256 protein-coding genes, 2 tRNA genes and 2 pseudogenes (2 of these 260 cut by a window edge) are annotated in these 461,373 nt (G+C 49.4%); 102 read left to right on the top strand and 158 right to left on the bottom strand.

All coding sequences use genetic code 11. The annotated features are described in order from the left end of the window. Both codA and ACO6VG_RS16920 read left to right on the top strand, forming a co-directional pair. Positions 1 to 732, top strand: partial view of a cytosine deaminase gene (codA, locus tag ACO6VG_RS16925; RefSeq protein WP_422137747.1) — the 3' portion only. Its footprint begins 552 nt before the window's first position; the window shows 732 of its 1,284 coding nt (coding positions 553-1,284); the start codon falls outside the window, past its left edge; the stop codon is at positions 730 to 732. 183 nt (positions 733 to 915) lie between these two features. Beyond that, positions 916 to 1,722, top strand: coding sequence for an ion transporter (locus ACO6VG_RS16920; RefSeq protein WP_422133384.1), 807 nt, complete (start codon positions 916 to 918; stop codon positions 1,720 to 1,722). A gap of 209 nt (positions 1,723 to 1,931) precedes the next feature. On the opposite strand, the gene sthA is transcribed toward ACO6VG_RS16920, so the two are convergent. The 8 genes from sthA to ACO6VG_RS16880 form a co-directional block, all read right to left on the bottom strand. Continuing rightward, a complete protein-coding gene (sthA, locus tag ACO6VG_RS16915; RefSeq protein ID WP_422133383.1) occupies positions 1,932 to 3,326 on the bottom strand; it encodes a Si-specific NAD(P)(+) transhydrogenase in 1,395 nt (464 codons plus the stop codon). A gap of 248 nt (positions 3,327 to 3,574) precedes the next feature. After that, a complete protein-coding gene (nqrM, locus tag ACO6VG_RS16910; RefSeq protein WP_422133382.1) occupies positions 3,575 to 3,820 on the bottom strand; it encodes a (Na+)-NQR maturation NqrM in 246 nt (81 codons plus the stop codon). Positions 3,821 to 3,975: 155 nt separating this feature from the next. Beyond that, positions 3,976 to 5,097: an FAD:protein FMN transferase gene (locus tag ACO6VG_RS16905; RefSeq protein ID WP_422133381.1), complete on the bottom strand. Its 1,122-nt coding sequence runs from the start codon at positions 5,095 to 5,097 to the stop codon at positions 3,976 to 3,978. A 277-nt stretch (positions 5,098 to 5,374) separates the two neighbouring features. Continuing rightward, the gene (locus ACO6VG_RS16900; RefSeq protein WP_422474813.1) at positions 5,375 to 6,847 is read right to left on the bottom strand and encodes a carotenoid oxygenase family protein; all 1,473 of its coding nucleotides are present in this window, start codon (positions 6,845 to 6,847) and stop codon (positions 5,375 to 5,377) included. A 106-nt stretch (positions 6,848 to 6,953) separates the two neighbouring features. After that, the gene (locus ACO6VG_RS16895; RefSeq protein WP_422474811.1) at positions 6,954 to 7,757 is read right to left on the bottom strand and encodes a hypothetical protein; all 804 of its coding nucleotides are present in this window, start codon (positions 7,755 to 7,757) and stop codon (positions 6,954 to 6,956) included. A gap of 45 nt (positions 7,758 to 7,802) precedes the next feature. Next, entirely contained in the window at positions 7,803 to 9,242 is a 1,440-nt protein-coding gene (locus ACO6VG_RS16890; protein WP_422474809.1) for a hypothetical protein, read from the bottom strand. Positions 9,243 to 9,527: 285 nt separating this feature from the next. Further along, complete coding sequence (locus ACO6VG_RS16885) at positions 9,528 to 10,928, bottom strand: hypothetical protein (protein WP_422474807.1); 1,401 nt, start codon at positions 10,926 to 10,928, stop codon at positions 9,528 to 9,530. 223 nt (positions 10,929 to 11,151) lie between these two features. Further along, on the bottom strand, positions 11,152 to 11,799 hold the full coding sequence (locus tag ACO6VG_RS16880) for a helix-turn-helix domain-containing protein (RefSeq protein ID WP_422133376.1): 648 nt from the start codon (positions 11,797 to 11,799) through the stop codon (positions 11,152 to 11,154). A 287-nt stretch (positions 11,800 to 12,086) separates the two neighbouring features. On the opposite strand from ACO6VG_RS16880, the gene ACO6VG_RS16875 reads away from it, so the two are divergent. From ACO6VG_RS16875 to preA, 3 genes are all read left to right on the top strand, one after another. Next, complete coding sequence (locus tag ACO6VG_RS16875) at positions 12,087 to 13,457, top strand: alanine/glycine:cation symporter family protein (protein ID WP_422474805.1); 1,371 nt, start codon at positions 12,087 to 12,089, stop codon at positions 13,455 to 13,457. A 210-nt stretch (positions 13,458 to 13,667) separates the two neighbouring features. After that, positions 13,668 to 15,017 (top strand): NAD(P)-dependent oxidoreductase, encoded by a 1,350-nt coding sequence (locus tag ACO6VG_RS16870; protein ID WP_422474803.1) that lies wholly within the window; start codon positions 13,668 to 13,670, stop codon positions 15,015 to 15,017. A gap of 13 nt (positions 15,018 to 15,030) precedes the next feature. Then, positions 15,031 to 16,275 carry an NAD-dependent dihydropyrimidine dehydrogenase subunit PreA gene (gene preA, locus ACO6VG_RS16865; protein WP_422474801.1) on the top strand — a complete coding sequence of 415 codons (1,245 nt, stop codon included), beginning with the start codon at positions 15,031 to 15,033 and terminating at the stop codon, positions 16,273 to 16,275. An 11-nt stretch (positions 16,276 to 16,286) separates the two neighbouring features. Here preA and ACO6VG_RS16860 read toward each other — a convergent pair whose 3' ends face one another. Both ACO6VG_RS16860 and ACO6VG_RS16855 read right to left on the bottom strand, forming a co-directional pair. Further along, positions 16,287 to 17,090: a hypothetical protein gene (locus ACO6VG_RS16860; RefSeq protein ID WP_422474799.1), complete on the bottom strand. Its 804-nt coding sequence runs from the start codon at positions 17,088 to 17,090 to the stop codon at positions 16,287 to 16,289. 89 nt (positions 17,091 to 17,179) lie between these two features. After that, positions 17,180 to 17,461: a hypothetical protein gene (locus ACO6VG_RS16855; protein WP_422133372.1), complete on the bottom strand. Its 282-nt coding sequence runs from the start codon at positions 17,459 to 17,461 to the stop codon at positions 17,180 to 17,182. Between the two features lie 270 nt (positions 17,462 to 17,731). Here ACO6VG_RS16855 and ACO6VG_RS16850 point away from each other — a divergent pair, with 270 nt between their 5' ends. The 4 genes from ACO6VG_RS16850 (at position 17,732) to gcvT (ending at position 24,507) form a co-directional block, all read left to right on the top strand. Next, positions 17,732 to 18,460, top strand: a complete 729-nt coding sequence (locus ACO6VG_RS16850; protein ID WP_422474797.1) for a bZIP transcription factor — start codon at positions 17,732 to 17,734, stop codon at positions 18,458 to 18,460. 395 nt (positions 18,461 to 18,855) lie between these two features. After that, complete coding sequence (locus ACO6VG_RS16845) at positions 18,856 to 20,235, top strand: L-serine ammonia-lyase (protein WP_422410448.1); 1,380 nt, start codon at positions 18,856 to 18,858, stop codon at positions 20,233 to 20,235. 172 nt (positions 20,236 to 20,407) lie between these two features. Further along, entirely contained in the window at positions 20,408 to 23,314 is a 2,907-nt protein-coding gene (gene gcvP / locus ACO6VG_RS16840) for an aminomethyl-transferring glycine dehydrogenase (RefSeq protein WP_422474795.1), read from the top strand. A gap of 74 nt (positions 23,315 to 23,388) precedes the next feature. Then, entirely contained in the window at positions 23,389 to 24,507 is a 1,119-nt protein-coding gene (gene gcvT, locus ACO6VG_RS16835) for a glycine cleavage system aminomethyltransferase GcvT (RefSeq protein ID WP_422410452.1), read from the top strand. Positions 24,508 to 24,576: 69 nt separating this feature from the next. Here the strand turns inward: gcvT and ACO6VG_RS16830 are convergent, their stop codons facing one another. Continuing rightward, positions 24,577 to 25,878 carry an anaerobic C4-dicarboxylate transporter gene (locus ACO6VG_RS16830; protein ID WP_422410454.1) on the bottom strand — a complete coding sequence of 434 codons (1,302 nt, stop codon included), beginning with the start codon at positions 25,876 to 25,878 and terminating at the stop codon, positions 24,577 to 24,579. Positions 25,879 to 26,376: 498 nt separating this feature from the next. On the opposite strand from ACO6VG_RS16830, the gene ACO6VG_RS16825 reads away from it, so the two are divergent. Beyond that, positions 26,377 to 27,348 carry a trypsin-like serine protease gene (locus ACO6VG_RS16825; RefSeq protein ID WP_422133366.1) on the top strand — a complete coding sequence of 324 codons (972 nt, stop codon included), beginning with the start codon at positions 26,377 to 26,379 and terminating at the stop codon, positions 27,346 to 27,348. Positions 27,349 to 27,536: 188 nt separating this feature from the next. Here ACO6VG_RS16825 and nqrF read toward each other — a convergent pair whose 3' ends face one another. The 8 genes from nqrF to ACO6VG_RS16785 all read right to left on the bottom strand — a co-directional run bounded on the left by nqrF (position 27,537) and on the right by ACO6VG_RS16785 (position 35,179). Then, entirely contained in the window at positions 27,537 to 28,763 is a 1,227-nt protein-coding gene (gene nqrF / locus ACO6VG_RS16820; RefSeq protein WP_422133365.1) for an NADH:ubiquinone reductase (Na(+)-transporting) subunit F, read from the bottom strand. Positions 28,764 to 28,778: 15 nt separating this feature from the next. Then, positions 28,779 to 29,375, bottom strand: a complete 597-nt coding sequence (gene nqrE / locus ACO6VG_RS16815) for an NADH:ubiquinone reductase (Na(+)-transporting) subunit E (protein ID WP_317141965.1) — start codon at positions 29,373 to 29,375, stop codon at positions 28,779 to 28,781. Positions 29,376 to 29,378: 3 nt separating this feature from the next. Continuing rightward, positions 29,379 to 30,044, bottom strand: a complete 666-nt coding sequence (locus ACO6VG_RS16810; RefSeq protein ID WP_422133364.1) for an NADH:ubiquinone reductase (Na(+)-transporting) subunit D — start codon at positions 30,042 to 30,044, stop codon at positions 29,379 to 29,381. Then, the gene (locus ACO6VG_RS16805) at positions 30,044 to 30,832 is read right to left on the bottom strand and encodes a Na(+)-translocating NADH-quinone reductase subunit C (RefSeq protein ID WP_422133363.1); all 789 of its coding nucleotides are present in this window, start codon (positions 30,830 to 30,832) and stop codon (positions 30,044 to 30,046) included. The genes ACO6VG_RS16810 and ACO6VG_RS16805 overlap by 1 nt, the downstream gene beginning before the upstream one ends. Continuing rightward, the gene (locus ACO6VG_RS16800) at positions 30,832 to 32,031 is read right to left on the bottom strand and encodes an NADH:ubiquinone reductase (Na(+)-transporting) subunit B (protein ID WP_422133362.1); all 1,200 of its coding nucleotides are present in this window, start codon (positions 32,029 to 32,031) and stop codon (positions 30,832 to 30,834) included. Before ACO6VG_RS16800 ends, ACO6VG_RS16805 begins: the two co-directional genes overlap by 1 nt. 3 nt (positions 32,032 to 32,034) lie before the next feature. Then, positions 32,035 to 33,369: a Na(+)-translocating NADH-quinone reductase subunit A gene (locus ACO6VG_RS16795; protein ID WP_422137732.1), complete on the bottom strand. Its 1,335-nt coding sequence runs from the start codon at positions 33,367 to 33,369 to the stop codon at positions 32,035 to 32,037. 599 nt (positions 33,370 to 33,968) lie between these two features. Continuing rightward, a complete protein-coding gene (locus ACO6VG_RS16790; RefSeq protein WP_422474792.1) occupies positions 33,969 to 34,751 on the bottom strand; it encodes a TatD family hydrolase in 783 nt (260 codons plus the stop codon). 83 nt (positions 34,752 to 34,834) lie between these two features. Then, a complete protein-coding gene (locus ACO6VG_RS16785) occupies positions 34,835 to 35,179 on the bottom strand; it encodes a PilZ domain-containing protein (protein WP_422137097.1) in 345 nt (114 codons plus the stop codon). Between the two features lie 448 nt (positions 35,180 to 35,627). Between ACO6VG_RS16785 and ACO6VG_RS16780 the strand changes: the two genes are divergently transcribed. Continuing rightward, positions 35,628 to 37,382, top strand: a complete 1,755-nt coding sequence (locus ACO6VG_RS16780) for a hypothetical protein (RefSeq protein WP_422474790.1) — start codon at positions 35,628 to 35,630, stop codon at positions 37,380 to 37,382. A 141-nt stretch (positions 37,383 to 37,523) separates the two neighbouring features. On the opposite strand, the gene ACO6VG_RS16775 is transcribed toward ACO6VG_RS16780, so the two are convergent. The 8 genes from ACO6VG_RS16775 to fabD form a co-directional block, all read right to left on the bottom strand. After that, positions 37,524 to 38,513, bottom strand: a complete 990-nt coding sequence (locus ACO6VG_RS16775; protein WP_422133358.1) for a DNA polymerase III subunit delta' — start codon at positions 38,511 to 38,513, stop codon at positions 37,524 to 37,526. Continuing rightward, complete coding sequence (tmk, locus tag ACO6VG_RS16770; protein ID WP_422137728.1) at positions 38,513 to 39,154, bottom strand: dTMP kinase; 642 nt, start codon at positions 39,152 to 39,154, stop codon at positions 38,513 to 38,515. The genes ACO6VG_RS16775 and tmk overlap by 1 nt, the downstream gene beginning before the upstream one ends. Further along, on the bottom strand, positions 39,154 to 40,200 hold the full coding sequence (mltG, locus tag ACO6VG_RS16765) for an endolytic transglycosylase MltG (protein ID WP_422133356.1): 1,047 nt from the start codon (positions 40,198 to 40,200) through the stop codon (positions 39,154 to 39,156). The genes tmk and mltG overlap by 1 nt, the downstream gene beginning before the upstream one ends. Next, a complete protein-coding gene (gene pabC / locus ACO6VG_RS16760) occupies positions 40,193 to 41,026 on the bottom strand; it encodes an aminodeoxychorismate lyase (RefSeq protein WP_422133355.1) in 834 nt (277 codons plus the stop codon). The genes mltG and pabC overlap by 8 nt, the downstream gene beginning before the upstream one ends. Before the next feature lie 5 nt (positions 41,027 to 41,031). Further along, the gene (gene fabF, locus ACO6VG_RS16755; protein ID WP_422474788.1) at positions 41,032 to 42,285 is read right to left on the bottom strand and encodes a beta-ketoacyl-ACP synthase II; all 1,254 of its coding nucleotides are present in this window, start codon (positions 42,283 to 42,285) and stop codon (positions 41,032 to 41,034) included. Positions 42,286 to 42,706: 421 nt separating this feature from the next. Beyond that, positions 42,707 to 42,940, bottom strand: coding sequence for an acyl carrier protein (gene acpP / locus ACO6VG_RS16750; RefSeq protein WP_034842413.1), 234 nt, complete (start codon positions 42,938 to 42,940; stop codon positions 42,707 to 42,709). Positions 42,941 to 43,122: 182 nt separating this feature from the next. After that, the gene (fabG, locus tag ACO6VG_RS16745) at positions 43,123 to 43,869 is read right to left on the bottom strand and encodes a 3-oxoacyl-ACP reductase FabG (protein ID WP_422133353.1); all 747 of its coding nucleotides are present in this window, start codon (positions 43,867 to 43,869) and stop codon (positions 43,123 to 43,125) included. Between the two features lie 171 nt (positions 43,870 to 44,040). Next, entirely contained in the window at positions 44,041 to 44,973 is a 933-nt protein-coding gene (gene fabD, locus ACO6VG_RS16740) for an ACP S-malonyltransferase (protein ID WP_422133352.1), read from the bottom strand. A gap of 422 nt (positions 44,974 to 45,395) precedes the next feature. Between fabD and ACO6VG_RS16735 the strand changes: the two genes are divergently transcribed. After that, on the top strand, positions 45,396 to 46,241 hold the full coding sequence (locus ACO6VG_RS16735) for an MIP/aquaporin family protein (RefSeq protein ID WP_422133351.1): 846 nt from the start codon (positions 45,396 to 45,398) through the stop codon (positions 46,239 to 46,241). 76 nt (positions 46,242 to 46,317) lie between these two features. Here the strand turns inward: ACO6VG_RS16735 and plsX are convergent, their stop codons facing one another. From plsX to ACO6VG_RS16720, 3 genes are all read right to left on the bottom strand, one after another. Further along, entirely contained in the window at positions 46,318 to 47,364 is a 1,047-nt protein-coding gene (gene plsX / locus ACO6VG_RS16730; RefSeq protein ID WP_422137726.1) for a phosphate acyltransferase PlsX, read from the bottom strand. Between the two features lie 69 nt (positions 47,365 to 47,433). Further along, positions 47,434 to 47,613: a 50S ribosomal protein L32 gene (gene rpmF, locus ACO6VG_RS16725; protein WP_422133349.1), complete on the bottom strand. Its 180-nt coding sequence runs from the start codon at positions 47,611 to 47,613 to the stop codon at positions 47,434 to 47,436. A 3-nt stretch (positions 47,614 to 47,616) separates the two neighbouring features. Further along, positions 47,617 to 48,180 (bottom strand): YceD family protein, encoded by a 564-nt coding sequence (locus ACO6VG_RS16720; protein ID WP_422133348.1) that lies wholly within the window; start codon positions 48,178 to 48,180, stop codon positions 47,617 to 47,619. A gap of 253 nt (positions 48,181 to 48,433) precedes the next feature. On the opposite strand from ACO6VG_RS16720, the gene ACO6VG_RS16715 reads away from it, so the two are divergent. Together ACO6VG_RS16715 and ccoM are read left to right on the top strand one after the other, a co-directional pair. Further along, positions 48,434 to 49,018, top strand: coding sequence for a Maf family protein (locus ACO6VG_RS16715; RefSeq protein ID WP_422133347.1), 585 nt, complete (start codon positions 48,434 to 48,436; stop codon positions 49,016 to 49,018). A 99-nt stretch (positions 49,019 to 49,117) separates the two neighbouring features. Further along, positions 49,118 to 49,234, top strand: a complete 117-nt coding sequence (gene ccoM, locus ACO6VG_RS16710; protein ID WP_422133346.1) for a cytochrome c oxidase subunit CcoM — start codon at positions 49,118 to 49,120, stop codon at positions 49,232 to 49,234. 16 nt (positions 49,235 to 49,250) lie between these two features. Here the strand turns inward: ccoM and ACO6VG_RS16705 are convergent, their stop codons facing one another. After that, on the bottom strand, positions 49,251 to 50,177 hold the full coding sequence (locus ACO6VG_RS16705; RefSeq protein ID WP_422410472.1) for a LysR family transcriptional regulator: 927 nt from the start codon (positions 50,175 to 50,177) through the stop codon (positions 49,251 to 49,253). Positions 50,178 to 50,683: 506 nt separating this feature from the next. On the opposite strand from ACO6VG_RS16705, the gene ACO6VG_RS16700 reads away from it, so the two are divergent. Then, positions 50,684 to 51,718, top strand: a complete 1,035-nt coding sequence (locus tag ACO6VG_RS16700; protein ID WP_422474786.1) for a porin — start codon at positions 50,684 to 50,686, stop codon at positions 51,716 to 51,718. A 178-nt stretch (positions 51,719 to 51,896) separates the two neighbouring features. Here the strand turns inward: ACO6VG_RS16700 and ACO6VG_RS16695 are convergent, their stop codons facing one another. After that, positions 51,897 to 52,118 carry a hypothetical protein gene (locus ACO6VG_RS16695; protein WP_422474784.1) on the bottom strand — a complete coding sequence of 74 codons (222 nt, stop codon included), beginning with the start codon at positions 52,116 to 52,118 and terminating at the stop codon, positions 51,897 to 51,899. Between the two features lie 474 nt (positions 52,119 to 52,592). On the opposite strand from ACO6VG_RS16695, the gene ACO6VG_RS16690 reads away from it, so the two are divergent. Beyond that, positions 52,593 to 54,785, top strand: coding sequence for a WD40 repeat domain-containing protein (locus ACO6VG_RS16690; RefSeq protein WP_422413830.1), 2,193 nt, complete (start codon positions 52,593 to 52,595; stop codon positions 54,783 to 54,785). Positions 54,786 to 55,098: 313 nt separating this feature from the next. Here ACO6VG_RS16690 and ACO6VG_RS16685 read toward each other — a convergent pair whose 3' ends face one another. From ACO6VG_RS16685 to rluC, 3 genes are all read right to left on the bottom strand, one after another. Continuing rightward, the gene (locus tag ACO6VG_RS16685; protein ID WP_422133341.1) at positions 55,099 to 56,085 is read right to left on the bottom strand and encodes a S49 family peptidase; all 987 of its coding nucleotides are present in this window, start codon (positions 56,083 to 56,085) and stop codon (positions 55,099 to 55,101) included. 82 nt (positions 56,086 to 56,167) lie between these two features. Further along, complete coding sequence (locus tag ACO6VG_RS16680; protein ID WP_422133340.1) at positions 56,168 to 56,830, bottom strand: HAD family hydrolase; 663 nt, start codon at positions 56,828 to 56,830, stop codon at positions 56,168 to 56,170. A 76-nt stretch (positions 56,831 to 56,906) separates the two neighbouring features. Beyond that, a complete protein-coding gene (rluC, locus tag ACO6VG_RS16675) occupies positions 56,907 to 57,890 on the bottom strand; it encodes a 23S rRNA pseudouridine(955/2504/2580) synthase RluC (RefSeq protein WP_422133339.1) in 984 nt (327 codons plus the stop codon). 571 nt (positions 57,891 to 58,461) lie between these two features. Here rluC and rne point away from each other — a divergent pair. Both rne and ACO6VG_RS16665 read left to right on the top strand, forming a co-directional pair. Then, positions 58,462 to 61,413 (top strand): ribonuclease E, encoded by a 2,952-nt coding sequence (gene rne, locus ACO6VG_RS16670; protein ID WP_422474782.1) that lies wholly within the window; start codon positions 58,462 to 58,464, stop codon positions 61,411 to 61,413. Positions 61,414 to 61,709: 296 nt separating this feature from the next. After that, the gene (locus ACO6VG_RS16665) at positions 61,710 to 62,075 is read left to right on the top strand and encodes an RING finger domain-containing protein (protein ID WP_422474780.1); all 366 of its coding nucleotides are present in this window, start codon (positions 61,710 to 61,712) and stop codon (positions 62,073 to 62,075) included. A gap of 196 nt (positions 62,076 to 62,271) precedes the next feature. Here the strand turns inward: ACO6VG_RS16665 and ACO6VG_RS16660 are convergent, their stop codons facing one another. From ACO6VG_RS16660 to ACO6VG_RS16615, 10 genes are all read right to left on the bottom strand, one after another. Then, positions 62,272 to 63,036, bottom strand: coding sequence for a DeoR/GlpR family transcriptional regulator (locus tag ACO6VG_RS16660; RefSeq protein ID WP_422137096.1), 765 nt, complete (start codon positions 63,034 to 63,036; stop codon positions 62,272 to 62,274). A 164-nt stretch (positions 63,037 to 63,200) separates the two neighbouring features. Further along, complete coding sequence (locus tag ACO6VG_RS16655; RefSeq protein WP_422133336.1) at positions 63,201 to 64,658, bottom strand: L,D-transpeptidase family protein; 1,458 nt, start codon at positions 64,656 to 64,658, stop codon at positions 63,201 to 63,203. 171 nt (positions 64,659 to 64,829) lie between these two features. After that, positions 64,830 to 65,843 (bottom strand): UDP-N-acetylmuramate dehydrogenase, encoded by a 1,014-nt coding sequence (murB, locus tag ACO6VG_RS16650; RefSeq protein WP_422137718.1) that lies wholly within the window; start codon positions 65,841 to 65,843, stop codon positions 64,830 to 64,832. A 3-nt stretch (positions 65,844 to 65,846) separates the two neighbouring features. Then, positions 65,847 to 66,329: a low molecular weight protein-tyrosine-phosphatase gene (locus ACO6VG_RS16645; protein WP_422133334.1), complete on the bottom strand. Its 483-nt coding sequence runs from the start codon at positions 66,327 to 66,329 to the stop codon at positions 65,847 to 65,849. 25 nt (positions 66,330 to 66,354) lie between these two features. After that, the gene (kdsB, locus tag ACO6VG_RS16640) at positions 66,355 to 67,146 is read right to left on the bottom strand and encodes a 3-deoxy-manno-octulosonate cytidylyltransferase (RefSeq protein WP_422133333.1); all 792 of its coding nucleotides are present in this window, start codon (positions 67,144 to 67,146) and stop codon (positions 66,355 to 66,357) included. Further along, positions 67,146 to 67,367 carry a Trm112 family protein gene (locus ACO6VG_RS16635; protein ID WP_422133332.1) on the bottom strand — a complete coding sequence of 74 codons (222 nt, stop codon included), beginning with the start codon at positions 67,365 to 67,367 and terminating at the stop codon, positions 67,146 to 67,148. Before ACO6VG_RS16635 ends, kdsB begins: the two co-directional genes overlap by 1 nt. Next, positions 67,348 to 68,409, bottom strand: coding sequence for a tetraacyldisaccharide 4'-kinase (gene lpxK / locus ACO6VG_RS16630; protein WP_422133331.1), 1,062 nt, complete (start codon positions 68,407 to 68,409; stop codon positions 67,348 to 67,350). The genes ACO6VG_RS16635 and lpxK overlap by 20 nt, the downstream gene beginning before the upstream one ends. Positions 68,410 to 68,505: 96 nt before the next feature. Then, positions 68,506 to 68,934, bottom strand: coding sequence for an ExbD/TolR family protein (locus tag ACO6VG_RS16625; RefSeq protein ID WP_422133330.1), 429 nt, complete (start codon positions 68,932 to 68,934; stop codon positions 68,506 to 68,508). After that, positions 68,934 to 69,563 (bottom strand): MotA/TolQ/ExbB proton channel family protein, encoded by a 630-nt coding sequence (locus ACO6VG_RS16620; RefSeq protein WP_422133329.1) that lies wholly within the window; start codon positions 69,561 to 69,563, stop codon positions 68,934 to 68,936. Before ACO6VG_RS16620 ends, ACO6VG_RS16625 begins: the two co-directional genes overlap by 1 nt. 131 nt (positions 69,564 to 69,694) lie before the next feature. After that, a complete protein-coding gene (locus tag ACO6VG_RS16615; RefSeq protein WP_422476303.1) occupies positions 69,695 to 71,995 on the bottom strand; it encodes a DNA internalization-related competence protein ComEC/Rec2 in 2,301 nt (766 codons plus the stop codon). Between the two features lie 486 nt (positions 71,996 to 72,481). On the opposite strand from ACO6VG_RS16615, the gene ACO6VG_RS16610 reads away from it, so the two are divergent. Together ACO6VG_RS16610 and ACO6VG_RS16605 are read left to right on the top strand one after the other, a co-directional pair. Then, positions 72,482 to 73,009: a DUF2062 domain-containing protein gene (locus tag ACO6VG_RS16610; RefSeq protein WP_422133328.1), complete on the top strand. Its 528-nt coding sequence runs from the start codon at positions 72,482 to 72,484 to the stop codon at positions 73,007 to 73,009. Positions 73,010 to 73,205: 196 nt separating this feature from the next. Then, complete coding sequence (locus ACO6VG_RS16605) at positions 73,206 to 73,496, top strand: hypothetical protein (protein ID WP_422133327.1); 291 nt, start codon at positions 73,206 to 73,208, stop codon at positions 73,494 to 73,496. A gap of 177 nt (positions 73,497 to 73,673) precedes the next feature. Here ACO6VG_RS16605 and ACO6VG_RS16600 read toward each other — a convergent pair whose 3' ends face one another. Beyond that, positions 73,674 to 74,219, bottom strand: coding sequence for a hypothetical protein (locus ACO6VG_RS16600; protein ID WP_422474778.1), 546 nt, complete (start codon positions 74,217 to 74,219; stop codon positions 73,674 to 73,676). Positions 74,220 to 74,243: 24 nt separating this feature from the next. Continuing rightward, a complete protein-coding gene (locus ACO6VG_RS16595) occupies positions 74,244 to 74,582 on the bottom strand; it encodes a hypothetical protein (RefSeq protein ID WP_422476332.1) in 339 nt (112 codons plus the stop codon). Between ACO6VG_RS16595 and ACO6VG_RS16590 the strand changes: the two genes are divergently transcribed. Continuing rightward, on the top strand, positions 74,557 to 75,045 hold the full coding sequence (locus ACO6VG_RS16590; protein WP_422476301.1) for a lipocalin family protein: 489 nt from the start codon (positions 74,557 to 74,559) through the stop codon (positions 75,043 to 75,045). The genes ACO6VG_RS16595 and ACO6VG_RS16590 overlap by 26 nt on opposite strands. Positions 75,046 to 75,652: 607 nt before the next feature. Here the strand turns inward: ACO6VG_RS16590 and ACO6VG_RS16585 are convergent. The 6 genes from ACO6VG_RS16585 to ACO6VG_RS16560 form a co-directional block, all read right to left on the bottom strand. Beyond that, the gene (locus ACO6VG_RS16585; RefSeq protein WP_422474776.1) at positions 75,653 to 76,201 is read right to left on the bottom strand and encodes a hypothetical protein; all 549 of its coding nucleotides are present in this window, start codon (positions 76,199 to 76,201) and stop codon (positions 75,653 to 75,655) included. 33 nt (positions 76,202 to 76,234) lie between these two features. Continuing rightward, entirely contained in the window at positions 76,235 to 76,870 is a 636-nt protein-coding gene (locus ACO6VG_RS16580; RefSeq protein ID WP_422474774.1) for a hypothetical protein, read from the bottom strand. Between the two features lie 670 nt (positions 76,871 to 77,540). Next, entirely contained in the window at positions 77,541 to 77,930 is a 390-nt protein-coding gene (locus tag ACO6VG_RS16575; RefSeq protein WP_422474772.1) for a GNAT family N-acetyltransferase, read from the bottom strand. A 277-nt stretch (positions 77,931 to 78,207) separates the two neighbouring features. Continuing rightward, the gene (locus tag ACO6VG_RS16570) at positions 78,208 to 80,148 is read right to left on the bottom strand and encodes a DUF2357 domain-containing protein (RefSeq protein ID WP_422476299.1); all 1,941 of its coding nucleotides are present in this window, start codon (positions 80,146 to 80,148) and stop codon (positions 78,208 to 78,210) included. After that, positions 80,121 to 80,537, bottom strand: coding sequence for a hypothetical protein (locus tag ACO6VG_RS16565; RefSeq protein WP_422474770.1), 417 nt, complete (start codon positions 80,535 to 80,537; stop codon positions 80,121 to 80,123). The genes ACO6VG_RS16570 and ACO6VG_RS16565 overlap by 28 nt, the downstream gene beginning before the upstream one ends. Positions 80,538 to 80,550: 13 nt before the next feature. Next, complete coding sequence (locus tag ACO6VG_RS16560; protein WP_422474768.1) at positions 80,551 to 82,044, bottom strand: McrB family protein; 1,494 nt, start codon at positions 82,042 to 82,044, stop codon at positions 80,551 to 80,553. A 558-nt stretch (positions 82,045 to 82,602) separates the two neighbouring features. On the opposite strand from ACO6VG_RS16560, the gene ACO6VG_RS16555 reads away from it, so the two are divergent. Then, positions 82,603 to 82,965, top strand: coding sequence for a hypothetical protein (locus ACO6VG_RS16555; protein WP_422133319.1), 363 nt, complete (start codon positions 82,603 to 82,605; stop codon positions 82,963 to 82,965). Between the two features lie 90 nt (positions 82,966 to 83,055). Here ACO6VG_RS16555 and ACO6VG_RS16550 read toward each other — a convergent pair whose 3' ends face one another. Next, positions 83,056 to 83,274 (bottom strand): hypothetical protein, encoded by a 219-nt coding sequence (locus ACO6VG_RS16550; RefSeq protein ID WP_422133318.1) that lies wholly within the window; start codon positions 83,272 to 83,274, stop codon positions 83,056 to 83,058. Between the two features lie 80 nt (positions 83,275 to 83,354). Beyond that, complete coding sequence (locus ACO6VG_RS16545; protein ID WP_257275284.1) at positions 83,355 to 83,561, bottom strand: cold-shock protein; 207 nt, start codon at positions 83,559 to 83,561, stop codon at positions 83,355 to 83,357. Between the two features lie 465 nt (positions 83,562 to 84,026). Between ACO6VG_RS16545 and ACO6VG_RS16540 the strand changes: the two are divergent. Together ACO6VG_RS16540 and ACO6VG_RS16535 are read left to right on the top strand one after the other, a co-directional pair. Further along, positions 84,027 to 84,770: pseudogene (locus tag ACO6VG_RS16540) on the top strand (IS5 family transposase); the annotation flags it as partial. Between the two features lie 74 nt (positions 84,771 to 84,844). Continuing rightward, positions 84,845 to 85,042 (top strand): hypothetical protein, encoded by a 198-nt coding sequence (locus ACO6VG_RS16535; protein WP_422474766.1) that lies wholly within the window; start codon positions 84,845 to 84,847, stop codon positions 85,040 to 85,042. A gap of 281 nt (positions 85,043 to 85,323) precedes the next feature. On the opposite strand, the gene ACO6VG_RS16530 is transcribed toward ACO6VG_RS16535, so the two are convergent. From ACO6VG_RS16530 to gspE, 11 genes are all read right to left on the bottom strand, one after another. Next, positions 85,324 to 85,400: transfer RNA gene (locus ACO6VG_RS16530), tRNA-Asp, on the bottom strand. A 64-nt stretch (positions 85,401 to 85,464) separates the two neighbouring features. Next, positions 85,465 to 85,540, bottom strand: a tRNA-Val gene (locus ACO6VG_RS16525). Between the two features lie 296 nt (positions 85,541 to 85,836). Next, on the bottom strand, positions 85,837 to 86,346 hold the full coding sequence (gene gspM, locus ACO6VG_RS16520; protein WP_422133317.1) for a type II secretion system protein GspM: 510 nt from the start codon (positions 86,344 to 86,346) through the stop codon (positions 85,837 to 85,839). A gap of 5 nt (positions 86,347 to 86,351) precedes the next feature. Continuing rightward, a complete protein-coding gene (gspL, locus tag ACO6VG_RS16515; protein ID WP_422137660.1) occupies positions 86,352 to 87,764 on the bottom strand; it encodes a type II secretion system protein GspL in 1,413 nt (470 codons plus the stop codon). Between the two features lie 9 nt (positions 87,765 to 87,773). Next, positions 87,774 to 88,751 (bottom strand): type II secretion system minor pseudopilin GspK, encoded by a 978-nt coding sequence (gspK, locus tag ACO6VG_RS16510; protein WP_422133315.1) that lies wholly within the window; start codon positions 88,749 to 88,751, stop codon positions 87,774 to 87,776. After that, positions 88,748 to 89,515 (bottom strand): type II secretion system minor pseudopilin GspJ, encoded by a 768-nt coding sequence (gene gspJ / locus ACO6VG_RS16505; RefSeq protein ID WP_422474764.1) that lies wholly within the window; start codon positions 89,513 to 89,515, stop codon positions 88,748 to 88,750. The genes gspK and gspJ overlap by 4 nt, the downstream gene beginning before the upstream one ends. Continuing rightward, positions 89,512 to 89,907 carry a type II secretion system minor pseudopilin GspI gene (gene gspI, locus ACO6VG_RS16500; protein WP_422133313.1) on the bottom strand — a complete coding sequence of 132 codons (396 nt, stop codon included), beginning with the start codon at positions 89,905 to 89,907 and terminating at the stop codon, positions 89,512 to 89,514. The genes gspJ and gspI overlap by 4 nt, the downstream gene beginning before the upstream one ends. Then, positions 89,888 to 90,388: a prepilin-type N-terminal cleavage/methylation domain-containing protein gene (locus tag ACO6VG_RS16495; protein ID WP_422133312.1), complete on the bottom strand. Its 501-nt coding sequence runs from the start codon at positions 90,386 to 90,388 to the stop codon at positions 89,888 to 89,890. Before ACO6VG_RS16495 ends, gspI begins: the two co-directional genes overlap by 20 nt. An 80-nt stretch (positions 90,389 to 90,468) precedes the next feature. Continuing rightward, complete coding sequence (gene gspG, locus ACO6VG_RS16490; RefSeq protein WP_422133311.1) at positions 90,469 to 90,903, bottom strand: type II secretion system major pseudopilin GspG; 435 nt, start codon at positions 90,901 to 90,903, stop codon at positions 90,469 to 90,471. 148 nt (positions 90,904 to 91,051) lie between these two features. Further along, positions 91,052 to 92,272: a type II secretion system inner membrane protein GspF gene (gene gspF / locus ACO6VG_RS16485; RefSeq protein ID WP_422133310.1), complete on the bottom strand. Its 1,221-nt coding sequence runs from the start codon at positions 92,270 to 92,272 to the stop codon at positions 91,052 to 91,054. Between the two features lie 29 nt (positions 92,273 to 92,301). Further along, positions 92,302 to 93,822 (bottom strand): type II secretion system ATPase GspE, encoded by a 1,521-nt coding sequence (gene gspE, locus ACO6VG_RS16480; RefSeq protein ID WP_422133309.1) that lies wholly within the window; start codon positions 93,820 to 93,822, stop codon positions 92,302 to 92,304. A gap of 365 nt (positions 93,823 to 94,187) precedes the next feature. Between gspE and ACO6VG_RS16475 the strand changes: the two genes are divergently transcribed. Together ACO6VG_RS16475 and gspD are read left to right on the top strand one after the other, a co-directional pair. Continuing rightward, positions 94,188 to 94,835, top strand: a complete 648-nt coding sequence (locus ACO6VG_RS16475; protein WP_422133308.1) for a type II secretion system protein N — start codon at positions 94,188 to 94,190, stop codon at positions 94,833 to 94,835. Between the two features lie 34 nt (positions 94,836 to 94,869). Continuing rightward, on the top strand, positions 94,870 to 96,990 hold the full coding sequence (gene gspD / locus ACO6VG_RS16470; protein WP_422133307.1) for a type II secretion system secretin GspD: 2,121 nt from the start codon (positions 94,870 to 94,872) through the stop codon (positions 96,988 to 96,990). A gap of 233 nt (positions 96,991 to 97,223) precedes the next feature. Here the strand turns inward: gspD and ACO6VG_RS16465 are convergent, their stop codons facing one another. From ACO6VG_RS16465 to sdhC, 10 genes are all read right to left on the bottom strand, one after another. Beyond that, positions 97,224 to 98,114 carry a prenyltransferase gene (locus ACO6VG_RS16465; protein ID WP_422133306.1) on the bottom strand — a complete coding sequence of 297 codons (891 nt, stop codon included), beginning with the start codon at positions 98,112 to 98,114 and terminating at the stop codon, positions 97,224 to 97,226. Between the two features lie 197 nt (positions 98,115 to 98,311). Continuing rightward, positions 98,312 to 99,184, bottom strand: coding sequence for a succinate--CoA ligase subunit alpha (gene sucD / locus ACO6VG_RS16460; protein WP_422133305.1), 873 nt, complete (start codon positions 99,182 to 99,184; stop codon positions 98,312 to 98,314). 2 nt (positions 99,185 to 99,186) lie between these two features. Then, complete coding sequence (sucC, locus tag ACO6VG_RS16455) at positions 99,187 to 100,353, bottom strand: ADP-forming succinate--CoA ligase subunit beta (RefSeq protein WP_422133304.1); 1,167 nt, start codon at positions 100,351 to 100,353, stop codon at positions 99,187 to 99,189. Between the two features lie 267 nt (positions 100,354 to 100,620). Continuing rightward, on the bottom strand, positions 100,621 to 102,060 hold the full coding sequence (gene lpdA / locus ACO6VG_RS16450) for a dihydrolipoyl dehydrogenase (protein ID WP_422133303.1): 1,440 nt from the start codon (positions 102,058 to 102,060) through the stop codon (positions 100,621 to 100,623). Positions 102,061 to 102,122: 62 nt separating this feature from the next. Then, positions 102,123 to 103,346 carry a 2-oxoglutarate dehydrogenase complex dihydrolipoyllysine-residue succinyltransferase gene (gene odhB / locus ACO6VG_RS16445; RefSeq protein ID WP_422137654.1) on the bottom strand — a complete coding sequence of 408 codons (1,224 nt, stop codon included), beginning with the start codon at positions 103,344 to 103,346 and terminating at the stop codon, positions 102,123 to 102,125. A 56-nt stretch (positions 103,347 to 103,402) separates the two neighbouring features. Further along, positions 103,403 to 106,234 (bottom strand): 2-oxoglutarate dehydrogenase E1 component, encoded by a 2,832-nt coding sequence (locus ACO6VG_RS16440; RefSeq protein WP_422137093.1) that lies wholly within the window; start codon positions 106,232 to 106,234, stop codon positions 103,403 to 103,405. Positions 106,235 to 106,780: 546 nt separating this feature from the next. Beyond that, complete coding sequence (locus tag ACO6VG_RS16435) at positions 106,781 to 107,503, bottom strand: succinate dehydrogenase iron-sulfur subunit (RefSeq protein ID WP_422133301.1); 723 nt, start codon at positions 107,501 to 107,503, stop codon at positions 106,781 to 106,783. 15 nt (positions 107,504 to 107,518) lie between these two features. After that, positions 107,519 to 109,291, bottom strand: coding sequence for a succinate dehydrogenase flavoprotein subunit (sdhA, locus tag ACO6VG_RS16430; protein WP_422133300.1), 1,773 nt, complete (start codon positions 109,289 to 109,291; stop codon positions 107,519 to 107,521). A gap of 3 nt (positions 109,292 to 109,294) precedes the next feature. Further along, a complete protein-coding gene (gene sdhD / locus ACO6VG_RS16425) occupies positions 109,295 to 109,663 on the bottom strand; it encodes a succinate dehydrogenase, hydrophobic membrane anchor protein (protein WP_422133299.1) in 369 nt (122 codons plus the stop codon). After that, entirely contained in the window at positions 109,657 to 110,031 is a 375-nt protein-coding gene (sdhC, locus tag ACO6VG_RS16420; protein ID WP_422133298.1) for a succinate dehydrogenase, cytochrome b556 subunit, read from the bottom strand. The genes sdhD and sdhC overlap by 7 nt, the downstream gene beginning before the upstream one ends. A gap of 440 nt (positions 110,032 to 110,471) precedes the next feature. Here sdhC and gltA point away from each other — a divergent pair, with 440 nt between their 5' ends. The 5 genes from gltA (at position 110,472) to ddpX (ending at position 115,294) form a co-directional block, all read left to right on the top strand. Beyond that, positions 110,472 to 111,755, top strand: coding sequence for a citrate synthase (gltA, locus tag ACO6VG_RS16415; RefSeq protein WP_422137092.1), 1,284 nt, complete (start codon positions 110,472 to 110,474; stop codon positions 111,753 to 111,755). A gap of 313 nt (positions 111,756 to 112,068) precedes the next feature. Next, positions 112,069 to 112,791: a TerC family protein gene (locus ACO6VG_RS16410; RefSeq protein WP_422133297.1), complete on the top strand. Its 723-nt coding sequence runs from the start codon at positions 112,069 to 112,071 to the stop codon at positions 112,789 to 112,791. Between the two features lie 53 nt (positions 112,792 to 112,844). After that, positions 112,845 to 113,468: an HAD family hydrolase gene (locus ACO6VG_RS16405; protein ID WP_422133296.1), complete on the top strand. Its 624-nt coding sequence runs from the start codon at positions 112,845 to 112,847 to the stop codon at positions 113,466 to 113,468. Positions 113,469 to 113,651: 183 nt separating this feature from the next. After that, entirely contained in the window at positions 113,652 to 114,665 is a 1,014-nt protein-coding gene (locus ACO6VG_RS16400; protein WP_422133295.1) for a PTS fructose transporter subunit EIIC, read from the top strand. A 62-nt stretch (positions 114,666 to 114,727) separates the two neighbouring features. After that, complete coding sequence (ddpX, locus tag ACO6VG_RS16395; protein ID WP_422133294.1) at positions 114,728 to 115,294, top strand: D-alanyl-D-alanine dipeptidase; 567 nt, start codon at positions 114,728 to 114,730, stop codon at positions 115,292 to 115,294. A 94-nt stretch (positions 115,295 to 115,388) separates the two neighbouring features. On the opposite strand, the gene ACO6VG_RS16390 is transcribed toward ddpX, so the two are convergent. The 4 genes from ACO6VG_RS16390 to nirB are packed head-to-tail and all read right to left on the bottom strand — an operon-like array spanning position 115,389 to position 122,320. Further along, the gene (locus ACO6VG_RS16390) at positions 115,389 to 118,076 is read right to left on the bottom strand and encodes a molybdopterin-dependent oxidoreductase (RefSeq protein ID WP_422474761.1); all 2,688 of its coding nucleotides are present in this window, start codon (positions 118,074 to 118,076) and stop codon (positions 115,389 to 115,391) included. Between the two features lie 27 nt (positions 118,077 to 118,103). Then, positions 118,104 to 119,369 (bottom strand): NAD(P)/FAD-dependent oxidoreductase, encoded by a 1,266-nt coding sequence (locus ACO6VG_RS16385; protein ID WP_422133292.1) that lies wholly within the window; start codon positions 119,367 to 119,369, stop codon positions 118,104 to 118,106. Between the two features lies 1 nt (position 119,370). Continuing rightward, on the bottom strand, positions 119,371 to 119,745 hold the full coding sequence (gene nirD / locus ACO6VG_RS16380; protein WP_422133291.1) for a nitrite reductase small subunit NirD: 375 nt from the start codon (positions 119,743 to 119,745) through the stop codon (positions 119,371 to 119,373). A gap of 40 nt (positions 119,746 to 119,785) precedes the next feature. Continuing rightward, positions 119,786 to 122,320, bottom strand: a complete 2,535-nt coding sequence (nirB, locus tag ACO6VG_RS16375) for a nitrite reductase large subunit NirB (protein ID WP_422133290.1) — start codon at positions 122,318 to 122,320, stop codon at positions 119,786 to 119,788. A gap of 376 nt (positions 122,321 to 122,696) precedes the next feature. Between nirB and ACO6VG_RS16370 the strand changes: the two genes are divergently transcribed. Continuing rightward, positions 122,697 to 124,166, top strand: coding sequence for a NarK family nitrate/nitrite MFS transporter (locus ACO6VG_RS16370; protein WP_422474759.1), 1,470 nt, complete (start codon positions 122,697 to 122,699; stop codon positions 124,164 to 124,166). A 74-nt stretch (positions 124,167 to 124,240) separates the two neighbouring features. On the opposite strand, the gene ACO6VG_RS16365 is transcribed toward ACO6VG_RS16370, so the two are convergent. Further along, positions 124,241 to 124,873 (bottom strand): LysE family translocator, encoded by a 633-nt coding sequence (locus tag ACO6VG_RS16365; RefSeq protein ID WP_422133288.1) that lies wholly within the window; start codon positions 124,871 to 124,873, stop codon positions 124,241 to 124,243. Positions 124,874 to 127,159: 2,286 nt separating this feature from the next. Here ACO6VG_RS16365 and ACO6VG_RS16360 point away from each other — a divergent pair. The 5 genes from ACO6VG_RS16360 to ACO6VG_RS16340 all read left to right on the top strand — a co-directional run bounded on the left by ACO6VG_RS16360 (position 127,160) and on the right by ACO6VG_RS16340 (position 203,354). Beyond that, the gene (locus ACO6VG_RS16360; protein ID WP_422474757.1) at positions 127,160 to 135,103 is read left to right on the top strand and encodes a hypothetical protein; all 7,944 of its coding nucleotides are present in this window, start codon (positions 127,160 to 127,162) and stop codon (positions 135,101 to 135,103) included. Positions 135,104 to 135,298: 195 nt separating this feature from the next. After that, positions 135,299 to 145,069, top strand: a complete 9,771-nt coding sequence (locus ACO6VG_RS16355; protein WP_422474755.1) for a hypothetical protein — start codon at positions 135,299 to 135,301, stop codon at positions 145,067 to 145,069. A gap of 30 nt (positions 145,070 to 145,099) precedes the next feature. After that, positions 145,100 to 173,776: a TcdA/TcdB catalytic glycosyltransferase domain-containing protein gene (locus ACO6VG_RS16350; RefSeq protein ID WP_422474753.1), complete on the top strand. Its 28,677-nt coding sequence runs from the start codon at positions 145,100 to 145,102 to the stop codon at positions 173,774 to 173,776. A 30-nt stretch (positions 173,777 to 173,806) separates the two neighbouring features. Continuing rightward, positions 173,807 to 202,345 (top strand): TcdA/TcdB catalytic glycosyltransferase domain-containing protein, encoded by a 28,539-nt coding sequence (locus ACO6VG_RS16345; RefSeq protein WP_422474751.1) that lies wholly within the window; start codon positions 173,807 to 173,809, stop codon positions 202,343 to 202,345. Between the two features lie 508 nt (positions 202,346 to 202,853). Then, entirely contained in the window at positions 202,854 to 203,354 is a 501-nt protein-coding gene (locus ACO6VG_RS16340) for a DUF29 domain-containing protein (RefSeq protein ID WP_422474749.1), read from the top strand. A gap of 321 nt (positions 203,355 to 203,675) precedes the next feature. Here the strand turns inward: ACO6VG_RS16340 and ACO6VG_RS16335 are convergent, their stop codons facing one another. The 5 genes and pseudogenes from ACO6VG_RS16335 to ACO6VG_RS16315 form a co-directional block, all read right to left on the bottom strand. Then, positions 203,676 to 204,113: a type II toxin-antitoxin system VapC family toxin gene (locus ACO6VG_RS16335; RefSeq protein ID WP_422474747.1), complete on the bottom strand. Its 438-nt coding sequence runs from the start codon at positions 204,111 to 204,113 to the stop codon at positions 203,676 to 203,678. Then, a complete protein-coding gene (locus ACO6VG_RS16330; protein ID WP_422133282.1) occupies positions 204,097 to 204,345 on the bottom strand; it encodes a hypothetical protein in 249 nt (82 codons plus the stop codon). Before ACO6VG_RS16330 ends, ACO6VG_RS16335 begins: the two co-directional genes overlap by 17 nt. Before the next feature lie 268 nt (positions 204,346 to 204,613). Beyond that, positions 204,614 to 207,028: an ankyrin repeat domain-containing protein gene (locus ACO6VG_RS16325; protein ID WP_422474745.1), complete on the bottom strand. Its 2,415-nt coding sequence runs from the start codon at positions 207,026 to 207,028 to the stop codon at positions 204,614 to 204,616. Positions 207,029 to 207,034: 6 nt separating this feature from the next. After that, the gene (locus ACO6VG_RS16320) at positions 207,035 to 207,532 is read right to left on the bottom strand and encodes a hypothetical protein (RefSeq protein ID WP_422474743.1); all 498 of its coding nucleotides are present in this window, start codon (positions 207,530 to 207,532) and stop codon (positions 207,035 to 207,037) included. 234 nt (positions 207,533 to 207,766) lie between these two features. Continuing rightward, a pseudogene (locus ACO6VG_RS16315) lies at positions 207,767 to 207,955 on the bottom strand (ISNCY family transposase); the annotation flags it as partial. A 288-nt stretch (positions 207,956 to 208,243) separates the two neighbouring features. On the opposite strand from ACO6VG_RS16315, the gene ACO6VG_RS16310 reads away from it, so the two are divergent. Continuing rightward, entirely contained in the window at positions 208,244 to 211,072 is a 2,829-nt protein-coding gene (locus ACO6VG_RS16310; RefSeq protein WP_422474741.1) for a hypothetical protein, read from the top strand. A 220-nt stretch (positions 211,073 to 211,292) separates the two neighbouring features. After that, positions 211,293 to 214,181: a hypothetical protein gene (locus ACO6VG_RS16305; protein WP_422474739.1), complete on the top strand. Its 2,889-nt coding sequence runs from the start codon at positions 211,293 to 211,295 to the stop codon at positions 214,179 to 214,181. On the opposite strand, the gene ACO6VG_RS16300 is transcribed toward ACO6VG_RS16305, so the two are convergent. Further along, on the bottom strand, positions 214,176 to 214,310 hold the full coding sequence (locus tag ACO6VG_RS16300; RefSeq protein ID WP_422137643.1) for a hypothetical protein: 135 nt from the start codon (positions 214,308 to 214,310) through the stop codon (positions 214,176 to 214,178). The genes ACO6VG_RS16305 and ACO6VG_RS16300 overlap by 6 nt on opposite strands. A gap of 103 nt (positions 214,311 to 214,413) precedes the next feature. Here ACO6VG_RS16300 and ACO6VG_RS16295 point away from each other — a divergent pair, with 103 nt between their 5' ends. Then, a complete protein-coding gene (locus ACO6VG_RS16295) occupies positions 214,414 to 217,413 on the top strand; it encodes an RING finger domain-containing protein (protein WP_422474737.1) in 3,000 nt (999 codons plus the stop codon). A gap of 724 nt (positions 217,414 to 218,137) precedes the next feature. On the opposite strand, the gene ACO6VG_RS16290 is transcribed toward ACO6VG_RS16295, so the two are convergent. Beyond that, positions 218,138 to 218,638, bottom strand: a complete 501-nt coding sequence (locus tag ACO6VG_RS16290; RefSeq protein WP_422137641.1) for a hypothetical protein — start codon at positions 218,636 to 218,638, stop codon at positions 218,138 to 218,140. Positions 218,639 to 218,745: 107 nt separating this feature from the next. On the opposite strand from ACO6VG_RS16290, the gene ACO6VG_RS16285 reads away from it, so the two are divergent. The 13 genes from ACO6VG_RS16285 (at position 218,746) to ACO6VG_RS16225 (ending at position 323,388) form a co-directional block, all read left to right on the top strand. Then, positions 218,746 to 219,387, top strand: coding sequence for a hypothetical protein (locus ACO6VG_RS16285; RefSeq protein WP_422133273.1), 642 nt, complete (start codon positions 218,746 to 218,748; stop codon positions 219,385 to 219,387). 123 nt (positions 219,388 to 219,510) lie between these two features. Next, positions 219,511 to 223,122: a hypothetical protein gene (locus ACO6VG_RS16280; protein WP_422474735.1), complete on the top strand. Its 3,612-nt coding sequence runs from the start codon at positions 219,511 to 219,513 to the stop codon at positions 223,120 to 223,122. Beyond that, complete coding sequence (locus ACO6VG_RS16275) at positions 223,055 to 246,934, top strand: TcdA/TcdB catalytic glycosyltransferase domain-containing protein (RefSeq protein ID WP_422474733.1); 23,880 nt, start codon at positions 223,055 to 223,057, stop codon at positions 246,932 to 246,934. Before ACO6VG_RS16280 ends, ACO6VG_RS16275 begins: the two co-directional genes overlap by 68 nt. Positions 246,935 to 246,964: 30 nt before the next feature. Further along, positions 246,965 to 275,365, top strand: a complete 28,401-nt coding sequence (locus ACO6VG_RS16270; protein WP_422474732.1) for a TcdA/TcdB catalytic glycosyltransferase domain-containing protein — start codon at positions 246,965 to 246,967, stop codon at positions 275,363 to 275,365. Between the two features lie 96 nt (positions 275,366 to 275,461). After that, positions 275,462 to 285,265, top strand: coding sequence for a hypothetical protein (locus ACO6VG_RS16265; protein ID WP_422474731.1), 9,804 nt, complete (start codon positions 275,462 to 275,464; stop codon positions 285,263 to 285,265). A 1,317-nt stretch (positions 285,266 to 286,582) separates the two neighbouring features. Next, a complete protein-coding gene (locus ACO6VG_RS16260; RefSeq protein ID WP_422474729.1) occupies positions 286,583 to 295,252 on the top strand; it encodes a hypothetical protein in 8,670 nt (2,889 codons plus the stop codon). A 190-nt stretch (positions 295,253 to 295,442) separates the two neighbouring features. After that, positions 295,443 to 305,213 (top strand): hypothetical protein, encoded by a 9,771-nt coding sequence (locus ACO6VG_RS16255; protein ID WP_422474727.1) that lies wholly within the window; start codon positions 295,443 to 295,445, stop codon positions 305,211 to 305,213. A 785-nt stretch (positions 305,214 to 305,998) separates the two neighbouring features. Then, on the top strand, positions 305,999 to 314,887 hold the full coding sequence (locus tag ACO6VG_RS16250; RefSeq protein WP_422474725.1) for a hypothetical protein: 8,889 nt from the start codon (positions 305,999 to 306,001) through the stop codon (positions 314,885 to 314,887). Between the two features lie 367 nt (positions 314,888 to 315,254). Beyond that, the gene (locus ACO6VG_RS16245; RefSeq protein ID WP_422133264.1) at positions 315,255 to 317,384 is read left to right on the top strand and encodes a type I secretion system permease/ATPase; all 2,130 of its coding nucleotides are present in this window, start codon (positions 315,255 to 315,257) and stop codon (positions 317,382 to 317,384) included. Then, a complete protein-coding gene (locus tag ACO6VG_RS16240; RefSeq protein WP_422133263.1) occupies positions 317,377 to 318,786 on the top strand; it encodes an HlyD family type I secretion periplasmic adaptor subunit in 1,410 nt (469 codons plus the stop codon). Before ACO6VG_RS16245 ends, ACO6VG_RS16240 begins: the two co-directional genes overlap by 8 nt. Positions 318,787 to 318,796: 10 nt before the next feature. Then, positions 318,797 to 320,608: a protein kinase domain-containing protein gene (locus ACO6VG_RS16235; RefSeq protein WP_422137632.1), complete on the top strand. Its 1,812-nt coding sequence runs from the start codon at positions 318,797 to 318,799 to the stop codon at positions 320,606 to 320,608. 290 nt (positions 320,609 to 320,898) lie between these two features. Beyond that, complete coding sequence (locus tag ACO6VG_RS16230) at positions 320,899 to 321,969, top strand: hypothetical protein (protein ID WP_422474723.1); 1,071 nt, start codon at positions 320,899 to 320,901, stop codon at positions 321,967 to 321,969. Between the two features lie 489 nt (positions 321,970 to 322,458). Then, positions 322,459 to 323,388 (top strand): hypothetical protein, encoded by a 930-nt coding sequence (locus tag ACO6VG_RS16225; protein ID WP_422133260.1) that lies wholly within the window; start codon positions 322,459 to 322,461, stop codon positions 323,386 to 323,388. 98 nt (positions 323,389 to 323,486) lie between these two features. Here the strand turns inward: ACO6VG_RS16225 and ACO6VG_RS16220 are convergent, their stop codons facing one another. From ACO6VG_RS16220 to pdxB, 5 genes are all read right to left on the bottom strand, one after another. Further along, positions 323,487 to 323,681 carry a DUF3955 domain-containing protein gene (locus ACO6VG_RS16220; protein WP_422133259.1) on the bottom strand — a complete coding sequence of 65 codons (195 nt, stop codon included), beginning with the start codon at positions 323,679 to 323,681 and terminating at the stop codon, positions 323,487 to 323,489. Positions 323,682 to 323,869: 188 nt separating this feature from the next. Beyond that, on the bottom strand, positions 323,870 to 324,511 hold the full coding sequence (locus tag ACO6VG_RS16215) for a hypothetical protein (protein WP_422474721.1): 642 nt from the start codon (positions 324,509 to 324,511) through the stop codon (positions 323,870 to 323,872). Positions 324,512 to 324,672: 161 nt separating this feature from the next. Beyond that, entirely contained in the window at positions 324,673 to 325,530 is an 858-nt protein-coding gene (locus ACO6VG_RS16210; protein ID WP_422133257.1) for a hypothetical protein, read from the bottom strand. 211 nt (positions 325,531 to 325,741) lie between these two features. Then, positions 325,742 to 326,119 (bottom strand): disulfide bond formation protein B, encoded by a 378-nt coding sequence (locus ACO6VG_RS16205; RefSeq protein ID WP_422133256.1) that lies wholly within the window; start codon positions 326,117 to 326,119, stop codon positions 325,742 to 325,744. A 109-nt stretch (positions 326,120 to 326,228) separates the two neighbouring features. Continuing rightward, positions 326,229 to 327,380: a 4-phosphoerythronate dehydrogenase PdxB gene (pdxB, locus tag ACO6VG_RS16200; RefSeq protein ID WP_422133255.1), complete on the bottom strand. Its 1,152-nt coding sequence runs from the start codon at positions 327,378 to 327,380 to the stop codon at positions 326,229 to 326,231. Positions 327,381 to 327,522: 142 nt separating this feature from the next. Here pdxB and ACO6VG_RS16195 point away from each other — a divergent pair, with 142 nt between their 5' ends. Together ACO6VG_RS16195 and ACO6VG_RS16190 are read left to right on the top strand one after the other, a co-directional pair. Continuing rightward, on the top strand, positions 327,523 to 328,587 hold the full coding sequence (locus tag ACO6VG_RS16195; protein WP_422474719.1) for a DUF3080 family protein: 1,065 nt from the start codon (positions 327,523 to 327,525) through the stop codon (positions 328,585 to 328,587). An 81-nt stretch (positions 328,588 to 328,668) separates the two neighbouring features. Next, a complete protein-coding gene (locus ACO6VG_RS16190) occupies positions 328,669 to 329,358 on the top strand; it encodes a hypothetical protein (protein ID WP_422474717.1) in 690 nt (229 codons plus the stop codon). Between the two features lie 105 nt (positions 329,359 to 329,463). Here ACO6VG_RS16190 and ACO6VG_RS16185 read toward each other — a convergent pair whose 3' ends face one another. The 4 genes from ACO6VG_RS16185 to ACO6VG_RS16170 form a co-directional block, all read right to left on the bottom strand. Beyond that, positions 329,464 to 329,877 (bottom strand): hypothetical protein, encoded by a 414-nt coding sequence (locus ACO6VG_RS16185; protein ID WP_422133252.1) that lies wholly within the window; start codon positions 329,875 to 329,877, stop codon positions 329,464 to 329,466. A 216-nt stretch (positions 329,878 to 330,093) separates the two neighbouring features. Then, positions 330,094 to 330,441: a hypothetical protein gene (locus tag ACO6VG_RS16180; protein WP_422474716.1), complete on the bottom strand. Its 348-nt coding sequence runs from the start codon at positions 330,439 to 330,441 to the stop codon at positions 330,094 to 330,096. 190 nt (positions 330,442 to 330,631) lie between these two features. Then, positions 330,632 to 330,979: a hypothetical protein gene (locus tag ACO6VG_RS16175; protein WP_422474714.1), complete on the bottom strand. Its 348-nt coding sequence runs from the start codon at positions 330,977 to 330,979 to the stop codon at positions 330,632 to 330,634. Between the two features lie 239 nt (positions 330,980 to 331,218). After that, positions 331,219 to 331,623 carry a hypothetical protein gene (locus ACO6VG_RS16170; protein ID WP_422474712.1) on the bottom strand — a complete coding sequence of 135 codons (405 nt, stop codon included), beginning with the start codon at positions 331,621 to 331,623 and terminating at the stop codon, positions 331,219 to 331,221. Positions 331,624 to 332,225: 602 nt separating this feature from the next. Between ACO6VG_RS16170 and ACO6VG_RS16165 the strand changes: the two genes are divergently transcribed. From ACO6VG_RS16165 to ACO6VG_RS16155, 3 genes are all read left to right on the top strand, one after another. Then, positions 332,226 to 333,113, top strand: a complete 888-nt coding sequence (locus ACO6VG_RS16165; protein WP_422133248.1) for a protein kinase domain-containing protein — start codon at positions 332,226 to 332,228, stop codon at positions 333,111 to 333,113. Then, a complete protein-coding gene (locus ACO6VG_RS16160; protein ID WP_422133247.1) occupies positions 333,113 to 334,516 on the top strand; it encodes a hypothetical protein in 1,404 nt (467 codons plus the stop codon). Before ACO6VG_RS16165 ends, ACO6VG_RS16160 begins: the two co-directional genes overlap by 1 nt. A 179-nt stretch (positions 334,517 to 334,695) precedes the next feature. Then, positions 334,696 to 335,178 carry a hypothetical protein gene (locus ACO6VG_RS16155; RefSeq protein WP_422133246.1) on the top strand — a complete coding sequence of 161 codons (483 nt, stop codon included), beginning with the start codon at positions 334,696 to 334,698 and terminating at the stop codon, positions 335,176 to 335,178. A gap of 274 nt (positions 335,179 to 335,452) precedes the next feature. On the opposite strand, the gene ACO6VG_RS16150 is transcribed toward ACO6VG_RS16155, so the two are convergent. From ACO6VG_RS16150 to ACO6VG_RS16125, 6 genes are all read right to left on the bottom strand, one after another. Continuing rightward, on the bottom strand, positions 335,453 to 336,238 hold the full coding sequence (locus ACO6VG_RS16150) for a hypothetical protein (protein WP_422133245.1): 786 nt from the start codon (positions 336,236 to 336,238) through the stop codon (positions 335,453 to 335,455). Positions 336,239 to 336,500: 262 nt separating this feature from the next. Continuing rightward, on the bottom strand, positions 336,501 to 339,563 hold the full coding sequence (locus tag ACO6VG_RS16145) for a death domain-containing protein (protein WP_422474709.1): 3,063 nt from the start codon (positions 339,561 to 339,563) through the stop codon (positions 336,501 to 336,503). A gap of 603 nt (positions 339,564 to 340,166) precedes the next feature. Then, a complete protein-coding gene (locus tag ACO6VG_RS16140) occupies positions 340,167 to 340,934 on the bottom strand; it encodes a hypothetical protein (RefSeq protein ID WP_422133243.1) in 768 nt (255 codons plus the stop codon). Between the two features lie 289 nt (positions 340,935 to 341,223). Continuing rightward, positions 341,224 to 341,469, bottom strand: a complete 246-nt coding sequence (tusA, locus tag ACO6VG_RS16135; RefSeq protein ID WP_422133242.1) for a sulfurtransferase TusA — start codon at positions 341,467 to 341,469, stop codon at positions 341,224 to 341,226. 11 nt (positions 341,470 to 341,480) lie between these two features. Next, positions 341,481 to 342,806, bottom strand: a complete 1,326-nt coding sequence (locus tag ACO6VG_RS16130) for an MATE family efflux transporter (protein WP_422133241.1) — start codon at positions 342,804 to 342,806, stop codon at positions 341,481 to 341,483. Positions 342,807 to 342,852: 46 nt separating this feature from the next. After that, positions 342,853 to 343,503 (bottom strand): alpha/beta family hydrolase, encoded by a 651-nt coding sequence (locus ACO6VG_RS16125; protein WP_422137619.1) that lies wholly within the window; start codon positions 343,501 to 343,503, stop codon positions 342,853 to 342,855. Between the two features lie 198 nt (positions 343,504 to 343,701). Here ACO6VG_RS16125 and ACO6VG_RS16120 point away from each other — a divergent pair, with 198 nt between their 5' ends. From ACO6VG_RS16120 to ACO6VG_RS16105, 4 genes are all read left to right on the top strand, one after another. After that, entirely contained in the window at positions 343,702 to 345,183 is a 1,482-nt protein-coding gene (locus tag ACO6VG_RS16120; RefSeq protein WP_422133239.1) for an MATE family efflux transporter, read from the top strand. 101 nt (positions 345,184 to 345,284) lie between these two features. Continuing rightward, entirely contained in the window at positions 345,285 to 346,208 is a 924-nt protein-coding gene (locus tag ACO6VG_RS16115; RefSeq protein WP_422133238.1) for a Dyp-type peroxidase, read from the top strand. 236 nt (positions 346,209 to 346,444) lie between these two features. Continuing rightward, positions 346,445 to 347,134, top strand: a complete 690-nt coding sequence (locus tag ACO6VG_RS16110) for a biotin/lipoyl-binding protein (RefSeq protein WP_422476297.1) — start codon at positions 346,445 to 346,447, stop codon at positions 347,132 to 347,134. Beyond that, complete coding sequence (locus ACO6VG_RS16105; RefSeq protein WP_422474707.1) at positions 347,097 to 347,630, top strand: ABC transporter permease; 534 nt, start codon at positions 347,097 to 347,099, stop codon at positions 347,628 to 347,630. Before ACO6VG_RS16110 ends, ACO6VG_RS16105 begins: the two co-directional genes overlap by 38 nt. A 158-nt stretch (positions 347,631 to 347,788) precedes the next feature. Here the strand turns inward: ACO6VG_RS16105 and ACO6VG_RS16100 are convergent, their stop codons facing one another. Together ACO6VG_RS16100 and ACO6VG_RS16095 are read right to left on the bottom strand one after the other, a co-directional pair. Then, a complete protein-coding gene (locus ACO6VG_RS16100) occupies positions 347,789 to 348,388 on the bottom strand; it encodes a hypothetical protein (protein WP_422474705.1) in 600 nt (199 codons plus the stop codon). A gap of 304 nt (positions 348,389 to 348,692) precedes the next feature. Then, positions 348,693 to 350,390, bottom strand: a complete 1,698-nt coding sequence (locus ACO6VG_RS16095) for a hypothetical protein (protein ID WP_422474703.1) — start codon at positions 350,388 to 350,390, stop codon at positions 348,693 to 348,695. Positions 350,391 to 350,958: 568 nt separating this feature from the next. Here ACO6VG_RS16095 and ACO6VG_RS16090 point away from each other — a divergent pair. Beyond that, the gene (locus ACO6VG_RS16090; RefSeq protein WP_422474701.1) at positions 350,959 to 351,354 is read left to right on the top strand and encodes a hypothetical protein; all 396 of its coding nucleotides are present in this window, start codon (positions 350,959 to 350,961) and stop codon (positions 351,352 to 351,354) included. Positions 351,355 to 351,547: 193 nt separating this feature from the next. Here ACO6VG_RS16090 and ACO6VG_RS16085 read toward each other — a convergent pair whose 3' ends face one another. The 3 genes from ACO6VG_RS16085 to ACO6VG_RS16075 all read right to left on the bottom strand — a co-directional run bounded on the left by ACO6VG_RS16085 (position 351,548) and on the right by ACO6VG_RS16075 (position 353,150). Continuing rightward, positions 351,548 to 352,531: a transposase gene (locus tag ACO6VG_RS16085; RefSeq protein WP_422474700.1), complete on the bottom strand. Its 984-nt coding sequence runs from the start codon at positions 352,529 to 352,531 to the stop codon at positions 351,548 to 351,550. A gap of 96 nt (positions 352,532 to 352,627) precedes the next feature. Then, positions 352,628 to 352,915, bottom strand: coding sequence for a helix-turn-helix domain-containing protein (locus ACO6VG_RS16080; RefSeq protein WP_422133231.1), 288 nt, complete (start codon positions 352,913 to 352,915; stop codon positions 352,628 to 352,630). Positions 352,916 to 352,994: 79 nt separating this feature from the next. Further along, on the bottom strand, positions 352,995 to 353,150 hold the full coding sequence (locus ACO6VG_RS16075) for a hypothetical protein (protein WP_422474698.1): 156 nt from the start codon (positions 353,148 to 353,150) through the stop codon (positions 352,995 to 352,997). A 679-nt stretch (positions 353,151 to 353,829) separates the two neighbouring features. Here ACO6VG_RS16075 and ACO6VG_RS16070 point away from each other — a divergent pair. The 10 genes from ACO6VG_RS16070 to ACO6VG_RS16025 all read left to right on the top strand — a co-directional run bounded on the left by ACO6VG_RS16070 (position 353,830) and on the right by ACO6VG_RS16025 (position 363,919). After that, the gene (locus ACO6VG_RS16070; protein WP_422474696.1) at positions 353,830 to 354,150 is read left to right on the top strand and encodes a hypothetical protein; all 321 of its coding nucleotides are present in this window, start codon (positions 353,830 to 353,832) and stop codon (positions 354,148 to 354,150) included. Between the two features lie 722 nt (positions 354,151 to 354,872). Beyond that, positions 354,873 to 356,315: a cytochrome-c oxidase, cbb3-type subunit I gene (gene ccoN, locus ACO6VG_RS16065; RefSeq protein WP_422133228.1), complete on the top strand. Its 1,443-nt coding sequence runs from the start codon at positions 354,873 to 354,875 to the stop codon at positions 356,313 to 356,315. 15 nt (positions 356,316 to 356,330) lie between these two features. Continuing rightward, entirely contained in the window at positions 356,331 to 356,942 is a 612-nt protein-coding gene (gene ccoO / locus ACO6VG_RS16060) for a cytochrome-c oxidase, cbb3-type subunit II (protein WP_422133227.1), read from the top strand. 5 nt (positions 356,943 to 356,947) lie between these two features. After that, positions 356,948 to 357,160, top strand: coding sequence for a cbb3-type cytochrome oxidase subunit 3 (locus ACO6VG_RS16055; RefSeq protein WP_422133226.1), 213 nt, complete (start codon positions 356,948 to 356,950; stop codon positions 357,158 to 357,160). Continuing rightward, positions 357,160 to 358,080 (top strand): cytochrome-c oxidase, cbb3-type subunit III, encoded by a 921-nt coding sequence (gene ccoP / locus ACO6VG_RS16050; protein ID WP_422133225.1) that lies wholly within the window; start codon positions 357,160 to 357,162, stop codon positions 358,078 to 358,080. The genes ACO6VG_RS16055 and ccoP overlap by 1 nt, the downstream gene beginning before the upstream one ends. 363 nt (positions 358,081 to 358,443) lie before the next feature. After that, complete coding sequence (gene ccoG, locus ACO6VG_RS16045) at positions 358,444 to 359,844, top strand: cytochrome c oxidase accessory protein CcoG (RefSeq protein ID WP_422133224.1); 1,401 nt, start codon at positions 358,444 to 358,446, stop codon at positions 359,842 to 359,844. Positions 359,845 to 359,862: 18 nt separating this feature from the next. After that, a complete protein-coding gene (locus ACO6VG_RS16040; protein ID WP_422133223.1) occupies positions 359,863 to 360,441 on the top strand; it encodes a FixH family protein in 579 nt (192 codons plus the stop codon). A gap of 19 nt (positions 360,442 to 360,460) precedes the next feature. Then, complete coding sequence (locus tag ACO6VG_RS16035; RefSeq protein WP_422137613.1) at positions 360,461 to 362,959, top strand: heavy metal translocating P-type ATPase; 2,499 nt, start codon at positions 360,461 to 360,463, stop codon at positions 362,957 to 362,959. 6 nt (positions 362,960 to 362,965) lie between these two features. Next, positions 362,966 to 363,139, top strand: coding sequence for a cbb3-type cytochrome oxidase assembly protein CcoS (ccoS, locus tag ACO6VG_RS16030; protein ID WP_422133221.1), 174 nt, complete (start codon positions 362,966 to 362,968; stop codon positions 363,137 to 363,139). A gap of 66 nt (positions 363,140 to 363,205) precedes the next feature. Continuing rightward, positions 363,206 to 363,919, top strand: coding sequence for a sulfite exporter TauE/SafE family protein (locus tag ACO6VG_RS16025; RefSeq protein ID WP_422133220.1), 714 nt, complete (start codon positions 363,206 to 363,208; stop codon positions 363,917 to 363,919). 19 nt (positions 363,920 to 363,938) lie between these two features. Here the strand turns inward: ACO6VG_RS16025 and ACO6VG_RS16020 are convergent, their stop codons facing one another. The 4 genes from ACO6VG_RS16020 to ACO6VG_RS16005 form a co-directional block, all read right to left on the bottom strand. Continuing rightward, positions 363,939 to 364,499: a DUF3605 domain-containing protein gene (locus ACO6VG_RS16020; protein WP_422137612.1), complete on the bottom strand. Its 561-nt coding sequence runs from the start codon at positions 364,497 to 364,499 to the stop codon at positions 363,939 to 363,941. Between the two features lie 120 nt (positions 364,500 to 364,619). Continuing rightward, positions 364,620 to 364,832, bottom strand: a complete 213-nt coding sequence (locus ACO6VG_RS16015; RefSeq protein ID WP_422133218.1) for a hypothetical protein — start codon at positions 364,830 to 364,832, stop codon at positions 364,620 to 364,622. 108 nt (positions 364,833 to 364,940) lie between these two features. Then, positions 364,941 to 365,534: a hypothetical protein gene (locus tag ACO6VG_RS16010; RefSeq protein WP_422137611.1), complete on the bottom strand. Its 594-nt coding sequence runs from the start codon at positions 365,532 to 365,534 to the stop codon at positions 364,941 to 364,943. Positions 365,535 to 365,742: 208 nt separating this feature from the next. Then, entirely contained in the window at positions 365,743 to 366,765 is a 1,023-nt protein-coding gene (locus tag ACO6VG_RS16005) for a hypothetical protein (RefSeq protein ID WP_422474694.1), read from the bottom strand. A gap of 405 nt (positions 366,766 to 367,170) precedes the next feature. On the opposite strand from ACO6VG_RS16005, the gene hemN reads away from it, so the two are divergent. Beyond that, positions 367,171 to 368,562, top strand: a complete 1,392-nt coding sequence (gene hemN / locus ACO6VG_RS16000; RefSeq protein ID WP_422409099.1) for an oxygen-independent coproporphyrinogen III oxidase — start codon at positions 367,171 to 367,173, stop codon at positions 368,560 to 368,562. Positions 368,563 to 368,661: 99 nt separating this feature from the next. Here the strand turns inward: hemN and ACO6VG_RS15995 are convergent, their stop codons facing one another. Both ACO6VG_RS15995 and ACO6VG_RS15990 read right to left on the bottom strand, forming a co-directional pair. After that, on the bottom strand, positions 368,662 to 370,236 hold the full coding sequence (locus tag ACO6VG_RS15995) for an autotransporter outer membrane beta-barrel domain-containing protein (RefSeq protein ID WP_422474692.1): 1,575 nt from the start codon (positions 370,234 to 370,236) through the stop codon (positions 368,662 to 368,664). A gap of 110 nt (positions 370,237 to 370,346) precedes the next feature. Next, entirely contained in the window at positions 370,347 to 374,582 is a 4,236-nt protein-coding gene (locus ACO6VG_RS15990) for a hypothetical protein (RefSeq protein WP_422474690.1), read from the bottom strand. A gap of 318 nt (positions 374,583 to 374,900) precedes the next feature. Between ACO6VG_RS15990 and fnr the strand changes: the two genes are divergently transcribed. From fnr to ACO6VG_RS15975, 3 genes are all read left to right on the top strand, one after another. Beyond that, complete coding sequence (gene fnr, locus ACO6VG_RS15985; RefSeq protein WP_422133212.1) at positions 374,901 to 375,659, top strand: fumarate/nitrate reduction transcriptional regulator Fnr; 759 nt, start codon at positions 374,901 to 374,903, stop codon at positions 375,657 to 375,659. Positions 375,660 to 375,693: 34 nt separating this feature from the next. Further along, complete coding sequence (locus tag ACO6VG_RS15980; RefSeq protein WP_422137089.1) at positions 375,694 to 376,233, top strand: adenine phosphoribosyltransferase; 540 nt, start codon at positions 375,694 to 375,696, stop codon at positions 376,231 to 376,233. Between the two features lie 209 nt (positions 376,234 to 376,442). Beyond that, positions 376,443 to 376,964 carry a hypothetical protein gene (locus ACO6VG_RS15975; protein ID WP_422133211.1) on the top strand — a complete coding sequence of 174 codons (522 nt, stop codon included), beginning with the start codon at positions 376,443 to 376,445 and terminating at the stop codon, positions 376,962 to 376,964. A gap of 5 nt (positions 376,965 to 376,969) precedes the next feature. Here ACO6VG_RS15975 and ACO6VG_RS15970 read toward each other — a convergent pair whose 3' ends face one another. After that, positions 376,970 to 377,305: a TraR/DksA family transcriptional regulator gene (locus tag ACO6VG_RS15970; RefSeq protein WP_317145896.1), complete on the bottom strand. Its 336-nt coding sequence runs from the start codon at positions 377,303 to 377,305 to the stop codon at positions 376,970 to 376,972. 356 nt (positions 377,306 to 377,661) lie between these two features. On the opposite strand from ACO6VG_RS15970, the gene ttcA reads away from it, so the two are divergent. Beyond that, positions 377,662 to 378,582, top strand: coding sequence for a tRNA 2-thiocytidine(32) synthetase TtcA (gene ttcA, locus ACO6VG_RS15965; protein ID WP_422474688.1), 921 nt, complete (start codon positions 377,662 to 377,664; stop codon positions 378,580 to 378,582). Positions 378,583 to 378,693: 111 nt separating this feature from the next. On the opposite strand, the gene ACO6VG_RS15960 is transcribed toward ttcA, so the two are convergent. Then, positions 378,694 to 379,527: a glucosaminidase domain-containing protein gene (locus ACO6VG_RS15960; protein ID WP_422474686.1), complete on the bottom strand. Its 834-nt coding sequence runs from the start codon at positions 379,525 to 379,527 to the stop codon at positions 378,694 to 378,696. 433 nt (positions 379,528 to 379,960) lie between these two features. Between ACO6VG_RS15960 and ACO6VG_RS15955 the strand changes: the two genes are divergently transcribed. The 3 genes from ACO6VG_RS15955 to ACO6VG_RS15945 all read left to right on the top strand — a co-directional run bounded on the left by ACO6VG_RS15955 (position 379,961) and on the right by ACO6VG_RS15945 (position 383,232). Next, entirely contained in the window at positions 379,961 to 380,572 is a 612-nt protein-coding gene (locus tag ACO6VG_RS15955; protein WP_422474684.1) for a Yip1 family protein, read from the top strand. Between the two features lie 143 nt (positions 380,573 to 380,715). Beyond that, entirely contained in the window at positions 380,716 to 381,228 is a 513-nt protein-coding gene (locus ACO6VG_RS15950; protein WP_422409107.1) for a SprT family zinc-dependent metalloprotease, read from the top strand. A 351-nt stretch (positions 381,229 to 381,579) separates the two neighbouring features. After that, the gene (locus ACO6VG_RS15945; protein ID WP_422133206.1) at positions 381,580 to 383,232 is read left to right on the top strand and encodes an AMP-binding protein; all 1,653 of its coding nucleotides are present in this window, start codon (positions 381,580 to 381,582) and stop codon (positions 383,230 to 383,232) included. A gap of 139 nt (positions 383,233 to 383,371) precedes the next feature. On the opposite strand, the gene ACO6VG_RS15940 is transcribed toward ACO6VG_RS15945, so the two are convergent. Together ACO6VG_RS15940 and recQ are read right to left on the bottom strand one after the other, a co-directional pair. Continuing rightward, positions 383,372 to 385,069, bottom strand: coding sequence for a glycoside hydrolase family 36 protein (locus tag ACO6VG_RS15940; RefSeq protein WP_422474682.1), 1,698 nt, complete (start codon positions 385,067 to 385,069; stop codon positions 383,372 to 383,374). A 128-nt stretch (positions 385,070 to 385,197) separates the two neighbouring features. Continuing rightward, positions 385,198 to 387,027 (bottom strand): DNA helicase RecQ, encoded by a 1,830-nt coding sequence (recQ, locus tag ACO6VG_RS15935; RefSeq protein WP_422133204.1) that lies wholly within the window; start codon positions 387,025 to 387,027, stop codon positions 385,198 to 385,200. A 156-nt stretch (positions 387,028 to 387,183) separates the two neighbouring features. On the opposite strand from recQ, the gene ACO6VG_RS15930 reads away from it, so the two are divergent. Beyond that, complete coding sequence (locus ACO6VG_RS15930) at positions 387,184 to 387,789, top strand: YecA family protein (RefSeq protein WP_422133203.1); 606 nt, start codon at positions 387,184 to 387,186, stop codon at positions 387,787 to 387,789. A gap of 78 nt (positions 387,790 to 387,867) precedes the next feature. Here ACO6VG_RS15930 and ACO6VG_RS15925 read toward each other — a convergent pair whose 3' ends face one another. Continuing rightward, positions 387,868 to 389,229: a substrate-binding domain-containing protein gene (locus ACO6VG_RS15925; RefSeq protein ID WP_422133202.1), complete on the bottom strand. Its 1,362-nt coding sequence runs from the start codon at positions 389,227 to 389,229 to the stop codon at positions 387,868 to 387,870. Positions 389,230 to 389,406: 177 nt separating this feature from the next. On the opposite strand from ACO6VG_RS15925, the gene ACO6VG_RS15920 reads away from it, so the two are divergent. Continuing rightward, positions 389,407 to 391,638, top strand: coding sequence for a tyrosine-protein phosphatase (locus ACO6VG_RS15920; RefSeq protein ID WP_422133201.1), 2,232 nt, complete (start codon positions 389,407 to 389,409; stop codon positions 391,636 to 391,638). A 41-nt stretch (positions 391,639 to 391,679) separates the two neighbouring features. Here ACO6VG_RS15920 and ACO6VG_RS15915 read toward each other — a convergent pair whose 3' ends face one another. The 6 genes from ACO6VG_RS15915 to ACO6VG_RS15890 form a co-directional block, all read right to left on the bottom strand. Further along, positions 391,680 to 392,048 carry a MerR family transcriptional regulator gene (locus ACO6VG_RS15915; RefSeq protein WP_317145885.1) on the bottom strand — a complete coding sequence of 123 codons (369 nt, stop codon included), beginning with the start codon at positions 392,046 to 392,048 and terminating at the stop codon, positions 391,680 to 391,682. Further along, complete coding sequence (gene ihfA / locus ACO6VG_RS15910) at positions 392,020 to 392,331, bottom strand: integration host factor subunit alpha (protein ID WP_317145884.1); 312 nt, start codon at positions 392,329 to 392,331, stop codon at positions 392,020 to 392,022. The genes ACO6VG_RS15915 and ihfA overlap by 29 nt, the downstream gene beginning before the upstream one ends. An 89-nt stretch (positions 392,332 to 392,420) precedes the next feature. Further along, positions 392,421 to 394,799, bottom strand: coding sequence for a phenylalanine--tRNA ligase subunit beta (pheT, locus tag ACO6VG_RS15905; RefSeq protein WP_422137603.1), 2,379 nt, complete (start codon positions 394,797 to 394,799; stop codon positions 392,421 to 392,423). A 44-nt stretch (positions 394,800 to 394,843) separates the two neighbouring features. Beyond that, the gene (gene pheS / locus ACO6VG_RS15900) at positions 394,844 to 395,872 is read right to left on the bottom strand and encodes a phenylalanine--tRNA ligase subunit alpha (RefSeq protein WP_422137602.1); all 1,029 of its coding nucleotides are present in this window, start codon (positions 395,870 to 395,872) and stop codon (positions 394,844 to 394,846) included. A gap of 227 nt (positions 395,873 to 396,099) precedes the next feature. Next, positions 396,100 to 398,604 (bottom strand): ATP-binding protein, encoded by a 2,505-nt coding sequence (locus ACO6VG_RS15895; RefSeq protein ID WP_422474679.1) that lies wholly within the window; start codon positions 398,602 to 398,604, stop codon positions 396,100 to 396,102. Between the two features lie 375 nt (positions 398,605 to 398,979). After that, the gene (locus ACO6VG_RS15890) at positions 398,980 to 399,558 is read right to left on the bottom strand and encodes a hypothetical protein (protein ID WP_422474678.1); all 579 of its coding nucleotides are present in this window, start codon (positions 399,556 to 399,558) and stop codon (positions 398,980 to 398,982) included. A 239-nt stretch (positions 399,559 to 399,797) separates the two neighbouring features. Between ACO6VG_RS15890 and thiS the strand changes: the two genes are divergently transcribed. The 6 genes from thiS to smrA all read left to right on the top strand — a co-directional run bounded on the left by thiS (position 399,798) and on the right by smrA (position 404,232). Beyond that, positions 399,798 to 399,998: a sulfur carrier protein ThiS gene (gene thiS / locus ACO6VG_RS15885; protein ID WP_422137599.1), complete on the top strand. Its 201-nt coding sequence runs from the start codon at positions 399,798 to 399,800 to the stop codon at positions 399,996 to 399,998. Positions 399,999 to 400,055: 57 nt separating this feature from the next. Continuing rightward, positions 400,056 to 400,823, top strand: a complete 768-nt coding sequence (locus tag ACO6VG_RS15880) for a thiazole synthase (protein WP_422137088.1) — start codon at positions 400,056 to 400,058, stop codon at positions 400,821 to 400,823. After that, complete coding sequence (thiH, locus tag ACO6VG_RS15875) at positions 400,823 to 401,938, top strand: 2-iminoacetate synthase ThiH (protein WP_422133195.1); 1,116 nt, start codon at positions 400,823 to 400,825, stop codon at positions 401,936 to 401,938. The genes ACO6VG_RS15880 and thiH overlap by 1 nt, the downstream gene beginning before the upstream one ends. A gap of 148 nt (positions 401,939 to 402,086) precedes the next feature. Continuing rightward, a complete protein-coding gene (locus ACO6VG_RS15870) occupies positions 402,087 to 402,545 on the top strand; it encodes a type III secretion system chaperone (RefSeq protein ID WP_422133194.1) in 459 nt (152 codons plus the stop codon). Continuing rightward, entirely contained in the window at positions 402,542 to 403,504 is a 963-nt protein-coding gene (locus tag ACO6VG_RS15865) for a hypothetical protein (RefSeq protein ID WP_422474676.1), read from the top strand. The genes ACO6VG_RS15870 and ACO6VG_RS15865 overlap by 4 nt, the downstream gene beginning before the upstream one ends. Before the next feature lie 149 nt (positions 403,505 to 403,653). Next, positions 403,654 to 404,232 carry a DNA endonuclease SmrA gene (gene smrA / locus ACO6VG_RS15860; RefSeq protein ID WP_422474674.1) on the top strand — a complete coding sequence of 193 codons (579 nt, stop codon included), beginning with the start codon at positions 403,654 to 403,656 and terminating at the stop codon, positions 404,230 to 404,232. 69 nt (positions 404,233 to 404,301) lie between these two features. Here smrA and rplT read toward each other — a convergent pair whose 3' ends face one another. From rplT to thrS, 4 genes are all read right to left on the bottom strand, one after another. Next, a complete protein-coding gene (rplT, locus tag ACO6VG_RS15855) occupies positions 404,302 to 404,658 on the bottom strand; it encodes a 50S ribosomal protein L20 (RefSeq protein ID WP_257254376.1) in 357 nt (118 codons plus the stop codon). A gap of 36 nt (positions 404,659 to 404,694) precedes the next feature. Beyond that, positions 404,695 to 404,886 (bottom strand): 50S ribosomal protein L35, encoded by a 192-nt coding sequence (rpmI, locus tag ACO6VG_RS15850; RefSeq protein ID WP_034837404.1) that lies wholly within the window; start codon positions 404,884 to 404,886, stop codon positions 404,695 to 404,697. A 200-nt stretch (positions 404,887 to 405,086) separates the two neighbouring features. After that, a complete protein-coding gene (infC, locus tag ACO6VG_RS15845; RefSeq protein ID WP_252180580.1) occupies positions 405,087 to 405,629 on the bottom strand; it encodes a translation initiation factor IF-3 in 543 nt (180 codons plus the stop codon). An 83-nt stretch (positions 405,630 to 405,712) separates the two neighbouring features. Next, positions 405,713 to 407,635, bottom strand: a complete 1,923-nt coding sequence (gene thrS, locus ACO6VG_RS15840; RefSeq protein ID WP_422133191.1) for a threonine--tRNA ligase — start codon at positions 407,633 to 407,635, stop codon at positions 405,713 to 405,715. Positions 407,636 to 408,205: 570 nt separating this feature from the next. Here thrS and ACO6VG_RS15835 point away from each other — a divergent pair. The 3 genes from ACO6VG_RS15835 (at position 408,206) to mnmH (ending at position 412,232) form a co-directional block, all read left to right on the top strand. After that, on the top strand, positions 408,206 to 409,441 hold the full coding sequence (locus ACO6VG_RS15835; RefSeq protein WP_422474672.1) for a hypothetical protein: 1,236 nt from the start codon (positions 408,206 to 408,208) through the stop codon (positions 409,439 to 409,441). 469 nt (positions 409,442 to 409,910) lie between these two features. Then, the gene (locus ACO6VG_RS15830) at positions 409,911 to 410,831 is read left to right on the top strand and encodes a hypothetical protein (RefSeq protein ID WP_422133189.1); all 921 of its coding nucleotides are present in this window, start codon (positions 409,911 to 409,913) and stop codon (positions 410,829 to 410,831) included. 291 nt (positions 410,832 to 411,122) lie between these two features. Continuing rightward, a complete protein-coding gene (mnmH, locus tag ACO6VG_RS15825; RefSeq protein ID WP_422474670.1) occupies positions 411,123 to 412,232 on the top strand; it encodes a tRNA 2-selenouridine(34) synthase MnmH in 1,110 nt (369 codons plus the stop codon). Here mnmH and ACO6VG_RS15820 read toward each other — a convergent pair. Next, entirely contained in the window at positions 412,208 to 413,191 is a 984-nt protein-coding gene (locus tag ACO6VG_RS15820; protein ID WP_422409123.1) for a hypothetical protein, read from the bottom strand. The genes mnmH and ACO6VG_RS15820 overlap by 25 nt on opposite strands. A gap of 177 nt (positions 413,192 to 413,368) precedes the next feature. Between ACO6VG_RS15820 and ACO6VG_RS15815 the strand changes: the two genes are divergently transcribed. From ACO6VG_RS15815 to ACO6VG_RS15800, 4 genes are all read left to right on the top strand, one after another. Next, a complete protein-coding gene (locus tag ACO6VG_RS15815; protein ID WP_422474668.1) occupies positions 413,369 to 414,523 on the top strand; it encodes a MalY/PatB family protein in 1,155 nt (384 codons plus the stop codon). A gap of 258 nt (positions 414,524 to 414,781) precedes the next feature. Then, a complete protein-coding gene (gene ovoA / locus ACO6VG_RS15810; RefSeq protein ID WP_422133185.1) occupies positions 414,782 to 416,923 on the top strand; it encodes a 5-histidylcysteine sulfoxide synthase in 2,142 nt (713 codons plus the stop codon). Between the two features lie 170 nt (positions 416,924 to 417,093). After that, positions 417,094 to 417,801, top strand: coding sequence for a tRNA (N6-threonylcarbamoyladenosine(37)-N6)-methyltransferase TrmO (tsaA, locus tag ACO6VG_RS15805; RefSeq protein WP_422133184.1), 708 nt, complete (start codon positions 417,094 to 417,096; stop codon positions 417,799 to 417,801). Between the two features lie 28 nt (positions 417,802 to 417,829). Beyond that, on the top strand, positions 417,830 to 418,069 hold the full coding sequence (locus ACO6VG_RS15800) for a YheU family protein (RefSeq protein ID WP_422133183.1): 240 nt from the start codon (positions 417,830 to 417,832) through the stop codon (positions 418,067 to 418,069). Between the two features lie 64 nt (positions 418,070 to 418,133). Here the strand turns inward: ACO6VG_RS15800 and ACO6VG_RS15795 are convergent, their stop codons facing one another. From ACO6VG_RS15795 to ACO6VG_RS15765, 7 genes are all read right to left on the bottom strand, one after another. Then, the gene (locus tag ACO6VG_RS15795) at positions 418,134 to 419,444 is read right to left on the bottom strand and encodes a hypothetical protein (protein WP_422474665.1); all 1,311 of its coding nucleotides are present in this window, start codon (positions 419,442 to 419,444) and stop codon (positions 418,134 to 418,136) included. Between the two features lie 476 nt (positions 419,445 to 419,920). After that, positions 419,921 to 421,276, bottom strand: coding sequence for a hypothetical protein (locus tag ACO6VG_RS15790; protein WP_422474662.1), 1,356 nt, complete (start codon positions 421,274 to 421,276; stop codon positions 419,921 to 419,923). A gap of 815 nt (positions 421,277 to 422,091) precedes the next feature. Beyond that, complete coding sequence (locus ACO6VG_RS15785) at positions 422,092 to 423,609, bottom strand: IS1182 family transposase (RefSeq protein WP_422137198.1); 1,518 nt, start codon at positions 423,607 to 423,609, stop codon at positions 422,092 to 422,094. Positions 423,610 to 423,835: 226 nt separating this feature from the next. After that, on the bottom strand, positions 423,836 to 425,380 hold the full coding sequence (locus ACO6VG_RS15780; protein WP_422137590.1) for a hypothetical protein: 1,545 nt from the start codon (positions 425,378 to 425,380) through the stop codon (positions 423,836 to 423,838). 393 nt (positions 425,381 to 425,773) lie between these two features. Next, positions 425,774 to 427,558, bottom strand: coding sequence for a hypothetical protein (locus ACO6VG_RS15775; RefSeq protein WP_422413971.1), 1,785 nt, complete (start codon positions 427,556 to 427,558; stop codon positions 425,774 to 425,776). A gap of 610 nt (positions 427,559 to 428,168) precedes the next feature. Next, positions 428,169 to 429,929: a PT domain-containing protein gene (locus ACO6VG_RS15770; protein WP_422474661.1), complete on the bottom strand. Its 1,761-nt coding sequence runs from the start codon at positions 429,927 to 429,929 to the stop codon at positions 428,169 to 428,171. Between the two features lie 511 nt (positions 429,930 to 430,440). Next, a complete protein-coding gene (locus ACO6VG_RS15765; protein ID WP_422137587.1) occupies positions 430,441 to 430,662 on the bottom strand; it encodes a hypothetical protein in 222 nt (73 codons plus the stop codon). A 269-nt stretch (positions 430,663 to 430,931) separates the two neighbouring features. Here ACO6VG_RS15765 and ACO6VG_RS15760 point away from each other — a divergent pair, with 269 nt between their 5' ends. Continuing rightward, positions 430,932 to 432,398 carry a hypothetical protein gene (locus tag ACO6VG_RS15760; protein WP_422474660.1) on the top strand — a complete coding sequence of 489 codons (1,467 nt, stop codon included), beginning with the start codon at positions 430,932 to 430,934 and terminating at the stop codon, positions 432,396 to 432,398. A gap of 438 nt (positions 432,399 to 432,836) precedes the next feature. Then, positions 432,837 to 433,445, top strand: coding sequence for a flavin reductase family protein (locus ACO6VG_RS15755; RefSeq protein ID WP_422137585.1), 609 nt, complete (start codon positions 432,837 to 432,839; stop codon positions 433,443 to 433,445). 120 nt (positions 433,446 to 433,565) lie between these two features. Here ACO6VG_RS15755 and ACO6VG_RS15750 read toward each other — a convergent pair whose 3' ends face one another. The 5 genes from ACO6VG_RS15750 to smc form a co-directional block, all read right to left on the bottom strand. Next, positions 433,566 to 434,150: a hypothetical protein gene (locus tag ACO6VG_RS15750; protein ID WP_422137584.1), complete on the bottom strand. Its 585-nt coding sequence runs from the start codon at positions 434,148 to 434,150 to the stop codon at positions 433,566 to 433,568. Positions 434,151 to 434,153: 3 nt separating this feature from the next. Further along, entirely contained in the window at positions 434,154 to 436,196 is a 2,043-nt protein-coding gene (gene ligA / locus ACO6VG_RS15745; RefSeq protein WP_422137583.1) for an NAD-dependent DNA ligase LigA, read from the bottom strand. 195 nt (positions 436,197 to 436,391) lie between these two features. Next, positions 436,392 to 437,474 carry a cell division protein ZipA gene (gene zipA, locus ACO6VG_RS15740; protein WP_422137582.1) on the bottom strand — a complete coding sequence of 361 codons (1,083 nt, stop codon included), beginning with the start codon at positions 437,472 to 437,474 and terminating at the stop codon, positions 436,392 to 436,394. Between the two features lie 217 nt (positions 437,475 to 437,691). Next, positions 437,692 to 437,874 carry a hypothetical protein gene (locus ACO6VG_RS15735; RefSeq protein WP_422133170.1) on the bottom strand — a complete coding sequence of 61 codons (183 nt, stop codon included), beginning with the start codon at positions 437,872 to 437,874 and terminating at the stop codon, positions 437,692 to 437,694. Positions 437,875 to 437,966: 92 nt separating this feature from the next. Next, positions 437,967 to 441,476 (bottom strand): chromosome segregation protein SMC, encoded by a 3,510-nt coding sequence (smc, locus tag ACO6VG_RS15730; RefSeq protein ID WP_422474658.1) that lies wholly within the window; start codon positions 441,474 to 441,476, stop codon positions 437,967 to 437,969. A 210-nt stretch (positions 441,477 to 441,686) separates the two neighbouring features. On the opposite strand from smc, the gene ACO6VG_RS15725 reads away from it, so the two are divergent. Both ACO6VG_RS15725 and ACO6VG_RS15720 read left to right on the top strand, forming a co-directional pair. After that, on the top strand, positions 441,687 to 441,845 hold the full coding sequence (locus ACO6VG_RS15725) for a hypothetical protein (protein WP_422474656.1): 159 nt from the start codon (positions 441,687 to 441,689) through the stop codon (positions 441,843 to 441,845). Positions 441,846 to 441,869: 24 nt separating this feature from the next. Continuing rightward, entirely contained in the window at positions 441,870 to 442,853 is a 984-nt protein-coding gene (locus tag ACO6VG_RS15720; RefSeq protein WP_422474654.1) for a transposase, read from the top strand. Between the two features lie 324 nt (positions 442,854 to 443,177). Here the strand turns inward: ACO6VG_RS15720 and ACO6VG_RS15715 are convergent, their stop codons facing one another. The 3 genes from ACO6VG_RS15715 to ACO6VG_RS15705 all read right to left on the bottom strand — a co-directional run bounded on the left by ACO6VG_RS15715 (position 443,178) and on the right by ACO6VG_RS15705 (position 449,131). Continuing rightward, a complete protein-coding gene (locus ACO6VG_RS15715; protein WP_422474652.1) occupies positions 443,178 to 444,494 on the bottom strand; it encodes a hypothetical protein in 1,317 nt (438 codons plus the stop codon). A gap of 534 nt (positions 444,495 to 445,028) precedes the next feature. Then, complete coding sequence (locus ACO6VG_RS15710; RefSeq protein WP_422137578.1) at positions 445,029 to 446,621, bottom strand: hypothetical protein; 1,593 nt, start codon at positions 446,619 to 446,621, stop codon at positions 445,029 to 445,031. A 320-nt stretch (positions 446,622 to 446,941) separates the two neighbouring features. Further along, complete coding sequence (locus ACO6VG_RS15705) at positions 446,942 to 449,131, bottom strand: hypothetical protein (protein ID WP_422474650.1); 2,190 nt, start codon at positions 449,129 to 449,131, stop codon at positions 446,942 to 446,944. A gap of 274 nt (positions 449,132 to 449,405) precedes the next feature. On the opposite strand from ACO6VG_RS15705, the gene ACO6VG_RS15700 reads away from it, so the two are divergent. Both ACO6VG_RS15700 and ACO6VG_RS15695 read left to right on the top strand, forming a co-directional pair. After that, complete coding sequence (locus ACO6VG_RS15700; protein ID WP_422137576.1) at positions 449,406 to 450,389, top strand: transposase; 984 nt, start codon at positions 449,406 to 449,408, stop codon at positions 450,387 to 450,389. 380 nt (positions 450,390 to 450,769) lie between these two features. Further along, complete coding sequence (locus tag ACO6VG_RS15695) at positions 450,770 to 451,057, top strand: hypothetical protein (protein ID WP_422474648.1); 288 nt, start codon at positions 450,770 to 450,772, stop codon at positions 451,055 to 451,057. A gap of 118 nt (positions 451,058 to 451,175) precedes the next feature. On the opposite strand, the gene ccmI is transcribed toward ACO6VG_RS15695, so the two are convergent. From ccmI to ACO6VG_RS15630, 13 genes are all read right to left on the bottom strand, one after another. Beyond that, on the bottom strand, positions 451,176 to 452,345 hold the full coding sequence (gene ccmI / locus ACO6VG_RS15690; protein ID WP_422137575.1) for a c-type cytochrome biogenesis protein CcmI: 1,170 nt from the start codon (positions 452,343 to 452,345) through the stop codon (positions 451,176 to 451,178). Then, positions 452,342 to 452,872, bottom strand: a complete 531-nt coding sequence (locus ACO6VG_RS15685; protein WP_422474646.1) for a cytochrome c-type biogenesis protein — start codon at positions 452,870 to 452,872, stop codon at positions 452,342 to 452,344. The genes ccmI and ACO6VG_RS15685 overlap by 4 nt, the downstream gene beginning before the upstream one ends. Further along, on the bottom strand, positions 452,869 to 453,411 hold the full coding sequence (locus ACO6VG_RS15680; RefSeq protein WP_422474644.1) for a DsbE family thiol:disulfide interchange protein: 543 nt from the start codon (positions 453,409 to 453,411) through the stop codon (positions 452,869 to 452,871). Before ACO6VG_RS15680 ends, ACO6VG_RS15685 begins: the two co-directional genes overlap by 4 nt. Then, positions 453,408 to 455,426 carry a heme lyase CcmF/NrfE family subunit gene (locus ACO6VG_RS15675; RefSeq protein ID WP_422474642.1) on the bottom strand — a complete coding sequence of 673 codons (2,019 nt, stop codon included), beginning with the start codon at positions 455,424 to 455,426 and terminating at the stop codon, positions 453,408 to 453,410. Before ACO6VG_RS15675 ends, ACO6VG_RS15680 begins: the two co-directional genes overlap by 4 nt. Next, the gene (gene ccmE, locus ACO6VG_RS15670; protein WP_422133157.1) at positions 455,426 to 455,959 is read right to left on the bottom strand and encodes a cytochrome c maturation protein CcmE; all 534 of its coding nucleotides are present in this window, start codon (positions 455,957 to 455,959) and stop codon (positions 455,426 to 455,428) included. Before ccmE ends, ACO6VG_RS15675 begins: the two co-directional genes overlap by 1 nt. Next, positions 455,956 to 456,261 carry a heme exporter protein CcmD gene (gene ccmD / locus ACO6VG_RS15665; RefSeq protein WP_422133156.1) on the bottom strand — a complete coding sequence of 102 codons (306 nt, stop codon included), beginning with the start codon at positions 456,259 to 456,261 and terminating at the stop codon, positions 455,956 to 455,958. Before ccmD ends, ccmE begins: the two co-directional genes overlap by 4 nt. Before the next feature lie 5 nt (positions 456,262 to 456,266). Then, positions 456,267 to 457,016 carry a heme ABC transporter permease gene (locus tag ACO6VG_RS15660; protein ID WP_422133155.1) on the bottom strand — a complete coding sequence of 250 codons (750 nt, stop codon included), beginning with the start codon at positions 457,014 to 457,016 and terminating at the stop codon, positions 456,267 to 456,269. 30 nt (positions 457,017 to 457,046) lie between these two features. Beyond that, positions 457,047 to 457,754: a heme exporter protein CcmB gene (gene ccmB / locus ACO6VG_RS15655; protein WP_422133154.1), complete on the bottom strand. Its 708-nt coding sequence runs from the start codon at positions 457,752 to 457,754 to the stop codon at positions 457,047 to 457,049. Beyond that, entirely contained in the window at positions 457,751 to 458,419 is a 669-nt protein-coding gene (gene ccmA, locus ACO6VG_RS15650) for a cytochrome c biogenesis heme-transporting ATPase CcmA (RefSeq protein ID WP_422474640.1), read from the bottom strand. Before ccmA ends, ccmB begins: the two co-directional genes overlap by 4 nt. 254 nt (positions 458,420 to 458,673) lie before the next feature. After that, entirely contained in the window at positions 458,674 to 458,949 is a 276-nt protein-coding gene (locus tag ACO6VG_RS15645) for a LuxR C-terminal-related transcriptional regulator (RefSeq protein ID WP_422442278.1), read from the bottom strand. After that, entirely contained in the window at positions 458,856 to 460,283 is a 1,428-nt protein-coding gene (locus tag ACO6VG_RS15640; RefSeq protein WP_422410594.1) for a histidine kinase, read from the bottom strand. The genes ACO6VG_RS15645 and ACO6VG_RS15640 overlap by 94 nt, the downstream gene beginning before the upstream one ends. A gap of 201 nt (positions 460,284 to 460,484) precedes the next feature. Beyond that, positions 460,485 to 460,895, bottom strand: coding sequence for a hypothetical protein (locus ACO6VG_RS15635; RefSeq protein WP_422133150.1), 411 nt, complete (start codon positions 460,893 to 460,895; stop codon positions 460,485 to 460,487). Between the two features lie 149 nt (positions 460,896 to 461,044). After that, positions 461,045 to 461,373 carry the 3' portion of a hypothetical protein gene (locus tag ACO6VG_RS15630; RefSeq protein ID WP_422410597.1) on the bottom strand. It continues 67 nt past the right edge of the window, so the window shows 329 of its 396 coding nt (coding positions 68-396); its start codon lies off the right edge, out of view; it ends in the stop codon at positions 461,045 to 461,047.

Below are 461,373 nucleotides of genomic sequence, written 5' to 3'. Positions count from 1 at the left end.
CGTGAATATGCTCTGGACTCTCTCAATACCGCCTTTGACCTTGCCGAAAAATACGACAGCCTGATCGACATTCACTGCGATGAGATAGACGATGAACAATCCCGATTTGTCGAGACTGTTGCCTGTCTGGCTCTGGAACGCAACATGGGTCAGCGTGTGACTGCCAGTCATACTACTGCCATGCATTCCTATAACAACGCCTATGTCGTGAAGCTGATGCGGCTGCTGAAACGGTCAGGCATACACTTTATCGCCAACCCGGTAACCAACCTGAACCTTCAGGGGCGAATGGATTCTTACCCGAAACGCCGTGGTATTACTCGTATACCAGAACTGCTTGAGGCCGGTGTAAATGCTTGCTTTGGTCAGGACGACATTGTTGACCAATGGTTCCCGATGCAGGGCTGTAATATGCTACAAGTGTTGTTTACAGGTCTGGTGGGCTGTCAAATGACAGGGCTGGATCAGATAAATCAGGGCATCGACCTGATTACCACTAACAGTGCGAAATGCCTGAATATTCACGACCAATACGGGATTGAAGAAGGGAAACCCGGCAACCTGATTGTTTTGGACTCCGAGACCGTCTTTGATGCCATCAGACGTCAGTCAGTGGTAACCCACTCTTTCCGCAACGGCCAGCTGATTGCAGAAACCAGACCCGCAGAGTCGTGCATTAGGGCTAATCACTCGCTGTCTGGCCCTATCGATTATTCTTTCTGCCCTCAATAAGCTTTTTATCTGATAGACACCAGGAGAAGCAGATACTTAGAATCTGCCTGCTGAAAAAATACTTGCCTCCCTCTTGGGGAGGCAATGTTATTCACGGTAGAATAACTGCCTTAAAATTAAAACATAGCCCGGTGCAGTCGCATCCGGGGCAGTCAACCCGCCCTTTTTAATCGTAACCAAACCATGAAAAACAGCGATTTACAGGCTCGCTTCAACGCCATACGCTCCAACAAGATATTTGAGCTCTTTGTCGTTAGTATCATCATCTTCTCTGCCCTGGTCATTGGCGCGAAGACTTATAAGCTGCCACCGTACCTTGAAGGCACTATCAGCGTGCTGGACGTCGGTATTACACTCTTTTTTCTGGTGGAAATACTGATCCGCTTTTTTGGCGAAGAGAACAAAAAGAATTTCTTCAAGTCCGGCTGGAATCTCTTTGACACCCTGATTGTGATCGTCAGCCTGATCCCGGTCAGCGATACCGAGATGGCTCTTGTGGGTCGATTAATCAGAATTTTCCGGGTACTGCGGATGATATCTGTCATCCCCGAGCTTCGACTGCTACTGAACTCACTGCTGAAAGCTCTGCCACAACTGGGTTATGTCATGTTGCTGATGTTCATCATTTTTTATATCTACGCCGCTGTTGGCAGCACCTTCTTCCTGAATATCAATCCTGAACTCTGGGGTAATATCTCCATCAGTATGCTGACCCTGTTCAGGGTCATGACTTTCGAAGACTGGACCGATGTCATGTATGAAACCATGGCTGTCTACCCACTGAGCTGGGCCTACTATCTCAGTTTTATTTTCTTCACGACCTTCGCCTTTCTGAACATGATCATTGGTATTGTCGTCAACGTTCTGGAGGAAGAGCGTCAAAAGGTGCGCAGTGAAGAAGAAGCTATTAAGAATGAGGGTCAACCCAACCTTGAAGATTTGCAGCAACAGCTGACCGAAATCAAATGCCTCCTGCAAAAGAAAAGCTAATCATCGGGTCTCTGCCAGACTGTTTAGCCTGGCAGCCTGTCGGACTTAAGCGTCCGTAGCGAGGATTGCAAGAAATTGAGGATAAAAATCTCTGTTTCTGAGGAGAATAGCGAGCTATTTGACGAAGAAACAGAGATTTTTAGACCAATTTATTGCAACCGCAGTAGGACAGTCTTAAGTCCGACAGGCTGCTAGCAGGTTGGAGATACTCAGAACAAACGGTTCAAACCATCCAGAGTAGCCACACGGTAGGCTTCGGCCATAGTGGGATAGTTGAATGTGGTGTTCAGGAAGTAGCGGATATTGTTAGCTTCCCCTTTTTGGGACATCACAGCCTGACCGATGTGTACGATCTCCGATGCCTGGTCACCAAAACAATGGATACCCAGCACTTCACCGGTCTCGCGGTGGAACAGGATTTTTAGCATACCCACTGTTTCGCCGGTAATCTGGGCCCGGGCCAGCCTCGAGAAGAAAGCTTTGCCCACTTCATAGGGCACAGCAGCAGCTGTCAACTCTTCTTCGGTTTTACCCAGCGAGCTGATTTCCGGAATGGTATAGATACCGGTCGGTACTTCGTTGACAAAACGCCACTGCCCGATATTTTCCATATTACCTGCGGCGGACCTGCCCTGATCATAAGCGGCACTGGCCAGGCTGGGCCAGCCAATCACATCGCCCGCTGCATAGATATGATCAATCTCTGTCTGATAATTCTCATTAACAGACAGCTGTCCGCGGCTGTTCGGCTTCAGACCTATCAGTTCAAGGCCCATATCCTGAGTATTGCCCGTTCTGCCATTGGCCCACAATAGAATATCCGCTTTCAGCTTCTTGCCTGATTTCAGGTGCATCACTACGCCGTCATCCAGCATTTCCACTTTCTGGTATTCTTCATTGTGACGAATAATGACGTTCATTTTCCGCAACTGGTAGCCAAGAGCATCGGAAATCTCCTTATCCAGAAAAGAGAGCAGACGATCACGGGTATCCACCAGATCCACCAGCACACCCAGACCAGAGAAAATGGAGGCATACTCGGAACCGATAACACCCGCTCCATAAATGATCATCCGGCGTGGAGTAGTGGTTAGCTGAAGAATAGAATCACTGTCGTGAATCCGTGGATGACGGAAGTTAACATCTGCAGGCTGGTAAGGACGGGAGCCGGTGGCAATCAGAATATTGGACCCGTGAAGTTTTTCGACATGGCCATTATCCTGCTGAACCTCAATAGTATGCTCGTCAACAAAGGAGGCATGGCCAAAATAAAGATCAATCCGGTTTCGGGCATAATATAAGGTGCGGGACTGCACCTGCTTCTGAATGACGCGTTCAGCCGTTTTCAAAACCTTGGGAAAACTGAACCAGCGGGGCTCACCAATTTCACGGAACATGGGATTGGTATTGAAGTCCATGATCTGTTTGACTGAGTGCCGCAGAGACTTGGAAGGTATGGTACCCAGATGGGTACAGTTACCACCTACAAAGGCATTCTGCTCAACGACTGCAACCTTCTTGCCCAGCTTGACAGCATTCATTGCCGCCCCTTCGCCCGACGGCCCGGAACCCAGCACAACCAGATCGTAGTGACTTACACCCATCCTTTAACCCCTCAAAGCGATCCGGGCAGCATTGCATCAGGTCATGAACTCTGTGCCCAGAGGTTCATGACACTGCAAGGCTCCCATATTTTTATTAATTTTCTCAGAGGCTGCCCACAAACTTTAAGGGAACAGCCTCTTAACCTTCAATACAGAAACAATCGGTCATCCGTATTGGGAAACTCCGGTTTTTTCCGGATATTGCTCGCACTCTTCCTGCAGAGCAGAAAGCCCGTTCAGAGAGCAAATCAACTCTTCTTAACAGTCTTTTCGGCAGTCGCATCGTAAAACAGATGCTCCATATCCCTATGCTGACCTTCAGAGAAAGGATCGTTCTTGTCCCCACCGCCACAGATCATGCAGCCATCCTTCAGGCCAAGGGTGCTCAAACCACCACAGGACCCCTTGATCGGCTTGTTGGCAACAATTACACCAATGGCCATCAGGGCCATCAGTAGCAAAAAGATTCCAAATGTAATCAGCATCAGTGTCATGATATTGCCCTCCTGAGAAGAGGCCCGTAGCTAAAGAAAACACTCTTATTTATCTAGCACCGCTCGGGCACTGTTAATTTTATATGACAGTTTTTCATTGCAATAAGTGCTCTGTCGTTTGCAATGGCAGCCAGGGTTATCGGCCTGGTCATCACTCAATTCTGTTCTGGCAGAAAGGGTTTGAATGCATCACTGCTGACCGCTTCAAAACCCTTTTCAGTATGATAGGTGAAGTAGGCTGAGATTCCCTCCCTGTTGGCCAGCTTCAGACCTTCTTTATCACCTAAAACCATAAACAGGGTGGCCAGTGCATCAGCCTCAGCTGCATTATCCTCAATCACAGCCACTTCGGCCAGACGCCCCATTTCAGGATGGCCGGTTCGGGGATTGATCGTATGGGAATACTTCTGGCCATCCACTTCAAAATAATTCAGGTAGTCGCCCGATGTCGCCATGGCCCTGTTTTCCAGCTCAACAATCAGGGCCGGATTACTGCCGATCATAGCTGGACCACGGATACCCAACTTCCAGAGAGAGCCATCCGGTTTAGGGTCACCGACTATGACCTCACCACCAATCTCAACCAGATAACTGTTAATGCCTTCTGACTTGAGCAGATAAGCCACTTTGTCGACACCATAACCTTTGGCAATGGAGCTGAGATCCACAAAGACGTCTTTGGTTCGGGTCAGCTCATCGTTTCGGGTATCTGCGATAACCGCCTGATAACCCACTTTAGCCTGAGCTGCAGCAATCTCTTCATCAGAAGGCAGTTCAGCCGGATAATTATTGATCATCCATTCTATGTATTCCGGAGCTTTTTTATCACCGGAACCGGACGATTCTTCTTTACTTTGTGAGGCTTGCCTGCTGGCATCGGAAGGGCCAAAACCCCACAGATTTACCAGAGGACCCACAGTCACATCGTAGGCACCATCCGACATGCGGGAAACCACCAGACTTCTCTCGACAAGATCCACCAGCTCATCGGAAGCCTTGAATGGCTTCCCGATTTCGGCGCGGTTGAATTGCATCAACTCGGAGTCTTCACGGTAGGTAGACATGCTGTCGTTGATCTCTTCCAGCAGCCTATCCACCTGCTTTTTAACACTCCCTGTCGAATGGGAAAAAGGCGTTGAAACGTAAGTAATACTGTAGGTAGTGCCCATGGTCTCACCCTTTATATGCTTCAGGGTAGGACGCAAAGACAGAGCATAAAAGCCAGCAGCCAGAAGAATTAAGCCGATCAACAGTGACCACTTATAGGATTTGGACAACAACCTGTTCTCTCCCGTAGACACTGGAAATGCCGTTCTGACACCTCCAGAATTCGTTCAAGGGGACGCAGTGTACCACCGGGAGTGTTGCATCGTCATCCGTACAGAGCACCAGAGCGCTTTCTTATCTGACCAGACCATCAATATTGACTGGTCTGCCAGCCGGAGCACATCTGAATACCCTTCTCCAGATTGCTCTCAGGTGTCTTTCCGGTCAGGTTCATGATCTTTTGTCAGGTCGGTCAGATAAAAACACTCTCTGGCTCAAAAGCCCCTGCTATTTTTGATACGATCTAATCGTTGGTCCGTCAGCCCAGGTAGCGTGGGTACCACTACTGATACGGTGCGGAAGCACAATGCGGCAAAGGCCTCCTGCTTCTAAATCTCTGGCATCGATCAACACACACTCCGAACGGTTTTCATTCATATCCGTAATGAAGGTCACCAGGTAACCGTCGTCTTCATCTTTCGCGTTGATACGCGGTACAAAGGGCGCTTCACTGCCAAAGCGCTGTTCACCAAAGGGCAGGCTCCAGGACTCACCGGTCTGAGTATCATGCTTGACAATGCCTGAGAAAATAAACATATCGGGCTCACCCCAAACGGAATACACGAATCGAGATTTCTGGCCAGCGTACTGTTGATTAAACGTGCCGAATTCCAGATCCCGATCATCCAACCTGCCCTCAACAACCTCACCTGTTACCAGGTTAAATCGCCAGCGATACAGCTTCGGCTGAAGATGATTCAGGGCCAGCTGAGCCATCAGTTTACCAGCGCCTTTGGGCAAGCCAGGAATGGGACCCGGATTGGGGTTTTCCTGAAAATACCCTTCCAGAATAACTTCATCACCCTCTTCGTAGGCATTAAGCCAGTGCAAAACATAAGTCGGCTTTGCTTCAAACTGAACAATGTCTTTCTCGTTACCGAACCTGGGAATGATAGAAAATCGCGAAGGCAACTCAGGGTAATAGCAAGGGAAGTGAATATTGTCTTCCAGCAGCACGGGGTCCCAAAACAGTGGCAGGTCGGCAAAAATCGAGTAGTTTTCAGAGAATGCCATGTCATGGGGCAAGCGGGGACCGGGTAGCGGCACCGGTGTGAAGTGCACCAACTTGCCGTCACGATTAACGACACCGTAGTGTTGATAAGGTGGATACCTGGAATAATTGAAGAACAGCATCTCACCCGTCTTTTCATCGACTTTCGGATGGGCAGATATCCCATCAATGGGTGCCCAGCTAACTGTGCCCAACTGTTCAAGGGTATAGGGGTCCAGCTGATAACCGTCACCGCATTGCCAAAATGTGGAAATGATCTTGCCTGCGTGAACCACCACGTCCGTTGATGAACCATCTTTCGAACTGCCCTGAGCACCAACCCCCGGGCGCTTCGACATCTTGTGGTCATTGATAAAACCAGCCCAAAGCGCTTCTCCGGCCTCCTGCTCGGCGACAAACCCCTTGGTGCGAACAAAGCGGTTACTGTATTCAGCCTTTCCATCGCGAAATGACATCGCATGAATCATGCCGTCAGCATCAAAAGGGTGGTAATGACCGATGGGTTCCTGCACAGGATTTTCAGTATTTCTTACATATACGCCGTCTATATCGGTCGGTATTTCCCCAATAACCTCCATATCACAGGCCGTGTATTCCGTGAAATTGGGAGTCCAGGCACCGCTTAGATAGGGGTGTGAACTGGGCTTCAGACTGTGTTTGACCTCGTTCTTATGGGTAATCTTCATCATTTACCCCCTTTCCGGGCTAGTGAAATACTGGGCTCTGAAGGAGCGTGGGACCTATCTCGCGCTGCAGAGTCCGCTTTTCAGGGAGAAGCGAGGCGTCGCCTCGCTTTCAGGTGAATGTTGCAAAATTACTGCCCGCGCACAATAAACCAGTCCGTAACGTAATTGACCTGGGGCTTTCACAGTCCTTGTTGCTCCAGTGTAATAAAGAGTTTTCAACAGTCTGGATAGCAATAGGACCACCTGTGCCAAACATACCGATGCAGAAACCGGAGCCTATGTAGGTCGTGGAATGAATCCACTCTTGTGTAAAGGTATCTGCCAAGTTTAGATAGCTGAATGGCTTAACTGTTTTTATATCAGTGACTATTGCTTCGTTGTAACAGGTTATAACGTTTTTAATAGAGAATTTTTTTACTCCGCAGTGCAAGAAATGCTCGAACTGATGACATGATGGAAGCTGATCCTTATCGTCTTCGCAAGTCGTACAGTAATTGGCCCCTAGTGAAATCCACTGAACAAATCGTTTTCCCCAGAGAGCCGGAGGGTGATATTCACGCTCAATATCATCCTGCTCTTTGACAACAAAAGAAATATCATCATCTTTGTCTTGAAAAAGTGATCTTATGTATTCGTGAGCGCCCTCATCACAAAATGAGCCATAAGCTCTGCCTCCGATTTCAAAGCTATGGAGGGTTGTTTTGTTGGTAATAGAGGGATTTATTAATGACTGATGTGTCTGTATAAACGAATCCTTTATATAAACCCTGACAGTTTTTGCATGGCCTGTTTTTTTACCGGCAAATGAGGTGTTGCTGTTTTCCTCTGGACTATTGTTCACGGTTTTTCCGGGGCGAAACACAGTGTTTGTGGTAGATGATATGTTCATCATATTTCCTGTTTTTTTGCGCAAGTACGATTGCATTGCCTATTGGCCATAAGAGCGCCCCCAGCCTTATTAGAGTTCATCCCTTGAATCAGGGAGGTTAGGATCAACAAGGCCTTTCTCATCCACCAACCGGGTAGTAAAAGAATGAAAGTAGTTTAATCCGTTTAATGGATAGCTCAGCCCCTCCAGCTTGTCGGGCCGCGTGTAGTGCGCAGAAGCTTTTTCCCACTGGCATTGCCTGGGCTCTATCCAGGCACCTTTTGTCCAGGCTTCTCCAGAGGTCAAACCGGTATCGCATTGATAGACGAACTGCCCAAAACCTTCAAAGTCTGCTTCTGCAGAATAGATAGTGCCCTTTTTCATGCTGATCATATGATGATGCGCATAACGCTTCTTCTCTTTAGTGGCTGGCAGTAAATCAGATTTATCCTGAAAGTCGTGGGTCACTCTGAATGTTTTGGGATAACCATCTTCAAGCAGCGGTGGTTCTTTGCCATCCAGTATTTCCAAGCTCACCGCTTTTCCCCAGGCACCAATATAGGCCATGCTCACGGGCTCTACAGGGTATCGAACAACGACCAACTTGTGATGCTTGCCTCTGAGCACCATTGAACGGGTGTAAGGGTCAACATTAAGGCCACTGAAGTCTCCTCTCAAAGTGGAAGGCACAAGAGCGTGTATTTCTAACATATCGCTCGTTATATAGTTGGTTTCGCCGAACTGTAAGAGACCATCCCCTTTCGCATTGATCGGTTCATCTTTTATATCATCCCAACGGCTGGCAGGCTTGCCATTATTGAGGTTGACACTTTGCAGGAGCGCTCTGGAGTAATAACTCTCAGATTTCTTCAGATTTCTTTGCATGATACCCAGTACATGGAAAGTTCCTTCATTATCCTGGTAAATATCCAGCCCGGTCATGGGTTTGGAGTGATCAACCCCCTTGCGGAAATCTTCCATTGGAAGGTAGGTTCGGTGTTCCCAGCCCGGTACTGTCACCAGCTCTTTCTTGTCAATATCGATGATAAACAGATGTCCATGCTGAGCGGCAAACAACCAGTTTTTCTTATAGCGCTGGTTAAATTCAGCACTATGCGCCAGATAAACAGGCGAGTTGGCATAGGATAAATTGAAGAAACCAAGATTTGGTGATGGAGAATCGATTGAGAAAGACTCCTCTCCTTCGCCCCCAACAAATACCAAACCGTTGGAACAACCAAAAGCAAACCGGTTATTTCCCAGAGGCTTATGGAATGAACTCAGACTGTGATGATGAGCCATGGTTTTTCCGGTTAGAGGGATATTGGTAAATTCATTCATAAGACAACCGGGAAGGTTACCATTAAAAACCGTTTTCCAGGCCTTGCTGCCTGGCCTGCTTTCGATAACAACTGCATTACCGTCACTATTGACAGCTCCAAGCTGAAATACCAGGGTTTCCTCAGCATGTGAATTCAGTGAGGATACCAGCGTGACAGACAACAACAGGGCTTTAAGTGTCCGGATCATACAAACCTCCTTATCAGGGTAATAATGTAAGTACCTAACCACAAATAAATGGCCTCTATGAGTTTTGACTCAGTAAATTGCCAAGGGTTCAATGAAACCGACAATTTTAGACGAGCGGGCTAAATAGGCCACACACTGCAAAAGTTAAGAAAGGCAGGTCAGGCTGATCGGGCACAGACCGTCGTTTTGCAGGACACCACCTTCTTGCCCAACAACCCGGTAGCCAGCAGTTCATGTTCATAGCTCATGGGGTGTGGGCGCCCCTGCCCTTTTCGGGGAGTCCTGTTAGAGTTCATCTCTTGGCTTAGGATCATTGGGATAAATAACGCCCGTTTCGTCCTCCACCCGATCGCTGAAGAAATGGATTTCGTCCATCACTCGGGCCGTGAAGGAATGGTAGTAGTTCAATCCGGTTAATCGATAGTTCAGCCCCTTCAGCTTGTCGGGCCGGGTGAATCTGGCAGAAGCTTTTTCCCAATTGCATTGCCTGGGCTCTATCCAGGCACCTTTTTTCCAGGCTTCTCCAGAGGTCAGACCGGTATCGCATTGATAGACGTACTGCCCAAAACCTTCGGAGTCTGCTTCTGCAGAAAAGATAATGCCTTTTTTCATACTGATCATATGGTGATGCGCATAGTGTTTCTTCTTATCTTCAGTGACCGTCAGTAGATCAGAATCATACTGAAAGTCATGGTTGACTCTGAATGTCTTGGGATAACCATCTTTAAGCAGTGGAGGCTCTTTGCCATCCAGTTTTTTTGAGCTCACCAATTTTCCCCAAGCACCGATATAGGCCACGTTTACGGGTTCTTCAGGGTATCGAACAATAACCAGCTGATGATGCCTGCCCCTTAGCACCATTGCCCGGGTATAAGGGTCAACATTGAGGCCACTGAGGTCTCCTCTTAAAGAGGTATTCGTACCAGGGTGGTGTATCCCATTTTCTTTATCTGCTATAAACAGGGTTTCACCAAACTGTAACAGACCATCTCCTGCCCTGTTGATCGATTCATCGTCAATATCATCCCAATAGCTGTAAGGGATTCCATCTTCGAGCGTTACATGTTGCAGGAGTGCTCTGGAATAATAACGCTTTTTTTTCTTCAGATTTCTTTGCATGACACCCAACACATGGAAAGTCCCTTTTTTGTCCTGGTAGATATCCAGCCCGGTCATGGGCATAGAGTAATCAACACCCATGCGGAAATCCCACATAGAGAGGTAGTTTCCTTCTATCCAGTGCGGAAACCTAACCAGCTGCCTCTTGTCGATATCGATAATAAACAGGTGTCCATGCTGGGCGGCAAACAACCAGTTTTTCTTGTAGCGCTGATTAAATTCGGCACTGTAGGCGAGATAAACAGGCGAGTTGGCATAGGATAAATTGAAGTAACCAAGATTAGGAGATGGAGAATTTACCGAGAAAGGCTCCTCTCCTTCGCCCCCAACAAACACCAAACCGTTAGAACAACCAAAAGCAAACCGGTTGTTTCCCAGAGGCATGTGAAAAGAGCTCAGACTGTAACGATGAGCCATAGTTTTGCTGGTCAGGGGAATATTGGTAAATTCATTCATTAAACAACCGGGAAGGTTGCCATTAAAAACCGTTTTCCAAGCCTTGCTACCTGGCCTGCTTTCGACAACAACTGCGTTACCGTCGCTGTTGACTGCACCAAGCTGAAACACCAAGGTTTCCTTAGCTTGTGAATTCGGTGAGGAAAGCAGCGTGACAGATGAAAACAACAGGGCTTTAAAAGTCCGAATCATAAAAACCTCGAAATCAGGGCAATGGATAAAGCCATAAGTGCTTGGCCTTTATGAAATTTGACTCAACAAATTGCCAAGGGCTCAATAAAACGGATAAGTTTAGACAAGCGGGTTGAATACGCCACGCATCAGGAAAGGCAGGTCAGGCGGTCACCCAGAGAATAACGGCATCTTCCTCGCTGAGGGAAATCAGTGCATGACCCATTTCTGCGTCGTAATAGGTGCTGTCACCCTCATTGAGCTCTACCGGTTGATAAAATTCTGTGTAAAGCATGATTTTGCCACTGAGAACCAGCAAAAATTCCTCACCCTCATGCCTTACCCAATCCTGATAATCCTCAAATGACCGGGCACAAACCGTCGTTTTGAAGGGCACCATCTTCTTGCCCGACAACTCAGTCGCCAGCAGCTCATGTTCGTAAGTGGTGGTGGGGTGTGGGCGCCCCTGCCCTTTTCGGGTAATGTCCCGGCGACCGCTGGCGGCCTTCTTTTCCGAAGGTTGGGTGAACAACTGGGGGATATCAATACCCAGACCCCTGACCAGTTTGGTCACAGCAGTAAAGGTGGGCGATATCTGCTCATTTTCTATCTTGGAGAGGGTTGATCGGGCCAGGCCGGTTTTCTGGCTGGCTTCTTCCAGTGTCAGATTGAGGCTCAGACGGATTTCACGGACTCGCTGTCCCAGTTGCAACGGCTCAACAGCAGCCTCCCTGTTACTGCGGGAGAGGATGACCGACTGTTTTTCCTGCTTCAGAAAGTGCGCCTGCTCTGATATTTCCTGTTCTGACATTTATAGTTATCTCTACTTCCAGACGTACTCGATACTATATAAGCTTCCCGTAAAAAGAAATAAGCTTCCCGGAAATTAAATTCCCCTAAAATCTGTCAAAAAACATTCAGCGTTGTATTTACTCAATTAATTCATTAAGTTAGGCGTACCGTCAGGATAAGAAACCTTTGTACTGCAGGTCTCGTCCTGACCCTGATCATCTGTCTGAGCTGACACCCTGTGGTGTCCTATAACAAAGACCTGAAAATAATAACAGAACATCCAATAGCGTGGAGTGAAGTTTCATAATGGAAACACTGACCGAAATCATCGGTGCCATTAATGGCGTCGTTTGGGGACCCATGATGCTGGTCCTCATGCTGGGGATAGGACTATTCCTGATGCTGGGCTTGCGACTGATGCCCATCCTGAAGCTGGGCACCGGCTTTAAACTCCTCTGGCAAGGCCGCAGTGCCGGGTCCGGCGACTCCGGTGAAATCCCTCCTTTCCAGGCCCTGATGACCGCCCTTTCTGCCACCATCGGTACCGGTAACATTGCCGGTGTTGCAACGGCCGTCTTCATGGGGGGTCCCGGTGCGCTGTTCTGGATGTGGTGTACTGCTCTGGTGGGTATGGCCACCAAATTCTCGGAAGCTGTATTGGCCGTAAAATACCGTGAGGTCGACGAAAACGGCAAGCACTACGGTGGCCCTATGTACTACATCAAGAATGGTCTGGGTTCACGCTGGGCATGGCTGGGTACAGCCTTCGCTATTTTCGGTGCGATCGCCGGCTTCGGTATCGGCAACACCGTTCAGTCCAACTCGGTGGCTGACGTCCTGCAAAGTAACTTCAACCTGCCTCCCGTCGTGACCGGTTTTATTCTGATGTTCCTGGTAGGTGCTGTACTGATTGGCGGCATCCGTAGAATTGGCGCGGTGGCCAGTACTCTGGTTCCCCTGATGGCCATTGCCTACCTGGTCGCCGGTCTGGTTGTTCTGGCTATCAATGCTGAGCAAATTCCTGCCGCCCTGAGCCTGGTCTTCACTCACGCCTTTACGCCTACTGCGGCTACCGGTGGTTTTGCTGGCGCTGCGGTATGGGCCGCTATCCGCTTTGGTGTCGCTCGTGGTGTCTTCTCTAACGAAGCCGGTCTGGGTTCTGCGCCTATCGCTCACGCGGCAGCAAAAACCAACGATCCCGTTCGTCAGGGTCTGATTGCCATGCTGGGTACTTTCCTGGACACCATCATCGTCTGCTCCATCACCGGTCTGGTCATCATTACTTCCGGTGCCTGGACCTCAGGTGCGACCGGTGCTGCATTGACTTCTGCCGCATTTGCTGACGCACTGCCGGGTGTCGGTAACTATGTGGTTGCCATTTCTCTGGCTATCTTCGCCTTTACAACCATTCTGGGCTGGAGCTTCTACGGCGAGCGTTGCATAGTATTCCTGATGGGCCCAAGAGCGGTAAAAGCCTATCGTTTCCTTTGGATTGTCGCCGTTCCAGTGGGCGCTACTGTGAGCCTGGATTTCATCTGGCTTGTAGCTGACACTATGAACGCCATGATGGCTATTCCCAACCTGATTGCCCTGGCGCTGCTAAGCCCCGTTGTATTCAGGCTGGTGCGTGAATACTTCGGCAAGCAATCTGAAGCATCAGAGGCAGTGACTGAGTAAACAGTGCCTCTAATCAGCTCCAACGAAGCTGCAAACAGATCGACCATCTGTTTGCAGCTTTCTTTCCCACCCTCTCATTCTTGAGTACTTCACGCCTTACCCAAACCCTGAAACATATTCAGAGGGCCATAAAAAAGCGCTACCCGACAGCCCTGTCACTGCTACTATACCAGAACCTGTCGTTTCAGTTACCGGTCAGGAGTCTTTTTTATGACCAGTAAAGATATCAGGAACCATCGAATGTCTGACGAGGTTTATCAGGAGAACTTTTCTGATATCAAGCCTCCGTTATCGTGCTATCAGGCCAATATGGAAGCCAGTCGTTGCCTTTATTGTCACGATGCCCCCTGCATTTCTGCCTGCCCGACAGGTATCAATATTCCCTCGTTTATCCACCGAATCGCTGATCATAATGAAGACGGTGCCGCCCGGGTTATTCTGGAAGAAAACATTCTGGGGGGGAGCTGTGCCCGGGTCTGTCCAACAGAAGTCCTTTGTGAGCAGGCTTGCGTTCGAAACCACTCGCCAGAATGCAAACCGGTGATGATTGGCCGTTTACAAAGGTACGCTATTGACCACCGACAGAAAGCTGCTCACCCATTTACCCGCGCACAAAAAACAGGCCGAAACGTCGCAGTTGTGGGTGCGGGTCCTGCCGGTCTGGCCTGTGCACACAAATTAGCCAGACTGGGACATGATATCACCGTCTTCGATGCTCACAGCAAACCCGGCGGGCTCAACGAGTACGGCATAGCTGCCTACAAACTGGTAGAGGATTATGCCCAGGAAGAAATCCGATTCATTTTCGAAATCGGCGGCATAAACCTTGAGACAGGGAGCAGAATCGACCTTGAGAAACAGCTTCCCGACCTGACCATTCAGTTTGATGCCGTCTTTCTTGCCATTGGACTAGGGTCTGCGAAAGCCATTGGATTGCCCTGTGAGCAATCCAGAGGCATCCAGGAAGCGCTTGGCACCATTGAAACCATTCGTCAAACCAAAAACCTCGCCGAACTGCCCGTGGCTGCAAAGGTCGTTGTGATCGGCGGAGGTAATACGGCCATTGATGTGGCCAGCCAAATGCGCCGACTGGGAGCCGATGAAGTGACGATCGCTTATCGAAGAGGTCTTCAACAGATGTCAGCCACTCATCATGAACAATCATTCGCAAAAGAAAGCGGTGTTCGCATTATTCCCTGGCTGAAACCCAAAGGTTTTGAGACAAAAGCCGGGCAATTGCATGGTGTTCGTTTTGTGAAAACAACTCAGGACTCTGCTGGCCAGCTGCTTGAAACCGGCGAGCTGAGAGTAATTCCCGCTGACCGGGTTTACAAGGCCATTGGCCAGACATTAACAGCAGAGTGCTTTTCTTCTGGAAAGCTCGCCAGAAGTCAGAACGGAAAAATCAGAGTGGACGATCAATTCAGAACCTCTATCGGTAATGTCTGGGCAGGAGGCGACTGTGTTGATAACGGGGAAGATCTCACCGTCCATGCAGTCCAGCATGGCAAACTGGCTGCTGAAGCCATCAACCGGTTTCTGCAACCGCTCGAAGTATAGGCAGTAAAAGATGATGGCAGACCTTAGCACCGGTTTTCTCGGGATTCGGTCCCCCAATCCATTCTGGTTAGCCTCAGCACCGCCCACGGATAAGGCATACAACATTTACCGGGCATTTTCGGCAGGCTGGGGAGGTGCCGTATGGAAAACTCTGGGTGAAGACCCGGCGCCGACCAATGTTTGCTCAAGGTACTCTGCTCATCGGGATACTCACGGGCGGATTCTGGGCATCAATAACATTGAGCTGATTTCAGATCGCCCGTTACAAGTCAATCTGGATGAAATCAAACAGACCAAAAAAGACTGGCCCGATCGGGCTTTAATTGTCTCTCTGATGGTGCCCTGCGAAGAAGCGAGCTGGCAACGTATTCTCAATCAGGTTGAAGCAACCGGCTGTGACGGCGTCGAACTCAATTTTGGTTGCCCCCATGGCATGCCGGAGCTCGGTATGGGCGCGGCGGTAGGGCAAGTCCCCGAACTCATTACCAAAGTCACCGGATGGTGTAAACAACATACACGACTGCCGGTTATTGTTAAACTGACGCCTAATGTCACCGATATTGTCCAGACAGCCAGTGCCGCTCTTGCAGGTGGAGCAGATGCGGTGTCACTGATCAATACCATTAACTCCATTACCAGCATCAATCTCGATACCATGGTCGGCTACCCGGCCGTCGGCAATTATTACACCAGCGGTGGTTATAGCGGCGAGGCCGTCAAACCTGTTGCCCTGAATATGGTGGGACAACTGGCACGACACGATGAAACAGCCAAACTCACGATATCCGCTATGGGCGGAATCACGACCTGGCGGGATGCTGCAGAATATCTGTCACTGGGGGCAACAAGCCTGCAAGTCTGCACAGCGGTGATGCTGAATGGATTCAAGATCATTGATGAACTGGTTGACGGACTCTCAAGATGGATGGATCAGAAAGGTTATCAGGCGCTGTCTGAATTTCGTGGGGCTGCCGTTGCCAGCCTTACTGACTGGAACAGACTGGATCTGAGCTACAAAAGTGTTGCTCATATTGACCAGAGTCATTGTATCCGGTGTGGCCGTTGTTTTGCGGCCTGCGAAGATACTGAACATCAGGCCATAGCCTTGCAAACATCTGATGACGGAAAAGACCGAACCTTTGAAATCATTCCGGGGGAGTGCGTCGGTTGCAACCTTTGTCAGATCACCTGTCCCGTTGAGGGGTGCATCACGATGATCAGTCTTCCTGGCTCAAATCCAGAGCTGCAGGTCATTTGAGCCTGTTGGATTTATGGCGTTCCGGCATTGTGTACAATTCTCCATATATCCATAAACACAACATGAGTGTCGCCTCCCAAAGCATCTTCATATTTTCCATATCTCTCTTCTGCTATTTTTATGGCTGGTTTGGGGTCTGCTCCGTGATCTAAAAGGCATCTGGCGATTTTATAAAACTCTCTCAAATCCTCATCATTTAATTCACAGTCTGAAATACGAAACATTACTAATCTTAAAGGCGTAATCGGTTGTATAAACCCGTTTGGATCGTCCTGATCTGTGGCCTGCCTGTAACTTGGATCAGCTCCTCTGTTCAAACAGTCTTCAACTCTTTCAAAATCATAATTACTTACCGCCTCCATTAATTCTTCGTCAACGGCTCTCTTCTGACTTGCTATTACTACCAAACCTGGATCCGAGGTCAGTAATACTGTGTCAGAACTGCTCGCTGCAACATGTGTAGTCGCGGATGCTACCGGAAACCCTGAATTGAATGTTGCTAAAGAATAATCATTTGATGAAATTGTTTCTGTGCTTCCAGCAGTGGTGCTTTCAGCGTAACTGCCTGTACTCGATGGGGCCAACCTAACCGTGAAGGTAAACGGACTGTCATCTTCACTACTGCTATATGGCGCGCTTGAACTCGGCATGATCCTTGAGCTATCAAGCCCGGCACCTAAAAATAAAGCACCCGCCCATAACCGTCCAGCCATCGCTGGAGTTGGAGGCAGCGACGAATCGAAAACCTGAGTAAAGCCTGATTGTAAAGTTAAAGTGGACATCAAAGGCAATAGATAGGAAGCGGAGTGTTTCATAATGACGGAATTCCTGTCAAAAGCTACAACCTCTGTAGCCAGAACGATGCCGAACTTTCAATATTAATCAAAACTCAGGATTTTTCTATTTAACAACTCGTTCCCACGCTCTGAGGGTGTCGCAAAACTCCAACAGCTCGTTCCCATGCTCTGAGTTCGTCATTCCCGCGAAGGCGGGAATCCAGCGCCAACGGTGGATCTCTGCCTTCTCGGGGATGACAAGGCCAGGGGAGCACCGGGCAGTATGGTTCTGGTGGTGAGTCAGTGTGGATTCCCGCCTTCGCGGGAATGACGAGAATGAAATCGGGAATGACGGGGGTGAAGGCGGGAACCAGAGTTTTGCGACACCCTCGCTTTGCGTGGGAATGCATACCTCCCCTGATGTTGGAGTTTTGCGACAGCCTCAAAGGCGGGAATCATTCAGATTGAGTTAATAAGCTTGCAGTTGTAACTGCTGGCGAGTACCCACTCTCCCTATAACAAAGTTGTCAGATTTACTGTCAGAAACGGAACATTCCATGTATGGAGAGTGTCTAGGTTTTATGAGTCATAAATAAACAGAGACAGCAACAATGAATATATCTTCGACTCCGAGCACTTCTTCATTGAATCTTGTGTCGACAAAAGACGCTGAGAGCAGTATGGATGAAACTGATAAGGCTGATGCAAAATTCAGTATTGTGGCACTGGATCATTGTTATGCCAGACTTTCGCAGGAGCTTACTGATACTCTGACGACCACAGAAGAAATACCTGTGCTGGAAAGGGTGGCAACTTCTCACGTCACCCCAGAGCCTACAAAAAAAATATCGATTTGCCCGCAGAATTATTCATTGACAGGCAAGAGCCTATCGAGTTGGAGCTCCATCACTACCTGCCAGCTTGATCAAGTTGTTCAGGTAGCTTGTGTCGTAGAAGTCGAAACAGCAACAGGGCCTTCTTCATCCGCAGCAGTCAGAAGCAAGAAGTCAAGGAATAAAAAAGCAAGATCACCTGAAAGAAGAAGGCTTGAGAACAGGGAGTCTGCTCAAAGAGCCAGACAAAAGGCAAAAACTCGTATGGCATACCTGGAAGAAGAATTGCAAAACATTAAAATGGAGAATTTGTACCTGCAGGTTAAGAACACTGAAATGGCAGAGCACATTTCCGAAAGGAAAGCAGAAAATATGATTTTAAGAGGAGTATTGCCAGGGGAGAGATTTGTGCCAATTGCTGACAATTATAAATGGGATTCTAACAAAATGGGCGACCCGGAGGATGAAGACGAGTGTGCAGAGAAAATACCGCCAAAGAAGGAATTTGCATCTGCTCCTGAGTACTTCGAACTGGATGATCAAGCAATATTTGATAGCGATGATGATGCCAGCTAGACCCTACGAAATATTCGATTCCGAATGGCTGGGTGCTTAGTCTCAACTACCAGATGCAATGACATTAAGTGGTGCAAGCGTGAATGAATGGGCTCATACAAGAGTGGACAAGACAGCAGCACTGTTACTATTGCTTTCCCCGAAATCTTATAAATCATTGATTTTTATAAATTTTTACCCACCTCGTTTCCTATAGGAAACAAATGGGTTGATGTGAAACCTCCAGATTTGCTACTCTGCCAATTCTCTGAATGTATGTTGAATTTTTTTAGTCGTTTAATTCAGGGATCTTATCGTGGAAAAACAACGGCTTCTTTCAGACCAGAATCGTTAGTCCGATAAAAATCTAAAATACAAAAGGTTTTTATGAGATAAGAATACAGAGGGAGCAGATCATGGGACTGAGCATTTTCGACCTTTTTAAAATTGGCATCGGGCCTTCATCCTCACATACCGTGGGTCCCATGGTGGCTGCCAACCGTTTTCTGGATGAACTCCACACCAACCAGCACTTCGAGCAGACACACCGCATTAAGGCCGACCTCTATGGTTCTCTGGCCATGACCGGAGAAGGACACGCTACAGATGTTGCCGTCCTTCTGGGACTTCTGGGCGAACACCCTGATAGAGTGAGTCCCGACAAAGTGCCTGAATACGTCTCTGACATTAAGAACAACGATCGACTCAAGCTGGGTGGAATCAGGACTATAACCTTTCATTTCGATACTGATCTGCAATTTCATTTTGGAAACTCCCTGCCCAATCACCCCAATGGCATGTCACTTACGGCTCTCGATGCCGATGGGCAAGTCCTTTACAAGAACCGATATTACTCGGTAGGTGGCGGTTTTGTTCTCAACGAGCAGGAAGCCTCTTCCAATCTATCCACCAACCTTCAAGCTGCCCCCATTCCCTACCCTTTTGAAAAAGGTCAGGACCTACTGGACCACGGCAAAAACAGTGGTTTATCCATCGCCGAGCTGGTGCTTGAAAACGAAAAACATCTGGGTCGCAGTCAGGATATTTCCGGGGATCTGATGGCCATCTGGCAGGTGATGGATCAATGCATCCAGCGCGGTTGCCAGCAAACCGGGAAACTGCCCGGGGGACTGGATGTTGCCCGCCGCGCCAGTGACATACACAAACGCTTAATCAACAAGCCAAAAGAGCATTGGGATGACCTGCAAAGCATGGACTGGGTAAGTCTTTTTGCCCTGGCCGTGAATGAAGAAAATGCAGCAGGGGGCCGGGTCGTCACCGCACCGACTAATGGTGCTGCCGGTGTCATACCCGCCGTTCTGGCTTATTATGATCGCTTTGTTCCCGGCAGCTGCGAACAGGGCATTCAGGCTTTTCTGGCTACCGCAGCCGCCATTGGTATGCTGTACAAAAAAAATGCCTCCATTTCAGCCGCTGAAGTGGGCTGTCAGGGCGAGATCGGGGTAGCCTGCTCCATGGCAGCAGGGGCACTCTGCGCCGTTCTGGGCGGCACCAATGAACAGATAGAAAATGCGGCAGAAATTGGTATGGAACATAACCTGGGACTGACCTGTGACCCGGTTGGAGGTCTGGTTCAGGTGCCATGCATAGAGCGAAACACTATGGGTGCAGTCAAAGCCATTAATGCGGCACGACTCGCCCTACAGGGTACCGGCCAGCATCGGGTCTCACTGGACAGCGTGATAGAAACCATGCACCAGACTGGCCTGGACATGCAGGATAAGTACAAGGAAACCGCCACTGGCGGACTGGCAGTCAATGTTGTCGTGTGCTGAGACTCGTGACAGATGCCAATAAAAGCAAAAATAATCAGCACAAATACCCGGAATGCTCCGTATAACCCGGAGCATTCCCATGGGAGCATGGGCCGAGGTCCGTGGTTCAGGTATTTTCAGACCATCACAGGGCTGTCCCATCCACCGACGGCCGTCAGAGAAAGGTAGAAACATGGCTGTTGATAAACAGGCACTCAGCGCTCTGGAACAGAGCAACGCATTTACCGGTCGTCACATTGGCCCGGATCAGGCTCAGCAACAGGCAATGCTGTCCGAACTGAAACTGGAGTCACTGTCTGATCTGATTGAACAGACCGTTCCCAAAGCCATTCGCCCATCCACTACCCCAGGAGAGAACACCCTGGCGGTTGCAGCGGGCAAGACAGAAGTTCAGGCGCTGGCATACCTGCGTTCACTGGCTGACCAGAACAAGGTGAACAAATCCTACATTGGTATGGGCTACTACAACACCCATATTCCAAACGTCATCCTCAGAAACGTTCTGGAAAACCCCGGCTGGTACACTGCCTACACGCCTTATCAACCCGAAATCTCCCAGGGCCGTCTGGAAGCCTTGCTGAACTTCCAGCAAATGGTCATGGACCTGACCGGTATGGAAGTCGCCAACGCTTCCCTGCTGGACGAAGCCACCGCAGCTGCAGAAGCGATGGCACTTTGCCATAGATCCAGCCGCAGCAAGAACAGGGTGTTCTTTGTTGCAGACGACGTCCACCCGCAAACCATCGACGTCATCAAAACCCGTGCTGAGCACATGGGCATCCAGGTAGAAGTCGGCAACCCTGTTACCGATCTCGAAAAACACGATATCTTCGGTGTACAGCTGCAGTACCCTGGCACTCACGGACAGATTACCGATGTCGCCAGCATCGTCGCCAAAGCCAAAGAACAAAAAGCCATGGTGTCTGTCGCCACCGACCTGATGGCTCTGATGCTGCTGAAGTCACCCGGTGAGCTGGGGGCTGACATTGCTTTGGGCAGCAGCCAGCGATTTGGTGTCCCTATGGGCTTTGGTGGTCCGCACGCCGCTTTCTTTGCTGCCAGTGAAAAACTGAAGCGCTCCATTCCCGGTCGTATTATTGGTGTTTCCATCGACCGCCGTGGTAACCAGGCTTACCGCATGGCGATGCAGACTCGTGAGCAGCACATCCGTCGTGAAAAAGCGACGTCCAACATCTGTACTGCCCAGGCTCTGCTGGCCAACATTTCTGCGTTCTATGCCGTTTATCACGGGCCACAAGGTCTGAAGACCATTGCTGAGCGCATCCACCGCCTGACCACTATTCTGCATAAAGGCCTGACCACTCTGGGCGTTCAGTGTAATAATACTTTCTTCGACACCCTGACCCTGAAAGTGGGCAGCCAGCAGGAAGCGATCTATAACCGCGCCCTCGAAGCTGACTGCAATCTGCGTCGCATCAGCTTCGATCAACTGGGCATCAGCATTGATGAGACCACAACAGCGGAAGACATCACGCAGCTGTTCAATATCATTCTGGGACAGGGTCAGGATCTGGATATTCAGACCATTGACAGCCAGATTGCAGTGTCCGGCCTCAAAGACGAGCATCGTCGTACTGATGCCGTACTGACTCACCCGAATTTCAACAGCTATCATTCCGAAACCGATATGATGCGCTACCTGAAGCGTCTGGAGAACAAGGATTACTCCCTGACCCACGGCATGATTCCTCTGGGCTCCTGCACCATGAAACTGAATGCCGCTGCTGAAATGATTCCGGTGTCATGGCCTGAATTTGCCAACATCCACCCGTTTGCGCCCAGAGATCAGGTCAAGGGTTATATGACCATGATCAACGAACTGGAAGCGGCACTGGAAGAAATCACCGGTTACGACAAAATCTCCATGCAGCCCAACTCAGGGGCCCAGGGAGAATATGCCGGTCTGCTGGCCATCCGTAACTATCAGGAAGCCAATAACCAGGTACACAGAAATATCTGCCTGATCCCCTCTTCTGCCCACGGCACCAACCCAGCTTCTGCCGCTATGGTCGGCATGAAAGTGGTCGTCGTTGACTGTGATGAGAATGGTAACGTCGATGTTGCCGATCTTCAGGCCAAAGCTGAACAACACAGTGAAAACCTGTCCTGCCTGATGGTGACCTACCCTTCCACCCACGGTGTTTATGAAGAAGAGATTCGCAATATCTGCGACATCGTTCACGAGCACGGGGGTCAAGTGTACATGGACGGAGCCAACATGAACGCTCTGGTCGGCATCGCCAAACCTGGCAAGTTCGGCTCCGACGTTTCGCATCTGAACCTGCATAAAACCTTCGCTATTCCTCACGGTGGCGGCGGTCCCGGCATGGGCCCCATCGGCGTCAGAAGTCATCTGGCGCCTTACCTGCCAAACCACTGCGTCAGCCCGATTGAAGGCGATAACGAAGGTATGGGTGCAGTATCAGCAGCGCCATTTGGCAGCGCCTCTATCCTGCCCATCAGTTATCTGTACATTGTCATGTTGGGACAGCAGGGTCTGCAACAATCCAGTGAAGTCGCCATTCTCAACGCCAACTACATGGCTGAGAAACTGGCTGCTCATTACGACGTTCTGTATCGTGGCCGCAACAACAAGGTGGCTCATGAGTGCATTATCGATATTCGTCCGATCAAAGAAGCCTGCGGTGTCACCGAAGAAGACATTGCCAAGCGCCTGATGGATTACGGTTTCCATGCACCGACCATGTCCTTCCCGGTTGCCGGCACTCTGATGATTGAGCCGACCGAATCCGAGTCCAAAGACGAGATCGATCGTTTCGTCAGCGCCATGATTGCCATCCGCAAAGAAGTTCACAAGGTACAGGAAGGCGAATGGCCTGCCGAAGATAACCCGCTGTGCAACGCTCCGCACACTATGGAAGATCTGGTAGACAGCGAATGGAGCCATCCGTACAGTCGTGAAGAAGCCGTCTTCCCGTTGAAAGGCTCTATCGATGGCAAATACTGGCCCACTGCCAACCGTATCGATAATGTCTACGGCGATCGCAACTTTATCTGCTCCTGCCCATCTATCGAAAGCTATCAAGAACAAGACTAAAGTCGTCTGAGAACCAGCATTGAAACGGGGAAGTCACTTCCCCGGCTTCTTCACAATTTCAGGGAGTATCCCTAATGACCGAACTTAAAAAAACACCACTGCATAGCCTGCACCAGGAGCTGGGCGCGAAAATGGTTCCTTTCGCAGGCTTCGATATGCCGGTTCAATATCCTCTGGGGGTTAAAGCCGAGCATCTGCACACCCGTGCAAAAGCGGGTTTGTTCGATGTCTCCCACATGGGGCAGGTTCGTCTGACAGGCAACAATCCGGCCAGGGCTCTGGAAGCTCTGGTACCTGTCGACATTATTGATCTGCCTGAGCGCAAGCAACGCTACGCCCTGTTCACCAATGAACAGGGGGGCATAATGGACGACCTGATGGTCACCAACGAAGGCAATGACAGCCTGTACATTGTTGTCAACGCCGCCTGTAAGGATCAGGACATTGCTCACATGAAGGCTCATCTGCCTGAGGATGTTAAGCTGGAGGTTCTGGATGACCGTGCTCTGGTCGCCATTCAGGGTCCTGAAGCAAAATCCGTTATGGCCCGCTTCGCGCCTGAAACAGAGAAGATGGTCTTCATGGACTCCATTCACATGACTATTGAAGGCGTTGACGTTTACATCAGCCGCTCGGGTTACACCGGTGAAGATGGTTTTGAAATCTCAATCCCTGAAGCAGACGCTGACAAATTCTGTCGTATGCTGCTGGATCAGCCGGAAGTCGAGTTCATTGGTCTGGGTGCCCGTGACTCCCTGCGTCTGGAAAGTGGACTCTGCCTCTATGGTCACGATCTGGATACAGATACCACTCCCATCGAAAGCAGTCTGATCTGGGCCATCAGCAAAAACCGTCGTAAGGATGGTGAGCGTGCTGGCGGCTTCCCCGGCGCAGACAGGATCCTGAGCCAGATTGAAAACAAAGACCTCACCCGTAAACGTGTTGGTTTAATCGGCAGCAGTCGTGCTCCGGTTCGTGAAGGGACTGAAATCGTCAACGCCGATGGCGAGAAGATCGGCGTTGTGACTTCAGGAACCTTTGGACCCACTGTTGGTGCTCCTGTCGCAATGGCCTACGTTACAACTGAATATGCTGCCTTGGAAACAGAAGTTTTCGCGCAGGTGCGCGGCAAAAAATTGCCTATGACTGTGAGTCGTATGCCGTTTATTGAACAGCGTTACTATCGCGGCTAAGCTCTGCGAAAAAGCCCGGTTAACCGGGCTTTTTTTATCAGTGATAAGCTGGTTTCTGTTTTGCCCGCTTTAAATAACCATTGGCGCAAAAACAAAACCAAAGGCAACACAAAGTGCAATACAGACAGTGCCCGGCATAAAGAATGGGTGGTTAAATACCAGTTTGCCGATACGGGTAGACCCGGTCTCGTCCATTTCTACGGCTGCCAGCAGTGTTGGATAAGTAGGCAGAACAAACAGAGCGGATACCGCTGCGAAAGAAGCGATAGCGGTCACAGGATCAACCAGAGCCAGAGCAGCAGGCATCAGGGCTCGAGTGGTGGCAGCCTGAGAGTAAAGTAGCATAGAGGCGAAGAACAGTGTAACCGCCAGCAGCCATGGGTAGCTGTTCAGTAAATTGCCTGCCAGAGCCTGGATAGAATCAATGTGCGCCCCCACAAACGTATTACCCAGCCAGGCAACACCCAGTACGCAGACGCAGGCACTCATACCGGACTTGAAGGTCTGGGCATTGAGGATATTGCCAGAATCAATCTTGCAGAAGATAGTGATCAGGCCAGCCGCAATCATCATAAATACCATGATGGCAGAGTCGCGGGGCAAAACAGGATTTTCAATCAGACCGACGTTACCGCTGATAGCCGTAGCGTAAAGCACCACAGCCAAAATACTGAGAGCAAAAATACCGACAGACAGACCGGCGCCTTTCCTGCAGTCCTGACGGGCTTTGGTCTCACGCAAGGTAATCAGACCAGCTTTCAATCTTTCCTGATAGATAGAATCCTTGTCCAGATCCACACCCATGAAATTACAGATAACAGCGGTCAGCATAACCGCCGCATAGGTAGTAGGAATGCAGATGGCCAGCAGTTGCAGGTAATCAATGCCATAGGGCTCAAGGAAGCCACTGAACACGACCACTGCGGCAGAGACAGGTGACGCAGTAATGGCTATCTGGGAAGCAATCACAGCGATACTCAGTGGACGAGATGGACGGACACCGTTTTCTTTAGCCACTTCTGCAATCACCGGCAGAGTAGAGTAAGAAGTATGACCTGTACCTGCCAGCAGAGTCATAACGTAAGTGACAGTCGGTGCAAGAAAAGTAATATACTTTGGCTTACTGCGAAGAAGCTTCTCGGCCAGCTCAACCAGATAATCCAGACCGCCAGCCACTTGCATGGCAGCCACTGCACCAATCACCGACATAATGATCAGGATAACATCTATAGGTATTGCCCCGGGTTCGAGCCCGAGGCCCAGAGTCAATACCAGCACCCCCATAGCACCGGCAAAACCAATCCCGATACTACCCAGCCGAGCCCCAAGAAAAATAGCCCCAAGTACAACCGCTAACTGAACCCAAAGCATGAAGAGGTCCCCTCTATCGTAATAATGCTTCAACCAGACAATGGCAATGTCACTGCCTGAAACAAACAAACTTAGCGTTAATATATTAACTAGTTTCCAACAGGGAAATAATAAGTTTATATGCTAACTATTTACGGATTACCGAAACATCTTTCTCTACTCTTCCCATGAATAAAACTCGACTTACTGTTAACTCCTTTTCCGTCGTGTCAGCATTTAGTCGTCAGATCCATAAAAAATAAATAGGAAGGAAAAATGCTTCAGTCGAAAAATAGCAGAGTCAGGAGCTCGAGAGGTCATGAAATTTATGGGTCAACTTCAGGCCACCGCCACAGTTTTTGAAGATAATGCCTGATAGAACTGACCATCGACATAATTTAGGGCGACAAGGTCATCAGCACTTACTCTGCCTTAACCTAAAAGTCGATGTTATATAGCTCGCGCCGGTAATGTGTTCTAACCTTATGCCTTCGATTTTCATAATTCAAAGGTAAATACATGAATTTGCTGAAACATGTGTTCACATTTTTTATCTTATGTTACTCAATACAGTTGTTGGCAAGAGACAGGGTGGAAAGGTACACTGATCCAGCAGAAGTAGTTCCTGTAGGGCAGCTTCCCTGGATTGTACAGCTAAATAATATTTTTGATCCCTGTTGTATAACAAGGTGTACCGCATTTTTGATCACTCAAAGACATGTTTTAAGTGCGGCTCACTGTTTCCTTTCTGAAAAAAAAGCATTAGATTCATATGTAGATTTCAAAAACATGGATAGCAAAAAAAGAATTAAAGTTAAAAGATTCATTCTTCATCCGGATCTTGAAATGCCAAAAACAGATATTGCAATTATGGAACTTTCAGAAGATGTCATTCTTGACAACCATCCCCTTCTTGATTTTTCAATATATAATTGTTCAAATCTAGCCAGTTTTATAAGAAACCCTTTTGCAGCAGGCTACCAGGGAACCTCAGTACTTAAAAAAGTGAGCTTATCATGGCTAACACGGCGGATGTGCCAACATAAGGATCTTAGATATATCTTAAACTATCCAGGGGATGGAAAAGGTGGAGATTCAGGCTCACCGCTATTTTATAAGTTTAATAATACTGAATATCTAATTGGTATACATTCAACCGGGTCTACTTACAATGGAAGCCCGATAATCTATACGCCAATATTCACTAACGCTGATTTTATAACCAAAAGCATTTACCTTAATTCATCAGCTAATCGAACATACTTTTATGATGCATTGACATCAAATGATTCTGAGTGGACTGATTTAGTTACTTCAACTGATCCGGCTACTTCAACTACCTCGACTGCTTCAACTACTTCAACTACCTCGACTGCTTCAATTACTTCAACTACCTCGACTGCTTCAACTACTTCAACAACATCTATTACTTCTGCTAGTCGAATTTACACATTGATTATACCAATAGCTATTATTTTTTTTGCTGAGTGACGTGATTATCTCTTGAGATAGTCATGGGCAAAAAGTTTCTGAAGTTAACCGTCGGATATTGGTTCAATGATAAATCCAACAAAAAAACCGGTGAACTCTGAGAGTATCGCCGGTTTTTTGTATCGAGAACAACTGAGTGCTCACGAATAAACATCTGCATCAGACTGCTGGATTAACCACCGAAGTGATTAACCACCAAAGTCGTCCAGCATGATGTTTTCAGGTTCAACGCCCTGATCTTCAAGCATCTTGATTACCGCAGCATTCATCATGGGAGGTCCACACATATAGAACTCACAGTCTTCAGGTGCAGCGTGTTGCTTCAGGTAGTTGTCAAATAGCACCTGGTGAATAAAGCCGGTGTAACCTTCCCAATTGTCTTCTGGCTGAGGATCAGACAGAGCTAAATGCCAGGTGAAGTTAGGGTTATCTTTTGCCAGCTTGTCGAACTCGTCTACGTAGAATGCTTCACGCAGGGAGCGGGCACCGTACCAGAAAGAAATCTTGCGGGTAGATGACAGACGCTTCAGCTGGTCGAAGATATGAGAACGCATAGGCGCCATACCTGCACCACCGCCGACAAAGACCATTTCGTTGTTGGTGTCTTTCGCAAAGAATTCACCGAAGGGTCCGTAAACGGTCATCTTGTCACCTGGCTTCAGGTTAAAGACGTAAGAAGACATCTTGCCCGGCTCAAAGTCAGTACCCGGAGGCGGTGAAGCGATACGGATATTGAATTTGAGGATACCTTTCTCTTCAGGGTAGTTAGCCATGGAGTAGGCACGGATGGTCTCTTCATCCACCTTGGAAACGTACTTCCACTGGTCAAACTTGTCCCAGTCGCCACGGTACTCATCCTGAATATCGAAGTTCTTGTACTCAACCGTGTGCGCAGGCGCTTCCAGCTGCACATAACCACCGGCGCGGAAGTTAACGTCTTCTCCCTCTGGCAGTTTCAGAACCAGCTCTTTGATGAAGGTGGCAACGTTCTCGTTGGAAACAACTTCACACTCCCACTTCTTAACACCGAAGAGCTCTTCTTCAACTTCGATTTCCATGTCCTGCTTGACGTTCACCTGACAGGACAGGCGCCAGCCTTCCTTCTCTTCACGCTTGGTGAAGTGAGAACGTTCGGTGGGCAACATCTCGCCGCCACCATCGAGTACTTTACACTTGCACTGTGCACAGGTACCACCACCACCACAGGCAGATGGCAAGAAGACGCCCGCACCTGACAGAGTCGTCAGAAGCTTGCCACCGGCCACCGTGGTGACGGCCTTATCGGGGTCTTCGTTGATGTTGATGGTTACATCACCGGTGCTGACCAGCCGCGAGCGAGCTGCCAGAATGACCGCTACGAGCGTCAGCACGATAACGGTAAACATGACTACGCCCAATACGATAGTAGAATCCATATTTACACGACCTCCTTAGAGCTGTACGCCAGAGAATGACAGGAAGCCCAGTGACATCAGACCAACAGTTATGAAGGTGATGCCCAGGCCACGCAGGCCCGAAGGCACGTCACTGTACTTCAGCTTTTCACGGATACCGGCCAGGGCGGCGATTGCCAGAGCCCAGCCAACACCAGCTCCCAGCCCATATACCGCAGACTCGCCAAGATTATAGTCACGCTCAACCATGAACAGGGAAGCTCCCATAATAGCGCAGTTCACGGTAATCAGCGGCAGGAATACACCCAGCGCGTTATAAAGTGACGGTACAAACTTGTCCAGGAACATTTCCAGAATCTGGACCAGAGCCGCGATAACACCGATGTAGGTGATCAGACCCAGGAAGCTCAGATCGATACCGGGTGCCAGCGCCCCATCTTTCAGGATATTCTGATAAATCAGATTGTTAATGGGTACAGTAATGGTCAATACGGCCACTACAGCAACTCCCAGACCCAGAGCTGTTTTCACCTGCTTGGACACCGCCAGGAAGGTACACATACCCAGGAAGAAAGCCAATGCCATGTTTTCAACGAACACTGCTTTCACAAAAAGTGAGATGAAATGTTCCATGGCTTAGTGGGCCTCGCTGAACTTGGTGTTAGGAGCCATTTTGAACTCGTTGTCTTCAACCTGATCCGGCTTGCGACTGCGAATCACCCAGATCAGCAGACCGATCAGGAAGAAAGCGCTTGGAGCCAGCAGCATCAGGCCGTTAGGCTGGTACCAGCCACCGTTGTTAACAGTCTTGAGGATTTCAACACCGAACAGGTTGCCGGCACCGAACAATTCACGGAAGAATGCCACAATCAGCAACACCGCACCGTAACCCAGACCGTTACCAATACCGTCCAGAAACGACAGCCTGGGACCGTTCTTCATAGCGAAGGCCTCAGCACGCCCCATCACGATACAGTTGGTAATGATCAGACCAACAAACACAGACAGCTGCTTGGAGATGTCGTAAGCGTAAGCTTTCAGAATCTGATCTACCACGATTACCAGGGAAGCAATTACGGTCATCTGACAGATGATACGAATGCTGTTGGGAATGTGGTTACGAATCAGAGATACCGCCAGGTTGGAACAGGCGGTAACACCGATTACCGCCATGGCCATTACCAGGCTGACCTGCATGCTGGTGGTCACCGCCAGTGCCGAGCAGATACCGAGGATCTGCAGGGTTATGGGGTTGTTGTTAACGACCGGTTCCAGCAGGATATCCTTAGTCTTCTCAGACATTATGCATCCCCCGCTTTCAAATTAGTAAGGAACGGTTTGAAGCCATCTTTACCCATCCAGAAATGAATCAGATTGGTTACACCGTTACTGGTCAGAGTGGCGCCGGAAAGACCGTCGACCTTGTAAGGAGACCTGGGATCCGCACCGCCTTTTACCAGGCCTGCTTCCACTACACCTTTATTGTCGTAGATCTTCTTGCCAGGCCACTTGTCCTTCCAAAGTGGGTTGTCTACTTCGCCACCCAGTCCCGGAGTTTCCTTCTGGTCGTAGAAACCGAATCCCTTAACGGTGTTCAGGTCGCTATCCAGAGCCATAAAGCCATACATGGTAGACCAGAGTCCGTAGCCGTGTACGGGCAGAATGATGGTTTCCAGCTTGCCATTTTTCTCAACGATATAGACCTTGGCAATGTCAGCCTGACGCTTGATGCTGGCAATATCTTCAGCACCACTCAGGGCACGGGACTCATCAGGAATCTTGGCTGCAACACGCTGGTCGTAGTTATCAGCGGTTTGACCTTCAGATGTTTCCTCAACGAACTTGCCTGTTTTGAGGTCAACCAGTCGCGGCTGAACCTGTTTGTAAAGTTCGGCCACTTCGCTGTTGCTCAGCGCCTTGGCATCTTTGGTGAGACCAGAAATACTCAGAATGTTGCGCTGCACGTCGAGCTCAACATTCTGGGTCTGCTGCGGCTTCAGGAAAACAGCTGCAGCAGATACCACAACGGAGCACACCAGAGAGAGCAGAATCGTTACAAATAACGTCTTCTTGATACTATCGTTACCCATCAGGCACGAGCCTCCCTACGCTTGATGTTGGCTTCAACCACGAAGTGGTCAATCAGCGGCGCAAACAGGTTGGCGAACAGAATGGCCAACATCATACCCTCTGGGTAAGCCGGATTAACGGTACGGATCAGGATGACCATGATGCCAATCAGAATACCGTAATACCAGCGACCGGTATTGGTCATGGAAGCGGATACAGGATCGGTTGTCATAAAGATCAGACCGAAAGCAAAACCACCCATAACCAAGTGCCAGTACCATGGAGTACTGAACATCATGTTGGTTTCGGAACCAATCATGTTAAACAGGGTTGCCGTTGCAATCATACCCAGCATGGTACCGGCGACGATTCTCCAGGAAGCAATACGTGTCGCCAGCAACACAGCACCACCAATGAAAATTGCCAGAGTAGAGGTCTCACCGACAGAACCCTGGATGGTACCCAGGAAAGCGTCAAACCAGGTAATGCCATTGGAGACTACCTGATCTATACCTCCCTGCTGCGCCAGACTCAGGGCAGTCGCACCAGAGAAACCGTCTACAGCAGTCCAGACCAGGTCACCGGAAATCTGTGCAGGGTAAGCGAAGAACAGGAACGCACGCCCCGTCAGCGCCGGGTTAAGGAAGTTCTTGCCGGTACCACCAAACACTTCCTTACCGATTACAACACCGAAGGAAATACCCAGGGCTACCTGCCAAAGCGGAATACTGGGGGGAACAATCAGGGCGAACAGGACAGAAGTGACAAAGAAACCTTCGTTGACTTCGTGACCACGAACGATAGCGAACAGTACTTCCCAGAAACCGCCGACCAGGAATGTCACGGCATAAATAGGCAGGAAATAAACAGCACCATAGATGAAGTTATCCCACAGACTTGCCGGATCATGACCCGCCAGCAGGCTGATCAGGGCACCGTGCCAGTCAGCAGGAGCAGCCAGACCACCAGCAATAGCCGTGTTGGCCTGGAAGCCAACATTCCACATACCAAAGAACATGGCCGGGAAGGTGCAGAGCCAAACCATGCCCATCATACGCTTCAGGTCGATCGCATCGCGAACGTGAGCGGTGTTATGGGTCTTGTTAGGAGCTGTATAGAGCAGAGTGTCTACTGCCTCATACAGTGCATACCACTTCTCGTGCTTGCCACCTTTGACAAAGTGGGGCTCGAGGGAGTTAAGGAGTTTTCTCAAAGCCATTTCTCAGCCCTCCAGCTCGATACGGGTCAGGTTGTCGCGCAGGATGGGACCGTATTCATACTTGCCGGCACACACGTATGTACACAGTGCCAGATCGTCTTCTTCCAGTTCCAGGGCGCCCAGTTTCTGGGCCATTTCCGTATCGCCAACCACAATCGCACGCAGCAATTGTGTCGCCAGGATATCCAGAGGCATGACTTTTTCATACTGTCCCACTGGTACCATGGCACGTTCACTGCCGTTGGTGGTGGTTGTAAAGTTGAACAGCTTGCTTCTGCTCAAGCCGGAAGTCAGAACATTCAGCACAGAGTAACGGTTCACAGTAGGGTTTATCCACCCCATGAACAAACGCTCATTGCCTTCTTCCAGAACAGAAACCTGTGTGTGATAACGACCCAGGAATGCAAAGGAGCCTTTAGCAGTACGGCCACCAAATACAGAACCAGAGATAATACGGTTATCACCCTCTTTCAGTTCACCTGCAGCCAGCTCATCAGTGCTGGCACCCAGTCGGGTCCGCATCAGACGAGGCTTCTCAACCTGAGGACCTGCCAGAGCTACAACACGATCAGTAAAGAGTTTACCAGTGGTGAACAGTTTGCCAACGGCAATAACGTCCTGGTAGTTAATCTGCCAAACGGTCTTTTCAGCACTCACCGGATCCAGAAAGTGAATATGGGTACTGGGCTGTCCAGCCGGATGAGGCCCATCAAACTCTTCAGCAGTCGCAATACCGGCCGGAATACGAGCACCGGGTGCTTTACACAGGAAGATTTTGCCACCGCTGAGTTTGCCGAGGATATTGATGCCCTGTTCAAACGCTTCAGCATGCTCACTGATGATGACTTCCGGGTTAGCTGAGAGAGGATTGGTATCGATGGCAGTAACAAAAATGGAAACCGGACGAGAACCCAAGGCTGGCACTTTACTGAAGGGTCGGGTGCGAAGGGCAGTCCACAATCCGGATTCATTCAGTTGTGCTTCTACCTGATCAGCAGTCAGGGCTGACAGTGCTTCTGGCTTGTGCTCAGTAAACGAGACTTCATCGTCACCATCGACATCAATAACAACGGATTGTAGTACCCGCTTTTCACCACGATTAATCGCAGCAACCACACCGCCGGCAGGCGCAGTGTAGCGCACACCCGGTGTTTTCTTATCAGTAAAGAGCTCTTGCCCTTTTTTAACTCGATCTCCGACAGCGACGGCCATTGTAGGTTTCATACCTACATAATCAAAGCCAATCACGGCGACAGAGCGAACTGCTCGGCCATCGGATATGCTTTGATCAGGCGCCCCTGTAATCGGAAGATCCAGCCCCTGTTTGATTTTGATCATACCTTTCGCCTAATCAATCAATTTTCAGGTCCGGAATAAACCCGCCTCTCCAGTGATAACCGACAACTGACCAGAACAACCCCGAATACACAGCTTTTCTCCAACCGGAAAGTCAGAATTCAAGCTATGATCTCTACTTCAATCAGATACACAGAAGGGTGTCAGTCAGACCTGAGTCCGTCCTGCAGGCTCCCTGAAGAACGCACCCAGGTAGAATGAACCCTGTTTGGCAGTATTCTGATCCAAGCAAAATGACGGTTAACATCCCCAAGCCTCATGCTGTCGAAGAGCGTGTCGGCCTCATGCTTGAAAGCATAAGTCCGAAAGGCTTCTGTCTGAGACTCAAGTAAAATCGCACATCAATTCATCGTTATGTGGCCGCAGCGGCTCACCATTGAAAAAAATGGTTGCGCAATTATAAAGACAGTCTTCTGGATATGCCATAGGCGAATGATCGTGGAATCCCTTAATGTAGAAAGAAGTCACCATTATCTTGATAGTGGAGATCGACTCAGTGAATATCCACTCATTAATCGTTACCGACAATCTGGAGAGTCGGCTAATTGATTGGATGCCTGCATTTACAACCAACCCTCTCTTCAGTCAGAAGCCGCTTTGGGGAACAACCGGAAAAAATTTTCAGAAGTGACCTCAGCCAGCTTTTCTGGTGAGATACCTTTTAACTCTGCCACACATTTTGCAACATCAGGCAGATAACGAGGCTCATTGGGCTTGCCTCGATGAGGAACGGGTGCCAGGTAAGGGGAGTCGGTTTCAATCAGCAGCCGATCCAGAGGCACCTTCTTGACGACCTCTCTTAATTCAGTCGCATTCCTGAAGGTTACGATGCCGGAAATAGAGATGAAGTAGTTCAGCTCCATTGCCTCTTTCGCCATCTCCCAGCTCTCTGTAAAGCAGTGCAGCACTCCTGCTTTTTCCAGATCGCCATGCTGGCGTATCAACTTAAGGGTATCCTCTCTTGCGTCTCTGGTATGGACAATCATTGGAAGTTGTGACTGCTGAGCTGCCTGCAAATGAATTCTGAACCGTTCCTGCTGCTTTTCTTTATTGTCAGCCGAGTAATAATAATCAAGACCACTCTCACCCAGTGCAATCACTTTTGGGTGTGCCGCATAATGCAACAGGGTTTGCAGATCCGGCTCGGCGGCCTCTTTTTCGAGAGGGTGTATTCCAACCGAGGCATACACATCCTGATATTTGTCAGCCAGACCAACCACAGCATCTGCATGCTCAAGATCAATCCCCACGCAAAGTATTCTTTCAACCCCCGCCTGCCTTGCCGCATTGAGCGCTGCTTCCAGATCACCGTCGTAGCTGTCGAGCTTGAGACGGTCGAGATGGCAATGTGAATCAATCAACATATTCAGTCGTAAAAAATCCAATACTGTTCAGATAATGAATGAAGTCAAAACCTCAGGCAACGAGACTGCCTCAGGCCAGAGCTTTACATGGTACTGGTTTCGCGATCGGACTTGAGCGCCCCCGCCAAATACATTTCTATTTTAGTTCTGACCGTGTCTGTTGCGTCAGTAAACTGAACACCTATCCCGGCCATTCGGGCAGAGCCCTGGGGTGTGATCCAGACCACTTTGCCGGGAACAGGTAATTTATCCGCTTCATCCATCAGAGTCAGACGAATAAAAACCTCATCTCCCAGTGAGTAACGCTTTGAAGTCGGAATAAATAACCCACCACCCGTTATAAAAGGCATATAGGATGAATAGAGAGAAGAGGAGTCTTTGATCGTCAATGACAAAATGCCTGACATACCACCCTTTGCACGGTTCATCATTCTTCTCCTGTTATTGTGATTCTTCTTTTTCCCATAGCCCAGACTGAATTTGAGCTTATCTTTCAGTCAGTGTAACCCGTCCATCGATGAGTTGACAGAGACTATTTTCACAAGAAAAACTCAGATTTGTGCGCACAAAAAGATCTGGTCGACACTTCCTGTCGCACCGTCAGTGATGACTTGGGAGCTTTCAGGAGCATTGCCGATGCAGGACATCATCACTGCATCGTGAGGGTGATGGTCATGAGTCGATAATGACTCTCTGTCTGATAGTCTATCCTGCTATCTGGCATCGAATTCGTTATGGACTGAACGCATTCATCTCTGAACAACTGTTTGGACGGAAAAGCACCTGGCTGGCATTGCGGAAAGTTCTTTGACTGTAATTTTCATGTTCGGTGATTGAAGCCTGAACGGGATAGTGTATGACGGATACCAGAGTGATATGAAAAAAACATATTACGCACTTGCTGTTTGCAAATTTCTTTCGTCCTGTTTTATGGTGCAACTGGCAACGATTCAGCTGGCAGTGGCCGTCAATAGCATCTCCGGGCAGATGTCATTAAGTTCGCTTTTGCCTCTTATGGCCACTGTTTACCGGACTATTCCCGAAACAAAACACCATTTGCCTGACCTGAATACGCCACCACAGCCTGCTCAGCATGTCGGAAGTAGCTCATGTCCTTTTGATAAAAAACTTTCTGTCGTTTCTCCACAATACGCTCAGATAAAATTACCAGTCACTCTGGCTGCAGGCAGTGGTTTTGATAGCTCTGATAACAATGACCTTGACGCAGTCGAAAACCCGTTAACCTGTCTCCTTCGTAGCCCCTTGCCTCTGTCAATCCGTTATGTTGAATCCGGTATTCCGGTTTTATTTCAGGATGAAATCTGGCTAAGGCTTGATCAGGAAGAATCGCTGATTCTTGCACCTTCTGAGTTTGCTGCTGCGGCGAGAGTCAGCGATATTGCCGGGGAAAACTGGCCGCAATTCATTGCGGCTGAATCTGTTCAGAGTGACACCGGCAGTGTCAGATCTGTCTTCAGATGGGCTAATAAACTGACACTGGACTCATTATTCGATGACCCGCTATTAAGATTTCTCGCATTCACTCACGGCACCGCTTTTTATATTCAGGACAGTAATGGGCAACCGTCATACATCATCCAGGACAACGGCAAGCTGATATTTATCAGCAGGATTGAGGCCTGCTTGCGGTTCAGTCAGTTCAGCCAGAACTTTCTTGAGTCATTGTATCCGGAGATTTTCGGCCCATCGCTGCCAGCGGGTGGTGGTTGGCATGAATGGAACCGCTGCATTCGCAAGAAGCCTTTCCATCCTGATCATTCAGAACGCCCCTCGGAACCCGACACAGCCTCTAACGAAAGGGATGGCAGGCAAATACGGATCAACCCACAGAAAAATACGGCTGCTGGCGGTGGTCTGTCCTCTGGAGACGGTCGTATGTTCTCCGGAGACGGTCGTCTGTTACAAGTGGAGTACGCTGGAGAGGCTGTCGGTCTTGGTCTCTGCGTGGTCGGAGTAAAGTCTGCCGATACCGTCGTCCTGGCTGTGAGAAAGAAGTCGTTGCAGCTGCTGGAGAGCCACACTATCGGTAAAATCGTCAGGCTTGATGAGCACGCTTACCTGGCCTTCGCTGGTCTGTCTGCTGACGCCCGTATTCTGATCCGGAAGGCTCAGCTGGAGTGCCAGAGCTACCGTTTGTCCTACGAGGACGCTATGGATATCAACTGCATAGCCCGTCATATTGCTGAAATCCAGCAGAAAGCTACTCACTCTGCAGGTTGTCGCCCTTTCGGTGTTGCCTGTGTCATTGGTGGCTTCAACATGGATGGTACCCCTCAGCTCTGGCAGACTGAGCCCGCCGGTGTCTGCGCCAGCTGGAAGGCCTGCTCTGTCGGACAGAAGAGTAAGGCTGTGTTGGAGCTTTTGGAGAAAGAATACAGGGATGACATGAGCCGCGATGAAACGATTAAATTCGCCCTGAAGGGCCTGCTGGAGGTTGCCGACTCTGGTGCTCGCAACGTTGAGCTGTTAGTCCTTGAACGTGATCACTCCTCCAGGTGGTTGGATGACACCGAGCTTGAGCAGCTGGTGACTACTCTGAACAAGGAGCGTGAAGAGGAGGCCGCCAAGAAGAAGCGCCCCCGTGATGAGCAAAAATCAGCAGCGAACTGATTACCCGGATGCGACGATGCGTTTTTATTTTCCTGCCGCCACTTTTTGGGAGGACGTAAGGTTAAGAGGGCGTTTGTAGGGCTCTAATCCTGCACTTGCAGTCTGTCTGATGAAAAACGGACATTGTTCATTCGACATCATTTACAACACCCACTCAAGACAGCGACAGAAGACACCTTCCATTAACATCTGCGGGTTAAGATTCCCCCCTTCGAGTAGTGACTGTCTTTGCGACATCAACCACTCCCTCTCCTGCAGAAGTGCTTTGGCATCGCTTTTTCGAGCCAGATACTCGAGCATTTTCAACTGGTCGCGATTTCGAAGGTCTGAAGGGTCGCCGTTTAAACCCAGCTTAACGGCATCATCGAGCCAACCAATGATCCAGCTGATCGTAAGAGTCAAATCTGCTGACTGCCAGTTTTTTGCCAATTCAACAGGGGTTAGCTTTCCCTTGAAAAGTCCTTTTATGCCATCAGCCAGGGCTTCTCTTTTTTCAAGGAGTCCCTGATCGGCAAATCGTTTGGCCTCCAAAGGCGAGTTAGCGGTGAGATCCAACAATTGCGATACCAGACTTGAGTCTTCCAGCTGCAAAGCTAACCATTGCTCCGCTTCTGATCTTTTGGGAGTCGCAAAGTTTAATTGCTGGCAACGACTGCGTATGGTGGGCAACATATCGCCGGAGCGAGCACTGACCAGCAGGAAAATGGTATCTTCTCCCGGCTCTTCGAGACACTTGAGCAGCGCGTTGGCCGCATTGACATTCATCGCCTCTGCCGGACTCAGGATAATCACCCTGCGCCCCCCCTGCTGAGCTGTTTTATGGGCAAACTCGTTCAATTTTCGAATACTGTCAATCCGGATAGGTCGACCGGGATCATCAGGCTCCAGCACTGTAAAATCAGGATGCGTGCCGGCCTTCAGTAGCTCACACTCCTTGCAGTGACCACAAGCCCCTGTCGCCTGAGGATTCATACACAACAGATAAGCCGCTAATGCTTTGGCAAACTGGAGTTTTCCGGTACCTGGCAGACCTCTTAACAAATAGGCATGGGCCAGGTTGTCCGACTGCTGACAGTGAACCATCTGCTCCCACTGAGCGTTTTGCCAGGGAAAAATACTCCAGTCTTTCATTATCGACCTCCCAGTCTTCTCTCAAGCACTTCCAGCAACTGTTGTTGAACACTTTCAAGAGACTGTCCGGCAGCAATCACTTCAAACCGCCCCGGAGACTGCTTTGCCCTTTCCAGATAGGCATTACGAACCCGAATAAAAAAGTCCATTTTTTCTTGCTCAATCCGATCCAGCCTACCGCCTCGTCCTTTGGCTCTGGCCATACCTGTTTCAGGATCAACATCCAGCAGAATGGTCATGTCCGGACGCAGGGAGCCCTGCACCAGGTTCTCCAACATCTCAACCGGTTGGGTATTCAGACCACGACCGCTCCCCTGATAGGCATAGGTGGCATCGGTAAAGCGATCACAGAGTACGATTTTTCCCGCTTCCAGCCCGGGCAAAATATTATGAAACATATTTTGCGAGCGAGCGGCAAACATCATCAGCAATTCAGTCATATCAGACAAGGGTTCGCCATGATGCCCCAGCAACAGCGAGCGAAGCTCTTCAGCTACCAGGGTACCGCCCGGCTCACGGGTTTCAGTAAATGCCAGCTGATGCTCAGTCATCCAGCTCTTGATAAAATCAACCGCCGTCGTTTTACCCGCACCTTCGCCACCTTCAATCGTCAGGAAAAAACCGGAGGGAGCATTAGCCATTATTGAGTCTCCACAGTCGATCGGTAATCCTCTCGACGCTGTTCGATCTGATACTTTCTGACAGCACGATTATGCTCTGCCAGAGTTTTCGAAAAATAGTGGGTACCGTCACCCTTGGCGACAAAATAGAGTGTTTTGCCATCTTTCGGATGCAAAGCAGCATGAATCGCTTCCCGACCGGCCATGGCAATAGGCGACGGAGGTAATCCTTTTATCAAATAAGTGTTGTATGGAGTGGCTCTGCGAAGCATTTGACGACTAATGTTTCCTTTATAGCTATCACCCAGGCCATAAATCACGGTGGGATCAGTTTGCAGCCTCATACCTTTTTGCAAACGCCTGACAAAAACACCTGCTATTTCACCTCGCTCATAAACGACACCCGTCTCTTTTTCCACCAAAGAAGCCATAATCAGTGCCTCGTAAGGATTTTTGTAAGGGAGTCCTTCGGCACGTTTTCCCCATTCTTCGCCGAGTACTGAATCCATCCGGTTATATGCTCGCCTGAGTATGGATTCAACAGAAGCACCGGACTGGAAGAAATAAGTATCAGGAAAAAACAGACCTTCCGGGTTCAATTCTATTGCCAGACTTTTGTAAAGTGATTGCAACGCCTTGTCGTCCATAGGTGAGGATAGTTTTTCGTGTTGATTCAAGGCAGTCACGACCTCTTCCAGCGTATGACCTTCAACCAGTGTCACGTTGTAGTAGCGCACCTGGCCAGAAGTAAAAATCTTCAGCAACTCCCTGTGACTAATGCCAGCCGGAATCAGATAATCCCCGGCGTGAATCCCGGCGGCAGCCTTCTCTATTCGAGCCAGCAGTACAAAGATTTTCGGGTGTTGAAGCCAGCCCAACTCAGCCAGACTGTCTGCTACAGCAGTCATGGACTCGCCCTGAGAAATAGTAAACTCCAGGTTATCATTACCGTCGGGCGCCATCACAGGTTGATCACCGTACCAACCCAACGCCTCCCAAAACACGACGGCTGTCAGCAACCCTGCAAGACAGAGACCTACCACAACAAACAACAACTTCTTAAGCATTCAAAACTTCCTGAACCTTGTCTCTGAATGTCCGGGTCACACTGCCTACTGACCAGTGTAAATGTCCGCAGGCGATCACCGGCCAGACTCCATTAACGCTGTTACAAACGAATACTTCATCGGCCTTTGCAAGATCTTGCAGGCGATAATCCCCCACCTCTGCTTGAAAACCCCATTGACAGGCCTGCTCCAGAATCAGATCCCTGCAAACCCCTTTGACACCTGATTTGTCGAGAGCGGGCGTCCTCAAGGTTTTACCCGATACCAGGAATAAATTGCTCATGGTTCCTTCTATAAGCCTGTCGTCCATACCCAGCAATAAACCTTCCAGGCATTCGGTACCCTGCCATTCAGAGCGAGCCATGACGTTCTCAAGACGATTAAGGTGTTTAATTCCTGCAAAGACATTATCACCGAGCCTGATTTTACATTGATGCAATCTGACACCTGTGATGGCGGGGTCGTCAGGATAGACCGGAAATGGATGAAAGGAGAGAATCCGACTGGGACGGTCACAACCCTCCGGGTTGTACCCACGACCGCCAGAACCACGGGTCACTATCGCTTTGAGCACTCCTTCCTTCAGATTCTGCTTTTGCAGAAAGTCTCTGACTTCATTTTTAAACGCTTCCAGATCAAAAGGAATACCCAGCACAGCAATACCGTAACAGAGCCTTTTACAATGAAGATCAAAAAGAGTGGGGACCCCGGCCTGAACCCGGATGGTCTCAAAAAGACCATCTCCATAAGCCAGACCTCTGTCGCTGACCAATACTTCAGAAGCTGGCTCTCCATTGACCCAGCTGACAGGATGATGATTATCCAAAGTTTTTAACCCAGTTTCGAGAAAGCCAGAGTCACATTAGTACCCCCGAACCCAAAGGAGTTGGTGAGCACATGCTCCATCTCAATGGATCTGGCTTTTCCGGGCACATAATCCAGATCACAACCTTCACCCGGATTTTCCAGATTAATCGTGGGAGGTGCCATATTATCCTGCAGCGATTTCACTGCAAACACGGCCTCCAACGAACCGGCCGCCCCCAGCAAATGACCGGTCATGGATTTGGTGGAGCTGACGGCAACCTGCCTGGCAGCCTGACCAAAAACAGTGTGCACTGCCCTGGTTTCAGCGATATCACCGGCAGGCGTGGAGGTACCATGGGCATTAATATAGGCCACCTGTTCTGCCTTGAGGCCGGCATCATCCAATGCTGATTGCATGGCCCTGGCGGCTCCACGACCATCTTCAGGTGGTGATGTCATGTGGTAAGCATCACCACTCATTCCTACGCCACTGAGCTCAGCATAAATAGTGGCTCCACGTCGTACAGCATGTTCGTATTCTTCCAACACCACAACACCAGCACCATCACCCAGCACAAAGCCATCGCGATCCTTATCCCATGGGCGGCTGGCCGCTTCAGGCTGGTCATTCCTGGTAGACAGGGCTCTGGCCGCCGCAAAACCAGCCATCCCCAGTGCTGAAGAGGCTTTCTCAGCACCACCGGAGACCATAATGTCAGCATCACCGTAGGCAATGGTTCTGGCAGCCAGAGCAAGGGCATGACTACCCGTTGCACAGGCAGTGGAGGTGGAAATATTAGGTCCTTGCAAGTTGTAGTGCATGGACAACCAGCCCGCCGCCATATTGATAATAGCCGCTGGTATGAAGAAGGGAGATATACGACGAGGGCCAGACTTCTGAAGCGTATCATAGCTCTGTTCAATAGAAGTGATACCACCAATACCGGAACCAATGACAACACCATAGCGACCAACATTATCGCCTTTCAGCAAATCACTGCCATCAAGCCCTGCATCTTTCATCGCTTCAACAGAAGCCGCCAGTGCGTACTGAATAAAGACATCCATTTTTCGGGCATCTTTAGGGTTGAAGTGATCACCTGCTCGAAAGCCTTTTACTGTACCACAGATACTGACGCTGAATTTCTCAGTATCCAGATGATCGATGGTATGAATACCACTGCGACCAGCCAACACTGACTGCCAGCTCTGATCAACACCCAGACCTACCGGAGATAAAGCTCCAAGCCCTGTTACCACTACCCTTCTGTGCGACAAAACAATTCACTCCTGCATCAGATCTTCTGACTTTCTTTTTTTATACCCGGGCATTGGGGGCGCTGACAATTAATCATCGAGCTCAGCCCTTTCATGAGTCATAAACCAGTTAAGGCCACAGGTTTACAAAAAATCATGCTAAATGATTATGTAAAAATGATGACATTATCTTTGTGTGAGTAGCTTATACCAATCGTGCTTTCTAACTCCCGTGATAAGCACGGAGATTTTTGCCTCAAGACAAGGCTACGATCGTCAACGCAGGATTAAGGCTCAAATCTTCAGCGCAATAGGGAGTTAGAAAGTTCGATTGGCATTATATCCCAGTCAGGTTACTCACTGTAAAAACACAAAAGCCGCACGCATTTTATTGCGTACGGCTTTTTCAGGACACATTTACTCGCATGCAACCCGGACAGAATCAGGAATGAGCGACAACGTAATCAATGGCTTCCTGAACCGTAGTGATCTTTTCAGCTTCCTCGTCCGGAATCTCAGTTTCAAACTCTTCTTCCAGAGCCATTACCAGCTCAACAGTGTCCAGAGAGTCCGCGCCGAGGTCCTCTACGAATGACGCACTGTTGGTGACTTCCTCTGCTTTTACGCCAAGCTGTTCGCAAACGATCTTTTTGACGCGCTCTTCAATGGTACTCATACCTGGTTGTGCTCCTATGGATATTCGGGTGCAGTAGGGCGATTCAAAGCCACCCTGTCTGCGGTCAATTACTATATATAAACGCTTGCGGTAATTTCAAGGACAGGCCTGTTATATTACCGAAAATTTCATCTTTATCGGAGGGGTTTTTGACACGAGTCAAGTGCAAATAACACCAAACACTAGCCCATGTACATCCCACCATTCACGTGAATGGTTTCTCCGGTAATGTAACCGGCTGCGTCACTGGCCAGAAAAGCCACCACACCGGAAATTTCCTCGGGCTGCCCAAGGCGAGCCATAGGCACCTGGGACTGCAAAAAGGTTCTTTGCTCTTCCGGCAACTCACGGGTCATATCGGTATCAATAAAGCCCGGAGCTACTGTATTCACGGAGATCTGGCGAGAGCCAATTTCTCTGGCCAGAGAGCGACTGAAGCCTTCTATTCCGGCCTTGGCCGCCGCATAGTTGGATTGCCCCTGATTGCCCATGGAACCTACCACGGAACTGATGTTGATGATACGACCCCAACGGGCTTTGGTCATGCCTCTCAATACCGCCTTACTCATTCTGTATATGGAGCTCAGGTTAGTATTGACGACATCGTCCCACTCATCATCCTTCATTCTCATCAGGATATTGTCACGAGTAATGCCAGCATTATTAACCAGAATTTGCGGGGCACCAAATTCGGATGTCACTGCTTTTACCACTTCAGTACAGCTTCCAGTCTCAGAGACATTCAAGACCATACCGCAGCCCTTTATTCCCTCAGCCTGCAGCATTTCAGTGATTCTTGCAGCACCCGGGCCGGAAGTAGCGGTACCTACCACTACAGCCCCCTGCTGGCCCAAATCAAGGGCAATGGCCTTGCCAATTCCGCGACTGGCGCCGGTAACCAGAGCCACCTTGCCTTCAAGGTTCGACATAGTTATATCCTGTTGTTCTAGTGCGAAACTACTTCTTCCAAGCGCCTAAAATAAGCACGTTTTTTTCGCTTATAGCTATCAGTCACAGAAGTGCGTACCAGTCAGCCCTGCAGACTTGAATGTAATGCAAGTCCGACAAACTGCCAGATACCGCATACCTGAAAATGACAATCAAGAATGACCTGGCAAATCATCGAAAGAGGATGCCGATTCAAGAGTCAGTACAGGTGACCTGCGCAGAATCCGCTTGTTAAGCCCAGCAAGCACCTTGCCTGCACCACACTCAACAAACCGAGCCACTCCCGCTCCATTCAGATACTGAATCGTCTCCACCCAACGAACAGGACTATAGAGCTGCCTGACCAGGTTTTCACGCATTTTATCCGGCTCTGAACAAGGCTCTGCAGTGACATTCTGAATCACAGCGATTGAAGGTTGGCTCAACTCAACAAGCTCCAGCTCAACAGCCAGCTTCTGTGCCGCTGGCTTCATCAGTGCGCAGTGAGAGGGCACGCTCACTGGCAAAGGCATTGCCTTTCTGGCACCCACCTCCTTAGCCAGATCAACTGCACGGGCCACTGCTTCTTTTTCACCGGCAATAACCACCTGGCCCGGAGAATTAAAGTTAACCGCTTCGACCACACTTCCCCGGGCAGCATTCTGACAGAGTGAAATCACCTGCTGATCTTCAAGTCCGAGGATGGCAGCCATGGCGCCCGTACCGGTCGGAACGGCCTCTTGCATAAAGAGACCACGCTGACGAACAACCCGAACGGCATCGGCAAACTTCATTACCCCCGAACAGACCAGTGCCGAGTACTCCCCCAGACTGTGACCCGCCATAAAGACAGGCTGCTCACCGCCCTTCTCAAGCCAGAGACGCCACAAAGCTACACTGGCAGTGAGCAGTGCTGGCTGGGTATTCTCCGTTTTGTTGAGTTCCTCTGCAGGCCCCTCACTGATCAGCCTCAGCACATCAAACCCGAGCACTCCAGCAGCCTCAGTGAATGTTTGCACGACAACAGGATCGTCGATATGGTCAGCAAGCATGCCCACCGACTGGGATCCCTGCCCCGGAAAAACAAATGCAAGTAAATCCGTCATTGCTTTGGGTCTAATCCTGATATAGCCAACCTTTGAAAGAAGCACGCCCTTCCCGGCGATTCAGTTCTTCCTGAAAATCCTGACAATTATAGAAAAAGTCGAACCTCAGGTTGGTAAATTTATGTTTACTTCTGAAACAGCCATGCACGCTATGAAATTAATCCATGACTTTTAAGCTCAATGTCTATGTTTGCCGATAGCCTGCAACAAAGCGGACGAGCAGAGACCAGTTGCGAGAAACAAGCCTGTGAACTACCTTTTTTCCTGCCCCTTGCAGACCTGCCGAGACACCCGGGAGAAGCGATAACACCCCGGAGGAACTCACCACCAGGATCATAACATTCTGTAAATTGCTTCAGAAACAGTTTATCTCCCCGCCTGCGCACCGGATGACCAGACTTCAAATCAGGAGAATGACTCAAATGAACTATCTAAAAGGCTTTGCCGGAGAATTTATAGGCACGTTTATCCTTGTGTTATTTGGCTGCGGCTCAGTGGCCGTCACGGTGCTATTTTCTGCCCATGCCGGACTCTTTCAGGTGGCCATGGTCTGGGGACTGGCAGTGATGCTGGCGATTTACGCCACCCGACGTCTTTCCTGCGCGCATCTCAATCCGGCAGTGAGTATTGCTATGGTGATCAGTCGTCGGATGCCTTTGACCTTACTACCCTGCTATCTGATTGCCCAGTTTGCCGGAGCATTTGCGGCAGCCGCCCTGCTTTACCAGCTTTTCTCCAGCTCAATCGTGCAGTATGAATTAGCCCATGACATTGTCCGTGGTTCCGAGTCATCCATAGCCAGTGCAATGATATTCGGTGACTACTACCCCAACCCGATGGCCGGAGAAACAGCCTCTGTTTCCACTACCAATGCTTTTTTTGCTGAGTGTACAGGCACATTCACTCTGGTATTTATGATTCTCGCCCTTACCGAAACCTGCAACACAGGGCGGCCGGATCAGGCTCTGGCCCCGCTATTTATCGGTTTAACCGTTGCCGCCATTATCTCAATTATTGCGCCACTGACCCAGGCAGGACTCAACCCGGCCAGAGATTTATCCCCTCGTCTGTTAGCCTCAATGTCCGGCTGGGCGAGCGCGGCGTTTCCCGATAACCATTATGGCTTTTTGACGGTGTATGTTTTGGGCCCAATTACCGGAGGAATCATGGCCGCTTTGTGTTTCACGGGGATTATTGAACCACTGATGAACAAAGCACCAGCTGAAGAACATGGCAAAAGCAACAAAGCAGCAGCCCCTGACAAATAACAATCCTCTGACTGTGTCTGCCAGCAGCTCCGGGAGGCTGAGCAAGCGAAAAGGGTAGCCAGACAAACAGGCTCTCTCAGAGCAACCGCTCTTCAACCTCTCGGGCAATCCTTGCCGGAACATCATTTTGTGCTTCTTTTACTGCCTGAAGAATCGCTCGATAGAAACCCTCTTCATCGGCCCCACCGTGACTTTTGATGACAACCCCCTGCAAACCGAGCAAACTGGCACCGTTATGCAACACCGGGTCAACCTTGCGATTAAATTCCTTCAGCAGGGGTGATATTAAAAAATAAAGACATCGGTTTAACAGAGAGCGCTGAAAAATAGCCCTCAGGCCATCACGCACCAGGTTCGCAACTCCCTCTCCGGTTTTAAGGGCAACATTACCGACAAAACCATCACAGACAATCACGTCAGCCCGGCCACTGAAAATATCATGCCCTTCAACAAAACCGATATAATCCAGCCCCTGCTGTACCTCAAGCTTTTCCAGCAGCAGATGATGAGCCAGCCTGACCTGCTCGTTCCCCTTCATTTCCTCAGAACCAATATTCAGCAAAGCTACTTTCGGAGACTCCACACCATAAACTGACGAGGCTAACTGAGCCCCCATAATGGCAAACTGGTAGAGATGCATCGAAGTGCAGTCAACATTTGCGCCCATATCCATTAGCAGAGCACTGCCATTAGAGGTAGGCACACTGGCCGCTATTGCCGGACGATCAATACCAGCAAAGGTTTTAAGCACATAACGCCCCATAGCCATCAGCGCTCCGGTATTGCCTGCACTTACACAGGCTTGCGCCTCCCCTTTTGAGACTGTCTCAAGCACCTTCCACATAGAGGAATCTTTTTTTCCACGAAGTGCCAGCGAAGGCCTGTCATGCATGGCTACCGTTTTATTGGCATGAATCAGGGTATAACGTGACTGATCAGAAAATTCGATATCGGAAATATAATCTTCCATGAGCTGTCGATCGCCGACAAGCAGAAGATGGAGAGAAGAATAATGCTTGAGCGACCTGACAGCCGCCTGGATACGAGAACGGGGACTATCGTCCCCGCTCATTACATCAAGCGCAACCGTTATTGTTCTATCTTCGTTTGCACCTGATGTCATTTTATCTCATGCCTTTGAAAGACAGCGAAACAGTCACTGTATCACTCCTTTGGGCAAACAGCCTGAGGCTTAATCTTCGCTGCTTTCAACCACTTTCTTGCCACGGTAGAAACCTTCAGCAGAAACATGGTGACGACGATGAGTTTCGCCGGAAGCTGCTTCTACAGACAGCTGAGCAGAAGTCAGACTGTCGTGGGAACGGCGCATATTACGCTTGGAACGGGTTTTACGGTTTTGCTGAACAGCCATGTGTCAACTCTCCTGGGTCGTAGTATCTTTTTTCAATTTGGCCAGAACGCTGAAAGGGTTACTGCTCCTGCGTTCTTTATCTGCCTCAATGGCAGCAGCCTGAGCCTCTTCTTCAGACTCAGTGGTGTAATATTGCTGAGCTGAACAGTCTTCAGGCGGATGATAGGCCACCAGCGGAAGTGCCAGAATCAGCTCTTCCTCGAGAATAGGCAATAATTCTACCGGCTCATCACCGTACATTAGCGGTTCAAAGTCTTCCGGCAGGGCTTTGGCCTGCTCGTCGGTCAGTACCCCCATCAAATGGAGATCAGCTCGCACCGATAGCTTGGCCACATCCAGACAGCGCTGGCAGATCATGCTCAGTTCCGCCTCAACATGCCCCTCCAGCACAACCCGGTTGTTTTCGCTCAATGAAAAGCGAAGGTCAACCTGGACTTCGCCTCTGTCATCAACCAGACTGCTTACCAGCCGGTCGAATTGACTCAGCGCCAGCGAACCTTGAAACTGCCTGCCTTGACGCGCGAATTTACGCGGATCAAAGGTTTTGGGTAATTGTCCGATAGCCATGAGCTCACGGGTTGGTTGTCATAAGCGCGCAATAATAGGGGCAAGAAAAGTCTCTGTCAAAGGGTTTAACCGCTTTAGACTGTTTAAGGCTCAGACATGGGGCCAGCAGACTCCAGAGCAACAAAAACAATAGGTAATTTCCGCCTCTGACACGTCTTATTCTGGCCTTCCGGGTAGTTATCCCTTAACGTTTGGAATGACTGCCAAAAACCTCTATCAATGAAAGCTTTTCCAACCTGAACAACCAAAATTTATGAAAATCATTCTGGCTTCCAGCTCTCCCTATCGAAAATCCTTATTGGCAAGGCTTGACCTCGCGTTTGAATGTCACTCACCTGATATTGATGAAACACCCGTTGCAGGCGAATCCGCAGAAATGCTGACCCAACGACTTGCCAGGAAAAAAGCCGATACGCTCAAAGCTCACTATCCCGAGCATCTGATTATCGCTTCAGACCAGGCAGCACAACTCAACAATATCACTCTTGGAAAGCCCGGAACCGAACAGCAAGCCATAGAGCAACTGCTGAAGTGCAACGGCCAGTCAGTGACCTTCTACACCAGCCTTTGCCTACTCAACACCCAAACTGACCGATATCAGCTTGCTGTAGTGCCTTACACCGTTCATTTCAGAACCCTGAAAAGGGTCGAAGTTGAGAACTATATAAAGAAGGAAAAACCACTGGATTGCGCAGGCAGCTTTAAGTGTGAGGGACTGGGCATCAGCCTTTTTTCCAGAATGGAGGGGAATGACCCAAACAGCCTGATTGGCTTACCCCTGATTCAACTAAACCACATGCTGATCAACGAAGGCATCAATCCTCTGCTTAGTCATTAGTTAAGAATTTAACAATCAAGAAAAAAGTTGACCCGGATCAATACCCTGCGCCATTCCCCGCTCTATCCTGTGGAAAACAAAAACTCAGGAGAATCAATTATGTATATGGACACGGTCGTGGTCGCAGGATTATTGGTGGTTGCAGCCACACTTATTTTTGGTTGTGCGGTAGCGGGCTTCATTATCAACGACAACCGTAAAAACCGGGGCAAATAAGCCCTGGTTCACCAGCTCAAAGTCTTTCGACCGGTTTGAAAAATTCCTGGAATTTACTTAACAGAAAGCTTCTCATCCACTGATGCGCCTGGTTAAACTGCCAATGCTCTGGCCACACCAGTTCAAATGTCAGGGGTGGAGAATCTGACAAAATAGGAAGGAGGACATAATCCTCAAACAGGTCCATTGCCAGGTACTCTACATTGGTGACAATGGTAAATGCGTCATTGGATCGAATCGCCTTCAAGGCAGCTTCGAGGCTTGGCAGCTTCAGCCAGGGGTTCTGTAAAAAGGCATACTGTTCACGCAATCCATTAATATACGGACTGGCGGCAATCACCGCCTGGGTTACAACAAAAGGATACTGGTCCATCTCGGTCAGATCGAGTGTGTCCCGACCACTCATCGGATGCCCCTTGCGCATCAGAACATTAAACGACGCTGAGGCAATCACTTCTTTGCAGAGATTCTCAGTGGTATCAGGAAAAGCAACAATGGCCCCGAGATCTAACTCGCCCGACTCCATTGAGTAAATTGTTTCCTCATTCGGCAGCGACACCGAACTGCTGATACCAGGCGCAACCTGCTTAAGCTCAATCAAAGCCTGAATGAGAAAATTATCAAGAACAACCGAACTTGTCCCTATCCGGAAATGATGTTCACTGGTTGCAGGGTCAAAGCTCTGATTCTCAAACAGGGTCTCAGAGTCTGCCATCAGTTTTGAAACCAGCGGCTGAATCTGACGCGCTTTTTCGGAAAGAAAAATATGATTGCCTTCCCTGACCAGAATGGGGTCATTCAAGGCTTCTCGCAGCTGTGACAAAGTCCTGCTCATAGTGGATTGGGTCACATGCATCTGATCTGCTGCGCGGGTTACACTTCCGGTATCCAGAATTGCCTGTAAAGCGGGCAGCAAACTCATTTTCAGCCGATTACTGGCCATGAGCACAACTCTCTCTGTTAGACATTGAAATGCCCATATCGCAAAAAAGGTTGCCTGGCAGCCTGACGGACGACTCATTCGATGCACTGAAACAAACTGTTTTTACGCTCTATGAAAGCACTTTGTTTTAGCCTCTTTTAATAAAGAGGAGAAGACAAAACCCTTTCAGCAACCCTATTATGCCGGAAACACTTTAAAGACAATAAACCCTGAAAACAAAAAAGCCGGCATCAATGACTCTGGGTTGATGCCGGCAAATACACACAACACATGAACCGGAGTAGACGATTCATGACAATTAGATTACCCACCCCAACTCCTCTCAGCCAGTGAAAGAAATCACTCAGCCCATTGAACTCACCAATAAGTAATTTACACACTAAGCGGCCAACTAGCACATTCGCGATTTCGATATAACCATTGATGCTTTCAACGTGACCCGTTAGTACAACTACATAACAATCTTGGCTCAACATTAAACACACAATCAGTTGGGATACGTAACCATGCACAAAAAGATTCTGGCCGCAGCAGTAGCCACCGCAGTGGCAGGTCCAGCAATGGCAGTAAACGTTTTTGACGACGGCACAAGCAGCCTGAGTATTGGTGGCCGTGTTGGTGTTGTTGCCAAAAATAATGATGGCGAAAACACCCTGAATAACGACAGCGCTCGTATTAATTTTAAATTCGCGCACAAGTTTGACAGTGGATGGACCGGCCAGGGTGTTGCAGAGTGGGGCTTCCGCGCTCAAGATGAATACGAAAATGGTGAGAAGAAAGACACCTTCTTTAACCGTCTGGGCTATGTTGGCCTGAGCCATGAAGAAATGGGTGCATTCGCTGCCGGTAAAAACTGGAGCGTAACTTATGACGTTTCCGGCTGGACAGACATGTATGCCATCGGTGGTGGTAGCGCTCTGGGTATCTATGACGGTCGCAACGGCGGCGACTTAGACGGTACTGCCCGAGCCGATGATGTTATCCAGTACCGTAACAGCTTCGGCGGTCTGAACATCGGTCTTCAATACCAAATGGAAGATCACTCGGTATCAGGTGCTCAGCGTGATTATGGTTATGGCATCTCTGCCAGCTATGATCTGGCCATGGGCCTCTCTCTGGGTGCCACTTACTCTGAAACCAAGTATATAGACAAGGAAAAGTCCAAGTCCGCCACTGCCGGTCTGAAATTTGAAAACGAAAGACTGTACCTGGCTGCCATGTACGGCGAGCTGACAAATAAAACTCAACTCGGCGACGAGCTGAACGCCAAGTCCAAAGGTATTGAACTTTACGGTCGACTGGCTATGAACAATGTTCTGCAGGGTTTCTCTCTGGAAGCAGGTTATAATGAGCTGAAAGACGACAGTTCAGCAAACGATGACCAGTTTAAGAATACTCTGAAAGAAACCATGATTGGCGCCATTTATGAAACTGGCCCAATGCAGTTTGCCGTTGAATACGCCATCGATGACAGCAAAAATGATGCTGGCAAGAAAGAGGGTGACAACACCCTGTCTCTGCAGGCGCGTTACTACTTCTAATTGCCCATCAGACACAGCATGAAAAAGGCCAGCAAATCGCTGGCTTTTTTTTACAGAAATCCATTTCAGCCTTAATTTCTCAAGCACTCAATGACAAAGACACATTCTGACCTTTAAACATCAGCTTGACATCCTCCCCGCCGTGAAGAGGGTGTCGCAAAACTTCAACAGCTCGTTCTCACGCTCTGAAGTCGTCATTCCCGCGAAGGTGGGAATCCAGCGCCAACGATGGATCTCTGCCTTCTCGGGGATGACAAGGCCAGGGGGACACCGGGCAGTATGGTTCTGGTGGAGAGTCAGTGTGGATTCCCGCCTTCGCGGGAATGACGAGAATGAAGCCGGGAATGACGAGAATGAAGCCGGGAATGACGAGAATGAAGCCGACAATGAAGGGAGTCAACGCGTTCCCACGCCGGAGAGAGTTTTGCGACACCCTCTGAACGACGGGGATTCCTACAGCTAGACGGTCATGCCCGACCGCAGTGTATACCTTACCCAATAGCGGCATACACCTTATTCGACAATCTGCTCTACCTTTCGGATTGTTAACAAACACGGGCAGAAAGCGGAAGGTATTTTACTTTTCCTGTCAGGTAGCGTAATCGCTAAAAACACCTAACGGATAGTAAAGTAGCACAAGGGGCTTGCTCTGCAAGCCGAGCTTTCATCCCCGTCCTCAAAGTAAGGGGTTTTACGCTCATTCGATAAGAATCATTAATCAATACTCATTCTTAATGGCAAATCAGCATACCACCCACTTCGCATGTGGTTCTATTTTTTGAACTATTGTCCCAAAAAAGACTCTAATCTATTAAATCAACTCCGAATATCATTCTTGATTGCAGGAAAATATCTATCCAGGGAGGGTGCAAGTATGACTCGCATAAATGATAATTACGGCATTGTTGGCCTGTCAGAACCAAAGCAATCTCAGTCAGAGACAACGACCAGAGTCAGTTCGGGGAAGCATGTAACGGCACCTGATAAGCCACAACATTCATTGGCAAATTTGCCCCCCTTGGCACAATCGGAAATTTTTAAATTTCTGGATCTCCGATCTGTTAGCAGCTTAGAAAGGGCATCTCGCCTTTTTCAGGGTGCTACCAAACAAGGCGATACTCTGGCAAAGAATTGGTATGGCCGGTTTCCCTCTTCACACCAGGCTCAATTAAAGACAATACTCAGTAACAAAGATGACAAGCAGCTCACTGAATGGTTGCAGCGCTTTACCGATGATGAGGCGTTAATCGATTCAGTCATGAAACGCCGGGAGAGTGTTTATTTTCCTGCTCTGTTCTTTTTCACTGTCAGTAAAGTGATGTCTCAATGTAAAACATTTAAATTAGAGACAACCAGCATTTCCCATAACAGCAGCATCAACTCAGCGTCCTTAAGCGCCGATGGCCGCCATATGATAACCGTTGGTGACGATCATAGGGTGAAAATCTATGCTCTGGGAGAGGATGGAACACTGGAAGAAAAACTCACCATTTCCCATAGTGGCCGTATCAAATCAGCCAGATTCAGCGACGATGGCAGCAAGGTCGTGACCATCAGCGACGATCACAGTGTGAAAATCCTTGGCCAGGAGGTCGATGGATCATGGCAAGAAAAAACCACCATTCACCATACTGGCAATATCAGGTCAGCTGAGCTCAGCCCCGATGGAAGCCATCTGGTGACCGCCAGTGACGATCACACGGCGAAAATCTATGGCCAGAACGTCGATGGATCATGGGAAGAAAAAACCACCATTTACCATACTGATAAGGTCAACTCAGCCACCTTCAGCGCCGACAACCAACATGTCGTAACCACCAGTGACGATCATACGGTGAAAATCCACAGCCATAAAGCTGGGGGATCATGGGTAGAAAAAACCACCATTTCCAATAATGGTTTGGACAAACCAACTATCTTTAGTTCCGATGGCTGTCGTGTAGTGACCTTCAGTAGCGATAACACGGCGAAAATCTATCAGAAACTCAATGGATTATGGGTCAAAGAAGATACCATTTTGCATAATGCTCCCATGAAGTCAGCCAGCTTTACTGACGATGGTCGCCATTTGATAATCCTCAGTGGCGATAACAGGTTGAGAATGTATACCCGGGGGGCCAGTGGATCATGGATAGAAGAAGACACCGTCGCCGTGACTGGTTGGAGCCGCTCAACGCTCTATAGCGAGCAAGGCCTCTATGTAATTGATATCAAGGACAATGGCACTGCGACAATCCTTGGCCGGAACGGCGATGGATCATGGGTAGAAAAAACCACCATTTCTAATAAAGGTCCTGTCAACTCAGCCAGCTTCAGCATCAAGGGCCACCACCTGGTGACCATCAGTAACGACTACAGAGCGAAAATCTACGACTGGGGTATCGATGGATCATGGAAAGCAAAAACCATCGTTTCCCATAATGATAAGATCAACTCAGCCACCTTCAGCGCCGATGGTCGTCATCTGGCAACCGCCAGTGACGATCACACAGCAAAAATTTATGGCAGGGAGACCGATGGATCATGGGTAGAAAAAGCCACTATTTTCCATAAAGACAAGGTCAGATCAGCCACCTTCAGCGCTGATGGTTGTCACTTAGTGACCATCTGTGACGATCACACGGCCAAAGTCTATGACAAGATGGCCGACGGATCATGGGTAGAAAGAGTCACCATTACCCATGAGGGTCGAATCAGTTCAGCCGCTTTCAGCGCCAATGGCCGCCATCTGGTGACCACCAGTGACGATCGCACGGCGAAAATTTATGAGCTGGGGGCCGATGAATCATGGACAGAAAAAGTCACCATTTCCCATAATGACAAGGTCATATCAGCCAACATCAGCGCTGATGGGAACCATGTGGTAACGGCCAGTGACGATCACACAGCAATAGTCTATGGCAAGATGGCCGACGGATCATGGGTAAAAAAAGCCACCATTTCCCATGAGGGGCCAATCACATCAGCCACCTTCAGCGCCGATCAACGCCATGTGGTGACCACCAGTAAGGACAAAACAGTACGAGTCACTAAATTGCTGAGGAGTGTGGGCAAGCAGCCTAATTGATTCAATCCTGTAGACATGGGTGACGACTGGATTCAGGGTGAGTGGAACTTCAAAGAGAGACTGAAAAACGACCAGAAGACAGAGGTTCCGTTGTACGCTGGAAAAGCTGATCTCAACTGGATCTGCAACAAACAAGGCCAGCAAATCGCTGGCCTTTCCAGGTTTAATTATACCAATCGAACTTTCTAATTCCCTATTGCACTGAAGATTTGAGCCTTAATCCTGCGTTGGCGATCGTCGCCTTGCTTTAAGGCTCAAATATCCATGCTCATCCCGGGAGTTAGAAAGCACGATGGGTCTTACTCAAAAAACATCACTGCAACGATAAGGAGTTCAACCCAAGCACCTTAACCGCAGTCGAAGCAACCCCGGCACCAAAATCTCTCGCAAAACGCTCGAAAGGAGTCAAACGCAGAGAAAAGTCGACAATTTCTTCTTCACCAATTACTTCGCGTGCTACATAACCGGCACTACCCAGACCATCCAGCAAACCCAGTTTTATTGCCTGTTCTCCTGTCCAGACCATGCCGGAAAAGATATCTTTATTATCAGACAGACGATCACCACGCCCCTGTTTTACGACATTAATAAATTGATTGTGGATCGTATCCAGAGACTGCTGCCAGCGCTGAGTCGCTTCAAAGTCCTCGGGCTGAAAGGGGTCATTGAAGGCTTTGAACTCACCTGCCGTATAGTTACGGCGGGTCACGCCCAGCTTTTTCATAGCCTCGACAAAGCCAAAACCGGAAGAAATCACTCCAATGGAACCGACCAGACTGGCTTTATCTGCATAAATCTTATCTGCCGCCGCCGCCACGTAGTAGCCACCAGAAGCACCGATATCCATGACTACTGCGTAGAGGGGAGTCTTAGGATACAAGCCTCTCAGCCGCCTGATCTCGTCATAGATATAGCCAGACTGAACCGGGCTGCCACCGGGGCTGTTAATACGAAGAATAACCCCCTTGGTACCTTTATCTTCAAAGGCTGCACGCAGCCCGGTAACCACAGAGTCGGCATTGACATCATCGGTTCCGATAACACCGTCCAACTCTACAAGGGCAGTATGGGATGCACTGGCTGGAGCACCAGAAAGATCTACATGCATGGCGTTGTAGAAAACACCAACGGATACAAACAACCAGATAAAAGTCAGAAGCTTGAAGAAAATCCCCCAGCGACGTGCACGACGCTGCTCTTTCAAAGCACCCTGGGCCAGGTTCTCAACCAGCTTCCAGGCACGCCCTTCTTTATCACCTGACTGTTCATAGTCATCACTCTCATTCCATGAACTACTCACTCAACTCACTCCCGCTATTTTCAACAAACTTCTCTGTCCCTTATTCGAACGGAGCACAAAAAAAGTTCTTTTTCTATGACTGTCAGTGTTTGCCCAGCCAATCAATCAAATCATCAAAAGAGTCCACCGTATACACCGGATCATACTCTTTCAGCTTGCTTTCATCCTGAGCGCCATAAGTGACTGCCACACTATCCATACCAGCATTGGCAGCCATGGCCATATCAAACCCGGAATCTCCAACCATAAGCGCCTGATCTGCAGTTACACCGAACTCAGCAAGCAACTGTTCAAGCATCATCGGATGAGGTTTGGAATGGGCATCATCGGCTGTCCGACTGGCCTCGAAGAATGACTGGTAACCGTTAGCGGTCATTGAGCGCTCCAGGCCCGCTCTTTTTTTACCCGTAGCCACCGCCATTTTGATCCTCGTACCTTTCAGATGCTCCAACCCCCGGGTAACCCCGGGGAAAGGACGGGATGGCTTCTGCTCCAGCTTAAGATGAAAGAACCGGTACGCTTCACGATAAGCGGCGACCTGCCCGTCATCCAGCTCAGGATAGAGTCTTGCAACCGCCTCCCCCAGGCTCAGTCCAATTATGCTTTTATAAGTCTCATTTGAAAGAACAGGCAACACCATGTTCTCTGCCGCCCTGACCAGGGCGGTTACGATATTGGGCACAGAATCAATTAAGGTTCCATCCCAGTCAAATACAACCAGTGAATACTCTTTTCTTTCCTTCATACCTGATCAATCTTCTACTGCTTGTCCAGATGTCTGTAACACAAAAAAAAAGACGCCATCAATATCCAAAAAAATATTAATTCCTGATCGTCTCAAGTACATCCTCAAGATCTTCCGGCAAAGGGGCATCAATTGTCAAAGACTGGCCATCCGGCAGAACCAGCTTTAGTTTGGCGGCATGAAGAAACAGTCGCTTCAACCCGAACTGCCTGAATCGTTTATTATCTTCATCTGGCGTGTATTTATCATCTCCAAGAATCGGGTACCCGGCGTGCAGACAATGCACCCTGATCTGGTGCGTTCTACCGGTAACCGGACTGGCCTCTACCAGAGTGGCTGCTTCATTGGCGCAACTGAATCTCTCAAGCACCTGATAAAGGGTTTTTGAACGCTTACCCTCTAAATCCACCGTCACCATCCGCTCTCCGGATCGAAGGGTATTTTTCAGCAAAGGGGCATTCACAAGAACTTTCCTGCTCGGCCAGCGACCCAGGACGAGGGCGTTGTAGATTTTACTGATTTTATCTTCCTTCAGCTGAGCATGAAGATAACGAAGCATGCTTCGCTTTCTGGCAATCATCAGGCAGCCCGAGGTATCCCGGTCCAAACGATGCACCAGTTCCAAACTTCGATCCTGAGGACGGATGTTTCTCAAAGTCTCAATAACGCCATAGGAGATACCACTGCCACCATGAACAGCAATACCGGCTGGCTTATTGATGATAATCAGAGATTTGTCTTCATAGAGGATGGCATCTTCCAGCTTCTGGATAATAACAGCCCCAGGCGTTGCCATGGGAGCCTTTTCAGAAATCCTGACAGGTGGAACCCTTAACAGATCTCCATCCTGAAGCCGGTAATCTGCAGTTACGCGCTTTTTGTTTACTCGTACTTCACCTTTACGGATGATTCTGTAAACCCGGGTTTTGGGCACACCTTTGAGAATCCGTACCAGATAATTATCGACCCGTTGCCCGGCATCTTCGCTGTCAATATTGATCATTTTTACCGCTGGGCGGGGTTCTCCGGCTTGCCGGGAATCGTTCTGATGTCTATCCATTGCGCTATAGTATCAGCTTTCCGTCATTTGAAGCACTTACAGATTACTGGTATAGTTGTTGCACTGCCTTATGCATATACGAGTAGGCAGTTCGATTTACGAATCCTGAGAGCGGCCGACAGCGGAATTGGCAAGTACGAAAGAGCCATAAAGCCACTTGAACCAGAGCCGATGACACTCAGGACAGATGAAACACCATCACGGCCCAGCCGTGTAAGATAAACAGCGCTACTCTCTGTCAAGCAGTGCACCCCCGGATTCCGGGCGTGAGGAGAACTCCGGGAAGATTGACATTATAATCGGCCTACTTTTTTATCGAGCCAATCGCTATCGATAAACGCCGAAAATTCCCGGTAAAACTGAATTTCCCCGCCCAGGGTGACCCGTCTGAATTAAGACCTGGTCACCGGTTTGATGCTAAATAGTTACAAAGCTGGTTAAAGAAGTACTGGGAAGTAACCCTGATAGCACAGATTATAAACCGGCAGTTCCGCATCAGTGACGGACCGGAAGACAAGAAAACGGGCAGTGCCGGCTTGAGAGGATAGCCTCTTAATGTATTCGGTACTCTATGAAGAGAATGTTAATCAACGCAACTCAGTCTGAAGAGTTGCGCGTCGCGCTGGTTGATGGCCAGCGCCTTTACGATCTGGACATCGAGTCCGGCGCTCGTAAACAGAAAAAAGCCAACATCTACAAAGGAAAAATCACCCGGGTTGAACCCAGCCTGGAAGCAGCTTTTGTCGATTTTGGTGCTGAACGTCACGGATTCCTGCCCCTTAAGGAGATCTCCAGGGAATACTTCAGCTCCCCTCATCAAGGTGGTCGCCCCAACATCAGGGACGTTATCAAAGAGGGGCAGGAAGTCATTGTTCAGGTAGATAAGGAAGAGCGCGGCAATAAGGGCGCTGCTCTCACGACGCTGGTCAGTCTGGCCGGTCGTTATCTGGTTCTGATGCCCAACAACCCAAGAGCCGGCGGCATTTCGCGTCGCATCGAGGGTAATGAACGGGCTGAACTCCGTGAAATCCTGAGCAACCTCAAGATCCCTTCCGAAATGGGTGTTATTGTCCGCACAGCAGGTCTCGGTTGCTCCGGAGATGAACTGCAGTGGGACCTCGATTACCTGCTTCAACTCTGGAGTTCCATCAAGGATGCGGCACAAAAGCCAGCACCTATGCTGATTTACCAGGAAAGCAACGTCATTATCCGGGCAATCAGGGACTATCTGCGTCAGGACATTGGCGAAGTTCTGATCGACAAATCCAGCGTATTTGACGAAGCAGTGGATTTCATCACGCAGGTTATGCCCCAGTACCAGCACAAGGTCAAGCTATACAAAGACAGCATCCCGCTGTTCAACCGCTTCCAGATCGAATCTCAGATCGAAACAGCTTTTCAGCGTGAAGTTGAGCTGCCTTCGGGTGGTTCCATTGTCATTGACCCCACTGAAGCCTTGGTTTCCATAGATATTAACTCCGCCCGGGCAACCCGTGGTGGCGATATTGAAGAAACGGCACTCAACACCAACCTGGAAGCGGCCGATGAAATCGCCCGTCAGCTCAGGCTCCGTGATATCGGCGGGCTGATCGTGATCGACTTCATCGACATGAGCCACAACCGCAATCAGCGTGAAGTCGAGAATCGCATTCGTCAGGCACTCTCCATGGATCGCGCACGCGTGCAGACCGGACGTATTTCTCTTTTCGGACTGCTGGAAATGTCTCGCCAGCGTCTGCGCCCGTCACTGGGTGAAACCAGCGGTGTGGTCTGCCCAAGATGCTCTGGCCAGGGCACTATCCGTGATATTGAATCCCTGGCCCTGTCAATCCTGCGCCTGATGGAAGAAGAAGCTCTCAAAGACAAGACTTCTGAAATCCGTGCCCAGGTGCCGGTCGCTGTTGCTGCCTTCCTGTTGAATGAGAAACGCCAGACCATCGCCAAGATTGAGAAGCGTCACAAGATTCGCATTGTTGCGATTCCCAATCCAAACCTGGAAACACCGCATTACGACGTACAGCGTCTGAGAGATGATCACGTGCTGGAAGGCTCCGAGAGCAGCTACGAAATCATCACTGCCGACGAGCCACAGGAAGAAAAAGTAACCTCTTCACAGACCAGGGCAACTCCACGTCAGGAAGCGGCGGTTAAAAACGTAGCTCCATCTCAACCCGCACCCGCTCTGGCTGAAAAACAAGGCCTGCTGAAGTCTTTTGTCAAAGCAATTGGTGGTCTTTTTACGGCCGAAGAAGCCTCACAAAAGCCTACCCAGGCTGAAACCCAAAAGCCTGCTCCTCAGCAGCGCCAGCCAAGAGATCGCAATAATCAACAGCGCGACTCTCAGCAGCGAGATCATCGTGGCCAACGCCAGCAACGCAACAAGCCACCGCACCGCAAAGAGCAGGCTGATGATCGTCAGGCTCGGAATGAGCGCCGTCGCAGTAGTCGCCAACAGGACGAGAGAAGAGACAACTCGCCCCGTCAGGAACGCGTTGCTCGCCAGCAGCCGGAGGTGCGCAGCTCTCGTCGCCAGCAACAGGAAAGAAGAGATCGCCGTGAGCCTCTGACAGATCAGAAACATCAGGATCAGGCCATTTCCGAGCAGCAGGAAGATAACCGTCGCCGTCGTCGTCCCGGCTCTGCACATCGCAGAAGAAACAACCGTCCCTCCCAGAGAGATCGTAGCCAACTGGAACAGCCCTCACTACCCTCTCTGTCTCAGCCTGAAGAAGGCAAGACGGAAGTACCATCGCAACCTGCTGCCGCCAGAACGAGTGCAGCTGTAAAAGAACCTGTAGAACAGACCTCTCAAAAACAGAGTGCTAAACCGGCTCTTCAGCAGGACCTAAGGGCCTCTCAGGAAGTAGAAGCCCCACTGAAAGCACCGACTGAAAAGATGGCTGCCAGAGAATCTGAACAGAAAGCATCCCACCAGCCAGAAAGGGTCGATGCTATTGCCGAAACGCCAGCAACAAGACAGGCTGAGGAAGCGGTTAGCAAGGCAGCTCCTGCCAACGGGCAGAAGCCTCAGGCTGAAGATACCCGACCTGCTAACCCACCAGTTGTTGAGGCACCTGAAACTGCAGCGCCTCGCATGACTGAAATGGCCAAGGCAGTCGCTGCCAGCAGCCACAGGGAAGCATCCCCTCTTCAGCAGCCAAATGTTCCGGTTCAGCAAAGCATTGAGCCCACAGTCGCAAAAGCAGAAGAACCTGCCAGACCCGCAGCTCCAGTGATTGAGACCAGCAGGGAAGTCGCTCCAGAACCGGTTGCTGAAGCAGCACCTCAACAGCAGGAGGCACGCAAAGCTGCCAAACCTGAGGCTGCAGCTGAGCCAACATCAAATATTGTTGAGTTCAGCAAGAAAGAAGAACCTGCCCCCCGCCGCAGACGCAGCAGGGCTCACAACGACCCTCGCATGAAGCGTCGTCAGGAGCAACAGCAGGCTTCAACAGCCCAGCAGCCCGAAAGCAAGCCATCTGAAGATGAGCAACCTGCAGTCTCTGCATCACAGGAGAATTAATAATCAAGCCCGGTGAGCAATCATCGGGCTGTTATGACTCCACTGATGAGAGTTCATTATTTCCACGCTGTCATATTGCAATGACGCCCATAAAAAAGGAGAGGCAATACCTCTCCTTTCTTGTCTTAAGGCTCATATCTATGCTTATTACGGGAGTTGGAAAACACGATTGACGTTGCAACTCCGATTACATCGTTACCGCTTTTCAATAACCACCAAAAATGCAGAGGACCAGGGAACTAAAAGAGATAACGCAGGTCTAAAAAATATAAGCCAAGTAAACAGGAGTAAATATTATGAACGTAATCACGAGCCCTTCTGACCAATATTACTGGCCCGCTACTGAATATATGAAAGAGGACGAATGTCCTGTTTGTTATTTTAGTTTTGCAGAAAAAGAAGTATCGGTTACCAAATGCGCCCACAATTTTCACACATCCTGCCTGGTAACCTGGCTAGAGCATGGTGATGTATGTCCTATGTGTAGGACTCCCCTCAAGGAAAGGACAACCCAGCGAGAGGACTCACCTGTTCATTTCTTGATAGAAGCTGATAACGTCACATCTATCCAGCACCCGGAGGGTCCAGACCTTAATACTTTGTATATGTCAAATTTGTTGTTTCAAGCTCGCGTCAACTTCATAAATAGCGATAGCATATAAGCTAGCGGACTTTAATCTCTGAGATAAGAGCTTGTTCTTCTTCACCTGAAAGTCCGCCGGATTCTGGTTAGTATATGGTTGAAAGTCCTTTAACGGATGAAAATTTAATCTGGTATGGCTACAAGTGCTTTTTGGTTCTCTTTAACCATTAACCTTTTTTTGAGTAAAAGCACTTTTTATGAGCGACAGTGATCCGTTATTCGCAAATTACCATCTCTATCGCGCAATTTGCCATAACCTCTTTAAGCGGCTCAGGTGGCTCAACATCCGTGAACAGGACATCAATCTGCTCAAGATGACCCAGCCTGACCATAGCACTGCGACCATATTTACTGTGATCCGCTGCAAGGAAACAGTGTTTGGCATTACCAATCATGGCCTGAGCGACCCTGACTTCATGGTAATCGAAGTCCATCAGGGCACCGTCCATATCGATGCCACTGATGCCCATGACGGCATAATCCACTCTGAATTGCTCAATAAAATCCCGGGTTGCCTGACCGACAATACCGCCATCACGATTACGGACTTCCCCCCCTGCAATGACAACGGTAAAGTCTTCGCGCTGTAGCAAAATTGACGCCACATGAAGGTTATTGGTAACAACTCTTAACGCCTTGTGATTCAACAATGCCCTGGCCACAGCTTCAGTTGAAGTACCGATATTGATAAACAGTGATGCACCATCGGGGATTCTTTTTACCAGCTCGGCAGCAATACAAGCCTTTTCTTCACTCAGGCTCATCTTGCGCTCTGAATAAGCCGTGTTGACTGTACTACTGGACGGCATACCTGCACCACCGTGATGCCTTGAGATCAGGTTCTTTTTGTCCAGCTCATTCAAATCTCTGCGAATCGTTTGGGCAGCCACTTTAAAGTGTTGCACCAATTCATCGGTCGTCATAAAGCCATGCTGACGAATCAAATCAACAATCAATTCCTGACGATGGGTCTGAGGTATAGAAGATACAGCAGCTGTCTTGGCAGTCATCCGAAAACTCTTGTCAGCTAAAACACCCTGCGCAGCAGAGTGTCAATCCATGGAGATATTCCAATCAATCCCTTCAGGATACCAACTTCAAATGCTCGTGGCGAAGAAAATTCGAACGTCTCCAGTGGTTGCAATTACAGTCCGGACAGCAATGCATCATCCAGATTGTAGATATCCTGCCTGAAGCGGACACGACCATGACTGTCTGGCCAGGCAGTGAAGTAAACAAAATAGAGTGGAACAGGCTTTCTGAGTTTTAACTTGCCCGTCTCCGAAGTGGCTTGCAAAGTCCTTGCTTCATTTTCCATTCCCTGGCTTTTAAGAATATTGCCAATTAAATGTTCAATATTTTCAACCCGGGTGCAACCGGAACTGAAGGCTCTGACAGATTCCTTAAAAAGATCCGGCTTGTCAGTATCATGCAGGTAAATACTGTAGGCATTGGGAGAGTCGAGCTTATATTTGCCCAGTGGATTCACCTTCCCCGGCTTCTGCTCCAGACGATAGGGAAAGACTCTGCGATTGTATTTTTTCCAGTTAATCGTGTCAGGATCCAGCTCTCTTGCAGTTGACTTCCAACTTTCATACACAGAAAAACCCTCACGTTTCAGGAATGCAGGATCTTTCTGAGCCCTCCTCAATATCGAAGTCGAGGAAATAGAGCTAGGTACCCGCCAGTATGGATTCACTGTAATACTCTCTATACTTTCCTGAAAAATCGGAGTCTGGCGAGAAGGCTTGCCAACAATGGCGCGATAAAGCCTCTGCTTTCTTTGACTCGTCACCCAGGCCACATTAAAACCGGCAATATCCACCAGCACATGAGGATAAGGCAAGGATCTGGGCATCCACCTCATTCGCTCCATATTCACCTTCAGGACTTTGATTCTCTGAAGGGTTAATGCAATCAGAGCCTGACGAGTGCGCTCACCTACATATCCGTCTGCACGAATTCGATACTGCTTCTGTAATGTCTTGACCACTGACATGTGGGATCGACTGTAATACCCTGTCGGCAGACGATCAGCCAGATCCAGATCAAATAACCATTGGTTCAGAATCAAAATGGAAGGATGCCGATCCCCTTCTTGCAGCACCATACTGGACGGAAAGTGATCAGCAGCCGTCTCCAGATAGGTATAAAACCGTTGTAGCGCTCTCATCAACAACTCATATTGCGGCAGCCTGGGCTCAATCATATCAAGCGAGTTAGAGTCCATATGCTCCTGCAATACAGGCAAAGTAGCTGTGTCTGCAATTCTCCACCCCGGCTGATAAACCCTTCTGTCCAGTCGCCCGGTATCCAGATAAGCCGCGAATTCGTAAGCGACTTTTCGAACATTCTGCTCGGAGGGATCAATCGCCAGCTGCAACCACTGACTCTGTGGAAATTCAATACCATGCAGGGGTGCTGTCGACATCCAGCTGATCAACTGCTCACTGGAAGCAGCTTGTGAATACCCTTCACTCTTGATTTGGATTTCGGGATCTGAAGATACTGAAGGAACTGATAACCAGTCCTCGGCGGACACGGTTGTAGCAGATAGGTTAACAAAGAGGTACGGCAATACTAACGATAGAAAAACACGCATGAAAGCTCCATTTACAGTACAAGCCTCACTGCATAAAAGGCTTTCATCGAACAGAAAACATCTCGCACTTTCTTAAGAGTAGACAGCCTGAAAAAGGGAGTTTTTCTTTATCATCAGAAGGGAAGGAGAATGCCAGAAAACTGGCACTCGTGATTGGAAAAGCTCAAGAAATTAATAGACTCTTGGCTCCATCTCCAGCTCGACGCCAAATTTATTACGAACCACAGACTGAATATGCTTGGCCAGCCCCAGCAAATCATCGGGCTCTGCTCCACCATGATTGACCAGTACCAGAGCCTGCTTGTGATAAGTGCCTACCGATCCCTGACGAAAACCTTTCAGACCCGCCCTGTCGATCAGCCAGCCAGCGGCCAGCTTCCAGCGGCCTTCAAAGGGATAAGCGACGATATCAGGGTAATCTGCCTGTATCTTCTTCAAAAGTGCTTCATTCACTACAGGATTCTTAAAGAAGCTACCGGCATTACCCAGTTTCAGAGGGTCAGGCAATTTTTCCCTGCGAATATCAGAGACAGCCTCACTGATCACAAGAGCATCAGGGTTTCCGTCTGAGCGCCGCTCTACTTCCTGCTGTAAATCACCATAAGAGAGTTTGGGCGACCATCTGGCATCAAGAGCAAACGAAACAGACGTGATTATAAAGCGGTCTCGAGCTGATTGCTTGAAGATTGAGTCACGATAGCCAAACCGGCAATCCTCAAGAGAAAAGCTTTTCAGTTCTCCGGACTGGATATCCAGTGCTTCCAAACTGCGAAAGTAATCTTTGATTTCAACGCCATAGGCCCCAATGTTCTGAATCGGTGCTGCTCCAACACTCCCCGGAATCAGGGAGAGGTTCTCAAACCCGAACGCCTGTTCAGACAGAGTCCAGCGGACAAACTCATGCCAATTCTCACCCGCTCCCGCTGTCACGGTGACACATTCATCTTCACGGGAGATCACCTTTTTGCCAGGAATATTGATATGGACAAACAGAGCCTCCTGATTACCACTTAACACCAGATTGCTACCACCACCCAGGGGAACGAGGGGTAGATTCTTTGTGTTTGCAAAAGCAATGGCCTCGCGGAGATTCTCAACCGAAACGGCATCAACGAAATAACGGGCATTGACCCTGAAACCAAAGGTGTTCAGGGTCTGGAGGGAATAATTTTCAAGAATTCTCATGAACTACCGCAATTCACTCCGATCATGATGTTTGATGTGCTCCAACAGTGACGCCCCGCCCTTCTCAACCAGAGACAGCACCTCGGTAAAACCCTGCGCCCCACCATAATAGGGATCAGGCACTTCACGTTCCGAAACATCACTGAAAGACAGAAAAAGTTGTACTTTATGGCGGTACTCAGGCGGGCAGATATCCAGCAAATCCCGGAGATTACTCTCATCCATGGCCAACACATAGTCAAACTCTTGAAAATCGGAGGTCAAGACCTGCCGTGAACGAATAAACGACAGATCATAGCCCAGACGTGAAGCTTCTGCTATTGACCGGCCATCGGGCTCTGCTCCCTTGTGCCAGCTACTGGTACCGGCTGAATCCACCCCGATCTGACCAGATAAACCGGCCTGCTCCACTAAATGAACAAACACACCGTGAGCGGTGGGAGAACGACAAATATTACCCAGACAGACAAAAAGTACCCGAATCATTCTTTTACCCTTGCTTGGCTGCCAATCAGGAAATATCTGCCAGCCTGTTCTCCATGAGCCCCCTGATCACTTCAAGATCATCTTCCGTATCAACCCCGTGGGGAGGTGTCTCCATGGCGTCAGCCACATGAACACGATGACCATTCCAGAGCAGTCGCAACTGCTCAAGCGACTCAACGGACTCAACCGGACTCTGTTGCCACTGTACGTATTGATTCAGCAGGTTGACACGATAGGCATAGATACCGATATGGCGTCTGAAAATATCCACCTTAGGCAGAACTTTAGCACTGTCAGCAAAGTCATCTCTGGCCCATGGCACAGGAGCACGACTGAAGTAGAGAGCAAACCCTTCATGATCAGTTACTACCTTGACTACATTGGGATTAAACAGATCTTCCCGATTTCGCACAGGCTCCGAAAGGGTCGCAGCACCGGCCGAGTCAGCCTGGATGAGATTATTAGCCACCTGATTAATGACTTTTGCCGGAATCAGTGGCTCATCCCCCTGCACGTTAACAATCACCTCATTGTCACCCATCTCATAAAGGCGGGTAACCTCCTGAAGACGATCGGTTCCGGAAGGATGGCCGGAGAGCGTCATGCAGGCCTCGGCATCGAAACTTTCAGCCACTTTGACAATACGCTCATCATCCGTCGCGATAATGACGCGAGTGGCGTGGCTCTCACAGGCCCGCTCATAGACGTGCTGAATCATGGGCTTACCACAGATATCAATCAGCGGCTTGCCGGGCAGACGACTGGAGCTGAATCGGGCAGGAATAACAACAGTAAACGCAGCATTGGAAGCACTCATCAGGCTGACGTATCCTCTTGGGAAGAAGTCGCCTCACCACCTTCAAGCCGCTCATCAGCAGTCAGGGTGCGGGCTTCGTTTTCCAGCATAACAGGAATACCATCACGAATGGGATAGGCCATGCCGCAGGGACGACAAATCAGCTCAGCCGCTGATTTGTCGTATTTCAGATTGCCCTTGCAGTGGGGACAGGCCAGAATCTCAAACAGCTTCTTGTCCATGGGTATCCTTATCAGGCCGGCTCTGCGGCCCTCGAGTTTCAATCAGTGTCAGAATTCGTTCAAAAACCGGCTCAGGCACCTGTGCCTGGACCGGCAGAAACCAGAAACGGGATTCTGCGAAAGCAGAACATTTTACTGCATCCTTGGCCGTCATGATAACGGGCAGATTGTCCCGAAACTGAAAATCTTCTTTCCTGAACCCATAATGATCGGGAAAAGGATGGGGAATCACCTCATACCCGAGCTTTTCCAGCGTTCTGAAAAAGCGCTCAGGATTACCTATGCCTGCCACTGCATGTATTTTTCCGGAGGCAGGAGGCAGATCTGCTTTTTGCCCATTGACAGGCTTAAGCACACCTGGCTCAAGGGAAAAATGCTCAGAGTGACAATCCAGCGTTCCGGAGGGCTCGCCATTGATCAGCACCTGATCTACTTCCCGGAGTCTGCCAGGGGGTTCCCTGAGAGGTCCGGCAGGCAGAATAAGACCATTACCCAGCATTCTCTGGCCATCAATCACCACCAATTCAACATGGCGATCAAGATTATAGTGCTGAAGGCCATCATCAGCGATGATCAGATTACAATTTTTCTGTTCAATCAACGCCTTCGCTGCTGAAACCCGATCCGGGTCGATCATAACCGGAATATTCAACTGCTGAGCCAACATCACAGGCTCATCCCCGACCAGAGCAGGATCAGAGTCAGGCAATACTTCTGCGGGTAAATGAATACCCTTTCCGGCCCCAAAGCCTCGACTGGCAATCCCGGGCTTGAATCCCTGCTGGATTAATTTTGCCACCAGACTGGCCACAAAAGGCGTTTTACCGGTGCCCCCTACCGTAATGTTGCCAACGATAACAACAGGAACAGGCGACTGCCAGCGCTCGGAGCGCTCTAGTTTTAACCTGCGGTTTTGGGCTATTCGAGCGTATAAAAAGGACAATGGAAGCAACAGTCGGGTCCAGCACCCACAGCCATACCATGACTTGAGAACCGAGTCACTGAATACTGCCTGCCAACGACGAGATTCCTTGCTTTCCATGAGGGGTCAGTTGCTCTCGTAAGAAAAAAATGCCAACGCAGTCTTTCGTGACTGCGTTTGTACCAGAGGTAACAGGCCTTTCAGGCTCATTTACCCTTACTGTTCCGATTCTACTGGTTTGCGCGTTGTCATACTGAGGTTGGCAAAACCGAGCTGACCGGCAGCATCCATGGCGGTGACTACTGACTGATAAGGTGTCTTGGCGTCTGCCGTAATAGTAAGAGGCAGATTGGAGTCTCCCTCACTGACTTTTGCCAGAGCGTTTTTCAATGTCTCCAAACCATTGTTCAAAAGAGACTGGCCATTCACCGCATAATGACCTTCACGGCTGATGGTAATTTCCACCTGAGTTTTCTCAACAGACGCGCTCTGCTCGCCACTGGCTTCCGGTAAATCAATGGCCAGCTGGGTCTCTTTGGTGAAGGTCGTCGAGACCATAAAGAAGATCAGCAACAGAAAGACCACATCAATCAGCGGTGTCAGGTTCAGCGAGACTTCTTCCCGGGACTGGCGACGAAATTTCATCACTTGCCCTCGCGGTCTTTCAGCTTACGCTCTCCCTGAAGCACTTCCACCAGCTTGGTGGCTTCCTGCTCCATGGTCACCACCAGCTCATCCACACGACGGGTAAAATAACGGTGAAAGATCAGACTGGGAATCGCAACGGTCAGACCGGCTGCAGTGGTGATCAGGGCTTTGGAGATCCCCCCGGCCAGCACACCGGCATTACCTGTACCTTCCAGCATGATCACTGTAAACACATCAATCATGCCAATAACCGTGCCCAGCAGGCCCAGTAAAGGGGCAATGGCAGCCACCGTTCCCAAAGTATTGAGATAACGCTCCAGCTCATGGATAACCCTGCCAGCCTGCTCCTCAATACTTTCTTTCATGATATCGCGGCCATAGCGGGCATTACTGATGCCTGCAGCAAGGATTTCACCCAACGGAGACCCACCCCTCAAGCCACTGACTTTCTTGTTGTCCAGATCATTATTCTTTATCCACTTCCAGACCTGAGACAAGGTATTTCTGGGCGCAATACGCGACGGTCTGAGTGTCCAGAGACGTTCAAAAATAATCGCCATGGCAATGACAGAACTAAGCAGGATTGGCAACATCAGCCAACCACCGGATTTCACCAACTCGAACACAGCTCATTCCCTTCCAGAAGCCTGTTTAATGGAAAGACTTTATCACAGAGCATCGGTTTAAAACCACGCACACCTGCGTATCAACCCTAATATTGCCAACAACACGAGTGCAAACATTGGAGACCCCCTCCTCAGCGCCACCAGTATCTGGCACTTTCACTTTTGTATTTCTTCACGGTCTCAGGCTCCTTCCCCATAACAAAGCTGAGGGTTCCTGAACTGGCCGTGTTGAAGAGAGTCGCTCCCAGTTGTTCAACCCGGCTCAGGGTCTCTGCCGCCGGGTGTCCAAATGGATTTCGATAACCCGATGACACCAATACCTGTGATGGGTTGACCTGAGATAGAAACGCCTTTGAGCCTGAAAAGCGGCTGCCATGATGGGGAAGCAGAAGATAATCTGCCTCAAGGTTTTCAACCTGACTGATTAAATAAGACTCGGTTTTTTTGCCAATATCGCCGGTCAGGAGCAACTTTTCAGTGCCTGCTGTCACTTTCAAAACACAGGATCGCTCATTATCAGTCACCGATAACCGACTGCCTGACAATACCTCGAACGCCACTCCATCCCATTGCCATTTCATTCCGGGCAGACAGGGACTCATTGCCCCTTCAAACCCGGCAACCGCAGAGCCTGAAATAATCTCTGCTTCAGGATATCGCTGATGAATCACGTCAAGCCCACCGGAATGATCATTGTCACCATGGGAAATCATGACACGGTTCACCCGGTCAATACCAAAGCGATTAAGGTAAGGAACAATGATGCCATCCACCGAGTTGAAACGACCTCTGGAAGCCACTCCGGTATCATACAGCAGTGTCTTTCGACGAGTTTGCAAGACCACTGCAACACCCTGCCCCACATCCAGTACGGCTACTTTCACTTCACCTGTTTCAGGATAATCCTTGATGGGGAAAAACAGAGGCAGAAGAAAAAAGGGGAAAAGCACTCTTAACCCAAGCCCTCTGGGTGAAGCCAGAATCAATACAGCTGCTGCCATCAGGACAACTTGTATCAGTCCTATGCTGACCTCGGGCATAAAGACTGGTAATGATGACACGGCGGCTAATCCCATATCCCATAACCTGAAAGCACCATCCAGAAAATGAAGAATCCCGTTAGAGACCGAAGTGAAAACAGGCTGAAGGGCCAAAGCAAGAAAAGCTGCTGGCACGACCAGCAGTCCCATAACAGGAATCGCAACGAGATTAATCAGCGGTGAAAACAGAGATACTGACTGCTCATTGAATAACAACATGGGAGCCAGCATCAGGAAAACCAGCCATTGAGGTTTCAGCCAGAGCTTCGACCTGCCTCCCATACTGACATCGTCATCAGCTTTCATGCAAAGCCGTCCACAACAACCGAAAAGCAAAATACCCACCGCCGAAAAGGAATACCAGAATCCGGCACTGGTTATAGCCAGAGGTTCGATAGACAATACGACACAAAGCGCCAACAGGAACAACGTCAGGGGTCTGGCTTTAATACCCAGTAAAGGGCCTGATAATGCCAGACCGGTCATCACCAGTGCTCTCTGAACCGGTACCGTAAAACCTGCCATAAAGGCATACATCAGGGCAAACAGGAGCCCTGCTCCAGCGGCGTACCGGGGTAAGGTAATCTTCCTCAGAGGAACAACGCCTGTTCGTGCCAGCATCATCATTAACCAGTAACCTGCTGCTGCCATAAGACCTATGTGCAGACCCGAGATCACCATTAAATGAGTGGTACCCGTCTGATTCAACCACTGCCATTGCTGCTGAGAGATTCCTGACTTGTCACCAATTAACAGCGCCGATAACAAGCCAGCAGAATGCTCGCTGCAATGTTGATAGAGCCAGTGTCGCACAGCACTTCTAAGGCGACTTCTGAAGAAAACCATGCTATCTGAAGTCGCTATTTTCTCGCCTGTTTTGACATACCCCGTAGCCTGAATATTCTCTCTGGCTGCCCAGGCCTCTCTGTCGAAAGCCCCGGGACTTCGATTGCCGTGAGGGTGCTTGATCCGAACCTGTAATGTCCATAACTCTCCAGCCTGAACTTCAGGTGCCCGGTACCAGCTGAGTCGAATCTTTTTAAGATACCCGGCAGTCTCTCCCTCCAGCGTTTTCACATTAAAATCAAAGCGGGTAAGATGCGGGTGATAAGCAGGAATATCAGAGATAAATCCTGTTACTATCATCGCTCTACTTTCTTGCTCCGTGTTGATCCAGCTCTTCTTAAGCCCATCAGCATGTAAAAATCCTGTAAAGATTCCTATTAACCCCAACCCGACATAAAGGAGAACAGGCACCGAAAAATCATTCGGGAAATAACTAGCACCGGGCAAAATGCTCCGAAGGCTTCGATAAACTTTATAAAATCTCCGGAATCTCGACACTCTGCTTAATGGCACTGAATCTGCGGTTTGGGCGGCTCCAGCCTCCATGATGACAGACAGCAGCCCCGTTATAATCAACAGCACGCCCAGGACGCCGATAACCCTGATAGACATATCGCCTGGTATTGTCGGAAAAAGAACCGTCAGCACTATTCCCGATAAATAGCTACAGTACCCTGTGGGAAGATTGATAGTGTGTTTCATTTAATCAGTGCATAATGTCGCGCTTTTTGCAGAGAAGACAAGGGTCAGACCCATGATGAGTTTAACGCTTGGATCAGGCTCTCAGCATAGTCATCAAGATTGGATTATGCTGAAAGGTGTGCTGGTTAGATGGCTTTTAACCAACCAATTCTGCAAGGCAATGACAGGCTGAGTGATAAACACTCACAAGATTGCCTGATCAAAACAACCGGAGACGACCGACTTTTAAGGTGAGAATCACTAAACTTGATTCGCTGCTTATGGAACGGTATTTCCACACTGAAGACTGGAAATCAGTCTCAGATCAAAGAAAGAGTACAGTTAAGGGACATGGCGAGGAAACTGATAAAACGCTATCTGCCGGATCCGGGAACCATTAAGAACAACCGACATCTTCGGTTTCTGGGCAGTACTATCCATGACGCCAACCTCTGGCACCTGAATCGACGCTCTGCAGCCAGTGCTTTTTTTGTGGGTGTGTTTTGTGCTTTTATCCCCATCCCTTTCCAAATGGTTGTGGCTGCTGCCATGGCCGTTGTATTCCGCTGCAACCTGCCCCTCTCGGTGGCTCTGGTCTGGATCACCAATCCGGTCACTATGCCAGCCATATTTTATTTCACCTATAAGGTGGGATGCTATATTCTGGATGTCCCCATCAGCGAAACCTCTTTTGAGCTCTCGGCACATAGCGTGGGTGTTGAATTGGCCAGAATCTGGAAACCTCTGTATCTGGGTTCATTAGTTACCGGTGTAATTCTGGGTTTTCTTGGCTACCTGCTGATCAGGCTATACTGGCGCTGGAATGTCGTTCACAACTGGCGCCAGCGACGCAAACGTACAATATGCAAAAAGTCATAGACCCTTCTTTGCCCAAGTTTCCCTATGGCCAGTATTCCAGTCCAGGGTTATAAAAGGGTAAATTTCACTTAAAATGCGACATTTTTATTCTATTACTATGGACAGGAGATCGCTGTCTTCCTATAGTTATCGCCATGAGTTAAAGCACTCACGTTTCGAAAACTTTTTTTGACTTCTCGGTAATCCAAATACTGCCATGCAAAGAAGCTTCCAAAAGCGCAAGCCAAAGCTGGAAGGTCGCGGTGTGCTTGAGAACATCAGCACCGAAGGCCCTCACAGTGACTGGCTGGGTATGCCCGATTATTACATTCATACACTGACCATATCCGATGATGAGTATAAGTACCTCTCAGCCGACAAGACCTTGGATGTTAATGTGGGCGATACCATCGTCTTCCGCTATAAAGAACAGAGCAATGAAAAGCGTATCGACAAACGCTCGCTGGGTATCTACATTGATCCAAGCCAGTATATGAACGATAGCTGATCGATACTTCCCGAGCTGCACTTCCGCTGAAGTGCAGTTTGTGCTGGGTGCAAATCCATATAGCCTTCCTTCCAGCAAGCTCCCCATTGATGGACCCGATAAAATTCAGGGCTGCAGCTGCATGCCCAAACATAAGTCTCACATCATCGTTATTGATAGCCATCCATGGCTCCACCCTTATTCTACGTAAGGATATGCAAGCGTCATTCGATGGTTAGAAAGCTTTATAGTCACCTTTGATTGCCATGAAGGATCATACCTCTCCACAACACCTCGCACTGTCAGATAACTCTTAGAACCCTTTCCTATGAATTCACCATTAATCTCCCCACTTAGCGTCTTCCCATGAAGATTGATGTTCTGAAACCAAAAACTGAAATGGTTACCATTGCACAGGTTGGCCAAATCCGCTGAGTTGCCATAGGGATTAACCAAAAAATACTCTTCTCTGCCATCAGGAACCAGTTGCAGGGTCAAAATCATAAGACCGCCAGGATTCACATGCAGTTTCAGGAGGAGTTTGTTAATGCCTATGTTATGCAATTTGGCCAGATATTTAGCATCAAGCCTGTAGGTCCCTGCTGGAATGGCGCAAGGAGTAATCGCATGTCCAAATACATGTGGCGGGGGCATTGTGTCGTAGTTAGGATAAGGTGGGAACTCAAAGCCAATGGCAAAAACCAGCTGTGGAATAGCCCATAGGCTGTACCAGTATCTTTTCATGATATTTTACCTTTTCGTCAGGAATCAGAGCGTTAATGCGTATTGACCAGATTCTTCAGGATAGGCGAAAGATAAGGTCTGTTCTGCTAATACAGGGTGGTTATTATTGTCTCGATCGAAAGCCAACGAATTCTGGCATAAATCCATCAGTACCATAATCATCAATTCGATGGCGATGGTGCCCAGGGCGTAAAGATCAATAATCTTTCTGGACAGAGGGGAAACCCCATCTTCACGACAATAGATGTTTAATTGCTTCCAATCCCCTAAAATCCCCATATCATTACCATGAATAAAAAGAGGATGACTACTTGTGAAACTCATTGCCTGCCTGGCTATGTTCGCAATACTTTCGGGCTGCACAGGAATTCCCGAACACCTAAAGCCAGTAAAACCTTTTGACATCGAAAAATATATGGGCAAGTGGTTTGAAATTGCCCGACTGGATCATTCCTTTGAGCGAGGACTGAGTCAGGTCACTGCTGATTACACCTTACAAAGCGATGGTTCTGTCAAAGTGATCAACTCTGGCTACTCCGAAAAAGACGATGAATACCGTCAGGCAACAGGCACGGCAAATTTCGTTCGACACAGTGATGAAGGCTATTTAAAAGTCTCTTTCTTTGGCCCCTTTTATGGCTCTTATGTCATCTTCGAACTGGACCAAAAGGACTACCAGTACGCTTTTGTCAGCGGTTATAACAAGCATTATCTATGGCTTTTGTCCCGAACCCCTGAAGTGAGCCAGAAGTTAAAAGAACGGTTTATCCAACAATCCGCTAAGCTCGGATTTGATACTGACCAGTTAATATGGGTCAAACAGTGATAGTCAGAAACAAAACCGTCAGGGCTGAGAACGCGCAACTTTCTCAATCCTTCGGCTGGCCACCTACCCAGCTGGATCATGCTTAACATATTCAAATATCTGACACTCCCCGCTCGTCGCTTCACTCTGGGCGAGGATTCTCGATCGCTCAAATTACCATTGGTCGCCAGCACAGTCACAATCAGCTTTCCAGTATTCGACTGGAAATGAATTCCTATCATTTTATTTATTTTCAAACGGAAGATTACAGCGAGGTAAAATACGGAATCTATGTCTCAGCGGGTGGAAACATTTACTTTATTGCCAGATCTGGCGTTCATCAATTCAGGGATGGGGGCACTCTTTGCCTTCATGTTCACGCAATGCTCTACCGTTTTAAAGTTCGGCAAGTAAGGTATGTAACAAACATTATCAGGCGCAAGTACTCACTTCTACGTTTAAAGACAGTTGTTCTTTGATTCCGATAAACTGGATTAAGCACCAATGGCATACCTTGTCAAAGTTCAACTACCGGCAACACCACTAAAGCAAAGACGAAAAGAAAATTTCTAATACAGCAACTCAAGATACGTTGAGTGATAGAGACGAAAACATAAGCCTATGACTTTTATTTTTTTGTCGAAGCTCTGATTACTTCCATAAATTTATCTCCGGACTCAGAGTCATACATTTTATTTTCTGTTAGAATTTGATCTATTTCTGCCACCTTGAAAGACAAGGCGATAGATTCCTCTTTAGTAATATTCGCCAAAAGCAGCCTTAAAAAACACATAGCTGTTTTTACCTTCATACAATCAATTTTGGCTAATGCTACACAGGCAGAAGTGATATTATCTGCATCAGATCCATTCGTACCGGAAAACAGATTTATCTTACATAAAGCCCTTGATTTATTTATTTTATGCAATCGGTCAAAAAATAAATCTTTCCTGCTGGTACCAGTGTGGTGGTGAGTTGAAAGAAGGGAAGAATAAGCACAAACTGCATCTTCAGCGAGAGGCATAGCTCTCATGTAAGCGGTACTTTCCAGCCCCTTAACCAATCCAACATAAGGGCTCATGTCATAGAAATCAAACAAGTATTCATAGGCATTGGAAATATTGAAATAAGACACTTCAAGTCCTTCTCCCACCAGCATTTTAAATAAACTGGCCATGTCTTTTTCTGAAAAATAGTTTGCTTCTACAGCCTATATAGCATTTTTTTTCAAGGCTGACTTAAATTCATCAAATCGTCTTTGAGATGAAAAGCAGTGTAGCTCTCCCATTGCTTCTTTGTACATTTCAGCAGATTTCAGAACTTTTGATTCGTATATCTCAATGGGAATCCCTTTACGTTTTAAAAAATCCAAAGATAAATGAACCACCTCATAATACTTTTTTAAATTAACCGAAGTTAAATTACTTAAATTCTTTAGCAACTCTCCAGTAAAATTCAAAAGTACTGGATCAATGTCAACTTGTATTATTAATTCTGATATAGATGAAAGCTCAGGAATACAAGATAATAAGCCTGACTCACCCGTGACAATTGATACTCTTCTTGCGCTTATGGGGCATAATTCACGAAGCCCGGTTATCGTACTGACTAATGAAAGCTCACTGCCTCTAATACCACCCGGATACTCGTTAGTGAACCAGAAAGTTGTTTCTGGAGTAAGATTTGTTATTTCCGAAATAGGAAAACGCTTTGCAAGCTTCTCAGCAACCCCTCTCACAGTATAATGTGAAAAATTACCAGACAATTCTTGTTTAGAAGCTGAATTACAATGCTCTCTTGTTATACTTTCCGTACTTTTGGCTGATATGCTTAGGTCAAGATTCATTTTTGATTACTACCTTATAAACCACCTATACCTTTAGACAATGTTTTTATTCTTTTGTTCAAAATAACAAAACGAGGAGGTAAGTCCTGCACCGTATGTAACAGAACCCCGGAAGCTTTCTGATTTGTCGCAATTCCAAGCCACGTGCCTGAGAGTCAGGTAGCGGGGATAAGCCCGGAAGCTTTGTCCACTTTAACAAGGAAACGTCGTAACAGTGTTTTCCAACAGTTGCTCAGGGCTATTCCCCCGACACCAGTTCCAGAAGATCATCGATCGTCATAATAGCGTCCATCAACCCAGAACATGGGATGCTCCCCCTCCCAAACGGCTTTAAATGAGCCCAAAATGGAGTTAACCATTTAAACTGGATTAGTCCGAGCGAACCACCCATGACTATTTCAGTACTGGGTATCAATATTGGCAAGAACAGCTACCATCGTTTGGTGTTGATGAACAGGGTCGCAAAGTTATCAGAAAGAAGTTGTCCAGGAAACATCTGCTGGAATACTAAGCCAATCTTGAGCCATGTATTATTATCGTGAAAGCCTGTGGCAGTGCTCATTACCAGGATCAGTTACTTAAGACATATGAGCATACTGTCAAGTTAATCTCATCCCAGTTTGTTAAGCCTTATGTCAAAACCAACAAGAACGAGTGCAATTATTTTTCATCATTTATCAAACAGTAATTGCACCGTTTTCATGGACAAGAACATACGTTCCCGGTCACTTTCTTTCGTTAAGGATTCAAAGCCAAACTGTTCATATAAGGCCGCAATATTATCATTCAAACAGTCAACAATAACAGCATAAGCCCCCATATGAGCATTAATGTCGTATAAGTATTCAAGAGCTTTGATCAAAGCAATCTTTCCAAGCCCCCTAACCTTGAAGCCTTTATGAACCGCAAGTTGTGCTAGCAAAAAAACAGGCACAGGATAGCCCGGTAGTTTTTTGGCTAACGACGCTGGAAGCGTTTTTCTCGAAATAGAGCCCGGCGCAATGGTGTAAAATGCACAAATCGGGTATTTACCATCCGGCATAGGTTTAGCGGTTGGCAAAAGGATTATCCGGCTGATAAAGAATCTAATGAGCCGGTTCAAAGCTGAGAGTAGTGGCGCCAAAGAAACCTTGACTATTGGGCTCCGCGCAAGAGGCCATTAAAACAGCCAGATCCATTCAAGCTTTCAGATCGGCAGGAACATCTGCATGAAAATGTAACTAAACGCCCTCATCTGTAGGTTTCATCAACTCATATTTCTTAACCGACAATTGTCGTTAGCCGAGTCGATCTAACGGGCAGGTCTCTGTGATCTGCCAGAAGCAAACATCTACCCCTTACTTCTTCACTAACGATGAATAAAGTTCAGGCAGCTCATCCCATCCATAACCTGCTGTCAGGTCATCCCTGGAGACCAGTTTTAACTCAAAATGCACCTTACGCTCTTGCCACAACGGTATTTTCAAACGTAAGGCAGATCCCAGGCTAAATAGCCAGAACCACTCATCCGGGCTGGAAACAACCGGAGTACCCGTCTGTTCTTCCGTGAGGTTCCCCCTTTGCACACGCTCTGCTTTCAGGATCGGATAAATATAGTTCACCCGTCGCTGAACACCATCAGCATCATCCAGAGCCACTGCAAGGTAACGAGCTTCGGTAGCGATATGTTGCTGGATTTTCTCTCGCTCAAAGGCAACGAGCTTTGTGTGATAAAACCGGGCATCGCCGTTTTTAAACTGGTTTATATACTCCTGATTCCGGTCAGGTCCCAACTGATTTGCCAGAATAGTCAGCCCCTGATAATGGGCGATCGAATAACCTTTACCCGGAATTCGTGCAGCGTCCTCCACAAAATACCGTTCACTGGTCGCATACGGATATTTTGTCTCAGGAACACCCAGTTTTCGTTGCAAAAAAACAGATAGCCAATGACTCCCCTTGTTATCAACCTGAGGTAACAGACTAAAAGCACCGATGCCCACTTCATTAATCGCGACACTGTATGGGTTGCATTCACAAAGCTGATTGAAATAGCCCGGATACAACACATAGGCACCAAACACCGGACGGGTTTTCACAAACCCTCTGTCATCAAACTTACAACGATGAATCAGGGCATCCCGATAACGATGCATTTGATTGATGGCATCATCGGGCACCCGGTCGGAGCCTGAGGGGGTTCCCTGATCATCCGCAGGCGTCTCAATCCGATACTTGGCATCAAATAACCAGATAATCCCGGCCCCGTCAGGAAAGGTAGCCTCGAGCAAAATATCCGGTTTTTGAGTCACCAACCAGGTTCTGATCTGACCGTCTTTCTTTCTGAATATCGGTTCATGAGCCAAACGGATTTTCACCCCGTCAGACCGCCTGAAATGAAAAGCTCCGGCCATCCCATCCTTTAACGAAACACGGATTCCACTGTCTACCAGAGGTATCCGCCCACAAGGAACCTCCTCAAAGCCCAGGTCCACAATAATCCTGCGTATCTCCAGAAAACACCAGACTTCATACATCTCTGCCACATTGCGCAAGGAGAGTTGATCGGCCCCATCCAGAAGCTCAAGATACCATTTAAGCTGTTGCCAGATTTTATAAACTTTCGAGTAACCAGGCTTTTGCTGTAATACCAACGACTCCCGCTTCAGCCCCCGGTATTCTCCAACGTCCCTGAAAAACGGCTGTTTCTGAAAATGCCGCAAAGCCTTCTGCCAACTTTCCAGCTCTTTCATAAAGCTGGCGGAAAAACGCACTTTACCGGATTCCGGAGCCAGACACGCCAGCTGTTGAACCCGGGTCAGCCTGGTGACGCCATGACCAATCACCGCTTTAATAAAACGGTTTTCCGGCGTATCCACGTGGAGTCGCTTTTTGCTCAGCGTAAAAGACTTCTCATAATTTTTATTGGCCTTTTCCAGCGCCAGCCGCTCTTCCTGCTGTCTGGATAGCCTGCCCCTCAACCGACTCATCGGAACGGTGTGCTTATACTCCATCAACCGACTATGCGGCGCATTCACCACATGCTTCAGCCCGGCCAACAACTCCTTATGAAGGGATTCAAATCGTGCAAACCACAACAGCAAGAATTGGGAGTGCGGCTTTTTAACGGCGCTTAATGAATGACTGGTGCCTTCTGCCAATGAGTAACGCCACAGTGGAAACGCAGCATCAACAGCCTCGTTCATTGCCCTGAAATCCGACAGCATATCCATCTTCACCGGCAAAATATCGAAAGCAATCGACTGTTCTATTAGCCGTCCCTGATAGGAATAGGCCAGTTTAAACTGAAAAGTACCGACATGGTTGCCCGCATTGATACTTCCCCGTAAAGAGCAGCTAGGGGACTGAAACGAAAAGACTCTTCAATAACCTTTAGCTTATGTTGCACCGTCGGCAGCGGATCACCCGCTTCCGGTGGCTGGTGAAACAGAAACTCAATCTCGTAATATTTGTTTTCAAAGAAGACCGCTTCACCAAGACATAATTCAAACACCGGCTCTGTGGCATGTTTTAACAATAACGGGGGAGAAAACCGCACCTCAGAAGTCGGCACGGCATTGCCACGCTCCGTCAGCGTTCGTTCCAGCCGCCGCTGACTGGAACGAATATCTTTTGACCAAATGACGCAATCAAAATGCCCGGTTTCAATAACGGCCAGTTCCGGCATAATCTCTACTCACTCAGGGCCAATAACTGGTAAAGGTATGACTCTCAAGCCGCGCTAACATCCACTCCAGTTTTTTTCGAGAGCGACACGGGATGCCTTTTTCCACATCACGGAACAGGTCCGGACGCTGCCCATCCCAGATATCGGGCAGTAAGCCTTTGAGCTCGTCGGTCAGTTTATCCAACAGGTTAACCGCATCCTCATCGATCACCACTCGCAGCTTATCCTCATCACCATCAATGCGGGGCAGTACCTTGGTCATCATGAAATCATCCCAAACCGCTTGCAGCGCTTGCTCATCTCCGGGTTGCAAACACGCCACATAGAGCAACAACTCGTTCAGGGCGCGATAGGCCAACTCAAAAGGGGTTCGTTTAAGCACCTGATTCACCCGCTCAAGAAAGGCAACCGTACGCTTTCCATCAGTGTCGAAGGTACCTGTCAGCTGCTCCCGCCTGGCCGAGGTCAACACTGACCAGTGAAATACTCTATTCTCCGGTTGTCCCTCAAAGAACTGACCATAATCATTAGGATAAAACTCGCCATAATCCAAAGTCAGTGCCCGGTCAATCACCTTGCGGGAAAAACCATGAGTGGTTTCATCCATATTAACGGTACCGGCCACCAACAGATTGGGTGGTATGCCGATGCCGTGCTGTTGAAAGTAACCCCACAGCGGATCATCCATCAGCCCTAAATCCGCCTGAAGCTCCAGGTCATCGGATTGATTCAGTGCTTGCAAGTCCAGCAACGGTTCACAACAATACTCTCCGACCTCGTTGAAATCCCGTGTTTCCAATACCGATAGGTAATCCGCAAAATATTGCTCCACCGGTGCCAAATTCATCTCATCCAGACAGAGCCAATAGGGAGGCGAAGCAGAATTCAGAGTTCCGGTTCCGGCTGCGGAGGCATCAGGCGCAACCGACTTCCAGGCACGGATAATAAACGCAAGCACTTTGGTGGCAATGTATTTCGGTTTATCAACCCGGGAGACATAACCTAACAGATCAGAAGGCTCATGCCAGTCAGGCCTTACCGGGATCAGACAGAAGTTCCCTTCAGGGTCATCCGGATCATGGAACTCTGCCTGCTTTCTGATAAAACGGGATTTACCGGTGCCGGAGATTCCGGCCAGAAGGAGGAAGGGTTTGGGGAGGTTGAGTCGATTGTTTTCAGATACTTCTGCAGGTTCAACCGCACTCAACTCGTACTCACATATCCTCTTGATAGTTGAGTCATAACCAAGAATATACTTGTCAAAATCAATATGAAGATGATCAAATAAAGGGGGTAGATCATGTTCTTTACGATATGTTCGATCAATGTCCCGGAGCGTAATTTTTCCTGTTTCCAACGCTTTTAACAACGCCCCAACAACGATGACCGGTATGATGCGCAATTGGTTACCTTGCGCCATTCGTATATAGATATTTTCCGCGTTTATTTTTTCTATTGTTCGTGATCTGCCCCCTTCACCGAGAACAACACCTTGCTTAATCTTCATCCGTTAACCGACGTTAGGCCAATAACAGGTAAGAGTATAGAAAAAAATAGCTGAAACATAGACGTTTATTAAAGCGTGATCAAGATTACTCAAACAAGGTTAATAAACATATTGAACTCCCTCCAAAGCTTCCTCTGCTCTGGTCAAAAAATCATTTAACATAGACTATCGTACATGTTTAGCCGGATAGGGAAAAACACTTGATAGCGTGTACGACTCAGTATCTCAGTCTTTTCTTAATACAAGCAATACAGTAGCCAGCTTGACCCACAACAGTTAACAACAAGCTTATGCAACCAGCCACAATCAGTAACCGACTGATGGCTGTCAACCATCTACTGATCGCCCTGCCAACCCTGGCCTGGTGCTTTACGCCATGACCAATGGCATTTTTGCGGTGTGGGACCCTCACCGCAATTATTGGCTGCCGCAAAAGAACGGTGAAGATATTCAGGAGCGAACCCCGGCTTTTGTGTTCTCACCCTCAGACGTGCGGGATGGACTGGCTGGGGCTGGCAATGCTTCCCTTTGCAACGGGTTGATTCGGGATTGGGCCAGTTGGCAGAAAGAAAAGAAGAAGCCTTATCAGCAGTTGAAGACCCTATTGGCATGGCGGAGCATACCTTTGTGATCAATTTTTCACCCGATGAAATATCACCTAACCCAGCCCTGCCAGCCAAGCAAAAGGCACTGGCTCGAAAAACCATTACCCGCCTGAAGCTTGATAGTCATCAGAATGATAAAATGGTGGACGACAGCATTGGCGGCATTGATATAGGCAGAAGCCTGAATGGTACAAATATGAATGACTCCCTGGATTCCGATATGCATGGCTCTTTAAGTTCATCATTTGATGGCTCATTTGGTTCTTCATACGATGACAGTTTCAGTTCAGGAGGGGGAATAAACAATGACTGGTAATAATAAATTTACGAGAACCTGAATTGCGCCCTGATGCCTGATGTTCTCAAACCTCCACCTCATGCAGCGCCAAATCCGGCACAGCCCCCTTTACCTCTCCCCCTGAATAAAAGCCTTCTGCCCTAGTCCCACAGACTCTCTTCTCACTGTCACGACTGAACCACCGCTTAGCTCTGACTGACTCGTTCCATTGCCATTGAGCGCGGTGATTGTAGCTATAACCTTGCTTCCTTCCGGGATAAGCGCCTGAACTGTTGCCAGATGTTGGTAGTAGCCATGGTCTTCCCTTTTACTCTTCCCTGAACGCAAAAAAGGCAACACCCTGAGGTATTGCCTTTTCACCTTCACCAATGTGAAGCATCTCAGCTACATAGTACGTAGCTCAATCTTTACAGAGGACGGATGTCTTCTGCCTGAGGACCTTTCTGACCCTGGGTCACTCGAAATTCAACCTGCTGGCCTTCAGTCAGGGTTTTGAAACCGTCGCCAACGATCTGACGGAAATGGGCGAACACGTCAGGACCATTCTCCTGAGCGATGAAACCAAAACCTTTCTCTTCGTTGAACCACTTAACAGTACCGGTAGTAGTAGACATAATCATATCCTGATTTTTTTTAAGCAAAATACCTTGCCGTGTATGCCACGGATAAGGCGGTAAAGCTAGAAGTTTTGTTATCGCTTATGAAGAACAGGACAAGCCACTACGCTCAGAACACTAAATCTATACATAAAGAATCAAACGCACTTATAACCTGGTGCCCATTTTACATGGCTTCGAGCTTTTAGCAACGAGTATAAAACAATCATTAACGGTGGTAACTACTCAATTAGCATTAATTCTGTGAGTAGTGCCTTTCTGGCTCGATGATTTGTACCACTCGTCCAGAATCTGCCTTTACGCTTGCCGAAAGGCACAATGCCCTCCAACTCTCTGCATCCTCCTGAACCTCGACCAGGGCGCGTTATTATCCAACCGACCGAACAGATAAAAACATCAGTAACCTGACCGGAAAGACACCTGAAAGTGATCTAGAATGCGGCGTTTAGGTCTGCTACAACTCGCACAGTACTCAAAGATAAACAATGGGATCGGGTCAAAGACATGCTGCCGGGTAAAGTCTCTGACCCCGGACCAACAGCTGACAACAGGTTATTCATTGAGTCGATTCTCTGGCTTGCTCGTACCGGAGTACCGTGGAGAGACATGCCTGAAGAGTTCGGTGATTGGCACAATAATATACAACCGATTCAGTCGCTGGAGCTCGAAAGGAATATGCAATCAAGTCTTTGAAAAACTGAGTCAGGATTGTGATACGCAATACCTCATGGTTGACGGATCAATCACCCGTGTTCATCAACACGGTGCTCCAAAAAAACGGATAACAGTGCCGAAGCAGTTGGAAAATCAAGGGGAGGTTTAACAACCAGGATCCACACTGCAACGGATGCACTTGGTAATCCTGTTCGCTTCATTCTCACAGCTGGACAAGCATCAGAGTAAGAACAGGCAAATGCCATGATAGAGGGATTTTCAGCGGACTTCGTTCTTGCTGACAAGGGATATGACTCAAATGCACTCCTCCTCGAGGTCAAGAAGTCAGGTGCTGAAGCAGTGATTCCTCCGAAGCGAAATCGGATAGATCAGCGAAAATATGACAAAGAAATCTACAAGTAGCGAAATCTAATTGAGCGACTATTCCAAAAGCTCAAGAACTTTCGGCGAGTTGCAACTCGCTATGAACGCTTGGCACTCAATTATATGAAAATGCTTCAGATAGCAGCCATCATGATCTGGTTAGCTTGACAACATCAGTAAATTGATTGTCTGGTTAGAAAAGAACGCTCCCTGGCATCAAGCAGCTGGCTGAGAAAGAGAAGGTGGACAAGGCCAGGATCTCAAAGTGCATCCGCCTGACCTGTCTGGCCCCGGATATTCAGGAAGATATTTTGTACTACGAGGGTAAGTGGCAGCTGTCGATGAAAGACTGTATGAAACCCTTCCCGATGCTCTGGTCTGAGCAGCGGGAACATTTTAGAAAGCAAACCACCGCAACATTAGTAGACACTGGTTTGTAATCAGTTTTATCCGCCCAGCATAAAATCGCCCACGAACCCGACATCGACCTCCAGTCCAAAAACTAAACTAACGTACTGTTTTGAAAAGAAAAACCAAAATGGAGGAAGTGACACCCCAATTCCTCCAAAAAAACCGAGAAGAGAGAAAAACAGAGAGGAACAGGAGGAAAAACAGTGAAAAAGTCCGTTTTGCAAAACCGGCAAAAGTTGCAAAAACCCTTTAAACGTAGGACCAAAACAGAAAAAACCTGTAGACGACAGCCTACAGGTTTTTTGATATATGGCGGACCGGACGGGACTCGAACCCGCGACCTCCGGCGTGACAGGCCGGCATTCTAACCAACTGAACTACCGGTCCGCTGAACCCTACACATACCGCCCAAAGTAGCCAGTATGCGGTCACGCAACCCCTTTAGAGAAACTGGTGGGTGATGACGGGATCGAACCGCCGACCCTCTGCTTGTAAGGCAGATGCTCTCCCAGCTGAGCTAATCACCCGACTTCTCTCTCTGCGCGGTGCAGTGCGCTGAAGTGGAGCGAATGTTATGCAGATCAGATGAAAGTGTCAAGGAAAAAAACACGTAAAAAGAAGAACTTTTGTGTTCTAGCTGAGAGTTTTTCTGTGTTTTCAATATCAGCGATATGCTATCAATGAGTTTACAAAAACATGAGTCTATTTTTGACAACTCAAACTCTCCTTTAAAACCAAGAAGAAAGCACCAAAATTCAATCTTAAAGCTGTCGTTTATTCAGAGATACGAAAGCTTTTGATGGAGCCCCCGTATCTGCCAGAATCAATTTGCAAGATGCATATAGACTTTCACTCGACCCTCTTCTTTACCTCGATCGATTTTTATCTGCTGAATAGTCACTTCATAACGGGTATCCAATGCAACCATCCAAGCCAGAAGCTTCTGATAGGCCGCATCTTCTATCCAGACTCCCAAACCTTTACGATCAGGTTGAACACGACTTAATGTCAGTTCTGATTGTCTGGCACTGCCCGATACAATAGTAGAAAGGTCTTTTTTTGCACCTGCAGCCCTTTGTTTCCTTTGAGCTTGTTTTGCTTGATCAACATTATCTGCCATCCATTCATAAATGGATTGTTGGTGAGTGAACTCTTCCTGCTGCTTTTCACTCCATTCGGTTATAGGCTTCCAAACGAACAGATAGACTGAAGCCAACAAAAGGAGTGCTGTCAGAAGATGCAATGCTCTTCGATCTTTCTCCGGCATCAGCTCGTACTTAGCCCGAAGCTGGAGCCAGAGCGGACTTCTCTCGAGTAGATGAGTCAGTTTCATCAGCTTCACCTGCCTATCGTCATTCGAGCATTGACGCCCGTTTTTTCCTGGTTGGCACTATCCAGGCGTGCGCTTAGCCCGGATGATTTTACTGCCGCCAACAGCTTATCAACCCCTTCAAGATTGTCTGCTTTCAACTCCAGCACCAGTGCTCCTGTCGCTTCATTGAAATCCATGCTGACCGGCTTCAGCTTAAAATCTGACAAAGAAGATGACACAGCAGAAACCTGTTGCAGCAAAGGTAAAAAGGCTTCTCCAGTGGCACTTTGACCAACATTTTTCAATCGACTTTCCATACGCCCCTTCAGGTTAATGCTTCCAACTGAATGTGTCTGGGCCTCAAGCACCTGCTGATCCTGTGGAAAGACTTCCAAGTAGAGCTCTGCGCTATCCTGCCAGTACTCTTGGGCTTTCTGTTGATACAAAACTCCTTCCCCGACTTTTAAACCCAGCTCAAGCAGCAACCAGATGGAAGCCACCAGGGCCAGAGGCTTCCAGCGGCGCATCTTGCGGGTAGCTCTTTTAGGGCATTGATAAGGGCCATAACGAAGGTCAACTAAGTCGGCAGATCTTTTGGATGAAAAATACAACGCCGCCAGATACTCAAAAACAGTGCCAGTCAATGGTTCTTCTTCCACCAGCCAGCCGTTTTCTTCCAGCCATTGTTTCACCTGATCTCTCTTCTCAGTAGCCAATGACACCAGACCATCAGCAAATCTTATTCTGGCACTAACAAGAGCCTCAGCATCTTCAGCTATCAGCTCCTCATCCGTGTGAATAATATCTTCACTGACCTTTTCCCCCCAATGACCCAAAACAAACTTGAGAGCTTCGTAGTCGAGACAAACACTGGCTTGGTCGGGTGCAGAAAGAATAGAGGAATCATTTTCAAGAAGGAGGTTTAATTCTCGCGGAACGCCCTGCAAAAACTGTAGCTCAGCCATAACTTGCTGGGCGGAAACCCCCTGCTCGTCAAGACAGGCTAATAGAGATTGCATCTGCTCATGGGGAACAGCCGACACGTAAACTTGTTCACTTTTCCTGTTTAGATAACTGGCCAGGTGCATAGACTCGATGTCATCGGCTAGTTCCTCTTCAATCATAAAGGGCAGCGCGGTTGAAAGATGCTTTCGCTGACCACTGTTAATAGGTAGCCGCTTGTGCATGACCAGAGTCCCTGGCAAAAGCACTAACACCTGGTCCGGCATTTCATCTTCCAGAGTGGTCTCGTCCAGCTCTTTGTTATCAGGCTTATGGATAACAAACTGGACCCAGTCATTTTTGACTTGACCCAGCTCCGAGATATGGACATCTCCCAAGAGCTGTCCGTTACTGGCAAAAGCCCCCCACTGAACTCGAGTGTTCGTCTCAATCCGGGAAACCGGCGGTGGTATCCGAATCAACAGGATGTTTTTCATTATTAGACCTCAGGATTCCTTCTTGGCACTTACCCAGTAGTCGTTGGGTCCAATCTCACGACCGGCGATTTGAACCTGTCCCTCTGTATTACGATACATAAGGGTTTTTAAATAGAATGACGTATCTCGATACGTTGCCTTGATGTAAGCAGTAAAATATTGGCTGGCAACATCCAGAGGCACTTCTTTAAGAGCGGCAGTTTTATCTTTCAGGGCCGGCAGCCTGGCCAGATCTTCCAGTCTGACGAACCCTTCTGCACTCTGAGCATCAATAATAGTCTCTACATCACTTTCTGTGAGTTTATCAGACAGTGAACGCATTACTTCAGGCAGCACCGTATTGACGTTGATACTGGTAGTGTCTGGCAAAGCGGTTACCAGAGGAGCTAACAATTCAAACTCATCAATACCAACGCCCTTAATCAGTCTTAACTCGGATAATGAAACAAACGGAGCATCAGAAGTTCTTCTCGGCGGATCCATGGACAGATAATTATTATCTTCTCCACCGTCTTCTGAGGGTTCCTGGTCATGATCAATCCAGTCCTTGATGGCTGAGGCAATCTGTACATTCAGGCCCAGATTTTGCAGTATGATCTCGAACATTCCACGAAACTTTTGTCCGTCCAGTGCATCTGCGGCGAGCCAGTTCAGGTTAAACCGACTGGTTTCATCAACAATGACCAACTCGATATCCCCCTGATCAACGGCATAGCCCACTTCTTGTATATTCCAGCGTTCACTTTCGTGATCCATGATTTTTTTCTTTTTCTTGTCTTCTTCCGCATCCTGCTCTAGCAATAAAGCAACATAGTTTTCAGCCCCCAGAGCCAGATGTCTGGCCTGTATACGCTCCAGATAATGGGTATTTTTTTCAGTGTGGAGCCAGAGACTGGTCATCATCTGGGAAGCCATCAAGGTAATCATCGCGAAGATCAAGAGCACATAGATCAGGGCAATGCCACGCTGCCGGTTAACTGGCCTCATCGTTCTTCCTCTTTCTCATCACCTTCTTCATAGTCACTCTCATACAGCTCTGGTATGAAAGACATTCGCCCTGCTCTATTCTGATCTTTACCCTGTTCCTGATCCGGTTTTGTATGAGCATTCGGGGACTTGTAGTCTAGAGCAGGCAAAATCGTTACCAGTTTTCCAAAATTCCCGTGCTGCATCGTCAGCTCTATTGCGTGGGGCATCACCGGTTCTTCTGTTTTCTTTGCTCCAGTTGCCGGTTTCGGTCTCCGGGATTTTTTTTCCGGTGGCCAGCTGTTCTTCCAGCGCTTCTTTTCGTCCATAAAACGGACTTTCAATGCCTGCACATTGTCGAGAATAACCTGCCTTATCAGAACCGGATCAGGAGCCCTGTCCAACATTAACCAGTAGTAACGAACCAGCTCATCGTCTTCCAGGTTATAAGCAACTCGTTGCAGGTTGCTCCTCAGCTCCATCAGCGGGTTACGCCAGCCAGCACGGGTAAATTCCAGAACAAAGCCATCAAGACTGGGAGACTTGACGGCTGGTAGAATCTCACCAAATTCATCCCGTACCGGTCTTGCCGCCAACTGGAACAGATCTTTCTCCAGAATCAGCTTCGCCCGCTGAATTTCATCCAAACTGTCCAGAATGCCATCGGTCACCTGCTGAGCCCGACTCACTGAATCGAACAACTTGTAGGCCGCCGTGCTGATCATGGCAAAGAGCATTATGGCTATCATCAGCTCAAGCAGTGTAAACCCCTTGCTTCCGTTCATTTTCTGGGCTTCCTCAGATAGGACTCCAGAGAGAATATCGGAATATCGTCACCATCAGGCTTCTGAACACCCACAAAGACATCCACAACAATTTTTCTGAAGTCTCTCTTGGTGGTATCCCTGACGGTTTGACGAACGTACCAGTCATACCCAACATAGTTTTCAACCTTTCCTCTGACCCCTTTATCAGGCCAGTTTTTTTCTGCCTGGATACGGCTCAGATACTGGTCAGCCAGCTGTGCAGCCAAAACCTTTTCCTGCATATAGCGGGTTTGGCGGATACTGTTACCGTCTGCCAGCATCAACATGGAAGCGGCTAAAGCAAAAATGACCACAGCCACCATCACCTCAATAAGGGTGAAACCAAAAATACTAGCGGACGACTTCGACATCGGACAAGCCATCGGTTATCAGCACCACCCTCTGCTTTTTGTTTTCACTGGGGATCACGAATAGAGAAAAAGGGGTCACCTGATAGTCTGAATAAAAAACAACATCAGGGCCGACATCTGTGGGTTCGAGAAAGGGTAGATCGTCCTCATCTGTATACAGATAAACATCCAGACTTTCCGGCATCCTGTAGGGCTGAAAAGGTGTCTCTGTAATCACAATCCATTCATTACTTTCCAGCGGCAATACCCACCAGTAGTAACGCCCATTCTCATCAATGGAAAAGCCGTATTCGGCATTATCCAGGAGCGCTTTGTCCCTGACCTGAGAGAACAAAATCTGTAATCTTGCCGCCTGCTCCTGAACTGTTTTTTGAACATTCCCAGTCATTGGGCTCAATAGAGTAATACCCAGCAATATACCTATAATCAGAATGACAACGAGCAATTCAACCAGAGTAAAACCCTGATTTTTGTTAATCACTGTCCTGCTTCCTTCCGATACCATACTGTTCATTGAGCCCCTTTAACTTTGGAAGTTTTAATCCGATATCAGAATTGAGTTCAAGACTCTTCCCAGTTGGTAATATCTGCATTAAGACCTTCACCACCCTCACGGCCATCAGCCCCCTGAGAATAGAGATCGTATTTTCCATGATTACCAGGCTGCAGATAAATGTAGGCATTCCCCCAAGGGTCAACCGGAGCTTTTTTCAAATAGCCCTCCGGATTCCAGTTTCTAGGCTCAGGAGCGATGGTAGGCTTCTTGATCAGGGCATCCAGACCCTGATCCGTCGAAGGATAAAAACCATTGTCCAGTCTGTATAATTCAAGCGCCTGGGAGAGCGTTTCAATATCCGACCTGGCCACTGTAATCTTGGCCTGATCAGGACGGCTGAGAATTTTTGGCGCCACCATGGCAGCCAGTATTCCCAGGATCACGACAACCACCATGATCTCTATGAGGGTAAAACCTCTTTGTACCTGTCTTGTCATCATTTTCACGACCTCATCAATGGATTCCGTACCGAGGAAATGGGATTGCTGCCCCCACTTCCAGAAATCTGTCAGTCAAGCGGCAGATTCTGTCGTGTACGTCCTGTTTCAACCTTTACGAACATTGCTTTAAAAGCCATGCTCACTGCATTCAGTTTAAAAGCTGGTTCATGTTAAGAATGGGCAGCAATATGGCTAACACAATCACCATGACTACACCGCCCATAACCACCAACATTAAGGGTTCAAAAAGCCCCAGCAAGAGGGATATCCTCCCATCCAGCTCCATCTGCTGATTCTGAGCCGTTCTGTCCAGCATTTCGTCCAGCTCACCAGTCGATTCACCACTGCCAATCATGTGAAGCATCAAAGGTGGGAAATAACCGGTTTCAGCCAAGGCTCGGTTCAGACTGGAACCTTCACTGACCCTTCTGGCAACATCTTTAACCGCATCACAAATTGCCCGGTTATCAATAACCTGTGCGGCAATAATCAGGGCTTCCACCAGCGAAACACCACTTCGGGTGAGTATGCTCAGGGTGCTGGCAAATCTTGCGGCACTTAATGTTCTACTAAAGCGGCCAAGAATGGGTAAGCGTAAAAAGAAACGATCCCATGACATCCGGAATGTCGGCTTCTTCAGCGCCTGCCTGAATGCGACAATTCCAAAGAAAATAATACCGAAAATAACGGGCCAGTAGGTCTGGAATCCTTCACTGGCAGCGATCAGTGCAACGGTAATGCCTGGCAAATCCTGACCCGTGTCGACGAAGACCTTTACGACATCGGGCACCACATAGCCCAGAAGAAAACTAACGATCCCCAGAGCCGCCATCAGCAGTATGATGGGGTACAAAAGAGCCTGTTGAATTTTCTGGGTGGATTTCATTCTGGCTTCTGTGTAGTCCGCCAACCGGTTCAGTACTTTGTCCAAATATCCGGCATGTTCACCGGCTGCCACCGTGGCCCGGAACATCTGGGGGAAAATATGAGGAAAATCTTCAAGGCTCTGGGCCAATGTGAAACCTTCAAGTACCTTGGAACGAATCGCCAGCAGTATATTTTTGAGCCTGCGCTTTTCCTGCTGGGAAGCGACACCATAAAGCGCTTCCTCTACAGGCATGGCCGCCTGAATGAGAGTGGCTAACTGACGAGTCAGAGTAGCGAGCTCAACAGCAGAAACACCACGTTGAAAGAGCGTGGACAAACCACCGGAGGCATTCTGTTTCTGCTCTGAGACCTGATTGACCGATAGGGGGGTCAACTCTTTATCACGAAGCATCTGCCGGACATGCCGGTTACTGTCGGCTTCCAGTGTTCCCTTATGCTGTTTGCCCTGCTGGTCGAGGGCGATGTATTCATATGCAGCCATGTCGTGCGGTGATCCGCCTCCGATACGGATTAATCTTTCTGGGTCACTCTGAGCACTTCTTCCAGTGTTGTCAGACCAGCCAATACTTTCTTGGCACCATCTTCCCTTATGCCAGGAGAGCTCTTTCTGACATAGTCAGTAATCACCTGCTCTCCCTCTCCTGCATGAATCATTCTTCTGACCTGCTCGTCGACCATGACCACTTCGTAGATGCCGGTCCGGCCCCGGTATCCACTGTGATTGCAATCTTTACAGCCTTTTGCGTGGTACAGTTCAGGCGCATTGGCTAACTCAACCCCCAACTCCCTGCATTCAGCCTCATCAGGTTGGTAGGGCTGTTTACATTGATTACAGAGAACTCTGACCAGACGCTGAGCCATCACACCCAGCAAGCTGGAAGAGAGTAGAAAAGGTTCAATTCCCATATCCTGCAAGCGGGTCAATGCACCAATGGCAGTATTGGTATGAAGTGTCGATAACACGAGGTGACCGGTCAAACTGGCCTGCACGGCAATTTCAGCTGTTTCGGTATCGCGTATTTCCCCCACCATGACCACATCCGGGTCCTGACGTAGGATGGCTCTCAGCCCCCTTGCAAACGTCATATCAACCTTGGTATTCACCTGAGTCTGGCCAATACCTTCGAGGTTGTATTCGATGGGATCTTCTACGGTGAGAATATTTCGACATTTATCATTCAATGAGGTCAAGCAACCATAGAGAGAGGTGGTTTTACCAGAACCGGTAGGCCCCGTGACTAGAATAATGCCATAGGGTTTGGCCAGCAGGCTTGATACGCATTGGAGATCCTGATTTTCCATACCCAGATGCTTCAGTTCAAGACGACCGGCTGCCTTATCAAGAAGACGCAGTACCACTCTCTCACCATTACTGGAAGGTAGTGTTGAGACCCTGACATCCACCTCTTTACCCGCAACTTTCAGAGAGATACGGCCATCCTGGGGAATGCGTTTTTCAGCAATATCCAGACGAGCCATAACCTTGATCCTCGAAACAAGGAGTGCAGCCAGTGTTCGTTGCAGACTTAGAATCTCTCTCAGAACACCATCTACCCGCACCCTGACAACCAGAATATTTTCGAAAGTTTCGATATGGACATCCGATGCGCCTTCCTTGATCGCTTCCGTCAATAAAGCATTGATCAGGCGAATCACCGGGGCATCGTCACTCTGCTCAAGCAGGTCTTCTGTTACCGGTACTGCTTCAGCAAGACTACTCAGATCCAGATCATCACTAATACCGGCAGCATTCTGCAGAGCTTCGGAACTGTCATTGTGATAACACTCGGACAAGACTTCGGAGAGCCGGTCTGCTCCCACCTTGCGATAAACAGGAGACTGGCAGGAAATTCGTGTGACCTCAGAGAAGATATCAGCTGAAGGCACCGAGCGAAAATAGAGCACCGGCTGTTCCTGCTCCCAGACCAGCACCACCCCATGCCTTTTGGCAAAAGTAAATGGCAGACGATGCAAAATCAGTCCCTGATTTTGGGATGCCTGATCTTCTGGAAGGCTGGCTGTGTCAGTCAAGGCTAACTCCTTGGATAATTAATAATTCCAGAACTTCTATTGGGTTGATCGAGGACAACCAGAAACAATCCGATATTTTTTGCTCTGAACCCTGGAAATTGAATTATTCTTCAAGCACGTCACAGGAAGTGTGATCCAATATCCAAATTTTACAACTGAATTTTAAAAATGATTCAAACACAAACCCAACTTTTTTGATCCAGAAGATATTACTGATCAAAAATGATTAATTAAAAACTGTTTTTAGTGAAAGCATCAGCTTTTAAAAACAGCACTCTTATGCTTTATTTAGGTTAAGAATAGCCCATGACCCATAACGCTTTCCTTAATCAAGTACACATCAAATAGAGAAATTAGAGAACAGTATGAATTCAGAGGTCATAGCCACCTACTTAAAATGGGGCCATCGAAAAAATTGCATAGCACTGACCTGCCTTCTGGCGATCACCATGATTGTTTCATTAGGCGCTCAGTCATTTTTCTTTTATGAATCACTGGCGAAGGAAGATGCTTTTGATAATTATGAACAAGTGTACCAAAATCAACCAAAAGAAAAAATTCTTACTCCTAAAGACTTCGAATTACTCTTTGGTGCCAATCATCAGCCTGAAGTCGCGAAACAGTCCGCCGATATTCCTAAAACAAAGTTAAATCTGGTACTCAGAGGTACTCTTGGAGAACGTGATCAGAAGAATAAGTATTCAAGTGCTATTATCCAAGGCAACAATCAGGACAAGCTTTATGGCATCGAAGACAGACTGCCCGGTGGTGCCATACTCAGGGAAGTGCATTCAGATCATGTGGTTTTAAGTCGCAATGGCCAGCTTGAAATCCTTTATTTTCCGGATGCAGGTAAAGATGACAGGGCTTTGCAGGAATTCAAGAGCCCCTCAGACACTACGGATAAGAATACAGAACGCCCCGGCTTCACTCAGGAGCCGGATGGAAAATCACTTGAACAGCGCATGCAGGAGTTGAGAGATAAACTTCAGCAGGCTAATCAAGGGATTTGATACAAGAATTAAAACTTTTTCATATGGTTAAGTGATGAAAACTAAAGACTGTCCATTTGTATGCATGGCCTTCAGACCTCTGTTTGCTGCATTGCTTGCCCTTAGCCTTCAGAGCAATGTATCAGCGGCCCCTTCTGCTGAAACTGCTGTAGTCAATCTGGCTGCACCCCCTCCCACAAAAGCCCTCAAGGCTGAAACGGCCAAGGACAAAAAGTGGACTCTGAATCATCAGAACGCTGACATTCGTGAATTCATTGGCCAAATCGCCAAGATCACTGGTGAGACCTTTGTCATAGACCCCAGAATCAAGGGGGGTAACACTGTAACGGTTATTTCTTCCAAACCGTTGAGCAGCGACGAAGTTTACGATGTTTTCCTCGAAGTACTGTCAGCTAATGGCTACGCCGTAATACCCAAGGGCAATATCATCAATATAGTGCCCAGTACTACAGCAAAAACCAGCTCTCCCAGTGGAAATCAGAAGCCACGTAATGCTGTCATGACCACACGGGTTCTGGAACTTCACAGTGTATCGGCTATTGAACTGATACCCATTATTCGCCCTCTGATCGCCCAGTATGGGCACGCAGCCGCTTCCGCATCCAGTAACGCTGTTATAGTCAGTGACCTTGCAGACAACGTTGAGCGAATCACCAAGCTGGTGAGGGAGCTGGACAAGACAGGTAATAATGATTACGAAGTGCTTCAGTTGAAGCATGCCTGGGTGGGTGATGTTTCCAAAATCATTCAGGACACACTGATAGCTGCCAAGGGGCAAATGCCAAGCGGACTGCAAGTCATTGCTGATGAGCGCAGCAACCGACTGGTCATCAAAGGTAACTCCAGTAAGCGCCAGAGAGTCAGGAAACTGGTAGAAACGCTGGACAAGGAAGGTATTCGCAAGTCCACTACCAAGGTGATCTTCCTCAGCTATGGCGATGCCAAGAATATTTCAGAAATCCTTGCAGAAGCATCTACCACGATTCAGGAGAGTCAGGAAAAGAAATCCAATTCTTCGGCTTCATCACAACAGCCTGTTCCACCGCACCCCTCTGTTCCCAAGGTTCAGACCAAAGGTCAGCCTTCCGGAAAAAGCAGGGGTTCCGGAGCAGCACCGAACGTGTTCGTTAAAGCCGACGAATCCCAGAACGCCCTCATCATGATTGCTGATCCGGACACTCTGGCAGAGATGGAGCATATCGTTCGGCAGCTTGATGTACCAAGATCACAGGTACTTTTGGAAGCCGTCATCGTAGAAGTCTCTGGCGGTATAGATGATGCTCTGGGTGTCCAGTGGGGTATTGATGGCAAGGAAACCATTCGCGGCTCAACCGAGACAGACCCTTCTGGTAAATCAACCAAAACCGTTGTCGGCAGCAAGAGCAGCATAACAGGACACATTCTCGATAACGCGGCAATCACCCTGGGCTCTCTGGCTTTGAGAGCGGATAATTTTGGTGTGCTGGTATCTGCCTTGAGTTCAAAGTCTAACAACGACATTCTATCTACACCCAGTATGCTGACGCTGGACAACCAGGAAGCTGAATTCCTTGTAGGTCAGAATATTCCTATCAAGACAGGCTCTTATCAAACCTCAGCCGGTGGTGGTAGCAACAACCCGTTCACTACGACTGACCGGAAGGATGTCGGCATTAAGCTAAAGATCACCCCTCACCTCAGTGAAGGTAACGGCATCAGGCTAGAGCTGGAGCAGGAGGTTTCTTCTCTGGACACTCGTACTTCAGAATCCCTTTTAAAGAATGATGACCTGATCTTCAATAACAGAACTCTGAAAACCACCGTTCTGGTAGATGATGGCCAGACCATTGTCATTGGTGGCCTGATTGAAAACGTCAAGAGTCAGACCAAGAAGAAAGTCCCGCTTCTGGGTGATATCCCTATCATCGGAAACCTGTTCCGCTTCGAACAGGATAAGAACCAGAAGCGAAATCTCATGTTGTTTATAAGACCGACCATCATGAGAAACTCTGAAACACTGGCCAAAGCCACCAAAGATCGTTACACCAAGTTGAAAGTGATTCAGCACAACAAAAAGGCACCTGACATGCTACCGGAAGAGCCATCTACACTGTTCGAACCAGAAGCCTTTGATCTGCGCAAGAAAGATAAAAAAGCCTGGCAAAGTAGTGACTGATACTGGATTCAAGTAATAGTTTCCAGTTAGAAAAAGCCAGATTATGAAGTCTGGCTTTTTCTGTTTTTCATAAAAGGCTTACTGCCTTAAAATTATTTGCAAACTTTTGACTTATAATTTTCACAAAACTGACAATAAAAAAGAAAAAAGTCGTCTATATTGAAATCTATCCGTCGAAACTAAATTAATTCACCATTCTGATTTTTTTTAACAAAGAGCCCTTCATCAGACGTTCATTCCCAAGAAGGTCTAAACACACTCAATATGAAGCAGATACCGAACACCAGAAAAAAACGTCCAGACAAAGGCGGCAATTTGTTTAGCTCGTAATCACCCAGCGAACATCTTAACAATTTAATCGGCTGCAAGATGAGTAATAACGAAAATATCAGGTAAACAGGTTTTATCAGCAAGTTGTTCAGGTAGAGGTAATAGCTGATCGGGTATACCGACAGCAACAATATAGCGTATAGTTTCTTACTTGTATCAAACCCTATTCTGACAGTCAGGGTTCTGATGTTGGAAGACTGATCTTCCAGATAATCTCGGATTTCATTCGACACCAGTAGAGCAGCTGTTAAAAGACTCACGGGTATAGAAACCCAAAGTAGCTTATTATTCCAGACACCAGAAACCGCATAGTAAGACCCGCTTACCATCAGTACCCCAGTCAGAATAAAAACGGCTGGAACTCCCAAACCGAGATGTTTATAGACGATAGGCTCTCCTGTATAGAAGTAACCAGCAGTTACACCGAAAAGCCCCATTAGAAACAAAGGCCAGCCCGTTTTCCAGACAAGCCAGAGTCCTATGACAGTTGCTACCAGAGCAAAAAGACCGGCAAAAGCAAAGTTCCTGCGAATCTGCTGAATCACCTGCTCTGCCAATTGGCCTGTCTTGCTGTTCCAGAAATGTAAGTCAGCATGATCATTGGCCAGATTACTGGCTGCCTGTAATAAAATACCCGCAATCATTACAGCCACGGCTCTGGCAATATCTCCCTCTCCCTTTGAGAAAGCTACGGCGACCCCTAATCCGCAAGTGATCAGTGCGACAGAGAAGGAAAAAGGCCTAAGCGCCCTCGCAAAACGGTATTTATCAGGATTGAGATTCGGTGTATCCACTAGAGGATTCCCTGAGGATGGAGATAAATACGGGACTATGTGCCATTAAGCGTCTTAAGCCTATAGCGATATTCCGAAACCCGGATAGCAATTAGGTAAACAGGAGAGAGATTAGCCACTCAGGAACTCAATAAAAAATCGACCCATCTCCTCTGAGATGAGCCGTATAATGAGTCAAAACTGATCAGATCGGACTCTTACCAGCCTGTTTTCTCTTTCAGAGCCTGACCGATTTCTGCCAGAGAGCGAACGGTTTTTACACCGGCTTCTTCCAGTGCAGCAAACTTCTCGTCAGCAGTCCCTTTACCACCAGAAATAATTGCACCCGCATGACCCATGCGCTTACCCGGAGGTGCAGTAACACCGGCAATATAGGAAACAACTGGCTTGGTTACGTTTTCTTTGATGTAAGCAGCCGCCTCTTCTTCAGCTGTACCACCGATTTCGCCGATCATAACGATCGCTTCAGTCTGTGGATCTTCTTGAAACAGCTTCAGGATGTCGATGAAGTTGGAGCCAGGAATCGGGTCACCACCGATACCAACACAGGTGGACTGACCAAAACCAAAATCAGTGGTCTGCTTAACCGCTTCATAAGTCAGGGTCCCGGAACGGGAAACAATTCCAACTTTGCCTGGTTTATGAATGTGGCCAGGCATAATGCCGATCTTACACTCGCCCGGAGTGATAACACCCGGGCAGTTGGGACCAATCAGAGTAACACCCAGCTCGTCGCAGCGGACCTTGCAGTCCAACATATCCAGAGTTGGAATACCTTCGGTAATGCAGACAATCAACTTTATACCGGCATTGGCAGCTTCGAGGATAGAATCCTTACAAAAAGCGGCAGGCACGTAAATTACAGTAGCATCAGCGCCGGTTGTAGCGACTGCCTCGGCAACCGTGTTGAATACAGGTAGACCCAGATGTTCCTGACCCCCCTTGCCCGGAGTAACACCACCAACCATACGAGTACCGTAAGCAATCGCCTGTTCGGAGTGGAAAGTTCCCTGAGAGCCAGTAAAGCCCTGGCAGATCACCTTGGTCTCTTTATTAATCAGGACACTCATTCTTATTTACCCTCCGCTGCTTTTACTACCTGGTCTGCAGCGTCGGAGAGACTGCTTGCAGCGATAATATCGAGTCCACTTTCAGCCAGTTTCTGAGCACCAAGCTCAGCGTTGTTGCCTTCCAGACGCACAACAACAGGTACTTCAACACCGACCTCTTTCACTGCACCGATGATGCCGTCAGCAATCAGGTCACAGCGAACGATGCCGCCGAAGATGTTAACCAGTACCGCTTTAACACTATCGTCAGACAGAATAATCTTGAAAGCTTCACTGACACGTTCTTTGGTAGCACCGCCGCCCACGTCCAGGAAGTTTGCGGGAGCACCACCGGACAGCTTAACGATGTCCATGGTACCCATAGCCAGACCAGCGCCGTTTACCATGCAGCCGATGTTACCATCCAGGGCTACGTAGTTGAGTTCCCACTGAGCCGCGTGGGCTTCGCGTGCGTCTTCCTGAGAAGGATCGTGCATGGTCTTCAGACGAGGCTGACGGTAAAGAGCGTTGCTATCAATGTTCAGCTTGGCATCCAGGCAGTGCAGATCGCCAGCTTCAGTGATAACCAATGGATTGATTTCCAGCAGAGCCAAATCCAGATCCTGGAACAGTTTCGCCAGACCCAGGAAGATCTTGGTAAACTGCTTAACCTGTGTAGCGTTCAGACCCAGTTTGAAAGCCAGTTCACGGCCCTGATAGGGCTGAGCACCGACCAGAGGGTCAATAGTTGCCTTCAGAATCTTTTCTGGCGTTTCTTCTGCCACCTTCTCGATTTCAACGCCACCTTCGGTGGAGGCCATAAAAACGATCCGGCGGGTAGAACGGTCTACAACAGCACCCAGGTAAAGTTCCTGAGCGATGTCGGTGCAACTTTCTACCAGAATCTTGCTAACTGGCTGACCATTTTCGTCTGTCTGGTAAGTGACCAGATTCTTACCCAGCCACTTCTCGGCAAATTCACGAATTTGGTCCTTGGAGCTGACCAGCTTTACGCCCCCAGCCTTACCGCGTCCACCTGCATGAACCTGTGCTTTAACAACCCACTGATTTCCGCCAATTTGGTCTGCGGCTGCAGCTGCTTCTTCCGGTGTATCGCAGGCAATACCCTTGGATACCGGCAGGCCATACTCAGCAAATAGCTGCTTACCCTGATATTCATGGAGATTCATACTGACAATACCATTGTTGTTTTAATCAAATTCCTATCCACATCCGTGGATAAAAAGGTTTCTTTGTTTCGACCCCAACTCTTCAGGCATCGAAATTAAACTTTGGGTCCTGACGCCTGTCTAACTTGTACTTTCGATATGAAATTGTCTCAAGTCCTACAGGCTAAGATTCCCTCTGACACTTCTTCGAATCAGTTTATCCATTGAGAAAGCTTACTGATACAAGTAGGTCTTACACACATCAGTAAATGATTCCCGTAAGCTCAGCTAGCGACGTTTACGATTAGGAATATGAATCGCATGACCGTCTACAGCCAGAACTGCTTCGTGCAAAGCTTCACTCAATGTTGGGTGAGAGAATATAGTCAGAGCCAGGTCTTCAGTGCTGGCCGCAAACTCCATGGCAATAACTGCCTGCTGAACCAGTTCAGCAGCGCTTGGGCCTACTACGTGCACACCCAAGACACGGTCAGTTACCTTGTCAGCAATAACCTTAACCATTCCTTCCGTATCGTTAGCAGCCAGAGCACGACCACTGGCAACAAATGGGAAAGTACCTAATTTGTAATCAACACCTTCGGCTTTCAGTTCCTGCTCGGTCTTGCCTACCCATGCAATTTCAGGATGGGTATAGATCACAGAAGGAATCAAATCATAGTTCACATGACCTTTCTGGCCAGCGATGATTTCAGCAACCATGATGCCTTCTTCACTGCCCTTGTGCGCCAACATTGGACCACGAACCACATCACCAACAGCGTATACACCGGGCACGTCAGTAGCACAGTGATCATCAACAAAAATAAAGCCACGCTCATCCAGGTTCACACCACAATCTGCAGCCAGCAGGCTCTCTGTGTATGGACGACGGCCTACAGCAACAATCAGTTTGTCGAATACAACAACCTGTTCATTGCCATCAGAATCCGCATAGGTAACGTGTACTTCTTTATCCTTGATTTCAGATCCAGTGACACGGGCACCCAAGCAGATATCCAGTCCTTGCTTCTTGAAGATTTTCATGGATTCTTTGGAGATCTGCTCGTCGGCAGCTGCCAGGAAACGATCCATGGCTTCCAGAACAATGACTTCAGAGCCAAGACGACCCCAAACGCTACCCAGCTCGAGGCCGATAACACCAGCACCAATGACCCCCAGACGTTTGGGTATTTCCTGGAATTCAAGGGCTCCGGTGGAATCAACAATCAAATCACCATCAGTCGGTGCAGGGGGAATTTCTACCGGACGGGAGCCAGTAGCAATAACAACATTACCCGCTTCATAAACTTCAACAGTGCCATCAGCCTTGGTCAGCTCAACCTGCTTGTTCGCCAGAACTTTACCAGCACCTTCCAGCAGAGTTACACCATTTGCTTTAAACAGACCACCGACGCCGGTAGTGAGGGTTTTAACGATCTTGCTCTTGCGGGCGATCATTTGCGGCACGTCCATTTCCACACCAGAGTGATTGATACCGTGCAGCTTGAAGTCTTTTTGAGCTTCAACAAATTTGTGAGAACTGTCCAGCAGCGCCTTGGAGGGAATGCAACCTACGTTCAGACAGGTTCCGCCCAGAGCTGTTTTTCCTTTGTCATCAGTCCACTTTTCAATACAAGCAGTCTTAAGGCCCAGCTGCGCTGCACGAATTGCACAAACGTAACCTGCAGGACCTGCTCCGATGACAACAACGTCAAACTGATTCGCCATATCTTCTATTCCAAGAAAATGAGAATGGCGGCCTTGTGAGCCGCCGCATAACCCATGAAAACTTACAATTCCAACAGGATTCTGGCTGGATCTTCCAACAGCTCCTTGATGGTAACGAGGAAAGTGACTGCTTCCTTGCCATCCAGCAACCTGTGGTCATAGGACAAAGCCAGATTCATCATGGGCAGAATCTCCACCTGACCGTTGACGGCCATGGGGCGCTCCTGAATTTTGTGCATACCCAGAATAGCGGACTGAGGTGGATTCAGAATCGGTGTAGACAAGAGCGAACCAAACACACCGCCGTTGGAAATAGTAAAGGTTCCACCGGTCATGTCCTCAATATCCAGTTTGCCACCCTGGGCTTTTTTACCGTATTCACGGATTTTGGCCTCAACGTCGGCGAGGCTCATGTTTTCAGCGTTACGCAGAATAGGTACTACCAGACCACGATCGCTGGAGACAGCAACGCCAATATCCTGATAGCCGTGGTAAACGATATCATTACCATCAATGGAGGCATTAACTGCAGGATAACGACGCAGGGCTTCAGCACAGGCTTTGACAAAGAAGGACATGAACCCGAGACGAACACCGTGCCGCTTCTCGAACTGATCTTTATAACGGGCTCTCAGTTCCATAACCGGCTTCATATTGACCTCATTGAAGGTGGTCAGCATGGCGGCTGTCTGCTGTGCTTCTACCAGACGCTGGGCAACTCTAGCACGCAGACGTGTCATTGGTACACGTTTTTCCGTGCGCTCGCCAGCAAATACCGGAGTTGTAGCTTCTACCACAGGCGCAGAAGAAGCATGGACTGTTGGAGCAGGAGCAGCTACCTGAGCTGGCCGCTGCTCTGCATGACGAACGACATCTTCCTTGGTGACACGACCGCCCCTGCCAGTGCCAGAAATAGTCGTTGGGTCAATGCCTTTTTCATTAGCGATCTTACGAGCAGCGGGGCTCAATACTGGCTCTTCCGTACTAGGTGACACTTCACTGGTTGCCGACGCTGATTCAGCTGCAGGAACGGAGGCTGTGGATGCTGCACCGGCTTCAAAAACGGCAATAACCTCTTCGCTCAGGACCGTCTCGTCTTCATTCTTGAGAATCTCTTTCAGCACGCCATCCGCTGGAGCAACAACTTCCAGTACTACCTTATCGGTCTCTATATCGACCAGCAGCTCATCACGAGAGCAAGCTTCTCCGGGCTTCTTGTGCCAAGTGGCAACCACACCGTCAGCGACAGATTCCGGAAACGTTGGTGCTTTTATTTCAGTGGCCATTATGGATCCTTTCGGGGTTGCGACCGATCGCCCCGGAGCAACCGGGGCATCATCAATTAAACGTTAAAAGCGTCTTCTACCAGCTTTTCTTGCTCTTCTACATGCTTGGACATATAACCACATGCTGGTGCCGCTGAAGCATCACGACCTGAATAGGCCAGACGCAGGTTGTTAGAGTGATTATCGAGAGCACGGCGCATATGATGCTGGCTGCAATACCAGGCGCCCTGGTTCATCGGCTCTTCCTGGCACCAGACAACATCCTTCAGGTTTGGATAGTGCGCAATCACCTCATCAAGGTCATCCTGAGGAAAAGGATACAGCTGCTCGATACGAATGATGGCTGAATTTTTCAGTTCATTTGCACGCTTATACTCAAGCAGATCGTAATAGACCTTACCGCTGCACATGACAAGACGGGTAATTTCCGCTGCTTCATGCACATCAACCTCTGGAATGATGGTCTGGAAGCTGCCTTCAGCCAGCTCTTCCAACGTGGAAACTGCCAGCTTGTGCCTAAGCAGGCTCTTGGGAGTAAAAGCGATTAATGGCTTTCGCAGCGGACGCAACACCTGACGACGCAGCATGTGAAACACCTGAGCCGGAGTGGTTGGCACACACACCTGGATATTGTGCTCTGCACACAGTTGCAGATAACGCTCAAGACGGGCTGAAGAGTGCTCCGGGCCCTGACCTTCATAACCATGAGGCAACAGCATGGTCAGGCCACAGAGACGCCCCCACTTGTGCTCACCACTGGTAATAAACTGGTCAATAACTACCTGACAGCCGTTAGCAAAGTCACCAAACTGGGCTTCCCAGATAACCAGTGCGCCCGGTGTCGTAGTCGCATAACCATATTCGAAAGCCAGCACAGCCTCTTCCGAGAGCAAAGAGTCCCAGATCTGGAAGTCAGGCTGTTTTTCGGAAATATTGGCCAGTGGTACATAGGTAGAACCGTCTTTCTGATTGTGCAGCACCGCATGACGGTGAGAGAAAGTGCCTCGACCAACATCCTGACCGGTAATACGTACCGGATGACCTTCCATAATCAGGGTACCGTATGCCAATGTTTCAGCGGCACCCCAGTTGATGGATTGTGCTCCCGCAGCCATTTTCAGTCGATCATCAATAATCTTGCTGACCTGACGCTGAACAACAAAACCTTCAGGTACCTTGCACAGTTTCTGCCCCAGGCCCTGCAGAGTAGCCAGGGCTACGCGGGTATCGTGACGCGCAGTCCATTCATGTCCTAGGTGAGGAGTCCAATCAACAAACAGTTCTTTGTTGGGTTCTTTTACCAGCGACTTAACAACATGACCGCCGTTGTCCAATGCATTACGGTAGCTGTCTACCAGCGCCTTGTCCTTCTCTGCATCCATGACGCCTGCTTCCATCAGTCTCTCTGCATAGAGATCACGGGTCGTCTTGTGACTCTTGATAATCTGGTACATCAGAGGCTGTGTACCGGAAGGTTCATCGGCTTCATTGTGACCACGACGACGGTAGCAGACCATGTCAATAACAACATCGCGCTTGAATTCCATTCGGTAATCCAGCGCCATTTTGGTCGCAAAGTGGACGGCTTCAGGATCATCACCATTCACATGAAGGATAGGAGCACCGACAATCTTGGCTACATCCGTACAGTACTCTGTAGAACGGGCATCTTCCTGTTTACTGGTTGTAAAACCCACCTGGTTGTTGACGATAATATGCAGAGTACCACCGGTCTTATAAGCACGGGTCTGGGACATCTGCAGGGTTTCCATGACTACCCCCTGACCAGCAAATGCGGCATCACCGTGAATGGCAATCGGTATAACCTGACCACGGGCAGAATCGTTACGACGATCCTGACGAGCACGCACAGAGCCCTCTACTACAGGGGACACTATTTCCAGATGAGAAGGGTTGAATGCCAGTGCCAGGTGAACTTCACCACCCGGTGTCATGACGTTGGAGGAAAAGCCCTGGTGATACTTCACGTCACCAGAGCCGGTATCGGCCATTTTCTTACCCTCGAACTCGTCAAACAGTTCAGAAGGGTTCTTTCCGAGAATATTAACCAATACGTTGAGTCGACCACGGTGAGCCATGCCGATCACGATTTCCTTGGCGCCGTAAGAACCGGAGCGCTGGATAATTTCGTCCAGCATGGGAATCAATGATTCCCCTCCTTCCAAACCAAAACGTTTGGTGCCCGGGTACTTGGTTCCCAGGTATTTTTCCAGACCTTCTGCCGCAGTCAGGCGTTCCAGCAGATGCTGCCGACCTTCAAGGCCCAAATCCGGACGACCTCGAACACTTTCCATGCGGCTTTGGAACCAGCGACGTTCTTCAGTGTTGACAATGTGCATGTATTCAACACCAATGGAGCCGCAGTAGGTGGCCATGAGAGAGTCGATAATCTCGCGCAGCGTTGCCCGCTCTTTACCGATAAAAATGGTACTGGTCTGAAATTCAGTATCCAGATCTGCTTCGCTCAGCCCGTGATACTCAAGGCTCAGATCGGGAAACTGTTCACGCTGCATACAACCCAATGGGTCTATTCTGGCCTGCTGATGCCCGCGGATTCGGAAGGCACTGATCAAACGCAACACCTGAATCTGCTTGCGCTCATGATCGCTGGAAATGGTGCCGGCTTGGATTGGGCGGGTGCTCTGACGCTGACGCGCCATCAGGACAAAATTTTCCTGGATGGTGGAGTGAGGTACATCCGGACCACCACCATTGACCTGAGGAAGTTTTTCAAAATAATCACGCCACTCCTCAGAGACCGAATTCGGATCGCGAAGGAATTGTTCGTAAAGTTCTTCGACGTATGCAGCATTCCCCCCGGATATATGTGAGGTATCCCACATTTGCTGCATCACACCTTCTTGCATCATCACTACCCCGTGAATGAAGGGCTGTCTAATCATGAGAGTCGCACTGTGGTCTGCCTGTCTGTTGTCCTGACAGGCAGAGCGCTGAAAACCGGGGCTTTCGCCTCCCCCGCTTATTCAAACTCCACAGATAGACCGGTGATTGACCGGCCGTCCCGCTGATAAAACCTGCCTGACCTGCCCTTCATTGGTTTGGAGAGTCAGTAGTCAGTCAGGCTTAGAATAAACTACAGTTCCACTTAATTCGTGCGACAGTGGGACCATAGCCAGAAATTCTCTTTGGATCGTCAGCTCCTCCAGAATTCTGGCGTCAGCCTCAGACCCTTTATGTTGAAAATTAGTTTTGAAAACCAGTGTAGATACTGCTGATAGAAAAAACGTACGCTCACATAACATTCGCACATTTCATGTAATCGGACCACCCTCAAATTGATCTAAAATCGAGTTCTCCGACAACTTCCTCTTCCAGGGAGTCTCTTGTGCAGCAATAAAAGAGCCCCCCTGTTGTCTGCTTAATCGCTTAAGGCCGCCTTTTAGAGTAACCGATCAGGATGCACTATCAAACAGCATCTGTTTAATATGACCAATTGCCTTGGTTGGATTCAGGCCTTTTGGACACACAGCCACACAGTTCATGATACCACGGCAACGGAAAACGCTGAACGGATCATCCAGTTCCGCGAGTCGTTCCTGAGTCGCAGTATCACGGCTGTCAGCCAGAAAACGATAGGCCTGCAGCAGGCCGGATGGACCAACAAACTTGTCGGGATTCCACCAGAAAGATGGACAGGCTGTGGAGCAGCATGCACAGAGAATACACTCATACAGGCCATCCAGCTTCTCACGATCTTCAGGACTCTGCAGACGCTCTATGGCCGGTGCAGGCTCTTCATTGATCAAGAAGGGCTTGATCTTTTCGTACTGCTTATAGAAAAGACTCATGTCCACGATCAAGTCACGGATGACCGGCAGTCCAGGCAAGGGACGCAAAATCAACTTCTTCTTGCTACCCATGGCTTCCGACAAAGATGTTACGCAAGCCAGACCATTAGTACCATTAATGCTCATACCATCGGAACCGCAAACACCTTCACGACAGGAGCGACGATACACTAAGGTTTCGTCTTTTTCCTTGATCAGGTTTAAGACATCGAGCACCATCAGGTCTTTGCCTTCAGGAATATCCACCTCAATGTCTTTCATGTAAGGTTTGGAGTCAGTCTCCGGATTGTAGCGATAGACACTGACACTTAATGAACTACCCAACATATTCCTGCCTCCTCCTCAGTAGGTTCTGGCTTTCGGTGGAAAAGCGTCCATGGTTTTAGGAGCAAAGTTGACCTGACGCTTGCCGACCCGTTTTTCAGCCGGAAAATACACGGAATGTGCCAACCAGTTTTCATCATCACGCTCGGTAAAGTCGTTCCGGGCGTGAGCACCACGAGACTCCTTACGCTCTTCGGCAGAAACCGCAGTAGCATAAGCTACTTCATAGAGATTCTCGAGTTCAAGAGCTTCAATGCGGGCTGTATTAAATGCCTGACTCTTGTCTTCGAGGTGAGTATTTTTCAGACGCTCACCCAACTCATTCAGCTTCTTCAGACCTTCCTGCATACTATCGCCTTCACGGAATACACCGAAGTAGAGCTGCATAGTGTTTTGCAAATCCTTACGGACGTCGGCAACCTTTTCACCGCTACCGGACTTGTTCAGCCGATCCAGACGGGACATGGCCGCTTCAACATCACTGTCAGAAGCATCAACACCATCGAAACCCTCTCTCAGGTTTTTCTCGATCTGGATACCTGCTGCACGACCAAACACGACCAGATCCAGGAGAGAGTTACCACCCAGACGGTTAGCACCGTGAACAGATACACATGCAGCTTCACCGCAGGCATAGAGACCTTCTACAACTTTATCGTTACCTTCAGCATCCGGAAACAGAGCCTGCCCACCCACATTGGTAGGAATACCACCCATCATATAGTGACAGGTTGGAACGACCGGAACAGGCACTTTAACCGGATCAGCATGAGCGAAGGTCTTGGACAGTTCACAGATACCTGGCAGACGCAGATTCAGAGTTTCTTCACCCAGATGATCAAGCTTCAGCAGCACGTGATCCTTATCCGGTCCACAGCCACGTCCTTCCAGAATTTCGAGAATCATGGAGCGAGCTACTACGTCACGGCCAGCCAGATCTTTGGCATTGGGCGCATAACGCTCCATAAAACGCTCACCTTCACTGTTGATCAGGTAACCACCTTCACCACGACAACCCTCAGTCACCAGAACCCCCGCACCGTGAATACCGGTTGGGTGGAACTGCCACATTTCCATATCCTGCATTGGGTAGCCAGCACGCAGAGCCATACCAATACCGTCACCGGTATTGATCAGGGCGTTAGTGGTGGAAGCATAGATACGTCCAGCACCGCCGGTAGCCATAACAGTTGCTTTGGATTTAACATAAACGGTTTCGCCTGTTTCCATGCAAATCGCAATAACACCGGCCACCTGACCATTCTGATTCTTCACCAGATCTACGGCGTACCATTCGTTCAGAAATGTAGTACCACCTTTCAGGTTGGCCTGATACAGAGTATGTAGAAGAGCGTGCCCTGTGCGGTCAGCAGCCGCACAGGTTCGAGCAGCCTGACCACCCTTACCGAATTCTTTGGATTGACCACCGAATGGTCGCTGGTAGATACGCCCTTCTTCAGTACGAGAAAAAGGCAACCCCATATGCTCCAGTTCAAACACAGCCTGGGGACCTACTGAACACATATACTCGATTGCATCCTGGTCACCGATATAGTCCGAACCTTTTACGGTATCGAACATATGCCAGCGCCAGTCATCCTGAGGATCTGCACTGGCAATAGCACAGGTAATACCACCCTGGGCAGATACAGTATGAGAGCGAGTTGGAAACACTTTGGTCACACAGGCCGTTTTAATACCGGCCTGAGTCAGTTGCAGTGCAGCGCGCATGCCAGCGCCACCGCCGCCGATTACGATGGCGTCGTAAGTCAGTGTGCGAAGAGCTGTCATAGATCAATTCCCCCAGAGAATTTGAATGCCCCAGACAATGTAACTGAATACTGCTACAAAACAGATCAGCTGGAAGGGGAAACGAATCAGAACAGACTTGTTCCCAAGTGCACGAGCATTCAGGTAGTCAGTGGCAATGGTCCACATACCCACCCAGGCGTGGGCAGCAATGGAAAGAATGGCGAGCAAGGTAAATACCTTCATCCAGGTCTGCTCGAACAGTCCGTTCCATTGCTGAAAATCCAGACCAGGATTTATAAGAACATAGCCGCCTAAAAACAACGTGTAAGCAGCCAGAATGATGGCAGACAACCTCTGCAGCATCCAGTCGTAGAGTCCACTTCGGGACAAGTTGGTAATATTTGTTACCACAACCACACCCCCGCGAGCACAATCAGTACAGCTGATAAAACAATGGTGACGATCGCACCAGCCTTACCTGACTCCTTACCTTCACCAATACCGATATCCATTAACAAATGCTTGACACCGGCAACAAAGTGGTAGATCAGCCCGGAAAGCAACACCCAGACAATAAATTTGACCAGGCCACCCGACATGAGCGCTTTCAGTTCGGCAAAGGACTGCTCTGAAGACAGCGACAGATCCAGTGCATAGAGCAGGAAACCCACCCCAACAAACAGCAATATTCCCGAAATCCTGTGCAGGATCGAGGTATACGCTGGCAGAGGTAGTTTAATTGTGGTTATGTCTAGATTGACAGGTCTTTTGCTATTCACGTTTTTTGTCCCAACGCCCGAGGCGTGCACAGCTGAATCAGCAACAATATCCAGAGACTACGACCCACTCGGGTTCATACCCTCTTTTTATCAGGCTTGCCTGAACAGGCTACCCTGAATGCAGGTTAAGAAGCCGCGTTAATTCATGTTAACGTTCTTTTCTCACCCCCCTCATGAAGTCCTCCACGACTTCGGCTGAGGAGTATAAACAGTTCGGTTTTCAATTACAATTGATTAACACTCTAGGCAAATTTACTATAGACCTCTGAACTTATTGCGCAGACTTTTTCACAGATACACAGGTTTGACAAACAAATTTCTGGCCCTATAGTGGTCGAACCGTAAAGGGCCCCAACCAAAAAAACTTATTCTGTACGCATAATAATTATGGGTCCGAGAAGACGATAACGACAGAATAAACGGCAAGACAGGAGCCTATGATGGCTGAAAAGAAAGCAACCCTCTCGATTGACGGCAAACAACTGGAACTTCCTGTACATACGGGGTCCCTGGGCCCAGATGTTGTTGATGTTCGCAGCCTGACTGCCAATGGTCTGTTCACATACGACCCTGGTTTTGTATCTACCGCTTCCTGCGAGTCAAAGATCACTTACATAGATGGTGAGAAGGGCGTGCTACTGCACCGTGGCTACCCGATTGAGCAGCTTGCTGAGCACTCTGACTACCTGGAAACCTGCTACCTGCTGATTTATGGCGAACTTCCTAACAGCAAAGAGAAGAAGCATTTTGAAGACACCATCATGCGTCATACCATGATACATGAACAAATGGTGGATCTATTCTCCGGTTTCCGTCGTGACGCTCACCCTATGGCCGTGATGTGCGGTGTAGTAGGTGCTCTCTCTGCCTTCTATCACGATTCACTGGACATCACCAACGAACGTCACCGTGAAATCTGCGCCTATCGCCTGATTTCCAAAATGCCTACGCTGGCAGCCATGACCTACAAATACTCCATCGGCCAGCCATTCGTTTACCCGCGCAATGACCTGGGTTACGGCGGCAATTTCCTGCACATGATGTTTGCTACTCCCTGTGAAGAGTACGAGGTTAATCCTGTACTGGCACGCGCCATGGACCGCATCTTCCTGCTGCATGCTGATCACGAACAGAACGCATCAACTTCGACTGTTCGTCTGGCAGGCTCCAGTGGTGCCAACCCATTCGCCTGTATTGCTGCTGGTATCGCAGCTCTCTGGGGACCGGCTCACGGTGGTGCCAACGAAGCAGTGCTGGTGATGCTGAACCAAATTGGTGATGAGAAACACATCGATGAATTCATTGATCGCGCCAAGGACAAGAATGATCCCTTCCGCCTGATGGGCTTTGGCCATCGAGTCTACAAAAACTTTGACCCACGTGCCAAGGTTATGAAGCAGACCTGTGACGAAGTTCTGAGTGAACTAGGCCTGGAAGACGATCCACTGTTCAAGATCGCCAAGCGCCTTGAAAAGATAGCCCTGGAAGACGAATACTTCGTCGAGAAAAAGCTGTACCCGAACGTAGACTTTTACTCCGGCATTATCCTGAAAGCCCTGGGCATTCCAACAGAGATGTTCACAGTAATCTTCGCAACCGGTCGTACTCCGGGCTGGATCGCTCACTGGCATGAAATGATCAGTGGTGAATACCGCATTGGTCGTCCGCGTCAGCTCTACACCGGCGAGACTTCCAGAGACTTTATCCCGGTTTCCGATCGCTAATCACTGCTATACCCGTTACCTGCTGAAAGCCGAAGTCTTATTGGCTTTCAGCCCTCCCTTCTGCCTCAGACTTTTTTGCCCACTTTCATCATCTTCGCAACGTGACCAGCATTTTCTCGAAAGCGGCCAAAAACAACGCCTCGAGCTGATTGCTTACAACACCGACAGAACAACCTTTCAGACTTCCGGGGGTCAAAACATTCTTCACAGCTATCAGCCTCGTCTATTTTTAACCGATATTATTAACGAGTAGCTCAGGGAAGAGCATCCCGGCAAGAACGGCTAATACGATAGAGCGAATACGATAGAAACAATGACTGAACTTTTTCTGACCCCGGAGCCCTGGATAGCTCTGGCAACACTGACCCTTCTGGAGATTATTCTGGGCATCGACAACATCATTTTTATTACGATCGTTGTCGACAAAATGCCTGCACACCAACGCAACAGCGCCCGCAGACTCGGGCTGTTACTGGCCATGTTCACAAGGATCGCCCTGCTGCTCTCCATTACCTGGATCATGAGTCTCACTGCCCCTCTATTCCATCTGTTCAATCATGCCCTATCCGGCCGCGACCTGATTCTTCTCGGAGGCGGGCTCTTCCTGCTGATTAAAGCCACTCACGAGATTCACGATTCTATTGAGCCCGGCGAAGATGAAGGATCTCACCTTAAACCACGAGGGTATGTTATAACCCTGATCCAGATTGCTCTCATCGATATTGTTTTCTCCCTGGATTCAGTCATTACAGCAGTGGGACTGGCAGAACACCTCTGGGTCATGATCACCGCCATTGTTATTTCGGTAGGCATCATGATGTTTGCTGCAGCCCCTATCGGAGAGTTTGTCAGCAATCATCCTACCTTCAAAATGCTGGCGCTCTCCTTTTTGATTCTGGTGGGAGTCTCCCTTATGGGAGAAGGTCTCGACTTTCATATTCCAAAAGGCTACATCTACTTTGCCATGGCCTTTTCTATGGCCGTCGAGATGCTCAACACCCGTTTGCGATCGAGACAGTCTGCGACAAACAAGTAGCATTGGAGTATTCTCAAACAATTGAGCAACACCCTCTTATCACCGGAGCTGTTATGTCCTGTCCGATTCTGTTTGATATGGGTGGCGTGATTGCCGACTCCTGGCAACCCTTCTTCTCTTTCTGGTCAGAAGTTTTGATCAAACTGGACGCAGAAGACCTGGCCACAGAAGAGCAAGTTCTCGCCCTTTTTGAAGGCAATTTTTTTAAAAAGCTAAGCCAGCAAGTCGCCGGAGACAAAGTGCAACACGCTCTTATGAATCATGCACGACTTGCCCACCTGGAGTTCATGAAAAACTGCCGCTCTATTCCTGATGTCAGTGAGAGCTTGCAGCACCTTGGCCAACACTTCCCTCTGTACCTGATCACCTCCAATTTTACCCAAGCTGCAGAGCATTTCCTGAATAATCAGAATATCCGGTGTTTCAGGGGAATAATGGGTATGGAACAGAGCTTTATCAAAACGGACAAAATCCGAACAGTGATGAAACAGCACCCGGATCAGCCCTGTTATTTCGTTAGCGACACCTCAGGAGACCTGCATGAAGCTCGAGAAGCTGGCGCTGTTCCCGTTGCAGTCAGCTGGGGGTGGCATAACCGTAAAACTCTTGAAGACGCGAAGCCCGCTTTCATACTTGACAATCCGTCTGAGCTGCTAGACTTCAGCTTTCACATTTAAAGCCCGGACAGACCCCTATGAGGCTCAACTGTTTCAGATATGGCTTCCCTGGCCACTTCTCACGGAATTTATTCGGGATTAAAAGCAGCCAGTCTCCGGGATCCTTGTGCCTGTTGGCCTGCCCCGGAGATTCTTCTACCCAGATACCTCAAAGGGCATCAATGACTAAAACGGGTGATATTAATGAATAGCGTGAAAGCAGAATTCATTAAGCTCAGATCCCATCTACTGACAGGCACCAGCCACATGATTCCCTTCGTGGTAGCTGGCGGAGTGCTCCTATCGGTGTCTGTCATGTTTCATGGCAAGGGAGCCCCGCCCGAATCCGGTTTTCTCAAAGATGTGTGGGAGATGGGAGTCGCTGGTTTTACCCTCTTCATCCCGGTTCTGGGAGGCTACATAGCCTGGTCTATTGCCAACCGCCCCGGCCTGGCACCTGGCATGATCGGAGCATGGCTGGCAGCTCAGTTTGGATGCGGTTTTCTGGGGGCTATGATTGTCGGGCTTATCGCGGGCTATATCGTCAATGCCCTCAAGAGAATCCCCTTCTCATCGAACATACAACCTGTTGCTACCATCTTTGTCTACCCTCTGGCAGGTACTTTTCTGACCTCCGCTCTGGTGATTTGGGTGATTGGACAACCCATCGCCAATATGATGAGTCACCTCAACGATTGGTTGCATAGTCTTCAGGGATTATCGAAGGTTTCATTGGGGGTCATTCTTGGAGGAATGACCGCTTTTGACATGGGCGGCCCAATCAATAAAGTCGCTACCCTGTTTGCTCAGACTCAGGTAAAGAACCACCCCTACCTTATGGGCGGTGTCGGCGTCGCCATATGCACCCCGCCACTGGGTATGTGGCTGGCCACTCTGCTGTCACCCGGCAAATACACTGCTGAAGAGCGAGAGGCTGGCAAGGCCGCTCTGGCCATGGGTATGATAGGTATATCAGAAGGGGCAATCCCCTTCGCTGTTGCTGACCCGATACGGGTCATACCCGCCATTGTTCTGGGAGGTATTACAGGCAATGTTATAGGTTTCATGGCCGAAGTTATCAACTACGCTCCCTGGGGAGGCTGGATCGTTCTACCGGTTGTCGACGGTCGCTCCTGGTACATTCTGGCCACTATCGCAGGCGCACTGGTAACAGCTCTGGCTGTCAACCTGTTAAAACCTGTAAAACCAGAACTTTAAGAACCTGTCGACGATAATTACCTTTACCCTGAATTAAAAATGCCTGAAGGTTAGATCAACATATGAAGAACTCGCATCCATTGGTTGAAGTCACGCCGCAAAGTCACGACCTTGTTCTCGAGATAGTCTACGCCACCGAGAACAACTTCACCGGTAAGCAGGTTTATAAAAAACCTCTCTGCCTGATGCACGAAGAAGCCGCCAACAAATTGCAAAACGTCATTGAAGTTCTTCAACCCATGGGGCTCAAATTAAAAATATGGGATGCCTTTCGCCCCCTGGAAGCCCAGCAAGAACTCTTTAACTGTGTACCAGACCCTGAATATGTATCTCACCCGAAAACCGGTTTGCGAACCCACTGCAGAGGAATAGCTATCGATCTCACGCTGGTTGATCGGTTTGGGCGGACACTGGAAATGGGTACCGAGTTTGACGACTTTCGTCCTCTGGCTCACCATGGCAATGACCAGATTTCCGAGCTCGCACAGAAAAACCGGTTAATACTGGCAGGTGCCATGAATGTCGCTGGATTCGACTCTTTACAAAACGAATGGTGGCATTATCAATTGCCTGATGCCGACCTGTATCCGATATTAGAAGAAAGTGAAATCGGCTCAGGTATTATTTAGTTCAGCTAAGGGTTCTACTTCACACTGTTCACGCTGAGCTTGTCGAAGTGCGGGTCGCTCTTCGACGAAAACTCAGAATGAATGAAGTGTGTGTCTATGCCAGTGCTGCCGCACTGGTGATCAATTTGCGAATCTCAGGAATACAGGAGCCACAGTTTGTTCCGGCTTTCAGAGACAGGCCCACCTGAGCAGGATCACTGAAGCCTTCCTCTTCAATCACACGACAAATGGTTTTCTCCCCCACACCAAAACAGGCACACACTACTTTGCCGGTATCTTCTCCCTGAGGTGGCATACCTGCCAGTAAACGCCAGCGCTCCGAAAAAGGAATATCCTCTTTTTCAAAGGCAGCCTGTAGCCATGCACGATCACAGTCTGACAATGACTCACCGATAATAAGAAGAGCCTGTAGCTGGCCGAGAGCAAACCAGGCGCTACGGGCGCTGCCTGTCTTCGGATCGGTGTAATCAATTCTTTCCCTCTCAGGGCCGATAGATTCCAGCATGGAAGAATCAATGCCCTGACCTGCCAGCTCATATCGGAATCCCTGCTGGAATTTCACCTCTGTCGCATAATCAAATGGCTCAAAACCCTGTTTTTTGCGACTCAGTAACACAGCCTGTTGTTTCAGAGATACAGCCTCAATCCTTGCAGGAGTGTGTTTACAGCCCGGTTGTTTTGACCAGGGGTCTACCGCAGGCTTCACCAGCACACCACAATGCCCGGTCTTGCTGTTCTGACGTGTCCAGTGCATGGGCATAAAAACATTACCCTTACCTACTGTAGATGTCACAACCACTCTGATCAAAATGGAATCAAAGGCTGTGGACAATCGGCACAATGCCTGATCAACCAGCCCATATTTTTGAGCATCTGCAGGATGAACTTCCAGGAAAGGCTCATCAATATGCTGACTCAACCTGGGAGAGAGTGCGGTGCGTGTCATAGTGTGCCAATGATCACGAACCCTGCCGGTATTCAGCAACAGCGGGTAATCAGCATTGGGCTGATGGTAGGAGACCTCAAACTTCGTCGAAACAATAGTTGCACGACCTGTTTCAGTGAAGAAACCACCCTCAGCAAACAATCTTGTATGTGGATGAGACGTCTGCCCTGAAACCAGTGGCCACTGAAATGGCTCAAGCGCTTCGTATTCTGCATCTGAGATAGCTGCCAGAGCACCAATATTAAAATCTCTTCTACGACCCTCAGAATTATTTTCAAAAGCTGAAAGAGCCGCATGCTCGCGGAAAATATCAGCAGCCCTCTGATAATCAAAGGCGTCACCAAAACCCATTTTCTCTGCCACTTTTGAAATAATCCACCAGTCAGGTTTAGAGTCTCCGGAAAGATCAAAAAGGGCCCTTTGTCTGGAAATTCTTCGCTCCGAGTTTGTGACCGTACCATCCTTTTCACTCCAGCCGGCCGCTGGCAGACGAATATGGGCAAACTCAGAGGTGTCTGTTTTCCCAATACAATCAGACACGACAACCGTCGGACACTTTTTCAGCGCACTGATAACCTTATTGGCATCAGGCATACTGACTACAGGATTGGTGCCCATAATCCAGACAAACTTAATGTCGCCCTTATCCATGGCATTAAACAAATCGACAGCTGTTTTACCCGGCACAGTGGCAATATTCGGAGCCTTCCAAAACCGTCTGACCCGATCTACATCGTCTGTGTTTGAAAAATCCATGTGGGCAGCCAGCTGATTGGCCAGACCTCCAACCTCTCGCCCTCCCATTGCGTTAGGCTGACCTGTAAGCGACAAGGGTCCAGATCCCGGCTTACCAATACGACCCGTAATCAGGTGACAGTTGATAATGGCATTGACTTTATCGGTGCCAACAACCGACTGGTTCACACCCTGAGACCAGGCCGTGACAACTTTATCGGTCCCGGCAAACCACTCACAAAATTGCTTGAGTGCAGGTTTTTCAATCCCGCAAAGTTCAGCGACCTCTGAAAAGCTTCCTATTTTTCTGGCGGCTTTCAGAGCCTCATTAAAACCTTGGGTGTGCTGATCAATGTACGACTGATCCAGCTTATCGTGCTTATCGAGATAACTGAATAACTTATTAAAGAGAGCGGTGTCCGTGCCTGATTTCAGCGGAAGATGCAGGTCTGCAATATCACAGGTGTCAGTGGCACGGGGGTCAATAACAACCACCTTCATGTCCGGACGCTGCTCTTTTGCAGCTCTTATTCTCTGGAATAATACCGGGTGACACCAGGCCGTATTGGCTCCGACCAGAACAATCATATCGGCCAATTCAAGATCTTCGTAGCTGCCGGGAACCGTATCGGAACCCAGTGATCTCTTCTGACCTGCTACCGTAGAAGCCATGCAGAGGCGTGAGTTGGTGTCCATATTGCTGGAACCAATAAAACCCTTCATTAGTTTGTTGGCCACATAGTAATCTTCTGTCAGTAATTGACCAGAGCCGTATAAAGCCACCGCTTCAGGGCCGTACTCTTCTATTGTGGCTTTCAGTCGCTCAGCGACTTCATCCAGAGCAGAATCCCAGCTGACTCTCTGTTCACCTATAAAAGGTGTTAGCAGTCTATTTTCCAGAGAAACCGTTTCCCCAAGAGCGCTGCCTTTTGAACAAAGGCGCCCGAAATTAGCGGGGTGATCTTTGCGGCCTTCTATATCTACAAGATGCAAATCTTTATTGGTGACCGTCGCCTTGATACCACAGCCAACACCGCAATAGGCACACGTCGTATGGATGACTTGTTGCTGGTTATTGCAGATATCGATGCTGCCAGACATAGACATACTTCCTTTATTAATAGTTTCCTAGGAATTCAGATAACGTTTGCCGAAAACAAGTCGGTCGCGAATATCTGAAATATCCCGTCCTGTTTCCATCAATTCCTGATACCAGAGACCATCGGAAGCATCTCCAAAGAGCAAAGCCCCCATCAACTTATTATCACGGATCACCAGTTTTCGGTAGATGCCAACCCCTGCAGCATCAATGATGATCTCTTCATCACTCTCTTGCGCAACAAACTGTCCACTGGAAAACAGATCAATACCGTCAACTTTCAGACTGGTAGGAATCGGAACCGGCTCAAACCGCTCTCCCGAGGTACCCAACAGGCGATGCACGGCCACTTGAGCGTGCCCATAAACCGGCGCCACAAGCCCAAACAGGTCACTATTCAACTGAACACACTCACCAATTGCCGTTACTGAAGGGTCAGAAGTTTGCATTCTGTCATTCACCAGAATACCTCTGTCACACTCCAGCCCGGTTTCCCTGATCAGTTCTATATTGGGCCGAACCCCTGCAGTGACGACCACCAGTGAAGCCTGCAACCACTCGCCATCTTTCAGCTGCACGCCAGTCACTTTACCATTTTTGCCCGTGTAGGAATCGAGCATGGCACTGCAACGAAACTCAATGCCCTTTTCTTCCAGTGCTCCTTGCAAAAGCTTACCGGCCTTTTCATCCAGTTGTCGGGCCATGGGAATGGACATGGTATCCACCACGGTGACTTTCATGCCCCGTCTGGCAAGACCACTGGCACATTCAAGCCCCAGAAGTCCGCCACCAATCACCACAGCCTTTGCCTCAGGACCGGATGAAGCGGTCAGCATCTGCTCAACATCATCGAGATTCCTGAAAGCCATAACGCCTTCCAGATCGGCCCCGGGTACGGGAATACGATTGGGTAGAGATCCCGTCGCCAGGACCAGATGATCGTAATCAAAACATTGACCACCCTCTGTCTCGACTCGCTTCAACTCAAGATTGAGATCACTAACCCGATAGTCACAGCCCGATAACAGATTGATATCCTGATCCTGATACCAGGACTCAGGCTGCAGCTGAATCCCCTGGAGATCGACGCTGCCTGCCAACAGTTTGGATAACTGGATTCGGTTATAGCCCGGGCAGGGTTCTTCAGATAGGACGGTGACCTGATATTGATGACCGCTCTGCTCAACCAGCTTTTCCAGAAAACGGACTGAGCCCATGCCATTTCCCACCACCAGCAGCTTCCGCTGCAATGGCGGTTGACGACTAACGTCAGCCGCCTTGAATACCGCTGTCATATCAGGCTGCCTCAATGGAAACCGATACCAGTGAGACCTGAACCCTCTGGTCCACCACTTCTACGGGATAAGCATTCAGCGCCACGCTCTCATCTTCCAGACACTGACCCGTAGTCAAATCAAAGTGCTGCTTGTAAATGGGCGATGCCACTACCAGACGCCCTTCCAGATCACCTACCAGACCACGAGAGATAACATTGGCCTGACTGAATGGATCATAATTATCCAATGCATATACTTGGTCGTCTACTTTAAACAACGCAACCTGCACACCATCCACCAGAGCACAAACACCCAGGTTAGGAATAAGATCACTTTCACTGCAAACGGTTGTCCAACCTTTATTGGCTGTACTGGCTGTGAGCACTTGAGTCATGATTAAAGTCTCCTGTTTTTCAGCGCTATAGGCACTTCGTTTACAGCTGTTTAAGGGCAATTTTTTCGTCACGGGTAGCCGGACGAATCTGATCTCGCTCGTTCACAAACACCACATTAGTGTCGCTTTCATCACTGTTTATAAAGTGATTGAAACGTTTGAGTTTCTCAGGATCTGAGAGGGTGGTTTTCCATTCACATTGATAGGTACCCACCAGGTAGGTCATCTCATCTTCAAGCTCCTGACAGATACCCAGGCTGTCCTCAATAATCACTTCGCGCAGGTAATCGAGACCACCCTCCAGATTTTCCATCCAGACAGAAGTACGCTGCAGACGATCTGCAGTGCGAATGTAGAACATCAGGAAACGATCGATGTATTTGACCAGCGTTTCATCATCCAGCTCGGTGGCAAACAGGTCGGCATGACGAGGCTTCATGCCACCATTACCGCAGAGGTAAAGGTTCCAGCCTTTTTCCGTGGCAATAACACCCACATCTTTACTCTGGGCTTCAGCACATTCACGGGTACATCCGGACACAGCCATTTTGATTTTGTGAGGAGAACGTACGCCCCTGTAACGATTTTCAACTGCAATCGCCATACTGACACTGTCCAGCACCCCATAACGACACCAGGTACTGCCGACGCAGGATTTCACGGTGCGCAGTGATTTACCGTAGGCATGACCGGTTTCAAAACCGGCATCGACAAGACGTTTCCAGATCTCTGGCAACTGTTCCACACGGGCACCAAAGAGATCGATACGCTGGCCACCGGTGATTTTTGTGTAGAGGTTAAAGTCCCGTCCTACTTCACCAATGGTGATCAGTTTATCGGGCGTAATTTCACCGCCCGGAACCCTTGGCACAATGGAATAAGTGCCGTCTTTTTGCATGTTTCCAAGAAAATAATCGTTGGTATCCTGCAGCTGAGCATGCTGATCTTTCAACACATATTCGTTCCAGCAGGAAGCCAGAACAGAGCCAATGGTAGGCTTACAGATATCGCAGCCACGCCCCTTGCCATGCTTTGCCAGAACTTCGTCGAAAGACTTTAATTCACCGACACGAACCAGGTGATAGAGTTCCTGCCTGGAGTGTGGAAAGTGCTCACAGATATCTTTTTTGACCTCAACACCCAACTCCGTCAGCTCATGATCCAGAACCTGTTTGACCAGAGCCGTACAGCCACCACAGCCGGTTCCGGCACTGGTTTCGGCTTTCAGTGACCCCATATCCATGCAGCCACCGGCTACCGCGTTGACCAGATCACCTTTACTGACGTCATAGCAGGAACAGATTTGAGCCGTTTCTGGCAGAGCAGCCACGCCCAAACCTGTCGCTGCAGAACCATCGGTCTGAGGCAGAATGAGTTCAGCAGGATTTTCCGGGGGACGCATGTCATTCAGCATCATCTGCAACAGGCTGCCGTACTCTTCAGCATCGCCTATCAATACAGCTCCCAGAACCTTTTTCTTATTTCTGGAAACCACCAGTTTTTTATAAACTTCTTTCTCTTCATCAATCAGCTGGTAGCTCAGGGAACCTTCGGTATTGCCATGGGCATCACCAATACTGGCAACATCAACACCCATCAGTTTCAGCTTGGTGCTCATATCGGCACCAGTAAACTGATTACCGTTCTTACCCGTCAACTGATCTACAACCACCTGCCCCATCTGGTAGCCCGGTGCCACCAGACCAAAGATACGGCCACTCCAGAGTGCACACTCACCAATGGCAAATATACGTTCATCAGATGTACGGCAGTCGTTATCTATAACGATACCGCCTCGCTCACCCAACTCCAGTCCGGAAGCTTTCGCCAGCTCATCTCTTGGGCGAATACCGGCTGAAAACAGTACGATATCGGTATTCAGTTGTTCGCCGTCAGCGAACTGCATCTGGTGAACAGCGCCTTCACCATCAACAATCTGTCGGGTATTTTTGGAGGTATGAATCGTGACCCCCAGACCCTCGATCTTGCGTCTGAGCATGGCACCACCGCTATCATCCACCTGAACAGCCATCAGACGGGGAGCAAATTCGACCACGTGGGTTTCCAGCCCAAGATCTTTCAGAGCTTTTGCTGCTTCAAGCCCCAACAGACCGCCACCCACAACGGCACCGATCTTACTGTTACGGGCAGCTTCTTTAATCGCTTCCAGATCTTCGATGGTACGATAGACAAAACAGTTTTCACGGTCATGCCCGGGTACGGGAGGAACAAATGGATAGGAGCCTGTAGCCAGTACCAGCTGATCGTACTTTTGAGTCATGCCACTGGCTGTCACTACTTCACAGGACTCACGATTTATTGATGTAATGGCTTCATTAAGAACAAGATTAATGCCTTCCTGCTCATAAAAGCCTTCAGAAACCATAGACAGGTCATCCGCTGAGCGACCTGTGAAAAATTCACTGAGATGAACCCGGTCATAGGCAGGACGGATCTCTTCTCCAAATACCACCACATCGAAGCGTTTCAGGCCGCCAGCATCTACCAGTTTCTCCAGAAAGCGGTGACCTACCATGCCGTTACCGACAACCACCAGGGTTTCTTTTCCGATCATCCCAGACATCCTCTTTAGTATCTAGCATTGGGCCGGAACAACTGCATCCTTTAGAGCCAGCCTCTTTTCTAATTCTTGTGCCTATGCAACTGCCGTGCCCACTTTCAAAACACGATAAAAACAGGAAATTCTTTCCTGAGACTTTAGCTACTCGCACAAAAATAATGCACGCAGAAATAATCAAACAGCTAAAGAGCACCATTTTGGTGAGCAGAATAAAAATACTCAGAAACTTCCCGCACTCAAATAAAGAACTTTCTTGCATAGAAGAGAAAATTCATTAAATACGCATAAAAATGCAAGTCAAATCGGTGCATTTATCATATTGGCCTGATGTTTGCTTTTGCTTGGGGAATTTCTTAAACAAGGAGGATGTATGAGCAACCCCGATTCATTTAACCTGTTTTCTTTTAGCGGGAAGACCAAGATTCTGCACCTTAGCTGGATTGCCTTCTTTATTAGCTTTGTGGTCTGGTTTAACCATGCGCCTCTGGCCCTGGCTATTTCCGAGTCTCTGGGCCTGACTCGTGAAGAACTGAAAACCCTGCTGATTCTGAACGTAGCCCTCACTATTCCGGCTCGAGTCATCATCGGTATGCTCACTGATGTTTACGGTCCCAGAAAAGTCTATTCCGGACTCCTGGCCATCTGCAGTATTCCTTGTTTTATGTATGCCATGGCAGATGACTTTACCCAGGCCGCCATAGCCCGCTTTATGCTGGGTACTATTGGTGCAGGCTTTGTGGTCGGCATTCGTCTGGTATCTGAGTGGTTCCCCGCTCGCCAATTGGGTACCGCAGAAGGTATTTACGGTGGCTGGGGCAACTTTGGCTCTGCTGCTGCTGCCATGTCTCTGCCCACCTTTGCACTGCTCTTTGGTGGAGAAGATGGCTGGCGTTACGCCATTGGCCTGACCGGATTAATCTCCTTGCTGTTCAGTGTCGTCTTCTACATAAACGTCACAGATACCCCTAAAGGTGCTACCTACTTCCGCCCCAAGAACATTGGCGCCATGGAAGTCACCAGCAAAGGCGACTTTGCCTTGCTGCTGATCATGAAGATTCCCATGTATGCGGCATTGGCTCTGCTGACCTGGAAGCTTTCACCTAAGGGTGTTGCCATGCTGAGTGCCGGGATTTCAACGGCTATTTATGTCGGTCTGACTGCTATCTACCTGTTTGATGTCTGGAAAGTCTGGCAGGTCAACAAGCACATTTTCTCCGAGCCTGTGCCAGCTATTCACCAGTATCAGTTCAAGCAGGTGGCCGTTCTGAACGTTCTTTACTTCGCTACCTTCGGTTCTGAACTGGCCGTGGTGTCCATGCTACCTCTGTTTTTTGCAGATACCTTTGAACTGGATCCGGTCATGGCGGGTCTGGTCGCTTCCGCTTATGCCTTCATGAACCTGATGTCCCGTCCGGGCGGAGGATTACTCAGTGACAAGTTTGGCCGCAAGATCACTCTGCTGGTTCTCACTGCAGGCCTGGCCGGTGGTTACTACATGATGAGTATCATTGATTCCAGCTGGCCACTGGTTCTTGCTGTTGTTGCTGCCATGGCCTGCTCCTTCTTTGTACAGGCCGGTGAAGGTGCGGTATTTGCGGCTGTACCCCTGATCAAGCGTCGACTCACAGGTCAAATTGCCGGTATGACAGGAGCCTATGGTAACGTGGGCGCTGTCTTCTACCTGACAGTATTGTCTCTGGTGGACTACTCCACCTTCTTCATGGTTATCGCAGGCACTGCAGTGTTGGGTTTCTTTACCCTCTTCCTGATGGAAGAACCCAAGGGTCAGATGGCCGAAGTGATGCCTGACGGCAGTGTCACCATGATTGATGTGACCTGATCATTCTGTTTCAGTGGTCCACAATGGGCCACTGAAACAAAACACAGCCACCGGATACTCTTCGGCCTGGCTCTCTATTTCACAACCAACACGGCAGCGATACCCGCCAGAACATAGAGCCCCCCTGTAGAACGCTCAAATAACAACATACTTTTTTTTGTACTCAGCATAGGTTTCACAGATTTTGACAGTAGCCCATAGAGAAGCTTGCAAACCAAATCCACTACACCCCAAGTCATTACAATGATCAATATTTGTTGCACAAGATCCTGATCTCTATTAATAAACTGAGGCAAGAAAGCCATAAAGAAAATAATATCTTTTGGATTACTGGCTCCCAATAGAAAAGCTTTTTTAAACAGATTACTGAAGCCGGGAAACTGCAAAGAACAATCATTGAGACGTTTACTGGTAGTGTCAGCCATCGACTTCCTGATGGTATTAACCCCCAGATAAACCAGATAAAGAACTCCCATCAGTTTCAGTATCAGAAACATGTTTTCCGAAGCCGTAAGAATGGCCCCAAGACCAGTGGCCGAAATAACCAGGTAAAGTGATGAAGCCAGCGTACCACCCAAAAATGCCGGATAGGATCTGATAACCCCATAGTTAATAGAATTGGACACCATGTACAGAGATAGAGGACCAGGAATGAGTATGACTACAAAGATTGAAACAACATACAGAAACCAAACTTCAATACTCATTATTCACTCCAAAAGCAGCGACTGTACCCTATAGCACTCCCTATAGCACTACCAGTTGCTATTTTTACCTCTCCTACAAAACACTTCCTTAAGATACATGGCCCGCACACATGCCTGCAAAAAACCGCTTTGATTCTGAATCCTCCTGACAGAGCAGGAGGCCATAGCGTCGATCCCTGGACGCTCCCGCCGCTTTGGTTTGAGTAGTTGTGCAATAAACGACATTGAATGCAAATAAAATATCAGGAAATTCAAACGCTGTCCCTCCCCCCCTACCCCTTTCATCAGTTCTTGATAGATCGAATCATTGAACAGAGGATATGAATCAAGCTATTGAGCTATACCGGAGAATTGTTTGCAGATTTCATGAGGAACCTGACGGAGTTCCGTACTAAACTGCATCTTGCGCTTTTTTCCCATTCTGAGCCTTTTGATCACGTCAGTGAAAGGGCAAGTATCGCCCCCCCTCTGGAGATCGTGTGGGTCAATCCTTCAGGTGTTATCATGCCAAATCACGAAGTACCCAAATTAATTCATGTTAGTATTGTCAGCCCTATTGAAGGTTTGGAGTTTGCTTTTCTAAAAATATGGGCCGAGGTTAACCCGGATTATAAAATCAATGTCTGGGCCCCCGAACGTTTGATATACCAAAAAATTCTATATTCGCTGCTGTTTTCCGAGATAAGCAATAACGCTATCGAAAAAGATGACCCCGGTGATATTGCTCGGCTGAAAGACAGCATCTGGCAAAAAATTGATAACTTTATGGGAGAAAGCAGTGAAATAGAAGAATTAAATATAATGGAATCTGATCTTCCAGACAGTGTAAAGAAGGAATTTGTCATCCAATGGAATAAAATCAATAATTCTTTAGATAAAATTAAAAATTTAATCAGCAACGCTATTGTTCATAAAAAGCTGAAAAACCTAGATCAAGAATATAAAAATTTTATCAGATACAGTTTAGGCTTTACTAACAGTTTAATCATCGAAAGATTTATCGGGCTGAGTCAAAAATTCGTACTAGGAGGGGTATATATTGATAAAGGACTACTACCGGAAATGGACAGTCACCCCTTTCTAAAAAGAAGCAGTTCCCTTGATCCTATATCGGGGACGGCAGTGACTTCTGAGAAGGAAAAGCAGCTCGAAAGTGCCAAGCTACATGCTCTTTTTAAAAAAATGTTTTCAGATGGAACTATTTCAGATCCCAGCCCTTATTTTGAGAGATACGGTACAACCCTGTCGAGAGAAGAAATCACTCGAATTCAAGGTATCGTAGCAGAAAGCAGTATTAGTGATTTATTCCATAGTCTGCCGAAATATGACTTAAAGGAGTATAGCCGTAATAAATTATTCTTCAGTAAGAAAGTAAATTTTGAATATGATACTCCCACTATAGCTCTTGATGATTCAATCCAGCCCCTGATGGTGGCCTCTCGCCAAGGACACCCAACAATCAAACTACTACTTGATGAAATCTGTTTACTTCATGAGACTGTAGAAAATTTAAAAAAATCATCACTAAGAAAAAAAGAAATCACATTAAAGATAAGGAAGGCTATTCATAAATTCTATATGGAAAGAAAAGTTATTATCTCTGATAATGACATCGATAAAATTGCAACCATATCAACTGATCTTCGGCATGATATCGACAAATTTAACTGCATCATTACTGCAAAATTAGGTTATGATGCTTTTGAAAGATTAATAAATCTTGAAAAACCAAAAGACATCAAAATCATTCCAATTAACTACTTCATAGCGAATAATCTCTTTTATAACAGAAGTTTTAGAAACCTTGGTTTTAACTCGTCACCAACAAGTGGTCAGAAATCATATGAAAGATTAATAATCGTTCATTATTCAGATAAAAACATAGAAGGCATAAGCGATTCTTTAATACATTGCTTTAAACTTTATAATAAGTACCGCACTGAAAAAAACAGCGTCTTATACAATGCTGTTGATTCAAATCAAATAGAAACAATAACACTTCAAAAAGTGTCAGGAGTAACGCTCAAAAATATTGGCGAAGACACTAAAGTCATCATGACTGGAAGCCTTCATTTCTATAATAGCGACTTGAATCTATATGATACTTTCTATTACAAGCGCTTAATGTTAAAGCTATCAGCGGTTTTGGGAACGTTGATCCCAAAAAATACCAGAGTACAAACCATAAAATTCTTTTTTGATAACTCTGCACAAGGCATTGAAGATTCTGAGGGTGTACTAAATACCAGCCAGAAAAATTATATTGTACCTGAAGTTTTAAGGAACTTGGCCAAACAAGGTATCTATGCAAACTCAGCTGTTGCGATTCGAGGATTCTTGTCAGCAGGTGATCCTCACGGGCCGTCAACCTCGAAAAATGCCCCCTATCCAGATCTCAACCGCATTGTTTTTACCCTTGACCGTAGCGGCGCCGTGACATACCGAGCCAAGTTCGGGTTGGCCTCCTTTGACCTCGAAAATGAGTTTATCGATAAGACAAGCAAAGAGGATCCGAACGATGACAAACTCACAAAAGAATTTACCGAAGCTCTACTCAAAGGAGAGTTTGCTGATGCCAAACTCAACGATGATTTGGTCAAAGTCGTAATCGAAGACAGGCCTACCTTTGCCGGACTCGAAGATGAGTTGTCTAAAGCCATAGGCGAAGATGAGCCTGGGGATCGAAGAAAAAATGCTGAAAATTACACATTTCACTTTGAGTTCAAAACCGCGATCTTTCATGGATTAAAGGAACACCCACAAACTGAAAAAGCCACTTTCGCCACTTTGGTTGCAGGAGAAACTATTCGTTTGGCAGACACACTTAGCCTTGCACTAAGTTCTCACACATACACTCAGTGGCTTGAGCGCTACGCACTGCGTTTCAGCGCGCCTGATCAGATAGATCAGCTTGAGCAGGCAATGGCCAATTTCCATAGCAACGAAGAAAAGACCAGAGCCTTCGAAACCCTCAAACGTCGGATACAGGTCAAGGCATTCGATATCTACACTCTCGATCCTAAATCGATACTGGGTGCCGCCGAACTTAACAAGGAATACAAAAATGATTTCGCCAACATCAAGCTTCTCACAGGCCGGCTACAGATGCCTTGTGACAGGCCTCGAAGATCAGCCGGTGCCGGCAGCTGCGATGCTCGACGCAAAAACCTGGAGTATGCCCTCCGGTTACTTTCCGGCTTCAAAACCCAGCTCCGTCTTGGCAACGACAGGAAAAAAACGGATATCGCCCTGATCAAACCCGCCAACGAAGATGAGCGCTGGCTGCAGAATTTTTTCACCCGGTTTCGTCGCCTGGAAGGCAAGGACGCATTGGCTCACGCCCGGGGCATGCACTCGGTCATTGCCCTGGACGAAGATTCGTTTACCCGCGCTCAACAGCAGATAAAAGACGGCACCCTGAGTGGTCAGCCCCTGTTGCTGAAAGCTACCCCCGCTGCCGGTTATGTGCTGCTCACACCCGATGGCCGGGTTCAGTCGGCCATCGCCGGGGGAGACGGCAACCGCGTCACCGTTCTCGGTCGGCCAGCCAGACTGATTGCCCATGCTTTGACGACACTGGTCGACTTTACCCCGGACCGCTACATCGCCACCCTGACCGTCAGCGATCTTGCCAGCAGCAACCAGTCCCGCGGAATCACAGCCCTGAACGCCCTGAAAACCTTTATGACCCGCTCGCCCACCCATGGCAAACCCCTGGTCGGCAAGCTGATTGTCGAACCCAGAAGTGGCAGCCCCCAGGTTTTCAAACGACTGGTGAAAGATATCCAGCATCTGATGCCGAAGGACCGCCCGGCGATTGAAAGCCTTGTGCTGCGCTCCCCGGGCACCGGACAACCGGAGTACCGGTTGCTTCCCGGCGAAAAGACTGTGCTGAGGTCGCCCCGGCCATCGGATTCAAATTCCCCGCTCCGCTATTTGCCGCCCAGCCACCTTTCGGTTCCGGTGCCGCCCCGGACTGAAGACAGCCTCTCAGGTGTGGCCTCTGAACGAGCCGAATTCAGGCAGCGGCTGCTGGAGTTTGACACCGCCCTGGGGGACATTAAAGCCCGGCACTCACTCGCCGACAGCATGGCTCCCCAACTGGATACCCTTCGTCGGGATGGCCGTGGCTGGCGCATGGACTTTATGGAACCCGATACCCTGACCCGTAAGAACATCCGGTTTACCTCCGGTGCCTTTGATCGCTTCCGGGGCTTTCTCCAGGGGACGGGTCGTCAGGGATTCCGGGTCAAAGGAAAAAAATCTTCCACCAACGGACTGGAAAAGCTCAGGTCTTTTATAGGCCTTTACGACCTGATAGCAGGGCTTTCCCCTGTGGGACACCATTACAAAAATCCCCCGTCTCAGAATATGACGGACACCCAACAGCAGATTTATACCGGGCGCCAGACGCTTTTTTATACGGCTGTGGCATTGCAAGGGATTGAGATCATCAATCTCGGGCGACAGGGGATCAAGACAATCATCCCGGCCATCCGGTCGTCATTGCCCCCCGGTCAGAAACCACCAAAGCTACCCGATATTTCCGGGTCGGGCAAGTTGCCCGGCGGTCTGAAAAAAGTCGGCAGGCTGGGTAAAAAAGTCGGTCGTTTTGTGCCCATACTGGGTCTCGCCGTGCCGGGAGCCAGTCTCACCCTGACCCTCATTGAGTACGAGAACGAAGAGGACCCGGAAGTCAAGAAACTCATGGAATCCATGGTGACCTTTGAGTGGGTGGATACCTATGTCTCCGTCATTTCAGAGTTCCTCGGGCCAGTCGGGGCATTTATTGACGGGATCATGCACTACGTCAGGGGTATTTTTCAGGAGAACTATAAAAAGAAGTTAGAAAAGCTGGCCTACAAAAAGTTGCAGGATGCCTCGGGTGAGGCTGCCAAAATCTTTGACCTGATCCACGCCCAGCTGGACCCCAAAAGCTTCCTGGCCAACAAGCAGACCCTCAATGCCTTGATGAGCGGGGATGGCAAAAGTCTCCTGCCCCTGAACATCCGGTCTATCAACCTGGTGAGACAGACCCTGACCTACGGTGGCGTCTATTCATTCAAGCCAACCTTAATCGCCGGGAAAAAAGACGACTGGAAACAGAAAAACTGTGAGAAGATACCCTATGTACCCAAGGCTCCTTTACGGCACTGCGCCAGCGACATCAACCGGATCGAATACTCCCCTGACACCTTTAACCTGATCGACGATGCCCTGGCGACATTGTGCCGGACGGAGTCGCGTTTAACCGGGTATCAATGCTCAGACGGGGTATTCCGCAACCTGGGGCAGATGAGCGATAAAAAGGTCATTTTAATGCCTTCTGTACCCCCGTGGGAGGTCAAGCTCCTCTACAGTCCCTTGGACCAGACCTCTCTGGGGAGTGCGCCAGACAGCAGTTCCCCCGGTGCGAAACTTCTGGATGCTGTCAGCGACAGCAAGCTGAAACGGTTATACCAGAAAAAAGTGAAAGACACCCGGTATACCGAGTGCGACGGGCATGGCTCATGTGATGACATCAGCTACGACTATAAATACCTTGGCCAGATGTTCACCCATACCGACAGTTTGAAATACCGTCGGTCAACCAGCAGACTGTATCTCGATAACAAGGATCACGTCGTCGTCTTTCGCGAGGTCTCATCGACATTCTCCCGACTTCTGAAGTATGACGTGTATAGTCCTGAAGGGGCCAACAAAACCTACGCCCTGATATCCAACGGTGAACACACTATCCACCTTCACCCCCAGGGGCAGACGGCCTCTACCTGGGTGTTGAACTACGACGGCAAGCTCCCCTATGCCTGCATTACTGAGCGGGATGACCAGGTACAAAACTGTCGGTCCTGGGTGAGCCTGTCCTATGAAGATAACCGGGACTTCAAGCTGGGTGAGACCCTTTTCCGATTTCCTGAACCAAGACCACACTCCTGGTATGAACAGGCTCCCTCGTATAAAGTAGTGGCCCGGGATCCCAACGCACAGTTTGAGTGGCGGCTGCTGGATCACAAAGTGATTCAGCGCTTGTACGACAATGGAGGACTGAATGACGGGCCATCAAGGGCGTCGAAACTGAACAGAATCATGAGCCGTTACACTGCGGCCAGCCGGTTCCTGCCGCTGGAGCTGAAAGACTGCGACTTCTCACCTCAGATCCGTGCACGCTGTATGGACAGAGCGCCGGACCGGTGGACCACAACCACATCCGGGTGGTCACCCAAAATACCGAACCGGTGGGCGATGAACGGTGCCCTTGACCCACTACCCAAGAGCAATAATCGGCAGAACCCAGCCTGGTTACAGCACCAGCGGGACTGTGACCGACAGGTTAATGAGTATCTCAAGAAACCCTACCGCTGCTTCCCTGGCAAGCTGGGACTGGCCGAAGCAGACTGGGATCAGTTGGGCAGGGTCCTGCTTTGGTACGATACCCTTAACCATCAGGAAATCCGGCTCATTGCTGCCAGCGCCCAGGTGCAACCGGTCCAGGTGCAACCGGTCCAGGTGCAACCGGTCCAGGGGAACCCGACTACCGGCTACTATTTTTTCGACTCCGCCAACGGCAAGGTGTTATTCCAGAATAAGGAGGTACTGACCCGGGAAATCTCGCACTTCCAGTTGAATGCCAGCTTGTTTGGCCGCCATGTCTCAAAGATAATGCCGAACAAAGATGAGTCACAATTGCTGGTATTTGATGCCCCCTATTATTACCTGTTGACGGCCAGCCCGTCCGGTCAGCTGGCTCACCAGGTGATTGCGGCAGAAACCCTGGATGGCCAGCTCAGTGTACCCCCTACCCCACCTGCAGTGGCATCTGACACAACGACATCCGACCATGGGCTGATTCCCTTGCAGGATGTCGATAGCTACGGCAGCCGCCGTCTTCTTAGAACCGGTTTTTATGACGACGCCACCCGAAGCTATATTACCTTCCTGAGCAGCCTGCTGGATGGCGACATGCCAAACAATAGAAACGACGGAAGCCGTTTACGGACGATCAATGAGCGTGTCCGCAGGGCACTGCGTGAAGAGCACCTGCCGGTCCACAAGGTGGTGGTTCGGGGCCAGACTGTTTACTACATTTTGTTCAGTCGGCACTCCGGCAAACTGTATTACTTCAGCACCGACGTGAATCGCCCCGGTGGTATCCAGCGGCTGAACTCCGGTTTCCATTTGATCCGCCCTGCAGGCGAGAAGCGAGCGCTGGAAAAGGCAGAAGTAAAGGCAAAGATAGCCAGAGTCGGCGTCTTCAGGCATGTGCAGGCGCACTCCGGCAGCCTCCTGGCCGATACCAACGGTGGCTACCGGCTGTGGATACCGGACAAGGCCTGGGATAACACCCGGGTGGTCAGCGAAAACCTGTCGGTGGAGTCAGGACCTTTTAAGAACTGGCAGGTGGAAGCCACCGGGCAGATCGTCGCCAAGTCGAACGATACCCTGAGTGTGCACCAGTTCACCCCCCAGTCTGGCCTGATGGTGGACAGCCTGAACCTGGGCAAGGTAGTCAACCTGATCTTCGCCAAACTGACCATAGAACACCCCGGTACAACCTGGACCACCGCCAGTGCCCGTTTTTTCATCCGTGAGCTCAAGAGTCTGCTGCGAGACCGGCTGAAAGGGGCCCGGGAGGGGTTCTCGGCCAAGGTGGGGCTGGTGCCGCTGAGACCCATCACCGCAATCATCGACCACCCCCTGTTCAGCGCGATCAGGCAACTGGACGTCTGGTACTACCCGGACAGCGACACCCTGCTGGCAGCCAACACCGGTGACCAGTTTGAAGTCATGGTGAACGACGACGGCCAACTGCTCGCCCTGTCGGACACTCGCAAAGAGGAGGCTTTCGAGTTTTTCCGACAGCCTGATCAGGGCGCCAAAGGCCATCCCTTTTGTGGTGAGGCCGCCGCCGCTTCGCTGACCGGGATGCCCAGTGAGTTCGATGACCAAATCTCCGTTCCCTGCCGTTACATGGCTAAGCGTATCGACTTGAGGGGTAGCCACCACTGGGAACACGGTGCCCGGGCGTGGCGCATCCAGACACCGACGGCCCAATACCTGGCTAACCGGGAGCATCTGGCCCTGGTGGCGCTGGACCTCAGCCTGATGGGACCCAGAAACACCACCGGCAGCCTGGTCTACTGGACCCGGCAAGATTTTAACCAGGCCATGGGATCTCTGCCAGCGGGCATACGCCAGAAGGCTGACACCGAACTGATCGCCCTCACGCTGCGCCCTGGCTATTCCCCAACCCAGGTAGCCTGGATGGATTACCGGGGCCGGAGTCCCCGTAAACAAAGACTGTTGTTCGGTTTGCCTGGCAAGGAGCACGGCGTTCAGCAAGTGATTGGCAGCGTCCGGAAGTTCTCGCTCCCTCCGTCAACGAGCACGGTCGTTTATAACCGGAACAACCAGACGCTGTACCGGGTCACCCAAAAGGGTTACCAATCACTGGGCACCTTTGGCAGGGTCGCCGTGATGGCGGAGGGTCTGCTGCTGTCAGGAACCCCCGGAGCCGACAAGATCAAACTGGAAACGTTGCGGCTGGACACTTACTACCAAGAGCATCAGGTGGCCTTTGTCCACAAGGGTACCCGACAGCGGTTCGGGATCATGGTAGAGGGCCAGGGTGGGTCCGACGTGATTAAACTGGATGAGACAGACTTGTCATTTTTTGCCCGAATCCTCATCCATCCCGGCCTGGCTGAAGAAAGCATCACCAAGCACGACAGGGCACAAACCCGCATTGAACTGAATGTATCGGCCTTCCTCTTCCTTGCCTGGCGCCGGGGTCAGAACCTGGTGCTGTCCAACCGGTTTACCACCGGCGATGCCGAGATCGAGATTCAGCAGGTCTGGGCCAGACAGCACGACCAGTTCCTGCAACCCACAACGCTGGTGTTCAATGACCTTGAGCTGTCATTATCCGACCTAGCAGCACGGGTGACGGACTCAGGTCAGGGGGTCGTCCTGCCACTCACGGTGAGCAGCCTCGTCAGGAAGGAACGCCTCCGATTCATCAACGCCACAGCCAGCAACCCCCTGTACATCCAGCAGGACCAACCGGTAAAAATCGTCACCTACCAGGCGATGGACGGGATTAAACTGACACTGGAACCCCTGAACGCCACATACGTCAGACGTCAGGTGTTTATTACTGGCACAGGACAGTGGGGCTGGGAGCCGGGCAGTGTTCAGGTGAGCGGGCCGAAACCCGACAGCGGTTACCAGTCATGGCCGTTTCTACCCTCCGTAATCAGCTCGTCCGCCGTCGGTAACAGGACAGCGAGACTCTGGGGCAATAGCCGCAGTAATATTCTGTACCTTGGCGCCGACGCCCGACAGTGGTCACTCCGTGGATGGGGCGGTCATGACCTGCTGCTGCTGGGAACCTCAGGCAACATCGCAGCACGGCCAGAAGTGCTGGCAAACCGGGGCGACCAGTGTGACAACCGGAGGCTGGATACGCCCGGCAACAGCAGCCTGTGGCAGGCCATTCTCGACTGGACTCGCCCGCTGGTCGGCGGTGTTGGCAATGACGTCTATGACCTGCGGGCGTGCAGGCCAGCCCGCACAATCGACAGCCGTGGCAAGCATTATGTTCTACTGTCGTCCGGGTCTAAGGCGGATTTACGACGTTTGTCGGGTGATAACAGCACCGCACTGTTCTTTACCGACCTGACCCCGGAACAGGTGGCGTTCAGCCAGTGTAACCCGCAGGTGCAGAGCAATCTCACCCACAGCAACCACTCCCTGCCATTGGAGAGCCAAACCTTCAGGATCATCGATACCCGCAACAACCAGACAATGGCGCTGGTGAAACCGGAGGTGCTGGCCAGTCTGCACTTTAAAGGTGGACAAGTCAGCCTGAACCCCATGGCTATGATCAACAGGAATGACAGCAAGTTAGCCATGAACGACAGTGACGGGGGAGAGAATGAAGCCGTGACCTTTCTGAACAAAATCATTCGCAGAGGGCAACGGCTGGTGAATTACCTGTGCAGCCTGGCCGGAGGTGAGAAAAACAACATTGGATCGGAGAGTGAGCGGCCAGTAGGAACAAGCCTGAATAATACGGAACTTTACCAGCACTACCAGCGACTGGTTCAGGACCTCAGTGCCCTGACTGGCAATCGCAGCGGTGATAGCCCGTCGTTTATCCCATCGGCAAAACAGAGAATAGTGCAGAACCTGACGACACCGCTAAGTTTGACGACGATGGGTCTTGGCTGATTGTCAGTAACCTACCCATGCTTAAAAAGACGACAAATTTATTTTATAGAACGGCTAGGCAGGTCAATTTCTCAATTCCGGACTACACTGCACGGTGCGATTTTTAAGCATTTAAAGTCCTCTGACCACGCCGGTGAAAAGACAATTATCAAAACCCTTTTGAAAACCATGTAAATCAATCTATCAGGTATTATCGTGCCAGCTATACCCAAGAAGATTCATTTTGCTATTGTCGGTCCTGCTGAAGATTGGGAATTTATTTGCGTGAAAGTATGGGCCTGGGCGAACAAGAACCATGATATCTATGTATGGGCTCCCAAAGCCTTGATATACAAAAGAATTCTATATTTGTTGCTGTATTCTGAGAGAATACAACAAAGGATTGAAACAGATTATCCCGCTGATATTGCGTGGTTGAGGCGTAGTATCTGGCAAAAAATCGATGCTTTTATGGGTGAAAACGATGACATAGAAAGATTGGATATAATGAAAGCCGATTTTTCAGACAGTGTAAAGAGGTTGTTTACCACCCAATGGAATAAAACCAACAATGTATTAAATCAAATTCGAAGAACCATTGGCATGAATAATGTTGTAGGAGATACTTCTGATTTTGAACGACAACACAGTGAATATATCAAGTACACCTTAAGCCTTAAAAAACCTTTGATAACCGAAAGAGCTATAGGGATTTACCATAAAAACTCTTATGGAGGGGTATATATAGATAAAGGACTGCTACCAGCACTGAAGGCTGGGCCCTTCGAAAAAAGCGGCATCTCGAGCAAGTCTACATCGGGAAGGGAAGTGGACAGTAGTGAGAGAGTGCAGCTAGAAAGAGCTAAGGTACGTGCTGTTTTGGAAAATATGTTTGAACGTAAACTTATCCCTGATCCTGACCGTTACTTCAAGATAGACGATATAAACCTGTCACAAGAAAAATTAAATCGAATTAAAAGTGTCATAGAAGAAAACATTTGTTGCAAACTATTTGTTACACTGAGTGAACGTCCAACGAGTGGAGTTAGTGACGATAAAATATTTTTCGGTAGAACTTTAATTCCTCAAGACAAGAATAAAGCCGGACGCCACGATGATTCAATCAAACCAATGATGTTGGAAGCCTTCCCAAATAACCCACTGATCAACAAAGTACTTGAAGAAACCATATTTTTCCACAGTATTTTAGAAAAATTTAAAAACAATGGAACAAGCAAAGAAAGACGCATAATTGAGATAATCAAGTCTTTGAATGAATCCAATAAACGTAGAGATCCTGCCTACAACAAAGAAATCTATAGAATTGCAATCATGTTAGCGGAGCTTTCATATAATAACGGGGATCTTGACCACCGGATTCTCGCTAAACTAGGTTATGACGCTTTTGAAAGATTAGAAAGAACCGTTTCCGGGGGAAAACCTATAATCTCCGAAGTTAAGAGCTTCTCAACGGAAAATCCCTTCTATAGCATGAACTCTTATGGCACTGATTCTGACCTGCCAGACTCAGCGCTTAGGCGACCATACGACAAGTTAATAATAATTAATATGCCCAGAATTAGGGACAATGGAGAGTCTGCGAGGCAGAGTTATGAAAAACATATTAGGTATCGCACTCCAAACGGCAAGAGCGTCTTATATGACATTGTTTATTCTGATCGAAGTAAAACACTAGAAACTAGAACAATTTTAGGAACACCATTCAAAAATATCGGCGAAGACACTAAAGTCTTTATTACTGGAAGTCTTGATTTCTCTGCTACAGAGTCGAGTGAGATTAATTCCATTAACTCCCTGTACTTAGTGAGAAAGCTATCATCAGTTTTAATCAAAGTGATCCCCGAGAATACCACCGTACAAAACATAGCATTCTCTTTTGATAACTCTGCACAAGACATTCCAGGTTCTAAGGGTGTATTGGGTGCTGACCAGAAAGATTATGTTATACCTGAAGTTCTGAGGGAGTTGGCCAAAAAAGGTATCCGTGCAAATTCTGCTGTTGCAGTTCGGGGATACTTATCCGCAGGCGTTCCACGGCAAACCACCGGTGGTGATCCTAACAGGCCGTCAACCTCAAGAGATGCGCCCGATCCTGAACTCAACCGTATTGTTTTTACCCTGAATGAAGACGACACCGTTACTTACATAGCCAAGTTCGGGTTGGACTCCCTTGACCCTGATAATGAATTTACTCGCAGACCCAACATTGACATTTCCGAATCCATCTTCGCAGATCAGTTGTTCGAATCCGTAGTCGCTGAGAATTCCCAGCGTTCGACCGATCCCAGACTCGCGACGGATTCAGCTGCAGCCCTTGTCGAAATGATGTATGCCGGTGACAGACACCAGGATGGTTCTGCCTCTGCCGGATCCAAAAACAGAGTGCCCACTTCCACAGGCCGCCGAGAGTTTATCGACAATAGAAAAGATGCCAGCAAATACTCATACTACACAGATTTCCAGGCAGCGATCTATTTTGGATTAGTGCAGCAACCGCCGACTGAAAATGCTGCTTTCATTCATCCGCATGAAACAGAAACCACGCGTTTGAGAGAAACACTCCAAATGGCGATGCAATCTTCCTCTTACACTGAGTGGCTTGCGCGCTATGAAAGACGTTTTCACAATGATCACATGAATCAGCTTGAGCGGGAGATAGAACACTTCAAGAGTAATGAAGCAAAGGCCAAGGCCTTCGAAAACATCAAAAACCAAGTACAGAAAGGCTCATACTATATTCACAATGTCGATATTGAAACGCCGGAAGGTGCCGCCGAAATTAACGCAGAATTCAAAAATGATTTCGACAACGTACATGTTCTCCCGGTCCCGCCACAAGGGGCTTGTCGCAGGCCTCGAAGATCAGCCGGTGCCGGCAGCTGCGATGCTCGACGCAAAAACCTGGAGTATGCCCTCCGGTTACTTTCCGGCTTCAAAACCCAGCTCCGTCTTGGCAACGACAGGAAAAAAACGGATATCGCCCTGATCAAACCCGCCAACGAAGATGAGCGCTGGCTGCAGAATTTTTTCACCCGGTTTCGTCGCCTGGAAGGCAAGGACGCATTAGCTCACGCCCGGGGCATGCACTCGGTCATTGCCCTGGACGAAGATTCGTTTACCCGCGCTCAACAGCAGATAAAAGACGGCACCCTGAGTGGTCAGCCCCTGTTGCTGAAAGCTACCCCCGCTGCCGGTTATGTGCTGCTCACACCCGATGGCCGGGTTCAGTCGGCCATCGCCGGGGGAGACGGCAACCGCGTCACCGTTCTCGGTCGGCCAGCCAGACTGATTGCCCATGCTTTGACGACACTGGTCGACTTTACCCCGGACCGCTACATCGCCACCCTGACCGTCAGCGATCTTGCCAGCAGCAACCAGTCCCGCGGAATCACAGCCCTGAACGCCCTGAAAACCTTTATGACCCGCTCGCCCACCCATGGCAAACCCCTGGTCGGCAAGCTGATTGTCGAACCCAGAAGTGGCAGCCCCCAGGTTTTCAAACGACTGGTGAAAGATATCCAGCATCTGATGCCGAAGGACCGCCCGGCGATTGAAAGCCTTGTGCTGCGCTCCCCGGGCACCGGACAACCAGAGTACCGGTTGCTTCCCGGCGAAAAGACTGTGCTGAGGTCGCCCCGGCCATCGGATTCAAATCCCCCGCTCCGCTATTTGCCGCCCAGCCACCTTTCGGTTCCGGTGCCGCCCCGGACTGAAGACAGCCTCTCAAGTGTGGCCTCTGAACGAGCCGAATTCAGGCAGCGGCTGCTGGAGTTTGATACCGCCCTGGGGGACATTAAAGCCCGGCACTCACTCGCCGACAGCATGGCTCCCCAACTGGATACCCTTCGTCGGGATGGCCGTGGCTGGCGCATGGACTTTATGGAACCCGATACCCTGACCCGTAAGAACATCCGGTTTACCTCCGGTGCCTTTGATCGCTTCCGGGGCTTTCTCCAGGGGACGGGTCGTCAGGGATTCCGGGTCAAAGGAAAAAAATCTTCCACCAACGGACTGGAAAAGCTCAGGTCTTTTATAGGCCTTTACGACCTGATAGCAGGGCTTTCCCCTGTGGGACACCATTACAAAAATCCCCCGTCTCAGAATATGACGGACACCCAACAGCAGATTTATACCGGGCGCCAGACGCTTTTTTATACGGCTGTGGCATTGCAAGGGATTGAGATCATCAATCTCGGGCGACAGGGGATCAAGACAATCATCCCGGCCATCCGGTCGTCATTGCCCCCCGGTCAGAAACCACCAAAGCTACCCGATATTTCCGGGTCGGGCAAGTTGCCCGGCGGTCTGAAAAAAGTCGGCAGGCTGGGTAAAAAAGTCGGTCGTTTTGTGCCCATACTGGGTCTCGCCGTGCCGGGAGCCAGTCTCACCCTGACCCTCATTGAGTACGAGAACGAAGAGGACCCGGAAGTCAAGAAACTCATGGAATCCATGGTGACCTTTGAGTGGGTGGATACCTATGTCTCCGTCATTTCAGAGTTCCTCGGGCCAGTCGGGGCATTTATTGACGGGATCATGCACTACGTCAGGGGTATTTTTCAGGAGAACTATAAAAGGAAGTTAAAAAAGCTGGCCTACAAAAAGTTGCAGGATGCCTCGGGTGAGGCTGCCAAAATCTTTGACCTGATCCACGCCCAGCTGGACCCCAAAAGCTTCCTGGCCAACAAGCAGACCCTCAATGCCTTGATGAGCGGGGATGGCAAAAGTCTCCTGCCCCTGAACATCCGGTCTATCAACCTGGAGAACCAGACCCTGACCTACGGTGGCGTCTATTCATTCAAGCCAACCTTAATCGCCGGGAAAAAAGACGACTGGAAACAGAAAAACTGTGAGAAGATACCCTATGTACCTAAGGCTCCTTTACGGCACTGCGCCAGCGACATCAACCGGATCGAATACTCCCCTGACACCTTTAACCTGATCGACGATGCCCTGGCGACATTGTGCCGGACGGAGTCGCGTTTAACCGGGTATCAATGCTCAGACGGGGTATTCCGCAACCTGGGGCAGATGAGCGATAAAAAGGTCATTTTAATGCCTTCTGTACCCCCGTGGGAGGTCAAGCTCCTCTACAGTCCCTTGGACCAGACCTCTCTGGGGAGTGCGCCAGACAGCAGTTCCCCCGGTGCGAAACTTCTGGATGCTGTCAGCGACAGCAAGCTGAAACGGTTATACCAGAAAAAAGTGAAAGACACCCGGTATACCGAGTGCGACGGGCATGGCTCATGTGATGACATCAGCTACGACTATAAATACCTTGGCCAGATGTTCACCCATACCGACAGTTTGAAATACCGTCGCTCAACCAGCAGACTGTATCTCGATAACAAGGATCACGTCGTCGTCTTTCGCGAGGTCTCATCGACATTCTCCCGACTTCTGAAGTATGACGTGTATAGTCCTGAAGGGGCCAACAAAACCTACGCCCTGATATCCAACGGTGAACACACTATCCACCTTCACCCCCAGGGGCAGACGGCCTCTACCTGGGTGTTGAACTACGACGGCAAGCTCCCCTATGCCTGCATTACTGAGCGGGATGACCAAGTACAAAACTGTCGGTCCTGGGTGAGCCTGTCCTATGAAGATAACCGGGACTTCAAGCTGGGTGAGACCCTTTTCCGATTTCCTGAACCAAGACCACACTCCTGGTATGAACAGGCTCCCTCGTATAAAGTCGTGGCCCGGGATCCCAACGCACAGTTTGAGTGGCGGCTGCTGGATCACAAAGTGATTCAGCGCTTGTACGACAATGGAGGACTGAATGACGGGCCATCAAGGGCGTCGAAACTGAACAGAATCATGAGCCGTTACACTGCGGCCAGCCGGTTCCTGCCGCTGGAGCTGAAAGACTGCGACTTCTCACCTCAGATCCGTGCACGCTGTATGGACGGAGCGCCGAACCGGTGGACCACAACCACATCCGGGTGGTCACCCAAAATACCGAACCGGTGGGAGATGAACGGTGCCCTTGACCCACTACCCAAGAGCAATAATCGGCAGAACCCAGCCTGGTTACAGCACCAGCGGGACTGTGACCGACAGGTTAATGAGTATCTCAAGAAACCCTACCGCTGCTTCCCTGGCAAGCTGGGACTGGCCGAAGCAGACTGGGATCAGTTGGGCCGGGTCCTGCTTTGGTACGATACCCTTAAGCATCAGGAAATCCGGCTCATTGCTGCCAGCGCCCAGGTGCAACCGGTCCAGGTGCAACCGGTCCAGGGGAACCCGACTACCGGCTACTATTTTTTCGACTCCGCCAACGGCAAGGTGTTATTCCAGAATAAGGAGGCACTGACCCGGGAAATCTCGCACTTCCAGTTGAATGCCAGCTTGTTTGGCCGCCATGTCTCAAAGATAATGCCGAACAAAGATGAGTCACAATTGCTGGTGTTTGATGCCCCCTATTATTACCTGTTGACAGCCAGCCCGTCCGGTCAGCTGGCTCACCAGGTGATTGCGGCAGAAACCCTGGATGGCCAGCTCAGTGTACCCCCTACCCCACCTGCAGTGGCATCTGACACAACGACATCCGACCATGGGCTGATTCCCTTGCAGGATGTCGATAGCTACGGCAGCCGCCGTCTTCTTAGAACCGGTTTTTATGACGACGCCACCCGAAGCTATATTACCTTCCTGAGCAGCCTGCTGGATGGCGACATGCCAAACAATAGAAACGACGGAAGCCGTTTACGGACGATCAATGAGCGTGTCCGCAGGGCACTGCGTGAAGAGCACCTGCCGGTCCACAAGGTGGTGGTTCGGGGCCAGACTGTTTACTACATTTTGTTCAGTCGGCACTCCGGCAAACTGTATTACTTCAGCACCGACGTGAATCGCCCCGGTGGTATCCAGCGGCTGAACTCCGGTTTCCATTTGATCCGCCCTGCAGGCGAGAAGCGAGCGCTGGAAAAGGCAGAAGTAAAGGCAAAGATAGCCAGAGTCGGCGTCTTCAGGCATGTGCAGGCGCACTCCGGCAGCCTCCTGGCCGATACCAACGGTGGCTACCGGCTGTGGATACCGGACAAGGCCTGGGATAACACCCGGGTGGTCAGCGAAAACCTGTCGGTGGAGTCAGGACCTTTTAAGAACTGGCAGGTGGAAGCCACCGGGCAGATCGTCGCCAAGTCGAACGATACCCTGAGTGTGCACCAGTTCACCCCCCAGTCTGGCCTGATGGTGGACAGCCTGAACCTGGGCAAGGTAGTCAACCTGATCTTCGCCAAACTGACCATAGAACACCCCGGTACAACCTGGACCACCACCAGTGCCCGTTTTTTCATCCGTGAGCTCAAGAGTCTGCTGCGAGACCGGCTGAAAGGGGCCCGGGAGGGGTTCTCGGCCAAGGTGGGGCTGGTGCCGCTGAGACCCATCACCGCAATCATCGACCACCCCCTGTTCAGCGCGATCAGGCAACTGGACGTCTGGTACTACCCGGACAGCGACACCCTGCTGGCAGCCAACACCCGTGACCAGTTTGAAGTCATGGTGAACGACGACGGCCAACTGCTCGCGCTGTCGGACACTCGCAAAGAGGAGGCTTTCGAGTTTTTCCGACAGCCTGATCAGGGCGCCAAAGGCCATCCCTTTTGTGGTGAGGCCGCCGCCGCTTCGCTGACCGGGATGCCCAGTGAGTTCGATGACCAAATCTCCGTTCCCTGCCGTTACATGGCTAAGCGTATCGACTTGAGGGGTAGCCACCACTGGGAACACGGTGCCCGGGCGTGGCGCATCCAGACACCGACGGCCCAATACCTGGCTAACCGGGAGCATCTGGCCCTGGTGGCACTGGACCTCAGCCTGATGGGACCCAGAAACACCACCGGCAGGCTGGTCTACTGGACCCGGCAAGATTTTAACCAGGCCATGGGATCTCTGCCAGCGGGCATACGCCAGAAGGCTGACACCGAACTGATCGCCCTCACGCTGCGCTCTGGCTATTCCCCAACCCAGGTAGCCTGGATGGATTACCAGGGCCAGAGTCCCCGTAAACAGAGACTGTTGTTCGGTTTGCCTGGCAAGGAGCACGGCGTTCAGCAAGTGATTGGCAGCGTCCGGAAGTTCTCGCTCCCTCCGTCAACGAGCACGGTCGTTTATAACCGGAACAACCAGACGCTGTACCGGGTCACCCAAAAGGGTTACCAATCACTGGGCACCTTTGGCAGGGTCGCCGTGATGGCCGAGGGTCTGCTGCTGTCAGGAACCCCCGGAGCCGACAAGATCAAACTGGAAACGTTGCGGCTGGACACTTACTACCAAGAGCATCGGGTGGCCTTTGTCCGGAACGGTACCCGACAGCGGTTCGGGATCATGGTGGAGAGCCAGGGTGGGTCCGACGTGATTAAACTGGATGAGACAGACTTGTCATTTTTTGCCCGAATCCTCATCCATCCCGGCCTGGCTGAAGAAAGCATCACCAAGCACGACAGGGCACAAACCCGCATTGAACTGAATGTATCGGCCTTCCTCTTCCTTGCCTGGCGCCGGGGTCAGAACCTGGTGCTGTCCAACCGGTTTACCACCGGCGATGCCGAGATCGAGATTCAGCAGGTCTGGGCCAGACAGCACGACCAGTTCCTGCAACCCACAACGCTGGTGTTCAATGACCTTGAGCTATCATTATCCGACCTGGCAGCACGGGTGACGGACTCAGGTCAGGGGGTCGTCCTGCCACTCACGGTGAGCAGCCTCGTCAGGAAGGAACGCCTCCGATTCATCAACGCCACAGCCAGCAACCCCCTGTACATCCAGCAGGACCAACCGGTAAAAATCGTCACCTACCAGGCGATGGACGGGATTAAACTGACACTGGAACCCCTGAACGCCACATACGTCAGACGTCAGGTGTTTATTACTGGCACAGGACAGTGGGGCTGGGAGCCGGGCAGTGTTCAGGTGAGCGGGCCGAAACCCGACAGCGGTTACCAGTCATGGCCGTTTCTGCCCTCCGTGATCAGCTCGTCCGCCGTCGGTAACAGGACAGCGAGACTCTGGGGCAATAGCCGCAGTAATATTCTGTACCTTGGCGCCGACGCCCGACAGTGGTCACTCCGTGGATGGGGCGGTCATGACCTGCTGCTGCTGGGAACCTCAGGCAACATCGCAGCACGGCCAGAAGTGCTGGCAAACCGGGGCGACCAGTGTGACAACCGGAGGCTGGATACGCCCGGCAACAGCAGCCTGTGGCAGGCCATTCTCGACTGGACGCGCCCGCTGGTCGGCGGTGTTGGCAATGACGTCTATGACCTGCGGGCGTGCAGGCCAGCCCGCACAATCGACAGCCATGGCAAGCATTATGTTCTACTGTCGTCCGGGTCTAAGGCGGATTTACGACGTTTGTCGGGTGATAACAGCACCGCACTGTTCTTTACCGACCTGACCCCGGGACAGGTGGCGTTCAGCCAGTGTAACCCGCAGGTGCAGAGCAATCTCACCCGCAGCAGCAACTTTACCCGCAGCAGCGCTTCCCTGCCATTGGAGAGCCAAACCTTCAGGATCATCAATACCGGCACTAACCAGACACTGGCACTGGTGAAACCGGAGGTGCTGGCCAGTCTGCACTTTAAAGGTGGACAAGTCAGCCTGAACCCCATGGCTATGATCAACAGGAATGACAGCAAGTTAGCCATGAACGACAGTGACGGGGGAGAGAATGAAGCCGTGACCTTTCTGAACAAAATCATTCGCAGAGGGCAACGGCTGGTGAATTACCTGTGCAGCCTGGCCGGAGGTGAGAAAAACAACATTGGATCGGAGAGTGAGCGGCCAGTAGGAACAAGCCTGAATAATACGGAACTTTACCAGCACTACCAGCGACTGGTTCAGGACCTCAGTGCCCTGTCAGGCAATCACAGTAGCGGGAGCCCATCGTTTGTGTCATCGGCAAGCCAGGGAATGAAACAAAATCTGACGACTCCGCAACCTTTAACTAGGATAGACGGGGGCTGAACAACCTGTTAGTTACGGAGAGCTTCCCGTATGCCTGCCAATCTGACCGATACCAATCCTCTCAATCCTTCTCCCAAAAGACAGTGGCTCAAGACCAGCAATGGCTGGTTCTACTCGGCCAGTGTTAATACTGATACTTTTGCCATCAAGCTGTCGACGGACCGGGCCCGACCGATGTCGGGCTTTGCCACGCCAGCACATATCAGTACTGTCAGGACAGCCATTGACCGAGCTTTCTGGCTAATCGAGCAGTCCGGTCTTTTTCCTCACTATATACATCGGAATATCAGTATTATCCTGTCTGACCGTGATTTGCCGGGGCAGAATATCTATTATGATGACGATGGCGTGACATTTTTAATCGGGCAATCGATCATCAATCCGTCATCATTGCCCCAGGCTTCAGGCCAACCCTCCAGTCTGGCCGATGCTCCCGGAACTGACCGGCTCGTTGCCAGGTTGCTAAACAATATGGCAATGGTCGTTTATGAGGCCTGTGATCCCAATAACTTCTGGTCAGAATTTCAGGCACGTCAGAATGGTTCCACAGAAAATGGTGGCGGTTTAATCCCGTCTCCCATCAGCCAGACTGATGACGTGGTTTCCGCTATAGCCACTCAAACACAGCTCGACTTTATCTCTGAAACCCTGGCTGCCAAATGGTTGAATCAGAAAGTATCACCGGTTTCACTCTATTGGCTGGAGTCTTTGCTTCCTGATCTGTTCAATGCCCCAAAAAATCCTGGGAAGCCGCCAACTCCTCTAAGTGCCCAACTGCAAGCCAGACACTGGCATTCTAAAAACGATCTTGGTCAAACACTTGCCTGGCTCAAAAGTGAGGAGATCCGTCCAACAGGCAATGTTACCAGACCAGTGCCTGACAGTTTTTCTCCTTTCACACCCGTCGCGCCTCTTTTGCGCATCGACGAGACAATAGCCTGTCCTGCTTTTGGCGATGGTTACCGCACCCGGGTTAACGGAACAGAAATAGGCATCAGGGTATACCCCCAGGGCGACGCCGCTCCGCCACTGCGACTGGCCGACATCACCCTTGATGTGGAAAGCTACCATTCACTCGGTTACAAGGATCCGGCACAAACGCTCCGGCGGCTGGTTTTTGACCTCAAGAAATTGGCAGGACTGTTTCTATACGGTGGTTTTAACCGGCAGTTGCTGACCTTTCTTCACGGACTGCAGATTGCCAGTGATCCGGGTGGCACGGATAACAAAGTCCCTCTTATCAAGGCAGAGTCCGACCGATTATTTATTGACAGTGACGCAACCTTCACAAACGACAGTCGGCCACTGATTCGTCTGGGAGCCGCCGATCTTTCCCGGCACTCTGACGAAGCTCTTGGGCACGGACTGTCGGCCCTGCTGATACCAACATGGAGAGAAACCCTGACCGACAATGCCCTGGCTGTGGCCGGTATTGAACAGCTGTGGGGGATCACTGGCAGCAGGCTGGAAGCACTAAAACCACATTATGGGCTTGATGAACGTTACCAGGCCCGGCAATGGCCACAAGAGTCCGGTGATCTCTACCGGCAACTGGTGTCAGGCCAACGCCATGATCTCAGGAAACGGGGTGGCACAGCGGAAGACTTTGTTGATGCCGTCCGGGAACTTTACCAGGCTGACGGGCTGGCGCCAGCACTTGCCAGCGTTATGGAAGACTGGCAGGCGTTGGAGACTAATCGCACAGCCGGAGAAATGGCGGATTTGCTCACTGCCATCGAAACCGTTTACAACGAACAACCGTTGCGCAGTGAACAATGGTTTTTCCGCAGGGCGCTTGATGGCAGTCTGGACTGGCTGACTGCCAGAGACCCCGACAGCCCAGTTTTGGCAAACCTTCAGCGACTGAAAAAAAATGATGAGGCACAACAAAGTGAATACGATGGCCTGTTGGAGCCGGAGCAGGCGCCGCTCTTAAACAATACCACCAGCAGCGTTCGGGGCAGATTCCTTACCCTCAAGGCTCTGGGTGACTGGATTGGGGTTTATCTGACACCGGACTATCTGGCCAGTTCCAGTCATCAGACCCTTGCCAGTGACCTGCGGCAACTGGTGGATGCCAGCGAGCTGTTCAGACACCGGTTGAACAATACTGACAAGTTACGGATGCTGTCGGGCAATGTAACGACCCCGATAAGACCTGATACCCTTGGTGACATACACGACCAAGGTTTAATGAAAGTCTCCCCCGATGACCACAACAGGACGATCCCCGGAGAGTATGCCAGTCTGATTATCCCCGGTCGCAATGGTGCATTTCCCGGCAGAGAGCCCGGCCCGCTGACCTACCTGCCCATGCGTCATAGTGCGGAAAATGACACCGTTCATGACCTTGCCCCGAATAACGGGACAGACCTTGCACCCATTAACCAGACAGTCAATAACGGCACCTTCACACTGATCCCTTTTGATCCGGATGAGGGGGATTTACCCTACGGTTCCGGGTGGCTTGCAGGCCATCTTTCGTTCTTTTACCAGCTGGGAGAAGCATTGCGACTGGCGCTCGGGCTGGCGCCAGAAGAAGATACCAATGCGGCCAAAAACCGGATTCGTACTGAACTTGGTTTGCCTCGACACTACTCTGGACAGGGCAACCCCGGACAGGACAGACTGCCGTTACCGGTAGTAAACCCCCGTCAGTTGATGCTCAAAGAGACCCTGCCCATACAGGTAAGGTTTAATCAAACGACAGCGAAAGACAGTAGGAAATCCGTACCTCTGGCCGTGACCGGATATGGCTCCCTGGGGCGTCATCTGGAACTGACAGCAGAGCCTTACGGGAATGGCAGCTATCGTCTGCAACTGGCTGCCGTTGGCACAATGACCGCCGATGACGGTCTTCTGTCTCCTTCCCTGTGGCGCCGCTATCCCGCACTTACCAGACCGGCGGCAGGGCAAAGGGTTCGCCGTTCCGATACTGAGCCTGTTGCAGGTTCAGACTTTGAATTAATGAATAAACTGATTCCTGACTCTGAGACGTTCCGTAAGGAGTTTGCACCGTTATTACACTATCAACGTTCTGTGAACGCAGACTTAAACACACGTTTTGAAAATCTGCTGAAGGCTTTTACTGAGCTTGATGGCTATCGTCGTGAGAGTTCTCCATCAACCTTTGCTTCAGTGACGGGAGTTTACGAAAAACTTACCGACCTGGTCGGGAATCCCCTGATCGAAATGGAAACCGCCAAAAAACTTATGAAACTGGCGACAAACTTCCATCGCTGGTTGGATGCCACCATTAAGCCAGTCCCTGAAAAACTGCATTTTGTCAGCATTGGCCCAACCGTCGGGGAGCTGAACCGTATCCGGTTATGGATTGCAGCCAATGCAAACTCTGGTTTGCAGATAACCCTCTGGTATGACCAACACGCAATGCTCACCAGTCTGCTTTCTGAAGCCCTCAAAAAAGCAGTGACCAGTCAATTAACCAGTGAATCTGGCGCCGGTGATCCGGCTAATTTTGAATCGGATTTAATAAAAGCATTCCTGAAGTTGCAAGATCAGGCCTGGAAATCCATAGAGTCAGATATGAAGCAGGGCCGGGGATTTGATCTGGCGGTGAAGAATTTTCTGGTAGGCCACCTCAACCATAAATCATCGACTATTGATGCGAAAAAAGCCCAAATGATGAAAGCCTACCGGCGATTCAAAAAGAAGATAGAGTCTTCTTATCCCGGGGTGAAGTTTTCCTATGGGGATATTAATAAGGTCTGGACCCCTGCTTATGGAAAAGACGGAGAGAAGGCTAAAAATTACTATCGCAGGGAACTGGGATTGCGCGGCCATCTGTCTGCAGCCTGTGCACTGGCGAAAACCAGAGTGATTGGCGCTCTCGGTGGCGTTTATTCTGATACGTCCCTTCCGCCTGCCATTAACGAGAATCTTTTCAAGGATATTGATTATTCAGACGTTAGCAGAACAGATCGGAACAGGGTGAACAGAGTACAAATTCAGCTTGTCATTCAAAAGTTCGGCAGGGAATTCCTTCCTGATGATCAGGATCCTGCCATAGAACAGAAGATTTCAGACGATCTCGCCTGGTTCGCTGAAAAATACCCCAGGTTGAAAAGCGATATTGAGCAGCTTCTGGCGAGTTCTGATTCCTCGCAACTATTTGAGCCCCTGGGAGAAGTTAAAGTCATTCCCAGTGAGATCTACCTGCCATCGAAACAAGTCCCCAGTGTCTTCTTTGCGGCATTAAAGGGCAGCCCGACCATGCAGATGGTCCAAAACAGTCTTTTATCCGCTTATCAGACGATTGATCAGTATCAGTTGTCCGGCGTGACAGATTGGAAAACGACCCAGGATAAAAAAACGTTTATCAGCACAAAAAAGACAGGTTCCCCGTTTTTGGCCTTTTATCGACTCGGGGCTATATCAAATTTTGCACAAAGCTATCCAATACTGAGTGGTGATGAAGCACTGGTAACAAGCAATAGTGAAATGGGATGGACTGGCAGCCATAGAGATTCGCTGGATGTTCTTCGATTGTCTGCCAGAGAACACTACATGGTTTCCAGCGAATCACTGGCTGTCTGGGACCACAAAATCGATCTCGCAATCAATACCAACACCGATCCAAAGAGCAGAAGTCAATACCGCCAGCAATGGGTTATCCAGATGGAGTCTGGCGATGATAGCCCCATTGCCAGGGCCTGCCGTTATCTGTTTCGCAAATACAACAATCTTCAACCGGCAGAAGGCAGTTATCGTTCAGTCCGTTGGCTGGTGATTGATAACGATGATTGGTCAGATGGAGAGACGGGCGCAAAGGTTAACAAGGTCGATATTGGCAAATTTCTGGACAGTGAAAGCGAAATTCATGCAGTAGGTCTGGGTGACTCCGGGAGCGGGAAATTTACCCTGAGCGGCCAAACCGCCTCAGAACTGGCAAAAAAAATCAATGAATTGACCGGCAATACGGCGGTTAAAACCATTAACCTGGTTGGCTCAGGCATTGACGACAACGGGCTTGTAAGCGACTACCTGAAAGAAACCCTGAGAGCCACAAAAGCCTCGGCAGTGACTGCCCGTGACGGTCTTTTGAGAGTCGATATCTGGGGGCGCCTGTGGGTTGGCCTGGTCTCTGACACAGATTCGGTCACCTGGTCACTGGCCGACAACTCTGACATGCTGAAAGCGCTTCGTAAGAGTGACGGTGAAATTACCGTCGAACGCTGGTCTGAAAAAGAAACATTGGCTGAAGGTGCCATTGGACTCCGGAAGCTGTCCTCTGTGTTATCACAGGAGAGCGGGTTGCTGAGTCCCGTCAATCCTGATGATGTAGTGCCGACTCTGGCGATGTTCAAGCGCCGTTTGAAGCCGGGTTTGCTGAGGGTTCTCGAATCGAATGATTTGGAATCGCTGGAGAATAAAATCGTACAATTTGACCGACTTCGCCCAGCAGGAAGTGCTCTTGAAAAATACATGCTTGTCTATCGCATGCAGAACAACCTGCCCAAAATTCTGAGTGGGGAACCAGCAGCCTCCCATCTGGCTGCGGCAATAAACCAGTACCTGCTGGATGCTTTGGTGGAGGTTCCTAAACAGCTTAACTTTATCTGGATTGGTCGTCTCAAAGAAGGGGTTAAAACCTATCTCAAGGTTTGGGCCAAGATGGTTCCCTCCTGGTCGCAAACGCTCTGGTACGATCCACAAGCGTTTCTGGCGCCTGTGCTTAGCCGGGAAATACGTAAGACTGTTGCGGCTGAGAAAATACCTGAATTATTGAAACATGAACAAGCCAGAGATGATTTTTTGACACGCTTGTATCATCTACAAGACCACGCCTACAGCACTATAAAAGAAGGCATCGCCCAGGGTAAAACCTTTGACGACATGGCCAAGACATTTTTAGTCAGGCACTTGGGTATGGATCAAGGAGAATTAGAACAAATTCAAAGGCAAACTCTGAATGAATTCACGGATCTCGCCAAAGAGCTAACCGGGCTCCGGGGCAACGCCGGATCCGGGGGATTCACGCTGGCAGATATCAATCAACTCTGGCAGTCAGGCAAAGAAGCCAGCCTGAAAAAATGGTACGAGAAAGAAGGTGGGCTGAGGGGGGTTTTAGCGGCAGCAGCTGATTTGGCAAGAGTGGGTATTCTTACTGAGAAAAAGGGAGGTGTCTATTTGGATGTCGACACACTGCCTCCTTTCAATGAGAAACTGTTTAAACACATTGAATTCCCGGATGAGATTTCATCGTCAGAAAGACAGGGTTATGTGATTAACTATATGATTATGGAATATTTGGGGGAGCCAGGGGAGGAACAACTGTTTTTTGACAGAATGGTTGAGACAGAAATACAGGAAGAATGTAGAAAACTAAAGGAAAAATACCCGGTTTTTTTTAAGCAGGTTAGAGAAGCCATCGTTAATCATAACAAAGAGCCTCTTTTTATTTTTCCAGACTCAATCAAGGCTATTCCCGGTTCGATGGAAATAACGTTGGAATTTGGAGATAAAATCCATCCCAATAATAACTTTATTGTTGCGCCGCCAGACAGTGAAGTTCTCAAGGCAGTTAAGCAAGAAATGATAAGGCGTCAGCAGTTGGTTGAGCGTCTGAATATAGACGACCCGGTAAAATTTGCTGATTCCGATAGCGAGCAACTGAGACAATCCATTGCAGATCAATTGGGAATCAGTGATAAAGCTACCGATTTTTTAGTTAACTATCGAAGCGATGGAATACTTTTTGGGTCTGTATCCACGTTGCAGCTATCCGGGCCGAGTTTGATGGCTAAAGTCATCAGGAAGCATCTCGCTTATTTTCTTGCAGAAGATAAACATTTGGATCACAAATCAAATTCCTATTTCACGCAAATTAACCCACTGGCAAGGATTGATTTAGTGAGTTTTTATACGGGTGAAAGGTCCAGTAGCTGGGTTGCCGGTGCTGATAAAACCCAGCGTTATACCCTGATTGCTGGGCAAGACAGCCGTTATATAAACCAGATCATTCTCCAGCTGGGTAACAGCATTAATGAAGCCAGTGCCAGCTTATACCTGGGCGATAAATACCGGCCTGATTTCAGCCAGCTTATACGACTGAAGTCTGATGGCACCCTGATTGATTCGAAGACAGGTGGTGCTATTGAACCCGGGATATTGCAAGCCAGTTTTCTTACAGACGACACACGTATTATTGTTGTTGGTCATGGTACTAAGGTTCAGGACAAAAAGACCGGTTTCAGCAAGTTTCTTCTGGGCGGAAAGACAGCCAGGGAACTGGCCGAAGTGCTTGGGCGCATAACCGGCAGGCGGTCTGTCAAGACTGTCAGTCTGGTGGGTTGTGGCGCTGATGCCAGCGGGGAACATTACCCTGTGGAACAATTCGCCAGGCAACTGATTGCTGAAATCAGGACAGAACGCATCACCGTCCGCAACGCTCTGGTGGCGGTGGATGATCTTGGGCGCAAATGGACCGGCGCTCTACCTGCTGAGGGTGATGTGCTGTGGTCACAGTCAGACCCTCGGGTCAAACTGGTGCTCGAGAAGGATAAACAGGGCCAGTTAATAACCCGTCAGCTCCGGGTTGCAGAAGGGCTGGTGAAAAAACTCCGGAATTTGCCCGCGTTGCCCCCCGGCAGGGATTATGCCTATCTGGGCAAGAATGACCGTCACTTCAACCAGGCCAGAGACCTACTGCTTACTACGATTATCGAAAACAATCGAGAACAGCCACAAAACAATCGAGGACAGCCACAAAACAATCGAGGACAGCCACAAAACAATCGAGGACAGCCACAAAACAATCGAGGACAGCCACAAAACAATGGAGGACAGCCACTCTCCCGCCTGATTGAGGATTACAACCTTCGGCTGCAACAAGTCACCCGTGATAACTTTTCCCCTTACCGGTTGATGCCATTACCGGCTGCCGATGTCGAACTGCCTTTTGCGCAGGCAGGGGCACCAAGAGAGCTGCACCTGAGCGCCTTTGTCCGTGCAGACTCAATCGGTGACCCGTTTTCGGGGGTTGGCATGCTGGCCTATGGTAATCCTTTTGCGCAGGAGAATTTTTTCCGGACCCAACAAGCGGGATATCAGCTGGCCCGGCAAGTCGCAAGCCCACCATCCGAAGCCATGGCAGCACTGTTTACCCGCCTGCTGCTTGGGTCTTTGCAGGACATTGTCACACCCGCTGGCCATGACATAGATCCGTTCCGGGTCTCCAGCCCTGATCTGCTGGTTTCGGTATTGGGAAAAGATGACCTGTTTGCCCTGTATGCCCACAAGGAACGAAATGACTTTTCCGAATTGGCCAGGCAGTACGTCAAGGCTCTGAGAGAGTTATCGGGTGACTTTCTGGCCGACAAACGGGCGGAACAAAAAGTGCCGAGACTGAACGCCTGGAAAAGACGTGAACAGAGAAAGTCGTTCCAAAGCACCCTTTCGCTTGGGGTTAAAAAAAGGCTGATGCGCCAACAGGATGGTACGGTCAGTTTCACTGATCCTGTGTCTCTGCCTGATAGAGAGACTTTTGCTGGCAACAAACACGGCAAATACCTGCCCGTTGTCACCAACCTTTCGGGCGAAACTTATGTTCTGGTGAGCGTGCCAGAGATTAACAGCGCAGTTTTTCCGGATAATCTGCGCGATATCCTGTTTATGCTTCAGTCCTCAGGTCCGCTGGAGCAGCGTAATGCCCAGACGCTGATCAAGACCATTGAGTCTGCCTATTCCCATCGCTCACCCTCCCTGGCAGAACAGCGGCTCGATGAAAAAATGGCCCGACTGCCGCTGGCTGATGTGATCACACTGGCCAATGAAATCGATAACTTCGACACCGAGCACAGGGCTGCCCAGAGCCTGATGCGAAAGCTGTTGTTGCGGCTGGTGGACAGCGTAGTGAAGTCTCTGGAAAACGGTGACAAACCGAATCGCCAGCAGAAGCTTCTTATTGCTGAGTTGTCCAACCGGCTTCCCGAAGACAGCCGCAGTTTCAGGATCCCGCTGTCAGAAAACCGCGAACGCCTGGTTTACCTGGACCCTTTCCTGCCTTACAACGAAGATTACCATTCTTCCTCGAAGATTTTTCTGGGAGTGCGTTCGCCATTTTTCCTCTCGGCAATTGATCATAATGTTTATCGCTACCAGCTGCGTGAGCTGGCACAACTGAATGGATTGCCAAAAGAGCTGGACGCTGTGCTTCGCCATTTCAACAAACCGAATAAATTTATCGATAGCCTTCTAACCTGGCATAAATGGCAGACAGAGAATGGTTTGCAGACGATCACGCCACCCGTTGATATCCGGCTGGAACCCTACCTTTTGATCTCGGACAGTCAGGTGATTATCCGGCGGTGGCAAAAAAATCAGCCTGCTATCATCCAGGTCGGACTGTCGAGTAAACGACCAGAATCGTCTGACCTTCCCCTCGCCCGGATAATGACTCAATCCTATGGACTGGCTCTGCTCTTGCAACTGCAAGCAGAGCAGGCACCCGATTCTGTGATCACCAGGGCTATGGAAATTTGGGAAACGGATGATTCTCGCTCTCCTGCTGGCCGTTACGGTTTTACCAACGGTTTGAAACTGCGGCGACTGCCCGCCGACAGTGATCCCGTTTATCAGGTGCTGGTCGCTAACAGCGATGACCATGATCTTAAGTTTGCCCGTGGCACTGTGGATGATTGCCATAGGGCATTGGCGGTATTGTTCAGGGAAGAACGTCTTGCCCGTTCGGTCAGAGCCGTTATTAACTTCCTCAAAATCAAGCCGGAGAGCTCTGTCGATGCGTTTGTGCAAGGACTGGTAAATATCTACACAGATTACTGGCAACAGATGCAGGGTTCGCGGCTGCGTTCTGCGCTGGAGTTGCAGAACACGGATTACCGGATGTTGAAAGCACGAATTTCCAGCTCCGGTTTGTCCGCTGAAGACAAGAGCAGGTTATTGTCAGATATGGGTTTTATGCAAAACCCTCCAGACACAGGTCCGGACACTGACAGAACGTCTTCTTACTTCCATGGTCAGGAAATCAAAGCGGGCAGTCCCGGAATCCTCAGAGAACTTCCACTGGCTTTCTATGGCGACCAAGGCTCGCAGCCGCAAATCGCAATCTTGTTCTCTGCCCAATATATCAGGGATATTCTGAAAAACGATGCGCCTTCCAATGAGATGCATTCAGTACAGGATGCAATTATCAGAACGCTTCGAATATTCAAAAGAACCTTCAAATACGAGAATTTTTCCAAAACACTCAAGAAAACACGGAGCCAGAGCTTTGGCAACCTCAAGACTCTGGTGAATCAGGGGGTTATTGATGGTTCTGTCGGCAGAGGCTTCGAGCGGGTCAAAATACCTGACTCTGTCCGACTATTACTGGTCATCACGCCTCCCGGTTCATTGGCTACAACTCAGCCGGAACCGGTTCTGGTTGGTAATGCCGGTTGTGTCCTGAAAATTGATCCGAGCCAGTATGTCACCGAAGGCAAAATGCGGGTTGAACAATATCACATTTTATCAAGCCTGGTAGCCCGCTATATTGGTGCCGCAAATCGGTTGGAAGGTATCGACAGCAATTCTGAAACCCTTCGAAAAAACATTCTGCATGAAATTGGCATTGACGACATTGCGACATTACAAAGGGATGCAAAAGATCCAAAGATCCCTAGAGACAAGAAAAATGGACGAATCGGTCTTGAAATAGAGTTTGATGGCACAACCGTAGCTCTTGAATCGAGACAACCGCTTGCGTTTACTGAATATGTCTCCAGCAAGCTTTTGAACCCTGTCTACCCTGATCTGGTTGTATCCAGCGAAGAGAGTGAAGGTCGCTCTATCATTGAAATCATTACCGGACCCAAACCTCTCTCGGATTACATGGATGCATCCTCTGTTGTATTTCGTGCCACCAAAACCTTGGCCGATATTTTAGCCAATTTACCTGAGAGTGGTTATACCGTAGACGACATCACTCAAAAGTATAATGACAAGCTACTGGGCAATAATCCCACTGATGATTTAGAAAAATACCGGTTAGGCACTAATCGAAAGATGAATCCTGAAGTCTCATTGCCCGCCGAGCTAAAAGGAAAGCCATTATCTTATCATGTTCAGGTCAATATCGGGGTCGATCTCAGGGGGATTGGGGATATAACATCCTATGTTGCCACTCTTATTGTCCCAAGGAGAAGTGATTTATTAAGGCAAGTTTTTGAGTTGAGCCAATATCAGGCCTCTGTCATTTCAGAAAGACTGGGGCTGAATTCTGACTTGCTGAACTCCATGTTTACCGCTCATTTATTCAAGCAGGCATTAGACAGTTCGACCCAAAAATTTCACAGAAATAAAGGGGGTATTAAAGACTCACCGGTCACTCAACTTGAGGGATTATTAAGGCTGGGTACCGCCGATTTTTTAATGACGGTTATCTCTGATCTGGATGCAGAGCAACTTAAGTCAGCCATCGGGGATTACAGCTGGCAAGCCTTTGCTTCGTTGATGCAGGCAACGGTCGATAACCTGGCCGAAGTGGGATCTCTGGCTGAAGGAACTGGCAGGCAGTGGACAGCGCCCGAAAAACTACTGCAAGCCCGATTAGAATCGCTGTTTATCGACACCCTGGATTACCGTATCAAATATGGAAGGATGCCCTTACCCCCTTCTAAAGCAGATGCTATCGAATTACCGCAAGGCGAAGGCAAAGAATCGACGATTGTTTATATTGGTGCCACAGGCGCCTCAAGACAACACGTCACTCGTTATGACAATGGCAAGGGTGAAACCCATTACCTTGGTATAATCGAGGTGCGCGAACCCTGGCCTGCACTTAAAAAAATGGCTTTTTCCCCTCCCGGGACGGCCACGACTACGGTAATAAAGTCCGTTCAAAATCCAGAGTTACTGGGAGCGGACCCGGATGTTGACGGGATCTTTTTCAGAAGAGCCCAATCCCTGCTCACCACTGACATCATCTCGAGGCATTACCGGGACTGGATCAAGCAATCCATCCTCAACCGGCTGGGTCAACTCGATCAGGCAAGGCTTGAGCATGTAACCCGCTCCTTCTTCGACTATCAGCAGGCAGTAACGGACACATTCGGGCAGGACACACTGGGCCGGTTGCTGCTGACGGCCAATCTCAGGTCAATGACCGGTGGACGAACGGGATCATCCTGGGACACCCTGGCGCAGTTGCAAAAAATAGTGTCTGTGGATTTTAACCTTCAGCGGGTAACCAGCTGGGATCACCAGCTGCCTGCCACGACCACTGACAGCGAAGCCCTGCTTGTCGCCCGCTGGCAGCAGCTGGCAAGGTTCAATCTGCCTGCCACTGTCTACAGGCTTCTGGACTTGTTTTCCGGGCACGAAGATTTTATTAAAGCGGTTCTTGAATCGGGAAAGGCAGTTTCCGGGAACGGCATGTCACTGGGTCGTTTGTGTCGGGAAATAAACATTACCCTCAACCCTGAAAGGTACCTGTATCAGAGTTACCTCGATAGCAATCCACTGACCCTGACGGTGGGAATAAAAGACACCACTTTTGATAACCGTGAGGCTATCGCTGCAGGAAAGCTACTCGCAACAGCCCTGCTAAACCATCCCGACGTGGCGGCTATCGGCCAGACTCAAACGGAGTTGCGGGCAATCTGGGGATTATCAGCAATCACCACTGGCCGTAGCTATGGCCTGACCACAGAACTGGCGCTGGCTATTGTGCCAAACCAGAAAGACGACCTGTACACACAGTTTGTCGATGGCATCAGCCGCACCGATCACAACTGGCAGTTTGCTTCCGGGTCGGTCAGGGATTTCGCCCGGGTTCTGTACTGGTTTTCCGCCCAGCATGATGAGGACAGCCTTAAAAAGGCTTTTGAACGGGTGCGGAACTATCATCGTCAGCATCCCAAAGTATCCCTGGACACTTTTGCCTCGGCTCTGGTGAATACACACAGAAATCTGCCCGATGAACGGGCGGGTCTGGTTCTGCGTGAGGCTATCGGGAAAGAGGGATGCACTTATCTGCAACAGGCCCTGACGAAGAAAAAAGCCTCCGTAGTTGCCGGTCTGAAAACAATGATATTGGTCGGGACTATTGACCAGTTTTATGATGACCGTGATTCGTTCAATGGCATAACTGAGTTTGAGGTTTACAGGCACATATCGGTAAAAGTGAGCCGTGCTTACTTTCGTTATGGCGGAACGGAGTATCTTTCATTAGTCGATAGTCTTCAGGATTTCCTGGCAACGCCTCTGGGCGAAGATTACCTGAAGAGAACCAAGGTCGAAACCACACTTAAATATCAGACCCTGGTCGTTGATGCCCCTAAAGCTGTTGCTGGAAAGCAGCAAATTGTCGTCTGGTTACCACATACTGGCAAGCAAGTGGTGATTAATCCCGATGCCACAGCCAGTCAAAAAAACCGTTTTTCCAGCTTGATCCCGGTGTTTACTGCCCTGGTTAAATCTGGCTATGAACTAAACGGTGGCCGTCAGTCTGACCTCCCTGATGCGAAAAACATTGAACGAATGGTTCGCCAGCAAATGGGATTTGCCCCCCTGGTGAAGCTTGCCGACACAGGGACTGTAGAAAAGGACACCGCATCTGGACGGATAGTCCTTGAAAAAACCTATAGCATCCGCGAACTTGCCAAGTCAGAAAACCTGCAGGTCAAAAGCCCGAAAGAAATCAATGGTTTCCCTTTGATCACTCTGAAATGGCTTGATGCCGGAAACCCGCCGGGGTTGCAACTAATCACGGCCCCGCTTTCTCCCGATGAGCTGAACCAGCACCGGCCTTTCCTGGATGCCGCTTTTCAGGCTTTGGATAAAACGGTTTCGGCATTGTCTGGCCAGGTTAAAAACTGGGATTTAGTCCGAGCTTTTCACAGACAGCTTGCCAACACCGGGACGGTAAAAAAAGAGAGCAAACTGGGCCGGTTAATCTTTGAAAACGTAGCCTACGGAGTCCCCTACCTTGAGCCTGATGCTCTGCTCGAAAGCCCGACCATTATGATGAAATGGCTCACCGGAAAACAGCCGGGATTGCAACTCATAACAGTCCCGCTTTCCCCGAATGAGCTGGACGAGAAAAGGCTTAGGGTGGAACCAAATTTTTACGCGCTGGGTAAAGTGATCTCGGAACTGCCGCACCCGGCCACCCACTATGACTTAGCCACAAACTTTAATAATTATGCTGGTGACCTGTCAGATTTTATTGTTGTAAAACAGCCTTTTGACCAGACCACAATTTGGCAGACAGAAACGACCGGCGAGGCAGGCACCGGGATCACCCTGAAGTTTCCCTTTGAGGATCTGGGTAAGCCGTTGGTGGTGGCACTTTTTGCTGGCAGCCAAAGCCCCGGGGGTGAGCGGTTGATGGCCAGCTTCCGGGCCGCCAACCGTTTGGTAAAGGCTGTTACCCCGGCTTCAGGCCGCGATGGGGTAGCCACTGCCCAGTTAAGGTCGATGTTTACCCTGTTGTTGTTCCGACTGTCGGGGGACAACCCACAGGAGAGAGCCCTGTTTCCGGGGCTAAGGTTGGCAGACTGTATCCATACCTACCTTTCCGACACTGCCGTAACCAAACTCAGTCACTATATCAACCGCGATGGCCTGAAATCGGTGACTGATGAACTGAAAGCGATAATCGCTGACCTCCAACAGGTAACCGATGTTGCGGATGCGCAAGTGGATAAAAGGATTAAAGACCTGTTGGGGATAGCTCTGGATTACCGCCTTGCCAACGGAGCCGGGTTGTTGCCTGCGGTACTGTCGGATGCCTACTCGTTGCCCCTGGCCGATGACCAAAAATATCGGGAACTCTGGACTGGTATGGTGTCAGAGGGCGGCACACCGCAGCCTGTCTCCAGAAATGCTGATGGTCATTATCTTTTGAACCTGGTCCTGCCGGGTCAAAGCGGCAATGTGGAGCGCCTGTTTAGCCGCAAAGCAGCTGAGCCCGATAATCTTGCGGGCCATCTCAAGCTGGTGTTGAAACCGCAATGGCTGGGACGTGATCAGGAAGTTACCCGTGCGTTTATCAAGTTGGCGATGTCCAGGGTGGATAAAGCCGACTGGCCGTGGTTTTCAGAACACTTTTCCTCATTACCGGAATTGCAGCGTTTCAAGGTGGTGGAAGCGCTTGATCAATATCGCGTGCAGTATCCGGAGGCTGATAGCAAGCGGCTGGCCCTTGCCCTTACCGACCTCCAGCTCGCCGAAGTGAACAGCCAGATCAGTCAGGATGATCAGTCCGGGACACCCTCGGTGTTTCGCATCAGGAGTCTGGAATCGCTTAAAGACGGAAGCCATGGCTTGAAACTGGAGACCTACGGGGGAAGCCAGTTCGATCTGCAGGCAGGCTCTCTGGTGCCAGTGCTGACGGGTCAGGCCAAGGCACCACCGGTCAGGCCAGATCCACACCCGATGCTGCTGAGCGGGTCACACAGTAACCGGTTTCCCCCGTCGTTTCTTGATACGCGCCACAGCGAGAGACTGTACCGGCAATCCATGTTGGATGGTCAGCTGCTACCCAACAGTTACCGGAATGATGTCGAGCATTTTATTAAAATTTTCACTGACTTGAAGCCGGAAAGCCATCGCCAGCAACTCCAGAAGCAGGACTCACTTGACCTGAGTGCGGGTCGGCCTGTCCACTGGCGGTTAAACCCTCAGATTCTTTTGCGGGAGTCCCTGCTGCGGGTCCGGGATACGGCGGTCACGATTGAGCTTGGGATGAAGTACAACCTGTTACTGAAGCACAGGTTCCTGGACATAATGATCGGCCAGTTTTATGCCCTGGCTCTGGCCAAAAGTGTCGAGGCGGTGGATACCGCCCTGTTTCGGTCTGTCTGGTCAGAGGATGCTGAACAACTGGCGCGACTGGGCAACGCCGTTGGTTTTGACTCTGCCTACTACTGGGTTTCGACAACCGAGGCGCAGAATCGGGCCAGTCCTCTTTATAGCCTTCTGGCAGGCAACAACCGGGACACCCTTGCACATCATTTTGGCCCCATTGGGTCACCCGCCAGTCAGGAAGACTTTAAACAGGCGATGATATGGCTGTTCTCCAGGGAGCCTGAATTACTCTCATTGAGCCTGAACAAGGTTTCTGACTACATTCAGGCCCATCAGGATGACCCGGATATTGAAACCTTTGCCAAAGCCTTGCGCGAGTTTGACCAGAACCTCCCGGATGATGCCAGAACGCGGTTCAGGGGAGGGATTAGCCATCAACAAGTGGAATTACTGAAGAAGGTTCTGACCCGTCAGGTGCCTGATCAATGGGAACTGGTCAGCTATATAGGTGCACTTAAAAAAACACTCACCTCGCCAGCCCGGGTAACCGCTGCAACCGGGTTTGTAACATCGACGTACCAGCTGGTTGAGTCCGACAGCGGGGTGCAGGCTGGGCTGAAGGATCCGGATGCTTCAGACAAGGGACGTTGTCGGCGTGGGGTTGGCGGCTGTGGGACCCGGCTGTTACTGACGGGAGATTTGGCGGATCGCCCCTTTTTGAACATTGACAGTGCGGATATCAGTGACACCGGCAAACCTTATTACAAAGTTGAGTTCCTGACATACCAGGGGGAGTGGCAACGGGTGCTCAGTCGCTCAGGCACCGATATCACCGTCACCCCCCTGGGCGAAACTTCGGTTTATGACAGTATCCACGATACCGGCGGCTCCCGTTTTGAGCGTGTCATTCAGGCCGGGACGGAGACGGGTACGTTGGTAGCGGTCAAGCGTGCCAGCGGCCAGGTTTACCAGCTGATTTCGAAAGATGGCGGTCAATACCGCGCCGTCAGTCTGCAACCCGGCGACCGGCTGTTAGCGTTTTACGACAGCAGCGGGGAAACCCTGGTTCCGGTGCTGGAAAAAAACGACCATGGCCGAACGGTTTATGGCCTGAGGCTCGACAACGCAGCGTCAGATGCCAACCGGCTGTTTAAACTCAACCCGGTTGCATCGCTGGGGGATCAGCTGGCCGCTGCCCGCCGGGAAGATCACCTGCTGTTAGATGACAGTGCCGAGCTAAGAACCCTGGCGGGTACCGATGACCGGATAGCGGTGATCCTTCCTGGCGACTACCGCCCCGGCCAGCGACTGGCGAATCAGGCCCGGGGGCTCCTGTCCGAGCTGAGGGTCTTTATTGCCACCCCCGCCGGTCAGCGGCTGGTCAATGCCCTGGGATTCTCTGACCGTTTTAGCAGACCCATCAGTATGACTGAGCTGGACAGTCAGCTGTTGCCCGATATGGCGCCCCCCGCCCAGCTCAGGCTGGTGGTCAGGCTTGACAGTCAGGCTACTGCTGACCGGGTGATACCTTATCGTTCCAGGAGCATCGGGGACGTCAGTGGTCACCGGCTTGTGGTGCTGCAGGTTGACCCGGCGGTACTGGACGGGCAGCGCCACTCCACCAGTAATTACCTGGGGGCAGTGGCCTCTGTGCTGAAGGATTTATGTCGGGCAGCACTGGCCAGTACCGACCAGGCGGGCTCACCGGCCATCGCCATGACCTGGTTGCAGGGGAAAAAAATCACCGGGGACCGGACGCTGCTGCAACTGGAAAATCAACTTCGGAAGCAGTTCGGCCTGCTGCCTGTCCAGAGCACGGCTGCCGCCCGGGCTCCGGTTCAGGTAGTTACTGCAGCGGGCGGGATAACCACCGTGACAACAGGCCAGCGGGTCCGGATTGCCTATCAAGCCATGGCTGATCCTCTGTCCGGCTTTAGTCAGCTGGTGGGGGATCTGGAAACCCGTTTACTGTTCGAGCGGGTTCAGTATCGTTGCAACCAATGGGTTGACCGGTTATCCGGGGCTGACCGTTCGCAGGGCAACCTTCGCTCACTGTTGACACAGGTGGTCTGGAGTGAGCTGGTCAGCCGGGGCATGGTGACCGCGCAGCCCGGGCTGCTGGCTGACCCGGTGGATGTGGTGGTGTCCATGCTCAATGACACCGAGCTTAAGACTCTGGCCGATATCAATCATCTGGCCAGGCACCTTGGGGATGTGCTTACTGATGCCCTGAAAGACCGACAGGGCAGCGTCTTCACAGAGACAGAACGACAGGCGTTGTTGACCCGGTTCCGCCATGCCGAGGAGGCTCTGACGAAGGCACGGGCCCTGCGCAACGAATGGGGCGAACCCGGACAGCTCCCCCTTGGTGTGGATTCCCGCAGCAATGTGCCGGTCACCACTGGCAGCCGGAAAAACCTTGCCTTGATGACCCGCACCGAGCGGCAAAAGGTCACCCTGCTGGGTGACCGGCATCTTATTACCATTGAAAGCCAGAATGGCCCCCTGTCCGCTCCGGCAGGGGATGAACTGACCGGTTTGCTGGCGCTGTTAAGGCAGGAGTCTCCTGTTAGCCCGCAGGCTGCGGCTGCTTTGCGGACTCAGCTTCAGTGGCTCCCTGCGGCGGCTGACCCGGACTATTACCGGACTGCGATCGAGGGAATACTGTCACCTTTGTCCCAACAGCAGGCTGGCCAACTGGATAACACCCTTATTGGGTTGTTCGGGCAGCAAACCCCGTCCGGCGCTGAGCCGCTATTGGTGGAGTATTTTTTCCACAGGCGGCTTAAGAATCTGGAAACAACAGACCCCGCAGAGTTGCGGATGAATGCCCTGAAGGCGAATAAATGGCTTGATCTCCTGCAAAAAAATCAGCCAATACCGCCAGGAGCTGGCAGGAAGGCTCCGGTTTTCATCCCCGATATCGGGCTGGGCCGTCACCAGGCCGGGGTTCAGACCACCGATGGGCAAAAGATCTTCACGCTGGGTCGCCGCGATGACCTGGCTTTTTCCGGGCAGGGCCCTGGTTACTCCCTGATCCGCAGCGAAGGTGGCCGCAGGCAGGTCTTTAGCGTCGAGCTTCCCGATAACTGGCCAGACCGTCTTTTGTCGATCAGGCTGGTGGTCGATATGGAGCCTTATCGCGAGATGCAACGCGGGGGCAGTATTGGCAAACATCAGTTACAAAATGACATTCAATACATTGCCCGGGGGCTGGGGGAGTCCCGTTTATCGGAGCTTCTTCAGGCGTTTGTGAAGCCCGTCAGGGATGCAGGCATTCCCGATGGCAGCACTTATGAAGTGAGCATCAGCCCCAAACCTGTCTGGTCGTTTGTGGACAGCCGTGTCGAGGTGAGTGGAGAAAACAACCGCCGTGCTCTGTTACTGCTGGGCACGAAGGACAGGAACCAGCCGTTTATTTTTCGGGAAACCCTGACCAGCCTGGTCGGTGCCGGTCTGTTAAAGGCCCTTGAGGGCGGTGGTGGGTCGCTGTCAGCATTGCGCCAGCAGGTGCGGGAGCTGTTCGGGATCAACAGCGAGACAGTGCCTGACGCTGAGTCGCGCCCCCTGGGACTGACCCGGCAATACGAACTCACTCTGGCTGCCACCCCTTCTGAAACAAGCCTCTATCGGCAACTGGTCGAAGGCTATCATAACCTGCTACTGGCTGAAGGTACGAAAGCTGATTACCTTAGGGCGCTGGAGTATTTAGAGATCCATAACATCGACAGGATTCTGGCAACAGCGGAACTCCTTGCAAAGGATGATGAAGGTAAGATCAGTGACAGCGATCTGTTCAACAGGGCCATCAACCAAAAACGCTCCCCGGTTGCCATAAAGTTAAGTCGGCCATTCGATCATTCAATCACCCAATACACCACCCTGCCCTCCGGCTCAGAGCAAGTCGACGTGGATTACCGGGCATTCTGGAGTGTCGGTTCCGGCATGGAATCTCTGCTCGACTCGAAACTGCTGGGGTTAAGTCGGGCGGCGGCGGAAAAGCTTCTGTCACAACGGAAAAAGGCCATTAACAAACACTTCGGGCTAAGGCCCGTTATCAGCGATTACCTGAAGTCGCTGGTGGTTCATTTTATCTACGGGAAGATGGAACAGGTACTGGGGAGCAACGGGCAGCCAACCAGCCAGATACACCTGGGGTTGACCGATGCGGTCACGGCCATACTGCCTGACAGCGATATCAATGCCATCAGAAATCTGACGTTGCTTCCGCGCAGAGGGGTGGTATCGGAGCCATCCATGGCCGCCTCATTGGCAAAAGCCTGTACTTATGTTGCCCGGGGGCTGGGCTGGGAGAGTTTTGACACTGGCCTGATGGCCAATATGAATGAGGATGTGCGCACCCTGTTCGAAGAGGCGGTAAGACTGCGAAAGAGCGTCAAAAAGCCCTTCCAGTTGCCTGTTAACCAGCAGCAGGACGCCCAAGGTAGAGAGCCACTGTTTGTGCAGAGTTTACCGGGACAGGATAAGACCATTAAAACCATCGCCAGCAGCCTTCGTCATGTGGTTATGGCAGACGGTGCCCGGCGTTATATAAAAATAACCCCGGCAGGCCCGGGCAATCCTTTCCCGCTTATGTCATCCCAGTCACAGGGAGCTCTGAAGAAGCTGTTACGCCAGCCTCTTGAGCCAGCTGAAAACGCTTCGGTCACAAAGGCTTATCTGTCACAGCTGGCGCGTCATTATAAGGCTTTTATTGAACTGGGGGACATTGATGTTAGCGACCAGGTCAAGGCGGTTATTGAAAATATGGACTCTGCTAACCGGCAGCGGTTTGCTGATGATTTCCTGAAATATGTCCGGCAGTCAGCCATCCCGGCAGGCCTGGCCGAAACCGTCGCCGGGAAGTTACTAGTGGCAGAGGTTAGCGCCTTGGGTTCCCTGCCTGAAAAGATTTCTTCCAGGTTTTACCAGCGGCTCAACGGGCTGCTGAACCTGGCCGGGAAAAAGGAATTTTCACTGACCTCTGGCAACCTGACGATTCGGGTGCTGACCGACCCCTCAATCACCGCCGATGCCTCCTACCTGATGCCTGGGCAACGGACTCTGGTGGTGGGCAACGGCGGTGATGCCAGTCCGCTGACCGCTGCCGCAGCAGTGGCTCTGCTGCAAGCCGCCCAGGCACAAAAACCGGAGGATCAGGCAAAAACATTCCTGGCCCTGCAACAGAAGCGGATCAGGCTGCCAAAGGACATAGACAGCCTGTCGCCAGAGTCACTGGTCAGTGAGTTCATTGTCAAGGAAGGCAAGCTGACGCTTTCCGGACTGGTGGACCGTCTGACCAGCTTTATCGGGCTGGCGAACAGGCTGAACCGCAAGGGCTCTTCCGAAGCCCGTCTTCTGGCCAGGGAGATTCACCAGAATATCGCCGACAGCGTTGTCGCACTCAGGGGCGGTATCGAGTTTGGCCAGCTGGCTGACATCGTTGATATGACCGACTCTGATTTCCGCAAGGCCCTGAAGAGACTGGACAAGGCGGGTTTGCCAGCCGGTCAGGCAACAAGGCTGCCCGCCCCAGACTGTGTGCTGTGCGACGGCTCCGGACCGGTCAAGACGGTGATGGCTCTGATGGACCGGGTCAGCGGGCACCTGGATGCTATTGAGTTCAGTGATCGCTTTAAAACTGTCAGGCAGGCTGCCGGAGACAAAGGGTTGCTGGCAGACGCCTTCCTGCTGATGCAACAGGAGCGTTTTGCCGCAGTGGCCACCGAGGACATTCTGGACAATCCGGAGTTCCGCAGGAAGCTGCTTGATCTATTCCGGAAAGCGCTGGCGGAACGGCAGGGACTGACGCCAGAGCAAATCATTGACCGGGTGGTCATTTTACTTAACGACTCGGGCTACAGTGCTGACGACACCCGCTATGTAAAAGATCAGCTGCTTGGCAACCCGGAATTCATGGAGCAGCTCAAGACCCACAAGAACAATCCCGGTAGTGCTGATCCCCAGAGTCCGGACGACACAGCGCCGGGAGGCAGGTCGAAGAAGTGGCTCAGGAAATTTAGCAAGGGTCTCGGGAAACTGGAGAGAAGTAAAACATACGGACGTACCAAAGCTGCTATCGGCGCAGGGCAATCCATAGCAGGCCTCGTCGGTGCTGTTCAGACCATTGGGAACCTGCAGAAATACGGCGACGCACTGTCTGATGAAGCCCGGGATCTGGCCTATGCCGGGGCCGGCCTGACGATCGGCAGTTCAGTTTATGGTCTGGCGATGACCAGCCACTGGCTGCTGAGTAAAAACAGCAAGCAAGTGGGCAAACAAGTGAGCAAAGGGGGAAGCCGTGCAGCGGGCTCTTCTGTCGAGGCTTTAGAAAACACCACCAAGGTTGCAAAAACCTCAAGGTTTGCGACCAGACTGGTGCCGGTAGCTGGCAATGTGCTTTCCATTACTACTGCCGCTACGTCCATAGCCGCTAATAAAATGGCCAGAGATGAGGCAAAAGCAGCTGGCAACGATGAACAGGTCACTTATTACGAAGTAATGATCGCCCTGGATGCGATTTCGATTGCCCTTGATGTTGTGGGCGCCGTTATGGACGTTTTATGTGGCAAGTGCGGAATTATTATCGACCTGATCGGCTACCTGCTCACTATCATACAGACCGCTATCGCGGCATCTATGCCGCCAAACAATGCCCGGCAGGAGTTCGATGCAGTGTTGAAAAGTGATGGCTTCGCTGAACACATTAACAACATGGCGGAGGACTTTGAAGAAAAAGGATTTTCAAGGTTTGAGTACCATGCCGATGCCGAGGCGTTCCTTCACCAGAGGATGTATGAGGATGACCTGGAGGAATTATGGGTATCCCGAACGAGATCACTGTCTGGTACCGAAAAAGGCCTTTCCTTTATCGACAGGATCAACCGGCGCCTCACAAAGGTGGGGACGAACCTGGAAGACTACATGCTTGGCAAGAAAGGCTACAAGATATTTTATGGTTTGGGTGGCAATGACACCCTGATCATCGACGAGGGGGAGCTGTACGGCGGATCAGACCATGACCGGTTGAAGCTTGAGAAAGGCATAGCGAAAGGGGGCAGCGGCAACGATATTATCCAGATCAGCCAGTCAGGGGAGGCTCATGGGGGCAGTGGTAACGATTTGCTCCATCTGCCCTATAGCGGTGGTGTTGGCTACGGCGGTCCGGGTAGAGACACCATTATTAACGGCAGGGTTCAGTACGGTGGCCCCGGTGATGATCATCTTATAGACGACCTTGGTTATATAAGGCAGTTTGGTGGTAAAGGAAATGACCGGCTTGAACCGGGTTTGGGCAAGGGGATTCTTTATGGAGGACCTGGCAATGATACCCTGATCTTGCCACGCAACGAGATCAATATTCCTTATTTTAGCTACTCTGGAGCCTTCTATGAACACAAGAGAAAGAATTACGATCGTCTTAATTGGACGAAATCTGACACATTATTTGAGGTTAACCTGGAAACCTGGCGCTGGGATAACCTTTTTCCCGAATATCTTAAAGACCATAGAATTGATCGCGATGCGCCGGATGGCGATGAAGGATGGAGTTCATCATACCTTTTAAGGCGCTTTGGCATGCGTGGGTCGCCATCAGGTTTTTATAGGAATCCAGTCAGACCAAGGCTCGACAAAAATGTGCGCCCATACAGAATGTACATTGCCACCCTGTCACAGATAAGAGCTGATTACGGACGTGCTGGGCGTGATAAAAAATTAATGCCCGAATATTATCTGATGGGGTATGACGCAAAGCATACGAAAGTAGAACGGATTTCTGATCATTACGGCCCTCAGGAATACTTTTACGTTGGGGAAGTCAGGTTCAGGGACGCCGAGCATGGTGATGGATCTTCAATAAAGGGCCATATGTATATTTCGAGACAGGGCGCTTACCTGTTGGATTCCAGCAGGCTTCTGTATTATTTCAGCAGGACTGGACTGAGAGAGCGCAGCGAAAGGCCCAGGCCCGATCAGGCCACTGTATTTTACGCAACGGTCATACAGCTACTGGATACCGGAGGGTCGATTGCCAATGTCGAAAATGTAGTAGGGTCGACGATGGGTGTGAATGTGATCGGGACTGCCCAGCCCAACAATATTTACTTATGGGGCAGTGGCAATGAGGTTCATACCGGAGACGGGAATGATTTTGTCGATGCCAGCAATGGCAACGGGATTAACTGGATAGCCCTGGGTTCGGGCGATGACCAGGCGTTGTTGGGGGATGGTGAGAACGGGGTCGATGGCGGTCCTGGCACGGACACCGTTTCTTACCTTGGCCGGAAAAAGGGTCTTAAGCTGGACCTTACCAGCGAGTATCGGTCCGGGTCACAGGAAGAATATCTGAAACAGGTGGAGATCATTCAGGGTTCCCCGGGCAATGACAGCCTCTGGGGAGACCACGGTAATAATGTTTTCATTGTCACCAATGGCACCAATACCGTCGATGTCCGGGGCGGCAATGACACGGTGGTTGCCATTGGCGGAAGCACTGCTATCCGGTTGCGCAGCGGTTTTAATACAGTGGTACTGGGTGAGGGCAAGGGTGAGGGTGAGAGTAGCCACGAGGTTTTCACGGGTACTCACGCGGACACCATTCTGTTGCGCCCCGGCAGCCATCTTGGTAACCACCGAATTCACGTCCATAAACGGCAGGAGCCTTCGACAGGAAAATGGCCACTGTTGGTTATCCAATGGGGATATTTTGGTGAAGTGTGCGGTGACGTTTTCTTCAAGTTAGCCAGCTTGACGATCAATACCTTTGACGAGAGCCTGAATCTGGTTTTTGACGATTTTGAACCCCATAAGAAGACAACCCTTGACTTTCACACTCCTGGTTTATCCAGTTTCGATACGCCATATGCCAATAGAAGTTTTTACTGGGAGGACGTGGCGGGCGAAAACTCTACCCTGTCAATGACCGAAGCCCTGACCAACCTGAGGAACACCACCCTCTCGACTTATCTTAATGCAGGCACAGAGCCTTGCCGGATCATAAAGAGAACAGACGACTATAGCTTTTCCACAGAGGAGATGTTGGCATTCTTGAATCGTTATCCTGAAAAACCCTTAAGTGAATTCCCCCGGGATCAATGGCGTAAAAAGACTGAGCTGAAGAGCCTTGCCAAAGAGGGAAAAACCCTGGGCGCTGGCCTGCACCGGATTGGCAGTCAGGGAAGTAGTCATACCAATCTGGTGATTGAGTTTGGTTTCGTCTCTGACCGTTGCTATCCACGTAGAGGTATTCTGCGCAAACTGACCTTGCAGCTTGGCCAGCAGCAGGTGCTTTTTGAAGGTGAAATCCCCCCCATTAAGAAGCACGGTGTTGTCTTTTTAAGACCATGGCACTCACTGGATTTAAAATTGGTTAAAACCGATGCGGACGGTGGCAGAAAACAACAAGGCCCCAAGGCATTATTTGCCATACCAACAAGTGTCATTAGACAAAAAATCAATAGACAAAATACGGCGAAATGGGCCAGCTCGAAACCATGGATCAAACTGTTCCACGGTCAGCTAATGGCGAAGACCCTGACCATGCTGGAGCTGGATTATAGATTTAATACTTATTTTCGTGACCAATGCAGCGCCTCTCCCTCATACCACAGTTCTGTGATTTTGCCGACGGTTCACCTTGACTTGTCTTCAGACTCTTACTCTGGCATCCCCATCATTTTCGGCGGCCCGGGTAATGATCAGCTGACGGGCAACCCGTCTACGGATAACGTATTAATTGGCATGGGAGGTCATGATCGTTTAAAGGATATGGGAGGCAATAACCAGTTTATTGTCGGCATGGGCAATACCAACGTTACTGCTGGCGGGGAAGGGTATAATCAGTTAATACACGACCAAAGTCGTTATGTTGTTTATGATACCCGGCTTCTGAACAAACACTCCAGGAGTCTTGGCGTCAAGGTCATCAGTTCAACCTATCAACTGGATGGGATAACCGTCAATGTGACGGAAGGGACCGTTCAGACCCGATGGCAGAATACGAATGGAACGGGCAGCTGGCGTTATCATCAGACGGTATTCAGTGGGATCAACCAGATTGCCGGGACTCCGGGTGATGATAGCTATTTTGGCAGCAATGGTACGGATATTTTCAACACCGGGGGTGGCCTGGACACAATAAGAATGGGGGACGGAGACGACCGGGTCATCATTGACGCCCCCTGGCAGAAGGGTACCTTGCTGGACGGCGGTAGCGGTGCCAATACACTGGTCTTTGATTTGCCTGTTCGTCGTGATGTGACTGTCGACCTGAAGGATGGTTTAACGGTCGAAAACTTTATCCTGGAAGACACCGGGAAGGGCAACATAAGATTTTCCGGCGATGATAAAGATAACGTTTATGTATCCAGAGGTTCCCTGCGCAGTTTTAATGGCCGGGGGGGAAATGACTACCTTTTTCTTCTGAAGCTGCCGCCCTATATCCATTTTAACGGTGGTCCGGGCAGGGACACACTGGACTTAAGCCAGGCAGCCCTTACCCCGGAATTTGTCCGGCTCAAACTGTCTGTGCAAACAAAACCAGTGAGTCTCTCCTGTGTAACCGATTCGCAACCCTGCTCTGCGGAAACAAACATCGAAAGTCGTCTGTTCCTTACGTTGAGGCTACCCGGATCTCAGGTCACCTATCAAACATGGGATTCTACTGTCAGAAATTTTGAGATTTTCAAGGGCCCGCGCAGCGACGATATTTTCGAAATCCCGGCCCTCACCGGCCTCGTTGTCGATGGAAACGCTGGTGATGACACTTTCAATATTTTCTCTACCCACATCAAGGGCAACAGTTCAATCACCACCACCATAGGGGGAACCGGATACAACCGGCATTATGGCAGCCCGAAAGCTGACCGGATGGTGGCAAACCTGGGGCCTGACCTGCTTTCCGGCGACCTGGGCCCGGATATTTACGTTATTTACCCACAGGCCAATGGTACCCGAATCATAGACCGGGACAACGGGAATACCCTGGTATTGCACGGGGTACAACCTGAAAATCTTGACTGGAAACTGACCGGAAATTATAGCCGTCTGGAAGTGAACAACGATGGACAAATATTTTTCAGCATCGATTTACGGCACGTTCCCCATTGTGCGCGCGAGGATGGCAGCCTGGCCACCGGGCACTTTATCAACAACCTGGAATGGCATTTCTGGCGCCTGACAACGATTGATCCGGCCAACAACGGAAGCAGGCTGCTTAGCGGCAAAAACCTTCGGGACTACTATCACTCCAGGCTGACAGTTGATAAACGGCTGGACAACACTTATCAGCTTGACAATGTTACGGCACCGGTACATGGCGGGCCAGGTGATGACGAGTTCTTCGTCTCGGGTGCTGTCAAGCCGGAGGCCGGACTGTTCGGCGATTCGGGAAATGATATTTTCCATCTCAAAAGCAGGGGTGTCAGTGTTCACCCCGGTTCCGGCAATAATCTTGTCAGTCTGGAGCTGGAGAATGCAGAAGAAAATGGTGTAGTAAAGCTATTCTTTGCTCCCTCTTCGTTTAACCGTGTTCGAATGACTGGCGTCAGCCTTGCGGATTTGCAGGCAGCAAGCTGGCGTTCGCTGGATCAACGCAATGCCACTGACAGCGGTGACCGGGCTGCTTGTCCAGCCGGTTTGTCACACCTGATGCCGCCTCCGGTCACCGGTGGCCGCTTTATGCTGGCGGCCTGGATCCGTAGACAAACAGGGGTCGACAAACTGATTCATTTTGCCGGGGCTGACGGCTCTGATGCCATCAGCCTGAGCCTGAAATCCGGGAGACTGGAGATCAGGCTAACGGATGGTTTCAGGGTCTTTCGTAGCAGAGTCAGGCAATTTTTTACCTCCTCCCGTCAGCACCTGGCCATGACAATAAATGACAGTGGTTTTCTAACCCTCTATCGGGATGGCCAGATGGTTTTGGCCAGGCAAGCCCTCAAGCCAGCCAGGAAAGTTCGGAAGCTGAACTGTTATGCCGCTGATAAACTCATCATCAACCAACGTCTGCCGTCGTCTGAAGGCATAAAAATGATGGTGTCTGGTGTCGACCCGCTGGTGAGAATAGGCACTCGGCAGGATCCTGACCGTATCTTCGCCAATGGCTGGCCAGACAGCCTGGAACTGGATGACGGCATTCTGGATAACAAGGAAATGATCGGTCAACGACTCGAGTCGGGTTATTCACTTTCAGAGCAAACCATCCCCGGACATCAGTATTTAATCGATGAAAAAAGCGCTACTTACCGTTTCTCTGGCGATGACACGGATAACAGCCAATGGCTTCTGGCAAACGCCACGGGCACGGCTGACCAGCTCGAAATTAATACCCATGACTGCCGGACATTGGACTATAAAAAGTCGGGCGGGGATCTTATCCTGACTATCTTGCCGAATGATAGCCTGCTGAAAAACAGTGAAACTAGCACAAAGCCGATCAATGCCACCCGAAGCCTTCGGGTGCAAAATTTTTTCAGCGAGGAAGCCGAGACCATTGAGCGCCTGATCGTCAATAACAGGGTGCTCAGCAGGAACGAGGTGCTTGCGAAAGTAGACACCCCACAGTCACGTGGCAGGCGCTCGCTGAGTGACAGCAGCGCAGAAGGTGCATTGGCCGCTGAGAGTGCAGGCAACGGAACCCTGACCTTTCTGAACAGGATCATTCGCAGTGGGCAACGGTTGTTGAATTACCTGAGCAGTCTGGCCGGAGGTGAGAAAGACGACGTTAATGCGGGTGAAGCCCTGAGTGAGCGCCCCCTGGTGGCGAGCCTGAATGACACAGAACTGAACCAAAACTACCAGCGCCTGGTTCAGGAACTCAACGCCCAGTCAGGCAATCGCAGTGGTGAGAACCCGTCGTTTATCCCATCGACAAGCCAGAGAATGGTACAGAATCTGACGACTCCGCAACCTTTAACTAGGATAGGGATGGGCTGAACAACCTGTTAGTTACGGAGAGGTTCCCGTATGCCTGCCAATCCGACTGATAATAATCCTCGCAATCCTGTTCCTAAAAGACAGTGGCTGAATACCAGCGATGGCTGGTTTTACTTCGCCATGGTTAATACCGGTACTTTTACCATCAGACTGTCAACGGATCAGGCCAGCCCGGGATCGGCCTTTGCCACGCCAGCGCACATTAGTACTGTTAGGACAGCTATTGACAGAGCCTTCTGGCTAATTGAGCAGTCAGGTTTTTTTCCCCACTATATACATCGGAATATCAGTATTATCCTGTCTGATTCTGACTTGCCGGGTCAGAATATCTATTATGACGACGATGGAGTTACATTTTTAATCGGACAATCAATCGGATCTGACCGGCTCGTCGCCACCTTGCTAAAGAATATGGCAATGGTCGTTTATGAGGCCTGTGACCCCAATAACTTCTGGTCAGAATTTCAGGTGCGCCAATATGGTTCTACAGCCACTCGAACACAGCTCGACTTTATCTCTGAAACCCTGGCCGCCAAGTGGTTGCATCAGAAAGTATCACCGGTTTCACTCTATTGGCTGGAGTCCTTGCTTCCTGATCTGTTCAATGCCCCACAGAACCTTGAGAAGCCGCCAACCCCTCTGAGTGCCGAATTGCAAGCCAGGCACTGGCATTCTAAAAACGACCTTGGTCAAACACTTGCCTGGCTCAAAAGCGAGGAGATCCCTTCATCAGGCAATGTTACCAGACCCGTGCCTGACAGTTATTCTACTTTCACGCCCGTCGCGCCGCTTTTGCGCATCGACGAGACAATAGCCTGTCCTGCCTTTGGCAAAGGTTATCGCACCCAGGTTAACGGAACGGAAATAGCGGTCAGGGTATATCCCCAGGGCGACGGTGCTCCGCCGCTGGAGCTGGTGGACATCACCCTTGATGCCCAAGACTACCGTTCCCTCGGTTACAAAGACCCGGCACAAACACTCCAGCGACTGGTTTTTGACCTTGAGAAACTGGCAGGACTGTTTCTATACGGTGGTTTTAACCGGCAGTTGCTGACCTTTCTTCACGGACTTCAGATTGCCAGTGATCCGGGTGGCACGGATAACAAAGTCCCTCTTATCAAGGCAGAGTCCGACCGATTATTTATTGACAGTGACGCAACCTTCACAAACGACAGTCGGCCACTGATTCGTCTGGGAGCCGCCGATCTTTCCCGGCACTCTGACGAAGCTCTTGGGCACGGACTGTCGGCCCTGCTGATACCAACATGGAGAGAAACCCTGACCGACAATGCCCTGGCTGTGGCCGGTATTGAACAGCTGTGGGGGATCACTGGCAGCAGGCTGGAAGCACTAAAACCACATTATGGGCTTGATGAACGTTACCAGGCCCGGCAATGGCCACAAGAGTCCGGTGATCTCTACCGGCAACTGGTGTCAGGCCAACGCCATGATCTCAGGAAACGGGGTGGCACAGCGGAAGACTTTGTTGATGCCGTCCGGGAACTTTACCAGGCTGACGGGCTGGCGCCAGCACTTGCCAGCGTTATGGAAGACTGGCAGGCGTTGGAGACTAATCGCACAGCCGGAGAAATGGCGGATTTGCTCACTGCCATCGAAACCGTTTACAACGAACAACCGTTGCGCAGTGAACAATGGTTTTTCCGCAGGGCGCTTGATGGCAGTCTGGACTGGCTGACTGCCAGAGACCCCGACAGCCCAGTTTTGGCAAACCTTCAGCGACTGAAAAAAAATGATGAGGCACAACAAAGTGAATACGATGGCCTGTTGGAGCCGGAGCAGGCGCCGCTCTTAAACAATACCACCAGCAGCGTTCGGGGCAGATTCCTTACCCTCAAGGCTCTGGGTGACTGGATTGGGGTTTACCTGACACCGGACTATCTGGCCAGTTCCGGTAATCAGACCCTCGCCAGTGACCTGCGGCAACTGGTGGATGCCAGCGACCTGTTCAGACACCGGTTGAACAATACCGAAGGGTTACGGATGCTGTCGGGCAACGTAACAACCCCGATAAGACCTGACACCCTTGGCGATATACACGACCAAGGTTTACTGAAAATACCCCCCGATGAGCGCAACAGGACGATCCCCGGAGAGTATGTCAGTTTAATTATCCCCGGTCGCAATGGTGCATTCCCCGACAGTCAGTCCGGCCCGCTGACCTACCTGCCAATCGAGCATGGTAGGAAAAATGACACGGCTTATGATCTTGTACCGGTTAACCAGACAGTTAATAACGGCACCTTCACGCTGATCCCTTTTGATCCGGATGAAGGGGATTTGCCCTATGGTTCCGGGTGGCTTGCAGGCCATCTTTCGTTCTTTTACCAGCTGGGAGAGGCATTGCAGCTGGCGCTCGGGCTGGCGCCAGAAGCAGATACCAATGCGGCCAAAAACCGGATTCGTACTGAACTGGGTTTGCCACGGCAGGACAACCCCGGACAGGACGAACTGTCGTTACCGGTAGTAAACCCCCGTCAGGTGATGATCAAAGAAACCCTGCCCGTACAGGTAAGGTTTAATCAAACGACAGCGACAGACAGTAAAAAATCCATAACTCTGGCAGTGACCGGATACGGGTCTCTGGGGCGTCATCTGCAACTGACAGCAGAGCCTGACGGGAAGGGTACCTATCGTCTGCAACTGGCTGCCATTGGCACAATAACTGCGCTTGACGACTCACCGCCTCTCCCCCTGTGGCGCTATAACGCAGTGACCAGACCAGTGGCAAAGCGCAGAGTTCGCCGTTCCGATACCGATCCTGATTCTGCTGAAGTTCAGGACCTGAAATTAATTGACAAACTGATTCCTGATTCCGATGCGTTCCTGGAAAAATTCGCACCGTTATTAGACTATCAGCGCGCCGCAAACGACCACTTGAACGCACGTGTTGAAGACCTGCTAGAAGCTTTTGTCAAGCTTGATGGCTCTCGCCATGAGCAGACTCCATCTACCTTCGCTTTGGTATTAGGGGTCTACGACCAACTCATTGAGCTGACCGAGAACCACCCGCTGGAAACCGGTGAAACATTTGCGAAACTGGCTACAGACATCCAGAGCTGGATTGAATCCAGCATGGTGCCAGTCCCTGAAAAGCTGCATTTTGTCAGCATTAGCCCAACAGCCGGGGAGCTAAACCGGGTCTGGTTATGGATTGCAGCCAATTCAAAGTCCGATTTACAAATAACCCTCTGGTACGACCCGGACGCAATGCTCACTACTCTGCTTACCAATGCCCTCAAAAAAGCAGTGATCAGTCAATTAACCAGTCAATCCGGTTCCAGTGATCCGTCTAATTTTGACTCGGATTTAATGGAAGGATTCATGAAGCTGCAAGATCAGGCCTGGAAATTCATAGAGTCAGACATGAAACAGGGACGGGGATTTGATCTGGCAGTGAAGAATTTTCTGGTACGCCACCTCAACCATAAATCATCGGATATTGATGAGCATAAAAACCAAATGGTGAAAGCCTACCAGCTATTTAAACAGAAGGTAGAGTCTTCTTATCCCGGCGCGAAGTTTTCCCGCGAGGATATTAAAACGGTCTGGACCGATGCTTACGGGGAAGACGGTGAGAAGGCCAGAAGTTACTATTTAAGAGAGCTGGGGTTGCGTGGTAATAAGCCAGCGGCCACTGCACTGGTGAAAAGCAGGGTGCTTGGCACTCTCGGTGGTGTTTATTCTGATACGTTCCTTTCGCCGTTCATTAATAAGGATCTTTTCAAGGGTATTGATTACTCCGGCGTCAGCATGACAGATTGGAGCTGGGTAAAGAGGGTACAGGTACAACTTGTCATCCAACAGTTCAGCAAAGAATTCCTTCCTGGTGACCAGGACCCTGCCATTGCCCAGAAGGTTGCAGACGATCTCGCCTGGTTCGGTAAAAAATACCCCCGGTTAAAGAATGACCTCGAGCAGCGTTTGGCGAGTTCTGATCCCTCGCAACTGTTTGAACCTCTGGGAGAAGTTAAAATCATTCCCGGTACGATCGACCTGTCACTAAAAAACGCACAAAGTCGTTTTTTTTCAGTATCACAGGGCGACCCGACCATGAAGGAGGTCGAAAACCGCCTTTTATTAAATTACCAGACGATTGACCAATATAAATTGTCCAGCGTAACAGCTTGGAAATCTATCCAGGATACAAAAACGTTTTTCACCAAAAAAGAAAAGGGTCAACCGAAATTGGCTTATTATCGATTCGGGGGGGTGTGGGAATTTTCGGAAGGCTACCCATTACTTAACGGCGATGACGCGCTGACAGAAAGCAATAGTGCAGTAGGTTGGACAGAAAGCGATAAAGCTTTGCTTGATTCTCTGCTATTGCTTTCCGGGGAACGCTATACCATTTCCAGCGAAACAGAAGCTTTCTGGTACCACGAAAACGAGATCGCAAACTATATTAAGACGGATCCCCAGAGCACAAGCCAATACAGCCAACAACTGATTATCCAGATGGAACCTGCTGATAATAACCCGATTAGCAGGGCGAGCCGTTACCTGTATCGCAAATATAAAAATCACCAGAAAACTTATAACTCAATCCGTTTGCTGGTCATTGATAATGATGATTGGTCAGATGGAGAGACAGGTGCAAGAGTCAACAAGGCCGATATTAGCAGATTTCTCGACGGTAACAGTCGAATTCATGTAGTTGGACTTGGTAAGTCCGAGAACGGGAAATTTACCCTGAGCGGTCAAACCGCGTCAGAACTCTCAAAAAAAATCAATGAACTGACCGGTGGTACCCCGGTTAAAACCATTAACCTGATTGGCTCAGGCATTGACGACAACGGGCTTGTCAGCCAATGCCTGAAAGAAACCCTGCAAGCAACAAAAACCTCAGCAGTGACTGCCCGTGACGGTCTTTTGATCGTCGATATCTGGGGGCGTCTGTGGGTTGGCCTGCTCTCTGACTCGGGTCTGGTGACCTGGTCACTGGCCGACAGCTCTGACAAGCTGAAAGCGCTTCGCATGAGTAACGGTGAAATCACCGTCAAGCGCTTGTCGGCAAAAGAAACATTGGCTGAAGGTGCCATCAGAATACGTCAGCTGCCCTCTGTTTTGTCAGAGCACAGCGGGTTGCTGGGGCCCGCTAATCCCGATGATCTGGTGCCGACCCCGGCAATGTTCGAGCACAACCTGAAGCCGCATCTGCAGGGTGTTTTCGAGCCGAATGATTTAGCAGCGCTGGAGGAGAAAATTACCCAATTTGACCAACTTCGTCAGGAAGGAGCGGCTCTTGAAAAATACATGCTTGTCTATCGGATGCAGAAAAAACTGCCCAGAATTCTTCCTGGTGGCGCTGTGACCTCCCACCTGGCCGCGACAATAAACCAGTACCTGCTGGATGCTTTGGTGGAGGTCCCTGAAAAGCTTAACTTTATCTGGATTGGTCGTCTCAACGAAGGTGTTAAAGCTCATCTCAAGGTCTGGGCCAAGATGGTTTCCTCCTGGCCAATAACGCTCTGGTACGACCCGCAAGCGCTTCTGGCACCCGTGCTTGCCCGGGAAATACGTAACGCTGTTGCCGCTGAGAAAATACCCGCAACATTCCTGGCAGAAGAAAGGAGTAAACATGATTTTTTGGCACGTATTTTTCAGCTACAAGATTTGGCCTACAGCACTATAAAAAATGGCATTGCCCAGGGCAAAACCTTCGACGACATGGCAAAGGTTTTTTTGGTCAACCACTTGGGTATGGATCGAGCAGAATTAGCACAAATACAAAGGCAAAGCCTGAAGGAATTCACGGATTTTGCCAACGAACTGACCAGGCTTCGGGGCAACCCCGGATCCGGGGGATTCACACTGGCCGATATCAACCAGCTCTGGCAGGCAGGCAGTGACGCAAGCATAAAAAAGTGGTACGAGAAAGAGCTTATGCTGAGAGGGCTTTTAGCAGCAGCATCGGATCTGATACGAGTGGATCTGCTTATTAAAGATAAGAGTGAGGGAGGTGTCTATTTGGATGTCGACTCACTACCTCATTATAATCAACGCTTGTTTAAATATATTAACCCTCCGGAAAATATTTTAATTGAAGGCCAACTGAATAATTTAATTAATCATCTGATTATGGAGTATTTAAGTGAGCCAGGGCCGGAACAACTTTTCCCTAAAAGAAATCCTGATCCGGAAATACAGGAGAAATATAATCAATTAAAGGAAAAATACCCTGATTTTACCCAGGCTGTTAGAGAGGTCATAGCCAATCACAAAGAAGAGCCTCTTTTCGTTTTTCCAGAATCCATCAGGGCTATTCCTGGTTCAGCAGAAATAACCTTGGTTTTTTCAAAAATGGTTCAGCCCAGAAATAGTTTAATTATTGCGCCACGAGACAGCCAGATTCTCAAGGCGGTTAAGCAAGAAATGATAAAGCGGCAACAGTTGATTGAACGTTTAGATATAGACAATCCATCAAAACTTTATAGTTACGATCTCGCTGAAGTCAAGGCAGCCGTTATCAATGAATTGGGAATCGATCGAGTAGCCGCCGGTTTTTTTATTTCATATCGGACTGATGGAATAATGTATGGATCCGGCTCGATCTTGCAGCTATCAGGGCCAAGTGTGTTTCGTGATGTCATGAAGCAATATTTCAATGCTTATCTTTCAGGAGAGGATCTTCTTGATTACGAAAAAAAATCCTATTTCACGCAAATTAATCCATTGGCAAAGATTGATTTAGTGAGTTTGGAAACTGATGAACAGGCCAGTAGCTGGGTCACCAATGTTGATAAAACCGTGCGTTATGCCCTGAACGATGAGCAAGACAGCCATTATGGCAACCAGATTATTCTCCAGCTGGGTAACAGCGACAATGAAGTCAAAGCCAGCGTTTACCTGAGGAAAAAATACCAGCCCTATTTTAGCTGGCATATACGACTGGAGCCTGATGGTACCTTGATTAATCCAGTGACAGGCCGTGACATTGAGCTCAGGATATTGCGAGCCGGTTTTATTAAAGACGACACACGTATTATTGTTGTGGGTCATGGTAGTGAGGGTAACAAGGCTGGCTTGGGCCTGTTTCGCAAAAAGGCCGATTCCAGAGAGTTTCTCCTGGGCGGGAAGACGGTTGGCCAATTGGCCGAGGTGCTCAAGCGCATAACTGGCGGGCAATTTGTCAGCACCGTCAGTTTGGTGGGTTGTGGCGCTGCTGCCAGCGGGGAGCACTACCCTGTGGAAAAGTTCGCCAGGAAACTGTTTGGTAAAATCAGGACAAAACGAATCACTGTCCGTAATGCCCTGGTGGCGGTGGATATGCTCGGGCGCAAATGGACCGGCATTCTCCCTGCCGATGGCAATGTGCTGTGGTCACAATCAGACCCTCGCGTCAAGCTGGTGCTTGAAGAAGACGAACGGGGACAGTTAATGCCCCGCCAGCTCCCGGTTGCAGGAGGGCTGGTGAAAAAACTCCGGAATTTACCCGCTTTGCCCCTCGGCAGGAATTATGCCTATCTGGGCAAGAATGCCCCTCATTTCGATCAGGCCAGACGCTTACTGCTTGATACGATTATCGACAACAATCACCAAAACAATGGCAGGCAGAAACTCTCCGACCTGGTTGACCATTACAACCTTCGGCTGCAACAAGTCACCCGTGATAACTTTTCCCCTTACCGGTTGATGCCGTTGCCGACTGTCGATGCTGAACTGCCTTTTGTGCAGACAGGGGCACCAAGAAAGCTGCACCTCAGCGCCTTTGTTCGTGCAGACTCAATCGGTGACCCGTTTTCGGGTATTGGCTTGCTGGCCTATGGTAATCCTTTTGCGCAGGAGAACTTTTTCCAGACCCAGCAGGCGGGATATCAGCTGGCCCGGCAAGTCGCAAGCCCGCCATCTGACGCCATGGCAACACTGTTTACCCGCCTGCTGCTTGGGTCTTTACAGGACATTTTTGCACCCGGTGGCCACGACATAGATCCGTTCCGGGTTTCTAGTCCTGATCTGCTGGTTTCGGTATTGGGAAAAGATGACCTGCTTGCCCTGAATGCCCAAAAGCTACGAAATGACTTTTCCGAATTGGCCCAGCAGTACGTCAAGACTCTGAGAAGGTTATTGGGTGACTTTCTGGCCGACAAACGGGCGGAACAAAAAGCACCGAGACTGAACGCCTGGAAAAGGCATGAACAAAGAAAGTCGTTTCAAAATACCCTTTCGCGTGAGATTAAAAAAAGGCTGAAGCACCAACCGGATGGTAAGGTCAGTTTCACGGATCCTGTGCCTCTGCCTGACAGAGAGTCTTTTGCTGGCGACAAACCTGGCAAATACCTGCCTGTTGTCGCCAACCCTGCGGGCGAAACTTATGTTTTGGTGAGCGTGCCAGAGTTTAACGGCGGGATTTTTCCGGACAATCTGCGCAATATCCTGTTTATGCTCCAGTCCTCAGGTCCGCTGGAGAAGCGTAATGCCCAAACGCTGATCAAGACCATTGAGTCAGCCTATTCCCATCGCTCATCCTCCCTGCCAGAACAGCGGCTCGATGAAAAAATAGCCCGACTGCCGCTGGCTGATGTGGTCACACTGGCCAATGAAGTTGATCACTTCGACACCGGGCACCGGGCAGTCCAGAGCCTGATGCAAAAACTCTTGTCGCGTCTGGTGGCCAGCGTAGTCACCACGCTGGAAAACGGTGACAAACCCAATCGCCAGCAGAAGCTGCTGATCGCGGAGTTGTCCAGCCGACTTCCCGACGACAACAGCGGCTTCAGGGTTCCGCTTCCGGAAAACCCTGAACACCGGGCTTATCTGGACTTTTCTCTGCCCTACGACGAAGATCGCTATTCTTCCTCACAGACCGTTCTGGGGGCTCGTTCGCCCTTTTCTATCTCTGCCATTGATCATAATGCTTATCACTCCCAGCTGCGTGAGCTGGCGCAATGGGATGAACCACCAAAAGGACTGGAGGATGTGATTGGCTATTTCAATAAACCGAATAAATTCATCGATAGTCTTTTGCTCTGGCGCAAATGGCAGAAAGATAATGGTTTGGAGACGATCAGTCCGCTCGTTGATATCCGGCTGGAATCAGACCGCCTGACCTGGGACAGTCGGGTGATTATCCGGCAGTGGGAAAAAAATGAGCCTGTTATGATTCGGGTCGGACTTGCTGATGTACGGCCAGGTTTGTCTAACACCCGCCTTGCCCGGGTGATGACTCAATCCTACGGACTGGCTCTGCTCCTGCAACTGCAAGCAAAGCAGGTACCCCTCTCTGTTATCGTCAGGGCTATGGAAATATGGGAAACGGATTACCCTCTTTTTCTTGTTGGCCATTACGGTTATGACAATGGTCTGAAACTGCGGCGACTGCCCAATGACAGTGATCCGGTTTATCAGGTGCTGGTCACTCACAGTAAAGATCATGATCTTAAGTTTGCCCGGGGCACTGTGGATGATTTCCATTTGGCATTGGAGGGATTGTTCAGGGAAGAGCGTCTTGCCCATTCGGTCAGAACCGTTATTAATCACCTCGAAAAAAACCCGGAGACCTCTGTCGATACTTTTGTGCAGGGTCTGGTTGATATACACACAGATTATTGGAAAAAGATGCAGGTTTCGCGCCTGCGTTCTGCACTGGAGTTGCAGAACGCGGACTACCGGATGTTGGAAAAACGAATAACCAGCTCCGGTTTACCCCCTAAAGACAGGAACAAGTTGTTGTCAGATCTGGGTGCTATGCAAAAGCTGCCAGACAAAATTCCGTACGCTGGCAAAACGTTTTCTTCTTTCATGGACGTCTATGGTCATGAAATCAAGCCGGATAGCCCCGGATTTATTTCAGAAATCCTACCAGATACCTATGGTGGTAAAGGTTCGCAGCCGAAGATCGCGCTCTTGTTCTCTGGTCAATTTATCAAATATGTTCTGGTAAACGATATTCCTTTAAAACAGCTGTTTTTATTGCGGAATAACGTTATCGGATTTATTCAAATGCTTAAAGAAACCTCTAAATTCGAGGGTTTTTCCAATGCATTGAATGAAGGACGGAGCCAAGTCTTTGGAGATCTCCAGGCTCTGGTGAATCAGGGTGTTATAGATGCTTCTGCCGGTAAAAACTTTGACCAGGTCAAAATACCTGACTCTGTCCGGCTATTACTGGTGCCCACTCCCCCCGGTTCATCCGGCACACTGCCGCCTGAGCCGGTTCTGGTGGGTAATGCCGGCAGTGTCCTGAAATTTGATCCAACCCGTTACTCCATCGCAGGTAAAACGGCTGTTGAAACACATTACATTATGGCTGGCCTGATCAGTCAGTTTGTTGTTGCATCGTATAAGTTAAAAAAAACCGGCGGCGATTTCAGCAATTACTTGCGCATCAAAAAACAGATCCTGCGTGAGCTTGAACCCTCTGTTTCAGAGATTAAGGGAAAAATAAATGTCCCAGTAATAGAAAATCCCAGGCGAATCGGCATTGAGATGGAAGTGCACTACGTAGAGATACATACTCCAGATAAAATCCAATTTGCACGCTCAGCCGGGATTCCTGAGGGTGCAGTTGACAATTCCTACGCTTCACTGATGTTAACCACCGACAGAACGAGTGATTGGAGAGCTGCTGGGACTTTACTGGAAATCATTACCGGACCACAACCCCTTTCTTTTTATCGGGATAAGTCTTCAGGTTTTTATGATGCCATGGAAGCTCTAATAGCCACCGTGAATAGCGCACCTGAAAATGACAAAGGTGATTATACGACAAAAAATCTGGTTGATGATTACAATAGTGCATTGTCAAAGGTGCGATTGGAAAAAAAATACTCGCAAGAGTTTCTTCACCATTTTGCCGTGAGGTTTAACCCAAATGCAGAGAAGAAATTCTCACTGAAAACCTGGAATAAAAAAATGGGGGCCCATCATCGAAGACCACAAATTAATATTTCAATTGACCTTCGTGCATTCGGAGATATAACGTCTGTCATACCTGATCTTATGGCACCGCTAAAAAATGATTTCTTAAAAAAGGTTTTTCAGCAGTGTCAATACGGCGCCAACGAGCTTTTGCAAAAGCTGAATCTGGAGCATTCTCCTTTATTAGCATCAATGTTCACCCTGCACCTCTATAAACAGGTACTGGATAGCTCAACAGAAGAATTCAATCGCGGAAAGCTCGGCAACACGGCTGGTGGTCCTGTGACTAAACTCGGTGGATTACCAAGATTTGCTACCGCTGACCTTATTATGTCAGTCATTTCCAGCCTTGATGCTGAGCGTCTTTATGCCGCAATCAATTATGGCCCAGACTTTTTTTCGCTGATTGAAGAAACGATCAATGGGCTGGTCGAAAAGGGAGCGGAGGCAGAGGGGGCTGGCCGAAATTGGCACGTGCCTACAGAAAAACTAAGAGCCAGAGTAAGCTCGCTGTTTGTGAATTTACTGGATTATCGTATTAAACATGGGCGAATGCTGCTAAATAATGTTTATAAGGACTGTTTCAAACTTCCTCAAAGCGGAATAATATTTTTTCTTGATTCCGTTGAACCAAATTCAAGAGTAAAAATCGTCAGTCATGACAGTGGAGAGGGTGGAATCCATTACTTCTCCGCCATTGAGGTTCGCAAACCTTCGGCCAAGCTCGCCAATATTGCTGTAGCTCCTCCCGATCCCGAAACAACTGCATTAATAAAGTCAGTCCAGGATCCGGATCTGCTGGGAACAGACCCGGGCGTTGACCAAGTCTTTATTAAAAGAGCTCAATCCCTGCTCACCTCTGACACCGGAACCTGGCATTACCGGGACTGGGTAAAGGTGTCCATCCTCGACCGGCTGGGTCAACTTGACCGCGCAAAGCGGGAGCATGTGAACCGCTCCTTCGTCAGCCATCAGCGGGCGGCACCGGACGCAGCCGGGCAGGACGCACTGGGCCAGTTGCTACTTTTTGCCCATCTTAAGGCAATGACCGGCGGGCGATCAGAATCATCCTGGGACACCCTGGCGCAGTTGCAAAAAATAGTGTCCGTAGATTTTGACTTTCAGCGGGTGGCCGGGGCTTACCAGCTCAATAATGACCTTCCGTTGAAAACCATTGACAGCGACGCCCTGCTTGTTGCCCGCTGGCAGCGGCTGGTAAAACTCAATCTGCCCGCCACTCTCTACAGACTTTTGGACTCCGGAGACGAAGATTTTATTAAAGCCGTTCTTGAGTCGGCAAAGATCGTTTCCGGGAACGGAATGTCACTGGGTCGCTTGTTTCGGGAAATGACCATCATCCTTGAACCCGAATGGCGCTCGTATCAGAGTCATCTGAATAACCATCCGCTGACCCTGACGGTGGGAATAAAGGACATTACTTCTGATAGCCATAAGGCTATCGCTATAGGAAAGCTGTTCGCAATAGCCCTTTTAAACCATCCCGAATTGGTGGCACTCGGTCAGACTCAAAGGGAGTTGCAGGCGGTCTGGGGATTATCGGCCATCAGCACTGGCAGTAGCTATGGCCTGACCACAGAACGGGTACCGGTCGCTTTTCCAAAGCAGAAAGCCCCCCTGTATACACAGTTTTTGAATGGCATCGGCAGCATCAATCACAACTGGCAGTTTGCTTCCGGGTCGGTCGCGGATTTCGCCCGGGTTCTCTACCGGTTGTCCGCCCAGCATGATCAGGGCAGGCTGAAAGAGGCCTTTGAACGGGTTCGGAACTACCATCGTCAGCACCCCAAAGTATCCCTGGACACTTTTGTCTCGGCTCTGGTGATGACACACAGGAATCTGCCCGATAAACGGGCGGGCCTGGTTCTGCGTCAGGCTATCGGGAAAGCGGGATGTACCTATCTGCAACAGGCCCTTACGGAGAAGAAAGCATCCCTGGTTGCCGGTCTGAAAACAATGATATTGGTCGAGACTATTGACCCATTTTATGATGACCCTGATTCGTTCGATGGCACTACTGCATTTAAGATTGACCGCCACATATCGGTAAAACTGAGCCCTGCTTACTTTCGTTATGGGGGAACAGAGTTTCTTTTATTAGTCGATGGTCTTCAGCACTTCCTGGCAACGCCCCTGGGCAAAGATTATCGGAAGAGAATCAGGAACGATCTCGCAGCTTTATCTCAAGATCAGACCCTGACCGTTGATGCCCCGAAAGCCGTTGCCGGAAAGCAGCAAATCGTCGTTTGGTTATCACATACTGGCAAGAAAGTGGTGATTAACCCTGATGCCGCTGCCAGCCAAAAAAACCGTTTGTCCAGCTTGATTCCAGTGTTTACTGCCCTGGTTAAATCCGGCTATGAACTGAACGGTGGCCGTCAGCCTGCCCCTTCAGACGTTGAAGGCATTGAAAGAAGGGTTCGCCAGCAAATGGGGCTGGCGCCCCTGGTGCAGCTTGACGACACCGGGAATCTGAATCTGAAAGAGGACACTGCATCTGGCCGGATCGTCCTTGAAAAAACCTACACCATTGACAAACCTGCCATACCGGAAAGCCTGCTGGCCAGAAGCCCGACAGTCGTCAATGACTCACCTTTATTCACCCTTAAATGGCTGGCTGCCGACAGTCAACCGGGCCTACAACTGATAACAGCCCCGCTCTCCCTGGATGAGCTGAGCAGGCACCGGCCTTTGTTGGATGCCGCTTTTCTGGCACTGGGTAAAACGATCTCGACTCAGTCTGGCCCGGTTAAAAACCGGGATTTGGTCTGGACCTTTCACGAACGGCTTGCCAACACGGAGCCAGTAAAAAAAGACAACGCCCTGGGCCGGTTAATCTTTGAAAAAATAACTTACACGGTCTATAGACCCACCGGATCGCACACCCTGATGTATCAAAGCCCGATAAAAATCGGTGCTACACCTTTGACCACCCTGAAATGGCTTGGTCCGGGACTCTACCCTGGTTTGCAACTGGTAACGCCCCCCCTTGCACTGAGTCATCAGACCACCAACAGGGATAAGTTGGAAGCCACTTTTTACGCAGTGGACAAAATTATCTCGACGCAGCCTCAACCGCTCAGTGACCGACTCTTTCACTCAAAGTTTGACGGGTATTTCAGGCACCGGCTGCCTCCTTATGTTGATGAGCCGAAGACAATCTGGCAGACAAAAATCACCGACAAGGCAGACACCGGAATCATCCTGAGGTTTCCCTCCGGGAACCTGGACAAGCCCCTGGCCCCTGTTCTGTTTGCTGTCACCGACGGTCCTCAGAGAGAGCAGCTGCTGGCCAGCCTGCGGACCGCCACCCGGTTCGTGAACACTGTTACCCCGGCTTCAGGCAACGAGGCAATCCATGCCCAGTTAAGGTCGCTGTTTACCCTGTTGTTGTTCCGACTGTCGAGCGACGACCTGCCCGGGCAAGCGCTGTTTCCGGGGGTAAGGCTGGCAGACTATATCCATACCTACCTCTCCGACGGTGCCGTGACCACACTCAGTCACCACATCAACCGTGTTGGCCTGCAACAAGTCACTGACAATCTGGTCACTGATCTTGGACAACAGGCAGTCGGTACCCCGGACCCGCAAGCGGGTGACAGGATCAAGGACCTGCTGGGGACAGCCCTGGATTACCGCCTTGCCAACGGCGCCGGACTCTTGCCCGGCACGCTGCCTGACACCTACTCGCTGCCCCTGGCGGATGCCGGAAAATACCGGGAACTCTGGACCGGGCTGATGTCAGAGTACGGCACAACACGACGGGTCTCCAGAGACGCCGACGGCCATTATCTGCTGGACGCAGCTCTGCCGTTCGAAAGCAGCAGTATGGAGCAGCTGTCTCAGTCCGATAAGCTGACGGGCCCTCTCAAACTGGCGTTAAAACCAGACTCGCTGGGCTTCGATCAGGAGGTTACCCGTGCCTTTCTTGAAATGGCAATGTCCAGGATGGAGACCGACTGGCCGTGGTTTTCGAGACGCTTCTCCTCATTACCAAAATTGCAGCGTTTCACCCTGGTGGAAGCACTCGGTCAATATCCTTCCAACTATCCGGAGGCCGATGTCAGGCGGCTGGCCCGTGCCCTTACCAAAATCCAGCTCGGCGTTATCAATGAGCAGATCATTCAGGGTGATAATCCTGAGACACCGGCGATGTTTCGCATCAAGAGTCTGGAATCGCTCTCAGGCGAGAACACGCTGACCACCGAAGATGGCAGCAAGGTCTATTTTCATGCTGGCTCTCTGTTGCCGGTAACCCACAAAAAGGCCCCATCACCCGATCTTCAACAGATGCTGCTGAGGGGGTCACACAGTAGCCAGTTTCCCGGATCGTTTCTGGATAGGCGCCACAGCGGCAGACTGTACCGGCAAGCCCTGCAGGACGGCCAGATGGCACCCGACCGTTTCCGGGATGATGTCGGGCGGTTTATTGAAATTCTCAGTCACCAGGGGGAAAGCCATCGTCGAGAATTCCACAAGCAGCACCGGCTTGACCTGAGTGCGGGGCGGCCTGTCCACTGGCGGTTAAACCCCCATATTTTACTGCAGGCGTCCAGCTTGCGGGTCACGGGTACGGCGGTCATCATTGAGCTTGGAATGAAGAAGAACCCTTCGCTGACCCTCGAGTCCTTTGGCACAGTCGTCGACCGGTTCTATGCCCTGAGTCTGGCCAAGAGTATAGAGGCTGTCGATGCTGCCCTGTTCCAGTCTGGCTGGCCAAAGGAGGCCGGACAACTGGCGCAACTGGGCAACTCCATTGGTTTTGACGCTGCCCAACAATGGGTTTCCCTGCCTGCGCTGAACCAGGCCAATACTCTCTATACCCTTCTGGCAGACAACAATCGGGAGGCCATTGAGCGTCAGTTTGACCACATTGGTTCACCCGCCAGTCAGAAAGACTTTAAACAGGCGATGACGTGGCTGTTCGCCTGGAAGCCTGAATTACTCACATTGAGCTTTGACAGGGTCTCTGACTACCTTCAGACGCACCGGGATGACCCGGATATTGGCACCTTCGCCAGGGCACTGTACGAGTTTGACCGGAAACTGTCGAATGATAACAGGGACCTGTTCAGGGGGATGCTCAGCCATCAGCAGGTCGAACAACTGAGCGACGTTCTGGCCTATCAGGCCCCTGAGCAGCGGGAACTGATCAGCTTCATAAACACGCTTAAAACAGCGGTCAACTCCCAAGCCCCGGCAACCGATGCAGCCGGGTTTGCTCCATCGACCTACCGGCTGGTTCGCTCTGAAAGCGGGTTGAAGGTTGTCGTCATCAAGGACCCGGATGCGTCAGACCAGAAGCGCTGCCGACGCGGGGTCGGCGGGTGCGGAACTCGCCTGCTCCTGACGGGAAATCTGGCGGATCACCCCCTTTTGGGCATTGACAGTACAGACATCAGTGACACCGATACCGGCAAACCTTATTACAAAGTTGAGTTCCTGACCTACCAAGGTAAGCTGCACAGAGTGCTTAGCCGTTCAGGTAACGATATCACAGCCACCCCTCTGGACGATGAAGTTTCGCTCCATGACAGTATTCACAATAGCGGCGGTTCCCCAGATGAGCGTGTGATTTCGGACGGAACATTGACCACGACGTCGGTGGCGGTCAAGCGTTCCGGTGGCGAGGTTTATCAGCTAATTTCGGAAGATGGCGATCACTACCGTGCAATCCGCCTGCAAACCGATGACAGGCTGTTAGCCGCCTACGACAGCAGCGGGAAAACCTTGATCCCGGTGCTGGAAAAGAACGACCATGGCCAGACAGTTTATGGCTTGAAACTGGACAATGCCGCGTCAGATACAAACGGGCTGTACAAACTCAACCCGGCGGAACCTCTGGAGGAGCAACTGGCCGCTGCCCGCCGGGAAAATCATCGGCTGTCAGCCGTCAGTTCCGAGCTACGGACGCTGACGGGCACGGATGACAGGATAGCCGTGATCCTCACTGCCGGCTATCGCCCCGGCCAGCCACTGGCAAACCAGGCCCAACGGCTGCTGTCAGAACTGAGAGTCTTTATTGCCAGCCCGGCAGGGCAGCGTCTGGTCAATGCCCTGGGATTCCCCGACAGCTTTATCCAACCCGCCACTATGACTGAGCTGGACAGTAAGCTGTTCCCCGGTATGGCGCCCCCCAACCCTCTGAGGCTGGTGATCAGGCTCGACAAACAGGCTCTCGCTGACCGGGTGATACCCTATCGCCGGGATGGCAACGGGGACCTGAGCGGCAACAGGCTGGTGCTGTTGCAGGTGGACCCGGCGGTGTTGGCCGGGCAACGTCACTCCACCAGTAATTACCTGGGGGCACTGGCCTCTGTCCTGAAAGATTTGTGTCGGGCAGCACTGGCCAGTACTGACCAGTCGGACTCACCGGCTATCGCCATGACCTGGTTGCAGGGGAAAAAAATCACCGGGGACCGGACGCTGCTGCAACTGGAAAATCAACTTCGCAAGCAGTTCGACCTGCAGACCGTCCAGACCAATGCTGCCGCCCCCGAGCCTGTTCAGGTGGTCACTGCAGCAGGCGGGATAACGACCGTGAAAACCCGCCAGCAGGTCCGCATTGCCTATAAAGCCATTGCCGAGCCCCTGTCCGGCTTTGACCAGTTGGTAGGAGATAGGGAAACCCGTCTACTGTTTCAGCGGGTTCAGTATTTTTGCAACCAACGGGTTGACCAGTTACCCGGCGCTGGTCGTTCGAGGCTGGGGAACCTCCGTTCACTGTTGACCCAGGTGGCCTGGAGTGGGCTGGTCAGCCAGGGTATGGTAACTTCGCAGCTTGCACTTCTGGCTGACCCGGCGGATGTGGTCACGGCTGTGCTCGACAAAGATGAGCTGAAAGCACTGGCCGGGATCGATGATCTTGCCGGGCACCTTGAGGGTGTGCTGAGCGATGCCCTGAAAGACCGACGGGGCAGCACCCTCACGACGACCAAACGACAGTCGTTGTTGACCTGGTTAAGTCGTGCAGAGACGTTACTGGCAGATGCAAAGGCGGTGCGCGATAAATGGGCCGACCCCGGACAGCTTCCTCTCGGAGAGGATTCCTACGACAATGTGCCGGTCACCGCTGGTAGCCGGAAAAACCTTGTCCTGACCAGCACCGGGCGGCAAAAGGTCACCCGGTTGGGTAACCAGCATCTCATTGCCATTGAAAGCCAGAACAGCCCCCTGGCCGCTCCGGCAGGGGATGAGCTTAACGGTTTGCTGGCACTGTTGAGACAGCAGCCGCCTGCCGGGGCGGCACTGCAGGCCGAGCTTCAGCATGCCCCTGCCTCCGACCCGGACTATTTCCGGGACGCGATCGAGCGTACCCTGTCACCGCTGTCCCGGCAGCAGACCGACAACCTGGACGACACCCTTGTTGATTTGCTCAAAAAACCGTCCCTGACCGGCGCTGAGCCGCTGCTGGCGGAGTATTTTTTTCAACGGCGGCTCAGAGGTTTGGAAACCACAGACCAGACCAGGTTGCGGACCAATGCCCTGAGGGCCAATAAATGGCTTGATCGCCTGCAAAAAAATCCGCCATTGCCTCCGGGCCCGGGCAGGAAGGCCCCGACTTTCATCACCGATACCGGGCTGGGTCGTCACCAGGCCCGGGTTCAGACCACAGCCGGCCAAAAGACGTTCACGCTGGGTCGCCGGGATGACCTGGCTTTTTCCGACCAAGGGCCTGGCTATACCCTGATCCGCAGCGAAGAGCACCGCAAGGTCTTTCGCGTCGAGCTTCCCGATCGCTGGCCAGACCGTCTTTTGCAGATCAGGCTGCTTGTCTTCATGGAGCCTTATCGCAGACTGCAACGGAAGGGCCGTATTGGCAAAGAGCAATTACAGAACGACCTTCAGCTCATTGCCCGGGGGATGGCTGAGTCACGTCTGTCGAACCTTCTTCAGGCGTTGGTGCAACCCATCAGGGACGCGGGCATTGCCGATGATAGCCCGTTTAAAATAAGAATCAGCCTCAAGCCTCTCTTGCCCTTGGTGGACAGTCGTGTCGAGGTGAGTGGGACAGGCAGCGGCATTGTCCTTTTAAGGCTGGGCACGAAGGACAGGAACAAGCCATTTATTTTCCGGGAAACCCTGGCGAGCCTGGTCGGTGCCAGTCTGTTGAAAGCTCTTGAGGGTGGTGGTGGGTCGCTGTCAGCCTTGCGCCAGCAAGTGCGGCGGCAGTTCGGGATCAACACCGGGACAGTGCCTGACGGTGAGTCGCGCACCCTGGGACTGACCCGTCAGTTCGAACTGACCCCGGTGGCTGACAATCCCTCAGGCACAGGCCTCTATCGGCAACTGGTCGCAGGCTATCATAACCTGCTGTTAGCTGAAGGTGGTACTGAGGCCGATTACCGCCGGGCACTGGCGTATTTGGAGCTGCATAATAGCGCCAGGATTCAGGCAATAAAGGACAGCCTTGCCAAAGGGGAAATTAAAGTCAGTGTCAGTGAGCGCACTCTTTTCAACAAGATCGTCAGTGAAAAACGATCTTCTGCTCCCTTGATCCCAGCTCCCCACTTTGATCATACCATCGCCCCCTATATTCCCCCGCCCCCCGGCTCTGAGCTGATCAACGCGGATTACCGGGCCTTCTGGAGTGTCGGTTCCGGCATGGAATCCCTGCTTGACGCCAGGCTGCTGGGGTTAAGTCGGGTGGCGGCAAAAAACTTTTTCGGGCCAAAAGTCTTTGCCAGCGCTTACCTGAAGTCACTGCTGGTTCATTTTATCTACTGGAAGATGGAGCAGGTTCTGGGTAGCAACGGCCAGCCAGCCAGCCGGATACACCTGGGAGTCACCGATGCAGTAACGGCCATACTGCCTGACAGCGACATCAATGAAATCGCAAACCTGGAGAGGAAGACATCCACAAAGACATCCACAAACGAGAATACGAGGACATCCATAAAGAATTCGAGGACATCCATAAAGAATTCGAGGACATCCATAAAGAATTCGAGGACATCCAAAAATTCGGGGACATCCACAGTCGCCGCATTGGAAAAAGCCTGCACTTTTGTTGCCCGGGGACTCGGCTGGGAGCGTTTTGACACCGGCCTGCTGGCCAATATGAAGCAAGATGTGGACACCGTATTCAAAGAGGCAGTAGAACTGCGACAGCGCGTCGGCAAGCCGTTCCAGTTGCCGGTTAACCAACAGCAGGACGCCCAGAGCAAAGAACCAACGTCTGTGCAAGCTTTAGTGGGGCAGGATACGACCATTGAAACCACCGCCAGCAGCCCTCGTCATATCGTTATGGCAGACGGTAAAAGGCGTTATCTGAAAATAACCCCGGCGGGCCCGGGCAATCCTTTCCCGCTTATGTCTCCCCAATCACAGGATGGTCTGAAGCAACTGTTACGGCGGCCCCTGAATCCGGGTAAAAGTGCTTCGGGCACCGAGGCTTACCTGTCACAGCTGGCACGCCATTATGAGACTTTTAGTGAACTGAAGGACATTGACATTACCGGCCAGGTCAATGCCATTATTGACAAGATGGACGATGTCACCCGCCAGCAGTTTGCAGAGGGTTTCCTGCAATATACCCGGCAGTCAGCCATCCCGGCCGGTCTGGCCGAAACCATCGCCGGGAAATTGCTTGCGGCAGAGGTCACCGCGCTGGGTTCCCTGCCTGAAAGGCTTGCCACCGGGCTTTATCAGCGGCTCAACGGGCTATTGAGCCTGACCGGGAAAAAGGCATTTTCGCTGACCTCCGGCGACCTGATGATTCGGGTGCTGACCGACCCTTCAATGACCGCCGATGCCTCCTACCTGATGCCTGCCCAACACACACTGGTGCTGGGCAATGGCGACGCTGACAGTCCGCTGACCGCCGCGGCAGCACTGGCTCTGCTGCAAGCCGCCCAAGCACAGAAACCAGAGGATCAGACAAAAACATTCCTGGCCCTGCAACAGAAGCGGGTCAGACTACCCGAGGGCATAGACAGCCTGTCGCCAGAGTCGCTGGTCGGCGAGTTCACGGTTAAGGAAGGCAAGCTGACCCTCTCCGGCTTGCTGGAACGTCTGACCAGCTTTATCGGGATGGCGGACAGGCTGAAGCGGGAAAGTTCCTCCGAAGCCCGCACTCTGGCCAGAGATATTCGCCAGAATGTGGCCGACAGCGTTGCCGCACTCAGAAGTGATATCGATTTTGGCCAGATGGCTGACATGGTTGATATGTCCGACCGTCATTTCCGGAAGGCCCTGCAGAAACTGGACCAGACAGGTTTGCCAGCCGGTCAGGCAACAAGGCTGCCCGATGCAGACTGCGTACTGTGCTACGGCTTCGGGCCGGTCAGAACCCTGATAGCTCTGATGGACCGGGTCAGCAGTCACCTGGATGCCATTGAGGTCAGTGGACGCTTCATTAATATCAGACAGACTGCTGGTGACAAGGGGTTGCTGGCAGACGCCTTCCTGCTGCTGGAACAGGGACGTTTTGCGGCGGTTACCACCGAGGACATTCTCGACAATCCGAGGTTTAGAAAGAATCTTCTTGATCTGTTACGGCAAGCGCTGGCGGAACGACAGGGACTGACGCCGGAGCAAGTCATTGACCGAATGGTCATTTTGCTCAATGACTCGGGCTACAGCGCCGACGACACCCGCTATGTCAAGGAACAGCTGCTTGCAAGCCCGGAATTCATGGAACGGCTCCAGCCCCGAAACCAGCCCCGAAAAGGCCATACCGGCGAGGATGGCTCTGAGCCCGGTGGCCCGGGTGACACCAGGCCAGGAGGCGGGTCGAAAAGATGGCAAGGGAAATTCATGCGCACGCTGGACCGGCTGGACCGGAGTAAGAAATTCACCCGAGCCAGAGTGGGTTTCGGCGCAGGGAATGCCATCGCTGGTTTAGCCATGTCCACGATGACACTGATCAATCTGGAAAAGTACGGGTACGCGATGCCTGATGATGCCAGGGACATGGCCTATGCAGGGACGAGCCTGAACATCATCGGCTCAACCTACAGCCTCGCTATGAGCGGCAACTGGTTGCTGAGCAAAACCCTTGTCAAAACGAAAAATCCGGCAGGGACTATTGGCGTCGCTTTAAAACTGGGCCCGAAAGCGTCGCGAATGGTTGCCAGGGCTTTACCGGTTATTGGCAATGTCGTTGCTATTGTCTCTGGTTTTCTTTCGCTGAACGGTAATGTCGAAAACGCCGATGCGGCAAGCAAGGCTGGCAACCACAAACAGGCGACCCTTTTTGTGGCAATGATGAGCCTGGATTTAATGACGCTTGGCCTTGATGTGCTCAGTACGGCGCTGGACTTCCTCTGTCCACCGCTGGGTCTGCTAGTGGACCTGGTCAGCACACTGCTGGGCTTCGTGCAGACTGCCCTGGCGGCACTGATGCCGCCACCTAACGCCAGGCAGGATTTCGAGGCTTTATTGGCAGGCGACGAATTCAAGAAATACGTTGACGGCAAGGCCGATCAATTTGAGAAAGCGGGCTACAGGAAGTTTCAGCTCTTCCAGGACGCCAGCGATTTTCTTGATCAGGATAAGTATGAGGATAATCTCGAATCATTAAAGATATCCATTAGCCGACTTCTGGGTGGCAAAAGAGACAAGGGACTGGCCCTTGAAGATCGGCTCAACCTCAGGCGAGTACTGAGTGGGACGTCTGAGCAGGACTATATGTATGGCCAGAAAGGTTACAAGATATTTTATGGTCTGGGTGGCAATGACACCCTGATCGCTGACCGGGGGGAGCTTTATGGCGGAACAGGCCATGACCAGTTGATCCTTAAGAAAGGTAAAGCAGAAGGAGGCCGCGGCCACGATATTATCCGGATCGAAAAGTCAGGGACGGCGTTTGGGGGCCCCGGTAATGACAGGATCTGGATCGGCGAGTCAGGGAGTGCCTATGGCAACAGAGGTAATGACGTCCTCTATCTGCAATATCGCGGGAAAGGCTTTGGCGGACCCGGTGATGACACTCTTTTTGACGGCGCGCTACAGTCCGGCGGCGCTGATAATGACCGGCTCGTAGATGGCCTTGGCGATATCGAACAGTATGGCGGTACTGGCAATGACGTGCTGCAACCGGGTTTAGGCAGAGGAAACATTAGAGGGGGGTATGGAAAAGATACCCTGGTTTTGCCGGCAGAGGTCAGGTTTCCTTACTCCAGAATCAACAACTTCTCGCAAAAGGTTAAGGGTTACCATTACCTTCGCAGGACAGAATCCCGGGCATTCTTCGAGGTTAACCTGGAACAGGGACGCTGGCGTAACCATTTTGCTGAATACCTGCAAGACCACAACCTTAAACGCCTTGCGCCGGATGGCAGGGAAACAGGGGGAACAACCTCTCTTCTGCTCTTTCGCATATCAGAGCGCAGTTTCAGAACCACCGCATCCACCCCCGACGAGGATCTGAATCCAAAGAAATTATACATTGCCCCGCTGTCAGAGATAAAAGCTGACTACCTGCGTGAACAAAACGACAAAGTATTGATATCTGAACATTTACTGACGGGGTACGATCAAAAGCACACAGGCGTAAAACGGATTTCTGATCAGTACCGCAGCCAGACCTTCTATTACGCTGGGAAAATCCTGTACAAATTCGCCAGCAACTGGAGAGGACATACACAAAGAGGCCATGTTTATTTTTCGAATCAGGGCATCTACCTGAAGTCGAACGAGGACGTGTATTACTTCAGCAAGCAGGGACTGATAGAACGCAGCAAAAGAGACCAACCCAATGAGCCCACCGTATTTTACACAACCCTCTGTCAGCTGCTGGAAACCGGGGGGACAATTAGCGGTATTGAAAATGTGGTGGGTTCGAAGCAAGGTCTGATAGTACGGGGAACCGCCGAGCCCAACAAAATTTATTTGCGGGGGGGTAAAAATGTAGCCCATACCCTGGGCGGGAATGATGTTGTCAGTGCTGGCGATGGCACCAACCTGATCCACCTGGGGACGGGTGATGACCTGGCGTTGTTGGGTGAGGGCTCGAACGAGGTGTATGGAGGTCCTGGCAGGGATACCGTTTCTTACCGTCTTAAAAAAAATGGGGTCAGGCTGGACCTCAGCCACCGGAACCCGTCTGATTCGTCGACAGGGCAGCATCTGGAACAGGTAGAGGTCATTCAGGGCTCCCCGGGCAATGACAGGATCTGGGGAGACCACGGCAATACCCTGTTCGTTATCACCAACGGCACCAATGTCGTGGATGTCCGGGGCGGGAACGACACGGTGGTCGCCAACGGCGGAGAAACCTCTATCCGGTTGCGCAGCGGCTTTAACAGGGTGATGCTGGGTGAGGGCTGGCATGAGGTATACACGGGCACTCATGCAGACACCATCTGGCTGCGTCGTGGCAGCGATCTTGGCAATCACAAAATTCACGCTTATCAACACCAGAAGCCTGCAACAGGAAAATGGCCAGTCGTGGTGGTCCGTTGGGAAATAGTCGGTAACGCCTGTGAGCACCGTCAGAAGGCCAGTTTGACGTTTAATCCCTTTGACGAGAGCCTGAACCTGCTTTTTGACGCTCAAATGCCTGACAAGCATGCGACTTTTGTCTTTCATTCCCCCGGTTTATCCAACTTCAACACAGTACAGGTCAATACTGGTATTTACTGGGACGATGTGGTGGGCAAACAACCTTCCCGGTCACTGACCGAGTCCCTGACAATCCTGAGGAACACTACCCTCTCGAGTCATATTATTTCAGGCAGCAGAACATGCCGGATCACCAGGGTTGTGGATGACTATAGCTTTACTAAAGAGGAGATGTTGGCATTTTTAAATCGCCACCCTGACAAACCTGTGGGTGAATTTCCCCGGGATCAATGGCGTAAAAAGGCTGAGCTGGAGAGCCTTGCCGATGAAGGAAAAACCCTCGGCGCTGGTCTGCACAGGATTGGTAGTCAGGAAAGCAATAATATCACGCTGGTGGTTGAGTTTGGTTTCGCCTCTTCCAGATGCAAACCAGGCACTGGTGTTTTGCGGAAGCTGACGTTTAAGCTGAATCAACAGCAGATGCTCACCGAAGGTTCTGGTATTTTGCGGAGGCTGAAGCAACAGCCGAGGCCTTCTGAAGACGCAGCCGTACCAAGGAATATCCAAGGTATTACTTCTTTGGAATTATGGCACACACTGACTTTAACATTGTTTGAAACCGGGGCAGACGGTCGCAGAAAACAACATGGGCGCCCTCAGGTGATACCGGGATTCAGGAAGGCAGGCCAATATACCTCGTTGTCTAAATGGACCCGAATATTCCCCGGTCAGCCAATGGCCAAAACCCTGAACATGCTGGAGATGGATTATACCTTCGAGACTCCTTTTATTCGCAAATGCAGTCCCTCCCCTTTATACAACAGCTCGGTGATTATGCCGACGGTTCACCTTGACCTGTCTTCAGACTCATACTCTGGCATCCCCATTATTATTGGCGGCCCGGGCAATGATCAGCTGACGGGCAACCCATCCACGGATAACGTGTTGCTGGGCATGGGAGGTGATGACCGGTTGCAGGATATGGGAGGCAATAACCTGTTCACGGTTGGCCTGGGTAATACGACAGTGATTACCGGCGGAGAGGGACACAACCAGCTGATACATGACAAGTCTGCCGTCGTTTATAGTACCCGGCTCTTGCGGCGAAGCTCCAGAAGTCTGACCGCCAAGGTGACCCTCTTGAAGTATCAACTGGATGGCATGACCGTCAATGTGACAGAGGGCATCATAAAGACCCGATGGCGAAATACTGACTCAACCGGCAGCTGGCGCTATCACCAGACCCTATTCAATGCTATGGACAAGATTGCCGGGACCTCGGGAGATGATAGCTACTTTGGCAGCAATGGTACGGATATTTTCAGCACCGGGGGTGGCCTGGACAAGGTGAGCATGGGGGACGGAGACGACCGGGTCATCATTGACGCCCCCTGGCAGAAGGGTACCTCGCTGGACGGCGGTAGCGGTGCCAATACACTGGTCTTTGATTTGTCCGTGAGTCGTGATGTGACGGTCGACCTGAAGAATGGTTTAACGGTCGATCACTTTATCCTGGAGGACACCGGGAAGGGCAACATAAGATTTTCCGGTGATGATAACGATAACGTTTATGTGTCCAGAGGTGCCCTGCGCAGTTTTAATGGCCAGGGAGGGGATGACTACCTTTTTGTTCTGAAGCTGCCCGCCTATATCCATTTTAACGGTGGTCCGGGCAAAGACACACTGGACTTAAGCCAGGCAACCCTTGCCCCGGAATTTGTCCGGCTGAAACTGTCCGTGCAAAAAAACTCAGTGCGCCACTCTTGTCCTGTAAACGATACGCAACCCTGCTCACCGGATATAAACATCAAAAGTCGTTTGTTCTTTACGCTCCTGCTGCCCGGATCGCAGGTCACCTATCAGACATGGGATTCCACGGTCAGAAATTTTGAGGTTTTCAATGGCCCGACCAGCGACGATTTTTTCGAAATCCCGGCCCTCGCCGGACTCACCGTCGATGGCAAAGGGGGCGATGATACTTTCATAATTTCCGCTGCCCACATCAGGGGCAATAGTTCAATCACCACCACCATCGGGGGAACAGGATACAACCGACATTATGGTAGCGAAGACGCTGACCGGATGGTGGCGAACCTGGGGCCGGACCTGCTTTCTGGTCACCTGGGTCCGGATACTTACGTTATCCACGCCCGGGCCAATGGCACCCAAATCATAGACCGGGACAACGGGAATAGCCTGATATTGCATGGGGTACAACCGGAAAAGCTGGACTGGCGGCTGACCGAAAACTATACCCTTCTGGAAGTAAACTACGATGGACAAATATTTTTCAGCATCGATTTACGGCACGTTCCCCATTGTGTACGCGAAGACAGCAGTCTGGTTACCGGGCACTTTATTGACAGTCTGGAGCAGCATATCTGGCGCCTGACAACGATTGATCCGGTCAGTAACGAAGCCAGAGTTCTGACCGGCCAAAACCTTCGGAGTTACTATCACTCCAGGCTGACTGTTGACAATCGGCTGGACAGCACTTACCAGCTCAGCAATGTCACGGCATCGGTGCATGGCGGGCCAGGTGATGACGTGTTCTTCATCTCGGGTACGGTCAAGCCGGAGGCCGGGCTGTTCGGAGAGTCGGGAAATGATATTTTTCATCTTAAAAGCAGTGGTGCCAGCGTATATCCCGGCCCCGGCAATAACCTTGTCAGCCTGGAACTGGAAAATTCACAGAAAGATGGCAAAGAAAATGGCACGGTGAAGCTGTTCTTTGACCCCTCTTCGTTTAACCGGGTTCAGCTGGAAGGTGTCAGCCTTACGGATTTGCAGGCAGCAAGCTGGCGTCCGCTGGCTCAGCGCAATACCACTGACAGTAGTGACCAGGCTCCTTGTCCAGCCGGCTTATCCCGCCTGCTGCCGCCTCCGGTCACTGGCGGCAGTTTTATCCTGGCAGCCTGGATTCGCCAGGACTTGCCCCTCGGCGGGCTAACACGGGCCGGGAGCACGCTGATTCATTTTGCCGATGCTGACGGCTCTGATGCCATCAGCTTGAGCCAGAAACCTGGTGGGCTGGAGATCAGGCTAACGAAGGGAGTCAGGGTCTTTCATAGAAAGGTCATGCCATTTTTTACCTCCCCCCGTCAGCACCTGGCTATGACAATAGATGACAGAGGGTTTCTAACCATCTACCGGGATGGCCGGGTTGTTTTGGAAACCGAGGCCCTCAGGCCACGCAGAAAAATTCGGGCGCTGAACTGTTATGCCGTTGAGAAACTGGTCATCAGTCGGCATCTCCCGTCGCCTGAAGGCATAAACATGATGGCATCCGGTGGTGTCGAACGTCTGGTGAGGATAGGCGATTGGCGATACCCTCACCTCTTCTATGCCAATGATTGGCCAGACAGTCTGGAGCTGGATGACGGGATTCTGGATAACAAGCAATTCATCCGTCAACGGCTGAAATCTGGCTATTCACTTTTACAGGAAAAAATCCCCGGACATCAGTATCTGATAGATGAAGAGAGCGCCACTTACTACTTTGCTGGCGATGACTTCTCTAACACTGACCAATGGGTTCTGGCAAACGCCACTGGCACGGCTGACCAGCTCGAGGTTAATACCCATGACTGCCAGACATTGCACTATCAAAAAGCAGGCGGGGATCTTATCCTGACGGTCTCGCCAAATACTGGCCTGCTAAAAAACAGCGACAATAGCGCTGAGCCGACAAACTCCACCCAGAGCCTTCGAGTGCAGAATTTTTTCAGCAAGCAAGGCGAGACCATTGAGCGCCTGATCGTCAATAACCGGGTGCTCAATATGAGCGAAGTGCTTGCGCAAGTGGACGCCCCACAGTCAAATGGCAGGCACTCAATGAATGAGAGCCTCCCGGAGGATGCATTGGCTGCTCAGGGTGGAGGCAACGGAACCCTGCCTCTTCTGAACAGGATCATTCGCCGGGGGCAACGGCTGGTGAAATACCTGGGCAGTCTGGCCGGAGGTGAGAAAGATGACGTTGGAGCGGGTGAAGCGGACAGTGAACAACGCGTGGTGGCAAGTCTGAATGACACAGGACTGAACCAACACTACCAGCGTCTGGTTCAGGAGATCAATGCCACGATGGGCAATCGCAGTGGTGAGAGTCCATCGTATGTGCCGACGGCAAGTGGCAGAATAATTCAGAACCTGACGACGCCGGGAATATAAACGACGGAGGTTAATTAATAAAAAATTAAAAACCTCTGTCGCTTTTTAGCAGATTCTGGATGAATTAAGTAGAACTATTGTCCTTTGAGAACTCTAAAGTCGAGCATGATATCAAGGTTTAGCAAGTAATACCTGCTGGAAGACAGGTATCCCCCGAGTAAATTTTGGCTAATGAGGAAGCCTGCCTGATGGGAGCGGTATGAATCGAGAGGTTCACGTACTGTTCTGAGAGGGGCTGACGGGGAAGTTCCGCCGGTCTACTCACCAGGTGAAACCCCCGCCAACAACTTTGCACCCCCCTCACCAACTGCTATCCTCAAACCTCGAACAAAAGTGAAACTCAGACCTGCTGGCCGACTTATCCCCAGGGATGGGGGGTATCCCACCAAGCGCCTGGAGCGCGACTTATCCCCAGGGATGGGGGGTATCCCACCAAGCGCCTGGAGCGCGACTGGGAGGGAGCGGTTGATGGCTGAAGAATGGTATCCGTTTAATGGAGTGAACATCTATGAGTAATTTATACGAAACCGATTATCACCAGTGGTTATCCAATCAGGTAGCTTTGCTGCGAAATCGCCACTTTGACCAGTTGGATTTAGAAAATCTGTTAGAGGATTTGGAGTTGGGCATAGAATCAAAAGTCGATAATCTTGAACATTTTCTAACCAATCTCATACTTCATCTTCTTAAGTGTGACTACCAAACCAGTGTGCTGCGGGATACTGTAGCTACAAAACGGGTCATAAACGGGTGGCTAAACTCTATTGATAATGCAAGGGACGGTATTAATAAATTATTAAGAAAAAATCACAGTTTAGAACAACGGGTGGAAGATGCTTTAGTTGAGTCTTACCCTGATGGGAAAAATGGAGCCATTCGGGAAATGAATCGCCATATCCCCACTAAATGCCCAAAACTGGACAACAGCAGCTTCCCTGATACCTGCCCATGGTCTTATGAAAAGCTAATGGAAAAAGACTGGTATCCCCTTAACGGAGTTGAACTCTAACCTTTCTGGCGCTGCTCCATTTTGACTCGCTCCCATGCTTTTAGGCCCTGCGGGTCCCAGCGTGGGAACTAGGTAAAAAAACCACTGTCGCTTAACCCAGGAAAGGGATATCCCGATCCGCCAGACTCTTCATCCAAGTCCGGTTTTATATTCGGTTTCCTGACGCACAACCTTGAGCATGGCAACCGTCTCGCTTTTTACTGGACTTGAGACGGTTGCTTTTAGCAGATTCTGGATGAATTAAGTAGAGCTATTGTCCTTTGAGAACTCTAAAGTCGAGTAAGAGCTGTAATCAATACATATAGCTTTTCCATTATATCTTTAAAGTGGGTTTCCCACAGATGGTTGTAGCAGTGGTACCTCAGGAAAATAGGTTTTGAAGTTTCCCTTATCCCTTGTTATTAGAACCATATCATTATTTTTTGCCGTAGCGCCAATAACAAAGTCTGCTAATACTGTATGTTTCTTACCTCCATTCCCTTTGTATTTGCGAAATGCAACTCCGGCATCAAACATAATTTGTTCTGTTAATTCCATCTTCTTAATATTGTTGTAATCAAAGAAGTCAATAAGGTCGGCCAGATTAACAAAGTTTGTACTTAACTCTGCTAAAATAGCCAGATTATAATAAAGCACCGAACCTTCGTGTCTGCACTGGTTGAGAGTATCACACGACCAATTGAAGTGTATACTCTGGCTATCCAGTATATCTATTAATATACAGGTATCAACAAGGGCCAGTTTATTGATTATCTTCATCAATCAACCCCTCCCATTCCTTAGCACTCATCAAGGTTTTGTATTTTTTACAATTTTGCCGAAACGGGTTATCCTCGGCAGGGTCGATGGATTTTAAAGGGGTGGCGTTTGGGTCTTTTGTAGGGAATACCACAAGCTTACCATCTATTGCATCAATCTTTATAGCATTGTTGCCAATGCATTTCTCAGCTTCTTCAGTAACCTCAACCAATAGTGTTTTAAATTGACTCATCTGTCATCTCCCGTAACGTGTCAACATAAGAACTATGATCGATACGTATAGCATTTTCCATAATATCTTTAAAGTGTTCGACTTTAGAGTTTGACAAAAACCAACGTTCGATATAATCCCCAGGCAAGAGACAGCCTGATCCGCCAGACTCGTCATCATATTTTTGCCTATATCGGTTCCAATCCTGGCGAATAGCAATCCTCGGGATATAAGTAGAACTATTGTCCTTTGAGAACTTCTAAAGTCGAGGATGAAGTACACCTCAATCTTACAGCTCAATAACCACAGGAGGTTTCTGCTCAGAGTCACTTTTCGTTCCGTTGGTCTTCGAACCCTCAATTTTATTTCGAATCAATGAAGCCGCTTCGACATTACCAATGGACGTTGCCAAGTCTAAAACCGACTCATTATTTTTATCCTTTAATTGTGAACCTTCACTGTTTTCTATTAATAATCTTATGGTTTCTTGATTTTTACGACGTAAAGCAACATGCAGAGGTGTCTCTCCTTCATTATTCTTGAAATTTAAATCTGCACCTGCGTCTATTAATAATTCTATAGCTGCTTTATTTCCATGATATGAAGCAACATGCAGAGGTGTCTGTCCTTCATCATTCTTAATATTTAGATTTGTAATTTCTTGTTGTATTATTGATTTTATAGATTCTTGATTTCCTCCAACACATAAAGCAAGATGCAGAGGTGTTTGCCCTTCATCATTCTGGATATTTAAATCTGGCTTGTATAAACTAATAAATATTACAGAAAATTGGTCAAGCTCCATTTTTAAAGCAACATGCAAAGGCGTATTGCCGGAAAAATATTGCTTATTTGGATTGAATGACTTGTCGGGATCAAATTCATGAAGTTTTTTACGAATTCCTTCGTCGTCAGTCTTCTTCAAAACATAAATCTGTTCGAGAAGTTTAATAAATTCATCATTTTCTATATAATGTAAACTTTTATCCTGACCTAGAGCTTTTACTATGTCTAATAGCCTACTTTTATAGGCAATAGATAAAGGTGTTCGGCCATCGTTCGCACAAATATTGGGGTTGGCAATTTCACCTTTATGTTCCATTAGACAACCTACAACTTCCTTATTTTCCAGTTGAACTGCAAAATGCAAAGGTGTGTATCCAAGGCTGTTCTGTATATTAATACCTGCTCCATTTTTCAAAAGAATTTCAATCATATCTATATCGTTATTCTGGATTGCATAGTGCAGCGAAGTATTACCTTGGTCGTCCTTTGCATTAATTTCTATCAAACGCTCTTCTATTAGAAGCGCTACTACAGAATATGAATTGGCAAGAACTGCCTCATGCAAGACAGTTAGACCTGACTGAGTTTGAACGCAAAACTGGTCCTTTGTATCAAGCTTGCATGGTGGTTGATAAAACTTAAGCCCACGATGTAGATCTCTATTTAGCAACATTTCCATAAGGGATTTAATATTGAAATTTGCGGCAATATGAAAAAGTGCTGACAATTCATCTTGAGAAAACTTAGATTTCCATTCTAATAACACTCTTATTATTGCATCTTGTGTTGCACCTTGTACCCCACTAATAGCAGCAAGGTATATTGGTGTAAATCCATCATTATTGGATAGTTCCTGGCTAGCACCATAATTAAGAAGTAAAGTCACGATATTAGTGTTTCTTTCCAATACTGCTAAGTGAAGAGGTGTATTGCCTTGATAGTCTTCTTTATTGATAATCCTCAATCGATCAGAAATACGAGCTGGAATCTTAATCAATTGTTTTATAACAGCTACAGGATGATTGTTAATAATTACTAAGTGAAGAGGTGTATTACCTTGATAGTCTTCCTGATTGATAATTGTCAATCGCTCAGGAATATCAGATAGGCTTTTAATTAATAGCTTTACAGCTTCAGGTTTTTTGTTAATGATTGCTAAGTGCAGTGGTGAGTGTTGCTGACTGGTAATTAGCTTTATATCTGCCTTTTTATCTAAGAGTTCTTTTAAGGTATTTACGTCCCCCTGTGTTGCAGCTAAATGCAAAGGGGTAAAACCCTGATTATTGCTTTCATCATACTTAATTCCTTTACGAAGCAACAACTTAATCATCTTTAAATTTTTGGTAGTTATGGCTATATGCAACAGCGTATTTCCAAAGGAATCCAATTCATTAATTAAATCCGGAGAAGAATCTAACAGGTTGTCTGCTTTTTCAAGATCCCCTTCACGAACCGCAATTTGCAAACATGTAAATAATTGCTCTTGTTCAGCGCAATCGGCATCAGTATTAACTTCAGGGTTATCAGTAACGGAAATATCAGGAAAAATAACTACAGATGAATCAGGAGGCATCAATAAAAAGCTTGTTTGCTGTCTTGTCATTTTTCTCATTAAATCACTTTCAATTTTTCGCCTATTACTTTCTACATCCTTTGCATGAGTAATTCTCGCCTTACGTTTTTCTTTTAAATCTTTATAAAATTCGCAGACACCATAAATAACTGACCCCAATGTTACCACGCCTAAAACAGTAACTATTCCAGCTATCCACTCAAGAATTCTAAAACTCCCTCCTGCATCACTCGAAATGACTTCATCATCAGTTGAGTTACTTGAAGTATGAAGTAGCTTTCTATTTGGAAATTTATTAAATACTTCCCCAGAAACATCTGAACCATTCTCATAATTTAACTCCAAAACAATTTACGTGCTGGGTGTTTTACCAACAGCATAAATTACTTTTTCTTCTGCCATTGTCATGATCTTATAAAAGGTAATATCTTTTGGCATGCCGGAAGGATCGTTATCATTTCCCTGCCTAACCCAAATAACTTCACCATTTGGATTCAAAGCGCTAATAAACCACTCTTGTTTGTATTGCAACTGCCCAGCGATGTATAAGTGATTACCTTTGAATAAAGATGCGCTGACACTGCCAATAAAATCAGGTAATAGTTGCTCATAAGTTTCTTCGTGACCAGCATTCTTAACAACTTTCCAAAGCAATCGCCTTTTGTCTATATCGTAATAGATGTAATTAATTTCATCGCCATCGGCAGAGTTTCGATACAGTTGTAGTACCTTTGAGTTAGGCCGAACGGAGTCGGAGTTAGCCCTTACCGAAGTCCATGCCATAGTGGTATTGCAGTGAATAAACGCGGCCAGAGTTGCAGAGGCGGCTAAGTAGGAAGGAGTTTTCATAGAAGAAGAACCAAGTAGCGAGCAAAACATGGAAATTGTAGCTGATCAAAAGTAGTACCAAGGTTTTTCAAAATAGTTGCTGGCAAAGCATTGGATCAAGAGCCAACATCTGCGCAGACTTTACCGGGACAGCCTACGCGAGTGTAGAGTTAGACACGATTCGTCGTGCATCCATGGTGACGGCGTAGATAAGAAACCCCGGTCATAACTGACTTGTGAAACCTGGGGAAATCACTGTTTGGCACCTTCTGCAATAGATACAGTCACTTGGTCGTCCGTCTGTTTTACCATGACCAGATGATGCAGGGTAAAGCCAAACTGATCCTGCAATACGCAGACTCTGAGGCCAAGCTCTACAGGGGTTCCAGCCTTACCTTTGCTGATCCATTCGGTATGACGTTCGAACAATGAAAAAATCTTCTCATTGATACAACTCCAGTGACCAATGCGTTGGGGGTCATAGCCTCTCTGGCCATATTGTTGAATCTATAGCCTGAGTGATTCACCCCCTCGTTTAAAAGAGGCTGTTGCAACGCCCTCGCCCTCTATATGAGCGGCTCAGGAATCATGGCTAATACCCTGAATAGCAGCACTAAAGAGAGGATTGACAAAAAGATCCGCCTGTTTTCTTGCAACACCACAATCATATTAATGGATAACTATAAACACAGCGTCTAGGCTTCCTGTCGACTTTTCCAGGGAGTCTTGAAAATGATTAAGTTTCGGCACTGTTCGGTCCTGTTCATCGCTCCTGTATTTCTGTTACTGGCCCTGACCACTCAATCTACACCCACTACAGCGTCAACAGCCCCCATAAAGATTAATGATGCAGAAGACCTGGGCAAGATTGGTCGAGATCGCGACTATCCACTGGACGGTACCTATCAACAGACAGCGGATATTGTTGTCACTAAAGACTATCAATCCATTGGCAATGATACCCATCCATTCACCGGGGAGTACTATGGGCAGTGCCGTACCATCAGCGGTCTGTCTAACTGTTTTATTGACACTCTGAAAGGCAGCATCAGGCACCTTCACTTTACTGGTGCCAATATAACTTCCCATAAGACGACCGGGTTAGCAGCCTGTGTTGTTGATGATACTGGCACAGTCAGTAATATCTGGGTGAAAGATGTTCATATTCTCACCAATGGTCGTAAAAGTTACGCTGGCATCGGAGGGGGGCTGGTTAAAGGAACGGTTGGCAGCACCACGGCGGTGAACAGCAATGTCACAACCAGGGGTTGGTATGGAATCGCCGGCATCGGGGGGGGGCTGGTTTACGGAACGGTTGGCAACACCACGGCGGTGAACAGCAGGGTCGAAACCGGGGATTATCGTGCACACGCCGGCATCGGGGGGGGGGCAGTTAACGGTGGAGGAACGGTTGCCAATACCAAGGCGGTGAACAGCAGGGTCGAAACCTCGGGCGAGGATGCTCACGCCGGCATCGGGGGGGGGATGGTTTTCGGAACGGTTGGCAACACCACGGCGGTGAACAGCACGGTCGAAACCGGGGATTATACTGCAAACGCCGGCATCGGAGGGGGCTTGGTTAATTTTCGAGGAACGGTTGCCAACACCACGGCGGTGAACAGCCATGTTACAACCGGAGGTGATGATGCAAACGCCGGCATCGGGGGGGGGTTGGTTAGACCTAGAGGAACGGTTGCCAACACCACGGCGGTGAACAGCCATGTCACAACCAGGGGTTGGTATGCATACGCCGGCATCGGGGGGGGGTTGGTTAGAGCTAAAGCAACGGTTGCCAACACCACGGCGGTGAACAGCTATGTCAATGGCATTAAAGAGAATTCTGAACCTACCTCCAATGATCAGCTTCTTTGCCAAAAAGCAGACCTACATGTGTTAACAGCCAATTGCTCTTCGAGAACTGAATTTCTGGATGCGCTGGATTTTTCGAACAGTAATGCTTGCCCGGTAAATGCCGCTACAGTGTCAACAGGCACTAAAGAGTCAGCACCCACTACCGCATCAACAGCCGCTAAAGAGTCAGCACCCACTACCGCATCAACAGCCGCTAAAGAGTCAACAGCCACTGCAGCGTCAACCCCCATAGAGATTAATGATGCAAGAACCCTGGGCAAGATTGCCCTACATCCCGACTATCCAATAAACGGTACCCATCAACAGAATGCTACTGCAGCTCCTACTACCGCAACTTCCATTCCAAGGAAATTATGCAGCTCTCTCAGAGATCAAACGACGGGGGTTCAACAACGGCTTATCGAGGACAGTGATCTTGTTAGCGAACGACAGTGCGTTGTTCTCAGTGCCGACCCTGCAGATGATTTAAGTGAGTTGATAAAACAGATTCCTGATAACACCGTTATCTTGCTTTCCTCCAAAACAACTTCTCCAACCGTTGCCCCCGTGACAGGTAAGCTCACTGTTGAATATTTTATCGCCAATGCAATCGTTTTGAAGAACGGTCAGGACATCATCGGGGCTGCTGATGACGGTTTTGAAATTGTTATCAAGCTTCATGATAACTTTACAAGTAAATACATGATCGGAGTTGGCGTTCACTACGATGACGAATTCAATTTTGGAGAAACAGCAGACAATCATATAAAACACATTACTTTCCAGCCAACCGGAGTTAATCCAGATACTCAAACTGACGCTATTGTCCACACAAACTGCTATAACCGGACATTATCTATAGAGAACAACGTTTTTTATCTCCCTGTCCGGGCCGCAGTTAACATTAATTGTTCTGCGAATCTGGATGCATCCACCAGTAATTTGCACACGGGCCCAGGCTTACGTTTCGCTGATAATCATGTCATTGGTCAAACCATCCACACAACAAAACTCAGTATGATTCCCGAGAAAGCAATATTCATTAATCTTCGCAACATCAATAACCTGTCAAACAAACTCGAAATAATTGGTAACACATTCCGGGGCAAAATCTCGGAATTGGCTCAGATTGCAATTGGATCCGGAAGCAATATTAATATCTTCAGAAACACTGTTGATATTGATAATAAAGGCAAGACACCTGACGAAATTCGTACAGGAATTGAAGGAGGGTTCGCTTTAAAAGGTCTTTCGTCGTCTGCCTATAGAAAAGCGCCTCTCATTAATCTGGCTGGTAATAATATCAACGTCACAAGGACAGCTTTAACTATCTATGACAAGCTTGATCTGGCGCTGGCCTGTAACCACTTTATGGGAATGACTTTGTGGAAAGTAGACAACGAATATTTCCCCCTGAAAGCCGTTGATCCATTGCCACTGGCAGATGAGTGCCCAAGGTCTGTGAGTTCAACCGTTGGCATGGCAACGACCAGCGCGCCGACACTCTGCCAGATCGTGAATAGCTGGACTCCTATCAATGATTCCAAAGCCACTGCTTTGACTGGGCTGACCAACGTCGAGGGGCAGTTCTACTTTGACTCAGCTGTTTGCATGACAGAGCTTCAATCCTTAGCTTCATCAGCGGATACAACTCCAGTGACCAATGCTTTGGGGGTCATAGCCTCTCTGGCCATATTGTTGAATCTATAGCCTGAGCTGATTCATCCCCTCGTTTAAAAGAGGCTGTTGCAACGCCCTCGCCCTGTATATGGATGGCTCAGGAGTCATGGCTAATACCCTGAGTAGCAGCACTAAAGAGAGTATTGACAAAAAGATCCGCCTGTTTTCTTGCAACACCATAATCATATTAATGGAAAACTATAAACACAGCGTCTAGGCTTCTTAGCGACTTTTCCAAGGAGTCCTGAAAATGATCAAGTTGCAGCACAATTCGGCTCTGTTCATTGCTCCTGTATTTCTGTTACTGCCCCTGACCACTCAATCTACACCCGCTAAAGCGTCAACAGCCCCCATAGAAATTTATGATGCAAAAGACCTGGGCAAGATTGGTCGAGAATATCCACTGAACGGTACCTATCAACAGAAAGCGGATATTGTTGTCACTAAAGACTATCAATCCATTGGCAATGATACCCACCCATTCACCGGGGAGTACTATGGGCAGTGCCGTACCATCAGCGGCCTGTCTAACTGTTTTATTGACACTCTGAAAGGCAGCATCAGGAACCTTCACTTTACTGGTGCCAATATAACTTCCCAGAACACGACCGGGTTAGCAGCCTGTGTTGTTGATGATACTGGCACAGTCAGTAATATCCGGGCGAAAGATGTTCATATTCTCACCAATGGTGATGAAAATTACGCTGGCATCGGGGGGGGGCTGGTTAAAGGAACGGTTGGCAACACCACGGCGGTGAACAGCAGGGTCGAAACCTTGGGTTATGAGGCACACGCCGGCATCGGGGGGGGGCAGGTAAAAGGAACGGTTGGCAACACCACGGCGGTGAACAGCAGGGTCGAAACCCGCGGTGCATATGCAAACGCCGGCATCGGGGGGGGGTGGGTTCATAAAGGAAAGATTGGCAACACCACGGCGGTGAACAGCACGGTCGAAACCTTGGGTTGTAGGGCAGACGCAGGCATCGGGGGGGGGCAATTTTTTCGTGGAACGGTTGGCAACACCACGGCGGTGAACAGCAATGTCACAACCAGGGGTTATGGGGCAGACGCCGGCATCGGGGGGGGGCAGGTTTATTTAGGAGTGGTTGGCAACACCACGGCGGTGAACAGCCATGTCACAACCAGGAATGAAAATGCATGCATCGACATCGGGGGGGGCGTGGTTACAGACACGGTTGGCAACACCACGGCGGTGAACAGCAGGAACAAAACCTCGGGCGAGAGAGCAAAAGCTGGCATAGGGGCAGGGATTTTTGCACGTGGAGCGGTCGTCACCAACACCACGGCGGTGAACAGCTTTATCAATGGCAATATAACGAATTTTGGATCTATCTCCAATGATCAGCTTCTTTGCCAAAAAGCCGACCTACGTGTGTTAACAGCCAATTGCTCTTCGAGAACTGAATTTCTGGATGCGCTGGATTTTTCGAATAGTAATGCTTGCCCGGTAAATGCCGCTACAGTGTCAACAGACACTAAAGAGTCAACAGCCACTTCAGAGTCAAGAGCCGCTAAAGAGTCAACACCCACTAAAGCATCAACACCCATAGAAATTAATTATGCAGGAACCCTGGGCAAGATTGGCCTACATCCCGACTATCCAATAAACGGTACCTATCAACAGAATGCTACTGCAGCTACTGCAGCTACTGCTAATGCTACTGCAGCTACTGCTAATGCTAATGCTAATGCTAATGCTACTGCAACTCCTGCTACTGCAGCTCCTGCTACTGCAGCTCCTACTACTACTGCAACTTCCCCTCCAAGGAAATTATGCAGCTCTCTCAGAGGTCAAACGACGGGGGTTCAAAAACGGCTAATCGACGACAGTGATCTTGTCAGGGAACGACATTGCGTTGTTCTCAGTGCCGACCCTGCAGATGATTTAAGTGAGTTGATACAACAGATTCCTGATAACACTGTTATCTTGCTTTCCTCCAAAACAACTTCTCCAACCGTTGCCCCCGTGACAGGTAAGCCCACTGTTGAATATTTTATCGCCAATACAATAGTTTTGAAGAGCGGTCAGGAGATCATCGGGGCTGCTGATGACGGTTTTGAAATTGTTATCAAGCTTCATGATAACTTTACAAGTAGATACATGATCGGAGTTGGCGCTCACTGCGATAACGAATTCAATTTTGGAGAAACAGCAGACAATCATATAAAACACATTACTTTCCAGCCAACCGGAGTTAATCCAGGTACTCAAACTCACGTTATTGTCCACACAAGCTGCTATTATGGGGCACTATCTATAGAGAACAACGTTTTTTATCTTCCTGTCTGGGCCGCAGTTAACATTCATTGTTCTGCGAATCTGGATGCATCCACCAATGATTTGCACACGAGCCCAGGCTTACGTTTCGCTAATAACAAGGTCATTGGTGAAACCATCCACACAACAACACTCAGTATGATTCCCGAGGAAGCAATATTCATTAATCTTCGCAACATCAATAACCTGTCAAACAAACTCGAAATAATTGATAACACATTCCAGGGCAAAATCTCGGAATTGGCTCAGATTGCAATTGGATCCGGAAGCAATATTAATATCTTCAGAAACACTGCTGTTATTGATAATAAAGGCAAGACACGTAGAGAAAGTTGTACAGGAATTGAAACCCGAAGGGGAGGGTTCGCTTTAATAGGTCTTTCCTCGTCTGCCTATTGCAAAGCGCCTCTCATTAATCTGGCTGGTAACAATATCAACGTCACAACGACAGCTTTAACTATCTACGACGAGCTTGATCTGGCACTGACCTGTAACCACTTTCGGGGAATGACTTTGTGGAAAGTAGACAACGAATATTTCTCCCTGAAAGCCGTTGATCCATTGCCACTGGCAGATGAGTGCCCAAGTTCTGTGAGTTCAACCGTCGACCCGGCAACGACCAGTGCACCGACACTTTGCCAGATCGTGAATAGCTGGACTCCTATCAATGATTCCAAAGCCACTGCTTTGACTGGGCTGACCAACGTCGAGGGGCAGTTCTACTTTGACTCAGCTGTTTGCATGACAGAGCTTCAATCCTTTGCTTCATCAGCGGATACAACTCCAGTGACCAATGCTTTGGGGGTCATCGCCTCTCTGGCTATATTGTTGAATCTATAGCCTGAGCTGATTCATCCCCACGTTTAAATTCGGCTCTCGTCCCATGGCAACCTGATCTCTGGCATCGGAAATCAGGGTCAGAATGTTTTTGAAGCCCTGCTTATAGCCATGAAGAATTACTGCAATCATCCTTTGCTGGGTGCTGAATAGTTACCATTGAACTATGGAAAGAAGAGTAGTCCCGGAAAATCTTGGCTATTCTCTGATGCACTTCGAATAATGAGATTCACCCATGGCGTTCCTTTATTTTTACAGAACAGACATTCAACACGGACTGTTCTGGCATTTCCTGACAAACAAAAAGGACGTGGTTGGTATTTTTGCTTTTTCCCTGCTGGCTATGATGATTGTGCCGTTATGTTATTCCTCAAACCTTATTGACCGTCATCATCCCGATGGGCGCAAGACTCTGATTGAAATCAATGATGGGAAAACCCGCAATAGCACACTGACAGTGACAGGAGGCAAGCTCGCTGACAAAGCCGATTTTCCCGGTGTCGGCGACGGAGGCTTTTTTTATTCGCCGCCTCCGCCCTGGGGAGGTGGAGGCGGCTGGCCATCGGGATTATTCGAAATTGACCTGGCTGTTCTGCAACCCGTCATCAACTGGCTGATGTCCATAGGCAAGACCCATCATGATGATGGCCGACAGGCAGGTAATGAGGATGGACAACCCTCTGGCAGCAGACCTAATGCAGGATCAAATGACGCAACTAACCACCACCATCAACAGGAGCAAAGAAAAGCACCTGAAAACCGAGAGAACAAATCACCCGGAGAAGAAAATAGTGGCAGCGGCGATGGCAATAACAGAAAAGACGACAATGGCGAGGAGGGTAAAAATAGTGCTTTGACTCAGGACCTTCAGCTACTTGCCAACGAGCTTTTAACTATTATTGCAAGCGACAATCCCAACGCCGCTTTTAAATTCAGGGAAATGTTAGAGAAGCTGGACATGCCTCAGCGTTTGCAGGTTCTGGAAAAAAAAGGCACAAATATCAGCGGCGATACTATTACTCCTCTTGAGGCGATATTGGCACTGCCGCGTTCTTCCCTTGAGCAATCAACACGCAACCGATTTATCAGGCAGCTGATAGAAGCCGCTGGCAACAACTGCCAGATGATTTTGTCTGAGATTGTTCTGGACATAATCCACAAGCTCAACCAACCTGACCAACCACCGCAGATAGGGGATTTCGAAAAATGTTGCTTTACTGAGTACTTCCTTCAATTGTTCCTGCTTCATTCAAACCCGGTTGAGCGTATTCGCAATCTATTAGAAAAAATATCAGATTTAGCCATAAGGAATGAGATTATAAATAATCCACAATCATTAACACTCCCCTCCCCCTTTCTGGATACCTTGAAACAATTTAACCAGCACTCATCGTTCCTTGAATTAATACGCTTATCAAATGAACAGTGTATGCAAAATGATTTCATAGCGATCACTGCTTTTGCCAATAATGGACTGCGTGTGGATAAACATGAATCCAGTCAAATTATTGGTGCAGAGTGCGCGGTATGTAAGGAGCCGTTTGAACGCTCGTCAAATATAGTGAAAACGTGCTGCAATCACTTTTATCACGTTGATTGTTTAAGTCAGTGGCTCGAAAAAAGGAGGCGGGATCGTGCAGTCCAAGATTGTCCTACATGTCGTACACAATTAAATGGCTTAACAACAAAACTTAACGACTTTAACAAACTATTAAAAAAATACGACGGTTGTCATTCTTTAGCTATTGCAAAAAGAGCCGTTAAGGAATGGAATAAAACAGAAAAAAATTATGCAACCTTGTACCATTTTGTCCAATTTTGCCGACATAGCAGCCAGGCATCTGATGATTCACGGTTTGCAAAACTCTTGCGAACCCTCATTCATCCCGTGACAAAAGCCAAGATCCGCCATGACGACGTGATCAACTCAGCCACCTTCAGCGCCAATAACCACCTTGTGGTGACCGCCAGTGACGATGGCACTGCGAAAATCTATGTTTATCAGTCCGATGGAACATGGATGGAAGAGTTCACTATCCACCACGGTAGTCCGGTCATAATAGCCAGCTTCAGCGCCGATAGTCGCCGTGTGTTGACCACCAGTGACGATGGGACAGCAAAAATCTATGTTCGAAAGGAGGATAGATCATGGCAAGAAGAAATCACTATCCGCCACGATGGGCCCATTCGTTTAGCCACCTTCAACGCCAATAGTAGCCGCGTGTTGACCGCCGGTGACGATGGGACCGCAAAAATTTATGTTCTGAAGGAGAGTGGATCATGGGAACAAGAAGGGATCACCCACCATGATGGTCCGATCCATTTAGCCAGCTTCAGTCCTGATGCTAGCCATGTGGTGACTGTTGGCAAAGATAACGTGGTAAAAATCACGGGCAAATCAGCCGATGGATCATGGCAAGTAAAAATCAACGTAATCCATAAGCGCGAAGTCAACTCAGCTATCTTTAGCCCCGACAACCGCCATGTGGTGACCGCAAGTGACGATGGTACGGCAAAAATCATTGGCCAGAAAGACGATAAGTCATGGGAAAAAGAAGTTACCATCGGTCACATCAGGACTGTTAGTTCGATCAGATCAGCCGCCTTCAGCCCCGATAGCCGACATGTGCTGACTATCGGCAGTGATGACGAACTGGTTAAAATCATTGGTAAACGGGCCGACGGAACATGGGGAGTAAAAGCCATCATTTCCCATATTGATCGTATCACCTCAGCCACTTTCAGCCCCGATAGCCACCATGTGATGACCGCCAGTTTCGACAAAGAGGCAAAAATCTACGGCGAAAAAACCGATGCATTATGGGAAGAAGAAATCACTATCCACCATAATCATTGGGTCTTATCAGCCACCTTCAGTCCCGATAGCCAACATGCAGTAACCAGCAGTTATGATGGAACCGCAAAAATCCATAGCCACAAAAATGGAGGATCATGGGATCAAGGACTCACTATCCATCACAATGATCGGGGCACTTCAGCCACCTTCAGTACCGATGGCCGCTTAGTTATGACCTTTGGTTTTGATCGTACCGCGAAAATCATTCAACTGGAGGGCGATGGGTCATGGGAACAAGAAATTCGCCACCCCTATCCAATCCACGCAACCAACTTCAGCGCCGATAGCCGCTTTGTGCTGACCCAAAGTTTTTTTTTACCAACATCTGAAAGTTGTAGCAGCATTGTGAAAATTACTGAACTATGGAAGGAAGAGTAACTCCACTAGGAGCCTGACCGAGAATAGACTGCCCTACTGCGGCGGCAGCAAATTGGTCTGAAAATCCGCTTTTGTTCGTCAAATAGCTCGCTATTCTCCTCACAAAACCGAATTTTCATCCTCAATTTTCTGCCGTCCTCGCTACGGGCGCTATTCTCGGTCAGGCTCCTAGGAGGCTAGCGGGACAGCAACTTGTTGTGATTTCGACGGTGTCAGATCGAGTGACGTAGAAGTTGGCACCTGGACTTGTAGCAATTGCACAGCCTGTGGTTGCTTTGGTAAATGTAGCATTACAAACGGCAAAGCTGGAAAATTGCAGACAAGTACATGTGTCTGTAACTCAGATGGAGATTGCAGCGGAAAAACATGCACAGCTGGCGCAGCTTCCTTAACAGCGGGAGTCTTTAGCCTTTTGGTTGTATCTGTGGCTACTATTGCAGCGAGCTTTTAAAGTATCCCTCTTTATAAAAAGCCCTGATTGGGTAAAGTTGAGTTAGTTCCCGCCCCCGGTTTATGTGATTTGAAGGTATGGTGTCACAAATAAAAATCAGGGGCTACCTTTTCTCAGTAATTCCAAGCTCCGCAAAGGTGCTATTTAAAGGCATTTTACTGAAGTTTGAGCTAAATGTCAGATATTACACAATCACCGTCGTATCTCCATACCTGTTCCTCAGAAACCAGAAAATACTCACTGAGCAAACCACGGAGAACTATTGCTTCCGTATCACCTTCTACCTATGATTTTTACATCTCCATTATTTACTTCTTCTTCTGCCGAACTTAAGTCAAGGTAGCCACTTGCACTCTCTGCTGACTCAATACCAATTAAAGCAATTGGTTTATTGTTATCTAATATTATGTTTGCTGTAACAGTAATATAACCAATACCCTTGGGATTATCTTTGCTGAAAAGTTTAACGAAAAATCCTATCTCATGTTCGACTTTTGATTTTTCACCTTCTAACAAGATTGACTTAATAAGCTTGGCGCAAGTTTTCGATGTAAGTACCCAATATTTATTGACTCGAGCACCTGCACAAATACATACACCACCACCCACACCCTTCGTATAACCACCGAATAAAAGTTCACTGTCTGTATCTGCTCCTTTTCGGTAATCGTTGACAACAGAAAAAAATACTAATAAATCTTTTGCAACCTCATCTGGACTATCTTGAGACTCAGCCACACTACTTAAAGTTGTTATAAAAACAAAAAAATGCATCAAAAATAATCAAACCGATTGCGTAGCCACATCGAACTCCCCAAACTTCTAAAGAAAGCTAGGTGAGCAGATTGATGGCAATTCCCCAGCAATTTCCGATAATTTAATTGGCAGGTAATAAAGATGGACAACCTTCTGACAGCGGACCCCCCAATGCAGGAACAAAGGCACAAATCGTTAGCAAATTCGCCCCTGCTTCGTTTAACCGTGTTCGAATGGCTGGTGTTAGCCTCGCAGATTTGCAGGCGGCAAGCTGGCATTCGCTGGCTCGGCGTAATGCCACTGAAAGCGGTGACCAGGCTCGTTGCCCCGCCGGTTTATCCCGCCTGATGCCACCTCCGGTCACTGGCGGCAGTTTTATCCTGGCCGCCTGGATTCGCCGGGGCCTGCCGCTGGGCAGGCGAACACGGGCCGGGAGCAAACTGGTTCATTTTGCCGCAGCTGACAGCTCTGATGCCATCAGCTTAAGCCTGAGATCCAGGGGGCAACGGCTGGTTAATTACCTGTGCAGCCTGGTCGGAGGTGAGGAAGGCGACGTTGGAACGGGTACAGCGGAAAGTGAGCAACCAGTGATGGCAAGCCTGAATGATACGGAACTTTACCAGCACTACCAGCGACTGGTTCAGGACCTCAGTGCCCTGTCGGGCAATCGCAGTGGCGAGAGCACGTCGTTTGTACCGTCGGCAAGCCAGGGAATGATACAAAACCTGACGACTCCACTACCTTCGACTACGATGAGTCAGGGTTGAAAAACTCAGAAATCATTAACACAGTGATATTACTGATAAGCAACATCTGTTGCATTACTCCAGTTGGTCTTTCCCACTGTTGTACTTCGGTAGAATTCATTACAGCTCCGGAGAGCTTCCTGCATGCCCGCCAATCTAACTGATACAAACCCTCTCAATCCTACTCCCAAAAGACAGTGGTTCAAGACCAGCGATGGCTGGTTTTACCCGGCTATTGTTAATACCGATATTTTTAGCATCAGACTGTCAACGGATCAGGCCAGCCCCGGATCAGCCTTTGCCACGCCAGCACACATCAGCACGGTCAGGACAGCCATTGACAGAGCCTTCTGGTTAATCGAGCAGTCCGGTTTTTTTCCCCACTATTTACATCGGAATATCAGTATTATCCTGTCTGACTCTGATTTGCCGGGTCAGAATATCTTTTATGACGACGATGGCGTTACATTGTTAATCGGGCAATCGCTCGGAGCTGACCAACTCGTTGCCACGTTGCTGAAAAATATGGCAATGGTCGTTTATGAAGCCTGTGACCCCAATAACTTCTGGTCAGAATTTCAGGCTCGCCAGCATGGTTCCGCAGAAAATGGTGGCGGTTTAATCCCGTCTCCCATCAGCCAGACTGATGACGTGGTTTCCGCTATAGCCACTCAAACACAGCTCGACTTTATCTCTGAAACCCTGGCTGCCAAATGGTTGAATCAGAAAGTATCACCGGTTTCACTCTATTGGCTGGAGTCTTTGCTTCCTGATCTGTTCAATGCCCCAAAAAATCCTGGGAAGCCGCCAACTCCTCTAAGTGCCCAACTGCAAGCCAGACACTGGCATTCTAAAAACGATCTTGTTCAAACACTTGCCTGGCTCAAAAGTGAGGAGATCCGTCCAACAGGCAATGTTACCAGACCAGTGCCTGACAGTTTTTCTCCTTTCACACCCGTCGCGCCTCTTTTGCGCATCGACGAGACAATAGCCTGTCCTGCTTTTGGCGATGGTTACCGCACCCGGGTTAACGGAACAGAAATAGGCATCAGGGTATACCCCCAGGGCGACGCCGCTCCGCCACTGCGACTGGCCGACATCACCCTTGATGTGGAAAGCTACCATTCACTCGGTTACAAGGATCCGGCACAAACGCTCCTGCGGCTGGTTTTTGACCTCAAGAAATTGGCAGGACTGTTTCTATACGGTGGTTTTAACCGGCAGTTGCTGACCTTTCTTCACGGACTGCAGATTGCCAGTGATCCGGGTGACCCGGATCACAAGGTCCCTCTTATCAAGGCAGAGTCCGACCGATTATTTATTGACAGTGACGCAACCTTCTCAAACGACAGTCAGCCACTGATTCGTCTGGGAGCCGCCGATCTTTCCCGGCACTCTGACGAGGCTCTTGGACACGGACTGTCATCCCTGTTGGTACCTGCATGGCGAAAAACCCTGACCGACAATGCCGTGGCTGTGGCCGGTATTGAACAGCTCTGGGGAATCACTGACAACAGGCTGAAAGCACTGCAACCGCATTATGGGCTTGATGAACGTTACCAGGCCCGGCAATGGCCACCAGAGTCCGGTGATCTATACCAGCGACTGATGTCAGGCCAACGCCATGACCTCAGGAAACGTGGCGGCACAGCCGAAGACTTTGTTGATGCCGTCCGGGAACTTTATCAGGGTGACGGGCTGGCGCCAGCACTTGCCAGCGTTATGGGAGACTGGCAAGCGTCAGCGGAGAGTAACCGTACAGGCGGGGAAATGGCGGATTTGCTCAAGGCCATCGAAACCGTTTACGACGAACAACCGTTGCGCAGTGAACAATGGTTTTTCCGCAGGGCGCTCGATGACAGTCTGGACTGGCTGATCGCCCGAGATCCCAACAATACGGCTCTGGCAAACCTTCAGCGCCTGAAGAAAAATGACGAAGCACAACAGGATGAATACGATGGCCTGTTGGAGCCGGAACAGGCGCCGCTCTTTAACGACACCACCAGCAGCGTTCGGGGCAGATTCCTTACCCTCAAGGCTCTGGGTGACTGGATAGGGGTTTACCTGACACCGGACTATCTGGCCAGTTCCGGTAATCAGACCCTCGCCAGTGACCTGCGGCAACTGGTGGATGCCAGCGACCTGTTCAGACACCGGTTGAACAATACCGACGCGTTACGAATGCTGTCGGGCAACGTAACGACCCCGATAAGACCTGACACCCTTGGCGACATACACGACCAAGGTATATTTAAGGTCCACCCCGATGAGCGCAACAGGACGATCCCCGGGGAGTATGTCAGCTTGATTATCCCCGATCGCAATGGTGCGTTCCCCGGCAGTCAGTCCGGCCCACTGCCCTACCTGCCCATCGATCATGGTGCGGAAAATGACACTGTCCATGATCTTGCCCCGAATAATGGGACAGACCTTGCACCCATTAACCAGACAGTCAATAACGGCACCTTTACGCTTATCCCTTTTGATCCGGCTGAGGGGAACCTGCCCTACGGTTCCGGATGGCTGGCAGGCCATCTTTCGTTCTTTTACCAACTGGGGGAGGCATTACGGCTGGCGCTTGGGCTGGCACCAGAAGAAGATATCAATGCGGCCAAAAACCGGATTCGTACTGAGCTTGGTTTGCCACGGCACTATCCCGGACAGGACAAACTGCCGTTACCGGTAGTGAACCCCCGTCAGATGATGGTCAAAGACACCCTTTCCGTTGAGGTAAGGTTTAATCAAACGACAGAGACAGACAGTAGAAAATCTGTGCGTCTGGCAGTGACCGGACGCGGCTCCCTGGGACGTCATCTGGAACTGACGGCAGAGCCTGACAGGAACGGTACTTATCGTCTGCAACTGGCTGCCATTGGCACTATGACCGCAGATGACAGTCTTCTGCCACCTTCCCTGCGGCACCGCTATCCGGCAGTCACAAGACCGGCAAAAGTACAAAGGGTTCGCCGTTCCGATTCTGATCCTGTGGCAGGTTCAGACTTGAAATTAATTGATAAACTGATTCCTGACGCCAAGACGTTCCATATGGAATTTGAGCCGTTATTACAGTATCAACGGATCTTGAACGCAGACTTGAACAAACGTTTTGAAGACCTGTTCTCGTCTTTTATGGAGTTTGATCGTTATCGCCATGTGAATGCACAATCAACCTTTGTTTCGGCGTTGAAAATCTACGAAAAACTCACCGCCCTGATCGTGAATCACCCACAGGCAACCGGCGTAAAATTTGCGAAACTGGCTACCAACATCCGGCGCTGGTTAGAAAGTAATCTGAAGCCAGTCCCTCCACAGCTGCATTTTGTCAGCGTTAACCCAACCGATGACGAACTCAAGCGTATCCGGTCATGGATTTTGGCCAATTCAGAGTCCGGTTTAAAAATAAATCTTTGGTATGACCCCAATGCAATGCTTGCCGGTGTGCTTGCCGAAGCCCTTAAAGAATCAATGACCCGTAAATTGGCCGGTCAAACCAATCCCGGTAATCCCTCTGAATTTGAATCGGGTTTACTGAAAGACCTGATGAAGTTACAGGATGAGGCCTGGAAAGCCATAAAGCCAAAAATAGAACGGGGCCAGCCGTTTGATCAGGCGGTGAAGAATTTTCTGACAGGCCACCTCAAATACAAGGCGGACCTTGACAAAAAAAAAATCCCAAATGCAGAAATCCTTGCAGGAATTTGCACGGCAGATAGAGTTTTCTTACCCACAGGCGAAGTTTTCCCTCATCGATCTTAATAAGGTCTGGACCGCTGCCTACGGGGAAGATGGTAAGGAGACTGAAGAGGACTATTACAGGGAACTGGGGTTGCGTGGCCATCAGCCTGCGGCTGAGGCACTGGTGAAAATGAGGGTGATGGCCACCCTCGGCGGTGTTTATTCTGATACGTCGCTTTCGCCGGCATTGAATGAGGATCTTTTCAAGGATGTTGATTATTCAGGCGTCAGCAAAACAGATTGGGACAGGGTAAGGGCAGTACAGACACAGTTGGTCATCCAGCGGCTCGGCAAAGAATTCCTTCCTGACGATCAGGCTCCTGACATTGAACAGAAGGTTGCAGACGATATCGCCTGGTTCGGTGAAAAATACCCCGGGTTGAAGAGCGACATCGAACAGCGTCTGGCGAGTGCTGATCCCTCGCAACTGTTTAAGCCTTTGGAAAAAATTCAAGTCATGCCCTATCAGGCCTGTGTGCCATCAGAAAAAAATCCGGGTTTATTTTTCGCGGCGACACCAGGCAACCCAACCATTGAGTTTGCTCAAAGCAGGCTCTTATTACAACATGAAGATATTAGTCGGCTGGAATTGTCCAGTTTGACAAATTGGAATGATGCCAAACGAAAAGAAGCGGTTTTAACCAAAACAAAGGATGCTGCTGCGGCATTGGTTTATTACCGATTAGGGATACAGAAGTTTGGGAAAGGCTATCAAATCCTGAATGGCGATGAGGCATTGAGGGAAAGCAAGTTTGCCATGAGCTGGACGGCAGGCTACGAAGCTTTACTGGATGTTCTGCAATTTTCAGCCAGAGAACACTTTACCATTTCCAGCGCAGCGGCAGCTGTCCGGGACCAGGAAAACGATATCCGGCGTTATATAGACACGGATCCGCAAAAGCCTGGCCAATACAGCCAACAACTGGTTCTCCAGATGGAGTCTGGCGATGCTAACCCGATTAGCAAGGCCAGCCATTACCTGTTTGACAAATATAAAAACCGCGAACCAACGAGAGTTAGTTATAACTCAATCCGTTGGCTGGTCAATAAGAACAGTTATTGGTCAGATGGAGAGACAGGCGCAAGGATTAATACTGCCGATATTGGTAAATTTCTGGACGGAGATAGCCGAATTCATGTGGTCGGTGCGGGTCAGTCCAGCAATGGGAAATTTACCCTGAGCGGGCAAACCGCGTCAGACCTGTCAAAAACAATCAATGAATTGATTGCAGATACTCCTGTTAAAACTATTAACCTGGTTGGCTCAGGCATTGATCACGACGGGCTTGTCAGCCAATACCTGAGAGAGACCCTGAAAGCAACAAAAACCCAGGCAGTGACTGCCCGTGACGGTCTTTTGAGAGTGGATATCTGGGGGCGTCTGTGGGTTGGCCTGCTTGGGGACACGGGTCTGGTGACCTGGTCGCTGGCCGACAGGTCTGACAAGCTGAAAGCGCTTCGCATGAATGAGGGGGACGCCAGAGTCGAACGCTTGTCTGAAAAAAACCTGCTTGCTGAAAGTGCCGCTGGAATGCGGCAGTTGTCTTCTGTATTGTCAGACAACAGCGGGTTGCTGGGGCCCGTCAATCCCGATGATGCCATGCCGACTCTGGCGATGTTCAAGCACAGCCTGAAGCCCCATCTGGGTACTCTTGGTTCGGATAATTTAGCATCGCTGGAGAAAAAAATTGACCAATTTGACCAACTTCGCCCAGAGGGAACGCCCCTTCAAAAATACGCCCTTGTCTATCGGATGCAGGAAAACCTGCCCAAAACGTTTATGGGTGAAGCAGCCGTCTCCCTGCTGGACGCCACAATAAAGCAGTACCTGCTGGATGCTTTGGTCGAGGTACCGAAAGAGCTTAACACTATCTGGATTGGGCCTCTTAAAAAAGGTGTTGAAGACTGTCTCAAGATCTGGGTTTCACAGATTCCCGCCTGGTCTATGACGCTCTGGTACGATCCGCAAGCGTTTTTAGCGCCCATATTGGCCCGGGAAATACGTGAGTCTGTTGCCGCTGAGAAAGTACCCGAATCATTCCTGAAAAAAGAAAATGCCAGGAATGAATTTGTGAAACGTTTAAATCAACTGCAAGATCTGGCCTATAGCACTATAAAAAACGGCATCGCCCAGGGTAAATCCTTTGACGAAATGGCAAAGGCGTTTTTAGTCAACCATTTGGGTATGGATGAAAGCGAATTAGAAAAAATACGAACAGACAGTCTGAAGCAAATGAAGGCGTTCAGCGACGAGCTGGCCAAGCTCAGGAGCAGCCCTGAATCCGGTGAATTCAAGCTGGCAGACATCAATCAACTCTGGCCGACAGGCAATAAAGCCAGCCTGAAAGAATGGTACATCAAAGAACTTGCACTAAGGGGGATTTTGGCCGCTGCAGCAGATTTGGCAAGAGTGGAAGTACTTGCCAAAGATAAGGAAGGAGGGGGTGTCTATTTGGACGTTGATATACTACCTGCTTTTAACAAGGAATTGTTTAAACACCTTAGATTTCCGGATTTTTTTCCCTTTGGAGACCGTCGGATCGGTCCGGATTACCCCGTTAACCATGCAATCATTAAGTATTTTGGCCAGAAAGGGCCGGAACAGCTGTTTTTTGGCCGGACACCTGATCCGGAACAAGAGAAATACTATGACAGAATAAAGGAAGAATACCCTGATCTTATTAAGGGCATTGAAGAAGCCATAGCCAACCACGGCGAAAAACCCCTTTTTGTCTTTCAAGATTCGCTCAGGGTTATTCCTGGTTCAGTGGAAATAAAATTAATCTACAAAGAAAAAGCAAAGATCAACAACAACTTGATTATCGCGCCACCTGACAGTGAGGCTCTTGACGCAGTTAAGAAAAGAATTATAAGACGTTATAAATTAATTGAACGTTTAAATATCGATAAGCCATTAAACGCTGCTAAGACAGATATAGACAAAACTGCAAAATCAATCGCCAGGGAATTGAATATTGATCAGAGAATCGCCTACAGTTTTTTTGATTACCGGAAAGATGGAATATTGCAACAGGCTAAATCGACGATGGCCATATCAGGGTCCCAAGGATTTATAGAAGTCTCCCAGAATTATTTGTCTGATTTTTTTTCAAATAAAGACCCTGTTGGTCTTGAAGTAAAAGACTATTTCATGCAAGTCAATCCATTAGCACAGATTGATTTAGTCAGTTACGATACTGATGAATGCCCCAGTAGCTGGTTACCCAGAACGGATAAAACCAAGCGTTATGCCCTGACTGCTGAGCAAGACAGTGATTATAAAAATCAGGTCATTCTTCAGCTGGACGACAGCGACAATGAAACCACAGCCAGGTTATATCTGGCAAACAAATACCAGCCCGATTTCAGCCGCCATATAGTTCTGGATTCTTATGGTTCCCTGTACGACCCGAATACAGGCCACGACATTAAGCTTGAGGCATTGCAAGCTGATTTTCTTAAAGACGACACCCGCATTATTGTAGTTGGCCACGGTAGTCAGGTTCAGGGGGATAAGGCCGACTCCAAAAAGTTTCTTCTGGGCGGGAAGACGGTTGTGCAACTGGCCAAAGTGCTTGAGCGCATAACCGGCGGGCGCTTTGTCAAAACTGTCAGTCTGGTGGGCTGTGGCGCTAATGCCAGCGGCGAGCATTACCCTGTGGAGGCTTTCGCCAGAGCACTGTTTGGTGAAATCCGGACACGTCGAATCACGGTTCGTAACGCTCTGGTAGCGGTGGATGAGTTGGGGCGCAAATGGACGGGTGTGCTGCCCGCCAACGGCGATCCGCTGTGGTCACAGTCAGACCATCGCGTCAAACTGGTGCTTGAGAAAGACGACCGGGGGCAGTTAATAACCCGCCAGCTCCCGGTTGCAGAAGGGGTGGTGAAAAAACTCCGGAATTTGCCCGTTTTGCCCACCGGCAGGGATTATGTTCGTCTGGGTAAAGAGAGTGACCCTGATTTCCAACAAGCCAAACGTTTACTGCTTGAAGCGATTATCGAAAACAATGGCAGGCAGAAACTCTCCGATCTGATTGAGGATTACAACCGTCGACTCTATCAAAACACCGGTGATAACCTTTCTCCTTACCGGTTGATGCCTTTGCCGACTGCCGATGTCGAACTCCCTGTTGCCCAGGCCGGGGCTTCAAAAGAGCTTCAGCCACAAGAAAAACGTCAGATGAGCGCCTTTGTCCGCGCAGACTCAATCGGTGACCCGTTTTCCGGGGTGGGTCTGGTGGCCTATGGCGATCCCTTTGCCCGGGAGAATTTTTTCCGGACCCAGCAGGCGGGGTATCAACTGGCCCGGAAAGTCACAAACCCGCCATCCAATGCGATGACAGCATTGTTTACTCGCCTGTTGCTTGGGTCTTTGCAGGACATTGTCGCACCTGGTGGCAATGACATAGACCCGTTCCGGATCTCCAGCCCTGACCTGATAGCTTCAGTATTCGAAAAAGATGACCTGCTTGCCCTCTCGGTCCGACGGTCACAAACTCACTTTTCCGACTTGAGCGATTGGTATATCAAGTCTCTGAAAGATTTGCTGGGTCACTATCTGACGGACCAAGCAGACAAAAAAGTACTGAGACTGAACGCCAGAAAAAGGAGCGAACAGAGAAAGTCGCTGCAAGCAAGCCTTTCCCTTGGGATTAACAAAAGGCTGAAGCACGATCCTGATGGCGCTCTCAGTTCTACTGATCCTGTGTCTCTGGCCAGTGGCGAGGCTTTTGATAGCGACAAACACAACAAGTACCTGCCTGTTGTCACCGACCTTTCGGGTGAAACTTATGTTCTGGTGGACTTGCCAGAGACCAGGAGCCTGGCTTTTCCGGATAATCTGCGCAATATCCTGTCTATGCTTCAGTCCTCTGGTCCGCTTGGATCGCGTGATGCCCAGACACTGATCAATACCATTGAGTCAGCCTATACCCAACACTCAGACTCCCTGGTAGGACAGCAGCTTGATGAAAAAATAGACCAACTGCCGTTGGCTGATGTAGTCACACTGGCCAACGAAGTCATTAACATGGACTCGGAGCCTGATGCTCTGCGAAGCCTGATACGAAGACTGTTGCTTCGTCTGGTGACCAACGCAGAAAAAGCCCTGGACACTGATCAGAAACCCGATCACCAGGAGAGGTTACTGATCGCAGAATTACTCGCCCTGGCCCCCGACGAAAGGGTCTTCATCGTCGAGCTCCCACCTTCAGGAAACCGTCATCGCAAGGTTTTTCTCGACGGTTTGATGTCTGTCGACAAGCATCAGCGTTTGACCTCGCAAACCACCATGGGGGCTCATTCACCCTTTTTTTTCTCGACCGTCCAGCACAGAGCCTATCGCTCTCAGCTGCGTGAGCTGTCGAAACTGGATGGAACCCCAGATAGGCTGAAGCCTTTGCTTGGTTATTTCAGTAAACCTAATGAATTCGCCGATGCCCTTTTGGCCTGGCGCAAATGGGAGATAGAGACTGGTTTTGTCGCAAGAAGGGTGCCCATTAGTGTTCGCCCGGAACAAGACCGATTGCTCGCGGACAGTCGGGTAATTGTCCTGGATTGGGAAATAGCCGGGCCTTTCCTCCAGATTGGATTGAAGGATGTAGAGCATTATTCGTCTGATGCCGACCTGGCCCGGGTGATGACCCAATCCTACGGAATGGCTCTATTCCTGCAACTGCGGTTAATTGGGGCAAACCCATACATTCTCAACAGTGCTTCGGAGATATGGCAAACACAATTCTATAGTGATCCTCTTGGTGAGTTCGGCTTTGACAACAGTATGACAATGCGGCGGTTACCGGATCCCGGCGACCCGCTTTATCGTGAACTGGTCCTTGATAGCAATGACCATGGGCTTAAGTTTGCCGAGGGTACTGTAGATGATTTCCGGCAGGCACTGGAGGTATTGTTTGAGGAAGGAAATCTCTCCCGTTCGGTCAGAAACGTTATTCGTCACCTTGCAAGAGCCCCGGTGGGCTCTGTTTGTACTTTTTCAGAAGGTCTGGTTAAAGTACACGCAGAGTTCTGGAAACAGATGCGGGATTCACAACTGAGGTCTGCACTGCAGTTGCAGGACCCGGATTACCAGATGTTAAAACAACGAATAGCCAGATCTGGTTTATCCGCCAGAAAAAAGAATAGGTTATTTGCAGATCTGGCTAATATTGAAAGCTCGCCAGGCAAAACGTTTTCTCATGACACGGACGTCTATAGCAGTGAAATAAAGGAGAACAGCCCCGGAATTATTAGTGAAGTGACACCGGATTCCTATGGCGATAAGGGTTCGGTTTCGAAGATCGCGATCTTGTTCTCTGCCCGGTTTATCAAACATGTTCTTGAAAACAATGTTCTCGAAAACAATGTTCTTGAAAACAATGATCCAGAAAACAATACTCCTTCCAAACAACTGTTTTCATTACGCAATGAGATTATCAAAACCCTTCGATTGCTCAGAACCACCTCTGAATTCAAGGCTTTTTCCGACATCCTGGCAGAGGATCAGAGCCAGGTCTTTGGTGATCTCCGGGCTCTGGTGAATCAGGGCGTTATTGATGGATCTTTCGGGACAGGCTTCGACCAGGCCAAAATACCCGACTCTGTCCGGCTCTTACTGGTCATTACTCCTCCCGATCCATCCACTACAGAAACGCCACAGCCGGTTCTGGTTGATAATACCGGTTGTATCCTGAAAGTAGATCCAAGCCAGTATTTCACCGAAGACAAAATGCTGGTTGGAGACTATCAAACTTTCTCAAGATCAGGCCTGATAGCAGGTTATATTGTTGCATCAAATCGGCTGAAAGGTTTCAGCAGCGATTTTGAAACTATTCGAAAAAGAATTCTGCCTCAACTTGGCATTAAGGGATTACAAAAAAAGAGCAAAACTCCGGAGACACGTCGGGACGATTATAGAGGACAGATCGGTCTTGAAATAGAGAATCTCATCACAAAAGTGGATGCTGAAGACGGCGAATTGCTTGCACGCAGTCAATTAAATACTAATGAGCTTATTAACCCTGATTATCCTGATATGCTCCTGTCTACTGATCTCCATGAGGGTCGCTCTATCATTGAAATCATTACCGGACCCAAACCGCTCTCGGCTTATCTCAGTGAATCCTCAGCTTTATTTCATGCGACCAAGACAATGGTCTCTGTTTTAACAAAAATACCTGAGGGTGGTTATACCGTAGGCGATTTAGTTAGGGCTTATAATGACGAGCTACTTGGCAATAACCCCAGAGGTAATTCAGAAGATTTCAGGTTGCTCACCCTTGATGAATATAGAAACAGTCAAGTTTCATTGCTGCCTGACATGATGGAGGCAGCGATAGCGGCAGAAGCACAGATACCGCCTTATCGTATTCATGTCAATATTGGGGTCGATCTTGGTTTGATTGGGGATATAACCTCCTATATTCCCAATCTTTTTGTCTCAAAGACAAAAGACATATTAAGGAAAGTTTTTCATTGGTGCCAGTATAAGGCCTCTGTCATTTCAGAAAGACTGAATCTGAATTCTGACTTGCTGAAATCCATGTTTACCATGCATTTGTACAAGCAGGCATTAGACAGTTCAACCGGCAATTTTATGAGGGGGAAAATGAATATTCCAGGTACCCCTATCAATAAAATAAGAGGATTACTGAGACTGGGTACCGCTGATTTTTTAATGACTGTTATCTCTGATTCGGAGGCCGCCCAACTTAAGTCAGCCATCCGGGATTACAGCTGGCAGGCCTTTACTTCGTTGCTGCAGGAAACGGTCAATGAACTGGCCACAGTGGGATCTGAGGCTGAAGGGCTTGGCAGGGCGTGGAAGGTTCCCAAACAGCGATTGCAAGTCAGGTTAAAATTGCTGTTCACCGACCTGTTGGATCATCGTGTCGAACATGGAAAGATGGTTATCCCCCCTGGTGATCTCTCAGATTATTTCGAATTACCCCAAGGCGAGAACAAAGGACCGAAGCTGGGTTACATAGATGTCATAAGTCCACTCTCAAGACATGATGTCACTTACTATGTCGATGACGAGGGTCAAAACCATTTCCTCGGTACCATGGAGGTTCGAAAACTCTGGCCCAATCTCGAAAACATGGCTTTTTCCCCTCCCGAGCCCTACACGATTTCGATTATAAAGTCCGTTCAAACCCCGGGGTTACTGGGAGCAGACCCGGAGATTGACGGGGTTTTTTTAACAAAAGCCCAATTCCTGGTCAAATCTGAAACCGAAACTCCGGATTACCAGCGCTGGGTGAAGCAGTCCATCCTCGACCGTCTGGGTCAACTCAGCCACGCCAGGCTCAAGCATGTAATCCGCACCTTCGTCAACCGTCTGCAGGAAACCCAGGACACAATCCAACAGGACAAAGTGGCCCGGTTGCTGCTGACTGCCAATCTAAGGGCAATAACCGGCGGGCCGTCAGGTTCAGCCTGGGACACTCTGGCGCAGTTGCAAAAAATGCAGTTGCAAAAAATAGTCTCGGTGGATTTTCAGCGGGCAAGCGAGGGTCAACGGCTTCCTTTAACAACCACTGACAATCTGGCCCCCTGGAAACAGCTGGCAGAGCTTTTTCTGCCCATTGAGTTTTATACAATCCTGGACTTGTTTCCTGCTGATGAAGGTAAAGCTTTTATTGTACCGGTGCTTAAATCGGAGGAGATACTGTCCGGGTACGGAATCTCTCTGAGTCGTGTGTTTCAGGAAATAACGATTGTCTTTAACGCTCAATGGCACTCGTACCAGAGTCGCCTGAATAACAATCCGCTGACCCTGACAGTGGGTACAAAAGACTCGCTGCCTGAACACCGTAAAGCGGTTTCCATAGGAAAGCTGTTCGCCATAGCCCTGTTAAACCATCCCGATGTCGCAGTGCTCAGGCAGGCCCAAAAAGCATTGCGGGCGACCTGGGGGTTATCGGCAATCATCACTGGCCGCAGTTATGGCCTGAGCAAAGGACTGACACTGGCCATTTTGCCAGACCAGCAAGCCCCCCAAGACAGTAACAGCAAGGTGCAAACGGGGCCTGCTCCCCTGGTGCAGCTTACCGACATCGGGACGGTGATAAAAGACAGCGCATCGGGCCGGATCATCCTTGAAAAGATAACCGACACTGTACCCAGACCTGACGGATCGGACAGCACAATGTGCGAGAGTCCGACAAAGGTCAATGGCTCACCATTGACGACTCAGAAATGGCTTGGTGCCGAAGGTCAGCCGGGATTGCAATGGCTATCGGCCCCGTTGTCTCTGGATGAACTGGACACCCACAGGCTTTCTCTGGAAGCCGACTTTTATGGGAACCCTGAAGGGCAGTCCATTGACTGGACAAAAACCACTGGCGGGGCAGACACCGGAATCATCCTGAGGTTTCCCTTTGAGAATCTGGATACGCCGGTGTTCGCGGCACTGTTTGCTGACAGTGACAGCCCTGAAGGAGAAAGGCTGCTGGCCAGCCTGAAGTCAGCCAGAGTTATCGCGACAGCGGTTATCCCCCCGGCCTCAGGCGATAACAAGGCAATCCATGCTCAGTTAAAATCGCTATTTACCCTGTTATTGTTCCGGCTGTCGGGGGACGACGACTCTCACGAAAAACCCCTGTTTCCGGGAATAAGGCTGGCAGATTATATCCATACCTACCTTTCCGACAGTGCCGTTAACTCACTCAGTGACTACATTAAGCGCGTTGGCCTGCAACAGGTCAGCAAAGAACTGGCAGCGAAGCTCACTGTCCTGGCCCAGCGGGATACCCCGGATCTGCAAGCAAGCGTCAGGATCAGAGACCTGCTGGGGATGGCTCTGGATTACCGTCTTGCCAACGGCGCCGGGCTGCTGCCCGGCACGCTGCCGGACGAGTACTCGCTGCCCCTGAAGGATAACCAAAAATCCAGGGAACTCTGGACTGGCCGGATGTCAGCAGACCGCACAGCGCGACCTGTCGCTACAAACGCCGATGGCCATTATCTTCTGGACCTTGCCCTGCCGGGTCAAACCGGCATGGTGAAACGCCTGTTTCCGGGAACCCCGGCAACCCCCGATAACCTCCAGAGCCGCCTCAGGCTGGCTTTGCAACCAGACCGGCTTGGCCAAGATCCGGAAATTACCCGTGCGTTTCTTGAACTGGCGATGTCCAGTGTGGGTAAAGCCGGCTGGCCGTGGTTTTCGGAACACTTTTCCTCATTACCCCAATTGCAGCGTTTCGCAGTGGTGGAAGCCTTGGGTCAATATCGCTTGCAGTATCCGGAGGAAGATATTAAGCAGCTGGCCCGTGTTCTTAGCAAAATCCAGCTGGCTGAGGTGAACGGGCTGATCAGTCAGGATGATCAAGCCGGGACACCGTCGGCTTTTCGCATCAGGAGTGTGCAACCCCTCGCAGATGGAAGCCATCGCTTCAAGCTGAAGACCGACGCGGGGATTATGCCTGTCCTGGCTGACTCCCTGGAGCCAGTGACCGGACTGTTGACTCAACAACCATCAAACAAACCGCATCCGCAATGGATGCTATTGTCGGCCAGTTCACACAGCAGCCAGTTCCCAGGGGCATTTCTGGATACACACCACAACGAAAGACTGTACCGACAGGCCTTGCACAACAGCGAGCTGGATCCCTACCGCTACCAGCATGATGTCGAGCGGTTTATTAGAATTTTCAGTGATTTTTCACCGGACATCTATCGCCAGCGATTCCAACAGCAGCACTCGCTTGACCTCAGTGTCGGCCTACCTGTTCACTGGCAGTTAAATCCCCATATTATCTTGCAGGCGTCCCGGTTGCAGGTCGGTGATAGCGCTGTAACTATTGAGCTTGGGATGAAGGATAACCCTTCGCTAAGACACGGATTATTTGACTCAGTCGTCAGCATGTTTTACGCCATAGGTCTGGCCAAGAGTGTAGAGGCTGTTGATACCGCCCTGTTCCAGTCTGGCTGGCCTGAGGAAGCCGGGCGACTGGGTCAACTGGGCAACACTATTGGTTATGATTCTGTCCGGCAATGGGATTTCCTGCCTGCGGCAATGAACCGGGATTCAATTGCACTTTATCCTGACCCCGCTGGATCATCCATCACTCGGGAACAAATTAAACAAGAGGTGACATGGCTGTTCAATCAGAAGTCTGAATCATTATCATTGAGACTTGAAGCGCTCTTTGAGTGGATTCAGGAGCATCAGAATGACCAGAGTATTCAAACCTTTACCAGAGCACTCTATGAGTTTGAGCGCGACCTGCCTGATGGTGAAAGAGCCCTGTTCAGGAAGGCTTTCACTGATCAACAGATCAAATTACTGAAGGATGTTCTGACGCAGCAGGCCCCTCACCAGTGGGAACTGATTGACTACGTAGACACACTTAAAACAACGCCCGATTCGCAGGCCCCAACCAATGCCAGCGGGTTTGCTTCATCGGCGTACTGGCTGATTGAGTCTGACAGCGACAGTGACAGTGACAGTGACAGTGACAACGACGGTGGCAGGAAGTTGAGGATTGTCATCTGGGACCCTGAGGCGCAAGACAACAAACGCTGCCGACGTGGGGTCGACGGGTGCAGAACTCGCCTGCTATCAGCAGGAAATCTGGCGGACCGCCCCTTTTTGGACATTGACAGCACGGATATCAGTTACACCGATACCAACAAACCTTATTACAAAGTTGAGTTCCTTAACCACAACGATGAGCTGTACCAGGTGCTCAGGCGCTCAGACAAGGATATTACTGCCACCCCCCTGGGCCAGGCTTCCGTTTATGACAGCATCCACGATAGCAACGACTCCCCAGCTGAGCGGGTGTTTTCAGACCCAACATTGGCCACTTCGTCCGTGGCGGTCAGGCGTTCCGATGGCAAGGTTTATCAGCTGATTTCGGAAGCTGACGGTCACTACCGGGCAGTGAGTTTGCAATCCGGAGATAAGCTGTTAGCGTCGTACGACAGTAACAGTAAAACCCTTATTCCGGTGCTGGAAAAAAACGACTATGGAAAGACGATTTATGGTGTGAAACTGGACGACGCCGCCGCAGGGACAAACGGGCTGTTCAAACTCAACCCGAGGGAATCGCTGAAGGATCAGTTAGCCGCCGCCCGCCACTGGCTGTCAGCGAGCAGTTCCGAGCTACGGACGCTGACGGGCACAGACGACAGGATAGCCGTGATCCTTCCTGCCGACTACCGTCCCGGCCAGAAACTGGCGAATCAGGCCGAACGGCTCTTGTCAGAACTGAGAGTCTTTGTTGCCAGCTCCGCAGGACAGCGTCTGGTCAATGCCCTGGGGTTCCCTGACAGTTTCATCAAACCCGCCACTATGACCGAGCTGGACAGTCAGCTGCTGCCCGGTATGAAGCCCCCTGCCCCTCTCAGGCTGGTGATCAGGTTTGGCAAACAGGCTCTTGCTGACCGGGTGATACCCTATCGTCCCGGGGACAGCGGGGACACCAGTGGCAACCGGCTTGTGGTGCTGAAGGTTGACCCGGCGGTGTTGACCGGGCAACGCCACTCCACCAGTAATTACCTGGGAGCACTGGCCTCGGTCCTGAAGGATTTGTGTCGGGCAGCACTGGTCAGTACTGATAAGGTGAACTCACCAGCCATCGCCATGACCTGGTTGCAGGGGGCCAAAATCACCAGTGCCCGGACGCTGCTGCAACTGGAAAACCAGCTTCGTAAGCAGTACGACCTGCTGCCCGTGCTGGCCACGGCATCAGCCCATACCCCTGTTCAGGAGGTCACCACGGCGGGCGAAATAACGACTGTGAAAAGCCGCCAGCGGGTCCGGATTGCCTATAAAGCGATTGCCGAGCCCCTGTCCGGCTTTGGCCGTCTACTGGGGGATATGGAAACCCGGCTACTGTTTCAGCGGGTTCATTACCATTGCAACCAACGGGTTGACCGGTTATCCGACGCTGGTCGTGCAGGGCTGGGAAACCTTCGCTCACTGTTAACGCAGCTGGCCTGGAGTGGGCTGGTCAGTCAGCGCATGGTGACATCGCAGCCCGCACTGCTGGCTGATCCGGCGGACGTGGTCACAGCCGTGCTTGATGACAGTGAGCTGAAAGCACTGGCCGGGATCAACAACCTCGCCGGGCAGCTTGAAGAGGTGTTGACCGATGCTCTGAAAGACCGACGGGGCATCGCCTTCACAGCGGCAGAACAACAGGGATTATTGCGCTGGCTAAGCCGTGCAGAGGCGGTTCTTACGGACGCACAGGCCGTGCGCAAGGAATGGGCCGAGCCCGGACAACTTCCCCTCGCTGCGGATTCCCGCAGCAATGTACCGGTCACCACTGGTAACCGAAAAACCCTTGCCCTGACCAGCACCGGGCGGCAACCGGTCACCCGGCTGAATGATCAGCCTCTCATTGCTATTGAAAGCCAGAACGGCCCCCTGTCCGCTCCGGCAGGCGATGAGCTTAGCGGTTTGCTGGCCCTGTTGAGACAGGAGTCACCTGACAGCCCGCAGGCTGTCGCTGCTTTAAGGACCGAGCTTGGTTGGGCTCCAGCAGTTACCGACCCGGACTATTACCGGGACGCGATCAAGCGTACTCTGTTATCACTGTCCCCACAGCAGACCAACAACCTGGATGACACCCTTGTTGATTTGCTCAACAAGCCATCCCTGACCGACGGTGAGTCGCTGCTGGCGGAGTATTTTTTTCACCGGCGGCTCAGGGGGCTGGAACCCACAGAGCCAGCCAGGTTGCGGGCGGATGCCCTGAGGGCCAATAAATGGCTTGATCTCCTGCAAAAAAATCCGCCATTGCTTCCGGGACCTGGCTGGGAGCGCCCGGCTTTCACCCTCGATACCGGGTTGGGCCGTTACCAGGCTCAGGTTCAAACCAAGGACGGGCAAAAAACGTTCACGCTGGGTCGCCGGGATGACCTGGCTTTTTCCAACCGGGGGCCCGGCTACACCCTGACTCACAGCGAAGGCGACCGCAAGCAGGTCTTTCGCCTCCAGCTTCCTGATGGCTGGCCAGACCGTCTTTTGCCGATCAGGCTGGTTGTCCACATGGAGTTTTATCGCAAGCTGCAACGCAAGGGCAGTATTGGCAAAGAGCAATTACAGAACGACATTCAATTCATTGCCCGGGGGATGGGGGAGCCTCGTCTATCGCAGCTTCTTCAGGCGCTGGTGCAACCCGTCAGGGATGCAGGCATTGCCGATATTAGCCCTTTTAAAATAAAAATCAGCCCCAGGCCGCTCTGGCCGTTGGTGGACAGTCGTGTCGAGGTGAGTGAGGAAAACAGTGCCCACGCCCTGTTATTGCTGGGCACGAAGAACAGGAACAGGCCATTTATTTTCCGGGAAACCCTGACCAACCTGGTGGGTGCCAGTCTGTTGAAGGCACTTGAAGGTGGTGGAGGGTCGCTGACAGCCTTGCGCCAGCAGGTGCGCCAGCAGTTCGGGATCAACACCGCGACACTGCCTGACAAGGAGTCGCGTCCCTTGGGACTGACCCGTCAATACGCACTGACTCTGGCGGTTGCCCCCCCTTCAGGCACAAGCCTCTATCGGCAACTGGTCGCAGGCCATCATAACCTGCTGTTAGCCAAAGGTACGAAAGCCGATTATCGCCGGGCATTGGCGTATTTAGAGTTGCATGACAAGACCAGGATTCAGGCAATAAGGGATAGCCTTGCTAAAGGGGAAATTACAGCCAGTGACCGTGAGAAAAAACTTTTCAACGAGGTTGTCAATGATAAACAATCCTCAGCGCCCCTGGTTCCAGATGGCTCTGATAATACCATTGCCTCCTACAAGGCCTTGCCCTTCACCTCTGAGCTGGTCAACGTGGATTACCGGGCCTTCTGGAGCGTTGGTTCCGGTATAGAATCCCTGCTCGACGCCAGACTGCTGGGGTTAAGTCGGGCGGCGGCAGAAAATTTCCTGTCCCAACAGATAGAGGTCGCTAAAAAGCATTTCAGACTAAAAGTCGTTGCCAGCACTTACCTGAAGTCACTGCTGGTTCATTTTATCTACTGGAAGATGGAGCAGGTTCTGGGTGACACCGGCCAGCCAGCCAGCCGGATACGCTTGGGAGTGACCGATGCGGTGACGACCATACTGCCTGACGGCGATATCGATGACATCGCAAAACTGATGTACGTTGATCTTTGGTTGGAGATAAATACGCCAGAGAGTCCGAGGATATCCACTCTCGTCGCATTGGAAAAAGCCTGCACTTTTGTTGCCCGGGGACTCGGCTGGAAGTCTTTTGACACTGGCCTGCTGGCCAATCTGAAGCAAGATGTGGACACCATATTCCATGAGGCGGTAGCACTGCGACGGCGCGTCGGAAGGCCGTTCCAGTTGCCTGTTAATCAACAACCGGACGCCCAGGGTAAAGAGCCCACGTCTGTGCAGGCTTTAGCGGGGCAGGATCAGATCATTGAAACCTTCGCCAGCAGCCCTCGTTATGCGGTTATGGCGAATGCTAAAAGGCGTTATATAAAAATAACTCCGGCGGGCCCGGGCAATCCTTTCTCGCTTATGTCACTCCAGTCACAGGATGGCCTGAAGAGGCTGTTACGGCGGCCTCTTAATCCGGGCAAAAACGCTGCAGCCACTCAGGCTTACCTGTCACAGCTGGCACGCCATTATGAGGCTTTTAGTGAACTGAAGGACATTAACATGACCGGCCAGGTCAATGGCGTTATTGACAAGATGGACCATGTCACCCGGCAGCAGTTTGCCGATGGTTTCCTGCACTATGCCCGGCAGTCAGCCATCCCGGCAGGTCTGGCTGAAACCATCGCCGGGAAGTTACTTGCGGCAGAGCTCAGCGCCCTGGGTTCTCTGCCTGAAACGATTTCTACCGGGCTTTATCAGCGGCTCAACGGGCTGCTGAACCTGACCGGGAAAAAGGAATTTTCACTGACCTCTGGCGACCTGAATATTCGGGTGCTGACCGACCCCTCAATCACCGCCGATGCCTCCTACCTGATGCCTGCCCAAGGCACACTGGTGCTGGGCAATGGTGACGCTGACAGCCCGCTGACCGCCGCCGCAGCAATGGCTCTGCTGCAGGCACGGGAAGCCCAGAAACCGGAGGATCAGGCAAAAACATTCCTGGCCCTGCATCAGAAGCGAATCCGATTGCCAGAGGGTGTGGAAAGCCTGTCACCAGAGTCGCTGGTCAGTGAGTTCACGGTTAAGGAAGGCAAGCTGGCACTCTCCGGCCTGCTGGAACGTCTGACCAGCTTTATCGGGCTGGCGGACAGGCTGAAGCGGGAGAATTTTTCCGGAGCCCGACTTCTGGCCAGAAAGATTCGCCAGAACGTGGCCGACGGCGTTGCCGCACTCAGGCGTGATATTGATTTTGGCCAGATGGCTGAGCTGGTTGATATCACCGGCCGCGATTTCCGGAGAACCTTGCAGGCACTGGACAAGGCTGGTTTGCCAGACGGTCAGGCAGCAAGACTGCCCGATGCAGACTGTGTTCTGTGCGATGGTTCCGGACCGATCAGGACCGCGATGGCACTGATAGACAGGGTCAGCGGGCATCTGGATGTCATTGAGGCCAGTGATCACTTCATCCATACCAGGCAGAGTGCCGGTGACAAGGGGTTGCTGGCAGACGCCTTCCTGCTGCTGGAACAGGGACGTTTTGCGGCGGTGGTCACCGAAGACATTATGGACAGCCCGGCGTTCCGCAAGGAGCTTCTTGAACTCTTACGACAGACACTGGCGCAAAAGCAGGAGCTGAATCCGGAGCAAGTCATTGATCGGGTGGCCACTTTGCTCAATGACTCGGGCTACAGTGTCGACGACACCCGCTTTGTCAAGCAACAGCTGCTTGGCAACCCGGAGTTCATGGCGAGCCTGCGGACCCGAAAAGGCCAGGTCGGGGATGGCTCTGAGCCCGGCAGCCCGGGTGACATCAGGTCGATAGCCGGGCCGAAAAAAGTGCAAGGGAAGTTTATGCGCATGCTGGATAAGCTGGATCGCAGTACAAAATTCAATACGGGCAGGATGATTTACGGCGGGGTAAGTGCCATCTCTGGCCTGGCCATGGCCTCGGTGTCACTGAATAACCTGGCAAAATACGGAGACGAGATGCCTGCCCAAGCCAGGGACATGGCCTATGCAGGTGCGGGCCTGGGCACCATCAACTCGGTCTACAGCATTGCCACGACCGCCAACTGGGCGCTGAGCAAAACCCTGGTCAAGACGAAAAATCCGGCAGGGGCCATTGGCGTCGCGTTAAAGCTGGGCCCGAAAGTGTCACGAAATGTGGCCAGGGCGGTACCCATTATAGGCGGTGTCATTTCTGTTGCGCTTGGCGCTTCTTCACTGGTCTCTAATGCCAGCAACGCCGATGCGGCAAGAAAAGCTGGCCGCCATAAACAGGCGGCTATTTTTGGTGCAATGGCCGCTTTGGATGCCATTACGATTGGCCTTGATGTGCTCAGTACAGCACTGGACTTCATCAATCCAAAGCTGGGTATTATTGTGGACGTAATCAGTCAACTGCTGAGTTTTCTGCAAACGGCGCTGGCGGCCCTGGTGCCGCCTCCCACCGCCAGGGAGGATTTCAGTGCTGTATTGGAGAGCGATAAATTCAAGGAATATCTTAATGACCAGGTAACTCACTTTGAGAAAGAGGGCTACAGGTGGTTTGTGCTCCACCAGGATGCCACTGGTTGGCTTGACCAGGATAATTATAAGGAGGACCTTGAGACAGTGAAGAAATCCTTTCTCCGGTTTTTGGATGGCAAAGGAGACAAAGGACTTGCCCTTCGTGATTTGATCAACGAAAGGCGAACCACGAGAGGATCGTCTCTGTCGGACTACATGTACGGTGAGAAAGGGTTCAAGATCTTTTATGGGCTGGGTGGCGATGACATCCTGATCATTAACGAGGGAGAGCTGTATGGCGGTGCCGGCAACGACAGGCTGATCCTGAAAAAAGGCGTGGCAAAAGGGGGCGCTGGCAATGACGATATACGGATTGAAGAGTCAGGTGCTGCCCACGGGGACAGTGGCGATGACGTTATCCGGATTGTAAAGACGGGTACGGGTTACGGGGGCAGTGGCAACGACATCATCCGGATTGAAAAGACGGGTACTGCTCACGGGGGCAGTGGCAATGATGTTATCTGGATTGGGCGCTCAGGTAAGGCTTATGGGGGATACGGCGACGACACCCTCTACCTGTCAAAGATCGGTGGAATTGGCTACGGCGGGCCGGGAAATGATCAGATTTATTACGGCAAATTCCAGTATGGCGACGCGGGTGATGACCGGCTCATTGACCAGCTCGGCACCGTCGAACAGCACGGTGGTACAGGTAATGACCGTCTTTCGCCAGGGTTAGGCTATGCACGCCTTTTTGGTGGGCCCGGAGAGGATACTGTTATTCTGCCCAGTCTCTCGCTTCCTGTTTTCCGCCAGGAAAGTGTAGGTAATCTCACGACTCAATACAGTATTGGTCGTTATAGCATCAGCAGGTTCAATGATCAGTCATTCAAAACCACTGATCTCACGCTTCACTACCGTCATGGTTACTCTAAGCCATTACTCTGGGCTGACTTGAAAAACGAAAACTGGCTTAACCGTTTTTATCGTTACCTCATCTTTCAGGGGTTGAACCGCGACCACCCGGATAGCCAGGAAACAGGCAAAAAATCCGTTTTCGATGTTTTTCGTGTAAAGCTTGCCGGCCAGTTATCGGTGACTAAGGCATTGATGACGCACGTCACACCTGACGCCAGTCACACAGGCGTCAGTCGAATTTCTGATATTTACAGGGATCAGCTTTACTTTTACCTCGGCAAAGGCCGGTACGGTAGCGGGCGGGAGGAAGTCCACCTCTATTTTTCGCGTGAAGGCGTTTTCGTGATGAAAGCCGACCGCTCCCTGTTGTTTTTCGAAAAGGGCAGCCTGCTCAGGGCCAGTGAAAGTAACAAAGCCATTGAATTCTTCGCGACCCTCGTGGACTGCCTGATGACCGGTGGCCGTGTTCAGGGTATGGAAAATCTGGTGGGTTCCGAAGACGGCTCAGAAGTTTACGGGACCGACCAGCGCGATAACATTTATCTCAGGGGCGATGAAAATAGTAACAACATAGTGAATGCGCGAGGGGGTGACGATTTTGTCTATGCCAGCAATGGTACAGATGTAATAAAACTGGGGGCGGGCAATGATCGGGCGGTGTTGACCGATCAAAATGCGGTGCACGGTGGCCCCGGCACAGACACCATTTCCTATGCGGTTCGAAAGGAAAATCTTTGGCTGGATATGACCAACCGGGATCCGTCATCGGGAGAGGTGGTGACCGGTGTCGAGGTTATACAGGACTCCCCCCACGATGACAAGATCAAAGGAAACCATGAGAATACGGTTTTCATGACCACCGGTGGCACCAATATTCTGGATGCCGGGGCTGGCAACGACACGGTCATCACTGACGGCGGAAAGACGTCCATCTGGCTGAGAAACGGTTTTAACACCGTAATACTGGGCGATGGTCACCACAAGGTTTATACAGGCATTCATGCCGACTCAATCAGGGTAAGTGGCAACAACCTTGGTAACCATAAATTTTACGGGCACAAACCCCAGCAGCCTTCGACAGGAAAATGGCCAGTCCTGGCCATCCGCTGGGAACGATTTGGTGCCGGGTGCATCCGGCAGCACAAACAGCTGGCCAGCCTGACTGTCAACCCGGTTAGCGAGCGCATGGACCTGGTTTTCAGCAAACAGAAACCCAATCATAACGTCACCCTGGACTTTAACACTCCCGACATCCCGCCGGTCACAGTCAGCCACGTTAATAGCCACTGGTACCGGGAGGATTTGGCCGGTACGGGCCGCTGGCAGTTCATAGACGGGGATGTGATGAAGCTGAGAAATACGACCCTGTCAGCTTATTTTGGTTCGGGAAAAGGTTCTTGCAAGGTCACCAGGAAAGTGGATATCTATCCCTTTTCCAGAGCGCAGATGCTGGCATTTTTGAATCGCTACCCCGGAAAACCTTTAGGTGAATTCCGCCGGAATCGGTGGCGTGACAGGACAGAGCTGGAGAGTCTTGCTAACGAAGGAAAAAACCTGGGCGTCGGCCTGCACCGGATTAGCAGTGAGGAAAGTAATAATCTCAGTCTGGATATTGAGTTTCGTTTCGACTCTCCCGGTTGCAACCCGCGCAGTGGTGTTTTACGCAAGCTGACCCTGAAGCCGAACCAACAGCTGGTGCGCTTTGAAGGTCTGACCCCCCTCATTGAGAAGCAGGTCAAGTCCTTCAAAAATGGAAAGAACGTTATCTCTTTCAAACCAAAGCACACACTGACTTTAAAACTGGTTAAAACCCATGCAGACGGCCGCAGACGAAAACACGGCCATCGTACAATATCAGAATTAAAACCGGTCTCAAGACAATGGGACGAACTGTTTCCCGGTCAGCCAATGGCGAAAGCCCTGGCCATGCTGGAGATACGTCATAGCTTTGGCTGGGATATGACTTTTCTTAAGGTATGCGGGGTCTCCAGGTCATACAACAGTTCTGTGATCATACCGGATGCTCACCTTGACCTGTCTTCGGACTCACACTCTGGCGTCCCCATCATTATTGGCGGCCCGGGCAACGACCGGCTAACAGGAAACCCCTCTACGGATAATGTATTGCTTGGTATGGGGGGGCACGACATTCTGAAGGATATGGGAGGCAATAACCAGTTCGTGGTCGGCATAGGCAATGCAACCGTTATTGCTGCCGGGGAGGGATACAACCAGCTAATATACGACAAGCTCTCGGTTCTCTATGGTCTCCAACTCCTGCGGAAAGGCTCCACGGGAACCAGTATCAAAGTCGCTTTAACCTATCAACTGGATGGGATGACCGTGAATGTCACGGAGGGGACCGCACAGACCCGATGGCGAAATACGGAAACAGGCAGCTGGCGTTATCACCAGACCGTATTCAATGGGATCGTCCAGATTGCCGGGACCTCGGGAGATGATTCCTACTATGGCAGCAATGGTACGGATATTTTCAGCACCGGGGGTGGTTTGGACAAGGTGCACATGGGGGACGGAGACGACCGGGTCATTGTTAACGCCCGTTGGCAAAATGGCACCTCGCTGGACGGCGGCAGCGGTGCCAATACCCTGCTCTTTGATTTGCCCGACAGCCATCGTGTAGTTGTTGACCTGGAAAGGAGTTTAACGGTCAAGAACTTTGTCCTGGAAGACTCAGGGAAGGGCAAGATAAAACTTTCCGGTGATGATAAAGATAACATTTATGTGTCCAGAGGTTCTCTGTACAGTTTTAATGGCAGGGGAGGAGATGACTACCTTTTTCTTCTGAAGCAGCCGAAGGTCACCCATTTAAACGGTGGTCCGGGCACCGACACGATAGATTTCAGCCAGATGACCATCGAGCCGCCTTTTGTCCGGCTCAATCTGTCTTTAAGAAAAAAAGCAGTGAGCTTTGCCTGTTATGCAAGCGATTCGGGAGCCTGCCCTCCCGATAAAAACGTCAAAGGTCATATGTCTTTTACGGAAAGGTCGTCCAAATCCAAGGGCACTTCCGAAAAATTGTCGACAGCTATCAGTAATTTTGAGATTTTCAAGGGCCCCGATTCCGGCGATATTTTCAACATTCCGGCCCTTGCCGGGATTGTCGTCGATGGCGGAGGTGGCAATGATACTTTCAGAATTTCCTCTCCCCGCATCAAGAGCAACAGTTCAATCACCTCCACCATAGGGGGAACTGGATACAACAGGCATTATGGCAGCCGGGAGGCTGACCGGATGGTGGCGAACCTGGGGCCTGACCTTCTTTCCGGCAACCTGGGCCCGGATATTTACGTTATTTATCCACAGGCTAACGGCACCCGGATCGTCGACCGGGACAACGGGAATAGCCTGATATTGCACGGTGTCCAACCTGAAAAGCTGGACTGGCGACTGACTGGGAATTATACCCATCTGGAAGTGGACAACGACGGACATTTCTTTTTCAGCATCGATTTAGGGCACGTTCCCCACTGTGTGCGCGAAGATGGCAGTTTGGTCACCGGGCACTTTATCAACAGCCTGGAACGGCATATCTGGCGCCTGACAACCATTGATCCGGCCAACAACGGAAGCAGGCTGCTTAACGGCAAAAACCTTCGAGACTACTATCACGCCAAGCTGACTGTGGATAAACGACTGGATAGCACTTATCAGCTTGGCAATCTTACCGAGCCTGTATACGGCGGGCCCGGTGATGACGAGTTCTTCGTCTCAGGTGCTGTCAGACCGGGGGTTGAGCTGTTTGGAGAGTCGGGAAATGATATTTTCCACCTCAAAAGCAGCGGTGTCAGTGTCCATCCCGGTTCCGGCAATAACCTTGTCAGTCTGGAGCTGGAGAATGCAGATGAAAAGGGTGCGCTAAAGCTATTCTTTGCTCCTTCTTCGTTTAACCGGGTTCGTATGGCTGGTGTCAGCCTTGCGGATGTGCAGGCAGCCAGCTGGCGTTCGCTGGATCTACGCAATGCTCCTGACAGCGGTGACCAGACTCGCTGCCCAGCGGGCTTATCCCGCCTGGTGCCTCCTCCGGTCACCGGCGGCAGTTTTATCCTGGCAGCCTGGATTCGCCGGGGCCTGCCGCTGGGCAGGCGAACACTGGCCGGGAGCACACTGGTTCATTTTGCCGAGGCTGACAGCTCTGATGCCATCAGCCTGAGCCTGAAACCCGGGAAGCTGGAGGTCAGACTAACGGAGGGTGCCAAGGTCTTTCATCGAGGGGTCAGGCCCTTTTTTACCTCCCCCCAGCTGCACCTGGTCATGACAATAAATGACAGTGGTTTTCTAACCATCTACCGGAATGGCCAGATTGTTCTGGCAACCCAGGCCTTCAAGCCAGCCAGGAAAATTCGGACGCTTAACTGTTATGACGCTGACAAACTCATCATCAACCAACGTCTCCCGTCGTTTGAAGGCATAAAAATGATGGCGTCCGGTGCCGATCCCCTGGTGAGAATAGGCACTTGGCAGGAGCCTGACCTTATCTACGCCAATGGCTGGCCAGACAGCCTGGAACTGGATGACAGCATTCTCGATGACAAGGTAAAAATTGCTCAACGACTCGAGTCGGGTTATTCACTTTCAAAGCAAACCATCCCCGGACATCAGTACCTGATAGATGAAAAAAGCACCGTTTACCACTTTGCTGGCGATGACTTCTCTGACACTGACCAATGGCTTCTGGCAAACGCCACAGGCACGGCTGACCAGCTCGAAATTAATACCCATGACTGCCAGAGATTGCGCTATCAAAAGTCGGACGAGGATCTTATCCTGACTGTCAGGCCTAATCATAACCTGCTGAAAAACAGTGAAAATAGCACCAGGCCGATCAATGCCACCCAGAGCCTTCGGGTGCAAAATTTTTTCAGTGAGGGAGGCGAGACCATTGAGCGCCTGATCGTCAATAACAAGGTGCTCAGCATGAGCGAGGTGTTTGCAAAAGTGGACAGCCCACAGTCACGTGGCAGGCGCTCAATGAATGAGAGCATCCCGGAGGGGGCACTGGCCGCTGAGGGTGGAGGCAACGGAACCCAGCCTTTACTGAACAGGATCATTCGTAAGGGGCAACAGCTGGCAAATTACCTGGGCAGTCTGGCCGGAGCTAAGAAAGACGACGCTGACACAGGTGAAGCCGAGAGTGAGCAACCCGAGGTAGCGAGTCAGAATGACACCGAATTGAACCGACACTATCAGCGTCTGGTTCAGGAACTCAACACCACGACTGGCAATCACAGTGATGAGAGCCCGTCGTTTGTCCCATCGGCAAGCCAGGGAGCGATGCAGAACCTGACGACCCCGCAACCTTCGACTAGGATTGGTCAAAACTAAACGACCTGTTAGTTGCGGAGATCTTCTCTTATGTCTGCAAATCTGACCGACACCGTCCCTCTCAATCCTACTTATAAGCGACAGTGGATTGATACCGGCGATGACTGGTTTTACTCGGCCACTGTTCATACCGATAGTTTTACCATCAGACTGTCGGCGAACCCGGCCAACCCGGAGTCGGTCTTTGCCACACCAGAACACATTCTTACTGTCAGGACAGCCATTGACCGAGCCTTCTGGTTAATCGAGCAGTCCGGTTTTTTTCCTCACTACATGCATCGGAATATCAGTATTATCCTGTCTGACCCTGATTTGCCGGGGCAGAATATCTATTATGACGACGATGGCGTCACCTTGTTAATCGGGCAATCGATCATCAATCCGTCATTATTGCCCCAGGCTTCGGGCAAAGCTGCCGGTATAGCCGATGCTCTTGGAACTGACCGGCTCGTTGCCAGGTTGCTAAACAATATAGCAATGGTCGTTTATGAGGCCTGTGATCCCAATAACTTCTGGTCAGAATTTCAGGCACGTCAGAATGGTTCCACAGAAAATGGTGGCGGTTTAATCCCGTCTCCCATCAGCCAGACTGATGACGTGGTTTCCGCTATAGCCACTCAAACACAGCTCGACTTTATCTCTGAAACCCTGGCTGCCAAATGGTTGAATCAGAAAGTATCACCGGTTTCACTCTATTGGCTGGAGTCTTTGCTTCCTGATCTGTTCAATGCCCCAAAAAATCCTGGGAAGCCGCCAACTCCTCTAAGTGCCCAACTGCAAGCCAGACACTGGCATTCTAAAAACGATCTTGGTCAAACACTTGCCTGGCTCAAAAGTGAGGAGATCCGTCCAACAGGCAATGTTACCAAACCAGTGCCTGACAGTTTTTCTCCTTTCACACCCGTCGCGCCTCTTTTGCGCATCGACGAGACAATAGCCTGCCCTGCTTTTGGCGATGGTTACCGCACCCGGGTTAACGGAACAGAAATAGGCATCAGGGTATACCCCCAGGGCGACGCCGCTCCGCCACTGCGACTGGCCGACATCACCCTTGATGTGGAAAGCTACCATTCACTCGGTTACAAAGATCCGGCACAAACGCTCCGGCGGCTGGTTTTTGACCTCAAGAAATTGGCAGGACTGTTTCTATACGGTGGTTTTAACCGGCAGTTGCTGACCTTTCTTCACGGACTGCAGATTGCCAGTGATCCGGGTGACCCGGATCACAAGATCCCTCTTATCAAGGCAGAGTCCGACCGATTATTTATTGACAGTGACGCAACCTTCACAAACGACAGTCAGCCACTGATTCGTCTGGGGGCCGCTGATCTTTCCCGGCACTCTGACGAGGCTCTTGGACACGGACTGTCATCCCTGTTGGTACCTGCATGGCGAAAAACCCTGACCGACAATGCCGTGGCTGTGGCCGGTATTGAACAGCTCTGGGGGATCACTGACAACAGGCTGAAAGCACTGCAACCGCATTATGGGCTTGATGAACGCTACCAGGCCCGGCAATGGCCACAAGAGTCCGGCGATCTCTACCAGCGACTGGTGTCAGGCCAACGCCATGATCTCAGGAAACGAGGTGGCACTGCGGAAGACTTTGTTGATGCGGTCCGGGAACTTTATCAGGGTGACGGGCTGGCGCCAGCACTTGCCAGCGTTATGGGAGACTGGCAGGCGTTAGCTGAGACTAACCACACAGCCGGGGAAATGGCGGATTTGCTCGAGGCCATTGTCACAGTTTATGGCGAACAGCCGCTACGCAGTGAACAATGGTTTTTCCGCAGGGCACTTGATGCCAGTCTGGACTGGCTGAGTAACAGAGACCCCGACAACCCGGCTCTGGCAAACCTTCAGCGACTGAAAAAAAATGACGAGGCACAACAGGATGAATACGATGGTCTGTTCGAGCCGGAGCAGGCGCCGCTCTTAAACAATACCACCAGCAGCGTTCGGGGCAGATTCCTTACCCTCAAGGCTCTGGGTGACTGGATTGGGGTTTATCTGACACCGGACTATCTGGCCAGTTCCAGTCATCAGACCCTTGCCAGTGACCTGCGGCAACTGGTGGATGCCAGCGAGCTGTTCAGACACCGGTTGAACAATACCGAGGAGTTACGGATGCTATCGAGCAACGTAACAACCCCGATAAGACCTGACACTCTTGGTGACATACACGACCAGGGTATACTTAAAGTCCACCCCGATGAGCGCAACAGGACGATCCCCGGGGAGTATGTCAGCTTGATTATCCCAGGTCGCAATGGCGCGTCCACTGCCAGTCAGTCAGGCCCGCTGACCTACCAGCCCATTCGTCATAGTGCGGAAAATGACACCATCCATGATCTTGCTCCGGTTAACCAGACAGTCAATAACGGCACCTTCACGCTTATCCCTTTTGATCCGGATGAGGGGGACCTGCCCTACGGCTCCGGGTGGCTGGCAGGCCATCTTTCGTTCTTTTACCAGCTGGGGGAAGCATTACGGCTGGCCCTTGGGCTGGCACCAGAAGAAGATGCCAATGCGGCCAAAAACAGGATTCGTACTGAGCTTGGTTTGCCACGGTACTACTCTGGACAGGGCAACCCCGGACAGGACAGACTGCCGTTACCGGTAGTAAACCCCCGTCAGGTGATACTCAAAGAGACCCTGCCGGTGCAGGTAAGGTTTAATCAAACGACAGCGACAGACAGTAGAAAACCCGTACCTCTGGCAGTGACCGGATATGGCTCCCTGGGGCGTTATCTGAAACTGACAGCAGAGCCTGACAGGAACGGCACTTATCGTCTGCAACTGGCTGCCATTGGCACAATGACCGCAGATGGCGGTCTTCTGCCACTTTCCCTCTGGCACCGCTATCCCGCACTCACCAGACCGGCGTCGGGGCACAGGGTTCGCCGTTCTGATTCTGAATCTGCTCCTGTTGCAGGTTCAGACTTCGAATTAATGAATAAACTGATTCCTGACTTTATCACGTTCCATAGGGAATTTGCGCCGTTATTGCTACATCAACGCGCCGTGAATACAGACATACACACACGTTTTGAACATCTGTTCAGGGCTTTTAGGATGTTTGATGGCTACCGTCGTGTGAATTCTTCATCAACCTTTGCTCTAGCGGTAAAGGTCTACAAAAAACTCATCGACCTGACCAGGAATTACCCGATGAAAGGGGAAGCCGGCGAAAAATTTGCGAAACTGACTACAAACTTTCGTCGCTGGTTAGATGTCGCCATTAAACCAGTCCCTGAAAAGCTGCATTTTGTCAGCATCGGCCCAACCGTCGCAGAGCTGAACACTATCAGGTTATGGATTGCAGCCAATTCAAAGTCCGATTTGCAGATAAACCTCTGGTATGATCAAAACGCAATGCTCGCCACTCTGCTTTCTGAAGCCCTTAAAAAAGCAGTGACCAGTCAATTGACCCGTCAATCTGGTCCCGGTGATCCGTCTAATTTTGAATCGGATTTAACGAGAGGATTCATGGAGCTGCAGGATCAGGCCTGGAAATCCATAGCGTCAGACATGGAACAGGGCCGGGGATTTGATCTGGCGGTGAAGAATTTTCTGGTAGGCCACCTCAACTATAAATCATCGGATATTGATAAGAAAAAAGCCCAAATGATGTCAGCCTACCGGCGATTTAAAAAGAAGATAGCGTCTTCTTATCCCGGGGCGAAGTTTTCCTACGAAGATATTAATAAGGTCTGGAGCGATGCCTTCGGGGAAAAGGGTAAGGAGGCCGAAAGTTACTATCTCAGGGAGCTGGGGTTGCGTGGCCACCTGCCTGCAGCCATTGCACTGGTGAAAACCAGGGTGATTGACACTCTCGGTGGCGTTTGTTCTGACACGAAACTTTCACCTGCCATTAATGAGGATCTTTTCAAGGAAATTGACCATTCAGGCCTCATCAAAACAGATTGGGATAGGATACGGATGGCACTGACAGAGCTTGTCATCCGAAGGTTCGGCAGGGAATTCCTTCCCGAAGATCAGGATCCTGCAATAGAACAGAAGGTTTCAGATGATCTCGTCTGGTTCGGTGAAAAATACCCCAAGTTTAAAGGCGATATTGAACGGAGCCTGACGAACTCTGATCGGTCGCAACTATTTAAGCCCCTGGGAGAAGTTAAAGTCATTCCCAGTGAGATATACCTGCCATTGGAAAAAGCCCCAAGTTTATTTTTTGCAGCATCACAGGGCAGCAAGACCATGGAGATGGTCCAAAACCACCTTTTAACCGCTTATCAGACGATTGATCAATATAAGTTGTTCGACATGACAGATTGGAAAACTATCGAGGATACAAGAACGTTTTTCACCTGGCATCAGAAAGCCCCCCCGCCATTGGTTCGTTATCGACTCGGGGGTATATCAACGTTTGCAGATAGCTATCAAATACTGAGTGGTAATAATGCGCTGGAGCAAAGCAATAGTGTAATGGGTTGGACTGGAGACCACAGAGATTCGCTGGATATTCCTGAATTGTCTTCCAACGAACACTATACGATTTCCAGCAAAGCACTGGCTGTCTGGGAGCGTGAAAAAGATATCACAGTCAATACCAACACCGATCCACAGAGCAGAAGCCAATACAGCCAACAATTGGTTATCCAGATGGAGCCTGGTGATGATAGCCCGATTGCCAGGGCCAGCCGTTATCTGTTTCGCAAACACAACAATGGTCAACTGGCGGGAGGTAGTTATCGTTCAATCCGTTGGCTGGTCAAGAATAACGATGCCTGGTCAGATGGAGAGACAGGCGCAAAGGTCAACAATGTCGATATTGGCAGATTTCTGGACAGTAAAAGCCGAATTCATATGGTGGGTCTGGGTGACTCCGGGAACGGGGAATTTACCCTGAGTGGCCAAACCGCGTTAGAACTGTCAAAAAAAATCAATGAATTGACGGCTGATACACCGGTTAAAACCATTAACCTGGTTGGCTCAGGCATTGACGACAATGGGCTTGTCAGCGACTACCTGAAAGAAATTCTGAAAACAACAAAAACCTCGGCAGTGACTGCCCGTGACGGTCTTTTGAGAGTCGATATCTGGGGGCGCCTATGGGTTGGCCTGGTCTCAGAAACAGATCCGGTCACCTGGTCACTGGCCGACCACTCTGACAAGCTGAAAGCGCGTCGTAAGAGTAACGGTGAAATCACCGTCGAACGCTGGTCTGAAAAAGACACATTGGCTGAAGGTGCCACTGGACTCCGGCGGCTGCCCTCTGTGTTATCACAGGACAGCGGGTTGCTGGGGCCCACCGTCAATCCCGATGACCTGGTGCCAACTCTGGCGATGTTCAGGCACCGTTTGAAGCCGGGTCTGCTGAGTTTTCTCAAACCGAGTGATTTAGAAGCACTGGAGACGAAAATTGCAGAATTTGACCAACTTCGCCAGAAGGAGGGAAGTGAAAGTGCCCTGAAAAAGTACATGCTTGTCTATCGGATGCAGAAAAACCTGCCCGCAATTCTGAGTGGGGAATCAGCGGCCTCCCACCTGGCGGCGGCAATAAATCAGTACCTGCTGGATGCTTTGGTGGAGGTTCCTGAAAAGCTTAACTTTATCTGGATTGGTCGTCTCAACGAAGGGGTTAAAGACCATCTCAGGGTCTGGAGTAAGATGGTTCCCTCATGGTCGCTAAGGCTCTGGTACGACCCACAGGCATTTCTGGCGCCCGTGCTTACCCGGGAAATATATAAGGCTGTTGCCGATGAGAAAATAGCCGAGTCATTCCTGGTACATGAACAAGCCAGAGTGGAGTTTTTGACGCGTTTGTGTCATCTACAAGATCTGGCCTACAGCACTATAAAAAAAGGCCTCGCCCAGGGCAAAACCTTTGACGACATGGCGAAGATATTTTTAGTCAACCACCTGGGGATGGATCAAGAAGAATTAACACAAATACAAAGGCAAAGTCTGCAGGAGTTCACAGATCTCGCCAAAGAGCTGACCGGGCTCCGGGGCAACACCGGATCCGGGGGATTCATGCTGGCAGATATCAATCAACTCTGGCAGTCAGGCGATGAAACCAGCATGAAAGCGTTGTACGTGAGAGAACTTGGCTTGAGAGGGATTTTTGCTGCAGCCTCTGATTTGGTAAGAGTGGTACTGCTGAAGGGGGGAGGTGTCTATTTGGATGTCGACACGCTGCCTCATTATAATGAAAAATTGTTTAAAGGGATTGAAATCCCAAGTGAAATTTTACATTCAGGAAGACTGAGTCATTTAATTAACCATATGATTATGGATTATTTTGCTGACCCAGGCCCGGAACAACTGTTTTTTAACAGAACACCTGATCCAGAAATACGGAGAGAATATAACAGATTCAAAGAAATATACCCTGATTTTTTTAAGGCTGTCAAAGAAGCCATCGTTAATCATGGGAAAGAGCCTCTTTTTACTTTTCCAGGCTCATTCAAGGCTATTCCTGGCTCAATAGAAATAACATTAGAATTTAAAGAAGCAATCAATCCCAACAACAACTTTATTATCGCGCCGCCAGACAGTGAAGTTCTCAAGGCAGTTAAGCGAGAAATAATAAGGCGTCTCAAATTGATTGATCGGCTGGGAATAGGCGACACGGAAAACTCTTATGACGACAGTATCGATGTCGATACAGTTGAGCAAATGAAAGAGTCAATCGTCAATGAATTGGGAATCGATAACGATTTGGCCAAAGATATAATTAACTATCGAGTTGATGGATTAGTTAGAAGATCTGGATCGACGTTGCATTTAACCGGGCCGGGTTTGATTATTCACGTCATCAAAAGCTATCTCATTGCTTTGCTTCCAGAAGAGGATCTTTTTGATTACAAATTAAAATCCTATTTCACGCAAATTAACCCACTGGCAAGGATTGATTCAGTGAGTTTTGATACGGATGAAAAATCCAGTAGCTGGCTTAACGATACTGATAAAATCGTGCGTTATGAACTGACCAATGAGCGAGACAGCCGTTATAAAAACCAGGTCATTCTCCAGCTCGGTAACAGCGACAATGAAGCCAGAGCCAGCTCATACCTGAGAAATAAATACCAGCCCGATTTCAGCCGTCTTATACGACTGATGCCTGATGGCTCCCTGATTGATGAGAAAGCAGGTTATATCATTGAATCCAGGGTTGTGAAAGCCAGTTTTATTACAGACGACACACGTATTATTGTTGTTGGTCATGGTTCCAAGGTTCAGGATAAAAAGACCGGTTCCGGCAAGTTTCTTCTGGGCGGCAAGACGGTTGAGCAACTGGCTGAAGTGCTCGAGCGCATAACCGGTGGGCAGTTTGTCAGGACTGTCAGTCTGGTGGGTTGTGGTGCTGATGCCAGCGGCGAGCATTACCCTGTAGAAGCGTTCGCCAGAACACTGTTTGCTGAAATCCGGACAGAACGCATCACCGTCCGCAACGCACTGGTGGCAGTGGATATGCTTGGCCGTAAATGGACTGGCACCCTGCCCGCTGATGGCAATATCCTCTGGTCACAGTCAGACCATCGCGTCAAGCTGGTGCTTGAGAAAGACGATCGGGGCCAGTTAATGGCCCGCCAGCTTCCGGTTGCAGATGGGCTGGTGAAAAAACTCCGGAATTTGCCCGCGTTGCCCCCCGGCAGGGATTATGCCCATCTGGGCAGGAATGACCGTCATTTCGATCAGGCCAGACGCTTACTGCTTGAAACGATGATCGAAAACAATGGCAGGCAGAAACTCTCTGACCTGATTGAGCATTACAACCGTCGACTGTATCAAAACACCGGTGATGACCTGTCTCCTTACCGGTTGATGCCTTTGCCGGTTGCCGATGTCGAGCTTCCTCTTGCCTCAAAAGAGCCTCAGCCAGAAGAAAGACGTCAGATAAGCGCCTTTGTCCGCGCAGACTCAATCGGTGACCCGTTTTCCGGAGTGGGTCAGCTGGCCTATGACGATCCCCTGGCGCAAGAGAATTTTGCCCGGATCCAGCAGGAGGGGTATCTGCTGGCCATGGGAGTTGCAAACTCGCCATCCGAGGTCATGGCTGCATTGTTTACCCGCCTGTTGCTTGGGTCTGTGCAGGACATTGTGGCACCCGGAGGCAATGACATAGATCCGTTCCGGGTCTCCAGCCTTGAGCTGATGACTTCGGTATTGGGAAAAGGTGACCTGCAGGCTCTCCGTGGCCAGCAGTTGCAAAATGACTTTGCCGACTTGAGCCAGTGGTATATCAAGTCTCTGAAAAAGTTATTGGGTCACTTTCTGGCGGACAAAGCAGACGAAAAAATACCGAGACTGAACGCCAGAGAATGGCATAAGCAGGGACAGTGGCTGCAAAAAACACTTTCCCTTGGGATTAATAAAAGAGTTCCCCATGACGCTGTCGGTTTTACAGATCCTGTGACCAGGATTCACGGAGAGGCTTTTGATGACAGCAAATACCTGCCTGTTGTCACCGACCCTTCGGGCGTAACTTATGTTCTGCTGGACCTGCCAGAAAGTAACAACGCGGCTTTTCCGGATAATCTGCGCAATATCCTGTTTATGCTTCAGTCCTCAGGGCCGCTGGGGCCGCGTAATGCCCAGACGCTGATCAATACCATTGAGTTAGCCTATTCCCGGCATTCAGATTTCCTGGCAGGAGAGCAGCTTGCTGAAAAAATAACCCGGCTGCCGATGGCTGATGTAGTCACACTGGCCACTGAAGTTATTAACCTCGACACGGAGCCTAAGGCTCTTCGGAGTCTGATACGAAGACTGTTGATTCGCCTGGCAGCCAGCGCAGTGAAGGCTCTGGACATCGGTCACAAACCGGATTACCAGCAGAAGTTTCTGATCGCAGAATTACTCGTCCGGGCCCCCGAAGAAAAGACCTTTGTCGTCCTGGTCCCAGAATCGGGAAAATACCAACGCACGATTACTCTGGATCCTTTGAAGACCATCGACACGAATGACTATCGTGGCTTGCATTCGCGAGTCACTCTGGGGGCTCGTTCGCCACTTTTTATCTCGACCATTCAGGACAGTACCTATCGCTCTCAGGTGCGTGAGCTGCTGAAACTGAATGGAATGCCAAAAAAACAGGGACCTGTGTTTCGTTATTTCGACAAACCTAATCAATTTGTCGATACCCTTTTGGCCTGGCGAAAATGGGAAATAGAGTCTGGTTTTGAGGCTAAAAAGCCGAACCTTGATATTCTTCTGGAGCAAGACCGATTCATCCAGGACAGTGAGGCAATTGTCCATCCATGGCAATCAAATAAGTCGATCATCGTCCGGGTTGGAGTGAAGGATGTACCAGAAGAGGCGTCTGACGCCCGCCTGGCCCGGGTGCTGACCCAATCCTACGGGATGGCCCTGTGTCTGCGAATCCGGGCAATGGCTCCAAATGCTCGCTATCTAATCGGGGCTATGGAGATATGGCAAATGGATTACCGTGATAATCCTGAGGGGGATTACGGTTTTGACAATGCTCTGACACTTCGGCAATTCACTGGCGATCCGCTTTACCGGGCACTGATCCGTGACAGTAAGAACCATGATCTTAAGTTTGCCGTGGGTTCTGTAGATGATTTCCAGCGGGCTATGGAGGTATTGGATTCGGAAGGGAAACTCAGCGATTCGGTCAGCAACGTTATTAGCCGCATTGCAATGAATCCGGCGACCTCTGTTAATACTTTTGTAGAAGCTCTGGTTAAGGTATACACAAATTTCTGGAAAGAGATGCAGGATGCACAACTGCGGTCGGTGCTGCAGTTGCAGGCATCGCAATACCAGATATTGAAACAACGATTAACCAGCTCCGATTTAACCGTTAATACCAGGAGCAGGTTATTGTCAAGTCTGGGCAATATGGAAAACCCGCCAGACAAAACTTCGTACACCGGCACCATGCCTTCTCATTACATGGACGTCTATAGCAAAGGAATAAAGGAGAACAGTCCCGGAATTATCAGTGAAGTAACACCAGGCTCCTATGGCGATAATGGTTCGCAGACCAAGGTCGCGATCTTGTTCTCTGCCGGGTTTATCAAATATGTTCGTGATCAGAATGCTCTTGAACAGAATGCTCCTTCCGAACACCTGTTTTCAATACACAGTAAGATTATCAAAAGCCTTAGATGGCTCAGCACCGTCCCTGAATTCAAGGTTTTTTCCGGCGCTCTGGCGAAAGATCGGAGCCAGGCCTTTGGCGACCTCCAGAAGCTGGTGGATCAGGGGGTTATTGATGGTTCTGCCGGTAGCGGCTTCGACCAGGTCAAAATACCCGACTCTGTCCGGCTATTGCTGGTCATTACTCCTCCCGATCCATCGGGTACTCCATCCGCTACAGAAATGCCGCAGCCGGTTCTGGTTAAGAATACCGGTTGTGTTCTGAAAGTGGATCCGAGCCAGTATTTCATCAAAGGACAAATAGAGGTTGAACAACATCAGACCTTATCAGGCCTGATAGCTCGTTATATTGTTGCATCCGGTCTGCTAAAAGGAATCAACGGAGATTATGAAACCCTTCGCAAAAAAATGCTGCGTAAATTTGGCATCAAGGCATTACCAGAAAAGAAAAGCATTATCGTTGTTCCCTTCGACCCTTTCAAGGGACGGGCCGGCCTTGAAATAGAGAATCTCATCACAAGTGTGGACACTGAAGCGAGGAAAAACCTTGCATACTCTCAATTTAATCCTGATGAGCGTATTAACTCTGATTTTCCTAATATACTCCTGTCTACTGATAGCCATGAAGGTCGCACCATCATTGAAATTGTTACCGGCCCCAAACCTCTCTCGGCTTATCTCAGTGAGTCCTCAGATTTATTTCTTGCAACCAAAACGCTGGCCTCTGTTTTAGCGAATATACCTGAAGGGGGGGTTACCGTCAGTGGTTTGGTTGAGGCTTATAATGATCAGCTACTTGGCAATAACCCCGAAGGTAATTTAAAAAATTTCAAGTTATCCAGTTTTGATGAATTTAAAGACAGTCAGATTTCATTGTTGTCTGGCAAGATGGGGGCAGCGGTAGCGGCAGGAGCACAGTCACCACCTTATCGTATTCATGTCAATATTGGGGTCGACCTTAGTTTGATTGGGGATATAACCTCCTATATTCCCGATCTTTTTGTCTCGGATAAAAGCGACACATTAAGGCAGGTTTTTGAGTGGAGCCAGTATAAAGCCGCTGTCATTTCAGAAAAGCTGAATCTGAATTCTGACTTGCTGAAATCCATGTTTACCATGCATTTGTACAAGCAGGCATTAGACAGTTCAACCAACAATTTCAAGAGGGGGAAAATGAGTCTTGCAGGTACCTCTATCAATAAACTTAGAGGATTACTGAGACTGGGTACCGCTGATTTTTTAATGACTGCCATCTCTGAGTCGGAGGCCGAACAACTTAAGACAGCCATCCAGAATTACGGCTGGCAAAGCTTTACTTCGTTGATGCAGGAAACGGTCAATGATCTGGCCACGGTGGGATCTGAGGCTGAAGGAATTGGCAGGGAGTGGAAGGTTCCCGAACAGCGATTGCAAGCCAGGTTAAAATTGTTGTTCACCGACATGTTGGATCATCGTGTCGAACATGGGGCGATGATTATCCCCTACAACCATGGCTCAGATTTTTTCGAATTACCCCAGGGCGAGAACAAAAGCCCGAAGCTGGGTTACGTAGATATCACAAATGCATCCTCAAGACATGGCGTCACTTCTTATGTTGATGAAGAGGGTCAAGCCCATTTTCTCGGGACAGTGGAGGTTCGAAAACTCTGGCCCAATCTCGATAAGATGGCTTTTTCCCCTCCCGACTCTTTCACGGTTTCGGTAATAAAGTCCGTTCAAACCCCGGGGTTACTGGGAGCAGACCCGGAGGTTGACGGGATTTTTTTAGGAAAAGCTCAATCCCTGGTCAGCCCTGAAACCAAAACTTCGCATTTCCAGAGCTGGGTGAAGCAGTCCATCCTCGACCGTTTGGGTCGACTCAGCCAGGCAAAGCTCGAACATGTCACCCGCTCCTTCGTCAACCGTCCGCATGAAACACAGGACCCAATCGGGCAGGAACGAGTGGCCCGGTTGCTGCTGACTGCCAATCTCAGGGCAATAACCGGCGGGTCGTCAGGATCAGCCTGGGACACTCTGGTGCAGTTGCAAAAAATAGTGTCCGTGGATCTTCAGCGGATAACCAGCGAGGAGCAACCGCTTCCTGTGGCAGCCACTGACCGTCAGGCCCGCTGGCAACAGCTGGCAGAGCTTAATCTGTCTACTGAACTCAATACACTTCTGAAACTGTTTTCTGGTGATGAAAGCGAAGGTTTTATTAAGCCGGTGCTTAAATCAGGAGAGGTGCTGTCCGGGTACGGAATGTCTCTGCGCCGTGTGTCGCAGGAAATAACGATTGTTCTTGACCCCCACTGGCACCCGTACCAGAGTCAACTGAACAAGAATCCGCTGACCCTGACAGTGGGAATAAAAGACGCGACGCAAGATAACCATAAAGCTACCCCTATAGGAAAGCTTTTCGCAATAGCCTTGTTAAACCATCCCGATGTGGCCGCGCTCCATCAGGCGCAAAAGGATTTGCGGGCGATCTGGGGATTGTCGTCAATCAAGACTGACCGCAACTATGGCCTGACCAAAGAACTGACTCTGGCTATTTTTCCAGAGCAGCAGGACGCCCTTTACACACAGTTTGTGGATGGCATCGGCAACCCCGATCACAATTGGCAGTTTGCTTCCGGGTCGGTTGAGGATTTCGCCCGGGTTCTGTACGGGTTGTCCACCCGCTATGATCAGGACAGTCTGACAGAGGCTTTTCATCGGATTCGGAACTACCACCGTCAAAACACCGGAGTATATCTGGACACCTTTGCCTCAGCAGTGGTGAAGACACACAGGAACCTGCCGGATGGCCGGGCAGCACTGACTCTGCGTCAGGTTATCGGGAGTGACGGCTGCACTTTTCTGAAACAGACCCTGAATGAAAGGCGCGCACCATTAATCAGTGGCCTGGATGCAATAATAGATGCCAGAAGTCTTGACGCGCTTTATAGTGGCCGCGATTTAAAACGACGCCTTCCTGGTATCACACTGAGCAGGGGGATAATGTTAAGGGTCACCCCTGAATACTTCGGTTATGCCGGGGCGAATTATCATTTATTACCCGATGCTATCAGGAACTTCCTGGCAACACCTCTGGGCAAAGATTACCTGAAAAAATTTGAAGAGAGTTTCACGTCCGGCCGTTATCAGTACCTGATTTTTGATGCCCCAAAAGCAAGCGATGGAAAGCAGCAAATCGTTGTTACGTTAACACTGGCTGGCGAAGAAACGGCTGACAGACAAGTGATCATTGATCCCAGTGCCAGTCAAAAGATCCGTTTGTCCAGCTTGATCCCAGTGTTTGTTGACCTGGTTAAATCCGGCTACGACATGGATGATAGCAGTCAGCCTGCCGCCCCGGACGATAAAGACATTGAAGCAAGGGTTCGCCAGGAAATGGGGCTGGCTCCCCTGGTGCAGCTTGCCAAAATAGCGGCGGTAAAAAAGGACAGTGCAACTGGCCAGATCGTTCTTGAAAGAGTAACCGACGCTGTCTCCCGACCTGCCGGATGGGACAGCACGGTGCAGCAGAGCCTGACAGAGATCAATGGCTCACCTTTAACGACTCTGAAATGGCTTGGTGCCGAAGGTCAGCCGGGATTGCAATTGGTAACAGCCCCACTCTCCCCGGATGACCTGGACACTCACAGGCTTTCTCTGGCAGCCGATTTTTATGCGCTGGATAAAATGATCTCGACGCTGACTCATCCGGACAATACAAAAGATTACGATGAGGTCTACAAGGAGTATTTTAGCGACCGGTCAGGCTCTGAAGGGCAGCCCATTGACCGGGCAAAAACCACCGACGGCTCAGATACCGGAATCATCCTGAGGCTGCCCTTTGAGGATCTGGACAGGCCGGTGTTCGCTGCCCTGTTTGCTGACAGTGACAGCCCTGAAGGGGAGCGGCTGCTGGCCAGCCTGAAGGCTGCCAAACAGTTCGTGACAGATATTGCCCCGGCCTCAGGCGATTACAGGGCAATCCATGCTCAGTTAAGGTCGCTGCTTACCCTGTTGTTGTACCGGCTGTCGAGGGACGCCCCCCACGGGAAATCCCTGTTTCCGGGAATAAGGCTGGCAGATTATATCCATACCTGCCTTTCCAACAGTGCCGCTGCCTTACTCAGTGACTACATTCACCGTGTTGGCCTGCAACAGGTCACTCAGGAACTGGAAACGAAGCTCACTGTCATTGCAAAGCCGGGTGCCCCGGATCTGCAAGCGGGCGTCAGGATCAAAGACCTGCTAGGGATGGCTTTGGATTACCGCCTTGCCAACGGCGCCATGTTGCTGCCCGGCACGCTGCCGGATTACTACTCGCTGCCCCTGAAAGATAACAAAAAATATCGAGAGCTCTGGACTGGCCAGATGTCAGAGGACAGCAGAGCGCGACCTGTCTCCAGAAACGCCGATGGCCAATATCTTCTGGACCTGGCCTTGCCGGGTCAAAGCGGCATGGTCAAACGCCTGTTGCTCCGAAACCCGGCCCCCCCCGATAACCTCCGGAGCCAGCTCCGATTGGCTTTGAAACCGGACTGGCTGGGCAGTGATCCAGAGGTTACCCGTGCGTTTCTTGAATTGGCGATGTCCGGGGTGGGTAAAGCCGACTGGCCGCAGTTTTTGGAGTACTTCTCTTCATTGCCCCAATTGCAGCGTTCCGCAGTAGTGGTGGCGCTGGGTCAATATCGCTTGCAGTATCCAGAGGACAGTATCAAGCAGCTGGCCCTTGCCCTTACCCGAATCCAGCTGTCGGAAGTGAATCAGCAGATCAGTCAGGATGATCAGGACGGGACACCGCCGGCGTTTCGCATCAGGCGTGTGACATTACCCGAGGACGGAAGTCATGGCTTCAGGCTGGAGACTGACGAGGGGATCATACCTGTGCTGGCCGACTCCCCGGAGCCGGTGACTGGAGAGCCATCACTCAAGCCGTATCCGCAAGGGCTGCTAATGCTCGCCAGTTCATACAGCAGCCAGTTTCCAGGGTCGTTTCTGGATACGCACAACAGCGTCAGACTCTACCGGCAAGCGATGCAGGATAGACAGCTGCATCCCGACCGTTACCAGCATGATGTCCAGTGGCTTATTAAAACGTTCAGTGACTTTGGACCGGAAATCTATCGCCAACGACTTCAGGAGGGGGGGGCGCTTGACCTGAGTGCGGGCCGGCCTCTCCACTGGCAGTTAAATCCCCATATTCCCCTGCAGAAGTCCCGGTTGCAGGTCGGGGATGCCGCTGTAACGATTGAGTTTGGGATGAAGGATAACCCTTTGCAGAGTTACAGATTCTTTAACGAAGTGGTTGGCCGGTTCTACGCCATGGGTCTGGCCAAGAGTGTAGAGGCTGTTGATGCCAGTCTGTTCCAGTCGGTCTGGCCAGAGGAGGCGGAGCGACTGCGTCAACTGGGCGACACTGTTGATTTTGATTCTGTCCAGCGATGGGATTCCCTGCCTACGGCGCGGAATCTGGATAATACCCTTCCGAGAGACAACAGCCCGGATTTACCAAAACTTTATGCTGGATCCGTCAGTCAGGAAGGCGTGAAACGGACGCTAAAATGGCTGTTCGATCAGAAGCCTGGATCAATTTCATTGGGCCTTGAACAGCTCTTTGACCAAATTCAGGGGGACCAGGATAACCCGGCTGTTCAAACCTTTGCCGAGGCGCTGTATGAGTTTGACCGCAACCTGCCTGATGGTGACAGAGTCCTGTTCAGGGAGGCTTTCACTCCCAGGCAGATCAAATTTCTGAAGGGTGCCCTGACTCACCAGGCCCCTCAGCAGTGGGAACTGATTGACTACATAGACACACTTAAAACAACGTTCGATTCGCAAGCCCAGGTAACCGATGCTGACGGGTTTAAGTCATCGACCTACCGGCTGGTTGAGTCTGGCAGCGGCGACGACAGCGACAGAGAGTCAGTGGTTGTCATCGAAGACCCTGAGGCGCAAGACAACAAACGCTGCCGACGTGGGGTCGACGGGTGCAGAACTCGCCTGCTATCAGCAGGAAATCTGGCGGACCGCCCCTTTTTGGACATTGACAGCACGGATATCAGTTACACCGATACCAACAAACCTTATTACAAAGTTGAGTTCCTTAACCACAACGATGAGCTGTACCGGGTGCTCAGGCGCTCAGACAAGGATATTACTGCCACCCCCCTGGGCCAGGCTTCCGTTTATGACAGCATCCACGATAGCAACGACTCCCCAGCTGAGCGGGTGTTTTCAGACCCAACATTGGCCACTTCGTCCGTGGCGGTCAGGCGTTCCGATGGCAAGGTTTATCAGCTGATTTCGGAAGCTGACGGTCACTACCGGGCAGTGAGTTTGCAATCCGGAGATAAGCTGTTAGCGTCGTACGACAGTAACAGTAAAACCCTTATTCCGGTGCTGGAAAAAAACGACCATGGAAAGACGATTTATGGTGTGAAACTGGACGACGCCGCCGCAGAGACAAACGGGCTGTTCAAACTCAACCCGAAGGAATCGCTGAAGGATCAGTTAGCCGCCGCCCGCCACTGGCTGTCAGCGAGCAGTTCCGAGCTACGGACGCTGACGGGCACAGACGACAGGATAGCCGTGATCCTTCCTGCCGACTACCGTCCCGGCCAGAAACTGGCGAATCAGGCCGAACGGCTCTTGTCAGAACTGAGAGTCTTTGTTGCCAGCTCCGCAGGACAGCGTCTGGTCAATGCCCTGGGGTTCCCTGACAGTTTCATCAAACCCGCCACTATGACCGAGCTGGACAGTCAGCTGCTGCCCGGTATGAAGCCCCCTGCCCCTCTCAGGCTGGTGATCAGGTTTGGCAAACAGGCTCTTGCTGACCGGGTGATACCCTATCGTCCCGGGGACAGCGGGGACACCAGTGGCAACCGGCTTGTGGTGCTGAAGGTTGACCCGGCGGTGTTGACCGGGCAACGCCACTCCACCAGTAATTACCTGGGGGCACTGGCCTCGGTCCTGAAGGATTTATGTCGGGCAGCACTGACCAGTACTGACCAGACGAACTCACCAGCCATCGCCATGAGCTGGTTGCAGGGAACCAAAATCACCAGTGCCCGGACGCTGCTGCAACTGGAAAACCAGCTTCGTAAGCAGTACGACCTGCTGCCCGTGCTGGCCACGGCATCAGCCCATACCCCTGTTCAGGAGGTCACCTCAGCGGGCGGGATAACGACTGTGAAAAACCGCCATCGGGTCCGCATTGCCTATCAAGCCATTGCTGAGCCCCTGTCCGGCTTTGGCCGTCTGCTGGGGGATATGGAAACCCGGCTACTGTTTCAGCGGGTTCATTACCATTGCAACCAACGGGTTGACCGGTTATCCGACGCTGGTCGTGCAGGGCTGGGAAACCTCCGCTCACTGTTAACGCAGCTGGCCTGGAGTGGGCTGGTCAGTCAGCGCATGATGACATCGCAGCCTGCACTGCTGGCTGATCCGGCGGACGTGGTCACAGCCGTGCTTGATGACAGTGAGCTGAAAGCACTGGCCGGGATCAACAACCTCGCCGGGCAGCTTGAAGAGGTGTTGACCGATGCTCTGAAAGACCGACGGGGCATCGCCTTCACAGCGGCAGAACAACAGGGATTATTGCACTGGCTAAGCCGTGCAGAGGCGGTTCTTACGGACGCACAGGCCGTGCGCAAGGAATGGGCCGAGCCCGGACAACTTCCCCTCGCTGCGGATTCCCGCGGCAATGTACCGGTCACCACTGGTAACCGAAAAACCCTTGCCCTGACCAGCACCGGGCGGCAACCGGTCACCCGGCTGAATGATCAGCCTCTCATTGCTATTGAAAGCCAGAACGGCCCCCTGTCCGCTCCGGCAGGCGATGAGCTTAGCGGTTTGCTGGCCCTGTTGAGACAGGAGTCACCTGACAGCCCGCAGGCTGTCGCTGCTTTAAGGACCGAGCTTGGTTGGGCTCCAGCAGTTACCGACCCGGACTATTACCGGGACGCGATCAAGCGTACTCTGTTATCACTGTCCCCACAGCAGACCAACAACCTGGATGACACCCTTGTTGATTTGCTCAACAAGCCATCCCTGACCGACGGTGAGTCGCTGCTGGCGGAGTATTTTTTTCACCGGCGGCTCAGGGGGCTGGAACCCACAGACCCAGCCGGGTTGCGGGCGGATGCCCTGCGGGCCAATAAATGGCTTGATCTCCTGCAAAAAAATCCGCCATTGCTTCCGGGACCTGGCTGGGAGCGCCCGGCTTTCACCCTCGATACCGGGTTGGGCCGTTACCAGGCTCAGGTTCAAACCAAGGACGGGCAAAAAACGTTCACGCTGGGTCGCCGGGATGACCTGGCTTTTTCCAACCGGGGGCCCGGCTACACCCTGACTCACAGCGAAGGCGACCGCAAGCAGGTCTTTCGCCTCCAGCTTCCTGATGGCTGGCCAGACCGTCTTTTGCCGATCAGGCTGGTTGTCCACATGGAGTTTTATCGCAAGCTGCAACGGAAGGGCAGTATTGGCAAAGAGCAATTACAGAACGACATTCAATTCATTGCCCGGGGGATGGGGGAGCCTCGTCTATCGCAGCTTCTTCAGGCGCTGGTGCAACCCGTCAGGGATGCAGGCATTGCCGATATCAGCCCTTTTAAAATAAAAATCAGCCCCAGGCCGCTCTGGCCGTTGGTGGACAGTCGTGTCGAGGTGAGTGAGGAAAACAGTGCCCACGCCCTGTTATTGCTGGGCACGAAGAACAGGAACAGGCCATTTATTTTCCGGGAAACCCTGACCAACCTGGTGGGTGCCAGTCTGTTGAAGGCACTTGAAGGTGGTGGAGGGTCGCTGACAGCCTTGCGCCAGCAGGTGCGCCAGCAGTTCGGGATCAACACCGCGACACTGCCTGACAAGGAGTCGCGTCCCTTGGGACTGACCCGTCAATACGCACTGACTCTGGCGGTTGCCCCCCCTTCAGGCACAAGCCTCTATCGGCAACTGGTCGCAGGCCATCATAACCTGCTGTTAGCCAAAGGTACGAAAGCCGATTATCGCCGGGCATTGGCGTATTTAGAGTTGCATGATAAGACCAGGATTCAGGCAATAAGGGATAGCCTTGCTAAAGGGGAAATTACAGCCAGTGACCGTGAGAAAAAACTTTTCAACGAGGTTGTCAATGATAAACAATCCTCAGCGCCCCTGGTTCCAGATGTCTCTGATAATACCATTGCCTCCTACAAGGCCTTGCCCTCCACCTCTGAGCTGGTCAACGTGGATTACCGGGCCTTCTGGAGCGTTGGTTCCGGTATAGAATCCCTGCTCGACGCCAGACTGCTGGGGTTAAGTCGGGCGGCGGCAGAAAATTTCCTGTCCCAACAGATAGAGGTCGCTAAAAAGCATTTCAGACTAAAAGTCGTTGCCAGCACTTACCTGAAGTCACTGCTGGTTCATTTTATCTACTGGAAGATGGAGCAGGTTCTGGGTGACACCGGCCAGCCAGCCAGCCGGATACGCTTGGGAGTGACCGATGCGGTAACGACCATACTGCCTGACGGCGATATCGATGACATCGCAAAACTGATGTACGTTGATCTTTGGTTGGAGATAAATACGCCAGAGAGTCCGAGGATATCCACTCTCGTCGCATTGGAAAAAGCCTGCACTTTTGTTGCCCGGGGACTCGGCTGGAAGTCTTTTGACACTGGCCTGCTGGCCAATCTGAAGCAAGATGTGGACACCGTATTCCATGAGGCGGTAGCACTGCGACGGCGCGTCGGAAGGCCGTTCCAGTTGCCTGTTAATCAACAACCGGACGCCCAGGGTAAAGAGCCCACGTCTGTGCAGGCTTTAGCGGGGCAGGATCAGATCATTGAAACCTTCGCCAGCAGCCCTCGTTATGCGGTTATGGCGGATGGTAAAAGGCGTTATATAAAAATAACTCCGGCGGGCCCGGGCAATCCTTTCTCGCTTATGTCACTCCAGTCACAGGATGGCCTGAAGAGGCTGTTACGGCGGCCTCTTAATCCGGGCAAAAACGCTGCAGCCACTCAGGCTTACCTGTCACAGCTGGCACGCCATTATGAGGCTTTTAGTGAACTGAAGAACATTAACATGACCGGCCAGGTCAATGGCGTTATTGACAAGATGGACCATGTCACCCGGCAGCAGTTTGCCGATGGTTTCCTGCACTATGCCCGGCAGTCAGCCATCCCGGCAGGTCTGGCTGAAACCATCGCCGGGAAGTTACTTGCGGCAGAGCTCAGCGCCCTGGGTTCTCTGCCTGAAACGATTTCTACCGGGCTTTATCAGCGGCTCAACGGGCTGCTGAACCTGACCGGGAAAAAGGAATTTTCACTGACCTCTGGCGACCTGAATATTCGGGTGCTGACCGACCCCTCAATCACCGCCGATGCCTCCTACCTGATGCCTGCCCAAGGCACACTGGTGCTGGGCAATGGTGACGCTGACAGCCCGCTGACCGCCGCCGCAGCAATGGCTCTGCTGCAGGCACGGGAAGCCCAGAAACCGGAGGATCAGGCAAAAACATTCCTGGCCCTGCATCAGAAGCGAATCCGATTGCCAGAGGGTGTGGAAAGCCTGTCACCAGAGTCGCTGGTCAGTGAGTTCACGGTTAAGGAAGGCAAGCTGGCACTCTCCGGCCTGCTGGAACGTCTGACCAGCTTTATCGGGCTGGCGGACAGGCTGAAGCGGGAGAATTTTTCCGGAGCCCGACTTCTGGCCAGAAAGATTCGCCAGAACGTGGCCGACGGCGTTGCCGCACTCAGGCGTGATATTGATTTTGGCCAGATGGCTGAGCTGGTTGATATCACCGGCCGCGATTTCCGGAGAACCTTGCAGGCACTGGACAAGGCTGGTTTGCCAGACGGTCAGGCAGCAAGACTGCCCGATGCAGACTGTGTTCTGTGCGATGGTTCCGGACCGATCAGGACCGCGATGGCACTGATAGACAGGGTCAGCGGGCATCTGGATGTCATTGAGGCCAGTGATCACTTCATCCATACCAGGCAGAGTGCCGGTGACAAGGGGTTGCTGGCAGACGCCTTCCTGCTGCTGGAACAGGGACGTTTTGCGGCGGTGGTCACCGAAGACATTATGGACAGCCCGGCGTTCCGCAAGGAGCTTCTTGAGCTCATACGACAAACACTGGCGCAAAGGCAGGGGCTGAAACCGGAGCAAATCATTGATCGGGTGGTCACCTTGCTCGATGATTCGGGCTACAGTCCCGACGACACCCGCTATGTAAAGCAACAGCTGCTTGCAAGCCCGGAATTTGTGGAGAGCCTTAAGCTTCGTGAAGACCATACCGGCGGGGATAGCTTCGAGCCTGATAGCCCGGATGGCAGCAAGTCAGGCGGTGGGTCGAAAAGCTTGCAAGGGAAGTTCATGCGCACGCTGGACGTGCTGGATCGCAGTACAAAATTTAATACGGGCAGGATGGTTGTTGGTGCAGGGAATGCCGTCGCTGGCCTTGCCCTGGCTTCGGTGACACTGAATAACCTGGAAAAATACGGCGACTCGATGCCTCCTGATGCCAGGAACTCGGCCTATGCGAGTGCGAGCCTGGGCATCACCAACTCGGTCTACGGTCTTACCATGAGCGCCAACTGGGCGCTGAGCAAAACCCTTGTCAAGACCAACAATCCGGCAGGTGCCCTGGGCGTCGCGTTAAAGCTGGGTCCGAAAGCGTCACGAAATGTGGCCAGGACTTTACCCGTTATAGGCGGTCTCCTTTCTCTTGAAGTTGGTACGCTTTCACTGGCCGCTAATGCCGCAAACGCCCACGCGGCAAGAAAGGCTGGCAGCTATAAACGGGCGGCCATTTATGGTGCCATGGCAGCCCTGGATGTCATTACCATTGGCCTTGATGTCCTGAGTATGGCGCTGGACTTCATCTTTCCAAAGCTGGGTCTTGTTGTGGACCTGATCAGTATGCTGTTAGGTTTCGTGCAAACGGCCCTGCAGGCCATTATGCCGCCCCCCACCGCCCAGGAGGATTTCAACGCTTTATTGGAGAGCCCGCAATTCAATGGACAGCTTGATCAGCAGATGGAGCACTTTGAGAAAGCAGGCTACAGGCGGTTTATGCTGTTCGACGATGCCAGTAATTATCTTGACCAGAGTAAGTATGACGAGAACCTCGAGACATTGAGGTTCTCCACTATGTGGTTTCTTCTGGATGATTTCGACAAAGACAAATGGTATGCCATTGTTGACAGGCAAAACGTAAGGCGATCCGGGTCAGGGACGTACCTGTCGGACTACATAGAAGGCAGGAAAGGATACAAGAGATTTTTTGGTTTGGGTGGCAATGACACCCTGATCACTGACCTGGGTGAGCTTTATGGCGGTCCGGGCAACGACTTGCTGATTGTCAAAAAAGGCAGAGCAGCAGGGGGCAGTGGCAATGACATTATCCGGGTTGAAGAGTCAGGCGAAGCTTACGGGGACAGTGGCGATGACGATATCCGGATTGAAAAGTCAGGTAAGGCTTACGGGGACAGTGGCAATGACATTATCCGGATTGAAAAGTCAGGTACAGGTTACGGGGGCAGTGGCAATGATGTTATCTGGATTGGGCACACAGGTAAGGCTTACGGGGGATACGGGGACGACACCCTCTACCTGTCAAAGATCGGTGGCATTGGCTATGGCGGGCCGGGGAACGATCAGATTTATTTCGGCAAATCCCAGTATGGCGACTCGGGCGATGACCAGCTCATTGACAAGCTCGGCGCAGTCTACCAGCACGGTGGAACAGGTAATGACCGCCTTTCGCCGGGGTTAGGTTATGCACACCTTTTTGGCGGACCCGGAAATGATACGCTTGTCCTGCCCAGGTTCTCATTTTCTGTGGTCAGCCAGATGCCAAAAGGTAATCTCACGGCTCAGTACACTATTGGTCGTAATACCTTCAGGATTGATGGCCATCCATCCGGTCCCATTCATGACACGCGTCGCTACGCTCATGGTTACTCTAAGCCATTACTCTGGGTTAACTTGAAAAACAGAGTCTGGGGTAACCGTTTTTCTGATTATCTTGAGTTTCAGAAGTTGAAGCGCACCCATCCGGATGGCGAGGAAAAGGAAACAGATAAATCCTTTTTCGGTGTGTTTGGTGTAGGGCCTGGCGGTCAGTCATCGGTGACTAAGGCATTGATGGAGCAGGTTACACCTTTCGCCGGTCACCTGGGCGTCAGTCGAATTTCTGATATTTACGGTACAGGTTCTTACTTTTACCTCGGCAAAGTTCAGTACGGCAGCGCGCGAGAGCAAGTCCACCTCTATTTTTCGCTCAAAGGCGTTTTCGTGATGAAAACTGACCGCTCCCTGTTGTTTTTCAAAGAGAACAGCCTGCTCGAGGCCAGCAAAACTAATAAGGCTGTCAAATTCTTCGCCACCCTCCTGGACAGCTTGGTAACCGGGGGCTCTGTTGATGGTATGGAGCATCTGTTGGGTTCCGAAGACGGCTCGGAAGTCTACGGAACCGAACAGCGCGATAACATTTATCTCAGGGGCGATAAAAATAGCAACAACATAGTGAATACGCGAGGTGGTGACGATTTTGTCTATGCCAGCGATGGCACAGACACAATAAAACTGGGAGAGGGCAATGACCGGGCGGTATTGAGCGATCAAAATAAGGTGGACGGCGGCCCCGGCACAGACACTATTTCCTACGTGGTTCGAAAAAAAGATCTCTGGCTGGATATGACCAACCGGGATCGGTCGAAGGGGGAGGTGGTGACCGGTGTCGAGGTCATACAAGACTCCCCCCATAACGACAAGATCAAAGGCAACTCCGAGAATACGGTTTTTATGGCCACCGGTGGCACCAATACCCTGGATGTCGGAGCTGGCAACGACACGGTTATCACTCAAGGCGGAAAGACATCCATCTGGCTGAGAATCGGTTTTAACTCCGTGATACTGGGTGATGGTCAACACGAGGTTTACACGGGCATTCATGCCGACTCAATCAGGGTGAGTGGCAACAACCTTGTTAACCAAAAATTTTATGTCCACAAACCTCAGGAACCTTCGACAGGAAAATGGCCAGTTCTGGTTATCCGCTGGGGACGATTTAGTGACCGCTGCACCCGGCAGCACGGACAGCTGGCCAGCCTGACTGTCAACCCGTTCAGCGAGCGCATGGACCTGGTTTTCAGCAAACAGAAACCCAATGCTAACGTCACCCTGGACTTTAACACCCCCGACATCCCGCCGGTCACAGTCAAGCAATTTAATACCCACTGGTACCGGAAGGATTTGGATACGGATACGGACCACTGGAGGCACATAGCCGGGGATGTGATGAAACTGAAAAACACTACCCTGACCGATTTTGATTCAAGAAAAGGTGCTTGCAAGGTCACCAGGAAAGTGGACACCCATACCTTTTCCAGAGCACAGATGCTGGCATTTTTGAATCGCTACCCCGGAAAACCTTTAGGTGAATTCCGTCGCAAGCAGTGGCCTGACGAGACTGAGTTGGAGAGTCTTGCCAATGAAGGAAAAAACCTGGGTGCCGGTTTGCACCGCATTAGCAGTGAGGAAAGCAATAATCTCAGGCTGGGGATTGAGATTCGTTTCGACTCTTCCAGTTGCAGCCAGCGTAGCGGTCTTTTACGCAGGCTGACCCTGAAGCCGAACCAACAGCAGGTGCTCTTTGAAGGCTTAGCCCCCGCCCAGAAGGTGCATGCCACGTTCGACAAGGGCAAGGAGATGGTTTTCTCTGTCCCGGCAAAGCACACACTGACTTTACAATTGGTTAAAACCGATGCAGACGGCAGCAGACAACATTATGGCCGTCACCAGATATCAGGAAAAGAACAGTACTCAAAACAATGGCACGAACTGTTCCCCGGTCAGCCAATGGAGGCTGGCCTGGGCATGCTGGAGGTGCGTCATACCTTTCAGAGGACAATGGGGCTCATCAAGCTATGCGGAGCCACCAGACTGTACAACAGCTCTATGACTATACCGGATGTCCAGCTTGACTTGTCTTCAGACTCACACTCTGGCGTTCCCATCATTATCGGTGGTCCGGGCAATGATCGGCTAACAGGCAATCCCTCCACAGATAATATATTGCTTGGCAAGGGAGGGCGCGACATTTTGCAGGATATGGGAGGCAACAACCAGTTTATTGTCGGCATGGGCGATACCACTGTTACGGCTGGCAGGGAAGGACATAATCAGCTAATACACGACAAGTCTTCCTTACTTTATGGGATCCGGCGCCTGCGGCAAGACATCAGGGTTCTTACCTTCAAGGTTGCCACAATATATGAACTGGATGGCATGACCGTCAATGTCACCCAGGGGATCGCACAGACCCGATGGCGAAATACGGAAACTGGCAGCTGGCGTTATCACCAGACCGCATTCAGTGGGATCGGCCAGATGACCGGGTCTTCGGGAGATGATACCTACTTTGGCAGCAATGGTACGGATATTTTCAGCACCGGGGGCGGTTTGGACAAGGTGCACATGGGGGGCGGAAACGACCGGGTCATCATTAACGCCCGCTGTCAAAATGGCACCATCCTGGACGGCGGCAGCGGTACCAATACACTGCTCTTTGATTTGCCCAGCAGTCGTCGTGTATCTGTCGACCTGAGAAATAGTTTAACGGTCAGGAACTTTATCCTGGAGGACACCGGGAAGGGCAGGATAAAATTTTCCGGTGACGATAAAGATAACATTTATGTGTCCAGAGGTTCTCTGTACAGTTTTAATGGCAGGGGAGGAGATGACTACCTTTTTCTTCTGAAGCAGCCGCAAGCCATCGATTTTAACGGTGGTTCGGGTACCGACACGATAGATTTCAGCCAGATGACCATCGAGCCGGATTTTGTCCGGCTCAATCTGTCTTTAAGAAAAAAAGCAGTGAGCTTTGCCTGTTATGCAAGCGATTCAGGATCCTGCTCTCCCGATAAAAACGTCAAAGGTCATATGTCTTTTACGGAAAGGTCGCCCGAACCCAAACCCAAATCCAAATCCAAATCCAAATCCAAATCCAAATCCAAATCCAAGGGCATTTTCGATAAATGGTCGGCAGCTATCAGTAATTTTGAGATTTTCAAGGGCCCCGATTCCGGCGATATTTTCAACATTCCGGCCCTTGCCGGGATTGTCGTCGATGGCGGAGGTGGCAATGATACTTTCAGAATTTCCTCTCCCCGCATCAAGAGCAACAGTTCAATCACCTCCACCGTAGGGGGACCTGGATACAACAGGCATTATGGCAGCCGGGAGGGTGACCGGATGGTGGCAAACCTGGGGCCTGACCTGCTTTCCGGCGACCTGGGCCCGGATATTTACGTTATTTACCCACAGGCCAATGGCACCCGGATCGTCGACCGGGACAACGGAAATAGCCTGATATTGCACGGAGTCCAACCTGAAAAGCTGGACTGGCGACTGACTGGAAATTATACCCATCTGGAAGTGGACAACGACGGACATTTCTTTTTCAGCATCGATTTAGGGCACGTTCCCCAGTGTGTGCGTGAGGATGGCAGCCTGGTCACCGGGCACTTTATCAACAGCCTGGAACGGCATATCTGGCGCCTGACAATAATTGCTCCGGCCAACAACGAAAGCAGGCTGCTGAGCGGCAAAAACCTTCGAGATTACTATCACGCCAAGCTGACTGTGGATAAACGACTGGATAGCACTTATCAGCTTGGCAATATCACCGCACCGGTGCATGGCGGGCCAGGTGATGACGTGTTTTTCTTCTCGGGTGCTGTCAAGCCGGGGGCTGGGCTGTTCGGGGAGTCGGGAAATGATATTTTCCACCTCAAAAGCAGTGGTGCCAGTGTTCACCCCGGTCCTGGCAATAACCTTGTCAGTCTGGAGCTGGGGGGTTTAAAGGATAGTGGCAGGGATAGTGGCAGGGAAAGCGGCTGGGAAAACCGCGCCGTGAAGCTGTTTTTTGCTCCCTTTTCGTTTAACCGTGTTCGAATGGTTGGTGTCAGCCTCACGGATTTGCAGGCAGCAAGCTGGCGTTCGCTGGCTCTGCGTAATGCGCCTGACAGCAATGACCAGACTGGTTGCCCAGCCGACTTATCCCGCTTGATGCCCCCTCCGGTCACCGGCGGCAGTTTTATCCTGGCAGCCTGGATTCGCCAGGGCCTGCCGCTTGGCAGAGGAACACGGGCCGGGAGCACGCTGATTCATTTTGCCGGGCCTGACGGCTCTGATGCCATCAGCCTGAGCCTGAAACCCGGGAGGCTGGAGGTCAGGGTAACGGAGGGTGCCAGGTTCTTTCATCGAAGGGTCAGGCCATTTTTTACCTCCCCCCGCCTGCATCTGGCCATGACAATAAATGACAGTGGTTTTCTAACTATCTACCGAAATGGTCAGATTGCTTTGGCAACCCAGGCTTTCAAGCCGGCCAGGAAAATTCGGGCGCTGAACTGTTATGCCGCTGACAAACTCATCATCAACCAGCGTCTCCCGTCGCCTGAAGGGATAAAAATGATGGCGTCCGGTGCCGACCCCCTGGTGAGAATTGGCACCTGGCAGGACCCTGACCGTATCTACGCCAATGGCTGGCCAGACAGCCTGGAACTGGATGACGGCATTCTGGATGACAGGGAAAGGATCGGTCGACGACTCGAGTCTGGTTATTCACTTTCAGAGCAAACCATCCCCGGACATCAGTATGAAATTGACGAAAAAAGCACTACTTACCGTTTCTCTGGCGATGACATGGATAACGGCCAATGGCTTCTGGCAAACGCCACGGGCACCGCTGACCAGCTCGAAATTAATACCCATGATTGCCAGACATTGGGCTATCAAAAGTCGGACGAGGATCTGATCCTGACTGTCTTGTCGAATAAGAACCGGTTGAAAATCAGCGACAATAGCAGCCATCCGCTCAATGCCACCCAGAGCCTTCGGGTGCAAAACTTTTTCAGCCAGGAAGGCGATACCGTTGAGCGCCTGATCGTCAATAACCGGGTGCTCAGCATGAGCGAGGTGCTGGCGAAAGTAGATACCCTACAGTCAAATGGCAGCCGCTCACTGAATGAAAGCATCCCAGAGGCAACTTTGGCCGCTGAGGGTGGGGGCAACGGAACCCAGTCCTTACTGAACAGGATCATTGGCAGGGGGAAACAGCTGTTGAATCTGGGCAATCTGACCGTAGCTAAGAAAGACGACGCTGACACAGGTGAAGCCGAGAGTGAGCGACCCATGGTGGCGAACCTGAATAACACGGAACTGAACCGGCAATACCAGCGTTTGGTTCAGGAAAGAAACACCCTTTCAGGCAATCGCAGTGGCGAGAGCCCATCGTTTATTCCATCGGTAAGCCAAAGAATGGCGCAGAACCTGACGAATCCGCTAAATTTAACGATGATGGGTCAGGGCTGAGTCCTCCGACCACGCCGGTGAAAAGACAAGTATCACAACCCTTCTGATATCACAACCCTTCTGAAAGCCATCTAGATCAATCCATGAGGTGTTATCATGCCAGCTGTACCCAAGGATGTTCATGTTGCTATTGTCGGTCCTGTCGAAGGTTGGGAGTCTATTTGGCTAAAAATATGGGCCAGCTTGAACCCGGACCATACAATCCATGTATGGTCTCCCAAAGCTTTGAGATACAAAAGAATTCTATATTCGTTGCTGTTTTCTGAGAGAATACAACAAATTATTGAAACAGATTATCCCATTGATATTGCGCGGTTGAGGCATAGCATCTGGCAAAAAATCGATACTTTTATGGGGAAAAACGATGATGTAGAAAGATTGGATATAATGAAATCCCATTTTTCAGACAGTGTAAAGATGTCGTTTACCACCCAATGGAATAAAACCAACGATCTGTTAAATCAAATCCGAAATGAAATTGGCACGGTTTCTGTTAACGAATTAGAGTTTGAATTTGAAAAAACACACAGTGAATATATCAAGTACACCTTAAGCCTTAAAAAAACTGTGATAGCCGAAAGAGCTATAGGGTTTTCTCATCAATTCTCTGATGGAGGGGTATATATTGATCAAGGACTGTTACCATCACTGGACGATGAGACCTTTAAAAAAGGGGGTGTTTCGAAAAATCTTATACCGAGAACCAGCGGTAAGATTATTTACACGGAGGAGATAGAAAGAGTTAAGGTGCGTGCTATTCTGATAAAAATGTTTGAAAGTGGAATTATTCCTGATCCTGGACCTTATTTTAAGGTACACCGACAACTGCCAAAAGTAGACTCCGATCGAATTCAAAGAGTCGTAAAAGAAACCAGTATTGACAAACTATTTAAAAAACTAAGTGATCGTGCACTATCGAAAGCTACCTTTCATAAAGTATTTTTCGGTAAAACTATGGCTAGAGGTCGGCCTACAGCTTCATACCTTAGTGATTCAATCAAGCCAATAATGTTCGAAGCTGCCCCAAATAACCGCTTGATCGGAAAAATAATGGAAGAAACCATATATTTCCACAGAGTTTTAGAAAACCTTAAAAAAAATGAAATAAGCAAGCAAGAGCGTATACCAAAGTTACAGGAGTCTTTGAAAGCATTCTATATCTCTAGCGATGACATCGATAAAGTTGCAATGATGTTAACAGAGCTTTCATATCATAATGGGGATTTTGAACACAGGATTCTCGCTAAAATAGGTTATGACGCTTTTGAAAGATTAAAAAATAGCCAATCCGGAGTAAGGACCACAGTTAATTATGATCAAAATTTCTTAGAGTACAATCCCTTCTATTACATGAATTCTTATGACAATGATTTTGACCTGCCAGAATTTGAGCGCAAGCGACCATACAAAAAGTTAATAATGATTAATGTTTTTAAGATTCCAGAGAATAGGGAAGAATCTTTGAGAAAGTCTTACGAACTTTATAATAAGTTACGCACTCAAGATGGCAGCGCTGTTTTGTACGAATTTGTTGAATCTGATGCAGTGCAAAAGCAAGCACTTAGAGTGATGGCAGGAGAATCATTCAAAAATATTGGCGTAGACACTAAAGTTTTTATCACTGGAAGTCTTGATTTCTCTAGTACCGAGTCGAGTGCCGTTAATCACATCAACTCCCAATTCTTAGTGAAAAAGCTATTGTCAGCTTTAATTGAAGCGATCCCCAAGAATACCACCGTACAAAACATAGCATTCTCTTTTGATAACTCCGCACAAGACATTCCAGGTGTTGAGGGTGTCTTGGATGCTGGTCAGAGAGATTATGTTATACCTGAAGTTCTGAGGGGGCTGGCTAAAAAAGGTATCTATGCAAATTCAGCTGTTGCAGTTCGGGGATACTTATCCGCAGTCGTTCCACAGCAAACTACCGGTGGTGATCCTGACAGGCCGTCAACCTCGAGAGATGCGCCCGATTCTGAACTCAACCGTATTGTTTTTACCCGGAATAAAGACGACACCGTTACGTATATAGCCAAGTTCGGGTTGAGCTCGCTTGACCCTGATAATGAGTTTAATCCCACAACCGGCCTTGACACTCGCGAATCCATGTTTGCAGATCAGTTGTTCGAATCCATAGTCGTTGAGGATTCGCAGGATTCGGGCGACCCCAGACTCGGAAAGGAGTCAGCCAAAGCCCTGGTCGAAAAAATGTATGCCGGTGACAGGCAGCAGGATGGTTCTGCCTCTGCCTCTGCCTCTGCCTCTGCCTCTGCCTCTGCCTCTGCCTCTGCCTCTGCCGGACCGGAAAACAGGGTACCCACTTCCACAGTCCACAATGAGGTCGATTATAGAAGAGATGCTGAAAAATACTTATTTGCATCTGAGTTCAAAGATGCGATTTTTTTCGGATTAAACAAAGACTCAACCCCTGGAAGAGTTGCTTTCTTCCATCCGGATTGGAGAGAAACGCGTCGTTTGGAAGACACAATCGACATGGCGAAGGAATCTTCCTCCTACACCGAATGGCTTGACCGCTATGAAAGGCGTTTCCCCGAGTTCAACTACATCACCCAGCTTCGGCAGGAAATGAACCAATATCAGGGTGAAGAAGAGAAGGTCGTGGCCTTCGAAACCTTCAAAAGAAAGGCAAAGACCTATTCATTCGATATCTTCACTTTCGCTCCCCTCACTGAAAAGGGTGCTGCCACAGTTAGGGCAATATACAAAAATGAATTCCCCAACATTGAGCTTCCCGCAAACCAGCTACCGGGGCCTTGTAACAGGCGCCGAAGATCAGCCAATACCGGCAGCTGCGATGCTCGACGCAAAGCGCTGGCGTATGCGCTCCGGTTACTTTCCGGCCCCAAAACCCAACTCAATCTTGATGGCAAAAAAGACAACAAAGGTAAAAAAACCGATATTGCCCTGATCAAACCCACCAACGAAGGTGTGCGCTGGCTGCAGAATTTTTTCACCCGGTATCGTCGCCTCGAAGCCAGGGACGCATTAGCTAACACCCGGGGCATGCACTCGGTCATTGCCCTGAACGAAGACTCGTTTACCCGTGCTCAACAGCAGATAAAAGACGGGACCTTGAGTGGCCAACCCCTGTTGCTGAAAACCACCCCCTCCGGCAGTTATGCGCTGCTCACACCCGATGGCCGGGTTCAGTCGGCCATCGCCGGGGGAGACGGCAACCGCGTCACCGTTGTCGGTCGGCCAGCCAGACTGATCGCCGATGCTTTGACGACACTGTCCTACTTTACCCCGGACATCCACATCGCCAGCCTGACCGTCAGCGATCTTGCCAGCAGCAAACAGTCAAGCGGAATCACCGCCCTGAACGCCCTGAAAACCTTTGTGGCCCTTTCACCCACCAACGGCAAACCCCTGGTGGGCGAACTGATTATCGAGCCCAGAAGTCGCAGCCCCGAGGTTTTCAAACGACTGGTGAAGGATATCCAGCGCCAGATGCCGAAGGATCGCCCGGCGATCGAAACCCTTGTGCTGCGCTCCCCGGCCACCGGAGAACCGCAGTACCGGCTTTTTTCTGGCGAAAAGGCGGTGCTGATGTCACCCCGGCCATCGGATTCAAAAGCCCTTATTCGGTATTTGCCATCCAGCCAGCTTTCGGTTCCGGAGCAGCCCCGGACTAAAGACAAACTCTCAGGTTTGGCCTCTGAACGAGCCGAATTCAGGCAGCGGCTGCAGGAGTTTGACACCGCCCTGGGGGACATTAAAGCCCGGCACTCTCTCCCCGACAGTATGATCCCCCAACTCGATACCCTTCGTCGGGATGGCCGTGGCTGGCGCATCGACTTTTTAGAACCCGATACCCTGGCCCGTAAGAACATACAGTTTACGTCCGGAGCTTTTGACCGCTTCCGGGGCTTTCTCCAGGGCAAGGGTCGTCCATCACCATCGCGGCTCAAAGGAAAAAAAGGAGCCACCGGCAGCTGGGATAAACTCAGGTCTGTTATAGGTCTTTTCGACCTGGTCACCGGGATTGCCCCCGCAGGATTTCATTACAAAAACTCCCCGCCTCAGAATATGACGGACACTGAACGACAGATTTATACCGGGCGTCAGGTGGTTTTTTATGCAGCGGTCACCTTGCAGGGGATTGAGATGATCGATCTCGGGCGACAGGGACTCAAACTGTTCACCCCGAACTTCAAGCAGCCATTTTCTACCCACCGGACAGCGCCAAAGCTACCCGGTACCGAGCTGAAAAAGCCGGTCAGTGGGCTGAAAAAAGTCGGCAGGCTGGGTAAAAAAGCCGCTCGTTTTTTGCCTTTAGTGGGTTCCAGTGTGCCGATAACCAGTCTCACCCTGACCGTGATTGACTATGAGAACGAAGAGGACCCGGAAGTCAAGGAGCTCAAGAAATCCATGGTGATCTTTGAGTCGGTGGACATGGGTATCTCAATTTTTTCAGACTTTCTCGGGCCGCTCGGGTTTACGGTTGACGGTCTCATGCACTACGTCAGGGCTATTTTTGCCGAGGATTATAAAGAAAAGTTCGCCAAGCTGGCCTATAAAAAGTTACGGGACGCCTCGGGCAAGGCGGCCCACATCTTTAACCCGATTCACGCCCAACTGGATCCCAAAAGTTTTCTGGCCAACAACCAGACCCTCAATGCTTTGGTGAGCGAGGACGGCAAAAACCTCCTGCCCCTGAACATCGAGTCCATCAACCTGGCGGACAAGACTCTGACCTACGGAGGCGTCTATACGCACGGGATAACCTTCGTGGCCAAAGATAATGGCGACTGGAATTGGAAGAAATGCAAGGAAAAGGTCGATGTAGCACACAACACCCTGGAATGCCCTACCTATACCAACCGGCTCGACCGCTCCCCGGCCCCCTTTAACCTGATCAACGATGCTCTGAAGACATTGTGCCGGAAGGAATCGCGTTTAATCCCGTACCAATGCTCAAACGGGGTGTTTCACAACCTGGGACAGATGAGCGATAAAAAGATCATTTTAATGCCTGCCGTACCCGAGTTGAAGCTCACACTCGAATACACTGACATTGATCAGGACTTTCAAGGGAGTGCGCCGGACGGCAGTTCACCCGGTGCGCAGCTGCTCGATGCCGTCAGCGATGATAAGCTGAAACGGATTTACCAGAAAAAGGTGAAAGACACCAAAGTCACTCGGTGTGTGAGCATCTTTTTTAAGAAGTGTAAAGAAAAAGTGACTTACACATATAAATACCTTGGCAAGACGTTCACTCATATAAGCGGCCAGGAGTACCTTCAATCAACCAGCAGCCTGAATCTCGATAAAAACGATCACATCGTCGTCTTTCGCTGGGTCTCAGACGAATTCTCCTGGCTGCTGGATTATGACCTGTACAGTCCTAAAGGGTCCGACAACACCTACGTCCTGGTGTCCAACGGTGACCATGTTATCCGCATTCACCCCCGGGGGCAGACGGCCTCTACCTGGGTGTTGAACTACGACGGCAAGCGCCCCTACGCCTGCATTACCGAGCGGGATGACCAGATACAAAACTGTAGCTCCTCGCTGAGCCAGATCAGGAACCCAACCTGGGACATCAGGCTGGGTGAGACCCTTTTCCGGTTTCCTGATCCGGCGCCGTCCCCCTCTCACGAACCCATCCCCTCGTATAAAGTTGTGGTACAGGATCCCAACGCACAGTTTGAGTGGCTGCCGGACGACAAAGTGATTCATCACTTATACGACACCGGTACACTGAATGACAGGCCGTCAAGAGCATCGAAACTGAACAGAATCATGAGCCGTTACACTGCGGCCAGGCGTTTCCTGCCGCTGGAGCTGAAAGACTGCGACGCCTCATTTCAGCTCCGTCAACACTGTATGGCCGGAGCGCCGAACCGGTGGACCACAACCACATCCGGGTGGTCACCCAAAATACCGAACCGGTGGGCGATGAACGGTGCCCTTGACCCACTACCCAGGAGCAATAATCGGCAGAACCCGGCCTGGTTACAGCACCAGCGGGACTGTGACCGACAGGTTAATGAGTATCTCAAGAAACCTTACCGCTGCTTCCCCGGCAAACTGGGACTGGCCAGAGCGGACTGGCATAAGTTAGACCGGATCCAGATCTGGTACGATACCCTTAACCATCAGGAAATCCGGCTCATTGCTGCCAAGGTGCAACCGGTCCAGGGGAACCCGGCTACCGGCTACTATTTTTTTGACTCCGCCAACGGCAAGGTGTTATTCCAGAATAAGGAGGTACTGACCCGGGAAATCAGGCACTTTGATGAGTTGAATGCCAGCTTGTTTGGCCGCCACGTCTCTAAGATAGTGCCGAACAAAGATGAGTCACAATTGCTGGTATTTGATGCCCCCTATTATTACCTGTTGACGGCCAGCCCGTCCGGTCAGCTGAATCACCAGTTGATTGCGGCAGAAACTCTGGATGGCCAGCTCAGCGAACCTCCTGTACCACCTGCAGCGGCATCCGGCACAACGGCATCTGACCATGGACTGATTTCCATGCGGGTCGTCGATAGCTACAACAAACGTCGTATACTTAGAGCCGGTTTTTATGACGATGCCACCCGAACCCATTTTGCCTTCCTGAGCAGCCTGTTGGATGGCGACGTGCCGAATAATAAAAACGACGGAAGCCACTTACGGACGATTGATGAGCGTGTCCGCAGAGTACTGAGTGAAGAGCACCTGCCGGTCCACAAGGTGGTTTGGGGCAAGAAAGTTTACTACATTTTGTTCAGCAAGCACTCCGGAGACCTGTATTACCTGACCGCCGACGTAAAAAACCCCAAGAATGTCCAGCGGCTGAGCTCCGGTTTCCATTTGATCCGCCCGGCAGGCGAGAAGCAAGCGCTGGAAAAGGCAAAAGTAGAGGCAAAGATGGCCAGGGGCGGCGTCTTCAGGCATGTGCAGGCGCACTCCGGCAGCCTTCTGGCCGATACCAACGGTCACTACCGGCTGTGGATACCGGACAAGGCCTGGGACAACACCCGGGTGGTCAGCGAAAACCTGTCGGTGGAGTCAGGACCTTTTAAGAACTGGCAGGTCGAAGCTACCGGGCAGATCGTCGCCAAGTCGAACGATACCCTGAGTGTGCACCAGTTCACCCCCCAATCTGGCGTGGTGATAGACAGCCTGGACCTGGGCAAGGTAGTCAACCTGATCTTCGCCAAACTGACCATAGAACACCCCGGTACAACCTGGACCACCACCAGTGCCCGTTTTTTCATCCGTGAGCTCAAGAGTCTGCTGCGAGACCGGCTGAATGGGGCCCGGGAGGGGTTCTCGGCCAAGGTGGGGCTGGTGCCGCTGAGACCCATCACCGCAATCATCGACCACCCCCTGTTCAGCGCGATCAGGCAACTGGACGTCTGGTACTACCCGGACAGCGACACCCTGCTGGCAGCCAACACCCGTGACCAGTTTGAAGTCATGGTGAACGACGACGGCCAACTGCTCGCGCTGTCGGACACTCGCAAAGAGGAGGCTTTCGAGTTTTTCCGACAGCCTGATCAGGGCGCCAAAGGCCATCCCTTTTGTGGTGAGGCCGCCGCCGCTTCGCTGACCGGGATGCCCAGTGAGTTCGATGACCAGATCTCCCCTCCCTGCCGTTACACCCTGCCTAAGCGCACCGACTTGAGGGGCAGCTACCAGTGGAAATTCGGTGCCCGGGCATGGCGCATCAAGACACCGAAGGCTCAATACCTGGCCAACCGTGAGCGTCTGGCCCTGGTGGCGCTGGACCTCAGCCTGATGGGACCCAGGAACACCACCGGCAGGCTGGTCTACTGGACCCGGCAGGATTTTAACCAGACCGTGGGCTCTCTGCCAGCGGACGTACGACAGCGGGCTGACATCGGACTGATCGCCCTCACGCTGCGCCCTGATTATTCCCCCACCCAGGTAGCCTGGATGGATTACCGGGGCCAGAGTCCCCGTAAACAGAGACTGTTGTTCGGTTTGCCTGGCAAGGAACACGGTGTTCAGCAAGTGATTGGCAGCACCCGGAAGTTCTCGTCCCCTAAGTCAACGAGCGCGGTCGTTTATAACCAGAACAACCAGACGCTGTACCGGGTCACCCAAAAGGGTTACCAATCACTGGGCACCTTTGGCAGGGTCGCCGTGATGGCCGAGGGTCTGCTGCTGTCAGGAACCCCCGGAGCCGACAAGATCAAACTGGAAACGTTGCGGCTGGACACTTACTACCAAGAGCAAGAGCATCAGGTGGCCTTTGTCCGGAACGGTACCCGACAGCGGTTCGGGATCATGGTGGAGGGCCAGGGTGGGTCCGACGTGATTAAACTGGATGAGACAGACTTGTCATTTTTTGCCCGAATCCTCATCCATCCCGGCCTGGCTGAAGAAAGCATCACCAAGCACGACAGGGCACAAACCCGCATTGAACTGAATATATCGGCCTTCCTCTTCCTTGCCTGGCGCCGGGGTCAGAACCTGGTGCTGTCCAACCGGTTTACCACCGGCGATGCCGAGATCGAGATTCAGCAGGTCTGGGCCAGACAGCACGACCAGTTCCTGCAACCCACAACGCTGGTGTTCAATGACCTTGAGCTGTCATTATCCGACCTGGCAGCACGGGTGACGGACTCAGGTCAGGGGGTCGTCCTGCCACTCACGGTGAGCAGCCTCGTCAGGAAGGAACGCCTCCGATTCATCAACGCCACAGCCAGCAACCCCCTGTACATCCAGCAGGACCAACCGGTAAAAATCGTCACCTACCAGGCGATGGACGGGATTAAACTGACACTGGAACCCCTGAACGCCACATACGTCAGACGTCAGGTGTTTATTACCGGCACAGGACAGTGGGGCTGGGAGCCGGGCAGTGTTCAGGTGAGCGGGCCGAAACCCGACAGCGGTTACCAGTCATGGCCGTTTCTACCCTCCGTAATCAGCTCGTCCGCCGTCGGTAACAGGACAGCGAGACTCTGGGGCAATAGCCGCAGTAATATTCTGTACCTTGGCGCCGACGCCCGACAGTGGTCACTCCGTGGATGGGGCGGTCATGACCTGCTGCTGCTGGGAACCTCAGGCAACATCGCAGCACGGCCAGAAGTGCTGGCAAACCGGGGCGACCAGTGTGACAACCGGAGGCTGGATACGCCCGGCAACAGCAGCCTGTGGCAGGCCATTCTCGACTGGACCCGCCCGCTGGTCGGCGGTGTTGGCAATGACGTCTATGACCTGCGGGCGTGCAGGCCAGCCCGCACAATCGACAGCCGTGGCAAGCATTATGTTCTACTGTCGTCCGGGTCTAAGGCGGATTTACGACGTTTGTCGGGTGATAACAGCACCGCACTGTTCTTTACCGACCTGACCCCGGAACAGGTGGCGTTCAGCCAGTGTAACCCGCAGGCGCAGAGCAATCTCACCCGCAGCAGCAACTTTACCCGCAGCAACGCTTCCCTGCCATTGGAGAGCCAAACCTTCAGGATCATCAATACCCGCAACAACCAGACACTGGCACTGGTGAAACCGGACGTGCTGGCCAGCCTGCACTTTAAAGGTGGACAAGTCAGCCTGAACCCCATGACTGTCATCAACAGGAATGACAGTAAATCAGCCATGGACATCAGTGACGGGGGAGAGAATGAAGCCGTGACCTATCTGAACAGGATCATTCGCAGGGGGCAACGACTGGTGAATTACCTGTGCAGCCTGGCAGGCGGCAATAAAGACGACAAAAGGTCGGATAATGAGCGGCCAGTAGGAACAAGCCTGAATAATACGGAACTTTACCAGCACTACCAGCGACTGGTTCAGGACCTCAGTGCCCTGTCAGGCAATTACAGTAGCGAGAGCCCGTCGTTTATCACGTCGGAAAATCAGAGGATGATGCAGAACTTGACGACACCACAACCTTTAACGACGTTAGGTCATGGGTGATTATCAGCGACTGATCACGCTTAATTAAACGACATACTTTTTTTATAAAACGGATAAGCAGGTCATTATCCCAGTTCCGAACTACACTACATGGTGCAATTTTTAAGCATTTAAAATACTCTGATCACGCCGGTGAAAAGAGCAAGTATCAAAACCCTTTTGAAAACCATGTAAATCAATCTTTCAGGTGTTATCATGGCAAACTTCCCAATACCCAAGAAGGTTCATGTTGCTCTTGTCGGTCCTGCTAAAGGTTGGGAGCATATTTGGCTAACAATATGGGACAGAGTGAACCCAGGCCATACAATCTACGTTTGGGCTCCCAAGACCTTGATATACAAAAGAATTCTATATTCGCTGCTGTTTTCTGAGAGAATACAACAAACTACTGAAACAGATTATCCCTTTGATATTGTGAGGTTGAGGCATAGCATCTGGCAAAAAATCGATACTTTTATGGGTGAAAACGTTGATGTAGAAAGATTGGATATAATGAGAGCCGATTTTTCAGGCAGTGTAAAGAAGTCGTTTATTGACCAATGGAATAAAACCAAACGTGTGTTAAATACAATTAAAAATTCCATTAGCAGGGCTGTTGTTGAAGAATCCGAGTCTTATTTTGAACGAGAAAACAGTGAGTATATCAAATACACCTTAGGTCTTAAAAAAACTTTGGTAGCCGCAAGAGCTATAGGGTTTTCTCATTTACTCTCTGATGGAGGGGTATATATTGATAAAGGACTGCTACCATCACTGAACGAAGAGCCCTTTAAAAAAAGGGGTGTTTCGCTCACGAGCATATCTGGAATGGGATGGGGCAGGATTGCCAGGGAGCCGCTAGAAAGAGCTAAGGTAAGTGCTCTTTTGCAAAAAATGTACGCAAATGGAATTATTCCTAATCCTGGAGATTATTTTAAGGTAGACGATATAAAACTGCCAAAAGAAGCATTCAATCTAGTTAAAAGAGTCGTAGAAGAAATCAGTATTGGCGATCTATTTAACAAACTGAGTTCTATTGGACTAAACGGATACACCCATCATAAAATACTTTTCAGTAGAGCTTTATTTTCTGAAAATAGGGCTGAAGCTTCATACCTTAATGATTCAATCGAGCCAATAATGTTGGAGGCTCTCCCAAATAACCTACTGCTCCAAAAAGTAATTAAAGAAACCTTACTTTTCCACACGCTTTTAGAAAAATTTAAAAAAAATGAAACAATCAAACAAGTACGCATACCACAATTACAGGAGACTTTGAAGGAATTCTATAAAAATAAAGCTGCTGTCTCCAGCGATGAAATCGTTAAAGTATCAATAATGTTAACAGAGCTTTCATATCATAACGGGGATTTTGACTACCGGATTCTCGCCAGTCTAGGTTATGACGCTTTTGAAAGATTAAAAAAGACCCATGCCAGAGCAATTAGCTCAATTACCGAGAAGAATGGTTTCTTAGCGAACAATCCCTTCTATAGCACGATTTCTTATGGCAATGATTCTGACCTGCCAGAACCAAAGTACAAACGAGCATACGACAAGTTCATAATGATTAATCTTCATGACATTCCGGAAAATATAGAAGAATCTTTGAGAAAGTGTTATAGACTTTATAATAATTACCGCATTCAAGATAGCAGCTCTGTTCTGTACGACTTTGTTGAATCTGATGCAATGCAAAGGCAAGAACTTAGTATAATTGCAGGAAAACCATTCAAAAATATTGGCGAAGACACTAAAGTATTCATTACTGGAAGTCTTGATTTCTCTGGTACCGAGTCGAGTGCCGTTAATCACATCAACTCCCGATTCTTAGTGAAAAAGCTATTATCAGTTTTAAGTAAAGTGATCCCTGAGAATACCACCGTACAAAACATAGCATTCTCTTTTGATAACTCCGCACAAGACATTCCAGATGTTGAAGGTGTATTGGCTGCTGGTCAGAGAGATTATGTTATACCTGAAGTTCTGAGGGAGCTGGCTAAAAAAGGTATCCATGCAAATTCAGCTGTTGCAGTTCGGGGATACTTATCCGCAGGCGTTCCACGGCAAACCACCGGTGGTGATCCTAACGGGCCGTCAACCTCAAGAGATGCGCCCGATCCTGAACTCAACCGTATTGTTTTTACCCGGAATGAAGACGACACCGTTACTTACATAGCCAAGTTCGGGTTGGACTCCCTTGACCCTGATAATGAATTTACTCGCAGACCCAACATTGACATTTCCGAATCCATGTTCGCAGATCAGTTGTTCGAATCCGTAGTCGCTGAGAATTCCCAGCGTTCGACCGATCCCAGACTCGCGCCGGATTCAGCTGCAGCTCTTGTCGAAATGATGTATGCCGGTGACAGACACCGGGATGGTTCTGCCTCTGCCGGATCCGAAAACAGAGTGCCCACTTCCACAGGCCGCCGTGAGTTTATCGACAATAGAAAAGATGCCAGCAAATACTCATACTACACAGATTTCCAGGCAGCGATCTATTTTGGATTAGTGCAGCAACCGCCGACTGAAAATGCTGCTTTCATTCATCCGCATGAAACAGAAACCAGGCGTTTGAGAGAAACACTCCAAATGGCGATGCAATCTTCCTCTTACACTGAGTGGCTTGCGCGCTATGAAAGACGTTTTACCAATGATCACATGAATCAGCTTGAGCGGGAGATAGAACACTTCAAAAGTAATGAAGCAAAGGCCAAGGCCTTCGAAAACATCAAAAACCAAGTACAGAAAGGCTCATACTATATTCACAATGTCGATATTGAAACGCCGAAAGGTGCCGCCGAAATTAACGCAGAATTCAAAAATGATTTCGACAACGTACATGTTCTCCCGGTCCCGCCACAAGGGGCTTGTCGCAGGCCTCGAAGATCAGCCGGTGCCGGCAGCTGCGATGCTCGACGCAAAAACCTGGAGTATGCCCTCCGGTTACTTTCCGGCTTCAAAACCCAGCTCCGTCTTGGCAACGACAGGAAAAAAACGGATATCGCCCTGATCAAACCCGCCAACGAAGATGAGCGCTGGCTGCAGAATTTTTTCACCCGGTATCGTCGCCTGGAAGGCAAGGACGCATTAGCTTACACCCGGGGTATGCACTCGGTTATTGCCCTGAACGAAGACTCGTTTACCCGCGCTCAACAGCAGATAAAAGACGGCACCCTGAGTGGTCAGCCCCTGTTGCTGAAAGCTACCCCCGCTGCCGGTTATGTGCTGCTCACACCCGATGGCCGGGTTCAGTCGGCCATCGCCGGGGGAGACGGCAACCGCGTCACCGTTCTCGGTCGGCCAGCCAGACTGATTGCCCATGCTTTGACGACACTGGTCGACTTTACCCCGGACCGCTACATCGCCACCCTGACCGTCAGCGATCTTGCCAGCAGCAACCAGTCCCGCGGAATCACAGCCCTGAACGCCCTGAAAACCTTTATGACCCGCTCGCCCACCCATGGCAAACCCCTGGTCGGCAAGCTGATTGTCGAACCCAGAAGTGGCAGCCCCCAGGTTTTCAAACGACTGGTGAAAGATATCCAGCATCTGATGCCGAAGGACCGCCCGGCGATTGAAAGCCTTGTGCTGCGCTCCCCGGGCACCGGACAACCGGAGTACCGGTTGCTTCCCGGCGAAAAGACTGTGCTGAGGTCGCCCCGGCCATCGGATTCAAATCCCCCGCTCCGCTATTTGCCGCCCAGCCACCTTTCGGTTCCGGTGCCGCCCCGGACTGAAGACAGCCTCTCAAGTGTGGCCTCTGAACGAGCCGAATTCAGGCAGCGGCTGCTGGAGTTTGATACCGCCCTGGGGGACATTAAAGCCCGGCACTCACTCGCCGACAGCATGGCTCCCCAACTGGATACCCTTCGTCGGGATGGCCGTGGCTGGCGCATGGACTTTATGGAACCCGATACCCTGATCCGTAAGAACATCCGGTTTACCTCCGGTGCCTTTGATCGCTTCCGGGGCTTTCTCCAGGGGACGGGTCGTCAGGGATTCCGGGTCAAAGGAAAAAAATCTTCCACCAACGGACTGGAAAAGCTCAGGTCTTTTATAGGCCTTTACGACCTGATAGCAGGGCTTTCCCCTGTGGGACACCATTACAAAAATCCCCCGTCTCAGAATATGACGGACACCCAGCAGCAGATTTATACCGGGCGCCAGACGCTTTTTTATACGGCTGTGGCATTGCAAGGGATTGAGATCATCAATCTCGGGCGACAGGGGATCAAGACAATCATCCCGGCCATCCGGTCGTCATTGCCCCCCGGTCAGAAACCACCAAAGCTACCCGATATTTCCGGGTCGGGCAAGTTGCCCGGCGGTCTGAAAAAAGTCGGCAGGCTGGGTAAAAAAGTCGGTCGTTTTGTGCCCATACTGGGTCTCGCCGTGCCGGGAGCCAGTCTCACCCTGACCCTCATTGAGTACGAGAACGAAGAGGACCCGGAAGTCAAGAAACTCATGGAATCCATGGTGACCTTTGAGTGGGTGGATACCTATGTCTCCGTCATTTCAGAGTTCCTCGGGCCAGTCGGGGCATTTATTGACGGGATCATGCACTACGTCAGGGGTATTTTTCAGGAGAACTATAAAAGGAAGTTAAAAAAGCTGGCCTACAAAAAGTTGCAGGATGCCTCGGGTGAGGCTGCCAAAATCTTTGACCTGATCCACGCCCAGCTGGACCCCAAAAGCTTCCTGGCCAACAAGCAGACCCTCAATGCCTTGATGAGCGGGGATGGCAAAAGTCTCCTGCCCCTGAACATCCGGTCTATCAACCTGGCGAACCAGACCCTGACCTACGGTGGCGTCTATTCATTCAAGCCAACCTTAATCGCCGGGAAAAAAGACGACTGGAAACAGAAAAACTGTGAGAAGATACCCTATGTACCTAAGGCTCCTTTACGGCACTGCGCCAGCGACATCAACCGGATCGAATACTCCCCTGACACCTTTAACCTGATCGACGATGCCCTGGCGACATTGTGCCGGACGGAGTCGCGTTTAACCGGGTATCAATGCTCAGACGGGGTATTCCGCAACCTGGGGCAGATGAGCGATAAAAAGGTCATTTTAATGCCTTCTGTACCCCCGTGGGAGGTCAAGCTCCTCTACAGTCCCTTGGACCAGACCTCTCTGGGGAGTGCGCCAGACAGCAGTTCCCCCGGTGCGAAACTTCTGGATGCTGTCAGCGACAGCAAGCTGAAACGGTTATACCAGAAAAAAGTGAAAGACACCCGGTATACCGAGTGCGACGGGCATGGCTCATGTGATGACATCAGCTACGACTATAAATACCTTGGCCAGATGTTCACCCATACCGACAGTTTGAAATACCGTCGGTCAACCAGCAGACTGTATCTCGATAACAAGGATCACGTCGTCGTCTTTCGCGAGGTCTCATCGACATTCTCCCGACTTCTGAAGTATGACGTGTATAGTCCTGAAGGGGCCAACAAAACCTACGCCCTGATATCCAACGGTGAACACACTATCCACCTTCACCCCCAGGGGCAGACGGCCTCTACCTGGGTGTTGAACTACGACGGCAAGCTCCCCTATGCCTGCATTACTGAGCGGGATGACCAGGTACAAAACTGTCGGTCCTGGGTGAGCCTGTCCTATGAAGATAACCGGGACTTCAAGCTGGGTGAGACCCTTTTCCGATTTCCTGAACCAAGACCACACTCCTGGTATGAACAGGCTCCCTCGTATAAAGTCGTGGCCCGGGATCCCAACGCACAGTTTGAGTGGCGGCTGCTGGATCACAAAGTGATTCAACGCTTGTACGACAATGGCGGGCTGAATGACGGGCCATCAAGGGCGTCGAAACTGAACAGAATCATGAGCCGTTACACTGCGGCCAGCCGGTTCCTGCCGCTGGAGCTGAAAGACTGCGACTTCTCACCTCAGATCCGTGCACGCTGTATGGCCGGAGCGCCGAACCGGTGGACCACAACCACATCCGGGTGGTCACCCAAAATACCGAACCGGTGGGAGATGAACGGTGCCCTTGACCCACTACCCAAGAGCAATAATCGGCAGAACCCAGCCTGGTTACAGCACCAGCGGGACTGTGACCGACAGGTTAATGAGTATCTCAAGAAACCCTACCGCTGCTTCCCTGGCAAGCTGGGACTGGCCGAAGCAGACTGGGATCAGTTGGGCCGGGTCCTGCTTTGGTACGATACCCTTAAGCATCAGGAAATCCGGCTCATTGCTGCCAGCGCCGAGCTGCAACCGGTCCAGCTGCAACCGGTCCAGGGAAACCCGGCTACCGGCTACTATTTTTTTGACTCCGCCAACGGCCAGGTGTTATTTCAGAATAAAGAGGCACTGACCCGGGAAATCAGGCACTTCGATGAGTTGAGTGCCCGCTCGTTTGGCCGCCATGTCTCAAAGATAGTGCCGAACAAAGATGAGTCACAATTGCTGGTATTTGATGCCCCCTATTATTACCTGTTGACGGCCAGCCCGTCCGGTCAGCTGGCTCACCAGGTGATTGCGGCAGAAACCCTGGATGGCCAGCTCAGTGTACCCCCTACCCCACCTGCAGTGGCATCTGACACAACGACATCCGACCATGGGCTGATTCCCTTGCAGGATGTCGATAGCTACGGCAGCCGCCGTCTTCTTAGAACCGGTTTTTATGACGACGCCACCCGAAGCTATATTACCTTCCTGAGCAGCCTGCTGGATGGCGACATGCCAAACAATAGAAACGACGGAAGCCGTTTACGGACGATCAATGAGCGTGTCCGCAGGGCACTGCGTGAAGAGCACCTGCCGGTCCACAAGGTGGTGGTTCGGGGCCAGACTGTTTACTACATTTTGTTCAGTCGGCACTCCGGCAAACTGTATTACTTCAGCACCGACGTGAATCGCCCCGGTGGTATCCAGCGGCTGAACTCCGGTTTCCATTTGATCCGCCCTGCAGGCGAGAAGCGAGCGCTGGAAAAGGCAGAAGTAAAGGCAAAGATAGCCAGAGTCGGCGTCTTCAGGCATGTGCAGGCGCACTCCGGCAGCCTCCTGGCCGATACCAACGGTGGCTACCGGCTGTGGATACCGGACAAGGCCTGGGATAACACCCGGGTGGTCAGCGAAAACCTGTCGGTGGAGTCAGGACCTTTTAAGAACTGGCAGGTGGAAGCCACCGGGCAGATCGTCGCCAAGTCGAACGATACCCTGAGTGTGCACCAGTTCACCCCCCAGTCTGGCCTGATGGTGGACAGCCTGAACCTGGGCAAGGTAGTCAACCTGATCTTCGCCAAACTGACCATAGAACACCCCGGTACAACCTGGACCACCACCAGTGCCCGTTTTTTCATCCGTGAGCTCAAGAGTCTGCTGCGAGACCGGCTGAATGGGGCCCGGGAGGGGTTCTCGGCCAAGGTGGGGCTGGTGCCGCTGAGACCCATCACCGCAATCATCGACCACCCCCTGTTCAGCGCGATCAGGCAACTGGACGTCTGGTACTACCCGGACAGCGACACCCTGCTGGCAGCCAACACCCGTGACCAGTTTGAAGTCATGGTGAACGACGACGGCCAACTGCTCGCGCTGTCGGACACTCGCAAAGAGGAGGCTTTCGAGTTTTTCCGACAGCCTGATCAGGGCGCCAAAGGCCATCCCTTTTGTGGTGAGGCCGCCGCCGCTTCGCTGACCGGGATGCCCAGTGAGTTCGATGACCAAATCTCCGTTCCCTGCCGTTACATGGCTAAGCGTATCGACTTGAGGGGTAGCCACCACTGGGAACACGGTGCCCGGGCGTGGCGCATCCAGACACCGACGGCCCAATACCTGGCTAACCGGGAGCATCTGGCCCTGGTGGCGCTGGACCTCAGCCTGATAGGACCCAGAAACACCACCGGCAGGCTGGTCTACTGGACCCGGCAAGATTTTAACCAGGCCATGGGATCTCTGCCAGCGGGCATACGCCAGAAGGCTGACACCGAACTGATCGCCCTCACGCTGCGCTCTGGCTATTCCCCAACCCAGGTAGCCTGGATGGATTACCAGGGCCGGAGTCCCCGTAAACAGAGACTGTTGTTCGGTTTGCCTGGCAAGGAGCACGGCGTTCAGCAAGTGATTGGCAGCGTCCGGAAGTTCTCGCTCCCTCCGTCAACGAGCACGGTCGTTTATAACCGGAACAACCAGACGCTGTACCGGGTCACCCAAAAGGGTTACCAATCACTGGGCACCTTTGGCAGGGTCGCCGTGATGGCCGAGGGTCTGCTGCTGTCAGGAACCCCCGGAGCCGACAAGATCAAACTGGAAACGTTGCGGCTGGACACTTACTACCAAGAGCATCGGGTGGCCTTTGTCCGGAACGGTACCCGACAGCGGTTCGGGATCATGGTGGAGAGCCAGGGTGGGTCCGACGTGATTAAACTGGATGAGACAGACTTGTCATTTTTTGCCCGAATCCTCATCCATCCCGGCCTGGCTGAAGAAAGCATCACCAAGCACGACAGGGCACAAACCCGCATTGAACTGAATGTATCGGCCTTCCTCTTCCTTGCCTGGCGCCGGGGTCAGAACCTGGTGCTGTCCAACCGGTTTACCACCGGCGATGCCGAGATCGAGATTCAGCAGGTCTGGGCCAGACAGCACGACCAGTTCCTGCAACCCACAACGCTGGTGTTCAATGACCTTGAGCTGTCATTATCCGACCTGGCAGCACGGGTGACGGACTCAGGTCAGGGGGTCGTCCTGCCACTCACGGTGAGCAGCCTCGTCAGGAAGGAACGCCTCCGATTCATCAACGCCACAGCCAGCAACCCCCTGTACATCCAGCAGGACCAACCCGTAAAAATCGTCACCTACCAGGCGATGGACGGGATTAAACTGACAGTGGAACCCCTGAACGCCACATACGTCAGACGTCAGGTGTTTATTACTGGCACAGGACAGTGGGGCTGGGAGCCGGGCAGTGTTCAGGTGAGCGGGCCGAAACCCGACAGCGGTTACCAGTCATGGCCGTTTCTGCCCTCCGTGATCAGCTCGTCCGCCGTCGGTAACAGGACAGCGAGACTCTGGGGCAATAGCCGCAGTAATATTCTGTACCTTGGCGCCGACGCCCGACAGTGGTCACTCCGTGGATGGGGCGGTCATGACCTGCTGCTGCTGGGAACCTCAGGCAACATCGCAGCACGGCCAGAAGTGCTGGCAAACCGGGGCGACCAGTGTGACAACCGGAGGCTGGATACGCCCGGCAACAGCAGCCTGTGGCAGGCCATTCTCGACTGGACGCGCCCGCTGGTCGGCGGTGTTGGCAATGACGTCTATGACCTGCGGGCGTGCAGGCCAGCCCGCACAATCGACAGCCATGGCAAGCATTATGTTCTACTGTCGTCCGGGTCTAAGGCGGATTTACGACGTTTGTCGGGTGATAACAGCACCGCACTGTTCTTTACCGACCTGACCCCGGGACAGGTGGCGTTCAGCCAGTGTAACCCGCAGGTGCAGAGCAATCTCACCCGCAGCAGCAACTTTACCCGCAGCAGCGCTTCCCTGCCATTGGAGAGCCAAACCTTCAGGATCATCAATACCGGCACTAACCAGACACTGGCACTGGTGAAACCGGAGGTGCTGGCCAGTCTGCACTTTAAAGGTGGACAAGTCAGCCTGAACCCCATGGCTATGATCAACAGGAATGACAGCAAGTTAGCCATGAACGACAGTGACGGGGGAGAGAATGAAGCCGTGACCTTTCTGAACAAAATCATTCGCAGAGGGCAACGGCTGGTGAATTACCTGTGCAGCCTGGCCGGTGGTGAGAAAAACAACATTGGGTCGGAGAGTGAGCGGCCAGTAGGAACAAGCCTGAATAATACGGAACTTTACCAGCACTACCAGCGACTGGTTCAGGACCTCAGTGCCCTGACTGGCAATCACAGTGTCGAGAGCCCGTCGTTTATGCCATCGGAAATCAAGGGAATAATGCAGAACCTGACGACTCCGCTAAATTTGACGACGATGGTCAAGGCTGAACAACATTAAAAATTCCCTATCATTAAAATTTAATACGACACTTTTATTTTATATAACTGAAAAGAAGGTCACCTTCTCAATTACGAACTACACTGCACGGTGCAATCTTTGAGCATTTAAAGTCCTCTGAGCACGCCAGTGAAAAGACAAGTATCACCCCCCTCTGAAAACCATGCAGTTCAATCTACCAGGAGTTATCATGCCATCTATAACCAATAAGGTACATGTTGCTATTGTCGATGCTATTGAAGGTTGGGAGCGTATTTGGCTGGCAATATGGGCCTGGGCGAACCCGAACCATGACATCTATGTATGGGCTCCCAAAGCCTTGATATACAAAAGAATTTTATATTCGTTGCTGTATTCTGAGAGAATGCAACAAACGATTGAAACAGATTACCCCGCTGATATTGCGCGGTTGAGGCGTAGTATCTGGCAAAAAATCGATACTTTTATGGGTGAAAACGTTGATGTAGAAAGATTGGATATAATGAAAGCCGATTTTTCAGACAGTGTAAAGAGGTCGTTTACCACCCAATGGAATAAAACCATCAATGTGTTAAATCAAATTCAAAATTCCATTAGCAGGGCCTATGTTAGAGGAGATACTTCTGCTTTTGAACGACAACACAGTGAATATATTAAGTACACCTTAAGCCTTAAAAAAACTGTGATAACCGCAAGAACTATAGGGTTTTCTCATTTATTCTCTGATGGAGGGGTCTATTTTGATAAAGGACTGCTACCAGCACTGAGGCTTGCGCCCTTTGAAAAAATGGGCATTTCGCACGCGCCTGTGTCGGAAGGGGGATTGGACAGTAGTGAGAGAGAGCAGCTAGAAAGAGCTAAGATACATGCTATTGTGCAACATATGTTCAAACGTGGAATCATTCCTGATCCTGACCGTTTTTTCAACACAGACGATATAAACCTGCCACAAGAACAATTAAATCGAATTAGAGCTGCCGTAGAAATAACCAATATTAGCGATCTATTTCATAGACTGAGTAATCGTCAAAATATGAAGTGGGCTAGTAATTCTAAAATATTTTTCGGTAGAACTATACCTCCTAAAGACGAGATTAGAGCTGGACACCTCGATGATTCAGTCAAACCAATGATGGTGGAAGCTTTCCCAAATAACCCACTGATCAACAAAGTAATCCAGGAAGCCACATTTTTCCATAGTGTTTTAGAAAAATTTAAAAATAATAATGAAATAAGCAAAGAAAGACGCGTAACGGAGATAAACAAGACTTTGAATGAATTCTTTAAATATGAAGATCCTGCCGACAACAAAAAAATCAATGGAATTGCAATCATGTTAGCGGAGCTTTCATATAATAACGGGGATCTTGACCACCGGATTCTCGCTAAACTAGGTTATGACGCTTTTGAAAGAATAGAAAGCACCGATTACGGAGAAGAACCTTTAATCTCCCGAGTTAAGAGCTTCTCAGAGCAAAACCCCTTCTATAGCATGAACTCTGATTCTGACCTGCCAGATCCGGCGCACAGGCGACCATACGACAAGTTCATAATGATTAATATGCCCCCGACTAAGGACGATGGAAAGTCTGCAAGGCAGAGTTATGGAAAATATTATAGGTTTCGCACTCCAGCAGACAAGAACGTCTTGTATGACTTTTTTTATTCTGTTAAAAGGCAAAGACTAGTAATTAAAACAATTTTAGGAACACCATTCAAAAATATCGGCGAAGACACTAAAGTCTTCATTACTGGAAGTCTTGATTTCCCTGATATCGAATCGGATAACATTTATTCTATTCACTCCCTATCCTTAGTGCAAAGGCTATCAATAATCTTAAGAACAGTGATCCCCGAGAATACCACCGTACAAAACATAGCATTCTCTTTTGATAACTCTGCACAAGGCATTCCAGATTCTGAGGGTGTATTGGATGCTGGCCAGAAAGGTTATATTGTACCTGAAGTTCTGAGAGAATTGGCCAAAAAAGGTATCCGTGCAAATTCTGCTGTTGCAGTTCGGGGATACTTATCCGCAGGCGTTCCACGGCAAACCACCGGTGGTGATCCTAACAGGCCGTCAACCTCAAGAGATGCGCCCGATCCTGAACTCAACCGTATTGTTTTTACCCGGAATGAAGACGACACCGTTACTTACATAGCCAAGTTCGGGTTGGACTCCCTTGACCCTGATAAAGAGTTTCATCCCAGACCCGACATTAAAACTCCCGAATCCATGTTCGCAGATCAGTTGTTCGAATCCGTAGTCGCTGAGAATTCGCAGCGTTCAACCGATCCCAGACTCGTGACGGATTCAGCTGCAGCCCTTGTCGAAATGTTGTATGCCGGTGACAGACACCAGGATGGTTCTGACTCTGCCGGATCCGAAAACAGAGTGCCCACTTCCACAGGCCGCCGAGAGTTTATCGACAATAGAAAAGATGCCAGCAAATACTCATACTACACAGATTTCCAGGCAGCGATCTATTTTGGATTAGTGCAGCAACCGCCGACTGAAAATGCTGCTTTCATTCATCCGCATGAAACAGAAACCAGGCGTTTGAGAGAAACACTCCAAATGGCGATGCAATCTTCCTCTTACACTGATTGGCTTGCGCGCTATGAAAGACGTTTTACCAATGATCACATGAATCAGCTTGAGCGGGAGATAGAACACTTCAAAAGTAATGAAGCAAAGGCCAAGGCCTTCGAAAACATCAAAAACCAAGTACAGAAAGGCTCATACTATATTCACAATGTCGATATTGAAACGCCGAAAGGTGCCGCCGAAATTAACGCAGAATTCAAAAATGATTTCGACAACGTACATGTTCTCCCGGTCCCGCCACAAGGGGCTTGTCGCAGGCCTCGAAGATCAGCCGGTGCCGGCAGCTGCGATGCTCGACGCAAAAACCTGGAGTATGCCCTCCGGTTACTTTCCGGCTTCAAAACCCAGCTCCGTCTTGGCAACGACAGGAAAAAAACGGATATCGCCCTGATCAAACCCGCCAACGAAGATGAGCGCTGGCTGCAGAATTTTTTCACCCGGTTTCGTCGCCTGGAAGGCAAGGACGCATTGGCTCACGCCCGGGGCATGCACTCGGTCATTGCCCTGGACGAAGATTCGTTTACCCGCGCTCAACAGCAGATAAAAGACGGGACCCTGAGTGGTCAGCCCCTGTTGCTGAAAGCTACCCCCGCTGCCGGTTATGTGCTGCTCACACCCGATGGCCGGGTTCAGTCGGCCATCGCCGGGGGAGACGGCAACCGCGTCACCGTTCTCGGTCGGCCAGCCAGACTGATTGCCCATGCTTTGACGACACTGGTCGACTTTACCCCGGACCGCTACATCGCCACCCTGACCGTCAGCGATCTTGCCAGCAGCAACCAGTCCCGCGGAATCACAGCCCTGAACGCCCTGAAAACCTTTATGACCCGCTCGCCCACCCATGGCAAACCCCTGGTCGGCAAGCTGATTGTCGAACCCAGAAGTGGCAGCCCCCAGGTTTTCAAACGACTGGTGAAAGATATCCAGCATCTGATGCCGAAGGACCGCCCGGCGATTGAAAGCCTTGTGCTGCGCTCCCCGGGCACCGGACAACCGGAGTACCGGTTGCTTCCCGGCGAAAAGACTGTGCTGAGGTCGCCCCGGCCATCGGATTCAAATCCCCCGCTCCGCTATTTGCCGCCCAGCCACCTTTCGGTTCCGGTGCCGCCCCGGACTGAAGACAGCCTCTCAAGTGTGGCCTCTGAACGAGCCGAATTCAGGCAGCGGCTGCTGGAGTTTGATACCGCCCTGGGGGACATTAAAGCCCGGCACTCACTCGCCGACAGCATGGCTCCCCAACTGGATACCCTTCGTCGGGATGGCCGTGGCTGGCGCATGGACTTTATGGAACCCGATACCCTGACCCGTAAGAACATCCGGTTTACCTCCGGTGCCTTTGATCGCTTCCGGGGCTTTCTCCAGGGGACGGGTCGTCAGGGATTCCGGGTCAAAGGAAAAAAATCTTCCACCAACGGACTGGAAAAGCTCAGGTCTTTTATAGGCCTTTACGACCTGATAGCAGGGCTTTCCCCTGTGGGACACCATTACAAAAATCCCCCGTCTCAGAATATGACGGACACCCAACAGCAGATTTATACCGGGCGCCAGACGCTTTTTTATACGGCTGTGGCATTGCAAGGGATTGAGATCATCAATCTCGGGCGACAGGGGATCAAGACAATCATCCCGGCCATCCGGTCGTCATTGCCCCCCGGTCAGAAACCACCAAAGCTACCCGATATTTCCGGGTCGGGCAAGTTGCTCGGCGGTCTGAAAAAAGTCGGCAGGCTGGGTAAAAAAGTCGGTCGTTTTGTGCCCATACTGGGTCTCGCCGTGCCGGGAGCCAGTCTCACCCTGACCCTCATTGAGTACGAGAACGAAGAGGACCCGGAAGTCAAGAAACTCATGGAATCCATGGTGACCTTTGAGTGGGTGGATACCTATGTCTCCGTCATTTCAGAGTTCCTCGGGCCAGTCGGGGCATTTATTGACGGGATCATGCACTACGTCAGGGGTATTTTTCAGGAGAACTATAAAAGGAAGTTAAAAAAGCTGGCCTACAAAAAGTTGCAGGATGCCTCGGGTGAGGCTGCCAAAATCTTTGACCTGATCCACGCCCAGCTGGACCCCAAAAGCTTCCTGGCCAACAAGCAGACCCTCAATGCCTTGATGAGCGAGGATGGCAAAAGTCTCCTGCCCCTGAACATCCGGTCTATCAACCTGGCGAACCAGACCCTGACCTACGGTGGCGTCTATTCATTCAAGCCAACCTTAATCGCCGGGAAAAAAGACGACTGGAAACAGAAAAACTGTGAGAAGATACCCTATGTACCTAAGGCTCCTTTACGGCACTGCGCCAGCGACATCAACCGGATCGAATACTCCCCTGACACCTTTAACCTGATCGACGATGCCCTGGCGACATTGTGCCGGACGGAGTCGCGTTTAACCGGGTATCAATGCTCAGACGGGGTATTCCGCAACCTGGGGCAGATGAGCGATAAAAAGGTCATTTTAATGCCTTCTGTACCCCCGTGGGAGGTCAAGCTCCTCTACAGTCCCTTGGACCAGACCTCTCTGGGGAGTGCGCCAGACAGCAGTTCCCCCGGTGCGAAACTTCTGGATGCTGTCAGCGACAGCAAGCTGAAACGGTTATACCAGAAAAAAGTGAAAGACACCCGGTATACCGAGTGCGACGGGCATGGCTCATGTGATGACATCAGCTACGACTATAAATACCTTGGCCAGATGTTCACCCATACCGACAGTTTGAAATACCGTCGCTCAACCAGCAGACTGTATCTCGATAACAAGGATCACGTCGTCGTCTTTCGCGAGGTCTCATCGACATTCTCCCGACTTCTGAAGTATGACGTGTATAGTCCTGAAGGGGCCAACAAAACCTACGCCCTGATATCCAACGGTGAACACACTATCCACCTTCACCCCCAGGGGCAGACGGCCTCTACCTGGGTGTTGAACTACGACGGCAAGCTCCCCTATGCCTGCATTACTGAGCGGGATGACCAGGTACAAAACTGTCGGTCCTGGGTGAGCCTGTCCTATGAAGATAACCGGGACTTCAAGCTGGGTGAGACCCTTTTCCGATTTCCTGAACCAAGACCACACTCCTGGTATGAACAGGCTCCCTCGTATAAAGTAGTGGCCCGGGATCCCAACGCACAGTTTGAGTGGCGGCTGCTGGATCACAAAGTGATTCAGCGCTTGTACGACAATGGAGGACTGAATGACGGGCCATCAAGGGCGTCGAAACTGAGCAGAATCATGAGCCGTTACACTGCGGCCAGCCGGTTCCTGCCGCTGGAGCTGAAAGACTGCGACTTCTCACCTCAGATCCGTGCACGCTGTATGGCCGGAGCGCCGAACCGGTGGACCACAACCACATCCGGGTGGTCACCCAAAATACCGAACCGGTGGGAGATGAACGGTGCCCTTGACCCACTACCCAAGAGCAATAATCGGCAGAACCCAGCCTGGTTACAGCACCAGCGGGACTGTGACCGACAGGTTAATGAGTATCTCAAGAAACCCTACCGCTGCTTCCCTGGCAAGCTGGGACTGGCCGAAGCAGACTGGGATCAGTTGGGCCGGGTCCTGCTTTGGTACGATACCCTTAAGCATCAGGAAATCCGGCTCATTGCTGCCAGCGCCGAGCTGCAACCGGTCCAGCTGCAACCGGTCCAGGGAAACCCGGCTACCGGCTACTATTTTTTTGACTCCGCCAACGGCCAGGTGTTATTTCAGAATAAAGAGGCACTGACCCGGGAAATCAGGCACTTCGATGAGTTGAGTGCCCGCTCGTTTGGCCGCCATGTCTCAAAGATAGTGCCGAACAAAGATGAGTCACAATTGCTGGTATTTGATGCCCCCTATTATTACCTGTTGACGGCCAGCCCGTCCGGTCAGCTGGCTCACCAGGTGATTGCGGCAGAAACCCTGGATGGCCAGCTCAGTGTACCCCCTACCCCACCTGCAGTGGCATCTGACACAACGACATCCGACCATGGGCTGATTCTCTTGCAGGATGTCGATAGCTACGGCAGCCGCCGTCTTCTTAGAACCGGTTTTTATGACGACGCCACCCGAAGCTATATTACCTTCCTGAGCAGCCTGCTGGATGGCGACATGCCAAACAATAGAAACGACGGAAGCCGTTTACGGACGATCAATGAGCGTGTCCGCAGGGCACTGCGTGAAGAGCACCTGCCGGTCCACAAGGTGGTGGTTCGGGGCCAGACTGTTTACTACATTTTGTTCAGTCGGCACTCCGGCAAACTGTATTACTTCAGCACCGACGTGAATCGCCCCGGTGGTATCCAGCGGCTGAACTCCGGTTTCCATTTGATCCGCCCTGCAGGCGAGAAGCGAGCGCTGGAAAAGGCAGAAGTAAAGGCAAAGATAGCCAGAGTCGGCGTCTTCAGGCATGTGCAGGCGCACTCCGGCAGCCTCCTGGCCGATACCAACGGTGGCTACCGGCTGTGGATACCGGACAAGGCCTGGGATAACACCCGGGTGGTCAGCGAAAACCTGTCGGTGGAGTCAGGACCTTTTAAGAACTGGCAGGTGGAAGCCACCGGGCAGATCGTCGCCAAGTCGAACGATACCCTGAGTGTGCACCAGTTCACCCCCCAGTCTGGCCTGATGGTGGACAGCCTGAACCTGGGCAAGGTAGTCAACCTGATCTTCGCCAAACTGACCATAGAACACCCCGGTACAACCTGGACCACCACCAGTGCCCGTTTTTTCATCCGTGAGCTCAAGAGTCTGCTGCGAGACCGGCTGAATGGGGCCCGGGAGGGGTTCTCGGCCAAGGTGGGGCTGGTGCCGCTGAGACCCATCACCGCAATCATCGACCACCCCCTGTTCAGCGCGATCAGGCAACTGGACGTCTGGTACTACCCGGACAGCGACACCCTGCTGGCAGCCAACACCCGTGACCAGTTTGAAGTCATGGTGAACGACGACGGCCAACTGCTCGCGCTGTCGGACACTCGCAAAGAGGAGGCTTTCGAGTTTTTCCGACAGCCTGATCAGGGCGCCAAAGGCCATCCCTTTTGTGGTGAGGCCGCCGCCGCTTCGCTGACCGGGATGCCCAGTGAGTTCGATGACCAAATCTCCGTTCCCTGCCGTTACATGGCTAAGCGTATCGACTTGAGGGGTAGCCACCACTGGGAACACGGTGCCCGGGCGTGGCGCATCCAGACACCAACGGCCCAATACCTGGCTAACCGGGAGCATCTGGCCCTGGTGGCACTGGACCTCAGCCTGATGGGACCCAGAAACACCACCGGCAGGCTGGTCTACTGGACCCGGCAAGATTTTAACCAGGCCATGGGATCTCTGCCAGCGGGCATACGCCAGAAGGCTGACACCGAACTGATCGCCCTCACGCTGCGCTCTGGCTATTCCCCAACCCAGGTAGCCTGGATGGATTACCAGGGCCAGAGTCCCCGTAAACAGAGACTGTTGTTCGGTTTGCCTGGCAAGGAGCACGGCGTTCAGCAAGTGATTGGCAGCGTCCGGAAGTTCTCGCTCCCTCCGTCAACGAGCACGGTCGTTTATAACCGGAACAACCAGACGCTGTACCGGGTCACCCAAAAGGGTTACCAATCACTGGGCACCTTTGGCAGGGTCGCCGTGATGGCCGAGGGTCTGCTGCTGTCAGGAACCCCCGGAGCCGACAAGATCAAACTGGAAACGTTGCGGCTGGACACTTACTACCAAGAGCATCGGGTGGCCTTTGTCCGGAACGGTACCCGACAGCGGTTCGGGATCATGGTGGAGAGCCAGGGTGGGTCCGACGTGATTAAACTGGATGAGACAGACTTGTCATTTTTTGCCCGAATCCTCATCCATCCCGGCCTGGCTGAAGAAAGCATCACCAAGCACGACAGGGCACAAACCCGCATTGAACTGAATGTATCGGCCTTCCTCTTCCTTGCCTGGCGCCGGGGTCAGAACCTGGTGCTGTCCAACCGGTTTACCACCGGCGATGCCGAGATCGAGATTCAGCAGGTCTGGGCCAGACAGCACGACCAGTTCCTGCAACCCACAACGCTGGTGTTCAATGACCTTGAGCTGTCATTATCCGACCTTGCAGCACGGGTGACGGACTCAGGTCAGGGGGTCGTCCTGCCACTCACGGTGAGCAGCCTCGTCAGGAAGGAACGCCTCCGATTCATCAACGCCACAGCCAGCAACCCCCTGTACATCCAGCAGGACCAACCGGTAAAAATCGTCACCTACCAGGCGATGGACGGGATTAAACTGACACTGGAACCCCTGAACGCCACATACGTCAGACGTCAGGTGTTTATTACTGGCACAGGACAGTGGGGCTGGGAGCCGGGCAGTGTTCAGGTGAGCGGGCCGAAACCCGACAGCGGTTACCAGTCATGGCCGTTTCTACCCTCCGTAATCAGCTCGTCCGCCGTCGGTAACAGGACAGCGAGACTCTGGGGCAATAGCCGCAGTAATATTCTGTACCTTGGCGCCGACGCCCGACAGTGGTCACTCCGTGGATGGGGCGGTCATGACCTGCTGCTGCTGGGAACCTCAGGCAACATCGCAGCACGGCCAGAAGTGCTGGCAAACCGGGGCGACCAGTGTGACAACCGGAGGCTGGATACGCCCGGCAACAGCAGCCTGTGGCAGGCCATTCTCGACTGGACGCGCCCGCTGGTCGGCGGTGTTGGCAATGACGTCTATGACCTGCGGGCGTGCAGGCCAGCCCGCACAATCGACAGCCATGGCAAGCATTATGTTCTACTGTCGTCCGGGTCTAAGGCGGATTTACGACGTTTGTCGGGTGATAACAGCACCGCACTGTTCTTTACCGACCTGACCCCGGGACAGGTGGCGTTCAGCCAGTGTAACCCGCAGGTGCAGAGCAATCTCACCCGCAGCAGCAACTTTACCCGCAGCAGCGCTTCCCTGCCATTGGAGAGCCAAACCTTCAGGATCATCAATACCGGCACTAACCAGACACTGGCACTGGTGAAACCGGAGGTGCTGGCCAGTCTGCACTTTAAAGGTGGACAAGTCAGCCTGAACCCCATGGCTATGATCAACAGGAATGACAGCAAGTTAGCCATGAACGACAGTGACGGGGGAGAGAATGAAGCCGTGACCTTTCTGAACAAAATCATTCGCAGAGGGCAACGGCTGGTGAATTACCTGTGCAGCCTGGCCGGTGGTGAGAAAAACAACATTGGGTCGGAGAGTGAGCGGCCAGTAGGAACAAGCCTGAATAATACGGAACTTTACCAGCACTACCAGCGACTGGTTCAGGACCTCAGTGCCCTGTCAGGCAATTACAGTGTCGAGAGCCCGTCGTTTATTCCGTCAGCAAATCGGGGAACAATACAAAGCCTGACGACTCCTCAACCTTTAGCTACGATAGGCCAGAGCTGAACAACATTTACGACGCATTTATTTTTTTATAAATCCAGTCATTGAACTAAGGATGTAAATCAAGCCACTGCGATAGACCGGAAAGATGCGTAGTTTCCGTAAGGAGCATGGTGGAGTTCCGTACTACACTGCAGGATGCGGTTTTTGCGCATTTAGAGCTCTCTGATCACACCGTTGAAAAGTCAGGCATCACACCCGTTCGGGGAACCGTACGGGTTAATCTATCAGGTGTCATCATGCTAATATCCAAGAATATTCATTTCAGTATTGTCGGTCCTGTTAAAGGTTGGGAGTTTAGTATTCTAACAATATGGGCAAGGGTGAACCCGCACCATACCCTCCATGTATGGGCCCCTCAACGTTTGATATACCAAAAAATCCTATATTCGTTGCTGTTATCTGAGATAAAAGCAGAAGCTATTGAAAAAGATTACCCCAGAGGTATTGCTCAGTTGAAACGCAGCATCTGGGATAAAATTGATAGCTTTTTCGGTGAAAACCGTGACATAAATAATTTGGATATAATGCATTCTGTTTTTTCAGATGGTGTAAAGAAGGAATTTCTCACCCAATGGAATAAAACCAACCATATATTAGATCAAATTGAAAGATCTATCAGTAAGGCTCTCATCCATAGAAGCCTGGATAATTTTGACGGACCGACCGATAAATTTATCAGGTACACTTTAGGCTTTGACAACACTTTAATAACCGAAAGATTTATAGGACTGCATCATCACTTCAAGCTTGGGGGAACATATATTGATAAAGGACTACTACCAAAAATGGATCCTGAACTCTTTCAAAAAAGTAGCAATTTGCTCAACCCTATATCGGGGATGGCAGCAGGTGATGGGAGGGAAAAGCAGATCGAAAGGGCTGTGATACGTGCTCTTTTAGAAAAAATGTTTGCAGATGGAACTATTTCAGACCCTGACCCTTATTTTGAAACATACGACAAAGACCTGCCAAAAAAGGCATTCGCTCTAATCAAAAGCATCATAAAACAAAGCAATATTGGGGATGTATTCAATAAACTTGAGGAATACGAACTAACGGACCACACCAGTAATAAATTATTTTTTAGCAAAGAAGCAAATTTTGAAGACAACATTATCCATGGATCTCTTTATGACTCACTCAAACCAATAATGGTGACATCTCGCACAAAAAACCCGGTAATCATACTACAACTCGATGAACTCTGTTTTATTCATAACACTGTAGAAGGTTTAAAAAAATCAAAAATAAACACAAAAGAACTCACAGCAAAGATAAAGGAGTATTTGAATCAATTCTATAGAGAAAAAACAATCAGTGTCTCCAGCGATGACATCAATAAAGTTGCAATCATGGCAACTAATCTTTTATATGATCCCGGGAAGGATGACTATCAGCTTATCGCCCAATTAGGTTATCAGGCCTTTGAAAGATTAAAAAATTACCAAATAAAAATAAAACCGACAATCAAGCTAACTGATGACTTCTCAGCAAACAATCCCTTCTATAACAGAAAACCCTATACCCCGGATATTGTCCAGTCAGTAATAGTACGGCAGAAGCCGTACGAAAAACTAATAATGATTCATGTTTCTGATAATCAGATCGACATGATCGATTCTTTAAAAAAGTGTCGTAAAGTTTATGATAACTACCGCACTGAAGACAGCAGCGTTTTGTTCAACGCTGTTAATGTCGATTCAACGGAAAGAAAAAAACTTGAAACAATAAAAGGTGCTCGGATCACAAATATTGGCGAAGACACTAAAGTCATCATTACTGGAAACCTTCACTTCTTTGATACCAAGTTGAATGCAATTTCTCCTCTCTACACCAGGTACTTGGTGGAAAAGCTATCAACAGTCCTGCGAATGGTGATCCCCAGGCATACCACCGTACAAAACATAACGTTCTTGTTTGACAACTCTGCGCAAGACATTCCGGGCTCTGAAGGTTTACTGGATATTAGACAGAAAGATTATGTTGTCCCTGAAGTTTTGAGGGAGTTGGCCAAAGAGAGTATCCGTGCACATTCAGCTGTTGCGGTTCGAGAGTCGATGTCAGCAGGCGCTCCTCAGCAAACCACTGGTCGTGATCCTGATAAGCCGTCAACCTCGAGAGATACGCCCTATCCTGAACTCAACCGTATTGTTTTTACCCTGAACGACGACGATACCATTAAATATAAAGCCAGGTTCGGGTTGGCCTCCATTGACCCCGAAAGTCAGTTGACTTATGCCAGACCCGAAGGCGAGTGCACCGGTACCATAGCCAGAGGTAAGATTGTTGATGTCTTAAGCCAGGATGAGTCTTTTGTTAATTTAGAAGAAGATTCGATCAAAGCCTTAGACAAAATTCCATTTATCGGTGCCAACCCCGAAGGTCATTCTTCCTCTCAAAGACTCGAAGGTGAGCACTATAACGAGATGGGAGATGACTTTAACGATCCCAGAAAAGATGCTCGAGATTATAAATTACAATTTAATTTCCAAGCCGCAATCTCTCATGGATTATGGGAAAATAATGGCAATAAAAAAGTTGCTTTCGTCAATCCGGATCACAGAAAAACTGATCGTTTATCAGACTCACTCTACCTGGCTGAGCATTCTTCCTCGTACAGTGAATGGCTTGCACGCTACAAAAGACGTTTTCCCGAGGCTCACGAAGTCGACCTGCTTGAGCGGGAAATGGACAAATTCAAGAGTGAAGAAGCGAAGGTCAAGGCCTTCGAAACCCTTAAAAGACGGATACAGGCAAAATCATACGATATTCACACTGTCGATCCTTTAACAGTAGAAGGTGCCGCCAGACTTAACGGGAGATACAAAAATGATTTCGACAACATCGATTTTCTCACAGTCGAGCTACCGGGGCCTTGTAACAAGCCTCGAAGATCAGCCGATACCAACAGCTGTGTCACCCGGCGTAAAGAACTGGCAAATGCCCTCCGTTTACTTTCCGGCTCCGATACCCAACTCTATCTTGGCGACGACAACGACAAAACGGATATCGCCCTGCTGAAAACCTCCAACGAAGGTGAGCGCTGGCTGCAGGATTTTTTCACCCGGTTTCGTCGCCTGGAAGGCAAGGACGCATTAGCTCACACACGGGGCATTCACTCTGTCATTGCCCTGGACGACGCCTCGTTTGATTTCGCCCAAAGGCAAATCAAGAAAGGGACGCTGAGTGGCCAGCCCCTGTTGCTGAAAGCCACCCCCTCTGCCAGTTATGTACTGCTCACACCCGCTGGCCGGGTTCAGTCGGCCATCGCCGGAGGAGAGGGCAACCAAGTTACTGTCCTCGGTCGACCAGCTCGACTCATCGCTCATGCTTTGACGACACTGGTCGAATTTACCCCAGACTGCCGCATCGCCACCCTGACCGTCGGTGATCTTGCCAGCAGCAGCCAGCCTCGCGGAATCAAGGCCCTGAACGCCCTGAAAACCTTTATGACCCGTTCGCCCACCGACGGCAAACCCCTGGTGGGCGAACTGATTATCGAGCCCAGAAGTCGTAGTGCCCATGTCTTCAAAAGACTGGTGAAGGATATCGAGCGCCTGATGCCAAAGGACCGCCCGGCGATTGAAACCCTTGTGCTACGCTCCCCGGCCACCCGGCAACCGGAGTACCGGCTGCTCCCTGGCGAAACGACTGTGCTGATGTCGCCCCGGCCATCGGATGCAAAAATCTCCCCCCACTATTTGCCGCCCGGCCACCCTTCGGCTCCGGTGCAACCCCGGACTGAAGACAGTCTCTCAGGTGTGGCCAGTGAGCGGGGCGAATTCAGGCAGCGTCTGCTGGAGTTCGACACCGCCCTGAGGGACGTTAAAGCCGGGCACTCACTCCCCGACAGCATGGTCCCCCGACTGGATACCCTCCACAGGCGTGGCCGGGGCTGGCGCATGGACTTTTTGGAACCCGATACACAGGCCCGAAAAAACATCCGGTTTACGTCCGGAGCCTTTGAACGCTTCCGCAGCTTTCTCCAGGGGCCAGATCATCAAGGGTTCCGAGTCAAAGGGAAAAAAACCTCCGCTGGAGGTCTGAAAAAAGCTGGTCGTTTTATGCCCTTGCTGGGTAGCGGAGTGCCCTTAGCCAGTCTCAACCTGACCGTCAATGAGTACGAGAAGGAACAGGACCCGGAAGTCAACAAACTCATGAAATCCAGTGTGATCTTCGAGTCGGTGGATACGGCAAATTCCACCACTTCTGAGTTTACCGGGCGGTACGGGGTCTTCATTGACAGTTTCATGCACCATGTCAGGGAAGTTTTTAATGGCTATTATAAGGAACAGTTAGAGGAGCTGGCCTCTAAAGGATTGCGGGACGCTCCGGCCAAGACTACACAGATCTTTGACCTGATTCACGCCCAACTAGACCCCGAAAGCTTCCTGGCCAACAACCAGACCCTCAATGCGTTGATGAGCGGGGATGGCAAAAATCTCCTGACCTTGAACATCCAGTCCATCAACCTGGCGAAACAGACCCTGACCTACGGTGGCGGCTATTCATTCCAGACAACCTTAATCGCCGGAAAAAAAGACGACTGGAAACCATGTAAGGACGAATCCGTTATACTTAACTATTTCAAACCATACTGCGCCAGCGACATTAACCGGATCGAATACTCTCCTGACACCTTTAACCTGATCAACGATGCCCTGACGACATTATGCAGGACGGAGTCGCGTTTAACCGGGTATCAATGCTCAGACGGGGTATTCCACAACCTGCGGCAGATGACCGGTAAAATGATCATCTTAATGCCTTCCGTACCCCCGTGGAAGGTCAAGCTCCGCTACACCCCCTTAGAAAATATCCTTTCAAGGAGTGCGCTGGACAGCAGCTCCCCCGGTTTGAAGCTTCTGGATGCCGTCAGCGACAGCAAGCTGAAATGGCTTTACCACAAAATAGTGAAAGACATCCGGTATACCGAGCTTGAGCGGCGTGGCTCCACTTATGTCAGGTCCGACCATTTCAGCTACGACCATAAATACCTTGGCCAGATGCTCACCAGTACCGACGGTTTGAAGTTCCGTCCGTCAACCAGCAGTCTGTATCTCGATAGCCACAATCACCTCGTCGTTTTTCGTCAGGTCTCAGACGAATTTTCCAGACTGCTGGGTTATGACCTGTATAGTCCTGCTGAAGGGGCCGGCAAGACCTACGTCCTGATGTCCAACGGTAACCACCTCATCCGCGTTCACCCCCGGGGGCAGACCTCTACCTGGGTGTTGAACTACGACGGGCGGCTCCCCTATGCCTGCATTAACGGATGGGGTGGAGGGGTGGAACGCTGTTCATCCGGGCCGACTGACAACCAAACCTGGACCCTCACACTGGGTGAGACCCGCTTCCAGTTTCCTAACCCGACGCCAGACGCCCCCTATAGAGTGATAGCTCAGGATCCCAACACCCAGTTTGAGTGGCTGCCGGACCGCAAAGTGATTCATCGCTTGTACGACACTGGCGAACTGAATCACAGTTCGTTAAGGGCCATCAAGCTGGAAGGAATAATGATCAACTACACCGGGGCCAGCCGTTTCCTGCCGCTGGAGCTGAAAGACTGCGACGCCTCACCCCGGATCCGCGCACGCTGTATGGCCGTAGCGCCGGAACAGTGGCTCACATCCGGGTTTGTGCCCAAAAAACCGAAGCTGTGGGCGATGGCCGGTGCCATTGACCCGTTACCCATGAAAGCTGATCCGCCCCCGCGAGTCGAGCAGAACCCGGCCTGGCTGCAACATAAGCAGGACTGTGACCGACAGGTCAATGAGTATCTTAAAAAACCTTACCGCTGCTTCCCTGACAAGCTGGGACTGGCAGAAGCGGACTGGGATCAGTTAGACCGGATCCGGCTCTGGTACGATACCCACCACAGTACGGTAATCCCGCTCGTTGCTCCCTCCGATGACCAGGTAGAACCACTCCAGGGAGGCCCGGACACTGGCTACTATTTTTTTGACTCCGCCAACGGCCAGGTGTTACTACAGACCACCGGAGTCCTGAACCGGGACATCAGCCACTTCCATGAGCTTGAGGTCAGCAAACATGGCGCCTTGTTTGGTAACCACGTATCAAAGACAGTGCCGAACAAAGATGAGTCACAATTGCTGGTGTTTGATGCCCCCTATTATTACCTGTTGACGGCCAGCCCGGCCGGTCAGCTGGCTCACCAGGTTATTGCGGCAGAAACACTGGATGGGCAGCTCAGCGTACCTCCTACCCCACCTGCAGCGACACCCGACACAACGACATCTGACGAGGAGCTGATTCCCTTGCGGATGGTCAATAAATACGACAGTCCAAGTATACTTGGGACCGGCTTTTATGACGGTGCCACCCGAACCTATATTGCTTTCCTGAGCAGCCTGTTGGATGGCGGCCTGCTGATCAATAAGGACGACGGCAGCCGCTTCCGGCAGATCAATGAGCCAGTCCAGAAGACACTGCGCGAGGAGCACCTGCCGGTGCGCAAGGTGGTGCAGGGCCGGACTGTTTACTACCTTTTGTTCAGCCAGCATTCCGGCAATCTGTATTACATAACCACTGTCGTCAAAAATACCAAGAGCGTCCAGCGCCTGAGCTCCGGTTTCCAGGTGATCCGCCCGGCGGGCGAGCGCCGGTCCCCGGCACAGATGGCCGACAACCGGATCTTTGCCCGTGTGCAGGCGCGCTCCGGCGGCCTTTTGGCTGATACCCTCAGTGGCTATCGGCTGTGGATACCAGACCAAGCCTGGGACAACACCCGGGTGGTCAGCGAAAACCTGTCAGTGGAGTCAGGACCCTTTGAGCACTGGGAAGTCAAGGCCACCGGGCAGACTGTCGCCAAGTCGAACGAGACCCTGAGTGTGCGCCAGTTCACCCCCCAATCCGGCGTGGTGATGGACAGCCTGAACCTGGGCCAGATAGTCAACCAGGTCTTCACCAAAGTAACCCTGAGACACCCCGGCACAGCCTGGACCACCGCCAGTGCCCGGGCATTCATCGGTGGGCTTAAGGAACAGTTGCGCACCTTGGTGGCAGAGGCCCGGAAGCAGTTTTCGGCAACGGTGGGACTGGTGCCGCTGAGACCGATCACCCCGATGACCGACCACCCCCTGCTAAGCGCGATCAGACAGTTGGACTTCTGGTACTTCCCAGGCCATGATACCCTGCTGGCGGCCAACACCCGAGACCGGTTTGAGGTCATGGTGAACGACGATGGCCAGCTGCTCGCCCTTTCAGACACCCGCAAACAGGAGGCTTTCGAGTTTTTCCCCCAGCCTGACCAGGGCGCCAAAGGCCATCCCTTTTGTGGCAAGGCTGCCGCCGTTCCGCTGACCGGGGTGCCCAACGAGTTCAACACCCTGATCTCCGGTCCCTGCAGTTACACCCTGCCCTATCTGCCCTATGACACCCAATTGCGAGGCAGTTACCAGTGGCAAGCCAGTGCTCAGGCATGGCGGGTCCAAACGCAGCAGGCCCAATACCTGGCCAACCGGGAGCGTCTGGCCCTGGTGGCCCTCGACCTCAGCCGGATGGGGCCCAGGAAAGCTTCCAACAGCCGAATGTTCAGGACCCGGCAGGATTTCAACCATGGCATGAGATCCCTGCCACGAGACATTCGAGAGCGGATCGACACCGGACTGATCGACCTCAGGCTGCGCCCTGGCTATCTCCCAACCCAGACAGCCTGGATAGATTACCGGGGCCGATTTCCCGCACAACAGAGACTGTTGTTCGGCCTGCCTGACAAGGGGCACAGTGTTCAGCAACTGATTGGGCAAACTTCGGCCATCATGAAAGACCATCACTGGTACTGGTTTCGTCATTCAGCAGCTACGGTCGTTTATAGTAAGGATCAGCAAACGCTGTACCGGGTTAACCTCAGAGGTTACCAGTCCCTGGGTACTTTTAATGGGGTAGCTGTGATGGCCGAGGGTCTGCTGCTGTCAGGAACCCCCGGAGCCGACAAGATCAAACTGGAAACGTTGCGGCTGGACACTTACTACCAAGAGCAAGAGCATCAGGTGGCCTTTGTCCGGAACGGTACCCGACAGCGGTTCGGGATCATGGTGGAGGGCCAGGGTGGGTCCGACGTGATTAAACTGGATGAGACAGACTTGTCATTTTTTGCCCGAATCCTCATCCATCCCGGCCTGGCTGAAGAAAGCATCTCCAAGCACGACAGGGCACTAACCCGCATTGAACTGAATGTATCGGCCTTCCTCTTCCTTGCCTGGCGCCGGGGTCAGAACCTGGTGCTGTCCAACCGGTTTACCACCGGCGATGCCGAGATCGAGATTCAGCAGGTCTGGGCCAGACAGCACGACCAGTTCCTGCAACCCACAACGCTGGTGTTCAATGACCTTGAGCTATCATTATCCGACCTGGCAGCACGGGTGACGGACTCAGGTCAGGGGGTCGTCCTGCCACTCACGGTGAGCAGCCTCGTCAGGAAGGAACGCCTCCGATTCATCAACGCCACAGCCAGCAACCCCCTGTACATCCAGCAGGACCAACCGGTAAAAATCGTCACCTACCAGGCGATGGACGGGATTAAACTGACACTGGAACCCCTGAACGCCACATACGTCAGACGTCAGGTGTTTATTACTGGCACAGGACAGTGGGGCTGGGAGCCGGGCAGTGTTCAGGTGAGCGGGCCGAAACCCGACAGCGGTTACCAGTCATGGCCGTTTCTGCCCTCCGTGATCAGCTCGTCCGCCGTCGGTAACAGGACAGCGAGACTCTGGGGCAATAGCCGCAGTAATATTCTGTACCTTGGCGCCGACGCCCGACAGTGGTCACTCCGTGGATGGGGCGGTCATGACCTGCTGCTGCTGGGAACCTCAGGCAACATCGCAGCACGGCCAGAAGTGCTGGCAAACCGGGGCGACCAGTGTGACAACCGGAGGCTGGATACGCCCGGCAACAGCAGCCTGTGGCAGGCCATTCTCGACTGGACGCGCCCGCTGGTCGGCGGTGTTGGCAATGACGTCTATGACCTGCGGGCGTGCAGGCCAGCCCGCACAATCGACAGCCGTGGCAAGCATTATGTTCTACTGTCGTCCGGGTCTAAGGCGGATTTACGACGTTTGTCGGGTGATAACAGCACCGCACTGTTCTTTACCGACCTGACCCCGGAACAGGTGGCGTTCAGCCAGTGTAACCCGCAGGCGCAGAGCAACCTCACCCACAGCAACCACTCCCTGCCATTGGATAGCCAAACCTTCAGGATCATCAATACCCGCAACAACCAGACACTGGCACTGGTGAAACCGGACGTGCTGGCCAGCCTGCACTTTAAAGGTGGACAAGTCAGCCTGAACCCTATGGCTATGATCAACAGAAATGACAGTACGTCAGCCATGGACGACAGTGACGGGGGAGAGAATGAAGCCGTGACCTTTCTGAACAAAATCATTCGCAGAGGGCAACGGCTGGTGAATTACCTGTGCAGCCTGGCCGGAGGTGAGAAAGGCGACATTGAATCAGAGAGCGAGCGGCCATTAGGGACAAGCCTGAATGATACGGAACTGTACCAGCACTACCAGCGACTTGTTCAGGACCTCAGTGCCCTATCAGGCAATCACAGTAGCGAGAGCCCGTCGTTTATTACATCGGCAAGCCAGGGAATGACACAAAACCTGACGACTCCGCTAAATTTGACGTTGATAAATCGGGGTTGAGTAAACAGGCTGATCAAGTCATTACGATAGTCCGGAAGTTTGTGTGCAAATTCTGTGAGGAACATGGCGGAGTTCCATACTACACTGCGTGTTGCGTTTTTTACGCATTTGAAGCCCTCTGTTTCAGCATTCCCTGATGTTTATTGATATTGGGTGATGGCTGAAAAAAGCAGAAGGGCTTTATTTATTTTGCAAGATCAATTTCCAAGGTTTCAATAATCAAGGTTTTCAATAGATTGTGTTTTTTGATGGGAACTAACCTACAGAAATGACCTTAAGAATAATTTTTTTTCAGGCTTTGTTTGTTTACACAAAGCTGGTTTGCACATAGTTCGTTTGCACAAAAAAACATTGCAGGCAGTACACAATGGATCAACCCAACACGCACTCGGCAGCAAGTGCACTCGCTCTGCTGCTGAAATTCCATGAAAAAAACGTCGACATCAACTCGCTGATTCATGAGTTATCCGGCAAAGACGTCAGTATCGACATACGGGAACTTGTCAGGTTATCCCGGCGCCTTGGCATGAAGGCCCGGAAGGTCAGAATTAAAAACAACCTACATAAAGCCCCTCTTCCCTTTATCGCCCAGGGAAAAGATCACCAGTTTTTTATCATTGCCAATATCGATACAGATAAGCAGACCGCGATGGTGCAATTTTTTGGTCAGCAGCCATGTATTCTGAAACTGGCAGAACTCTGGAAAAGCTGGGATGGCAGCGCCCTTTGGATGACCCGACGGTTTGATTTGGCCCACACCATGAAACGCTTTGGCATCAGCTGGTTTATTCCGGTGGTGATCAAATACCGCCGGGTATTGGGCGAAGTGGTTCTTGCCTCATTTTTCCTGCAACTGTTCGCCCTGATTACCCCGATCTGTTTTCAGGTTGTTATGGATACAGTGCTGGTGCACCAGGCCATATCCACCCTGAATGTTATTGCCATTGCCCTGCTGGCCATGTCACTGTTTGAAGTGGCGCTGAGCACCTTGCGGATGTATCTGTTCTCCCACACCAGCTGCCGGGTGGATGTAGAGCTGGGCAGCCGACTGTTCGAGCACCTGTTGAAAATCCCCATTGCCTATTTCAGTGCCCGGCCTGTGGGTCAGGTGGTGGCCCGGGTTCGGGAGCTGGAGAACATTCGGGCATTTCTTACCAACAATGCCATGACTCTGATACTGGATCTGTTTTTCACCATTGTTTTGTTTATCGCCATGTACTTCTACTCATCCACACTCACCTGGGTCGTATTGGCTTCCATCCCTTTTTACGTTCTGCTTTCCGTACTGATCAGCCCTAGCCTGCACAATCGCGCCAAGGAACTGTTTGAGCGCAGTGCCATCAATCAGGCCTTCCTGACTGAAGCAGTTACCGGCATGGAAACCCTGAAGTCAACTGCTGTTGAACCAAGAATGCAGTCCCGCTGGGAGCGTTACCTGTCGAGTTATGCCAAAGCCAGCTTCAACAGCAGCGTACTGGGCACAGTTGGCAGCAACCTGGTGGAGCTGATTAACAAAATTGTCACCGTAGCCCTGTTGTGGATTGGCGCCAAAGAGGTCATTAGCGGTCAACTGACCATTGGTGAGCTGATTGCTTTCAATATGCTTTCAGGTCAAGTCGCCCAGCCGATCCTGAGGCTTTCCCAACTCTGGCAGGAGTTCCAGCAGTTCCGGATATCCATTGCCCGCTTGGGTGATGTTCTGAACACCCCCCAGGAGCCACAGCAGAGTCTGGATAAACCACCCATAGAGGCATTGCAGGGTCATATCCAGATGGAGCGGGTCAATTTCAGCTACAGCTGCGAACTGCAGAATACCCTGAGCGACATCTCCCTGATAATTCCTGCCGGACAAACTATCGGCATTGTTGGCGAGTCCGGCTCCGGTAAGTCGACCCTGGCAAAACTGCTGCTGCGTCTGTATGTGCCAAACACCGGGAAAGTATTAATAGACGACAACGACATTGCGCTTCTTGACCCCTCCTGGTTGCGGCGGCAAATCAGCGTTGTGCTTCAGGAGAACACACTGTTCAACGGTACCATCCGGGAGAACATTGCCCATTCAGACCCCCTGCTACCTATGGAAGCTGTGATTGGTGCTGCCAAACTGGCAGGTGCCCATGAATTCATCACCCGTATGGCCCGGGGCTACGACACCGAGCTGGGTGAGCGTGGTACAGGACTGTCCGGTGGACAGAGACAACGAATTGCCATTGCCAGGGCACTGACCAGCAATCCGAAAATTCTTATTTTCGATGAGGCAACCTCAGCACTGGACTACGAGTCCGAACATGTGCTGCAACAAAATATGGACGCCATTTCCGAAGACCGAACGGTGATCACCATTGCCCACCGACTTTCAACCATCCGACATTGTGACCGGATTATTGTCATGAAAGATGGCAGGATTACCGAAGACGGCACCCACCATAGCCTGATCGATATGAACGGTTACTACACAAGATTGTGGAACATCCAGTCAGGTAACCAAGATGATTAAACAGCTCAAGCGTCTCTTCTCTGCTTTTCGTCCCAAAGAAGAAAACGAGTTCCTGCCCGCTGCGGTAGAAATCCTGGAGACCCCCGCTTCCCCCCTTAAGCACGTCTTAACCCTCGGTATCTGCCTGTTACTGGTGATTGCTCTGGTCTGGGCATGGTTTGGTAATCTTGATGTCGTCGTAGAAGCGGAAGGGCGTGTTATCCCCGACGGGTACTCAAAAAAAATCAGTCCCATACAGGTGGCCAGAGTCAGCACCATTTTTGTCGATGAGGGTAGTCGGGTCAAAAAGGGTGACAAACTTATTGAACTGATCCCCAACCCCACTGACTCAGAAAATAATACCCTGCAAACCGCCCGTGAAATTACCAGTGCCCAGTTGTCTGCCCTTAGAGAAAAAACCCTGCTCAGGATGGTCAACACCCCGGACCTTAACCAGCCGGTTTCCGTTAATCTGGAACAGGAGGCTGCCCTTGCACAGCTGGTTTTTGAGGTCCCCCCTGACGAACAGCGATGGTCGACAGAAAACAGCAACCTGACCAGTGAGCTGGATGCTTTTCTTTCGGCGGATAAAGCTATAGCAAAAACCATTGATGAGTTGTCTACGACCCTGCTGGTTGATACCGAAGAAATTGAACGTCTTCGGCTTCTACACCCTATTCATGACAAGCTGGCCACCATTACCCAAGGCCTCTATCAGAAAAAAATGATGTCCGAAGTGGACTGGCTGACACGACGGGAAAAACAGATTGACACCACTCAGCAACTGAAAGTCATGGTGCTGCGCCATAAGGAACACGAAGCGCGATATCAGGCTTTATTGGCCGAACGACAACAAAAGCGTGAATCTTTTATCTCGAACCATGTTAAGGAGTATCTGGGAGCGATCGAACAACTGGATCGTGCAGACAAGACGGGGCAAAAGGCGAACCAGCGAGAAAAAAACCAGATATTAATCGCACCCATCGATGGCATTGTCCAGCAAATTCAGACCCACTCCTCCGGGGATGTGGTTCAGCCGGGCCAGCCTGTTATGGTGATTGTGCCCACCAATATGCTGCTGATCGTTGAAGCCATCATTCTTAATAAAGACATTCGCTGGGTCAGGCCCGAGCAAAAAGTACAGGTAAAAGTCGAAACCTTTCCCTACACCCGCTATGGCTATCTGGACGGTCATGTCCGAAGAGTATCCAGCGACGCAATTAACGATGAACAAAAGGGCTGGGTTTTCCAAATCTATATTGATCTGGAAAAAGACTGGTTTCAGGTGGAAAATCTCAGGATCAGATTACAGCCTGGGATGATAGTCACCGCTGACGTTATTGTTAGCCAGCGTCGTTTACTGGAATACTTCCTGTCACCCCTGCTGCGTTATCAGAAAGAAACCTTCCGAGAAACCATGTAGGTCAATGTTAATGCAAGACCACAGCACTTCTATTGTTATTGCATTTGACAGCACCTGCCAGCAATGGTTTTCTAGGCGCCGGGAAACAGAAAAGAAGAATATGAAGCCGTTAAAAATGACCACAGCCGGTGCCAGCAGTGCCGGCGTCAAGGAAGAAAATCAGGACGCCTGGGTGGCGGAGGTGCCAGCAAACACCCATGTAATGCATAACAAAGGTGCTGTTCTGGCTCTGGCCGACGGCGTCAGCGCCTGTAGTGAAGCCCGTCGGGCCAGCCATACCTCTATCTCCAGCTTTACCTCTGATTATTACAGTACCCCGGATTCCTGGACGGCCCGTTATTCGGCCGCCAGGATTCTCAGCGCATTGAACCGCTGGCTTTATCAGCAGGGTCATACGGACCCCATGGATAAGGGCAGCTGGTGTACCACTTTTACCGCCATGATTCTGAAGTCAGCGACATTGCATCTGGTGCATACCGGTGACTCCAGAGCCTGGCGGATAAGAAATAATGAGCTGGAATGTCTGACCCGGGATCATACTGCCACTCTGGGTGGACGACAGTATTTAGGTCGGGCACTGGGCATGGCGCCTGATGTCGAAGTGGATTACAGATCAGAAGCTTTGGATGTCGGAGACATACTGCTACTGACCACCGATGGCATTCATGATTTTCTCTCACAGGATGCCCTCAAAAAGTGCTTTTCCGATCAAAGATCACTGGATGAAGTGGCACAACATCTGGTGGACCTGGCATTAAAGAACGGCAGCCATGACAACCTGACCTGCGTCATCGGTCGCATTGATGAAGTCCCTGCCGGAGATGCTGGTGAAAACCTGGAAAGGCTTTCCCAACTGAGATTGCCACCAGATCTCTACCCTGGTCAGATACTCGACGGCTATCGTATTCTTGAAGAACTTCACGCCAGCAAACGCAGCCAGCTTTATCTCGCAGAAGATATTGGGCCTGAGGAAGTCGCTGCCCATCATGTGGTCATCAAAACCCCTTCTATCAACTATGAAGATGACCCCGATTACCTCGAAGGTTTTATGCGTGAAGAATGGATTGGTCGCAGAGTAAAACATCCTTCTATTATGGCAATCATGGCCCCCAGGCCAGGTCGGAAATTTCTTTACCATACCTGTGAATACATAAAAGGTCAGACCCTGCGCAGCTGGATGCAGGAGAACCCCAAACCGACTCTGACTCAGGTCAGGGATATTGTCGCCCAGATGATCACCGCTGTTCGGGGGCTGCACAGACTTCAGATTCTGCACCAGGATCTGAAGCCGGAAAATCTGATGTTTGACCAGAAAGGCCGTCTGAAACTGATTGATTTTGGATCAGCAAGAGTCGCGGGGGATTTGGAAAATCAGCAGGCTCATCACAGCGATTTACCCCAGGGCAGCAAAAACTATACGGCGCCGGAATACTTTCTGGACGGGGTTATCGACGAAAGAGCGGATCAGTTTGCCATTGGCGTGATGGCCTATGAATTGCTGACCGGTAAACTGCCCTACCCGGAACATTCAGGCAGCAGTATCAGGGTCAGACATTATCAGCATATGCAATACCGCCACGCCAACCTGTCTGACTCATCCATTCCTTCATGGATTGATTCGGCACTGGCAAAAGCCGTGGCTGCTGACCCGGCTAAACGATACCCTGCCCTGTCTGAGTTTTTGCAAGATCTCAAACAACCGAACCGTTCATTCAGGAACCGGGACTTTCAGCCCCTGATAGAACGAAATCCGGTGTTGACCTGGCAGTTGATTGCGCTGTTACTTTTTATTGTCAATCTGATCCAGTATTTAAGCAGTTAAACCAGAGCGGGTTTTACATATAACACAACGTCCGTGATTGTCTTCACAGCGTGAGAATGAGGTCTGATCCACTCGAGAGCTTTATACCTACGGTAAGTCAGGCCACTTTTCAGGCAATGTCTTTCAGATCCGTAGCATTGAGTGGCACCATTATGCATGTACTGAGAGGCAAAAACTTTGTTAGTTACACTTAACAACTTGTTATGAACTTCTTTTATAAATCTGATTCTAACTTACTACCTTTAATCCTGACTGGATAAAGGTAAATATTGGCTTTGGAGTAATAATTCATGGACGGTATCAATAAAAGAAATGAGTCATTCAATCCATTTCCACCAGAACCTAAGCGAGCTAAATCAGAGGAAGCATCCACCGGTGCTATTATGGGCAGGGACGTCACTGTACGTAACACTAGTGAACCTTCACTGCCTGAATCGCCTCTATTACCCGATACAGGGAAATCAACTGTAACTCATGTAACATCGGTTGAAGAAACGACTCGAGCAATAGAGCGCTACCTGAAGGACAGCTCCGGCAAAGAGCCACTGAACAAGCTTGGCATGACAGCGGAAGGGCGGATTGTCCGTTTGGCAGAGCAGGATGAATGCCATCAGCCGAAACTGCGCCGAGTGCTTGAACAACAGTTTGCGGCCCTGCTACCCACGGCTAAAGGCAAGTCGTTCTGGAAGCCGGAGGTTAAGAACACTTTAAGCACTGAATTTAAGACCCTTTTAAATTTCCGAAACCGAATCCAGCGGGACCGGCAGATCCGAAATCGGCTGATGGAGCTGGAGAAGCAATATGCTTCTGAATTTGAAAAACTCGATAAGCTGACCACAACCAAAATAACCGTCCTCGATGAGGCGATCACTAAAGGCAGCAATCAACCGGGCGAACCTTTTGCGCAATACATGTTTAAAAACGAGTTTACCCAAAGCCGCTGGGCATTTTCAGATAACCGCAAATCCGGGGCTATCAAACCCAGAGACTTCTATATGAGCAATGTGATTGCCCGTCAGTTTAAGTTGAGTTTCGACAGTTTCGGATGGCTTCTGGAACTGCCGGAGATCATTGACCGGGAAATGATTACGAATCAGAAAACCATAGAGATCCTGTTAGAGCACAAAAAAGATTACGGCTCGGACGCTTTCAAGACAGCCTTTCTGGAAACAACGGTAAACGGAAAGAGTACGGTTAATGTTGCACGGGATCTTGGACTGATTATTGAACGTATCACCGTTAGTTATCATCACAAGCTGGTGGAGAGGATTGATGAATCGATTACCGACAAAGAGGCGTATAAGTGGTTTGATGTGCATGTCCATGTCAGACCTAACGAAGTGCTGTACGACCCAGTATGAAAGTAATTCTCTGGTACAGGAAGTGCCTTAATATCAGTAATTTTGTTGAGAGTTTTTTTCTGAGTGGTGTTCATAAGCCCTTGTGAAAAAATAGACACTATAGAAGGACACCGCGCTGGCATTCCGGCGCCAGAGCTACAACACCCTAAACCGGCAGAAACAGCTAAAGCAGTTCGTAAAGATAAAAGTGGCATACGTACATTTGTGCATAGCAAGAAGATCTTTCCTTCGTAGGCAATGAGAATAATGATTTTCATGTGAAGTCCTTGCTGATTTAGAAGCATTTAATGGATGTCCTATTTCCCCTTACTTCCTGATTTAGAAGCATTTAATGGATGTCCTATTTCCCCTTACTTCCTCCTTCCTATTTCCCCTTTTCGTCGCATGAGCGCCTGACTCCAATGCTGCCGTTTCACGATCTCTGGTAGTTTGAAACCATTTCATCTTTTTAATGTCTAATACTATATACACAGTATGGAGATGAAAGCTATGTTGCTCAGAATAATAGTTTTATTATACTTATTTTCTTTTTTACTTAGTGCAGATGCCTCTGCGCTACGACCAACTTACGTAATGGTTTTTCATGAAAATTATTGTAAAAACTATAATAGTGCGATTCAACATTATATGGATAGCCTGGAGTTAAACGGGTATTCCGCATTTCATTTTTGCACTGACACTGTTGATATAAATGAGCTAAAAAAACGAATCAACCATAATACCGAAAAGAGAAAAGTGAGTTTATCCGAGATAAAAGGAATTAATATCTTTGGCCCAATCACTTCCACTAAAGTAATCGATTATCTTAAACCCTATGGCCTCTCATTTTATCCTACCACAACTTTAGCGGCTGATAATATTGAGTTAGTTTTACGGAAAAATACAGTAATCGATATTAAAACTGAAAAGTATAAATCTCCCGTTATTAAACGATGGGTGTCACATATATTTGCATCACCCAGTGAAATTAATACAGATATATCTACAGCACTGTATGCTTTTTCAGATAAGCTGGCTCGGCATGGAGTTATTTCCGCTGGAGAAATTTTCAAAAACAATCTACAGAATAATTTTTCGAATTACAGAACAATCGAGTATTATAGCTTCCCTCGCGGTGAAGGAACTGCAATAATAGGAATGACATCTTTTCCTGTCCTCTGGACCATTTCCGGACTTGCTCGCATGCGAGAAGGTTACGGTTTCTGGAAGCGATATCAAACATTCGGTGATTATTTTGGCAGCTCTCTTCTTATAGGCTTAATGTTAGGGCTTGAAGCATACTCAATAAAGAGTTATTTATATACTCAATATTACCTACCTGATGACAATCGATGGAAAAAAGTCTTATTGACAAAATCGTTAGCTATTGATGGTTTTCTCGATACTTATGCCGAGCAACATAACCATTTCCATTATTGAAAAATATTACTTTGAGAAGAAATGACAAGTACCTAAAGTAATGAGAGGCATTTTTTTTTCGCAAGGTTAGGTACTTATGACAATTATTTATTTTTAGCTCATTCTGGCTTAAAAAAGCTGATAGCAAACGCCACCAAAGCCAACAGTTGAAAAATCCAGAACAATGGGAGAAAACCGAATGACTCGGTTAGTATTCCGTTGTGATTTACGTATGCACCGACAGAGTAGTAGACGACTAAGCAGCCTATGCCACATAAGCTCAAGATCAGACTTATCTTATATTTACGGAACATAAAAACCTCAACGCTCTAACCTTTCGATGTTTAAGCTTCTGCTCAAAAAAACGATTCTCGATTATCTTAAAGTAGCTATTAATTATGATTCTATCACCAACCATTGTGAACCGCCGGTGTAAAGAAGCTATTATCGGACGCTTTAGATAAATACCAGAAACCTCTGGCCATCCAATTTTTTCGCTTTACTATCTACTTACTCCTCGCTTGATTGTCCAGGTAGAAATCAGTGCCTCTGCTAACAACAAAGGGGTGGGTAAAAAAGTTAATAAATGTGCCCCTGACTGATTCGTGAACAACTTCCCAGCATAATGACCCTGAGAAATTGAACTAAATACGGTTCGCGATTCTTCAACAAACATACTTTGTTTTTCGGGTTTCATAGTTCCGAAAAATTCTTGTATCATTTCAAAAATAAGTTCTTTTTTAACTGTTCCTTTCATTTCATAAAAAACTGCAGACTGGAGTATCATAACATATCTTAAAATCAACTCACGGCTCTCATTTGGAACATAATGCAAACACAATGTTGCCAATATGAGTAGTGAAAGAACATCCCCTTTAGCGGCGTATTCTTCACTTAGGGTTGAAACAAAGGGTATCAATTCACTTCGAATGCCATGTTCTGAAACAATCTCATCAGTAATATGCAGCATTGAAACCGCATCATGCTGCATCCCCCAGGAAAGTGAACCATGCAATCTATCTGTAAAAGCTATTTTGAATTCATTTATACTGGCTTCTAATTTCTCTTTACCATCTGCAAATCCTGAGTTAGGAAACATAGAAAAAGCTATAAAAATTGACAAGAAAATCTTTATACTTTTCATGATGTACCACCATGTGTTTTTAACATCAGAAACTAAAAATAGCTCATTTTTTTCACTTTGCCTTTTAACTTGACACCAGCAGTCATTACCGAAGCAGTTTTTGCATTGAGTGCACCAAAACTTTTTTGGAGTACCAGGCGTGCCGCAGATAACCAGAAGGCTCAGTCATTTCCTTCAAAGGTTATTTGTTTTGAATAATATTCAGGCGCTAATCTAACGATCCTCACTGAGTCTGAAGGGTATGACTCCTGAGCAGCTGACAATGACTGAAAAAATATATCACACACTCCATGTTTGCTTATATACCTTCCATCTCCTATGTAAAAAAGACTATGAACTAAACTTTCACCTGATAATAATTGAACGATGTCTCCCCAGCGTACTTTTTCCTGATCGAATTTTTGAATAGATACAAATGAAAGCTTTTCATACCAGCCATTGAAATTTTGACTTATTTGTTTATCCATTCCAAATGCCAGGTAATTAACAAATTGATGACAAACACCACTCACAACACTTTCCTGATCTTCAAAAAAATATAAAGTTTTGCAAACATTCTCAAAGCCGTGCGTAAAGATATCTGACAACCTTTTTTTTACTTTCTCCCGATAGCATAAATCAAGATTTACTTCCTCGCTCAAAGGCAAAGACACTGAAAAATCTTTTCCTGAAACAGGGTAATCCGGACTTAATCTATAATGCTTTACACCATTTAAACTAAACGGAAAAACATGATTTTTTTTAACTCCGGATTTTTTTTCAACGTCGAGCTTTTCAGCGTAATGTTCTTCAAGGTACCATTTTATTACGTAGAGTTCTTCATTAAGAAAACGAAAATCATTAGCAGAGTCAACCTTTCTTTCTGATAATAATTTTGTTCCAACCTGAGCTTGGTAACTTTGATAAGAGCTAACTTGATTAACTCCTAACTCTTTAGCTCCTAAACCTTTAGCTTCAGTAGTTTCTGATTGAATTGAAGCCAGGTTGAATTGTAATTGCATTTCTGTCACTGAGTTCATTGTTATACATCCATTAGTATTTCATTAAGCACCTGTCCAGATGGTTTATCAAATCTGGATGGCAGTTTTTTTATTCTTCCAGATTAAAAATCTTATTATTCATTTGACAGATAAAACGAATAATAATTTCCTTTTATGGATATTAATACTAACCATAAAGTAAGCCAGCATAACAAATAGCCGGAACTTATCTTCGGACTTTTGTTTCAGACTATTGCTTCAGACTTTTACGGCTTAGTAAAGCCCGTTCGATCAAGAGCAGCAACTCGCCACAGAGCAAACACAGAGCAATGATAACCAGCGGGGTATTCAACGAGAAGTGCCAGCTTTTTATCATCAGGAACAGGTGCTGGGAAGCCGTGACCAGACCGACCACGGAAAACAGACAGGTTAAGAAAATACTGATATAGCGGTAATGAGGCAAAACCATCAGAACACCGAGCAGACCAATGGCAGTTCTTTCCGTGCGGCAGAATGGACAGGTTTTCACGATCTCTGTCAGATCCATCCACCAGGTCACTGCGCAAATCGCAATAGCTATCCAGCCCAAAGGTCTAATGTAGCGGCTCATCACCAGTGTTTTGATCATGTAACCTGTCCCAGTGCACTCATCTGTACAGGTTTATCGTAAGATTCCTGAGACTCTTTATAACGAAGTGATCGTATCGATCTGCATACGAGAAACTAGCAAAACTGTCTCAGACCTCCTGAAGATTAAAGCCCAGGGCCTTCAGATGTTCTTGAACCTTAGGCTCACACTTTTTGGCCTGAAGCACCAGAGTGCTGAATTCCCGCCGCTCCCGGTAGTGCTTTCTCATCCGGTCAAATTCGATAGCGCACGCCTCTTTCTTCATGGTGATGAGACGTCGCATAAGCGCATCGTCACGGCGCAGATCGTAGACGGATTTCATCGCAATACCTGCGGCCTGGGCAGCGGTAGCTGAGTCATTAAAACCCATTCTCTTCAGTGCAGGCATGGGAGTGATAGCGGCCAGTCTAACCCTGCACGGCAAGCCAAAGGTCTGGCAAAGGGCCTTATAGACCTTCTCGGTACCCGAGATCTTGCCGTCAAGACTATAGCCAGCAATATGGGGGGTGCCGATATCCACGCGAGCCAGCAAATCCAGATTGACATCGGGCTCATATTCCCAGACATCCAGCACCACACTGAGATCCAGACCTTCTTCGAGTAATTCCAATAGCGCCTGATTATCAATGACCGGGCCTCTCCCGGCATTGATCAGAATAGAGCCCGGTTTTATCTTGCTCAGCCTGTCATAATCCAACATATGATAGGTAGGATAATCCACGTCCTGGGTCAGGGGAGTATGCAGAGCAATGACATCACACTGACGTAACAAAGTTTCCAGGGATTCGAACCGAACACCCGCCGTTCGTTCACAAAGTGGATCACAGGCCATGACCTCAACACCCAGCCCTTCAAGGGTTTTATACAGTTGGCTGCCCACCTGACCATGACCCACAATACCTACCTTTCTGTTCACCAGACTGAAGCCATCCCGATCGGCAAGAATATCCAGGGCGCAAAGCACATACTCAACAACAGAACGGGCATTACAGCCAGGCGCATTGGCAAAAGTAATGCCCCGGCCAGCCAGAGTTTGCTGATCGATATGGTCAACGCCCGCAGTACAAGAACCAACAAACCTGAGAGATGAAGCCTGCCGCAGTAGTGCTTCATTCACCACTGTTACTGAACGCACCAGCAGCGCGTCTGCGTCCGCAATATCGCTTGCAGTAATATCTCGCCCGTGTAAAGCCACTACTTCACCCAGTGCCCCGAAGCATTCATGAAGTAATGGAATGTTCTCGTCAGCAACAATTTTCATCGATGGCCGTATTCGTTAAATCCAGTGATGGCGTGATACTATAGTCCATTCTTAAAATTAACAACTCAGGGCTTATGTGGATCGGTCACTCCTGTTTGAGAAATAAAACCTATACTGCACTCAATCCTGTCAATCACTGCTCATGACTTTGAAAGTAACTGTTCGCTCCCTTGCCTTGCTTTTGCTGATCACACTGGCAGGCTGTGGTTATCGTTCCACAGCTGAATACCAGCTGGAAGAGTATGAAGAAAGAATCAGTAACGTTACCGGACAGCCAATGCCGTCTGCTACGGTCAGTTTTCCTGAAATGCCTCCGTTAAGACAGCGTCAATATCCATTACCGGATATTCGTTTAAAAGCACTGGAAGCCCTGAATCTTCTCGAATGCCCAAGACTTACGCAGCTTATTGCACACCGCAACAACAGTTTAGGTAAGCAGATGCAGCCTTCCCAGTTGCTGCACTACGAAAAAAAACTGATCGTCCAGCTGGAAGACTGCACAAACTATTTACAGCAGCAGAATAAAAAGGCAGAACTAAGAGCCAGATTGAAAGCTATCCTTCAGCGGAAAGAAGCCGCATTGCCTGCCGCCAAATGGAACATGCTGCTGTCTGGAACTGAACTGCCAAGCCAGTTGAGCGGCTTTCAGACCCTGCTTCCTCTCCATGGAGATAATGGCCGTCAGGGAACACTGGAAGCCTTAAACTATCTGAGGCTTTATCTGAAAAATGACCGTTTTGCTCCTCCCTACGATCAACAGTCTCTGGAAATGCAACTGCAACAATTAACCGCTTCTCACTACAGTGGTCAACTACTGGCTGCCGCGTCAGCTATTACCAACACTCTCAACCGTGTTTCAGTGATGCTGGAAAAGAGCGACAATATCTGCCCTCAAGGTCGGCGCTCTGTAAAAATAGAACGACTCAACAACGTCTTCAGACTTTTCTACGTCGACAGTATCCAACCCTACATGGCCAAAGTCGTTTCAGAAGGGAGAGAGTGGCGATCTGTCATGTTGCCTTTACTGCTTGAACTGCCACCTGCTCCAGACAAGGCCATGAAAGACTACCTATTGGCCATTACCGGTTCTGATTACGCCTTTTCAGTTTGGCAGCAATTGGACAAGGCCATTCTGCGCCATACCCGAAGTTGGCAAAAAGTGCTGTCTGAATGCCAGATGCAACCCGGACAAATCCCTCCGAATTAACTTCCAGACTCCAGTGCCGATAGACAGCCTTAAGGGCGATTCCTGACTCACACTTATGCGCCCTGCAGCACGGGAGATTCAATGGATAAAAAGCCGGATGACGAAGGGAATGTGATTGACCTTTTTACCCGCAAACCCGTCAACGAAACCGAAAGTGAAAAAATTATCAGGCTGGCGCCGGAGCAGGATGGCCTGGAAATGCTTTACAGCAACGACGCTAATCCCGGAAAACTGTTCAGTATGAAAATTCTCTGCTGGGCCCTGAAAAAAGATGGTACAGTGGATGCTCTGGTGCCATGGCTCAATAAGCTGGTGCCTGCCCGAGAGCTCAATGATCCGCTGAATGGACGCTGGGAAGGCTACTACGACAGCTTTCATGATCACGCCTTTTTTGAGCCTCCCGAATACAAAATAACAGAGCTGGAAACCGCCGCCCTATACTTTCAAACGCAAGAAGAAGACCCTAACTTCATTTTGCAGGAAATTGGCGACAATATTGGCACTCATGCCATCCTGACAGAAGACAACTTTCACACCCTGATGTTGATTCATGTCACTAGCTGGCGCCTGTACAATGATGGTCGTATTCTTGCCATGCTGGCCGATGAGAAGAAAGTAAAAACCACACCCATTCTGCCCAAAGATGAATGCCTTTTTCCAGCGCAGGAGCATGAAGATTTCAAGTATTTCTTTCACCACATCATTGCCAACAAAATTAAACATGGTGACCCTGATGCCATTGCAGCCTTCACCGAAATGATCGAAGATTAAGCACCTGATGTCAGGGAAGATTTTTTCTAATTATTAACCCCCCCATTTGGAGAGGCTGCGCTACAGGGAAAGTCCCTTGCTAATCTTTGTTATGAACTCTATTTCTTAATATTTTGGTTTTAATACGCACTGATCCCTTCCTTGCCCAGGGTTAAAGCTTATGGAATCTACAATCACTTCTTTATAAAATGAGCCTTGGGGATGACCAACAAATATTTGGCTAATTGAATCCAGATCGTACAAAGGTAAAACATGTGCCACAGTCAAATAAAATTGCCCCATCATCACGCCAGTAATTGCTTGATAAATATCACCATCAGTTGTTATTACGATTACTTGCAAAGGAGGATTTAATAAATAAGTTAGTGATTTCACACTGCACTCTTCTTTTTTTACAGTTTTTTTTACAGTTGTGTCCTGGCTGATATTCTTATCAGAACCTGAGTTATCTTCTTCCATCATGCCCCAAGTGTTTATTGAAATAAATTTAACAACAAAGAGTAGAACAGAAACCTTCATTACAACACCAACTTAAATAGAACAAAATCAGATTGGGTATTATAGCTTATACTGAGAGGCTTATAACGCCTGTCGCTTGAGGAGCGCACAGCAGGAATCTCGTGAAAAACCCTGCCAAGTGCATTTTTATTAGTTTGATATTTTCATCACAAGAACCACTTAAAAGATTCTATAAAATACCTTCTCACAGTTTTAAATTGATTCTAATTTATTAATTTAATGATCATACACCGAAAGAGATAGCTCATAATTATAGGTAGCATTTCTTCTTGAAAAGGCTCTTTTCATTAAAACCCTGATGACATAGTTACCATCTTTAAGTATTTCAACAGGCTTATCATTTTCTAAAGTAAGGTTGACTGGAGAATAAATTATAACTTCAAGGTTTTTTGCTCGTAGATTGGATAAAAGTTTATCATTTTTATATAAATACAATTTATACTCGTCGTATGCATAACCTGAAATACTCCCTCTATAAACGTATTCATGAATATCGCCCTGACTGGTATAAAAACAACCAGTTAGAACCACTAACAGAAAGACATGGGAATATTTTTTAATCATCTTTCCTCCACTACCTCTAACTCTGATGCTCTTTGTTCTACTCTTTCCCCCTTATACTTTATATTAAATCACTAACCTATACGCTCGAAATCGTATTCAGGTGCGCCGTAGAGCCTGTATTTTTTATGGTCCGATTTTAAAGTATGCTTTTAATCGTCTTGATGAGTTTTATTAAAAGAGTTTCAAGATTTCACCGTCGTTGAACCTGAATGTGCTGAATTTTCCCATCATACACGACCACATCTTCCGAACCAGAATACTCTACAACTTCAGCAGTGTGTGTTTCACCGACAAAGTTAAAAGTAAAATGAACAATTCCGGGTTTGGTTTCTGTGACACTGCTTACTTGCCATTCAAGTCTTACAAACATACCATGATAAAGTCTCTGCATAGTCATGATGTCATTCACACCCAGAAAAAGCTCACCCTTTCCTGATCTGTAAGTAGTACTTTCACAAAATAGCTTTGTGATCTCATCAAAATTACTGTCATTTGAGAGTTGGAAGTAATACTTTGCTATCTTCAATGGATCGGTCATGCTTTGAGCTCCTCAACTGTAAAGAACTGAGTCATAGCATAGACCAGCCCGGGAACATAACACCAGCTTCAGCTGAACCACCGACTGCAGTGAGCAGTTGAACCAAGTCCCGGATAGAATTGGCAGATGCAGGAATTTTCACAAACTAAGCTAATGCATCTTGCAAAATATTTCTATTGACTCTGCCAAGACCAGAATAGTCAGACTTGAAAAAACGAAAGCTGATACGAATAATGCTTTTATTTACTTTGCTTTAACCCCATAATTTCACTTTTTAACTCTTGAAGCTCTTCGCTCAAGCCTAAGTCACTACATATGTTGATATACTCTCCACCTTCATTCAAAATATTCAAAACTCCTAGTAAGAGCTCCATTAACTGATCATTTAAGTCTTTATTTTTTTGCAAACCCAGAAAAGTAAAATCAACAAAACCACCTGACGCGGATACAGAAGAAGACTTTATCAGCTGATTAAAACCAGTGCGACCTAAACCATCTTCTGCCAACCTTTTTAATTGCCTCAAATATATTTCTTTTGGTTTTTTTGGATTATATTGAGTTCCTATTAAGACTACTGAAGATATAATTCGAATCATATCAATTATTTCTGCAAGCCCAGATATTTCACAAGCATTCAAAAACATTTGATGACACTCAGCACTTTTTTTATATGATATTATTAATCCCCTGTCGTTAATCGAAAGAAAACGAGAACTGATTGAAAGAACTGTTGCGTACGAATGAAATGAAAGCAAAAATATCAGCAACAATGAGATCGTCTTTTTGAACCTCATAATAAACTGTTCTCATGGTCTATTTACCTTGAAAAATAGCACTGGATATTTCGGAAAACAAAAAAAATAGAAACGACCAGGCTGCTGCGAGCTCGAGCCCTGGAATAACCAACTAAAACGACAAGAATAGATAAGTACCTAACCAGTTGGTTTCGCATATTCTGGACGGCGGCTTTTTCCATCCTTCTGCGTTCCAACTCTGGTTGCGTAGCTATGGCTACGCGCCCGTCGTTGCCCCTTGAAGGATGAAAAAATCCACTCGCCAGAATATGCGAAACCAACTGGCCAGGTACTTAACAGGATGAAAATTGTTCACCGGTAGATTGGTCAAATTTACGGTTTTGCTTATTATCCTCCTAACTTATTGGTAAGTAATGCTAACAAATAAAGAAACATTTTAAATGTAAAGCACACTAATGTATAAATTCACAATACATTACAGGTTTACCAAAATGCAGCCGACTTCTTCAGCGACCCATGTAAAGGGAGCACAAATACCACCCCCAAACTCAACTAATGAGACAACAGTTGTTTTAGCTAAAGGCCATTATGTAAAAATACAATTGATTGGTTGCGGATCTTATGGAAAAGTTTATTTAGCTAAAAATGAAACAGAATCTACGAACAAAGATAATTTTGTTGCTCTTAAAATAGCACAAAGATATGGAGAGATTGAAATCAACGTATTAAGTAAGCTAAACCCTCATAGAAACATTGTAAATCTGTTAGATTTTTCTATTTCTGATCACAAAGTATGCTTAGCCTTAGAACTTGGAGACTGTTCTCTGGATAAACTTGTTGGTTTATGGGGTAAAGAAAAAATAAAATTATCAATTGGACAACTTGATTTTTTACTTACTGAGTTATTAGAGGCCTATAAGTATATTGAGAGTAAGGGATTATTAAACAACACTGATTTATCTGAAGGCAATGTCCTCTATTTTAAAAGTGAAAACAGATTAAAACTAACAGATTTTGGAATTAACTGGGATGGTAGTACAACACAATCCAAAATCGGGAATCTTGTCTATTATGTTTTAACCCGATTAAGCCATAATTGTGATGCTCTGCCTTATGAGGAAAAAGCTGCTTTTTGTAATGTAAAATGTTTTAAAAGAATTTTCTTCGAGCCTGATTTTTCATATTTAGATTGGAAAAAGGATTTAGATAAAAAACACATAGAATTAATTATTAACTTATCAAAAGGTGTATTTAGTATTCCAGATATCACAACCTTATTGAACAATCTAAGTGAGAAATTAGAGCTTTTACCTGTGCCCGAGAATTTAATCTCAGGAGAAAATATTAAAGCACATATAGACCAAAGGGATATGGAATAATGGATCAAGCGATAAAACCAGACATATCATCATGGGGGTGCATCCTGCCATACCCCGAAGTGGTGGCAGACACTCCATCCAGATATAGAGCTGATGCTGAAAAGTATCTTCCAAACCTTGATGAATACACAGAAAATCAATTGCTAAATAAAGACCTTTCATCAAGATGCATTTCTTTGGCTCAAACCGAAAAAAATGATGATAATCACCACCTCAAGCTTTCAAAAAATATAGTCTTTACCCAGGATCGAACTTATTTTGAGTTAATTGATGAAGAGTCCTGGAAAAACATGGCTGACAGTTTAAAATTTTCAGGCATTGATTCATTAGAAAAAGCTATTGCTATGGATTTGAGGGTATGTCCACCATGTCCGGTTTTCCATACATGGGTCGCACTGCATGGTACCAGCATATTTAATGGCTTGAATAATCCTGAAAAATTAGCGGGACTTAATTATGTTCAAAGAATTTTAGAAGAAGGAACCAACCTCAGTAAAAGTGATATACCACTACTAATAGTGTATTCAGATAAAAATCTAACAATATCTCAAATTAATGAGATGAAAGCTGAATTTAAAGATCATGACAATATTTTATGCATCTCTTTTGAAACAGATCTGCAACTAAAATTTCTCGCCCAATTAGAGCGATACGCCTCATCCATGAACTTTCATTTTATGGATTCTATTAGAATTATTGTATCGCAAAACATTACTAAGACTATAAGCTTTTGTATAGATAAGGCAAAGTCTGAAAACAAAACAGAACTGGCTAATCGTTTAGAAAAGCTCGGGGTTAATCATTTATTTTATTCAGACATTGATAATCAATGGTTAACCAGACCACCTTATATATTAGCGAGTCATGGGACTTTTACTCAGCCAATGATTTCAAAAATATTATCACTAACTCACATACGAGAAGGCGTTGTAGAAAAGTTATCTGAAATCAATAGAGAGCTCTTAGGGTGGCATAAATCATTTTTCTCAGAAATGCCTTACTTCAAAAAAAGAAAATCAACAAAATGGTCTGTAGAAAAAGCGAAAAAGTTATTTGATTATATTTTAAGTGGTGACGCAGAAAGTAATTATGAACATTTATCAAAACAGATTGCACATATTTCACCACACCACAATTATCTATTGATTCCTGATAGAGCTGCTTCCTGGGAGGGCGAAAATAGTTGTTGTTTTTTTTCAGAGCAGTCTAAAGATGTTTTTTTAAAAGGCGCTTTGAAAAGGCCTTTCATCATAGACCTTCATCAAATGCCAGATAGTCGACTTGATAATGACTCTTATAATCCAGATCAATATTACAGAGAGGCACACAGTCTCGTTGGGATGCAACTACTCAAATATTATTCTCATGGAAATGATAACACTTGGCACATTGCTACCTGGTAAACTCAAACAGAGTGGCCCTGACACCATGTAAATAATATCCATCATCAATGTTTTTAAATCTCGACTTCGGCTTTCAATCTCACTTTGTCAGAGATACTCACACTCTTGTTAGCAATTAATTAGAACTAAACAAAGTTAAAAGACTCTAAAAATTACTGGGTATCAAAAGGAGCAATGACGTGGATAAAGTTGTAGGAGAGAACATATTTCCAGGAGAATATTCGTCACCATACTTTAAAACCGAGTATGAGAGCCCATCTGAAGCTATGAAATATCTCTCTGAAGCAAAAAACGATGGAGATTCTCTTAGTTATAAGGACTTATCATCAAGATACGTTGCTCCGGTAACACCCGAAAAAGGTAACGACAACCACCACTTCCAACTGGCAAAGAATATAGTCGCCACTCTGGATCCAGTTTATTTTGATTCCATTGATGACGAGTCCTGGAAAAACATGGCTGATAGTTTAAAGTTTTCGGGCATAAATTCATTAGAGAAAGCCACAGCTATGGATTTGAAGGTATGTCCTCCATGCCCGGTATTTCACACATGGGTCGCACTGCACGGCACAACCATATTTAATGGCAAGAACAATCCTGAAGCTCAACCAGGAATAAATTATATTCAGAGAATATTAGAAGAAGCATTATCATGGGCATGATAAGACCTAGGTAGGGTAAAAATTCTAAGTACAATGGACTGATATTTCAGGCAGGAGTCGGTTGCTGGTAAATTCTGTATTTTTCTAACTCAGAAATATTTACGCTCATATTACTGATGGCGAGTCCAGCGGAGGCTTTCCGAACAAAAAAACCACACCACTTTGGGAAAAGGTTTTAGATCAGCATTCGCTAATAACAGGAGCCGCAAGTTTTACGGCTTTGTTTTTGGTTTTTTTCTACAGGCTCGTTATATGCTGTAAGTGAATCATACTACTAACGGAATTCAAGTCTTTGCTTCAAGGAGTGAAGTAAAAATGGAATACAAACAGCTACTATTGGGGTTACTATAATGATTGCCACTGAAAATACTGAAGCACTTGCACTAAATAGTAGTTTCACTGCAATATCTGATGGATAAGTTATTTCTCTACTATTACCAATAAGAAACTCACATCGACTACCAGTATAAACTTCAGTGAAAGAAAGCTCCTCTCTTGCATTATTCAGCCCGTCAAAGTTTAAAAGAGATTTATATAAGTATATTTTCCTAAGTGTCCATTTGTTATCTAACTCAGTGGAGTGGATACTTTTTTCCGAAAATACAAGTGTTATATTCTCATTGCTTAGTGTTGTTACAATACCATGGGCAATTGTAATATCATTCTGAGATTGAATATCTGTGATATAGACAGGCTTATCAGTAACTTCGCTAACAAAAAATGTTAGTGGTAATAATTTTCGTATAACACTTACATCTTTAAACTTATCCATAAAAAGAAAAAATTCTTCATTGGGGATATCTCTATTATCATTACGTCCTTCCAAAAGCCCCTTAAAATAGACATAATCATGAGAATATTCTTCCAAGCTTTCATTACTTGCATAGCGAATCATTCTTACATTGTTAAATAACACACTATTTTCGTATCTGCTAATATCTCCGGTAATCGTAAATCCACTTCTGTGTTCTGCAATAAACGGAGAAGAATGACAAGCAGATGAAATTAAATTACAAATACATAATGCAATGGCTTGTATATTTGAACATAAAATTTTCATGGTTGATCCGGTTATCCAAAAGTTCACAAGACATAGTGGATAAAAGTAGCAAAGAAGTCAGGGGTTGCACATAAATCCGTTAGCCGGAGGTCTCTAGCCCCCACACCATGGCAAGCCGGTCCGCAGTCGGCGATTCACTGGGGATAGTTAAACCGGATCCATAAGTCTTTCTGAGTAACAAGCCCAAAGTTTGCAAGAAGAGTGTCGTTCAATGCCTGCTCCGCCGTAAAGGCTTGCCCTGTGCAGGCCAAAGATACTCATTTCAAAAATGGTAACGCCTTACTAAATATTGTATAAGGTCGTATCGTCCGATCTTTGCAAAAACTTCCAGTAAGTCATCGAAGATAATCCGACCTTTCATTTTTTGCCATTTTTCTATCATTACCCTTGCCTTATCATGATCGTCACCCTTATTAATCTCTCTTAGATGTTCTTCATTAAAAACACCGGTCTGTTTGGCAAATCTTTGCCAATCGATTCCCAGTTTAGAAGCAATAATCAGGAGTTCCTCTTGTGCTACGGTAGAGCTCAACTTTACAGTGCTTTTTCTTTCGACAATTTGGTTAGGATCGATGCCTAGTTTAGAACAAACACCCATCATTTTTTCTAAATGAGGGCTCAAAGTTGCAGGCTGTCGCCTGCTTATTTCTGATTGCTGATACTGTGGATCTGCGGACACATGTGCAACGGCTTGTGTTGACGGAACGGGTTCAGGACCCGATAGTTCATCAAACGATTGATCCGATGGCTTACCAAATAGTGCCCCAGGGGCCATACCAAAGATCAAAAACATACTATGTATAAACTTGTCTTTTTCTTCTGCTCCCTTCTGTTCCAGAAGCGTAACAAGCTGTTCACCGGCTTTTAAGGTAAAGGTTCTTAGAAGCTCAAGTTGCTTACTTGATACATCTTCCGCAAAACGAACATTTTCATAGAATAGATCTTTTAAACGCTTTCCGTGCATTGATCTTATGAGAACAAAAGCAGTCAATAGAGTTTCAATTTCATAAAAATCTATAAACTGATTGGTACTAATATTTAATGCCAAATCATGAAATGATTGACTATTGGTTCCAGTTAAATAATTTCTGTTACTTGGAGTAATAAAAGAGTATTCACCACCAAACCCAAACTTAAGAATTCTTGTTAACTCCCCACGATTATTGTACGGATCCGGTATACCAAAACCGTACCTATCATAAACATCTCTACCAAATTTATTGAACATTATTACTATTAAAAAACTTGATGGAAATATTTCAGCTTTTAGCGACCGACTCATTTCTTCAAATATTTTATAAATATAATTGATTAACACTATTTTCTGTTGGCTATCTAATCCTGAATAAAAAACTTGACTCACATCATCAGAAGCTAAAAAATCATTACCGGTTAGCTGGTTCAGCAATTCGTTTCCGAATCGATTCAAACTGGTTTCGCTCTCAAACTCATCCCTGTGAATAGCAAGTGTTTTAACAATCCTTGTCACCTCAGCGTAATCTTCAACTCCCTGGGTTTTTGCCAACTCACCGACTTGTAAAATAAGGTGATAAAGAGACAGACTGCCTTTTAAAAATTCAAACCATTTCGGATAAAATTCACTTAACGCATTTTTATCTGACATCAAACTTTGCGTTAAAAGGTTATAAAGTGCCGGTAAATTATAGTAATGATTAATGCGAAAACAATCTTCTCTCTCCCTTTCATTTAAATCCAAAGCTTTGAACCATTGAAATACATCGGTTACTGAAGTATCAGCGTCTTGTGTACCTGACACAGGTTCTTCTTCCCTGTCTTGTGCCATTGCAGAAGGCTGCGCTTCAGTCGATTCCTGCTCAAGTACACCAGATTCACGATCCAGACATTCTTTGCATTTATTAAAGGCGAGTACAGGCTTATTATTATTACAATTCTGGCATAATCTACCGTTTGATGAACCACCTGCCCCATCATCTCCGCCACTCTCTCTTCCACCACCGCTGTCCTGATTTTGACGACCATAGCCACCTTGAAACTGAGTTGGCTGGGCCCTGTTGAGATCGCCCTTTTGACTACCAGCCTGACCGGTTCCGGTTCCGGTTCCGGTTCCTCCAGGATGGCTGATCCCGGTGGAGATCTGGCCAGGAAAAACGGACACGCTGCGTAATTGTTTGGGACTTAAAATGAACGCTTGCTGTCCATAACGACGGTAGTGTTCTGTTTGTAGCGGTTGTGGCGGGTTACTGCTCAGGTAATATTCAAACACAGCTTCCGGATTATCAGGATTTCTGGACAATGCCAGAAAAAGCCCTGAACTCCTTTCAAGATTTGCAGCTTTTATTTTATCCCAAAGTTCCTGCGAAATAATAATGGCCTGCTCATTCCAACCCTGCTTGATTTTGAGCACAATCCGGGCATCCCAAATCTGTTTTTTTACGGCCTGGCCGTCAGTGCCAGGCACCAGAATAACCCTGCTGACCTGCTCACTCATCCATTCAAAGGAGTAAAGGGGGCCGCCCATCCCACCACTCGGCCTCTTCTTGAATAAATCGCCTAAATCATCGCCACTGCCAAAACCGCCTCCGCCAGAGCTTGTGAATGGTTCGCTGTTATCCGCAGTACCCGAGGCTCCGGGTATCGCAAAAGGCCCACTGACACGACTGCTGTCGTCAGAATGTCCAGACCCATCCTTTTCAGTCGGTTTATCGCGGTAAAAAATATCGACAAATGATATTTTTTTGTTAGCAGACGCATTACTGCCAGGTAACAACGGTAAAGACCCGTTTTCTGAAACAATACCGCTGCATTCCGGTTCTATAATCCAGCCATCATCATTATCTTCAATGGCTAAAACCAACGATTGATGACCTGCCGGTAAACGCCATCTGGCCGAGTACTCGTGTTGCCATCGACCCCTGTCGGGTGTTGAAGCAACCCGTCTTATTCTCCCACTTTGCATATCCGGCATACCCTGACCCGTTACAGGCTTTTTAAATACCGGCAGAGAGGGAAAATCCCCTGTCGACGATGCAGGAGACGTCCGGAAACAAAAATTAAATTGATCGCCCGGTTGACTATCGAGAATGACATAAAACTGATTGTTCTCCAATTCAGAAACTGTTTTACCGTTCTCACCAACCGCTTTGCGATCATAAGTTAGAAGAAGAGGCGGATTGTTCCCTCTAAACGACAGTTTACTAATTTCTCCCGTTGTCTCACCCCATGTCTCAGTAACTTTGGAGGAACTCCCCCAACCTGCCCAGCTCAACAGGCTGGTATAAGCATTGCAGTGACCAGCGAGCGGCAAAGTAACAGACAAAATAAATAAAAAAAACAGGTGATCCATAGTCAGGAACCTCGTTGCTTTCATGTCTGAATTTATTTTTTAAGGTTTTATCGACAAAAAATAACAATAGACATTATATTTGAAAGTGCTTTATTTATTTCGGGTATTCGAAAACGGTTGCAGTGCCTTTCCCTCCTGACCCTGTGATAAACAGAAATCAATCACTTGAATTTGCATCATCAAACAATAGTGTCCAGTGTTGCCTTCTGTGATTTGACAAGACTTGATGCTCTTCTGCTATGGCAGACTCCAAAGTCACAGGCTGTAATCTGCTTGCTTCTGATAGGGGATGTGCGGCCGCGTGTGTGATGGCTTGCGTTGACGGAGCAGGTTCGGGATCTGATAGCTCATCATTACAGAGAGGCACATAGTCTCGTTGGAATGTTACTCAAGTATCATTATCAAAATGATTTTACTTGGTAAGCGTTCAGGCGGGACAGACTGCTATGACCTGCCGAGCTTAGATTTAAAAGAATTAAAACCTGCTTTTAAGAATTGGGGGATCAAATTTATGGATGCCCTGAAATCCATATGATGAAAAACCAACGCAAAGCGCTGGCTTTTCCATCACAACACTGTTCCAACTGACAGATATGAAAGCTTTTAGAAATTTGCCTGCACTATGAACTGTGGCAGGTTTTGATCCTGCCCATCACGACCAAGCTTGTTTTTCCAGTAGTTGTATTCAATGCCGGCGTAATATTTGCCTTCTTTACCGAAGAAATCACCCACATCCAGTTTTAACTGAGGCTGTGCAATAATTTGCATTTCGACATCTTTACCCGAGTTATTTTCCGTAGCATTAGTAATATCCACAAAGCCGTCAAATAACCATTTAGTTGAACCTAGAGAAAAAGGCACGGCCCAGGCTGTAGTAAATTGAAAATTGTCATCCAACTCAACGTCAAAAGAGTCTTTGCCATTAGCACGATAATAAACGGCAGTATCCAGGAAGATAAAGCCAGGTACATTCCAACCGATTGCACCACCCAATAAAATATTATCCAGATTTACCGTCGCAGCATGTTCCCACTGTGTCGCAAAATAAACGTCCTTGATCACAGAGTCTTTAAAGCCTTCACCTCCAGTAAGCGAAAAATCAATATGTACCTCACCGTAGGTGTCATCATTATCAACGTCATCTTCTACAAAAGAACGATCAACAAAAGAAAAGCTCTTACCCCAGGTGTATGCTGCAGCATGCTCGAGAGTTACCACCTGGGATTTACCCTCTTCACCGGAAAAAGCATTCAAATAGCCGTCACCGGTCAAATAAGTTGCCGAGACATTACTCCACAGGATATCCGCTTGAGCGCCTGCAGAGGCAGCAGCAATAGTTGCAGCAATAGCGGCTTGTTTCATTAACTTCATGATTATTCCCTTCAGGATTTATTGTAATAATTCTGTTCTGAATAAATGCACGCAATTATTTCAGCGTAACCCGTGCTTTTATAGCTATATCCAATAGCCGCTGTATCAGCGTCTGGTATAGACAATGCAAATACCTGACCAACTCGTCAACTTTATATAAAAACTAACTATTTAGTCAATTTTCTTCAATTTCTCTACCGCAATGCGTTTCGCAACGACCCAGCATGGTGCACAGCGCACCATGCTGGGACCCCGGAACAGTTATGTGAAATGATTGCCAGATTAAGTCCTAGGCACCGGCCTTGCGAATCAGGTAAATATACTGTTTTTCCAGCTGCTCACGAGACAGCAGCTCATGATTCAGAAAGTTACAGAACTTGGGAATATCACGCTCGGTCGAAGGATCAGTCGCTATAACCCTGACCGTTTCTCCCGTCTTCATGTCCCTCACTTTGTTATGCAACATCATGACCGGCTCCGGGCAGAGCAGACCTGAAGTATCCAGTTCATGATTGATTTCTATAGTCTCCGACACATTCACTCCTGTTATCTGACCCAGGACCCGGACCGACTCAGGGATCGATAAACAATAGCCAGTCCTGCACTGCGGGCCAGCATAAAGGCACTGTAGGCTAACCACAAGCCGTGATTTCCCATATCCCGGGTGACATACCAGACCGGCAGGAACACAATTAACGTTGCCACCAGCATGGTGTTTTGCATCGTATCCGTTCGCACGGCACCAATAAACACACCATCCAGCCAATAGCACCAGACAGCAAATAATGGCATGGCGGCCAGCCAGGGCAGATAGATGTTGGCAGTTTCTGCGACAGCAGGAATATCCGTCAACAAGCCAATGATGCCCTGCCCCACCAGCGAGAAGGTGAGGAAAAACAGAACAGCACACATGAGCGAGCAATAGCCCGTTACCCTGACAATCTGCTTAAAGCGATCTTCTTTTCGCTGCCCCAGAGCTTCGCCGCTCAGTGCCTCGGCAGCGTGGGCAAAGCCATCCAATCCATTGGAAATCAGCAGCAACATATTCAGTAACAGAGCGTTGGCAGCCAGTATATGACTGCCGCTCTGGGCCCCCTGTGCCGTAAAGAAAGCCTGAGTTGCAAGCAGACAAAGCGTGCGAACAAACAGATGTCGATTTAATAACAACAGGCGGCGCATAGAGCCCGGGTTCAGAATCCTTGCGCGAACAAAGCTTCCGGACATACCTCTCAGGGTTTGACTGACCATCCATACCCCCAGCACAAGGCTGGTATAATCAGCGATCACTGTTGCCAATGCTGCGCCTCGGGTAGCCATTCCGAGACCCAGAACAAACAGCAGATCCAGAATAATATTGACCACATTGGCCAGTACCAGAATAAACATGGGCCCCTTGGGACGATGCATTCCGATCAACCAGCCGACGATCGCGTAGTTAATCAAGACCGCAGGAGCTGAAAGTATTCGGGTGGTGAAATAGATTCTGGCCTGCTCGGCCACCTGAGGAGCCGCGTTAAATAAAGGCAGGGCAATATCCAGAAGCGGACGGTATAAAAGGATCAGGAAAACACCGATTACAACAGCCAGCAGGATCGACTGGGCCAGCCACTGCCGGGTTTCCTGATGATCATCCTGACCCAGGGCCTGAGCCACCAGTCCGGTAGTACCCATTCTAAGGAAGCCAAAAGCCCAGAACAGCAGTGTAAATAATGTACTGCCAATGGCGACACCTGCCAGGTAAATATCACTGGAGAGATGCCCCAGGACCCCAGAATCAACCAGACCCAGCAGGGGAACCGAAATATTGGAAAGAATAGCAGGCCAGGCAAACTTCCAGACCCGCCGATACAACGCTGCTGTTGAGGTCAACACCAATCCTCACTATTGCCCGACAGAATTGAGACTATTCTATGAGACTTTAGTTCAGACCAGTACACGTAAACTTTGTCTTTATGAAGTCAGAGATCTTTTGTGCGGCTTCAACCAAATGCTGCTGATGAGTAAAACCCGATTTTATCCGGGGTTTCAGATCATGATTACCATCCGCCAGCCAGTGAAGCTCAATATTCTCTGACAGTTCATAACCCTGAACGGTTGCATAATCACCCATGGCATCCCGACTGCCCTGCACCACCAGCATGGGTAATGGGAAATCGGCAAGATGCTCTGTTCTGGGCCTGTCCTGTTTACCCGGTGCATGGAACGGGTAGCCCAGACATACGACGCCACTCAACGAAAGATCAGTCATCTCAGACACCAGCAGGCTGGCCATTCGTCCACCCATTGACTTACCGCCAACATACAGAGAGTCGCTGTATTCATTTTTGATTTGCCCGATCACATCCTGCCAGCATTGCAATAATTTTGGCTGCCTGTCTGGTGGTCTTTTTTTACCGGTTTCTCTTCGCTCTCGCATATAAGGGAATTCAAAGCGCACGACACTGATACCTTCTGTCACCAATAAGTCAGCCATTTGATTCATGAAATCACTGTCCATGGCCGCGCCGGCACCATGGGCCAGTATCAGTAATGGGGACCCGGTTTCAACCCGGTTCCAGATAAGATCCATAGAAAAACAGTCCGCAATTGCTAAAGCGTTTTATTGTAACGCCATTTAACCGACCCGTCGCCGGGATCTGAACTAAGCTGGTCGAAACACAATATCCTGTTCACTGAGCAAAATACGGCTCTTTACTATCCGGAATTCTAACGACTTTTGTCGTTTTATGCCCAACTCACCTAAACAGTGTCGAAAGGTTAGCCTACGATGACCCATGCCCGCTTTACCCAGGGCTCAACAATGAAGCACGTCATTGTTATGAGTCTCAGCAATGCAGCGGGCATCACTACGCTCTTTTTTGTCGACCTGCTCGACCTGTTCTTTCTCAGTTTGCTCGGTGAAAAATATCTGGCTGCAGCTATTGGTTATGCGGGCACTATCCTGTTTATCACTTCCGCTTTGGGTATTGGTTTATCCATTGCCGCAGGGGCTCTGGTCTCCAGATCCATTGGCAGCCACAACCGGAAAAAAGCCTGCCAATATCAGGTAAACATCTGTTTCCTGGTGCTATTAGTCAGTGTCACGCTGGCCATCCTCTTCTGGCTTCTTATTCCGCAAATGGTTGCTCTGTTGGGAGCCACCGGACGAGTTCATGAACTGGCCGACAGTTACCTGCATATTGTGATTCCCTCGATGCCTCTGGTCAGCTTGTCCATGACCCTTGGAGCCGGACTCAGAGCTGTTGGAGATGCCAGGCTCTCCATGACATCGTCACTCTCAGCCGGAGCTGTGAATGCCATCCTGGACCCCATTCTGATCTTTCTTCTGGAACTCAGTATAGAGGGGGCAGCCATTGCCTCAGTGATGGCCCGTGTCACGATGTTTGGTATTTCCTTTTACGGTATTTTTTATAAACATAAACTCTACTCCCCCTTTGATTGGTCGCTTTTTTGCAAGGATCTCAAAAACATTCTTGCCATCACCCTCCCTGCCATTGCCACCAATCTGGCCATGCCTTTCAGTGGTGCCTGGATGGTTCGCTATATGTCACATTACGGCAACAGTTACGTAGCAGGCTATTCCATCATTAACCGGCTGATACCTGTTGCATTTGGTGTCATTTTTGCCCTGTCTGGCGCGGTTGGACCCATAATAGGCCAGAATTTTGGGGCAAGACGCATGAGCCGGGTCAGGGAGTCGCTTCGAAATGCTATCCTCTTTACCGTGTATTATGTCCTTGTGATTTCAGTCATACTGTTTTTACTGCAGGACATTCTCATTCAGGTGTTCAGAGCCCGGGGTGAAGCTGCCAGTCTGGTGTCGTTTTTCTGCAACTGGATTGCCATCAGCTTTTTGTTTACAGGAACTATGTTCGTTGCCAATGCGGCCTTTAACAATCTGGGCAAGCCCGGATACTCAACCCTGTTAAACTGGGGCCGGGCGACACTGGGTACAGTCCCTTTCATCTGGGTCGCCTCTGAATATATGGGGGCTTATGGGGTACTGGTGGGTCAGGCAGCCGGAGGCGTCCTGTTTTCATTCATAGCAGTCTGGCTGAGCTTTCGAACCATTGACTCCATTGAGAGCAAGATTATCAGGCAAGACACTATTGCCAGCCTCATGACCCGTCAGGAAGAGACCACAGCCTGTCCTTTCCAGCCGATGTCATCGGAATGTTCGCAACTGGCACAAATGGCTGAAGAGGGTGAGTGCGAAGAGGCCCGCAATCTATCCGATAAAGCCAGATAAGCGTATTGATCCAAACTATAAACCCCTTCATGCTATGCAAGGTAACCTGACAGAAAACAGACAGGTTCCCATTGTTACGAAAACTGACGTTAGAGTTGGAAATGAGCACACCACAATCAGGAATTACTCCAGAAGCCAATACCGATGCCTGCTTTCTGGTTTTAACTATCAGACAAGATGCAGACAGCCTTGAACAGATTAGAAAGACCTGTGCACTGATTCCCCGACTGACTGAGGAGCTCAGCCAACAGTATCCCGATGCAAGGCTGTCCTCCACGATCAGTATTGGCAGCGAGGCCTGGGATGTTCTGTACAAAGACGGTAAGCCGGCCCTTCTTGCTCCTTTCAAAGCACTGACAGAAGGTGACCGGACTGCACCTGCCACTCAGGGTGACCTGCTGCTTCATATCCGTTCCAACCGCCGGGATATCAACTTTATCCTGTTGCACAGAGCCATGGATGATTTTGGACAGGCGGTTGAAATTCAGGAAGACGAGACAGGTTTTCGTTACCTGGACAGCCGTGACCTGAGTGGATTTGTTGACGGCACCGAAAATCCCCAGGGCGATGACAGGGCCAGCGTCACTCTGGTGGGTGATGAAGATCAGTCGTTTGCCGGTGGCTGCTATATCCACACCCAGAAGTGGGTTCATTCGTTGAAAAAGTGGAACAAACTGGCAGTACCCGAGCAGGAAAAAGTGATCGGGCGCACCAAGGAAGACAACATTGAATTCAGTGGCGAAGAAAAAGCACCAACCGCTCACGTAAAACGTTCCAACGTCAAGAACAGCGAAGGCAAAAGTATGGAAATACTCCGTCACAGTATGCCCTATGGTAATGCCAGTGAGGGAGGACTCTACTTTGTCTCCTACTGTCGCACTCCAGTCCATTTTGACAAGATGATGGAGTCCATGATCAAGGCCGATAACCATGGTCACTACGATCACTTGATGGATTATTCACAGGCCGTCACCGGATGTGCATTCTTTGCACCCTCAGTTGAGTTCCTGACATCAGCTGAGTGATCGACCTTAAACGTCTATTTGAGTACCGATCTTCCCCGCTTCCTGAGTGATTCGGTACTCACTACTTTCCTTCTCACAGACTTCGGGTTCATCACGTATCAGACATTGGCGAGACAGTTATAAGACGTCTCTTCGTTTTGTGTCTACATTTGTTGGATGTTAATCGTCATGAAAAACGCCTTCACTCTATGAACCGATGGATAAAGAATCATCTTGCGTTAACTTAAGCTGCCGCTCTGACACTCCTGCTTTCCGGCTGCTTCTCTTCCGATCACCATCAGGCGCTGGGGACACTTGAACGAGACAGAGTCACTCTGACAGCCACCGCTTCGGAGCTGATTACAGACATTCTTATCCCTGAGGGAAACCCTGTTAAAACCGGTCAATTGATCCTGAAGCTGGATGATCGCAAACAACAGGCCGCTGTTGCTGCCACCCTGGCCGAAACGGAGCGGGCACGAGCCTACCTCAATGAAATGGTCAACGGAGCGAGAATGGAAGATATAGCAGCAGCGAGAGCCAGTGTCGGGCAAATTGAGGCCCGGCTGGTAGATGCCGACAAAAGGTTTCAGAGAAACGAAGTGGAAAAATCTTCAACCCTGTCAGGCATGACCAACAGCCTGCAAAGAATCTTCTCAATCCTGATGAAGGAATTTCGACAATTGTCACGTGATCATGCCACCTTTGCCATGATCGTCATTATTCCTCTGGTTGAATTACTGCTGTTTGGCTACGCCATCAATATCGATGTCAGAGAGATACCGGTCAGTATTGTGGATCAGAGCCAAACTTACTTCAGCCGGGCTCTTGTCGACGCGGTGAAGACAACGATCCGTCGTCAACACGGTTCCTGGTTTGGTGGGCGTTATTCTGACCATGACGATGATTATGTTCACTTCTGCCGCATTGGTACGGGAAAGGGGTAACCTGGAACTGTTGATAGCGACACCCGTTCACCCGATAGAGCTGATGATTGGCAAAATCATCCCCTATATTTTTGCAGGTTTTATTCAGACCGGCATTATTATGTTGCTGGGTAACCTGATTTTTAAGGTACCCTTTGTCGGCAGTATTTTCCAAATGTTACTGGCCACCCTGCTGTTTATTTCTGCCAGTCTGACAATGGGGCTGATTATCTCCACCTGCGCGGAAACGCAATTGCAGGCTTCACAAATGACCATTTTCATTCTGCTGCCTTCCATTCTGTTGTCAGGGTTTATGTTTCCTTTTGAAGGCATGCCAATCGCTGCTCAATGGTTTTCCGAACTCTTGCCTGCAACCCACTATATGCGGTTGATGAAGGGTATTATTTTAAGAGGTGCAGAATTACAGGGCATGGCAAAAGATGTTGCTTACCTGGGCGTTTTTACGATCGTTGGATTAGTGGTTGCGGCAAAACGATTTAAGAAGAGTCTGGATTAGATGCACTTATCAACACGCGCTGATCAACCTTGAAGATGCCAAGGTAGCCAGAAACAAAAAAAGTCTGCAAGGAAGAGCCAGTCAAAGTGGCCTGATATGTTGTAAATATAACACTTTTCGAATTAATCAGACCTCACTATGGTTCCCTTGTCGTCTGGTTATTGTCTGCTTGCAAAATCAAACAACCATTTCAGATCTTCTGGCAACACAGGTAATATCTCTTCCAAATCAAGATTATTTTCCATAAAAACAACAAAAGAGTTAATAATCAGGAAAGGTAAAGACCCTATAATGACATTGAGTTCAGAAAGGCTATTGGGGGCTGTAAAATTACCGTACTTTAACGTTTTCCACCAATAATAATAAATAATTAAATGCAACCACCTTTTATCAACCAATGCATGGTTCCACTCCCATAGAGAGTCACCAAAAGGGTCTGCACCAAAACTGAGCAATGCAACAATTTCAGATATCGTTGAGGCATCATTTAAAATATGTGCGACCCTCAAACTATTATAGGTATGTGTATAGGTAAATGAATTCGGGTCAGCACCATGCTTAAGCACAAAAAGCAGCATTTCCAATGATCCGGAATTAAGTGCGTCGGACACGGCGTCATTCTCTCTTTCGAGCATATAACCTTTCTTGATGAACTCTTCTATTGCTGTAAAATTGTTACCTAAAATAGCATCAGAAAATCTCCCTGCCACAGAAAATTGCGTAAAAAAAAAGATAAGAATGAAAAAAAATGCTTTCACTGCGTCACTTCCTCTTGGATTACTGTTTGTGAACTCTAGTAGTACTATGACTCTTGACAAATGAAACTAATCAAAACCCTTCATCGGTTATGCTCACACACAATTCCAATAGCTGCACTCTGTGGTAGATGGCCTCTGATCCGGAGAATCCCCTCAGACAGCCATCGACCTTATTGTTTATCAAATTTTTTTGAACATTCAGGAAAAATATGGACCAATAGTGAAGTTGTATGACAATACCCGATATTTCAGTGACAATGACTGCCTCAAGAGCAAGAACAGGCCTTACAATGCGCTGAACTACTTATTCAGAAAGAGACTGTGGAACAACGACTTTACTCCAGTCAATTTCAAGCCACCCTCCGGGTAAATCCTGTGAAGTTGTATTTCCTTGATTAGCTTGAGTTCTGGCCACTTGATCAGCAGGCATTACCAACAACCAATGATTAGAAGCATGAAGCAACATCATACAATGACGATTTTCATGTAACGCTTCGACAATTTCGTTTTGATTCTGAAAGTTAATATCAACACCATCTGGTGTTATCAAGCTAATCTGAAAAGGACATCCTGAAGTGGGAGCATTAGAAGCTATATCAAACATTAAAATATTTTGGTTGATAAACGGGGCAATCAGGTAACGAATATGATTATCTTCAAGCCACATTCTATCCGAATGAGACCCATTCATTTCATTGGCCATTGATACGACAAAGTCAGGTTCATCACCTTCATCAACCCGTTCTTGCGCTCTGGCAGAAAAATATTCAAATACACCACTTGCCGTTAATTCATCTGGATTTTCAGTCATTTCAGATAAAAGCTCATATCTGTTGTTTCTGATCCAACTGAGGATAGCATGCCAGCCACAGTAGCCATCAGTTGGCATATTATGAACCTCAAAGCCGAGCTCATTTAAATATTTACTCGTATTTTCCAGACTGTTAGAACCGTCTGACTTTACTCTTTTGAAACTATTGACAATTCCCGTCAGAGCAACGAATAAGGCTTTAGTAATGCTAAAGACATCTGCCGAGGTTTTAGTGTACTCTCTGCAGGCTTCATAGATATTTTTAGCTTTAGCAGTAACATTAGTACCAGTGCCGGGGCTTTCTTCAACAAAGGTTTCCAGTTGGTTGTAGCTTCTGGGAAATGTCCATACACAAGCATTGTTTGAACCAATCATTCCGAAAGCGCAATAGTCTTCCTGATTCTGTACGCTGCTGAGGGCCAGCGTTTCGCAGGATTTCTTCTGACATACTAATGATGGAAAAAAAATCATAGAACCTTTATTTCTCTCTCCTTTCCTTCTTACACCGGACTTTTCAATATCCAAACGAACATTGGAATCTAGCTGAAAAGTCTGGGAATTATTATGGTGTTCATTTCCAAGAGGAATAATAATTCTAATGTATATAAAACCATCTTTTCTTCTGTCTTTAGTTTCAATATTCCACCCAAACCACTCAAGGCTCTCTAATAAATAGTCTTTACAGTCATTTCTCGACTCTTCATCACCAAAACACTTAAATAAAAGCACTACTTCCAAATCAGAGATTTTACTAACAAATGATTCAGCAAACTTTGACTCTCTATTTTTTTGCTCGATAAATGACGTATAAAAAAGATGATACCAAAAAGACTTGGTAATAAAATATTGAGTAAAACCTGGCTCATCATCTCCAAAATCAAAATAATGCAAATAAAATTTATAATCATCAGAACCCTCAGCAAAAACCCCAAACTCACGAGAAGGAACCAAAAAACAAGAGAATGGGTTTTTTAAATGTTTCATAAAGACGACTACTGCTTTACGACTCCCTTTATTTTCATCTTTAACATCTTCTATAGAGTAACTGAACTCTGTATTAAACTGATAACACCCATCCATCAAGAATTTCAAATTAGATGGTTCGACAACGAAAAAAACTCTTAAATCTTCAACTGCTCTTGCATCTTGTAGATAAATTACTAATAGCCAAAAAAAGAAGTGTCTATACATTCCAAGACTCCTGTATTGTTATAGCCGTCAGAAATTAGGGCGAAGCCTACATGGTAGACTACAGGATGCCATTTCAATCAAGTTTTCCATACTTGCGCCCCTACTGCCTGTAAATCTGTAGCAGATGACCCTGGAATGAAAGATCATACACAAAGCGCGTTTTCGTCAGACTGGCAAAAGCGTCGTGGCATTGCCGACTTGCACCCACTCACTTACTGGGCTGATCTCTCGTCGTTTATAGTACTTTCGTACATTTTTTACTCAGATTAATTTGCTACCAAAGGCTGTGATCTTTCAGTACCAGCAGGCGTGCTTCTGCAATGGTGTCTGAACTGCTGCAATCACCGGCCACTCCCGAAGACTCATAAGTACTCAATCGGCTTTGGCAAGCTTTTCAATTTTTTTAAAACCTTTTGAACTTTTTCGGCAAAATATCATCAGATAGAGTAATGAGTTGGAATTATCAAGGACTATATCCATGCATTTACCACCAATCTCCTCACAGCCAAAGCACATCTCGGCAGATACGACTTGCCAGGCGGGCCCGTGCCCGAAAATTACCAAGCGGTTGCCTGTAGATGACACTCTTTCAGATGAGCAACAGAGCCTTCATCCCATAAAAACAAGAAAAATAACAACCCTGGAAAAACCAGCAGGCTATTTCACCGTTGGCGAAAAATACAAAATATCATTAATGGAAGATTACCTGCACGGAAACACTCAGTACTTCAGTGACGATGACTGGCTCTATCTGATAATAAAAATGGGTAAGAGGATTATCAACAGAAAAAAACAGGAAGCATTTCAAAAAGAATCCAGTAGAACAAAAAAAGAGTGTTTTTTAATAAAAATGACCAAATTACAAATATTGAGATACAAAATTGAAGATGTAGTTCATCATTCGCACTTAAAAGAGAAAGAGAATAAGACACCCATAAAAAAAAAGAGAATAAGACACCCATAAAAAATAAGACATTCAAAAACTGTAACCCCAAAAAGGATCAGAAAATCTATCTTCAAGTAGCGTATCAATGAGACACACAGCGCCATCCAACGAACAGAGGCTGTCCAAGCCATAATTCAGACAATGCAAATCCATTCTGACATACGTCGAAGAGATAAAGAGAGCGTCTTTGACTTCTTAACTGACTTCTACGCTAACCTGTCAGGTACAAACGACTGCAGGCGTTTAAACCTCGAAGCCACTTCTGTCCGGCTTCAAGTGCAAAGGCCTTCATCGCTTCCAGACGGCCAACTGCCCGATAAAAACGATTATTCCATTGCATGGTTTTCAGCCACTCATCCGGATCAATGTCCAACCTTTGAAGAATCGGAGGGGTGCACGACGGGATGGAACCTTTCTTATCTGTCCTGACAATGCGGCTACTCCAGTCAACCAGTTCCAGATAGTCGTGAAGAAGGTAGGGAAGGGCAACGTTCGTATTCTGGCCCTGCGAACAAAAAGGTTTCAGGGTCAGCGGCTGTTTTTTAGTCTCAGAATGTGTAACCTGCTCCACGCGTTCCTGAATCGACGTGTAGTCGGACTCTTCGGGTGTTTCTACCTTTCCAGCCCGAATCGGATTCAAGTCAACATAGGTCATGCAGGTCAGTAACGCTGCTTCGTCCAGCAATGCCTGGCTTTTAAAGCGACCTTCCCAGAAGCGTCCTTTACACTCGTCTTCTTTGTTGGCCTTACGAGCAAGACATTCATTCAGGCAGCGCATAAACCAGCTGATATCCGTTAAACGACGCCGGTATTCCTCAGCATATTCATCAATACGGGCCAATTCAGCGCTGCCCAGTTTGTCAGCAGCCAAATACCTTTGCACCAGAAGTGGACCCGTAAACAAGGTCGTCCAACGATGAAGCACTTCGTCCCGTGACCAGCCTCTGGCAGATGACTGATTGATGTGCAAAACCACATGATAATGATTCGACATGACAGCGTAAGCGCAGACTTCGATAGCAAAGACTGAAACCAGTTCCCGGAGTTTATCCACCACCCACTGGCGGCGATGCTCGTAGTTCTTGCCAGTCAGGTGGTTATCTCCACAGAGGTAAGCCTGACGAACACATCTTGCCATGCAGTGGTAATAAGGCGTTGAACTGGGGTCAATCAGAGTATTGCGGGCCTGAGCCATGGACTCACCTGTCCTGGTAAAAAATCAGTGATGGATGAAAAAGTAGACCAGGTGGATGATAAAGCAAATTTATGGATGTCTATTTTACTTTATGGGTTAGCGTAACTCTTGAAATACTTCAGGACACTGCTCTGCTATTCTGAGCAAGGCTTTTGCCGGACCTTGTGGCGTTCTACGGCCTTGCTCCCAGTCTTGAATGGTTCTGATACTCACTCCCATGAAACCAGCAAATGCTGATTGTGAAAGTTGTAATTTTTGTCGAATTTCTTTGGCTGGAGATGGCTCTGAAAGAGTAGAAGTTTTCAACTTTCCCTTACCTGATTTAAAAGCCTTAATTTCTTCTATACCATCAAGAATTTCTTGGCCGATATCACGATCATTCATTTACGATAGCCTCCGCAATCTTTCTAAGTATGTGGCCGGGTATAGAGGCTTGTTCAGACTTACTGTACATTGTGAGCATTCATATTTCATGGTCACTCTTTTTCCAGTAATAAATTACTCTAACGCCAACACTTTTACCTTTGCCTTCTGGTGCCCAACGTACTTTACGGACACCTCCGCTACCACGAACAATGTCACCAGAATCAGGTTTCTCCTGAAGGTGCCATTGCAACATTCTGTATTCATCATCTGACAAATAATAAGAGAGTATCTTGGTAAATTTACTTGTTTCGATGAAAATCATAGATTAGAAGTATACGGCATTGCCGTATTTTGTCAAATTCACCTATTTTAATGGCTCTATTCCTGAAGAAAACAAATTTATGGGTGTCATTTTTTCTGAAGAAAACAAATTTATGGGTGTCATTTTTTTTAGGAAGCCAATGGCCTGGACAAATGCCCGGATAAAGGCATTGTAGGCTTTAAGCGGTACGTTGCGCTGCTGTTGTTGCCAGCAATCTAAAGCGATTAGGTAAAATTCTTCTGAGTAGAGATCGTCAATAGCTTTCCAGCCTGTTACCGGTCAGTTTTTGTTTTATCGTGCTATGCATGAGGGTTTTGCACGATTTGGAAAGGGTGTTTTTGTTTATATTCCACACAAATGAGTATAAGAAATAGCCTTTGCTTGCCGTAGCAGTAAAGTTCAGTCGCTATGAATGGATGTCAGTCAGAATTCGCTGTGAATTTTCTGGGTTTTCTGACAGGCACCGCATAGAACCTCATTAGAAATAGTCTATTGGTCCGCTATGCAGCCGTATGAAATGACGGAGGATTTTTTTATTTCAAGACATGATCATAAGTACCAGAACTATTTCTCACATATCAAGCAGAATAAAAGACCTGATCCAGAGATAATGAAAACTTCAAAGGAAATCCATAATGATTCACTTTCTCATAAAGCGGACGATGATAGAAATCATGATTTTGGACTTGCACATATGTTTGGCTTTTTTCCCTTACAGGCCTTTATAAAAGGGCTGTGCAAATTATCTATAAACATTCTGGAACAGCAATCACCTACTCACTCTGATGAATACGAACAGTTCAGTTCAATAGCCATCTGGGTTGTTATGCGGCTACTGGCGTTTCTTCCAGCAATAGTCAGATCTCATGCAGAGCAGACTTTTGTGCTTCTGGCTTCTGCTAACACTGACACAAAACTGAACATCCTCTGACAATGGCAGAAATTGACAGCAATGACCCATCTTACTCGTCTGATACAGCCCTGACCCCATGGCGATCCTGACAGACTCTATACAAAACAGGCCATCACAAAAGATTTCAATACATAGCAGCCAGTCATACCCAAAAAGCATTAGCAGGCCAAGTAATATTTCTGTATGATTGCGACGGGTTTGGCGGTATCACAAAACTCTGCCAACCGATAAGGACCGGATAATAACCAGAAGTGTGCAAGATCAGGACTATCGGATCAGGATCAAAACACTCGGAGTCTGAAGGTAATAGGTCAGTCCCAAGTCATTCAGCCAGAGCCTGAGGATCTCTGTCAGGTAATGAATTTGACAACTGTCTTATATCAAACACTCGCGAGCGCAGCTTTTTGGCCGCCCTCATGAGCGCAACGTTCCGACTCAACTCGTTAACTGCATTTTTACTAACAAAAAATTTGCAGGAAGCACGGCCTTACGTAAACCCGGGGGAGCTGGCCAGTAGCAAAGAATATCTGGCCTGAAATCCAGTAAAACAGTTTCACCTTTACTTTTCAGAAGACTTTGGCGACCAGATAGCCTTGGCCTGACTCTGAAAACACTGCGCCCAGTGTCAAAGTGAATACCAAAATTGGAATGTGTTACTGGATTTTCGGTCAAAGTTGCAAAGCCTCAGGTTATCTCCAAGTCGTAATAATTGTTAGCAGAACCCGAAGGTAACACGGAGCATGAGCACTGCAACGATACAGCCAACCTATAACTATAAGGTTGTCAGGCAGTTTGCCATCATGGCGGTGGTTTGGGCCGTCGTCGGGATGGGGATGGGACTGTTCATCGCTACCCAGATGGTATTCCCTGAACTGAATCTTGATCTACCCTGGACCAGTTTTGGCAGACTGAGACCCTTACACACAAACGCCGTTATTTTTGCATTTGGAGGCTGCGTCCTTTTCGCCACCTCTTACTATGTCGTTCAGAGAACCTGTCAGGCTCCACTGGCCATGCCCGGACTGGCATCTTTTACTTTCTGGGGTTGGCAGCTGGTGATTGTCCTGGCCGCTATTACCTTGCCTATGGGCATGACTTCTTCAAAGGAATATGCCGAACTGGAATGGCCCATCGATATCCTGATTGCCATTGTCTGGGTAAGCTACGCGATTGTCTTCTTTGCCACAATCATGAAACGTAAAGCCAGGCACATCTATGTTGCCAACTGGTTCTTCGGTGCCTTTATCATTACTGTTGCGATCCTGCATATTGTCAACAGCGCCTCTGTACCCGTCACCCTGACCAAGTCTTACTCTGCTTACGCTGGCGCTATGGATGCCATGATTCAGTGGTGGTACGGACACAATGCAGTAGGCTTCTTCCTGACCGCTGGCTTCCTGGGAATGATGTACTACTTCGTACCCAAACAAGCTGAGCGTCCGGTATACTCTTACCGCCTGTCTATCGTGCACTTCTGGGCTCTGATCGCCATCTACATCTGGGCGGGCCCACACCACCTGCATTACACCGCACTGCCCGACTGGGCCCAGAGCCTGGGTATGGTAATGTCCCTGATTCTGCTGGCTCCATCCTGGGGAGGCATGATCAACGGCATCATGACCCTGTCCGGCGCCTGGCACAAACTGCGCACCGATCCAATTCTGCGTTTCCTGGTGGTATCCCTGTCCTTCTACGGTATGTCGACCTTTGAAGGCCCTATGATGGCCATCAAGACAGTCAACGCTCTGTCTCACTACACCGACTGGACGATCGGTCATGTCCACTCCGGCGCACTGGGCTGGGTAGCCATGGTCTCCTTCGGCTCCCTGTACCACCTGATTCCCAAGGTGTGTGGTCGTGAACAGATGTACAGTGTTGGCCTGATCAACGCTCACTTCTGGCTGGCTACTATCGGAACCGTTCTATACGTTGTGGCTATGTGGGTCAACGGCATTACCCAGGGCCTGATGTGGAGAGCTGTAAACAACGACGGCACCCTGACCTACAGCTTCCTCGAGTCTGTAACCGCCAGCCACTTTGGCTACGTTGTCCGTGCAATCGGTGGCGCCTTCTTCGTAGCAGGTGTTCTGATCATGGCTTACAACTTATACCGCACTGTCAGACAGGGCAGTGAAAACCAGCAGGAAGGTGAAGTTCAGGCGTCACCTGTACAGACGGCCTGACCGGGGGAGTTCACCATGAAAAAACATGATTTAGTTGAAAAAAATCTTGGTTTAATGGTGGCACTGATCGTAGTAGCCATCAGCTTTGGCGGCCTCGTTGAGATTGTGCCACTGTTCTTCCAGAAAACCACCACTGAGCCGGTGGCAGGCCTGAAGCCTTACAACGCCCTTCAACTGGAAGGTCGTGACATCTACATTCGCGAAGGCTGTGTAGGCTGTCACTCACAAATGGTTCGCCCCTTGCGCGCTGAAGTAGAGCGTTACGGTCACTACTCTGTAGCCGGCGAATCTGTCTACGACCATCCCTTCCTGTGGGGCTCTAAACGAACAGGCCCGGACCTGGCCCGAGTTGGTGGTCGTTACTCTGACGAGTGGCACCGTGCCCACCTGAACAACCCCAGAGATGTTGTGCCCGAGTCCATCATGCCATCTTATCCATGGCTGAATGAAAACGTTCTGGACGGCAAACTGACCGGCAAGAAAATGGAAGTTCTGAGAAGCCTGGGCGTACCCTACACCGATGATGACATTGAAGGTGCAGCTGCCGCTGTCAAGGGTCACTCTGAAATGGACGCCGTAGTGGCTTATCTGCAGTCACTGGGCACCGCTCTCCAGAACAAACGGTGACACTCATGGATATTAATGATCTGAGAGGACTGTCCACTGTGTTAGCCATGCTCGCCTTTGTGGGGGTTTGTTTCTGGGCGTACAGTGGCCATAAAAAGCGCGACTTTAATGAAGCGGCATCATTGCCGTTTGCAGATGACGAAGCTCATATAAATACGCAACACGCCAGTGGCATAGCAAATACTGAGCACGCAGACAAGGACAAAGGGGCCATATAATGATGAGTAGTTTCTGGAGTGGATGGGTCGTCATCCTTACTCTGGCCTGCCTGGCATTTGTAATCTATGTGCTGTTTACTACCTGGAAGCAGCAGCGCGAAGAGACAACGACTGAAACCACCGGGCACGCCTACGACGGTATCGAAGAGCTGGATAATCCCATGCCTAAATGGTGGCTGGCTTTGTTTGTCGCCACCTTCATCTTTTCTGCTGTTTACCTGGCTCTCTACCCAGGTCTGGGAAACTGGAAGGGCTTTCTGGGCTGGACTTCTACGGGTGAACTGGAACGTCACCAGCTAAAACATGATCGCCGTTATCAGCCACTGTTTGCCCAGTACGCTGATACTCCGATCGAAGAGCTGGTTAAGAACCCTAAAGCCGTCAAGATGGGTGAGCGTATCTTCCTGAACAACTGTGCCTTGTGTCACGGAAGTGATGCCGCCGGTGCTTTTGGCTTCCCGAACCTGACCGACAATGCCTGGCTCTATGGTGGCACGGCTGACGCCATCACCACCACGATCATGGAAGGCCGCAACGGGCAGATGCCTGCCTGGGGTGCGGTGATTGGAGAGAAAGGTGTTCGTGACGTTGCCACTTTCATCCGTGCTAATGCAGGTCTGATCGACAAGGTAGACACGGCCACAATGACTGCAGGCAAGAAGATTTATGACACGACTTGTGCAGTGTGTCATGGTGCCGACGGCAAAGGTAACCAGACGCTGGGGGCACCCGACCTGACCGATGAGATCTGGCTGTATGGCTCAAGCCAGGCTCAGGTGGAATACACCATTCGCAAAGGTCGTAACGGTGTAATGCCAGCCTGGAAAGACATTCTGGGCAGTGAAAAAGTCCATCTGGTCGCTACCTACGTATTCAGTCTGGACGCAGACAACAAAGACAACGAAGAAGCGCAGGACTAATACCAATCGTGCTTTCTAACTCCCGTGATGAGCATGGAGATTTGAGCCTTAAGACAAGGCGGCGTGAGGAGTCATAGCCTTAGCTATGGCGACGATCGGCAACGCAGGATTAAGGCTCAAATCTTCAGCGCAATAGGGAGTTAGAAAGTTCGATTGGTATAATTACCTTCTGGCACCTTGTCATGAAAACCGCAGTCATCTGGCTGCGGTTTTTTTTATCATGTAAAATAATGCCGAGTTTCCGATAGCATCTTTTATAAGCAATGAAAAACAAATGCCGTTCGAAGGACCGCTTCTCAAATTCATAGGGGAGAATTCGGTTCGCTGGACAGCCTGTATCGACCATCAGGGCAGTGAAGTGAAATGCCAGAGTCAGACCAAAAAATCCAATCCAATGGACCGGAATTGATTGACCTGTATCAAAAACCGGACAAAATCTACACTCGCAGTTTCCAGGGGTATTTTCGCAATCTCAGGCTAGTCGGGGGAGCGCTGTTATTCCTTCTGTATTTCGGCACGGCCTGGCTAAATCTGGATGGCCGACAGGCTGTGCTGTTCGACTTGCCAGAGCGTAAATTTCATATTTTTTCCGCTACTTTCTGGCCGCAGGACTTTATTCTGCTGTCATGGCTCTTGATTATCTGCGCCTTTGGCCTGTTTGCCATAACGGTGTTTGCCGGTCGGATCTGGTGTGGCTACACCTGCCCCCAAAGTGTGTTCACCTGGGTATTTATGTGGGCGGAGAAGATCACAGAAGGTGAACGCAACCAGCGAATACGCAGGGATAAAGGTCCAGTGTCGGCAGAAAAAGTTCTGCGCAAACTGGCAAAGCATGGTATCTGGCTGAGTGTTTCTGTTGCCACGGCTATCACATTTGTCGGGTACTTTACTCCGATTCGGGAACTGGTTCCGAATATTTTGTCCCTGAAGGTAAGCCCCTGGGCGCTTTTCTGGCTGGGCTTCTTCACTCTGGCAACTTACGGCAATGCTGGTTATCTGAGGGAGATGGTCTGCCTGCACATGTGCCCCTATGCACGGTTCCAGAGTGTTATGTTTGACCGGGACACTCTGGTGGTCGCCTACGATCATAACCGTGGTGAAAACCGGGGCTCTCGCAAAAAAGGTGTGGACCCCAAAAGCCAGGGACTGGGTGACTGTATTGACTGCAGCGTCTGTGTACAGGTCTGTCCGACCGGTATTGATATCAGGAACGGGCTGCAGATCGGCTGCATAGGCTGTGCGGCCTGCATCGATGCCTGCGACAGCATTATGGACAAGATGGGCTACGAAAAAGGCCTGATCCGCTACACCACAGATAATGAGCTTTCAGGTAAGAAAACCCGTTTCGTACGTCCCAGGCTGATCGCTTACACCACTGCCCTGCTAGCAATGATCGGATTGTTCATAGGAAGCCTGAACAATCGCTCGGCACTGGAACTGGACATTCTCAGAGACCGCAATCAGCTTTATCGCACCACTTCTGATGGCAGCATTGAAAATACCTATATCCTCAAACTGGCTAACAAGGATCAGCGCCCGCTGACCATGACCGTCAGTGTCAGGGACATAGGGGATCTGAGTACCAAAGGCGATATGAGCTTTACGGTCAATGCTGGCGAAGTTGCGCAACACGTAGTTCGACTGGTGTTGCCTGCGGGTTCTATCGATTCCGGCAGCCGCGATATTGAATTTATAATCAGCAGCGATCAGCCGGATATTGAGCCTGTGAGTGCCGAAAGCCGATTCCTTGCTCCGCAAATCTGAAGACAGGTAATAACGATTATGAGCCTTGTGAAGAATGAACCCGTCACCCGCTGGTACCAGGAACCCTGGGTATGGGGAATTCTGGGAGTACTGGCCGTCACCTTTGTCTGGGGCAGCTACCGGACCTACTATGCGTTCAAGATTCAGGACAGTGTGGTGGTCGATGACTACTACAAAACAGGTAAACAGATCAATGAAGACCTCACCCGTGATCACAACGCCAGGGACTATGGCATTCGTGCCAACCTGCTGATTGATGACCTGACAGGAGAGGTCCGAATCACCCTGAAGGGCGACATCAGTGAGTGGCCCAAACAATTAAAACTGAGCCTGCTTTCTCCGGTATTCGCCGATCAGGACAAGGTCATCATGGTCAACCGTTCCATCTCTGGTGATCAGTCCACCCAGATCTATGTGGGCCAGGTTGATGAAGCGGTTGAGGGGAAAACCTATGTCCAGCTGGAAACACTGGATGAACTGATTCCTGAAGTCGGTTACGAAACAGGCTGGCGCCTGAATCAGCCTCTGATGCTGAAAGCCGGTGTTGTCAGCGCGCTGCTGCCACGTGGTAGCTCAAAAGCCAGCTCTGAACCCTGAAGCATTTTGGATTGAGTGGATGAGTAAACATTCTGAAAGTTGCCACTGTTTCCATTGTCACCTGCCTATCGAAGGGACTCCGCCTTACACGGCGATGGTTGAAGATGTAGAACAGCCTATGTGCTGCCCTGGCTGCAAGATGGTGACTGAAGCCATCATTGCCGGCGGTCTGGACAGCTATTACCAGCACCGCACCGATCCCGGTCTGCAAGCCAATGCACTCAGTCAGCGACTGGAAGAAGAACTCCGGCTCTACGACCGGGATGACATTCAGCAGGACTTTGTGATCCGCAATGGCGATTCTGAAAGACAGGCCAGCCTATTGATAGAAGGCATCACCTGTGCTGCCTGTATCTGGCTGCTGGAGAGTCATATTGGCCTGATCGAGGGTGTGGAAAACGTCACTGTTAACCTGAGTACTCATGAAGCCCAGATCAGCTGGAATAATGAACAGGTTCCACTCAGCGATATTCTGATCGCCATTCACCAGATTGGTTACAAGGCCTACCCCTGGCGAGCGGATCGTCAGGAAGCCATGCTCAAGAAAGAGAACCGCGTATTTATACGACGCCTCGCCATTGCCGGTATTGGCACCATGCAGGTCATGATGTATGCCATCGCGCTATACTCCGGAGCGATCAGTAATGACATGACGGCCCCCTATCGGGATCTGATCCGATACATCAGTGCCCTGGTGGCCACTCCGGTGATACTCTACTCTGCTGCACCTTTCTTTAAAGCAGCTCTGCGAGATGTCCGTACCCGTCATCTCAGCATGGATGTACCGGTCTCCATTGCCATCGGTGGCGCCTATGTTGCCAGCCTCTGGGCAACGGTAAACGGCAGTGGCGAAGTGTATTTCGACTCGGTTTCAATGTTTACTTTCTTCCTGCTGACCGGTCGCTATCTGGAACTCCGTGCAAGACACTCAACCTCACGGGCAGCCCGGGCCCTCAGCAACCTGCTGCCCTCCAGCTGCCTGAAAAAAGACGGTGATAAGTATGTTCGAGTCCCTCTTCAAGATCTGAAACCCAAAGACTATGTTCGGGTATTGCCCGGTGATTCCATCCCGGCTGATGCCGTTATAGTGCAGGGAAGCAGCAGTGTCGATGAGTCCATGCTGACCGGCGAATATCTGCCAATAGCCCGCAGCAAAGGTGAATCAGTAATGGGAGGCAGCCTTAATATCGACAACGCCCTTGAAATTGAAATCACTCATGTGGGCGAAGAAACCCGGATGTCTGCGATTCTCCGACTGCTAAAACATGCCCAGCAGGACAAACCTGCCATTGCCCGACTGGCAGATCGTGTTGCCGGTTACTTTGTAGCTTCGGTACTGGTGACCGCAACGGTCGTTTACTTTTACTGGTCCGGTGTTGCAGCGGAAGAAGCGTTCTGGATCACCCTGTCGGTACTGGTCGTCACTTGCCCCTGTGCACTCTCTCTGGCAACGCCAACGGCTCTGACGGCAGCAACAGGCTATTTGCATAAATTAGGATTCCTGGTTACCCGGGGTCATGTACTCGAAGGTCTGGGCAAAATCACCCACATTGTTTTTGATAAAACCGGCACCTTGACCCAGGGCCGTTTAAGAATGGAAGGCATTTATCCCGTTGCCGACTGCCAGTATTCTGAAGATAATTTGCTCGCCATTGCTTCAGCCATTGAAGCGCATTCGGAACACCCGATTGCCAGAGCTTTTGCCGTCGCCACTGACCTCAGGGCTGAAGAGGTCGTCAGTCATACCGGACGGGGCATTGAAGCGAGAGTGGCTGCAAATTACTACAAAATTGGTCGTCCCGATTTTTGTTGTCAAACAAATAGACCGGCACCTCCGGAGCAGCAAGGACAATGGTTACTGATGTCCGAGAATGACTTGCCACTGTGCTGGTTTAAAGTGGCAGACAGTCTCAGACCCGAAGCGGCCCGTGTCATTGCTCAGTTAAAAGAATCCGGTTTCAGGGTTACACTGCTCAGTGGTGATCAGGAGCCGGTGGTAGCAGCTGTCTCCCGACAATTAGCCATAGAACAATGGCACTCTCAGGCCAGTCCGGATGACAAACTGCAATTTATTCGTCAGCGACAAGCTGATGGCGAACATGTTCTGATGGTGGGCGATGGTATTAATGACGTACCGGTTCTGGCCGGCGCAGACATCTCTCTGGCCATGGGCAATGCTTCAGATCTGGCCAAGACCAGTGCCGATGCCGTTCTTCTATCCGATGACCTGAGTCGTCTGATTGACGCCTTTGACCTGGTCAGGCGAACCCGCAAGATCATTCGCCAGAATCTGGCCTGGGCATTTGGCTACAACATGACGGCCCTGCCCCTGGCAGCGGCCGCTATGGTGGCTCCCTGGATGGCTGCGATTGGCATGGCACTGAGTTCTCTGTTGGTAGTAGGCAACGCACTGCGTTTGAGCAAAGACAAAAAGCCTGCTCCCCGGGGAGAACAACTTGCCAGCCGGGATAGTGATCGTGAAAATGCGAATAATCTGCAAGTTGCTGTGAAGGTATAGAGCCCTATGGAAAGCCTGATCATTCTTATCCCTATAGCCGTAGTGTTGATTGCCGTTGCTGTCAGGATATTCCTGTGGGCAGTCGATAATGACCAGTTTGATGATCTGGAAGGGCCCGCCCATAGTATTCTTTTTGACGATGGCCCGCCAAAAGCCAGTCGTCCGTCCAAAAAAGAGTGATCAGAAACAGCCCTGAGCCTATAAAAAGCCCTGAGCATATAAACAACCCTGAGCAGATAGATAGCCATGACCGAAGTACCCACTCTACTAGCCGCAAGCACCCTTGGCTTGCTGGGAAGTACTCACTGCATTGGCATGTGTGGGGGTATCACCTCGGCCCTTAGCCTTTCCCTCAGAGGGCGCTCAAAAGCTGAAACCAGCTGGTTAATGCTGACATATCATGCAGGCCGAATCAGCAGTTATGCTCTGGCGGGCCTGCTACTTGGATTAGTGGGCTGGTTCCTGGGGGATGCCAGCGAAACCCTGCAATCTTCACTTCGAATCATTGCCAGCGCTATGCTGATCGCCATGGGTCTTTATATCACCGGTTGGTGGAAAGGTCTGATGAAAATGGAAAAGCTGGGGCAGCACCTCTGGAAACACATTCAACCGCTCGCCAGCAAACTACTGCCTATTCGCAGCACACCTAATGCTCTGGCCCTGGGTGCCCTTTGGGGTTGGCTTCCCTGTGGATTGGTTTACAGCACACTGATCTGGTCTGCCAGTCAGAATAACCCGACTCAGTCTGCCTTATTGATGGCCGCTTTTGGGCTGGGCACCCTGCCCTCTGTATTTCTGACCGGACTATTTGCAAGACAACTGGCGTCTGTCATACAAGCCAGCCTGACCCGCAATATTGCCGGCATTATGATGATTCTCTTTGGTCTCTACAGTATTCCGGGCCCGCAACAGGGTTGGGTCATGTCCGTACTCTCTGTTGGACACGGCGGGCATTACTGAACGACCAGGGATCCCGCCCTTATTGACCAGACTGCAAGATCTGCTCGACCTGATCAGCAATCTCCTTTGAGTTCACACTCCTGAGGAAGATATGAGCATGAGCCAGACCCGCCACCGTTCGTTTATGGGGCGGATTCACATGGACATACCATTCCAGAGAGTACTTTGACAGTAACTCGCCAAGATTTTTCTTTAACAGCCGGTTTGACTCTTCCTGCAAAAACTCTTCCTGCCAGTCCTTGCCGGATATAAACAGCAACAGATGTACTACGTCGTCTTCCAGCCAATAAGGAAAACTATTCAACGCCAGTCGGCTTTCCAACATACAATGACCATCACTGCATTCCAGCGCCCTTTGCTTTGATAGCTTGAAAATATTCTCCAGAACAGCAGTTTCAGGCGATTTCCCAGTCAGCTTCAATTGCGTCAGATAGCCAAGGTAAGCCGCCAGCTGGCCAGGACTTCTTCGGGTATCAATATGGCCTGACTGAATCTCTTGCCAGGTAATCACTCCGGAGAAGGTGACAATACCGAAAAGAACCTTGAACAATGCAAGACTGCAAAGGCCAATAACTCCCAAAATATTCTCTCCCGGTTGAGTCCAATGTTATTTGTTGTCCAGCATAGACTGATTGGGTGCTGTCGGCGCAGAAGTGGATGCTTTGCCGTTGTGATCCTTGGTGAGATTAACCCCATGCTTTCAGGCGCTCTGTGTCCCAGTGTGGGTAGCTAAGTCGTCATTCCCGCGAAGGCGGGAATCCAGCGCCAACAGTGGATCTCTGCCTTCTCGGTGATGACAAGGCCAGGAGGGCACCGGGCAGTATGGTTCTGGTGGTGAGTCAGTGTGGATTCCCGCCTTCGCGGGAATGACGGGAGTAAACTCGTTCCCATGCTGGAAAGAGTTTTGCGACACCCTCTGGAGCGTGGGAACGAGTAAAGAGTAATGAATCGCTCGAGGAAGCAGTGCGATCAATAAACCCCTGTCGCTTTTTGTGCACTTACCTTTCTACAGCAACGTTTTTTACTGATGTGGCTGGGCCGGTCCCGGTTCTCTATAATCGGTCAGATTTTTACTATCATCGTTCAGCCGACGTTTATAAAAGTCCTGCTCCGTTTCAATAAACATTCCATCATAAAAGCCCCGGTTCGTTTCAATAAACATTCCATTAATTGTAGGAAAGATTGTGGGCTCTCCTCCAATTCCAAGAGTTAGGCCCATCATGTTTCCTCCTGAAAAACTATTAGGTGAACTCGAAGATTCACTTAGATAACTATAAGTTGGTGCAGAATAGCCATTGGCCCCCGATTCACAATTCTGCGGTGGTTGAGATTTCGCTCTGGTTGCGGCGCTGCCTGAACCCTGACTTACATCGGCTGCATTTCGGCCTGTAAAATTTGGGATTACTTCCAGACGCTCACAGGTACGTTGAGCACATGAAACAGATTGGAGCGGATCTTGTCTTGTTGGGCTTACATGAGATGAAGGCTCAACCCCAACGAGACTTCGACCATTTGACGTTGTTGTCGAACAGTTATTGGACCCCGCTGCAGTGTATTGCGGCGGTTGAAATTCAGCTCTGGTTGCAGCGCTGCTAGTTGTTGTTCCGTAAGCCATAATCTATCCTCCGTGATAATGAATGGTTTTGGGCAGGCAACGGACATTAAAAGTTCCCGATTACCTGAAGCCCCTTAGACTATTCAACGCAGCAAATCCTTGCTTCGTCGTAAATGGACTATACCCTTCTCGCAAAAGCTTTTTGATGACATAACGGTTAGCCGTTCTAATCAATAGGGCACGCAACAGCCCGTTTTGAGCAGGTGGCTCAATGATTGATCATCTTGAACACCTGCTGACAGAACATATCCAATAAGTCGGGACTTAAAACAATTTTCAACTTATCACGTATATCATCGAGGTTGCCTGATGGGGTGATTTCTAGCCAATCGTCGAGCAATTGACAATTGCTTTCATCCATATTTTTTACAAATTTTTCCAGATAATCATTATCTATATTATCAATCAGACTGCTCCAGTCAGGTGCAATAGTAATACATGGAGTGTAATGATCCTGGGTACTGGAATTCGAATCTTCTTCGTATATGAATGGATGACCACTTTCCAGAATTCCAAATCCAAGGAGTTTATCTATACTGTCCTGCACCCCCATCATAAATGAGTAAAATGCTTTTACCTTTAACTCAGTGTCTGGCTCCAGTGTGTACTCCCTAAGACCTACCCGGAGGCCCCTGACCTCAAAATCCTCTGAATCCTCTGAATCCTCTGAATCCTCTGAATCATCTGAATCCTCTGAACCCTTTGACATTATGTATTCACTGTAACGATTGCCGTTCTCGTCTACTACATCATAGGGTGTCAATAAAAATGGCAGTGCATCTTTATCTTCTTTTAATTGGGATAAATCTTCAGGCTTAAATCTTTCTTCCTCTAACACTAAGTTGGTCATTTCTTGAATAAACTCAGCAGGGATTTTTCCGATTTTTTCAAAAACTTTGCCAGTGCCCTCCGATTCACAATACTGCGATGGTTCTGATTCCGCTGTGGTTGCGACGCTGCTTGCAGCCCGATTTACATCGGTTACATTCTGGCCTGTAAAACTTTGGAGTTCTTCCAACCACTGACAGGTACGTTGATCCAATGAACCACGTTGGCGCAGATCGTATCCTGTTGCGCTTGTACTACTTGTACTAGATGCAGGCTCAACCAGACGTCGACCGTTCGATGTTGTCGCCGGACAAGTATCAGACCCCGCTGAACTGTTCTGCGGCGGTTGAAATTTAGCCCCGGTTGCGGAGCTGTCTGTTGTTGGTGTTAATCCATAAGCCATGATCTATCCTCCGTGATAATTTATAGTGTTAGACAGGCAACGGACATTAAAAGTTCCCGATTGCCTGTATGAACTCTCAGGTTTGCAATGAAGCAAATTCCTTACTTTGCTATCAATTGATTTTAGCCTTCACGCAAAGACCTCTTAATGACATTCCGGTTAGCATTTCTAACGGCCTTTCTCCTGAATCCACAGCCCTAAAGAAAACTTTTTCCATGTCTGCCCCACAGGCGCGAAAGCATGGGAACCGGTATGAATTGCGTCACCTACTTATTGACACACGTCAAATACATTTGGCTTTTTAGTCTTTAAACTGTTAATAAAAGAACCGGTCAATCGGCTGTTTACCTGTATAGTCATCAACAGAGCCCAGCCAGATGAGCTGTAACCAATTCGAGAGATAATATGAGTACAGCCCCCGTATGGGATACAGGTCTGATCAAGAAGTATGACCTCAGTGGCCCAAGATACACATCCTACCCCACTGCCGTTCAGTTTCAGGAGGGGTTTAAACCCGAGCACTATGAATCCAGCGCCCGGGAAAGCAGTGCGACTAATAAACCCCTGTCGCTTTATGTACACATACCTTTCTGCAGCCACGTCTGCTACTACTGTGGCTGCAACAAGATAGTCACCAAACACCGTTCCAAGGCAAAAGACTACCTTGACTACCTGTTTCGCGAGATTGACATGCAAGCCAGTCTGTTTGGCCGGGAGCAGAGAGTCGAACAGCTTCATTTTGGTGGCGGCACTCCGACGTTTCTGAGCCCGGACCAGATTTCTGCGGTGATGGACAAGCTGAGATCCGTCTTCAACTTCAACTGTCAAAGTCATTCGGACTTTTCCATCGAGCTGGACCCTCGCGAGGTGGATTGGGTCATGATGTCTCGCCTGCGTGACGAGGGCTTTAACCGTATCAGTATCGGTGTACAGGATCTGGACGAGAAGGTTCAGAAAGCCATCAACCGGGTGCAACCCGAAGAACAGGTTCAGTCTGTTCTGGATGCCGCCAGAACCATGGCTTTCAAGTCAGTGCATATGGACCTGATTTATGGCCTGCCTCATCAGACCGTCGAAGGTTTTATGAATACCGTGAACCGGGTGATCGAGATGGCACCAGACCGACTGTCATTATTTAACTACGCTCACCTGCCACACCGTTTCAAACCGCAGAGAAGGATCAACGAGGCAGATCTGCCTTCTCCTGAGGAAAAGCTCGACATTCTGCATAAGGCTACCGAGAGGCTGGTGGAGCGCGGCTATGTCTTCATCGGCATGGATCACTTTGCCCTGCCGGATGACGAGCTGGCCATTGCCCAGGAAACAGGCACCCTGCACAGAAACTTCCAGGGTTACACTACACACAGTCACTGCGATCTGATTGCCATGGGCGTCTCTTCTATCAGCAAGGTGGGCGGTGTTTATGCGCAAAACCATGTCAGCATGGAAGCGTATGAAAACTCGATCAATGAAGCCCACCTGCCAATCTACCGTGGTTTGACCATGAATCGTGACGATGAGATTCGCCAGAGTGTCATCAACGAACTGATCTGCCATTTCAAACTGAACTTTGCTGAGGTGGAAGAGCATTATGGCCTCAAGTTCAGTGACTATTTTTCTGATGCACTGGCAGCACTGAAACCTATGGCTGACGATGGTTTGCTTTCTTTGACTGAGCAGGGAATTAAGGTGGAACCCAGGGGCAAAATGCTGATCAGAAACATCTGCATGCAGTTTGATGGTTATTTTAAGCAGCAGATACAACAGCAGCAGAACCTCTATTCAAAGGTTATTTGACACTTTTCGTGTAGAAATGCGGGCAATGCACGATTTCTATTGTTTGGTTATCCTTTTAAAAGCCAGAATAGCCAGACAGCCCGGTTTTTGTGGTAACAATCAGAAAGATCGTGTGTAGCTCAGCTGAAGGCCATCACTGGTACTGCGACTGGATCGAATCGCCGTATAATTCATGCTCAGACTGGATTGCCCGGACATTGTGGTGTTGTAGCCCATACTCAGATACAACCCATTGTCGTTAATCTCCTGAGCCCGATATTCTGACGATGCATGTTGGCCGGTATTATTAACTGTGTATCTGGACTTTCCACTCAACACCGTCTGCTGCTGGTAGCCCGCAGAAAACTTCAGGGCCGAGGGGGTATCCCCGGTTTCATTCAGTAAGACAAAGTCACTGCCCAATCGTAAAATCGATTGCTCAAAAGACTGCCCGCGCACAGCCAGCGCTCCGTCAGACAAGCCTTTCTCTCTAAAGCTGTCCGACTCTGAATGATGATAAAGGAACTCAACCATAGGTGTGACGGTAAGACCATCGAGCCAGTTATCCATATCGATGTCATAACCCAGGGCACCGAAGGCATTCCAGTCGGTGCCTGAGCGATAGGCTCGAAGTCGATGACCATCGCTACCCGTGCGTTTGCTGCTGTATTGTTTGGTACCAAGAGTCAGGGCACCATCAAACTGCCATTGATCCCTCTGCCAGGACAGGAACGGACCAAAGTGAACAGACTCTATGGAGCCCGAACCCAATTTCTGCTGAAAACTGGCTGATGTTTTCCGGCTACCCAGCATCAGGCCGACAAGGGTATTTTCAGTGGCCTGAGTGAATACTCCGACATTCAGCCCGTGACTGTCGGCATTCATTCCCTCTAAACCAGGCAGTGATGAGTAATGGGATTTCGAACCATAAGTTTGTACAAAGCTGTGCCACTGACTGCTCTCACCGCTCTGCAACTTCCCGGTAGATGTTTGGTTACCGCCTTTCACAGTACGTTGATCCAGACTGGCATTATCAAGAAGAAAAGCCTGACCATTGCGGTAGAAATCCAGAATCTGACGCAGATCACTCAACTGACTGAACAGCGCCCGGGTAGTAGCCATTTCCAAGTGGCGTGAGCCATTTAACGTCGCCTGAGCACTGGGAGACGGATGAAAGAGCACTTCTCCGGCTTCAGGCAGAGACTGATCAATCAGTGACTGCAACTCACGACTGGCAGCCCCTTTCTCAACTCTGACAACCACCCATTTTTCCTGAGCACCTTTTACCCCATCGACAGGTTTTCCAGGCTTTTTCGGACTTGCAGGATCTGTCGGGATGAGACTCGAATCCGAGTCAGGTTTATGATTAACGTGCGCTTCTCCGCCTTCACCACCGCCTCCGTCACCGCCATTTTCAAGGAGCCTGAGAGTAATTTCATAAGGCTTGTCTTCACCGGGATTATAAAAAGAGACCGGTTCAACCAATACCGGAGCAGGTTTATCATCACTGCCCTTGTCCGGGCCGTATAGCCATTGACCAAATTTGTAGGAGAGTCCGCCAAGCCCAGTCCCCAGCAGGGCCGTTCCCCCGGTCACAATTATGGCCGGATCAATGGCCAGCACTGGCAATGGCAACACAGCGGTTGCCAACAGCATGACCAAGACCAAAGATAATTTGAGCGATTTTCTGGCCATAATTCCCTCCCCCGGAGTACTGATTTAATTCCTTCGGGGGACTATGACCGATTATTTTCAGGATTTGACTAACAAGGTTGTTATATTAACGGTTGTGTATTGCCCACTTGCTAACGAAACTTTTGCATTATATTGACAGCATCTTCCTGCCGGAGCCAGTCGATAAGCTTTTGCTTCCTCTGTTCCAGCCTGACTCGCGGACTCTCTGGCCCGGTTTCTTCATCGGAAGATTCAGACCAATCCAGCTCTTCAAGCTCCCGGTCAATTTTCTCCAGCTCATCCACTGCAGAGCTCACTTGCTGGTAAAGGTAAAACTCTTCCTGATAGTCCAAATCTTCAGGCAGCTGCTGCCAGAGCGTCTCATTCTCAACAGAATCCTCAAGGCTGTCGACTTCAGACTGGGTCGAATCGTATTCTGATGGCGGATTGTCTTCATCGTCAGAGGCACAAGAAGTTAAATCGTTAAAGCCCCCTGAATAGTGATCTAAAAAATCACTATAATCCCATATCAATCCCACAGGGTCATCGAGCTGCAGACTGCCCGGGTCATTTGCCGTCGACTGCAATGACGAAAGCACGGTTATCGCTGTGGGTGAAATCGTCTGGGAGGAGTCTTTAAGCCTTCCATCCCTTCGCAGTTGATCAACAATAATGTCTTGTAGCTCGCCCATGCCCCATTCCAGCGCTTTTGTTGTTAATCCACGATATTCCAGTTCAGCGATCAGGTATGTCCGAAGGGCCATCAATTCTTTGAAGTATGCCCTTGAGCGAAGCTGTTCCTCATTCAGGGCCTGCTGCCAGCTCTCAAGAGCTTCTTCGCCAGCCAGCTCAATCTCCCAGTCTCTGGCGTCATCGTCATAATCGTCAATGCGGTGAATATAATCCAGAGGTTCGGTCAGCATGGCTTCCAGACCTGCCCCGAGACGGGTTTCATGTTCATCAACGGCAATGTACTTTTTAACCACTTCCAGAATTACCCTGGGGTAGTCTTCATCAGGAATCTCCGACAGTGGCATTTCAGAATGCTGTAGAACAAACTGCATCTTCAGCGTATTGATCTGACTGAGATAATCTGCTGACTTTTTTTGCTCCAGCAAGAGATCATCGCGCACCCGTTCCAGCGCCAGGGCTTCGGGATCTGCTTCAGCCTGAATAACAGGATGATTCTTCACTGTCATGAGAGTCCGTGACAGCTCTTTCGCTTCCTGTCTTGATGCCTGCAGCGAGGCTTCAGCAGCAACCAATTCTTCAGCAAACTTGTCTGCCTGTTCAGGGTCGCTGCCCTTTTGCAACCCATTGAGCGTTCTCAGAGCTTCAACCAGCTTAACCTGAGTTTCCAGAGTCTTGGTCTGACCCTCTATTTCCTGAACTTTCAACAGATAGTTCATATCATGGAGCTGTTCGACCTGACGTTTGAGAGCGGTCATTTCCTGTCCCGTCAGTACAACGATCTCCTGACATTCAGACTTCAGCCGAGACAAGGTCCTGGTAAACTCATCAGCATTACTTTGAAACGACTCATGAGGCGTTTGCAAATACCCCCCGAGGAGCGACAGCTGTTCCTCAATGTCCCTGAGCTTACCTTTGAGCTCTGGCAACGTCTGAACATCAGCCAGAGATTCGCTTACAAGATTGTCACTGGCACTCAGCTCTCCCTGTAATTTTTTGACATTGCCTTGTGCTTTTTCCAGCTCGTCCACGACTCGTTGATGAGCTTCTTTATCAATGCCTTCGGGTTTTGACCTGAGCAGCTCAAGCTCGTTGGTCAGGGAATCCAGTCTGAATTGCAGTTTAGCCCCGGAGTCTTCCAATTCTTTGAGCTTTAGCCTTCGCTCTTCGGACTCTATCTTGGTTGACTGCAGCTGAACGGATACAGCACTCGCTTCCTGCTTTGTGGCATTTAACTGCTCCGAGACCTGAGCGAACGCCTCTTCAACTTGCTTAAGTCTCTCACTCATTTCATGAACTGAGTCGTTTTTGCTGATCAGGTCCTGCTGTAATTTTCTGGCAAGAAGCTGACTCTGCTCAGCTTCAGATTTGGCCTGCCTGATTTGCTGTTGCCAGACTCTTCTTTTTTTCTGACCTCGTTTATTATTAAACTGAGTGACTTCTTCGAGCAGCTGCTTATTCATACTGCTCAGCGCCTGAAACTGGAGCTCCAGGTTATGCTTTTGCTCCTCAACCTTTCTTGAGTGGTTTTTGCTATTCAGCGAATCACTGGTCAGTTGATCCACGTGATCCATAGCGCTGACCACAGTCCCCTCTATGGCCTGGCTGCGCAGAGACTCATACTCTGCATTCAGGTCAAATGCCTTCTGCTCAGAGCTTTCCAGAACACTTTCTGTTTTCTGTAAAAGGTCGCGAACTTCCCTGATCTCTCTATCTCTAACCAGCACCTCTAGTCTCACCCGGTCCAGTTCGGCTCTGAGCTGTTGATTCGAAAGCTCACCCTGACTGATATTCTCCTTAAGGCCGGTATAACTTTCCTGCAACAATTTAAGCTCATTCTTTTTCTCTTCAAGCTGACGCTCTGTCAAGACGAGCGCATCCCGATCGGTCTTTTCCTGTTCCCTGAGATGCTGGATCTGCACCTCCAGCAAACCTTTTTCTTTAGCAGCGGCTGCTTCCCGTTGCTTAAAACCATTGAGCTCTGCTGTCAGCACTTTTCTGGAACAAGCCTCATGTTGCAACTGAACTCTGGTTTCCTGGAGCAGTTCCCCCTGAGCCTGCAGTTCTTTTTCAACATCCTTGAGACGCTGAGTCGACTTATGGGCTTCTACCCAACGGGCTCTGACCATCTGCTCTTCCCGGGTGAGCAGATCAATCTGCTCCCGATAAAACTGATTCTCGGAAGCGACCTTTGCTGAGTTATTGATCAACCCGGCCTTCTCTTTTTGCAATTGTTCCAGATCTGACCTCAGTTGCCTTTCCTGAATGCGTTGAGCCGCCTTATCCTTCTCCAGCTGATTCTCCAGCTCATGCTGTAACATCTGACTGCTTTCAAGCTGCATACGAACAGCATTAAGTTCATCAATGACAATCAGGTAGTCCTTATAGGTTTTGTCTTTATGCTGAATGGCAGAACTCAGCTGAGACTCCAGGAACAGTGCCTTCTCAGTAGCCCTCTCCAAATCAAGCTTTTGGGTAACCGCCTCATCAGAAACCGTCTTTACCTCCGTTTCCAGAGATCGAACTGTCTGCTGGGTTTGAAACAGCTGGTTTTGAATAGCCTGCTGATCGGCTCCTGCCTCCATCAGCATCCGCTCGGCTGCCCTGAGTCTTCTTTGCAATGGTTTAATGGTGTCTCGCTCAACGGCTTTCTTTTGCAAAATCAGTGCCTGAATGTCAGTAGTCTGATGGTTTTTCTGCCGATTCAGCCTTTCAAACTCAATATCTTTTTCTTTAATGGTTTCAGTCAGTATCCGTGCTTCATCTTCAAGCGCCTCGACCTTTTCCTGAAAAAGCTGAAGTGTCTCTTGTAACCTCAAATCCTGTTGTTTTAACTGCTGGCGATCTCTTCCCTTGTCACTGCCTTGCCTGTTCCTGAGCGCCTCACTCAGTTGTTCAACTTCATCAAGCACTTCCACCATCTCACGATCAACTTTCCTGTGCTGCTCAGTCAGTGTTTTCAACTCACCAGCCAACTCTTTTTGCTGTTTCTCCGCAGCCCTGAGTTTTTCGATTCTATGTTGCATTTGTTTAAAGTGTTCTTGCCCTGATGCCAGATCCGCTTTTCCCGGGAGCAGCTGGTCGGCCAACTCTGCTTTTCGCTGTTTCTCCAACTTCAGCGCGTCTTCTGCCTCACGGAGCCTTCTATCCAGAGCCTCTGCACGCTCAGACTCTCTTAGCTCCAGCTGTTCCCGAATGATTCTCTGGGGTTGTGCATGGGTAATGACAAAATCAGTCAGTTGCTTTGAACGTGTTTCCAGCTCGCCTGAATGGGTCCGCAGATAAAACAGGTAGCCCACCCCTGAACATACAGCCAGTCCGGCAGCAACAGGCACCGATACAGAAGCGGCCCCGGCAGCAAAAGCACCGACGACCAGAACCCCGGTTCCCTTGGCTATCGTGACAGCAATTCTGCGGCCATCCCAGATCGCACTTTTTTGAAGCCGGATACGATGCGCCTCTTCAAGCTCAGCACACTCGGCCTCTTCGAGCTTTAATGCCCTGAGTTCCTCAATTGTCAGCTCACCCTTTCTGGCCATCAGGATTTGCTTTTCCTGTGGTGAAAGATCATTGAACGTCAAATCCTCAGCGGCAACGAGTTCCTCAAAGGTTCGAGGTTCAGCCACTTGCACGGTTGGAGTAAACAGAATCCCTGTCACTGAGCTGAGCAGACTCATGGCGTAAATCTCCCTGATTTACGAAATTGTATTCAGTACAGTTATCGACACATTGGCGCTGAAGAACATCTTTCTTGCATCATAGGTATTGATAGCGTTCACAGCCTTCTCATCAAGCTCAATGACTTAACTGCCAGGCAACTGATCAAGTACAACATTTTTTTAGTGCGGACTTATCGCAACCCAGTAAGGATTTTCCGAAAAAGCCTTAAGTATGAAGGAATTACGCTTTAGTCTCGGAAAGCACAGACTTACACTTTGGTAGCATTTTCAATAGAATCGTCAGCGATTTCGCCAATACGACTTTGAGGCCACTCAATGACGTCAAAGCCCAATGTACGACAACCTGGCCATGTGGCCTGCAGAGACTGCAGTCTTAGCTCCCTCTGCCTACCTCTGGCATTGAATCTACAAGACATTGACCAGCTTGATCGCATCATCAAGCGAAGCCGCCCTCTCAAGAAGGGGGAACACCTGTTCCTGGAAGGAGACCGGTTTACCAGCGTCTTCGCTGTCCGTTCCGGGGCCTTAAAAACTTATACCGCCACCAATGAAGGTGAGGAACAGATTACGTCTTTCTATCTTCCCAGTGAGATATTGGGCCTGAGTGGTCTCGATACTGACGTCTACCCGGTCTCTGCTCAGGCCATGGAAACCACCATGATCTGTGAAATCCCCTTTGACCAGCTGGAAACGCTATCCGACCGATTCCCGGAGTTGCGTCGTCATATGATGCGCCTGATGAGTAAGAAGATTCGTGAAGATCAGCAGATGATGATGCTATTGTCCAAGAAAAACGCTGATGAAAGAATTGCGACCTTCCTGATCAACCTGGCCAGTCGTTTTCGTCGCAGAGGCTTCTCATCCCAGTCATTCCGCCTGTCCATGTCCCGCAATGAAATGGGCAATTACCTGGGACTGGCTGTAGAAACCGTTAGCCGGGTATTTACCCGGTTCCAGAAAAACGATCTGATCTTCGCAGTGGGCAAAGAAATTGAAATCCGTGACCCGATTCAATTATGCTCCCTGGCGGGTGGAAAGTCTGTCGGTTTGGAACAGATTATCTCCTCCGCATAAGCGCACCAGGAACGGACATTAAGGGAAAGATATGATCGTTGACGAAGCTTATCTGAAAGCACAGATTAGAACCGTTTCTGACTGGCCAAAGCCCGGCATTCAGTTCCGGGATGTGACCACTCTTTTCGAGAACCCCAAAGCCTGGCGGTCGGTCATGGACAGCCTCATTCATCGCTATATGGATGTTGAGTTTGACCGGATCGGCGCTCTTGATGCGCGGGGCTTCCTGATAGGCTCTGCATTGTCATATGCCCTGAACAAACCACTGATCCTGTTTAGAAAAAAGGGAAAGCTGCCCTACAATACTGTCGCTCAGGATTATGAACTTGAGTACGGGAAGGCAACGCTTGAAGTTCATGCAGACACTATTAAGAAAGGCGATAAAGTCATTCTGGTTGACGACCTGATTGCTACAGGTGGCACTTTGCTTGCGGCCGGTCAACTGGTCAGACAACTGGGCGGACAAATTCTGGAAGCAGCTGCCATTATGGATCTTCCAGACCTTGGTGGTTCAAAGATACTAAATGAAGCAGGAATTCCTGTCTTCTCACTGTGTGAATTTGAAGGGGAGTAGTCTCCTTCTTTTCTTTCCCGGCACCCCACGCCTTTCAACGCCTTCGCAACTTTCAGGTATTCAGTTTTATCGGAAAATGACTATCAGGGGCTGCTGTGGTTTTCACACCCGAAGTATGCCCTGGTTAAATTATGCTGTACTTAAGAATTTTCTGAGTGCTACGATAATCTGAATAATGAAAATAATGCTCTAAGACAAAGGAAATCCCGATGGGTATTTGTGCAAAGGAGCTGCGCCACTACGTTGTTCGCCCGACCCTGAAGCATTTAAAAATGTGGAGTCCTACGGCAGAAAATCTGCTGCTGGGAACAGCTGCCAGAGAATCCGGACTGGGTTTTCATCTTAAACAGGAACACCATCAGGCTCTGGGAATTTTTCAAATCTCGCCCAGAATGCATCGCAATATCTGGGACCATTATCTGGCGAAGAAATCCGACCTTTCCAGTTTGATCCGGGGACTGGCCAGCCAGAGAGAATTTCTGGCTCATCCGCATCTGGAATTAGCGACCAATCTCTCTTACGCTACCGCCATTGCCTGGATGATTTATTATCGAATCGATAAGCCAATCCACAAGGTGCCCCACGATGACGTCTATGCCTTGGGTAAGCTTTGGCATAATTACTACCACCGTCACCACCCCGGCCCCATTGAGAGCTTTGTGGACAGTTACAAGGCTTTGATAACGAATTCTATGGAAGAGTCAGTGTCAGAGAGTCTGAAGACTCCCTAACGCTGTCAGCTGGCACGATCCCGCTTTTCTGCACATTTGATGCAAAGATCGGCGTAAGGCATAGCTGCCAGACGGGCTTCAACTATCTTGTCACCGCAGCCGGTACAGAAGCCGTAATCATCATGATTCATACGATCCAATGCTTTGTTTATCAGATTAAGTTCAGCCCGGGCATCATTACCCAGCTGATCAATAACCTCATCATTTTCCCTCTCCTGCGCCTGCTCCGACCAATCGGCATTGGCTCTGCGAGTCATATCTTTATTGATGTTTCCGAGCCGGATATTCAACTCGTCTCTGCGAGATAATAACCAGACTCTCAGTTTCTCGTAATCAGCCATGGAAGTCCCCTGAATAAATGTCCACGATTATTCTGTGTATAAACGACTGGAACCTGTGTCCCTGCGCATTTTGTCCATTAGATAAGCATAGCTTCACTTAACCATATTTCGACAGCTCATTCACAATAGCAGCCGTCAGCCCTGTGAGTTCGGGAGGTAACTAATTGGTTAGGTACTTATAGCTGCTGCTGTCATTATCCCTGATGCCTATCGTGAAACCTTTGATTATAATGTTGTGAATTTTCGGGATCTTGCCCGTTTCACCATTATCCAGAGCAGTAAGTCACCCGGTTTAACCGCCCCCTCTAAGGGCCTTAAATGAAGTTGGGTACTTTCAGAGACAAGACAGAACCAAAATGCAGAGCCAAACAAAAAGCGCAAAAACCCACTTCAACAAACTACAGAAACGCCTGAGACGAGAGGTAGGTCGGGCCATCGCCGAATACAACATGATTGAGGACGGCGACCGCATCATGGTCTGTCTGTCCGGGGGTAAGGACAGCTATACCCTGCTGGATATTCTGCTGAACCTGAAGACTTATGCGCCGGTCAATTTTGACCTTATCGCAGTCAACCTTGATCAGAAACAGCCTGGCTTTCCTGAACATGTACTGCCTGATTATCTGGAAACCCTGGGTATTGAGTACCGCGTTGTTGAGGAAGATACCTACTCCATCGTCAAAGAGAAGGTGCCTGAAGGCAAAACCACATGCGCACTCTGCTCTCGGCTGCGCCGAGGCATCCTCTACCGCACGGCCAGCGAACTGAAAGTCACCAAGATTGCCCTGGGCCATCATCGGGATGATATTCTGGAAACCCTGTTCCTGAACATGTTCTATGGCGGCAAGATGAAAGCCATGCCGCCCAAACTGGTCAGTGACGACGGTCAGCACACGGTAATCCGTCCTCTTGCCTTCTGCCGTGAAAAGGATATTGTCCGTTTTTCCGAGTTTAAGGCATTCCCGATTATTCCCTGCAATCTCTGCGGCTCTCAGGAAAACCTTCAGAGGCAGGCAATCAAGGCTATGTTCACCGAGTGGGACAAACGCTTCCCCGGCAGAATGGAGAGCATGTTCAGAGCTCTGAGGAACGTAGCGCCCTCCCATCTGGCAGACAGCTCACTGTTTGATTTCAACAATCTGACGGCGGATGGTCAGCCTGTTAAAGATGGAGACACTGCGTTTGACCCGGTGGATGTACCTCTGTCCTTCAGGGATGAAAACGATGAAGAGGAAAAGCCTGAACAAGCTTCCATTGTGAATATTGTTAACCTCTGACACGCACACTCTTGGCTTTGCTTTGGCCGGGTTCATCCCTGCGGGCGCAGGGAACACGTACGAAGGGGTCGACCTCGAGATCCGATCGTCCGATCGGATATCCATCAACGACTAGTGCCTCGTTAGAGGCTTTTCCAGATCGTACTTCAACAAATCATTACTCTCAATCATGGATACCAACTCTTCTATATAATCAATACCTCTGGAGGAATAGGCATAAAGTCCCTGTGCCAGTACCGGCCCGGTAACCGGGTGTCCCATGGATTTTCTTTTTGAACGCAGCTCCCTCAAACCCTCATAATGATGGCTGGTATTGAGGTTATGCATATACGACCGTACCGATGCCTCCAATGAAGAAAACTTCCTGACTTCGTAGGTCGCACCTTCCGGACGCTCACCAGGAACAACACCACAGCCCGGAGTAAAACACCACTGGCCAAAGTAGTTGTTGGCTTCAACGGCAAACCTTGAAGTCCCCCAGGCCGACTCGTTAGCCGCCTGCACCAGAGCAAGCGATACCGGGATCTCGTCCGCCCTGTGCAGCAGGTCGTCATAAAGCGCATCACTGACTTTAAGCTCTTCATCCACTCTGAACTTTCGGGCCATATCCAACAGCCACTTTTCTTCGCTTTCATGCAGAGCCGATTTTTCCCTGAGCATCTTAACTTCCTGACGAATACCCGCCAGACGCTCATTCTCTTCATCAACCATTTGCTTCACGTGGGCAAAGAACTGACTTTTCTTCTTATTGACGTCCTCAATGGCAGCAAAGTCGGGAATATTCTTTTGAGCCTTTTTTTCAACCTTGACTTCCTCCCTGGTGACCTTTTGCACCTGTTCTATTGCGGGCTCTTTAACAGGCTGAAAATCTCTGTTGTACCCGCTTCCCAGAGCAACGAGCCCTGCCAGCAGTAAAAGAAACAAACGATCAATTCTAGTCATCATGGTCTATGTCATTCTCCTGAGCCCGTCCGGCAAAAACGAAACTATTTAGACACTACTTTTTAACAAAAACGGCTTCGCCTGAAGTCATGTAATCATTCCGGAGTTCTATGATACTAACCGTTTAGTCTCACAATCCACCAAACCAGCGAACTGAACCAGACAGTCATGCCGAAGCCTTTATGAGACTGATAAACGAGGAAATAATTGCCCTATTATTCAATAAAAGAACCTGTATTGGGACGATATTACTTTACTTCGTATAAGAAATATGTAAACACTGAAGTCAAGGCTATCGAACGATCCTGTTGAACAGGAAGAGCCGATGCCTGTCACAGTGAATAATAACAACATATTAGCCGCTGTTTTGTAGCTGATAACTTAGCAAAACGTAAGGATTACCAGCTACTGGTACAGCCATAACGGAGGTTGCACCATGATATTAAGTCACTTTTGGGGGCTTCTCTTTCGTCCGAAAGAAGAGTGGACCGATATTCGGGAGCACCCTCCCGGCATTATTCGCCTTTACCTGGGTCAGGTCATATGGCTGGCTGCCCTGCCAGCGGTCTGTACTTATCTGGGGACGACTCGAACCGGCTGGACAGTCCCGGGCAGTGATCAGGTCGTCAAGTTAACGGAAACCAGTGCTGCTTTCATGGCATTTTTTGCCTGGCTGGCCATACTGGCGGGCGTTGCCGTTATGGGTGCATTCATCCAATGGATGGCAGAAACCTTTGGCAGCAAACCCAACATGACACAGAGTGTTGCATTTAGCTGTTATACCGCTTTACCACTCTTTCTGGCGGGCCTGTGCGGGCTTTATCCCTCTATCTGGCTGACTATTGTTGCTGGCACTATCGCCATGACCTGCTCAGCCCTGATGCTGTATTCCGGTTTGCCAACCTTTATGCAGATACCTAAGGAGCAGGGGTTTGTCTATGCCAGTTCTGTGCTTTGCATCGGGCTGGTTGTTCTGGTCTCGATTATGATCACTACCGTGATCTTCTGGGGTATGGGTGTAAGCCCCGAATACATTCAAGTTTACTGAAGTTCAGCGCCAAGCCAGATGAATTAAGCTGTATCATCTGGAAGCGATGCCTTGATGAAACCTGCCTGATTATTCCAATAAACCCACTGTACAGATACAATCCCTCTGCTATCCTCCCATGAGTTTTCCAAGTCAGCCTGTTTATGTCGAATATACAATGCCCCTATTTGCCTACCGTTGAGTTACGGGTCAGTGAGCTTTACTGCCTGGCCGAGCGGCATTTTCTTAAACGATTTCCACGCCCCCGGATCAGTCTGAGTTTAAGAGGCGAAACGGCCGGACAAGCCTGGACCGAAAAAAACCTGCTTCGTCTGAACAAACAACTGCTCAAAGAAAACCAGGAACATTTTCTGAAGCATACCGTGGGTCATGAAGTCGCACACCTCATTGCCCACCAACTGTTTGGCGGAAAGATCCGCCCCCATGGCAGAGAGTGGCAATTGATTATGCAAGAGGTGTTCAAACTCCCGGCCCGGAGAACCCACAGCTACAACACCAGCAATGCCAGTAAAAGACCATTCCTATACAGTTGCAGCTGTGCAGGAAAGACCATCCCGCTCAGTTCCATTCGCCACAACAGGGCCGTAAGAGGTGCAGTCTATTTGTGCGCCCAGTGTCGAGAACCTTTGAAATTCGTTGAGAAAATCAACGTTTGATGATCAGTGCTTCAGGGGGAATTGCGGATCAATTATCGTTAAATTTTTTAAAATACAATAAGTACTCAGCCATACGGAATCGAATATTTCTGGCTTATTGGGCAGGTGCTCTGCAAGGCGCAACAACGGGAACATAGCAAGCTATGTGACCAGAGTTGCAACGCATCACGACTGCATGGATGCAGGAGCTAGAGCAACGCAGGAGCAGTTGCCGCGAGTGCCTGAACAATAAGTCAGAAAATATGATTTCGTATGGTTGAGTACTTAATTGTTGTATCTATCCATTGTACAAGTTAGAGTTCATCCGTTAGCTAATGTTAGCAACCAAAGAATGTACGAAAAAATAATAATATGAAAAATCGTAGAACCCCCCTGGCACAAATGCAGCTAAACGTTGCAAGGCATCCCGATAAGGTCTGGCTTAATCAGCCTGACAACAGGCAATGGACTTCTTACACTTGGGGGGAAGCTGACGAGCAAGCCCGCAAGATCGCTCAAGGTCTTTTATCCAATGGAATATCAAAGGGCGATAAAGTCGCCATCATCGCCAAAAATTCAGCCGAATGGTATATTGCTGATTTAGCCATCATGATGGCAGGCCTGATCAGTGTGCCGATATACCCAACAGCTGGGGCAGACAACATAAAATATGTGCTTGAGCACAGTAATGCAAAGGCTATTTTTGTTGGCAAACTGGACAGCACTGAAGCCCTTTCAGAAGCAATGCCAGATGACTTTCTCAGCATCTCATTTCCATACCCTACACTTGATTGCAAAGAGCAGTGGCTTGACTGGTTGAATAATTATGAGCCACTAAAAACACTCCATAATCCGGATATCGACGATCTATTTTCTATTATCTATACCTCAGGCAGTACAGGCCTTGCCAAAGGCGTCATGATCAGCCAGAGAAATGTAGCTTCTTCGGCCATGGCTGGAGGTGAGAAGTTTTTAACAGGTCAAGAAAGACGGGTAATGTCATATTTACCCCTTGCCCACATCACTGAGCGATGCGTTGTTGAACTCCCATCAATTTATTACTCTGCCGAGATTTTCTTTGTCGAGTCCTTAGATACTTTTGTCGATGATGTTCGCTATGCACGCCCCACTGCTTTCTTATCTGTGCCTAGATTATGGACTAAGTTTCAGTCACAAATTCTGGCCAAAATGCCCAACAAAAAGCTACAAACTCTTTTGAAAATCCCCATTATCGGTAAATTAGTAGCAAAGAAAATTCGCACTGCTCTGGGCCTGCAGGAAGCTAAAATTTTCGGCTCTGGTAGCGCACCTATCTCTCCAGAGGTTTTGAAGTGGTTCCAAAAGTTGGGTATTCGTATTAGCGAAGGCTGGGGTATGACCGAAACCTCAGGCTTATCATGCAGCAACATCCCTTTCAAACCCGATGATATTGGCACAATAGGCAGCCCTCAATCTTGTGTCGAAATGTCACTTTCCGAGCAAGGAGAAGTGTTGATTCGAGGAGAAGCGGTATTTAAGTCTTACTACAACAATCCTGAAGCAACAGACGCTGCCTTTGAGAACGGCTGGTTTAAAACAGGTGATAAAGCTGAAATAACCTCTGAGGGTTCATGGAAAATCATTGGTCGGGTTAAAGAACAATTTAAAACCAGCAAAGGCAAATATGTTTCTCCGGTACCTATCGAGTCGAGCCTCGGTCGTAACCCGGATATCGAGCAGGTCTGTGTTATGGGGATTGGGCGCAAACAACCTATAGCAATGATTGTGCTGGGAGAAGGCGCTTCAAAAGATCGTGACCAGCAAAAAGAACAATTGGTCAGCACGATGACATCGGTTAATAATGAGCTGGAGGCTCATGAAAAGCTGGATCATATCATAGTCGCCAAAACGACCTGGAGTATTGAGAATGAAATGCTCACTCCAACACTGAAGCTAAAGCGGGATGAGCTTGAAAAGGAATATGGTCATTTTTTAACTCTGAAACATGACTCAGAAGTTATTTTTGAAGAGGAAATAGGCAGTTAAAAAGTGAAAGGTACAGTCTATTTATGTACCCAGTTTCGACAGCCTTTAAAGTTCGTTGAGATAATCTGCGTTTGAAGACCATTGTTTCCAGGGCAATTAAAGAGAGGTAAAACCTCCGTTTTTTGGGAGTGAGCCTCTCTTACATCGAAGCAATGATCGCGCGACCCGTTAGCCCGGCTGCCAATAAAACCCTGACCTTTTGAACAGGCCCCTCAGTGAGCTTCTCGCCGCTCCAGTAATCGTACCAATAAAGAGGGTGATCGGAGGTCAATGTCACCTCCCTGGCATTCTCGTTGTAGTTAAATAAACAGTGGAGTTTTTTACCCTCTGTTAATGCCAGAGAAGCGTGATGTAAAGACAGTGAAGTAAATTGAGCGGCGTCTTGACTATAACGATGGCGCAGTATCAATTTGCTTAACGTCGTTTTAGCAAACGGAGTAAGATCAGGCAGCGGATCGCCCGAAAGCAGAAGCCCGCCACTGGCGAGTAATACATTGCGATGAAAGTCATAATTACAGGGATCCGTTGATTGATTAGCAAGCGAAACAAAGGTGCCGCAATCAGGATCAATCTGCCACAATTTACGATGCTGCCAACTACGATGGAAGGTTTCTTTCGCAATTTGCTCAAACCGCTGAGCGCTCCGCTCCACATCGTCCGAGACTCTCATGGCATCAACAAGTCCTAAAGACGGCCACATGGGTGCGTTACACCCAAGTAAAAGAGCATCCTGAGCGCCCTTCGCTATTGCCTCCATACCCATTCGGTACGCCTGCACTCCGGTGACGCCTCTCTGATAACGTTTTCCTTTGAGCGTTCCCCAGTAATTGGCATCAAGTTTAAACAGCTCAACACCCCACTCTTCTCGCATGGTTTTGACTATGTGAGTTAGATGAGCCTGTACCTCGGGGTTCGATGTATCCAATACGTACCAGGGGGTACAACGCCAACCTCCGTAGGTCACATCTTCGGCCTTGAGGAGATCACCGTTATGATGGCGAACAAACCACGATGGATTCTGTTTAAACACTTCTGACTCAGGCTGAGCAATAAAAGGAGCAAGCCAAATCGCCGACTTTTTTCCTTTGCGCTTGATATCCGCTATTAATTCTTTCACTCCTCCAGAAAATTTATCCGACGGAGTCAACCAGTCGCCCATAAATGCCTGATAACCATCATCCAACAGTACCCACTCCAGATCGCTGAGATCTCCCGTCATTACATTCAGATTCTGGCGGATATTGTCCTTGGTGACATCAGCATAATAGACATACCAGGAACACCAGCCAATGGGGGCTGGTTGCACGACGCCTGCCCTTACGGGGTGATGCTGAGCAATCAACCCTGCGTATTCCTGATAAAGTTGGGGTAAAGAGCCTCCAGTTAGCACGACGACAGACTCCAACTCTCTGCTGTCCCAGTCCTGAGGAGAAGTTCCTTCCCCATCGATAGAGGCTGAGACCAAAACACCTCTCTCACCACTGACTATTTCGAAGTAGCCCGCATAGCGATGACAACAGGTAAAACCAAACAGGGTGTACTCCGCTGAATCGTCTACAACCAGGTAGTTGTAGTAACGCTTTCCCTGCTGCTCTCCATAAATCCGGTAACTACTGCTGTTATCCGGACATCGACCAATATCAACCGGTTTGTCGTACGTCCCGGTGGTTTGCGCCAACATCTGAAATCCATCACCCAGCAAAGTCGCACTATGACCAAAATCAAACTCACTGGTGAATAGCTGATAGTTGTCCGGTATTGGATCGTTATGTAAACCGATATAGTGAAAGGTCACCTGGTTTTCACGAGCTTCATCCAGTAGGTCTGGATTTGCCAATGTGATTTCTCTGTGACACGGTAGATGAATGCTATGAGACATAAGAACCTGCTAAAGCCGATAAAAAAGAAAACCGATAGCGTGATTCGAAAAGCACCCATACTCCAGCATAGAAAAAAATACCCGGATCAAACAGTCGAAACAACAAACCCGGATATTAACTCTACAAAGGTCTGCCCATATTTTTCCAGCTTATACTCACCCACCCCTGAAATATGAGACAGAGCTTCCAAACTGGCGGGTTTAACCGCTAACATTTCATAGAGTGTTTTGTCATTAAAAATGACATAAGCAGGAACACCCTGCTCTTCCGCCAGCTCTTTACGACGCGCTCTCATGGCTTCCCATAATGGACGATCATGGTCGTCAATAATAACTCTGCCCTGATCCACTCTCCGGGTTTTGCGTGCTGCACTCTCAGAGGCGTATTCAAAGCGATCCTGACGGAGCAATAATCGCTCACTACCTTTGAGCAGAGGACGGCATTTTTCATTCAATTTGAGAGCCCCATGCCCTTCTACATCAACATTTATATACCCTCTGGACACCAACTGCCGGAAAATTGAGCGCCACTCACTCTGTTTGAATTCACTACCTATACCAAAAGTGCTTATCCGTCGGTGACCAAATTGACTGACTTTGGCCGTTTCTTTGCCAAGCAGAACGTCGACCAGATGAGAGACTCCAAACATTTGCCCGGTCCGGTAAACACAGGAAAGGGCTTTTCTGGCGGCTTCCGTACCATCCCAGGTCGTCACCGGCTCCAGACAAAGGTCACAGTTGCCACACTTATCTTTCAAGGGTTCATCAAAATACTCCAGCAACACCTGACGGCGACAACCCGTTACTTCACAGAGAAACAACATGGCCTCCAGCTTTTGCTGCTCAATTCGCTGAATTTCAGGCGCTGCGGTAGAATTCGACTGAATCTGTCTCAGCAACATGACGTCCTGAAGACCATAAACCATCCAGGCAGTAGCCGGGAGTCCATCACGACCGGCCCGACCGGTTTCCTGATAATAAGCTTCGATACTTCTTGGCAGGTCCAGATGAGCAACAAAACGAACGTCAGGCTTATCAATCCCCATTCCGAATGCCAGGGTAGCAACAATAATCATGCCGTCTTCGTTGAGAAAACGATGCTGATTATTCTTGCGATCGTGAGCTGTCATACCGCCATGATAAGGCAGTGCTTTTCGGCCCTGGGCATTCAGCCAGGCAGCAGTATCCTCCACCCGTTTTCTGGAAAGACAGTAGACTATGCCCGAATCATCAGGGTGCTCTTTTTCCAGAAATCTCAACAATTGCTGCTTACCCTGCTTCTTCTGACTGATGCGGTAAAAAATATTGGCCCGGTTAAAGCTGTCAACAAACACCCTGGCCTGCGCCAGACCCAGACGTTCGATAATTTCCTGTCGGGTTCGTTTGTCTGCTGTGGCGGTCAGGGCAATTCTGGGAACCGTTGGAAAACGTGTTTTCAGTACCGAGAGCTGCAGATATTCAGGCCTGAAATCGTGCCCCCATTGCGACACACAGTGAGCCTCGTCAATAGCAAACAGAGAAATCTGTATCCGATCCAGCTTCCTTAGCATCATTTCAGTCATCAGACGTTCGGGAGCAACATAGAGCAGGTCAATATGCCCGGTGAACAGCTCCTGCTCTATTCGGTACTGCTCTTCCATGGAAATGCCCGAATTCAGGCTTTCGGCCCGAATACCTATCTGCTTGAGATTACGGATCTGATCTTCCATCAGGGCAATCAGAGGGGACACAACAATAGCTGTACCCGCCATAACCAGAGCCGGTACCTGGTAGCAAAGTGACTTACCACCGCCAGTAGGCATAAGGACCAGCGCGTCACGCCCTTCTGTGACCTCTCTGATGACCTCTCCCTGGAAGCCACGGAAAGATTCGAACCCGAAAGTATTTTGCAGAACATTCAGAGCAGGATCAGTCATTACAGTCCAATGCACATTTAAACGACGGTGATTAATTAGATAAGAAAAGACAAACCAGTATACCATCAAACTGAGGACCTGACCGAGAATAGACAGGAATCTTTCAGAAAACTACTGTAGACTCCCCGGTTTTCATTCATACCGGATTCTCTTTAAATGCAGGACATCTGTTCTACTCTGGAGCCGCTGCTGAACAGGTATGCGGATGAGGAAGGTTTTACTTTCCACGCCATCCATGGCTTCTATAGCGCCATGGCTATCGTCCCGTTCGAATTGAAGACCGATGTGCGTAATGAGATTCTGTTTGGCACTCGGGTAACACTCTCCGGGGAAGATTCAGCCCTTCTGGAACAGGCTCTTGATCAGTTGTCACGAGCGATAGATCGACAGTTCAATGAAGAAGAAGGCTTTGAGCTTTCCTGTGAAGAATTTGCCGACCCGAATGATGAAGACCTGCTGGACTGGTGCTGCGGTTTTCTTCAGGCTCATATGATGACGGAAGAAGAGTGGTTCCGAGAGAATGAACAGGAAGTCAGTGAACTGTTGCTCCCGGTCATGCTCGGCTCTGGTCTGTTTGACGACGAGCCTGAGTTCGAAGCTATTCTGGAAGACGAAAAGCTGACTGAAGATATGTGCAGCCAGATACCTGAGGTGTTGATGGAGCTTTATCTGATGTTTAACTCTCCAGAGGAGGCCAGCGGCAAGCCGCCAGCCAATAAGTTAAAATCAGCCCGCAAGGCCCCACCGCGCAGGCACCGGTAACATAGTCTGCACTGCTCAAGAAGGAAGTGAACAGTGCTTCATGCTATTGTACCGCCTTTATGAAATTTATCGGTGAATTCAAAAGGAGGCCGCCACTTGATTGGATTCACTGTCTGCTTTGACCCAGACTTCCACCCGGCGGTTTCTTATTTTACTGGCCAGACTCTCTGCTGAAGACAATGCCATATACTGACCGTAACCCCGGTACTGGATTTTCTTCCGTGGAACTCCAGCCTTGACCAGAGCTCTTCTGACCACATCAGCCCTGAGCTTAGCCAAAAGATCTGAATTTCTCGATTGCGCCCTCTGATCTGCGAAACCAATTAACAGAACCTCGCCTGGCTGTCGATCAATGAAACGCGCCAGCCTTTCAATATCATTGATAGCCTTGTTATCAAGCTGGGCACGCCCCTGAGCAAAGCGGAAATTAACAGACGCACGGTCAAACTGGTCAACAATCCGCTGATAATCCTCTGGTGCAGACTGCACATCAGGGCTCATCAGCTCAACCGCCTGATGAACATAACCAACAGAAGCTACGACAGGTTGTGCCTGATCGCTGGTTGCAAAACGGAGAAAGTCGAGAGCATCAGGATCAGCGTCCTTTTCTGGCAGATACATATAAAGACGGCGACTCAGAACATAATCTTCCGTCGAAACATGCAGCAGCTCAGGCTTCAATGCTCTGTCAGTGCCTTCAGAAACCATCAATGGTCTGGCTCGACCAATGGTATTCAGGCTGACAAAACCAATGCCCCCCGGGGTCGATGCCACCTTGTCAGAGACATCGGCATTGGACTCAAAACGCATGGCAGTTGGGTCGAGCTGGTATTTTTTGGCCAACACGAGGTTTTTGAAAGTATCCCAGGTTCCCGAACGATCATCGCGGGCAAACAGCGAAACCGGCAGATCGGCCCCTCCCAATTCTTTCCAGTTCTTCACTTCACCAGAAAAAAGACGGGCAATATCTTTGATATCCAGCTTGTTAATACTGTTACCCGGATTCACAATAATCGCCAGACCGTCAATGCCAACAACATACTCTGCTTCCAGACTGCTGAAATCGCCCATGCCAGACAACATGGCCTGCTCTTTAGTCTTTATCGGTCGTGAAGCGGCGGCAATCTGTCCTTTCCCGCTGGCCAGTGCTTTAAAACCACTGGATGAACCATGTGCAGCAATAAAGATGCTGACCAATTGACCCTTAGCGGGTAAAAAGCCAGTCACTTTGACCTCATTATCCAGACCGGTCGGGAAAACACCTACGCCTTCTGCCCCCAGATACTTCAGATAGGACTCAGCTAATGATGGCCCTAATCTGGCACCCACAGTATTTGAGCCATGAATCGAGAACAATAATTCTTCTTGAGCCTGAGCGCCAAAAGAAACAAGAGATAAGAATGAATAAAACAGCAGAGATCGGAATGTTGTTATTGTCATGAGTAAATTTCAGAGCACACTTCTAATTTTTCGGTGAGTCTATCGGCGAATTATGACAGAAATATGACACCCATTAACGATAAACGCCTGTCAGCGCCGCTTGACCCTGACTCTGTGGAAAATGTTACATAGCCTTTTATACTGCAAGAATCAGGGAAGATTCTCAGGAGAGAGGTTGTGGGCAATACAATTAATAACGGCGGGACTTCTTCAATAGGCCATTCTCAAACAGCGGGCGCTGATCCACAGAATTCAATAACCAAGACAGTCAAGGTCAACGGTAAGCTCTACAATTGCAGTGCTTCGAAAGTCTGGGGTTTGAGAGTTGCACGGGAAGTTCTCGGTGTTCACGGTCTGGTTAAACCCGTCTATGACCACTTCCATGGCAAGTTGCATGAACATCTCGCTGATAATACAGCGACCCCATCAAAAGCGCCTTCAACACCGCTCTCAGAAAGAAGCACCCGCCCACTGCCCAAGCTTCCCAACCAGATGAACGAGCAACCCAGGACCCATTCTAAACCTGCTAATACACCACTTGCAGTCAGAAACAGCAGTCCTGAAACCCAACCGGCTAAAGCCCTGAAAGCACCGGAAATCATTAAAAACCTGGAGCATGGCAAATTTGAGGATAAATCCGGCTTCTCACTCAACAAGTTCTCGGAAGCCGTCCAACAGCTCTCTACTCCGGATATCAAGGAATTGATCTTTCAACTTAGCCAAAAGGACGACCCTGGTTATGATACGATCATGCAAGAAGTACGAGAGATTTATGCTGAAAGAAAAGTCACCGAGGGGCTGAAAGAATTTGGTGATAATGTGCAGGGTCTCAAAGACAGATGCGCCGGACGCTATGCCAATTCCCCCAAACTTGCAGCTGCGGTGTTTGCAGAGATTGATCGTCAAGTTGGTCTTCAGGAACCCCCCGACTCCCGATCCCTTGAACTTAAGGAACTGACTCCGTCCTTGCAGTGTGTCTATGGGTCAGACCATGGATCTCAACTTGAATTTGGCACTTACCAGGGAGCTTCGCTTAACTTGAGTCAGGAGTTCCCCTATAAGCCTGACGACTCTGAAATTAATACGCAATACAAAAAGATTAAAAGCCCACAGATACAAGGAAGGATCGATAACCAACCTTTCTTCGAAAAGGCACATCCAAAATTTTCTGACATCCATCTTGGCAATAGAGACAAAGGATTTGCACCGGGAGCACCCTATCATGCCGCAAAAGTCGACCTGCCTGGTGGCAGCTTTATCGCGAGTCAGGGGCCACTTGAAAACACAGAAAACAACTTCATAAAAATGCTTGCTCATCATCGTCCTGCCGTATCCGTTTCTCTTGTTAACTCCAAAGAACTCGAAGATCCGGAAATTTCCCATAAACCAGATAAGAAGCGTTCTATCGAAGTTGGCCCTAAGGAAGTCGGCGAAGAAAAAGACTGTGGCGGCGTTAAGGTTAGACTGGATGGACAATACTCTTTTGATGAGGGTAAAGTTACCGTCAAACAACTCTCCATTAATGGGGAGACACAATTCAGGGTTTACGATAAAGGCTGGGCAGACCATAGCGCCGGCACCCCGGAAAGACTGGCAAAACTGTCGGTACTGGTTGAAAAGTTACGTCAGCACCCCTCTGTTGCAGCCAGGTCAAACAACCCCACCGTCGTCAACTGCAATGCGGGAGTCGGCAGAACCGGAACCTTCATCACGATTGATAACAGCCTGCGGCAGTATCAAAAAACGGGTGAGGTTCCCCGGGATTTCACTCAAACCATTACTACCGCGCGCCAGGCCAGGAACAAATTCGTGCAAACAGCAGGACAGTTCAATACCCTGACAGCGGTTCACGGACAGTTCACACCCTTGTTTAATCCCTTATTGAAAGAAGCGGGTCTGACCGTTGCGACACCTGCTACCCCTCAAAAAGCCCCGGAGCCCAAAGATAACGGGCTGGGGTACGGCTCAGAAGATTATGCCGTCGTCAATAAGCAAGCGCGAGATGCTGACAGACTCAGAAGAGCCAATAGGGATGACACTTACGTCAATGTCAACTTTGCAGATAAAACAAAAACTTCTGTTGAAAAGGCTCCAGACTTACCGCCGGTAGCAGCGAAGAGAACAAGAAACAATGGCCCTAAAGATGCCGATGAATTGCTGGATAAAATTACTGGCGGCGGGTATGGAATGACAATACAAACATTCGATAGACAGACGCTGACCACTGAACTTACCCGTGTCTTGCGTCAGGCAAATAAGATTCAGGATCAGGAACAGTTCGTTGAGATTTCTAAATACACCAAGACCTTGAAAGCAGATAAAAACTGGAGTGAGATAGGCCAGCTTATTGATAAAATCGTCAATAACCACACGCAAAACGGCCCCCCGCCCACTCCTTCCCGAAGGTAAATCATACCGGCATCCGCCGGTATTTTTTTATCTGCATATTCTTACTTGGAAGGAATCCCATCCAGCGCATCGACAACATCTTCCAGTTCAGCAATGGTTTGCCGGATCAGTTGTTTGTACTGGGAAGCGTCCAGCTTCTGCACTTCGCCTTTGAGATGATTACGGGCGCCGTCAATGGTAAAACGCTTGTCGTAGAGCAAACTGCGAATTTGCCGGATAAGCAGCACATCCTGTCGCCGGTAATAACGACGGTTCCCGCGCCTGACCGGTTTTAACTGCGAAAACTCCTGTTCCCAGTATCGCAGGACATGGGATTTGACCTGACACAAGTCGCTGACCTCACCGATGGTGAAGTAACGCTTGCCGGGAATAACAGGGAGATCACTCTTCCTGAGCTCTGTTTCCTGCATAAGCCTCGACTCGTGACCTGAGTTTCTGACCAGGCTTGAAAGTCACCACCCTGCGAGGAGAGATAGGAACCTCTTCGCCGGTTTTGGGGTTTCGGCCGGGCCGCTGACTTTTGTCTCGCAGTTCAAAATTACCGAAGCCGGATAACTTGACCTGTTCATTATTCTCTAATGCCTGACGGATCTGTTCGAAAAACTGCTCGACCATATCCTTGGCTTCGCGCTTGTTCAAACCGAGTTCTTCGTGCAGACGCTCGGCTATGTCAGCTTTCGTCAGAGCTCCCATGGATAACTTCCGCTCTCTTATAACCAGGGCAGCGAACTGTCGAGCCTGCTCAGAAAACAGGCCCGATACAGAGCGCTTGCATTGGCTGATTAGCTTCGGAGACTGGCACCAAATTCCGATCCCAGCCGACTTACGATGCTGTCAATCACTTGATTAACTTCTTCGTCTTTTAGAGTGCGGGAAGCGTGCTGCAAGGTCAAGCCCAAAGCAAGACTCTTATGACCTTCCGCAATGCCTTTTCCGGCATAAACGTCGAAAATACGAACATCTTTCAACAGCTCAGAGGCTTCTTCCCGAATGACCTGGTTCAGACTGTCAGCCGCCACTTCCTGCTTGACAAGCAAGGCCAGGTCACGACGAACTTCAGGGAACTTTGACAGCGGTGTGAACTCTGTTACTTTGCCCAGGCTCATCGCTTCCAGACTTGCCTCAAACATGATCAGCGCATCATTCACCTCCAACTTTTTCGTCAGACTTGGGTGCAGAGCGCCTATATGACCGACCACCTTGCCATCACGAACCAGCGCTGCACACTGACCTGGGTGCATGGCATCGTGGCTGCTGTTTTCAAAACGGAACTCCCCTGCAGCACCACCCAGTTCCAGCAGAGCTTCCACATCCCCTTTCAGGTCGTAGAAGTCTGCGGGCTCCGCTTTAATCGCCCAGCTTTCAGGGTAGCGACTGCCTGTAATCACGGCAGCAATCTGATTTTCCTGCCTCAGAGAGTCGCCTTCACGAACGAACGTCTGACCGGTTTCAAACAGACGAACACGGCTCTGCTGACGATTCAGGTTGTAGCTGACTGTTTTAACCAGGCCCGGTAGCAGAGATGTTCGCATGACAGAAAGATCGCTGGCGATGGGGTTCGCCAGAACCACAGGCTCACGCCCGGGATCAAACAGCTGATGCAACTTCGGGTCAATAAAGCTGAAGGAGACCGCTTCCTGATAGCCACGAGCGACCAGAATACGACGAATATCCCCTTCTTTAACTCTGTTTTCATCCACTTGCTTAAGCTTTAACAGAGCCGTTGGGATGGTTTCTGGCAGTCGTTCATAACCGTAGATACGACCCAGTTCTTCCACCAGGTCTTCTTCTATAGAGATATCAAAGCGCCAGCTTGGCACAGAAACGGACCACTCACCCTCGGCAATAGAACTCATCTCCAGACCCAGTCGTGTCAGCAGAGCTTCAATCAGGTCATTCTCGATGGTAATGCCCAGCAGAGAAGCCACTTTTTCAGCTCTCAGCTTGACTGTGCTCAGTTCAGGCAGCTTGTCTTCGCTCACTGCCTCAGCAACAGGACCTGGCTGACCACCGCAGATTTCCAGAATCAGGGCGGTTGCTCTCTCAATGGCCTTACGCTGCAACTGGAAGTCCACACCACGCTCAAAGCGGTGGGAAGCATCGGTGTGCAGTCCGTAGGAACGGGCCTTACCGGCAATGGTAATGGGATCAAAGAAAGCCGCTTCCAGCAGGACGTTACGGGTAGTTTGTGAGACACCAGAGCCTTCTCCGCCCATCACACCGGCAATACCCAGAGCCTGCTGCTCATCGGCAATGACCAGAGTCCCGGTATTCATAATGACTTCCTGTCCGTCCAGCAGAACCAGCTTTTCCTGCTCATGGGCCATGCGAACAATCAGGGAACCCTTCAGGGTATCCAGATCATAACCGTGCATAGGCTGACCCAGTTCCAGCATGACATAAGCGGTCACATCAACAACGGGATCAATGGAACGAATACCGGAACGACGCAGGCGCTCAACCATCCACAAAGGGGTAGGTTGAGTGACATCAACATCTTTCAGGATACGGGTCAGAAATCGTGGCGCCCCTTCCCTGGATTCAACAACCACCTTAAAAGTATCATCAATGGTCGGAGCTACCGGCTCAACCTGAACTTCGCTGACGTCAGCCAGGAAGTTCGCACTGACTTCCCGGGCCAGACCCGCAATGCTCAAACAGTCACCCCGGTTTGGCGTCAGGTCAACATCAATAATCCTGTCATCCAGGCTCAGGTACTCTCGGATATCCTGACCCACAGTAGCATCCGCTGGCAGCTCCATCAGGCCGTCTGAAGATTCAGCCATACCCAACTCTTCTTCCGCACAAAGCATGCCAAAAGATTCAACACCACGCAGTTTGGCTTTCTTGATTTTGAAATTGCCCGGCAGAACGGAACCGACTGTTGCAAAAGGTACACGAATACCCACACGGGCATTAGGCGCACCACAAACCACCTGGAACTCTTCTGAACCAGTACTGACACGAGTGACACGCAATTTGTCAGCATCCGGGTGTTGTTCACAGGCAACAATTTCACCCACAACCACACCGGAAAACTCGCCTGCTACCGGGTCAACGTCGTCCACTTCCAGGCCAGCCATGGTGATCTTATCTACCAGCTCCTGAGTGTCCGCTTCCAGGGCAACCCACTGACGTAACCATTGTTCACTGAATTTCATAGACTTTTCTCAACTCCGTTATTCGATCTGATCGCCGCAAACCGTTAATTGAACTGGCTCAGGAAGCGCAGGTCATTATCGAAAAACTGACGTAAATCGTTTACGCCGTAACGGAGCATGGCAAAACGCTCAACCCCCAGACCGAAGGCAAAGCCTGTGTACTTGCTGGTATCAATACCGGAGTATTCAAACACTTTCGGGTGGACCATACCGCAGCCCAGAACCTCCAGCCACTTGATGGAACCGTCTTCATTGCGTCCCCATTCAATGTCCACTTCTGCTGAAGGCTCAGTGAACGGGAAGTAGGACGGACGGAAGCGGACTTTCAAGTCGTCACGCTCAAAGAACACCCTCAGAAAGTCACTGAGAACACTCTTCAGGTCAGCAAAACTGACTTTCTCTGCCACATAAAGACCTTCGACCTGATGAAACATCGGGCTGTGAGTCTGGTCGGAATCGCAACGGTAAACCTTGCCCGGGCAAACAATGGCAATAGGAGGTTTCTCACCGGCCTTGCTCAGGGCCTCCATGACACGAACCTGAACCGGAGAGGTGTGGGTTCTCAGAACGGTGTTGTCATTGAAGTAAAAAGTATCGTGCATGGCACGGGCCGGGTGATGACCGGGAATATTCAACGCTTCGAAGTTGTGGTAATCGTCTTCGATTTCCGGCCCCTGGGCCACTTCAAAGCCGATGTTGCCGAAGTAATCGGTGATACGCTCCATGGTGCGGGTAACAGGGTGCACCGTCCCCAGGTTCTGGCTACGGCCGGACAGGGTGACATCAATGGTTTCACTGGCCAGGCGAGCTTCCAGAGCCACTTTTTCCAGACCTTCACGTTTCACATCCAGGGCGGCCTGAACCTGCTGCTTGGCTTCGTTAATAAAGCCGCCCGCCTTCGGACGTTCTTCCGGAGACAGTTTGCCCAGACCTTTCAACAGCTGGGTCAGCTCGCCTTTTTTGCCAAGAAACCGCACCCGAACATGGTCCAGATCAGTGGCATTGGCAGCTGACTCAACTTCAGCCAGTGCAGAGACGACTATAGGTGAAACAAGTGTTTCCAGATTCTCCATGGGATTCCTGATAACCGATGCGTAGAGAAAATAAACCGCCAATTCTAGCGGTTGAGGAAAGGTTTGAATAGATTTACTTGCAGGACGGATTTCACCAGTACAGGAAAGCCCTGACATTCATAACGGTACTGCGATAAATCGGTCTGAAAATTCCTGCTCCCTCGTCAAATAGCTCGCTATTCTCCTCGGAATCAGAAATTTTTATCCTCAATTTATCGCAATCTTCGCTAAGGACGCTTAAGTCTGTCAGGCTGCTCCTGCAGTCCGGATTCCGCAAAGTCCGGGAACATATGCTCTAGCCGCTCTCTGATACGAACCTCCCCATTTAGAAGTTGAAGAAATTTTAAATAATCCATTACAGCTTCCAAGAATAATGTGCGGTCATTGGTTTTCACTACCAGCTTCAAGCCTTCGTCGTGTACTTTCTGAACAACATTTAAGAACTGCTCTATCCAAGTACTACTAACAGTAAAATTACACTCCATAAAAACAGCCTGATGCTCCGTTTTGGATAAATGGCTGAAATGGAAATCCTGGCTTACAAATTCTGTTCCAGGTAATTTGGGAGGGCCCACCTGGCGGACCCGATCAGCTGGAATACTGAGTACTCTGGCCATTTCCTCTATTGATACGGCGTGCTCAGTGATCACTCCTGCAGCATTGCGGCCTTGATACTGACCCAGTTGCGCTAGTGCATCAGCAGCCTGTACGTCAGGGCTTTGCCACCATTGGGAACGACAACTGTCTCCCTGCAAACCACTAAGGTAAAGAAAATTATGGGCACACCTGGTTAAGGGCTCGATATCGCCAAGGAATTCAGCTTTGACAGGAATATGATGATTTGAACTGACCATGATAGCTTTCTTGGCAGTCATCACATGTTTCATTGTTTTTGCCAGAAGTTGTTTGCTAAAGTGACCGCCGTTAGCATCATCGATTACCACCAAATCTTTACCGGCAAGCATTTCCTCGATCTTGCTATCCCATTCATTACCCTGGAAGCACTGATACAGTTCGCCTGCCTTATCTGCGTCTAGATACAGGGTGTTGACACCATAGTCGGCTGCTTTTTTGGTAACTGCTACACAAAGATGTGTTTTTCCTAGTCCCGGTGATCCGGTCAGGAATAGTCCCATGGGCTTTTTATACGAGGCTCCACCCTGATTATTAATCACAGCACGCGTGAACTTCAGGGCCGTCTCATGCATCAGTTCCTGCTGTGTTGAGCGGGGTTCGAATTGATCTATATCAGCATCAAGATTTTCAGTATGGAAACGTGACACCTGGTGCACCGGCTTTGGTTTCATAGCCCGAGTGACAGACAAAAGCGGTTGACGGTGCCAGACTTGATCGCACTCGGACAAAAAATTTTCCCAGGTCACAGTATTAAATCGAGCCACGATAGTGATGCCACCAATAGGGTGATCATAGGGCAGGATATCGTCGGTCCAATCTTTATAGCTTGATTTCCCTTCTTTAATGGCAAGGATTGTCTCAGGACTCTGTGGTCTATTGTAGCCATCAATCAGTATTTTTTTGACCTGCTCGTAGGTTTTCGGTTCAACAAATTCACCCGGACCAAACCCCAGATAGAGATTCTGTCCGCTGCTGTTTTGCCCGGTGCATACCAGATTAAAACCGACAGCATCACCAGTTGCGTGCTTCAAATCGTAGCCTTCTACGCCCTGAATATAGAGGATATCACCCTTTTTTATTTTCAGCTCTGACTGCCCATTGCTCCCTGAACCTTTGTAAAACTCGAGATACTCAAACAGACAATGGAGAGGGTTGCTGTACTTGATCCGATTGACATATTCACCCTTTGTGAAGCATCCAATAACCTGGGACATGTGACCGAAAAGGGTGACTGGAATTCTGAACTTTGAGATCGGTGCGCCAAAGATGCGGTCGAATTCGTCGGTGCCAATGATGGTTTCAATGGCCCGATACTGACAGGCCGAAAGGGTCGTTGCACAGTCTGCAATGGTGGGGCCATGAAAAAAAGCATTCAGACACTCACTTGGTTTATAGCCATTATCCATTGCTACAAAGTTATACTTGTTCGTTATGTCAAAATATTCCGGCAGTGAGTGCTTCCCGAGGTATGAACTTTTTGACAGACCGGGAAGTTCGAGAGTCCGATAATCCTCAGGATAAAAAACACCCAGACGTTTTTTTTCTACTTGGGTCCGATATTTCTTGATACAAAAACCATCCTGAAATGGCTCTTCTCCTGCTTCAGAACCTTCCACTCGACGCTGAAAGCTTGTCTCAACTGAGTCCCGATCAGCGTAGGATGTGTTACTGAGCTGGAGCCAGTCAATTGTATTCTCGGCGAACTGCTCAGCCACGGACTTAGTGCTGCGACTTTTCGGAAAGGGTTTGTAAGTGGGGGTTATCTGACGTATAGAGTTGAGATGATCGTTCAAAGTAGCAGTATCGTCGTCCGAGACATTATTTGAAACTGATTTCTTCTCATCACCTGATAGCAAAGATGATACGCGCCTGGACAAAACAGGTTTATGTATCGGTTTCTCTTCGCACTCAATATCGATTGCGGTTAAAGCTTGCGAATCTGAAGAATCAAATCGCACAGGTGATACACACCTTGAGGGGTTAAACGAAAACTTTCTCGTGGAACTTTCGTTACAATCCGTTTTAGTAAATTTAACATCCTCTGCTCTGGGCTGAAAATATGTGCCGGGGTGAGAGCCTTCAGGTTTAATATCCATATTTCTTATCCTCCATTCACTTATGCTTGCTGTTAATACCTTCTTGAAGTCAGCTCATTTAGTCAGCCTGTTCAATCCTGCCTGACAGTATTTCAGGTCATCTCAAGAGAACGTGCGAATTATATGATACTGAAACTATCGTCTTAATAGTTTTGACAACCAGGAAATAATTTAGTTCATTGCCAAATGGAGGTGCCCGTTTCAGGAACTTGAAACATGATCTACTAAATATCGCATCAGGTCAGACCTAACCTTTTGATCAAGTTCGCCTTTTTTGCCAAGGAGCCTTGCCCGACCTGGTCCAGGTCAGCGGCATTGGCAGCTGACTCAACTTCAGCCAGGGCAGTGACGTTGCTGTGATTTAAAACCTTCCATCTACCTGTGTTTTGAATAAAGGGCATCGCAATGAAATATATTCTTTTTTCCCGGGAACTGCGAGCTTGGCTGAACCAATATAAAAAACAAGCCACTTCCAAGCTCATAGCCATTCAATTCTCTGTTTAATGCACTAACAAAGCGAGAAAGCTTACGCTGGCTCATAGATAAATAGTCTTTTTCCTCGACTCCCAAGCCTGCTCCACAGTGTATCTGGTCATGATAAGTGCTAAAAACTTTTATTGTTGATGACCAGGCGTCCGAAGTAATCAGTTGATTCCCAGAAAATTTTTTATCGAAGATATACTGCACCGAAAAAACAGCATCCTCCGGTGTTGCAACATAACCATTTGAAAACAATTCATTTCGAATTAACGCAGAAACACGTTCTGGAGTAGAACATCTTTTATTCAAAGCCTGTGGCAGGTTATGCTCAATGTAAGCCTTAAATGAATCCGATAACGGCAAGCTGTTTGTCTTAACAGTTATTAGTGAATCAGGGTAACATACCGATAAATCCGCATAACATACCGATGCAGCCAGAAAAGCTAAAGCGGTTACTATTTTTCTGAAAACCATATACAACCTCAAGTCATTGCATATATGTAAACTGTTTAACCTGTTTTTCAGTTTTAAGTTCAATATTCTCGTCTCTGACCCTATCCACTAGCCCATAAGCCCTGCCATGGCAAGTCTCGCTACGCCGCTCAAAAAGGCTGACCGAGATCACAAGAACGGCTCCTGACTGCCCACCATTTATCCGGAGAAGAATTTGCTTTAAACTTCCCCCCTGTTTTCAAAACCTCCCAGAATGATCTATGCAATTTTTTGTTAATGACCAGCCCCTGAGCTTTGAGGCCCCTCTGACGCTCGAGCAGCTGCTGGAACAGATCAATCAGGCTGAAAAGAGCGTGGCACTTGCGGTCAATCAAGAGATCGTCAGTCGCTCCCAATGGCCCCGCAGAAAAGTAGAAGAAGGTGACCGTATCACCCTGATCAAGGCTACCGCAGGTGGCTGATAGCGCGCAGAAATCGCACTTGGAATGACCGACAATTTATCGAACTACAGGGCTGGTATGCTGACCATTGCTGATAAAACCTTCCATTCTCGCCTGTTTACCGGTACCGGGAAATTCAATAACAGCCAGACCATGGCTGAAGCCATCAGGGCTTCACAGAGCGAACTGGTGACCATGGCACTTAAGCGAGTGGACCTGAATAATGATCAGGATGATATTCTCTCACCCCTGATTGAAGCAGGTGTTAACCTGCTGCCCAATACTTCCGGTGCCCGCAACGCCAAAGAAGCCGTGTATGCAGCCCAGCTGGCCAGAGAAGCCCTGCAGACCAACTGGCTAAAACTGGAAATTCACCCGGACCCCAAATATTTGCTGCCTGACCCCATCGAAACACTAAAAGCCTGCGAAGAACTTGTCGAACTGGGATTTGTTGTTCTACCTTATGTTCACGCTGACCCGGTCTTGTGTAAGAGACTGGAAGAAGCGGGTGCCGCTGCGGTTATGCCTCTCGGGGCACCCATTGGCAGCAACCTGGGCCTGAAAACCGAGGCGTTTCTGAACATCATTATCGAGCAGAGCCAGGTCCCTGTGGTTGTAGATGCCGGTATTGGCAGCCCTTCCGACGCCGCTAAAGCGATGGAAATCGGAGCTGACGCCGTGCTGGTGAATACAGCCATTGCTGTTTCAAATGACCCGGTAGCCATGGGTATTGCTTTCAGGGAAGCCGTGACAGCTGGCAGACGAGCCTACGAGGCTGGCCTCGGAATACGTTCGCACCAGGCTCAGGCAAGCAGCCCACTGACTGCATTTCTGGAAGACTTTTAATGTCATTTGTAGACACGTTTAACCAGTTAAACTGGGATGAAATCAGGATGAGCATCCTCAGCAAAACCGCTGCGGATGTCGAACATGCCCTGTCCACCGGCAGACTGGCCCATGATCAGTTTCTGTCGCTCATCTCCCCAGCGGCTGAACCTTACCTGGAACAGATGGCACAGAAAAGCATGGCACTCACCCGCCAGCGTTTTGGCAATACAGTTCAGATGTACATTCCCTTATACCTGTCCAACAAGTGCACCAACATCTGTACCTACTGTGGTTTCAGCCTTGACAACAAAATTCGACGCAAAACCCTGAGCACGGAAGAGCTGGACCGGGAACTGAAAGCCATCAAAGCCATGGGGTTTGATCATATCCTGCTGGTGACTGGCGAAGCCCAGGGCACGGTGGGCACCGAATATTTCAAAACCGTACTGGACAAAGTCAGATTGCACTTTTCCCACATTACGCTGGAAGTACAACCTCTGGAACAGAGCGAATACGAAGAGTTGATGGCGCTGGGGCTGGACGCCGTGCTGGTTTACCAGGAGACTTACAATCGCCCGGCCTACGGGAAATACCACCTGCGAGGCAGCAAGATGGATTTCGACTATCGTCTGGAAACCGCTGACAGACTCGGCAGAGCAGGCATCGACAAAATTGGTGTGGGCGCCCTGATTGGTCTGGAAGACTGGCGTACAGACTCTGCCATGGTCGCCGCACACCTCGACTACCTGGAAAAGACCTACTGGAAAACCCGTTACTCCATCTCTTTTCCCAGACTGCGCCCCTGCGAAGGTGAATTCCAGCCCGTTTCCGTCATTTCAGACAGACAACTGGTACAGCTGATCTGTGCTTACCGCCTGTTTAAACCGGAAGCGGAACTGTCACTGTCCACTCGAGAGTCGGAATCGTTCAGAGACAATGTATTGCCTCTGGGTATTACCGCCATGAGCGCTTTCTCAAGCACTCAACCTGGCGGTTATGCCAATGGTGCCGTGGAATCTCTGGAACAGTTCGCCATCGACGACAACCGTCGTCCTGAAGTGGTTGCAGCTGCGATTAAATCAAAAGGTCTGGAACCGGTCTGGAAGGATTGGGACCGCAGTTATAGCCACTAACCCAAGTCATCTCATGATCTGATTGTCGGGCCTGGTCATTAAGACAGGCTCTGACAGCCTGATGATACATAGCTCTTCCGCCAAACCCTTCAATTTCATTTATCCAAGCCGAACCAAACACTAATGATTTGCTATGGAGAGCCCGGCTATGATTGAGCCTTACGAACAATTTAAAGAGTTTTTAAAGGACTTTGGTGAACATATTGGTCATGACCTGACCACAGAAGACAACACCTGCGCTCTGGTAGACGAGCACAATGAGATCGCAGTGATCATAGAGTTACCTGAGAACAGTGATCTGTTACTGCTGCACCGTATGCTGACAACCATGCCAACAGATCCTGAGCTACAGGCCGCCAGAGCAATGCAGCTGTTGTCTCTCAACGGAGCCCCAGACAAGCTCAAAGGTGCCTGGTTTTATACGGACCAGGATGGAATAGGTTTGCACCTTATGACCAGTCACCCTGTCGGCAGTCTGACCCATGAGACTTTCAATAACCTGGTGCTTGGCTTCATAGAGCTCGCCAACACATTAACCCGGGAACTGACAGAAGAAGAGCAGGAGCTTACTTACGACTCATCACCTTCTGGAGGGATAGCACAATGAGAGGAGTCTTCTTTGGAGCAGGTTTATCTGCAAGTAGATACGCAGAAGCAAACAGTAGAAGTGAAGATACTCAAAAGCCCAAGCTCAAACCAATGACAAACTCACCTCCGGGTTATATTGGAAATTTTGCATCATTGACCAACCCCTGGCAGCATCACGTAGGAACTCTGACTCCGGATAAAGGTACTCCCAGAAATAACTGGCGAATGGGTGAAGCTATGGCTGTTGAGGCAAGGATTGCCGCTTACCCTTACGAAAAGTCCATAGACGGCTGGGGATTAAAAGATAAAAAGATCCTGAATGAACTTAAGTCCTGGGATACTGACCGCCGTCTCGCCCTGTATGCTGGCAAAGCAGCCGGATTATCCACCAAAGGATCCGAAGGCTGTGTGTTCGACAAGAAAACCGGGCTCACTGCCTATATTCTTCGTAACCCCAAAACCAGTCCTCCCGAAGTTCGCATTGTTTTTGGCAGCTGGGACGCCCTGAAAAAACCGGATGAGCTTTCTCATACTGGAAGGTTCAAAAAAGCATTCACTCTCATCCGCTGGGTACGAAATCTGAGAAACGCAAGGCGAAAAACTGTGCCTGAAAGTTACCAGCAAGCCAGCAAGCTCACTAAGCAGGTTCAGAACCTGATGAAGAAAAACAGTGCCTTTAAAGGCTGGACTCTGAAATTATCGGGCTACGAAAAAGGCGGGGCTCAGGCGGCTTACGCAGCGGTTTCACAAGATAAGGTTTTACCTGCCAGATGCTTTTCCAGTGAATACATGAGCAGCCATATTATCAACTCTCTGGACAAGGAAAAACGGCAGGCCGCCGATGTCATCCACTACCAACCTGTGGAAAACGAGTACGTATTGAATCTGGAAAAGCATGACAGGTTTTTCCAAAATAAAGTCATAGGAAAACCTGTTGCTATGTATGCCTTGAATTATGAAAAAACGAATTTCCTCTGAATTCAGGTTTAGGGAAAAAGTCGCTTAAAGCAGCTATAGTTCTCCGGATACACAAAAACAGGTACTATCAAAATTCATTGAGGTGTATCCAAACGTCAAACTTCCAGACCGTCGAGCACCTCTGACCGTTCTACGACAAGTACAAAGCCATGAGTTACGACGACCAGGATCTGTTCCTCCAGGAAATGGAGGGAGTAGCTCCCCTGAAAAGCAGCACCAAAGCGAACCTCAAGAAACATCAGACAGCGACTCCCGGTCAGGCCCTGAGAAGGAAGGCAGCCCAGGCTGAGCTGAATGACCCTAATTTTTTATCTCTGGATAACCCGAAAAGAGTCCAGCCTTACGATCACCTGGAATATAAACGCTCCGGTGTTCAGGAAGGTGTTTTCAAGAAAATGAGACTGGGCAAATACGACATTGAAGCCAGACTCGACCTGCATAATCACACAGCGGCTGAGGCTCGAAAAGCGGTTTTTGACTTCATCAACGACTGTCAGCAACACGAGCTTCGCTCACTCATTATCAATCATGGCCGGGGCCTGAACACTAATCCCCCGGCCATCATTAAAAGCTACGTCAACACCTGGCTGCGGGAAATGGACCAGGTACTCTGCTTTCATACCGCATTAAAGTTTCATGGCGGTTCTGCGGCGCTGTATGTGGTGCTAAGAAAGAGTGAAAGAAAAAAACTGGAAAACCGGGAGCATCACTCCAAACGCACCGCCTGATTCTGACCCAACACATAAAACGGGGTTATGGAAAACCATAACCCCGTTAAAGGCTGATATGAATCAGACTCAAGCCAAAGAAGCTTTAGCCTTTTCAACCAGCTGACCGAAAACAGCCTTGTCGTGCACAGCCAGATCAGCCAGAACCTTACGGTCGATTTCGATCGCAGACTTTTTCAGACCCGCGATGAAACGACTGTAAGACAGACCGTTGGTGCGCGCACCGGCGTTGATACGGGCAATCCACAAAGCACGGAACTGACGTTTACGCTGACGACGATCGCGGTAAGCATACTGACCAGCTTTGGTTACAGCCTGTTTGGCTACGCGAAATACACGTGAACGTGCTCCGTAGTAACCTTTGGCGGCCTTGAGAACTTTCTTGTGACGCTTGCGCGCGATTACACCACGTTTTACACGTGCCATGAGCTATATCTCCGAAAAAAATGATCTATAAAGCGATTAGTCGCGCAGCATACGCTTAACGAGGCCCTGGTCAGCAGGTGTTACCATGGAGGTACCACGCAGCTGACGCTTACGCTTGGTGGTCATTTTGGTCAGGATGTGACTCTTGAAGGCACCCTTACGCTTGTAACCGCTGGCCGTTTTTTTGAAACGCTTGGCGGCACCACTGTTGGTTTTCATTTTTGGCATGAAAAAGCACTCCGCATTCGCGACCACCTACCCCTTCTCATCTTGGAAAGCGGCGCCCGTTTCAGGGCCATGAGGTGTCGGGATATTAAAAATAAAAGCGACTGTCGTTTAATCCGGGAGAAAATTTTCTGTGTAGAAAAGCCTCATCCAGGACATGAAAAACCGGCCACTGAGGCAGTGACCGGTTTTTCATACTCAAATCACTTCTTCTTTTTCGGGGCAATAACCATGATCAGTTGACGACCTTCCATCTTTGGACGCTGTTCAACGGTACCAATCTCTTCCAGATCTTTTTCAACCCGGTTCATCAGTTCCATGCCCAGCTGCTGGTGAGCCATCTCACGACCACGATAACGAAGAGAAACCTTCGCCTTGTTGCCCTCTGTCAGGAAACGTACCAGGTTGCGCAGTTTTACCTGGTAATCCCCTTCCTCTGTGCCCGGGCGAAACTTGACTTCTTTCACCTGGGTCTGAACCTGTTTCTTCTTGGCTGCGGCTTTCTGCTTCTTTTGCTCGTACTGATGCTTGCCGTAGTCAAGGATCTTACAGACTGGCGGTTCGCTGGTTGCATTAATTTCAACCAGATCCAGCCCTGCTTCCTGGGCCATGGACAAAGCGTCACGGGTATCGACCACCCCTACCTGAGAGCCATCGGCTCCTATTAGACGGACTTCTTTGGCACGGATATTCTCATTAATCGGCGCCTTCTGCGGGCGACGATCGCGGAAGCTGTTACGTCTGATGGGTGTATCTCCTGTAAAGGCAGCCTGTGCGAAAGGGCTCGTCGACGTTTAACATCAAGATCGACAAGCCCGTTACAGATTAATTACGCAGTACGGCCACGCTTGCTGATATCCGCTGCAAGGCGCTCCTTGAATGCCTCTACAGGCATGGTACCCAGGTCTTCACCTGTGCGGGTACGCACAGCAACGGTTCTGTTTTCCATTTCCTTATCGCCAATAACCAGCAAATAAGGCACCTTATTTAAGGTATGCTCGCGGATTTTAAAGCCGATCTTCTCGTTTCTCAAGTCCGCTTTTACCCTAACTCCCTTTTCCATCAACATTTTTTCCAGTTCTACCGCATAAGAAGCCTGTCTGTCAGTAATGTTGAGGATGGCAACCTGCTTGGGAGCCAACCATGGCGGCATGGCCCCTTCATAGTGTTCAATGAGTATGCCGATGAACCGCTCAAACGACCCCAGAATCGCTCTGTGGAGCATGACCGGTGTTTTGCGTTCACCGCTTTCATCGACATATTCAGCACCCAGACGGCCCGGCATCGAGAAATCCACCTGAATCGTACCACACTGCCACACCCGGCCAATGCAGTCTTTCAGGGAAAATTCGATTTTTGGTCCGTAGAAAGCACCTTCACCCGGTAGTTCTTCCCATGGCAGCGCCTGTGCATCCAGAGCATCGGCCAGGGCTTTTTCGGCTTTATCCCAGATTTCATCAGAACCCACGCGCTTTTCAGGACGCGTAGACAGTTTGTAAAGCATGTTTTCACGACTGAAGCCAAAATCCTCATACACCTCATGGAGGAAATCAATAAAAGCAGCCACTTCCGACTGAATCTGATCTTCTGTTGCGAAAATATGGGCATCGTCCTGAACAAAGCCACGGACACGCATGATTCCATGAAGCGCACCAGATGGCTCGTTACGATGACAGGAACCAAATTCCGCCAGTCGCAGCGGCAGATCACGGTAGCTTTTCAGCCCCTGATTGAAGACCTGGACGTGACACGGGCAGTTCATGGGCTTAACAGCAATATCACGCTCTTCCGAATTGGTGGTGAACATGTCGTCCTGAAACTTGTCCCAGTGACCGGATTTTTCCCAGAGGGAGCGATCCACCAGCTGAGGCGTTCTGATCTCTTTGTAGCCATGCATAATCTGCTTTTTACGCATGTACTGTTCCAGTTCCTGATAGATGGCCCAGCCATTGGGGTGCCAAAACACCATGCCCGGTGCTTCTTCCTGCATATGGAACAGGTCCAGCTTCTTACCCAATTTACGGTGATCACGCTTCTCCGCTTCTTCCAGACGCTGCAGGTAAGCTTTCAGGGCTTTCTTGTCTTCCCAGGCCGTTCCATAGATACGGGTCAGCATTTCGTTGCTGGAATCACCACGCCAGTAAGCACCGGCCACACGCATCAGTTTGAAGGCTTTCAGCTTACCTGTTGAGGGAACATGTGGGCCACGGCAAAGATCCATCCACTCACCCTGACGGTAAACAGAAATCACTTCATTTTTCGGCAGGTCATTAATGATCTCGACCTTGTACTCTTCACCCATGGCTTTGAAAGCACTGATGGCTTCGTCACGGGTCATCACCACTCGCTCAATCCCCAGATCCTGCTTTGCCAGCTCAGCCATGCGCTTTTCAATCTTCTCCAGGTCTTCGAGGTTAAATGCCCGCTCATAGGAGAAGTCATAATAGAAGCCATTATCAATCACGGGACCAATAGTGACCTGGGCACCGGGGTACAGATCCTGAGTGGCCATTGCCAGCAGGTGAGCCGTTGAGTGACGGATCACCTCAACACCTTCTTCGTCACGGGAAGTGATAATAGCCAGCTCAGAGTCATCGGTGATTTTGGCACTGGCATCTACCAGCTCACCATTAATACGACCCGCCAGAGTCGCCTTGGCCAGGCCCGGACCAATATCCTGGGCCACTTCCATGACAGAAACGGCGTCAGCAAATTCGCGCTTGCTGCCGTCGGGAAGCGTAATTACAGGCATGAGGAGATATTCCTTAATTTTTTGCCGCCAGGGCTTTTGCCGCCATTGGCATTATGTTCATCTTCAGTGGCAACCTGTACCGGAGGCTGCTTGCTCAGCGTTCTTGCCAGCCCATACCAGAGGCTGAGAACTTTTGTACCAGTGGCAACCCATACCAGGGGATGCTTGGATTTTCTCACCGATCGAAAGGAGAAAATCTTCGGACAGTCATTAGTATTTAGCAAAGAAAAGCCGAAAGATTATTATTTTGAGTTTTTCACAGCCTGTGTCAAGTCAGGAAAAAGATAACCTCAACAGGGCTCTTGAGTTTTTAAAGGCAAGAATGGAGAAGTATCCTCCCAACGTGGGAGCTCTTTAACCGGAAAGAGCGAGAAGCTCAGTACTTTTGCGACAGCCTCCCGGGAGGGATAGCTCAGCACGCCCAGCCAGAAAGTAAAAACTCCGGAAGCTTCCAGTAAATCCGAACAAGTTGCATTTCATCTTACATTGTCTATACCTATCCGAGCCACGACAAGCCGGTCGAGCCGAATTCAGTTTATATCAATCAGCCTGTTGATGGAGAACCATCCAATGCAGTTATTAAAACCTGATCGTCTGCTTTTAATATCGACGCTGATTGTTTATATCCTGAGTCATTCGGCTTTGGCTAAAACTGACATAAATACGACGGCGTCAGTCAATCCTGAAAGTTCCACCTTTTCTTCAAATTTCAGTGAGCCTGCAATCGTTTCAGAATTTAATGTCAGCTCATCGAGTACGGTTTCCCTGGGTATCAGGCTGCCCCTGACATCATCAGACGATATCCTTTTCAGGGAAAACCAAGGTGGACTGACGGGCTTTATCTGCTCACTGATGAACCTGCCTAGTAACTCAACTTTCGTTTATGGCAACAGCTCTCACTTGAACAATATTAAAAATCATCTGGGATGTGACGCCCCCCCTCCAGAAGAGACCATAAAAAATAAACCCGATTACGACCGCTGGGTGAGCAGTGTTTCCATCTGGGTTCGCGAGGGCGTGGAGATGTTCATACTGCTTAGTGCCTCTATAAAAGTTAACCCTAGAGCCAGAAAGCAGATTTTGTACGCAGCGTATCTGACCAGTGCCATCACTATGAGTAGCCTTTACAGTACTGGCGTTGCACTCGCGGCATCCGGTAAGGAAATCCCCGAGAAATGGATTCAACTTATTGACGGGTTAACAAAATTAAAAGCCAGTCTCTGCATTGGTGGCTGGGCTCTTGGGATGGCTGGAGGAATTGCAGATAAAAAAGAGCTCGCCTTATCAGGGTTACTGATAAATGTTATCTCGAACACGTTTCGCGAAACCGGCAATGCCGTTCTCACTACTCTACCGCTGATCCTTGATAAAAAATACGAAGCCGGCCTATTGGGTTTAATCCCTTTGGGGATCATTGCTTCAAAACTCATAAAATTCAACCCGAAAACCAACACTGTCTTTTTGCAGAGGTTCTCATGGTTTGTAATGGCCAGTCTCGGGGCCGGACTGTTCTCGGGAGCCTGGCATAATTTTGAAAAAATTGCCGGTGAATCCGCTACTGTCTGGGATTTGGGCAAACAAACAACGGTGAGCGATGGCTATGAGATACTCAGCGATAAAAAACTGCCAATGTCGATTATTGCTCCCTTTGGATACAGACCCGATCCTACGGTTATCACCTTAACGTCCGGCCTGGGCTATTTTACATTGGTAACTCTTGCAGGCCTCTATCTTGTTATCCACAGAGTGCAACCCACAAGTATTGATCAGTTACTGCCTGATAGCGCCGAGACATTGGGGTTGTAATGCTTATACAAGCTTTCCTTTGGGCTGTTCGGCGATCCTGCAAACGAGTTGCGTTTCACCCCAGATTTACTATACCTACTCGAGCCAATACGAATGTGTTCATAACAGCTTATCTGAATTCAATCGATATCAATCAGCCGGTCAGCTCATGGAGACACATCCAATGCAACGGTCAAAAACCTGTCTTGTGCTCTTAATATCGACGATGATTGCTTATGTTTCTGTTCATTCAGCTCTGGCTAGTCCTGCTCTGAATACTTCAGAATTAGTTAAATCTGACTACTCCACAGTGGCTTCAGCAGTTAACGGAAGCACACCTGCTTCAAAATTCAATATCATACTACCGGATAGGGTTTCCATGAGCACCAGACTGCCGCAGACAGCATCAGACGATATCAGCTGCGGGGAGAACAGAGGAAAGCTGAAAGCCTTTGTCTGCTCAGAAATCAACAACCCGAATAACTCAACTGTGTTTTATAATAACAGCTCTGACTTTAACGCCATTAAAGATAAACTGGGATGTGAAAGCTCTACTGCAACTGTCGCCAAAAAAAGCAAACAAGGTACCGAGCCGCTTCTTACCAGCGTTGCTATCTGGATTATGGAAGGCGTGGAGATGTTCGTACTCCTTGAGGGCTCTATCAGAGTTAAACCAGAAGCCAAATATAAGATTTTGGGGACAGCGCTTGGCACCAGTCTCATTACCATGGGCGGTGTATTCACTTCGGGTGTCTTACTCTCGCAGTCAGGGATGGAAATCCCCGAGAAATGGGTTGAACTTATTGCTGGCTTAACATCATTAAAAGCCAGCATCTGCGCTGGTGGCTGGGCTCTCGGGCTCGCTGGAGGTGTCACAGGTAAAAAAGAACTTCTCTTGTCAGGGTTGCTGATCAATGTTGTCTCATATACTTTTCGCGAAGCCGGAGAAGGCGCTCTGGCCACCTTACCGCTGATCCTTGATAAAAAATACGAAGCCATTTCCTTGTCTTTTATTCCTATGGGAGTCATTGCTACAAAACTAATACCATTCAACCCGGAAACCGATAGCGCCTGTTTGAGAGCATTTTCATGGATTGTAATCGCCAGTCTGGGAGCTGGACTGTTCTCGAATGCCTGGCATGAATTTGAAAAAATTGCGGGTCAATCGAGCACTCTCTGGGACTTGGGAAAAAATTTAATCGTTGGCAATAGTTATGAAATACTCAGTCGTGAAAAACTGCCTATGTCAATTGTTGCTGCCTTTGGATACAGACCTGACCCTACAATTATTACAGTAACCACCGGTCTGGGCTTTTTTACGTTCGTATCTTTAGCAAGCCTCTACCACCTTCTCCACAAAGCCAAACCCAGAGGCAACAGACAGCTTGAAATAGAAATCATGCAGTTTTAATGCTCATCAAATGTTAAAAACCTGTTGTCAGAAAGCCATTTGGGCAATCGCTATGGCGATGTAAACCTTGTGCAGAATGTTGTACTCAGATATACACAGCAGCCAAACTCTGATTCCTATACACAGCCTGTATTGTGCTGCCTGGTTTTGTTCCGGTAAGTTTGGCTGTACTCTGCCCTTCTATATCCGATAGAAACAATCCACACTTGCTTAAACAGACAGGTTCCAGCGAAACTATAGGGCTTTTGGACAAGAACCCAGCCCGCTCCCGTTGAGCTGTTACGGAACCTTATGACCCAGCAACGCCCGGATACTCACGACTACCTCGCCCTGTTCCTGAATGATGTGCCACTAATGGATGTTCGGGCACCTGTTGAATTCAACAAAGGTTCATTCCCACTGGCGACCAGCCTGCCAATCCTGGATGATTACCAGCGTGAAGTGATTGGTACTGAGTACAGGCAGCGGGGGCAAGATGCTGCCGTCGCCCTGGGTTATCAGCTAGCCACTGACGATGTGCGTGATGAAAGAGTGACCCACTGGCAGCAATTTGTACAAAAGCATCCAGAAGGCTACCTATTCTGTTTTCGTGGCGGTCAGCGCTCTCATATTACCCAATCCTGGCTGGCCGAGTCCGGATCCCCTTACCCTCTGATCAAAGGGGGCTACAAGGCACTGAGAAGGTTCCTGATCGATGAACTGGAAAAGTCTGTTGAAGACATTCCCTTTATGATTCTCAGTGGCAAAACCGGTACCGGCAAAACTCGTCTGATTTATGACATTGAAGACAGCATTGATCTGGAGGATTTGGCCAACCATCGGGGGTCGAGCTTCGGTCGTCGTTATGGTGGCCAGCCCACTCAGATTGACTTTGAAAATCGTCTTTCTATCGCCATGCTCAAGCACCGCCACTTTAAACCAGGGCGCGCTCTGCTTCTGGAAGACGAAAGCAAGCTGATCGGGCGCTGTAGCCTGTCCCAGGTGTTCAACAACAAGATGCAAAAGTCCTCCATTATTCTGCTGGAAGCTTCTATAGAAGAGCGTGTAGAGATAGGTCTTCAGGAGTATGTCAGCAATAACCTGGCCGAATACCAGAACGTTTACGGTAAAGAAGAGGGCTTTGCCCGCTTCAGCGAGGGGCTGACTGACAGCCTTTGCCGGATTCGCAGAAGATTGGGTGGAGCCCGTTATCAGGAGCTGGGAGAGCTTCTCTCTTCAGCCCTTCAGCAACATGAAGTTCATGGTGTCATTGATGGTTATCGGCCACTGATTGAGCAATTATTGGTTGGCTACTATGACCCCATGTACGAGTATCAGCTGGAGCAGAAACAGGAAAGAATTCTCTTCAGAGGTAACCGGGACGAGATCAGAAACAACTATCCTGAGCTGGTATTAAATTGAGAAACAGTTCGGTTCCGGTAAAAAAGAGCCATACTCGAAACCAGGATGGCAATGACTGCCCACTCCTGATTGTTGGGTATGCGCCCTTCCAGCATGAAGACAAAAAGCACTCCAAATAAAACCTCAAGGGTTGTGCAGGGATAAAATCCTGAATCACTGTTGTGCGACACTGCTTTGCGTCTGCATATCCGGGCCAAACCGGTGGCTAATATCCCTGCTACCAACCCCCCTCCTCCGAAGTAAGCCCAGTCAATATTGACAACACCTCCCGAAAACAGGGTGAATTCAGGGTGGTCCAGCCAGGTCAGTGGATAAATCATGGGCAATGCCAATACAGAGCCCAGTCCGGTTAACAGATAACGATCGGAAGGATCAATATCGGGGCGCTCAGTAGCCATTAATAACTGTATGCGGGTACCTGTGAGCCAGCAGATACTCGCCAGCAGTAAACAGAACAATCCATAGACCATACTCTGCTCATGTGAGTCCGGATTAACCTGATCAAACTTCTGGGAAATCAACAGAAAAAAGGCTCCAATCAACAGCAGTAGAGGCATAGTGAGCTGGCTGGCAGCCTTTCTTTCCAAAAAGCATTTCTGAAAAATCATGGGTAAGGCGGCTATCAGAATACAGGCAAAAACGCCGCCGAGGCTCCGGATACTGATGACAAGAAACAGGTAATAAAGAAGATTCGTCAGCAGGGCCACCCAAATCCATGGCACGATACCATCTTGCCGGACTCTTTTAATAATCTCGCGACGAAAAAGGACAATGATAGATACCCATAGACCAAATACTGCAAAGCGTCCTGCTACCAGCTCAATAGCAGAATATTCCGACATCAATCCAGGAAGAATGATCAGACTCCCCAACAAGGCTCCTGACAACAGCGAATAGACAACGCCTCTGGCAATCAACTCGGGACTTCTCCACAGAGAAACTTCAGGTTCTCTGAGCATTGTCTACAAAACCGTGATTTTCCAGCCTCCTGGCAGGATTTACCACCCTGAGCTGACCAGCGAGACAGCAAAACGGATAAAATCGGCAAAGCCATCCTGATAAATCAGATTTCAAAAAAGACTGACTGCAGGTAGTATCAGTGAAACACATTCAATCCAACCCCGGGGGAAGTATCCGTGTCCACAGATTTCGATACTTTTATCGACCGAAGTCATACCTCAAGCCTTAAGTGGGATCGCTACAAAGATAGAGATATCTTGCCTTTCTGGGTGGCGGATATGGACTTCAAATCCGCCCCTGAAATCATTGAAGCTGTGCAACAACGTGTTGACCACGGTGTTTTTGGCTATACCCTGGCCGATGAGGGTCTGGAAGATCGAATTGTCGAGCGAATGCAAAACCTCTACGGCTGGCAGATTGAAAAAGACTGGATTGTCTGGCTGCCGGGACTGGTGACCGCACTCAATATTGCGGTGAGAAGCGTCGCTGGTCCCGGAGAGACCGTTGCAGTGCCTCTGCCGATTTACTACCCCTTTCTGATGGCACCCAGGTTGGGAGGACGCCAGATGATCGGACTGGACTGGGTGATCAGGGACAATCAGTGGCAGCTGGATTTGGAAGCCTTTGAACACAGGATCACCGACGACACCCGGCTGTTGATGCTATGTAATCCTCAGAACCCCAATGGCCGGGTACTTACCCGGGAAGAACTGGAGACTATCGAGGCGCTCTGCAAAAAGTACAGCATTGTCGTCTGTTCTGACGAAGTGCATTGCGACCTGATTCTTGATCGTAATGCCGAACACATCCCCTATGCCAGTCTGAGTGAATTCACCCGGGACACATCTATCACCCTGATGTCGCCTTCCAAGACATTTAATCTGGCCGGCTTTGGCTGTGCCTTTGCCGTAATACCAGATGGCACATTGCGCATGGAATTTCAAAGAGTGCGCAAGGGTATCGTCCCTGATCCGGATAACATGCTGATAGGCTTCACGGCTGCCAGAGCCGCCTACGAACATGGCGAACCCTGGCGCCAGAGTCTGCTCGACTATCTTCGGGGTAACCACGATTTACTGATGTCCGAAATCAATGACATTAAGGGCTTAAGTATGCTGCCACTGCAGTCTACCTACCTGGCCTGGATTAATGTCAGCGAACTGGGCCTGGATGATCCACACCGCTTCTTTGAAGATGCCGGTGTGGGATTCTCCCCCGGTGCCCAGTTTGGAGACCGTGACTACCTGAGACTGAACTTTGGCTGCAGTCGATCTACTCTGGAGGAAGGCGTTCGCAGGATCAGGGCCGCAATAGCTGAGTTCAAACCCTGAATGGATTATATAGGTCTGTCATTGAATAACTGACAGACCTTTCAACTCTTTCCAGAGCAATCCATTGATAACCTGTCATCCAACAACACTTTGAAAACGTATGATCTGTGGCAGCGCGAAAGGCATTAGTCAACTGGCTGAAATTGACATATCGGTCAACCTTGATACTACTGCCTTTAAGCTCTAGACCATATAGGATATTTTAATAGTCTCTGGTCAAACCGTAACGCATTGTTAAATTGCTTTGGAGGTTAGCTCGTGCCAAATGTGACGTCTACTGAAAACACCTCGCCACTCCAGATCCCCACAAGAACGCTGATACTCGATTCAGGCACTCCGGAAGCAAAGCGCCAGGAACTGATTCAGTATTTCTGCGAAACCTACGATATCTACGATCGTCTTTTTGAAACACTCACCAGTGATGAGGCCTATTATCGTAAGGCTATTTCCCAGAGACACCCCCTGATTTTCTACTACGGCCATACCGCAGCATTTTTTATTAACAAACTGATTGCTGCCCGCCTGATTAATGAACGAGTAGATACCGATATTGAGGCAATGGTAGCCATCGGCGTTGATGAAATGTCCTGGGATGATCTGGACGAAAACAACTACGACTGGCCAACGGTTCCAGCCATGAAGGAATACCGTCAAAAAGTCAGGGCACTCATCGTTGAATTTATAGAAACCATGCCTTTGGAAATACCCATCACCTGGGAAAGTCCAGCCTGGCTGATCATGATGGGCATAGAGCATGAGCGCATCCACCTGGAGACCTCATCGGTTCTCATTCGTCAGCTACCCCTGGCTTACGTCACGCCTCACCCGGACTGGCAACCCTGCAAAACTTCCGGGGCAGCGCCGGAAAATCAGTTGATTGAACATGCCGGTGGCCACCAGATTCTCGGCAAGCCATATGATCATGCTCTTTATGGCTGGGACAACGAATACGGTCACTATGAAGAAACTATCCCTGCCTTCAAGGCCAGCCAGTACCTGGTCAGCAACCAGGAGTTTCTTGAGTTTGTCCGGGATGGGGGCTACAACGCCGAAAAATATTGGACCGACGAGGGCTGGGCGTGGGCTACCTTTGCCGAAGCCATTCACCCTGAGTTTTGGGTTCCCGGTGATGAAAATTACCGATACCGGACCATGCTGGAAGAGATAGACATGCCCTGGAACTGGCCCGTGGATGTCAACTGCCATGAGGCTCAGGCTTTCTGCCGATGGAAGTCAGAAATGACAGGGCTGCAGATACAACTGCCGTCCGAAGCTGAATGGTATTGTTTGCGAGACAGCATTGATACAGACCAACCTTATTGGAAACAGGCTCCTGGCAACATCAACCTCGAATACTGGGCCTCTTCCTGTCCGGTTAACCAGTTCAGGACGGGGGACTTTTATGATGTCATTGGCAATGTCTGGCAATGGACAATGACTCCCATTGATGCCTTTGAAGGCTTCAAGGTTCATCCCTACTACGATGACTTTTCAACCCCCACATTTGACGGCCGGCATAACCTGATCAAAGGTGGCTGCTGGATCTCGACAGGAAACTATGCGATCCGGGATTCCCGATATGCTTTCAGGCGACATTTTTTCCAGCATGCCGGTTTTCGCTATGTTGAATCCACTGCTGAGCTTAATGCCAACCTGAACCCCTACGAAACCGATGTGCTGGTGGCTCAGTATTTGGAATTTCATTATGGTGAAAGCTACTTTGGTGTTGAAAATTTCCCCCGGGCTTGTGCCGAAGTCTGCCATGAGCTGTTGACAGACCTCAACTGCACCCGGGCACTGGATCTGGGCTGCTCGGTAGGGAGAAGCAGTTTTGAGCTGGCCCGCTGGTTCAAACATGTTGATGGAATCGACTTCTCAGCTCGTTTTATCTCTGCGGCCTCCAGGCTTCAGCAGAATGGAAAAATTCGATACTTTGTGCCCTTTGAGGGAGAACTGGGTGAATACCGTGAAGCCAAACTGACTGACTTTGCCGATAACATTGATGTCAGTCGTGTTCTGTTTACCCAGGGAGACGCCTGTAATCTCAAAACCAAATACAATAACTATGACCTTGTCTTTGCCGGGAATCTGATTGATCGACTCAACGATCCCCATAAATTCCTTTCTTCTGTTCATGAGCGAATCCGTCCGGAGGGACTGCTGGTGCTGACTTCGCCCTATACCTGGCTGGAAGAATACACGTCAAAGGATAAATGGCTGGGAGGAATACGTGAGAATGGTGAGGCCCTGACAACCTATGACGGGCTGAAAAGAGTTCTGGGCCAACATTTTGAGGAGATTAAACCACCCAGAGATATTCCTTTTGTCATCCGGGAAACCGCCAGAAAACACCAGCATACCCTTGCCCAGGCAACCTTCTGGAGAAAAAAGACTTCCTGAAAACAACAGGAGTCTGATAGTCTCTGTCAGGCTCCTGATCTTTCTAAAGAAATCCTGATCAGGCCCAGCACAGTTGCTTTGAAACAATGACCCGTCATGAGGCTAAGACCTGTTAAGAGCCTCATTTTTCCATTATATTGCCCGGTCAAAACAGCGATTACGGGTTAAATGTGAGCAAAAGCAGTTTCCAGTTTCAACAAATTGGAGTGATTCACTCCTGCTACCGGCAAAAATTTGGAATCCCCCGCCAACCGGGCATTGTCACAGCGGCAGAGTCAGAGCTGGAACTGTTACCACCCTTCAACCAGGAGAACCTGGTACGTGGTCTGGAAGGTTTCTCTCACCTCTGGGTTCATTTTGTTTTTCACGAAACCATGAATCAAGGCTGGCGCCCTACCATTCGCCCTCCCCGACTTGGCGGCAAACAGCGCATGGGCGTTTTTGCCACTCGTTCGACCCATCGTCCTAACCCTATTGGCCTGTCTGTGGTAAAACTGAAAAGCATCCAATCGGGGAACGGCAAGTTGATACTGAGACTGGCAGAAGCTGATCTGCTGGATGGCACACCGGTTATTGATATCAAACCCTACCTGCCCTACGCCGATGCTCTGCCAGAAGCTAAAGGTGGCTTTGCACCTTTACCCGCCATCATGGCAGCAGTGGAATTCAGCGAAGAGGCCATGATTAAATGCCTGGCTTATGAACGCCGGACCGGACGCTCTCTGGTGGAACTGATTCAACAGGTATTGGGGCAGGATCCACGCCCGGCCTACCTCAGAGATACCACCGGGCGAAGGCATGGCTTCGCACTCTGGGACGTTAATGTGGTCTGGGAGTCCAGGGGAGACCACTTTCTGGTCACCGATCTGGAATTATAACCATAGGGCCATCTTCAGGAGCTGAAGAATGATTATTCCTTATCAGGAACTAAACACAGAAACACTGCACAACCTGATTGCTGAATTTGTCAGCCGGGAAGGGACCGACAACGGTTTTGAGCAGGATCAGGAGAGTCGTATTCAGCAGGTACTTGGGTTATTGAAATCAGGTGAAGTCTCTATTGTTTTTGATCCCCAAACCGAGAGCGTCAATATCATACCTGCCAAAGAAGCTCAAAATTATGAGTTTATGGTCAACCACACCTGAAAGCTCAGGCTTTTTTTCAACACATCAATTACCCCGTCAGGGTGGCGGGGCATGAAACCACAAACTAAAGTTGATTCTGATCCTTTAATAGCCAGAACAATAAGGAGAGCTTTGTCTCTCCTACCACTCCAGTTCTGCAGTATGTCAATTGCAATGCAGGAAGACCAAAGCCCATTATAGATGCTAACGCCCTGCTGGTGTGTCTGATCCAGGCCTGCTTGATATGGTATGAAAGAAAGAACCAGGTATGAGTGATGGCCTGATCCAGAAGAATCAGGACTGCAATTGCGGCTCTCTGATAGGTTAATGCTTGCATCTCATTATTGATAACCTGAGCACCTGTATCCGGATCGGAACCGGCTATAAATGAAATGTTGACTACCAGATTTGTATAAGGCGAGGCTGTTAATAAATTGGGTGAAATGGATGACGCGGATGAAGCAGGCTCTAGCGTAGTACAATTACAAGCAACATCAAAGCCTGTCTCAGACCATTCGCTCACTGGAGCAAAGCCTGTATGATAACCGTTTCCCAATTCAGCCACGCAGCTATGCTTATCGTTATGATCCGTTGCTATCAGACCCCATGCCTGTTCTCTGTCTTTTAATCCAAACGCTCCCTGAATTATTTTGATACCTGAACAGTAACTTCTACCGTCAGTAGGTACGAATATAACGGTTTTAGTGTTTTTCATGGTCAACTGCACTTTCCCTGTTTTCTCAAAACACTCAACATTCAGTACAGCGTTTTGAAAATCTTTCCGTCCTTTTACGCCTCTCAGAAGATCAAATTCAGAATTCATAAATCGATAGACGAAGTTTACTTCTGATGCTCTCCCACCAGCAAAGCTTCTACACCCGAGTTTCACTGGTTTAATCCGCATCTTATTATCTGCCGGATCCAGCACCACTTTGACGTTGTTCGCAACAAAGATACCTGCACCCATCAGATTCAGAACGCCTGCCAGTAGATGATTCTGTTTGGTTGGAGTTAATTCGGAAGACCCAGCCAGAGCCACTGTTGATGAATTATTCAAGACTTGGGGATTCCTGGAATCAATTTCAATATTAGCCAGATAATAGACAGAATCACTGTGAGTCGCCGATATCACGAAGTGATCCTGTAAGACTCCCTGAGTAACAAACACAGGCAGAATATCCGCTCTATTTCCCACAAAAGCCGAGTTATCCGGCAAGTGAAAAGTCGATCCCCCTTCGTGGCTGACACTGGCAGCCTCTGTCAATGGCAATTCATAGACGACTGGCTGTTTCTTTTCATGTAATTGCTCTGCATCAAAGATAAAGAGGGTTGGATAGAGCGTTTCAAAAACCTCATGACTCAATCTTTCTGATGTAGCAGATATTTTTCGTATCATGACCGTTTCAGGAATTAGAGAAAGACGATTGTTCTTTTCCCTGATAAGTGCCTTGAAAGCGGCTAAATGATGACTGCACACGTTTCTGTCGACACGACTGGTCAACTCAGAACAACTCGAAACCTCTGTATATGTGGAGCTGACCGTTGAACTAACGGCAGGAAAAGCACAACTGGGGAAGGCATAAATTGATAACAGTAAAGCAACTACTATATCTAACCTGAAAATTATCATAACAGTAATCTGTCGATTTTTTAAAAGTCAAGATAGAAGCGTCCTTAACGTAACAATCCTTCCTAGGGCCGTTATTCATCCTAGACCAGATATTTAATAAATAAAGGCAAAGTCTTCTCTAGCAAAAAGAATATCCATTGTCGTATTTTTTTAACCGAATGAGAAATTACAGCAACGCAGGAGCAGTTGCCACGAACGCCTGAAAAACAGGTCAGAAAATGTGATTTCGTACGGTGGGGTACTTAGAGTGAATCAAAATCATCATGTAACAGAGAGTGCCTTATCGGCGATACACTGTACCCTTTCAATCCACTGACACATTTCGGAACCAACTGGAGTGCTGGGAGACCCAAACCCAATGTAGCCGCCAACACCTGACTGGTGTGCCTTATCCAGGCTTGCCTGATACGGTCTGAAAGCCGGAACCAGATTTGAGCAATGAACTGGCTCCCGCCGAACAGGCAACATATACCTATGATCTCTAATCCGGTTAATTTTGATCTGCTGATTTTATTCCCGACCAGAGCATCTGCATCAGCCGTTGTGTAAGGTATCTGAGTTGCAAAGGGAGAAGCAGTGCATGCAACATTAAAACCTGCCTTAGACCATACACCCACTGGAGCAAAACCCGCTCGATAACTCTTCTCATATTGAGCCCAACAGCTCTCTTTTTCGGCATGTTCAACCGGTATCCAACCCCATGCCTGATCACTGTCTTTTAATCCGAACGCTCCCTGAACCATTTTGATATCAGAACAGTCACTGCCAAAGACGCCGCCCATATAGTGATCGGGATCCGATGGATTAGCAGGGTCAATGGATAGATCGTTACGAAACTGATCAACGACACTGTTACAGGTAGAATTAAAAAAGCTCAGAATATTTTCCTTAGGCAACAAGCTAATGGAGAACAACACACTACTGCCCTGGGGCATCCCGCGTCCTGCAGCATCAGTTTCAGTGGATACAGACAAGACAGTTGTAGTGTTTTTCATAGTCAACCGCACTTGCCCTGTTTCCTTATAACATTCAAGATTCAATGCAGCGTTATGAACATTATTTAACCCTGGCTGAAGTTCAATGTCAGAGTCTGTAAATCGATAGATGAAATACTCTTCTGCTCCTCTCCCATCAGCATAATCAGTACACCCCATGTCTACTGTATTAACCCTCATCCCATTATCCGCATGATCAAGTACCACCTTGATATTGTCTGCAACAAAAATACCTGCCCCCCTCAAATCCAGAATACCCGGAGGCGCATGATACTGCGTGGTCGGGGTTGAACCGGGGGATACTGTGGCAGCTGTTGCTAATGAACCACCCTGCTCTTGAGGATTTCTGGAATTGATTTTGATATTCGCCAGATAATAGACGGAATCATTATAGGTTGCCGACATCACGTGATGATTCTGCATGCCTCCCGCAATCACAAATTCAGGCAGAATATCCTCTCTGTTCCCCACAAAAGCCGAATTAACAGGCAATTGAAAACTCCTGGTCATCCTGGGATTGCCACTGTCAGGCTCTGTCAGTGGTAATTCATAGACGGCGTGTTCACCCTTTCCTGATGATCGCTCTGCATCAAAGATGAACAAGGTTGGATGGGTGTCCCTAAAAACCTCATGACTCAATCTTTCTGTTGTAGCGGATATTTTTCTTATCCAGACCGTCTCAGAAATTGGAGCTGCGGTTGAGGAAGGTGTTGCCGAAGATACCTGATTATTCTTTTTCCTGATAAGAGCCTTGAAAGCGGGTAAATGTTGACTGCACACCTTTCTGTCGAAACTACTGGTTAATTTTGAACAACTTAAAAACTTTGTATATTCGGAACCGACCGTTGGCCCAACAGTAGTGATAGCATGACAAGAGAAGCCACAAATTGCTGACAATAGCGCAACAGCTAACCCGATTCCGGAAATATTCATAACCGCACTCTGTCTGATTTTTAAACGTTAAAACAGAAGTATCCTTTCCTTAACCATACTTTTTAAGGGCGTTATTTATCCTAGACCGGATATTTCATAAATACAGGAAAAGTCCTGTCCCATAGTAAATAACCCGGACCACCGAATTGTGGAGGGTTCAGAAAAACCTTCCGGAGGCGGATCATATGGGCTCCTAGGAGGCCGACCGAGAATAGCGCCCGTAGCGAGGACGGCAGAAAATTGAGGATGAAAATTCGGTTTTGTGAGGAGAATAGCGAGCTATTTGACGAACAAAAGCGGATTTTCAGACCAATTTGCTGCCGCCGCAGTAGGGCAGTCTATTCTCGGTCGGCCTCCTAGGAGCCTGACCGAGAATAGCGCAACCAGACCAACAGAAGTTTTCCCAAATCTTAAAATGAGCAAAAAATATCCAATTATTAGTGGGATTTTGCTCATTTTTGCATATTTATGCCTTCTCACAGCCTCTATGCTGCCTTTTTAGCCTCTTTCAAATCTTCAAGACGGATTGACCTCGTGGAAGCCGCTTTTACAAATTTTTTGATATTATGCGCAGTGCATACCAGTGAAAATTCCGCTGAAACTTTTTCTTTGCCGCGGAGACTGAACCCTCGGAAACCAGATTCTTTTATCTGTCCAAATGGTGGCTCCGCAATAACTTTACGACGCTCATATATGGCTTTCGCACCGGCTGTCTCCATTTTCTTATTCATAGCCTGACGTGCTTTTTCAAACTTATCGGTACGGATAACCCTGCCAGCCTCTTTCTTTGAATCACTGCAATTCCGACGATAAGGGCATTCCCTGCATACCGTCTTGTTTGCCCGGTAGCTTTTTCTTTTGCTTTTGCTGGCCGGGTTCGTTACCAGCTTTTCCCCTGCCGGACAGATAAATACATCAGCTTCGGAATCATACGCAAAATCCGCTTTGACAAACTTCCTGTCAGAGCTTTCAAGGTCGTCAGCGGCAGGCTTCTCCGCCTTGTCGGTTGCGATATAGGCATCAATCTCATGTCGCTCGACTGTATGTAAGTTTGACCCTGAAAAGTAACCATTATCCATACTCCACTTATCTACAGCCGCGCCATCAGTGGCTCCTGATAATGCCCTCAGCGCCGGCTCCACTTCCTGTACATCGTTGGCGTGTTGGCTGACATGCTGGCCAACAATGATCTGGTTATCGGAATCAACTGTAATTTGAGCATTGTAGCTGTACTCACAATACCCCTTCTTGCTCATCATGCGGGCATCGTGATCTGCAAAACTGATCTGCTTTTTGTCGTCTATTGGTTTGTCTGGATTTAAAGCTTTTTCACGTTCTTCAAGTGCTTTCTTGGCCTCTTTGATTTTTTTCAGGCGCTCTTCTTTAAACTGGAGGTCTTCAGGAATGCTGTAACCATTGGTTGCTTTGTAGGCGTCATCTTCTTCCTGATCACACTGACTGGCTTTTTTGATCAGCTCATCCACTTCGGCACTGAGTTCTGCCTCTTTCGCTTTGAGCCTCCCGTAGCTCATGGCCTTGTGTTTTGAGCTGTTGGCTTTGAACTTGGAGCCGTCCAGGCTGATATGACCCAGTGATGCCATTTTGAGTTCAATGGCCAGTTTGACTGACTGTTTGAAGCAGTCATGGAAAAACGACAGATTATCCTTACGAAAGTCACCAAGAACCCTGAAATTCGGGCAGTTCATTTGTGAGATATACATGAACGCCAAGTCTTGTCGACACCGTCGCTCAATCTCACGGGAACTGAAAACACCATGGCTGTATGCGTAGATCAGAATAGCGACAATGAGCTTTGGAGGGTATGCGTGCTGACCAAGGTGGTGATATTTTTTTTCGACTTCAGACGTATTAATGTTCTGAAAAATGCTTTCATAAATAAAACAATCATGATCTTTGGGAAGCAAATCGAAAACGTTGGTTGGGAACAGCAGATGCTGATCAAACTCAACAGGACTGTCCTTAAACTTTGGTGGTGGTGACATTTGGCATAATCAGAGTTGGTTTAAGGCTTATCATAACAGATAAGCCTATTCTCGGTCAGGCTCCTAGCAGCCTGTCGGACTTAAGCGTCCGTAGCGAGGATTGCAAGAAATTGAGGATAAAAATCTCTGTTTCTGAGGAGAATAGCGAGCTATTTGACGAAGAAACAGGGATTTTTAGACCAATTTATTGCAACCGCAGTAGGACAGTCTTAAGTCCGACAGGCTGCTAGCGTGGTTCAAATATATCTTGATATCCCAATGGCTCCTTATCCCCCAATACGGCGTGCCCTGACCTTCCTCTCAATCCACTGATACATCCCGGTAGCCACTGAAATGCCGGAAAACCCAAACCAAACGTAATAGCTAATGCCTGACTGGTATGCCTTATCCAGGCTTGCCTGATCCGTTTTGAAAGATGGAACCAGGACTGAGTAACGATCTGGTCAGCAAGAAACACGCCAGCTCCAACGCATACTTTCTCCCCCGTGGTTAATTTTTCTAATGCCTTTAATCCTGCGGCATCAGTCTTATTCATAACCAGAGCGCCTGTATCAACAACATCAGAAGTCAGTGCGGGTGAAACCTGAGTCGTATAGGAAGAAGTTGTGAATGAACTGACTGAAGTGTTTGAAATGGATGAAGTAGATGTTGGCATACTGCAATGACAGGCAACATGAACATCTGCCGAAGACCATTCGCTCACCGAAGCAAATCCTGCCTGATATCTTTTCTTACCCCAGCAGCTACGCTTACCGACGTGCTCAACAGCCGGCACAAAACCCCATGCTTGCGCTCTGCCTTTTAATCCAAATGCTCCATCTATCATTTTGAAGTCAAAACAGAAATTATTATTAAAGACGCGCCCCATATAGTGATCAGGATCCGATGGATTATCCCGATCAATGGATAAATCATTGCGAAACTGATCAACGACGCTGTTACAGGTAGAATCGACGAAGTTCAGAACGTTTTTCCTGAAATATAAGGCTATATAGAACAACTCACTACTGCTTTTTGGTGAATCGGTTGCTGTCCTGCCAGTGGGTACAGATATGAATGTTGTGGTGTCTTTCAAGGTCAACGCCACTTGCCCTGTTTTCTGAAGACATCTGACACTCAATGCAGCGTTTTGACGGCGTGTTGGTCCTTGCTCTCCTTGTGACAGATAAAACTCAGAGCGCATAAATCGGTAGATGAAATTTTCCTCGGTTCCAACCCCGTCAGCATAATTGGTACAGCCCAGCTCTACCAGCCCGATCTTCATATCACTATCCGCTGGGTCCATTACCAATTTAATGTTGTCAGCAACAAAAATACCCGCACCTCTGAGATCCATAATACCGAACGGAGTGTGATTCTGTGTGGTCGGGGTTGTAAACGACTGCCCTGTTGCTAAACCCCTCCCCATATCTAAAGGATTTCTGGAATCAATTTCGATATTCGCCAGATAGTAAACAGCATTATTACGGGTTGCCGAGATCATGAAATGATGATGTTTGCCTCTCCCAATCACAAATTCCGGCAGAATATCTGCATTGTTTCCCACGAAGGCCGAATTATCCGGTAATTGAAAAGTATTAATTGTTCTATGACCGCGACTGATGGTCTTAAGTGGTAATTCATAGACGGCTGGTTGCTCCTCTCCTGACGATTGCTCTGCATCAAAGATAAACAGGGTTGGAACGTTCGTTTTAAAAACCTCTTGACCCAATGGTTCTGCTGTAGCGGATATTTTTCTTATCTCGACCGTTTCAGCAATGGGCGCAGACACTGAGGGGGTACCTGGAGAAGTACCCGGCGTAAATGTTGTCGGAGGTACCTGATTGTTCTTTTGCCTGATGAGATCCTTAAAAGCATCTAAATGGTGTATGCAAAAGCTCCTATCGGTATCACTGGCTAATTTAGAACAACTTGAAAATTTTGTACATATGGAACTTTCCGTTGAGCAAGCTGTGGGAGAAGCATGACAGGAGAAGGTATGGATTGCTAACAATAGAACAGCCCCTTGCCCGGATCTGGAAATATTCATAACTGCACTCTGTCTAATTTTTAATAGCTGAAACAGAAGCATCCATACTGTTACAATCCTTATTAAGAACGTTATATATCCTAGACCGGATATTTTATAAATAAAGGTATCGCCCTCTGGTATTTTTTCGACAAACTACATCTGTTGAGCGGGATCTTTCAATAGGCCGATCTCTATATCTGTTTTTTTCAATCCACTTTTACATTTCGGTAGCAACTGGATGGCCGGAATACCCAAACCTAAAGTAGCAGCTAGTACCTGACTGGTATGCCTTATCCAGGCCTGCTTGATACGGCTTGAAAGATAGAACCAGCAATGAGTAATGGCCTGATCCAAAGTAACTGCGGCAATACCAATGCCTGCTTTCTCCAATTCGGTCAATCCTCTAGTGCCGTTACTGTCAATAGCCAGAGCACCTTTACCCGGAATCTGTGTGGGTGAAGTGTATGCTACCTGCGTTGTGTAAGGATAGGTTGGGAATGAACTGAATGAAATTGATGTTGGCATGGTGCAATTGCAGGCAACATCAAAGCCTGCCTTCGACCATGCACTCACAGGAGCAAATCCCAATTGATAACGCTTATCCAATGCAGTCGAACAGCTGTGCATATCGGTGTGATCAACAACTATCAAGCCCCATGCTTCCTCTATGTCTTTTATTCCAAAAGCTCCTTGCATTATTTTGATATCAGAACAGTAATTGACGCCCCGGACACCACCCATGTAATGATCTGGATGAAATTTGTTTGTTAAGTCGACCGATAAATCATTGCCATGCTGATCAACGACGCTGTTACAGGTAGATTTATCCAGGCGCAATACATCTTCTCTAGGCGCTAAATTCATAGAGAACACGACACCATTGCTATGTGTCGGACGGGGTAACAAAGTTTTAGTGGGTACAAATATGACTGTTGTAGTGTCTTTCATGGTCAACTCCACATACCCTGTTTTCTCATCGCAATCGACACTCAATGCAGCATTTTGAAAATGTGTTACATCTTTCAGGCTTTTCTGGAGATCAAATTTGGTCTCCGTAAATCGATAGATAAAACGCTCTTCTGTTCCTTTCCTGTCAGCAGAATTTGTACACCCCAGTTTTACCAGATCAATATCATCCTGATTATCCGCCGGATCAAGTACTACCTTGATGTTATCCGCAAAAAAGATACCTGCGCCCTTCAGGTTCAGAACGCCTGCGGGTATGTGAGCCTTTGAAGTGGGAGTTGTAACCGCCGGGTATCCTGTAGGAGCTGTCGTTGATCTAACAGCCTTTTTCCGAGGATTCCTGGAATCAATTTCAATATTCGCCAAATAATAGACAGAATCATTATTGGGTGCCGACATCACGTAATGACTCTGTATACCGCCCTCAATAACAAATTGAGGCCGAACAGTCGCGCCGTTCCCAACAAAAGCCGAGTTATTCGGTAACTGAAAACTGTTGACACTTCCGGAACTGCCACTGACGCCACCTTTCAACGGTAATTCATAGATGGCCGGTTGCCCCTTTCCGGGGACTTGCTCTGCATCAAAGATAAACAAGGTTGGATCATCAGTTCTAAAAATCTCATGACCCAGTCTTTTTGTCGTAGCGGATATTTTTCTAATATTGAACGTTTCATCTATTAAGTAGGTACTTGGAGCAGTGCTCAGGGAGCTATTTGGAGAAATACTTGAGTAAGCAACCGGGAAAGACGTTGTTGGAGATACCTGACTGTTTTTTTCTCTGATGAGTTTCTTAAAAGCAGATAAATGAGCACTGCACACGCCTCTATCAACACCGGTTAACTGAGAACAGCTTGAAAAATCTTTGAACAGGGTACTGTCCGTTGGCCCATCAATGGCGAAAGCATGACAGGGAAAAGCATACGTTGTCGAGAGTAGAGCAACCACCAGGACGGGTCTGGAAATATTCATAACTGTACTCTGTCTGATTTTTTAAAAGCCAAAACTGCAGCATGTTTACTGTGATAATTCTCTTTAAGTTCGTCATAAATCCTAGCAGCCTGTCGGACTTAAGCGTCCGTAGCGAGGATTGCAAGAAATTGAGGATAAAAATCTCTGTTTCTAAGCAGAATAGCGAGCTATTTGACGAAGAAACAGAGATTTTTAGACCAATTTATTGCAACCGCAGTAGGACAGTCTTAAGTCCGACAGGCTGCTAGACCGGATATTTCATAAATAAAGGGTGACACTCCCGCTTTGTCGAGGATGTCGCAAAACTCTGGTTCCCATGCTTTCAGGCCCTGTGGGTCCCAGCGTGGGAACCCATACCTATCTCACGGTGTAGAGTCTGCTTTTCAGTGGAGGTATGCATTCCCACGCAGAAGTCTCCATCAGCAGTAACCGGGTACCCCTCGGTTGCACAAACACGCAAGCAGAAGGCTCTGCACCTGTGCGGCTCGGCCTGCGCGGCTCGGCCTGCGCGGCTCGGCCTTCACGCCTTATATCACCGCCCTGAAAGGGCGATGGTTTACGGCGATTTACGCTAATCCAGATTACCGACTTACAGGGGGCTAGCAACAAACTATGGCTGCTTCTCTTCTGTCAATAGAGTGTGCACTGCACTCCTACCTCTCAACCGACTGATGCATTTTGGCATCAACTGGATTACCGGCAGCCCCACCCCCAATGTAGCGGCTAACGCCTGACTGGTATGTCTAATCCAGTCTTGCCTGATCTGGTGTGAAAGGTAGAACCAGCCCTGAGTAATGACTTGGTCCACAAAAACAGCGGCAAGTCCTATGCCTGCTATTTGCCCCGGGGTTAATCCTGCCGCACTGGCATCATTCTTTTCCAGAGCATCGGCACCAACAATAGCGTAGGGCACCCGGGTTATAGAAGTAGATGTTGGCATTGTGCAATTAGCTGTAACTTCAACACCTGCTTTAGACCATTCGCTCAATGAAGCATACCTTGGTCGATAAGTTTTTTTCACTGCAGGATTACAGCCATAATTACTGTTGTAATCAGTTAATATCCAACCCCATGCCAGTTCTCTGTCTTTTAATCCAAAGGCTCCCTGAATCATATTAATCTCTGTACAGAAACTGGTATAGATGTCACCCATATACAGATCGCGATACGATGGATCAGCTGAGCTAATGGATAGATCATTGTCAAACTGATCAACGACACTGTTACAGGAAGAACCGACAAAGCGCATAATGTTGTCTCTTGGCCATAAGTAAATAGAGAACAACTTACCACTGCCTGGTGCATAAGAGGATATTGGATCTCCAGGGGGTACAAATATAACGGTTGTAGTGTTTCTCATGGTCAACCGCACTTGCCCTGTTTGTTGATAACAGGAAACACTTATTGCAGCGTGTAAACCATATTTTGTTTTTTTTAAGCCTTGCAGTAGATCAAATTCAGAGTCCGTAAATCGATAGACGAAAGTCTCTTCTGTTCCTCTCCCGTCAGCAAAATTTGTACATCCCAGCTTTACTGGTTGGAGAGTCTTACGATAATCTGCCGGATCCAGTACCACCTTGATGTTGTCTGCAACAAAAATACCCGCACCTTTCAGTTCAAGAACGCCAAAAGGTTTATGAATCTCTTTACCGGTGGAATCTAAGGCAGCCGTCACTGAAGAACTGCCCCTGTCCAGAGGATTTCTGGAATCAATTTCGATATTCGCCAGATAGTAGACAGCATCATTATTGGGTGCCGACATCACATAATGATTCTGTATACCTCCCTCAATTACGAACTCTGGTCGAATATCTTTACTGTTCCCCACAAAAGCGGAGTTATCAGGCAACTGAAAACTCTTTACTCCCCTGATATCGTCGCCACTATCGGGCACAGTCAATGGCAATTCATAAACGGCGGGGTGTTCCTGTCCGGGTGATTGCGCATCAAAGATAAACAATGTTGGAATGCTGGTTTCAAAAACCTCTTTATCCAGCCTTGTTGTAGCCGATATTTTTATTATCTTGACCGTTTCGGGAATTGGAGAAGCACTGGGTGAAGCCGTTGAGTATGACGTTGCTGGAGATATCTGATCGTTTTTTTCCCTGATCAGAGCCTCAAAAGCCGACAAATGATAGTCACACACCTTCTTATCTACTTCGCTGGCTAATTCAGAGCATCTTGAATCATCCGTATCTGTGGGACTGCCTGTTGGCGCATCTGTGGGACTGCCTGCTGGCGCATCTGTGAGATTGCCTGTTGGAGCATCTGTGGGGCTGCCTGTTAGCGCATCTGTGGCGTAGACATGACAGGGTAAGGCATAAATTATTGACAATAAAGTGATGACCAAACTGTATCTGGAAATATTCATAACTGTACTCTGTCTGATATTTTAAAGTCACAACAGATGAATCCTTACCACGATAATCCTATTTAATGTCTTCATAAATAAAGGCAATGTCTTCAACAGTAGGAAATGAGCCTCATGCTTTTGGAATGTTTATATCAGGAAGCCGGTGACACTGCTTTAAAAATTCATATTACCGACTTGCAAAGAGCTTTGTGCCAAACCACGATCGAGCTTAATGTGTCAACAGAGTATAGAATCTCTTTCCACTCAATCCACTGCCACATTTTGGGTAGCGGCTGGACTGCTGACTGCCGGGTACCTGGCTTCTGACCTGAGGTTAATCCTGCTGTGCCAATATTATTCATAGCCATAAGTACCCAACCAGTTGGTTTCGCATATTCTGGACGGAGGCTTTTTCCATCCTTCTGCGTTCCAACTCTGGTTGCGTAGCTGTGGCTACGCGCCCGTCGTTGCGCCTTGAAGGATGAAAAAATCCACTCACCAGAATATGCGAAACCAACTGGCCAGGTACTTAGCGTCTGACATCAGAAATATCGCAGGATACCGGAGTTTTATCCTGAATGGCTTTGGAAGTAGGCAAATCAGAATGACAGGCAACATCAAAGCCTGCCGAAGACCATGTACTCACTGAAGCAAATCCCAGTTGATAACGCTTAGCAAACACATTCGAACATCTGTGGGAAGCGGCTGGATCAACGTCTATCAAGCCCCATGCCTCGTCTCTGCCTTTCAATCCAAATGCTCCCCGGAATGCCAAACGTGAACACCCTGCACGAGATGGTTATTCAGGACGAACAAGATTAGGTTTTTGTACTATGGGTGGGGCTTAATATTTACCCTGAGATCTGTGATTAAAATCAATGTGTAAACGTTGCCAATGGAGAGGTTTTTTTTATTAAATTCTGAAAAGTTTTTACAGCACTGAATGGAACATTTTTTTTGATGGATAAGTATAAATACAGAGTCTAGACTTCTTGTCGATTGCTTCAAGGGGTCCTGAGCATGATCACGCTGAAACACTATTTATTAGCCCGATTAGTCGTCCCTTTACTCCTGTTGATGGCTTTGTTTGCAGAAGCCCGGACGACTCAATCTCCAAACGTCAACTCTTCTCCAGCCACAACCTCTTCTTCTACAGCACCCTATTCTCCTCTGCCGACAGTATTGTGTGACTCTCTTACGGGACTAACGACGGGGGTTATTCAGCGGCTGAACCAGTACAGCAAACTTTTTAGTGGACGACAGTGTATTGTTCTCACTGCTGATCCGACAGGGGAGACAGAGGATCTGAGTGAGACGATCAAACGGATTCCTGAAGACACTGTTATACTGCTCTCTTCCGAGACTCTGTCTACTGCGCCATCTACTTCTACATCCTCTCTCCCTCCGGTGGATAAAACCCAGGTTGAGTATCTTATTGATAAAGCAATAGTTTTGAAGGACGGTCAGGACATCATTGGTGCAGCAGACGATGGTTTTGAAATAGTGATCAGAGTTGGCGCAGGTTTTAGAGATCTGTCTATGGTCATGATTGATGACATGTACGATTTCGATAAAACCAGAGACAGTCACATAAGGCATGTTACTTTCCAGCCCGTTGGACCTGATAACAATGTGGGGGCTTTTTCTATTATTTATGCTGGTTGTTATAACCGGAAACTGATTGTAGAAAATAACCTGTTCCATGTGTCTGTCAGACGGGCCGGACTTTACTTCTCTTGCGCAGGACCCCTTGATGCATCGGTGAACCAGAGTTCGGGCCTGCGGTTTGCCACTAACATCATGATAGGTAAATCCATACTCTACGACGGGAGGGATATTGTTCCCAAAGGGATAGATATTTATTATGCCGGTACGCAGCAGTTACAGAAGATCGCTGTTATTGGAAATACATTCAAGGGCGAGATGGCACACGCGGGTGACTTTTACCTACCGGCAGGGAGCAGTATGGATATTTTCAGAAACATTGTTGATATCAACAACAATACTCTGGGCAAGAAACCTCTTCCAACAGGATTAGCTCGTTTTAGAGATGGTTTCCTTCTCAGAGGTAGTTATGATACTAAAGTCAACTTGGTACCTCCTCTTTTTAATCTGGCAGGCAATCGGATACGCTCAAAAAATACAGCTATAGGTATCGAAGGACACATTAAACTGGCACTGGCCTGTAACCATCTCAAGGCGGTCAATCCGTGGCGACAATATCCACCTTCATGGTGGTGGCGACCACAACAATACGGCTTGAAAGCCGTTGATCCACTACCATTGGCAGGAGAGTGTAAAGGCACTGCGGATTCAACCGGTGCCATAGTAACGCCCACTTCAGCGAAAGTCTGCCAGGTTTTCAATACCTGGAGGTCTATCAATGGTTCCATGATCAATCCTTTGAGTGGACTGGACAGCCTTGATGGTCAGCTATTCAGTCTTGATGGTCAGTTATTTTTGATTTATGAGTCTGCCCCTCGGTGACTGTTGTTTCCTACAACACGAGCTCTGAGGCCGACGAGGCCCGCACGGTGTCCACTTAAACACCTTCAACCATTTTCCCCTGGCAGACGGTCGTTAAACTTCTGGAAAACGGTATTCCGCTTTCCAAACTCACAGGAGGTCACGCCATGGAATACCTATACGAATGAGATAAAGCATACGATCAGGCTTGTTATTTATACGGGCTTGTTTGAGAATTGGCTGAAGTTTCAACCAGTGCTTGTCACAGAGCATGAGGCGGGGCATAAAAGATTCGTATCAGGGCTTGTGGGAACTGCAATGATACGGGTCTGTGAACCTTTCTCAAGCCTGCGAACAAAACCTCAAAAGCCCCCGGGGCCACCAAAGCCCGAATTCGATTGAAAAGTATAAGAAACAGCTTGCAAAAACAGAGAGCTGATTTTTCCAGGGAAGCGTGTTATGCACCTTAACGTAGAAGAAATGTCTGATACACAAGCCTATCACTTATTGACCCAAACTGTGATTCCCCGGCCTGTGGCCTGGGTGCTCACTGCCAATGAAGAGGGCGATTTTAATCTGGCACCGTTTTCATTTTTTACCGCAATCAGCAGTAACCCACCGCTGATTATGTTTTCTGTCGGAAGTAAGCCCTCTGGCGAAATAAAAGACACACGTCGCAATATTTTGCGTAGCAGATCGTTTGTTGTTCATATTGCACCTTCCTCATTAGCAGAAGAAATGACTGAGACAGCTCGAACGCTGGACTATGGCCAATCTGAATTAGAGCGTATTCATCTGACAACCAACAATGATTGGCAACAATCACTGCCTCGCTTATCTGAATGTGATATCGCTTTGTACTGCCAACTCTATGAGTATCAGGAAATCGGCAAGAACAAACAGGGACTTGTATTCGGCGAAATCAAACAAGCGTATCTGTCGGATAAAGTCGCATCTAAAGGCGAACGGCTGGTCATTGATGCAACTCAGGTAGATCCCATTTCTCGACTGGGTGGTAATGATTACGCTGCGCTGGGTAAGATCATTACCATTCAGCGACCCGTTTAACTGACGCTATTTTTCGGGATGAAAGTCATTCAGAGGCCTTTGATGATCTCTTGAAGAAAGCGAAAATGACGATAACGTCCCGAACTGCGATCAGTCGCTGAATCCTTGGAGGCTTCTTGCTCAAAGACGGCAACGTCGAAGCTGGGCACCGTAGTTTGAGGCTCGGCTGTGCACTTTTTTAGAGGTATTCAACAGCCAGGTTTTTTTCTTGTGACTACCCCGTTTGTAGCCGCCCCAACCCTCATGGTAATTCAGGTACAGCAGATCGGTATGCCACAGAGAGACACCATTGATGGTACGCGTTTTATGGGTATACCAGCCAATAAAATCAATGGCATCCTCAAAGTCATCCCGCGCCTTGAACCAGCCACCATTCTCTTTCAGATACATCTCCCAGGTGCCGTCCAGGGCCTGGGCATAGCCGTAGGCCGATGAACTTCTGGGCAGTGGTATGAACAGGAAACGGGGTCTGGGGGGCCTTACATCATGACGATAAGCGGACTCCTGATACATAATAGCCATCATGACCTGGATGGGAGTCCCCCATTTTTCATTGGCTTTTTTAGCATGGCGATACCAGCTACGCTTTTCTTTGAAAATACTACAGAGGTTATGAGGGTTGGCAGGCGGTGTTGTACTGGTGGCACAGCCGGTCAGAAAAAGAAATCCGGCTATGGTTACGATCAGTGCCAACCTTCGTTTCACTTATCAAACTCCCCATTCCTTCAGCAAATGAGCAAACTCATCTTCTGTGACGACACGAACGCCGAGATTTTGAGCTTTAGTCAGCTTGGATCCTGCCTTTTCTCCGGCCAGTAACGCCGTGGTTTTTGCTGAAACAGAGCCGGTGACTTTGGCTCCCAGCTTCTGTAATACAGCCTTGCCTTCATCACGGGTCATAGTGAGCAGGGTACCTGTCAGCACCCAAACCTCACCTGCCAGTGGTTGAACCACGTCGGCTTCCGGTTCGGCTTCTTCTTCCCAGTGCACCCCAACCTTCAGCAGTTCATCAATCACTTCAAGATTATGTTCCTGCTTAAAAAACTTTTCAATATGAGCGGCAACGACCGGGCCAACGTCATCCACTTCCTGTAACTGCTCAAGGGTCGCTGACCTGATCGCCTCAAGATCACGATAATGAGCCACCAGACTCCGGGCAGTCGCTTCACCTACCTCACGAATGCCGAGGCTGTAGATAAATCTGGCCAGTGTCGTTTTCTGACTAACCTTCAGAGCATTGATCAGGTTAGTGGCTGATTTCTTACCCATGCGCTCCAGGGATGCAACAGGCTCTACTCCGAGCTTGTGGAGATCAGCGACAGTATTCACAAGACCTTTGTCGACAAACTGCTCCACCAGCTTATCACCCAGGCCATCGATATCCATGGCTTTTCTGGAAGCAAAGTGCTTGATAGCTTCCTTACGCTGGGCGGAACAATAAAGACCTCCGGTGCATCGGGCTGCTGCTTCGTCTTCATCTCTTTCAACGTCTGAATGACAAACCGGGCAGTGTTCAGGCAACTCAATATCTCTGGCATCATCCGGTCTTCGGTCGGGAATGACCCGAACCACCTTCGGAATCACATCCCCGGCACGGTGAATCACAACGGTATCACCGATTTTCAGCCCCAGACGTGCTACCTCGGCCATATTATGAAGGGTTGCATTGCTGACGGTGACCCCACCCACAAACACCGGCTCGAGTCTGGCAACCGGGGTAATGGCACCGGTTCTTCCCACCTGGAACTCGACCTCTTTCAGAATGGTCATTTCTTCCTGGGCGGGAAACTTGCGAGCAATGGCCCAGCGGGGAGCACGGGCGACAAACCCCAGTTGTTCCTGCTGGGCCAGACTGTTGACCTTGTAAACGATACCATCAATTTCGTAGGGCAAGGCTTCGCGCTTGTCTTCCATTCTGGAGAAATATTCAGCGCAGGCAGCAGCCCCTTTCACTACGCGCAGTTCAGGGTTTACCCGCAGGCCCCAGGTTCTAAAACACTCAAGAATATCGGCATGTCTGTCTGGTAACTCACCCCCTTCAACAATGCCGGCACCATAACAATAAATCTCCAGGGGTCTTTTCGCCGTTATTTTTGAGTCAAGCTGCCTCAGACTGCCCGCTGCTGCATTACGTGGATTGACAAACACTTTTTCATCCCTGGCTTTAGCTCTCTGATTGAGTCTTTCAAAACCTTCCCTGGGCATAAAGATTTCACCACGGACTTCCAGACGATCAGGCCAACCATCGCCCAGCAACTTCAGAGGAATAGAAACGATGGTGCGCACATTCAGAGTGATATCTTCACCGGTCCTGCCATCCCCCCGGGTAGCACCTCGCACCAGTGAACCCCTCTCGTACAGAAGGCTGACCGCAATGCCGTCCAGCTTGGGTTCGCAGGCATATTCCACCACTGAACCAGTGCCCAGACGCTCCCGTACCCTGCGGTCAAAGTCATCGAGATCATCCTGGTTAAAAGCGTTATCCAGTGACAACATGGGCAGTTCATGACGAATCTGTCCAAACGCCGACAGAGGTGCGGCGCCCACACGCTGGGTGGGTGATTCAGGTGTGACCAGCTCCGGAAAGTCCGCTTCGATGGACTTCAGCTGTTGCATCAGGCGATCATAACTGGCGTCGGCAATGACGGGATCGTCGATTACATAATAACGATAGTTATGATCATCAATCTGTTCTCGCAGCTTCTGAGCTTGTTGTTCGGCTTCCTTGAGAGAGAGCTTAGTCTGGGTCATGATTCTGTTACTTAAGCGGCCTGAAGTGATTGTAAACAGCCTTGAGCTATTAAACTGACAATTCCCGGGAGGTACGAAGCCGTCTCTGGTTCCCTCGCCGACGTCGAAGGAGCCTGATCGCGAGGAAACGAGATGTTGGAGTTTTGCGACCCTCAGTCCGGGAGAGGATTTGGATTGATGAAGGCTAGAAAGAAATCAGTCAACCATCTTCTGGGTTAACTGTTTTCTTTCGAAATCACGAATGCGTTGACGATAGTGCTCCAGCGTCTGTTGAGTCAGTACACTGAAGTGCTCGTCTTTTAGCTCTCCACCCAGATCCAGTGCTAACTGACGAACCGTTTCTTCCATCAGCATAAACGATTTGAGTGGCTCACGGGGCCCCGGCAATCCCATAAAGATACTGACTGCCGGTGTATCAGTCGATTCCAGTTTGCCGATGTCAAAAGTGCCCGGCTCTACCCCGTTTGCCATGCTGAACAGAATCTGCCCGGTTCCATCTTTGTTGGCATAACGATGAAAGATCGACATATCACCATAGCGCATGCCCGAAGCCAGCAGGCTTTGGAGCAACCTTGCTCCGTTAAACTTTTCGCCTCCTTTAGCCAGCAGATTGATGACCAGAACTTCACTGGCAGCAGGACGATCCGCCAGTTTTTCCTGATTGACAGGACGGTGACTTTTTTCCGCTCTTGCAGGTTTGGTCGTTGTAACAGGTGGGACAGCCACCTGGAGTTCTTCAACAAACCCGGGCGTCAAAGTAAAGCTTTCCTGCACAGGTGTGCGCTCTTCAACTCCGGGGGCTGGTTTTTCAATCTCTGGAGTGGGCTCTTCAACTCCAGCTCCGGGCCCTGCAGAAAGCACTTCCGAGACATCATCCACCTGGGTCAGGACGGGTAAGGGTTCCGACGCTTTCTGAACCTCTGGCGCTTCGACAGGCTGCGCCTGCACCGATGTCACTGGCCTGGCAGGCGCTACTATTTCTGATTCAAGACTGGATATTTCCGGCTCGATTCGCTCCCTTACAGGCAAATGGGATGATTCTTCCGAACGTACCCAGCCCTTGACTGTTTCCAGCTTCTGGGGGCTTCCCTCAGACTTTCTGGCTCCACCATTGGGCAATTCACTACCAAATTCGTCTTCGTTACCTTTTACATCTTCAAGACCGAAAGACAGTTCTGACGCTCTTTTTCTAGCCAGACGCATACGGCGGTATCCATCAGCCAGAACGCCAATAATGACGACGATTCCGATTACTACCAACCAATCTCGTAAACTCATGTCCATGCCGCCTGCTTACCCAATGGATTGTTGCTGCCTGAAAATCAACAACCCGAAAACGCAAAAAAATCTGAAAATTGTAAATCAGTAAAATGTGCTACTATATTACAGCAAAAAATCTTGTAATCAGACCGTTGTCTATGACTATTGTCCAAGACTGCTGCTGAAACACGTCCTTGATCGTTACTTTCACATCGCTGTTCGGAAAGTGCCAGAATCAGGACAAACGAATCGCTCTGACCTGAAGCCCTATTCTGGCGAGTATTTGTTGTCCCTTCAAGCGCAGACCACGGATATCATTAACAATCTTCTTCAGGCACCTGGCCAAATGGGCAGGCACCTGAATAGTGATAACTTTTTCCAGCCGCCAGTGCAACTCTGTAAACAGTTCACCATTCACAAGAGGGTTGCACAGCAACAAATTTCCGAATCTTAACAACGAATAACAAACCAATATATTAGAAAACAGCCTGTAAAGACTGTTCCCGAGACTCAGAGTTCTGCCATGGCTGCGGCCTCTTCCACATCCACAGATACGGGCCTGGAGACACCGGGTTCCTGCATCGTTACACCCACGAGTTGATTCGCTGCCTGCATGGCGATCTTGTTGTGAGTGATATAGATGAACTGAACCTTGTCACTCATTTCCGAAACCATTTTGGCGTAACGGCCCACATTGGCATCATCCAATGGCGCATCCACCTCATCAAGCATACAGAAGGGTGAGGGGTTCAACTGGAAGATGGCAAAAACCAGGGCAATCGCCGTCAGCGCTTTTTCACCACCAGACAGCAAATGAATGGTACTGTTCTTCTTACCCGGTGGTTGCGCCATAATCGCCACCCCGGTATCCAGCAAATCTTCACCGGTCAACTGCAGATATGCCCGGCCACCGCCAAAGACTCTGGGGAACAGCTCCTGCAAACCGGAATTGACCTTATCAAAGGTCACTTTAAAACGCTGGCGGGTCTCCCGGTCGATTTTGCGGATAGCATTTTCCAATGTTTCCAGTGCGGACTCCAGATCCTGGTTCTGTGCATCCAGATAGGTTTTGCGTTCCGACTGGGTTTCGTATTCTTCGATCGCTGCCAGGTTGATCGCTCCCAGCCTTTCAATCCGCGCCTGCAGTCTTTCCAGCTCCTGCTCCCAGGTTTTCTCGGTGGCTTCTTCCGGCATGTTGGCCAGAAGGGTATCCAGATCAAACTGGTCTTCCCGCAATTGATCCGACAAGGTCGTACGCCGGACCTGCATGCCTTGCCAGTCCATTCTTAATTTCTCAAGTCTTGAACGGGCCGTCTGGGCTTTTTGCTCAGCTGACTGTCGGCTCCTTTCCATTTGTTGCAGTCGTTGTTCAACGTCTTCCAGTTCGCTGCGAGCCTTCTGCATGGCTTCCTCTTCTTCCAGCCTTCTGGCCAGAAGAATCTCCAGCTGTTCCTGCAACTCTCCTTCAGGAGAATGGGACTCTGACAGTGACGCCTGAAGCAACTCCCGGCGCTCCCGCAGCTTTGTGGATTGCTGGCTGAGTCGCTCGATAGCTGCCCGCAGGGATTCCGCCTGACTGTTGATGGTTTGCTGCCTCAAGGCCAGCTGATGCAGACGATCCTTATCCTGACGGGAAGTCTGCCGCAACTGTTCCAGCTTCTCCCGGCTCTTCTCTCTTTTTTCCAGCAAATCCTCTTTCAGACCACTGTCCATTTCCATTCGATCCAGAGCGTCCTGAAGTCGCAAACGAGACTCTCCGATACTTTCCTGTTCAGCCTGACTGAGCTCCTGACATTCAGCAATCTCGTGCTGAAGTCGGGTACGTCTTTCTGAAAACTGCTCGAGCCTGACTTTTCGGGCACCGAGATCCGCTCTGACCTCACCCTGGGTTCGGTTAAGCTCAGTGATCTGGTGTTGAGTCTGCTGTCGGCGGGTTTCCAGCTGCTCGGCCAGAGTTCTGGCATCAGCCAGACGTTCTTCTACCTGCAGGCTAAGCGCTTCCAAAGATCCCATCCGGCTGCCAAGCTCTTCAAGCTCCTGCTGACGGGCCAGAACACCGGAGTGATTGTCTGTTTCACGACAAACTCTAAGCCAGTTTCTGGACAGCCAGATACCCTCTCTCGTGACGATGGATTCGTGAGCCTGCAGGGAAGCTCGAGCAGATAGAGCCGCTTCCAGTGAATCAGTGACATAAATGCCTGCCAATAACCCTTTGGCCTCACTGCCTGACTGTACTTTGCTGGCCAGGCTATCCAGTCCCCCTTTGCCACTCTCAGTGACCTGATGGGCAGAAGCATCCAGCAAAACCGCTGTGCCCTGTTCCAGAGAATTCAAAAACCCTGCAACAGGGTCCAGATCATCCACACAGAGTGCCTGCAGGCTTTCTCCAAGAACGGTTTCAACGGCCAGTTCCCAGCCTGACTCCACCTGCAGTTTTTCGGCCAGCCTGGGTGCCGATGCCAGTCCATGCTGCTGCAACCAGACCATGACCCCGGTGTCCTGCCCCATAGCCGCCTGCTGCAGAGCTTCCAGAGAAGCATGACGCCCTCTGATCATACTCAGCTCATTGCGATGGCTGTCACGATCTTCCTGTAACTGATCAAATTGAAGGCGGTTTTCCTCTATGTCTGAGGTAACCTCTTCCAGTTTCAGTTCGTGATTTTCGCGAGTCAGCTCCAACTCGGTCAGCTTTTCGGAGAGCAATTCCATCTCTTCAATGTCTTCACCACCGCCAAGACTGCTGCTCTCTTCACGCAGACGCTGTTCACGCTCCTGCAAACGCTCCAGTACGGTTTCAGCATGTTGAATCCTGGACTGTTCTACTTCAGCCGCCTTCTGAGGCTCATGGGAGCGTTGATTAAACTGATCCCATTCCTGTTGCACACGATGCACTTCCGCTTCCACCTGGGCAAGGGAGTCACCGGACTGGTACTCCTGCTCCTGAAGCATCTCCAGCTCAGGCTCAATCTGCAATTTTTCTGCTTCCAGAATTTCCAGCTGAGACTGATCTTCAGCCATCTGTTCACGGGCTTCCTGCCAGCTTTGTTCAAGCTGTTGCAGGTCGTGGCTCAGTTCTTTGGCGCGCTCTTCTTTGTGGCGAAGCGTCTGCTCAATCCGGGTGATTTCATTGCCCGTGCCATAATACCTGGCCTGGGTTTCATGGAAATGATCACTCAGCTCCATTTGCTGGGCGCGGTCTTTTTCCATCCCGGCGTCGGAAGAGCGCTGTTCACTGACGGCAGCTTCCAGCTGGACTTCCAGCTCGGAAATCACATGTTCCTGATTCCTGACCTTTTCATCGATGCCGTGCCAGCGCAGGGCCTGAAGCTGGGCTTTTTTCAGTCGTTCATCGGCCTTGTATTCTTTGTACTTTTCTGCCGCCTCGGCCTGTCTCTGCAAATGCCCGAGACGACGCCCCAGCTCCTCACGCAGGTCAGTCAGTCTTTCAAGGTTTTCATTGGTTCGGCGAATGCGGTTTTCTGTCTCACGGCGGCGCTCCTTGTACTTGGAGATACCGGCAGCTTCCTCAATAAAGACTCTGAGCTCTTCCGGCTTGGACTCAATCAGCGTGGAAACGATACCCTGACTGATGATGGAGTAACTGCGCGGACCCAGGCCGGTTCCCAGAAAGATATCCATAACATCTTTCCGGCGACACTTGTTGCCATTGAGGAAGTAAAAGTTCTTGGCTTCCGAGGTGAGCATCCTGCGAACTGAAATCTCGCTGTAGGCAGCAAATTCGCCAGTGACCCGACCTTCGTTGTTATCAAAGATCAACTCTACCGTCGCCTTTGCTGAAGGCTTGCGACTATTGGAGCCCTTGAAGATAACGTCGGTCATGGATTCACCACGAAGGTGCTTGGCAGAAGATTCCCCCATAACCCAGCGCACGGCGTCAATAATATTGGACTTGCCGCAGCCGTTGGGACCAACGACACCGCACATATTGGAGGGAAAATGAACCGTTGTGGGATCCACGAAGGATTTGAAACCGGCCAGTTTGATCGATTTAAGACGCATCTTTTCCTTAGTTCGTAGCTATCAGGACCACAGCTGCCTGGTTATCAGTAGGTAACAATTCTCTACGAGTGTACACAGATTATGCCCATCAGGAAAAGTCGTTGTAACCGAAAGCTTTGATCATCAGCCTTCAGGCAAGTTCAGCAAGAAATAAAGAAAAAAAAAAGAAAAAAAAGACACCCAAAAAAAAAAGAAAAAAAGAAGACACCCATGAAAAAGAAAAAGGAAAAAGAAGACACCCATGAAAAAGAAAACCAAAAGAAAAAAAGACACCCAAACACACCCACAACAAGAAAAAAGAAAAAGAAAAAAAAGACACCCATAAATTTGCTTTACCATACACATAGTCTACTTTTGACCTACAACTGATTTTTTGCCCAGACAGGTGAGTTCATGGCCCAAGCTCGCAATACCCTGATTGATCCCAGCTCAACTCCTTACTACCACTGCATGGCAAGATGTGTTCGTCAGGCTTACCTCTGTGGAGAGAACCATCTGACTGGCAAGAATTACGAGCATCGCCGCCAATGGGTGGTGGATAAACTTCGGGAACTGGTTTCAGTCTTTGCTATCGAAGTCTGCGCTTACGCTGTCATGTCAAATCATTATCACGTGGTTTTGCACATCAATCAGTCATCTGCCAGAGGCTGGTCACGGAATGAAGTGCTTCATCGTTGGACGACCTTGTTTGCAGGTCCACTACTTGTACAAAGGCATTTGGCTGCTGACAAACTGGACAGCGCTGAGCTGACCCGTTTCGATGAATATGTTGAAGAATACCGGCGTCGTTTAACGGATATCAGCTGGTTTATGCGCTGCCTGAATGAACATCTTGCTCGTGAGGCCAATAAAGAAGACCAGTGTAAAGGACGCTTCTGGGAAGGACGCTTTAAAAGCCAGGCATTGCTGGACGAAGCAGCGTTACTGACCTGCATGACCTACGTTGACTTGAATCCGATTCGGGCTGGAAAGCTAGAAACACCGGAAGAGTCAGAGTACACGTCGATTCAGGAACGGGTGGAGCAGGTTACACATTCTGAGACTAAAAATCAGCCGCTGACCCTGAAACCTTTTTGTTTGCAGGGTCAGAATACGGACGTTGCCCTTCCCTACCTTCTTCACGACTATCTGGAACTGGTTGACTGGAGTGGCCGCATTGTCAGGACAGATAAGAAAGGTTCCATCCCGTCGTGTACCCCTCCTATTCTTCAAAGGTTGGACATTGATCCGGATGAGTGGCTGAAAACCATGCGATGGAATAATCGTTTTTATCGGGCAGTTGGCCGTCTGGAGGCGATGAAGGCTTACGCACTTGAAGCCGGACAGAAGTGGCTTCAAGGCTTAAACGTCTATAGCCGTTTGTACCTGACAGGTTAGCGTAGAAGTCAGTTAAGAAATTAAACACTTTCTCTTTATCCCTCCTCGACTTTAAGTTGGAATAAGTTTGTGTTGTCTGAATCATGGCCTGAGCAGCCTCTGTTCGTGGGATGCTTCTGTATGGCTCGCTGATAGACTATTCGAAGATAGGTTTTTAGATCCTTTTTTAGGAATACAGTTTTTAGATGTCTTAATTATTTAATGGGTGTCTTTAAATCGATCAAACTGGCCGGTTTCAAATATTTTTTATTTTATGGGTGTCATGTGCCTCCTTTTGGGTGTCATGTACCTTATTATTTAATGGGTGCCTTTTGTTTATGGGTGTCATGTGCCTTGTGCCTTTGCCTTTTGGGCGTCGTCCGTCGGACTTGTCTCGGAACACTCAATAATGCCCAGAATACTTCCTAAACAAGATGCGCCATGACAATCACCATAATTCTGGCTATTTATCAGCATATTATTCATTTCCTGCCTGACGTAGTCCGTCACACTTGCCCTTGCATCCAGGATAATGCGTAGCAAACCATTCGCATCAGTCCAACGCCTGGTTTTCAGGCTCTCTAACAGCATGTTGCTCAGTACCTGCTGGTCGTCGTCCAGCAGACTTGTCTCAGTGTCCTGAATAACGCCCAGAAAACGACCTACACTATCCCAATCCCAACGCTTCCGGGCCTCTATCAGCATGTTACCCAATACCTGCTGGAGGCCGTTCGTGAGACTTACCCTGGCATCCCGAATAATGCCTACTAAACGATCTACTTCATCCCAGTCCCTATTAATCAGGGCCTCTGTCAGCTCATAACTCAGTTCTTCGGGGGCTTCTTGCATCCCCGTTGCCCCAGTGCCCTGATCACTGAGTTGTTGTGTTCCCTGAGGCAGCAGGGTATCAACCGGCCTTTCCTGATTTGTTGTTGTCTCTGCTCTTTGAGTAGTCGCGTCGGAGACACTGGCAGAAGCCGTTTGTGAGGAATGAGTATCCGTCGGCTCGTTACAGGAATCGGGTAAGTCCACCTGTGCTTCTTCGAGTTCCCGCCGGGCGTCGTCCTTCGGACTTGTCTCGGAACACTCAATAATGCCCAGAATACTTTTTAAACGAGATGCTCCATGACAATCACCATAATTCTGGCTCTTTATAAGCATGTTACTCATTTCCTGCCTGTCGTAGTCCGTCACACTTGCCCTGGCATCACGGATAATGCGTAGCAAACCATTCGCATCAGTCCAACGCCTGGTTTTCAGGCTCTCTAACAGCATGTTGCTCAGTACCTGCTGGTCGTCGTCCAACAGACTTGTCTCAGTGTCCTGAATAATGCCCAGTAAACAACTTACACTACCCCAATCCCAACGTTTCCGGGCCCCTATCAGCATGTTACCCAGTACCTGCCGGGGTTCGTTCGTGAGACTTACCTTGGCATCCCGAATAATGCTTACTAAACGATCTACTTCATCCCAATCCCCATTAATCAGAGCCTCTGTCAGCTCATAACTCAGTTCTTCGGGGGCTTCTTGCATCCCTCTTGCCCCAGTGCCCTGATCACCGGGTTCAGGACCCAATATTTCTGTTAACTCAGGCAAGTTTTTTCTACATAGCGGGCAGGTTGACCTTGCCTCAAGTGGAGTATGTTGAAACAACTTCTGCATACAATCTCTGTGAATTTTATTGTTACAACATGGAATGAGTGTCACGCCTCTGCCAAACACGCGCTGACATATACAGCACCTGCCGTTCGCTTCAGCAGGCTGTCTGTTTTGAGAATGATTAACTGAGTTACCTGGCTTTAAGTTATCCATCATTAATACTTCCCTGCAAAATTGTTTAAACCTGGTATTTTGACCACCAGTCTTCAGGAAAGTTCCATTTCGGTCTGCCCGTGGAAGAGCATCAAACTCCCTCTCATTTAAGATCTGGAGAACAACCACGATGAGGAAACTACCGCTCGTATCCACAACAATAATGCTTGCAGCCTGTTAGCAGGCTGTGTCACTGAGCGATGGTTCGGGACTGCATATCAACAATGACTGCTGGACCGCCAAATCTTGTTCTTCTTTACTATTTGCTCTGGCGAGTGAAAAGAGAATAAAACCTTTTTGATTTTCTGAGCGACACCTTTCAGTGACCCGCTTGCTGACCTTGGCTCCTCGCGGAATTGACCCCGAATATGCATGAGCGGTCCCTCACGATGCCTTGCGTCTTCGCACGGACATCCGGGATGCAAGGGCTGGCACCAAAGGCGGTGAAACAGGGTCCACACTGATGCCAAAGATTTTACTCATGACGTGATCACCCATCCCGTCGGTAGTGAGTATCTTAAGCAAAGGGCTCAGTATTGTGGGGGTAATAGCCTGGGCAAACCCTGTTTTTAGCTTCTGCCACTGCTGCTGCATTGGTGATATTTCGCTTTGCCCTGACAGTGCTGAAAATTCCCTGCAGGCAGCTTTTTTAGCATCGTTTTCGTCGGCGTATATACCGAGACACTTAAAGCCTTTATCGCCAACATCACCACCTTGATGTTCGATAAATGTCAGCAATTGATCAAGCAAATGGCGCAAGCCCTGTTTATCATGACACGACAGGTTTTTGGCCGATTTCTCGCCGATTTTGAAGATGATTCTGGAAAAAAGCATGCCAATTTCAGGGGATAAAAGGCTTTGTATCGCAGGCAAATTTAATGCTTTGGCTAACCCGGGATTATGATCCGATAACTGATCCACCAAGCGCTGAAAATCATTATACTTCTGTCGCAACCCATCAAGATCGGTTTTAATCTGCGAAGCCTCATAAATTAAATCATCCTGAGACAGCATTGCCGATTTTGGAACCGTTGTTGTAAACAGAAAAGATTGACTATCGTGATTGAGGAAACGATCACGGTACTTCTTTTGCGGATGCTCTGCATAAATTTCTTTCAGTTTCTTGTATGGCCACCGTTCGGTATAGCTTGGGCACTCGATGAAATTTTTGCGACCAGCCTGGCAGACAAGGTAGTGCCCCTGTTCACTGTACCCACCATCGACTTTGGGATCTAGCGGGTAACTGACACGGAGAAATGTTTTCTTATCCGTTTTGGCCAGATAACAATTGTCATCATCGTGTTCAACATCGCTTTTGCCCAATATGGTCTGAAGAACAGCCAGCATTGATTTCATTGATGCCAGATAACTCCCTGAGGAGTCCATATAATCGGTAAACTCCTTCAAGGTTTTACGGTATTCACAGCCATTACAGCGGACAAAACCATCTTTAAGATAAAACCCCTTTAGTGCCAGAAGGCTTATTAATTCCTTTACGTCAGCGCCTTGGATGTAAGGTAACAAGGGGTGAAAACTTCGTAATCTTTCAGCGTAATCTGGCACCTCATCAGCCAGAACAAATATTTTATCTTGCCCATGTTGGCCAACTATCCTGGAAGCCTTTATCACTCGCTTATCGGTGTAGTCGTTGACCAGAAATATTTTCACATCCCGGTGCCTGATGGCAGTCATACGAAACTTGCAATCAAACCCTGACACTGGCTGAAACTTCAGAAAAACTGACTCACCCCTGGCCACCGTTATTTCAAAATGATTTATTTGATCAGCTTTATCGCTGACAATTCCTGCCCAAACCAGATAACTCTCTTGGCTGGCCCGAGCATGCATTTCATCCAGATCAATACTGAACTCAGTGTCACCCTTATCATTCTTGACATCCAATTTTTTGATAGAATTTTGGGATACTGATGGTAAAGGTCGAACCGGAATAAAGATCCTTGACTGTGCAGGAAACATAATTAAAACTCCTTTAAAAAATACTCACTCCTTTTTAGGGCTTAAGCACCAAATAAGTACTATGAAACTTAATAATCCCTCAAGCTTTTCGTTGTCCCGACCAGCAGCTAACCGTTTAAGTTTTATACCGTCAACAGCGAATGACAGTCACATTTCTGCCAAACTTTTCTCTTAGCTGAATAATCGTCAAGCTTCGTAACAGCTTAAATTCCAGTAGATCACGAACTTTGTACGCCGTCCTTGCTCCGCTGCTCTTGATAATCTTCTGGAAAATATCTGCTTTATCCCAAGACTCATTATCCAAGGCCTCTATCAGCTTGTCACTCAGTGCCTGCTGAGCTCCGAGCATCAGCCTTGCCATCGTCCATCGGCCTTGCTCCGATGCTCTCCAGAATGCATCGAATTCTATCTGCGCTATCCCAGGAATCGTTATACATAGCCTGTACCCGCATGTCACTCAGTGCCCGCTGGTCGTCGTCTGCCAGCCTTACCCCGGTGATCTGGATAATGCCTTGAAAACTGTTTGCCTTATCCCACAACCTCTTTAGCACAGCCTCAACCAGCTTGTCACTGAGTACCCGCTGATCGTGGTCCGTCAGCCTTGCCACGGTGCCATCGTCCATCAGCCTTGCCCCGGTGCTCTGCATAATGCCTTGAAAACTATTTGCGTCATCCCACGCCCCATTTTGCACAGCCTCTATCATCTTGTTACTCAGTGCCCGCTGGGCGTCGTCCGTCAGCCTTACCATGGTGCCATCGTCCATCAACCTTGCCCCGGTGCCCTGGATAATGCTTTGCAAACTAAATGCTCTTTCCCATAACCCATTATTCACAGCCTCTATCAACATGTTAATCAGTACCCGCTGGTCGTCGTCCGTCAGCTTTGTCATGGTGCCCTGGATAATGCTTTGCAAATTATATGCGTTTTCCCACGATCCATTATTCACAGCCTCTATCAGTTTGTGACTCAATACCTTCATTTCGTCGTTCGGCAGTATTGTCCAGGTGCCTTTAAAAATCTGCTGTAAACGATCTGCGATATCCCAAGACTCATTATTCAAAGCCTCCATCAGTTTGTTCGCCAGTGCCTGCTGGTCGTCATCCGACAGCCTTGCCCTGGTACCCTGGAAAATGCGTTGAATTTTATCTGTGTCATCCCACAAGCCATTATTCACAGCCTCTATCAGCTTGTTACTCAGTATCCGTTCGTCGGCGTCCGTCAGACTTGCCCCGATGCCGTTAATAACCTGCTGTAAAAGATCTGCGTTATCCCACGACCCGTTATTCAAAGCCTCTATCAGCATGTTACTCAGTGCCCGCTCGGCTTCCTGCGTCGGCCTTAACCATAGAATTTTGCCCGTCGGCCGTGCCCCGATGTCCTGGATAATGCGTTGCAGGCTATATACTTCACCCCACAACCCATTATTCACAGCGTCCATCAGCTTATTACCCAGAGCCCGCTCGTGTTCGAACTGCGGTATTGCCCTGGTGCCCTTAATAATCTGCCGTAAAATATCTGCTTTATCCCAGGACTTATCATCCACGGCCTCTATGAGCTTGTTACACAGTGCATCCTGGAAATTGTTCGGCATCCTTACCACGGTGTCCTGGATAATGCATCGCAAACTATCTGCTTCATCCCACAACCCATTATTCACAGCCTCTATCAGCCTGTTACCCAGTGCCTCCTGGAAGTCGATGCTCGGCCTTGCCCCGGTGCCCTGGATAATGCATCGCAAACTATCTGCTTCATCCCACAACCCATTATTCACAGCCTCTATCAGCCTGTTACCCAGTGCCTCCTGGACGTCATAACTCGGCGTTGCCCCGGTGCTCTTAAAAATCTGCTGTAAAAGATCTGCCTTCTCCCAAAACCCAGTATCCACGGCCTCTATGAGCATGTTACCCAGTGCCAGTTTAGCTTCATAAGTGACCCAGATATAATCGGGCTTCAGCTTTATCCCAGCATCCTGAATAGCGCGTTGAATGTTATATGCCTTATCCCATAACCCATTATTCACAGCCTCTGTCAGATTGCCAATCAGTGCCCACTGATCGTCTTCCGCCAGCCCTGCACTGGTGCCCTGAACACTGTCTTGTTGAAGTTCCGTAGGAGGCAGGGTATCCATCTGTCTTTCATGACTTGTTGTTGTCTCTGCTTTTTGGGTAGCGGAAAAATTACCAGAGGCCGATTGTGAGGAACAGGCACCCAGAGGCTCGTTAAGCGAACCTGGTATGTTCCGTTGCGTCCCGACGCTAACTGAGAAAGGTTCTGATTGCGCTGAATCAAGCTGCCCGGCGTTGCACAATGGGCATCTTAGCCTTACCTCCAGTGGAGTAGCTTGAAGCGCCTGTAGCAAATAGGCTGTATCAATTTTTTTCGAACAACAAGCGGTGACGGTCACATCTCTGCCAAACACTATTTTGCATATAGGGCAGCTATTACCTGCTTCAGCAGGTTGGCTATTTTGAGAATGATCAACTGGCTTAGTGGAGTTTGGATTTATCATGATTAATTCCTACATGAAAGTTTTTTCAGTTAAAGTGCGGACAAGTCATCTGCGGGATCTGCAAACCATTAAATGCCAGCTTGATAGTGAATTCTCTGGGCAGACCTTAGCACCACAGAATTTGATCATATATTTTGACAGCAGTTAATTAATTTGGTTCCGTAACCAACGCATTAAAGCTAAAAAAAAAAAAAAAGACACCCATAAATTTGCTTTACCATCCACCTGGTCTACTTTTCACCTACGATTGATTTTTTCCCAGACAGGTGAGTTCATGGCCCAAGCTCGCAATACCCTGATTGACCCCGGCTCAACGCCTTATTACCACTGCATGGCAAGATGTGTTCGTCAGGCTTACCTCTGTGGAGAGAACCACCTGACTGGCAAGAATTACGAGCATCGCCGCCAGTGGGTGGTGGATAAACTCCGGGAACTGGTTTCTGTCTTTGCTATCGAAGTCTGCGCTTACGCTGTCATGTCGAATCATTATCATGTGGTTTTGCACATCAATCAGTCATCTGCCAGAGGCTGGTCACGGAATGAAGTGCTTCACCGTTGGACGACCTTGTTCGCAGGCCCGCTTCTGGTGCAAAGGCATCTGGCCGCTGACAAACTGGGCAGCGCTGAGTTGGCCCGTATCGATGAATATGCTGAGGAATACCGACGTCGTTTAATGGATATCAGCTGGTTTATGCGCTGCCTGAATGAACATCTTGCTCGTGAGGCCAATAAAGAAGACCAGTGTAAAGGACGCTTCTGGGAAGGACGCTTTAAAAGCCAGGCATTGCTGGACGAAGCAGCGTTACTGACCTGCATGACCTACGTTGACTTGAATCCGATTCGGGCTGGAAAGGTAGAAACACCGGAAGAATCAGACTACACGTCGATTCAGGAACGTGTGGAGCAGATTGAACATTCTGAAACCAAAAGGCAGCCGCTGACCCTGAAACCTTTCTGTTTACAAGGACAGGATACGGACGTTGCCCTTCCCTACCTTCTTCACGACTATCTGGAACTGGTTGACTGGAGTGGCCGCGTTGTCAGGACAGATAAGAAAGGTTCCATCCCGTCGTGTACCCCTCCTATTCTTGAAAGATTGGACATTGATCCGGATGAGTGGCTGAAAACCATGCAATGGAATAATCGTTTTTATCGGGCAGTTGGCCGTCTGGAAGCGATGAAGGCCTTTGCACTTGAAGTTGGACAGAAGTGGCTTCGAGGGTTAAACGCCTGCAGTCGTTTGTACCTGACAGATTAGCGTAGAAGTCAGTTAAGGAATTAAACACTTTCTCTTTATCCTTCCTCGACTTTAAGTCGGAATAGTTTTGTGTTGTCTGAATCATGGCTTGAGCAGCCTCTGTTCGTCGAATCCTGTTGTGTGGCTCGGTGATAAGCTATTCGAAGATAGGTTTTCAGATCCTTTTTTGGGGATACAGTTTTTAAATGTTTTATTCAATGGGTGTTTTATTTTTTATGGGTGTCTTATTTTTTTCGTATTTTTTTTGTATAGCCGAAAGCTTTGACCATCAGCCTTCGGGCAAGATCAACCCCTGATTTAACACTGAACCTGCCCCTTTGATAACAACGTCTATAATTCCTTATCACTCTTAATAAATACAAGACAGGAAAACACTCACTATGACAAAACTACTGCTCTTACCGACAACAACAATCATACTGTGCAGCCTTTTATCAGGCTGCGTCACCGAGCCAATGGTTCAGGATGATAGCTTCCATAACGACCAGCGCCCCGCTCCGGTATTGACTGAGGAAGAATCTGGCATCAGCCGCCAGAACCGAATTAATCACAACCAATACAGGATGAAACATGACCGACGGATGGAGTATCGGCCCTCTCCCGGACCGCAGACCATGCCCTCCTGGAAAATGACCTTTCCCAACATTGAGCCGGTCATCGTAGACTGAATCACAGTAAACAGGCATGAAGAGGCGAAAATGGAACGAGGTGTACAGGAAGAAAAAATAACGCTGCCCGGTCAGTCAACGAGGCAGCAAATTTAAAGAATTTAGAAGGGCAGCAAGATCAGCTGGCAGGTGCGATTCGCAGCTGAATAACGCCGTTATCCTTGATTTTTACATCACGGACCTCAGCCTGATAATCAGCCTGAGCCACATCGCCTGAAAGTGTAACACGAGCCACCACATCCAGACTTTCTGTATCCGACAGGCTGACTGAGCCCATCATCATGGCAGCATTATCATCCAGTATTACCTCTTTGGGAAGGTCACTGACCTGCAGAGGAACAGCAGCAATAGGGGGCTTTTTGGCACCGCTCTCACGGGCAAAAACAATGACTCTGGCTTTACCCGGAAGATTACTAAGCTCAGGAGCCAATTCGACATTGATCCGCAATTCTGCAACCGTTTCACCCATTAGTTTGCGTGCTTTGGTAATACCGGCAGACAAGGACTGTCGGGCAGCCATATCATCTTCAAAAGAGAGGGCTTTGGTCCAGGCCTGAACTGCCTGCTGGTAGTCTTCCTGCTCAAAAGCATCAATACCCTTGAGCCCTAATGCCGTGGTGTTGCTTTCATCCTTGCTGAGTGCATCCTGATAGAGGCCACGCACCTCGCCATTGATCTGGTTGCGGTTCGCCAGGAACAGCACCTGAGCCAGTTGGGCCGACGCCTGAGGACTGCCTTCGGTGACGGTGTACAGCTTCTTATAAGCGTCAATCGCCTTATTAACCTCACCCCTGGCCATGTAACGACCTGCCAGCATATACCAGGCCTGAGCATTGTCAGGTCGTTTGTCACTCCAGGCTTCCAGGGTAGAGATCATCTCTTCATGAGACACATCCCGGTTCATCATCTCAACGACAGACAGTTCTGTCTGTGAACCGAGGTAAAGGTAAACGGGCACAGCCATGGCTGGAATCAGGAAGGCCAGAAACAGAGCCAGGCTTTTGTTACTACTGCCGGTGTAACTGAGCTTCTCTTTCTTATCAGCCACATCCTCCAGCAGCTTCTTTTCCAGCTCAGTGCGAATCTGTTCAGCATCTTCCGGTGTCAGCAAACCCTGATCCAGCTGCTTTTTCAGTTCGGCTTCCTGCTCTTTGAAATAAGCAATATTGGAAGCCTTGTCGGAAACACCCTGATCCGCACCAGGTCGACTGCGGAACCACAGTGGCGTAACGACGAGAGCCATACCCATGAGAGTTAAAATGGAAGCGATTATCCAGAACTGCGTCATTTATCTTTACCACCCAGTATCTTTTCCAGCACGGCTTTGTCCTGCTCGTCCAGCGTTTCATCTGCGATCCCGGGACGATGCTGTTTAAGGATTCTGAACAGTATGAAAATGCCCAGCAACAGCAGAATCAGAGGACCAAACCAGAGGGCGATGGTGCGGGCATCCATTCGGGGCTTGTAGAGTACAAAGTCACCGTACCGATCCAGCATAAACTGGATAACGGTGTCATCATCAGCCTTCTCTTCAACAATCATACGGTGAACTTCACGACGCAGATCCTGAGCAATAGGCGCATTGGAATCAGCAATAGACTGATTCTGACATTGAGGGCAGCGCAGTTCTTCGTTCAGACGGAAAAACTGCTCCTGCTGCCGGGGAGAATCAAACTGGTAGTTATCAATGACCCCGGCGAAGGCGCCCGGGCTGACCAGCACCGCGACAAACAGCGCCACTATGAGTCTGAAAGATAGAGTGACACTTGCAGATTTCAGCAGCGATGAGTGCCTGAACAAATAGTCGTGAGTCATTGCACTAACTCCTTCTGCAGGGCGTCGTAACGAGGCTTGAGATCTTCCTTCCAGACCCGGTTATCAATAATCCCGATGTGCTTGTGGCGAATCACACCCTTTTTGTCGATCAGAAAGGTTTCCGGTGCGCCGTAAACACCCAGGTCCAGACCCAGCCTGCCATCCTTATCAACAATGTTAAAAAGGTAAGGATCTTCGAGGCGATCCAGCCACTTCAGAGCATCCTGATGCTCATCCTTGTAGTTGACGCCAACAATATTGATGCCTTCCCGGGCAAGCTTTATCAGGTAAGGGTGCTCAACCTTACAGGCCGGACACCACGAACCCCAGACATTGAGTAGCAGAACCTTGCCTTTCAAGGCTGCTTCGGTAACGCTCTCTTCAGGCTGCTTCAGCTTTTTGAGGCTGAATTCCGGAACAGGTTTATTCAGCAGCATAGAAGGCAGTTCACTTTTATCTTCCATGAACAAACCGATATAAAGCAGCACACAGAACGTCAGAAAGAAACCTAATGGTAGAAACAGTTTCCAACGCTTCACGCCTGACCTCCTGTCGTGATGGCCGCATCCTTACCTGAATCCCGGGAGGGCTTTTTGTTACCCAGTAAAGCCTCTTTCCTGTTCCTGAGACGGACACGATATCGCTTGTCAGAAATCGCCAACAAACCACCCAGAGCCATAAAGATCGAACCCAGCCAGATGAAACGAACATAAGGCTTAACGTGGAGACGGACTGCCCAACTATCGCCACCCAGTGGCTCGCCCAGGGCGACATAGAGATCACGGGTTAAGCCCGGATCAATATCCGCATCAGTCATCGGCATGTTCTGCACGGTATAAATACGCTTTTCCGGTTCGAGGACAGCTATTTTCTTCTCATCCTCAAAGACACTTATAGTGCCGTAGTCCGCTACATAGTTAGGCCCCTGACGCTGACTCACACCATCAAACCGGAAGACGTATTCGCCGACCTGGGCAGAGTCACCCGGACTCATTCGCAGATCTTTTTGAACACTGTAACCAGACGTCAGTGCCACACCAATAAAGGTAACCGCCAGACCCAAGTGTGCCAGCTGCATGCCATAGTAGGCTGGCTTGAGCTTTGTCAGTCCTCTCAGCAGACCGGTATTACGGGTTTTATTACGTACATCCTTGCCAATGGTGAGTACCATCCAGAGGACAAGCCCAATCGCCAGCGCTTCACTCACCCGGAAGCGATCTCCGTACAGGAAGCTGAATGCGACACCGCCGATCACAGAGACAATAAGAATCCAGCGCACCTGCTGTTTCAGCCAGCTGACGGAGCCTTTTTTCCAGTTCAGCAGAATACCGATACCCAGACAGGCAGCCAGCAGCATGGCGAGAGGAACAAACAGCAGATTAAAGTAGGGAGGGCCTACAGAAATCATGCCCAGATCCAAGGCATCCAGCAGCAGTGGGAACATAGTACCCAGCAGTACCGTGGCGCAGCTGGTCACCAGAATAATGTTATTCAGCAACAGCAGGGTTTCACGGGAAAGCAGGGAGAAACTGATTTTACTTCTCACTTCCGGTGCCCTGAATGCAAACAGGGTCAGGGAAGCACCCACCACCACCAGCAGATAGCCCAGAATAAAGAGACCACGCTCAGGATCGTTGGCAAAGGCGTGAACCGAGGTCAGCACACCGGAACGAACCAGGAAAGTACCGAACAGACTCAGGGAAAATGTGGTGATCGCCAGCAGCAGTGTCCAGCTCTTGAACAGCCCGCGTTTTTCAGTCACTGCCAAAGAGTGAATCAGTGCCGTACCCGTCAGCCAGGGCATCAGGGAAGCATTTTCCACAGGGTCCCAGAACCACCAGCCACCCCAGCCCAGCTCGTAATAGGCCCACCAGCTACCCAGGGAAATACCCGCTGTCAGGAAACACCATGCCACGGTTGTCCAGGGGCGAGCCCAGCGTGCCCAGGCGCTGTCCAGCTGGCCACCGAGCAATGCCGCAATAGCAAAGGCAAAAGCGACCGCAAAACCAACATAGCCCATATACAACATGGGCGGATGCACAATCATACCCAGATCCTGCAGCAGCGGGTTCAGATCAGAACCGTCGGCAGGAGGAAATGGCAGAATACGGGCGAACGGGTTTGAGGTCAGCAGGATAAACAGCATAAAGCCAACGCTGATCATACCCATGACCGATAACACTCTTGCAGACAGTTCCGGAGGCAGTTTATTACTGCGCAGAGCAACCGCCTGTCCCCAACCGGTCAGGGTCAGAACCCAGAGCAACAGAGAACCTTCATGGCCACCCCAGACGGCAGTGACCTTGTAGTAAACAGGCAACAGGGAGTTGGAGTTGCTGGCTACGTACTGAACCGAAAAGTCATCCGAAAGAAAAGCAACTACCAGACACATGAACGACAACAGGACAAAAACAAACTGACCTGTTGCCAGCGTTTTACCGGTAGCCATCCAGTTCAGTCGGCCATTGTAGCTACCTGCCAGTGGGATAATACTTTGCAGCAGAGCCAGACAGGTTGCCAGTATCAGGGCAAACAGCCCCAGTTCAGGATTCATTACTTGCTCTCCGATGCCTGAGAGTGAAGGCTCTCAAGGGGCTGTTGACTCTCCTGTGGGTATGACGGGGCGCCATCAGGCTTATCTGACGGATTGCCTGACTTCGAACCATGAGCTTTGTCGATGGCCTTCTGTACTTCCGGAGGCATATAGTTTTCATCATGCTTGGCTAACAGCTCCTCGGCTACAAAACGACGGTTTTCATCCAGTTTGCCGGTTCCGACAATGCCCTGACCTTCTTTGAAAAGGTCTGGCAGGATTCCGGTATATTCCACTTCCACTTCGCCATCGCCATCACTGATTCGGAATCTGGCTTTCAGGCTGTTCGGATCACGTATGACCGAACCCGGAACGACGATACCGCCACCACGGATCCTCTGACCGACGGGCGCTTCGCCTCTGGCCATCTGGGCTGGAGAAAAGTAATGGTTGATGTTTTCCTTCAGGGCAAACAGAGCAAGGGCCACAGCAATACCGACGCCGGCCACCAATAAAAGCACTAATAATAAGCGTTGTTTGCGAACTGGATTCATTCCACTTCTCCCTCCCGGACACCCTGATCTTTAATATTGACTCTGTCTTCCCGCTGACGGGTTATTGTCATTTTTTGCTTTCTGTCAGCTGTCAAGCTTTGGCGCCTGTTCGCTGTTAAGCTCCGGTCTCTGGACCGGCTGCTGCGCACCTGACGCAGAACCTGGGAAAGGATCCGCTTTCTGGCCCGCAACGGAGAAATTATGTTGTAGGCAATGATCACCAGACCAATGCCGTAGGCCGCCCAAACAAAGACACCGTGACCATCCATGCGTATCAAACTGGCCAGACTTTCAAAATACATAGTTTTCAGTTCTCCAGTTTGGCCAATACGGTCTTGTGAACCCATTTGGTTCGGCGCTCACGGTCCAGTATTTCGGTTCGCAAACGGAGAATAAGGACAACGGTAAAAAACAGATAAAAAGCCGCAATACTGATCAGCAGAGGCCAAAGCATCTCAGGTGCCATGGACGGCTTTTCAGTCAACTTGAGCGTGGCGCCCTGATGAAGGGTATTCCACCACTGGACAGAAAATTTGATGACCGGGATATTGATCACCCCAACCAGAGTCAGAATGGCACAGGCCTTTGCCGCAGTATTGGTGTTCCTCATAGCACCACGAAGAGCGATGACACCCATGTAGAGGAACAGCAGAATCAACATAGAGGTCAGCCTGGCGTCCCAAACCCACCAGGTACCCCAGGTCGGTTTACCCCAGATAGCACCGGTTACCAGAGCCATCAGGCAGAATGAAGCTCCGATGGGTGCACAGCACTTCAGTACCATGTCAGCCAGCTTCATTTTCCATACCAGAGTGACAACACCAGCACAGGCCATCATCACGTAGATAGCAGAAGCCAGAAAGGCGGTAGGAACGTGGATAAATATGATCCGGTAACTATTGCCTTGCAGATAGTCCGGTGGCGCAAACATCAGACCCCAGATCAAGCCGGTGGCCATCAACAGGGCTGCCAGAATGGCCAACCAGGGCAACCACTTGCCACTGATCTCGTAAAACCATTTGGGTGATCCCAGTTTGTGAAAAAAAGTCCAGTTCATTATTACTCTACCGTGACTGGTTCCTGTTGCTCAGTCTGCAACTATTCTCAGTGATGCGGCTATCGCCAGTGGCGCCAGACACAATCCAAACATCAGCAATGCTGCCATCCACAACAAGTGCCCTGAATAGGACATACCCTCAACTGCCGTCTGAACAGCCCCTGTCCCGAATATCAGAACAGGAATATATAAAGGTAAAGACAGCAATGTCAGTAGTATTCCTCCCCTCTGAACACGCACTGTCAACGCTGCACCAATACCTCCAGCGAGACTCATCAGGGGTGTACCCACCAGCAGACTCAGTATTAATGCAGGAAAAGCCTGTGACGGTAAATGCAGCATCAAGGCCAGTAAGGGGGCCATCACTATCAGTGCTACGCCGGTCGTCAGCCAGTGCGCAAAGATTTTAGCCAACACCAGTAAAGGCAATGGGTGCGGCGATAACAATAGCTGATCCAGTGAGCCGTCTTCCTGGTCACTTCTGAACAGGGAATCCAGGGAGAGAAGAACCGCCAGCAGAGCGCCTATCCAGACGATGCCACCGGCTAACTGAGACAAAAGTTCTTTTTCAGGGGCGATACCCAGAGGAAAAAGACTGGCGACCATCAGATAAAATGCCACGGGATTCAGGGTCTGTCCCGGTGTCCGAAAGGCCAGGATCAGATCTCGTTTAACCAACCCCAGAAACGCCCGACCGCCCTGTAATGAGCTGCTGCCCTGCAATGAAGTGTCACTCATAACCAGGCCCCCGACTCTTCATGACCGGTCTCTTCATCGGAAGTTGCATAGGCCTCCAGACGAAGCTTTCTGACCCGGTCAGACAGCTTTGACAGGCTCTGGTGGCTGGTCATCACCACAGCGCCATTTTTTTCAATGTGCCGGACCAGCAATTGCTCAAGCCAGGCCACGCCATCGACATCAATAGCCGTAAAGGGCTCATCGAGAATCCAGAGCGGCACGGTTGAAAGTGAAAGGTCTGCCAGAGCCACCCGTCTGTGCTGCCCTGCAGAAAGTTGCCCGCAGGGAACTTCTTCATAGCCAGCAAGGTTCACTTGCTCCAGCGCAGAAACAACCCAAGGCTCCGGGTAACGTTCGTTACGAAGGTTTGAGCGCCAGAGAATATTTTCTATTGGAGTGAGTTCGGTTTTAACGGCAGGTTTGTGACCAAAATAAAAGGTTGACAGCCGAAAGTCTGCATAAACGCTGGAAAGCTTCTGCCCTTGCCAGATCACCTGGCCACGATAATCACCACAGAGGCCTGCCAGCACTCTCAAAAGCGTGGTTTTACCCGCTCCGTTACAGCCTTCTATCTGTAGCAGTTCACCGGGAAACAGTTGAATGGAGAGGTTTGAAAAAAGAACACGATCGTCTCGTTCACACCCCAGCTTAGCCACTTCGAGCAAGTCGTTTTCCCTACAGTCTGTCAGTCAATTGAGTGATTCAGAGACCTGAAGCCTCTACCCCCTTATACGGCTGAAATTTCATAGCAGTTTACGATTGCTGGTAGCTGTTCAAAAAACACTCTAACAGCCATAAACTCGGGCAGGATTATATCGAAAAAGACGTTCGTTCCGAAGTAATTAACTATCTAGATTGGGTAAATTCGCTGACATTGACCTGACTCGATTCAGCCCAACACTCTCGTTCACAAGGGGCATCAACGGTCCCGGCTGTTCACCCACCAGACCGCGGCCTCAACCCGCGAACGAAAGTCCAGTTTTCGAAGCATACGTTTGACGTGAACCTTGACAGTGCCTTCACTGATGTCCATTTTTCGGGCAATCACCTTATTGGCATCCCCTTCCGCAATAAACTGGAGAACCTCCCTCTCTTTAGGTGTCAGCAGATCAATCTTGCTGGTCTCGCTGCTATCAGGCCTGAGAACAGAAGCCAGCACTTCTGCCAGCCGGGCATCCACTGCCAGTTTTCCCATGGCCGCAGCTGGCGATAGGCACTGTTAATGCCTTCACGAATTTCTTCGACAATTGAGTCGACGGATTCTTCCGCTCCCATCCGCTTTAGAACCTTCCTCAATCGAGTGACCTGAATTTTCTGGTAAGACAATGCCTGAGCCAGCGAATCATGTAACTCCCTGGCTATGACGGCTCGCTCTTCCATCAAAAGCAATTGCTTCTCCTGAGTCTGGTAGCCACTGCGATACAGTGAGGCAGAAACAATATCGCCAAACGTTCTCAACCACTGCCTGCTCTCTTCGGTCAATGACTGCCCTTCTTGCAGAGAGATTTGCAGATAACCATAACCCTCATCATTCTGGCTCAGTGAAAACTGGACATCCGATGAGGGTTCTCGAATACAGCCTTCACACCGACCCGTGTTGCAGACATCATTAAAAGCCTCGCTTTGCGGAAAAATCCGCTGTAATTTCATGCTCCCGGCATTGCCAGTCAAACAGACGCAGGCACTTTTAAGTCCGAGCAGCCGCTTCCAGCGTTCCAGCAACAACGCCAGTTGATCTTCGTCGTAGGGGGTCATGCCCAACGTCCGGGACGTTTCATAGAATAGTTGCAAAGCCGTGTTTGAATGTTCCAGTGATCGAGTCTTCCCTGATACCTGGGCCTCGAGATCACTGTAAAGAAGCGAGAGGCTGTCGGCCATGGCAGAGAAAGTCTCTGTGAGCTGCCCCATTTCATTGGCATTCTTATAATTGAGACGCAGGTGGTTAAACTTACCAAGACGGACCTTCTTTGCCGCATAACTGAGCTGTTCAACCGGCCTGATCAGGTTCAATTGGATGTAACGTATCGTCAAAGCCCCAATGGCCAGAATGGAACAAAGTGAAAAAATCGCCAGTATCATCAGCCACTGCAGTTTTCGCTCGGTATGCAACTGTAATGAGGTCACCAGATCGTTCAGACGATCAACAAAACCGGGAACCTTATCCGCAAACTCTCGCCATCCGACTTTATCTCGCAATAAAGGTCGCATCTCACTGTGCCATTCACTGACCAGAGCCTGATAACGACGGCCAACAATATCGGTTCTGTCAGCCAAATGCCTCAAAGTAGGACTGTCAAGGCTGCTGTCATAGATCTTGATTAACTGGCTCAATCCGTTGTCGCTGGTCTCCTCAGAGTTGACCCGGTCTACCAGACGCCATGCCTGCATTCTCAATGATCCGGCAAGGTTGATAGCGGCGGCATCACTCTCTGTGGTCGCTGCAAACCACAACGAACCACTGACACTGAGCAACCCCAAAAAACAGATGGTAATAATAGCGGCCAGCGCCTTGAACCGAATGGGCTTCAACAACATGCACCTTAAATAAAGACTCGACACTCAGAGCTGTCAGACAGCTCTGAGAAAAGATTTAGACCCGGGAAGAGAGCCATGACACAAAGTCGTCACGACTTTATCAGAACCAGTGCCGCAGACGTCACTGCCGCAGGAGTGGGGAAAAATTTGGGAATTGAGACAAGTGCTTATCAGATACCCTCTCATAGCCATTAATTATTCAAGATTCATGCATTTTTCAAAGGCTTCTCTAATCTCACCACCAACGCCCTGAAAGACATCGCCTAATGTTGAGTAAACTTTATACAGCAGCCAGTCTTTGCTAAGTATGCTGACACCAGCGAAATAATTTGTATCCTGAGCTTTACTCAGTCCACCAACACCCATGCAACAGTGATAACGCTTGCCAGTAGGACAATAGCCATTGACATCGAAAAGATTACATTGATTCCCGGTGGCAGCCGTTGGATCACTGTCGGGTGCAAAATACCAAGCGTACCATTTATCCTTATGAGGAGTGTATAGATAGTGACAATCACGTTCTTCCAGTTGTCGACCGACGGCATAACTGGTACTCATAAAACCAAGATAAACGACAACAAGCAGCAGTAGTTGATATTTCCTCATAGTGTTACCACCATTTCATGTACGTCAGCTCAAGCAGAGTATAGAACTCTGGAGAAGGTGGTTGCTGTAAACCCTTGATTAATCTTAAAACAGGCTAACAATAAAAACAGAGGCTACAACAATACATACCGGACAGCCTCTCAGGTCTATTATTGACTCATACATTTTTCGTAGGCTTTTCTAAGCTCGCCTTTGCTGACGCTCTGGAAGAGTTCAGCTTTGGTCAGGTAATCTTTATACACTAGCCATCTTCCGCTAAGAAGAATACTAACACCGCCGTAATAAGCTGTATCTGGCGTGTTATTGTCTCCGGCAATAATCAGGCAACAAGAATTATGCTTCCCAATAGGACAAGACACATCGTACGCTTGTAAAAGAGTGCATTGAGCCCCTGAGTCAGTATATGGATTTTCAGGAGTAAAACTCCAATATGTATCTGATGGAGTGTATAGAGACTGACAGTCACCATTGGTGATTT

It is taken from the genome of Endozoicomonas sp. ALB032, assembly GCF_049310125.1.
GTDB lineage: Bacteria > Pseudomonadota > Gammaproteobacteria > Pseudomonadales > Endozoicomonadaceae > Endozoicomonas_A.
Note: the sequence above shows the minus strand (reverse complement) of the source record. Positions and strands in the feature narration are given on the sequence as shown.

Coding starts and splice junctions, on each gene's coding strand:
- zipA (WP_422137582.1), bottom strand. CDS start 437,474: ATGAGTTTACGAGATTGGTTGGTAGTAATCGGAATCGTCGTCATTATT.
- ACO6VG_RS16160 (WP_422133247.1), top strand. CDS start 333,113: ATGGATCAAGCGATAAAACCAGACATATCATCATGGGGGTGCATCCTG.
- ACO6VG_RS16340 (WP_422474749.1), top strand. CDS start 202,854: ATGAGTAATTTATACGAAACCGATTATCACCAGTGGTTATCCAATCAG.
- ihfA (WP_317145884.1), bottom strand. CDS start 392,331: ATGGGAGCTCTGACGAAAGCTGACATAGCCGAGCGTCTGCACGAAGAA.
- fabD (WP_422133352.1), bottom strand. CDS start 44,973: ATGACGGATTTACTTGCATTTGTTTTTCCGGGGCAGGGATCCCAGTCG.
- ACO6VG_RS16645 (WP_422133334.1), bottom strand. CDS start 66,329: ATGATTCGGGTACTTTTTGTCTGTCTGGGTAATATTTGTCGTTCTCCC.
- ACO6VG_RS16875 (WP_422474805.1), top strand. CDS start 12,087: ATGGAAACACTGACCGAAATCATCGGTGCCATTAATGGCGTCGTTTGG.
- nirD (WP_422133291.1), bottom strand. CDS start 119,745: ATGACTCAAGTGCTCACAGCCAGTACAGCCAATAAAGGTTGGACAACC.
- gltA (WP_422137092.1), top strand. CDS start 110,472: ATGGCTGAAAAGAAAGCAACCCTCTCGATTGACGGCAAACAACTGGAA.
- ACO6VG_RS16890 (WP_422474809.1), bottom strand. CDS start 9,242: ATGATCCGGACACTTAAAGCCCTGTTGTTGTCTGTCACGCTGGTATCC.
- ACO6VG_RS16270 (WP_422474732.1), top strand. CDS start 246,965: ATGTCTGCAAATCTGACCGACACCGTCCCTCTCAATCCTACTTATAAG.
- ACO6VG_RS16295 (WP_422474737.1), top strand. CDS start 214,414: ATGGCGTTCCTTTATTTTTACAGAACAGACATTCAACACGGACTGTTC.
- ACO6VG_RS15700 (WP_422137576.1), top strand. CDS start 449,406: ATGGCCCAAGCTCGCAATACCCTGATTGACCCCGGCTCAACGCCTTAT.
- ACO6VG_RS15715 (WP_422474652.1), bottom strand. CDS start 444,494: ATGCAGAAGTTGTTTCAACATACTCCACTTGAGGCAAGGTCAACCTGC.
- ACO6VG_RS16715 (WP_422133347.1), top strand. CDS start 48,434: ATGAAAATCATTCTGGCTTCCAGCTCTCCCTATCGAAAATCCTTATTG.
- ACO6VG_RS16475 (WP_422133308.1), top strand. CDS start 94,188: ATGAATTCAGAGGTCATAGCCACCTACTTAAAATGGGGCCATCGAAAA.
- ACO6VG_RS16005 (WP_422474694.1), bottom strand. CDS start 366,765: ATGGCTTATGGATTAACACCAACAACAGACAGCTCCGCAACCGGGGCT.
- ACO6VG_RS16345 (WP_422474751.1), top strand. CDS start 173,807: ATGCCTGCCAATCCGACTGATAATAATCCTCGCAATCCTGTTCCTAAA.
- nqrF (WP_422133365.1), bottom strand. CDS start 28,763: ATGGATTCTACTATCGTATTGGGCGTAGTCATGTTTACCGTTATCGTG.
- ACO6VG_RS16605 (WP_422133327.1), top strand. CDS start 73,206: ATGCAAAGAAGCTTCCAAAAGCGCAAGCCAAAGCTGGAAGGTCGCGGT.
- hemN (WP_422409099.1), top strand. CDS start 367,171: ATGAGTACAGCCCCCGTATGGGATACAGGTCTGATCAAGAAGTATGAC.
- ACO6VG_RS16240 (WP_422133263.1), top strand. CDS start 317,377: ATGATTAAACAGCTCAAGCGTCTCTTCTCTGCTTTTCGTCCCAAAGAA.
- murB (WP_422137718.1), bottom strand. CDS start 65,843: ATGAGAATTCTTGAAAATTATTCCCTCCAGACCCTGAACACCTTTGGT.
- rpmI (WP_034837404.1), bottom strand. CDS start 404,886: ATGCCAAAAATGAAAACCAACAGTGGTGCCGCCAAGCGTTTCAAAAAA.
- ACO6VG_RS16305 (WP_422474739.1), top strand. CDS start 211,293: ATGATCAAGTTGCAGCACAATTCGGCTCTGTTCATTGCTCCTGTATTT.
- mltG (WP_422133356.1), bottom strand. CDS start 40,200: ATGCTTAAGAAGTTGTTGTTTGTTGTGGTAGGTCTCTGTCTTGCAGGG.
- ccoG (WP_422133224.1), top strand. CDS start 358,444: ATGCCAGAGTCAGACCAAAAAATCCAATCCAATGGACCGGAATTGATT.
- ACO6VG_RS16845 (WP_422410448.1), top strand. CDS start 18,856: ATGGGACTGAGCATTTTCGACCTTTTTAAAATTGGCATCGGGCCTTCA.
- ACO6VG_RS16665 (WP_422474780.1), top strand. CDS start 61,710: ATGAACGTAATCACGAGCCCTTCTGACCAATATTACTGGCCCGCTACT.
- ACO6VG_RS16105 (WP_422474707.1), top strand. CDS start 347,097: ATGTTCACTTCTGCCGCATTGGTACGGGAAAGGGGTAACCTGGAACTG.
- ACO6VG_RS15865 (WP_422474676.1), top strand. CDS start 402,542: ATGAGAGGAGTCTTCTTTGGAGCAGGTTTATCTGCAAGTAGATACGCA.
- ACO6VG_RS16735 (WP_422133351.1), top strand. CDS start 45,396: ATGAACTATCTAAAAGGCTTTGCCGGAGAATTTATAGGCACGTTTATC.
- ACO6VG_RS15720 (WP_422474654.1), top strand. CDS start 441,870: ATGGCCCAAGCTCGCAATACCCTGATTGATCCCAGCTCAACTCCTTAC.
- ACO6VG_RS15705 (WP_422474650.1), bottom strand. CDS start 449,131: ATGATAAATCCAAACTCCACTAAGCCAGTTGATCATTCTCAAAATAGC.
- ACO6VG_RS16175 (WP_422474714.1), bottom strand. CDS start 330,979: ATGACCGATCCATTGAAGATAGCAAAGTATTACTTCCAACTCTCAAAT.
- ACO6VG_RS15770 (WP_422474661.1), bottom strand. CDS start 429,929: ATGAATATTTCCAGATACAGTTTGGTCATCACTTTATTGTCAATAATT.
- ccoN (WP_422133228.1), top strand. CDS start 354,873: ATGAGCACTGCAACGATACAGCCAACCTATAACTATAAGGTTGTCAGG.
- ACO6VG_RS16125 (WP_422137619.1), bottom strand. CDS start 343,503: ATGGATCTTATCTGGAACCGGGTTGAAACCGGGTCCCCATTACTGATA.
- ACO6VG_RS16210 (WP_422133257.1), bottom strand. CDS start 325,530: ATGAACTCAGTGACAGAAATGCAATTACAATTCAACCTGGCTTCAATT.
- ACO6VG_RS15950 (WP_422409107.1), top strand. CDS start 380,716: ATGTCGAATATACAATGCCCCTATTTGCCTACCGTTGAGTTACGGGTC.
- ACO6VG_RS16245 (WP_422133264.1), top strand. CDS start 315,255: ATGGATCAACCCAACACGCACTCGGCAGCAAGTGCACTCGCTCTGCTG.
- odhB (WP_422137654.1), bottom strand. CDS start 103,346: ATGGCCACTGAAATAAAAGCACCAACGTTTCCGGAATCTGTCGCTGAC.
- ACO6VG_RS16855 (WP_422133372.1), bottom strand. CDS start 17,461: ATGCATTCCCACGCAAAGCGAGGGTGTCGCAAAACTCTGGTTCCCGCC.
- ACO6VG_RS16615 (WP_422476303.1), bottom strand. CDS start 71,995: ATGGAGGCTGGAGCCGCCCAAACCGCAGATTCAGTGCCATTAAGCAGA.
- ACO6VG_RS16700 (WP_422474786.1), top strand. CDS start 50,684: ATGCACAAAAAGATTCTGGCCGCAGCAGTAGCCACCGCAGTGGCAGGT.
- sucC (WP_422133304.1), bottom strand. CDS start 100,353: ATGAATCTCCATGAATATCAGGGTAAGCAGCTATTTGCTGAGTATGGC.
- ACO6VG_RS16140 (WP_422133243.1), bottom strand. CDS start 340,934: ATGAAGTTAATGAAACAAGCCGCTATTGCTGCAACTATTGCTGCTGCC.
- ACO6VG_RS15925 (WP_422133202.1), bottom strand. CDS start 389,229: ATGACAATAACAACATTCCGATCTCTGCTGTTTTATTCATTCTTATCT.
- ACO6VG_RS16800 (WP_422133362.1), bottom strand. CDS start 32,031: ATGGCTTTGAGAAAACTCCTTAACTCCCTCGAGCCCCACTTTGTCAAA.
- ACO6VG_RS16440 (WP_422137093.1), bottom strand. CDS start 106,234: ATGCAAGAAGGTGTGATGCAGCAAATGTGGGATACCTCACATATATCC.
- ccoM (WP_422133346.1), top strand. CDS start 49,118: ATGTATATGGACACGGTCGTGGTCGCAGGATTATTGGTGGTTGCAGCC.
- ACO6VG_RS16405 (WP_422133296.1), top strand. CDS start 112,845: ATGTCCTGTCCGATTCTGTTTGATATGGGTGGCGTGATTGCCGACTCC.
- ACO6VG_RS16690 (WP_422413830.1), top strand. CDS start 52,593: ATGACTCGCATAAATGATAATTACGGCATTGTTGGCCTGTCAGAACCA.
- gcvP (WP_422474795.1), top strand. CDS start 20,408: ATGGCTGTTGATAAACAGGCACTCAGCGCTCTGGAACAGAGCAACGCA.
- ACO6VG_RS16775 (WP_422133358.1), bottom strand. CDS start 38,513: ATGAAAGACTGGAGTATTTTTCCCTGGCAAAACGCTCAGTGGGAGCAG.
- ACO6VG_RS16150 (WP_422133245.1), bottom strand. CDS start 336,238: ATGAAAATTTTATGTTCAAATATACAAGCCATTGCATTATGTATTTGT.
- ACO6VG_RS16230 (WP_422474723.1), top strand. CDS start 320,899: ATGGACGGTATCAATAAAAGAAATGAGTCATTCAATCCATTTCCACCA.
- gspF (WP_422133310.1), bottom strand. CDS start 92,272: ATGGCTGCATATGAATACATCGCCCTCGACCAGCAGGGCAAACAGCAT.
- ACO6VG_RS15760 (WP_422474660.1), top strand. CDS start 430,932: ATGATCACGCTGAAACACTATTTATTAGCCCGATTAGTCGTCCCTTTA.
- thiH (WP_422133195.1), top strand. CDS start 400,823: ATGTCATTTGTAGACACGTTTAACCAGTTAAACTGGGATGAAATCAGG.
- ccmI (WP_422137575.1), bottom strand. CDS start 452,345: ATGACGCAGTTCTGGATAATCGCTTCCATTTTAACTCTCATGGGTATG.
- ACO6VG_RS15990 (WP_422474690.1), bottom strand. CDS start 374,582: ATGAGTCTGCTCAGCTCAGTGACAGGGATTCTGTTTACTCCAACCGTG.
- ACO6VG_RS16545 (WP_257275284.1), bottom strand. CDS start 83,561: ATGTCTACTACTACCGGTACTGTTAAGTGGTTCAACGAAGAGAAAGGT.
- ACO6VG_RS16635 (WP_422133332.1), bottom strand. CDS start 67,367: ATGGACAAGAAGCTGTTTGAGATTCTGGCCTGTCCCCACTGCAAGGGC.
- nqrE (WP_317141965.1), bottom strand. CDS start 29,375: ATGGAACATTTCATCTCACTTTTTGTGAAAGCAGTGTTCGTTGAAAAC.
- ACO6VG_RS16390 (WP_422474761.1), bottom strand. CDS start 118,076: ATGTCTGGCAGCATCGATATCTGCAATAACCAGCAACAAGTCATCCAT.
- gspL (WP_422137660.1), bottom strand. CDS start 87,764: ATGAAAAACATCCTGTTGATTCGGATACCACCGCCGGTTTCCCGGATT.
- ACO6VG_RS16180 (WP_422474716.1), bottom strand. CDS start 330,441: ATGATTAAAAAATATTCCCATGTCTTTCTGTTAGTGGTTCTAACTGGT.
- ACO6VG_RS16070 (WP_422474696.1), top strand. CDS start 353,830: ATGAAAACTTCAAAGGAAATCCATAATGATTCACTTTCTCATAAAGCG.
- ACO6VG_RS16055 (WP_422133226.1), top strand. CDS start 356,948: ATGGATATTAATGATCTGAGAGGACTGTCCACTGTGTTAGCCATGCTC.
- rpmF (WP_422133349.1), bottom strand. CDS start 47,613: ATGGCTGTTCAGCAAAACCGTAAAACCCGTTCCAAGCGTAATATGCGC.
- smc (WP_422474658.1), bottom strand. CDS start 441,476: ATGCGTCTTAAATCGATCAAACTGGCCGGTTTCAAATCCTTCGTGGAT.
- ACO6VG_RS16040 (WP_422133223.1), top strand. CDS start 359,863: ATGAGCCTTGTGAAGAATGAACCCGTCACCCGCTGGTACCAGGAACCC.
- rplT (WP_257254376.1), bottom strand. CDS start 404,658: ATGGCACGTGTAAAACGTGGTGTAATCGCGCGCAAGCGTCACAAGAAA.
- ACO6VG_RS15710 (WP_422137578.1), bottom strand. CDS start 446,621: ATGTTTCCTGCACAGTCAAGGATCTTTATTCCGGTTCGACCTTTACCA.
- sdhA (WP_422133300.1), bottom strand. CDS start 109,291: ATGACAGCTCTTCGCACACTGACTTACGACGCCATCGTAATCGGCGGC.
- ACO6VG_RS16370 (WP_422474759.1), top strand. CDS start 122,697: ATGAGCAACCCCGATTCATTTAACCTGTTTTCTTTTAGCGGGAAGACC.
- ACO6VG_RS16680 (WP_422133340.1), bottom strand. CDS start 56,830: ATGAAGGAAAGAAAAGAGTATTCACTGGTTGTATTTGACTGGGATGGA.
- ACO6VG_RS15775 (WP_422413971.1), bottom strand. CDS start 427,558: ATGAATATTTCCAGACCCGTCCTGGTGGTTGCTCTACTCTCGACAACG.
- fabG (WP_422133353.1), bottom strand. CDS start 43,869: ATGTCGAACCTTGAAGGCAAGGTGGCTCTGGTTACCGGCGCCAGTCGC.
- ACO6VG_RS15820 (WP_422409123.1), bottom strand. CDS start 413,191: ATGCTCAGAGAACCTGAAGTTTCTCTGTGGAGAAGTCCCGAGTTGATT.
- ACO6VG_RS16900 (WP_422474813.1), bottom strand. CDS start 6,847: ATGATGAAGATTACCCATAAGAACGAGGTCAAACACAGTCTGAAGCCC.
- lpxK (WP_422133331.1), bottom strand. CDS start 68,409: ATGGAAAGCAAGGAATCTCGTCGTTGGCAGGCAGTATTCAGTGACTCG.
- gspI (WP_422133313.1), bottom strand. CDS start 89,907: ATGTCGAAGTCGTCCGCTAGTATTTTTGGTTTCACCCTTATTGAGGTG.
- ACO6VG_RS15675 (WP_422474642.1), bottom strand. CDS start 455,426: ATGAATCCTGAACTGGGGCTGTTTGCCCTGATACTGGCAACCTGTCTG.
- gspG (WP_422133311.1), bottom strand. CDS start 90,903: ATGATGACAAGACAGGTACAAAGAGGTTTTACCCTCATAGAGATCATG.
- ACO6VG_RS16385 (WP_422133292.1), bottom strand. CDS start 119,369: ATGACAGCGGTATTCAAGGCGGCTGACGTTAGTCGTCAACCGCCATTG.
- ACO6VG_RS16075 (WP_422474698.1), bottom strand. CDS start 353,150: ATGTTGCAATGGCACCTTCAGGAGAAACCTGATTCTGGTGACATTGTT.
- ACO6VG_RS16255 (WP_422474727.1), top strand. CDS start 295,443: ATGCCATCTATAACCAATAAGGTACATGTTGCTATTGTCGATGCTATT.
- ACO6VG_RS16170 (WP_422474712.1), bottom strand. CDS start 331,623: ATGTTTTTGAATGCTTGTGAAATATCTGGGCTTGCAGAAATAATTGAT.
- ACO6VG_RS16265 (WP_422474731.1), top strand. CDS start 275,462: ATGCCAGCTGTACCCAAGGATGTTCATGTTGCTATTGTCGGTCCTGTC.
- ACO6VG_RS16825 (WP_422133366.1), top strand. CDS start 26,377: ATGAATTTGCTGAAACATGTGTTCACATTTTTTATCTTATGTTACTCA.
- kdsB (WP_422133333.1), bottom strand. CDS start 67,146: ATGAGTGCTTCCAATGCTGCGTTTACTGTTGTTATTCCTGCCCGATTC.
- ACO6VG_RS16165 (WP_422133248.1), top strand. CDS start 332,226: ATGCAGCCGACTTCTTCAGCGACCCATGTAAAGGGAGCACAAATACCA.
- ACO6VG_RS16705 (WP_422410472.1), bottom strand. CDS start 50,177: ATGGCCAGTAATCGGCTGAAAATGAGTTTGCTGCCCGCTTTACAGGCA.
- recQ (WP_422133204.1), bottom strand. CDS start 387,027: ATGACTGATCCTGCTCTGAATGTTCTGCAAAATACTTTCGGGTTCGAA.
- ACO6VG_RS16850 (WP_422474797.1), top strand. CDS start 17,732: ATGGATGAAACTGATAAGGCTGATGCAAAATTCAGTATTGTGGCACTG.
- ccoP (WP_422133225.1), top strand. CDS start 357,160: ATGATGAGTAGTTTCTGGAGTGGATGGGTCGTCATCCTTACTCTGGCC.
- ACO6VG_RS16350 (WP_422474753.1), top strand. CDS start 145,100: ATGCCTGCCAATCTGACCGATACCAATCCTCTCAATCCTTCTCCCAAA.
- gspK (WP_422133315.1), bottom strand. CDS start 88,751: ATGAGGCCAGTTAACCGGCAGCGTGGCATTGCCCTGATCTATGTGCTC.
- ACO6VG_RS15955 (WP_422474684.1), top strand. CDS start 379,961: ATGATATTAAGTCACTTTTGGGGGCTTCTCTTTCGTCCGAAAGAAGAG.
- ACO6VG_RS16435 (WP_422133301.1), bottom strand. CDS start 107,503: ATGTTGGGTAGTTCATTAAGTGTCAGTGTCTATCGCTACAATCCGGAG.
- ACO6VG_RS15685 (WP_422474646.1), bottom strand. CDS start 452,872: ATGACTCACGACTATTTGTTCAGGCACTCATCGCTGCTGAAATCTGCA.
- ACO6VG_RS16600 (WP_422474778.1), bottom strand. CDS start 74,219: ATGAAAAGATACTGGTACAGCCTATGGGCTATTCCACAGCTGGTTTTT.
- ACO6VG_RS16410 (WP_422133297.1), top strand. CDS start 112,069: ATGACTGAACTTTTTCTGACCCCGGAGCCCTGGATAGCTCTGGCAACA.
- ccmB (WP_422133154.1), bottom strand. CDS start 457,754: ATGAGTGACACTTCATTGCAGGGCAGCAGCTCATTACAGGGCGGTCGG.
- ACO6VG_RS16795 (WP_422137732.1), bottom strand. CDS start 33,369: ATGATCAAAATCAAACAGGGGCTGGATCTTCCGATTACAGGGGCGCCT.
- ACO6VG_RS16080 (WP_422133231.1), bottom strand. CDS start 352,915: ATGAATGATCGTGATATCGGCCAAGAAATTCTTGATGGTATAGAAGAA.
- ACO6VG_RS15945 (WP_422133206.1), top strand. CDS start 381,580: ATGAAAAATCGTAGAACCCCCCTGGCACAAATGCAGCTAAACGTTGCA.
- ttcA (WP_422474688.1), top strand. CDS start 377,662: ATGCAGAGCCAAACAAAAAGCGCAAAAACCCACTTCAACAAACTACAG.
- ACO6VG_RS16220 (WP_422133259.1), bottom strand. CDS start 323,681: ATGTTCCGTAAATATAAGATAAGTCTGATCTTGAGCTTATGTGGCATA.
- ccmE (WP_422133157.1), bottom strand. CDS start 455,959: ATGAATCCAGTTCGCAAACAACGCTTATTATTAGTGCTTTTATTGGTG.
- ACO6VG_RS16280 (WP_422474735.1), top strand. CDS start 219,511: ATGCCCGCCAATCTAACTGATACAAACCCTCTCAATCCTACTCCCAAA.
- ligA (WP_422137583.1), bottom strand. CDS start 436,196: ATGACCCAGACTAAGCTCTCTCTCAAGGAAGCCGAACAACAAGCTCAG.
- ACO6VG_RS16330 (WP_422133282.1), bottom strand. CDS start 204,345: ATGAGTCAATTTAAAACACTATTGGTTGAGGTTACTGAAGAAGCTGAG.
- ACO6VG_RS16335 (WP_422474747.1), bottom strand. CDS start 204,113: ATGAAGATAATCAATAAACTGGCCCTTGTTGATACCTGTATATTAATA.
- ACO6VG_RS16320 (WP_422474743.1), bottom strand. CDS start 207,532: ATGAAAACTCCTTCCTACTTAGCCGCCTCTGCAACTCTGGCCGCGTTT.
- ACO6VG_RS15915 (WP_317145885.1), bottom strand. CDS start 392,048: ATGCAGGAAACAGAGCTCAGGAAGAGTGATCTCCCTGTTATTCCCGGC.
- ccmD (WP_422133156.1), bottom strand. CDS start 456,261: ATGTATTTTGAAAGTCTGGCCAGTTTGATACGCATGGATGGTCACGGT.
- gcvT (WP_422410452.1), top strand. CDS start 23,389: ATGACCGAACTTAAAAAAACACCACTGCATAGCCTGCACCAGGAGCTG.
- pheS (WP_422137602.1), bottom strand. CDS start 395,872: ATGGAGAATCTGGAAACACTTGTTTCACCTATAGTCGTCTCTGCACTG.
- lpdA (WP_422133303.1), bottom strand. CDS start 102,060: ATGGCGAATCAGTTTGACGTTGTTGTCATCGGAGCAGGTCCTGCAGGT.
- ACO6VG_RS16300 (WP_422137643.1), bottom strand. CDS start 214,310: ATGATTGCAGTAATTCTTCATGGCTATAAGCAGGGCTTCAAAAACATT.
- gspD (WP_422133307.1), top strand. CDS start 94,870: ATGAAAACTAAAGACTGTCCATTTGTATGCATGGCCTTCAGACCTCTG.
- sucD (WP_422133305.1), bottom strand. CDS start 99,184: ATGAGTGTCCTGATTAATAAAGAGACCAAGGTGATCTGCCAGGGCTTT.
- ACO6VG_RS16785 (WP_422137097.1), bottom strand. CDS start 35,179: ATGAACCGTGCAAAGGGTGGTATGTCAGGCATTTTGTCATTGACGATC.
- ACO6VG_RS16625 (WP_422133330.1), bottom strand. CDS start 68,934: ATGAAATTTCGTCGCCAGTCCCGGGAAGAAGTCTCGCTGAACCTGACA.
- ACO6VG_RS15995 (WP_422474692.1), bottom strand. CDS start 370,236: ATGGCCAGAAAATCGCTCAAATTATCTTTGGTCTTGGTCATGCTGTTG.
- nirB (WP_422133290.1), bottom strand. CDS start 122,320: ATGATCGGAAAAGAAACCCTGGTGGTTGTCGGTAACGGCATGGTAGGT.
- ACO6VG_RS16120 (WP_422133239.1), top strand. CDS start 343,702: ATGACCCATGCCCGCTTTACCCAGGGCTCAACAATGAAGCACGTCATT.
- ACO6VG_RS16790 (WP_422474792.1), bottom strand. CDS start 34,751: ATGTTGATTGATTCACATTGCCATCTCGACCGTCTCAAGCTCGACAGC.
- ACO6VG_RS16610 (WP_422133328.1), top strand. CDS start 72,482: ATGGCGAGGAAACTGATAAAACGCTATCTGCCGGATCCGGGAACCATT.
- ACO6VG_RS16115 (WP_422133238.1), top strand. CDS start 345,285: ATGAGCACACCACAATCAGGAATTACTCCAGAAGCCAATACCGATGCC.
- ACO6VG_RS15785 (WP_422137198.1), bottom strand. CDS start 423,609: ATGTCACCACCACCAAAGTTTAAGGACAGTCCTGTTGAGTTTGATCAG.
- thiS (WP_422137599.1), top strand. CDS start 399,798: ATGCAATTTTTTGTTAATGACCAGCCCCTGAGCTTTGAGGCCCCTCTG.
- ACO6VG_RS16010 (WP_422137611.1), bottom strand. CDS start 365,534: ATGGCTTACGGAACAACAACTAGCAGCGCTGCAACCAGAGCTGAATTT.
- ACO6VG_RS16585 (WP_422474776.1), bottom strand. CDS start 76,201: ATGGCCAGTTTATTTAAAATGCTGGTGGGAGAAGGACTTGAAGTGTCT.
- ACO6VG_RS16145 (WP_422474709.1), bottom strand. CDS start 339,563: ATGGATCACCTGTTTTTTTTATTTATTTTGTCTGTTACTTTGCCGCTC.
- ACO6VG_RS16085 (WP_422474700.1), bottom strand. CDS start 352,531: ATGGCTCAGGCCCGCAATACTCTGATTGACCCCAGTTCAACGCCTTAT.
- ACO6VG_RS15695 (WP_422474648.1), top strand. CDS start 450,770: ATGACAAAACTACTGCTCTTACCGACAACAACAATCATACTGTGCAGC.
- gspM (WP_422133317.1), bottom strand. CDS start 86,346: ATGAAACTGACTCATCTACTCGAGAGAAGTCCGCTCTGGCTCCAGCTT.
- ACO6VG_RS16580 (WP_422474774.1), bottom strand. CDS start 76,870: ATGAATCTTGACCTAAGCATATCAGCCAAAAGTACGGAAAGTATAACA.
- ACO6VG_RS15635 (WP_422133150.1), bottom strand. CDS start 460,895: ATGAGGAAATATCAACTACTGCTGCTTGTTGTCGTTTATCTTGGTTTT.
- ccoO (WP_422133227.1), top strand. CDS start 356,331: ATGAAAAAACATGATTTAGTTGAAAAAAATCTTGGTTTAATGGTGGCA.
- sthA (WP_422133383.1), bottom strand. CDS start 3,326: ATGGGTGTAAGTCACTACGATCTGGTTGTGCTGGGTTCCGGGCCGTCG.
- ACO6VG_RS16720 (WP_422133348.1), bottom strand. CDS start 48,180: ATGGCTATCGGACAATTACCCAAAACCTTTGATCCGCGTAAATTCGCG.
- ACO6VG_RS16190 (WP_422474717.1), top strand. CDS start 328,669: ATGGATAAAAAGCCGGATGACGAAGGGAATGTGATTGACCTTTTTACC.
- ACO6VG_RS16810 (WP_422133364.1), bottom strand. CDS start 30,044: ATGTCTGAGAAGACTAAGGATATCCTGCTGGAACCGGTCGTTAACAAC.
- ACO6VG_RS15725 (WP_422474656.1), top strand. CDS start 441,687: ATGAAAAAGAAAAAGGAAAAAGAAGACACCCATGAAAAAGAAAACCAA.
- ACO6VG_RS16880 (WP_422133376.1), bottom strand. CDS start 11,799: ATGTCAGAACAGGAAATATCAGAGCAGGCGCACTTTCTGAAGCAGGAA.
- ACO6VG_RS15895 (WP_422474679.1), bottom strand. CDS start 398,604: ATGGATATTAAACCTGAAGGCTCTCACCCCGGCACATATTTTCAGCCC.
- pheT (WP_422137603.1), bottom strand. CDS start 394,799: ATGAAATTCAGTGAACAATGGTTACGTCAGTGGGTTGCCCTGGAAGCG.
- ACO6VG_RS16365 (WP_422133288.1), bottom strand. CDS start 124,873: ATGAGTATTGAAGTTTGGTTTCTGTATGTTGTTTCAATCTTTGTAGTC.
- ACO6VG_RS15975 (WP_422133211.1), top strand. CDS start 376,443: ATGGGTATTTGTGCAAAGGAGCTGCGCCACTACGTTGTTCGCCCGACC.
- mnmH (WP_422474670.1), top strand. CDS start 411,123: ATGACCCAGCAACGCCCGGATACTCACGACTACCTCGCCCTGTTCCTG.
- nqrM (WP_422133382.1), bottom strand. CDS start 3,820: ATGACACTGATGCTGATTACATTTGGAATCTTTTTGCTACTGATGGCC.
- ACO6VG_RS16205 (WP_422133256.1), bottom strand. CDS start 326,119: ATGATCAAAACACTGGTGATGAGCCGCTACATTAGACCTTTGGGCTGG.
- ACO6VG_RS16095 (WP_422474703.1), bottom strand. CDS start 350,390: ATGTATAGACACTTCTTTTTTTGGCTATTAGTAATTTATCTACAAGAT.
- ACO6VG_RS16560 (WP_422474768.1), bottom strand. CDS start 82,044: ATGAAGATTAAGCAAGGTGTTGTTCTCGGTGAAGGGGGCAGATCACGA.
- fnr (WP_422133212.1), top strand. CDS start 374,901: ATGACGTCAAAGCCCAATGTACGACAACCTGGCCATGTGGCCTGCAGA.
- rluC (WP_422133339.1), bottom strand. CDS start 57,890: ATGGATAGACATCAGAACGATTCCCGGCAAGCCGGAGAACCCCGCCCA.
- ACO6VG_RS15645 (WP_422442278.1), bottom strand. CDS start 458,949: ATGGGAAAACTGGCAGTGGATGCCCGGCTGGCAGAAGTGCTGGCTTCT.
- ACO6VG_RS15960 (WP_422474686.1), bottom strand. CDS start 379,527: ATGATGACTAGAATTGATCGTTTGTTTCTTTTACTGCTGGCAGGGCTC.
- ACO6VG_RS16805 (WP_422133363.1), bottom strand. CDS start 30,832: ATGGGTAACGATAGTATCAAGAAGACGTTATTTGTAACGATTCTGCTC.
- ACO6VG_RS16290 (WP_422137641.1), bottom strand. CDS start 218,638: ATGCATTTTTTTGTTTTTATAACAACTTTAAGTAGTGTGGCTGAGTCT.
- ddpX (WP_422133294.1), top strand. CDS start 114,728: ATGAAGAACTCGCATCCATTGGTTGAAGTCACGCCGCAAAGTCACGAC.
- ACO6VG_RS16185 (WP_422133252.1), bottom strand. CDS start 329,877: ATGAAGGTTTCTGTTCTACTCTTTGTTGTTAAATTTATTTCAATAAAC.
- ACO6VG_RS16780 (WP_422474790.1), top strand. CDS start 35,628: ATGAAAAAAACATATTACGCACTTGCTGTTTGCAAATTTCTTTCGTCC.
- smrA (WP_422474674.1), top strand. CDS start 403,654: ATGAGTTACGACGACCAGGATCTGTTCCTCCAGGAAATGGAGGGAGTA.
- gspJ (WP_422474764.1), bottom strand. CDS start 89,515: ATGAACGGAAGCAAGGGGTTTACACTGCTTGAGCTGATGATAGCCATA.
- ACO6VG_RS16310 (WP_422474741.1), top strand. CDS start 208,244: ATGATTAAGTTTCGGCACTGTTCGGTCCTGTTCATCGCTCCTGTATTT.
- ACO6VG_RS16260 (WP_422474729.1), top strand. CDS start 286,583: ATGTTAACAGAGCTTTCATATCATAACGGGGATTTTGACTACCGGATT.
- plsX (WP_422137726.1), bottom strand. CDS start 47,364: ATGACATCAGGTGCAAACGAAGATAGAACAATAACGGTTGCGCTTGAT.
- ACO6VG_RS16565 (WP_422474770.1), bottom strand. CDS start 80,537: ATGCCGGAACTGGCCGTTATTGAAACCGGGCATTTTGATTGCGTCATT.
- ACO6VG_RS15970 (WP_317145896.1), bottom strand. CDS start 377,305: ATGGCTGATTACGAGAAACTGAGAGTCTGGTTATTATCTCGCAGAGAC.
- ACO6VG_RS16860 (WP_422474799.1), bottom strand. CDS start 17,090: ATGAAACACTCCGCTTCCTATCTATTGCCTTTGATGTCCACTTTAACT.
- ACO6VG_RS16195 (WP_422474719.1), top strand. CDS start 327,523: ATGACTTTGAAAGTAACTGTTCGCTCCCTTGCCTTGCTTTTGCTGATC.
- rne (WP_422474782.1), top strand. CDS start 58,462: ATGAAGAGAATGTTAATCAACGCAACTCAGTCTGAAGAGTTGCGCGTC.
- ACO6VG_RS16215 (WP_422474721.1), bottom strand. CDS start 324,511: ATGAAAAGTATAAAGATTTTCTTGTCAATTTTTATAGCTTTTTCTATG.
- ACO6VG_RS16025 (WP_422133220.1), top strand. CDS start 363,206: ATGACCGAAGTACCCACTCTACTAGCCGCAAGCACCCTTGGCTTGCTG.
- ACO6VG_RS15870 (WP_422133194.1), top strand. CDS start 402,087: ATGATTGAGCCTTACGAACAATTTAAAGAGTTTTTAAAGGACTTTGGT.
- preA (WP_422474801.1), top strand. CDS start 15,031: ATGGCAGACCTTAGCACCGGTTTTCTCGGGATTCGGTCCCCCAATCCA.
- ACO6VG_RS15660 (WP_422133155.1), bottom strand. CDS start 457,016: ATGAACTGGACTTTTTTTCACAAACTGGGATCACCCAAATGGTTTTAC.
- ACO6VG_RS16035 (WP_422137613.1), top strand. CDS start 360,461: ATGAGTAAACATTCTGAAAGTTGCCACTGTTTCCATTGTCACCTGCCT.
- ACO6VG_RS15755 (WP_422137585.1), top strand. CDS start 432,837: ATGCACCTTAACGTAGAAGAAATGTCTGATACACAAGCCTATCACTTA.
- ACO6VG_RS16235 (WP_422137632.1), top strand. CDS start 318,797: ATGCAAGACCACAGCACTTCTATTGTTATTGCATTTGACAGCACCTGC.
- ACO6VG_RS16400 (WP_422133295.1), top strand. CDS start 113,652: ATGAATAGCGTGAAAGCAGAATTCATTAAGCTCAGATCCCATCTACTG.
- ACO6VG_RS16250 (WP_422474725.1), top strand. CDS start 305,999: ATGGATCCTGAACTCTTTCAAAAAAGTAGCAATTTGCTCAACCCTATA.
- ACO6VG_RS16655 (WP_422133336.1), bottom strand. CDS start 64,658: ATGCGTGTTTTTCTATCGTTAGTATTGCCGTACCTCTTTGTTAACCTA.
- ACO6VG_RS15800 (WP_422133183.1), top strand. CDS start 417,830: ATGATTATTCCTTATCAGGAACTAAACACAGAAACACTGCACAACCTG.
- pdxB (WP_422133255.1), bottom strand. CDS start 327,380: ATGAAAATTGTTGCTGACGAGAACATTCCATTACTTCATGAATGCTTC.
- tmk (WP_422137728.1), bottom strand. CDS start 39,154: ATGGCTAATGCTCCCTCCGGTTTTTTCCTGACGATTGAAGGTGGCGAA.
- ACO6VG_RS16590 (WP_422476301.1), top strand. CDS start 74,557: ATGTTCGCAATACTTTCGGGCTGCACAGGAATTCCCGAACACCTAAAG.
- ACO6VG_RS16920 (WP_422133384.1), top strand. CDS start 916: ATGAAAAACAGCGATTTACAGGCTCGCTTCAACGCCATACGCTCCAAC.
- ccoS (WP_422133221.1), top strand. CDS start 362,966: ATGGAAAGCCTGATCATTCTTATCCCTATAGCCGTAGTGTTGATTGCC.
- ACO6VG_RS15835 (WP_422474672.1), top strand. CDS start 408,206: ATGCAGTTATTAAAACCTGATCGTCTGCTTTTAATATCGACGCTGATT.
- ACO6VG_RS16225 (WP_422133260.1), top strand. CDS start 322,459: ATGTTGCTCAGAATAATAGTTTTATTATACTTATTTTCTTTTTTACTT.
- ACO6VG_RS16830 (WP_422410454.1), bottom strand. CDS start 25,878: ATGCTTTGGGTTCAGTTAGCGGTTGTACTTGGGGCTATTTTTCTTGGG.
- ACO6VG_RS15930 (WP_422133203.1), top strand. CDS start 387,184: ATGCAGGACATCTGTTCTACTCTGGAGCCGCTGCTGAACAGGTATGCG.
- acpP (WP_034842413.1), bottom strand. CDS start 42,940: ATGAGTACCATTGAAGAGCGCGTCAAAAAGATCGTTTGCGAACAGCTT.
- ACO6VG_RS15795 (WP_422474665.1), bottom strand. CDS start 419,444: ATGATACGAAAAATATCTGCTACATCAGAAAGATTGAGTCATGAGGTT.
- ACO6VG_RS15880 (WP_422137088.1), top strand. CDS start 400,056: ATGCTGACCATTGCTGATAAAACCTTCCATTCTCGCCTGTTTACCGGT.
- ACO6VG_RS15890 (WP_422474678.1), bottom strand. CDS start 399,558: ATGGTTTTCAGAAAAATAGTAACCGCTTTAGCTTTTCTGGCTGCATCG.
- thrS (WP_422133191.1), bottom strand. CDS start 407,635: ATGCCTGTAATTACGCTTCCCGACGGCAGCAAGCGCGAATTTGCTGAC.
- ACO6VG_RS16870 (WP_422474803.1), top strand. CDS start 13,668: ATGACCAGTAAAGATATCAGGAACCATCGAATGTCTGACGAGGTTTAT.